Origin of the sequence: uncultured Formosa sp. (assembly GCF_947500765.1) — a bacterium.
Classification (GTDB): Bacteria; Bacteroidota; Bacteroidia; order Flavobacteriales; family Flavobacteriaceae; genus Formosa.
The window spans coordinates 230,687-692,059 of the sequence record NZ_CANMTH010000001.1; the positions used below are offsets into that span (position 1 = coordinate 230,687).

Annotated in this window: 389 protein-coding genes, 7 tRNA genes, 1 pseudogene and 2 riboswitches (2 of these 399 only partly in view); of the genes and pseudogenes, 229 read left to right on the forward strand and 168 right to left on the reverse strand. The window is 32.8% G+C overall.

Annotation, left to right across the window (positions count from 1 at the left end):
• The 6 genes in view from Q1B05_RS01005 to hemB are tightly spaced (at most 33 nt apart) and all read right to left on the reverse strand, a layout consistent with a single transcriptional unit that may run on beyond the window.
• Positions 1-1,419 carry the 5' portion of an ABC transporter ATP-binding protein gene (locus Q1B05_RS01005; protein WP_299776624.1) on the reverse strand. It extends 258 nt beyond the left edge of the window, so the window shows 1,419 of its 1,677 coding nt (coding positions 1-1,419); the start codon lies at positions 1,417-1,419; its stop codon lies beyond the left edge, outside the window.
• On the reverse strand, positions 1,420-2,130 hold the full coding sequence (locus Q1B05_RS01010; protein ID WP_299776625.1) for a 3'-5' exonuclease: 711 nt from the start codon (positions 2,128-2,130) through the stop codon (positions 1,420-1,422).
• On the reverse strand, positions 2,127-3,278 hold the full coding sequence (locus Q1B05_RS01015) for a serine hydrolase (protein WP_299776626.1): 1,152 nt from the start codon (positions 3,276-3,278) through the stop codon (positions 2,127-2,129). The genes Q1B05_RS01010 and Q1B05_RS01015 overlap by 4 nt, the downstream gene beginning before the upstream one ends.
• A gap of 33 nt (positions 3,279-3,311) precedes the next feature.
• Entirely contained in the window at positions 3,312-3,785 is a 474-nt protein-coding gene (locus tag Q1B05_RS01020; RefSeq protein ID WP_299776627.1) for a methylated-DNA--[protein]-cysteine S-methyltransferase, read from the reverse strand.
• On the reverse strand, positions 3,785-4,870 hold the full coding sequence (locus Q1B05_RS01025) for a CNNM domain-containing protein (RefSeq protein WP_299776628.1): 1,086 nt from the start codon (positions 4,868-4,870) through the stop codon (positions 3,785-3,787). Before Q1B05_RS01025 ends, Q1B05_RS01020 begins: the two co-directional genes overlap by 1 nt.
• A gap of 26 nt (positions 4,871-4,896) precedes the next feature.
• Positions 4,897-5,886: a porphobilinogen synthase gene (gene hemB / locus Q1B05_RS01030; RefSeq protein WP_299776630.1), complete on the reverse strand. Its 990-nt coding sequence runs from the start codon at positions 5,884-5,886 to the stop codon at positions 4,897-4,899.
• A gap of 39 nt (positions 5,887-5,925) precedes the next feature.
• Between hemB and Q1B05_RS01035 the strand changes: the two genes are divergently transcribed.
• Positions 5,926-8,601, forward strand: coding sequence for a DEAD/DEAH box helicase family protein (locus Q1B05_RS01035; protein WP_299776633.1), 2,676 nt, complete (start codon positions 5,926-5,928; stop codon positions 8,599-8,601).
• A gap of 56 nt (positions 8,602-8,657) precedes the next feature.
• Here the strand turns inward: Q1B05_RS01035 and hemF are convergent, their stop codons facing one another.
• The 8 genes from hemF to hemA are packed head-to-tail and all read right to left on the reverse strand — an operon-like array spanning position 8,658 to position 16,385.
• Complete coding sequence (gene hemF / locus Q1B05_RS01040) at positions 8,658-9,560, reverse strand: oxygen-dependent coproporphyrinogen oxidase (RefSeq protein WP_299777457.1); 903 nt, start codon at positions 9,558-9,560, stop codon at positions 8,658-8,660.
• Positions 9,550-10,083 (reverse strand): GNAT family N-acetyltransferase, encoded by a 534-nt coding sequence (locus Q1B05_RS01045; protein ID WP_299776635.1) that lies wholly within the window; start codon positions 10,081-10,083, stop codon positions 9,550-9,552. The genes hemF and Q1B05_RS01045 overlap by 11 nt, the downstream gene beginning before the upstream one ends.
• Positions 10,083-11,105, reverse strand: a complete 1,023-nt coding sequence (hemE, locus tag Q1B05_RS01050) for a uroporphyrinogen decarboxylase (protein WP_299776638.1) — start codon at positions 11,103-11,105, stop codon at positions 10,083-10,085. Before hemE ends, Q1B05_RS01045 begins: the two co-directional genes overlap by 1 nt.
• Positions 11,105-11,776 (reverse strand): uroporphyrinogen-III synthase, encoded by a 672-nt coding sequence (locus Q1B05_RS01055; RefSeq protein WP_299776640.1) that lies wholly within the window; start codon positions 11,774-11,776, stop codon positions 11,105-11,107. The genes hemE and Q1B05_RS01055 overlap by 1 nt, the downstream gene beginning before the upstream one ends.
• Positions 11,761-12,447: a TrkA family potassium uptake protein gene (locus tag Q1B05_RS01060; RefSeq protein ID WP_299776642.1), complete on the reverse strand. Its 687-nt coding sequence runs from the start codon at positions 12,445-12,447 to the stop codon at positions 11,761-11,763. Before Q1B05_RS01060 ends, Q1B05_RS01055 begins: the two co-directional genes overlap by 16 nt.
• Positions 12,448-12,458: 11 nt before the next feature.
• Positions 12,459-14,201, reverse strand: coding sequence for a potassium transporter TrkG (locus Q1B05_RS01065; protein ID WP_299776644.1), 1,743 nt, complete (start codon positions 14,199-14,201; stop codon positions 12,459-12,461).
• A gap of 17 nt (positions 14,202-14,218) precedes the next feature.
• On the reverse strand, positions 14,219-15,133 hold the full coding sequence (gene hemC, locus Q1B05_RS01070) for a hydroxymethylbilane synthase (protein ID WP_299776646.1): 915 nt from the start codon (positions 15,131-15,133) through the stop codon (positions 14,219-14,221).
• Positions 15,126-16,385 carry a glutamyl-tRNA reductase gene (hemA, locus tag Q1B05_RS01075; protein ID WP_299776648.1) on the reverse strand — a complete coding sequence of 420 codons (1,260 nt, stop codon included), beginning with the start codon at positions 16,383-16,385 and terminating at the stop codon, positions 15,126-15,128. The genes hemC and hemA overlap by 8 nt, the downstream gene beginning before the upstream one ends.
• A gap of 208 nt (positions 16,386-16,593) precedes the next feature.
• On the opposite strand from hemA, the gene Q1B05_RS01080 reads away from it, so the two are divergent.
• From Q1B05_RS01080 to Q1B05_RS01115, 8 genes are all read left to right on the forward strand, one after another.
• Positions 16,594-17,478: an AraC family transcriptional regulator gene (locus tag Q1B05_RS01080; protein WP_299776650.1), complete on the forward strand. Its 885-nt coding sequence runs from the start codon at positions 16,594-16,596 to the stop codon at positions 17,476-17,478.
• A gap of 6 nt (positions 17,479-17,484) precedes the next feature.
• On the forward strand, positions 17,485-18,189 hold the full coding sequence (locus Q1B05_RS01085) for a ThuA domain-containing protein (protein WP_299776652.1): 705 nt from the start codon (positions 17,485-17,487) through the stop codon (positions 18,187-18,189).
• A gap of 10 nt (positions 18,190-18,199) precedes the next feature.
• Positions 18,200-18,361 (forward strand): hypothetical protein, encoded by a 162-nt coding sequence (locus tag Q1B05_RS01090; RefSeq protein WP_299776654.1) that lies wholly within the window; start codon positions 18,200-18,202, stop codon positions 18,359-18,361.
• Positions 18,362-18,470: 109 nt separating this feature from the next.
• Positions 18,471-19,502: a ferrochelatase gene (hemH, locus tag Q1B05_RS01095; protein WP_299776656.1), complete on the forward strand. Its 1,032-nt coding sequence runs from the start codon at positions 18,471-18,473 to the stop codon at positions 19,500-19,502.
• 2 nt (positions 19,503-19,504) lie between these two features.
• Entirely contained in the window at positions 19,505-20,869 is a 1,365-nt protein-coding gene (locus Q1B05_RS01100) for an MATE family efflux transporter (RefSeq protein ID WP_299776658.1), read from the forward strand.
• Between the two features lie 10 nt (positions 20,870-20,879).
• Entirely contained in the window at positions 20,880-21,428 is a 549-nt protein-coding gene (locus Q1B05_RS01105) for a CopD family protein (RefSeq protein WP_299776660.1), read from the forward strand.
• 44 nt (positions 21,429-21,472) lie between these two features.
• A complete protein-coding gene (locus Q1B05_RS01110) occupies positions 21,473-22,924 on the forward strand; it encodes an ATP-binding protein (protein ID WP_299776662.1) in 1,452 nt (483 codons plus the stop codon).
• Complete coding sequence (locus tag Q1B05_RS01115) at positions 22,925-23,707, forward strand: enoyl-CoA hydratase-related protein (protein WP_299777459.1); 783 nt, start codon at positions 22,925-22,927, stop codon at positions 23,705-23,707. It abuts the gene before it with no gap.
• Positions 23,708-23,768: 61 nt separating this feature from the next.
• Here Q1B05_RS01115 and Q1B05_RS01120 read toward each other — a convergent pair whose 3' ends face one another.
• From Q1B05_RS01120 to Q1B05_RS01160, 9 genes are all read right to left on the reverse strand, one after another.
• Positions 23,769-24,377, reverse strand: a complete 609-nt coding sequence (locus Q1B05_RS01120; protein WP_299776664.1) for a hypothetical protein — start codon at positions 24,375-24,377, stop codon at positions 23,769-23,771.
• A 488-nt stretch (positions 24,378-24,865) separates the two neighbouring features.
• Positions 24,866-25,462 (reverse strand): hypothetical protein, encoded by a 597-nt coding sequence (locus Q1B05_RS01125; protein WP_299776667.1) that lies wholly within the window; start codon positions 25,460-25,462, stop codon positions 24,866-24,868.
• Positions 25,463-25,973: 511 nt separating this feature from the next.
• Entirely contained in the window at positions 25,974-26,570 is a 597-nt protein-coding gene (locus Q1B05_RS01130; RefSeq protein WP_299776669.1) for a hypothetical protein, read from the reverse strand.
• A 518-nt stretch (positions 26,571-27,088) separates the two neighbouring features.
• Entirely contained in the window at positions 27,089-27,685 is a 597-nt protein-coding gene (locus Q1B05_RS01135; protein WP_299776671.1) for a hypothetical protein, read from the reverse strand.
• A gap of 289 nt (positions 27,686-27,974) precedes the next feature.
• Positions 27,975-29,267 (reverse strand): amidohydrolase family protein, encoded by a 1,293-nt coding sequence (locus Q1B05_RS01140; RefSeq protein ID WP_299776673.1) that lies wholly within the window; start codon positions 29,265-29,267, stop codon positions 27,975-27,977.
• Positions 29,268-29,281: 14 nt separating this feature from the next.
• Positions 29,282-32,230, reverse strand: coding sequence for an amidohydrolase family protein (locus tag Q1B05_RS01145; protein WP_299776675.1), 2,949 nt, complete (start codon positions 32,228-32,230; stop codon positions 29,282-29,284).
• A gap of 618 nt (positions 32,231-32,848) precedes the next feature.
• Positions 32,849-33,454 carry a hypothetical protein gene (locus Q1B05_RS01150; RefSeq protein WP_299776677.1) on the reverse strand — a complete coding sequence of 202 codons (606 nt, stop codon included), beginning with the start codon at positions 33,452-33,454 and terminating at the stop codon, positions 32,849-32,851.
• Between the two features lie 608 nt (positions 33,455-34,062).
• A complete protein-coding gene (locus tag Q1B05_RS01155) occupies positions 34,063-35,958 on the reverse strand; it encodes an amidophosphoribosyltransferase (RefSeq protein WP_299776679.1) in 1,896 nt (631 codons plus the stop codon).
• A 54-nt stretch (positions 35,959-36,012) separates the two neighbouring features.
• On the reverse strand, positions 36,013-36,939 hold the full coding sequence (locus tag Q1B05_RS01160) for a PfkB family carbohydrate kinase (protein ID WP_299776681.1): 927 nt from the start codon (positions 36,937-36,939) through the stop codon (positions 36,013-36,015).
• Positions 36,940-37,199: 260 nt separating this feature from the next.
• Between Q1B05_RS01160 and Q1B05_RS01165 the strand changes: the two genes are divergently transcribed.
• Positions 37,200-39,158 carry a M1 family metallopeptidase gene (locus Q1B05_RS01165; protein WP_299776683.1) on the forward strand — a complete coding sequence of 653 codons (1,959 nt, stop codon included), beginning with the start codon at positions 37,200-37,202 and terminating at the stop codon, positions 39,156-39,158.
• Between the two features lie 17 nt (positions 39,159-39,175).
• Here the strand turns inward: Q1B05_RS01165 and Q1B05_RS01170 are convergent, their stop codons facing one another.
• Positions 39,176-39,811: a ribonuclease H family protein gene (locus Q1B05_RS01170; RefSeq protein WP_299776685.1), complete on the reverse strand. Its 636-nt coding sequence runs from the start codon at positions 39,809-39,811 to the stop codon at positions 39,176-39,178.
• Between the two features lie 7 nt (positions 39,812-39,818).
• The gene (gene purN / locus Q1B05_RS01175; protein WP_299776688.1) at positions 39,819-40,394 is read right to left on the reverse strand and encodes a phosphoribosylglycinamide formyltransferase; all 576 of its coding nucleotides are present in this window, start codon (positions 40,392-40,394) and stop codon (positions 39,819-39,821) included.
• 235 nt (positions 40,395-40,629) lie between these two features.
• Here purN and Q1B05_RS01180 point away from each other — a divergent pair, with 235 nt between their 5' ends.
• The 5 genes from Q1B05_RS01180 to pyk all read left to right on the forward strand — a co-directional run bounded on the left by Q1B05_RS01180 (position 40,630) and on the right by pyk (position 44,942).
• Positions 40,630-40,863, forward strand: coding sequence for an acyl carrier protein (locus Q1B05_RS01180; protein ID WP_007647141.1), 234 nt, complete (start codon positions 40,630-40,632; stop codon positions 40,861-40,863).
• 13 nt (positions 40,864-40,876) lie between these two features.
• Positions 40,877-42,130 carry a beta-ketoacyl-ACP synthase II gene (fabF, locus tag Q1B05_RS01185; RefSeq protein WP_299776691.1) on the forward strand — a complete coding sequence of 418 codons (1,254 nt, stop codon included), beginning with the start codon at positions 40,877-40,879 and terminating at the stop codon, positions 42,128-42,130.
• Positions 42,131-42,136: 6 nt separating this feature from the next.
• On the forward strand, positions 42,137-42,877 hold the full coding sequence (rnc, locus tag Q1B05_RS01190) for a ribonuclease III (RefSeq protein WP_299776693.1): 741 nt from the start codon (positions 42,137-42,139) through the stop codon (positions 42,875-42,877).
• A 137-nt stretch (positions 42,878-43,014) separates the two neighbouring features.
• Positions 43,015-43,500 (forward strand): IPExxxVDY family protein, encoded by a 486-nt coding sequence (locus tag Q1B05_RS01195; protein ID WP_299776696.1) that lies wholly within the window; start codon positions 43,015-43,017, stop codon positions 43,498-43,500.
• Positions 43,500-44,942, forward strand: coding sequence for a pyruvate kinase (gene pyk, locus Q1B05_RS01200; RefSeq protein ID WP_299776698.1), 1,443 nt, complete (start codon positions 43,500-43,502; stop codon positions 44,940-44,942). Before Q1B05_RS01195 ends, pyk begins: the two co-directional genes overlap by 1 nt.
• 103 nt (positions 44,943-45,045) lie before the next feature.
• On the opposite strand, the gene Q1B05_RS01205 is transcribed toward pyk, so the two are convergent.
• From Q1B05_RS01205 to dinB, 3 genes are all read right to left on the reverse strand, one after another.
• The gene (locus tag Q1B05_RS01205; protein WP_299776700.1) at positions 45,046-46,389 is read right to left on the reverse strand and encodes a hypothetical protein; all 1,344 of its coding nucleotides are present in this window, start codon (positions 46,387-46,389) and stop codon (positions 45,046-45,048) included.
• Between the two features lie 23 nt (positions 46,390-46,412).
• A complete protein-coding gene (locus tag Q1B05_RS01210; RefSeq protein WP_299776702.1) occupies positions 46,413-48,839 on the reverse strand; it encodes a TonB-dependent receptor in 2,427 nt (808 codons plus the stop codon).
• A gap of 228 nt (positions 48,840-49,067) precedes the next feature.
• Positions 49,068-50,168 carry a DNA polymerase IV gene (gene dinB, locus Q1B05_RS01215; RefSeq protein ID WP_299776704.1) on the reverse strand — a complete coding sequence of 367 codons (1,101 nt, stop codon included), beginning with the start codon at positions 50,166-50,168 and terminating at the stop codon, positions 49,068-49,070.
• Positions 50,169-50,260: 92 nt separating this feature from the next.
• Here dinB and Q1B05_RS01220 point away from each other — a divergent pair, with 92 nt between their 5' ends.
• Genes Q1B05_RS01220 through Q1B05_RS01230 form a run of 3 tightly spaced genes read left to right on the forward strand, consistent with a single transcriptional unit; the run spans position 50,261 to position 51,934 of the window.
• Positions 50,261-50,938, forward strand: a complete 678-nt coding sequence (locus tag Q1B05_RS01220) for an NAD(P)H-binding protein (protein WP_299776706.1) — start codon at positions 50,261-50,263, stop codon at positions 50,936-50,938.
• On the forward strand, positions 50,919-51,392 hold the full coding sequence (locus tag Q1B05_RS01225; protein WP_299776709.1) for a CYTH domain-containing protein: 474 nt from the start codon (positions 50,919-50,921) through the stop codon (positions 51,390-51,392). Before Q1B05_RS01220 ends, Q1B05_RS01225 begins: the two co-directional genes overlap by 20 nt.
• Positions 51,389-51,934 carry a YciI family protein gene (locus Q1B05_RS01230; protein WP_299776711.1) on the forward strand — a complete coding sequence of 182 codons (546 nt, stop codon included), beginning with the start codon at positions 51,389-51,391 and terminating at the stop codon, positions 51,932-51,934. The genes Q1B05_RS01225 and Q1B05_RS01230 overlap by 4 nt, the downstream gene beginning before the upstream one ends.
• 203 nt (positions 51,935-52,137) lie before the next feature.
• Here Q1B05_RS01230 and Q1B05_RS01235 read toward each other — a convergent pair whose 3' ends face one another.
• Together Q1B05_RS01235 and Q1B05_RS01240 are read right to left on the reverse strand one after the other, a co-directional pair.
• Positions 52,138-53,271, reverse strand: coding sequence for an ATP-binding protein (locus Q1B05_RS01235; RefSeq protein WP_299776713.1), 1,134 nt, complete (start codon positions 53,269-53,271; stop codon positions 52,138-52,140).
• 1 nt (position 53,272) lies between these two features.
• Entirely contained in the window at positions 53,273-54,025 is a 753-nt protein-coding gene (locus tag Q1B05_RS01240; RefSeq protein WP_299776715.1) for an SDR family NAD(P)-dependent oxidoreductase, read from the reverse strand.
• Between the two features lie 251 nt (positions 54,026-54,276).
• Here Q1B05_RS01240 and Q1B05_RS01245 point away from each other — a divergent pair, with 251 nt between their 5' ends.
• The 14 genes from Q1B05_RS01245 to Q1B05_RS01310 all read left to right on the forward strand — a co-directional run bounded on the left by Q1B05_RS01245 (position 54,277) and on the right by Q1B05_RS01310 (position 70,137).
• A complete protein-coding gene (locus Q1B05_RS01245) occupies positions 54,277-55,278 on the forward strand; it encodes a MoxR family ATPase (protein ID WP_299776717.1) in 1,002 nt (333 codons plus the stop codon).
• 78 nt (positions 55,279-55,356) lie between these two features.
• Positions 55,357-56,220, forward strand: a complete 864-nt coding sequence (locus Q1B05_RS01250) for a DUF58 domain-containing protein (RefSeq protein ID WP_299776720.1) — start codon at positions 55,357-55,359, stop codon at positions 56,218-56,220.
• Positions 56,221-56,236: 16 nt separating this feature from the next.
• The gene (locus Q1B05_RS01255; RefSeq protein WP_299776722.1) at positions 56,237-57,925 is read left to right on the forward strand and encodes a hypothetical protein; all 1,689 of its coding nucleotides are present in this window, start codon (positions 56,237-56,239) and stop codon (positions 57,923-57,925) included.
• A complete protein-coding gene (locus tag Q1B05_RS01260; protein ID WP_299776724.1) occupies positions 57,925-58,929 on the forward strand; it encodes a VWA domain-containing protein in 1,005 nt (334 codons plus the stop codon). The genes Q1B05_RS01255 and Q1B05_RS01260 overlap by 1 nt, the downstream gene beginning before the upstream one ends.
• 3 nt (positions 58,930-58,932) lie before the next feature.
• The gene (locus Q1B05_RS01265) at positions 58,933-59,970 is read left to right on the forward strand and encodes a VWA domain-containing protein (RefSeq protein ID WP_299776726.1); all 1,038 of its coding nucleotides are present in this window, start codon (positions 58,933-58,935) and stop codon (positions 59,968-59,970) included.
• On the forward strand, positions 59,967-60,893 hold the full coding sequence (locus tag Q1B05_RS01270; RefSeq protein ID WP_299776728.1) for a tetratricopeptide repeat protein: 927 nt from the start codon (positions 59,967-59,969) through the stop codon (positions 60,891-60,893). The genes Q1B05_RS01265 and Q1B05_RS01270 overlap by 4 nt, the downstream gene beginning before the upstream one ends.
• Positions 60,894-60,918: 25 nt before the next feature.
• Complete coding sequence (locus Q1B05_RS01275) at positions 60,919-62,691, forward strand: BatD family protein (RefSeq protein ID WP_299776730.1); 1,773 nt, start codon at positions 60,919-60,921, stop codon at positions 62,689-62,691.
• 1 nt (position 62,692) lies between these two features.
• The gene (locus Q1B05_RS01280) at positions 62,693-63,445 is read left to right on the forward strand and encodes a tetratricopeptide repeat protein (protein ID WP_299776732.1); all 753 of its coding nucleotides are present in this window, start codon (positions 62,693-62,695) and stop codon (positions 63,443-63,445) included.
• A gap of 28 nt (positions 63,446-63,473) precedes the next feature.
• On the forward strand, positions 63,474-63,770 hold the full coding sequence (locus Q1B05_RS01285; protein ID WP_299776734.1) for a hypothetical protein: 297 nt from the start codon (positions 63,474-63,476) through the stop codon (positions 63,768-63,770).
• 312 nt (positions 63,771-64,082) lie between these two features.
• Positions 64,083-64,709, forward strand: a complete 627-nt coding sequence (locus tag Q1B05_RS01290) for a carbonic anhydrase (RefSeq protein ID WP_299776735.1) — start codon at positions 64,083-64,085, stop codon at positions 64,707-64,709.
• 292 nt (positions 64,710-65,001) lie between these two features.
• Entirely contained in the window at positions 65,002-65,910 is a 909-nt protein-coding gene (locus tag Q1B05_RS01295) for a DUF6607 family protein (protein ID WP_299776737.1), read from the forward strand.
• 6 nt (positions 65,911-65,916) lie between these two features.
• Complete coding sequence (locus tag Q1B05_RS01300) at positions 65,917-67,419, forward strand: ankyrin repeat domain-containing protein (RefSeq protein ID WP_299776739.1); 1,503 nt, start codon at positions 65,917-65,919, stop codon at positions 67,417-67,419.
• A 6-nt stretch (positions 67,420-67,425) separates the two neighbouring features.
• Positions 67,426-67,920, forward strand: coding sequence for a DUF2271 domain-containing protein (locus tag Q1B05_RS01305; RefSeq protein WP_299776742.1), 495 nt, complete (start codon positions 67,426-67,428; stop codon positions 67,918-67,920).
• 12 nt (positions 67,921-67,932) lie between these two features.
• On the forward strand, positions 67,933-70,137 hold the full coding sequence (locus Q1B05_RS01310) for a PepSY domain-containing protein (protein ID WP_299776743.1): 2,205 nt from the start codon (positions 67,933-67,935) through the stop codon (positions 70,135-70,137).
• Here Q1B05_RS01310 and Q1B05_RS01315 read toward each other — a convergent pair.
• Positions 70,134-70,664: a CvpA family protein gene (locus Q1B05_RS01315; protein WP_299776744.1), complete on the reverse strand. Its 531-nt coding sequence runs from the start codon at positions 70,662-70,664 to the stop codon at positions 70,134-70,136. The genes Q1B05_RS01310 and Q1B05_RS01315 overlap by 4 nt on opposite strands.
• Positions 70,665-70,791: 127 nt before the next feature.
• On the opposite strand from Q1B05_RS01315, the gene Q1B05_RS01320 reads away from it, so the two are divergent.
• From Q1B05_RS01320 to Q1B05_RS01330, 3 genes are read left to right on the forward strand one after another with little or no spacing between them, the layout of a single operon-like run.
• Positions 70,792-71,148, forward strand: a complete 357-nt coding sequence (locus Q1B05_RS01320) for a hypothetical protein (RefSeq protein ID WP_299776745.1) — start codon at positions 70,792-70,794, stop codon at positions 71,146-71,148.
• A gap of 37 nt (positions 71,149-71,185) precedes the next feature.
• Complete coding sequence (gene pheS / locus Q1B05_RS01325; RefSeq protein ID WP_299776746.1) at positions 71,186-72,205, forward strand: phenylalanine--tRNA ligase subunit alpha; 1,020 nt, start codon at positions 71,186-71,188, stop codon at positions 72,203-72,205.
• 4 nt (positions 72,206-72,209) lie between these two features.
• Positions 72,210-72,605 (forward strand): hypothetical protein, encoded by a 396-nt coding sequence (locus tag Q1B05_RS01330; RefSeq protein ID WP_299776747.1) that lies wholly within the window; start codon positions 72,210-72,212, stop codon positions 72,603-72,605.
• Between the two features lie 12 nt (positions 72,606-72,617).
• On the opposite strand, the gene Q1B05_RS01335 is transcribed toward Q1B05_RS01330, so the two are convergent.
• The 4 genes from Q1B05_RS01335 to Q1B05_RS01350 all read right to left on the reverse strand — a co-directional run bounded on the left by Q1B05_RS01335 (position 72,618) and on the right by Q1B05_RS01350 (position 76,910).
• Positions 72,618-73,619 (reverse strand): NAD(P)H-dependent glycerol-3-phosphate dehydrogenase, encoded by a 1,002-nt coding sequence (locus tag Q1B05_RS01335; RefSeq protein WP_299776749.1) that lies wholly within the window; start codon positions 73,617-73,619, stop codon positions 72,618-72,620.
• Between the two features lie 104 nt (positions 73,620-73,723).
• Complete coding sequence (locus tag Q1B05_RS01340) at positions 73,724-74,068, reverse strand: DUF190 domain-containing protein (RefSeq protein ID WP_299776751.1); 345 nt, start codon at positions 74,066-74,068, stop codon at positions 73,724-73,726.
• Positions 74,065-75,369, reverse strand: a complete 1,305-nt coding sequence (locus Q1B05_RS01345; RefSeq protein WP_299776753.1) for a voltage-gated chloride channel family protein — start codon at positions 75,367-75,369, stop codon at positions 74,065-74,067. Before Q1B05_RS01345 ends, Q1B05_RS01340 begins: the two co-directional genes overlap by 4 nt.
• 389 nt (positions 75,370-75,758) lie before the next feature.
• Positions 75,759-76,910 carry an adenylyltransferase/cytidyltransferase family protein gene (locus Q1B05_RS01350; RefSeq protein ID WP_299776755.1) on the reverse strand — a complete coding sequence of 384 codons (1,152 nt, stop codon included), beginning with the start codon at positions 76,908-76,910 and terminating at the stop codon, positions 75,759-75,761.
• 403 nt (positions 76,911-77,313) lie between these two features.
• On the opposite strand from Q1B05_RS01350, the gene Q1B05_RS01355 reads away from it, so the two are divergent.
• From Q1B05_RS01355 to Q1B05_RS01365, 3 genes are all read left to right on the forward strand, one after another.
• Positions 77,314-77,901 carry a HupE/UreJ family protein gene (locus tag Q1B05_RS01355; RefSeq protein WP_299776757.1) on the forward strand — a complete coding sequence of 196 codons (588 nt, stop codon included), beginning with the start codon at positions 77,314-77,316 and terminating at the stop codon, positions 77,899-77,901.
• A 202-nt stretch (positions 77,902-78,103) separates the two neighbouring features.
• The gene (locus tag Q1B05_RS01360) at positions 78,104-78,535 is read left to right on the forward strand and encodes a dCMP deaminase family protein (protein WP_299776759.1); all 432 of its coding nucleotides are present in this window, start codon (positions 78,104-78,106) and stop codon (positions 78,533-78,535) included.
• Entirely contained in the window at positions 78,535-80,133 is a 1,599-nt protein-coding gene (locus tag Q1B05_RS01365) for a S41 family peptidase (protein WP_299776761.1), read from the forward strand. Before Q1B05_RS01360 ends, Q1B05_RS01365 begins: the two co-directional genes overlap by 1 nt.
• Positions 80,134-80,158: 25 nt before the next feature.
• On the opposite strand, the gene Q1B05_RS01370 is transcribed toward Q1B05_RS01365, so the two are convergent.
• Together Q1B05_RS01370 and Q1B05_RS01375 are read right to left on the reverse strand one after the other, a co-directional pair.
• Positions 80,159-80,365 (reverse strand): hypothetical protein, encoded by a 207-nt coding sequence (locus Q1B05_RS01370; RefSeq protein ID WP_299776763.1) that lies wholly within the window; start codon positions 80,363-80,365, stop codon positions 80,159-80,161.
• Between the two features lies 1 nt (position 80,366).
• Entirely contained in the window at positions 80,367-80,948 is a 582-nt protein-coding gene (locus Q1B05_RS01375; protein WP_299776765.1) for a MarC family protein, read from the reverse strand.
• A 91-nt stretch (positions 80,949-81,039) separates the two neighbouring features.
• On the opposite strand from Q1B05_RS01375, the gene Q1B05_RS01380 reads away from it, so the two are divergent.
• The gene (locus Q1B05_RS01380; RefSeq protein ID WP_299776767.1) at positions 81,040-81,606 is read left to right on the forward strand and encodes a DUF3109 family protein; all 567 of its coding nucleotides are present in this window, start codon (positions 81,040-81,042) and stop codon (positions 81,604-81,606) included.
• 1 nt (position 81,607) lies between these two features.
• Here the strand turns inward: Q1B05_RS01380 and Q1B05_RS01385 are convergent, their stop codons facing one another.
• Both Q1B05_RS01385 and Q1B05_RS01390 read right to left on the reverse strand, forming a co-directional pair.
• Entirely contained in the window at positions 81,608-83,599 is a 1,992-nt protein-coding gene (locus Q1B05_RS01385; protein WP_299776770.1) for a tetratricopeptide repeat protein, read from the reverse strand.
• A gap of 1 nt (position 83,600) precedes the next feature.
• Positions 83,601-84,332 carry a LytTR family DNA-binding domain-containing protein gene (locus tag Q1B05_RS01390; protein WP_299776772.1) on the reverse strand — a complete coding sequence of 244 codons (732 nt, stop codon included), beginning with the start codon at positions 84,330-84,332 and terminating at the stop codon, positions 83,601-83,603.
• 569 nt (positions 84,333-84,901) lie between these two features.
• Between Q1B05_RS01390 and Q1B05_RS01395 the strand changes: the two genes are divergently transcribed.
• Together Q1B05_RS01395 and Q1B05_RS01400 are read left to right on the forward strand one after the other, a co-directional pair.
• Positions 84,902-85,882, forward strand: coding sequence for a ribonucleotide-diphosphate reductase subunit beta (locus tag Q1B05_RS01395; protein ID WP_299776774.1), 981 nt, complete (start codon positions 84,902-84,904; stop codon positions 85,880-85,882).
• Positions 85,883-85,971: 89 nt separating this feature from the next.
• Positions 85,972-88,467 carry a ribonucleoside-diphosphate reductase subunit alpha gene (locus tag Q1B05_RS01400; protein WP_299776776.1) on the forward strand — a complete coding sequence of 832 codons (2,496 nt, stop codon included), beginning with the start codon at positions 85,972-85,974 and terminating at the stop codon, positions 88,465-88,467.
• A gap of 146 nt (positions 88,468-88,613) precedes the next feature.
• Here Q1B05_RS01400 and Q1B05_RS01405 read toward each other — a convergent pair whose 3' ends face one another.
• On the reverse strand, positions 88,614-90,926 hold the full coding sequence (locus tag Q1B05_RS01405) for an inorganic phosphate transporter (protein WP_299776778.1): 2,313 nt from the start codon (positions 90,924-90,926) through the stop codon (positions 88,614-88,616).
• A gap of 789 nt (positions 90,927-91,715) precedes the next feature.
• Here Q1B05_RS01405 and Q1B05_RS01410 point away from each other — a divergent pair.
• On the forward strand, positions 91,716-92,072 hold the full coding sequence (locus Q1B05_RS01410) for a nicotinic acid mononucleotide adenyltransferase (RefSeq protein ID WP_299776780.1): 357 nt from the start codon (positions 91,716-91,718) through the stop codon (positions 92,070-92,072).
• A 72-nt stretch (positions 92,073-92,144) separates the two neighbouring features.
• Here Q1B05_RS01410 and Q1B05_RS01415 read toward each other — a convergent pair whose 3' ends face one another.
• Both Q1B05_RS01415 and Q1B05_RS01420 read right to left on the reverse strand, forming a co-directional pair.
• Positions 92,145-94,151 (reverse strand): hypothetical protein, encoded by a 2,007-nt coding sequence (locus Q1B05_RS01415; RefSeq protein ID WP_299776782.1) that lies wholly within the window; start codon positions 94,149-94,151, stop codon positions 92,145-92,147.
• A gap of 133 nt (positions 94,152-94,284) precedes the next feature.
• Complete coding sequence (locus Q1B05_RS01420) at positions 94,285-97,029, reverse strand: TonB-dependent receptor (protein ID WP_299776784.1); 2,745 nt, start codon at positions 97,027-97,029, stop codon at positions 94,285-94,287.
• A 229-nt stretch (positions 97,030-97,258) separates the two neighbouring features.
• Here Q1B05_RS01420 and dgt point away from each other — a divergent pair, with 229 nt between their 5' ends.
• Together dgt and Q1B05_RS01430 are read left to right on the forward strand one after the other, a co-directional pair.
• The gene (gene dgt / locus Q1B05_RS01425) at positions 97,259-98,602 is read left to right on the forward strand and encodes a dGTP triphosphohydrolase (RefSeq protein WP_299776786.1); all 1,344 of its coding nucleotides are present in this window, start codon (positions 97,259-97,261) and stop codon (positions 98,600-98,602) included.
• A 65-nt stretch (positions 98,603-98,667) separates the two neighbouring features.
• Positions 98,668-101,886 (forward strand): PA domain-containing protein, encoded by a 3,219-nt coding sequence (locus tag Q1B05_RS01430; RefSeq protein ID WP_299776788.1) that lies wholly within the window; start codon positions 98,668-98,670, stop codon positions 101,884-101,886.
• Between the two features lie 86 nt (positions 101,887-101,972).
• Here the strand turns inward: Q1B05_RS01430 and dxs are convergent, their stop codons facing one another.
• Positions 101,973-103,745, reverse strand: a complete 1,773-nt coding sequence (gene dxs, locus Q1B05_RS01435; protein WP_299776790.1) for a 1-deoxy-D-xylulose-5-phosphate synthase — start codon at positions 103,743-103,745, stop codon at positions 101,973-101,975.
• Between the two features lie 40 nt (positions 103,746-103,785).
• Between dxs and Q1B05_RS01440 the strand changes: the two genes are divergently transcribed.
• On the forward strand, positions 103,786-104,235 hold the full coding sequence (locus Q1B05_RS01440) for a nucleoside deaminase (RefSeq protein ID WP_299776792.1): 450 nt from the start codon (positions 103,786-103,788) through the stop codon (positions 104,233-104,235).
• Here the strand turns inward: Q1B05_RS01440 and Q1B05_RS01445 are convergent.
• The 7 genes from Q1B05_RS01445 to Q1B05_RS01475 all read right to left on the reverse strand — a co-directional run bounded on the left by Q1B05_RS01445 (position 104,232) and on the right by Q1B05_RS01475 (position 115,161).
• On the reverse strand, positions 104,232-104,471 hold the full coding sequence (locus Q1B05_RS01445; protein ID WP_299776794.1) for a hypothetical protein: 240 nt from the start codon (positions 104,469-104,471) through the stop codon (positions 104,232-104,234). The genes Q1B05_RS01440 and Q1B05_RS01445 overlap by 4 nt on opposite strands.
• A 1-nt stretch (position 104,472) precedes the next feature.
• On the reverse strand, positions 104,473-106,266 hold the full coding sequence (locus tag Q1B05_RS01450; protein WP_299776796.1) for a chloride channel protein: 1,794 nt from the start codon (positions 106,264-106,266) through the stop codon (positions 104,473-104,475).
• Between the two features lie 46 nt (positions 106,267-106,312).
• A complete protein-coding gene (gene aspS / locus Q1B05_RS01455; protein WP_299776798.1) occupies positions 106,313-108,067 on the reverse strand; it encodes an aspartate--tRNA ligase in 1,755 nt (584 codons plus the stop codon).
• Between the two features lie 476 nt (positions 108,068-108,543).
• The gene (locus tag Q1B05_RS01460) at positions 108,544-112,023 is read right to left on the reverse strand and encodes an efflux RND transporter permease subunit (RefSeq protein WP_299776801.1); all 3,480 of its coding nucleotides are present in this window, start codon (positions 112,021-112,023) and stop codon (positions 108,544-108,546) included.
• A gap of 9 nt (positions 112,024-112,032) precedes the next feature.
• On the reverse strand, positions 112,033-113,199 hold the full coding sequence (locus Q1B05_RS01465) for an efflux RND transporter periplasmic adaptor subunit (protein WP_299776802.1): 1,167 nt from the start codon (positions 113,197-113,199) through the stop codon (positions 112,033-112,035).
• 10 nt (positions 113,200-113,209) lie between these two features.
• Positions 113,210-114,508, reverse strand: a complete 1,299-nt coding sequence (locus tag Q1B05_RS01470; protein WP_299776803.1) for a TolC family protein — start codon at positions 114,506-114,508, stop codon at positions 113,210-113,212.
• A 44-nt stretch (positions 114,509-114,552) separates the two neighbouring features.
• On the reverse strand, positions 114,553-115,161 hold the full coding sequence (locus Q1B05_RS01475; RefSeq protein WP_299776806.1) for a TetR/AcrR family transcriptional regulator: 609 nt from the start codon (positions 115,159-115,161) through the stop codon (positions 114,553-114,555).
• A 129-nt stretch (positions 115,162-115,290) separates the two neighbouring features.
• On the opposite strand from Q1B05_RS01475, the gene Q1B05_RS01480 reads away from it, so the two are divergent.
• Both Q1B05_RS01480 and Q1B05_RS01485 read left to right on the forward strand, forming a co-directional pair.
• A complete protein-coding gene (locus Q1B05_RS01480) occupies positions 115,291-116,265 on the forward strand; it encodes a polyprenyl synthetase family protein (protein ID WP_299776808.1) in 975 nt (324 codons plus the stop codon).
• Between the two features lie 15 nt (positions 116,266-116,280).
• Positions 116,281-116,628, forward strand: a complete 348-nt coding sequence (locus Q1B05_RS01485; protein ID WP_299777461.1) for a hypothetical protein — start codon at positions 116,281-116,283, stop codon at positions 116,626-116,628.
• A gap of 24 nt (positions 116,629-116,652) precedes the next feature.
• On the opposite strand, the gene Q1B05_RS01490 is transcribed toward Q1B05_RS01485, so the two are convergent.
• Both Q1B05_RS01490 and Q1B05_RS01495 read right to left on the reverse strand, forming a co-directional pair.
• Complete coding sequence (locus tag Q1B05_RS01490) at positions 116,653-116,790, reverse strand: hypothetical protein (RefSeq protein WP_299776810.1); 138 nt, start codon at positions 116,788-116,790, stop codon at positions 116,653-116,655.
• A 53-nt stretch (positions 116,791-116,843) separates the two neighbouring features.
• Positions 116,844-117,371: an alpha-ketoglutarate decarboxylase gene (locus tag Q1B05_RS01495; protein ID WP_299776812.1), complete on the reverse strand. Its 528-nt coding sequence runs from the start codon at positions 117,369-117,371 to the stop codon at positions 116,844-116,846.
• A 118-nt stretch (positions 117,372-117,489) separates the two neighbouring features.
• Here Q1B05_RS01495 and Q1B05_RS01500 point away from each other — a divergent pair, with 118 nt between their 5' ends.
• A complete protein-coding gene (locus Q1B05_RS01500) occupies positions 117,490-120,249 on the forward strand; it encodes a 2-oxoglutarate dehydrogenase E1 component (protein ID WP_299776814.1) in 2,760 nt (919 codons plus the stop codon).
• A 33-nt stretch (positions 120,250-120,282) separates the two neighbouring features.
• Positions 120,283-121,500, forward strand: a complete 1,218-nt coding sequence (odhB, locus tag Q1B05_RS01505) for a 2-oxoglutarate dehydrogenase complex dihydrolipoyllysine-residue succinyltransferase (protein ID WP_299776816.1) — start codon at positions 120,283-120,285, stop codon at positions 121,498-121,500.
• Positions 121,501-121,894: 394 nt separating this feature from the next.
• Here the strand turns inward: odhB and Q1B05_RS01510 are convergent, their stop codons facing one another.
• Both Q1B05_RS01510 and Q1B05_RS01515 read right to left on the reverse strand, forming a co-directional pair.
• Positions 121,895-122,527 (reverse strand): response regulator transcription factor, encoded by a 633-nt coding sequence (locus Q1B05_RS01510; protein ID WP_299776818.1) that lies wholly within the window; start codon positions 122,525-122,527, stop codon positions 121,895-121,897.
• 33 nt (positions 122,528-122,560) lie between these two features.
• The gene (locus Q1B05_RS01515) at positions 122,561-123,019 is read right to left on the reverse strand and encodes a TIGR02281 family clan AA aspartic protease (RefSeq protein WP_299776820.1); all 459 of its coding nucleotides are present in this window, start codon (positions 123,017-123,019) and stop codon (positions 122,561-122,563) included.
• Between the two features lie 55 nt (positions 123,020-123,074).
• Here Q1B05_RS01515 and Q1B05_RS01520 point away from each other — a divergent pair, with 55 nt between their 5' ends.
• From Q1B05_RS01520 to Q1B05_RS01555, 8 genes are all read left to right on the forward strand, one after another.
• Positions 123,075-123,842, forward strand: coding sequence for a TatD family hydrolase (locus Q1B05_RS01520; protein ID WP_299776822.1), 768 nt, complete (start codon positions 123,075-123,077; stop codon positions 123,840-123,842).
• A 2-nt stretch (positions 123,843-123,844) separates the two neighbouring features.
• Positions 123,845-124,876: an asparaginase gene (locus Q1B05_RS01525; RefSeq protein WP_299776824.1), complete on the forward strand. Its 1,032-nt coding sequence runs from the start codon at positions 123,845-123,847 to the stop codon at positions 124,874-124,876.
• A 72-nt stretch (positions 124,877-124,948) separates the two neighbouring features.
• Positions 124,949-125,036: transfer RNA gene (locus tag Q1B05_RS01530), tRNA-Ser, on the forward strand.
• Positions 125,037-125,124: 88 nt separating this feature from the next.
• On the forward strand, positions 125,125-125,898 hold the full coding sequence (locus Q1B05_RS01535; RefSeq protein ID WP_299776826.1) for a MotA/TolQ/ExbB proton channel family protein: 774 nt from the start codon (positions 125,125-125,127) through the stop codon (positions 125,896-125,898).
• Between the two features lie 22 nt (positions 125,899-125,920).
• The gene (locus Q1B05_RS01540) at positions 125,921-126,337 is read left to right on the forward strand and encodes a hypothetical protein (protein WP_299776828.1); all 417 of its coding nucleotides are present in this window, start codon (positions 125,921-125,923) and stop codon (positions 126,335-126,337) included.
• 6 nt (positions 126,338-126,343) lie between these two features.
• Positions 126,344-126,982 (forward strand): biopolymer transporter ExbD, encoded by a 639-nt coding sequence (locus tag Q1B05_RS01545; RefSeq protein ID WP_299776829.1) that lies wholly within the window; start codon positions 126,344-126,346, stop codon positions 126,980-126,982.
• Between the two features lie 16 nt (positions 126,983-126,998).
• Entirely contained in the window at positions 126,999-127,484 is a 486-nt protein-coding gene (locus tag Q1B05_RS01550; RefSeq protein ID WP_299776831.1) for a biopolymer transporter ExbD, read from the forward strand.
• Between the two features lie 114 nt (positions 127,485-127,598).
• Positions 127,599-128,318 (forward strand): porin family protein, encoded by a 720-nt coding sequence (locus Q1B05_RS01555; protein ID WP_299776833.1) that lies wholly within the window; start codon positions 127,599-127,601, stop codon positions 128,316-128,318.
• Here the strand turns inward: Q1B05_RS01555 and Q1B05_RS01560 are convergent.
• The 11 genes from Q1B05_RS01560 to rplM form a co-directional block, all read right to left on the reverse strand.
• Positions 128,313-128,930: a hypothetical protein gene (locus tag Q1B05_RS01560; RefSeq protein ID WP_299776835.1), complete on the reverse strand. Its 618-nt coding sequence runs from the start codon at positions 128,928-128,930 to the stop codon at positions 128,313-128,315. The two genes, Q1B05_RS01555 and Q1B05_RS01560, sit on opposite strands and share 6 nt — an antisense overlap.
• Before the next feature lie 69 nt (positions 128,931-128,999).
• Entirely contained in the window at positions 129,000-130,463 is a 1,464-nt protein-coding gene (gene rpoN / locus Q1B05_RS01565; protein WP_299776837.1) for an RNA polymerase factor sigma-54, read from the reverse strand.
• A gap of 87 nt (positions 130,464-130,550) precedes the next feature.
• On the reverse strand, positions 130,551-131,984 hold the full coding sequence (asnS, locus tag Q1B05_RS01570) for an asparagine--tRNA ligase (RefSeq protein WP_299776839.1): 1,434 nt from the start codon (positions 131,982-131,984) through the stop codon (positions 130,551-130,553).
• A 59-nt stretch (positions 131,985-132,043) separates the two neighbouring features.
• Positions 132,044-134,452, reverse strand: coding sequence for an efflux RND transporter permease subunit (locus Q1B05_RS01575; RefSeq protein WP_299776841.1), 2,409 nt, complete (start codon positions 134,450-134,452; stop codon positions 132,044-132,046).
• 59 nt (positions 134,453-134,511) lie between these two features.
• Positions 134,512-135,789: a hypothetical protein gene (locus Q1B05_RS01580; protein WP_299776843.1), complete on the reverse strand. Its 1,278-nt coding sequence runs from the start codon at positions 135,787-135,789 to the stop codon at positions 134,512-134,514.
• Positions 135,790-135,896: 107 nt separating this feature from the next.
• Positions 135,897-136,454, reverse strand: coding sequence for a ribosome recycling factor (frr, locus tag Q1B05_RS01585; RefSeq protein WP_299776844.1), 558 nt, complete (start codon positions 136,452-136,454; stop codon positions 135,897-135,899).
• 40 nt (positions 136,455-136,494) lie between these two features.
• Positions 136,495-137,202: a UMP kinase gene (pyrH, locus tag Q1B05_RS01590; protein ID WP_299776846.1), complete on the reverse strand. Its 708-nt coding sequence runs from the start codon at positions 137,200-137,202 to the stop codon at positions 136,495-136,497.
• 175 nt (positions 137,203-137,377) lie between these two features.
• Positions 137,378-138,343 carry a translation elongation factor Ts gene (tsf, locus tag Q1B05_RS01595; RefSeq protein WP_299776848.1) on the reverse strand — a complete coding sequence of 322 codons (966 nt, stop codon included), beginning with the start codon at positions 138,341-138,343 and terminating at the stop codon, positions 137,378-137,380.
• A 105-nt stretch (positions 138,344-138,448) separates the two neighbouring features.
• Positions 138,449-139,213, reverse strand: a complete 765-nt coding sequence (rpsB, locus tag Q1B05_RS01600; protein ID WP_299776850.1) for a 30S ribosomal protein S2 — start codon at positions 139,211-139,213, stop codon at positions 138,449-138,451.
• Between the two features lie 204 nt (positions 139,214-139,417).
• Positions 139,418-139,804: a 30S ribosomal protein S9 gene (gene rpsI / locus Q1B05_RS01605; RefSeq protein ID WP_038526375.1), complete on the reverse strand. Its 387-nt coding sequence runs from the start codon at positions 139,802-139,804 to the stop codon at positions 139,418-139,420.
• Positions 139,804-140,259 carry a 50S ribosomal protein L13 gene (rplM, locus tag Q1B05_RS01610; RefSeq protein WP_299776857.1) on the reverse strand — a complete coding sequence of 152 codons (456 nt, stop codon included), beginning with the start codon at positions 140,257-140,259 and terminating at the stop codon, positions 139,804-139,806. Before rplM ends, rpsI begins: the two co-directional genes overlap by 1 nt.
• 360 nt (positions 140,260-140,619) lie before the next feature.
• On the opposite strand from rplM, the gene Q1B05_RS01615 reads away from it, so the two are divergent.
• Entirely contained in the window at positions 140,620-140,952 is a 333-nt protein-coding gene (locus Q1B05_RS01615) for a DUF2853 family protein (protein WP_299776859.1), read from the forward strand.
• Between the two features lie 107 nt (positions 140,953-141,059).
• On the opposite strand, the gene Q1B05_RS01620 is transcribed toward Q1B05_RS01615, so the two are convergent.
• Positions 141,060-141,971: an NAD(P)-dependent oxidoreductase gene (locus Q1B05_RS01620; RefSeq protein WP_299776862.1), complete on the reverse strand. Its 912-nt coding sequence runs from the start codon at positions 141,969-141,971 to the stop codon at positions 141,060-141,062.
• Positions 141,972-142,062: 91 nt separating this feature from the next.
• A complete protein-coding gene (locus Q1B05_RS01625; protein WP_299776864.1) occupies positions 142,063-143,313 on the reverse strand; it encodes a hypothetical protein in 1,251 nt (416 codons plus the stop codon).
• A 543-nt stretch (positions 143,314-143,856) separates the two neighbouring features.
• Here Q1B05_RS01625 and Q1B05_RS01630 point away from each other — a divergent pair.
• The 4 genes from Q1B05_RS01630 (at position 143,857) to Q1B05_RS01645 (ending at position 147,717) form a co-directional block, all read left to right on the forward strand.
• On the forward strand, positions 143,857-144,924 hold the full coding sequence (locus Q1B05_RS01630) for a methyltransferase (RefSeq protein ID WP_299776866.1): 1,068 nt from the start codon (positions 143,857-143,859) through the stop codon (positions 144,922-144,924).
• Positions 144,925-145,152: 228 nt separating this feature from the next.
• Complete coding sequence (locus Q1B05_RS01635) at positions 145,153-145,713, forward strand: type 1 glutamine amidotransferase domain-containing protein (protein WP_299776868.1); 561 nt, start codon at positions 145,153-145,155, stop codon at positions 145,711-145,713.
• A 143-nt stretch (positions 145,714-145,856) separates the two neighbouring features.
• Entirely contained in the window at positions 145,857-146,657 is an 801-nt protein-coding gene (locus Q1B05_RS01640; RefSeq protein ID WP_299776870.1) for a tryptophan-rich sensory protein, read from the forward strand.
• A 265-nt stretch (positions 146,658-146,922) separates the two neighbouring features.
• A complete protein-coding gene (locus Q1B05_RS01645; protein WP_299776872.1) occupies positions 146,923-147,717 on the forward strand; it encodes an aspartate dehydrogenase domain-containing protein in 795 nt (264 codons plus the stop codon).
• Between the two features lie 463 nt (positions 147,718-148,180).
• On the opposite strand, the gene Q1B05_RS01650 is transcribed toward Q1B05_RS01645, so the two are convergent.
• On the reverse strand, positions 148,181-148,375 hold the full coding sequence (locus Q1B05_RS01650) for a hypothetical protein (protein ID WP_299776874.1): 195 nt from the start codon (positions 148,373-148,375) through the stop codon (positions 148,181-148,183).
• Positions 148,376-148,460: 85 nt separating this feature from the next.
• On the opposite strand from Q1B05_RS01650, the gene Q1B05_RS01655 reads away from it, so the two are divergent.
• Complete coding sequence (locus tag Q1B05_RS01655) at positions 148,461-148,730, forward strand: helix-turn-helix transcriptional regulator (protein WP_299776876.1); 270 nt, start codon at positions 148,461-148,463, stop codon at positions 148,728-148,730.
• Positions 148,731-150,698, forward strand: coding sequence for a DUF2075 domain-containing protein (locus tag Q1B05_RS01660; RefSeq protein WP_299776878.1), 1,968 nt, complete (start codon positions 148,731-148,733; stop codon positions 150,696-150,698).
• On the opposite strand, the gene Q1B05_RS01665 is transcribed toward Q1B05_RS01660, so the two are convergent.
• A complete protein-coding gene (locus tag Q1B05_RS01665) occupies positions 150,695-151,081 on the reverse strand; it encodes a (deoxy)nucleoside triphosphate pyrophosphohydrolase (RefSeq protein WP_299776880.1) in 387 nt (128 codons plus the stop codon). The genes Q1B05_RS01660 and Q1B05_RS01665 overlap by 4 nt on opposite strands.
• A 3-nt stretch (positions 151,082-151,084) precedes the next feature.
• Complete coding sequence (gene polA, locus Q1B05_RS01670; RefSeq protein WP_299776882.1) at positions 151,085-153,916, reverse strand: DNA polymerase I; 2,832 nt, start codon at positions 153,914-153,916, stop codon at positions 151,085-151,087.
• A gap of 199 nt (positions 153,917-154,115) precedes the next feature.
• Between polA and Q1B05_RS01675 the strand changes: the two genes are divergently transcribed.
• From Q1B05_RS01675 to Q1B05_RS01690, 4 genes are all read left to right on the forward strand, one after another.
• Positions 154,116-154,724 (forward strand): TetR/AcrR family transcriptional regulator, encoded by a 609-nt coding sequence (locus Q1B05_RS01675; protein WP_299776884.1) that lies wholly within the window; start codon positions 154,116-154,118, stop codon positions 154,722-154,724.
• Positions 154,725-154,732: 8 nt separating this feature from the next.
• The gene (locus Q1B05_RS01680; RefSeq protein ID WP_299776886.1) at positions 154,733-156,130 is read left to right on the forward strand and encodes an aldehyde dehydrogenase family protein; all 1,398 of its coding nucleotides are present in this window, start codon (positions 154,733-154,735) and stop codon (positions 156,128-156,130) included.
• Between the two features lie 108 nt (positions 156,131-156,238).
• Positions 156,239-157,474 carry a metallophosphoesterase gene (locus Q1B05_RS01685; protein ID WP_299776888.1) on the forward strand — a complete coding sequence of 412 codons (1,236 nt, stop codon included), beginning with the start codon at positions 156,239-156,241 and terminating at the stop codon, positions 157,472-157,474.
• 138 nt (positions 157,475-157,612) lie between these two features.
• Entirely contained in the window at positions 157,613-157,909 is a 297-nt protein-coding gene (locus Q1B05_RS01690; RefSeq protein ID WP_299776890.1) for a thioredoxin family protein, read from the forward strand.
• Here the strand turns inward: Q1B05_RS01690 and Q1B05_RS01695 are convergent.
• Together Q1B05_RS01695 and Q1B05_RS01700 are read right to left on the reverse strand one after the other, a co-directional pair.
• A complete protein-coding gene (locus tag Q1B05_RS01695; RefSeq protein ID WP_299776892.1) occupies positions 157,906-158,532 on the reverse strand; it encodes a polysaccharide deacetylase family protein in 627 nt (208 codons plus the stop codon). The two genes, Q1B05_RS01690 and Q1B05_RS01695, sit on opposite strands and share 4 nt — an antisense overlap.
• 13 nt (positions 158,533-158,545) lie before the next feature.
• Positions 158,546-161,863 carry a DUF2723 domain-containing protein gene (locus Q1B05_RS01700; RefSeq protein WP_299776894.1) on the reverse strand — a complete coding sequence of 1,106 codons (3,318 nt, stop codon included), beginning with the start codon at positions 161,861-161,863 and terminating at the stop codon, positions 158,546-158,548.
• 152 nt (positions 161,864-162,015) lie between these two features.
• Here Q1B05_RS01700 and Q1B05_RS01705 point away from each other — a divergent pair.
• Positions 162,016-162,088: transfer RNA gene (locus Q1B05_RS01705), tRNA-Gln, on the forward strand.
• 67 nt (positions 162,089-162,155) lie between these two features.
• On the opposite strand, the gene Q1B05_RS01710 is transcribed toward Q1B05_RS01705, so the two are convergent.
• Positions 162,156-162,602, reverse strand: a complete 447-nt coding sequence (locus Q1B05_RS01710) for a hypothetical protein (protein ID WP_299776896.1) — start codon at positions 162,600-162,602, stop codon at positions 162,156-162,158.
• A 504-nt stretch (positions 162,603-163,106) separates the two neighbouring features.
• A complete protein-coding gene (locus Q1B05_RS01715; RefSeq protein WP_299776898.1) occupies positions 163,107-163,934 on the reverse strand; it encodes a universal stress protein in 828 nt (275 codons plus the stop codon).
• A gap of 155 nt (positions 163,935-164,089) precedes the next feature.
• On the opposite strand from Q1B05_RS01715, the gene rimP reads away from it, so the two are divergent.
• From rimP to infB, 3 genes are read left to right on the forward strand one after another with little or no spacing between them, the layout of a single operon-like run.
• On the forward strand, positions 164,090-164,551 hold the full coding sequence (rimP, locus tag Q1B05_RS01720) for a ribosome assembly cofactor RimP (RefSeq protein ID WP_299776900.1): 462 nt from the start codon (positions 164,090-164,092) through the stop codon (positions 164,549-164,551).
• A gap of 12 nt (positions 164,552-164,563) precedes the next feature.
• The gene (gene nusA, locus Q1B05_RS01725; RefSeq protein ID WP_299776902.1) at positions 164,564-165,796 is read left to right on the forward strand and encodes a transcription termination factor NusA; all 1,233 of its coding nucleotides are present in this window, start codon (positions 164,564-164,566) and stop codon (positions 165,794-165,796) included.
• 30 nt (positions 165,797-165,826) lie between these two features.
• The gene (gene infB, locus Q1B05_RS01730) at positions 165,827-168,742 is read left to right on the forward strand and encodes a translation initiation factor IF-2 (RefSeq protein ID WP_299776904.1); all 2,916 of its coding nucleotides are present in this window, start codon (positions 165,827-165,829) and stop codon (positions 168,740-168,742) included.
• A gap of 63 nt (positions 168,743-168,805) precedes the next feature.
• Here infB and Q1B05_RS01735 read toward each other — a convergent pair whose 3' ends face one another.
• Positions 168,806-169,207: an SPOR domain-containing protein gene (locus tag Q1B05_RS01735; RefSeq protein WP_299776906.1), complete on the reverse strand. Its 402-nt coding sequence runs from the start codon at positions 169,205-169,207 to the stop codon at positions 168,806-168,808.
• Between the two features lie 526 nt (positions 169,208-169,733).
• Between Q1B05_RS01735 and Q1B05_RS01740 the strand changes: the two genes are divergently transcribed.
• The 9 genes and pseudogenes from Q1B05_RS01740 (at position 169,734) to Q1B05_RS01780 (ending at position 182,182) form a co-directional block, all read left to right on the forward strand.
• Positions 169,734-171,023: a c-type cytochrome gene (locus tag Q1B05_RS01740; protein ID WP_299776908.1), complete on the forward strand. Its 1,290-nt coding sequence runs from the start codon at positions 169,734-169,736 to the stop codon at positions 171,021-171,023.
• A 30-nt stretch (positions 171,024-171,053) separates the two neighbouring features.
• Positions 171,054-174,326: a TAT-variant-translocated molybdopterin oxidoreductase gene (locus Q1B05_RS01745; protein WP_299776910.1), complete on the forward strand. Its 3,273-nt coding sequence runs from the start codon at positions 171,054-171,056 to the stop codon at positions 174,324-174,326.
• 31 nt (positions 174,327-174,357) lie between these two features.
• Positions 174,358-175,779, forward strand: a pseudogene (gene nrfD, locus Q1B05_RS01750) (NrfD/PsrC family molybdoenzyme membrane anchor subunit); the annotation flags it as partial.
• A 39-nt stretch (positions 175,780-175,818) separates the two neighbouring features.
• Positions 175,819-176,352, forward strand: coding sequence for a DUF3341 domain-containing protein (locus tag Q1B05_RS01755; protein WP_299776912.1), 534 nt, complete (start codon positions 175,819-175,821; stop codon positions 176,350-176,352).
• A gap of 7 nt (positions 176,353-176,359) precedes the next feature.
• The gene (locus tag Q1B05_RS01760) at positions 176,360-176,917 is read left to right on the forward strand and encodes a cytochrome c (RefSeq protein WP_299776914.1); all 558 of its coding nucleotides are present in this window, start codon (positions 176,360-176,362) and stop codon (positions 176,915-176,917) included.
• A 28-nt stretch (positions 176,918-176,945) separates the two neighbouring features.
• Positions 176,946-178,331, forward strand: a complete 1,386-nt coding sequence (locus tag Q1B05_RS01765) for a quinol:cytochrome C oxidoreductase (RefSeq protein ID WP_299776916.1) — start codon at positions 176,946-176,948, stop codon at positions 178,329-178,331.
• A gap of 45 nt (positions 178,332-178,376) precedes the next feature.
• Complete coding sequence (locus Q1B05_RS01770) at positions 178,377-179,450, forward strand: cytochrome c oxidase subunit II (protein ID WP_299776918.1); 1,074 nt, start codon at positions 178,377-178,379, stop codon at positions 179,448-179,450.
• Positions 179,451-179,488: 38 nt separating this feature from the next.
• Positions 179,489-181,282 (forward strand): cbb3-type cytochrome c oxidase subunit I, encoded by a 1,794-nt coding sequence (locus Q1B05_RS01775; RefSeq protein WP_299776920.1) that lies wholly within the window; start codon positions 179,489-179,491, stop codon positions 181,280-181,282.
• A gap of 84 nt (positions 181,283-181,366) precedes the next feature.
• Complete coding sequence (locus tag Q1B05_RS01780) at positions 181,367-182,182, forward strand: DNA/RNA non-specific endonuclease (protein WP_299776922.1); 816 nt, start codon at positions 181,367-181,369, stop codon at positions 182,180-182,182.
• A gap of 107 nt (positions 182,183-182,289) precedes the next feature.
• Here the strand turns inward: Q1B05_RS01780 and Q1B05_RS01785 are convergent, their stop codons facing one another.
• Entirely contained in the window at positions 182,290-184,941 is a 2,652-nt protein-coding gene (locus Q1B05_RS01785; protein WP_299776924.1) for a TonB-dependent receptor, read from the reverse strand.
• Between the two features lie 296 nt (positions 184,942-185,237).
• Here Q1B05_RS01785 and ruvB point away from each other — a divergent pair, with 296 nt between their 5' ends.
• The 4 genes from ruvB (at position 185,238) to Q1B05_RS01805 (ending at position 188,966) form a co-directional block, all read left to right on the forward strand.
• Entirely contained in the window at positions 185,238-186,260 is a 1,023-nt protein-coding gene (gene ruvB / locus Q1B05_RS01790) for a Holliday junction branch migration DNA helicase RuvB (RefSeq protein ID WP_299776926.1), read from the forward strand.
• A 31-nt stretch (positions 186,261-186,291) separates the two neighbouring features.
• A complete protein-coding gene (locus Q1B05_RS01795; RefSeq protein ID WP_299776928.1) occupies positions 186,292-187,029 on the forward strand; it encodes a methyltransferase domain-containing protein in 738 nt (245 codons plus the stop codon).
• A gap of 21 nt (positions 187,030-187,050) precedes the next feature.
• Positions 187,051-187,971 (forward strand): tRNA epoxyqueuosine(34) reductase QueG, encoded by a 921-nt coding sequence (queG, locus tag Q1B05_RS01800; RefSeq protein WP_299776930.1) that lies wholly within the window; start codon positions 187,051-187,053, stop codon positions 187,969-187,971.
• Positions 187,972-188,057: 86 nt separating this feature from the next.
• Complete coding sequence (locus Q1B05_RS01805; RefSeq protein ID WP_299776932.1) at positions 188,058-188,966, forward strand: hypothetical protein; 909 nt, start codon at positions 188,058-188,060, stop codon at positions 188,964-188,966.
• A gap of 105 nt (positions 188,967-189,071) precedes the next feature.
• Here the strand turns inward: Q1B05_RS01805 and Q1B05_RS01810 are convergent, their stop codons facing one another.
• Entirely contained in the window at positions 189,072-190,943 is a 1,872-nt protein-coding gene (locus Q1B05_RS01810) for a hypothetical protein (RefSeq protein ID WP_299776934.1), read from the reverse strand.
• Between the two features lie 381 nt (positions 190,944-191,324).
• Here Q1B05_RS01810 and Q1B05_RS01815 point away from each other — a divergent pair, with 381 nt between their 5' ends.
• The 22 genes from Q1B05_RS01815 to tsaB all read left to right on the forward strand — a co-directional run bounded on the left by Q1B05_RS01815 (position 191,325) and on the right by tsaB (position 218,500).
• Positions 191,325-193,598 carry an NADP-dependent malic enzyme gene (locus tag Q1B05_RS01815; RefSeq protein WP_299776936.1) on the forward strand — a complete coding sequence of 758 codons (2,274 nt, stop codon included), beginning with the start codon at positions 191,325-191,327 and terminating at the stop codon, positions 193,596-193,598.
• Between the two features lie 75 nt (positions 193,599-193,673).
• Positions 193,674-194,255, forward strand: coding sequence for a Holliday junction branch migration protein RuvA (ruvA, locus tag Q1B05_RS01820; RefSeq protein ID WP_299776938.1), 582 nt, complete (start codon positions 193,674-193,676; stop codon positions 194,253-194,255).
• 6 nt (positions 194,256-194,261) lie between these two features.
• A complete protein-coding gene (gene sprA, locus Q1B05_RS01825; RefSeq protein WP_299776940.1) occupies positions 194,262-201,473 on the forward strand; it encodes a cell surface protein SprA in 7,212 nt (2,403 codons plus the stop codon).
• Positions 201,474-201,538: 65 nt separating this feature from the next.
• Complete coding sequence (gene gcvH / locus Q1B05_RS01830; RefSeq protein ID WP_299776942.1) at positions 201,539-201,919, forward strand: glycine cleavage system protein GcvH; 381 nt, start codon at positions 201,539-201,541, stop codon at positions 201,917-201,919.
• Complete coding sequence (locus Q1B05_RS01835) at positions 201,912-202,286, forward strand: VanZ family protein (RefSeq protein ID WP_299777463.1); 375 nt, start codon at positions 201,912-201,914, stop codon at positions 202,284-202,286. The genes gcvH and Q1B05_RS01835 overlap by 8 nt, the downstream gene beginning before the upstream one ends.
• A gap of 63 nt (positions 202,287-202,349) precedes the next feature.
• Complete coding sequence (locus Q1B05_RS01840; RefSeq protein WP_299776944.1) at positions 202,350-203,069, forward strand: energy transducer TonB; 720 nt, start codon at positions 202,350-202,352, stop codon at positions 203,067-203,069.
• Positions 203,070-203,210: 141 nt separating this feature from the next.
• Positions 203,211-205,322: a gliding motility protein RemB gene (locus Q1B05_RS01845; RefSeq protein ID WP_299776946.1), complete on the forward strand. Its 2,112-nt coding sequence runs from the start codon at positions 203,211-203,213 to the stop codon at positions 205,320-205,322.
• Between the two features lie 63 nt (positions 205,323-205,385).
• Positions 205,386-206,279: a heme o synthase gene (cyoE, locus tag Q1B05_RS01850; RefSeq protein WP_299776947.1), complete on the forward strand. Its 894-nt coding sequence runs from the start codon at positions 205,386-205,388 to the stop codon at positions 206,277-206,279.
• Position 206,280: 1 nt separating this feature from the next.
• The gene (locus Q1B05_RS01855; protein ID WP_299776948.1) at positions 206,281-206,862 is read left to right on the forward strand and encodes a cytochrome c oxidase subunit 3; all 582 of its coding nucleotides are present in this window, start codon (positions 206,281-206,283) and stop codon (positions 206,860-206,862) included.
• A 44-nt stretch (positions 206,863-206,906) separates the two neighbouring features.
• The gene (locus tag Q1B05_RS01860) at positions 206,907-207,887 is read left to right on the forward strand and encodes a cytochrome c oxidase subunit 3 (RefSeq protein WP_299776950.1); all 981 of its coding nucleotides are present in this window, start codon (positions 206,907-206,909) and stop codon (positions 207,885-207,887) included.
• A gap of 24 nt (positions 207,888-207,911) precedes the next feature.
• The gene (locus tag Q1B05_RS01865; protein ID WP_299776952.1) at positions 207,912-208,292 is read left to right on the forward strand and encodes a cytochrome C oxidase subunit IV family protein; all 381 of its coding nucleotides are present in this window, start codon (positions 207,912-207,914) and stop codon (positions 208,290-208,292) included.
• A 109-nt stretch (positions 208,293-208,401) separates the two neighbouring features.
• A complete protein-coding gene (locus Q1B05_RS01870; RefSeq protein WP_299776954.1) occupies positions 208,402-209,118 on the forward strand; it encodes a hypothetical protein in 717 nt (238 codons plus the stop codon).
• Positions 209,111-209,857, forward strand: coding sequence for an SCO family protein (locus Q1B05_RS01875; protein ID WP_299776956.1), 747 nt, complete (start codon positions 209,111-209,113; stop codon positions 209,855-209,857). The genes Q1B05_RS01870 and Q1B05_RS01875 overlap by 8 nt, the downstream gene beginning before the upstream one ends.
• On the forward strand, positions 209,850-210,398 hold the full coding sequence (locus tag Q1B05_RS01880; RefSeq protein ID WP_299776958.1) for a DUF420 domain-containing protein: 549 nt from the start codon (positions 209,850-209,852) through the stop codon (positions 210,396-210,398). The genes Q1B05_RS01875 and Q1B05_RS01880 overlap by 8 nt, the downstream gene beginning before the upstream one ends.
• Positions 210,398-210,619 carry a hypothetical protein gene (locus Q1B05_RS01885; RefSeq protein WP_299776960.1) on the forward strand — a complete coding sequence of 74 codons (222 nt, stop codon included), beginning with the start codon at positions 210,398-210,400 and terminating at the stop codon, positions 210,617-210,619. The genes Q1B05_RS01880 and Q1B05_RS01885 overlap by 1 nt, the downstream gene beginning before the upstream one ends.
• 126 nt (positions 210,620-210,745) lie before the next feature.
• Entirely contained in the window at positions 210,746-211,447 is a 702-nt protein-coding gene (locus Q1B05_RS01890; RefSeq protein ID WP_299776962.1) for an ABC transporter ATP-binding protein, read from the forward strand.
• The gene (locus Q1B05_RS01895) at positions 211,440-212,684 is read left to right on the forward strand and encodes an ABC transporter permease (RefSeq protein WP_299776964.1); all 1,245 of its coding nucleotides are present in this window, start codon (positions 211,440-211,442) and stop codon (positions 212,682-212,684) included. The genes Q1B05_RS01890 and Q1B05_RS01895 overlap by 8 nt, the downstream gene beginning before the upstream one ends.
• Before the next feature lies 1 nt (position 212,685).
• Positions 212,686-213,942, forward strand: a complete 1,257-nt coding sequence (locus tag Q1B05_RS01900) for an ABC transporter permease (RefSeq protein ID WP_299776966.1) — start codon at positions 212,686-212,688, stop codon at positions 213,940-213,942.
• 20 nt (positions 213,943-213,962) lie between these two features.
• Positions 213,963-215,120: an efflux RND transporter periplasmic adaptor subunit gene (locus Q1B05_RS01905; protein WP_299776968.1), complete on the forward strand. Its 1,158-nt coding sequence runs from the start codon at positions 213,963-213,965 to the stop codon at positions 215,118-215,120.
• 52 nt (positions 215,121-215,172) lie between these two features.
• Positions 215,173-216,525: a TolC family protein gene (locus Q1B05_RS01910; protein WP_299776970.1), complete on the forward strand. Its 1,353-nt coding sequence runs from the start codon at positions 215,173-215,175 to the stop codon at positions 216,523-216,525.
• A gap of 3 nt (positions 216,526-216,528) precedes the next feature.
• Entirely contained in the window at positions 216,529-217,806 is a 1,278-nt protein-coding gene (locus Q1B05_RS01915) for an efflux RND transporter periplasmic adaptor subunit (RefSeq protein WP_299776972.1), read from the forward strand.
• A gap of 19 nt (positions 217,807-217,825) precedes the next feature.
• Entirely contained in the window at positions 217,826-218,500 is a 675-nt protein-coding gene (tsaB, locus tag Q1B05_RS01920) for a tRNA (adenosine(37)-N6)-threonylcarbamoyltransferase complex dimerization subunit type 1 TsaB (protein ID WP_299776974.1), read from the forward strand.
• On the opposite strand, the gene Q1B05_RS01925 is transcribed toward tsaB, so the two are convergent.
• Both Q1B05_RS01925 and Q1B05_RS01930 read right to left on the reverse strand, forming a co-directional pair.
• Positions 218,501-219,316: a mechanosensitive ion channel domain-containing protein gene (locus Q1B05_RS01925; RefSeq protein WP_299776976.1), complete on the reverse strand. Its 816-nt coding sequence runs from the start codon at positions 219,314-219,316 to the stop codon at positions 218,501-218,503.
• A 164-nt stretch (positions 219,317-219,480) separates the two neighbouring features.
• Positions 219,481-220,383 carry a NifU family protein gene (locus Q1B05_RS01930; protein ID WP_299776978.1) on the reverse strand — a complete coding sequence of 301 codons (903 nt, stop codon included), beginning with the start codon at positions 220,381-220,383 and terminating at the stop codon, positions 219,481-219,483.
• Positions 220,384-220,657: 274 nt separating this feature from the next.
• Here Q1B05_RS01930 and Q1B05_RS01935 point away from each other — a divergent pair, with 274 nt between their 5' ends.
• On the forward strand, positions 220,658-221,665 hold the full coding sequence (locus tag Q1B05_RS01935) for a type IX secretion system membrane protein PorP/SprF (RefSeq protein WP_299776980.1): 1,008 nt from the start codon (positions 220,658-220,660) through the stop codon (positions 221,663-221,665).
• A gap of 17 nt (positions 221,666-221,682) precedes the next feature.
• On the forward strand, positions 221,683-222,198 hold the full coding sequence (locus Q1B05_RS01940; RefSeq protein WP_299777466.1) for a gamma carbonic anhydrase family protein: 516 nt from the start codon (positions 221,683-221,685) through the stop codon (positions 222,196-222,198).
• A 5-nt stretch (positions 222,199-222,203) separates the two neighbouring features.
• Here the strand turns inward: Q1B05_RS01940 and murI are convergent, their stop codons facing one another.
• The 8 genes from murI to Q1B05_RS01980 all read right to left on the reverse strand — a co-directional run bounded on the left by murI (position 222,204) and on the right by Q1B05_RS01980 (position 230,503).
• Complete coding sequence (murI, locus tag Q1B05_RS01945; protein ID WP_299776982.1) at positions 222,204-222,983, reverse strand: glutamate racemase; 780 nt, start codon at positions 222,981-222,983, stop codon at positions 222,204-222,206.
• Between the two features lie 66 nt (positions 222,984-223,049).
• The gene (locus Q1B05_RS01950; RefSeq protein ID WP_299776984.1) at positions 223,050-223,559 is read right to left on the reverse strand and encodes an OmpH family outer membrane protein; all 510 of its coding nucleotides are present in this window, start codon (positions 223,557-223,559) and stop codon (positions 223,050-223,052) included.
• Between the two features lie 33 nt (positions 223,560-223,592).
• The gene (locus tag Q1B05_RS01955) at positions 223,593-224,738 is read right to left on the reverse strand and encodes an OmpH family outer membrane protein (RefSeq protein ID WP_299776986.1); all 1,146 of its coding nucleotides are present in this window, start codon (positions 224,736-224,738) and stop codon (positions 223,593-223,595) included.
• Between the two features lie 171 nt (positions 224,739-224,909).
• A complete protein-coding gene (bamA, locus tag Q1B05_RS01960) occupies positions 224,910-227,579 on the reverse strand; it encodes an outer membrane protein assembly factor BamA (RefSeq protein ID WP_299776988.1) in 2,670 nt (889 codons plus the stop codon).
• Positions 227,512-228,195, reverse strand: coding sequence for an isoprenyl transferase (locus Q1B05_RS01965; protein ID WP_299777468.1), 684 nt, complete (start codon positions 228,193-228,195; stop codon positions 227,512-227,514). Before Q1B05_RS01965 ends, bamA begins: the two co-directional genes overlap by 68 nt.
• 59 nt (positions 228,196-228,254) lie before the next feature.
• Positions 228,255-228,857: a DUF6089 family protein gene (locus Q1B05_RS01970; protein WP_299776990.1), complete on the reverse strand. Its 603-nt coding sequence runs from the start codon at positions 228,855-228,857 to the stop codon at positions 228,255-228,257.
• A gap of 99 nt (positions 228,858-228,956) precedes the next feature.
• On the reverse strand, positions 228,957-229,841 hold the full coding sequence (locus Q1B05_RS01975; RefSeq protein ID WP_299776992.1) for an NAD kinase: 885 nt from the start codon (positions 229,839-229,841) through the stop codon (positions 228,957-228,959).
• A 2-nt stretch (positions 229,842-229,843) separates the two neighbouring features.
• On the reverse strand, positions 229,844-230,503 hold the full coding sequence (locus Q1B05_RS01980; protein ID WP_299776994.1) for a CBS domain-containing protein: 660 nt from the start codon (positions 230,501-230,503) through the stop codon (positions 229,844-229,846).
• Positions 230,504-230,594: 91 nt separating this feature from the next.
• Here Q1B05_RS01980 and Q1B05_RS01985 point away from each other — a divergent pair, with 91 nt between their 5' ends.
• From Q1B05_RS01985 to clpX, 6 genes are all read left to right on the forward strand, one after another.
• On the forward strand, positions 230,595-231,308 hold the full coding sequence (locus Q1B05_RS01985; protein WP_299776996.1) for a pyridoxine 5'-phosphate synthase: 714 nt from the start codon (positions 230,595-230,597) through the stop codon (positions 231,306-231,308).
• Positions 231,309-231,329: 21 nt separating this feature from the next.
• On the forward strand, positions 231,330-232,094 hold the full coding sequence (locus Q1B05_RS01990; RefSeq protein WP_299776998.1) for an alpha/beta fold hydrolase: 765 nt from the start codon (positions 231,330-231,332) through the stop codon (positions 232,092-232,094).
• Between the two features lie 31 nt (positions 232,095-232,125).
• Positions 232,126-232,473, forward strand: coding sequence for a phage holin family protein (locus tag Q1B05_RS01995; RefSeq protein WP_299777000.1), 348 nt, complete (start codon positions 232,126-232,128; stop codon positions 232,471-232,473).
• 161 nt (positions 232,474-232,634) lie between these two features.
• A complete protein-coding gene (gene tig / locus Q1B05_RS02000; protein ID WP_299777002.1) occupies positions 232,635-233,963 on the forward strand; it encodes a trigger factor in 1,329 nt (442 codons plus the stop codon).
• Between the two features lie 93 nt (positions 233,964-234,056).
• Entirely contained in the window at positions 234,057-234,731 is a 675-nt protein-coding gene (gene clpP, locus Q1B05_RS02005; RefSeq protein ID WP_299777004.1) for an ATP-dependent Clp endopeptidase proteolytic subunit ClpP, read from the forward strand.
• Between the two features lie 61 nt (positions 234,732-234,792).
• Positions 234,793-236,025: an ATP-dependent Clp protease ATP-binding subunit ClpX gene (gene clpX / locus Q1B05_RS02010; protein ID WP_299777006.1), complete on the forward strand. Its 1,233-nt coding sequence runs from the start codon at positions 234,793-234,795 to the stop codon at positions 236,023-236,025.
• Between the two features lie 231 nt (positions 236,026-236,256).
• On the opposite strand, the gene Q1B05_RS02015 is transcribed toward clpX, so the two are convergent.
• Positions 236,257-237,774, reverse strand: coding sequence for a GH3 auxin-responsive promoter family protein (locus Q1B05_RS02015; protein WP_299777008.1), 1,518 nt, complete (start codon positions 237,772-237,774; stop codon positions 236,257-236,259).
• A 40-nt stretch (positions 237,775-237,814) separates the two neighbouring features.
• Between Q1B05_RS02015 and Q1B05_RS02020 the strand changes: the two genes are divergently transcribed.
• Positions 237,815-238,609: a DUF2797 domain-containing protein gene (locus Q1B05_RS02020; protein ID WP_299777010.1), complete on the forward strand. Its 795-nt coding sequence runs from the start codon at positions 237,815-237,817 to the stop codon at positions 238,607-238,609.
• Between the two features lie 64 nt (positions 238,610-238,673).
• Here Q1B05_RS02020 and rpsU read toward each other — a convergent pair whose 3' ends face one another.
• The 3 genes from rpsU to Q1B05_RS02035 form a co-directional block, all read right to left on the reverse strand.
• Positions 238,674-238,868: a 30S ribosomal protein S21 gene (gene rpsU / locus Q1B05_RS02025; RefSeq protein WP_159021845.1), complete on the reverse strand. Its 195-nt coding sequence runs from the start codon at positions 238,866-238,868 to the stop codon at positions 238,674-238,676.
• Positions 238,869-238,910: 42 nt separating this feature from the next.
• The gene (locus tag Q1B05_RS02030; RefSeq protein WP_057777960.1) at positions 238,911-239,774 is read right to left on the reverse strand and encodes an RNA polymerase sigma factor RpoD/SigA; all 864 of its coding nucleotides are present in this window, start codon (positions 239,772-239,774) and stop codon (positions 238,911-238,913) included.
• A 140-nt stretch (positions 239,775-239,914) separates the two neighbouring features.
• Positions 239,915-240,619, reverse strand: a complete 705-nt coding sequence (locus Q1B05_RS02035; RefSeq protein ID WP_299777020.1) for a queuosine precursor transporter — start codon at positions 240,617-240,619, stop codon at positions 239,915-239,917.
• A gap of 158 nt (positions 240,620-240,777) precedes the next feature.
• Here Q1B05_RS02035 and folK point away from each other — a divergent pair, with 158 nt between their 5' ends.
• The gene (gene folK / locus Q1B05_RS02040; RefSeq protein WP_299777022.1) at positions 240,778-241,899 is read left to right on the forward strand and encodes a 2-amino-4-hydroxy-6-hydroxymethyldihydropteridine diphosphokinase; all 1,122 of its coding nucleotides are present in this window, start codon (positions 240,778-240,780) and stop codon (positions 241,897-241,899) included.
• On the opposite strand, the gene Q1B05_RS02045 is transcribed toward folK, so the two are convergent.
• Positions 241,896-242,432, reverse strand: coding sequence for an RNA methyltransferase (locus Q1B05_RS02045; protein WP_299777024.1), 537 nt, complete (start codon positions 242,430-242,432; stop codon positions 241,896-241,898). The two genes, folK and Q1B05_RS02045, sit on opposite strands and share 4 nt — an antisense overlap.
• Before the next feature lie 134 nt (positions 242,433-242,566).
• On the opposite strand from Q1B05_RS02045, the gene mutS reads away from it, so the two are divergent.
• From mutS to Q1B05_RS02070, 5 genes are all read left to right on the forward strand, one after another.
• Positions 242,567-245,188 (forward strand): DNA mismatch repair protein MutS, encoded by a 2,622-nt coding sequence (mutS, locus tag Q1B05_RS02050; protein ID WP_299777026.1) that lies wholly within the window; start codon positions 242,567-242,569, stop codon positions 245,186-245,188.
• Between the two features lie 131 nt (positions 245,189-245,319).
• Positions 245,320-245,391, forward strand: a tRNA-Gly gene (locus Q1B05_RS02055).
• A 37-nt stretch (positions 245,392-245,428) separates the two neighbouring features.
• Positions 245,429-245,514, forward strand: a tRNA-Leu gene (locus Q1B05_RS02060).
• Positions 245,515-245,603: 89 nt separating this feature from the next.
• Positions 245,604-245,689, forward strand: a tRNA-Leu gene (locus Q1B05_RS02065).
• A 322-nt stretch (positions 245,690-246,011) separates the two neighbouring features.
• A complete protein-coding gene (locus tag Q1B05_RS02070) occupies positions 246,012-248,414 on the forward strand; it encodes a hypothetical protein (RefSeq protein ID WP_299777028.1) in 2,403 nt (800 codons plus the stop codon).
• 35 nt (positions 248,415-248,449) lie between these two features.
• Here the strand turns inward: Q1B05_RS02070 and Q1B05_RS02075 are convergent, their stop codons facing one another.
• Positions 248,450-250,771 carry a patatin-like phospholipase family protein gene (locus tag Q1B05_RS02075; protein WP_299777031.1) on the reverse strand — a complete coding sequence of 774 codons (2,322 nt, stop codon included), beginning with the start codon at positions 250,769-250,771 and terminating at the stop codon, positions 248,450-248,452.
• Positions 250,772-251,097: 326 nt separating this feature from the next.
• On the opposite strand from Q1B05_RS02075, the gene Q1B05_RS02080 reads away from it, so the two are divergent.
• The gene (locus tag Q1B05_RS02080; RefSeq protein WP_299777033.1) at positions 251,098-253,347 is read left to right on the forward strand and encodes a transglycosylase domain-containing protein; all 2,250 of its coding nucleotides are present in this window, start codon (positions 251,098-251,100) and stop codon (positions 253,345-253,347) included.
• A gap of 87 nt (positions 253,348-253,434) precedes the next feature.
• Positions 253,435-254,421 carry an L-glyceraldehyde 3-phosphate reductase gene (gene mgrA / locus Q1B05_RS02085; RefSeq protein ID WP_299777035.1) on the forward strand — a complete coding sequence of 329 codons (987 nt, stop codon included), beginning with the start codon at positions 253,435-253,437 and terminating at the stop codon, positions 254,419-254,421.
• 101 nt (positions 254,422-254,522) lie between these two features.
• Here the strand turns inward: mgrA and Q1B05_RS02090 are convergent, their stop codons facing one another.
• Positions 254,523-254,948: a hypothetical protein gene (locus Q1B05_RS02090; protein WP_299777037.1), complete on the reverse strand. Its 426-nt coding sequence runs from the start codon at positions 254,946-254,948 to the stop codon at positions 254,523-254,525.
• Between the two features lie 115 nt (positions 254,949-255,063).
• The gene (locus tag Q1B05_RS02095) at positions 255,064-256,305 is read right to left on the reverse strand and encodes a glycosyltransferase N-terminal domain-containing protein (RefSeq protein ID WP_299777039.1); all 1,242 of its coding nucleotides are present in this window, start codon (positions 256,303-256,305) and stop codon (positions 255,064-255,066) included.
• 156 nt (positions 256,306-256,461) lie between these two features.
• Here Q1B05_RS02095 and Q1B05_RS02100 point away from each other — a divergent pair, with 156 nt between their 5' ends.
• From Q1B05_RS02100 to Q1B05_RS02110, 3 genes are all read left to right on the forward strand, one after another.
• Positions 256,462-257,595, forward strand: coding sequence for a DegT/DnrJ/EryC1/StrS aminotransferase family protein (locus Q1B05_RS02100; protein WP_299777041.1), 1,134 nt, complete (start codon positions 256,462-256,464; stop codon positions 257,593-257,595).
• Positions 257,588-258,610 carry a UDP-glucose 4-epimerase GalE gene (galE, locus tag Q1B05_RS02105; protein WP_299777043.1) on the forward strand — a complete coding sequence of 341 codons (1,023 nt, stop codon included), beginning with the start codon at positions 257,588-257,590 and terminating at the stop codon, positions 258,608-258,610. Before Q1B05_RS02100 ends, galE begins: the two co-directional genes overlap by 8 nt.
• Positions 258,611-258,849: 239 nt before the next feature.
• Complete coding sequence (locus tag Q1B05_RS02110; protein WP_299777045.1) at positions 258,850-259,041, forward strand: hypothetical protein; 192 nt, start codon at positions 258,850-258,852, stop codon at positions 259,039-259,041.
• Between the two features lie 40 nt (positions 259,042-259,081).
• On the opposite strand, the gene lspA is transcribed toward Q1B05_RS02110, so the two are convergent.
• From lspA to Q1B05_RS02130, 4 genes are all read right to left on the reverse strand, one after another.
• Positions 259,082-259,582: a signal peptidase II gene (gene lspA, locus Q1B05_RS02115; RefSeq protein ID WP_299777047.1), complete on the reverse strand. Its 501-nt coding sequence runs from the start codon at positions 259,580-259,582 to the stop codon at positions 259,082-259,084.
• Entirely contained in the window at positions 259,582-260,478 is an 897-nt protein-coding gene (gene fabD / locus Q1B05_RS02120) for an ACP S-malonyltransferase (protein WP_299777049.1), read from the reverse strand. Before fabD ends, lspA begins: the two co-directional genes overlap by 1 nt.
• A 221-nt stretch (positions 260,479-260,699) precedes the next feature.
• Complete coding sequence (locus Q1B05_RS02125; protein ID WP_299777051.1) at positions 260,700-262,259, reverse strand: NAD(P)/FAD-dependent oxidoreductase; 1,560 nt, start codon at positions 262,257-262,259, stop codon at positions 260,700-260,702.
• Positions 262,260-262,347: 88 nt separating this feature from the next.
• Complete coding sequence (locus tag Q1B05_RS02130; RefSeq protein ID WP_299777053.1) at positions 262,348-263,250, reverse strand: dihydrofolate reductase; 903 nt, start codon at positions 263,248-263,250, stop codon at positions 262,348-262,350.
• Between the two features lie 247 nt (positions 263,251-263,497).
• Between Q1B05_RS02130 and Q1B05_RS02135 the strand changes: the two genes are divergently transcribed.
• A complete protein-coding gene (locus Q1B05_RS02135) occupies positions 263,498-263,794 on the forward strand; it encodes an isoamylase early set domain-containing protein (protein WP_299777055.1) in 297 nt (98 codons plus the stop codon).
• Positions 263,795-263,833: 39 nt separating this feature from the next.
• Here the strand turns inward: Q1B05_RS02135 and Q1B05_RS02140 are convergent, their stop codons facing one another.
• From Q1B05_RS02140 to Q1B05_RS02185, 10 genes are all read right to left on the reverse strand, one after another.
• A complete protein-coding gene (locus Q1B05_RS02140; RefSeq protein ID WP_299777057.1) occupies positions 263,834-264,658 on the reverse strand; it encodes a thymidylate synthase in 825 nt (274 codons plus the stop codon).
• Between the two features lie 70 nt (positions 264,659-264,728).
• Positions 264,729-266,441 carry a nucleoside transporter C-terminal domain-containing protein gene (locus Q1B05_RS02145; RefSeq protein WP_299777059.1) on the reverse strand — a complete coding sequence of 571 codons (1,713 nt, stop codon included), beginning with the start codon at positions 266,439-266,441 and terminating at the stop codon, positions 264,729-264,731.
• 15 nt (positions 266,442-266,456) lie between these two features.
• Positions 266,457-267,071, reverse strand: coding sequence for a bifunctional nuclease domain-containing protein (locus Q1B05_RS02150; protein WP_299777061.1), 615 nt, complete (start codon positions 267,069-267,071; stop codon positions 266,457-266,459).
• Between the two features lie 168 nt (positions 267,072-267,239).
• Positions 267,240-268,202, reverse strand: a complete 963-nt coding sequence (locus Q1B05_RS02155) for an electron transfer flavoprotein subunit alpha/FixB family protein (RefSeq protein ID WP_299777063.1) — start codon at positions 268,200-268,202, stop codon at positions 267,240-267,242.
• A gap of 55 nt (positions 268,203-268,257) precedes the next feature.
• A complete protein-coding gene (locus tag Q1B05_RS02160; RefSeq protein ID WP_299777065.1) occupies positions 268,258-269,004 on the reverse strand; it encodes an electron transfer flavoprotein subunit beta/FixA family protein in 747 nt (248 codons plus the stop codon).
• A 112-nt stretch (positions 269,005-269,116) separates the two neighbouring features.
• The gene (locus tag Q1B05_RS02165; RefSeq protein ID WP_299777067.1) at positions 269,117-271,783 is read right to left on the reverse strand and encodes a carboxypeptidase-like regulatory domain-containing protein; all 2,667 of its coding nucleotides are present in this window, start codon (positions 271,781-271,783) and stop codon (positions 269,117-269,119) included.
• A gap of 2 nt (positions 271,784-271,785) precedes the next feature.
• Positions 271,786-272,493, reverse strand: coding sequence for a GLPGLI family protein (locus Q1B05_RS02170; RefSeq protein ID WP_299777069.1), 708 nt, complete (start codon positions 272,491-272,493; stop codon positions 271,786-271,788).
• Between the two features lie 55 nt (positions 272,494-272,548).
• A complete protein-coding gene (locus Q1B05_RS02175; protein ID WP_299777071.1) occupies positions 272,549-272,743 on the reverse strand; it encodes a hypothetical protein in 195 nt (64 codons plus the stop codon).
• 173 nt (positions 272,744-272,916) lie between these two features.
• Positions 272,917-273,261 carry a GLPGLI family protein gene (locus tag Q1B05_RS02180; RefSeq protein ID WP_366944332.1) on the reverse strand — a complete coding sequence of 115 codons (345 nt, stop codon included), beginning with the start codon at positions 273,259-273,261 and terminating at the stop codon, positions 272,917-272,919.
• A complete protein-coding gene (locus Q1B05_RS02185) occupies positions 273,262-273,639 on the reverse strand; it encodes a hypothetical protein (RefSeq protein ID WP_299777073.1) in 378 nt (125 codons plus the stop codon).
• A 166-nt stretch (positions 273,640-273,805) separates the two neighbouring features.
• On the opposite strand from Q1B05_RS02185, the gene Q1B05_RS02190 reads away from it, so the two are divergent.
• From Q1B05_RS02190 to Q1B05_RS02210, 5 genes are all read left to right on the forward strand, one after another.
• Positions 273,806-274,783 (forward strand): pyruvate dehydrogenase complex E1 component subunit beta, encoded by a 978-nt coding sequence (locus Q1B05_RS02190; RefSeq protein WP_299777075.1) that lies wholly within the window; start codon positions 273,806-273,808, stop codon positions 274,781-274,783.
• A gap of 67 nt (positions 274,784-274,850) precedes the next feature.
• Positions 274,851-277,343 carry a DUF5686 family protein gene (locus Q1B05_RS02195; RefSeq protein ID WP_299777077.1) on the forward strand — a complete coding sequence of 831 codons (2,493 nt, stop codon included), beginning with the start codon at positions 274,851-274,853 and terminating at the stop codon, positions 277,341-277,343.
• 128 nt (positions 277,344-277,471) lie between these two features.
• Positions 277,472-277,999, forward strand: a complete 528-nt coding sequence (locus Q1B05_RS02200; RefSeq protein ID WP_299777079.1) for an inorganic diphosphatase — start codon at positions 277,472-277,474, stop codon at positions 277,997-277,999.
• Between the two features lie 123 nt (positions 278,000-278,122).
• Positions 278,123-280,456, forward strand: a complete 2,334-nt coding sequence (locus Q1B05_RS02205; RefSeq protein WP_299777081.1) for a sodium-translocating pyrophosphatase — start codon at positions 278,123-278,125, stop codon at positions 280,454-280,456.
• Positions 280,457-280,590: 134 nt separating this feature from the next.
• The gene (locus Q1B05_RS02210) at positions 280,591-281,589 is read left to right on the forward strand and encodes an App1 family protein (protein WP_299777083.1); all 999 of its coding nucleotides are present in this window, start codon (positions 280,591-280,593) and stop codon (positions 281,587-281,589) included.
• Positions 281,590-281,596: 7 nt separating this feature from the next.
• Here the strand turns inward: Q1B05_RS02210 and Q1B05_RS02215 are convergent, their stop codons facing one another.
• Both Q1B05_RS02215 and Q1B05_RS02220 read right to left on the reverse strand, forming a co-directional pair.
• Positions 281,597-282,211, reverse strand: coding sequence for a deoxynucleoside kinase (locus Q1B05_RS02215; RefSeq protein ID WP_299777085.1), 615 nt, complete (start codon positions 282,209-282,211; stop codon positions 281,597-281,599).
• Between the two features lie 3 nt (positions 282,212-282,214).
• Entirely contained in the window at positions 282,215-282,994 is a 780-nt protein-coding gene (locus tag Q1B05_RS02220) for a hypothetical protein (protein WP_299777087.1), read from the reverse strand.
• Positions 282,995-283,153: 159 nt separating this feature from the next.
• Here Q1B05_RS02220 and Q1B05_RS02225 point away from each other — a divergent pair, with 159 nt between their 5' ends.
• From Q1B05_RS02225 to Q1B05_RS02235, 3 genes are all read left to right on the forward strand, one after another.
• The gene (locus Q1B05_RS02225; protein WP_299777088.1) at positions 283,154-284,008 is read left to right on the forward strand and encodes a GLPGLI family protein; all 855 of its coding nucleotides are present in this window, start codon (positions 283,154-283,156) and stop codon (positions 284,006-284,008) included.
• Between the two features lie 38 nt (positions 284,009-284,046).
• Positions 284,047-286,752 carry an outer membrane beta-barrel protein gene (locus Q1B05_RS02230; protein ID WP_299777090.1) on the forward strand — a complete coding sequence of 902 codons (2,706 nt, stop codon included), beginning with the start codon at positions 284,047-284,049 and terminating at the stop codon, positions 286,750-286,752.
• Positions 286,753-286,889: 137 nt separating this feature from the next.
• Positions 286,890-286,971 (forward strand) — tRNA-Tyr (locus tag Q1B05_RS02235).
• Positions 286,972-287,018: 47 nt separating this feature from the next.
• Here Q1B05_RS02235 and Q1B05_RS02240 read toward each other — a convergent pair.
• The 6 genes from Q1B05_RS02240 to Q1B05_RS02265 form a co-directional block, all read right to left on the reverse strand.
• The gene (locus tag Q1B05_RS02240) at positions 287,019-287,471 is read right to left on the reverse strand and encodes a hypothetical protein (RefSeq protein ID WP_299777092.1); all 453 of its coding nucleotides are present in this window, start codon (positions 287,469-287,471) and stop codon (positions 287,019-287,021) included.
• A 110-nt stretch (positions 287,472-287,581) separates the two neighbouring features.
• The gene (gene metK, locus Q1B05_RS02245) at positions 287,582-288,835 is read right to left on the reverse strand and encodes a methionine adenosyltransferase (RefSeq protein ID WP_299777094.1); all 1,254 of its coding nucleotides are present in this window, start codon (positions 288,833-288,835) and stop codon (positions 287,582-287,584) included.
• 243 nt (positions 288,836-289,078) lie between these two features.
• Positions 289,079-290,305 carry an ammonium transporter gene (amt, locus tag Q1B05_RS02250; RefSeq protein ID WP_299777096.1) on the reverse strand — a complete coding sequence of 409 codons (1,227 nt, stop codon included), beginning with the start codon at positions 290,303-290,305 and terminating at the stop codon, positions 289,079-289,081.
• Positions 290,306-290,323: 18 nt separating this feature from the next.
• Positions 290,324-290,662 (reverse strand): P-II family nitrogen regulator, encoded by a 339-nt coding sequence (locus Q1B05_RS02255; RefSeq protein ID WP_299777098.1) that lies wholly within the window; start codon positions 290,660-290,662, stop codon positions 290,324-290,326.
• A 145-nt stretch (positions 290,663-290,807) separates the two neighbouring features.
• Positions 290,808-292,106: an ammonium transporter gene (locus tag Q1B05_RS02260; RefSeq protein ID WP_299777100.1), complete on the reverse strand. Its 1,299-nt coding sequence runs from the start codon at positions 292,104-292,106 to the stop codon at positions 290,808-290,810.
• A 72-nt stretch (positions 292,107-292,178) separates the two neighbouring features.
• Positions 292,179-293,195, reverse strand: a complete 1,017-nt coding sequence (locus tag Q1B05_RS02265; protein ID WP_299777103.1) for an outer membrane beta-barrel protein — start codon at positions 293,193-293,195, stop codon at positions 292,179-292,181.
• 456 nt (positions 293,196-293,651) lie between these two features.
• On the opposite strand from Q1B05_RS02265, the gene gltB reads away from it, so the two are divergent.
• The 17 genes from gltB to argH all read left to right on the forward strand — a co-directional run bounded on the left by gltB (position 293,652) and on the right by argH (position 317,730).
• Positions 293,652-298,157, forward strand: a complete 4,506-nt coding sequence (gene gltB / locus Q1B05_RS02270; protein WP_299777105.1) for a glutamate synthase large subunit — start codon at positions 293,652-293,654, stop codon at positions 298,155-298,157.
• 5 nt (positions 298,158-298,162) lie between these two features.
• Entirely contained in the window at positions 298,163-299,629 is a 1,467-nt protein-coding gene (locus Q1B05_RS02275; protein WP_299777107.1) for a glutamate synthase subunit beta, read from the forward strand.
• 513 nt (positions 299,630-300,142) lie between these two features.
• On the forward strand, positions 300,143-301,828 hold the full coding sequence (gene ilvD, locus Q1B05_RS02280) for a dihydroxy-acid dehydratase (protein ID WP_299777108.1): 1,686 nt from the start codon (positions 300,143-300,145) through the stop codon (positions 301,826-301,828).
• 9 nt (positions 301,829-301,837) lie between these two features.
• Positions 301,838-303,571, forward strand: coding sequence for a biosynthetic-type acetolactate synthase large subunit (gene ilvB, locus Q1B05_RS02285; RefSeq protein WP_299777110.1), 1,734 nt, complete (start codon positions 301,838-301,840; stop codon positions 303,569-303,571).
• Between the two features lie 2 nt (positions 303,572-303,573).
• Entirely contained in the window at positions 303,574-304,101 is a 528-nt protein-coding gene (gene ilvN / locus Q1B05_RS02290) for an acetolactate synthase small subunit (protein ID WP_299777112.1), read from the forward strand.
• A 10-nt stretch (positions 304,102-304,111) separates the two neighbouring features.
• Positions 304,112-305,596, forward strand: coding sequence for a ketol-acid reductoisomerase (gene ilvC, locus Q1B05_RS02295; protein ID WP_299777114.1), 1,485 nt, complete (start codon positions 304,112-304,114; stop codon positions 305,594-305,596).
• Positions 305,597-305,623: 27 nt separating this feature from the next.
• Positions 305,624-306,889 carry a threonine ammonia-lyase IlvA gene (gene ilvA / locus Q1B05_RS02300; protein ID WP_299777116.1) on the forward strand — a complete coding sequence of 422 codons (1,266 nt, stop codon included), beginning with the start codon at positions 305,624-305,626 and terminating at the stop codon, positions 306,887-306,889.
• Between the two features lie 78 nt (positions 306,890-306,967).
• Positions 306,968-308,560, forward strand: a complete 1,593-nt coding sequence (locus Q1B05_RS02305) for an NADP-dependent glyceraldehyde-3-phosphate dehydrogenase (RefSeq protein WP_299777118.1) — start codon at positions 306,968-306,970, stop codon at positions 308,558-308,560.
• Between the two features lie 359 nt (positions 308,561-308,919).
• The gene (locus Q1B05_RS02310) at positions 308,920-309,528 is read left to right on the forward strand and encodes a GNAT family N-acetyltransferase (protein ID WP_299777120.1); all 609 of its coding nucleotides are present in this window, start codon (positions 308,920-308,922) and stop codon (positions 309,526-309,528) included.
• Positions 309,529-309,534: 6 nt separating this feature from the next.
• Entirely contained in the window at positions 309,535-310,716 is a 1,182-nt protein-coding gene (locus Q1B05_RS02315; RefSeq protein WP_299777121.1) for an argininosuccinate synthase domain-containing protein, read from the forward strand.
• Entirely contained in the window at positions 310,713-311,690 is a 978-nt protein-coding gene (gene argC, locus Q1B05_RS02320; protein ID WP_299777123.1) for an N-acetyl-gamma-glutamyl-phosphate reductase, read from the forward strand. Before Q1B05_RS02315 ends, argC begins: the two co-directional genes overlap by 4 nt.
• A gap of 12 nt (positions 311,691-311,702) precedes the next feature.
• Entirely contained in the window at positions 311,703-312,503 is an 801-nt protein-coding gene (gene proC, locus Q1B05_RS02325; RefSeq protein WP_299777125.1) for a pyrroline-5-carboxylate reductase, read from the forward strand.
• Positions 312,500-313,627, forward strand: coding sequence for an aminotransferase class III-fold pyridoxal phosphate-dependent enzyme (locus Q1B05_RS02330; protein ID WP_299777127.1), 1,128 nt, complete (start codon positions 312,500-312,502; stop codon positions 313,625-313,627). The genes proC and Q1B05_RS02330 overlap by 4 nt, the downstream gene beginning before the upstream one ends.
• Before the next feature lies 1 nt (position 313,628).
• Positions 313,629-314,564 (forward strand): acetylornithine carbamoyltransferase, encoded by a 936-nt coding sequence (locus Q1B05_RS02335; protein ID WP_299777129.1) that lies wholly within the window; start codon positions 313,629-313,631, stop codon positions 314,562-314,564.
• Between the two features lies 1 nt (position 314,565).
• Positions 314,566-315,342, forward strand: a complete 777-nt coding sequence (gene argB / locus Q1B05_RS02340) for an acetylglutamate kinase (RefSeq protein ID WP_299777131.1) — start codon at positions 314,566-314,568, stop codon at positions 315,340-315,342.
• Positions 315,342-316,406, forward strand: a complete 1,065-nt coding sequence (locus tag Q1B05_RS02345; protein ID WP_299777133.1) for a M20 family metallo-hydrolase — start codon at positions 315,342-315,344, stop codon at positions 316,404-316,406. Before argB ends, Q1B05_RS02345 begins: the two co-directional genes overlap by 1 nt.
• Before the next feature lie 46 nt (positions 316,407-316,452).
• A complete protein-coding gene (gene argH / locus Q1B05_RS02350; protein ID WP_299777135.1) occupies positions 316,453-317,730 on the forward strand; it encodes an argininosuccinate lyase in 1,278 nt (425 codons plus the stop codon).
• Between the two features lie 77 nt (positions 317,731-317,807).
• Here the strand turns inward: argH and leuB are convergent, their stop codons facing one another.
• The 4 genes from leuB to Q1B05_RS02370 all read right to left on the reverse strand — a co-directional run bounded on the left by leuB (position 317,808) and on the right by Q1B05_RS02370 (position 322,194).
• Positions 317,808-318,926, reverse strand: coding sequence for a 3-isopropylmalate dehydrogenase (gene leuB, locus Q1B05_RS02355; RefSeq protein WP_299777136.1), 1,119 nt, complete (start codon positions 318,924-318,926; stop codon positions 317,808-317,810).
• A 63-nt stretch (positions 318,927-318,989) separates the two neighbouring features.
• Positions 318,990-319,574 (reverse strand): 3-isopropylmalate dehydratase small subunit, encoded by a 585-nt coding sequence (leuD, locus tag Q1B05_RS02360; RefSeq protein WP_299777137.1) that lies wholly within the window; start codon positions 319,572-319,574, stop codon positions 318,990-318,992.
• The gene (gene leuC / locus Q1B05_RS02365) at positions 319,575-320,957 is read right to left on the reverse strand and encodes a 3-isopropylmalate dehydratase large subunit (protein WP_299777138.1); all 1,383 of its coding nucleotides are present in this window, start codon (positions 320,955-320,957) and stop codon (positions 319,575-319,577) included. It abuts the gene before it with no gap.
• Between the two features lie 61 nt (positions 320,958-321,018).
• Entirely contained in the window at positions 321,019-322,194 is a 1,176-nt protein-coding gene (locus tag Q1B05_RS02370; protein WP_299777140.1) for a 2-isopropylmalate synthase, read from the reverse strand.
• A gap of 148 nt (positions 322,195-322,342) precedes the next feature.
• On the opposite strand from Q1B05_RS02370, the gene Q1B05_RS02375 reads away from it, so the two are divergent.
• The 17 genes from Q1B05_RS02375 to Q1B05_RS02455 all read left to right on the forward strand — a co-directional run bounded on the left by Q1B05_RS02375 (position 322,343) and on the right by Q1B05_RS02455 (position 344,085).
• Entirely contained in the window at positions 322,343-323,890 is a 1,548-nt protein-coding gene (locus Q1B05_RS02375; protein ID WP_299777142.1) for a hypothetical protein, read from the forward strand.
• Between the two features lie 93 nt (positions 323,891-323,983).
• Positions 323,984-324,107: riboswitch (SAM riboswitch) on the forward strand.
• Between the two features lie 120 nt (positions 324,108-324,227).
• Entirely contained in the window at positions 324,228-325,511 is a 1,284-nt protein-coding gene (locus Q1B05_RS02380; RefSeq protein WP_299777144.1) for an O-acetylhomoserine aminocarboxypropyltransferase/cysteine synthase family protein, read from the forward strand.
• Between the two features lie 60 nt (positions 325,512-325,571).
• Positions 325,572-328,973 (forward strand): bifunctional aspartate kinase/homoserine dehydrogenase I, encoded by a 3,402-nt coding sequence (gene thrA / locus Q1B05_RS02385; protein WP_299777146.1) that lies wholly within the window; start codon positions 325,572-325,574, stop codon positions 328,971-328,973.
• A gap of 4 nt (positions 328,974-328,977) precedes the next feature.
• A complete protein-coding gene (locus tag Q1B05_RS02390; RefSeq protein WP_299777148.1) occupies positions 328,978-330,144 on the forward strand; it encodes an aminotransferase class I/II-fold pyridoxal phosphate-dependent enzyme in 1,167 nt (388 codons plus the stop codon).
• A gap of 26 nt (positions 330,145-330,170) precedes the next feature.
• Positions 330,171-330,578, forward strand: a complete 408-nt coding sequence (locus Q1B05_RS02395; protein WP_299777151.1) for an Rrf2 family transcriptional regulator — start codon at positions 330,171-330,173, stop codon at positions 330,576-330,578.
• Between the two features lie 108 nt (positions 330,579-330,686).
• A complete protein-coding gene (locus Q1B05_RS02400; RefSeq protein ID WP_299777153.1) occupies positions 330,687-331,313 on the forward strand; it encodes a phosphoadenosine phosphosulfate reductase family protein in 627 nt (208 codons plus the stop codon).
• Between the two features lie 13 nt (positions 331,314-331,326).
• Positions 331,327-333,435 (forward strand): HEPN domain-containing protein, encoded by a 2,109-nt coding sequence (locus Q1B05_RS02405; RefSeq protein WP_299777155.1) that lies wholly within the window; start codon positions 331,327-331,329, stop codon positions 333,433-333,435.
• Positions 333,422-334,201: a uroporphyrinogen-III C-methyltransferase gene (gene cobA / locus Q1B05_RS02410; RefSeq protein WP_299777157.1), complete on the forward strand. Its 780-nt coding sequence runs from the start codon at positions 333,422-333,424 to the stop codon at positions 334,199-334,201. The genes Q1B05_RS02405 and cobA overlap by 14 nt, the downstream gene beginning before the upstream one ends.
• A gap of 37 nt (positions 334,202-334,238) precedes the next feature.
• Positions 334,239-335,291, forward strand: coding sequence for an NAD(P)/FAD-dependent oxidoreductase (locus Q1B05_RS02415; protein WP_299777159.1), 1,053 nt, complete (start codon positions 334,239-334,241; stop codon positions 335,289-335,291).
• A 92-nt stretch (positions 335,292-335,383) separates the two neighbouring features.
• Complete coding sequence (gene epsC, locus Q1B05_RS02420) at positions 335,384-336,151, forward strand: serine O-acetyltransferase EpsC (protein ID WP_299777161.1); 768 nt, start codon at positions 335,384-335,386, stop codon at positions 336,149-336,151.
• Positions 336,147-337,037, forward strand: a complete 891-nt coding sequence (gene cysM / locus Q1B05_RS02425) for a cysteine synthase CysM (RefSeq protein WP_299777473.1) — start codon at positions 336,147-336,149, stop codon at positions 337,035-337,037. The genes epsC and cysM overlap by 5 nt, the downstream gene beginning before the upstream one ends.
• Before the next feature lie 77 nt (positions 337,038-337,114).
• Positions 337,115-337,231, forward strand: a riboswitch (SAM riboswitch).
• Positions 337,232-337,282: 51 nt separating this feature from the next.
• The gene (locus Q1B05_RS02430; RefSeq protein WP_299777163.1) at positions 337,283-338,284 is read left to right on the forward strand and encodes a homocysteine S-methyltransferase family protein; all 1,002 of its coding nucleotides are present in this window, start codon (positions 337,283-337,285) and stop codon (positions 338,282-338,284) included.
• Positions 338,285-338,310: 26 nt separating this feature from the next.
• Complete coding sequence (metH, locus tag Q1B05_RS02435) at positions 338,311-340,992, forward strand: methionine synthase (RefSeq protein ID WP_299777166.1); 2,682 nt, start codon at positions 338,311-338,313, stop codon at positions 340,990-340,992.
• 13 nt (positions 340,993-341,005) lie between these two features.
• Positions 341,006-341,248 carry a hypothetical protein gene (locus Q1B05_RS02440; RefSeq protein ID WP_299777168.1) on the forward strand — a complete coding sequence of 81 codons (243 nt, stop codon included), beginning with the start codon at positions 341,006-341,008 and terminating at the stop codon, positions 341,246-341,248.
• Positions 341,248-342,204, forward strand: coding sequence for a methylenetetrahydrofolate reductase [NAD(P)H] (gene metF / locus Q1B05_RS02445; protein WP_299777170.1), 957 nt, complete (start codon positions 341,248-341,250; stop codon positions 342,202-342,204). The genes Q1B05_RS02440 and metF overlap by 1 nt, the downstream gene beginning before the upstream one ends.
• A 33-nt stretch (positions 342,205-342,237) precedes the next feature.
• The gene (locus Q1B05_RS02450; protein ID WP_299777172.1) at positions 342,238-343,332 is read left to right on the forward strand and encodes an acyloxyacyl hydrolase; all 1,095 of its coding nucleotides are present in this window, start codon (positions 342,238-342,240) and stop codon (positions 343,330-343,332) included.
• Positions 343,333-343,335: 3 nt separating this feature from the next.
• Complete coding sequence (locus Q1B05_RS02455) at positions 343,336-344,085, forward strand: head GIN domain-containing protein (protein WP_299777174.1); 750 nt, start codon at positions 343,336-343,338, stop codon at positions 344,083-344,085.
• On the opposite strand, the gene gldA is transcribed toward Q1B05_RS02455, so the two are convergent.
• Positions 344,086-344,982: a gliding motility-associated ABC transporter ATP-binding subunit GldA gene (gldA, locus tag Q1B05_RS02460; protein ID WP_299777176.1), complete on the reverse strand. Its 897-nt coding sequence runs from the start codon at positions 344,980-344,982 to the stop codon at positions 344,086-344,088.
• Between the two features lie 288 nt (positions 344,983-345,270).
• On the opposite strand from gldA, the gene Q1B05_RS02465 reads away from it, so the two are divergent.
• The 4 genes from Q1B05_RS02465 to Q1B05_RS02480 are packed head-to-tail and all read left to right on the forward strand — an operon-like array spanning position 345,271 to position 349,198.
• Positions 345,271-346,098: a prephenate dehydratase gene (locus Q1B05_RS02465; protein WP_299777178.1), complete on the forward strand. Its 828-nt coding sequence runs from the start codon at positions 345,271-345,273 to the stop codon at positions 346,096-346,098.
• Complete coding sequence (locus Q1B05_RS02470) at positions 346,095-347,243, forward strand: aminotransferase class I/II-fold pyridoxal phosphate-dependent enzyme (RefSeq protein WP_299777180.1); 1,149 nt, start codon at positions 346,095-346,097, stop codon at positions 347,241-347,243. The genes Q1B05_RS02465 and Q1B05_RS02470 overlap by 4 nt, the downstream gene beginning before the upstream one ends.
• 6 nt (positions 347,244-347,249) lie before the next feature.
• Entirely contained in the window at positions 347,250-348,101 is an 852-nt protein-coding gene (locus Q1B05_RS02475; protein ID WP_299777182.1) for a prephenate dehydrogenase, read from the forward strand.
• Positions 348,102-348,115: 14 nt separating this feature from the next.
• The gene (locus tag Q1B05_RS02480) at positions 348,116-349,198 is read left to right on the forward strand and encodes a bifunctional 3-deoxy-7-phosphoheptulonate synthase/chorismate mutase type II (RefSeq protein ID WP_299777184.1); all 1,083 of its coding nucleotides are present in this window, start codon (positions 348,116-348,118) and stop codon (positions 349,196-349,198) included.
• A 48-nt stretch (positions 349,199-349,246) separates the two neighbouring features.
• Here the strand turns inward: Q1B05_RS02480 and Q1B05_RS02485 are convergent, their stop codons facing one another.
• Positions 349,247-349,696, reverse strand: a complete 450-nt coding sequence (locus Q1B05_RS02485) for a hypothetical protein (RefSeq protein ID WP_299777186.1) — start codon at positions 349,694-349,696, stop codon at positions 349,247-349,249.
• Between the two features lie 87 nt (positions 349,697-349,783).
• On the opposite strand from Q1B05_RS02485, the gene rsgA reads away from it, so the two are divergent.
• From rsgA to Q1B05_RS02550, 13 genes are all read left to right on the forward strand, one after another.
• Complete coding sequence (rsgA, locus tag Q1B05_RS02490) at positions 349,784-350,734, forward strand: ribosome small subunit-dependent GTPase A (protein ID WP_299777188.1); 951 nt, start codon at positions 349,784-349,786, stop codon at positions 350,732-350,734.
• A gap of 12 nt (positions 350,735-350,746) precedes the next feature.
• On the forward strand, positions 350,747-351,199 hold the full coding sequence (gene dtd, locus Q1B05_RS02495; protein ID WP_299777190.1) for a D-aminoacyl-tRNA deacylase: 453 nt from the start codon (positions 350,747-350,749) through the stop codon (positions 351,197-351,199).
• Between the two features lie 64 nt (positions 351,200-351,263).
• Positions 351,264-353,174, forward strand: coding sequence for a DUF3857 domain-containing protein (locus Q1B05_RS02500; protein ID WP_299777192.1), 1,911 nt, complete (start codon positions 351,264-351,266; stop codon positions 353,172-353,174).
• A gap of 12 nt (positions 353,175-353,186) precedes the next feature.
• On the forward strand, positions 353,187-355,226 hold the full coding sequence (locus Q1B05_RS02505) for a DUF3857 domain-containing protein (protein ID WP_299777194.1): 2,040 nt from the start codon (positions 353,187-353,189) through the stop codon (positions 355,224-355,226).
• Between the two features lie 129 nt (positions 355,227-355,355).
• Positions 355,356-355,682: a nucleotide pyrophosphohydrolase gene (locus Q1B05_RS02510; RefSeq protein ID WP_299777196.1), complete on the forward strand. Its 327-nt coding sequence runs from the start codon at positions 355,356-355,358 to the stop codon at positions 355,680-355,682.
• A 6-nt stretch (positions 355,683-355,688) separates the two neighbouring features.
• Positions 355,689-356,924, forward strand: a complete 1,236-nt coding sequence (locus tag Q1B05_RS02515) for a 3-phosphoshikimate 1-carboxyvinyltransferase (protein WP_299777198.1) — start codon at positions 355,689-355,691, stop codon at positions 356,922-356,924.
• A 173-nt stretch (positions 356,925-357,097) separates the two neighbouring features.
• Positions 357,098-358,147, forward strand: a complete 1,050-nt coding sequence (gene queA / locus Q1B05_RS02520) for a tRNA preQ1(34) S-adenosylmethionine ribosyltransferase-isomerase QueA (RefSeq protein WP_299777200.1) — start codon at positions 357,098-357,100, stop codon at positions 358,145-358,147.
• Positions 358,148-358,261: 114 nt separating this feature from the next.
• Positions 358,262-359,302 (forward strand): 23S rRNA (adenine(2503)-C(2))-methyltransferase RlmN, encoded by a 1,041-nt coding sequence (gene rlmN / locus Q1B05_RS02525; RefSeq protein WP_299777202.1) that lies wholly within the window; start codon positions 358,262-358,264, stop codon positions 359,300-359,302.
• 61 nt (positions 359,303-359,363) lie between these two features.
• Complete coding sequence (locus Q1B05_RS02530) at positions 359,364-360,302, forward strand: TIGR01212 family radical SAM protein (protein WP_299777204.1); 939 nt, start codon at positions 359,364-359,366, stop codon at positions 360,300-360,302.
• A gap of 104 nt (positions 360,303-360,406) precedes the next feature.
• Positions 360,407-361,384 carry a polyprenyl synthetase family protein gene (locus tag Q1B05_RS02535; RefSeq protein ID WP_299777206.1) on the forward strand — a complete coding sequence of 326 codons (978 nt, stop codon included), beginning with the start codon at positions 360,407-360,409 and terminating at the stop codon, positions 361,382-361,384.
• Positions 361,385-361,438: 54 nt separating this feature from the next.
• Positions 361,439-362,014 (forward strand): RNA polymerase sigma factor, encoded by a 576-nt coding sequence (locus Q1B05_RS02540; RefSeq protein WP_299777209.1) that lies wholly within the window; start codon positions 361,439-361,441, stop codon positions 362,012-362,014.
• Positions 362,001-362,720, forward strand: a complete 720-nt coding sequence (locus Q1B05_RS02545) for a hypothetical protein (protein ID WP_299777211.1) — start codon at positions 362,001-362,003, stop codon at positions 362,718-362,720. The genes Q1B05_RS02540 and Q1B05_RS02545 overlap by 14 nt, the downstream gene beginning before the upstream one ends.
• A 45-nt stretch (positions 362,721-362,765) precedes the next feature.
• Entirely contained in the window at positions 362,766-363,857 is a 1,092-nt protein-coding gene (locus tag Q1B05_RS02550; RefSeq protein WP_299777213.1) for a hypothetical protein, read from the forward strand.
• Between the two features lie 45 nt (positions 363,858-363,902).
• Here Q1B05_RS02550 and Q1B05_RS02555 read toward each other — a convergent pair whose 3' ends face one another.
• Entirely contained in the window at positions 363,903-365,741 is a 1,839-nt protein-coding gene (locus Q1B05_RS02555) for a Xaa-Pro dipeptidyl-peptidase (RefSeq protein ID WP_299777215.1), read from the reverse strand.
• A 183-nt stretch (positions 365,742-365,924) separates the two neighbouring features.
• Between Q1B05_RS02555 and dnaG the strand changes: the two genes are divergently transcribed.
• On the forward strand, positions 365,925-367,907 hold the full coding sequence (dnaG, locus tag Q1B05_RS02560) for a DNA primase (protein WP_299777217.1): 1,983 nt from the start codon (positions 365,925-365,927) through the stop codon (positions 367,905-367,907).
• Here the strand turns inward: dnaG and Q1B05_RS02565 are convergent.
• Positions 367,902-368,528 carry a response regulator transcription factor gene (locus Q1B05_RS02565; protein WP_299777219.1) on the reverse strand — a complete coding sequence of 209 codons (627 nt, stop codon included), beginning with the start codon at positions 368,526-368,528 and terminating at the stop codon, positions 367,902-367,904. The two genes, dnaG and Q1B05_RS02565, sit on opposite strands and share 6 nt — an antisense overlap.
• Positions 368,529-368,652: 124 nt before the next feature.
• Positions 368,653-369,441, reverse strand: coding sequence for an NAD(+) synthase (gene nadE / locus Q1B05_RS02570; protein ID WP_299777221.1), 789 nt, complete (start codon positions 369,439-369,441; stop codon positions 368,653-368,655).
• A 94-nt stretch (positions 369,442-369,535) separates the two neighbouring features.
• Between nadE and gldB the strand changes: the two genes are divergently transcribed.
• Both gldB and gldC read left to right on the forward strand, forming a co-directional pair.
• The gene (gene gldB, locus Q1B05_RS02575) at positions 369,536-370,501 is read left to right on the forward strand and encodes a gliding motility lipoprotein GldB (RefSeq protein WP_299777223.1); all 966 of its coding nucleotides are present in this window, start codon (positions 369,536-369,538) and stop codon (positions 370,499-370,501) included.
• Positions 370,501-370,836 (forward strand): gliding motility protein GldC, encoded by a 336-nt coding sequence (gene gldC, locus Q1B05_RS02580; protein ID WP_299777225.1) that lies wholly within the window; start codon positions 370,501-370,503, stop codon positions 370,834-370,836. The genes gldB and gldC overlap by 1 nt, the downstream gene beginning before the upstream one ends.
• A 193-nt stretch (positions 370,837-371,029) precedes the next feature.
• Here gldC and Q1B05_RS02585 read toward each other — a convergent pair whose 3' ends face one another.
• From Q1B05_RS02585 to Q1B05_RS02595, 3 genes are read right to left on the reverse strand one after another with little or no spacing between them, the layout of a single operon-like run.
• On the reverse strand, positions 371,030-372,058 hold the full coding sequence (locus Q1B05_RS02585) for a DUF6515 family protein (RefSeq protein ID WP_299777227.1): 1,029 nt from the start codon (positions 372,056-372,058) through the stop codon (positions 371,030-371,032).
• A gap of 26 nt (positions 372,059-372,084) precedes the next feature.
• Positions 372,085-372,819 carry a DUF2092 domain-containing protein gene (locus Q1B05_RS02590; protein WP_299777229.1) on the reverse strand — a complete coding sequence of 245 codons (735 nt, stop codon included), beginning with the start codon at positions 372,817-372,819 and terminating at the stop codon, positions 372,085-372,087.
• Positions 372,820-372,856: 37 nt separating this feature from the next.
• Positions 372,857-373,750, reverse strand: coding sequence for a hypothetical protein (locus Q1B05_RS02595; protein ID WP_299777231.1), 894 nt, complete (start codon positions 373,748-373,750; stop codon positions 372,857-372,859).
• A gap of 328 nt (positions 373,751-374,078) precedes the next feature.
• Here Q1B05_RS02595 and Q1B05_RS02600 point away from each other — a divergent pair, with 328 nt between their 5' ends.
• The gene (locus Q1B05_RS02600; RefSeq protein ID WP_299777233.1) at positions 374,079-374,795 is read left to right on the forward strand and encodes a DUF2490 domain-containing protein; all 717 of its coding nucleotides are present in this window, start codon (positions 374,079-374,081) and stop codon (positions 374,793-374,795) included.
• A 20-nt stretch (positions 374,796-374,815) separates the two neighbouring features.
• Here the strand turns inward: Q1B05_RS02600 and Q1B05_RS02605 are convergent, their stop codons facing one another.
• Positions 374,816-375,697 (reverse strand): MerR family transcriptional regulator, encoded by an 882-nt coding sequence (locus tag Q1B05_RS02605; protein WP_299777235.1) that lies wholly within the window; start codon positions 375,695-375,697, stop codon positions 374,816-374,818.
• Positions 375,698-375,846: 149 nt separating this feature from the next.
• On the opposite strand from Q1B05_RS02605, the gene Q1B05_RS02610 reads away from it, so the two are divergent.
• From Q1B05_RS02610 to Q1B05_RS02635, 6 genes are all read left to right on the forward strand, one after another.
• Positions 375,847-376,863 (forward strand): fasciclin domain-containing protein, encoded by a 1,017-nt coding sequence (locus Q1B05_RS02610; protein WP_299777237.1) that lies wholly within the window; start codon positions 375,847-375,849, stop codon positions 376,861-376,863.
• Between the two features lie 123 nt (positions 376,864-376,986).
• Positions 376,987-378,456: an oleate hydratase gene (locus Q1B05_RS02615; RefSeq protein WP_299777239.1), complete on the forward strand. Its 1,470-nt coding sequence runs from the start codon at positions 376,987-376,989 to the stop codon at positions 378,454-378,456.
• Entirely contained in the window at positions 378,453-379,289 is an 837-nt protein-coding gene (locus Q1B05_RS02620; protein ID WP_299777241.1) for a squalene/phytoene synthase family protein, read from the forward strand. Before Q1B05_RS02615 ends, Q1B05_RS02620 begins: the two co-directional genes overlap by 4 nt.
• A gap of 28 nt (positions 379,290-379,317) precedes the next feature.
• Entirely contained in the window at positions 379,318-379,740 is a 423-nt protein-coding gene (locus Q1B05_RS02625) for a hypothetical protein (protein WP_299777243.1), read from the forward strand.
• Between the two features lie 2 nt (positions 379,741-379,742).
• The gene (locus tag Q1B05_RS02630) at positions 379,743-380,201 is read left to right on the forward strand and encodes a sterol desaturase family protein (RefSeq protein ID WP_299777475.1); all 459 of its coding nucleotides are present in this window, start codon (positions 379,743-379,745) and stop codon (positions 380,199-380,201) included.
• Positions 380,201-380,884: a lycopene cyclase domain-containing protein gene (locus Q1B05_RS02635; protein WP_299777245.1), complete on the forward strand. Its 684-nt coding sequence runs from the start codon at positions 380,201-380,203 to the stop codon at positions 380,882-380,884. Before Q1B05_RS02630 ends, Q1B05_RS02635 begins: the two co-directional genes overlap by 1 nt.
• Here the strand turns inward: Q1B05_RS02635 and Q1B05_RS02640 are convergent.
• From Q1B05_RS02640 to purH, 12 genes are all read right to left on the reverse strand, one after another.
• Positions 380,881-382,158, reverse strand: coding sequence for a deoxyribodipyrimidine photo-lyase (locus Q1B05_RS02640; protein WP_299777247.1), 1,278 nt, complete (start codon positions 382,156-382,158; stop codon positions 380,881-380,883). The two genes, Q1B05_RS02635 and Q1B05_RS02640, sit on opposite strands and share 4 nt — an antisense overlap.
• 27 nt (positions 382,159-382,185) lie before the next feature.
• Positions 382,186-383,601 (reverse strand): SDR family oxidoreductase, encoded by a 1,416-nt coding sequence (locus tag Q1B05_RS02645; protein ID WP_299777249.1) that lies wholly within the window; start codon positions 383,599-383,601, stop codon positions 382,186-382,188.
• A 111-nt stretch (positions 383,602-383,712) separates the two neighbouring features.
• On the reverse strand, positions 383,713-384,303 hold the full coding sequence (locus Q1B05_RS02650) for a hypothetical protein (RefSeq protein WP_299777251.1): 591 nt from the start codon (positions 384,301-384,303) through the stop codon (positions 383,713-383,715).
• A 99-nt stretch (positions 384,304-384,402) separates the two neighbouring features.
• A complete protein-coding gene (locus Q1B05_RS02655; RefSeq protein WP_299777253.1) occupies positions 384,403-384,774 on the reverse strand; it encodes a VOC family protein in 372 nt (123 codons plus the stop codon).
• Between the two features lie 89 nt (positions 384,775-384,863).
• A complete protein-coding gene (locus tag Q1B05_RS02660) occupies positions 384,864-385,853 on the reverse strand; it encodes a 2-hydroxyacid dehydrogenase (RefSeq protein ID WP_299777255.1) in 990 nt (329 codons plus the stop codon).
• Positions 385,854-386,018: 165 nt separating this feature from the next.
• Positions 386,019-387,443, reverse strand: coding sequence for a M20/M25/M40 family metallo-hydrolase (locus Q1B05_RS02665; RefSeq protein WP_299777257.1), 1,425 nt, complete (start codon positions 387,441-387,443; stop codon positions 386,019-386,021).
• Positions 387,444-387,595: 152 nt separating this feature from the next.
• On the reverse strand, positions 387,596-388,873 hold the full coding sequence (gene rodA / locus Q1B05_RS02670) for a rod shape-determining protein RodA (RefSeq protein ID WP_299777260.1): 1,278 nt from the start codon (positions 388,871-388,873) through the stop codon (positions 387,596-387,598).
• Positions 388,874-388,875: 2 nt separating this feature from the next.
• Complete coding sequence (mrdA, locus tag Q1B05_RS02675; RefSeq protein WP_299777262.1) at positions 388,876-390,798, reverse strand: penicillin-binding protein 2; 1,923 nt, start codon at positions 390,796-390,798, stop codon at positions 388,876-388,878.
• The gene (gene mreD / locus Q1B05_RS02680; RefSeq protein WP_299777264.1) at positions 390,795-391,301 is read right to left on the reverse strand and encodes a rod shape-determining protein MreD; all 507 of its coding nucleotides are present in this window, start codon (positions 391,299-391,301) and stop codon (positions 390,795-390,797) included. The genes mrdA and mreD overlap by 4 nt, the downstream gene beginning before the upstream one ends.
• The gene (mreC, locus tag Q1B05_RS02685; protein ID WP_299777266.1) at positions 391,291-392,115 is read right to left on the reverse strand and encodes a rod shape-determining protein MreC; all 825 of its coding nucleotides are present in this window, start codon (positions 392,113-392,115) and stop codon (positions 391,291-391,293) included. The genes mreD and mreC overlap by 11 nt, the downstream gene beginning before the upstream one ends.
• 9 nt (positions 392,116-392,124) lie before the next feature.
• The gene (locus Q1B05_RS02690; protein WP_159021710.1) at positions 392,125-393,153 is read right to left on the reverse strand and encodes a rod shape-determining protein; all 1,029 of its coding nucleotides are present in this window, start codon (positions 393,151-393,153) and stop codon (positions 392,125-392,127) included.
• Positions 393,154-393,209: 56 nt separating this feature from the next.
• A complete protein-coding gene (gene purH, locus Q1B05_RS02695) occupies positions 393,210-394,742 on the reverse strand; it encodes a bifunctional phosphoribosylaminoimidazolecarboxamide formyltransferase/IMP cyclohydrolase (RefSeq protein WP_299777270.1) in 1,533 nt (510 codons plus the stop codon).
• Positions 394,743-394,894: 152 nt separating this feature from the next.
• On the opposite strand from purH, the gene Q1B05_RS02700 reads away from it, so the two are divergent.
• Complete coding sequence (locus Q1B05_RS02700) at positions 394,895-396,145, forward strand: ABC transporter permease (protein WP_299777272.1); 1,251 nt, start codon at positions 394,895-394,897, stop codon at positions 396,143-396,145.
• Positions 396,146-396,266: 121 nt separating this feature from the next.
• Here the strand turns inward: Q1B05_RS02700 and Q1B05_RS02705 are convergent, their stop codons facing one another.
• Positions 396,267-396,725, reverse strand: a complete 459-nt coding sequence (locus Q1B05_RS02705; RefSeq protein WP_299777274.1) for a GAF domain-containing protein — start codon at positions 396,723-396,725, stop codon at positions 396,267-396,269.
• An 88-nt stretch (positions 396,726-396,813) separates the two neighbouring features.
• Here Q1B05_RS02705 and xrtF point away from each other — a divergent pair, with 88 nt between their 5' ends.
• On the forward strand, positions 396,814-397,380 hold the full coding sequence (gene xrtF / locus Q1B05_RS02710; protein ID WP_299777276.1) for an exosortase family protein XrtF: 567 nt from the start codon (positions 396,814-396,816) through the stop codon (positions 397,378-397,380).
• Entirely contained in the window at positions 397,358-397,789 is a 432-nt protein-coding gene (locus Q1B05_RS02715; RefSeq protein ID WP_299777278.1) for an exosortase F system-associated protein, read from the forward strand. The genes xrtF and Q1B05_RS02715 overlap by 23 nt, the downstream gene beginning before the upstream one ends.
• Positions 397,790-397,867: 78 nt before the next feature.
• Here Q1B05_RS02715 and groL read toward each other — a convergent pair whose 3' ends face one another.
• From groL to miaB, 7 genes are all read right to left on the reverse strand, one after another.
• Positions 397,868-399,496, reverse strand: coding sequence for a chaperonin GroEL (gene groL, locus Q1B05_RS02720; RefSeq protein ID WP_299777280.1), 1,629 nt, complete (start codon positions 399,494-399,496; stop codon positions 397,868-397,870).
• Between the two features lie 103 nt (positions 399,497-399,599).
• Positions 399,600-399,878, reverse strand: a complete 279-nt coding sequence (locus Q1B05_RS02725) for a co-chaperone GroES (protein ID WP_057781169.1) — start codon at positions 399,876-399,878, stop codon at positions 399,600-399,602.
• 148 nt (positions 399,879-400,026) lie between these two features.
• The gene (secG, locus tag Q1B05_RS02730; protein ID WP_299777285.1) at positions 400,027-400,374 is read right to left on the reverse strand and encodes a preprotein translocase subunit SecG; all 348 of its coding nucleotides are present in this window, start codon (positions 400,372-400,374) and stop codon (positions 400,027-400,029) included.
• On the reverse strand, positions 400,374-401,387 hold the full coding sequence (locus Q1B05_RS02735; RefSeq protein WP_299777287.1) for a hypothetical protein: 1,014 nt from the start codon (positions 401,385-401,387) through the stop codon (positions 400,374-400,376). The genes secG and Q1B05_RS02735 overlap by 1 nt, the downstream gene beginning before the upstream one ends.
• Before the next feature lie 2 nt (positions 401,388-401,389).
• Positions 401,390-401,896 (reverse strand): LptE family protein, encoded by a 507-nt coding sequence (locus Q1B05_RS02740; RefSeq protein ID WP_299777289.1) that lies wholly within the window; start codon positions 401,894-401,896, stop codon positions 401,390-401,392.
• 3 nt (positions 401,897-401,899) lie between these two features.
• Positions 401,900-403,168, reverse strand: coding sequence for a sigma-54 dependent transcriptional regulator (locus Q1B05_RS02745; protein WP_299777291.1), 1,269 nt, complete (start codon positions 403,166-403,168; stop codon positions 401,900-401,902).
• Between the two features lie 54 nt (positions 403,169-403,222).
• A complete protein-coding gene (gene miaB, locus Q1B05_RS02750) occupies positions 403,223-404,665 on the reverse strand; it encodes a tRNA (N6-isopentenyl adenosine(37)-C2)-methylthiotransferase MiaB (protein ID WP_299777293.1) in 1,443 nt (480 codons plus the stop codon).
• A 338-nt stretch (positions 404,666-405,003) separates the two neighbouring features.
• Between miaB and Q1B05_RS02755 the strand changes: the two genes are divergently transcribed.
• The 8 genes from Q1B05_RS02755 (at position 405,004) to Q1B05_RS02790 (ending at position 415,380) form a co-directional block, all read left to right on the forward strand.
• Positions 405,004-405,567 carry a hypothetical protein gene (locus Q1B05_RS02755; protein ID WP_299777295.1) on the forward strand — a complete coding sequence of 188 codons (564 nt, stop codon included), beginning with the start codon at positions 405,004-405,006 and terminating at the stop codon, positions 405,565-405,567.
• Between the two features lie 138 nt (positions 405,568-405,705).
• Positions 405,706-408,246: a type I DNA topoisomerase gene (topA, locus tag Q1B05_RS02760; protein ID WP_299777297.1), complete on the forward strand. Its 2,541-nt coding sequence runs from the start codon at positions 405,706-405,708 to the stop codon at positions 408,244-408,246.
• A 3-nt stretch (positions 408,247-408,249) separates the two neighbouring features.
• Positions 408,250-409,419 carry a formimidoylglutamase gene (locus tag Q1B05_RS02765; protein WP_299777299.1) on the forward strand — a complete coding sequence of 390 codons (1,170 nt, stop codon included), beginning with the start codon at positions 408,250-408,252 and terminating at the stop codon, positions 409,417-409,419.
• A 158-nt stretch (positions 409,420-409,577) separates the two neighbouring features.
• On the forward strand, positions 409,578-410,945 hold the full coding sequence (gldK, locus tag Q1B05_RS02770; RefSeq protein WP_299777301.1) for a gliding motility lipoprotein GldK: 1,368 nt from the start codon (positions 409,578-409,580) through the stop codon (positions 410,943-410,945).
• Positions 410,946-411,028: 83 nt separating this feature from the next.
• Complete coding sequence (gldL, locus tag Q1B05_RS02775) at positions 411,029-411,679, forward strand: gliding motility protein GldL (protein ID WP_299777303.1); 651 nt, start codon at positions 411,029-411,031, stop codon at positions 411,677-411,679.
• 54 nt (positions 411,680-411,733) lie between these two features.
• A complete protein-coding gene (gene gldM, locus Q1B05_RS02780) occupies positions 411,734-413,296 on the forward strand; it encodes a gliding motility protein GldM (protein ID WP_299777305.1) in 1,563 nt (520 codons plus the stop codon).
• A gap of 58 nt (positions 413,297-413,354) precedes the next feature.
• Positions 413,355-414,245 (forward strand): gliding motility protein GldN, encoded by an 891-nt coding sequence (gene gldN, locus Q1B05_RS02785; protein ID WP_299777307.1) that lies wholly within the window; start codon positions 413,355-413,357, stop codon positions 414,243-414,245.
• An 85-nt stretch (positions 414,246-414,330) separates the two neighbouring features.
• The gene (locus Q1B05_RS02790) at positions 414,331-415,380 is read left to right on the forward strand and encodes an FAD-dependent oxidoreductase (protein ID WP_299777310.1); all 1,050 of its coding nucleotides are present in this window, start codon (positions 414,331-414,333) and stop codon (positions 415,378-415,380) included.
• Between the two features lie 4 nt (positions 415,381-415,384).
• Here Q1B05_RS02790 and Q1B05_RS02795 read toward each other — a convergent pair whose 3' ends face one another.
• Positions 415,385-415,768 carry a DUF983 domain-containing protein gene (locus Q1B05_RS02795; RefSeq protein WP_299777312.1) on the reverse strand — a complete coding sequence of 128 codons (384 nt, stop codon included), beginning with the start codon at positions 415,766-415,768 and terminating at the stop codon, positions 415,385-415,387.
• An 86-nt stretch (positions 415,769-415,854) separates the two neighbouring features.
• On the opposite strand from Q1B05_RS02795, the gene Q1B05_RS02800 reads away from it, so the two are divergent.
• The 3 genes from Q1B05_RS02800 (at position 415,855) to Q1B05_RS02810 (ending at position 419,026) form a co-directional block, all read left to right on the forward strand.
• Positions 415,855-417,765, forward strand: a complete 1,911-nt coding sequence (locus tag Q1B05_RS02800) for an ATP-binding cassette domain-containing protein (RefSeq protein ID WP_299777314.1) — start codon at positions 415,855-415,857, stop codon at positions 417,763-417,765.
• An 87-nt stretch (positions 417,766-417,852) separates the two neighbouring features.
• A complete protein-coding gene (locus tag Q1B05_RS02805) occupies positions 417,853-418,662 on the forward strand; it encodes a Two component regulator three Y domain protein (protein ID WP_299777316.1) in 810 nt (269 codons plus the stop codon).
• 291 nt (positions 418,663-418,953) lie between these two features.
• Positions 418,954-419,026 (forward strand) — tRNA-Met (locus tag Q1B05_RS02810).
• A 386-nt stretch (positions 419,027-419,412) separates the two neighbouring features.
• Here the strand turns inward: Q1B05_RS02810 and Q1B05_RS02815 are convergent.
• Positions 419,413-419,874 (reverse strand): Lrp/AsnC family transcriptional regulator, encoded by a 462-nt coding sequence (locus tag Q1B05_RS02815; protein ID WP_299777318.1) that lies wholly within the window; start codon positions 419,872-419,874, stop codon positions 419,413-419,415.
• Positions 419,875-420,049: 175 nt separating this feature from the next.
• On the opposite strand from Q1B05_RS02815, the gene Q1B05_RS02820 reads away from it, so the two are divergent.
• The 4 genes from Q1B05_RS02820 to Q1B05_RS02835 all read left to right on the forward strand — a co-directional run bounded on the left by Q1B05_RS02820 (position 420,050) and on the right by Q1B05_RS02835 (position 426,789).
• The gene (locus Q1B05_RS02820; protein WP_299777320.1) at positions 420,050-421,003 is read left to right on the forward strand and encodes an NAD-dependent epimerase/dehydratase family protein; all 954 of its coding nucleotides are present in this window, start codon (positions 420,050-420,052) and stop codon (positions 421,001-421,003) included.
• A gap of 36 nt (positions 421,004-421,039) precedes the next feature.
• Positions 421,040-422,230 (forward strand): glycine C-acetyltransferase, encoded by a 1,191-nt coding sequence (gene kbl / locus Q1B05_RS02825; RefSeq protein ID WP_299777322.1) that lies wholly within the window; start codon positions 421,040-421,042, stop codon positions 422,228-422,230.
• Positions 422,231-422,720: 490 nt separating this feature from the next.
• A complete protein-coding gene (locus Q1B05_RS02830; RefSeq protein WP_299777324.1) occupies positions 422,721-424,328 on the forward strand; it encodes an MFS transporter in 1,608 nt (535 codons plus the stop codon).
• A 25-nt stretch (positions 424,329-424,353) separates the two neighbouring features.
• Positions 424,354-426,789: a glycosyl transferase gene (locus tag Q1B05_RS02835; protein ID WP_299777326.1), complete on the forward strand. Its 2,436-nt coding sequence runs from the start codon at positions 424,354-424,356 to the stop codon at positions 426,787-426,789.
• A gap of 53 nt (positions 426,790-426,842) precedes the next feature.
• On the opposite strand, the gene Q1B05_RS02840 is transcribed toward Q1B05_RS02835, so the two are convergent.
• Positions 426,843-427,715 carry an AraC family transcriptional regulator gene (locus tag Q1B05_RS02840; RefSeq protein ID WP_299777328.1) on the reverse strand — a complete coding sequence of 291 codons (873 nt, stop codon included), beginning with the start codon at positions 427,713-427,715 and terminating at the stop codon, positions 426,843-426,845.
• Between the two features lie 172 nt (positions 427,716-427,887).
• Here Q1B05_RS02840 and Q1B05_RS02845 point away from each other — a divergent pair, with 172 nt between their 5' ends.
• From Q1B05_RS02845 to Q1B05_RS02855, 3 genes are all read left to right on the forward strand, one after another.
• The gene (locus Q1B05_RS02845) at positions 427,888-430,896 is read left to right on the forward strand and encodes a TonB-dependent receptor (RefSeq protein ID WP_299777331.1); all 3,009 of its coding nucleotides are present in this window, start codon (positions 427,888-427,890) and stop codon (positions 430,894-430,896) included.
• Positions 430,897-430,918: 22 nt separating this feature from the next.
• Entirely contained in the window at positions 430,919-432,439 is a 1,521-nt protein-coding gene (locus Q1B05_RS02850) for a RagB/SusD family nutrient uptake outer membrane protein (RefSeq protein WP_299777333.1), read from the forward strand.
• Between the two features lie 155 nt (positions 432,440-432,594).
• Positions 432,595-434,736 carry a glycoside hydrolase family 3 C-terminal domain-containing protein gene (locus tag Q1B05_RS02855; protein ID WP_299777335.1) on the forward strand — a complete coding sequence of 714 codons (2,142 nt, stop codon included), beginning with the start codon at positions 432,595-432,597 and terminating at the stop codon, positions 434,734-434,736.
• A 152-nt stretch (positions 434,737-434,888) separates the two neighbouring features.
• Here the strand turns inward: Q1B05_RS02855 and Q1B05_RS02860 are convergent, their stop codons facing one another.
• Positions 434,889-435,911: an adenosine deaminase gene (locus Q1B05_RS02860; protein WP_299777337.1), complete on the reverse strand. Its 1,023-nt coding sequence runs from the start codon at positions 435,909-435,911 to the stop codon at positions 434,889-434,891.
• A gap of 191 nt (positions 435,912-436,102) precedes the next feature.
• Here Q1B05_RS02860 and Q1B05_RS02865 point away from each other — a divergent pair, with 191 nt between their 5' ends.
• Together Q1B05_RS02865 and Q1B05_RS02870 are read left to right on the forward strand one after the other, a co-directional pair.
• Entirely contained in the window at positions 436,103-436,942 is an 840-nt protein-coding gene (locus Q1B05_RS02865; protein WP_299777339.1) for an AraC family transcriptional regulator, read from the forward strand.
• A gap of 184 nt (positions 436,943-437,126) precedes the next feature.
• Positions 437,127-439,112, forward strand: coding sequence for a cytochrome c biogenesis protein CcdA (locus Q1B05_RS02870; protein ID WP_299777341.1), 1,986 nt, complete (start codon positions 437,127-437,129; stop codon positions 439,110-439,112).
• A gap of 97 nt (positions 439,113-439,209) precedes the next feature.
• Here Q1B05_RS02870 and Q1B05_RS02875 read toward each other — a convergent pair whose 3' ends face one another.
• The gene (locus Q1B05_RS02875) at positions 439,210-440,202 is read right to left on the reverse strand and encodes a DUF1028 domain-containing protein (protein WP_299777344.1); all 993 of its coding nucleotides are present in this window, start codon (positions 440,200-440,202) and stop codon (positions 439,210-439,212) included.
• Positions 440,203-440,258: 56 nt separating this feature from the next.
• On the reverse strand, positions 440,259-441,020 hold the full coding sequence (locus Q1B05_RS02880) for a dTDP-glucose 4,6-dehydratase (protein ID WP_299777346.1): 762 nt from the start codon (positions 441,018-441,020) through the stop codon (positions 440,259-440,261).
• Positions 441,021-441,236: 216 nt separating this feature from the next.
• Between Q1B05_RS02880 and Q1B05_RS02885 the strand changes: the two genes are divergently transcribed.
• The 3 genes from Q1B05_RS02885 (at position 441,237) to Q1B05_RS02895 (ending at position 443,763) form a co-directional block, all read left to right on the forward strand.
• A complete protein-coding gene (locus Q1B05_RS02885; RefSeq protein ID WP_299777348.1) occupies positions 441,237-441,821 on the forward strand; it encodes an acetate uptake transporter in 585 nt (194 codons plus the stop codon).
• 159 nt (positions 441,822-441,980) lie between these two features.
• A complete protein-coding gene (locus tag Q1B05_RS02890) occupies positions 441,981-442,883 on the forward strand; it encodes a neutral zinc metallopeptidase (protein ID WP_299777350.1) in 903 nt (300 codons plus the stop codon).
• Between the two features lie 46 nt (positions 442,884-442,929).
• The gene (locus tag Q1B05_RS02895) at positions 442,930-443,763 is read left to right on the forward strand and encodes a 2OG-Fe(II) oxygenase (RefSeq protein WP_299777352.1); all 834 of its coding nucleotides are present in this window, start codon (positions 442,930-442,932) and stop codon (positions 443,761-443,763) included.
• A gap of 9 nt (positions 443,764-443,772) precedes the next feature.
• Here Q1B05_RS02895 and Q1B05_RS02900 read toward each other — a convergent pair whose 3' ends face one another.
• The 7 genes from Q1B05_RS02900 to hemN form a co-directional block, all read right to left on the reverse strand.
• A complete protein-coding gene (locus Q1B05_RS02900; RefSeq protein WP_299777355.1) occupies positions 443,773-444,975 on the reverse strand; it encodes an MFS transporter in 1,203 nt (400 codons plus the stop codon).
• Between the two features lie 16 nt (positions 444,976-444,991).
• Positions 444,992-446,242, reverse strand: a complete 1,251-nt coding sequence (locus Q1B05_RS02905) for an ATP-binding cassette domain-containing protein (RefSeq protein ID WP_299777357.1) — start codon at positions 446,240-446,242, stop codon at positions 444,992-444,994.
• 1 nt (position 446,243) lies between these two features.
• Positions 446,244-446,786 (reverse strand): pyridoxamine 5'-phosphate oxidase family protein, encoded by a 543-nt coding sequence (locus Q1B05_RS02910; RefSeq protein ID WP_299777360.1) that lies wholly within the window; start codon positions 446,784-446,786, stop codon positions 446,244-446,246.
• A 105-nt stretch (positions 446,787-446,891) separates the two neighbouring features.
• Positions 446,892-447,581 carry an aquaporin Z gene (gene aqpZ / locus Q1B05_RS02915; RefSeq protein WP_299777362.1) on the reverse strand — a complete coding sequence of 230 codons (690 nt, stop codon included), beginning with the start codon at positions 447,579-447,581 and terminating at the stop codon, positions 446,892-446,894.
• 143 nt (positions 447,582-447,724) lie between these two features.
• Entirely contained in the window at positions 447,725-448,264 is a 540-nt protein-coding gene (locus tag Q1B05_RS02920; protein ID WP_299777364.1) for a lipocalin family protein, read from the reverse strand.
• Positions 448,265-448,525: 261 nt separating this feature from the next.
• Positions 448,526-448,693 carry a hypothetical protein gene (locus tag Q1B05_RS02925; RefSeq protein ID WP_299777366.1) on the reverse strand — a complete coding sequence of 56 codons (168 nt, stop codon included), beginning with the start codon at positions 448,691-448,693 and terminating at the stop codon, positions 448,526-448,528.
• Between the two features lie 77 nt (positions 448,694-448,770).
• Positions 448,771-450,132: an oxygen-independent coproporphyrinogen III oxidase gene (gene hemN, locus Q1B05_RS02930; RefSeq protein WP_299777368.1), complete on the reverse strand. Its 1,362-nt coding sequence runs from the start codon at positions 450,130-450,132 to the stop codon at positions 448,771-448,773.
• 430 nt (positions 450,133-450,562) lie between these two features.
• Here hemN and Q1B05_RS02935 point away from each other — a divergent pair, with 430 nt between their 5' ends.
• The 4 genes from Q1B05_RS02935 (at position 450,563) to era (ending at position 453,568) form a co-directional block, all read left to right on the forward strand.
• Entirely contained in the window at positions 450,563-451,849 is a 1,287-nt protein-coding gene (locus Q1B05_RS02935; protein ID WP_299777370.1) for a DEAD/DEAH box helicase, read from the forward strand.
• Between the two features lie 3 nt (positions 451,850-451,852).
• Entirely contained in the window at positions 451,853-452,077 is a 225-nt protein-coding gene (locus tag Q1B05_RS02940; protein WP_299777372.1) for a VF530 family protein, read from the forward strand.
• Positions 452,078-452,119: 42 nt separating this feature from the next.
• Complete coding sequence (locus tag Q1B05_RS02945) at positions 452,120-452,542, forward strand: hypothetical protein (protein ID WP_299777374.1); 423 nt, start codon at positions 452,120-452,122, stop codon at positions 452,540-452,542.
• Positions 452,543-452,683: 141 nt separating this feature from the next.
• Positions 452,684-453,568, forward strand: a complete 885-nt coding sequence (era, locus tag Q1B05_RS02950) for a GTPase Era (protein WP_299777376.1) — start codon at positions 452,684-452,686, stop codon at positions 453,566-453,568.
• 4 nt (positions 453,569-453,572) lie between these two features.
• Here era and Q1B05_RS02955 read toward each other — a convergent pair whose 3' ends face one another.
• Complete coding sequence (locus Q1B05_RS02955; RefSeq protein WP_299777378.1) at positions 453,573-454,067, reverse strand: GTP-binding protein; 495 nt, start codon at positions 454,065-454,067, stop codon at positions 453,573-453,575.
• An 87-nt stretch (positions 454,068-454,154) separates the two neighbouring features.
• On the opposite strand from Q1B05_RS02955, the gene der reads away from it, so the two are divergent.
• Together der and Q1B05_RS02965 are read left to right on the forward strand one after the other, a co-directional pair.
• The gene (gene der, locus Q1B05_RS02960; protein ID WP_299777380.1) at positions 454,155-455,462 is read left to right on the forward strand and encodes a ribosome biogenesis GTPase Der; all 1,308 of its coding nucleotides are present in this window, start codon (positions 454,155-454,157) and stop codon (positions 455,460-455,462) included.
• Between the two features lie 194 nt (positions 455,463-455,656).
• Entirely contained in the window at positions 455,657-458,362 is a 2,706-nt protein-coding gene (locus Q1B05_RS02965) for an outer membrane beta-barrel protein (RefSeq protein ID WP_299777382.1), read from the forward strand.
• A gap of 2 nt (positions 458,363-458,364) precedes the next feature.
• Here Q1B05_RS02965 and Q1B05_RS02970 read toward each other — a convergent pair whose 3' ends face one another.
• The 4 genes from Q1B05_RS02970 to Q1B05_RS02985 all read right to left on the reverse strand — a co-directional run.
• Positions 458,365-459,300: a mechanosensitive ion channel domain-containing protein gene (locus Q1B05_RS02970; protein WP_299777384.1), complete on the reverse strand. Its 936-nt coding sequence runs from the start codon at positions 459,298-459,300 to the stop codon at positions 458,365-458,367.
• Between the two features lie 221 nt (positions 459,301-459,521).
• A complete protein-coding gene (locus tag Q1B05_RS02975) occupies positions 459,522-460,346 on the reverse strand; it encodes a YgcG family protein (RefSeq protein WP_299777386.1) in 825 nt (274 codons plus the stop codon).
• Between the two features lie 3 nt (positions 460,347-460,349).
• Positions 460,350-460,790: a TPM domain-containing protein gene (locus Q1B05_RS02980; protein WP_299777388.1), complete on the reverse strand. Its 441-nt coding sequence runs from the start codon at positions 460,788-460,790 to the stop codon at positions 460,350-460,352.
• On the reverse strand, positions 460,790-461,373 hold the 3' portion of the coding sequence (locus tag Q1B05_RS02985; protein WP_299777390.1) for a LemA family protein. Its footprint extends 22 nt past the window's final position; 584 of the gene's 606 nt are visible here — the last part of the coding sequence; its start codon lies beyond the right edge, outside the window; its stop codon occupies positions 460,790-460,792. Before Q1B05_RS02985 ends, Q1B05_RS02980 begins: the two co-directional genes overlap by 1 nt.

A 461,373-nucleotide genomic window follows, 5' to 3' on the forward strand; every position in this document is an offset into this window, starting at 1 on the left:
CACAATTAATTTAGGTTGTAAAGCAATGGTTCTAGCAATTCCGATACGCTGGCGTTGTCCTCCAGAAAATTCATGCGGATACCGATTAAAATAATCTTTAGACAATCCGACACGATCTAAAATTTCTAAAACTTTAGTTTTACGCTCGGCTTTGTTTTTATAGAGTTTATGAACCGTCATAGGTTCCATAATGGCCTGTCCAACCGTTAATCTAGGATTTAAAGAAGCATAAGGGTCTTGAAAGATGATTTGAATATCTTTTCTAAGCACTCGCATCGCTTTTGTAGATAGGTTTGTAATATCTACTCCTTTATATAAAATAGTTCCAGCAGTGGCTTTGTCTAGTTGAAGAATAGCATTTCCTAAAGTCGATTTTCCACAACCAGATTCGCCAACCAAACCTAAAGTTTCGCCTTCGTAAATTTTAAAAGTAACGTTATTCACCGCTTTAAATGTGTGCGGTTTACCAAACCAACCCGAATTAGAAATATACTCTTTTTCAAGGTTTATAACTTCCAGTAATGGGGATTGATCATATAGGGCCTTGTGTCGTTTTTTACGGTCTTCACTCGTTACAATCGTTTCTGTAAACGTATGGTTTAAATAGTCTTGTATTGTTGGAAGTGTTTTTAAGCGAACGTGTAAAGATGGTCTTGAATTTATTAGAGCTTTGGTGTAATTATGTTGTGGCATATTAAAAATACTTTGCGCAGTACCTTGCTCTACAATATTACCTTTATACATAACAATTACACGCTGAGCAATTTCAGAAATCAAAGCCAAATCGTGAGTAATAAAAATAATACTCATTTGCGTTTTGTTTTGAAGCTCTTTAAGTAATAGAATAATTTCTTTCTGAACTGTAACATCTAAAGCTGTTGTGGGCTCATCTGCAATTAAAATATCTGGTTCGCAGCCAATAGCCATGGCAATCATGACCCGTTGTTTTTGTCCGCCAGAAATCTCATGCGGATACGATTTGTATACACGCTCTGGTTCGGGTAATTTTACCTGTTTAAAGAGTTCTAAAACACGTTGTTTTACTTCAATAGGAGATAAATTTGTGTGTTGAATTAATATTTCTTCTACCTGTCTGCCACAACGCATAGAGGGGTTTAAAGAACTCATGGGTTCTTGAAAAATCATTGCAATTTTATTACCTCGAATGTTTTGAAAATCGGAGGGATTGATTTGAGTTAAATCTTTGTTTTCAAAATAAATGGCACCTGTTGTTTTTGAAATATTTTTAGGTAATAATCCTAAAATAGCTAGAGAAGATACCGATTTTCCAGAGCCAGATTCTCCAACAATGCCTAATATTTCATCTTTATTTAAATGATAAGAAATGGTGTGAATCACTTCATTTCTGTTGAAGGAAATAGCAAGGTTTTCAATTTGTAGTAAAGGTGCTTCTGTCATTTAAATATGAATAATTTCGTCGTTAGTTAAAATATCATCTCCACGTAAGCGTAAGAAAATTTGTGCCACAGCAATTGTGTCTTTTTCGCAGTATACAATAATGCGGTCTACTTCGTTTTCTTCATAATATACCCGATAGACTTCACTGCCATCAATATCGTCTTTTGGAGACGGAATGCCTAAAACATTAGTAAGCAATTTAAGTGAGGTATAATTCTTGTAATCACCAAATTTCCATAATTCTAAAGTGTCTAAATGCGGTACTTCCCATGGTTTTTTACCAAATAAATTGAGTTTAGATGGTAAAGAGATGTTATGAATAATCATGCGGCGAGCAATGTACGGAAAGTCGAATTCCTTACCATTATGTGCACATAATAATTGTTTAGAATGGTTGTAATGTGTTTCTAAAAGTGTTTTAAAGTCTTTTAAAATAGTAACTTCATCACCATAAAATGAAGTGGTTCTAAACTGACGATTTTCACCAGTTAATTTAAAATAGCCAACCGAGATGCAGACAATTTTACCAAATTCTGCCCAAATACCGGCACGATCGTAAAACTCTTCTGCAGAGAGTTCGTTTCTTTGGTATTTAGATTTTAAACTCCAAAGTTCTTTTTTGGTGTCTGTTAATTCCGAAAAATGCTGAGTTTCTGGAACCGTTTCAATGTCCAGAAACAAAATGTCTTCAAGATTGAGTTTGCTTATCATTCATTTAACATATTATATCCTTCTTCAATATACGTAAAAATGTCTTTCGAAAAAGTCCCGCCATCTCCTTTAGGTCCTTTTGTGTGACCTAAACGGACTATAATAACATTATCTTCTGGTTCTACAATAACGTATTGACCTAAATGTCCGCGCATCATAAAAAAATGTTTATCACCTATAGTTTTTAACCACCAACCGTAACCATACTGTGGACTGTCTTTAAATCTGGGTGTAATGGATTTTGCAATAAAGGCAGAATCTAAAAGTTGTTCGCCATTCCATTTTCCATGGTCTTTATATAGTCTTCCAAAGCGTGCAAAATCACGTGCGTTACTGGCTATACAACAATATGCTTTTTCTAAACCGTGTTGTTCGCTATCTAGTTGCCAAAGTGCATCGCTTTCAAACCCCATAGGTTTCCAAAACTCTTCGCTAAGATATCCAGACATGGTTTGTCCAGTAGCTCTTTGAATTACCATGCCTAATAATTGGGTATTTCCGCTTAAATATTTATAAGATGTTCCAGGTGTTTCTATGCCTTTCATATCTAGTATCACTGGTGCTATGTTTTCATCGAAATAGGCTCGCGTGGTTACCGAAAATGGAGAGTAATAAGATTCATCCCAATCTAATCCTGAAGCCATAGAAGATAAATCTCCAACAGTTAATGTAGTTGATAAACCATCTTTAAATTGTGGATAAAAATCACTCACTTTCTGGTCTAAACTTCTAATTTTTCCTTCCATAATCGCTTTTCCAAGCATGGCAGAAATTATACTTTTGGACATAGAAAACGAATTGGTTTTAGATGTTTTGTTAAATTTATCATAGTATTTTTCAAACCAAATACTATCATTTTTAATAATCATATACGCAATGGTTCCGTTTGTATTATTGGTGCGCTCTAAACTATCTGTAATTGTCGCTTTATTATAATCTTTGTGAATGTTCCAAGGTTGAGGAGTGCTGCTTTCAATAACGCGATTGTCAAACTTTGTGTAATCTTCTAAAAAGGCTGTTTTATGCCCGGTTCCATATGTAACACGAACTGCTTTTAAGATATAATCGTAATCAAAAATATATAACAAGAGTACAAGTAAACCGCATAGAATAACGATAAACTTTAGGAGTTTAGATAAGAATTTCATGATTAAAATTTAGTTGGACTAAATATACAGCATTTAAAATAAGGTTTGCTGGGTAACAGGGCTTTCGTGGTTTAGTAACCATTGTTTACGGTGTAAACCGCCAGCGTATCCAGTAAGGCTGCCGTCGGTTCCAATTACGCGATGGCAGGGCACAACAATCCAAAGTGGATTTTTCCCATTAGCATTGGCAACTGCTCGAATGGCTTTTACATCGCCTAATTGTTTAGAGAGTTCTAAATAGGACAGCGTTTTTCCGTAAGGAATTTTAGTTAATGCTTGCCATACTTTTTTTTGAAATTTGGTGCCTTTTGGATTGTGTTTAATAGTAAATGATTTTCGTATGCCTTTAAAATAATCTTCCAATTGAATTACACAATTTTGAAGTGATTCCGGAATCTGTTCCGAAGGTATTTCTTCTGAATTTAAAACTTGTATTGATGAAATTCCATCTGCATCACCTTCAATTTGAGTAAAGCCCAAAGGCGATTGTATAATACAAGAATCCATTAGTTTTCTTCAGGAATATCATTAATAAGCCCTAGACGTTTGGCGCGAACTTCCCAGCTTTTTCTGGCTAAGGCTTGTAGGTTTGCAACGTGGTCACTTTCGTCCATGATTTCAAGTCCTAAAAGGGTTTCTATAACATCTTCCATAGTTACAATTCCGCTTACAGAACCATATTCGTCAACCACCAAAGCCATGTGGTTTTTGCTTTCTACAAGTTGTTCAAAAAGCGTAGGAATTGGTATGTTTCTTTCAATAATTATAATATTACGTTTTAAATCTTTTAGCATTTTAGAGCCATTACCAAGTGCCATTTCTTTAAATACTTCGTCTTTTAAAACTAAGCCCGTAATATTATCTTGATCGTTTGTGTATAGCGGAATTCTAGAAAAACGAACATTCGAATTTTCTTTAAAAAAGTCCTGAACTGTAGTGGCTTCATTAGCTGTTTTTATTACGGTTCTAGGTGTCATAATATCTTTAGCAAGAATGTCTTTAAAGATTAGTAAGTTTTTAAGAATTTTACTTTCAGATTCTTGAAATACACCATCTTGGGTTGCCATGTCTGCCATAGCATGAAAATCTTCGCGACTTAATACACTACCATGACCTTTACCTCCAATAAGTTTTGTAGTAAGTTGGAGTAGCCATAAAAGACCTGTCCATTTTAATGGAAATATTAAAACGGTAAGTGCTTTAGATGTAAAATTAGCTAGACCCTGCCAGTATTGAGCACCAATGGTTTTAGGAATAATTTCTGATACCACTAAAATTAAAAGGGTCATGATTGCAGAAACTATTCCTACCGTATTCACACCGAAAATTTCGAATTTATAAGGTAAACTTTCAGCTTGAATACCAACCATCATCGCTCCTAAAGTATGTGCGATGGTGTTTAGTGTTAAGATGGCAATTAAAGGTTTGTCGACATCTTTTTTAAGATTTTCTAGAGTTGTAGCGTACTCTTTGCCTTCATTTTTTTTAACGTTTATAAACGTAGGGGTCACACTCAAAAACACAGCTTCGAGTATTGAACATAAAAATGAAAAAAATATTGAAACTGTTGCCCATAATAAAAGTGCGCCCATATAGATTTATTTGATTTTTAGCTAAGTTACGAAATCAATTTTACAACATCTTTAGCAAAATAACTAGCAATTATGTCTGCACCTGCTCTTTTAATTGCTGTAACTTGTTCCATCATAACCGCATCATGGTCTAACCAACCGCGTTCTGATGCCGCTTTTAGCATAGCATATTCTCCAGAAACTTGGTATACAGCGATAGGCACATCGACTTCATTTTTAAGATCACGTACAATATCTAAATAGCATAAACCTGGTTTAACCATTACAATATCTGCACCTTCTTCAATATCCATTTCGGTTTCGCGAAGGGCTTCAAAACGATTTGCGTAATCCATTTGGTACGTTTTTTTATCTTTTGGTACATCAACCTGATCCACAGGAGCAGAATCTAAAGCATCTCTAAACGGACCGTAAAAAGCAGAAGCATATTTGGCGCTATAAGACATAATACCTGTATTTAAAAAGCCTTCGTCTTCTAGTAATTCACGCATTTCTACAATACGACCATCCATCATGTCACTTGGAGCAACAAAATCGGCTCCTGCTTGTGCATGACTTAATGCCATTTCTGCTAATACTTCAGAAGATTCATCATTTAAAATAATACCATCTTGAACAATACCATCGTGACCATAACATGAAAAGGGGTCTAAAGCGACATCAGTCATAACCAACATCCCTGGACAAGCATCTTTAACCGCTTTTATGGAGCGTTGCATCAATCCATTCGGATTTACAGCTTCGGTACCTTTGTTGTCTTTTAATTTGTCGTCAATCTTAACAAAAAGTAAAACCGATTTTAAACCTAAAGACCAAAGTTCTTTTACTTCTTTTTGAAGCATGTCTAAACTAAATCTATAGTAATTTGGCATAGAAGGAATTTCATCCTTAACGCCTTTCCCTTCAACCACAAAAAGTGGTACTAAAAAATCGTTTGGTGAAATAATAGTTTCACGAACTAAAGATCGAATAACTTCGTTTGTTCTTAAACGTCTGTTTCTTTTTATAGGATACATAATAATGGACTAAAATAAGATTAATATTTATTACTTTTAATGCCTACAAAGTTACTCATTATAACCCGTTTTATATTGCTAGAAAGCCTAAGAGTTTTAGAATTTATTTATCCTTGGAGAAGCTATCAGGCCGAACTTTTAAAGCATTTTAATAGGCATATTGCAGATCGACATTTTCATGTTATTGCACCTCCAGGATCTGGAAAAACTATTGTGGGTTTAGAAATAGTTCGTAAGCTTGGTAAAAAAACATTGGTTCTTGCTCCAACACTTACTATTAGAAATCAATGGGAGAATAGGTTGCAATCTTTTTTTTCTGAAAAGGAAGTGTTTAAAGCCTTTTCATTCGATTTAAAAGCACCTAGTGATCTTACTTTTTCTACCTACCAGTCGCTTCATGCATTTTATAAAACTTTTGAAGATAAAGAGGACTATTATACATTCTTTAAAAAGCATAATATTCAAACTATTGTTTTGGATGAGGCTCATCATTTAAAAAATGCATGGTGGACGTGTTTAATGGATTTGAAAAATAATTCTGAATTTTATATTGTTGCGCTTACAGCAACACCTCCTTATGATAGTAGTAGAACAGAGGTTTCTAAATATTTTACGCTTTGTGGTGAAATTGATGATGAGATTGCCGTACCAGATTTGGTTCGCGAAGGAGATTTAAGTCCGCATCAAGATTTTGTGTATTTATCTAAACCAGAGGATTTAGAGATTAACTTTATTGTTGAGTATCGTAGGGATATTGCCGATTTTAAAGATGAATTATTAAAAGATGAAGCCTTTATCGTGTTTTTAAAAGGTCATCGTTTTTATAAAAATCCGAATTTACATTTGGACGAGCTTTATGCTAATACCGAATATTTTTCGGCTATTCTTATCTTTTTACATGCATGCGGATTTAAAATCGATCGTGAAAAATTACAAGTTTTAGGTTTCGCTAAACAAGATATAATTCAGTTTCCCGATTTAGATTTACATTGGTTGGGTATTTTGTTTCAGCATGTGTTGGTGTCGGATAGAGTACAACTCGTATCACATGAAGATTATCTGCTTAAACTTGAAAAACAATTAAGACGCCTGCATGTTTTTGAACGCAATGTGGTAGATTTTGTAGGGGAGCAATTACTTTATAAATCGTTATCTAACAGTCCGAGTAAACTTAAAAGTATAGTGCATATTGTTTCTGCAGAACGCGAAAGTTTAAATGCAGATTTAAGATGTGTAATTCTTACAGATTACATTCGAAAGGAATTTTTAGATATTACTAATGAAACCATTCAAGATATTAATAAAATTGGTGTTATTCCTGTTTTTCAATATGTTAGATGTTTTTGCGAAAAGCCTGAAGAATTAGCGGTTCTTTCCGGTAGTATTGTTATTATTCATCAATCTATTTTAAATGCATTTGAAACAATTGAATCTCTGGATTGTTTTACGTTTTCTGCATTGCAAATTGATGATTCATTTTTATTAGTTAGTCCCAAAGGAATATCTAATAATTCTATTGTTAATATTATTACACAGCTTTTTGAAACTGGACATATTAAGGTCTTGGTTGGTACGAAATCTTTACTGGGAGAAGGTTGGGATGCGCCTTCTATTAACAGTTTAATTTTAGCTTCTTTTATTGGTTCATTTGTTTCATCTAACCAAATGCGAGGCAGAGCAATTCGTAAAGATGCTAATGCACTTAATAAAATTGGAAACATCTGGCACTTGGCCTGTGTAGATCCAACAGATTTAGATGGAGGAAGAGAAGTAGATACTTTAAAAAGACGATTTGAAGCTTTTGTGGGGGTAACAAGTAGTAGTGATATTCCGTTTATTTCAAATGGTTTTGATCGCTTAAATATTCCTGACGAAATTTCTGTAGAATCTATTGATGCTTTAAATGAAGAAACTTTAAAAGGTGCAAAAAATCGTGTCTTAATTTCCGAAAAATGGAATAAAGCCATCGGTAACGGTACTAAGTTAACTAAAGAAGTAAAAGTATTACATGCAGGGAAGCGCCCTTATAAAAAGCAAAAACAAATTTATTATTTTGATGTTTTGCGCTTTTTTGTAGTGGATTTATTTTTTGCCGTGATGCTTTTTTATGTAGAATTTGTAATAAAAAGTTTAAATCTTATTTTACAACGCGGCTTTACCTTTTTTATTTACACGTTTTTGGTAGCCTTTGTTTTTAGGTTTGCTTATAAGTTTTACAAAGCTTTAAAAGTGTACATACGCTATGGTTATCTTTATAAAAAGATTGGTAAAATGGGATTATCTATTCTAGATACTTTAGATGAGTTAGGTTATGTTACTTCTAATAGAACAGAAATACGTGTGCATTCGTGTTTACAAGATAAAGGTGATGTTGTTTGTTATTTGTTAGGAGCCAATGCACTAGAAAATGCATTGTTTGCTAAGGCGTTAAGTGAGCTTCTAGAACCTATAGAATCTCCAAGGTATCTAATTATAAAAACAAATATATTTAGAAAACGTTTTGATATAGAAAATTTTTATCCTGTACCCGAATTATTTGGAGATAAAAAGAAACATGCCCTTGTGTTTCAAAAACATTGGAGGTCTTCTTTAGGTAAATCAAAATTGATTTTCACAAGAAGTACCAATGGAAGAAAATTACTCTTGAAAGCACGATTATTTCATGTGTACAATGCATTTAAAAAAATGACTAAGGAAGTTATAATCTGGAAATAAAAAGCAAAAATTACGGAACTATTAGTGTGAATAAAAGTTCTTTATTTTGTTGAATTTTAAATCCAATCTATTGGATTTTGTAATACTTTAATAAGCCTGTCTTCTTCGCTACCTTCTTCAGGTGTGTGGTTGTAAACCCATTGTACATGTGGAGGTAAACTCATTAAAATACTTTCTATCCGGCCGTTAGTTTTTAGTCCGAATAAAGTGCCTTTGTCATGAACTAAATTAAATTCAACGTAACGCCCTCGACGAATTTCTTGCCAGTTTTTCTGATCTTCTGTAAAAGTGAGGTCTTTTCGTTTTTCAACAATAGGGACATAACTTTCTAAAAAACTATTACCAACTTCTGTAGTGAAATTGTACCAGTTTTCCATATTCATGTTTTCGATATCTTTACAATAATCGAAAAATAAACCGCCAATACCACGGGCTTCATTTCTGTGTGTATTCCAAAAATACGTGTCACATTTCTTTTTATACGTTTTATAAAATTCAGCATTATGTTTGTCACAAGCTGTTTTACAAGTGTTATGGAAATGTACAGCATCTTCATTAAAAAGATAATAGGGCGTTAAATCTTGTCCGCCACCAAACCATTGGTCAACAATGTTATCTTCTTTATCATACATTTCAAAATAACGCAAATTGGCATGTACTGTTGGTACCATTGGGTTTTTAGGATGTAATACGAGACTTAATCCACAGGCAAAGAAATTAGCATCTTTAACGCCAAAATAGTTTTGCATACTTTCAGGAAGTTTGCCATGAACACCAGAAATATTTACGCCTCCTTTTTCAAAAACGTTTCCATTTTCAATTACACGCGTTCTTCCACCTCCGCCTTCAGGACGTTTCCAAATATCTTCTTGAAATTTAGCTTTACCATCTACTATTTCTAAAGCAGTGGTAATGGTGTCTTGTAGTTCTTGAATATATTTGTAAAATTTATCTTTTATACTGTAGTTCATATAACTCCATATCTATGGTTGATGCATTTGGTGTAGCGTACTCGTCTTTTAAAGTTTTCTTCCAAATAAAACCACAATTTATTGCAACTTTAGTACTGCTAATATTGCTTTTAGGGGTTACAATTTGAAGTCTTTCTAAGTTTAAAGTCGTAAACACATAATGCGAAAATTGTTGAATAGTAGAAGACATTATGCCTTTGTTTTCTTTGTCTCCATCTATACAATATGCAAATTCTCCTATACTATTATTCCAATCTATATCTTTTAAAAGAATGAGGCCAATAATAGTATGTGTTGTATTATCTTTTATTGTAAACGTATATTCAGTCTTATGTTCTCTTTTTTGCTGCTGAGCAATGATATAATCTTTAGAGGTTTCGACTTTCAGATTTTTGGCGAGTGTATACGGTAAATGTTCAATAAATCGTTTTACATTGGCCATCATAAACTCGTGAAGTTGCTTAGCATCTTCTAGCTTTATTGGTGATATGTAAAACGATTTATTAGGCATTATTTATATTCTTTAACAGCATCAATAAAGGCTTTGGCGTTATCTAACGGAATGTTAGGTAAAATACCGTGACCAAGATTTACAATGTATTTGTCTTTACCAAAATCGTTAATCATTTGGTGTACCATTTTTTTGATTTCTGCTGGTGGTGATAATAATCTTGAAGGATCGAAATTTCCTTGAAGGGTAATGTTTCCTCCACTTAGATAACGTGCATTTTGAGCTGAACACGTCCAATCTACTCCTAATGCAGCAGCATTACTTTTTGCCATATCGCCAAGAGCAAACCAGCATCCTTTTCCGAAAACAATTACTGGAGCATCGTCTTTAAGAGCTTCAATAATTTGATTGATATATTGCCAAGAAAACGCTGTGTAATCTGTAGGCGATAACATCCCTCCCCAAGAATCGAAAACTTGAACAGCATCTACGCCAGCTTTTACTTTTGCTTTTAAATAAGCAATAGTAGTATCTGTTATTTTTTGTAGTAATTGATGTGCTGCTATAGGGTTTGTAAAACAAAATTCTTTGGCTTTATCGAAGTTTTTACTTCCTTGTCCTTGTACAACGTAACATAAAATAGTCCATGGAGAACCTGCAAAACCAATTAAAGGAACATCATTGTTAAGTAATTCTTTAGTTGCCTTTATAGCTTGCATTACGTAATCTAGTTCTACATTAACATCAGGAACAATTACGTTGTCTACACCTCTTTGATCGCGCACTGGATTTGGTAAATATGGACCAAAATTAGGTTTCATTTCTACTTCAATATTCATGGCTTGAGGTATAACTAAAATATCGCTAAATAAAATAGCGGCATCCATGCCGAAACGACGGATAGGTTGTACAGTAATTTCACTTGCTAATTCAGGTGTGCGACAACGTGTAAAGAAGTCGTATTTTTCGCGTATAGCAATAAATTCTGGTAAATAACGTCCTGCTTGTCTCATCATCCAAACTGGTGGACGTTCAACAGTTTCTCCTTTTAAAGCTCTTAAGTATAAATCGTTTTTGATCATTATTTTTTTGAGTGTTTAACTACTAAGTGTAGTAGGTTTTCTATAGTAGGACTTGAAGGTATTACTATATTTTTAGTCTGTTCTGGTATTGCTTCTGCCGTTGTTTTTCCTATGCAAAAAAGGGTTTCGTTTGTTATGCTATTTTCTATTAAATAACTTGAAACACCGCTTGGGCTATAAAATAAAATGGCATCAAATTGCCCTTCAATTTTCTGAGGAGCAGGTATTGTGTTGTAAACCGTGATCTCTTTCAATCCGATTTTATTTTCCTTTAAGGTGTCTGGTAAAATATCATGCCTTAAGTTTCCACAGAAAAAAGTGAATGTTTCTTTTTTATGATATTTTACAATATAATGTGCTAAATCTGAAGCGTAAAGTTTCATTTTAGACACGTTTTGACCATATTCTTCTAAAAAGGCCATTGTTTTTTCGCCTACACAAAAACAATTCTTTATTACAACCTTATTGTCTATAATAGCTTTGGCAGCATTCTGACTTGTAATTATGGCGTTTTCAACAATCATTTCAGAATCAAAATCAACGAAATTTATAGCTATAGCATTGTATTCTGTAACTTGAATATTTGCTTTAGATAGTATCGCTTTTTGTTCTTTGTATAGCGTTTTGGTTGAAAGTATAGATTTTATAGGCATTTTTAGTTTTTGTGACAAATTTTAGAAATATCGTCGTTTAAACCGAATACAACTAAAATATCGTTTTTTTGAATAATAGTTTCTGCACTTGGTATTCCTACAACTTCCTTAATAAGTGTTGCATTTCCAATTAAATTTATTTTTTCTTTTTCTCGAAGAATTGTAATAATATTTAATCGTTGTTTCGATCTGAAATCTAAATCGGCAATAGATTTTCCTACAAATTCTGCTGGAGTTTCTATTTCTGAAATGGAATATTTTTCATCAATTTTAAAGCTGTCAATTATATTTTTAAGATTGAGTTTGTTTGTTAACTTAAGCGCTGCTTCTTGTTCTGGATGCACAATAAATGTTATGCCCATAGCTTGTAAAACCGTATCGTGAATAGGGGATAACGAGCGGCTAATAACCTTTGCTGTAGTTAGTTTTTTTAGAATAGCTGTGGTTATAATCGCAGCACCTTCGTTTTCTCCTATGGCCACAACAGCAATGTCGGTTTGTTTTATTGGAAGCGTTTGATAGGCTAATTCGTTGGTCGAATCTAAGCAAATACTGTGCGAGATTTTATCTTTAACAATATTCACTTTTTCCATTTGCTTGTCTATTCCAATAACTTCATTGCCTGTTTCTGTAAGGCTTAAAGCTAAGGACATTCCGAAATTTCCGAGACCAAAAATGATAACTTTCATTTAATTATATCTTAGTTTATTAAAATATTTTCTTGTGGGTATTGATAAAATTTTTGTTCTACTTGCCCTAGCATTCCAAATAGCAAGTTTAACAATCCAATTCGCCCAACAAACATAACGGCAATGATGACGTATTTGCTAGGATCGCTTAAAGTGGGGGTAAGGTTTAAACTTAATCCTACGGTACTATAAGCTGAAAAACATTCGAAAGCGATGGCTAATAAATCTTTTTCTGGTTCAAAAAATAATAGTAATAATATAGCTGTTCCTATGGTTATTAAGGAGATGCATATAATAGAAAATGCACGATTTACCGTGCTACTAGAAATTTCTCTAGTGTTAATCTCTATTCGCTTTTTTCCTCTAGCTGTAGCTAATATATTTAAAGTTGCAATAGCAAAGGTACTGGTTTTTATACCACCTCCTGTAGATCCAGGTGAAGCACCAACCCACATTAGGAAAATTACAAATAATAAGGATGGTGTGGCTACTTGTGTATAGTCTACTGTATTAAATCCAGCGGTTCTTGGCGTTACAGAAGAGAACATGGCTGTTGTTATTTTTCCGAAAACAGAATCGTGACCTAACATACTGTGATTAGCTTCAGAGAAATAGAAGAAAATAAATCCAACAAATAATAAAACACTTGTTGTTACAATCGTGATTTTAGAGTTTAAAGTAAATACTCTAACGGTTGTTGTTACTTTTGTTTTCTTTCTGAAAAGATTTAAAAAACTACGTTTTAAATAAGTAAACGCATTAAATATAAAGCTATAGCCTATTCCTCCAATAATTATAAGTAACATAATAACCCATTGTAACGAATAATCGTAACGTAATGTAGGTGCATAAAAACTAGAAGATGAGGTTGAGAATCCTGCATTACAAAAGGCCGAAACAGAGTGGAATAGAGAAAAGAAAATTTTGTTATCTATAGTGCTAATAGAATCTATAGATGAATAAATTAAAATAGCACCAACTAATTCTAAGCCTAAAGTAAAGCCCACAATTTGTGCTGCAATTTTAAATACGTCTTGTAAATTTTCAGTTGCAGTATAATCTTTCATATACATGCCTTCTTGAAACGAAGAGCTTTCCTTGAAAAAGTAAGCGAAAAAAGATGTAAACGTTAAAATTCCTAAACCTCCAATTTGAATTAAAAAAATGATTACGGTTTGCCCTAATTGGGTAAAATCTTTACCTGTATCTAACACGGCGAGCCCGGTAACGCAAATGGCACTAGTAGATGTAAATAAGGCATCTATAAAGGAAATGCCGTTAACAGTAACGTTAGGCAGCATGAGTAATAGTGCGCCTATAAGGGTTAAAATAAAAAAACTACCAACAAATAATATGGCAGGATTAAAATAGATTCTATAAATGTGTTTTATAAAAAAAGTAAGTCGAATTAAAAGGTAGAAGAATAATCCTAATTCGAATATAACTTTAATTCTTATGGGTTGTTCTATTGGTGGTATATTGCTGTTTAAATAATATACAGTAAAAGCAGCAACAAGTGTGGTCGCTAAAATACCGATATTAAACCGAATTGTTTTTCTAAGTGGCGAATCTTTAGAATATTGAATAAGTTTAATAATATTAAACGTGACTAAAAGTAACGTAATAGAACTGTAAATAAGGATCCTAAAAGGTTTGTAGTCTTCGTTTATTGTAAATCCGAAATCGAATATTAAAAAAAATAAAATGAGAATATCAGTAAAACGATATAGGTTTTGCAACGTTTTAAGCTTCATTATTTTTTGAGGTATTTTTATGAATTCATATCTTTTTTAATTGAATCCATTAGTTCTTTTCCACCTTTTTCAATGATTTCTAAGGCACATTGTTTTCCAAAATCTTTGTAATTTGCAAGAGAATCGGTTTTGTTTATACTTAGTTTTTTACTTCCGTCTAAGGCGAGTAAAACACCTGTAAAAGTAATTGTGTCTCCTGTAATTGTAGCAATACCTCCAATTGGTGCCGTACAACCTGCTTCTAATATACGTAAAAAATCACGTTCTACATGTGTGCAAATATCTGTTGGTACGTCGTTTAATTTTGAAATGGCTTCAGTAACTTCTTTATCCTTTTCTAAAGTTACAACAACCATAGCGCCTTGTGCAGGAGCAGGAATCATCCAATCTAATTCGATAAACTGTTCTGGTAGTATATTTATACGTTCTAATCCCGCTTTAGCAAATACCGCAGCATTCCAGGTGTTATTTTCTAATTTTTCAAGTCGTGTTATTACATTTCCTCTTAAATCTTCAACCTTATGGTTTGGGTATCTGTTTAACCATTGTGCTTTACGTCTTAAACTTCCTGTAGCAATAGTGCCTTCTGTTTCTAAAAAGTCTAAATCTTTATACACTAAAATATCATTTACATTAGCGCGTTCTAAAACGGCTGTTTGTATAATACCTTTAGGGAGCAATGTTGGTACATCTTTCATAGAATGCACGGCAATATCTACCGTGTCATTTAGCATAGCAATATCTAATGTTTTGGTGAAAATACCTGTTATACCTAGTTCGTAAAGAGGTTTGTCTAGTATAAGGTCTCCGGTCGATTTAACAGCAATAATTTCTGTTGAATATCCTAAGTCTTCTAAACGTGTTTGAACAGTTTTTGCCTGCCAAAGAGCTAATTGACTGTCTCTTGTGCCAATGCGAATAGTTTTATGCATTTGTTGATGTTTCTAGCTGAAACACTTTTTTAATAAGTTCTAGACTTTCGTTAGTCGAAAAATCTTCATCTTTTAAGTGATGCGCAAAATGATTTGTTATTTTCTGAATAATATTATTGCTAATTAACTCGGCTTGTGCTTCGTTAAAATCAGATATTTTTTTACGTTGAACATCTAATTCAGCCGATTTAAAATCTAATAATTTATTCTTTAAAGCTTTTATTGTAGGAGCAAATTTTCTAGTTTCTAACCAATCGTTAAATTCTTTTTTAACATCTTCAATAATGGTTTCGGCAACAGGAATGTATGCTTTTCTTTTTTCTAAGGTAGCATCTGTAATTTGCGATAAATAATCTAAATGAATTAATGTAACGCCATCTAATTCAGTTACATTTTCATGTACATTTTTAGGAATAGATAAATCTAAAATTAAAAGCGGTTTCTTAGTTTGTATTAAATGTTTGTCTACCGTTGGGTTTTGGGCTCCGGTAGCAACAACCAATACATCCGAATTATTTATTTCTTCCTGTAAATTTGCATAATCTTTAACAAGTAAGTTGAATTTTCCAGCAATACGTTCTGCTTTGTCTTTCGTTCTGTTTATTAAAGTAATTTGCTCGTTTTTAGTGTGTTTTACTAAATTTTCGCAAGTATTTCTGCCTATTTTTCCAGTGCCAAAAAGTAAAATATTTTTGTTAGAAATGTCTGGAACATTATTTAAAATGTAGTGTACAGAAGCAAAAGAGACAGAAGTTGCACCCGAAGAAATTTCGGTTTCCGTTTTTATACGTTTACTTGCTTGCGTTACCATAGTTGTTAAACGCTCTAAAAAAGTGTCTAGCAAACCTAGTTTTTTAGATAATTTAGCACTTGTTTTTAACTGACTAATAATTTCGAAATCCCCAAGAATCTGACTATCTAAACCTGATCCCACACGAAACATGTGTGCAATAGCTTCTTTGGTTTTATATACATAGGCTACTTTCTGAAACTCGTCTACAGTTCCTTTTGTGTTATCGCATAATAATTTGATAAGTTGAAAAGGGTGTTCTGCAAAACCATAGATTTCTGTTCTATTGCATGTAGAAGTCACTATCAAACTTTCAATACCTGTGGCTTTAGCCTGGTCTAGAAGATTTAACTTTGCCGCGTCATCAAGACTAAAATGTCCTCTAATTTCTGCGTCGGCTTTTTTATAACTTAATCCAATAGCATAAAAATAAGTGCCTCTAGATCCGTGATTTTGATTCATTAAATACGTTGGTTGCAAATTCAAAGCAAATGTATAATGAGTAAATGTAAAAAAGTAACGCTCAAAGAACTTTTAGTATCGTTTGTGGTTTTTTAGTTTAATTTTACAGTCTAAAGTAATAAATATCATACTTTTGTTAGGATAACAACGTTTTCGCTGGACTTAGTTTAGAAAGTGTCTAAATAAAAACGAATTATATTTAAAGGAAATGGAATCTAAAAATATCGCTGTAGGGACGTTTAATGAAACTTTTGTAGATCAAGGTTTTTTAGTGTTAACCTATAAAAATGAGGGGCTTGAAGTCCAGACAGTAGAGAAAGCCATAGATAGTAGTTTTATACAATTTCATTTTTGTTTAAAAGGATCTTCTGCTTTTAAGTTTAATCGGGGGAGTTATACATTAAATATAAATGAAGAAAACTCATTGCTTTTATATAATCCGCAACAGGATTTGCCTATTCATTTAGAGGTTAGCCCTAATTCTTGGTTGGTTACAGTATTAATTTCTATTAAAGAATTTCATGGTCTGTTTTCGCAAGAGGCTGGTTATATTACCTTTTTAAGTCACGATAATAAGGATAAAAAATACTACAAAGACGGAAAAATTTCGCCTTCTATGGCTATTGTGCTTACTCAAATGATACATTATAACTTGAACGAGTCTATTAAAAATTTGTATTTTAAAGGAAAAGCTTACGAATTGTTAAGTTTATATTTCAATAGAAGTGAAGATGCAGACACAGAACAATGTCCGTTTTTAGTAGATGAAACAAATGTGATTAAAATTAGAAAAGCAAAAGATATTATTATTTCTAGAATGGCAGAACCCCCAAGTTTGCAAGAGTTAGCAGACGAGATAGGACTGAGCCTTAAGAAGCTTAAAGAAGGATTTAAACAAATTTATGGCGATTCTGTTTTTAGTTTCCTTTTCGATTATAAAATGGAAGAAGCAAGAAAACTTCTTGAAACTGGAGGTTTAAATGTAAATGAAGTTGGTTTAAAAGTAGGCTATAGTACATCTAGTCATTTTATTTCAGCATTCAAAAAGAAGTATGGTACAACACCAAAAAAATATTTACAATCCACTAATTAAATACATATGAAATTTGTAATTGTTTTAGTTTTGTCTTGGTTAACAAATATTAACCCGCCAGCAGATCAGGTTCTAGTGTTTTCTAAAACTGAAGGATATAGGCATAAGGCTATAGAAATAGGAGTAGAAACTTTAGAAGCATTAGGTCTCGAAAACAATTTTACAGTTACCCATACTGAAGATGCTAAAGTGTTTAATTCTGAAGCTTTAAAAGCTTACAAATTGGTTGTGTTTTTAAATACAACAGGAGACGTTTTAGATGAAAAGCAACAAGAAGCATTTAAAACATTTATAAATGATGGAGGAAGTTTTTTAGGTGTTCATGCAGCATCAGATACAGAATTTAATTGGCCTTGGTATGGGAAATTAGTTGGTGCTTATTTTTTAGATCATCCAAAAATTTGCGAAGCCAATGTTGTTGTAACAGATGCTAATCATAAATCAACAACACATTTTAAGTCCAATTGGAAGCACTCTGACGAGTGGTATAATTTTAAAAATATAAGTCCAGATATTCATCCGCTTTTAATGGTCGATGAAACCTCTTACGAAGGTGGTAAAAATGGAAATTATCATCCTGTATCTTGGTGTCAAGAATTTGATGGCGGGCGTTCTTTTTACACCGCCCTAGGTCATACATTAGAGTCGTATAACGATACCGATTTTAGAGCCCATCTTTTAGGAGGAATTAACTATTGTTTAAACCGATAATTTGTGTGTTATGAAATATTTATCTCCAGAAATTGAAGCTTGGTCAAAAAATGAAAATGCTAAATCTTTAGTAAGGCCAGGCGTGTCTTGTGGCATTTTTCAAGATTGTAATTCTAATGAAGAGGCTTCTGTCTCGCCTTATCTTAAAAAATTGGAAGATAAGTCCAAATAGTTTTTTTTGAATTATAGTATAAATTATAATCAATTTCATTTAATAGTTTATAAGATAATACTATGATTAGAATATAGAATGATCATAATTTCTATTGTACTTTTGTGTTATGAAGAAAGGAATTTTACTAGTTAATTTAGGATCTCCTGAGAGTCCTACACCAAAAGATGTAAAAACATATTTGGGTGAATTTTTAATGGACGAGCGTGTTATCGATCTTCCATATATTGCTAGAGCAGCTCTTGTAAAAGGAATTATTTTAAAAACAAGACCTAAAGCTTCTGCAGCAGCGTATAAAAAAATATGGTGGGAAGAAGGTTCTCCCTTAATTGTGATTTCAGAACGTTTGCAAGCTAAAGTACAAAAGGAAGTAGAATATCCTGTTGCTTTGGCTATGCGTTATGGTTCTATGACTATAAAAAAAGGACTTCAAGAGTTGGTAGATAAAGGTGTAGAAGAGGTGTTTTTAATACCGCTGTATCCTCAGTTTGCAATGGCAACTACAGAAACCATTTTAGTGTTAGCTGAAGAACTTCGTCAAGCCCATTTTCCAAATCTTAAAATAGATCATTTACCAGCATTTTATAATAAACCAGATTATATTGAAGTGTTAAGTAATTCTATAAAACATCATCTTGAAGGAAAAACATACGATCATGTGTTGTTCTCTTATCATGGTGTTCCAGAACGTCATATTAGAAAAAGTGATGTTACAAAATCCCATTGTAAATTAGATGGTTCTTGTTGTAAAACACCATCAAAAGCACATGAATTTTGTTACAAACACCAATGTTTGGAGGTTACTAGGTTAGTGGGTGAGAAGCTTGGTTTTCAAGAAGGAGCATTTTCAACATCGTTCCAATCTAGATTAGGATTTGATCCATGGTTACAACCATATACAGATAGAACTATCGAGAGAATGGGGTTAGAAGGAACTAAGAATATTGCAATAATTACTCCTGCTTTTGTAAGTGATTGTTTAGAAACTTTAGAAGAAATAGCTATGGAAGGTCAAGAGCTTTTTCATGAAGTAGGAGGAAAAGAGTTTACAACTGTTCCTTGTTTAAATGAAGAACCAGAATGGTCTGGATTGTTAGCAAAGTGGATTAACAACTGGGCAAATACACCTGCTATAAAATAAAAATGACAAATAAGGTATCGGTAGATTTAGGTACAGAATCTATAAGTAAACTTATAATTAGGCAATCTGTGCCAGCATCTATAGGTATCTTAGTGATGTCTTTAAATGTTTTAGTAGATACTATTTTTGTAGGAAACTGGATAGGTTCTATAGCCATAGCGGCTATAAATGTAGTACTGCCTGTATCTTTTTTTATAGCGGCTTTAGGAATGTCTATAGGTATTGGTGGTTCTTCAATTATTTCTAGAGCCTTAGGTGCTAAAAATAAAGAAAAAGCCTTAGATACTTTCGGGAACCAGATTACTTTAACGGTGTTGCTTATCGCCATTTTTGTGTGTTTAGGATTGTTTTTTAAACATGAAATTATTTTAGCTTTTGGAGGTAAAGGCGATATTTTCGATCCTGCTAAAATTTACTATACCATTGTATTATATGGTGTCCCTTTTCTTGGGTTATCTATGGTAGGAAATAATGTGATTCGCGCAGAAGGGAATCCTAAATTTGCGATGTACGCCATGATGATTCCTGCTTTTGGGAATCTAATTTTCGATTATATCTTAATTAATCTTCTCGGTCAAGGTATGGCAGGCGCAGCTTGGGCTACAACAGGATCTAATGTGCTAGGATTTCTTTATGTATTTTGGTATTTCTTCTTGAATGATAAAACAGTTTTAAAAATAAATTGGTCGTATTTACGATTAAAATGGCATGTAATTTCTGAAATCGCCACACTTGGCTTTGTAACACTTGCACGTCAGGCTGTGGTTAGTGTTATGTATTTATTTATGAATAATATTTTATTTGATATAGGCGGAGAAGTTTCGGTTACTGCTTATGCTATTGTTGGACGCATGCTTATGTTTGCTTTATTTCCTGTTTTAGGTGTTACTCAAGGGTTTTTACCCATTGCAGGATATAACTATGGTGCAGAACAATACGATCGTGTTCGCTTATCTATAAATATAGCCATTAAATATGCCGCTATTTTAGCTACAATTGTATTTGTGTTACTTATGGCATTTCCAGAAAGTATTACAAGAATGTTTACGCAAGACCCTGAAGTATTAAAAGAGACACCATATGCCATGCGCTGGGTGTTTGCGGCAACACCAATTATAGCTTTGCAATTAATTGGAGCTGCGTATTTTCAGGCTATTGGTAAAGCTAAACCTGCTTTACTTTTAACATTAACACGTCAAGGTTTTTTCTTTATTCCGCTAATTTTAATTTTACCGAATTTTTATGGTGAATTAGGCGTATGGATGTCGTTTCCCATTTCAGATGTATTATCTACCATTGTTACCGGCTATTTTTTAAGAAGAGAAATAAAAACAGATTTAATTACAAAGAGTACAATTACAACTTAAACCATTTGTTATGGAATATTATAATTATATAAAATCGCTTCATCTTATTTTTGTTATCACTTGGTTTGCAGGTCTTTTTTATATTCCTAGATTGTTTGTCTATCAAATAGAATCATTTCACAAGCCCTCTCCTGATAAGGAGATTTTAGGAACACAGTTGAAGTTAATGACTAGGCGATTATGGAACATTATTACTTGGCCATCGGCTATTTTGGCAACAATATTTGCTATTTGGTTACTCATTCTTATGCCTGCTTGGCTGCAACAACCTTGGATGCATGTAAAATTAGGTTTTGTTATATTATTGTTTATTTATCATTTAAAAACACATCAATATTTTAAACAATTACAGCGCGACGATGTGAGAAAAAGTTCTAGTTATATGAGGCTTTGGAATGAAGGTGCGACTTTTATTCTTTTTGCTGTTGTATTTTTGGTAATTTTAAAAAGTACTTTTAATTGGATTTTTGGAGTTGTAGGAATTTTTCTGCTTGGTGTGCTTATTATGCTAGGTTTTAAAGTCTATAAACGTATACGTGCTAAAAATCCGAATGCGTAAACAATGGCTTGATTATTGTTGCCTATAGGACACGGTAAAATCTTATGAAACTTAAAAAAATATCTTTACGACTTCGCATATTTGTGGCTATGCTTTTTGTGGTTGTGTTAGCCTCTGTTTTAATAGTAGGTGTTGCTATTTATCAATATGGAGAAGAGGCGATTGATTACCACCAACAACGATTAGAACGTAAGGAGAAGAATATAAAATCGCATATTAATTATATAATTAAGCAAACCTCTTACGAAGTTAAAACAGAAAAGCTTCCGTATATTTTTAAAGATAAGATTTACGAGATAGCAAGTATTCATAACTTACAAGTTAATATTTACGATTTAGATGGCTCTATATTAACATCTTCTCGAGCTGGTTTTTCTCAAGATTCTATACCTCATTGTGTAAATACCGATATTTTAAATACACTTTCTAATACTGCAAAACATACTTTTGTAGAGAAACGTACTGAGAATAATAAAATATACCAATCGTCTTATTCATATATTACAGATCAGAAATTTAAGCCGCTTGCAATTCTGAATTTACCTTATTTAGAGGACGATGATTTTCTTGCTAAAGAGTTAGACGAATTTTTAGAGCGTATAAGTTATGCATATTTATTTATGTTGGCTTTAGCCACAGCTATTGCGTTTTTCTTGGCTAATTATATTACTAAATCTATTAAAACAATAAGTGATAAAATTAATAGTACCACGTTAGAAAAACGTAATGCACGTATTGATGTTGAAGATGCGAGTGAAGAAATTTCGACATTGGTAGAAGCGTACAATAGTATGATCGATCAGTTGGAAGATAGTGCTAAGCAATTGGCAAAAAGCGAACGGGAACAAGCGTGGCGAGAAATGGCTAAACAAGTTGCACACGAGATTAAAAACCCGTTAACGCCAATGCGATTAAGTGTTCAGAATTTTCAGCGTAAGTTTAGACCAGATGATCCTGATATTCATCATAAAGTAGAAGAATATTCAGAGACTTTAATTCAGCAAATAGATACTATGAGTTCTATTGCATCAGCATTTTCAAACTTTGCTAATATGCCCGCTCAGCAAAATGAAACACTAAATGTTGTAAATACGGTACGTTTATCTTTAGATATCTTTAATAAGGATTACATTGTATTTCTAGCAGAACGTGAAGAAATTATTACAACTTTCGATAAAACACAACTAATTAGAATTGTTACTAATTTGGTTAAAAATGCCATTCAATCCATTCCCGACGATCGTATTCCTAAAATTGTAGTACATGTATCTTTACAGGATAACATTATAAAAATTACGGTCTCAGATAATGGAATTGGAATTGAAGAAGAAAATAAAACGAGCGTTTTCGAACCTAAATTTACAACTAAATCTGGAGGTATGGGACTTGGTTTAGCAATGGTTAAGAATATACTAGAAACCCATAATGGACATATTACTTTTAATACACAACTAACCAAGGGTACGACGTTTGTGGTTACCTTTCCTAAAAAATAAATTATGATTTTTAACATTTTATCAGAATTTCAAGATGGTATTACTACAATAACCATTAACAGACCAACAAAATTAAATGCCTTAAACAAAGCAACAATTAAAGAATTGCACCGTGCTTTTAAAGCTGCAGATGAAGACAATGATACACGAGTTATTATTGTAACCGGAAATGGAGAAAAAGCGTTTGTTGCAGGTGCAGATATTAGTGAATTTGCAGGTTTTGATAAAGAAAAAGGTGCTAAACTTGCTGCAAAAGGACATGAGATGCTATTTGATTTTGTTCAGAATTTATCTACACCCGTTATTGCAGCGGTTAATGGCTTCGCTTTAGGTGGTGGTTTGGAGTTAGCAATGGCTTGTCATTTTAGGGTTGCTAGTGAAAATGCTAAAATGGGATTACCAGAAGTGTCTTTAGGTGTTATTCCTGGTTATGGTGGTACGCAACGTTTACCTCAATTAATTGGTAAAGGACGTGCTATGGAAATGATAATGACGGGCGGTATGATTAATGCAGAACAAGCTTTAAGTTATGGTCTAGTTAATCATGTTGTTGCTCAGGATGAATTATTATCTTTTTGTGAAGACATTGCTCGTAAAATTAAAAATAATTCGCCAAAAGCAATCGGTGAAGCTATTAAAGCGATTAACTCTGGTTTTAAATCGGGAGTTAATGGTTATAAAAAAGAAATTAAAGGTTTTGGTAAATGTTTTGGAACCGAAGATTTTAAGGAAGGTACTACTGCATTTTTAGAAAAACGTAAAGCAGAATTTACAGGAAAATAAACATAAAAAAGAGTGGACTGTTAACAGTCCACTCAAGTTAGTTGGTAAAAGGTTACCAGTTTTAGATGCTGAAGTATTCTACGTAATTTCTGCCGTTAGCGGTAACGACTACTTTGTATTTTCCTTCGTGTATTTTTTTAAAGCTATAGATGCGTTCTATTTTAGTAGAGTCTGTAAATTCTTCATTACATACTAAGTCATATCCAGAACTGTTTCTGTTGCTCTCATAAAAAATGTTTATTTCTACATTTTCTTTTCCTAAATCTAATTTAGAAAAGTATAAATAATTGTCTTTAATTTTTAAAACGGGTTTAAAAATAGTTTTCTCTTTCCCTTTCTCGAATGTTACTTCGTTTAAAGCGACTTTAAAAGGAATAATTTTAATTTGAAAATCCTTTTCGTATTCAAAAAAGTATTTCCCGTTAGGTAATGCTGTTAAGTCAAATTTATTACTAAAAAGACCTTCTTGTTTTATAGTTTTTTTATAAAGTACTAATCCATATATATCTTTAATAGATAATTGTTGTCCTGCTTTTACGTTGTCTAATGTTAACGTGATTTCCATGCTTTCTTTTTCTACTTTTAAAGAAGAAAGGTTGTTGGCGAAACCTGTTGCGATGCTAGTAACCATAACTAACATGCAAATACTGTGTGTGATTACTTTTTTCATAATTAAATATTTATTTTTTTTGATTATTTAACTTGTTCAAATATAGAGGGTTATCGGCTGTTGCAAAACATCAATATTGGCTACTTTATATTCTATTTTAACCGTTAAATTAGCGTTATCTAAATATGAAGTTAATTTAGTATATGTTTTAGGTAATCTTAGATATAACGTGGTTTTACAGCTTATAGGTAGATTTGTAAGCTGTGCTAAATTGTCTTTTAGTTTAACTGAATATTAGATAAATGTTATTCCCAATATTTTCTTACATCTTAATGTAAACTACTCCGACTTAAAACAGCACTTTTTAGATGAAATTCTGGTTGATTTTAGATTAGGTAGAAACTGTTTTAAAGCAGATATCTAATTTGGTTAAAATAATGATAAAAGAAGGAACCCCGTTTTATTCATTAAAACCAAAACCTTTTAAACAAAAAAAGAGTGAACTTTTAAAAGTTCACTCTTTAAGATATTTTGAATCTAATTAAATTTTAGATGCTGAAGTATTCTACGAATTCTCTACCGTTAGTTTTAACGACTACTTTGTAGTTTCCTTTTACTTCTTTAGATAAGCTATATACACGTTGAATATTTGCTGTATCTGTGAATTTCTCAGTATTAATGACTTCGTAATTGTTATTGTTGTCAAATGAAAGTGTAACAGTTACATCTTTTTTATCTAATTCTAATTTAGATAAGTAAACTAAATTGTTTTTAACTTTTACAATTGGTTTAAAGATTACTTTTACGTCTGGAGAAAATGTTACTTCTCCTGTTTTAACATTAAAAGGAATTACTTTAATTTGATTTGATTTTTCGTGTTCGAAAAAATACGTTCCATTAGGTAACGTTGAAAAGTCGAAAGTGTTATTTACACTTCCAGAAGTTTTAAAAGTTTTATTATAAAGAATAAACCCTTTAGTGTCTTTAATATATAATAGTTGACCAGCTTCTACATTGTCTAATGTTAATGTAATCTCCATGTCTCTTCTTCCGTCAAAATCAGATGACAAGTTGCTCGCAAATCCTGATGCAAAGCTGGTAGCGACTACCAACAAGCAAATACTAAGTGTCATTATTTTTTTCATAATTAATTTTTTATCTATTAACATATGTCAAAGATAAATAGATAGCAGGTGTTACAAAACATCAATATTGGCTACTTTATATTCTATTTTAACCAGTGATTTCATGTATGTAGATTGTTGGGTTAATTTAGTATAGGTTGGGGGTAATTCTTTATATAATTTACATTTTTAGCTTGCTAGTGATGTTTTTTGCTATGTAAAATTAACTTCAGATTACAGGCTTGTTCTTTTATATATGATGTGTTGAATATCTAGTGTATTACACTTTTAATTTGATATTGAATTTAGATGCTATTCAAACGGCCTCAACTTAATATGTAGATCTTTTAATTAATACTGCAATTATGTTTTGCTTTTGAATCTGATTAAATATTGATTTAATTAATTCTTGAAGATCATTATTATAGATGAATAGATCTAGTTTAATTTATTAAGTTCAGAACCTTATAAACAAAAAAAAGCGTGAACTTCTATAAGTTCACGCTTTAAATATTTTGAATCTAATTAAATTTTAGATGCTGAAGTATTCTACGAATTCTCTACCGTTAGCTTTAACAACCACTTTGTAGTTTCCTGATTCTTTTTTAGATAAGTTATATGCACGTTGAATATTTGCTGTATCTGTAAATTTTTCTTTATTAATGACTTCGTAATTGTTATTGTTGTCAAATGAAAGAGTAACAGTTACATCTTTTTTATCTAATTCTAATTTAGATAAGTAAACAGTGTTATTTTTTACTTTAACAACTGGTTTGTAAATTACTTTTTCGTTTGGAGAGAATGTTACTTCTCCTGTTTTAACATTAAAAGGAATTACTTTAATTTGATTTGATTTTTCGTGTTCGAAAAAATACGTTCCATTAGGTAGTGATGAAAAGTCGAAAGTGTTATTTACACTTCCAGAAGTTTTAAAAGTTTTATTATAAAGAATAAACCCTTTAGTGTCTTTAATATATAATAGTTGACCAGCTTCTACATTGTCTAATGTTAATGTAATCTCCATGTCTCTTCTTCCATCAAAATCAGATGACAAGTTGCTCGCAAATCCTGATGCAAAGCTGGTAGCGACTACCAACAAGCAAATACTAAGTGTCATTATTTTTTTCATAATTAATTTTTTATTTATTAACATATGTCAAAGATAAATAGATAGCAGGTGTTACAAAACATCAATATCGGCTACTTTATATTCTATTTTAACCAGTTATTTAGTGTGAAGAGATTATTGGGTTAATTTAGTATAGGTTAGGGGTAATTCCTTATATAATTTATATTTTCAGTTTGTTAAAGATATGCTTAGCTATGTAAAATTAACTTCAGATTACAGGCTTGTTCTTTTATATATGATGTGTTGAATATTTCAGGAACTAGTGTATTACATTTTTTGTTTGATATTGAATATAGATGCTATTCAAACGGCCTTAATTTAATATGTAGATCTTTTAATTAATACTGCAATTATGTTTTGCTTTGAATCTGATTAAATATTGATTTAATTAATTCTTGAGATCATTATTATAAATGAATAGATCTAGTTTAATTTATTAAGTTCAGAACCTTATAAACAAAAAAAAAGCGTGAACTTCTATAAGTTCACGCTTTAAATATTTTGAATCTAATTAAATTTTAGATGCTGAAGTATTCTACGAATTCTCTACCGTTAGCTTTAACAACCACTTTGTAGTTTCCAGATTCTTTTTTAGATAAGTTATATGCACGTTGAATATTTGCTGTATCTGTAAATTTTTCTTTATTAATGACATCGTAATGATTGTCTTTTTCAAATAAAAGCGTAACAGTTACATCTTTTTTATCTAATTCTAATTTAGATAAATATACAATGTTGTTTTTAACATTAACAGCTGGTTTGTAAATTACTTTTTCGTTTGGAGAAAATCTTACTTCTCCGTCTTTAACATTAAAAGGAATCACTTTAACTTGATATGCTTTTTCATGTTCGAAAAAATATACTCCATTTGGCAATGTTGAAAAGTCGAAAGTGTTATTTACACTTCCAGAAGTTTTAAAAGTTTTATTGTAAAGAATAAATCCTTTAATGTCTTTAATATATAATTGTTGTCCTTCTTTTACATTGTCTAATGTTAATGTAATCTCCATGTCTCTTCTTCCGTCAAAATCAGATGACAAGTTGCTTGCAAATCCTGATGCAAAGCTGGTAGCGACTACCAACAAGCAAATACTAAGTGTCATTATTTTTTTCATAATTAATTTTTTATCTATTAACATATGTCAAAGATAGATAGATAGCAGGTGTTGCAAAACATCAATATTGGCTACTTTATATTCTATTTTAACCAGTTATTTAGTGTGAAGAGATTATTGGGTTAATTTAGTATAGGTTTGAGTTAATTTATGATATATTATACTATTATGTGTTTTTTATAAGTGTATAATTTTATCTTTTTCATTCTAAGTTTGGGACAAAAAAAGAGTGAGATAAAAACCTCACTCTTTATTATATGTATTAATACACTTTTAACTTATTAGGCGTTTATTCGTTTTCATATTTATTCATATATCGTTTCCATAGTTCAGTTTGGTGTGTTTCTAATGAAATTTCACGACCATCTATAAAAGCATTTATAAGCTGATTAGTTCTCATATCTAAAGCATCACCTTCAGATATAAATAATGTAGCACTTTTACCTACTTCTAGAGTTCCGTACATGTTGTCTATACCTAATATTTTTGCTGTATTTCTTGTAATTAAAGATAGTGCACGCTCTTTATCTAATCCTTGTCCTGCAACTTGGCCAGCATAAAATGGTAGATTTCTTGTTTGGAAGTTCTCACTTTCTGCATTTTGTATTCCTACTAGTAAACCTGCATCTGTTAATAGTTTAGGAAGTTTGTATGGTAAGTCGTAATCCTCATCTTCAAATTTAGGTCTGTTATGTGTAGCTTGTACTAAAACAGGAATGTTGTGTTGTTTTAAAAAATCGGTTATTTTATAAGCTTCATATCCGCCCACTAAAACAATACTTTTTATTCCTTCGTTTTCAGCTAACGTTATAGCATCTATTATCTCTTTTTCTCCATCAGCATATATGTATAGTTTTTGAGAGCCGCTATACAATCCTTGCATGGCTTTAAAAGGGCTGTTTTCTTCTTTAGAGACTGTTTCACCATATGCTTTCGAATCCTGTAAAAAGCTTGTGATTTTTGCTATTGTTTTTTGATATGTATCGTTTGGTTTATAACCTCTATCTTCACCTCTGCGATTAAATTTATAACTACTTGGCCAATGTAAGTGAATACCATCGTCTACTTTCACTGCGGCGTCTTCCCAATTCCAAGCATCTAATTGTACAATAGATGATGTTCCAGAAATATCTCCACCTTGAGGAGTTATCTGAGCTAGCAACACACCATTAGGACGCATGCTTTCTACTACTTTAGATTCGGCATTATAAGCAATTAAACTGCGTACATGAGGAATAAATTCTCCTATTTCATCTTCATCTTTACTTGCTCTAACCGCGTTAATTTCTATTAATCCTAGGGCTTTTGTCGGAGCAATAAAACCTGGGTAAATATGTTTTCCTGTACCGTTAATTTTTTTTCCTTTTCTAGCAATTTTCATTTTTGCATCACCAACGAAGGTTAACGCGCCTTCTTCGAACATGATAAGTGAATTCTCTATGATGGTTCCGTTTCCTAAATGTGCCGTTGCGCCTTCTATAGTTATAGCTTCTTTTTGAACTGATGCTGGAGTTTGTTGTGCCCAAGAAAAGGCTACACTAAACAAAACGACTAGCACTAATATGTTTTTATATGTTTTCATTATAGTTCTTTATTTTATAGTGATTCGCAAGTCATTTCTTCTTTTCTCTTGCCTGTTGGTTTTTGTGTCTTTTTACCCTTAGACTTTTCTTGAAGCATTAAATTAATTAACTTAGAACGTTCTTTTTTTATGCTTTCACGTTGTAATTTGTCTTTTTCGCTATCAAAATACACAACACCTTCAATTAGTGTTTTTTCAGCTTTAGCATAAATAGACATAGGATTGTCGTTCCAAAGTACAAGATCTGCGTCTTTTCCTTTTTTAATACTTCCAACTCTTTCGTCTAGATGTAATAATTTTGCAGGATTTATAGTTACCATTTTCCAAGCTTCTAATTCGGTCATTCCTCCGTATTTTACAGTCTTTCCAGCTTCTTGATTTAATCGTCTAATCATCTCCTGATCATCACTGTTAATTGCTACAGTAATGCCTTGTTGTTGCATTATTGCAGCGTTATATGGTATCGCATCATTTACTTCAAACTTGTATGCCCACCAGTCGCTAAATGTTGCAGCTCCAACACCGTGTTCTGCCATTTTATCGGCTACTTTATAACCTTCTAAAATATGTGTAAAAGTGTTTATTTTAAAGTCGAATTTTTCAGCCACTTTCATTAACATGTTAATCTCACTTTGCACGTAAGAATGACAGCTAATAAAACGTTCTCCGTTAAGGATTTCTAAAAGGGTTTCCATTTCTTCGTCGTAACGATAAGGTGTTCCGCTTTTTTTCTTTTCGCCATATTCTTTGGCGCGTTGGAAATAGTTAATAAATACTTGTTCTACTCCCATTCGTGTTTGAGGAAACCTGTTTGTGCTTCCCCAATTACTTTGCTTTACGTTTTCACCTAAAGCGAATTTTATAAACTTAGGAGAATTGTCGTATATCATATTCTCTGCAGTTTCTCCCCATTTTAATTTTAGTATCGCAGAACGCCCACCAATAGGATTAGCCGAACCGTGTAATAATTGTAACGAGGTAACACCCCCGCCAAGTGCGTAATAAATACTAATATCGTCTGGATCTACAACATCTTCCATGGTTACTTCTGCTGAAGAATTATGACCAGATTCGTTAATAGATAGTGCTGCAATATGACTGTGTTCATCAATGATACCTGCAGTTAAATGTTTTCCGGTAGCATCAATTACTTTTGCTCTTCCAGCAGAAAGGTCTTTGCCAATTTTAGCTATTTTACCATCTTTAACTAAAACGTCTGTATGTGTTAATATCCCTTGGTCTTCACTCGTCCAAACTGTTGCATTTTTAAATAAAATGGTTTCTTGTTTTGGTAGTTCTAAGTTTCCATAACCAATATTTGGATAAGTTACAGGAACTATTTCTGTAGGTTTTTCCGTTTTATCTTTCTGTTCTTTGTTTTCAAACGGCGCTATTTTTTTTGCTTTAAAGCTATCTTCTCCACTTATTGTTACAACTTTTCCTGTAAACACATCTGTATTTGATGTAATTAAAGATGAAAATCTATATGTTTCTGAAGAATGGTCTGAAAAGGACATATTTAGCCAGTTGTTTTCAAATTTAAATTTAGAATCTAAAGTTGTTGAGTCTTGCTTTATGGTTGCTTTTGGGTTGTCTGCAGAGCCTTTAATTGAAAGGTTGAACACTTTCGAATTTGCTGTAATTGTATATTCTCCTCTTATGTCGTTTGTGTTGGCTGTTTTAATAAGATTCTTTTTCCCTTGTACCCAGTTTTCATATAAAATGGTTTCTTTATCAAAGTAGTCTCCGGAGGTAATAATAAAATTAGCTTCCATTCCTTTTTGTAATGCTCCAATTCGGTTAGATTGTCCTAATATTTGAGCAGGAACAGTTGTTAATGCTTCTAAAGCTCTTGTTTTAGAAAGTCCTCGTTCTATTGCTTCTGTAAGTTTTTCTTTAAACTCTTTAGTTTGTTTTAAACTGTTTAAAGTGAATGAAAATATTATACCATTATCTGCCAATATTTTTGGATTAGCAGGAGCTTGATTCCAATGGCGCATATCTGATAGAGATATAAATGTTTCACTAAACGGATCTGATACATCGTAAGCATCAGGGAAATTTAAAGGTAAAATTAATTTAGCATTTGTAGCTTTTATAGCCGAAACCATTTCGTATTCATCTCCACCTCCAAGAATGGTGTATTGAATGCCAAATGCATCACCAATTTTGTCGGCTCTTAATACATTACTTTTAGAGCTTGCATCAAATATTTGAACAAGTGCTTTATTATTATTTAAAGCTTCTAAAGAACGGTCTGTAATATCTATATTACCTTTCGCATACCAGTCTGCATCGTGATAAAACTGTCTTAATAACGCAGTGGTTCCCATTAAAGAAGATGGGTAGGATTGTGTTTTGATAACACTTTTAGTGAACGAAAAATATTGAGCAGAACGATCGTTTAAAATTCGGTCTGCATTAGTTCCGTTTTCGTTTAATGTTACTAGAACACCGGTTCCTCGTGCAATACCATCTTGTAGATGTGTGTTTACAGTACCAAAACCAGCTTCAAGTAATTCTTTTGCTTTTTTACTATCATATTCAAAAACATCTACAGCATCTGTTTCTGGCATAATATGATCGTTCCAATAAAATCCGTCTCTGGTAGCATCATACTGTGCAGATCGGCCTCGACCTCCTGTGCGTTTTGGTGTTGTTACTCCAAAATCGGAGTACACATCTATAAACGAAGGATAAATAGTTTTGTTTTCGGCATTAATAATTACCGTGTTTTTAGGAAGTGTAACTTGAGCCGCAGCAGTAACAACTTTACCGTCTTTAATTAATAACGTACCAGATTCTATAATGGTAGTTGGAGTTATATAAATTTTTGCATTTGTAAAAGCTGTGTAATTATGGTTGTTAGATTTTACACCTTTGCTTTCTGGAAAGTAATCTTGTGCTTTTAAGAGGCTGCTACTAGCCATAAGAAGTATTAAAAATAGTAATCTTTGTTTCATCTAGTACTCTTTTTTTTAGTGTTAATTATTAGGGATTCTTTCTTGATAATTATAGAAAACTATAATGTAAATAAGATTAAATAAAGAATAATGATATTCGCCTTCTAAACTTTTTTTATCGAAAGCTGTTTTATAATTATTTACATTGTTTTCTTGTCTAAATATATAGGTAATCTAAATGAGGTGTATTTCCTAATTACTTTTTTTTTACTGTTTTTAGCTTTATTTCGTTAAAAATATGAGTATTAAATTTTTAATTCGTTATTTAAGTAATTATTTATTCGTTATTTCGAATATTAGGATAATTATAATGTAGTGACATTTTATAATTATTTAAAGATGTTCAATAGGGTGTAGGGCCTGCCTTTTATGTAAGTGAGTGTAGTGACAGTTGCTAATAAAGGTGTGTTTCTGAGTCTGTACAATAAATACGTTTTAGTAAACGTAACTTTTTAGTAGTGGTGTAGAATTTGTAGATTATTGAAACTTTAATTATAAGAATATGGGTTTAGTTTTTTGTTAACTATTAGGCATAAAAAAAGAGTGAGATAACCAGTCCCACTCTTACAAACAAACTAACTAAATTTAATAGTATAATGAAATACTATTTATTTAAAACTATATTTTAAAGTTTTCAATGTAGCTTTTACCGTTACTATTGATTATAACTTTGTATTTTCCTTTGTGTAATTCTGATAAGCGGTATGCACGCTCTATTTTTACTGTGTTTGAAACATTATCAGAGTGTACTAATTTGAATTCATTTTTATTTTTAGCAGCGTAATAAATCTCAATTTTTACATCATTTTTATCTAAATCTAATTTAGATACATATATGTAATCATTTTTAATTTTTACTATAGGCTTGTAAACTGTTTTTTCGTTAGCCTTGTCAAAATTAACTTCACCAAAAGATACAGTAAAAGGAATTAATTTTGTGTATTGATCTTTTTCATGTTCAAAATGGTAATCACCATTAGGTAGTGCTGATAAATCAAATCTATTATTATAAACTCCAGATTTTTGAATTGTTTTATTATAAAGAATAGTTCCGTTTTCGTCTTTAATAGATAATTTCTGTCCTGCCTTTACATCATTTAAAGTTAATGTAATTTCCATTTTCGTTCCATCGTCTTTTTTAGAAAAAGAGATGTTTGCATAAGTTGATGCAATGCTAGAAGTCATTACTAACAAACAAATACTAAATGTGATAAATTTTTTCATAATTGTTTTTCTTAACGATTAACACTGCAAATATATGAGCGTTATTATTGTTAGAAAACATCGATATTGGCAAGATTGTATAGTATTTTAACCGTTAAATTAATGTTACCAATAGCTAGAGTTAATATTGCATATATTTGGGGTAATCTCGTGCAGTTTTACTATGTTTTGGGGATACAGCTATTAATTTTAAGTAGAAACTATGTTATATTGATTTAAGGAAGTGGTAATAATACGTGATCTATTATTTAATTTTATTCTTATATATATGTTGTGTATTAATGAGCTAATAACTAGATTTTAAATTATTAGATAAATGGCAGTGTAAATGTAATTGGAGCGTTTATGGGATAAATTGTAGTATACTAGATTGTTATGTGTGTTTTCTTGTTTTAAAATGAATGGAATTATTTTAAAAATAAAAAAGGTGAACGTTAGTTCACCTTTTTTGCCCCAAATCTACCATGAACTTAACCTACTTATGTTATGGTCATGGCAAATTAGAGTATTTATGTATTATCAGATAATCTTTTAGATTAAGTGCATTATTATTAGGTAAAATGTGCTTTTGTAGTGTTTAAGCTACTTTGAAGTACTGTAAAACCTTATTAGTAAGCACGTTGATTATTGCCTTCATAAAAATTAATATAGGCTCTATTTACAACACGATTTCCACCAGGAGTTGGGTAGTTTCCTGTAAAATACCAGTCACCTAAATTCTTAGGACATGCTTTATTTAAATTTTCAACACTTTGGAAAATGGTATACACTTCAGCATTAATAGTCTCATCAGAAATAAGTTCGGCTATTTTAATAGATAACTCATCATCTGTAAACTGATCGTATAAATCCTTAACAAAGTTCTGAACAAGAGTATCTTTTAAATCTACTTGAGCTATACATTTTTTATAAGTCTCTTCAATTAAATGATATTTATTTTGATCTTTAAGTAAGCTTAACATTGCTCTAAAAGCAACTAAGCTTTCTAGATTAGCCATATCAATACCGTAACAATCTGGATAACGAATTTGTGGTGCAGACGATACAACAACAATACGTTTAGGGTGTAAGCGGTCTAGCATTCTAATAATACTTTTTTTAAGCGTTGTACCACGAACAATACTATCGTCTATAATTACAATGTTGTCGGTGTTTTTAATAACACCGTAAGTTACATCGTAAACGTGTTCTACTAAATCGTCTCGACTACTATCTTCGGTAATAAATGTACGTAGTTTAGCATCTTTAATTGCGATTTTTTCAATTCTAGGGCGTTCCTTTAATATGTCTGTAACTTGTTCTTCAGATAAATTTTTACCCTCAATTATGGCTTTGGTTTTTCTTTTATTCAAGTAATCTTCAACAGATTCTATCATTCCATAAAAAGATGATTCTGCTGTATTTGGTATATAAGAGAAAACCGAATTTTTAGTGTCGTACTTAATGGTTTCAAGAACTTTAGGCATTAATAATTTACCTAAAGTTTTACGTTCTTGATATATTTCAGCATCACTTCCTCTAGAGAAATAAATACGTTCGAAAGAACATGCTTTACGTTCTGTAGGTTCTAAAATCTTTTCAATTTTAACTTTTCCAGATTTTTTTGTGATAATAGCATGACCGGGATCTAGTTCTTTCACCTTGTCAAAATCTACATTAAAAACGGTTTGTATTACAGGGCGTTCTGAAGCGACTACAACTACTTCATCATCTTGGTAATAATATGCTGGTCTAATTCCAGCAGGATCACGTAATACAAAAGAATCTCCATGACCTAGCATTCCAGCCATAGCAAAACCGCCGTCGAAATTTTTCCCTGCTCTTTTTAAAATTTTACCAACATTTAAGCGTTCGGCAATTAAAGGGGAGCATTCTGTTTTAGAATAGCCTTCTGCTTTTAATTGTTTGTATTTTTTAGCAACAGAATCGTCTAAAAAATGACCGATTTTCTCCATTATAGTAATGGTGTCTGCCTTTTCTTTAGGATGTTGACCAATGCGAATTAAATTGTCGAATAATTCATTAACATTAGTCATGTTAAAGTTTCCAGCAAGAATTAAGTTTCTGTGCATCCAGTTGTTTTGTCTTAAAAACGGGTGTACACTTTCTACGCTATTTTTACCAAATGTACCATAACGTACATGACCTAGAAGTACTTCTCCTACATAAGGAATATGTTTTTTTTGTAGCTCTACATCGTCTGCATATTCTGGATGTTCTACTAATTCTTGATTTATTCTTTCGTTAATCTGAGCGAATATATCTTGAATAGGTTGTTGAGCATTAGATCTTACTCTGCTTATGTAGCGTTCGCCTGGCTGAGTGTCTAATTTAATACTTGCAAAACCAGCACCATCTTGACCGCGATTGTGTTGTTTTTCCATCATTAAATACATTTTATTTACACCATAAAATGCAGTACCATATTTTTCTTTATAGTATTCTAATGGTTTTAAAAGTCTTATGAGTGCTATACCGCATTCATGTTTTAAAGCATCGCTCATTGTATATATAATAAAATTAATTAAAAAACGCGCTTTTATATAAGCGCGTGTTTTTTATGATAAATCTATATTGAATGTTGTTAACTCCTTAAATTGTTGCAGTCGAATGTTTAACTCTTCTGTCGTGACCTTTTGTAAACGTTCTGTTCCAAATTCTTCAACACAGAAGGACGCTAAAGCCGAACCATATATAATGGCAGTTTTCATATTTTCGAATGTGTATTCACCTGAATTTGCTAAAAATCCAGCAAATCCACCAGCAAAAGTATCTCCTGCTCCTGTAGGATCGAAAACGCTTTTTAATGGTAATGCAGGTGCAGAGAAAATATTATCTTTATGAAATAATAAAGCGCCATGTTCTCCTTTTTTAATAACCACAAATTGTGGTCCTAATTTAAAGATTTTTTGAGCGGCATTAACTAAAGAATATTCTCCAGTTAATTGTCTTGCTTCTTCATCATTAATTGTAAGTACATCTACTCTAGCAATTACTTTATGTAAATCTTCTAAAGCATTATCCATCCAGAAATTCATAGTATCTAAAATGGCTAATTTTGGTTTAGTCGTCATTTGGTCTAAAACACCAAGCTGTACTAAAGGGTGTAAATTCCCTAACATAACAACTTCTGCATCTTTATATGTTTCTGGAACACAAGGATTGAAATCTGCTAATACATTTAACTCTGTTGCTAAAGTATCTCTAGTATTCATATCGTAATGGTAACGGCCACTCCAAAAGAATGTTTTTCCGTCTTTTACGATCTCTAAACCTGAAATATCAATGTTTTTATTAGATAATAAATCTAGATAGTCCTGTGGAAAGTCGTTTCCTACTACAGAAACTACTGCGCTGTCTACGTTGAATTGAGATGCAGATAATCCTATATAGGTTGCCGCACCACCAAGAATTTTATCGGTTTTCCCGAAAGGTGTTTCAATAGCATCAAATGCTACAGTACCTACAATAACTAATTTACTCATAAAAGAGGGCTAATGTTTTTTTGCAAATATAAGTCTTTTAACGGCTAATGCATAAACAAAGTTTATTTAGAATAGTATTGTGTTTTTAATAGGCCTTATAACCGAGTTTTGTTGCTTATTTTATAATTAATAATGGGTTTTAATTTGAATTATTAAATAATAATTGATGCTTTTAAAGGTTTAGTAAAAATGAACTGTTTGAAATCTTTTTGTATTAAGAATGCTTACCTTAGATAAGCAAAAGCAAACTTTTTAGTATTATGAAATTTCCTAATTCTCTAGCCTTTTTAGTGTTTTTAACATTAAATACGGTAAGTGCACAGTACAACCCTTCACAAATTTTTATCACTGATTTTTATAAAAATAACGGAAATTCTGTTAGAAGTGCTTCTGGGAAACCAAGCTCTGGTTATTGGCAAAACGAAGCAGATTATACTATAAAAGCGTCTTTTGATGTGGGGTCGTATTTGCTTGAAGGAGAGGTTGTAATAGATTATACTAATAATAGTCCAGATCAATTAGAATCTTTGTGGTTACAGTTAGATCAAAATATAGGCAATGCAAGCTCTAAGGCAAGTCAATTAAGTGGATATAGCAAAGCTTTAGCGGAATCTAAAGGTTATATTCTTAAAAGTATTCGTGTTTTAAAAGATAAAACATGGGAGGATGTCCCTTATGTTATCGATGGAACACGTATGCAAATACGATTAGAAGAGGCATTAAATTCTAATGAAGATATTTCGATTTCTATAGCATATTCTTATGTTTTACAAACGAGAAGTAGTGGTGGAAGATCGGGTTATATGAATGCAGATGATGGAGAGATTTTTGAATTTTCTTATTGGTATCCAAGATTATGTGTTTACGATGATTATTACGGATGGAATACGTTGCCCTTTATTGGAAGCGGAGAAATGTACCTAGATTATGGAACAATAGATTATGAAGTAACAGTACCTTCCGATCAGGTTGTTGTTGGGGCAGGTGCATTGATAAATGGAGATGAAATTTTAAGTACTAAAACGCTTAAACGATTAGATGCTGCTAAAAATTCAGATAAAACCGTATTTATAAGAAGTGCTAAAGAATTAAAAACCCCCGTAACAAAACATAAAAACGGAACAACAACATGGCATTTTAAAATGGATAACACACGAGATGTTGCTTGGGCGATGTCTAAAGGATATATTTGGGATGCTGCTAAAATTAATTTGCCTAGTGGTCGTAAAGCTTTAGCGCAATCTGTTTATCCTTTAGCGTCTACAAAAGATAAAAAAGCATGGGCTAGATCTACTGAATTTATGAAATTTTCTGTCGAAGAATTTTCCCAGAAATGGTTCGAATATCCGTATGCTGTAGCTACAAGTGTTGCGGGATCTGTTGGCGGTATGGAATATCCAGGATTAGCTTTTAATAGTTGGAAAGCAGAACCATATAGTATGTTTTTGCTAGCATCTCATGAAATAGGTCACACGTGGTTTCCTATGATAGTTGGTTCCGACGAAAGACGATTTCCTTTTATGGATGAAGGCTTTAATACCTTTATTGATATTTATGCACATGATAATTTTAATAACGGAGAATTTGCGCCTAAAAGAGATGGCGAATATGCTGCGCTAGGTGGTAACCCCGCCGATGAAATAATTAAAGTAATGGAGGATTGTAAAAATGGTCCGACGTTAATGACGCCTGCCGATGATATGGGGCGTGAATTTGTGCATCCTTTAGCCTATTTTAAATCGGCTTTCGGATTGGTGCTTTTAAGAGAAGTTGTTCTTGGTCATGATAAATTTGATTATGCTTTTAAACAATACATTCAAAATTGGGCTTATAAACACCCGAAACCTGAAGATTTTTTTAGAAGTATGGATAATGGTTCTGGCGAAGATTTGTCTTGGTTTTGGTTAGGGTGGTATCATCATAATTGGCAATTAGATCAGGCTATTACGAATGTTGAATATGTTAAAGAAAACGAAGTTAATGGTGTTGCCATTTCTGTCGTTAACAACCAGCAAATGGTTATGCCTATTTTGGTTCATGTCGAGGAGGCAAATGGAAAAATACACGATTTTAAAGTGCCGGTAGAGATTTGGAAGCTTGGTAAAACAGCACAGTTTCATGTCGGTACAACTTCAAAAATCACTCACATAGTTATAGATTCTAAACATCAATTACCAGATACAAATAGAGGTAATAACGAGTGGAATGCTAAAGGTTAAAAGGGTTATGTTTCTCGCTATTTTCTTCCGAAATCTGCAGGAATTTCTCCCCAAGCTTTAGTTTCCCATTTAACTATTGTTGTAATATAATCGTTGTTTTTAAGCCAATTTTCAGCACGATTAATTAAATCGAATACGTCTTTGTTTTTGTCGGTTTTCTCCAGTTTTGTATTACATTTTTTCTTTTTAACCCAGCTTATGGCGGTTCTAGAATCTGTGTAAATTAATAAGTTACTATTGTTTTTTTTTAATAAAGCTAAGCCGTGAACAATAGCTAAAAATTCACCTATATTATTTGTGCCTTGTTTAAAAGGACCTTGTATAAATAGTTGTCTTTTTGTTTTTGTGTCTACACCTCTGTATTCCATTATGCCTGGATTTCCACTGGAAGCAGCATCAACAGAAATAGAATTGTAATTGGGTTGTCCGATTCGTTTTAATTCTTCAGAAGTCAATCCACTTGTAAATTTTTTATTGCCAATAAAATCTTTCGGATTGCTATTTAGAGCATGCTTTGCAGCTTCAAGCGTAGGAAAAGATTTGTAAACGGCACCTTGATAATCTTTGGTTTGTGCTTTACAGGCATTCCAGGTTTCGTAAACACCTACTTTGTGGCCTTTCCAAACGGTATAGTATTTTTTCTTTTTCGACATCTGTTTTTTATGCTTCCTTTTGGTTTAAAACTTTATCAACAATAACAGGGAAGTGTTCCATTTCTAATTCGTGAATTTTAGCAGCAATATCATCAGCTGTGTCGGTGCTTAATACAGGACAAGTGGCTTGAAAAATAATAGCGCCTTCATCATAATTTTCATTTACATAATGAATTGTAATTCCTGTTTCAGATTCTTTATTTGCAACTACTGCCTCATGAACGTGCATGCCATACATCCCTTTTCCTCCAAATTTAGGTAATAAAGCAGGATGTACATTAATAACCATGTTTGGGTATGTATTTAGAATTTGTTCGGGGAATTTCCATAAAAACCCTGCTAAAATTATAAGATCTGGTTTTGCGCTTTTTAATAGGTTTAAAACGTTGTCGGTCTTTGTAAAAGCAACTTTGTTAAAGGATAAAGCGCTAACCTCTAGTTTTTTGCATCTGTCAAGAACTTTAGCTTGTGGGTTATTTGTTAGCACTAGAGTTACTGATGCGTTAGTTTTTGTTTTAAAATATTTTATTAAGTTTTCAGCATTCGATCCAGATCCAGAAGCGAAAATTACAATACGTTTCATGTGTTATGTTTTTATAATATTAATAAGCTTAAAATCGTGATAAACACTGTGAAATAGGGCTTGAAACGACTTATTCCTTTTTTGAAAAAAGGATAAATTTTTAATAATTTTTATGCAAAATTAAATCACTTCAACTTAATTTAATTAAATTACATTCACTATTTTTAAACTAAAAGCGTGTTTTAAAATAAAGTTTTTTATTTTTGCACCTTATTTAAACTTAAAATTAAAGATTATGTCAGACATTGCATCAAGAGTAAAAGCGATTATCGTAGACAAATTAGGTGTTGATGAAAACGAAGTTGTAACTGAAGCTAGCTTCACGAACGACTTAGGAGCAGATTCATTAGATACTGTAGAATTAATTATGGAATTCGAAAAAGAATTCGATATCCAAATTCCAGATGATCAAGCAGAAAACATTGCAACAGTTGGTCAAGCTATATCATACATAGAAGCTGCAAAATAAGGAAAAGATTTTTATGGAACTAAAGCGAGTAGTAGTTACAGGTTTAGGAGCTCTTACACCTATTGGAAATACCAAAGATGAATTTTGGGATGCTCTAATTAGTGGAAAAAGTGGAGCTGCTCCTATAACATATTTTGATACTGAGAAGTTCAAGACTAAATTCGCTTGCGAATTAAAAAACTTTAATCCTACCGATTTTCTTGATAGAAAAGAGGCTCGTAAAATGGATCGATTTACTCAGTATGCTATGGTAGCTTCAGATGAAGCTATCCTAGATGCTAAGTTAGATTTAGATGTCGTTAATAAATTACGAGTGGGTGTAATTTGGGGAGCAGGTATAGGTGGTCTAGAAACATTCCAAAATGAAGTTTTAAACTTTGCCGCAGGCGATGGTTCACCACGATTCAATCCTTTTTTTATTCCTAAAATGATTGCAGATATAGCACCAGGTAACATTTCTATTAAACATGGATTTATGGGGCCTAACTATACTACAGTTTCGGCTTGTGCATCTTCTGCCAATGCTATGATAGACGCACTAAACTATATCCGTTTAGGTCAATGCGATGTTATTGTAACAGGAGGAAGTGAAGCTGCCGTAACAATTGCAGGAATGGGAGGTTTTAATGCTATGCATGCATTATCGACAAGAAATGAAAGTCCAGAAACAGCATCTAGACCTTTTGACGCAACTCGAGATGGGTTTGTGTTAGGAGAGGGCGCTGGGGCAATTGTTCTTGAAGAGTATGAACATGCAAAAGCAAGAGGCGCTAAAATTTATGCAGAAGTTGTGGGTGGAGGAATGTCATCAGATGCATATCATATGACGGCACCACATCCAGACGGTATAGGAGTTATAGCTGTAATGAGAAATTGTCTTGAAAATTCAGGCTTGAAACCAGAAGATGTAGATCATATCAATACACATGGTACGTCTACACCTTTAGGAGATGTTGCAGAATTAAAAGCAATTACCGAAGTTTTTGGTAAACATGCTAAAAACATTAATATCAATTCAACAAAATCTATGACAGGTCACTTGTTGGGTGCTGCAGGTGCTATAGAATCTATTGCTGCTATTTTAGCAATGGAATATGGTATTGTGCCACCTACTATTAACCACGAGGTTGTAGATGAGAGAATTGATTCTGAATTAAACTTAACACTTAACAAACCTCAAAAGAGAGATGTTAAAGTGGCTATGAGTAATACCTTTGGATTTGGCGGTCACAACGCTTGTGTATTATTCAGAAAATTAGAAGATTAAACACGAATGAAAAACATTCGTTACATATTAAATTCCCGTTTTAAAAATAACGGGAATTTTTTTGTTTCTGTGACAAAAATTTTAGGTTTTAAACCTAGAAATGAAAGTTTCTACAAAACAGCTTTCACTCATCGCTCTATGAATATAAGAGACGGTAAAGGGAATGCTATTAATTACGAACGATTAGAGTTTCTTGGAGACGCTATGTTGGGTGCTGTTATCGCTTCTTATTTGTATACAGAAGCTCCTGCAGGAGACGAAGGTTATCTTACAAAAATGCGTTCTAAAATAGTAAGCCGTGAGCATTTAAATGAACTCGGACGAGATTTAAATTTAATAGAATTAATAGATAGTAAAATTCCTAAAGGTCAATTTGGAGACAATATTCATGGGAATTTATTCGAAGCTCTAGTAGGTGCTATTTATTTAGATCGCGGATTTAAATATTGTGAGAAGTTTATTAATTATCGCATTATTTCACCTTTTGTTGATATCGAAAAACTAGAAGGTAAAGTTATTAGTTATAAAAGCTTACTTATAGAATGGTGTCAGAAAGAAAAGAAAACATTCGATTATAATGTGTACGATGACACAGGAAACGACGATGTTAGACATTTTGCGGTTAAGCTAGCAATAGATAAGAAAGTGATTGCAAAAGCAAGAGCAACCTCTAAAAAGAAGGCTGAAGAGAAGGCGTCTAAGCGCGCATTCTTTGTGTTTCAGAAAGAAATTACAAAAAACAATTAGCATAAAGAGTTATTCTTCTGTTTTTCACAAAAATTCTTCAAAACTAAAACGTTTTCGTGAAAATATAACAATAAGATAAGCAAAAAGGTCCTTTTTGAATGCTTATAAATGTTATCTTTACAATTAAAGTAATGATTATGGCTATTCATAAACTTAATCTTGAAGACTTTCTAGAAGACGTCGATTACATTTTAATTGCCATACATAGTCGATTAGAAGATTATAGATTAGCGTATTATTTAAACAAAAATTTAAATTTAAGTTTAACTAGAAGCGCTCAAGATGTAGATTATGAATATTTTTCAGCTGCTTATTCCATTTTTGAGTGGAAGGACGAAATTAATTTAATTACATATAATTTAGTGTCCAATATATGTAAACGCGAAGAAGATAGCTTACAAAGCTCTGGTTCTCTGTTTGCAAATGAAGAAAAAATTATAAAGTCTTATAACTTAATTCCTGAGTTAAAAAATGTAGATTATTTAATGAAGATTACGAAAGAAGACTTACAAATAAGTGAACAATTAATAGTGAACAAGATCCAAGAAATACCTCAAGTTATTACAACTTATACGGTAAATGTGGATCAGATAAAATCTAAAGACAATTTAATTTTTAATTAATGTTGAAAAGAAAGAAGACCAAAATAGTGGCCACGTTAGGGCCAGCGACGAGTACGAAAGAAGTTTTAAAAGGCATGTTAGACGAAGGTGTCGATGTGTTTAGAATTAATTTTTCTCATGCTGATTATACTGATGTAGAAGAGCGTATTAAAATGATTCGTGATTTAAACGAAGAATTCGGTTACAATGCTGCAATACTAGGAGATCTACAAGGTCCAAAACTTCGTGTAGGTGTCATGAAAGAAGAAGTGTTTGTAAGCCCTGGAGATGAAATCATTTTTGCTACTGGCGAAAGATTTGAAGGAACCAAGGAACGTGTTTACATGACTTATAAGCAATTCCCACAAGATGCTAAACCAGGCGAACGTATTCTTCTAGACGATGGTAAATTACTTTTTGAAGTTGTTTCAAGTAACAATGTAGATGAAGTAACTGCAAGGGTTGTACAAGGAGGTCCTTTAAAATCTAAAAAAGGAGTAAACTTACCTAATACAAATATCTCTCAACCAGCACTTACAGAGAAAGATATAGAAGATGCTATTTTTGCTATTAAAATGAAGGTAGACTGGATGGCTTTGTCATTTGTACGTCATGCTGAAGATTTAATGCAATTACAGGAGCTTATTAAAGAACATAGTGATGATAAAATTCCAATTATTGCTAAAATTGAAAAACCAGAAGCGGTAGAAAATATCGATAAAATTGTTGCGTATTGCGATGGTTTAATGGTGGCTCGTGGTGATTTAGGTGTTGAAATTCCTGCAGAAGAAGTACCATTAATTCAAAAGCAATTAGTGTTATGTGCTAAAAAAGCAAGAATTCCAGTAATTATTGCAACGCAAATGATGGAGACTATGATAGATAGTTTAACTCCAACACGTGCTGAGGTTAATGATGTAGCAAACTCTGTAATGGATGGTGCTGATGCTGTTATGCTTTCTGGAGAAACTTCTGTTGGTCAATATCCAATTGAAGTAATCAAGAAAATGTCTAATATTATTAAAAGTGTAGAAGATTCACCACTTATTAAAGTGCCACAATCTCCTCCGCATATTCGTACAAAACGTTACATTACTAAAGCTATTTGTTTTCATGCAGCTAATATGGCTAATGAAATTAATGCTCAAGCTATATCTACATTAACAAATAGTGGTTATACAGCATTCCAAATTTCTGCTTGGAGACCATCTGCTCACATTTTAGTATTTACATCTAACAAACGTATCTTAACGCAATTAAATTTATTGTGGGGTGTTAAGGCACTTTACTATGATAAATTTGTTAGTACAGATGAAACTATTGAAGACGTAAACAAGCTGGCTTGTGCTAAAGGGTATTTAGAAGAAGGAGATATGGTAATTAGTTTAGCTGCCATGCCTATTCATGAAAAAGGAATGGTAAATACATTACGTGTTACAGAAATTACAAAGAGTAAACTATAATATTTACATATAGGTATAATACTATATAAAAGCCTCATTAACATACGTTAATGAGGCTTCTTTTTTGATTAATAAAAAAACAGAAAGTTGTTTTCCGTTTTATTTAGAATACACCAATAAAGTGACTTCCTTCTACGTTTACTAATTCTGCACCTTTAGTAACTTCTCCAGTTTCTGTTTCTACAGCATAAATGTTTCCGTTTTCGCCAACTGGTGCTTGTGTTAGGTATATTTCTGTTCCGTCTACAACAAAACCTTGGTATTGGAATAAGTAAAAATCAGGATCGTAAGGAATTGCATCAATTTTTTGAGCTGTTTTAGCGTTTAAATCTGCAAGAGCAAAGAAGCCTTGAGCTCCTGCTACACCTTCAGCAGATCCGTCATGACGATATGCAATTACAGCTTTACCATTTGCAGCTGGTCTCCATGCTAAAATGTATGCACCTTCTATTCCTAAAGCTTCATCTAAATTGAAGTCGTAAGAATCATCATATTCATTATCAGCATCAATTTTTAAGATATAAGATCCTTCTGGATCACTTTGATTTGCTTGGTATACGCTTCCATTATATTCGAAAGCGTTAATACTACGGTATCCGTTTGTATTACCATGACCTACAGTAGATGTGATTACCGATGGGTTTAATAAAGATGGGTAGTCTAAAATGATTGTTTTAGATCCTAATATTTCATAATCACTTTCACTTTCTGTAGTGGCAGGATCAATTTTACTTAAACGTGCACCAATATATAATTTATCTCCAGCTTCGTTTAATGTAGGCATATCAATTCTAGAAATATAGTATCCAGCAGCTTCTTCTTCTTCACTTAAAGCCACACTATGCTCTTGAAAGTTATTGATTAATGAGTTTTCTAAATCTAAGGTTACAACACCAATTGTAGCATCTGTACGTGTGTAATCTCCATTGTCGTCAAATTCATTTTCGTTAGATACATATACTGCTGCTCCAGTTTGGTCTCCGTCGAATAATTTAATCCATCTTGGAGCTGTTCCTACATAAGGCGCAATACTAATTTCTGAACCTGTTTGTGTGAATGTTTGTCCACCTTCTACAGTATATTTAGTGTAGTTTCCTCCTGTATCTCCAGCGTAACTAATATTAAACATTGTGTTTCCGTCTTCAGAAGATTGTAATCTGGCAGTTCTGTTAGACGGTACTATAAATCCGTTATCAAAAGGCTCTATAGATACAGTTGGGTCTTTAGCATCGTCACTATTAATCGAATAAATTAATGTACCTCCATTACCATCTCCTGGATCGTCTCCCATTCTTGCTGCAGCTACGGTTATCCATCTTGTTCCATCTGTAGGGTCAGGATCTGGGTCTATTGTTTTTTCCGTATCGTCACTACTGCATGAAGTAAAAAGGCCAATGGTTAATGCTATGGCACTAAGTAATTTGTAATTTGAAATATTGTGTTTCATATTATAATTATTTGTTGTAGTTATTAAAATTTATTGATTGTGTAATTTAATTTTAGGTAAAAGGCTCTTCCAGGTTTTTGTACAGATAGGTTATCATATACAGCTTCATCAAATATGTTTTTGATATCAAAACTTACAACTAGGTTGTTGTTTGGAAAAGAATAACTCGCTCCGAAATCTTGAGATAATTGTTGAGGTACTAAAAAGAATTCGTCTCCTACTGTGTTAGATCCTTGAGCAGTTAGGTATGAGAACTCATCAGTAAAGTACATTGTGTAAAACAGGTTGAGTTGTGAGTTTTTTTGAATAAGATCTTTAAATGAATAACGTAAACTTCCATTCATAGTAAAAAATGGTGTGTTCGGAATATCTATTTCTGTGCCAAGAGCGGTTTCTGTAGTTAAATCGAAATGCGAGATATTAAAGTTGAAACCAAAATTATTATTATAGTTATAATTTAATTGAGCATCTATGCCTTTAGATTTTGCATTCCCTTGGTTTACATATACTATTGTTTCGTCGTCTATATTTAAGGAGGTTTCAATAGGCAAACCAATGCGATCAGTTATATCTCTAATAAACAGATTTGTTGAAATTGAAAAGTCATGTTTTTTAATTTTAAACGCTCCAAATCTAAATCCTAAATTGTAATTTTTACTGGTTTCTGGTCTAATACTTGGGTTGGCAACTACATTGTCTCCATCGTTTCCAAATACTTCAGTTTCGTCTGGTAAACGGATAGCCTTTTCAGCAGATGTTAATAAGGATACATTTGATAGAATGTCGTAAGACACAGCAAAGCCATAGCCATTATCTTTATTGTCACTTTTTGTAATTTCATCTACAATTTGATCGTTTCCATTGGTATCTTCTTCTATATCAGGGTCTATGTTTATAGTTTTTTGCTGATAGTGTTTTCTAAACACATTTGCTTTTAATTTGTTATCAAAAGCACTAAACTCGTAGGTTAAAGAATAAATGTTTTTATGTAAATCTCGAGTTCCTATGAAAGTGTTTTCTAATACAGATAATAAGACATCACTATCTTCTCTGTCTATTCCCGTATAGACGTGGTTAAGTAATACTTTATGTTGTTTATTTATTTCATAAGATACTCCTGTTCTTAAAGAAGCTACATGTCTTTTAATTGTTGCCAATGTTGGTCCGCCTTCTTGTTGTGAGCCCCAAGTGTATTGGTATTCGTCTCCTTTATAATCAATAGCTCTATCGCCATTCCAACTATACGCCCAAGCTACAGTATCGTTTACAACACGGTTTCTTGTCCCGTATAAACCATGTACGTTTACATCTAAGCCTTCAGTAAAAAGATCTTTCTTTTGGTATGTTAAGCTTCCTAGTAATGCATCAGATTCTAAAAACCGATCTTTATAAGGTGTGATAGTCATAAAAGCACCATGTTGCACTTCTTTGTAATCATCAGATCCTGTTAATCCAACAAAAAATTGATCGGCCCACTTAACATCAGTATACCCTAATTGTAACATTCCGCCTAAAGATTTATAGGCATCGTTAAATCGTCTTGCTGTAATTGGTGTTTGTACGCCACCTAATCCAGTAACCACTACGCTTCTTCCTGAAACTTTATAATCGTTATCGGAGTAATTATAAAAACCAGAAGCTTTTACTGTAAATCCAGATTCATCAAAACGATATAAACCATTAATACTTGTTTGTAGTGTGTTGAATGAACCGTAAGAAATTGATGCATTTAAATTATTTTTAGCGTCTTGTTTAAGCACAATATTTATAGCTCCACCTAAAGCATCGTCTGCTAAATAACCTGGGACTACTCCTTTATATACTTCAATACGTTCAATCATTGCTGGAGGTATGCTATTTAGACTAAACGAAGAACCATAAATAGAAATCGGGATACCATCAATAAAAATACGCACAGCGCTTCCGGATAATCCATTTAAGCTGTATTGTACATCAGATCCTAAACCTCCATTTTGTCTTATATTTACACCAACACTGGTTTTTAATAATTCATTGGTTTGAATATTTCGTATACCAGCTTCTTTGGTTTCTATAACATTAACCGAGAATCCTTTATCTTCTATTTTTTGCTTAGTGGTCTGCGATTTTACTAATACTTCATCTAAATTTTGGTATTCAGCAAATTTTAATATGGTGTTGTGTGTTTTGTTTTCAGAATTATGAGAAACTTGTATTGTTTTAGAATTTGCATTTAAAGAAATAATTTGAATGTTATACGATCCAAAAGCCACATTCTTAAAACGATAATTACCATTAAAATCTGTAGTTGTTTCTTTAGTAAGATTTTTACCTGTTAATATAATATGAGCTCCTAGTACAGGTTCTGTAGTATCGAAAACGATGTGTCCTTTTAAATCTTCGTTTTGTGCTATAGCAACACCACTAATTAAAAATAGTAAAGCGGTTAATTGTCTTTTTATCAAGAGCATTATTATTTATTTTCGAGCAAAATTAACCTTATTTAGACTAAGTACAAATAAAAATAACAGATTTGAGGATAATTTTACAACTGTAGTAATTTGATAGATTTAATTTAATAAGAATGATTCTAAATTGAGTATTCCGTAAATGAATGTGTTGTTAAGTAAGAATTATTTATTCTATTTAAGTATTTAAATAGTAATTGTAGTATTATGAAGATGAAAGAGACTTGAAAACTAAAACTGAAATTTTAATTGAACGCTAATGCTCTCTTGCTCTGTTTTATTATTTGGTTTTTCTGTATTCAAATTTGAAATAGAGATTCCTAACAACCGTACAGAATTGGTTAATTTTTCTTGAATAAGTAGTGATTTTACAGTATCCATTATTAAAGCGGCATCACTAATAAAATAATGCAATGTTTTGCTTCGGGTTTGCAAAGTAAAATCACTGTATTTAATTTTAAGTGTAATGGTTTTTCCAGCGACTTTGTTTTTTTTTAATCGTTTAGAGACTTCTATTGCAATAAGTTCAAGTTTTTCAAGCATGAAAATTTCACTCGATAAATTTTCACTAAAGGTGCGTTCTGCTGCTAACGATTTTCTAATACGATTTGGTTTGACTTCGCTATTGTGAATGCCGCGAACCACATGGTAATAATATCTTCCAGATTTTCCGAAATGAGAATCTAAATATTCAATAGATTTAGATTTTAAATCTTTACCTGTATATATACCTAATTGATACATTTTTTCTGCAGTCACTTTTCCAACGCCATAAAACTTCCGAACATCTAAATCTTCTAAAAACACTAAAACATCTTCTGGGTTAACTGTTTTTTGTCCGTTAGGTTTGTTGTAATCGCTAGCGACTTTTGCAATAAATTTATTGATAGAAATTCCTGCCGAGGCTGTTAAACCGACTTCTTTAAAAATACGAGATCTAATTTCTTCAGCAATAAGTGATGCGCTAGGGTTTCCTTTTTTATTAATGGTAACATCTAAATAGGCTTCATCTAAAGATAAGGGCTCTACCAAGTCTGTATAATCGAAAAATATTTTTCTAATTTGCTTAGAGATTTCCCGATAACGATCAAAACGCGGTTTAACAAAAATTAATTCTGGACAATTACGTTTTGCCTGAATACCACTCATGGCACTTTTAACTCCAAATTTTCTTGCTTCGTAACTGGCTGCACTAACAACACCTCGTTTTTCACTTCCGCCAACCGCTATGGCTTTACCTTTTAGCTCAGGAACATCCATTTGTTCTACAGATGCGTAAAAGGCATCCATATCAACATGAATAATTTTTCTTAAAGGAAAATCTGACTCCATAAATTAGTGTAGCTATGCTATGGTTTATTGCGCTGTGTTTTGTATACTATTACACAAATTTATAATAACTTTATTAAAGCAAATATAAACTTATGGGTAAAACAGCTATAGTATTAGGAGCGACAGGTTTAACAGGTGAAAATTTACTAGAGAAACTTTTAAATGATAGCGACTATAGTAGAATTGTCTTGTTTAGTAGGTCGGCTTGTGGGATAAAGCATTCTAAAATTACAGAGTATTTAATAGATATGTTTGAATTAGATAATTATAAAACGTTATTTCGGGCAGATGTGGTGTTTTGTTGCATTGGTACTACGCAATCTAAAACACCGGATAAAGCAATATATCATAAAATAGATTATGGTATTCCTGTAGCCGCAGCCAATTTATGTGTAAAAAATAATATAGATCGTTTTATATGTATTTCTGCATTAGGCGCAAATTCAACAAGTAAGGTTTTTTATAACAGAACTAAAGGCGAAATGGAAGCTGTTGTGTTATCTTTAAAGATAAAACATACATATTTGCTTCAGCCATCTTTAATTGTGGGTTCTAGAAAAGAGTTTAGATTTGGTGAAGTTATGGGTAAAATGGTAATGAAAGTTTTGTCGCCATTATTTAGAGGAAGTCTTAAAAAATATAAACCAATAGAATCTAAAACAATAGCATCTGCTATGCTTTGGTTAGCAGAACAAGGCTACGAATTACAATGTATACCTTCAGAAAATATAAAAGAGATCGCAAAAATATATGATAGAAATAGAGCGTAAATTTTTAGTAAAATCTAATGATTTTAAAACAGAAGCTTTTAAACAAACAAAAATAATTCAAGGGTTTTTAAATACGGATAAAGAGCGAACCGTTCGTGTGCGATTAAAAGGAGATGAGGGATTTTTAACTGTAAAAGGTAAATCTACCAAAAATGGTTTAGAACGATTCGAATGGGAAAAACCTATCGATAAAACTGATGCTGAAGCACTTTTAAAATTGTGTGAAGAAGGTGTAATTGATAAAATTCGTTATGAAATTAAAATGAATCAACATACTTTTGAAGTCGATGAGTTTTTTGGAGCTAATGAAGGATTAATAGTTGCAGAAATTGAATTAAGCTACCCTACAGAAGTGATTTCAAAACCACTTTGGTTGGGAGAAGAAGTGACCGGAGAAGTGAAATATTATAATTCGCAACTCAGTAAAAAACCTTTTAAAACTTGGAATACATGAAATATTCAATACTTATAATTGCCATTTTAATACTTGTTAGTTGCAAGAAGAACGATAATTCAACGCCTTTAACTCAATCTGAAACAGATTCTATTGGTCAAGCAGATATGGCTATAGATTCAGTAAAAACAGCAGCGGTTATTAAGGTGCCTAAGAGCTATAACGAGATTAAAGCAGAATTAACGGCACAAGGTTTTGAAACTTACGATTATATAGATGAAGAAACTAAAGATACGCTTTTAATACAGCAGTACTTTATGGCTATTTTAAAAGGTGGAACTGTAAGAACGCAGAACGAAGAGGAAGCAAAGCAATTACAAGACGAACATTTTGCATATTTAAATAAGATGTACGAGTTGGGCTATGCAGACATTTCTGGAGCTTTTGGTGATGAAGGTGATATGAGAGGTATTACTATTTACAATGTACCTACTCAAAAAATGGCAGATAGTTTAGCGAAAGCAGATCCTATGGTAAAGTCTGGGCAATTAGATGTAGATGTTCATCCGTGGTGGTCTGCAAAAGGATATAATTTGCGTTAAAACGACTTGTTGTAAACGTTGTTTTTAATTTAAAATAAAACACCTTATTTCAATGCCAATTAAAACTGGTAGAAATAAAGTGTTTGTATGATAGTTGATTAATAGCTGCACAAATATATTATCTAATTAGCTTGTGTTGCCATAAAATATATGATTGGTATAATAATGTATGTAGTTGGTAGCTATTAGTGTGTGGTTAAATTTTAATTGTATTTTACTTTTCTTAAAATACGTAAAGTTTCTTTGTAAATTAAATAGACTTCTAGTTTGTGAGATTTAAGATAGATTTTTGCTCTGTAAAGTTTATTAAGCGCTTCGGGGAAATTGTTTAAATAACATATTAAATAACTGCCAGGAAGGTTTTTTAAGTCTTCTTCTTCAGTTGGTGTAAGTGTTAATCCTTTTCTTAATTTTTCTATAATTGCATTATTGGAGTTGTAAATATGATGCAAAATTTTTCTATCGTATTGCGGTGGCTCAAATAATAGAGTAGTGTTTATATGGTAGCTTGCATTGTCTTTAAAGCTAATTATAGTTTCTTCTAAAGGATAATAGTTGTAGGAATTTTGAAGGCCTAAGTGTACATATTCAATAATATTGAAAGAGTCTTCTGTTATGGAAATAGAAACTTCATCTAGGGTAGAAAAAAACAAACGCACCTGTTCGTTAATTAATTCAATATCAACCCTAGAGTAATAGATGTTGTTTTTAACTGCTTTTTTTTGTCCAGCCCAACAAACCACAAAATATTCTTTAAAAACAAGATACTTCGGGTTGTAATCTTTTCTGGAGTTTAAGAAATCGAACACGCCGTTTAAAGTGTATTCGATATTGTTTTGTGCATGATTTTCTATAGATTCAACAATCTTAGAATTTACATCTTCAATTTTTATATCAAAGGCCTTGGGCATACTTATACTGCCGTCTCTAAAAAAGACTGCACCACCGTAATATTTCCAAATGTTTTTCCGGAGAGACGTAATTTTATTATTCGCACGTATCGTTACCAATCCAACAACTTTGTGATTAGGTAAATGCGGAAACGGAATGTTTTCGTATTGTACAATTGGTGGATTGGTAAGATAGGCGTTTATTAAATTCTGAATTTTACTATCGTCGAAAAAATCGACTCCAATAATTTCGTTGTCATCATCTTCAACACCAATAACAATAAAGGAGTTGTTTTTTGGATTGCTATTAGAAAGCGCGCAAACATGTTTTAAAAATTTAGCTTTACCTTCTTTTTCGCTAATATTAATTTTACGTTTTTTATCGTAAAAGCTATTCTCGTCATTATGCGCTAATAGATTTTTAATAAGAAGACGCTTATTAATCATATTAATCCTTTTTTAAAATAGTAGAATTAGCCTGAGCGGTTGGAAAAACGAGTAAATCTGCAATATTAACATGATAAGGTCTGCTAATAACAAAGTAAATAATTTCAGCAATATCTTGAGGTTGTAAAGCTTGGTAGCCTTTGTACACTGAATCTGCTTTAGGGTCTCCTTTAAATCTGACTTTAGAAAATTCAGTTTCAACTAAGCCCGGATTAACAGCGCCAACTTTTATACCATAGGGGTTCATATCAATTCGCATGCCTTCAGTTATAGCTAAAACAGCATGCTTACTAGCGCAATATACGTTTCCTTTAGGGTATACTTCTTTTCCTGCAGAAGACCCTATGTTAATAATATGCCCAGATTTACGAGCTATCATTTTGGGTATAATGGCATGGCTAACATACAATACTCCTTTTACATTAATATCCATCATGGCATCCCAATCGTCTGTACTTCCTTCTTGAATAGTATCTAGGCCATGTGCATTTCCAGCGTTATTAATTAAAATATCGATATTAGAAAACTCTTCAGGAAGTGAGTTTATGGCATCTTCGGTAGCTTTCTTATCTCTAACATCAAAATTTAAAGTAAAGACGTCGGTATCTTTTTCTAACGCTTTTTTTATGGTGTCTAAGCGGTCTTGTCTACGTCCGCATAAAACTAACTTAATGTGGTGTTTAGCAAATTCATGAGCGGTAGATCTTCCTATACCGCTTGTGGCACCTGTAATTAATGCTATCTTAGTCTTCATTATGTGATTTGTTTTTTGAATACTTTCGTATAAAAATACTTAATACACATTAAAATTTACTAGTGTGTGCGTTAATTATTGTCTAATTCTTGTGTATTATAATTTGAAAATTCTGTTTTTTGCATAGAATATCTTAATTAATACATAATGTTTAATTTTTAACCAATTATTAACAGCTAAACACGGAAAATTTTAACAATTTGCATGGCATTAAAAATGCTTACTAAATTCGAGTTTTTAAAAAATAGAATATGGAGGATACCAGTACAGTTGATATTAAATCAATCAACGAAAAGATAGAAAGAGAAAGTGCTTTTGTCGATTTACTTACATTAGAAATGAATAAAGTAATCGTTGGACAAAAACATATGGTAGAACGCTTACTTATTGGATTATTAGGTCAAGGACACATACTTTTAGAAGGGGTTCCTGGATTAGCAAAAACATTAGCTATTAATACCCTGTCTAAGGCTATAGATGGTAGTTTTAGCCGTGTGCAATTTACACCAGATTTGTTACCTGCCGATGTGGTAGGGACAATGATTTACAATATAAAAGATAACGATTTCACGATTAAAAAAGGACCGATTTTTGCGAACTTTGTACTTGCAGATGAGATTAACAGAGCACCAGCAAAAGTACAATCTGCGTTATTAGAGGCCATGCAGGAAAAACAAGTTACTATTGGAGATGAAACATTTATCTTAGATAAGCCTTTTTTAGTAATGGCAACACAAAACCCAGTAGAGCAGGAAGGAACATATCCGTTACCAGAAGCTCAAGTCGATCGTTTTATGTTGAAAACCGTTATCGATTATCCTAAATTAGATGAAGAACAACTTATTGTTCGTGCTAATTTAAGAGGAACTTACGAGAAAGTAAATCCAGTAGTTTCAGTAGCTCAAATTTTAAGAGCGCAAGAAGCCGTTCGTGAAGTGTATATGGATGAGAAAATTGAGAAATATATTCTTGATATTATTTTCGCAACTCGTTACCCAGAAAAATATAGATTGTCAGACTTAAAACCTTTAATTTCTTTTGGAGCCTCTCCTCGTGGAAGTATAAACCTTGCAACAGCTGCTAAATGTTATGCGTTTATTAAGCGTCGTGGTTACGTAATTCCAGAAGATGTACGTGCCGTTGTTTACGATGTGTTACGCCACAGAATAGGAATTACTTACGAAGCTGAAGCAGAAAATATTACTTCAGAAGATATTATTAGCAAAATTGTTAATGAAATTGAAGTGCCATAGAATTTTTAATTTAAGAATGAAGAAAGACGGTTTATGTAAACTACTGTAAATCAAAAATTCACTATCGTAAATTGAAGCATGGACACTAAAGAATTACTAAAAAAAGTACGAAAAATTGAGATTAAGACGCGCCGTTTGTCTAATCATATTTTTGGAGGAGAATATCATTCAACCTTCAAAGGTCGTGGTATGACGTTTAGTGAAGTGCGTCAGTATCAATTTGGAGACGATGTTAGAAATATAGATTGGAATGTTACTGCACGTTACAACGAACCTTATATAAAAGTGTTTGAGGAAGAACGTGAGTTAACCATGATGCTTATGGTTGATGTTTCTGGATCTGAAATGTTTGGTACAGAACAGCAGTTTAAAAATGAAGTGGTTACCGAAATAGCTGCAACATTAGCGTTTTCGGCAACACAAAACAATGATAAAATTGGGTTAATTTTATTTTCAGATACAGTAGAGCTTTATATTCCACCTAAAAAAAGTCGTTCTCATGTTTTAAGAATTATTAGAGAACTTATAGAGTTTGAACCTAAAAGTAAAGACACTAATATTGCTGAAGCGTTTAAGTTTCTATCTAGTATTCAAAAGAAACGCGCCATTGTTTTTGTGCTTTCAGATTTTATATCAGAAGATTATAAGCAGACTTTAAAAATCGCAGCTAAACGTCATGATGTTACTGGAATTCGTGTGTATGATAAGCATGAAGAAAGCATCCCTAATTTAGGAATGGTACATATACAAGACGAAGAAACTGGAGAACTTATGTTAGTTAATACATCGTCTAAAGCTGTAAGGGCAAATTACAGTAAATATTATCAAGAAAAAGTAAACTATTATAAAGACAGCTTTGCTAAATCTGGAGCTGGAACTATAGATTGTCGTGTAGACGAAAGTTATGTAAAAAAATTACTTGGCTATTTTAAACGCAGATGATAATCTTAAATAACTTATGAAAATTTTTAAATTCCCAATATTGAATCGTTTTAAGAATAGCTTATGTTTACTAGTTGTATTCAGCTTATTCTCGGGCTATTCTTATGCACAAGATGTAACTTCAGGAATCGATTCTACTTCAGTAAAAGTAGGAGCGCAAATTACATATAAAATTGAAGTTGAGGTAGACTCTACTAAGCTGGTTGTATTTCCAGAAGGACAGACTTTCTCGCCTTTAGAAATGATACATTCATATCCTGTAGATACTACAAAATTAGATGATAAATTCAATTTAATCAAAAAATATGGCCTAACACAGTTCGATTCTGGACATTATACTATTCCTGTTCAAAAAATTGTTATTGGAGATAAAACCTTTCAAACAGATTCTTTAAAAGTAGAGATTAGAGATATTGTTGTAGATTCTACTAAACAAGGACTTTACGATATTAAGCCTTACATACAAGTTGAAAAAATAAATAATAATTGGTGGAAATTACCTCTTTATATCCTTTTAGGGTTACTTATTGTAGGCGGATTATTGTATTGGTTTATCTGGAGAAAAAAACCATTAACAGAAGAAGAAGAAATTGCATTATTACCACCATATGAACGTGCAAAATTAGCGCTACAGAAGTTAGATGAAAGTCAGTTTTTAGTTCAAGAAGAAATCAAAGAATATTATTCAGAGTTAACGCTGGTACTTCGTAAGTATTTAGACGAAAAAGTTTACGACAGAGCTTTAGAAAGTACTACAGACGAATTGATTAGTCGATTAGAATTATTAAGAGAAGGTAATCAAATTGATTTCAGTAAAGCTACAATTAAAAATATTGAAAGTATTTTAAAACGTGCCGATTTAGTAAAATTCGCCAAGTCTGCACCAGATATTGCTTTAGCAGAAATGGATAAGCAAACAATTGCTTCAGAAATAGACCACGTTAAGGAAGTGCTTCCTGAACCAGATGAAGAAGAAAAATTATTAAATCAGCAATATAAAGAGGAGCAAGAGCGTAAAAAGAAACGTAAAAAAATAATTATTTCTGTAGCCGCAGGAATAGGATTACTCGCTTTAATCTTTGCAGGGTTTGCCTTTAAATATGGCTTTAATTATACTAAAGACACACTTTTAGGTCACGATACAAAACAATTGTTAGAAGGGCAATGGGTTACAAGTTCTTACGGCATACCACCTGTTAAAATTACGACACCAGAAGTTTTAATGCGTTTAGAAAGCCCAGTTCCAGACGAACTAAAAGAGAAAATCCAAATTACAAAGTTTGGTTTTGGAACCATGTTAGACGATTTTAGTGTTAATGTTACAACTCAAAAATCTGCTCCTGAACAAAATCAGCAAACGCAACAACAAGGTGGTCAACAACCACAGCAAAATGAGGGTGTCGATTTAAATGAAGCATCAGAACGTGCTATAAAGCAATTCGAACTAAATAAAGTAACAGATATTACTGTAAAACAAGAAGCGTTTACAACTCCAAATGGAGCAAAAGGTTTAAAAACGTTTGGTAACGGACATATTCCAGTAGGCAATTCTGATAATTATGTGTCTGGACATTATATAATGCTCCACTTTACGGGACAAAATGTGTTACAAGAAATTATAATTACATGGAAAAATGATGATGTTTATGCTGAAGAGATGGCAGAACGCATCGTGAATTCCATAGAACTAAATAAAGCAGAATAATGTTTGAGGGTATAGAATTTTTAAACAAAGAAGTATTCTGGTTGCTATTATTGTTACCATTAGCAATTGTATGGTATCTTTTTAAGCAGAACAAGCAAAATGCCGAACTTAAAATGTCTAGCATTAAAGGATTTAAAGTAACTAATTCGTGGTTGCCAAAATTAAAACATCTCCTTTTTGCATTACGTTTATTGGCTTTAGCCTTATTAATAACTGCATTAGCAAGACCAAGAACTGTAGATGTGTCTTCCAGAACCAATACAACTAAGGGTATCGATATTGTTATGGCTATAGATGTTTCGGCAAGTATGTTGGCTAAAGATTTAAAACCAAACCGTTTAGAAGCTTTAAAAGATGTTGCAGCCAAATTTATTAAAGAACGTCCTAACGATAGAATTGGTTTAGTAGAATATGCAGGAGAGAGCTATACTAGAACACCAATTACTAGCGATAAGGGTATTGTTATTCGATCTTTAAACGACATTAAGTATAATAATATTATTGAAGGCGGTACAGCAATTGGAATGGGATTAGCAACTGCCGTAAACAGATTAAAAGATAGTAAAGCCAAGAGTAAAGTTATTATTTTACTTACCGATGGTGTAAATAACTCAGGGTTTATAGATCCTAAAATAGCTAGTGAAATGGCTGTAGAATTTGGTATAAAAACCTACACTATTGGATTAGGTTCTAATGGTATGGCATTATCGCCAATAGGTATTTTACCAAACGGAAGTTTTCAATACGGTCGTGTTCAGGTCGAGATTGATGAAGCTCTTTTAGAAGAAATTGCTAAAGTTACTGGAGGTAAATATTTTAGAGCAACAGATAATAAGAAGTTAGAAGAAATTTACGGAGAAATTAATAAACTGGAAAAAACAGATATAGAAGAATTTAAGTACTATAATTATCAAGAAAAATTCCGTCCATTAGTATTATTGGCAGGTATGTTATTATTACTTGAACTTTTACTTCGATCTACAATATTCAAAAGTTTTATATAATAGATGTTTCAATTAGAAGAAAAAATATGGTTTTGGGCACTCTGTGTCATTCCGGTGATTATCGTCATCTATTCGGTGCTTCAATTATGGAAACACCATACTCAAAAAAAATTCGCAGATAAAGCCCTTTTAAAGCGTTTAAGTCCGAATCGTTCGGTATTTAAATCAGTATTAAAAATAGTGGTTATTTGCTTGGCTTTTGCATCATTAACAATTGCATTGGTTAATCCTAAAGTAGGAACCAAGTTGGAAACCGTTAAGCGAGAAGGTGTAGATATTGTATTTGCTGTCGATGTTTCTAAAAGTATGTTGGCCGAAGATATTGCGCCTAACAGATTAGAAAAAGCAAAACAATTAGTCACGCAAATTATTAATAATTTAGCGAGCGATCGTGTTGGTATTATCGCTTATGCAGGGAAGGCTTTTCCGCAATTGCCAATTACTACAGACTATGCTTCTGCAAAGATGTTCCTTCAGAATATGAATACAGATATGATGTCGTCTCAAGGTACCGCTATAAACGAAGCTATTAATTTGGCTAAAACGTATTATGACGATTCTGAGCAAACCAATCGTGTGCTCATTATTATTTCAGACGGAGAAGACCATAGTGAAGTTGCAGCTAAAGTAGCAGAAGAAGCCTCCGAAGAAGGGATCAGAATTTTTACTATTGGTGTAGGAGATGTAAAAGGTGGTCCAATTCCAGAAAAACGAAATGGCGTTGTTATGAATTATAAAAAAGATAGCAACGGAGAAACTGTTATTACACGTTTAAATGAAGAAACGCTTGAAAATATAGCTAACGAAGCTAATGGTGTGTATATAAACGGAAGACAAACAAGTGAGGTTGTAGATCAGATTCGTGATATTCTTAATGGTATGGATAAAACGGAATTTGAAGCGAAACAATTTGCTGATTTTAAAGATCAATTTCAATGGTTTATAGGTCTTGCAATTTTGTTATTATTTATAGATATTTTCTTACTAGATCGTAAGACAGGATGGTTGAAGAAGTTAAACTTATTTAACGAAAACTTATGATAGAAAGCGCTAAAAAATTAGTAATATTCGGAGACTTTGTAATGTTTGTTATGAAAAGTATAGTATTCATTTTTATCACATTATGCACATTTTCGTCTTTTGCACAGGATGATGATGAGGCTCTTCTTGAATCAAAAAGACAATCGAATAATTTTGTTTTCGAAGGGAATGAGAAAATTCAGGGTGAAGATTATGTTGCTGCCGAGATGGAATATAGAAAAGCCATTTCTGAGCAACAATCTAATGTCTCTGGGATTTATAATTTAGGAACGTCATATTATAAAAAAGGAAATTTCGAAGAGTCTTTATACCGCTTACAAGAAGCTGCTAATAAAGCAACAGACCGCGCAGAGAAGCATAAAGCATTTCATAACATTGGGAATATTTTAATGCAGAATAAAAAATGTAAAGAAGCGGTTGAGGCTTACAAGAACGCATTAAGAAACAATCCTGCCGACGAGGAAACACGTTATAATTTTGGTTTAGCTAAAGAATGTGCTAAAGAGCAAGAAGATCAAAACCAGGATAACAAGGACGATCAAGACCAAAATAAAGATCAGAATCAAGATCAAAACGAAGATCAGAATAAGGACAATAAAGATCAGGATCAGAAAGACCAAGATAAACAAGACGAGGGCGACCAAGATCAGGATAAAAAAGACGAAGGCGATCAAGATAAAGATAAAGGCGATCAGGAAGAAAATGAAGATGGTAAGCCTAAAGATGACAAGCAAGATCAAGGCGAAGGCGATCAAGATAAAAAAGAACAACCACAACAGCCTAAGCCTCAACAAGGGCAAATGTCGCCACAACAAATTAAAAATTTGTTAGAAGCGATGAATAATCAAGAACAGAAAGTTCAAGAAAAGATGAATGCTGAGAAACAAAAAGGTGAACGTATTAAAACCGATAAAGATTGGTAGTTTGTTTTTAGAATGAATTTAAAAAATGAAAAGGATTAAACACATAGTAATAGTTTTAGTTTTGTTAGTTTCAAGCGTAACCTTTGCACAGGTTAAGTTCGAGGCTAAAGTGAGTAAAACTAAGCTGGGTATAAATGAACGATTACGAGTAGATTTTGAGATGAATAAAGATGGCGATAATTTTAATCCGCCAAATTTTTCAAGTTTCACTGTTGTAGGTGGTCCAAATCAATCTGTTAGTAAATCGTGGGTTAACGGTGTCTCTCAATATAAAAAAACGTATTCTTATTTCTTAGCTCCAAAAAGCCAAGGAAGCTTCACGTTAAATCAAGCTACAATAGAAATTGAAGATGAAGTTTATAAAATAACCCCAATAAAAATAACCGTTACCTCTGCGGTGAGTAAACCTAGAGATGGTAATAATGCCGATTTTGTTGCTTCAGAAAACATTCATTTAGTTGCCGAGGTTTCAAAAGCAAATCCATATTTAAACGAGGCAATTACCGTGGTTTACAAGTTGTATGTGTCTACAACTACAGGTGTAAGTCAGTGGCGTGAAATTAACAGTCCGAAGTACAGCGATTTCTGGAGTCAGAATATAGATATTAAAGGGTTAAAAGTTCAGAACGGAACATATGAAGGAGAACCATATCGTTATTTAGTATTACGAAAAACAGTACTGTATCCTCAAAAAACAGGAAAACTTAAAATAGAACCTTTAAGCTTAGATCTTACGGTAGATGTTTTAACGAACAGACGTGATATTTTTGGAGGTCGACTAATGACTCAAGTTCATAAAACGGTTTCTGCCGGAGAGCGTACTATTAATGTAAAACAACTACCAGAAAAAGGGCAGCCAGACGATTTTACAGGAGCTGTAGGTGATTTTGATTTTAAAGTAACTACATCTAAAACAGAATTAGAAGCATCAGAATCTTTAGATTTAAATGTTGAGGTTTCAGGTAATGGAAACTTAAAACTATTCGAATTACCTAAAGTAGTTTTACCAAGTTCTCTTGAGGTGTATGAACCCGAACATAACGAAAATGTAAATACAAATTTAAACGGAATGCAAGGTCGTATATCTGATAGTTATACGGTAGTACCTCAATTTAAAGGTAAATACCCAATACCTAGTATTTCATTTTCTTATTTTGATTTGAAAACAGAATCTTATAAACGTATTTCTTCAGATGAGATTGTTGTAGATGTTACTCAGGGACCAAATAATGTTGCCGTAGGAAGCCAGCCTTCTATTTCAGACCAGAGAAAGCAACCAGTAGTTTTAAACAAAGATCATTTTGCTTTTATTAAAACTAAAGCCAATTTAGAACCTAATTCATCATCTTATTTCTTTAAAACAAAATTGTTTTGGGGCTCTTTATTAATGCCGTTTTTAATGATTCCGTTAGCTATGGTATTCAGAAAACGTAAGGCAGTTAGAGATGCCGATGTTACAGGAAATAAAATACGAAAAGCAGATAAGCTAGCGAAGAAATATTTAAGTGAAGCCAAAAAAGCATTAGGTAAAAAAGAAGCTTTTTATGTAGCCTTAGAAAAAGCATTACACAACTACTTAAAAGCAAAATTAAATATTGAAACTGGTGAGTTAAGTAAAGACAGAATACAAGAATTATTAAAAAATAAACAAGTGGAATCTGGTGTGATTTCAGAATTTGCATCTTTATTAGAAAGTTGTGAATTGGCACGTTATACACCATCAACACAAGTTACTATGCAACAGGATTTTGATAAGGCAGCAAGTACTATTTCGTTAATTGATAAACAAATACGTTAAAATGAAAGCAGTTTTATATATACTAATGGTTTTGTTAAGCAGTTTAACTTTTGCTCAAGATAATAATGCTATTTTCGAGCAAGCGAATACACTTTATAACAACGGTAAATATGCAGAAGCGATAGATAAATATCAAGCTATTTTAGATAATGGTATGCATTCTAGCGAGTTATTTTTTAACTTAGGTAACGCACATTATAAGTTAAACCACGTTGGTCTTAGTGTGTATTATTTTGAAAAAGCATTACAATTAGCACCTAATGATACTGATATAAAAAATAACATAGCTTACGCAAGAAACATGACTATAGATGCTATAGATGTTGTTCCTGAAGTCGGAATTTCTAAACTCTTAAAGAATGTTACTGGCATATTAAGTTTTGATGGTTGGGCTATAATAACAGTGGTGCTATTTATTGTATTTGTTGTTTTGTTTATTAGTTATTATTTTTCAGAATACACTGCAAAAAAAAGATTAGCATTTTCAACAAGTTTAATTGTTTTGTTTACAGGATGTTTGACTCTGTTTTTTGCTTTTCACGATTATAATTTAACTCAAAAAGATAATCCTGCTATAATTTTTGCTCAAGAAAGTCAAGTTAAAAGCGAGCCTAATTTAAGTAGTCAAGAAGCTTTTATTTTACACGAAGGAACCAAAGTACAAGTTTTAGATACCGTAAACAATTGGAAGAAAATAAAATTGTCTGATGGTAAAACTGGTTGGATTTCTAGCTCGGATATTAAAGTTTTATAACTACTTTTACATTATTACTCAATAATTAATGCCTAAAACGATAACATCCTTATTTCTTTCTGTGATTTTTGTGCTGTTTATTTCAGCTCCAACACTTATAACCATGCTTAAAAAAAATGCAGATGTTTCTATGTTTTTTAGTTTAGCAGAGGAAGAAAATAGTAAGGAAAATGTTAAGTTAATAAGTTTTGAACTAAACGCGCATAATGATATAAATTATGTTTTTGGTCTTTTGGAAACCGATAATTCCTTTAATTTTTATTTAAACACTTATTCTCAATTAGACTTAGAGAATGTTTCTCCACCACCCGAATATATTGCCTAACCATTTTAGTTTTGTCTAAAATAATTTATATGTGCTTTAATATTTTAAACTTAAAAGCAGTTACTTTTAATGTATTTTTAAGATATAAAGTCATCTAATGGTTCTACTTTTATAAGAAGAGAATATATACAAGACAATGTGTTAGAATATTCAGAAATCATACTATTAATAAAAGGGATAAATCATCCAAAATAAAAGTGGAACATATTTCATTGTTCCTTATTTATCATCAACTAAACACATGTATAGTAAGCTATAGTTATGTTTAAGTTGGAATAGAAAACAATATAAAAAACAGTTAAAATCTAGATTATGATATTAAAAAACGTTTTTAAGAATAACGAAAAGTGGGTAAAAGATAAATTAGCAACTGATGAAAATTATTTTGAAAATTTACGCGAAGGACAAGCTCCAGAATTTTTATATATAGGCTGTTCAGATAGCCGTGTAGATGCAGAAGGATTAATGGGCTTAGAGTTAGGACAAGCTTTTGTACATAGGAATATTGCTAATATGGTGCCTAATACCGACTTAAATGTGATGTCTGTTGTAGATTATGCAGTAGATCATTTAAAAGTAAGTCATGTGGTGGTTTGTGGACATTACGGATGTGGAGGTGTACATGCTGCAATGCAATCTGCAGATTTAGGTTTGTTAAATCCATGGTTGAGAAATATTAGAGATGTGTACCGTATTCATGCAGATGAGTTGAATGCGATTAAGGATGAAGAAAAGAGATATGACAGATTAATTGAATTAAACGTTCAAGAGCAATGTGTTAACTTAATAAAAACATCTGCAGTTCAAAAAGCTATACGTTCAAGAGGGCTTGTTGTTCATGGATGGATTTTCGATATGCATACAGGTAAATTAATCGATTTAAAAATTGATTTTGAAGCGATATTAGAAAACATCATGCAAATTTATCACTTAGATTAAACATCTACATCATAATAAATAGTACAATGGTCACTTTTAACGAGTGGCCTTTTTTTTAACTTAGAATTTAGTTTTCTTACTTTAATATTTGCTACTATTCATATTATACATTATCCTCAAGTAAGAATTTAAACGACATTAAGAACCTTCTGTTTTTAATAAAAAAAGTAAAATATAATTTTTATTTAGACTCATTCTTTTTTAGATTTGTGACAAATATATAATATTATTTTAATTGAGTCTAAATAAGAACAGTTTTTAAAATCAAAATTTTCAACCTATAAGAAACATTATGAAAAGAGTATTACTATTAATGATGCTTGCATCTGCTTTTACATTTAATTCGGCTTTAGCTCAAAAAAGTAAAGCACAAGACCAAAAAGCGATTAAAAGCATGTGTGGTTGTTACGAAGTGAATTTCAACTTTGCAGAGACTTTTAATTATTCAAAAGATTCTACGTATTTACCTTCAGAAGTCAAGCACGATAAAGGTTTAGAATGGGTAGAATTGGTTCAGGATTCTAAAGATAAGATAGCCTTACAGCACTTGTTAATTGTTGGTAATCCTTCAAGCCAGCATATTGTTAAACACTGGCGACAAGATTGGGAATTCGAGAATACCGATTTGTATTTATATAATGGTGATAATGTTTGGAACTATAAGAGTTTACCAAAAGATGATGTAAAAGGACAATGGTCTCAGAAAGTATTTCAAGTAGATGATAGTCCACGTTACGAAGGATCTTCTTCTTGGGTACATGTAGACGGAAAAAGTTATTGGGAAAACACCACTACAGCACCATTACCTCGAAGAGAATATACAAAACGAAGCGATTACAATATTACCTTAAGAAGAAACCGTCAGGAAATCACTAAAGATGGATGGATTCACGATCAAGACAATGATAAAATATTACGTGAAGCTGGTAAGGAAGATGTTGTTATAGCTCAAGAAAAAGGATATAATACGTATACTAAAGTAGACGATAGTAAATGCGTTGCGGCACAAGATTATTGGAAGAAAACAAGTGCTAAGTGGGCTTTAGTTCGTACAAAATGGGATGAAGTGTTCGCTAGAAATAAAAATTTATCTTTGGAAGAAAAAGTAGATAATAAACAATTATATAAGTACTTGTTTTCTGAGAAAGAATATCAAAAACCATTAGAGATTAGTGAAGTAATAGAATCTTTCGTAAAATAAAATATCATGATAAAATTAGTTATACAAAAAATAGTATTAAGTGTTATGTTTACAGTAGGTTGTTGGGTACAAGCTCAAGAGTCTAATGTATTCTTAGATCGTGGGTTTTGGAAAACAAATCCAACTCCAGAAACTATTGACTTAAAAATTAAAGAAGGAAACGATCCTGCTCAATACAACGGAGGAAGTTTTGATCCTGTTACATTAGCGATTTTAAATGAGGCTTCTAACCCAACTATTTTACAGTTGTTAAAACAAAAAGGGAATGATGTAAATAAGTTAACGCACGATGGACGAACTTATGTGTTCTGGGCTGCGAATAAGGGGAATGTAGAACTTATGGAATACCTTATTAGTAAAGGTGCAAAAACAGATATATTAGACAATCATGGTTATACCGTTTTAAACTTTGCAGCGGCTACTGGACAGAAAAACACAAAGGTTTACGATGTTTGTTTAGCGAATGGTGCTAAATTAACAGATTTAGATCATCATGGTGCTAACGCTTTATTATTAGCTTCGCAACGTGATACAGATTTTACTTTAATCAACTATTTTACTTCTAAAGGATTAGACTTAAACAGTAAGGATGCCGATGGGAATGGTGTTTTTAATTATGTATCTCGTTATGGAAAAACCGAAATGCTTGATGCTCTTATTAAGAAAGGTGTAGATTATAAAACTGTAAATGCCGAAGGAGGAAATGCAATGATTTTTGCTAGTGTAGGCCCAAGAGGAGGTTCTAATAATTTAGAGTTTTTTAAATATTTAGAAAATAAAGGTATTAATCCAAATGTAACGACTACAAAAGGGGTAACGCCTTTACATGCTTTAGCTGGACGTAGTAAAGATGCTCAGGTTATTAATTATTTTATTGAAAAAGGTGTAGATGTAAATCAGGCCGATCAAAACGGGGATACGGCATTTTTAAATGCAGCAAATCGAAACGATTTAGCAATGGTTACCTTGTTAAAAAAGCATGTTAAGGATATAAATGCAACTAATAAAAAAGGAGAAACGGCCTTGGCTCTAGCAGTTCAGAATAACACGTCAGATGTTGTTGCTTATTTAATAGATCAAGGAGCAGATTTACAAACTGTTGATGCTAGCGGAAGTAATTTAACAACCAATTTATTAAAGTCGTATTCACCTAAAACTAAAGCAGATTTTAATTCTAAGTTAGCCTTATTAAAATCTAAAGGATTAGATATTGCAAAACCACAAGCTAACGGAAATACTTTATATCACTTAGCTTTAGACCAAAACAGTATGGAATTGCTTAAATTGGCAACACAACATAAAGCAGATATTAATGCGGTAAATAATGAAGGAATTTCACCTTTGTTAAAATCGGCAATGTCATCTAGCGACGATACCATTTTAAAATATTTATTAGCGAATGGTGCAGATAAGTCTATTACAACAGAATTTGAAGAAAGCGCTTTCGATTTAGCACAAGAGAATGAGCTTTTAAAGGCCAATAAGGTTAATATTAATTTTTTAAAATAAACAGATATGCGTAAATTTTCAGTTATAAAATCGCTTTTCGTTTTAATACTTATGGTGTTTAGTTTGTATTCATTTAAAGCTGTTGTTCCTGCAACAAAATATAAGTGTATGGTGCAAATGACGAATTATACTGGCGAAGGTGCTTATGTTGTGATTTCGTTAATCAATCCACAAGGTGAATACGAAAAAACATTATACGTACAAGGTGACGACGATGAATGGTACAACGATTTAACATCTTGGTTTAAGTTCTACGGAAAAAAACGTAATAATATTGATGCTGTTACTGGAGCTACAGTAGCTGGCGGTCAACGTAGCATAAACGTGATTGAAATTGAAGATTCTAAAATAGATTCAGGGTATAGTATTCGTTTTGAATCGGCTGTAGAAGATCAAGAGTATTACGAGCAAGATGTTCAGTTTAAATTAACTTCAGAAAGTGTAAAAAGTAAAGTTGAAGGTAAAGGATTTATACGTTACATCCGTATGATTCCTAACTAAAAGAAATAATTTATGACGATTTCAATATGGAGATATAGCCACCTTGCGCTGGCTGTATCTTCTTTTGTTTTTATAATATTGGCGGCATTTACCGGCATTATTTTGGCATTCGAGCCCATTTCAAATCAGGTAAAACCATATCGTGTTCATGATTTTAATGAGGTGTCGCTGTCTGAAACTATTACGCATTTAAAAGACAATTATATTGAAATTTTAAACGTCGATGTCGATGTTAACGACTTCGTTTCTGCTTCTGTAATAACAGCAGAAGGAGATGCCGAAACCTTTTATATTAATCCGAGAACAGGAGCTAAAATTGGAGATATTATTGAGAAATCTCCATTGTTTCAATGGACAACAAATTTTCATAGATCGTTATTCTTAAAATCTACAGGACGTATTTTTGTAGGTATTACATCATTCTTACTCTTTTTAATTGCTGTTTCCGGAACTGTACTTATTGTAAAAAGGCAACGTAGTTTTAAGCGTTTTTTTGGTAAAATAGTAAACGAAAATTTTGCTCAGTACTATCATGTGGTCTTAGGTCGCTTGTCTTTAATTCCGATTCTTATTGTTACCCTTACAGGAGTATATTTGTCTCTCTATCGATTTGATTTACTACCAAAAGACACAGTGTCTCAGAATGTTAATTATGATGCAATCTCTGAGACTCCAAAGCTAGACCTTAAAGATCAATCTATTTTTAGAGACACCAAACTCTCTGAAGTTCGAAGTGTAGAATTTCCGTTCTCTGAAGATGTAGAAGATTATTACACCCTTCAATTGCAAGATCGTGAGGTGTTAGTAAATCAGTACACAGGCGAAGTTTTAAGCGAAGCTAAATATCCGTTTATAGCGATTGCCTCCCGATTAAGTATTAACCTCCATACCGGACAAGGCAGTATATTGTGGGCCTTGGTTTTGGCAATTGCTTGTGTAAATATTCTGTTTTTTGTGTATTCTGGTTTCGCAATGACTTTAAAACGTCGCAAAGCTAAACTCAAAAACAAATTTAAAAAGGACGATGCGAAATTTGTCATTTTAATAGGTTCTGAAAATGGGAGTACAGTGCAGTACACAAACATGTTGCATAAACAATTATTAAAGCTAGGTCAGTCTAGTTTTATTGCTGAATTAAATTCATTTTCAACCTATAAACAGTGCGAACATTTAGTTGTTGCTACAGCGACTTATGGTCAGGGAGAAGCGCCCGAAAACGCAAATAAATTCGAAAGTATTTTTAAAGACATACAATCGGATCATGCATATAGTTTTTCAGTAGTTGGTTTTGGTTCGCTAGCGTATAAAGACTTCTGTAAATATGCTTTTGATGTTGATGCATTATTGCAATCAGATCTTAATGCAGTGCAACTTTTAGAGCCGTTTACAATTCATAATAAATCTTTCGAAGCTTATACACAATGGATTAATTTATGGTTTAAAAAAGTTGGGTTACAAATACAATTATCAGGGGAGGATGTTCTGGAGAATAAGAAAAGAAAACGAACGTTTATAGTTGCTAATAAAACACTTTCAAGTCAAAATCCAGATGATACTTTTACCATTGAATTTAAATTAAAACGCGGTATATCTCGATTCAAATCAGGAGACTTACTAGCTGTTCAGCCCGAAGCCAATAGTGCAGAGCGTTTGTATTCTGTTGGTAGAGTTAATCAGTCGGTGTTTTTAAGTGTGAAGCGTCAAGAATTAGGATTATGTTCTAATTTTTTAAATGATTTAAAACCAAACGATGCAATTAAAGCACGATTAATTAAGAATAAAGAATTTCGTTTACCTAAGCGTACAAAAAATGTATTGATGATTGCAAATGGAACAGGAATAGCTCCTTTTCTAGGTATGATTAATAGCAACACTTCTAATAAAAATATGCAATTGTATTGGGGAGGAAGACAAGAGTCGTCTTTCAAAATTTACAAGTCAATTATAGATGAAGGTTTAAAAGCAAATAGACTTCAGAAATTAGAAATAGCCTATTCGCAGCAGGATACTAAGAAAGTCTATGTGCAACATCTTTTAGAACGCGATGCAGAACAAGTTGCTCAAGTTTTAAAACAAAAAGGGGTGATTCTTATTTGCGGTTCGATAGCGATGCAAAAGGATGTCCTTATTGTTTTAGAAGTCATCTGCGAACGTTATTTAGAATATCCGTTAAGTGTATATAAAAACAAAGGACAGCTTAAATTAGACTGTTATTAGTCTTCTTTTTTATCTTTAGTTAAAAGGTCTTTCTTTTTCTCATCAACCTTTTCCTTAATAGCTGGATATAATTTTGTAGATATTGCCATTACGGGTTCATAAAGCATAGATTCATCTATATCTTTTTGGCTCATAAAAGGAATAGTGTCATTTAAATTTCCAAAAATATTTAAAGCAATACTTGCTATTAAACCCAGTTTAAGCATCCCGAAAATACCTCCTAAAAATTTATTTACAATGCCTAGAAAAGCAAAATCTGCAAGCTTAGTAAATGCTTTTCCTGCCAAACCTATAACTAAAACAATAACAATAAATGTTGCTGCAAATGCAACTATTTTTATATAGTTCTCGTCCCAATCTACTTTGTCTTCAAAGAGAGTAGATGTGTAGGCGCTAAAATTAATAGCTCCATATATTCCAACAATTAAAGCAAGAAGAGAGGCTATTTCAACAAAAAGACCATTTATAAACCCCCGAACTAAACCAAAAAGGAGTATTATGGCAAGAATAATGTCTAATAAAGTCATAATGAATTGGTTGTTTTATCAAATATAATATTTAAAATGAATCTGTCATATTTTATGAGATGTTTGGAAGAAATGATGTGCTATTTTTTAACTTTGCAAAACGCAGTTTAAGCGTAATAAAAATTATATGTCAAGAGACGAAGAATTAAAAACGAGGTGGGAAGATGTCGTAACTAAATTGTCGAATCAATTTGCAGATGGCGATACTTTAGATTTAGATGCTATTATATATTTAATTGGTTTACAAGAGTTGGGGCAGTTTGACCGAAACTTTAAGAAAGATCAAAAATTAGATTTAATGCATATTGCAATTTGCAAATTATTAGTGCCTTATGGGTATTATGAATTTGATTTTGTAGACGACGATGGTTGGCCACATTATACCATAAAAGAACAATTGCCAACCTTAAAAGCAGGAGAACAGAGTATTTTAATGAAAGAAGCCATTGTAAACTATTTCATTGAAACCGAATATATAAATTAAGAATTGTTAAATTTGCATTCATTTTTGAAGGAATATCATGATTGATAAAATAAAAGAACTTATTGCTGAAGCAGAAGCGTTTAAAGCCCAGTCTAAAGACGAAGTAGAGGCATTCCGTATTAAATACTTAGGTAAAAAAGGATTGCTGAATGATTATTTTGCTGAATTTAAAAACGTTGCGAAAGACCAGAAGAAAGAATTTGGTCAAGTTATAAATCAGCTTAAAAACACAGCACAAGAACGTGTAGATGTTTTAAAAGCAGAGTTGGAAAGTAAAGATGAAGCAAAAGGAATTTATGGCGATTTATCTAGACCAGGAGAGCCTATTTCTATTGGTGCACGTCACCCTATTTCAATCGTAAAAAATCAAATTATCGATATTTTTTCAACTATAGGCTTTAATGTGAGTGAAGGCCCTGAAATTGAAGACGATTGGCATAACTTTACAGCGTTAAACTTACCAGAATATCACCCAGCAAGAGATATGCAGGATACCTTTTTTGTGCAAACAAATCCAGATGTTTTGCTAAGAACACATACCAGTTCTGTACAAGTGCGTTACATGGAAAATAATGCACCTCCAATTCGTACTATTTCTCCAGGTCGTGTATATAGAAACGAAGCCATTTCGGCACGTTCTCACTGTTTCTTTCATCAAGTAGAAGGATTGTATATAGATAAAGACGTAAGCTTTGCAGATTTAAAACAAACACTTCAATATTTTACAACTGAAATGTTCGGGAAATCGAAAATTCGATTACGTCCATCTTATTTCCCATTTACAGAGCCAAGTGCAGAGATCGATGTGTATTGGGGCTTGGAAACCGAGTCTGATTACAAAATTACCAAAGGTACTGGATGGTTAGAAATTGGTGGTTGTGGTATGGTAGATCCTAATGTTTTAGAAAACTGTAACATAGATTCTAAAGTATATTCTGGATTTGCTTTTGGAGTAGGAATAGATCGTATTGCGATGTTATTACATCAAATAAACGACATCCGTTTGTTAAGTGAAAATGATGTGCGTTTCTTAGAACAATTTAAGTCTACAATTTAATTGTATGAAAAAAGATATTGAAATTCCAAAGGTAGAAGGTGTTTATGTAGCTGCTGTAAAAGTGTTTAATAAAGACTTGAATTCAGATGAATGGAATGCATATATTGTAAATGATAAAGACGTTGATTTAGAGATGGTTTTAATCGTCTCTAAAGGACTGTCTAAAGATAAGAAAACAGCAGTAATGAGACATAAAGTAGAAAAACTTCCTGCTAAAAGTTATGCCAAAATTGAATATCTTCAGGAAGACGTTTTGGCTTTAGTTAATACGTTTGAAGTGTCTTTTTTTGAAGACAATAAAATGTTTGATAAAACATTTGTATTCAAAGCAAATACTATAAACGAAAAGGCTTTTCAGTTAATTCCAACAATGAATGTTCAGGGGGTTTTAGTGAAATAGAAAGTTGTATATTTAATCTAATTTATCTGTAAGTTTTTCAAAGGTCTTTTTAGGATCTTTTCCTTCATATAAAATTTCGTAAACGGCATTAATTATAGGAAGCTTGGTTTTTCGAGCGTTTTTTTCGTTCAATAATTGCGCACTTTTGGTCGCGTAATACCCTTCTGCAACCATGCTCATTTCGATTTGTGCAGACTTTACAGTGTAACCTTTTCCAATCATATTACCGAACATTCTATTTCTTGAAAACACAGAATATCCTGTAACCAATAAATCGCCTAAATATGCCGAGTTATTAATGTTACGTTTCATTTTGTGCATCTTCTTAATAAAACGTTTCATTTCACGAATTGCATTACTCATTAATACACTTTGGAAGTTGTCTCCGTATCCTAAACCATGTGCTATTCCTGCAGCAATGGCGTAGATGTTTTTTAACATAACGGCGTATTCGGTACCGATTACATCGTCGCTAATTTTTGTTTTTATATAATTGCTTGAAAAGTTTTTAGCAATGGCTTTTGCTTTTTTAGAGTCGGCACAAGAAATGGTTAAGTACGATAAACGCTCTAAAGCGACTTCTTCTGCATGACAAGGACCTGCGATAACAGCAATGTTATTAAAAGGGACATTGTACACATCATGAAAATGTTCGCCTACCAATAAGCCAGATTCGGGTATAATACCTTTTACAGCAGAAACAACCGTTTTAGTAGAGATGTCTATGGTTATTTTTTCTAATTCACTTTGCATAAAAGCAGAAGGAATAGCAAAAATTAATATATCGGCATAATTGGCAATTTCGTTAATATCGTTGCTTATAATAAGGTCTTCCGTTTTAAACTCTACCGAACTTAAATAATTGGGGTTATGTTGTTCTTTTAATAAATGTTCTTTAGTGTAAACACTACGCATATACCATCCTACTTCGTCAAGGTTTTCACAAAGCATTTTTACAATGGCGGTGGCCCAACTACCTGCGCCAAATACAGCATATTTTAATTCTTTACTCATAAAAGCATTATAATTATAAGATTCAAAAGTACATAAAAAACTAGTTTTTTATGGTTAATGAAATATTAATAAACCAATTTTAAGTTTTAATAAATTAGAATTGTTTAAGATTTTAAAAGAATTTCGTTTTTAATAATATAAATTGAAGTGTCTTCAAAGAGTTTTTTTTCTAATTCTAAAAAGCGCTCTATATTTTCTTTAGTATCTGTAATTTCAATAATTTGAGGGTGTTTAAAATGTTGAACATCACCAATTCCCCAGTTTATTTTTTTACTATTAAAATAACCTCTTGATACATTAAATTGTAATGCTTGTTTTAAACCTGAAGCTTTTACTTTTTTTAGAATTACAGTAGCAAAATCTGATTCGTGAAGTGTTTTCCAAAAGGGGACATCTTTACGTTTTTTACCGTATTCAAAATAAATTCGTATGGTAGTTTCTGTTTTCATTTGGGATGTCTTTTATCGTCAATTTCAGATAAAGTAAATCCTTTTTCTTTAAAAACACTTTCGTTTTTTGGACTTCCTATAATTTGAGAAGTGTAAACTCCGGTATGTCCAGAAAACAAGTAAGATATACTACAGGCAATTGCTATAAAAACGCCAGCTTCAATTCCGAATAATTCAATACCCATAACGGTACATGCTATAGGGGTGTTTGTTGCTCCTGCAAAAACGGCAACAAATCCCATGCCGGCAAGTAGGCCCATAGGCAGCGGAATAAACCATATTAAAGCGTTTCCTAATGTTGCTCCTATATAGAATAAAGGGGTGACTTCTCCGCCTTTAAAACCAGCACCAAGTGTAAATGATGTAAATAATAGTTTGGCTAAAAAATCGTAAGAATTCATATTAGATGTAAACGATTCAACTATAGTAGGTACACCAAGTCCAATATATTTTGTAGTTCCAATAGAATAAATAATAACAGCTAAAATTACACCTCCAATGGCTGGTCGTAACGGTGGGTATTTTATAAATCTTTTAAATTGGCTAGACCAAAAGTGAGTTGATTTAGAGAATAACATAGCTACTAATCCAAAAATAATTCCGGCTAACATTGCCCAAAGTAAATTTACAAAATTCATATCGGCAACAGTATCAATATGGTAGTGTGTGTGATGGATGCCCCAAATTTCGCAAAAGTAATTTGCTAAAACGGCAGCTAAAAAACTAGGTACAACAGCGTCTAATCGAATCCGACCAAGAATAAGCACTTCTAAAGCGAAAATTCCTCCAGCCAAAGGTGTTCCAAATACAGAAGCAAAACCAGCACTAATACCTGCAATTAAAACAATTTTACGATCTCCATTAGAAAGTTTAAATATTTTAGTGAATTGATCTGCAACCGCTCCTCCAATTTGTACTGCAGTTCCTTCTCGACCAGCAGAACCTCCAAATAGATGAGTTACCACCGTTCCAAATAAGACTAAAGGAGCCATTTTAAAGGGGATTACTTTTTTGGGAGAATGAAATTCTTCTAAAAGTAAGTTGTTTCCTTTAACTACGCTATTTCCAAATAAATGATAGGTAATTCCTATAATAAATCCACCTACAGGTAGGAGAGCGATAATCCATAAATTAGATTCTCTATATGCTGTTGCCCATTCTAGACTTTTTAAGAAAAATGCAGAAATACTTCCCGTAACTAAACCTATAAATGTGCATATAATAAGCCATTTAATAAGGTAATATAAAGAAGGAATTTGCTCGAGTGAGGTTAGTTTTTTTTTTAATTTTTCAAAAGTCATAATTACCTAATATTAATGATTCTACTAGATTTTAAAGTCATCTATTAGTAGAGATCATTAGTGATATAAGAACGGTTTAAGGCAAACCCCATTGCCGAGTACACACAAAATTAGAACAAAAAACATAAAATCAAACAGTTTTACTATTTCTTTGTTTTTGAAATATGTGTTTATACTTTAAATTTTAGTGTAATTATGTTAAAGAAAGTGTTTAATTTTTTTTGACTTTTAGTTATTTAGTAGGAATTAGTGACTGTGGACACAATTCTGTTTAGTTTTTAGCGTTATCAGATTGCTAAGATTTTAATTTTATATCTCTATCAAGTATTGACTATAAGTTTTAGAATGTACCTGATAGAGATACTTAATAATTAAAATACTGAACATTATTAAAGTACTTCTTTCCTTCTAATGTTAATGCGCATAGCGTCTTCAATTGGTTTTTCTGAAACTAAAATTAAATAGCCTCCACCGCCAGCACCAGCCAATTTCCATGCTATGGCTTGATCTTTGTGTTTATCGATTTCTTTGTTAATTCTATCGTTAACCATTGCAGGAAACATTTTTACTTGTGCTTTAAATGAATTTAAAAAGCCTGTAGCAAATGTGTTTAAATCTTTAGCTTTTATAGCTTCCCAAACCATTTCAGATGCTTCAGATAGTTCTTTTACATTGTCTTCATTAATATAAGTTTCCCCTAAAAGGTCTAAGCCAGGTTCTCTAGGCCACAGCATAACCATGTAAATATGTTCTTCTAACCAAGTTAATGTAGACTCGTCTTCAATAGATTCAAACTTTGTTGGCCAATACGCTTTATCGTAAAAGTGTCTTACAAGGCCTGGCATACAAATACCTATAGCGTCTTGTGCTCCAGAAATTAAAGTTGATCCTGGTGTGTTTTCAAATTTAAAAAGTATTTCTGCTAATTTTTCTGGCTTTTCTAAAGGTAAATAATAAGGCCAAATTTGCTTTGCTGCATTTCTTGTAGAAGTAGACATACCGCAACGCTCGTTATATTCTATAATAGGTTCTAAAGATAGAGTAATAGCCCAACCTGGATGAAATTTAGAGACATAAGGTTGGTCAATCCAAGTTCCAGCTAAATCTATGCGATAAGGTAAGGTGCAATTTCCTGCTGATCGTATAGCTGTAGTGGAGCGTTCAGGAAGGCCTTCGTCTGGAATGCGTTTTAGGTTTTTTAGTTCGATATTAAGGGCATTACATAATTCTTCTTTTTTGGGAGAAAAACCGTCTTCATTTACTACAAAAAAATCAGGTCTTAATATTTCTAAATCTTCTTTAAAATCTAAAATTCCAGAACCTGTATTTACAAATGCTTTTTTTACATACCTAATGGCATTTATCATGTAAAGTCTTTCTTGTTCCGAATTAATGGTTTGTCGTCCTTTTAATTCTGCAATAGTTGCGTCAGAACCTATTCCAACATATAAGTCACCATACATAGAGGCTTCTTTAAAAAATGCAATATGGCCACTATGTAACATGTCAAAACATCCAGAAACAAATACTTTTTTATTCATCTTATATTTAATTTATATTCTAAAATTGAATTTAATGTACTTTACTAAACACAATTGTATGCAAGATATTTTATTTGGGTAAATCTAGCAACAACTTTGATGTAAAAGCTTACTTATAATTCTTAGGTTGTAGTCTTTAGTGTAGGTGTAAAAACTATTTTAATTTTATTAAGGAGGAATAATATAAGAATTATAAGCAGGTAAATTAAGAGGAAAGACTAGTGTGTGTAAAATAATAACGTTTCAAATAATTATTGTTGTGCAATTTATTTACAAGTTAAAAGAATAATTTACTAGTCAAATAATAGTATATAGCAGTATTGGGTCATTTCTTTTTCTTAATTTTACCGCTTTATTTTTCTTAATTTAATACTATATTATAACTTCTCAACCCCCTAAAATTATGCTAGATGATTTTCTTTTTTATGTACAATACGGTATTAATCATGTGTTAGATATAAATGGCTACGATCATGTTTTATTTTTATTAGTATTAACGGTTGCTTATATTTTTAAAGATTGGAAGCGTGTCTTAATATTGGTGTCTTTATTTACTTTAGGGCATACTATTTCGTTAATTTTGGCAGCATACGATGTTGTTAAAATTAATGGTGCTTTAGTAGAGTTGTTAATACCTATAACTATTTTTGTAATGGCAGTTTATAATATATTCACTGCAGGAAAAACGATTCAAAAAGGAGTGGGTTTATTGTTTTTTTCTGCATTATTTTTTGGAGTTATTCATGGCTTAGGCTTTGCAAGGGAATTTCATTTGCTAATAGGTGGCTCTAGTGCTAAACTATTACCTTTATTAGAATTTGCTTTAGGTATTGAGGCTGCTCAAATTATAATTGTATTTGTAGTCTTGTTTTTTAGTTACATTATGCAAACTGTTTTTAGGTTTTCTAAACGCGATTGGATTTTAGTAATTTCGTCTGTCGTAATAGGGTTAGTTATTCCAATGATTATGGGAAATGAATTAATCTCTTAATAATCAGAAATTTTCTCAAAATTTTAACGATTAACCATTGTAATTAAAGAGCTAACGGGCTATCTTCGTTAAATAGGTGGTTTATTTACAATGGTTCTGAGTTTAATAGAAAAGCATATATTGATTTAAAAAGAATAAAGGCTTTATCATTTTAGTTTATCTTTTATTCCAAATAAGTTCATAAAAAAAATTAAAAATATTAATGCCTAAAAAAAAGCAACTTAAGTACGATAAAGCTTATTTACGAATAGCCAAAGAGTGGGGTAAATTATCGTTTTGCGAACGCAAACAGGTAGGTGCTGTTATTGTTAAAGACCGGATGATTATTTCAGATGGATTTAATGGAACCCCAACAGGATTCGATAATTTTTGTGAAGACGACGAAGGTTATACTAAGTGGTATGTTTTACATGCCGAAGCTAATGCTATTCTTAAAGTTGCTGCTTCTACACAATCTTGTAAAGGCGCTACCTTATATATAACACTCTCACCTTGTAAAGAATGCAGTAAATTAATTCATCAATCAGGAATTGTAAGAGTTGTGTATTGTCAAAAATATAAGGATGATTCTGGATTAGATTTTTTAGAAAAAGCAGGCATACACGTTGAATATATCGAAGATTTATCCGCATAATGACATTAAAAAAAATATATCTACCTCTAATTGTTGGAGCTGCAGTTGCGGCCGGAATATTTATAGGAGGTAAATTAAATTTTTCTGATTCTTCAGATAGGTTGTTTGCGTCTAATAGCAAAAAAGAGAAATTAAATCGTCTAATAGATTATATAGATTACGAATATGTAGACGATGTAAATACCGACAGTATTGTAGATGTAACTGTAAATGGAATTCTTCAAAATTTAGATCCACATTCGGTATACATACCTAAAGAAGACATGGAGCGTGTTTCTGAAAATATGAAAGGTGATTTCGTGGGTATTGGTATTCATTTTTATACATATAAAGATACGGTTACCGTAATAAGAACTGTAGATGATGGTCCTAGTGATAAAGTGGGAATACAAGGAGGAGATCGTCTTATTTTTGCAGATGGCGATTCTTTATTCGGAAAATATATTGAAAATGTAGATATTATTCATCGTTTAAAAGGGCCTGTCGGTTCTAAACTACATTTAAAAGTATATAGAAAACAAACCCATGAGATGCTAGATTTTGATATCTCTAGAGGTGTTATTCCTATTAAAAGCGTAGATGCAAGTTATATGCTTACTAGTACGTTGGGATATATAAAAGTGAATCGTTTTGCGGAAACGACATATAAGGAATTTAAAAACGCTTTACTCGATTTAAAATCTCAAGGTGCTACAGAAATTACACTTGATTTACGAGATAATCCAGGTGGTTTCTTAGGAGTTGCTGAACAAATTGTTGATGAATTCTTAGAAGATAAGAAACTTATTTTATTTACTAAAAATAAAAGTGGCAATATAGATGAGAGTTTTGCTACTGAAAAAGGTGATTTTGAAACAGGAGAAGTTTATGTTCTTATTAATGAAAACTCTGCATCTGCAAGCGAGATCGTAGCAGGGGCGTTACAAGATAACGATAAGGGAGTTATTATTGGTCGTCGTTCTTACGGAAAAGGTTTGGTGCAGCGCGAAATGGAACTAGGAGATGGTAGTGCTGTGCGCTTAACAGTCTCTAGGTATTATACCCCAACAGGGCGTTCTATACAGCGCTCTTATAGCCATGGAAATAAAGATTATTACGATGATTATTATTCGCGTTTAGAAAGTGGTGAGCTTTTAGATTCTCTTAAAATTGAAGTTTCAGATTCTTTAAAATTTACAACACCTAAAGGGAAAGTTGTATATGGAGGTGGTGGAATTATCCCTGATGTTTTTGTGCCTTTAGATATAAAAACCCAAAATGAAACACTATTGTTTTTAGAGCAACGCGGATTTATAAGCTATTTTATTTTTGAAGAACTAGAGAAAGATAGACATGTTTTTGATGGCTATTCTAGGCGAAATTTTATAGAGACTTTTAAGGTAAGTGACGATCTTGTACTTAAATTTCAAGATTATTTAAATGTGAGAACTGTGGCTAATATTTCTTTTCAGAATTCTAAAGAAGAGGTGAAGCTGTATCTTAAAGCAACAATTGCCGATCAGTTATATGGCAAAGGTGTGTATACAGAAGTTTTTAATAACCAGGATAATATGATTAATGAAGTTATTAAAATAAGTGAGCAGCATCAAAATAATTAATGCAACTCACTTATGGTAAGTTTGTTTATTTTTTCTGATTCTTAAACTTTTCTTCGATACGTTTCGATGTGTTTAATATTAGTAATAATACTATAGCACATAATAAAACGAGAATAGTAATTAATGCTACAATGCTTTCATCTCCAAAAGGAGCATCAAAGTTAATTTGCGTAATGTTAAACGCGATTAATGCAATTGCAATTACCGATAGAATAATAGAGAATATTTTCATTTTAAATAAATAAGGCTTTAATGTTATGTGCAAATAGTTTTACAGCTATGGCAAGTAAGACAACTCCAAAAACTTTACGAATTATATTTATTCCTGTCTGACCTATTAAACGCTCAATTGTGGTTGATGTTTTTAAGACTATATAAATAAGGATAACGTTTAGAATTACAGCTACAATAATGTTTTCTGTTTTAAATTCTGCTCTTAATGATAGCAACGTTGTTAAACTACCTGGTCCTGCTATTAAAGGAAAGGCTAAGGGAAATACGGTTGCTGTTACAGAAGATTGTTCTTCTTGCTTGTACAAGGTGATTCCTAAAATCATTTCTAGAGCAATAAAAAACAATATAAAAGAACCAGCTACGGCAAAAGAGTTTACATCTATACCAATTAAGCTTAAAATACTATTTCCTAAAAATAAGAATACAATTAATATTGCGCCAGCAATAAGGGATGCTTTCTCACTTTGTATGTGTCCCATTTTTTTACGTAAATCTATAACAATGGGAATGTTACCGATAATATCTATCACGGCAAATAGAATCATAAAAGCGGTGAAGATTTCTTTAGTATTGAATTGCATTACTTTAACCTTTAAATTTTTTGGGCAAAAGTAATGGATTAAAATAGACTATCTATAATAAATAAATATAAAGTTTCCCTATTTTTGCGGCATGTTTCAAATAGGAAAAACCATAATTTCAGAGGAAATTATAGAGAAAAATTTTCTCTGTAATTTATCAGCGTGTAAAGGTCAGTGTTGTATAGATGGTGACGCAGGTGCACCGTTAGAAGAAAAAGAAATACAGATACTTGAAGATATATATCCGAAAGTAAAACCCTTTTTACGCCAGAAGGGTATTGATGCTATCGAGGCTCAAGGAACGTACATTACTACTGATTTTGGAGATTATGAAACTCCGCTTATAGATGGTGCAGACTGTGCCTATGTTATTTTCGATAAAAAAGGAACAGCACTTTGTGCTATAGAAGAAGCTTATAACCAAGGTGAAGTTAGTTGGAAAAAGCCAGTATCTTGTCATTTATACCCTATTCGAATTAAAGAGTTTACTGAGTTTTCTGCTGTAAATTATGATCGTTGGGAGATTTGCGACGATGCATGTGCTTTAGGAAAAGAATTGCAAGTCCCAATTTACAAATTTGTAAAAGAAGCTTTAATTAGAAAGTTTGGAGAAGACTGGTATATGGAACTAGAAAAAGTGGCCAAAACGTATAAATAGTTTAGGCCTTTTTGTGTTTAGGGATTGGAATTTGTAAAATTATTTTAGTCCCTTTAGGTCTGTCTTTTTCATTGTATAAATCTTCCACGTTAAATTTATAGTCATTTGAGTATTGTTTAGAGAAATTCGCTAAACGTGCTTTGGTAATCGCTATTCCTACAGATTTGCGTTTTAAAACCTTTAAGCTGTTAATTTTTTCTGCTTCAATTCGTCCAATACCATTATCTACAATGCTAATTGTAATATAGTCGTCTGAATCTTTAGAGACGTACAAATCTATTTTTTTATCATGTTTTTTAGAGGATAGTCCATGCCATAGTGCATTCTCTAAAAATGGTTGCAAAATTAAAGGCGGTACTTTTATGTTAGCTGTACTTATTCCTTCGTTTACATGTATATTAAAATCAATTTCATCTTCAAATCTAATATTCTCAATGTTAATATAGAGTTGCATGGTGTCTAATTCGTCTTCTAAAGTCATTTCCTTTTCGGTAGAAGCGATTAGGATTTTTCGAATGAGTTTAGAAAATTTATTTAAATAATAAACGGCTTTTTCTTTGTCGTTGTTTATTATGTATAGTTTTATAGAATTTAGTGAGTTAAATATGAAATGTGGATTCATTTGACTTCTCAACATATCCTGTTCAAGTGTAATTATTTGTTTCTCCTGTTTTAATTGGCGATGTCTAATAATTATGATTATCATGGTTGTAAACAACGAAATTAAGATTGCAGTATACCAAAATAATTTTTTGTTGCGCTCTAGTTTGTTGCGTACTATTTCGTTCTCGTTTGCTAATTCTTTTATTTGATTGTTTTTAGATTCATGCTCGTACTCAATCATTAAATCATTAACATAATTTAGGTTTCGATTGTTTGTAATACTATTCTCAATTTCTGTGCTTTTTTTGTAAAACAGATGTGCATTTTTGTAATCTTCCGTCTTAAAGTGTAATTCAGATAGAGATAGGAGTGCTTTAGATGTGAATGTTTTTAAATCGTATGCTTTAGAAATTTGAAGTGCTGTTTGTAGGTTGCTTTCAGCGTCTTCATCCATGTTTAATTTTTCTTGTATGCTCCCTAAGTTAATGTATGTTTCTGCTAAATAAAACTGATCGCCTAAATCTATAGCTTCTTTTAAAGTTTTTGTTATTAAGTTTAATGCTTTATCGTATTTTTTTTGTTTGATGTAAATTTGTGTAATCGCATTATTGCAAATTACCCGCCCCATCATTGAGTTTATTAGTTCGTTATATTCAAGCGAAGTTTCGTAATTTGTTAAGGCTTTATCTAGTAGGCCTTTGTTTTCTAAAACAATACCGATATTTTGATAGTTTATGGCTAAACCTAATTTGTTATTGTTGCCTTTTTCTATTAGTAATGCTTTTTCAAACTGTTTTAGTGCTAAATCGTATTGTTTAAGTACTAAATAGATGTTACCCATGCTATTCCTTGAAATAGCCATACAGCGTTCTAGTTCTGGGTCGGGATCGGTTTTAAAGGTTTTAAAAGCTAAATCGTATGCTTTTTTGTGGTAATCTAAAGCCGGTTTAATTAAGTCCATTCTGCGGTAAGCTACTCCTATTAAGTTTAGGGAGATAATTTGTAGCACTTTGTTTTTAGCATCTTTAGCCGCATCTATTGCTTTTTTGTGTTGTATAATCGATGAGTCATATAAAGATCTGTTTCTTTCTATGGTTCCAAGTGCATTCAATGCATAAGATTTGGCATCGTAATATTGATTTATACTTGCTTGGCTTATTAAGTATTTCATTTTTAGACTGTCCTTCTTATCGTTGTAGAAAAAGGTTTCTAAATCATGGAATTCTTTGGGTTTATTTTTAAGAGCAGTTTGTACTCGTTCAATAAAAAGAGAATCTAGTGTGGTGGTTTGTGCAATACTAATTTTAAAACAAAATATTAGGACTATCCATATAAAAATAGTTGGTAGCGAGATGTTGCTTTCTTTTGTATATGAAAATTGTCTTTGCATATTATAGTTTTTCTAAGAAATCGGCTTTTCGTTGTCTGGCTACAGGTATTTTGTGGTTAGATTGCATAACGACATAACCTTCATTCTTAATATACTCTTTTATTTTGTTTAAATTGACAATATATGAATTATGAATTCTAAAAAACACATGTTCTGGTAAAATAGCATTCACTTCTTTTAATTTTTTTGTCAAAACTATTTTCTGATTATCCTTTAAAAAAATAGTGCTATAATTTCCGTCCGATTCTACAAATAAGATATCTGCTATTTCAATAAAAATCAATTTCCCATCTGTGTTTATAGAGATGCGTTGGTTATTAAGTTCGTTAAATCTTAATAATACTTGTTCTATTTGTGCTGAGTTATTCAATTTTGCATTATACTTTTTAATTCTATCTATAGTTTCTTTTAGGTCGTCCGAGTCAATAGGTTTTAAAAGGTAATCAATAGCCCCTTTTTTTAGTGCCTGGATTCCATATTCATTATACGCAGTGGTAATAACAACAGCAAAATCTCTATTTTTTAGTTTGTCTAAAAACTGAAATCCGTCCATTGTAGGCATTTGTATGTCTAGAAATAAGCAATCGGGAGGGGTGTTGTTTAGGTATGTAATAGCTTCTTCTGGTATGGTAAAGGTTTTTATAACTTTTATATATTCTTTAAAGTTGCTTAATTCCCAAGTTAGGCTTTGTGCTGCTTTTGGTTCGTCGTCAACAATAATAGCTTTTATCATGTTTTTAAGTTAAATGTGAATTATTTGTAAATTTAAATAAAAATAATTTCGATTAATTCAATGTAAGTCTCTAAAAAATACTAATTATACATATTTGGTAACCAACTATACATAATCATAATTTTTTTTAAGTTCTTTAAAGATATTTGAGAATGTATTAATAATGTATAATTACGAGAATGTTAAAAACGGTGTAACACGCACGGTATCTTTATCAAAGTAAAACAATATTAGTTAGTTTAGTTAATTATTGGGAGAAAAAGAGGACTTATAGAGTCCTTTTTTTTGTTTTTAATTATTTGTGTAGAGTGTACTGAGGTGCTAAGTGCCGAAATTAAGTGCTATTTATTTGAAATATTTTATGTATAAATAAATTTTATATAATTGGAATTCAGTTGATTAAAATTATTTTTTGTAAACAATATTTATTTTTGTTTTAAAATCTTGTTAAGAACTTGTTAACAACGTTTAGGTGTAGCGCTTCCTTTTTTAAATCTTATTTTGAATATTTGTTATTTATGTAGATAAATAGATATAAACATATAGCATTTTTAACTAAAAAAAATACAATGTCTCAGTATTTAGAACCAATTCTTGAAGAAAACAAAAATAGATTTGTAATTTTTCCTATTCAACACCATGACATTTGGGAGTGGTATAAAAAATCTGAAGCTAGCTTTTGGACGGCAGAAGAGATTGATCTGCATCAAGATATTGTAGATTGGAAAGATAAATTAAACGACGATGAGCGCTATTTTATAAAACATATTTTAGCATTCTTTGCAGCAAGTGATGGTATTGTAAATGAAAATTTAGCAGAAAATTTTGTTAGTGAAGTACAGTATAGCGAAGCTAAGTTTTTCTATGGATTTCAAATTATGATGGAAAATATTCATAGTGAAACCTATTCGCTTCTTATAGATACCTATGTAAAAGATGAAAAGGAGAAGCATCTTCTTTTTAATGCTTTAGAAAATTTTCCTGCCATTAAGAAAAAAGCAGATTGGGCTCTTAAATGGATTGAGTCTCCAAGTTTTGCAGAGCGTTTAATTGCATTTGCGGCTGTAGAAGGTATTTTCTTCTCTGGTGCTTTTTGTTCGTTATTCTGGTTAAAAAAACGTGGATTAATGCCTGGTCTAACATTTTCGAACGAATTAATTTCCCGAGATGAGGGTGTGCATTGCGATTTTGCTGTGCATTTACATAATCATCATCTTATTAATAAAGTGCCGAAAGATAGAATTACAAATATTTTGGTAGATGCTTTAAATATAGAAAGAGAGTTTATTACAGAGTCTTTACCTGCAAGTTTAATAGGTATGAATGCGACTCTAATGACACAATATCTAGAATTTGTAACCGATAGATTACTTAGTGAATTAGATTGCGAGAAGGTATATAATACAACCAATCCATTCGATTTTATGGATATGATTTCACTTCAAGGGAAAACAAATTTCTTCGAAAAACGTGTTTCCGAATATCAAAAAGCAGGGGTCTTAAATAAAGAAGAGGAGGAAGATAAATTTAATTTCGATGCCGATTTTTAATCGCCTTTAATCTCAAAAAATAAATCAATAATAAATAACCTATTTCTAATTTTTGTGTATCGGAAATAAGCTAAAAATGTGTAAAAATTATGTTTGTATTAAAAAGAAACGGAAGGAAAGAGCCTATTATGTTCGATAAAATTACTGCTAGAGTTAGAAAACTTTGTTATGGTTTAAACGAACTTGTAGACCCTGTAAAAGTAGCTATGAGAGTTATAGAGGGTTTGTATGATGGCGTTACAACTAGCGAATTAGATAATTTAGCAGCAGAAATTGCAGCAACTTTAACAACTGCACATCCTGATTATGCGCGTTTAGCAGCACGTATTTCCGTATCTAACTTACATAAAAACACAAAAAAGACCTTTAGCGAGGTCATGCAAGATTTGTATAGCTATGTAAATCCAAGAACAGGAAAACCTGCTTCACTTTTAGCAGATGATGTATATAAAGTAATCATGGATAATAAAGAGCGTTTAGACTCTACTATTATTTATAATCGTGATTTTGGTTATGATTATTTCGGATTTAAAACGCTTGAACGTTCCTATCTTTTAAAATTAAATGGAAAAATTGCCGAACGTCCTCAGCATATGTTAATGCGTGTGTCCATAGGTATTCATTTAAACGATTTAGATTCTGCATTAGAAACCTATGAGTTGATGTCTAAAAAATATTTTACACACGCCACACCAACTTTATTTAATTCGGGTACGCCAAAACCACAAATGTCGTCTTGTTTTCTTTTAACCATAAAAGACGATAGTATAGATGGTATTTACGATACATTGAAACAAACGGCTAAAATTTCACAATCTGCTGGAGGGATCGGGTTGGCTATTCACAATGTGCGTGCTACAGGAAGCTATATTTCAGGAACTAATGGAACGTCTAACGGAATTGTGCCTATGTTACGTGTGTTTAACGATACGGCGCGTTATGTAGATCAAGGTGGTGGGAAACGTAAAGGAAGTTTTGCGATGTATATTGAAACGTGGCATGCAGATATAATGGATTTCTTAGACTTAAAGAAAAATCATGGTAAAGAAGAAATGCGTGCTCGCGATTTGTTTTATGCAATGTGGATTTCAGATTTATTTATGAAACGTGTTCAGGAAGATGGACCGTGGACGTTAATGTGCCCAAACGAGTGCCCTGGCATGGACGAAGTACATAGTGAAGCTTTTGAAACTTTGTACTTAAAGTATGAAGTAGAGAATAAAGGACGTAAAACCATTAAGGCCCGCGAACTTTGGGAGAAAATATTAGAATCTCAAATTGAAACAGGAACACCTTATATGTTGTATAAAGATGCAGCGAATCGTAAATCTAATCAGCAAAATTTAGGAACTATCCGTTCTTCAAATTTATGTACAGAAATTCTAGAATATACATCTCCAGATGAGGTTGCTGTTTGTAATTTAGCATCAATAGCTTTACCAATGTTTGTTAAAAATGGTAAATTTGATCATAAAGAATTATTTGAAATAACAAAACGTGTAACAAAAAATTTAAATCGTGTAATAGACAGAAACTACTATCCTGTAATTGAAGCAGAGAATTCTAATGTACGTCATAGGCCAATAGGTTTAGGTGTGCAGGGTTTGGCCGATACCTTTATAAAATTACGTATGCCGTTTACAAGTGATGAAGCTAAAAAACTAAATCAAGATATTTTTGAAACTTTATATTTTGCTGCTGTCACCTCAAGTATGGAAGAGGCTAGGTTGGATGGGGTATATCAAAGTTATGAAGGCTCTCCAATTAGTAAAGGGGAATTTCAATATAATTTATGGGGATTAACCGAAGCAGATTTAAGTGGGCGTTGGGATTGGGATAGTTTAAGAACTAAAGTGTTGGAGCACGGGGTTCGTAACTCGCTTTTAGTAGCGCCTATGCCAACAGCATCTACATCTCAAATTTTAGGAAATAACGAATGTTTCGAGCCATATACTTCTAATATTTATACACGCCGTGTGTTGTCTGGAGAATTTATTGTTGTCAATAAACATTTGTTAGAAGACTTGGTTGAGTTAGGGCTGTGGAGTGAAGCTTTAAAACAAGATATTATGCGTGCTAATGGATCTGTTCAGAATATAGATTGTATTCCTCAAGATATTAAAGATTTATATAAAACGGTTTGGGAGCTCAGTATGAAAGATATTATCGATATGTCTCGTCAGCGTGGTTATTTTATAGATCAATCACAATCTTTAAATCTATTTATGGAAGGCGCAACCATGTCTAAATTAACTTCTATGCATTTTTATGCTTGGAAGAGTGGTTTAAAAACAGGTATGTATTATTTGCGCACTAAGAGTGCTGTAGATGCGATTAAATTTACTTTAGATAATACTAAAATAGCGCAACCAATAGAAGCGAAAGTAGTAGTGAATGTGGTAGAGGAACCGTCGGGGGGATATAGGAAAGAAAAAGCAGAACAAACAGCGGCTAAATTTATAAAAGAAACCCAGGCCCAAAAGAATGACGTAAATGTAGAGCCAATGACTGCTGAGGAAATGAGGGCTTTAATTGCTCAAGCAAAAGATGTTGAAGGTGATGATTGTTTAATGTGTGGATCGTAACAGGTTTTATATAGTTTAATTTTTAAGTTTAAAAGGGGGCAAGTTTATTCGGCCTCCTTTTTTGTGAGATTATTTATATAAAAAAACCGAGCCGTTTAAAATATTAAACGGCTCGGCTGTATTGTTTTAAAAGTATAAACGGTTTATTATTCGTCTATTTCTTCGTCTTTAATTATTTTATGTATTTGAGTTGTTCCATCATTCGCATGATAAAACTCTTCTAGTAAATTCATTGTAGCGGTAAGAAGATCTTTTGTTTCTAATAGCAAACTAAAGTAAAGTGTAGTGTTTTTAGGGCTAACTTCTTCTGTTCTGGTGCGTTCTACTTGTTTCTGAATTTTATAAGTAATTTCTGTAAATAGATCTTTTTTAGTTTTTAAAATTTCTCCAATATCTTCAAATGAACGGTTTTCAAATGTCTTCTGTGTTTTAGAAAATAAACTTTCTAATAGCGTATCGATTTGTTTTAGTTCTTTAATCTGGTTGAATTTTAATTTCTTGTGGTTATTGTTTACGTGTTTGTAACTTACTTTAGAAATGTATTCTAAAGATTGAGACATGTCTTGTAAGTAGCCTAAGATATTAATATAGAAATTACTCGCTGCAACACTAGATTCATCAAGATTCTTAATGAAGTAAAAGATGTTGTCTCTTAATTCGTCAATCTCATTAGTTAGTTTTTCTACTTGTTTTTTATTTTGTTTTAGAGCAATTAAATCTTGTTTAGATAATCCGTTTATAGCACCTGTATAAATTCTATTAACACGTTTAATCGCATTGGCTATATTGTGAGCGCTTTCGTGTACAACACCTTGAATAGAGCTGCTTTCTGCACGAATGAGTTGACCTTCGGCCTTAAGTTCTTTTTGTTTTTTGCTGTGCATTAAGTAGTTTCTAGATAATAATAGGAATGCTATTAATAATAAAATACCTACCATAGATGGCACATGTAAATTAATTAAGTATGCTATGATTGCTGCAGAAGCAAAAGCAATTAAAGCTGTAAAAAACCAACCACCAATAACATTTAAAACACCAGCAACACGGTATACTGCGCTTTCTGCTCCCCAAGCTTTATCAGCTAAAGAAGTACCCATGGCAACCATAAATGTTACGTATGTGGTAGATAGTGGTAGTTTCATAGATGTTGCAATAGATATTAGTACACTAGCAACCATAAGGTTTACTGCTGCACGTACCATATCGAATGCAGGTAATTCGTAAGTTTTGTTTTTTTCTAGGGCAATTGTAGGTTTTTCAAAACGTCTATCAATTTTTTCTTGGGTAGCGCTTGGAATAATTAGTTTCACAAGGTCTGATAGGCCAACAGCTGTTCTTACAAATCCTCTTGATAAGAAGTTAGGTTGAAAACGTTCTTTAGTTTCATTTTGACTAGAAGATAAATCTATAGATGTTTTAACAACGGCTTTCGCTTTGCTAGAAAACCATAGTGTTGCTACCATAACCATACCTGCTATAAATAGCATAAGAGTTGGTGTTTTAACGGCTTCAGATAAAATACCCATGTTAAATTGGTCTGCAGGTATACCCGATATAGACCATTCTTGGTAAGATTGCCATGCTGCAATTGGAACGCCAATAAAGTTAACCAAGTCGTTTCCTGCAAAGGCTAATGCAAGTGCAAAAGTTCCTATTAAAATGATTAGTTTGTATATGTTGAATTTTAATACCGTTAAATAAATGTAAGATACAATACTCCAAAATATAAAACTTATAAGTAGTATTATAAAGACTTCATTTTCTATAAAGTGTCCGATTGTTAAACCGCCTAAGAACGAATAGCTTTCTTTAGCAAAAGCAGTTCCTCCAATACCTTTAATAAAAATAAAGTATGAAATAGCTGTTATTGCTAAACCTCCGAATAGTGCACCTACCCATTTTGCTTTTTTATCGAAATTAAAGGATAAAAGTAAACGTGTAAACCATTGTACTATAGCACCTACCGAGAAGGCTATTACTACAGAGAGTAGTATCCCAAATATAATTTGAGTGGCTTTAGAGGTGTTAATGTATTTTACTAAATCCGAGATGTTGCCGCCTTCATTTCCAATTTTAATAAGTGCTATGGCTACCGAAGCTCCTAAAAGTTCGAATACAATAGAAACTGTTGTGGATGTTGGCATCCCGATGGTGTTAAAGAAATCTAGTAATAAGATGTCTGTTATCATTACTGCCATGAAAATAATCATGATTTCACTAAACATGAACTCTCCTGGGTTAAAAATACCTTTTCTGGCGACTTCCATCATACCGCTAGAGAAAATTGCTCCTATAGCCACACCAAGGCTGGCTACAACCATAATTGTTTTAAAAGAAACTGCTTTAGAACCTATTGCAGAGTTTAAAAAGTTGACAGCATCATTGCTTACGCCTACAACTAAATCGGCTATAGCAAGAACTGCCAAAGCAACAATCATTAATAAATATATATTCTCCATTTTTTAATCTCAAATTGTTTGCAAATATCTATAGTGTTTCTCACTGATGTGTTACGTAAATGTTATTAATTTTATTAAAAACAGTCGATGTCTAATATGATTTGAATGTATTAATCTTAGAATTTAGATTTATAAATAATCTCTAAAATAATACGATTTTTAATAGTTATTAAGACTTGTGAGGGTTTTTTTTAATGTTGTGAGTGTTTACTTGGTAATTTTAAGATATTCTAAATTTTATATGTTAAAAATTTCAGTTAAAATATAATTTTTTGTTTCAGTTCTTTGAATAAAAAGTAAAAGATACTATTTTAATTTTATTTAACTATGAAATGTTCTTTTAAGATAAATATATCTTCTTTTTTTAATGCATAAGTTCATTTAATGCATATTTATCTTACTTGAAGTATTATATGTTTTTTTATTAGAAGAAGATGCCTTGAAACCCCCTGTTGTTATTGTGTTTACGTGTTTTTGTTTGCGTTTCTAGAGGAGCTTAATATGTAATTTAAAAATAAGAACTGCCCCTAAAGGCAGTTCTTTTGTTCATGATAAATAGTCGACAAAAACTAATAGCTTATATGAATAAATGCAAAGAACGACAATCTATTTTACGTCTGTGTGAAGCATATATTATGTTACTATTAATTGATTTTTAGAGCTATTAACATTGTAAGTGTCATAAAATCAGTAAAATAATCCTCAATGTTAATTTAATGTTACCAAATTATTGTTTAAACGTTAATTATTAGTTATCTTTGAGTTGTAAATCAGTTAAAACACACGAAGATGAAAACGAGAATATTATTTGTATTTGCTTTATTAGTGACTGCTATGTCATTTGCGCAAGATAAGAGAGAATTAAAATTAAATAACGATACACAGTTAATAGATGTTACTTATTATCATGAAAACGGTGAAGTTAGTCAAACAGGAACTTACACTCAAGAAGGTAAGTTACAAGGTGAGTGGAATAGTTATGATGCTAAAGGACAAAGAACCGCATCTGCAAATTATGAGAATGGGAAAAAAGTTGGAAAATGGTTTTTCTGGGGAGATGATTCTTTGAGAGAAGTAGATTATTCTAACAATGCTATTGCTAGTGTAAGTGAATGGAGTAACAAATCTAAACTAGCATCTCATTAAAAAAATGATAGGTATTAAAAAACAAAAAGCACCCATTTGGGTGCTTTTTGTTTTTGTATATAATCTTGTTTGTTATAAACTTGCGTTTATCCAAGACCAAGTTGAAATATCTACTTGGGTTCCGTCGTTATAAGCATCAGTAGTAGTAGCGGCTTCACCGTCTATAATAACGTTAGCTAAAGGACCATCGTCTTTCATGTCGATGTTAACATCGTAACCACTTAAGTAAAGATTAGTGATTGTTCCTCCAGATTGTTTTTTAAACTGTAATGCAGTACCTCCAACAGTAGAGATTGCAGTAATGTTTACAAATTTAGGGTTGTTGTTGTCTTTATCGCCTTCAAATACAGTAGAAAATCCTTCTCTTGTATGAGAGATGTAAGCATTGGTAACAGTACCATTCCATCCTTCAGTCCAGTCAACAGAATCATCATCGTTATTGTCGAAGTATAAGTTTGTTGCAGAAACAGTTCCTCCAAAAAATTCGATACCATCATCAGCTCCGTTAATTACTGCAATGTTTTCTATAACAGTTTCAGATCCTACAGCGTAAAGCGATACACCGTTGTATTGAGACTCTGAGTTAATTTGAGCACCTGTACCTTTAATCACTAAGTTTTTAATAGATCCTGAGTTGTCAGCATCGTTAGTTCCGCCATAAATGAAACCTCCAATTTCTGCAGTAGCATCTTCACCAGCAGTAGTTGAAGCATCTCCACAGATTGTTAATCCGCCCCAGTCTCCTGGTTCAGCGTTTACAGAAGCCATTACCACTGGGTTCTCTTCAGTACCTTGAATGTCTATTTGACCACCTTTTAAAACAGCGATGTAAACACCAGTACCACCATCTCTAGCAGTAATTTTTGTTCCTGCAGGAATAGTTAATTTTCCACCGTCTTGAACGATGTAAGATGAGTTTAATATATAGCTAATAGAAGCATCTAAAGTAATATCTCCAGTTACAGCTCCTTGTAATACATTGCTTTCAAGAGAAACGTCTGTGTCTACCCAAGCAAAGTCATCTACATCTACAGTTGGTACAACTGATGTATTTAAACCGTAGAAATAATCTCCAGATTCAGCCATTGCTTCGTCTGAAGCTAAAGCAACAGGTGAGTATCCGTCTTCAAAAACAACATTAGATGTTGCTCCTCCGTCTTTCATGTCTAAATCTACATCATAACCACTTAAAGATAGGTTCGTGATTGTTCCTCCAGACTCTTTCTTAAATTGTAAAGCTGTACCACCAACAGTAGAAATTGCTGTGATGTTATTAAAAGAAGGGTTTCCGTTATCTTTATCTCCTTCAAAAACTGTAGAGAATCCAGAAATAGTATTAGATATGTAAGCTCTGTCTACAGATCCATTCCATCCTTCTGTCCAGTCGATAGCGTCATCATCAAGATTTTCTAAATATAAGTTAGACACGCTAACTGTACCTCCAAAAAACTCAACACCATCATCAGAACCATTAATTATGGCTACGTTATCTACATAAGTACCAGAACCAACTGCGTAAAAAGATACACCATTGTATTGAGATTCTGAGTTAATTTGTGCTCCTGTACCTGAAATTTGTAAGTATTTAATGATTCCAGAACTATCGCTATCGTTTGATCCACCGTAAGTGAAACCACCTACTTCTGCTGTAGCATCTATACCTGCAGTAGTTGTAGCGTCTCCACAAAGTGTTAATCCACCCCAGTCACCTGGTTGTGCATTTACAGAAGACATAATTACAGGGCTACTTTCTGTACCGTTAATGTTTATTGTTCCTCCTTTTAAAGTAGCGATATAAACATCTGTTCCTCCATTTTCTGCAATGATTTTTGTTCCAGCAGGAATATTTAAAACAGCATTGGCATCAATAATAAATTGTCCAGTTAATTGGTATTGTACTCCAGATTCTAAAGAGTAACTTTCTTGTAGAGTACCATTTAATATACCAGCTTCAAGATTTGTAATTACATCAGCTTGTTCTTGTCCTATAGATTTTGGATCATCTGTACTACAACTTGTAAAAGCTACAGCTGATACTAAACCAGCAACTTTAAAGAAATTTAAGACTAACTTTTTCATATTAATTTTTGTTTGATTTTGTTTATTGTTTAGCTGTTGCAAAGAAACACGCTTAGTGTTTCTGTATATTTAACTCAGTATTAAAGTAAGGTTACGCTTTAGTGGTTGTTTAAGCTTCTGTGTTAATTGAATATTACTTAAAGGTGTATTTTAAACTTAGGCTTAATAAACTGCCTTTTTTATAAGAAAGTACAGTTTCGTTAGTTTGAATTCCTGTATTAATATTTCTTATGTTTTGTGTTTGTTTAATTTCTGGATTTAATAAGTTTCCTCCTGTGAATTTTATTAATAAATTATCTGTTATAAGTTTGCTAACTACCAAGTCTAAGGTTACAAATCCTTTCTCAATAATAGCATCGTTGTATAATACGGCACTATTTGTAAAATCTTCAGGAGAACCTAAAGCATATATTTTGTCTGAAGAATAGTTCCCTGTTAACGTAGCTATAAATTCTTTTTCCTTATGGCTGTTGTAGCTTAAAGATCCGTTTATAATTAAGTCTGAAGCGCCTTGTAAATCTGTTTCTGTAATGTTGTTGTATTGGTAATCTTCAAGTAAATCTTGAGTAAACCACATTTTAGTTACATTGGCATTTAAATTTAATAAAGCATCGTCGTCGTCGTTAGTAATTAAATCTACTCGACCTTCAAATTCTAGTCCTACAACATCTGCTGCATCTCCTGTGTTTGAGTATTCAAATATTCCAGAAGATCCTCTTGTTTGGGCTAAGTTTATAGGGTTTTTAATTTGCTTATAGAATGCTGTTGCAGAAACAAGTTCACTGCTTTTAGGGAAGAATTCCCATTTAAGGTCTAAGTTAAATACATCCGATTTTTCTAAATCTGGATCTCCACGTGTAACACGTCCTGTTGGTGATACGTATTCGAATGGAGCTAATTCTTTAAATTCTGGAAGTGTTTGTGTTAAACTAGATGCTAGACGAAGGAATTGATTTTCGTTTAATTCATACTTTAAGTTCACACTAGGATAAACTTCAGTGTATTCTTTTTTAATAGAACCTAAACGACCTACATAATTGGCAACATCCCAATTTACATTAATTTCGTCTCTCTCTAAACGTACACCTAGGTTACCTGAGAATTTTTTGTTTAAACCAAAATCTAAATTAGCAAATCCAGCAATAATGTTTAAGTCTGCATCGTATAAGTCTGGATCTCTTTCGCGAAGTACTAATCCGTTATTAAAGTTTTCTGTTGTAAATGTTTCAGAAAAATCATCTACTGTTGGTACTTGGAAATCACGAGCTCTAACTCCTATGAAAAGGGAGTTAAAAGAACGGTCTTTCTGACGGTAATCTGCTCCAAAATTTAATTTTAATGGTCTAGTGTTTGCATCTTCATCAAATTTACCTAATTCAATAGCATCTATAATATAAGCGTTATATTCTGTGTCTTCAATTTGTTGACTAGATTTTCTTTGTTGGTAATCGCCAACGTGAGCATATTGTACTGTGTTTTCGTCTAAAATGTTAACCTCATTTCTAATTCTGTTAGGTTCTTGAGCTAATACATAATTAAATCCAGCCGCCCATTTTAAAGTATTACGTTCTGTAATATTATGGTCTCCTTCAATTTGATTAATTAACATGGTAGTTTGCTTAAAGTTTTGGTCTCTTACAAAAGCACCATCTTCTTGAGGGTCTTGGTCAAATACATAACCTTCTCCGTTTCTACCTTGCTCATACACATTGTCGTCACTCTTGTTAACAGATAAGCTGCTAATTCTAATGTTATTATCGCTGTTTAATTTTAAACCTAAATTAATATAACCTGTAGAGTTTATGCTTGTGTTAGAAAGTTCTGTATCTGTAAATTCGTTGTCTAGAATATTAGATCTATAACTTCTAAAAATACCTGTTTGATAATTGTATTTTTTAGAGTGAGAACCTGCTGCAAATAATTTTACTTGTTTACCGAATACTTCAAATTTTGTGCCTCCAGATATTCCGATTCCGTAGTTTCCGTAGTTTTTCTGAATTATTGGGTCCCAACCTTGTCTAGTAATTAAGTCTACTAAGGCATATTCTTTTTTATGAAAACCAAGCGTTACATCTTCAGAGATAATACTCTTTTTGAAATTGTCTACCCCAAAAAGATTGGTGTTGTATCCTGATGATATACCAATAGATAATTCCTTTTTAGAATATCCTTTTGAAGTAATATCTGCATTTCCAGAGCTCTGATCTGCATAAGCAGATGTTGTATACGTTTTACTTATTCCTACATTTTCAATCATGCTTGTTGAAAATAGGTTTAAGTTTATGTTTTTGTTATTAACATCATCAGACGGAATTGGTAAACCGTTCATTGTGGTTGACAGGTATCTATCACCTAGCCCACGAATATAAACCTCGCCAGACCCTTCACTTTTAGCGACTCCAGAAATTTTAGATGTTGCAGCTGCTGCATCTGTAACTCCAATTTCAGACAAGCGTTCTGCTCCAATACTTTCTTTAATAACAACAGCTTGTTTCTGGTCTAGCAATAACGCTGTTTCACTTTCTTTTCTGGTTGTGGTTTGTATAACAACTTCGTCTAATGCAGCTGCACTAGCACTCATAATTATATCTATTTGTGTTGTGTTTCCTGCGGTTACAGTAACGGGAACTTCTTGTGTTAGATATCCTACAAAACTAAAAACTAAGGTGTGTTTGCCAGGAGTAAGGTCTGTCAAAGAGTACATCCCATCCATATCAGATGTTGTTCCGTTTGTTGTTCCTTTTATTAAAATGTTTGCAAAGGCAAGAGGTTCATTATTATATTCTTTATCTGTTAACTTACCTGTAATAGTACCGGCATCTTGAGAATAAGAGAGCGCGGTAGTTAAAAATACTAATGCTATTAATAATTGTTTCATTTTGTCGTTTATTTTCATTCCGCAAATAAACTTCTGTTTTTTCGAATCAACTAGAATCACGGGTTAATGATAGATGATAAAAAGGTTAACTTAAAGTTAGAAGATTTGTTTGTTTTTTAAGTTTTGTAAACATTCTGTTAACATACAGAAATTCAAGAATCGGTTTAATAAGGCTTGAAGTACGATGTATATTAGAAAGTGCTATATTGCGAAGACTTAAAATATAGTTATGAATTGGGAACAATTATTATCTCTTAAACGTTTTGGAGACGTTAATAAACGCTTAAGAAAGAGTCAAGATGAAACACGTTTAGGTTTTGAGGTTGATTATGATCGTGTTATATTCTCTTCAGAATTTAGAAGTTTACAAGATAAAACACAGGTTATACCCATGTCGCAAACAGATTTTGTGCATACGAGACTTACTCATAGTCTCGAGGTTAGTGTTGTAGCGCGGTCTTTAGGACGTAAAATAGGAGAAAAAATACTACTTAAATATCCCGAACTTAAATCAGAGCACGGCTATTTGCCAAACGATTTTGGTGCAATTGTTGCGTCTGCAGCATTGGCTCACGATATAGGGAACCCTCCTTTTGGACATTCAGGCGAGAAAGCCATTGGCGAGTATTTTAAAACAGGATTAGGGATTAAGTATAAAAATGAAATTACACCTAAGCAATATCAAGATTTGTGCGATTTTGAAGGTAATGCTAATGGTTTTAAAATATTAACACAGAGTAGGGAAGGTCGTGTAGGCGGATTGCGTTTGTGTTATGCAACCTTGGGGGCTTTTATAAAATACCCTAAAGAGTCATTGCCTAAAAAACCAACACAACATGTGTCTGATAAAAAGTATGGTTTTTTTCAGAGTGAGAAAGATGCCTTTTTAGATGTTGCTAAAGAATTAGGTTTAATAGCAGCTGGAGCTGAAGGAGATATTAGTTTTAAAAGACATCCGTTAGCATTTTTGGTAGAAGCGGCCGACGATATTTGTTATACCATTATCGACTTTGAAGATGGTATTAATTTAGGTTTAATTGAAGAGGAATTTGCCCTAGAATATTTAATTAAACTGGTTAAAGATGTTATAGATATTAATAAGTATCATCAATTAACCAATACACAAGACCGGATTAGTTATTTAAGAGCTTTGGCTATAAATACACTAATTAATGAAGCGATTTCAATTTTTGAGGCTAATGAAACCGCTATATTAAACGGTACCTTTACGGTGTCTTTATTAGACAAAAGTAAATATGAAGCTCAAATAAATGATATTATAAAAATTAGTGTCGAAAAAATCTATCAATCTCAAGATGTTTTAGATAAAGAAATTTCAGGTTATGCTGTGATTTCTAAATTATTAGATATTTATATAACAGCAGTTAATAATGATTATAATGGAAAAGCTTCTAATTATGATAAACTGATTTTAAAGATTCTTCCAAAAACTATCAATTTCAATGCAGACGATTTGTATTTAAGATTGTTAAATGTGTGTCATCATGTGTCTTTGTTTTCTGATAGTCAAGCTATTCTGACTTACCGAAAATTTTCAGGACGTTTAGTTTAATAATATTGTAAATACTTGTTTGTCGTCTAGAAAAAATTATTTTTGTGTAATACAACCAAATATATATGAAGAATAAATTACAAATCGCTTTAGGACTTGTGGCTATTGTTGCAGTGGTTTTTGCTGTTACTAAGTTTAGTGGCGAAACTCAAGTATCTGAAAAGCAAGGATCTAATCCGTTAACTATTGCAGAGCTAAAGGCCTTGCACAAAAAGAATTTAGAAAATAGCCCGTTTAAAAATACAAAAGGCTTATCTAAAAAAGAACGTGCTCAACAAGGGTTGCCTCCAAAACTGTTTATGGAACGGTTATGGGAACTAACTATGAATCCTGCATTAGGAAGACCTACACCAGAAAATTTAGCTGTAATTCAAAAAGAATTATTACAAGAACGTTCAAATAGTTTAGCAACAGGGCGTGTACCTGGAGACGATTCTAGTAACAATTGGGTAGAGCGTGGTCCAGATGATATTGGTGGTCGTACTAGAGCACTAATTTTCGACCCTAACGATACTTCTAATGAAACTGTTTTTGCAGGAGGAGTAAGTGGTGGGTTATGGAAAAATACTAACATTTCTAGAGCTTCATCAGTGTGGACAAGCGTAGATATTCCAGAAAATTTAAATATTAGCTGTATTACTGTAGATCCTAACGATTCTAAAACTATGTATGTTGGAACAGGAGAATCTTATGTTGCAGGAGATGTAAATGGTAACGGTGTTTGGAAATCTACAGATGGTGGGAACTCTTGGAGCCATATTTTTGGTGGTGCTGAAGGGGAAACCATTTTACAAACAGATTCTGATGTTGTAGTTAATTCACCTAGTGATATTGCAGATTCTTATATCTCATTGAGTGCTAGTTTCGGTCCATCAAATACAGAAGGTGTTACTAATGATGTGGTGTTGGCAGATACAGGAGATGGGGTTTATGAAGCTTGTGATGCATTAACTAATGCTGCAGCTGTTAATGGTAAAATAGCTTTAATATATAGGGGGACTTGTACTTTTGTAGATAAAGTGCTTAATGCACAAGATGCAGGTGCGGTAGCTGTTATTGTAATAAATAATGTATCAGGAAACCCAATTACTATGGGGGGAGATGATTTAACAGGTTCTGTATTGATTCCTTCTGTTATGATCTCTCAAGAGAATGGTGCTAAAATTGTTGCCGAATTAAATGCTGGAGAAACAGTTAACGTCACTATTTCTCCTAATTCTGGAGATTTCTCTGGGCTTTATGTGTTAAAAGGAAATCAGCATGTGAATGATATTATAGTTAGAGATAATAAAGGTGTTTCTGAGGTGTATGTCGCAGCTGGATCTACATTTTATAGCGATGCAAGTCCAACTACTCTTTTCGGACCAAGTGACTACGGATTATATAAATCTTCTAACGCAGGTGAATCATGGAGTTTATTAGGAGTACCTTTAACTGCAAGTGGTAATGTTTATGAGCCTAATGATATTGAATTAGGAGCAGACAATACGGTTTGGATGTCTACAAGACAAAGTTTACTTTATGGTGATGGTGGTGGTGCTATTTTTGCATCTACAGACGGAACTAATTTTGTTAAGAAATATGAGTTTTCAGGAAGTCGTACTCAAATAGCGGCGTCTACTTCAGATGCAGATAAAATATATGTTTTAGCGGAAGGCACAGAAGTTCCTGTTGTTATGTTTAAAACTACAGATGGATTTGAAACAGTGGCAGATTTAACTTTACCGGAAGATGCAGATACAGATATGGATGCAGACGATTTTTGTAGAGGTCAAGCTTTCTACGACTTAGTTATAAAAGTAGATCCTACAAACGATGAAACTATTTTTGTAGGAGGTATTGATACTTTTACAAGTACAGATGGAGGAAGTGTTTGGACTCAATTAACGCATTGGTATGGCGGGTTCGGATATCCGGATATGCATGCAGATCAACATGCTATTGTGTTTGGAACAGACGATACGTCTAAAATGTTATTCGGAAATGATGGTGGTGTGTATTACTCTGCAGCTAGCGGAACAAAACCTACGTCTAGAAATAACGGATATAATGTAACCCAGTTTTATACTGTTGGGGTTGCTCCAACTGCAGCTATATCGGGAGATTATTTTGCAGCAGGTGCTCAAGATAACGGAACACCATATTTTGAGAAAGCAACGTCTGGAATTAATTCTTCATCGTTTGACCTTTATGGAGGTGATGGTGCATATACTACATTCGATCAAGATGGTACAGATACGTATGTTATTTCAAATTATGTGTATAATAATGCCATTATAAAGTACGATTATAAAACAAAAGTATCTACAACTATAAATAGTGAAGAAGATGATATTGGAGAATTTATTAATCCTCAAGTTTTAGATTCAAGATTGAACTATTTATTTTCTAATTATTCATCAGGAACAGATTATGCTGTAAAAACGTATAGAACAGTAAGTGATGCTGGGGTTTATTCTGTTAATACTATAAAAAATGATTTAATGGATGCTCCGGCTTTGGCTTTAGCAGTGTCTCCTTACGATGAAACAAGTACACATAGTATTCTATATATGGGATTAGAAAACGGTAAATTACTAAAAGTAACGAATGCTAGTGCGCCATTATTTCAAACGTGGACAGATATTTCTTCAACTCAATTTTTAGGAAGTATTTCAGATATTGAATTTGGAACTTCTACAGAAGAAATTTTTGTAACCTTCCATAATTATGGTGTAAATAATATTTGGTATACTAATGATGGAGGAACCACTTGGAGTCAGAAAGATGGGGATTTACCAGATATGCCTGTTAAAGCTATCTTACAAAACCCTTTAAAAACAGAAGAAGTTATTGTGGGTACGGAATTAGGTGTTTGGTATACATCAGACTTTTCTAGTGATTCTCCTACTTGGAAATCTGCTTTTAACGGGATGAGTAATGTAAAAGTTATGGATTTAGATCTTAGAGATGATAATACTATTTTTGCAGCAACTTTTGGAAGAGGAATTTTCTCTGGTGAGTTTACAGGAACGGCGTTAAGTGTAGAAGATAATGAGTTAGCTACAGGTATTTCTTTGTATCCAACGGTTTCTACTGGCGAATTTAAAGTTAAATCGAAATCTAATTTAGGTGAAGTTAATCTTCAAATTTTTAATTTAAGCGGACAATCTGTTTATGTTAAGGATATTAATTTAGATGGAAATACAGCAACAGACATTACTATTAATGTGGCTTCTGGAGTGTATTTAGCTAAGTTTACAGAAGGTGCAATAACAACAACTAAAAAGTTTATTATTAAATAAGAATAACTTTTTAATATAATTGAAAAGAGTAACGCCAAGCGTTACTCTTTTTTTTTGGTCCTATTATAATGTAAAAATAAGATTGATTAAATGTTTGTTATAAACAATTTAGCTAAAGATTCTGCATCAAGCCCTAACGATTTTTGAAGTTGTGCTACAGTTCCGTGTTCAATAAATACATCGGGAATACCAAGTATTTCAATAGGTGTATTGTAATTGTGTTTTGCTGCAAAAGTGATAATTGCACTTCCAAAACCACCTAAAATAGTACCGTCTTCAATAGTAAATACTTTAGAATAGGTGCTTAAAATAGTATGTAGCAGAGTCTCGTCTAAAGGTTTTATAAAACGCATATTAAATACAGCGATGTTATTTTGTTGGTCAGGAGTTAATATATTTAATGCGTCTTCAATAGTATAAGCCATCGTACCAATGCTTAAAACGGCAATTTTACGACCTAGTTTAATTGTTTCTCCTTTTCCTATTTCTAATGTTGAAAAAGGCTGTTTCCAATTCAGTTCTCGACCTCGACCACGCGGATAACGAATTGCAATGGGGTGTTTTAATCCTAATTGTGCCGTGTACATGATATTGCGTAATTCAATTTCATTTCTAGGAGCAAAAATAATAAGGTTTGGAATGCACTGTAAATAGGCTAAATCGAATACGCCCTGATGTGTAGCTCCGTCTTCTCCAACCAATCCAGCACGATCTAAACAAAAAATAACTGGTAGATTTTGAAGCGCTACATCATGAATTATCTGATCGTAAGCACGTTGTAAAAACGTAGAATAAATATTACAAAACGGCATAAAACCTTGTGTTGCTAATCCTGCAGATAGTGTAACGGCATGTTGCTCGGCTATACCAACATCAAAAGCACGTTCAGGGAATTCTTCCATCATATGTTTTAGAGAGCTTCCTGTTGGCATTGCAGGTGTAATTCCTATAATTTTTTCATTAGTTTTGGCCAATTCAACAATAGTATGTCCAAATACATCTTGAAATTTTGGAGGTAATATGGTAGTCGACTTTGCGAGTAAATCGCCTGTTTTGGCATTAAATTTACCCGGAGCATGATATTTAACCTGATCTAATTCGGCTTGCTTTAAACCTTTTCCTTTTGTGGTGATAAGGTGAAGAAACTTAGGTCCGGGAACTGTTTTTAAACGTTCTAACTCTGAAATTACTTTTGGTAAATCGTGACCATCTATTGGACCAGAATAATTAAAATTTAAGGCTTCAAAAATATTATCTTGTTTCTGAGTTCCTTTTTTAACGTTGGTTAAATACATTTTTAAAGCACCAACACTTGGATCTATTCCAATAGCATTATCATTCAAAATAACAAGTAAATTGGTATCTGTTACGCCCGCATGATTAAGGCCTTCAAAAGCCATTCCGCTGGCAATAGATGCATCTCCAATTACCGCAATATGTTGTTTGTTAAAATCGCCTTTAAGTTTAGAGGCAATAGCCATACCTAAAGCTGCAGAAATAGATGTAGATGAATGGCCTACTCCAAAAGCATCATATTTACTTTCATCACGTTTAGGGAACCCACTTAAACCTCCTAATTGTCTGTTGGTATCGAATAAGGCTTTTCGCTCGGTTAAAATTTTGTGCACATATGCCTGATGGCCAACATCCCAAATTAAAATATCGTTTGGCGTATTAAATACATAATGCAGAGCAATTGTAAGTTCTACTACGCCTAAGCTTGCTCCTAAATGTCCTTCTTTTGTAGCTACAATCTCAATAATGAAATCGCGTAATTCTTTTGCTAAAAAAGGTAAATGGTCTTTTGCTATTTTGCGAAGATCTTCAGGGGAATCTATTTCTTGTAGTAATTGTCTCATGCGATTACAAATGTACGTTTTGAAATTGTATTTTTACATTATGGAAAATATTTTTGATGATACTTATTTTATGAAGAAGGCTTTACAAGAAGCTGAGGTGGCTTTTGATAAAGGTGAAATTCCCGTAGGAGCCGTAATTGTAATTGATAATAAGATAATTGCTAGAGCGCATAATTTAACCGAAACCTTGACAGATGTAACGGCACATGCTGAAATGCAGGCTATAACTGCAGCAGCAAATTACCTTGGCGGAAAATATCTTAAAAAATGTACGTTATATGTGACTTTAGAGCCTTGCCAAATGTGCGGAGGTGCTTTGTATTGGAGTCAGATTTCTAATATTGTTTATGGTGCTAGAGATGAAAATCGTGGTTGTATTAATTTGAACACAAAATTACATCCTAAAACCATTGTAAGAGGAGGTGTAATGGCTGAAGAAGCATCGGTGTTAATGAAGCGCTTTTTTGTTGAAAAACGAAATCTGAATTAAAGTTTTCTCTTGTCACCTTCCTTATCTCTCATTTTCTCTAGATTTTCTTTGGTTAGCATGTAGTCTCTAACATCTTTATCTTTCCATCTGTAATAAGAAAATAAAGGAAACACAACTAAAAATAGACCAACAACCCCAAATCCAATTAGTTTTTCTGAATATGAGACGTCTATAAAAAAGCCAGAAAGAATGCTTCCGAATGCGAGAACGGCTAAAATAACAATTAGGTTTTTCATGTTAACTCGTAAAATTAATAAGCTGACGACGGTAAGCTGTAAGTAGTTTAGATTTTGAAATGAAACCAATGTATTTTTCATCTCTAACTACTGGAAGGTTCCAAGCGCTTGAGTCTTGAAATTTCTTCATAATATCTTTCATTCTATCTTTGTTAATATCTATAATTTCTGGAGGTGCCTGCATTACATCTCTTGCTACAACTTCATCATATAATGTTTGGTCAAACATAATTGGTCTAATATCATCTAAAAGTATTATTCCTATAATTCTTCCTGATTTTTCACTAATAACAGGAAAAATATTTCGATTAGATTTTACAACGGCTTTGTGTACCAAATCACCTAAAGTCATATTTGGACTAACCTTTACAAATTTTGTTTCGATTAAATTTTCAATATTCATTAAGGTTAAGACGGCCTGATCTTTATCGTGAGTAATTAAATCGCCTTGTCTTGCTAAAGCCATACTATACACAGAATATGGTAAAAAGTATTTAGTTACTGCAAAACAAATCGCAACTGTAATCATTAAAGGAATGAATAGTTTATAACCACCTGTTAATTCTGCAATTAAAAAAATAGCAGTAAGTGGTGCTTGTAATACCCCTCCTAATACTCCTGCCATGCCAACCAGGGTAAAATTACTTTCAGATAAGTGTATTTTAAACACATCTAAAGTATTAACAAATCTAGCAAATCCAAATCCTAATACAGAGCCCATAAATAGGCTAGGAGAGAAAATACCTCCAATACCTCCAGCTCCAAAAGTTAAAGATGTTGCGATAACTTTAAATAAAACTAAGCCAATAAGTAAAGCTATAATAGCCCAATTATTAGTAATATCTATATGCATAAAGTTGTTGGTTACCACTTCTTGAAAATTGCCAGTAACCATATTGTTTATAACCTCGAATCCTTCACCATAAAGCGGAGGAATAAAAAATACAATTATACCTAGACCGGTGCCTCCAATAAGTAAACGTTTTATTGGGGATTTAATGTCGTGAAAAAAATCGTGAAAATAAGCGTATATCTTAGTAAAGTATATAGATGTGAGTGCTGCTAAAACACCAAAGACTATAAAATATGGTACTTGACTAAGTGTGAATTGATCAACTAATTCAAAAGGTAAAATGGTGTCTGTTCCGTAAAATAAATAAGATAATAATACCCCAGAAATAGATGATATAAGTAAAGGTAATAATGAGATTAAAGTTAAGTCTAAACTAAAGACTTCAATAGCAAATACAATAGCGGCAATAGGAGCTTTAAAAATACAAGATATTGCACCAGCTGCAGCGCAACCAATTAATAAGGTACGTGTAGATTGGTTGGTATGAAATAATCTAGAAATATTAGAGCTAATAGCCGCTGCGGTAGATACAGTTGGTCCTTCTAGACCCACCGACCCTCCAAAACCAACTGTTAGTGGCGCTGTAAGTAATGCGGAAAACATTTGAAACTGTTTCATGATTCCTTTTTTCTTCGCAATTGCACGAAGCGTAGCCGGAATACCATGACCAAATTCTTGTCTAATAACATATTTTTTAACTAAATATGTTAGGGTTAAACCTGCAAGAGGGAATAAAAAATAAAATGGGTGATGATAATTACTAACCACTTTAGTCTCCATTAAATGTTGAATAAAGTGGGTAGTGTTTTTAAGAATTACTGCACCTAAACCGGCTATTAAGCCAACCACTATGCTTAAAATATATACGAAATTTCTATGTCCAACATGCTTTGTTTTCCAAAGCAAGAATTTTGTAAGTAAAGATTTTTTTTGTGTTGGCATATTTAGGTGTAAAAATCCCGCAGGAGCGGGATTTTAGATTTTAGTTTTATGATTTAATATTTAATTTTAGGCTTAACTCTTGTAGTTGTAAATCGTCTATTTTCGCAGGTGCATCAATCATGACGTCTCGACCTGAGTTGTTTTTTGGGAATGCGATAAAATCACGAATAGTTTCTTGTCCGCCTAAGATGGCAACTAAACGGTCTAAACCAAAAGCAATACCTCCGTGTGGTGGTGCTCCATATTCAAATGCATCCATTAAGAATCCGAATTGTGCTTTGGCATCTTCTTCAGAGAAACCTAGATGTTTTAACATGATAGCTTGTGTTGCCTTATCGTGAATACGAATAGATCCTCCTCCAATTTCATTACCATTTAAAACTAAATCGTAAGCATTGGCTTTTACTTCTCCTGGATTAGTGTCTAACAATTCTAATTGACCTGGTTTTGGAGATGTGAATGGGTGGTGCATAGCATGGTAACGCTCTGTATCTTCATCCCATTCTAAAAGCGGGAAGTCCATGACCCATAACGGAGCAAATACTTTAGGATCTCTTAATCCTAAACGGTCTGCGATTTCCATACGTAAAGCGCTTAACTGTGCACGTACTTTATTTGTTGGTCCAGAAAGCACACAAATTAAATCGCCTGCTTTAGCGTTTGTTACTTCTGCCCATTTAGCTAAGTCGTCTTGGTTGTAAAATTTATCTACTGAAGATTTAAACGATCCATCGTCGTTACAACGAGAATAAATCATTCCCAAAGCACCAACTTGCGGACGCTTAACCCATTCGATTAATTTATCTATTTCTTTACGAGTATAACTGTTTCCGCCAGGAACAGCAATACCAACAACTAATTCTGCATCATTAAAAACTTTAAAATCTTTATGTTGTGTTACTGCATTTAATTCTCCAAATTCCATTCCGAAACGGATATCTGGTTTATCGTTTCCATATAAACGCATCGCATCGTCGTAAAGCATTCTCGGAAACTTTTTAACCTCTACACCATTTACTTCTTTAAGTAAGTGACGTGTTAAGCCTTCAAATACATCTAAAATATCGTCCTGCTCTACAAAGGCCATTTCACAGTCAATTTGAGTAAACTCTGGCTGTCTGTCGGCACGTAAATCTTCATCTCTGAAACATTTTACAATCTGAAAATATTTATCCATTCCTCCAACCATAAGCAATTGCTTAAAGGTTTGAGGCGATTGTGGTAAAGCATAAAACTGCCCTTGATTCATTCTAGATGGCACAACAAAATCACGAGCGCCTTCTGGAGTAGATTTAATTAAGTATGGTGTTTCTACTTCAATAAAGTCTTGATTAGAAAGGAAATTTCTAACTTCTTGAGCTACTTTATGACGAAAAATTAAATTATTTTTAACTGGATTACGGCGAATATCTAAGTAACGATATTTCATACGTAATTCTTCTCCACCATCCGTTTCGTCTTCAATAGTGAATGGAGGAAGTAGTGCGCTGTTTAAAATGGTTAGTTCAGAAACTAAAATTTCAATATCACCAGTAGCAATATTTGGGTTTTTAGAGGTGCGCTCTATTACCGTACCTTTTACTTGAATAACAAATTCGCGACCTAATTTCTGAGCTTGGCTCATCATGGCTTTTGGAGTGCGTTCTTCATCAAAAATAAGTTGCGTAATACCGTAACGATCACGTAAATCTACCCAAACCATAAATCCTTTATCACGCACTTTTTGTACCCAGCCAGAAAGTGTTACTTCGTTATTTATATGAGACGATCTTAGTTCGCCACAATTATTACTTCTATACATATTCAATTTTTTGATGTGCAAATTTAATGAAGTTAAATGATTAAAAACTAAAAATTACCAAGCTTTATACTCCAGATTTTTTAGTTATATTAACTATAACCTTTTCGTTGGGTTGCCATAGTTGTTATTCGCTTTATTGCCGTCTATTTTTTCTACATTCTTTATAATAGATGTTATATTTTTTGTTTTAAGCAATCTGTAATTGTATTACTTTGTTAAATAATTATGTTTTTGACCGTGTTTTGATATGAAAAATCAATTTTTAAAATTAAATCCCTTGATGTATGTAATGTTGGGTTGAATTATAAATTCTAATAAACTGTATTTAATTTATGGTTTGTAAATACATTAAATAATGTTTTTAGATTGTATTAGTTTGGTTTTGTGTGACTAAATGAATTGTATTGTTAATTATAAACAAAAAAATCCGGAGTATAACGTTCCGGATTTTTAATTTATGTAATGTGTCTTTATTGTTAGTCTGCTACTTTTACAATTCGTTTTTCTGATAACCACATTTTAAATAGTGAGGTTAAGTAGAAAAATACAGGAACAACAATTAAGGTAAGGAATGTTGCTACTAACAACCCGTAGATTACAGTCCAAGCTAAAGGTCCCCAGAATACAACGTTATCTCCTCCTATATATATATTAGGATTAAAATCTTTAACCAAGGTAAAGAAGTTAATGTTTAAACCAATAGCTAACGGTACTAGGCCTAGAATAGTTGTAATTGCTGTTAATAATACAGGACGTAAACGGGCTTTTCCTGCGCGAACAATACATTCATATAAATCTTCTCGACTTAAATATTCATCATCATCTATATCTAGTTCAATTTTCTTCCTGTCTATAAGGAGTTGGGCGTAATCTAAAAGTACTACACCATTATTTACAACAATACCAGCAAGAGAGATAATTCCCATCATAGTCATCATGATTACGAAAGCGTCTCCGGTAACTACAAGTCCACCAAAAACTCCAATAAAACTTAAGAAAATCGCTAACATGATAATTCCTGGTTTTGAAATAGAATTGAATTGGAATATTAAGATGAAAAATATAAGTGCTAATCCAGTAAAGAAGGCTCCTATTAAGAAGGCCATTTGTTTGTTTTGTTCCTCAATCTGACCCGTATAATCTATATTGATGCCTGCAGGTAGATTTTCGAATGTTTTCATTTCATTCTGAATTTGATTAACAATGGCAGCTGCATCTGTAAAACCAGGAGATAAGGCAGAATACACGGTTACTACACGTCTAGTGTCTTTGTGTTTAATGGCGCTATATCCAGAGGTGTTACTTTGTTTTGCTACGGCAGAGACAGGGATTTCTTTAATTTGTCCTGTGTTGTCTCTAAATGTCATTTTCTGATTAAAAATGGCACTAATATTATATCTGTTGTCTTCATTAAAACGTACATAGATATCGTAATCGTCTCCATTTTCTTTATATACACCTGCTTTGCTACCGAAAATAGAATTACGTAATTGCTGCCCAACCTGACTTGCGCTTACGCCTAATTCACCAGATTTTGCTCTGTCTACTTCAACTAACATAGTTGGTTTTCCTTTGTTAACATCAATTTTAAGCTCGTCTATTCCAGGGATGTTTTTCTGGTTAATAAAGTCTCTCATGCTTTGAGCAATTCCAATAAGCTCTGCATAATCATCGCCTTCAATTTCAATATTAATAGGAGATCCTGCAGGTGGTCCGTTTTGATCTTTTTCTACAGAAATTAATATCCCGGGATAAATCCCAACTAATGCTTTTTGTATTTTCTGTCTCAATAATTCACTGTCTTTGCCTCGTCTGTATTTATATTCACGCATAGACGCTGTAATCTTGGCTTTATGAGGCATTTCTGCAGCAGAACCACCATCTGTTTGTGGGTTTCCGGCTCCTTCTCCAACTTGAGATACGGCACTTTCTACTAAAAAGTTGTAGTCGCCATCTTTGTATTCATCATTATCAAGAACATCGTATACCTTTTTCTCTATTTCTTGGGTTATAGCGTTGGTTTTTTCAATATCTGTTCCTTCTGGGTATTCTATGTAAACAATAATTTGATTCGGCTTATTGTCTGGAAAGAATTCAACTTTTGTACGTTGAGATTTTAATGATGCACCAAAGGCAACAAAGGCTAATATTAATAATGTAAATGTTGTTATAGTAATAAAAGCAGGCCATTTTTTACTTAATGCACGTCTTAATTCACGTTCGTAAAAGTTTTCAAAAATAACTAATATTTTTGTTTGGAATGTATTGGCCATTTTTCTTAAAAACAGACGGTAAATCCAAAGCATTCCTGCGGTAAAAATCATTAATCCACCAAGTCCTCTGTAATCTCCTCCGAATATTAAAATAAGCAAACCTATTATAGAAATGATACTTGTAATGGCGATAACATTTTTTAAAGGCATGTCTTTATCTTCAATAGTCATGTATTTAGAAACTAATACCGAGTTAAAAAAGATGGCAACTATTAAAGATGACCCTAAAACGGTTGATAGTGTAATTGGTAAAAGAATCATGAATTTACCCATAACTCCAGGCCAAAGTCCTAGTGGTATAAATGCCGCCACAGTTGTTGCTGTAGAGATAATAATAGGGTAAGCAATTTCGCCAATACCTATTTTTGCAGCTTTTTTCCTGCTCATGCCCTCCTCTTCCATTAAACGATAGACATTTTCTACAACTACAATACCATTATCTACCAGCATTCCTAATCCCATAATTAATCCGAAAAGAATCATGGTGTTTAGGGTATAACCTAAGAAGTTTAATATCATTAAAGACATAAACATAGACATAGGTATAGCGAATCCTACAAAGAGTGCGTTTTTAAATCCTAAGAAAAACATGAGTACAGTAATTACTAGTATAATACCAAAAATAATATTGTTTACTAAGTCGTCTACTTGACCAATGGTAACCGATGATTGATCGTTAGCAATGGTTACTGTTAAATCTTTTGGGAATACATTTTCTTGGGTGTCTTTTACTATTTGCTGGATTTGCTCTGCAGCATCGACCATGTTTTTTCCAGCACGCTTTTTTACATCTAACATCACTACACGATGACCGAATTCGCGAGCATAGGTTGTTCTGTCTTTTTCTTTAAATGAAATTTGAGCAATGTCTTTTAAGTAAATCGGATTATTATTGTCTGATTTAATTACGAAATTATTCAGTTCTGCAGGGGTTTCTACTTCACCTAAAATTCTAATAGTACGACGTTGACCGCTAGAAATTAAATTTCCTGCAGACATGGTTACGTTTCCGCCACGAACGGCATTAATAACATCTGAGAAACTTACTTTTGCAGCCATCATTTTGTAAATGTCTACCGCAATTTCTACTTCTTTATCTTGAGCGCCACGAATGTCTACTTGCTTAATTTCTTGTAAATCTTCAATTTCATCTTGAAGATATTCACCAAAGTCTTTTAATTTATCTACGGGGTAATCTCCAGAGATATTAATGTTAAGAATTGGCATCTCTTCCGATAGGTTTAAATCGAAAGCATTAGGTTCTACTTTTGCATCGTTAAATGTTGGCCAATCTTCACCTGCGGTTTCCGAATCTATTTCGTCTTTAACCTTTTGCTTGGCGGCTTCAACGCTTATGCTCTCATCGAATTCTACAATAATCATAGAATAGTCTTCTTGAGATGTAGATGTTATTTCTACAACATTACTTATAGTTTTAAGTTTGTCTTCTAGAGGATTTGTAATGAGCTTTTCAATATCCTCTGCAGTGTTTCCTGGGTATATAGAACTTACGTAAATTTTAGTTTCTACAACTTCTGGAAAGTTTTCTCTTGGCATTTGGTAATAAGCGGTAATTCCTAAATAGAAAATTACAGCCATTATAACGTAAATCGTGGTTTTGTTATTAATAGCCCACGTCGACATTCCAAATTCTTTGTCTACTTGCTTTTTGTGTTTTGTCATGGTTTAGGCTTAATATTTAATAACTTTAACGGTTTGCCCTTCTCTTACACTACGTGCACCTTCTTTAATAATTTCGGTGCCATCTTCTATACCGCTTAAAACTTCAATTACATCATTTTGCGATTTTCCTGTTTTTATAATGGCGCGATTTACAGTCGCTTCACCTTTATCATTTCTATTAGAAATAACGTAAATGTATTGCTCTCCGTTAGCATTTTCAGAAATGATGCTTAAAGGAATTAATAATGCTTTTTCACTTGTGTAATCGTTAATTTTAAGTTTAGCAGTTAAGTTAGGTTTAATATTTTCTTCTTTATTAGGCACCGCAACTTCTACTTTAAAAGTTCTGTTGGCAGGATTAATAAAATTACTAGCCTGACGAATTTTAGTATTCACGCTAGTTCCTAAAATTGGAAATTCTACTTTTACTTCTTTACCTTCTACAACACTTTTAATATAGTTTTCTGGAACTTCGGTTTCTATATACATGTTTTTTAGGTTTACAATACGCATAAGCTGAGATTGTCCAGGGCTAACAACACTACCTTGTTCTGTAATAATATCGTCTATAACACCAGAGAATGGCGCCGTAATTGCTGCTTTAGCTAATTGTGTTTTTAGCTGATTTACTGCTTGTTCTTGTGCTTCAAAAGAGGATTTTGCTTGAAGAAATTGAATTTCACTTCCTATTTTTTGATCCCAAAGACGTTTTTGACGTTCGAAAGTTGTTTTGGTTAAAGCCAATTGAATTTCGCTTTGAGCCACTTGTTGCTCTAATCCACCGTCGTCAATTCTTGCTAAAAGTTGTCCTTTGTTAACATGTTGTCCTTCTTTTACATAAATGTTTTGAAGAATTCCTGAAGTTTCAGAAAAGATAACAATGTTTTCTTTGGTTTGAACGCTTCCTTGTAACTCTAGAAAGTGTACAAAATTTTCTGATGTTGCTTTAATGGTTGTTACTAATGGCAGTTTTTTAGTATCGTCTAATTCTGCTATTTTTTCATCAATTAATTTTAGTTGTTCACTAATAGCGACCTGTTTTTTCTCTATTTCACTACGTTTAGCGCGTATGGTTTCTAGGTTGCCTTCAGATAAAACTTGTTCTACGGTTTGTTCTTTTCCTCCGCAGGAAATTAATAGAAATGCTAAAGCTGCGATTGTATATATGTGTTTCATAATGGTCTTATTAATTGTTTAATGTGCTTAAGATGGCGTCTAATTCTGCTTTTTTATTTATAATGTCTAGCATAGCTTGTAAATATTCTTGTTGTGCAGAATATAACTGTGTTTGGGCTTGACGTAAATCGAAACTAGAAGAGATGCCTTCAAAAAATTTAACTTCATTTTTACGCTCGATACGCTCTGCTAATTCTAGGTTTAGTTTTTTGTTAGTGTAATCTTCTATTGCAAATTGATAATCACTTTTAGCAGTGTCTATTTGCAGTTTTAGTTGTTGTTCTATTTCGATTAAAGATTCGTTTGCTTTTTCTAAATCTATTCGGGCTTGTTGTGTTGCTGCCGACCGGCCTAACGAGCTAAATATTGGGATGTTTAAACTAACGCCAAGTAAAGACGATGCGTACCATTTCTGATTGTTGTTTGCAAATCCGAAATCTTCTCCATAAGCGTTATATCCACCATTTACATAAGCACTAAGAGTGGGTAAACCTTTACTCATGGCTAATTTTACATACAAATCTTTACTTTCTACATCGTTTTTAGCAATACGGTAATCTATGGTGTTTTCTACGTTTTCATCTGCTGCTAAAGCTTCTAAAGAAGTGTATTGTAAACTTAATGTCTCTAAAGTATCTGTGAGTGTTGTGTCTGTGTTTATGTCTATACCTAAAGTAATATTCAGCATTTGGTATGCTAAAATATTTAGACGTTTTATGTTGTTTAAGTTACTAACTAACCCCGAAAGTGTAATTTTAATTTGTTCAACACTTTCTTCTTCTTCTAATCCGTTTTCAAAGGTTTTCTGAATTTCATATAAATTAGATTCTAAAATCTCTTTGTTACTTTGTAAAATCTTCAGGCTTTCTTCAGATAATAATACGTTTCCGTAGGCATTAATCACTGCTTTTCTTATTTCAAGATCGGTTTTGACTTTAGAGTTTTTAGAAATTTCTAAATACACTTTAGACGCTTGTAAACCTACTAAATACGATCCGTCAAATAATAATTGGCTTAGCGTTGCTGTGGCTCCTATGTTTTGTTTTGTGTTAAATTCTACAGGGATAAATGTGCCTGCATCTCCTCCAAAAATCTCAGCAGGGATTAAAGATACTTGTTGTTTTAACCAGTTTTGGTAATCTATATCTGCATTAATTTGTGGTAAACCCGTTGCTGTTGTTTCCCATTTTTTTTGTTCTGCAATTTCAATATCTTTAATTGCATTTTTTACAGTTCTATTATTTGTTAATGCATAATCTATAGCTTCATTTAGGCTAAAGGAGACTGGCCCTTCTTGCGCAAATGCCATAACGTTTATGCATAAACTGAATAGTATTATTAGTTTGGTTTTCATTATTTATAATTGATTATTGTGTTCTTTTTATTTAATAAATTTAGACCTAAAGGTGTACATATGCCTCTTAAATGATATTCTAAGTAATGATCTAGTAGCTCTTTTAGAGTAAATTGATTAATAGGGAATATTTCGTCGTCTTTAAGGGCTCCCATCGAGCTAAAATATATTCTTGAAATAAATTCTACGTTTAAATTATCTCTATATAGTCCAGCAGAAATTCCTCGGTTTAAATTATCAATAACACAACTTTGCATCACTTCAAATTGTTTCTGTCTTAAAATGGTGTGTATTCGAGGATAGTATTTTTTTAATTGAAATTCTGGCGACTTCTTTTGGTTGCTCATATAGTTTGTAATAAACTCTTTAATTTTAAAAAGTTCTTCTATAGGATTTGCGTCTAAAGTGAAAATGTCATCTATAGATTCAGATATACATTCAAATTTATAAATTGCTGTTGCTTCAATTAATTTTGTTTTTGTTTCAAAATATTGATAAATGGTTTTCTTGGAAATTCCCATTTCGGTAGCAATATCATCCATAGTCACACTTTTAAATCCTAAGTTTAAAAATAGCTCTGCCGATTTTATTATAATCTTCTTTTTCATTCATATTAAATTCGGGGCAAATATAGACAAGGAAACTTAAAAAACAATTAAAGTTTCCAAAGTTTTAATTGTTTGTTAACATTGAAAAACTCTATGTGATAATTACGTTTATTCTGTTATTTTTGTGTCATGCAAAATATATTATACTATCAAGATGCTTTTGTTAGCTACTTGAAAGAATTTAAAACAGACAAAGAGCCTAGGTCTCTATATGAACCAATCGACTATATTTTAAATTTAGGAGGTAAGCGTTTAAGACCCGTTTTAACTTTAATGTCGGCCGAAATTTTTAATGCCGATTATAAAATAGCTTTAAATGCAGCTTTAAGTATTGAGGTGTTTCATAATTTTTCTTTAATTCATGACGATATTATGGACGATGCACCTTTGCGTCGAGGAAACCAAACCGTGCATGAAAAGTGGGATATTAATACAGGTATTTTATCGGGAGATGCTATGCTGATTATGGCATATCAATTATTCGAAAATTACGAACCACAAATTTTTCGCGATTTAGCGAAGTTGTTTAGTAAAACGGCTTTAGAAGTTTGTGAAGGACAACAATACGATGTGGATTTTGAAAATAGAGACGACGTTACTATTCCTGAGTATTTAAAGATGATTGAATATAAAACCGCTGTTTTAGTTGGAGCGGCTATGCAAATGGGAGCAATTGTAGCACAAGCCTCAAAATCGGAACAAGAAGGAATTTATAGTTTTGGAAGAAATTTAGGAATTGCGTTTCAATTACAAGACGATTATCTTGATGCTTTTGGTGACCCTAAAACATTTGGAAAACAAGTAGGAGGAGATATTATAGAAAATAAGAAAACCTTCTTGTATTTAAAAGCTTTAGAGTTTTCTGATAGTGAGCAAGAACGAGAACTTCAGCACTTATTTAGTGTAAGTCCTACAGATAGTAACGATAAAGTACAATCTGTAAAACAATTATTTTTAAGCAGTGGTGCAGCTGATGCCACAACTAAAGCAATTGAAGATTATACCAATAAAGCGTTTTCTGTTTTAAAAACGCTAGATATAAGTGAAGAAAAAAAGAATTTATTAAGACTTTTTGGCGAAAATTTAATGACTCGAAAAGTGTAATTCATATATATTGTGATAGAAATACAAACCATACAAGACCTGTTGAATACATCTTTACAATACGAATTGTATGGTAATTTGGTATTTCAGTTGAATAAAGATTTTAGACTAGCAAATATAGATTTTGATGTAGAAGCATCTATTTTACCTGAAGATTTAAAATTACAATTGCATGAAACGGTGTATAAACTCATACAAAATAAGTTTGCAGAGTATTTGAATTTGCTCTATATTATTGATGTTCCAGAACAACAAATAAAAGCATTAGATGGTAGCGACACTTTAAAGCTGTCTGAGCAAGTTGCATTTTTAATTTTAAAACGCGAATGGCAAAAAGTTTGGTTTAAACATCAATATAAATAGTTATAATGTATAATATGTTTTGTTTTAAAACATATTAAAAACGTGACCAAGCAACCAATAAAGTATTAAGAACACGAAAAACGTGCCAATACAACCACCTTTGCCGCCTCCAATTTTTTTCGCTCCCCAAGCAGCTCCAATAATTCTTAGTAATTTTTCCATTTTATTTTTTTTGAAAAGTATATAGAATTAACATTACAAATTAACGCTATCGATTAAAAATATACCCTTATAAAAGGTGCCCACGGTGAAGCGTAAATACTTTTGTTGTCGTTGTAAAGTACATCGTAACGTACGCCAACTGTAACGTTGTTCGTTTGATAACCTATACCAAGAAGTAAAGCTGGAGACCAATATTTTCTATCTGCATATAAAATTCTATCATTATCATATTTTTTATTCACATATAATTGCTGATATTCTCCTGAAAGCTGAATATTTGGTGTGGGGTTATAAAGTCCAGTTAAAGTACCTCCTATAATGGTAGAAGTATAGAAGTTTTTTTGAGAGTTATATGTAAAATTTAACCCCACTCCTAATGCAAATTGAGAATTAAATTGATAGATGGCAGAAGGTTCTATTGTACCACTAAAAAACTCGTTACCAAAACTAAGACCTAATCCTCCTCCAAATTTAATATTTTCGCTAAAACTTGAGTTTTGTGCATAAATATTCTTAAAACTCAGAGAAAAAAATGAAATTAGGATTATACTTTTAACAAAGTATTTATGGGCTTTATACATGGTCGAGATAAATTTTAGTTAAAATTGCCTTATAAATATAATAAAAAGGTACCTAAGTTTAGTAAAAGTTGTACTTTTGTGTAAAATTTGTCAAAGCGAGAATTTCTCAAATAATATAATGGATAAATATTCCTTTTTAAACGCAGCACCCACAGCATATTTTGCTGAATTATACGATCAATACTTACAAAACCCAGATTCCGTTGAGCCAAGTTGGAGGGCTTTCTTTCAAGGTTATGATTTTGGTAGCGAAAACGATATCGTTGAGTCAGAGTCTATGGAGAATTTCTCTTGTGATCATGTTTCAGAAAACCTAACAAAAGAATTCCAAGTTGTTCAATTGATTGCTGGTTACCGTACCAGAGGGCATTTGTTTACTAAAACAAACCCTGTACGTGATCGTCGAACCTATTCGCCAACATTGGCCTTAGAAAATTTCGGATTATCTAATAGTGACTTAGATACTGTTTTTTCAGCCGGAGAAATCCTAGGTATAGGATCTCAAACTCTGAGAGAGATTGTGAAACATTTAGAGAAAATATACTGCGATTCTATTGGTATAGAATATATGTATGTTAGAAATCCTGAACGTAAGACTTGGATTCAACAAAAATTGAATATCAACGACAATCAGCCTAATTTCGATGTAAAGCATAAGAAGCATATTCTTAAAAAACTAAACGAAGCCGTGTCTTTCGAAAGTTTCCTACATACTAAGTATGTTGGTCAGAAACGATTTTCGTTAGAAGGGGGAGAGTCTTTAATTCCTGCACTAGATGCAGTTATTGAAAAAGCAGCAGATTATGGCGTAAAAGAATTTGTAATGGGAATGGCTCACCGTGGTCGTTTAAGTACGCTTACAAATATTTTCGGAAAATCGGCTAAAGATATCTTCAGTGAATTTGACGGTAAAGACTATGCCGAAGAGATTTTTGATGGCGATGTAAAATATCATTTAGGTTGGACGAGTAATCGTGAAACCGATAACGGAAAAAAAATAAACCTAAACATCGCTCCAAACCCATCGCATTTAGAAACGGTAGGAGCCGTTGTAGAAGGTATTGTTCGTGCTAAACAAGACGATAAATATGCAGAAAATCCATCTCAAGTTCTACCAATTGTAGTTCACGGAGATGCTGCAATTGCTGGTCAAGGTTTAGTTTACGAAATCGTGCAAATGGCACAGCTAGATGGTTATAAAACCAATGGAACGCTTCATATTGTTGTAAATAACCAAATCGGATTTACAACCAATTATTTAGATGCACGTTCTAGTACCTATTGTACAGATGTTGCTAAAGTAACTTTGTCTCCAGTATTACACGTAAACGCAGATGATGTTGAAGCTGTTGTACATGCGATGCTTTTTGCTTTAGATTTCAGAATGCATTTTAAACGCGATGTATTTATTGATTTATTAGGATATAGAAAATATGGGCATAACGAAGGTGATGAACCTCGTTTTACGCAACCTAAATTATATAAAGCTATTGCTAAGCATAAGAATCCTAGAGATATTTATGCTGAAAAATTAATAAGTGAAGGCGTAATCGATAAAGGTTATGTTAAAGAGCTTGAAGCAGCTTATAAAGCGAGTCTAGAAGAAGAGTTAGTTGATTCTCGTAAAGAAGAAAAAACAGTGATCACGCCTTTCATGAAAGATGAATGGAAAGATTTTGTTCGCGTTACCGAACAAGATATGATGAAACCTGTAGATACAACAGTATCAAAAGAAAAATTAGCACAAATCGCAAATGTGATATCTAATTTACCTGAAGATAAAAAGTTTATTCGTAAGATTGAACGTTTAGTACAGTCTAGAAAAACGATGTTCGAAGAAGATAGGTTAGATTGGGCTATGGCAGAACATTTAGCATATGGAACACTTCTAGAAGAAGGTTTCGATGTTAGAATGTCTGGACAAGATGTGGAGCGTGGTACATTTTCGCACCGTCATGCTGTTATTAAGGTAGAAGATAGTGAAGAAGAAGTGGTATTACTTAATAAGTTAAGCGATACTCAAGGAAGATTCTTTATTTATAACTCCTTATTATCTGAGTATGGTGTTGTAGGATTCGATTATGGTTATGCTATGGCTAGTCCTAAAACATTAACCATTTGGGAAGCACAATTTGGAGACTTTGGTAACGGAGCTCAAATTATGTTAGACCAATATATCTCTGCCGCAGAAGATAAATGGAAACTTCAAAACGGATTGGTAATGTTATTACCACACGGTTATGAAGGTCAAGGTGCAGAACACTCATCGGGGCGTATGGAGCGTTATTTACAATTGTGTGCTAAAGACAATATGTTTGTAGCAGACTGTACAACACCTGCAAATATTTATCATTTGTTGCGTAAACAAATGAAATCTAATTTTAGAAAGCCTTTAATTGTTTTTACTCCTAAGAGTTTATTACGTCATCCAAAAGTGGTGTCTACTGTAGATGAGTTTGCAAACGGAAGTTTTCAAATGGTTATAGATGATGAGTCTGTAACGGTTGAAAAAGTTAAATCACTTGTGTTTGTCACTGGTAAATTCTATTACGATTTATTAGAAGAGAAAGAAGAACAAGGAAGAGACGATATTGCATTAGTGAGAGTAGAGCAATTATTCCCATTACCTGCAACTGCAATTAGAGATGCGATTGCTAAATATAATAATGCTGAAGAAGTTGTTTGGGCACAAGAAGAGCCAAGAAACATGGGGGCTTATGCTCATATGTTAATGCATTTAGACGAAGCAAAAACTTTCAGATTTGCAGGTAGACGTCCTTATGGTGCACCAGCAGCGGGTAGTGCTACACGTTCTAAACGCCGTCATAAAGAAGTAATCGACTTTGTTTTCGATAAAACAAAAAACAACCAACGATAATTTAAAAATAAGATTAAACTAAAATATTGAACGATGATTTTAGAAATGAAAGTACCTTCTCCTGGAGAATCTATCACAGAAGTTGAAATAGCAACATGGTTAGTCCAAGATGGTGATTATGTAGAAAAAGATCAAGCAATTGCTGAGGTTGATAGTGATAAAGCAACACTAGAGCTTCCTGCTGAAGAAAGTGGAATCATAACGCTTAAAGCAGAAGAAGGAGATGCTGTTGCTGTTGGTGAGGTTGTATGTTTAATAGATACAAGTGCTGCAAAACCAGAAGGTGATGCGCCCGCTAAAGAAGATAAAAAAGAAGAAGTTACTGCTCAAAAAGCTGAAGCTCCTAAAGCTGCTCCTGTAGCAGAAAAAACATATGCATCTGGTACAGCAAGTCCTGCCGCTAAAAAGATTTTAGCAGAAAAAGGTATGGATGCTGCGAGTATAGTAGGTACGGGTAAAGCAGGTCGTGTAACTAAAGACGATGCTGTTCAGGCAAGACCATCTATGGGAACTCCAACAGGAGGAAGTAGAGGCGAGTCTCGTTCTAAATTATCAATGTTACGTCGTAAAGTTGCAGAACGTTTAGTTGCTGTTAAAAACGAAACGGCAATGCTAACAACTTTTAATGAAGTTGATATGTCTCCAATCTTTTCTTTAAGAAAAGAATACAAAGAAGAATTTAAGGCTAAGCATGGTGTTGGTTTAGGGTTTATGAGTTTCTTTACTTTAGCAGTTGTTAGAGCATTAGAAATGTACCCAGCTGTAAATTCTATGATGGATGGTAAAGAAATGCTTTCTTACGATTTTTGTGATATTAGTATTGCGGTTTCTGGACCTAAAGGATTAATGGTCCCAGTAATTAGAAATGCTGAAAACTTAAGTTTTAGAGGTGTTGAAGCTGAAGTTAAACGTTTAGCACTTCGTGCAAGAGACGGTCAGATTACTGTAGATGAAATGACGGGCGGAACATTTACTATTACTAATGGAGGTGTATTTGGTAGTATGTTGTCTACACCAATTATTAATCCACCTCAAAGTGGTATTCTAGGTATGCATAATATTGTTGAGCGTCCAGTCGCTGTAGATGGTCAAGTTGTTATTAGACCAATTATGTATGTAGCCTTATCTTACGATCATAGAATTATAGATGGTAAAGAAAGTGTAGGATTCTTAGTTGCTGTTAAAGAAGCTTTAGAAAATCCACAAGAATTATTAATGAATAACGATGTTAAGAGAGCTCTAGAATTATAGAGAGAGCTTAGTTATCTATTATAAATAAAAAAAGGACAATCAAATGATTGTCCTTTTTTTTATTTGGTTACGTTAATGTGTGAAAAATACAAAATAGATTTAACGCAATAATCATTAAGGCAGACATTGATACGCCTACAGTAAATAATACTTGTTGAGAATGAGAATGTGTTTGATTTTCCATAATACTTGAATTGGCAGTTTTAGAGGAATTAAAAACAATCTAGTTTGACTTATTAAAGTTAAAATATGTAAAATGAACGTCTCTAAATTAAAAACTCTGCACCATTATAGTGCAGAGTTAAATTAATAATCCTCCCTAAGAACTAATTAATAGCACTGTAAATGTATTGGAAATAAGTGTAGTATGAAATACGTAAGCATACGTATTTTTTTAAAAAATGTCTTTATTGTTTGTAACCCAAATAAATAAGGCATTGGGTTTGCCGTGAAGATTAAGCTTATTTACAATATTGCTTCTATGTTTATCAATAGTTCTGGAAGACACATTTAATTCGTCTGCTATTTCAGGGCTTGTTTTGTTTTGGGCAATCTGTTTAATAATTTTTATTTCGGTTTTGGTAAGTTTATTTAAAACCGTTAACGCTGTGTTGGTTTGTGATTTCTCTAGATTAGGAATAATATCTTGACTAAAATAAGGCTGATTATTTATCACACTTTCAATACAATTTTCAATTTCTTCAACAGCAAATTCTTTTAAAATATATCCGTATATATTTAATTCCTTGGCTTGGTTGTAAACGTCTTCGCGTTTATCAAAAGTGATTAAAATAATTTTTGTAGGTATATCATTCTTTTTGCAATCCTCTGCAATTTCAATTCCTGTTCTGTTGGGCATTCTAATATCTAGAATTGCAATTTCAGGTTTTAATTTTATAATTAGGTTGTATGCAGATTGTCCATCGGTAGCGCTTCCTACAATGTTGTAATTTATAGAAGTAAGATAATTTGTCATGCCCTTAAGCATTAAAGGGTGATCATCTGCTATTACTATCGATGTTTTCATGAGGAGGCTTTGTGTTTACAACCTCTAAATATACTATTTCTTATTTAAAGGTGTTTTTTTAAGGTATAGATATTTCTTATCATAATCTATAATACCTTTTCCTTTTTTAAGAATATCAGCTCCAATAATACCATCTACAGGTGTAGAATTATGATTAATTAAAGCGGTATTAACATGTGTTAAGTCAAACAAAATTAAAGCAAGGTTGTTTTTTTTCCATTTTCCAATTTTTATAGTGTTTTTTTTGGAAAGCTGAGTAACCATATCTGTCGCTCCAGCACCTGCAGCTTTAATTTCTGAATCTTTTACTTTTAATTTAAAACGTTCTATGGCTTCAAATCCAACGCAAGAACTTGAAGCGCCAGTATCTAAAATGAAAAGTCCTCTTTGACCATTTATTGTTGCTGAAATTTCAAAATGATTGGTTTTTGTCAGTTTTAATTTAATTTTAACGTAATCTTTATCTAATAGAAATTCTTGAAGTGATGTCATCTTAAAAAAAATAATTTAAGCAAATATAGTGATGTAAAACCATTAATTTTGTAGAATGATTATTACAGACACACACACACATTTATACAGTGACGCTTTTGATGTAGATAGAGAAGAAATGATTCAACGTGCTATAGACGCTGGTGTTTCAAGATTCTTTATACCTGCAATAGATTCAACTCATACAGGGCATATGCTTGAGTTAAAACGCAATTTTCCTGACCATATGTTTCTAATGTCGGGTTTGCATCCAACAAGTGTAAAAGACAACTATAAAGAGGAGTTGCTTCATGTAGAGCAGCAACTAAGTCAAAATAAATATTATGCTATTGGCGAGATTGGTATTGATTTATATTGGGATCGCTCTACTTTAACAATTCAACAAGATGCTTTTAGGCAGCAAATTAAATGGGCTAAATCTTATAAATTACCCATTGTAATTCATTGTAGAGAAGCGTTCGACGAAGTTTTTGCTATTTTAGAAGAAGAAAAAGGAGATGATTTATTCGGACTTTTTCATTGTTTTACAGGAACTTTAGAACAAGCGCAACAAGCAATATCTTATAATATGAAATTGGGAATAGGAGGAGTTGTGACTTTTAAAAATGGTAAAATAGATAAGTTTTTGAAAGAAATAGACCTAAAACATATTGTTTTAGAGACAGATTCGCCTTATTTAGCGCCAACACCATATCGAGGGAAACGAAATGAAAGTGTCTATATTTTAAAAGTCGTAGAAAAATTATCCGATATTTATCAGGTTTCAGAAGAAGACATTGCAGCTATTACAACTCAAAATTCAAAAGCCATTTTTGGTATATAGTAATGACGAAGTCTAAAACTAATATTTTACTTATTTACACAGGCGGAACCATTGGTATGGTTAAAGATTTTGAAACAGGAGCATTAAAAGCATTCGATTTTAAAAATCTATTAGATAAAATTCCAGAATTAAAGCAATTAGATTGTGGTATAGAAACATTTTCATTTCCAGAACCTATAGATTCTAGTAATATGAATCCAGAATATTGGATCGAAATAGCTAAAATAATAGAATCTAATTATGATGATTTTGATGGATTTGTAGTGCTACATGGAAGTGATACCATGAGTTATACTGCTTCGGCTTTAAGTTTTATGCTTGAACATTTAGCAAAACCAGTCGTTTTTACGGGATCTCAGTTGCCAATAGGTGATTTGCGTACAGATGCTAAAGAAAATCTAATTACGTCCATTCATGTGGCTTCTTTGCAACGTTACAATAAGCCAGTGATAAGGGAGGTGACCTTGTATTTTGAATATAAATTATACAGAGCAAATAGAACAACAAAAATTAATGCAGAACATTTCGAAGCTTTTGCTTCTTTAAATTATCCGGATTTAGTAACATCTGGTGTGCATTTAAAAGTGAATCATGATTATTTGTTTAAGCCAAATCTTAAAAAAAACTTTAAAGTTCATAAAGTTTTAGATGTTAATATTGCCTTAATAAAACTTTTTCCCGGAATTTCTGAAGGTGTTTTGCAAAGCATTTTTAATACTCCAGGATTAAAAGGAGTGGTTTTGGAAACTTATGGCGCAGGAAATTGTACTACCGAATCTTGGTTTTTTAATATTTTAAAAGCTGCAATTTTAAAAGGAATTCACATTGTAAATATTACACAGTGTTCGGGTGGAAGTGTGCTTATGGGACAGTATCAAACTAGTGAACAGTTAAAGAAAATGGGGGTTATTTCTGGAAAAGACATCACTTCAGAGGCTGCAATATGTAAATTGATGTATTTACTTGGTCAGAATGTTTCTGCTAAAGTATTCAAAACCATATATGAAACATCTTTGAGAGGAGAAATGACTTAAAATTAACTGATAAAATTTTCAGGTCTTAAAGATTTTTTGTTATTTGCCGTATGTAATGAAAAAGTAAAAAACAGAGAGGTGGCCGAGTGGTCGAAGGCGCACGCCTGGAAAGTGTGTATACGCCAAAAGCGTATCGAGGGTTCGAATCCCTTCCTCTCTGCAGATAATTCTGATGACGTTTTTTGTTTTTTAATTACAATTTTTTTATATCTTTAACACTTTAACTAATAAAATTAAGATCAAGAACAATGAAAAGATTATTTTCTATCCTAGCCATTACACTTATGGTGGCATTCGGAACTGTTAATGCAACTACAACTAGCGCTGCTGCTGTAGCAACTACCGTAGTTTCTTCAATTCAAGATGATGCAGCCGCAACTGCAACTGAAGATTTAGGTTTTCACCAAGAATTAAAAAAACGTTTCATCGAAGGTGGGGCTGGATTCATGGGAATCGTACTATTATGTTTAATTCTAGGTTTAGCAATCGCTATTGAGAGAATTATCTTTTTAAATTTATCTTCAACAAACACAAAAAAATTAACTCAAAAAGTAGAAGATGCATTACAATCAGGTGGTGTTGAAGCTGCAAAGGAAGTTTGTAGAAATACAAAAGGACCTGTTGCATCTATTTTTTATCAAGGTTTAGATAGAACCGATGAAGGTTTAGAAGCTGCTGAAAAAGCTGTTGTATCTTACGGTGGTGTTCAAATGGGACAACTTGAGAAAAACGTGTCTTGGATATCATTATTTATCGCTTTGGCTCCGATGTTAGGATTCATGGGTACAGTAATTGGTATGATTCAAGCCTTCGATAAAATTGAAGCTGCAGGAGATATGCAACCATCACTTGTTGCAGGGGGTATTAAAGTAGCCTTATTAACAACTGTATTCGGTTTAATCGTTGCAATTATTCTTCAAATCTTTTATAATTACATTATTGCTAAAATTGATAGTATCGTTAACGATATGGAAGATGCTTCAATTACATTAATGGACTTGTTAATTAGATACAAGAAGTAATAATTTTAAAACACATTAAACGATGAGTTTACATAAAATATTAAAAATTATTGTTGGCGTACTATCAGTTATAGGAATCATCTTCGCATTGATGATTATAACTGGAAACGAAAGTATGATCGATAATATGTTATATGTTACTTATTTAGTTCTTGCTATCATTATAGCGCTTGTTATAGTGTTTGTGGTTAAAGGATTATTTGAGGGAGACATTAAAAAGACCTTACTATCAGTAGGAGCATTTGTTGTGATATTATTTATATCTTACGCAATGTCATCTGGTACAGATTTAGATCTAACACCTTTCCTTGATAAAGGAATGGATGTTACAGAATCAACTTCTAAGTATGTTGGAGCTGGACTGTTTGCCTTTTATGGCTTAGCTATTATAGCTATCGGTTCTATGGTATACGCTAACATTAAAAAATTAATAAACTAAGTAATTATGGCAAAAAGATCAGCACCAGAAGTTAATGCAGGCTCTATGGCTGACATCGCTTTCTTACTTTTAATTTTTTTCTTAGTAACAACAACTATTGAAACTGATTCAGGTTTGAGTAGAAAACTTCCACCTTTGGATGATTCTCAACAACAAGATGTAATTATTAAGGAAAAAAATATTTTCCAATTACAAGTTAATAAAAACAACGATTTGTTATTGAAAACTGGAGGAGAAGAGAAAGTGATTGAAATCAAAGACTTGCGTAAAGCTGCAGTTGATTTCTTAGATAATGGTGGTGGAACTGGCGCAGATGCTTGTAAAAACTGTCAAGGTAGAAGAAGTCCAAAATCTTCAGATAACTTTGATAAAGCTATTGTGTCTTTACAAAACGATAGAGGAGCTCAATATGACGTGTATATTGCTATACAAAACGAGATATTAGCTGCTTACAATCAAATTAGAAATAGAGAATTTAGAAAAGCCTATCCTAATTTAGATATGAGTTTTGTAGAAGCTGATAAAAAGTATTCAGACCCTAGAACATCATCTTCTGAGAAAGAGAAATTAAAAGAGAAATTAGAGGCTATTAAAATTTTAGTACCTCAAAAATTCTCTGAAGCAGAGCCTAAAAAGTCTAATTAGATAAACACGAAAATTTATGTCTAAATTTAAAAAGAAAAACGGAGGGGAATTACCTGCAATATCTACCGCATCATTACCGGATATTGTATTTATGTTGTTATTCTTCTTTATGGTGGCTACTGTAATGAGACAAAATACTTTAATGATTGACAACAAATTACCTGCTGCAGATCAAGTTGAAAAACTAGATAAAAAGGATTTGGTAATGTATATCTATGCTGGTAAACCTAGTCAAAGATTTGAAAGTCAATATGGTACAGAGTCTAGAATTCAATTAAATGATAAGTTTGCAGATGTTTCTGAAATTGCAGCATTTATTGCATCAGAAAGAGCCTCTAAACGTGAAGAATTAGTACCATTTTTAACAACAGCTTTAAAAGTTGATAGTAAATCTAATATGGGTTTAGTATCAGATATCAAGCAAGAATTACGTAAAGTAAATGCGTTAAAAATAAATTATACTACTAGAAAGGGTGATGCACTTGCTGGTTTAAAGAAATAAGTTTACTCTTAATTTTATATTAAAAAAGGTGTTTTGATTTTATCAAAGCACCTTTTTTATATTCTATTAATTAAATGTTTTTCCTTTTCATTAAGTTTGTTTAACTAGTTTATTATGAAAAATTATTACATTTTAATTTGTTTTGTCTGCTTTGGGTTCTCTCATACTAGTTATGCTCAAAAAGAAGTCTTAGATTCTTTAACTGTAATTGATTCTTTATATAAAGAAGACCAGTTTTATTTTTCTATAACTTATAATATTTTAAGCCAATTACCTTCGGGAATAGACCAAACTGGTTTTTCTTTAGGTTTACATGCAGGATTTATTAAAGATATGCCTTTAAACAAACAACGTAATATTGCGCTTGGAATAGGCTTAGGTTACTCTTATAGTTCGTATAACCAGAACTTGGGAATTATAAAGGACGATGATAACGTAGCGAACTATTTTGTGTTAGATGATAGTTACGAATTTGACTACAGTAAGAATAATTTCTACTTGCATATGTTGGAATTGCCTATAGAGTTTAGGTGGCGAACATCTACACCTTCAGATTATCGTTTTTGGCGTGTTTATGCGGGTTTTAAAGTGGGTTACGTGTTTTCTCATATTACTAACTTTCAAGGGGAAGTAGGTCATCTAAGATACACCGATATTGAAGGGTTTAATAATTTTCAATATGGTTTAACTTTAAGTGCAGGTTATAATACTTGGAATTTTTATGTGTATTATGCATTGAATCCTATTTTTAACGATGATGTAAAAACAGTGGTTAATCAAGATCCTGTAAAGATGACTGCTATTAAATTGGGTTTAATTTTCTACTTGTTATAACCAGTTTGGTATGAGTATAAGTTGTGGTATAAATCCAGTTGCACAACCTATTATTAACTCGGCATAATTGTGTGCATTTAAGCTTAGTCTGGAAGTTGCTACGGCACCCATAATAAATATAATTAGTGCAATACTTCCTAACATGTTTATACTAAAATGGATACTTAATCCTATAAAAAACATGCATACTCCAGAAATTGCAGCCAAATGAATACTCGCTTTAAAGTTTAGTATATTTAAGATTAAACAACTTAAAGTAGTAGCTAATATGCCGACAAAGAAATAATATAATTCTATTAAATCGTCGTGAGGTGTAATTACTTTTTTAATTACAATTAGTATTATAATACAAAAAACAATTAACGGTGTAATACGCTCTTTTGCTTTTGTGAGCTCTACCGAATTAATTCTACCCATTGTTTTTAGTAAAATAACAACCAATATTGGCAATATTAAGGTTAAAATACTAATAGAAACTAATTTTGTTTGTATTAGTGCCGTTGGTATAAACCTAGGAGATTTGGAAAAGTAAAAAGCGACACCAATTAAAGGCATAAATACCGGATGAAATATATAAGAAATACTCTGTTGTATAAATTTAGTTAAGCTCATTTACTTAGTATATTTTACTCTAATTATAAAAGAGCTGTTTAAGCCATTTATACATATAAATCGTGATTTTTATAATTGTTTTCTCAATCGTGCTACTGGTACATCAAGTTGTTCTCTATATTTAGCTATTGTACGTCTGGCTATAGGATACCCTTTTTCTTTTAAAATAGCAGCTAGATTTTCATCTGTAAGAGGTTTTCTTTTGTCTTCTTCGTCTATAACAGTACCTAAAATCATTTTAATTTCACGAGTAGAAACATCTTCACCTTGATCATTCTTCATAGATTCTGAGAAGAATTCTTTTATTAATTTTGTTCCGTAAGGTGTATCTACATATTTACTGTTTGCAACTCTAGAAATAGTTGATACGTCCATGTGAATCTCATCTGCAATATCTTTTAATATCATGGGTTTTAAATTACGTTCATCACCAGTTAAAAAGTAATCATACTGGTAATTCATAATCGCACTCATGGTTAAAAATAATGTTTGTTGGCGTTGTTTAATGGCCTCTATAAACCATTTAGCAGCATCTAATTTTTGTTTAATAAATGACACGGCATCTTTCTGCGATCTGGACTTTTCTCTAGTATCTTTGTAACCTTTAAGCATGTCGTTATATTCTCTAGAGACATGTAATTCTGGTGCATTTCTTCCATTTAAGGTTAATTCTAGTTCACCATCAGTAATACGTATTGCAAAATCAGGAACTACATGTTCTACAATCCTATTATTTCCAGAGTAAGAACCTCCTGGTTTCGGGTTTAAACGCTCAATTTCTTCAATAGCATCTTTAAGTTGCTCTTCACTAACATCAAATTTTTGCATCAATTTTTTGTAATGTTTTTTAGTGAATTGATCGAAAGCATTATCTATAATTTCGGTCGCTAAAACTATATCTGCAAACTTTTCTTTGCGATGCAATTGAATACTTAAACATTCTTGAAGATCGCGTGCTCCAACTCCAGCAGGATCTAATTGATGTACGGTGTTGAATACTTTATTTATTGTTTCTTCTGAAGTATATACGTTTTGTGTAAATGCTAAATCGTCCATAATATCTGGAGTCGATCTGCGTATATAACCACTTTCGTCTACGCTACCAACTAGAAATTCTGCAATATTACGTTCTTCATCAGTTAAGCGAAAGGTGTTTAATTGTGATATTAAATGTTGTGTAAACGATGTTCCTGCAGCATAAGGCATAGTTTTTTCCTCATCGTCGCTACTATAATTGTTTGCTTGAGTTCTATAATCAGGAATTTCATCGTCACTTAAATATTCATCAACATTAATATCATCTGTAGCAATTGTTTCTGAATCGTCGTTATAGTCATCTTTTGTATTATCAAAATCATCATCAAATTCTGCTATAGATTCTTCTTTTCCAATATCTAAAGCTGGATTTTCTTCAAGTTCTTGCTTTAAGCGCTGTTCAAAAGCTTGCGTAGGCAACTGTATCAATTTCATTAATTGAATTTGTTGCGGAGATAATTTCTGCGATAATTTGAACTGTAAGTTTTGCTTAAGCATAAATTTTGATGCGGTTTAACATAAAAATAAAAAAAACAATCTACATACAAGGTGTATGTAGATTGTTTTTATGAGTATTTTATAAGTTTAAAATTCTGCGTTTTGTGGAGTTCTTGGGAAAGGAATAACATCGCGTATGTTAGACATACCCGTTGCGAACATTACTAAACGTTCGAATCCTAAACCAAATCCAGAGTGTACGGCACTACCATATTTTCTGAGATCTAAGTACCACCAAAGTTCTTCTTCGTCTATACCTAATACGGCCATTTTTTGTTTTAATACATCTAAACGTTCTTCACGTTGTGCACCTCCAACAATTTCTCCAATACCAGGAAATAATATATCCATAGCACGAACTGTTTTACCATCTTCGTTTAAACGCATGTAAAATGCTTTTATATTTGCAGGATAATCGAATAAAATAACTGGACATTTAAAGTGTTTTTCTACAAGAAAGCGTTCGTGTTCACTTTGTAGATCTGCACCCCATTCGTTAATTATATATTTAAATTTCTTTTTCTTATTAGGTTTAGAGTCACGTAAAATATCTATAGCTTCTGTATAACTTACACGCTTAAAGTTATTGTCTGCTACGAAACGTAATTTTTCAATTAAAGACATTTCGCTACGTTCTGCTTGTGGTTTCTTTTTGTCCTCGTCTTGTAAACGTTTATCTAAAAATTCTAAATCTTCAAAATTGTTTTCAAGTACATGCCCAATCACAGATTTCATGAAATCTTCGGCTAAATCCATATTACCAGCAAGATCCATAAATGCCACTTCAGGTTCTATCATCCAGAATTCTGACAAGTGTCTAGAAGTGTTAGAGTTTTCTGCTCTAAATGTAGGTCCAAATGTATATACTTTACCTAAAGACATGGCGTAAGTTTCTGCTTCTAACTGTCCAGATACAGTAAGATTTGTTTCTTTTCCGAAGAAGTCTTCAGTAAAATTAACTTTTCCATCTTCTGTTAAAGGTGGATTTTTTGCATCTAAATTTGTTATACGAAACATTTCACCAGCACCTTCAGCATCACTTCCTGTTATAATTGGTGTGTGAACGTAGAAGAATCCATTGTCGTTAAAATACTTGTGTATCGCAAACGATAATGCAGAACGTAAACGCATTACAGCACTAAAAGTGTTTGTTCTTGTACGTAAGTGTGCATTCTCTCTTAAAAATTCAAAAGAGTGTTTTTTAGGCTGAATAGGGTAGGTTTCAGGATCTGAATCTCCTAAAATTTCAATAGATTTTACTTGTATTTCTACAGATTGACCTTTTCCTTGACTTTCTGCTAATTCTCCTTTTATATGAACGGCTGCACCAGTAGTGATACGCTTTAAAGTGTCCTCGTCTGTATTTTCGAAATCGACAACACATTGTATGTTTTGTAATGAAGAACCATCGTTTAACGCAATAAAACGGTTCGCTCTAAAGGTTCTTACCCAACCTTTAACATCTACTTCTTGTAAAGTAAAGTCTTGTTTTAATAATTCTGAAATTGTACTTGGTTTCATTTTAAATATTTTTAAACATGCAAATATAATTCTTTATACATTGCGTATTTTAATTGTTATTATTGTTTTTCATCTTCTTCTGAGTCATCATTACTATCTTCAGGAATAATGTTAATGGCTGGTTCTTTTAATACTTTTTTATTTGCAATGTTACGTTCTAACGATAAAAGTAATGAAGGTAACAATAGTAAATTAGAAAGCATAGCAAATAAAAGTGTTACAGAAACAAGTCCTCCTAATGCAACTGTACCTCCAAAGCTTGAAATCATAAAGACAGAGAATCCAAAGAATAAAACGGTTGAAGTATAAAACATACTTATACCAGTTTCGCGTAAGGCACCGTAAACCGAACGTTTAATTTTCCAGTCATTTGCTTGTAATTCTTGTCTATATTTTGCCAAAAAGTGAATGGTGTCGTCTACCGAAATACCGAACGCAATACTAAATACTAAGATAGTTGAAGGCTTTATAGGTACACCTAAATAGCCCATTAAACCTGCTGTAATAAGTAAAGGTAATAGATTTGGAATTAACGATATTAATACCATTTTAAACGATCTGAACATATAGGCCATAAATAATGAAATAAGTAATATGGCTAAGGTTAATGAAATCGCTAAATTCTTAACTAAATATGTGGTTCCTTTTTGAAACACTAATGCTTTCCCTGTCATGATTACTTTATAACGATCGTCGGGGAATAATTTATCTATTTTAGTTTGAAGTTTATCTTCAATACTTTGCATTTTATCCGTACCTATATCTTTCATAAAAGTAGTAATACGCGCATATCGTCCTGTACTATCTACAAAGCTTTGAAGTAATTCTGTGTCGTTTGAAGAATTCTTTGCATAAGACAATATAAAACTACTTTCTTGGGATGTAGGTAACTGATAATATTTTGGATTTCCGTTATAATAGGCCTGTTTAGAGTATTTAACTAAGCTTACCACAGATATTGGTCTAGATAATTCAGGGATATCAATAATTGCTTCCTCTAACTCATCCATACGTTTTAGCGTACTTAGTTTCATGACACCTTTTTTACGCTGTGTATCTATCATTAATTCTAAAGGCATGATCCCATCAAATTCTTGTTCAAAAAACTCGATATCTTTAAAAAAAGGTGCTTTTTGAGGCATGTCCTCTAGTAAGCTTCCTGATATTTTAATTTGATAAATACCAATAATACTAACAGCCAATAATACAACTGCAGAAATATAAATTGAAATGCGTCTATGTCTTACCATATGTTCCATCCAACCTACAAATGCACCGATCCAACGTTTGTTTAAATGCTCTAAATGACGCTCTTTTGGATAAGGTAAAAAGGTGTATAGAATTGGAATAATAAGTAAACACAGTATAAAAATGGCTATGATACTTAACGAAGCCACGATACCAAATTCTTTTAATAATGTGCTTTCGGTTAATATAAATGTTCCAAAACCAGAAGCTGTGGTAATATTGGTCATTAACGTTGCGTTACCAACTTTAGTAATAACACGTTGTAATGATTTTACTTTGTTTCCATGTGATTTTACTTCCTGCTGATATTTATTAATCAAGAATATACAGTTTGGTATTCCTATAACAATAATTAATGGCGGAATTAAAGCTGTTAAAACGGTGATTTCGTATTTTAAAAGGCCAAGTATTCCAAGTGTCCACATTACACCAATACAGACTACTATAAGTGAAATAAATGTGGCTCTAAACGATCTAAAAAAGAAGAAGAAAATTAGAGACGTGACCAACAATGCAGCTCCTACAAAAAGACCAATTTCATCTACAATATTCTGAGCATTTAAAGTTCTAACATATGGCATCCCAGAAATATGTACATCTAAACCTGTTTCGTTTTCAAATGTTTCAACCTTAGGTATTAGAACATTTATTACAAAATCTTTTCGTTCAGGTGTATTTACTACATCTTTATTCATGTAGATTGCTGTACGTATGGTTTTTGTTTTTTTATTGAATAAAAAATTATCGTAAAACGGATATTTTTCAAACAATTCATTTTGAAGTGTATCGACTTGATTTTTAGTAATAAGGGAGTCTGTAATGAAAGGCTCAAGAGTGAATTTTTTAAGACTATCATTTTTAATTAATTTCTGTAAATCTTTAATAGAAATTACAGTCTCAACCTCATGTGAAGATTTAAAAGTTTCAGCAAGTTTATTCCAAGCATTAAGTTTTTCAACCGTAAAAAAGGTACTGTCTTTTACACCTAAAACAATTAGATTCCCTTCTTCTCCAAAAATCTTTAAGAACGCGTTATAAGTTTGGTTTACCTCGTGATGATCAGGTAATAAATTGGCTTCCGTATAGGTAAAACGCATGTATTTCCATTGTGTACTTAGAAATATAGTTGCAAGTACAATTATAATTAAAATAGCGATTTTATTTCGCAATATAAGTCTTGCAATACGCTCCCAAAAGCCTGTAGTGAATAGTTTAAGCATAAGTTTATTAAAGAACCGCAAATGTAGAAAAAAGCTACGTATTACTTTAGCCTAAACTATTATAATGTAACGTTAAATGTAAACTTTAAAGCAAAATTATCTTCTATTTCTGGTAAATGATAAGCGCCATAGCGGTAAGTTAAGCTTAGACCGAAACCAAATATTAATTGATTTAGCTCGAAGCCCGATTCTAGGTAGCCTTTATCTAGTGTTTTAAAGTCAAGTCCTTCATGGCGCTCAGGAGTTTTCATATCTCCAATAGCAAAACGAGAAAGTAACACCAATTGTGGTCTTGAAAATGCAGTATTATAAAATGGTTTAAAATAATGTTTAAATTGAAGTACTGAAAACATATCCGAGAAAAACTCGTTAAAATACATGGTTTCAAAACTATTTAAACCTGCAACAGAGAAACGTTGCATAATTGTAGATTTATTTATGTTATTAGGATAAGCGTGATATAAGTGTGTTAGTGGTGCATCTCCAATAGCTATACCTGTAGCTAAATCTATTTCTGTATGCGATTCTTTATTGTAAACAAAATGATAAGAAGCTTTAAAGTCTAATTTTTGAAAACTAAAATCACCATAAGCTGGACCATTAAAACTTTGTGTGTATTGAAAGGTTAACTTAGGAAAACCATTATGTGTTTTTACATTTCCTGACGCTGTTGGCTTGATAATATCAAACGGACTCCAGAGTAAGGCTACTTTAGCCATGGTAAGGTCGTATTTAGAATACGTGCCTTCATCTGTAACAAATTGATAATCGAATTTAGGATCTATTTCACTTACAGAAAACTGAGTTTCCGTATTTAATTTAGGTCCAAAATCATGCTGAATTGATGCTGATTTGGTAATGTGACGATAAAACAAACTTATGTTTAATAAACGTGGCTCAAAGAATTGAAAGATGCGTTTATCAGTTAAAAAGTGTGTGCTCGCTGTTTCTTGCAGATCATCTGTATACGATGCGTTTAGCCAAGTGTTATGCTCTTGGTTTAAACGATATCCAGCACCAATGCTATATTTGTATCGTGCATCTTTAAAACCATACACAGCATATCCATTTATTCTAAATTCTTCAGATAACTTATCACTTGTTGTTCCTCCTAACCCTGTACGAATACCTTCGTATTGATTAAATTTTATAAGGTATCTTAAGTCTAAATTAAAGTATTTTAAAGGAATATATCCGTTACCAATATGCTGCGCTAAATTTGCTTTCTTTACTGCTTTTACACTATCTCTTTTTATATTAATATCCGATGCAATAACTTGTGCTCTACTAGTATAAATAGAGCATAATATTATTAAACTTAGATAGTATTTAATCATGCAAGTAGTGTCGTAAATTAAACGTGCTTAAAATAAAAACAATAATGGTAATAACGTGTAATTGATTTTATGTATAAAAAAAAGCGACTTGTTTGTCGCTTTAGTTTTTATACAGTCATAATTTCTTTTTCCTTGACCGAAAGCAATTCATCAGTTTTTTTGACATAATTATCGGTAAGCTTTTGTATTTCTTGTTCTGTATCTTTCTTTACATCTTCAGAAACATCATCTAGCTTCTTAATATCGTTGTTAGCATCTTTTCTAGCGTTTCTTATCGCTATTTTTCCGTCTTCTGCTTCAGACTTTGCTTGCTTCGCTAAGTCGCGTCTGCGTTCTTCTGTTAAAGGTGGAACGTTTATTATAATTAAGTCGCCATTATTCATAGGATTAAATCCTAAGTTAGCGATCATAATTGCTTTTTCTATTTCGTGAAGCATTTTCTTTTCCCAAGGCTGAACACTAATTGTTCTACCATCAGGTGTATTTACGTTAGCCACTTGACTTAGAGGTGTCTGTGATCCGTAATAATCTACCATTACACTTCCAAGCATTGATGGGCTTGCTTTTCCTGCTCTAATATTTACAAATTGTTTTTCAAGATGTCTAACGGCACCATCCATGGCTTCTTTTGTAGAATCTATAATAAATTGAATATCTTCATTCATGGTTTTAAAACTTTACTGTTATATTACTAAAAAATCTAAATTAAACATTTACTTGTGTACCAATGTTTTCTCCAGAGACTACTTTTAATAAATTTCCTTTTGTGTTCATATCAAAAACAACAATAGGTAATTCGTTTTCTTGACTTAGTGTGAACGCTGTAGTGTCCATTACTTTTAACCCTTTCTTTAATACATCGTCGAAAGATATGTTGTCAAATTTCACAGCATTGCTGTCTTTTTCAGGATCGGCAGTGTAAATACCATCTACACGAGTTCCTTTTAAAATAACATCTGCTTCAATTTCGATTGCTCTTAATACGGCAGCAGAGTCTGTAGTAAAGTATGGATTTCCAGTACCGCCACCAAATATAACAACACGTCCTTTTTCTAGGTGACGCATCGCTTTTCTACGGATAAATGGCTCTGCAACTTCATTAATTTTAATTGCTGTTTGTAAGCGTGTTGGAATTCCTGCATCTTCTAAAGCACTTTGTAATGCTAGGCCGTTTATTACTGTTGCTAACATTCCCATATGGTCGCCTTGTACTCGATCCATACCGTTACTTGCTCCAGAAACACCTCTAAAAATATTTCCTCCTCCAATTACAATAGCGACTTGGACACCAGAATCTGTAATGGTTTTAATGTCTGCAGCGTATTCAGCTAATCTAACAGGGTCTATACCGTATTGACGTTCGCCCATTAATGCTTCGCCTGATAATTTTAAAAGGATGCGTTTAAATTTCATAGTTTGTTTTATAGAAGTTGTGCAAAATTACATAAATTTTTTAAAATGAGTGTGTAAAATTTAGTCTCCAAATGCTAATATTTTCTTTAATTATATTCCATAAAAAAAGGTCATTATCTCTAAATTGAATAATGACCTTTAATATGTTTACTGAAAAATATCAGTATATTTTATGTTATCCTAAAGCAACACGTGTAAATCCTTTTACAGATACACCGCTAAAAGATTCAACGTATTTACCAACTTTAACTTTTTCATCTTTGATAAAGTTTTGATCTAATAAACATTGTTCTTGATCTAAAGTTGTGTTGTCTGAAATGTAACGTTCCATTTTTCCAGGAAGAATTTTATCCCAGATTTTTTCTGGTTTGTTTTCTGCTTTAAGTTCTGCTTTTGCATTTTCTTCAGCTTGAGCTAAAACTTCAGGAGTTAATTGAGACATAGAGATGTATTCAGGAACATTTTTTAATGTTTTTCCTAAACGTTTTAATTCTTCATTATCTTTTTCAATTACAGCAATTCTAGCTTCAGTTTCTGAAGCAACAAAAGCAGGATCGAAATCTTTATAAGATAAAGTAGTGGCACCCATAGATGCAACTTGCATTGCTAAGTCTTTAGCTAAAACATCTCCATTTTCTACTACAGCAGAAAGACCTACTAGAGCAGCAATTTTGTTAATATGTACATAAGAACCTACATAAGGAGCTTCTAATTTAGAGTAATCTTTAATCTCTAGTTTTTCACCAATAACACCAGTTTGTTCAACTAATTTATCAGCTACAGTAAGACCATCTATATCAGCAGCTAAAAGCTCTTCTTTAGTGTTTACAGTTATTGCGATATCAGCAATTTTATTTGCTAAAGCAACGAAGTTTTCGTTTTTACCAACAAAGTCAGTTTCACAACCTAATACGATAGATACACCAACAGTGTTAGTATCGTTTACTTTTGCTACAGCAGCACCTTCACTAGAATCTCTATCTGCTCTATTTGCAGCAACTTTCTGACCTTTTTTACGTAAGACATCGATAGCTTTATCGAAATCTCCTTCAGCTTCAACTAACGCTTTTTTACAGTCCATCATTCCTGCACCAGTAGCTTTTCTTAGTTTGTTTACCTCTGCGGCTGTTACTTTTACCATAATTTCTAAGTAATATAAGTTTTAAAAAAAAAGTCGTTCAATTATTTTTCTGTAAAGAAAAGAACTAAACGACTTATATTATGTTATGTAATGATTATTTGTTGTTTATTCTTCTTCTTCAGTAGCAGTTTCTGCTTTCTTAGAAGGTGCAGGTTTATCTACTTTAGCTGAATCTTTCTCTGCTTTACGCTCTGCTAAACCATCTGCAATAGCACCAGTTACGTGAGTTAAAACTTTATCGATAGATTTAGAAGCATCGTCGTTTGCAGGGATCACGAAATCAACTTGACGTGGGTCAGAGTTAGTATCTACCATTGCAAATATTGGAATGTTTAATTTTTGTGCTTCTTTAATCGCGATATGCTCACGTTTAATGTCTACTACAAATAAAGCTCCTGGTAAACGTGTCATGTCGCTAATAGAACCTAAGTTTTTTTCTAACTTAGCTCTTAAACGATCAACTTGTAAACGTTCTTTTTTAGAAAGAGTCATGAATGTACCGTCTTTCTTCATTCTATCAATAGAAGCCATTTTTTTAACAGCTTTTCTAATAGTAACAAAGTTAGTTAACATTCCACCAGGCCATCTTTCAGTAATGTAAGGCATGTTAATTGCCCCAGCTTTTTCTGATACGATGTCTTTAGCTTGTTTTTTTGTTGCAACGAAAAGGATTTTACGTCCAGAAGCAGCAATTTTGCTTAAAGCTTCACCAGCTTCATCAATTTTAGCTGCAGTTTTATATAAATTGATAATATGGATACCGTTACGTTCCATATATACGTAAGGAGCCATGTTTGGATCCCATTTACGAGTCAAGTGACCGAAGTGTACACCTGCTTCAAGTAAGTCTTTTACTTCTACTTTTGCCATTTTGTAATAGTTTACGTTCTGTTGAATTAGCAATGTTCCATCTCGTTTTAAGTATCATACTTTAAACTTTTTGGCTGCATTTAGATGCTAAACTAAATCCTGTTTTTCAACTAGGACAACAATAACTTGTTTTTAAATTTTAAAAAAATCAACCAGATTGAGAGCGCTATGACGCAATTCTCAATCGAGTTGAGGATGGTAATATTAACGTTTCGAGAATTGGAATTTCTTACGCGCTTTCTTCTGACCGAATTTCTTACGTTCAACCATTCTAGGGTCTCTAGTTAATAAACCTTCTGGCTTAAGAATTAATCTGTTTTCTGCATCGATCTCGCACATAACACGAGAAATAGCTAAACGGATCGCTTCTGCTTGTCCAGTAATACCACCTCCATATACATTTACTGTAATATCAAAGTTGCCATCATTGTTAGTCATGGTTAAAGGTTGGTTTACTTTATACTGCAAAGTTGCAGTAGTAAAATAATCCGCCACGTCTTTTTTGTTCACTGTAATCTTACCCTCACCTGGGGCAACATATACACGAGCAACAGCCGTCTTTCTACGGCCAATTTTGTGAATTACTTCCATTATTTGAATTCGTTTAAGTTGATTGTTTTTGGTTTTTGAGCTTCATGAGCATGAGCTGTACCAGAAACAACAGTTAGATTACGGAATAAAGCGGCACCTAATTTGTTCTTAGGTAACATTCCTTTTACTGATTTTTCTACTAACCTTGCTGGATCTTTTCCAAACAATTCTGTAGCAGTTAAACTTCTTTGACCACCTGGATAACCTGTGTGACGAATGTACGTTTTGTCATTCCACTTGTTTCCTGTTAAGTTGACTTTTTCTGCATTGATAACTATTACGTTATCCCCGCAATCAACGTGTGGTGTGAAATTAGGTTTGTGTTTACCTCTAATAAGTTTTGCAACTTTAGAAGCTAAACGACCTAAACTTTGACCTTCAGCATCAACTAAAACCCACTCTTTATTAACAGTAGCTTTGTTTGCTGAAATCGTTTTGTAGCTTAATGTATCCACACTAATTAATTTTATTTATTAAACATTCCTCTCTTAAAAAGAGTTTGCAAATTTACGATAATCTATTTGATTACCAAATTGTATCACGCTATTTTTTGATTTTTAATAATATAGCTCTGCTTTTTGCCTTAATAAATCAGTTTCAGGAATTTAAAATGATTGCTTTCTCGTTTTGCTTTTTTAAATCTATTTTTAATGTATTGTAATTTATCAAGCAGTTTTTGTCTTTTAAGTATTTAATTTTCTAACTTAAAATGATCTAGGAATAATTATTTATAATAATGACAGAGATTTTAAATAATTATTTTTTAACTTACTAACATCAAAGCGAATTAATTAATAATATTAAAATTTTAAAACATGAGTGATCTAGAGTCAAAATTAGCTCAATTAAAAGCAACTGCTGTAAAACAATTAACCGATTGTGGTGTAAGCAGTATAGATGAAGAAAAATTAGACGGCTATGTAAATAGTTTAAAAACTATGGTAAATAATAAAGATGCGGTTTTAGTCTCTGGAACTGATGCTTCTGAATTAGAAACCGTACGTCGTAATTTTGTAGAAAAAAAATTAGGTGTAAAAGATAAAGACAAAGCTATGGCTGCAATTACAAGTGTAGTAGAAAAAATGTCTGCCATTAAAATGAAAAGTAGACCTGCGTTTTATTATTTAGTATCTGAAGCGTTACGTTAATATAGAAGCATTTTATAGATAATTAAAAAAGAGGTTACCAATTGGGTAGCCTCTTTTTGTGTATTAACTTTATTATGTTCTTAACCTATATTTGAAGATAAGAAGGGTTATGCTTTTTTAAGGAAACTTTCAATATTATGTATCACTTTGTCACTTAAGCGGTCGAAAGCCTGTTTTGTTCTTCCTACAGATATATTGACACAATTTACATGCGGGTGATTCAATAGTGCTTTGTCTCCTAAAGCGCCAAGTGTGTCGCAATACACACGGTTATCTTCTTTTAACCAAGCGTTAAAAGGTTGGTCGTCCCACGCAGGAGATAAGCCTGTGTTAAATAGTATTTTATGATTTCCGAAGGCATTAAATTCTTCATTATGCAAAAGAATGGTGTTTTTATTTAAACAGGTAATAATGACTTCGTTTTCCGAAAGTAATTTCTTTAAAGGTAAATATTGATAGCCTTTAGTTTCTGCTTCAGGTTTTTTAGTTCTAGAATAATAAGAGACTTTAGCTCCAAAAAAGTGGAGAGCATCTGCAATCATGCCTCCGGATTTTCCTAAACCTACAATACCTACTTTTAAGCCTGTAATTTCAGAAGGTAATCCGTTCCAAGGTGTTCTTGGGCTTCCGTCAGGATTTATGCCAAATCCGTGTAAAGCGTTTACTAATTCGCTAATTACATATTCTACAACACCTTCGTCTCCGTAGTCACGAATTCCAGTAACGGTGATGTTTCGTGAGTTGGCATATTCAATATCTACATTGGCACTTTCTGGTGTGTACAGAGAGCAACACATACCTATGTATACAATATTTGGGCATTGTGCTATGGCATCTTTACCTAGCGTGGTTGTATAACTTAAAAGTACAGCATCTGCATCTCCAATACGTTTTACGATCTCGTTTACAGAAGATGGCATATCTTCATATAAGATTACTTCTTCTGCAAGGGATTGTAATTTTTTCTCAGCCATCGGAATCAAACTTACGGGTTCTATGGCTACCAGTTTTTTAAACATATTTATTGATTTTTTACAGTCTTCAAAGTTATTATAAATATCTTAATTGCTTTTAGTATTCTGAATTAAAAGCGGCTGTGTTTTTTTACTATTATATTTTATAACTCAAGAGTACGTATAATCTATTGATTTTAGAATCAAATTGAGAAAAGACTCCTTTAGAAAATTTGTATCTTATATCTAATCCTATGTTTTGGTAGGTTATTCCTGTTCCTAGTGAAAATCCAAATTCAAAAGTACTTGAGTTTGGTGTTGCTTCAGCTTCTGTTATAATTACATTAGAGTAGTTGTGGCGTTCTGCTTTTAAATAGTTTTCATCACTTATTACAAAACCACTAGATATTCCACCGTTAAAAAATATAGATAATTTACCTAACGGTTGCGTGTAACGTAAAAGGTTATTTAATTCTATAAATGTATGTCCAATTTCAGAATTGTATGAGGAATACGTGTCTGTGGTATCGTAATCTATATAGGTGTTTTTCGTGCTGTAAGACGTGTATAATAATTCGTTATGGATAGACCATTTGTTATTGTTTTTAGGAAAGACAATATCTAGAAATAATCCTGCTGCCAAATTGGTAGATGAGTCATAATCTCCATTTAAATAGATACTGTGTTTTTTATTATTAAACTTTAGATTAGTGTTCGTAATTCCTGCAACAATACCAAATTCTAGCGCTGTTTTTTCCTTCGTACTTTTAAAGTTTATTTCTGAACCTATACATTTATAATATTTTTCAAAAACAGAGGTTAAGCTTTCTTGTGTGTAAGTTGCATTATTAATTTGTGATTGGATGTTTTTACAATCATTAAGATAAAAAATTAGTTGCCCTTTGTATTGGTTATTTTCTACAATATTAACAGTTTCCTTTAAGTAGGTTTTATGTGGTAGGAGTATAAAATTATCATTCTCCTTGATATAAAAATTAGTTTTATTGAGCTCATCTTTATAGTAATAAAGGCTCTTGTTCCCGTTTATTAAAACTTTTAGAAACACATCTCTTTTTTCTAATTTTAAATTTGCATCATTTTCTAAATTTTGAATATCTCTAGAGCTTATTTCTATATCTACAATTGCGCTTATATATGCATTGTCTTGCGCGTTAAAATATTTTATAGACGAAGTGTCGTATATAATTGGATTTTGATTTAATTCCTTTTTAAAGGTTATTTCTTTAGGGTTTGTTTTCCAATCTTTAATATCGATATAACCAGAAATCGTGTCTCCTGTAGTTGAAACGACGTAGCCAGATAAGAAATTTTCTTGAGCTGAAGATATATTAAAAAACAGAAAAAAGAACAGGGGTAAAAGGATGAATTTGAATATAGGTGTTTTCATTTTAAATTGGGGTTAGTTTGTCCCTAAAGATAATTATTTACGAGCTCATTATCTATATGAAATTTAGATTTATTTAACATATTATAGACTTACAATATGTTGTTTTTCGCTTCTACATTTAAAGCACTCTATATTGGTCTAGCTTACGGGTGTTTTTTTAATTTGTTAAGCTTATGTGTGTTTGTTTTAAATTCTAGTTTGTAAATTTTACACCTTATTGCTTTCTGAATTTGTCTACATCTATAATTGTTCTAACTTTTTCTATTTATGGATTGATAGATAATAGTTTAGTGTTATTGGTGTTATGGATTTTAATAAAGTATCTTTGTCATCTTATAATTTATCTGTTGATATTAATTGTTTTCTTTCGCACAACTGCAACGAAGTATATTGGCTTTCACTTAAAGTCTCTGTATTGATTAATCTAAACTCTAGCAGCCAATTTAATGCCTGATTGCTAGTAAGTAACTATGTTATAGTCATTTTAATCTTTCGCTTTGCGTTCCTCATTACTCTGCAATCCGTTTTTATTTAAATCAAACCATGAGTGCAGATCTACGTGTAAACAAACCCACGCCTTTCTTTCCGGAACAGCCTTTAATAGCTTTTAGCCGTGCTTCAAATGTAGCGCTTACTATTAAGTCTTTAGAAGCGGATAAGCCCGTGTTAATTACAGCATTTTATAGCGATGGTTTAGATTTGCTTAAAGCGCTGCATCAGCATTTAAAAAAGCGTTTTCCTAATGGGACGTTTATTGAACAGCGTGCGTATCGTTTAGCCTATCAGAAGTTATCTAAGCTGATTTATATAGAAATTGTAAACCATAAATTAATTGTAAAAAAAGCCCCTGCTATTGGTTGGTTGGCTAAACTATATCCCGAAGAGACACGTTTTTTACTGCCATTTACTAAAGTGCAAGGTTTAAATAGCGCTTGGCAATGGTATAAAAACGGAATTGACTTGCCGGTGTTGCGAAGTAAAATTCATCCGTATTATGGGGTGTATTTCCCTACACGATTCGATCATTTAATACTTTTCGATAATTGGTTGAAACGGTATGATGGACCCAAAAAATCGGCTATAGATGTCGGTATAGGAAGTGGTGTTTTAGCTTTGCAATTGGTGAAATTTGGTTTTCAGAAAGTCTATGGAACCGATACCAATCCGAATGCTATTGTAGGACTCACGGAATCTATGGGCGCTACCAAACTCTCTAGAAAAATAGAATTAGATTTTGCACCGCTCTTTGGTAAATGGGAAAAGCAAACCGAACTCATTGTTTTTAATCCGCCTTGGTTGCCTGCAACTCATGATTTGGATACCAATGATGCAGCCATTTCTTATCCAGATACCTTATTTCCTGATTTCTTTGAGGCTGCTAAAAAACGTTTGTTACCCGAAGGAAAGTTAGTTCTTATATTTTCTAATTTAGCACAACTCACTCAGGTTACAGAAGCGCATCCTATAGCAGATGAGTTAGCTGTAGGCGGGCGATTTAAATTAGAGCAATGCCTTAAGCGCACAGTGAAAGCAGCTTCAAACCACACTAAGCGCGATCAGCATTGGCGTGCAACCGAAGACGTTGAACTTTGGGTATTGGTTCATGCGTAAATAATAATAATAGTAGTCATCACATGTTAATATATAGAAAAAGTCATTCCATTGGGAGTGACTTTTTTATTTGCGTTCATTTTTCATGTATTCGTGTCAATAAGAGTGAGAGCTGTTTCTGAACTTTGTAACAGATAAAAACGGAGGAATTATAGGGTCGAGTCATTTGTTAGAACTCCCAACACGTAATTCATCTGTAAAGTATAATTCATATTAAAAATTATTAAAATGAAAGATTTAAAACATAAGACTGTTGCTATTTTAGCAACCAACGGATTTGAAGAAAGTGAATTAAAATCGCCTAAAGACGCTTTGTTAGAAGCAGGAGCAGAGGTGCACATCGTGTCTCTAGAGTCTGGAGAGATTAAAGCTTGGGCCGATGGAGATTGGGGAGATGCTTATAACGTAGATAAAACTTTAGACCAAGTGTCTCAATCAGATTATAACGCGCTGGTACTTCCAGGAGGTGTAATAAACCCGGATTTATTAAGACGAGACACTAAGGCGATAAACTTTGTGAAGTCGTTTTTCGAAAACCATAAACCAGTAGCTGCTATTTGTCATGCACCTTGGTTATTGGCAGAAGCCGATGTGTTACAAGGAAGAAAAGTAACGTCTTTCCATTCTATTAAAACAGATATCATTAACGCTGGTGCAGAATGGGTAGATCAAGAGGTTGTTGTAGACCAAGGTTTAGTAACTAGCCGTTCTCCAGAAGATTTACCAGCATTTAATGCTAAGGTTATAGAAGAAATTAAGGAAGGTAAACACGATATGCAAACCGCATAGGGTTTACGCAAACTCATTTTAAAAAAAAGGGTTAGATGATCTAAAATCTAACCCTTTTTAATACGTTATAATTAAAATATACACACATAAATACGTTATATTACAATAGGTTTTAACACATTTAATTTTACAAAATAAATGTTATGAAAAAGCAACTACAACTAGTAAATGGAATTAGTTTTATAGGTATGGTTATCTTGAACTATGTCTCGAATACCGGCATATTAAACCATACAACTATTGGCGAAGTCTCTAAACAATACCATACTTTATTTACACCTGCGGGCTATGCCTTTTCCATTTGGGGATTAATTTATGTGTTGGTTTTAGGATTTGTAATATACCAAGGACGAAGTCTTTTTGTGAAAGTAAGAGACGACGATTTTGTGTTGAAAACAAGCTGGTGGTTCGTGCTGTCTTGCCTTGCCAATTGCTTATGGATTCTAGCATGGATCTATAACTATACAGCGTTATCGTCTGTGTTTATTTTTCTTTTGCTATTTTCTTTAATTCAGATTGTGCTAAAAAACAGCATGGAATTGTTCGATGCTCCAATTTCTGTTATAGCTTTTCTTTGGTGGCCTTTTGTGTTTTATAGTGGTTGGGTTACCGTGGCTAGTATTGCTAAAGTGTCGGCTGTTTTAGTAAAATATAATTGGGATGGTTTTGGTTTATCTCCAACATTTTGGGCCATTAGTCTCATAGCCATTGCAACGGGTATTAATTTGGTGGTAACGTGGACACGAAACATGAGGGAATTTGCACTCGTTGGTGCTTGGGCTTTAGTGGCTATTTATGTGGCGAATACTGATGTTAATACGGCTGTCGCTTATACCGCAATGGGCGCCGCTATACTTTTAGTGATGAGCAGTCTGTATCATGGGTTTATAAATAGAGCCACAAATCCTGGCGTGAAACTTAAGGCATATTTTAAGGAGAAGTAATTAGTGATTAGATTGAGTTTGAGAAGTAGAACTAACTTCAGGCGTGAGCAGTGCGTGAATCATTAGTATACTGCCGAATACGTTCAGAAATACATAGTGGTTCATAATTAATTATACTATTTTATAAATATTTTCGGCATAAGCTTTTCAATATTCAAGATTAAAAAATGATAGTAAAACTAGAGTGATTTAGGTTTTAATTTCTGATATAAATGATATGTTATAAGCATTGGCTATAATTTTTAAAAGCTATATTTTTGTTAGTATGAGAACACAAACATTAGCTATTGTAGGTTGTGGGAAACTTGCAAATATAGTAGTAGAAGCCCTTGATAAAGGGCTGTTATCCGATTATAAACTTATTGGTACGTATTCAAGAACTTTTGAAAAGGCACAACATATTGCCAATCATATTCAAGACTCAGGAGAGCACTGCACAGCGTGTAGCTCTTTGGAGCAACTGTTAGACTTAAAGCCAGATTACATTGTTGAAACGGCCTCTCCAGCGGCGTTAAAAGCATTGGCCATACCAGCATTAAAAAACGGATCTTCTATTGTAACACTGTCTATAGGCGCACTTGCTGATGCTGCTTTTTATGAATTGGTTAAAAAAACAGCTTCAGAACACGGCACACGAGTTCATATTGCATCTGGCGCTATTGGAGGTTTCGATGTGTTAAGAACCGTATCGTTAATGGAAGAAAGTACCGTAACTTTCGATACTACGAAAGGACCAAGACCTTTGAGAAAGACTCCTGTTTACGACGAAATTATAGAAACTGAAGAACGACAAGTTTTTGAAGGGAATGCTATTGAAGCCATTGCCCTTTTTCCTACACAAGTTAATGTGTCGGTGGCTGCGGCATTAGCATCTACTGGACCAGAACACGTTAAAGTAACCATTACATCTGTTCCCGATTACGTAGGAGACGATCATCGTATTGAAATAAAAAGCAAGCAAATTAACGCCGTTATAGATGTGTATAGCCAGACCGCACAAATAGCAGGTTGGAGTGTTGTGAATACCTTGCGAAATATTACATCGCCTATCGCTTTTTAATAGTTATGACTAAAAGTGTTTACAATTTACTTTTAAGTACACAAAGGCTTGATTTGTTCTAGCATGTATTACTTATAATTTAGGTATGGCATCTTCATACTATAACCACGCTATAACCATAAGGTATCTATGGCTTTGGTATGGCTTTGATATGGCGTATCTATGACGCTGACTCGTGCTAAAATAACTTTACAGGTTATTAAATTAATTCTGATATAATTCTACAACTTTCTTACTTAATCCTAAAAACAACTTTACTATTCGCAGAACTCGGTTTGGAGTATGATAGAAAAATAGCGAAATTTATTAAAATGCTATTCACTACATTTAATTTAGGATAATACGATATTCCTAGAACTGTATATTATGAATGGCATAAATAAAAATTAATTTAAACAATTTTTTTGATTTATATTGTCCCTTGGAGGGTATAATTATGTAGTTAATATTATATCCTTTTTCTTTAAAGATAATGAATGTTTTTAATTGCGATTTTACCGCTATAAACAGATTTAAATTCTAAATCATCTAAAAATTCTTCGAATAATGATGCAATGAGATAATTATTAATTGCGTCATCTAAGTCTTTTCCTTTTTCATTTCCTAAATGTTTACCATTCTTGTAAATAGCAAATAATATCATTTTAGATTTATTCATCTTTAATAATTTCTTGAAATCAAATATAAAAAAATGATACTTATTGTATGTTGATCAATGCATACAATAAGTATAGATTCGGTGAATGGTAAATAAGTTTCTACAAAAGGAGTTTGGTGCTAGAATCCGATATTTGAGAACTCAAGAAAAGTTGAGCCAAGAACAGCTTTCTTTTAAAACAGGATTTCATCGAACTTATATTGGAATGATAGAAAGAGGTGAGAGAAATATATCTCTTACAAATATTGCGGTGTTTTCAAAAGCTTTTAAAATGGACATTTCTGATTTACTAGACTTCAAAAATCAGAATCCAAAACTTAGCTATCAAGATTATAAATTTAAGACAGATAGTTAAATGAAGAGAGCTTACTATAATAACACAATCTTAGGTTTTGTAACAGAAGATTCAAATTCAATATTAGGTCAATTAAGCTTAAATCATGCAAATCGTTCTTTAGATGAATTACAAAGGAATGCTTGGATAAAGCAAATTGAAATTCTTAAGGAACAATTGAAAGGAATCGATGGTTCAATTTATTTTGAATTTCAAATTCCAAGAATGGGAAAGAGAGTAGATAATATTATTATTGTTGAGGATTGTGTTTTTGTAGTCGAATTTAAAATCGGCGATAATACATATGGCAAACATGCAGAATTACAAGTAATAGACTATTGTTTAGATTTAAAAAATTTCCATGAGGGCAGTCATTTTGTGAAATTAATTCCTGTATTAATTGCAACAAATGCTGAATCGTGTTCAACTCATACCGAAAAAGTAATTGAACATTATCAAGTTGCAAAATGTAATAAATCGGGAATAAAAGAAATAATTGAGAAATTTACTCAATCTTCAAAAGATAAAATAAATATTGAAATTTGGGAGAATTCAATATATAAACCAACACCAACAATAGTTGAGGCCGCTCAAGCTCTATACAAAGGACACAAAGTAGAGGAAATATCTCGTCATGATTCAGAAAAAATAAATTTAAATAAAACTTCTAATTATATAAATGAAGTTATAAACAATTCCAAGCTAAATAATAAAAAATCAATTTGTTTTATTACAGGAGTACCAGGAGCAGGAAAAACATTGGCAGGCTTAAGTATTGCTAATGAAAGAATGCTAGTAAATGAAGATGAACATGCTGTTTTTCTTTCAGGGAATGGTCCGTTGGTAGATGTTTTGAGAGAAGCTTTAGCTAGAGACTTTGTTTTGACAGCAGCAGAAAGTGGTCAACGTGTTACAAAAGATGAAGCTAAAAGAAAAACAAATGCTTTTATTCAAAACATTCATCATTTTAGGGATGAATATTTAAAGTATGATGTTAAGCCAACTGAGAGAGTTGTCGTCTTTGATGAAGCTCAAAGAGCATGGACCAATAAGCAGGTTAGTTCATTTATGAAAAGAAAGAAAGGTATTGAAGATTTTGATATGTCTGAACCAGAATTTTTGATTGATGTTATGAATCGACATAAAGATTGGTGCACAATTATATGTTTAATTGGAGGAGGTCAAGAAATAAATACAGGAGAAGCGGGGTTAGAGGAATGGGTTAATGCTTTCCAAAAGAATTATAAAGACTGGGAAATTCATTTTTCAAATTCTATTATAAATAGCCCAAATTATATAAAATCTGAAACACAGAGAAAGTGGTTATATCAAAACGGAACCCGTGAAACAGACTTACATTTATCCGTTTCAGTACGTTCTTTTAGGTCTGAGCAAGTATCTGAATTTGTTCATGAATTATTAGAGTTGAATTTAGAAAAAGCTAAAAATTTGTTTTCCAATTGTAAAAAGTCTTTTCCTGTATTTTTAACAAGAGATATGGAAACAGCTAAAAAGTGGTTGCGAAAAGAGAGTAAAGGAACAGAAAGAATAGGTTTAATAGCTTCCTCTGGAGCTAGAAGATTAAAAGCTTTAGGCTATGATGTAAAGAATGAAATTTCTGCTCCAAACTGGTTTCTTAACGATAGTGATGATATACGGTCTTCCTATTTTCTAGAAGATATTGCAACAGAGTTTGATATCCAAGGATTAGAAATTGATCGAACATGTTTAATTTGGGGAGCAAATTTTCATCTAAGTAATGATGAATGGCAATATCAAAATTTTAAAGGAAGCAAATGGCAAAATATAAAGCAAGAAGTAAGTAAAGTGTATCTGAAAAACACATACCGCGTTTTGTTAACTAGAGCAAGACAGGGAATGGTTATTTATATTCCTGATGGCTCAGAAATAGATCACACAAGACCACGAAATTTTTACGATGGAACTTATAATTATTTAAAAGAAATAGGAATTGAAGAATTATTTTAAGCTTTTAAATATTCTTTTAGAATAGGCAAATCAGCTTCAGCCCAATCTAAATTAAGCAATTCCTCTTCATTAGCAAGCAAGAAGTCACAATGTTCTCTTAATTTTAATTCACCCGAAAGGTATTCCGAAACAAAAGGAATTAATTTAATTTTAAAATCTGAATATTGATGAGTAACAGGAGTCAGCCTTGCTTTGATATCAATTTGAATATTTAATTCTTCAAAAATTTCTCTTTTAATACAATCGACTTCAGATTCTCCTGCTTCAATTTTTCCTCCTGCAAATTCCCACTTTAAAGGAAGCTTCATAGTTTCGCTTCTTTGAACAGCTAGAATTTTAGTGTCAAATTTTATGATAGCACAAGTTACAAGAATGGTTTTCATTCCTTAATGCGCCTCCAACCAATTATCACCAGTATCAATTTCTACATCTAATGGCACATCCATAACAAAGGCGTTTTCCATTTCAGTTTTTACTAAGGTTTTAATGGTTTCTAGTTCTGGTTTATACACATCGAACACCAATTCATCATGTACTTGTAGTAGCATTTTTGTTTTAAAATCGCCAGCCACTAGTTTCTCATGTATATTAATCATGGCCAGTTTTATAATATCGGCCGCACTTCCTTGTATAGGCGCGTTTACGGCATTTCGTTCGGCCGCACCACGAACCACAGCATTTCTTGAGTTGATGTCTTTTAAATAACGACGACGCCCTAAAACGGTTTGTACATAACCATTATCGCGAGCAAAATCTATTAACTCGCTCATGTAATTTCTCAATTTCGGATAGGTTTTGTAATACGTATCGATAAGCTCTTTAGATTCGTTTCTAGATAAATCGGTTTGGTTGCTTAATCCGAAAGCCGACACCCCATATATAATTCCGAAGTTCACGGTTTTCGCATTGCTACGTTGTTCTCTGGTCACCTCTTCTAAAGGTACATTAAACACTTTGGCAGCGGTAGAGGCATGAATATCTTCACCGTTTTTAAAGGCTTCAATCATGGTTTCTTCCTGACTTAAGGCTGCAATAATACGAAGTTCAATCTGCGAATAATCGGCAGCGAGTAAAGTGTACTCTTCGTTTCTTGGCACAAAGGCTTTTCTAACTTGGCGACCACGTTCGGTACGGATAGGAATGTTTTGTAAATTCGGGTTATTACTACTTAAACGCCCCGTTGCAGCAACGGTTTGCATGTAATCTGTATGCACACGTCCTGTTGTTGGCTCTACTTGTAGTGGTAAGGCATCTACATAGGTGCTTTTTAGTTTTGCGAGTCCGCGATAGTCTAAAATATGCTGAATAATCTCGTGGTCTTTCGCTAAGTACGATAAGATGTCTTCTGAGGTTGCAAACTGCCCAGACTTGGTTTTTTTAGGTTTATCGACTAACTTGAGTTTATTGAATAAAATTTCACCCAATTGTTTAGGCGATGCAATATTGAATTCTTCGCCAGCTTCGGTAAATATTTTGTCTTGAAGTGAAGCGATATCGTCGTTTAAAGCAATGGCTAAATCGTTTAAAAACGGAATATCTAAGTTAATTCCTTCCAATTCCATATCGGCAAGTACGCGTAGTAACGGTACTTCGATATCGTCGAATAATTTTTGGGTATTGGCTTCTCCTAATTCGTTTTCAAAATGTTCTTTAAGTTGCAGTGTAATATCGGCATCTTCAACTGCATATTCGGTTTGTTTATCAATAGCAACTTGTCGCATTGATAACTGATTTTTTCCTTTCTTACCAATTAGATCTACAATAGGAATTGGCGTATAATTTAAATAGGTTTCGGCTAAGACTTCCATATTGTGACGCATATCGGGATTAATAAGATAATGCGCTAACATGGTGTCGAATAATTTACCTTTTACGGTGATGTTATATTTACGAAGGACTTTAATATCGTATTTTAAATTCTGACCAATTTTTTGAATGTCTTCCGACTCAAAAAACGGACGTAATTGTTCGATAAGTTCTTGAGCTTCGGTTTTGTCTTCTGGAAAAGGCAAATAAAAACCTTTACCGGTTTCCCAAGAGAATGCAATACCAACTAACTCTGCGGTCAGCGGATCTAAGCCTGTGGTTTCCGTATCGAAACATACGCTGGTTTGCTTCATTAGATTTTTAAGGAACAACTTGGTGGCCATCCCTGAGGCTACACTTTGATAGAAATGCGAGGTATTTTCTGCTGTTTTTCTTTGGTTAGGATCTTCTGCTACTGTTTCTGAGGTTGGTGTGACATCGCCGCCAAATAATGAAAACTGTCCGGCACCAGCAGCCGATGCTGTTGGAGCTGCTTTTGTTGTGGTTTGTTCGGTAGCCGTTTCAGGTTGTACCGTAAATATCTTTTCAAAACTATCTACAAGTCGTCTAAACTCTAAATCCTGAAAAATGCCTTTTACAGCATCGATATCGGGATGCGACATTTCAAAATCTTCAGCATCAAAATCTACAGGCACATCCAGCATAATGGTTGCTAATTTTTTAGATAACAATCCAAGGTCTTTTGCGGCTTCAACTTTCTCTTTCATTTTTCCTTTAAGCTCGTGTGTATTTGCTAAAAGGTTTTCCATGCTGCCGTATTGTGCTAAGAATTTCTTTGCAGTTTTCTCTCCAACGCCTGGTAGTCCAGGGATATTATCGGCAGAATCGCCCATCATACCTAGAAAATCAATCACTTGTTCTGGGCGTTCTATTTCAAACTTTTTCAAGACTTCAGGAATACCCCAGGTTTCGTAACCACCACCAAACACTGGGCGGTACATAAAAATATTTTCGGACACCAATTGTGCAAAATCCTTATCTGGCGTTACCATAAAGGTTTTGTAACCTTCCAGTTCTGCTTTTTTAGCTAGGGTTCCAATAACATCGTCTGCTTCAAAACCTTCCTTCACCATAATGGGAATATGCATGGCTTTTAAAATCTCGTAAATGTATGGAACGGCTATTTTTATAGCCTCTGGAGTGGCATCGCGATTGGCTTTATAGGCCTCGAACATTTCTACACGATCGGCACTTCCGCCTTTGTCAAAACACACTGCTAAATGGTCTGGACGCTCGCGTTTAATAACGTCTAAAAGGGAATTTGTGAACCCTAAAATAGCTGAGGTATCCAAGCCTTTAGAATTGATTCTTGGGTTTTTTATAAAAGCATAATATCCGCGAAAAATAAGGGCGTAGGCATCAACTAGAAAAAGACGTTTTTGATCTGACATATGTTTTGTTTTGAAAGAATGTCAAAACTACAAAAAAAGGCTTGTTATTCAGAATTAAAATCAAGAACGACCACATTTGAAATTAGGATTTCAAAGAAGTCTTAAAAAAAGATATAAAGGGTTAAAGTTTTAAGAATGTAGGAGGCTTTAGTCTTTAATTATGTATTTTTATTTTCTCACAAAAATTAGAGATTGCAATATGCAGACCAGTAGACGAGAAATGAATAAAATAGAGAAGCGAGAACGTATTATAAAAGCGTCGCTTATGCTGTTTTCTGAGAAGGGGTTAGAAAACACGTCTATAAGTGATATTGTGGAGAAGAGTAATATTGGTCGCGGCACATTTTATAATTATTTTAATACCCCTAAAGATGTGTTTTGTGAAATTCTGGACGATTTAAATTGTAAAATTAATTTTGAAGTAAAGCAAGCACAAGTTGGTTTAACAACGGCTTACGAATTTTTATATGCGTCTTTTAAAGCCTATTTAGATTTGGTAAGTACCGAAGATATGATGTTGTTTCATAAAAATAATCAAAACCAAATTCGGAGTATTTCTTATGGAAGTGAAAGTATTTTAAGCCTTGTATTGAATATGCAAGAAGATTTAAAGCGATTTCCAGAAGTGACTTTTGTAGATCATAAATACTATAAAATGTTTAGTTTGGTAGCGATATCTTCTGCATCGGAATTATTTGTGTGTTTACATCACCATTATTTTGAATCCTCTAAAAACGAAATGGCTCATTTTCTAGCAAACTTATTTGTTAGCGGTTTGAAAAATTACGGCAGTTCTGAATCCAAATAATTTACTAGATGAATAATTATCAAGATATATTCGACGCTCAAAAAGCAAATCAGTTTGCTGTTGGAAATACAACCTATAAAGAACGAATTGCAAAATTAAAAGCCTTAAAACAAGCTATTGAAGTTGATTTTAAAGATCAAATTCGAGAGGCTTTGTATTCAGATTTTAAGAAGCCTTTTTTAGAAACCGATCTCACCGAAATATATCCTATTCTTAGTGAAATTAAACATGTGACATCCGAATTAAAAGGTTGGATGAAGCGTCAGAAAGTAACCACTCCTATGGCATTATTAGGAGCGTCGTCTTGGTATCTTTACGAACCTAAGGGAGTGTGTTTAATTATTTCGCCATGGAATTTTCCGCTAAATCTTACCTTCGGGCCATTGGTTTCGGCAATTGCAGCAGGGAATACGGTTATTATTAAGCCTTCGGAATTAACCCCTCATACCAGTCAGGTAATGCATGCTATTATTTCGAAATTATTTCCTGAACATGAAATTGCTTTGGTTCAGGGTGAAGTCGAGGTATCGACAGCATTATTAGAATTGCCTTTTCATCATATCTTTTTTACCGGATCTCCTCAAGTTGGAAAAGTGGTAATGAAAGCCGCTTCTGCACATTTAACTTCGGTAACTTTAGAGTTGGGGGGGAAGTCGCCTACTATTATAGATACATCTGCCAATTTAAAAGCAGCGGCAACCCGAATCGCTTGGGGTAAGTTTGTAAATAACGGCCAAACGTGTATTGCGCCAGATTACGTCTTAATACATGAAGATGTAAAAGATGAATTTATTCAGGTGTTTAAAACGGTAATTGCATCGTATTTTGGGCGCGATGCTGCAACATCTAATGCTTATGCTAGAATTGTAAACGATAGGCATTTTGAACGCCTTCAGAATCATATTGAAAACGCAAAACAGCTTGGTGCAAAAATAGAACTAGGTGGACACGTTCAGGAGGCAGATAATTTTATAGCACCTACTATTATTTCTAATGTGCCAGAGGAAGCGTCTGTATTGCAAGAAGAAATCTTCGGCCCAATTTTACCTATAAAAACATACACTGCTATAACCGAAGCTATAGATTACATCAATTCCAAAGAGAAACCTTTAGCTTTATATATGTATAGTAAAAATAAAAAACAAACTCAGCTTGTTATTAATAATACACGAGCAGGAAGTACGTGTATTAATACAAATGTGTTACAATACAGTAATCATTATTTGCCTTTTGGAGGGAGTAATAATAGCGGTATTGGAAAGGCTCATGGTATTTTTGGCTTTCAAGAATTCTCTAATATGCGTTCGGTTTTAAAACAACATACCAAAGGGAGTATCGAGTTTTTATTTCCGCCGTATACCAACTTAAAACAGCAATTAGTAGATTTTACGCTGAGGTGGTTTTAGGTTCTCTTTCTGTCAGCTTCATCTATTATTCCTAGACAATACAGCTTTAACATTTTACTAGGAACGATTAACATCTTAATTTTTAATTTTGCCTGTTAAATCACTCTTATGTTGCGTTGGATTCTATTTTTTGCATTCTATATATTTTTAGATTGGTACGCGTTTCAAGCTTTTAAAGCGATAACAAAACAACGTTTTATTTATTTTGTGTATTGGATTTTGAGTGCTTTGGTTTTAGGAAATTTTATTTACCAAATGCTTCTCAATCCGAGTCATTTAAAAGTGCTTACACATGCTAAAAGTTATGCCTTTGGTTTTTTACTGGTGGTATTGGCACCTAAATTAATTTTGTTAATTGTTTTAGGATTCGAAGATTTGGCACGTTTTCCTAAAGGGATGTCTCGCTATTTTAAAAAGGAAAAACAGGAGTTTGGCTATTTTCCAGAACGTCGTGCGTTTATAAGTAAATTGGCCATTGGTTTAGCTGCTATTCCGTTTGCCAGTTTGTTATACGGTATGTTTAAAGGGAAATACGATTTTCGAGTTTTACAATACACGTTGTACTTTGAAGATTTACCAGCTGCTTTTGATGGGTACCGTATTACTCAGATTAGTGATATACACAGCGGAAGTTTCGATAATAGAGAGAAGATAGAATATGCTGTAGATTTGATAAATGAACAGCAATCTGATACCATTTTGTTTACTGGAGATATGGTAAATAATCTAGCTTCTGAAATGATACCTTGGAAAGATACTTTTAGCCGATTGAAAGCTAAAGATGGAATATTCTCTATTCTTGGTAATCATGATTATGGTGATTATGTGTCTTGGGATTCTGAAGCAGATAAGGCACAAAACTTAGAAGATTTAAAGGGTATACAAAAAGAAATGGGTTTCGACCTTATTTTAAATGATAGCCGATTTCTTGAAAAAGATGGCGAACGTATTGCTTTAATTGGTGTAGAAAATTGGGGAAGAGGACACTTTAAAAAAGCAGGAGATTTAAAACAAGCCGTTTCTAAAATTGATGCCAACGATTTTAAGATATTAATGAGTCACGATCCGTCGCATTGGGAAGATAAAGTTCTAGATGATGCGTACCATTATCACTTAACATTAAGCGGGCATACACATGGTATGCAGTTTGGAATAGAAATTCCGGGTTGGGTAAAATGGAGTCCTATAAAATGGCGTTACAAATATTGGGCGGGTATTTATAAAGTAAAGGGACAATTTATTAATGTAAATCGTGGTTTTGGCTTCTTAGGTTTTCCTGGACGTGTTGGTATTTGGCCAGAAATTACAGTTATAGAACTTAAAAAAGGCCCTGAAACTGCATAATTTAACATAAATGTGATTATTAATTTAGAAATGCTTATTTTTATGTTACAAAACATGAGCAAAAGCCTTATTTTATTACCCTTTTGGGAGATAAATAAGATATTTAACGTAATAAAAAATGCTCTTAAACATTAAAATATGTCAAAATTCGGGGATTTAATAGATGTTAATATTCCAGTATTATTAAGCTTTTTTACCGAGTGGAATGAGCAATCTGTAGCCATGCATCCTGTTTTGCGAGATGTTGCCGCTGCTGTTGGTGATAAAGCTAGGGTGATTAAGATTGATGTTGAAAAAAACAAAGAATTAGCCGAAGCGCTTCGCGTAAAGGGGTTGCCTACATTAATTGTTTATAAGCAAGGTGAAATGAAATGGAGACACAGTGGCGAACAAGATGCAAATACACTTATTGGTGTGGTTAAGCAGTTTCTTTAACATGAAAGTGATTTAAAATCATACCCCTTCTTACTATAATATTCTAAAACTTTTGGTAATGCATATTGCATGTTTTTTGATGCTTTTAAGCTATCATGAAACACAATTATATGTCCGTCTTTGGCGTGTTTAATAACATGTTCTAGGCAATCTTCTGCCTTTAGATTTTTATCCCAGTCAAAAGAAATAATACTCCACATAATAATGCGATACCCTTGTTGCATTAATAGTTTTGCTTGCTTATTTTTAATTTTTCCGTAAGGCGGTCTAAGTAGTTTTGAAGATATTAATTGGGCCGCTTTTTCTACATTCTCGACATACTCTTCTGTATTTGTTTTCCATCCTTTTAAATGATTAAAGGTGTGGTTTCCTATGGCATGTCCGGCTGCTTTGGTATCTTTAAAAACGTCTGGATATTTTCTAACATTATCACCAATACAAAAAAAAGTAGCTTTTGCATTGTATGCTTTTAACGTGTTTAAAACCCAAGGGGTAATTTCTGGGTGTGGACCATCGTCGAATGTGATATAGATGGTTTTTTTACGTAATAAAGGCATATCCCAAACGTAGTTTGGAAATATGCCTTTTATAAATTTTGGTGTTTTAACAGGAATTAATCCCATGGTTATTTTATAATTATTCTACTGGTACCACTGTACTATCAGGATTAGGCAATATGTCTAATTCGTTTAGTTTAGGTGTTTCCGTTTGTTGCTGTTGTTGACTTCCACCATAAAAGTGTTCAAATAACTTTAAATGGTTGTTAAACGTTTGCATTTCTGTTTTAGCAAATTCATCGTCTTTTTGTAATACCACATCAACTAACGATTTGTAACGTTCAATATTGGTTACAATTTCTTCAGCGATATCGTATTGTTTTTCGATTTTTAAAGTGCTATAATAGTTCAAGTTTTCTTGATATTTAGCAGCCACTTCTGTAAATAAATGTCTAGCCTTTTCTTTAGCTCCCACTTCGTAATAACCAGCGATATATGGTTCTAGAAGGGTGTAATAGCCAAAGTAGTCTACAGGCATGTTTTTCATGGCAATATCGGCTACATCTTCTGCTTTGTCTAATTTCTTTTCGTTTATTAATTGTTCCATTAATCGGGCAATGTTTCCTCGGTAAGAAATAGAATTTTTGCGTGTCTCAGGATCGTGATAAATATCTGCGCTACCGCTGTTACCCCAATCCCATCCTTTAACTTTCTTGTACATTAAATCGGCATCTACACGACCCATGTCAAACGGATTATTTCTGTTTATAGGTGTTTTAATAGGGACTAATTTATAGCACATACCGTCTAGTTGCAGGTAATTCTTCATCCATAAATAATCGTCGTCTCCAAAGCTACCTCCAGTAAAGTAAATAGGGCGTTTCCAATCGTTGTTAGCAACAATATCTAACATTAATAATCTGTTCTTGTAAAGTGCGCTACTACTAATATTTAGATTGATTTTATCTACAATTTTATCGGCATCTTTTGCGGCTACAATTCCATTATTTAATACTGTTTGCTTATCTACATTTATAGTTAAGTTCTCTACAGGGAAATAATTAGAGTTTTGTAATTGTGTAGGATAATAGCTTGGATCTTCACCTTGCATTTCTAAGATGTATTTAAATTTAGTCTTAGGATTATCGCTACCTACAAAATTGATAAAATCTTTAATATTCATGGTGTCTTTAGAGACGATGCGTTTCATAATATAATCACGCGTACCATAACGATATTGCTCATGAGTAAGTTGCGACGGAATCGGGTCGCTCTCGTAAGCTTTACGTTTCATTTGGTCTATATACCAATCTGTTTGGAATAAACTGGTGTTTACTATACGCACATCTGTACGGTAACCTTCAATTTCTTGGGCATACCATAGGGCGAATGTATCGTTATCTCCAATAGTAAATAGTATGGCATTTTCTGCACAAGAGTCTAAATACATTTTAGCCATAGAGCGCGCCGTGTATTTATCTGATCTATCATGATCGTCCCAGTTATTTGCAGCCATAATTGCCGGCACAAGAATTAGGCACGCTAAAGTAACAGCAGGAGCTAGTACAGGTGATTTAATGTGTTTTTTAAGTGCTTCGAAAATGGCATAGACTCCAAAACCAATCCAAAGGGCAAACACATAGAAAGATCCTACAACAGAGTAGTCCCGTTCTCTAGGTTCAAACGGTCTTACATTGGTATATACTTGTATGGCAACTCCTGTAAAGAGGAAGAACACCAAGAGTACCCAAAACATTTTTTTGTCTTTATTGAATAAAAAGAATAATCCGATTAGTCCTAAAAGTAGAGGTAAGAAATAATAAGTATTTCGTCCTTTATTATTTTTAACGTCGCTTGGTAAATTAGTTTGTGGCATATCTAAGTGCCATTCGTCTATAAAATTTATACCGCTTAACCAATTTCCATGATCGTCGTAACGGCCTTGAATGTCGTCTTGTTTTCCAACGTAATTCCACATAAAATAACGCCAATACATATAGCCAAGTTGATATTGAAACATGTAAATAATATTACTAGCTAAAGACGGTTTTTCAATATCTAAATACTGACCAAATTGTGTTAAGAAGCTACTATAGTCTTCGAAGTCTACATTACCTTGAGCCACATCGTTCTTAAAATTAGTAACAGAGGTGCGCAATTGGTTTTCCATTTGGTATTCAGGTTTCAATTTAAAATCTAAATAACCGGTAAACATCATGTAATTTTTTGCATGTTCAGAACTCCACATTCTAGGTAATATAGAAGCGTGTTCAGAATTGTAATTTTGTTTAGCACGTTTATAATCGTTTACAATAACGTATTTTCCTTGTGCTTCATCCTTTTCGTAATTAGGTTTATCATCTACATACGGATTGTTTTCATCTAAACCAGCATATTGTTCTGTGAATTGTGGTCCGTAAAATAAATGTGTTTCCGGATATTGTTCCAGGTTATAATACGCTAGTAATTCACGCGCATCAGACGGGTTATTTTCGTTCACCACTACATTTGCATTGGCACGAATAGGCAGCATGATCCAAGAAGAGAATCCTATAAAAATAAATAACAAACACAATGTTAAGGTGTTTAAGTGTACATATCCTTTTTGTCGTGTGTATTTTAAAGCAAAATAAAATGCAGCTATAAGTACAATTGCAGCTATAATAGTTCCCGAATTAAAAGGAAGTCCGATAGAATTGATAAAAAATATTTCTGAAGTACTAAAGAATTTTAGTGCATTAGGAAGTAATAATTTAAAGATGAATAGTAAAATAGCTACAGCAACTACATTTGCAATAATGAAGTTTTTAACGGTAATGGTTTTATAGTTTTTAAAGTAATATACAAGTGCAATACCAGGAATGGTTAATAATCCCATAAAGTGTACCCCAAACGATAATCCAATAACAAAGGCTATTAGAACAAGCCAACGGTTTCCGCGTGGCGTATCCATGTCTTGTTCCCAACGTAAACCTAGCCAGAACATGACGGCCATCATTAAGGTTGCCATGGCATAAACTTCAGTTTCTACAGCGTTAAACCAAAACGAATCTGTGTATGTAAACGCTAAACTTCCAACTAAACCACTACCTAAAATAGCCATAGCTTTAGATTTTGAAAGCGGATCGTGTTTAGAAATAATATTTTTTAATAATAAAGTAATGGTCCAAAACATGAATAAAATAGTGAATGCGCTAGCTACGGCACTCATTAAGTTTATCATGATACCAATTTGTGCAGGCTCTAACGCAAACATGGAGAAAAAGGCTCCAAACATTTGAAATAAAGGAGCTCCTGGAGGGTGTCCTACTTGAAGTTTAGCAGATGTTAGAATGTATTCTCCAGCATCCCAATAGCTTACGGTAGGTTCTACTGTTAGTCCGTAGGTTACTAAAGCGATAGCAAAAGCAACCCAGCCTAAGATGGTATTCCACTTTTTAAAGTTGAATTGTGTCATGAAATTCGGTGTTTATTCGGTAGGGCGAATTTAATAATAAATATGTAACAGTGAAGCCTTTTATAATAACCTTAGCAAATAGATTAAAATTTTTTTAAAAAAAGTTTGCGTGTATTGTGAAATGTTCTATATTTGCACTCTCAAATTAATGATGGCCCATGGTGTAACTGGCAACACGTTGGTTTTTGGTACCAAAGAGTCTAGGTTCGAGCCCTAGTGGGCCAACAACAAACCCCAATCTTGTAAAAGGTTGGGGTTTTGTTATTTTTATAGGTTTCTTAAATTAGCATTATTATAATTGCTTAAAAAACTTTAGGACGTAGTCTATGGATAGTATTTGAATGATGAATATGGCTAATGCAATTAATCCGAGTTGCCAATTAATTTTTCTCTTAATCTTTTCTAAGGTGCAATTGGTGCTTTTTTCTTTGGGTTGATTGAGTTCTTGTAGGTAGTATCCTCCGTTTTTTTGAAATTCCAGACCAGTGTGGGTTATGGACAAATTCCCATTCTTATCCTCTGTAATATAATTCTCTGTAATAAGTTTTTGTTTAATAGCTTCTTTTGTTTGGCTTTCCCATTTATTTTTTTGTAATGCTTTCGCGATATAGTCCATGTCAATCTTAACAGGATTTGTTTTTTTAAAAATGTCCTTAAATTCAGGATCCTCAAAAGAAGAAAGAAGCCCTAGGATGTTGTCTAGAATTTCATTCCTAATAGTTGGTGGATATTGTGTCATAAGTAGGGTAGGTGTTTTTGGGATTTTGTTTAAGTCTTTATTTCTTAGTGTTTTAGTTTTTTATTATTTAAGTAGGTTGTTTTCAAATATATATAAATAAGTTTTATTTTTCATCTTCAAATTAATGAATATCGATAAACGGTTTTTTGTGTTTTTATAATAAAGGAGGTTTTAATTATAATTTTCTAGATGTGATTGTTAGGGCTGGTGTTTGTGCAGGGGGGGAATTCTTTAGGAGGAACTAAGTGTGAAAATTTTAAAAACACTGTTATGTATAAGACAGGAGCGTTTTTGGTGTTAAGGTGGTTTTAAGTATTTGTGTGGTCTGAATGTTGTGTTTGAAAAAGTGTTATTAAGATGTTGTAAAATGTGTTTGCTTTAATTATAAAAGAGGTGTCTTATTTGTGCAATGTCTTATTCGGGTAGTTTTTTTAGGTGTGTTAATAAAAAAAAGCTTCTAAATACACTGTATTTAGAAGCTTTAAAATTGTAAGTCTTAATTTGTTAGATTTTGAATGTAATTACAGGTCTTACTGCATGGTTTACAATGTCTTCACTAATACTTCCGTTAAAGAAATGCGCTATACCTTGTCTACCATGTGTACTTATTCCAATAATGTCGGCGTTAATTTGTTGAGCAAAGTTTAGAATACCTTTTTCAACAGTATCGTCGTTATGTATATTAATGGTAAAGTTAGTGTAGTCTGAATTTTCTATAAAGCTCTCAATTCTCTCTTTAGATTCTTTTGTTGTAGAGAAATTATTAGGTGTATTAACTAATAACAAGTGAATTGTAGAATTAAATTTCTTAGCAAATTTAACAGCTTGGGTGTAAGTGTGTTTGTTGTCTAAGTTAAAGTCTGAAGCAAATATCATGTTATCTGCTTTAAATTCATTTTCAGTACTTTTTATTACTAAAACAGGAATGTGAGATGTGCGTACCACTTTTTCTGTGTTCGAACCAATAAAGATTTCTTTAAATCCAGTCGCACCATGAGAGCCCATGATAATTAAATCGATGTCTAATGCTTTTGCGTTTTCATTAATTCCTTGAAACGTTGAGTTTGTTTTAATAGAGTGGTGTACCGTAACGTCTTTTAAGAAATCTTTTTCTAAAAGCTCGTTAAAGTTTTTAGCAGCAAGTTTCATAAAAAATAGAGCTTCTGGTATTTCACTATAAGTAGGTGTCATTTTATCTAACTCTCCTACAGGAAGGTCGATCATGTGTAGTAAATAAATTTCACAATCAAATTTTTTTGCAAATTTAGCGGCAACTCTAGTAGCGTATTCAGCTTCGTCCGAAAAATCTGTTGGGACCATTATTCTTTTCATAAGTATTTTTGTTTTTGTTAAACGGCTATATAAAATTACGCATAAAAATTGATATTTGAAAGCTTGTATTAATCAATAAAAAAAATGTATATTTGCACCGTTGTAAGAAAAAAGAATATGCGAGGGGACAGAGTCCCCTCTTTTTATACTAAAAAATGTTTAGAACAACTGTTGAAGATTTATTAGAAAGCGCCTTACAAGAACGAAATGATTTGTTCTTGATAAGTTTAACTATTTCCGGAGAGAATGCTATTAAAGTTATTCTCGATGGAGACGAAGGTGTGAGTGTTGAGGATTGTATGTTTATAAGTAGGGCTATAGAGTCTGAATTAGACAGGGAAGAAGAAGATTTTTCTTTAGAAGTTATGTCTGCAGGAGCAACGTCTCCTTTATTATTAAGCAGGCAGTATACTAAGAATATAGGAAGAACACTAGAAGTTAAGACAAAAACAGACACAATAGAAGCTGTTTTGGTTGATGCTAATGATGATGAAATAGTTTTAGAATGGAAAGCTAGAGAGCCAAAACCTGTAGGTAAAGGTAAAGTTACTGTTCAAAAAGAAGCAAATATTTCTTATAACGATATTGTAGAAGCTAAAGTGATGATTAAATTTTAATTCAAAAGAGTTATGGAAAATCTTGCGTTAATTGATTCTTTTTCAGAATTTAAAGACGATAAATTAATAGATCGTGTAACGTTAATGGCGATTTTAGAAGATGTTTTTAGAAACGCATTAAAGAAAAAATTTGGAGATGATGATAATTTTGATATTATTATTAACCCAGATAAAGGCGATTTAGAAATATGGAGAAATCGTATTGTAGTTGCAGATGGAGAAGTTGAAGAACCAAATCAAGAAATTTCATTAACAGCAGCTCGTAAAATTGAGCCTGATTTTGAAGTAGGAGAAGATGTGTCTGAAGAAGTTAAGTTAATAGATTTAGGACGTCGTGCTATTTTAGCATTACGTCAGAATTTAATTTCTAAAATTCATGAACACGATAATACAAATATTTACAAGCAATTTAAAGATTTAATTGGAGATATTTATACAGCAGAAGTGCATCATATTCGTCACAGAGCTGTAATTTTGTTAGATGATGAAGGAAACGAAATCATTTTACCAAAAGAAAAACAAATTCCTTCAGATTTCTTCCGTAAAGGAGATAATGTAAGAGGGGTGATCGAAAATGTAGAATTAAAAGGAAGTAAACCGGCAATTATTATGTCGCGTACATCTCCTTTATTCTTAGAAAAATTATTCGAACAAGAAATACCAGAAGTTTTTGACGGATTAATCACTGTTAAGAATGTAGTAAGAATTCCTGGTGAAAAAGCTAAAGTGGCTGTAGATTCTTACGATGACAGAATAGATCCTGTAGGTGCCTGTGTAGGTATGAAAGGGTCTAGAATTCATGGCATAGTTCGTGAATTAGGTAACGAAAATATAGACGTTATCAATTATACAAGTAACCTTCAATTGTACATCACTAGAGCATTAAGTCCGGCGAAAGTGACATCAATTAAAATTGATGAAGAAAATAAACGTGCAGAGGTTATTTTAAAGCCTGAAGAAGTAAGTAAAGCCATTGGACGTGGTGGTCACAACATTAGATTAGCTGGTCAATTAACTGGTTATGAGATTGATGTGTTTAGAGAAGGTGCAGAAGAAGATGTTGAGTTAACAGAGTTTTCTGATGAAATTGATAGATGGATTATTGATGAGTTAAGCAAAGCTGGGCTTGATACAGCAAAAAGTGTTCTTGAGCAAGATGTAATAGACTTGGTGAAAAGAACCGATTTAGAAGAAGAAACAATTAACGAAGTTATTAGAATTCTTAGAGAAGAGTTTGAAGAATAACTTATATTTGGGGTATATTAAAGGCAATTTATGGCTGAAACAATAAGATTAAATAAAGTTTTACGTGAGTTAAACATCTCTATCGACCGTGCAGTAGATTTTTTAGAATCTAAAGGCGTGGAAATCGATAAGCGTCCAACAACGAAAATTTCTCAAGAAGTATATAATGTGCTTTCTGGCGAATTTCAAACAGACGCAAGTAAGAAGGTGGCTTCTCAAGAGGTAAGTGAAGCGAAGCTGAAAGAAAAAGAAGCCTTACGTGAGCAACGTGAGCGTGAACTTGAAGCAAAACAAAAAGAAGAAGCTAAGAAGGAGCAAATAGTAAAAGCCAAATCTCATCTCTCTGGCCCGAAACAAGTAGGTAAGATCGATTTAGATCCTAAACCGAAACAAGTTGCTAAGCCTGTAGAGAAAAAGGTAGAACCTGTTCAGCCCAAAGCAGAAGAGGTAAAACCTAAAGACGTTGTTCCAGAAATAGAACAGGTTAAAGCAGAAGTTAAACAGGAAGAAAAACCTGTTATAAAAGAAGAGCCTAAAGTAGAGAAAAAGGCAGATGAACCAGTTAAAAAGGTAGCGCCTAAAGTTCAAACTGCTCCAAAAGTAGAACATAAGCCAAAGCCTGTATCTCGCCCTTCAACACCTCCTGTAAAACCATCTCCGTCTAAACCTATTCAAGAGGTTAAGAAACCCGAACTTCCAAAAAAAGTAGAACCAGTTAAAAAATCAGAGCCCAAAGCAGAAGAGGACAAACCGGTACAGGAAGAACACTTAAAGACGAAATATCAGAAACTTTCAGGTCCAAAAATTGCTGGTGAAAAGATAGATTTATCACAGTTTAATAAACCAAAGAAGAAACCCGTTGCTAAAGCTGGGGCAGATGCTACTAATAAAAGAAAGCGTCGTCGTATTAGTAAACCTGGAGATAATAATAATACAAATAAACCAGGCGGACCAGGAAGAACAGCTAAACCAAGTACTTATAAAGGTAAAAGAACTGGCGGTCCAGGACAAGTAAGACGTCCAATCGTTAAGGAAGAACCTAGTGAAGCTGAAGTACAAAAACAAGTTCGTGAGACTTTAGAAAAACTTCAAGGAAAATCTAGTAAAGGAAAAGGAGCTAAGCACCGTAGAGATAAAAGAGATCACCATAGAGAGCAAAGTCAGAAAGACCTTGATCAACAAGAAGTAGAAAGCAAAATCTTAAAAGTAACAGAATTTGTTACCGCTAGTGAAGTTGCAACTATGATGGATGTTTCTGTAACACAAATTATCTCGGCTTGTATGTCGTTAGGTATGATGGTTACCATGAACCAACGTCTAGATGCTGAAACACTTTCTATTGTTGCAGACGAATTTGGTTACCAAGTAGAGTTTGTAACTTCTGATCTTGAAGATAATATAGAAGTTGTTGAAGATAAACCGGAAGATTTAATAGAGCGTGCACCAATTATTACGGTAATGGGACACGTAGATCACGGTAAAACATCTTTATTAGATTATATCCGTAAGGAAAATGTAATAGCAGGAGAATCTGGAGGAATTACCCAGCACATTGGTGCCTATGGTGTTACTTTAGATAGTGGTCAGAAAATGGCATTCTTGGATACACCGGGTCACGAAGCTTTTACAGCGATGCGTGCACGTGGAGCTCAAGTTACAGATATAGCTGTTATTGTAGTTGCTGCCGATGATGATATTATGCCACAAACAAAAGAGGCTATTGCCCATGCGCAAGCAGCGGGAGTACCAATTGTTTTTGCCATAAACAAAATAGATAGACCAGCTGCAAATCCTGAAAAGATTAAAGATGGTTTAGCACAAATGAACTTATTAGTAGAAGATTGGGGAGGTAAAATTCAATCTCATGATATATCTGCTAAACAAGGTACAGGTGTAAAAGAATTATTAGAAAAAATATTACTTGAAGCTGAATTATTAGAGCTTAAAGCAAATCCAAATAAACTAGCATCCGGAACTGTTGTTGAAGCATTCTTAGATAAAGGTCGTGGATATGTCTCTACTATTTTAGTACAAGCAGGAACATTAAAAATTGGTGATTACGTCTTAGCTGGTAAAAACAGTGGTAAGGTAAAAGCTATGCAAGATGAACGTGGTAATGAAGTTAAAGTAGCAGGACCAAGTACACCGGTTTCTATTTTAGGTTTAGATGGCGCACCACAAGCAGGTGATAAATTTAATGTTTTTGAAGACGAGCGTGAAGCAAAACAAATTGCTACAAAACGTACACAATTACAAAGAGAACAATCTGTACGTACACAACGACATATTACTCTAGATGAAATTGGACGTCGTATTGCATTAGGTGATTTCCAAGAATTAAACATTATCCTTAAAGGAGATGTGGATGGTTCTGTTGAAGCATTAACAGACTCGTTCCAGAAATTATCTACTGAAGAAATTCAAGTCAATATTATTCATAAAGGTGTTGGAGCCATTACAGAAAGTGATGTATTATTAGCTTCTGCATCAGATGCGATTATTGTTGGATTTAATGTTCGTCCAATGGGTAATGCCAGAACAATTGCAGATAAGGAAGAAATAGATATCCGTACATATTCAATTATATACGATGCGATTAACGACCTTAAAGATGCAATGGAAGGTATGTTATCTCCAGAACTTAAAGAAGAGATTACTGGTACAGCTGAAATTAGAGAAATATTCAAAGTTTCTAAAATCGGTAGTATTGCTGGTTGTATGGTTACAAATGGTAAAATTATCAGAACTTCAGGCGTACGTTTAATTAGAGATGGTGTAGTTGTTTACACTGGAGAATTAGCTTCTCTTAAACGATTTAAAGATGATGTTAAAGAAGTGTCTAAAGGTTATGATTGTGGTATGCAAATTAAAAACTACAATGATATTAAAGAAGGCGATGTTCTTGAATCATTCCATGAAGTAGAAGTGAAAAAGAAACTTAAATAAGAAGTATATATTAAGTCATAAAAAAGGCGACCATCTGGTCGCCTTTTTTTATGCTTTTTTATTTTAGTTTTTAATTTTTGGCTTTAAAATAAATGCATTCGGATACTTTTCTTTTATCTCTACAAGCGCTCTGTCTGCTTCAAGTTGTGTACGGAAGCTTCCTACCCAAATTTTGTAATTAGGAGTCTCATATAATAAAGTAGATTCCCATTGTTTAAACTCTGCATTATAATTGCTTAATGCTTTATTTGCAGCACTACGATCTGTAGTCACAGAAAAAATTTGGATTCTAAAACGATCTGAAGCATTTTCATCCTTATTCATTTCCTTTTTTATCTCAAGAAGTTTATTAATCTTGGCATCTTGATTAAGTTCTACATGGCCTTGTTGCGCAATAGCTTTTGTTGAAAGCGTAAAGGCACAAAAACTAGTTAAAGCAATAAGTTTTATTTTTAATATTTTCATCTTTTATTTATTTGATGCTTTTTTTACAAATGTAAAGTAATTCAGATAAAGATTTAAACACTGTTTGTACATTATTATTAATTAGAAAAGAAGATTATTATTTAATTGGTAAATTGTAAATTGTTTAAGGTTTAAAAATTTAATAAGTGGCTAGTAATGTTAATTTACCTGATTAAATGCAGTATCTATATCATTTAAAATGAAATTTAATAACCATCATATTGTTTGCTTAAAATTATTTAAATATTGAATTCATTTCGGACAAATTACTCTTAAAACCGTTTAGAATATAGGGAATTAGAGTAATCTCTAGAGAGGCATTAATAGCCCTTTTCGTGTAGTTAAGTAGGTGTAATGGGGGTAATACGTTTTTATTTAGACTACTTCTAAATTATGATTAACCATACTATAACGTTTTCTCAATCCACTTTAAATGTTATTTTTGTTCCATATTTTATGACTGATTTTTTATCCGTTAGAGATAAGAAAGTTTTACCAAAGTTAAGAAGTTAATTCAACCAATAATATGAAACAGGTGATTCACCGTAAATTCAGCAAAAACATCTTTCGTTTAGCTATAGTTATTTTACTTGCGTTTACAACCTCTATTTCCGCTCAGGGAGACCCAGCAAAGGGAAAAGCATTGTTTAATTCTAATTGTGCAGCATGTCACCAATTAGATAAAAAAATGACTGGCCCAGCGTTACGTGATATTGAATCGCGATTAAGCGAAGAAGGTCTTGATAAAGAATGGATTCATTCATGGGTTCGTAATAGTTCCGGATTAATTAAATCTGGAGATGATTATGCAAACAAAATTTTTAACGAATATAACAATGTTCCTATGACAGCGTTTCCTCAGCTGTCTGATGAAGATTTAGATAATATTTTAGCATATACAGCAGAGAAGAAAGCAGAGCCAGCTCCAGAAGCAGCTGCTGCTGCCGGTGCAGCAAAAGCAAGTGGAGAAGGCGATGGGATTTCTAATAAGATTATATTAGGAGCTCTAGTTGTTTTATTTGGATTATTGGCTATGGCTTTAATTTTAGTAAGACAAACATTAAATCGTTTTGCTGAGGCTAAAGGGGTAGATGTAAAAGAGTCTTCTGGTTTGCCATTGTGGAAAGCTTTTGTTCAAAACCAATTCTTAGTTTTAGTCACTGTTGTGTTTTTCTTATTAGTAGGAGCCTATTATGCTTATGGGTTTATGATGCAGGTTGGTGTAGATCAGGGGTATCAACCCGTACAACCAATTCATTACTCACACAAGATTCATGCTGGAGATAATGGTATTGATTGTAAATACTGTCACTCTTCTGCAAGAGTTAGTAAAACATCAGGTATACCTTCTTTAAATGTTTGTATGAACTGTCATAAATCTATTTATGAAGTTGCAGAAAGTACAGCGACTCCAGAACATAGTAAAGAGTTTTACGATGGTGAAATCCAAAAGCTATATAAAGCTGTTGGTTGGGATGATACAGAGCAAAAATATACAGGAGAGAGTCAGCCCGTTAAATGGGTAAGAATTCACAATCTTCCAGACTTCGTTTACTTTAACCACTCACAACACGTTACTGTTGCAGGTGTTGAATGTCAGACCTGTCATGGTCCTGTAGAAGAAATGGAAGTTATGTACCAACATGCACCATTAACAATGGGGTGGTGTATTAACTGTCACAGAGAAACAAATGTAAAAGTTAAAGACAACGATTACTATACAAAAATCCACGAAGAATTATCTAAAAAGTACGGTGTTGAGGAGCTTACAGCTGCGCAGATGGGTGCTTTAGAATGTGGTAAGTGTCATTATTAATTTATTTAAGAAGTAATTCAATTATACAATATGTCATCAAACAAGAAATACTGGAAAAGTGTTGAAGAGCTAAACGAAAATAGTTCTATTGTTGAGGCGCTAAAACAAAACGAATTTGTTGAAGAAATTCCTACAGACGAGTTTTTAGGTGATAAAGCAACGCTTGAATCATCTTCTACAACTCGAAGAGATTTCTTAAAATATGTTGGTTTTAGTACAGCAGCCGCATCGCTTGCAGCTTGTGAAGGACCAGTTATTAAATCGATTCCTTATGTAGTTCAGCCAGAACAAATTATTCCTGGTGTTGCAAATTATTATGCAACAACTATTGCAGACGGTTTTGATTTTGCTAGTGTTTTAGTTAAAACACGCGAAGGTCGTCCTATTAAAATTGAGAACAATTCCTTAGCTAAATCTAACGGAAACGCAAATGCAAGAGTGAATGCTTCTGTATTAGGTTTGTATGATAGCTTAAGGGTTCAAGGTCCATTAAAAGGTGGTAACCCTGTATCGTGGAATGATTTTAATACTGAAATAGCTTCTAAATTATCAAGTTTAAGTTCTGCAGGAAAAGAAATCGTTTTGTTAACTCAAACTTTTGCTAGTCCTTCTACAGAACGCTTAATAAATACATTCAAAGAAAAATACGGTAAGGTTCGTCATGTTGTTTATGATGCAATATCAGAATCAGCAGCTTTAGATGCTTACCAAGCAAAATACGGTAGTCGTGCTTTAGCCAATTATGATTTTGCTCATGCAGAAACTATTGTTTCTTTTGGTGCAGATTTTATTGGAGATTGGCAAGGTGGAGGTTACGATGCTGGTTATTCTGCTGGACGTATACCTAAAGATGGTAAAATGTCTCGTCATTATCAGTTTGAAGCAAATATGTCTTTAGCTGGTGCAAATGCAGATAAACGCGTGCCTTCTACGCCTAGTCAACAAAAAGTAGCTTTAGCTAAATTATACGGTTATGTTGTTGGTAGTTCTGTTTCAGGAACATTGCCAGAACATATTGATGCTGCAGTTAAAAAAGCGGCTAACGATCTTAAAAAATCTGGAAAAGGTGGTGTCGTAATCACTGGTCTTCAAGATGTCAATGCGCAAGCTTTAGTGTTAGAAATTAACGCCGCTTTACGTAGTAGAGCATTTATGCCAAACGTTCCTGTTTTAATACGACAAGGTAACGATAAGGACGTAATGCAATTAGTAGCAGATATGAAAGCTGGTCGTATTGGAGGAATTATAATGAGTGGAGTTAATCCATTATATAGTTTGCCAAACGCAGCCGATTTTGCTGAAGGATTAAAGAAAACAGAATTAGCTGTAACATTCTCGATGAAATCAGATGAGACAGCTTCTCAAACAGAATATTTAGCTGCGGCTCCTCATTATTTAGAGTCTTGGGGTGATGTAGAATTAAAACGCGGACACTTTGCGTTAACACAACCAACTATTCGTCCGTTATTTGATACAAAACAATTTCAAGACGCTTTATTAGCATGGACAGGAAACACAATTTCTTATCATGATTATATCAAAGAAACTTGGAATACTAGTATTTTAGGTGGGGCTTCATTTAACCAAGCCATTCATGATGGTTCATTTGTTGCAGGTTCATTAGGAACTTTAGCTCATGGTGTTTCTCAAGAAACTATTGATGAAACTAAAACTACACTAGAAGAAAAGAAAGATAGAACTTGGGTTGGTGGTGTTATTCATGACGCAGCAGTTGGTGTTGGAATTAAAGACGAAGACAAAGAGGGCTATGTAACGACGACCACTTCAAAAACGGTTTCTAACGGAAACGTGTCGGGCGGTGCAAGTTTTGTTGTTAATGATATCTCAGGCGCAACAGTAGCTTCAGCATTAGTCGCTTCTGCCAAATCTGAAGGTTTGGAATTAGTATTATATACTAAAGTAGGTATGGGAGATGGTCAACAAGCCAATAACCCATGGTTACAAGAATTCCCAGATCCAATTACAAGAACATCTTGGGATAACTATTTAACCGTTTCTAAGGCAGATGCCGCCGCATTAAATTTAATAAACAAAAATGTAGCTAACGGAGGATTAAATGGTAGCTATGCTAGTGTAACCGTAAATGGAGTAACTCTAGAGCGTGTACCAGTTATTATCCAACCAGGTCAAGCTAAAGGTTCTGTAGGTTTATCTTTTGGTTATGGTAGATTTGCAGGATTAAAAGATGAAATGAAAACTGGTGTTAATGCTTTTGGATTATACCAAAACTTTAATACTGTTCAAAATGTATCTGTAAGTGCTGTAGATGGAGAACATGAGTTTGCATGTGTACAATTACACAATACATTAATGGGCCGTGGAGATATTATTAAGGAAACAACTTTAGAAATCTTTAATACTAAAGATAAGAAAGAGTGGAATCCAATAGCAATGGTATCTTTAAACCATGTTGAAACTCCTGTAACTTCTCCAAAAGTTGATTTATGGGATGAGTTTGATCGTTCTATTGGGCATCATTTTAACTTATCTATCGACTTAAACGCTTGTACAGGATGTGGAGCATGTGTTATTGCATGTCATGCAGAAAACAATGTACCAGTTGTAGGTAAAAGTGAAATTCGTCGTAGCCGTGATATGCACTGGTTACGTATTGATAGATATTATTCATCTGAAGAATCTTTTGAAGGTGATAATGAGAAAAAAGAAAATATTTCAGGATTAAGCAGTGCGTTAAGCGAATTTGGAGAAATGGAGCATCCTTCAGAAAATCCACAAGTTGCTTTTCAACCCGTAATGTGTCAACATTGTAATCACGCACCATGTGAAACTGTTTGTCCAGTAGCGGCAACATCACACGGTCGTCAAGGACAAAACCACATGGCTTATAACCGTTGTGTAGGTACACGTTACTGTGCTAACAACTGTCCTTATAAAGTACGTCGTTTTAACTGGTTCTTATATAATGGTAATGATGAATTTGATTACCATATGAATGATGACTTAGGGCGTATGGTATTAAATCCAGATGTAGTAGTACGTTCTCGTGGTGTTATGGAAAAATGTTCAATGTGTATTCAAATGACACAGAAAACAATTCTTGACGCTAAACGTGACGGACGTGTTATTAAAGATGGCGAATTCCAAACCGCATGTTCTGCCGCTTGTAGTAGTGGTGCAATGGTGTTTGGAGATGTCAATGACAAAGAAAGTAAGGTAGCACACCTTAAAGAAGATAATCGTATGTATCACTTGTTAGAACATATTGGAACAAAACCTAATGTGATTTATCAAACAAAAGTGAGAAATACAACAGAAGCATAATTAACGAATTAAGAAATAATTAGATAAGGATATGGCGTCTCATTACGAAGCACCTATAAGAAGACCCTTAGTTACAGGAGAAAAGTCTTACCACGATGTAACCGTCGATGTAGCAAGACCTGTAGAAGGAAAAGCAAATAAATTATGGTGGATAGTTTTTTCTATTTCATTAGTTGCTTTCCTTTGGGGAATAGGATGTATATTATACACAGTATCAACTGGTATTGGAACTTGGGGTTTAAATAAAACCGTAGGTTGGGCCTGGGATATTACCAACTTTGTTTGGTGGGTAGGTATTGGTCACGCAGGAACATTAATTTCTGCAGTACTTTTATTATTCCGTCAAAAATGGAGAATGGCAATTAACCGTTCTGCAGAAGCCATGACCATTTTCGCGGTTTTTCAAGCAGGTTTATTCCCAATTATTCACATGGGTCGTCCTTGGTTAGGATACTGGGTATTACCAATTCCAAACCAATTTGGTTCGTTGTGGGTAAACTTTAACTCTCCTTTACTTTGGGATGTATTTGCAATTTCAACGTATTTATCTGTATCATTAGTATTCTGGTGGACAGGTTTATTACCAGATTTTGCGATGTTAAGAGATCGTGCTGTTAAACCTTTTCAAAAGAAAATCTATTCTTTATTAAGTTTTGGATGGTCTGGTAGAGCTAAAGATTGGCAACGTTTTGAAGAAGTATCTTTGGTACTTGCAGGTTTAGCAACACCACTTGTACTTTCTGTACACACGATTGTATCTTTTGACTTTGCAACTTCTGTTATTCCTGGATGGCATACTACCATTTTCCCTCCTTACTTTGTTGCAGGAGCCGTATTTTCTGGATTTGCAATGGTAAACACACTTCTTATTATTATGAGAAAAGTGTGTAATTTAGAAGACTATATTACAGTACAACATATTGAATTGATGAACATTGTAATTATGATTACAGGTTCTATAGTAGGTGTGGCTTATATTACAGAGTTGTTTATTGCTTGGTATTCTGGTGTAGAGTATGAACAATATGCATTCTTAAACAGAGCAACCGGTCCTTATTGGTGGGCATATTTAATGATGATGTCTTGTAATGTATTCTCTCCACAATTTATGTGGTTTAAGAAATTAAGAACAAGTATTATGTTCTCATTCTTTATTTCTATTGTAGTAAACGTAGGGATGTGGTTCGAACGTTTTGTAATTATTGTAACATCATTACATAGAGATTACTTACCATCGTCTTGGACAATGTTCTCACCTACATTTGTAGATATCGGAATATTTATTGGAACTATAGGTTTCTTCTTTGTATTGTTCTTATTATATTCTAGAACATTCCCTGTAATTGCTCAGGCGGAAGTGAAGACCATTTTAAAATCTTCAGGAGAATATTATAAAAATATTAGAGAAAGAGGAGATAGTTTAGTAGGTACAGGTGCGGATTCTAGAACATCAGGAACCTCAGTTAATAATTCAAAAAACTAAAAGTAGCATATGGAATCTTCAAAAGTTATTCACGCTATTTATACAGACGACGATGTTTTAATGGCTGCCGTTAAAGATGTCCGAGTAGCAAAATATCATATAGACGAGGTATATACACCTTTTCCGGTTCACGGACTAGATAAAGCAATGGGATTAGCGCCAACCCGCTTGGCCATAACAGCTTTTATTTATGGATGTATTGGTTTAATTGTAGCAGCAGCTATGATGAATTTTATCATGATTGAAGACTGGCCTCAAGATATTGGAGGAAAGCCAAGTTTTAGTTACTTAGAAAACTTGCCAGCCTTTGTCCCAATTATGTTTGAACTCACTGTGTTTTTTGCAGCTCACTTAATGGTTATTACATTTTACTTAAGAAGTAGAATCTATCCTTTTAAAGATGCTGAAAATCCAGATCCAAGAACTACCGACGATCACTTTTTAATGGAGATCTCTGTAGCCAATCATAATGAAGAAGAAATCACCGAGTTTTTAAAAACTACAGGTGCAGTAGAAATTAACTTAGTAGATAAAGCCCATTAATAGAATTATGAAAAGCTTAATAAAAATATTTGCAATAGCCGTAGTTTTAATATCTGCAGTGTCTTGTCAGGAAAATGGCCGACCAAACTATCAGTTCATGCCTAATATGTATGAATCTGTAGGATACGAAACTTATAGTGAAACAGCAGCATTTAGAAATGGTGTTGAAGCTCAGTTACCAGCAGATGGTGCTATAGCAAGAGGACATATGCCTTTCACGATCCCGAATACATTAGAAGGATACGATGAAGCAAAACAGAACTTAATGAATCCTTTAGACTCTACTTTAATCGATTTCAACAAAGGAAAAGAGTTATTCGATATCTATTGTGGTATTTGCCATGGTACTAAAGGTGACGGACAAGGAACTTTAGTTAAAAGAGAGAAAATTTTAGGAGTTCCTAAATACGATGATGCAGGACGTAATATTACAGTTGGTAGCGTATATCATACTATTTATTACGGAAAGAATGCAATGGGGTCTTACAAGAATCAATTGTTAGACGAAGAACGTTGGCAAGTTTCTGCTTATGTTATGAAACTTAAAGCAGATTTAGAAAAGTAAGTCGATTAGATAAAGATTATATATAGATATGTACACACTTTCAAATAAATTAAGAACATTTTCTTTCGCTCTAATAATCTTAGGATTTATAGGGGTAGTTTATGGTTTTATGTCTTCTCATAAATCTTTAGATGAAGTAAAAACTATGCTAGCTGAAGATGCTGCACATCATGGAGTAAAACAAGATGATTCGCAAGCCATTCATATAACAGAAGCACATGAAACACATGCTGAAGCTGCCGCACATGGTGAAGAATCTCAAGCCGAAACTGCACATGCAGAAGGTGCAGATGCTCATCATGGCGATGCACATGCAGAACATGTTCAACATCAAATTGCAAATAGACCTTGGTCTGCATTATATGTTGCGGCTTTCTTTTTTATGATGATTGCTTTAGGAGCTTTAGCTTTTTATGCCATTCAAATAGCTGCACAAGCAGGTTGGTCTCCATTACTTTTTAGAGTTATGGAAGGTATAACAGCATATTTATTACCAGGAGCTATCATTGTTTTATTAATTGCAGTAGCATCTGGAACTATTGGGCATTACAATATTTTTATATGGATGGATCCTGAAGTTGTAGCCGATGATAAATTAATTCAAGGTAAATCTTCATGGTTAAATATTGGATGGTTTGCTGTGAGAGGATTAATTTACATAGCAGGATGGTGTACATACAGACACTTTTCTCGTAAATTTAGTTTAGCACAAGATTTAGCCGACGATAACTCTAATTTCAAGAAAAACTTCCGTATATCTGCAGCATTTTTAGTATTCTTTATTTATTCAGAATCTATTATGTCTTGGGATTGGATTATGAGTGTAGATCCACACTGGTTCTCTACGCTTTTTGGATGGTATGTTTTTGCAAGTATGTTTGTAAGTGGTATTACAGTAATTACATTAATTACAATCTACTTAAAATCTAAAGGAATGTTGCCATCTGTAAACGATAGTCATATTCATGATTTAGCTAAATTCATGTTTGGTCTTAGTGTATTCTGGACTTACTTATGGTTCTCTCAATTTATGTTACTTTGGTATTCTAACATTCCAGAAGAGGTTACTTACTTTATAACACGTATAGAAGATTATAACTTACCATTCTTTGGTATGGTTGCCTTAAACTTCTTATTCCCATTATTAATATTAATGAATAGTGATTACAAACGTATTCCTTGGTTTGTTGTCATGGCAGGCGTTGTTATTTTATTCGGACATTATATAGATATTTTCAATATGATTATGCCTGCAACAGTAGGAGATCAATGGTTTATTGGAATACCTGAAATAAGTTCCGTATTATTATTCGCAGGATTGTTTATATTTGTGGTGTTCACAGCAATATCAAAAGCACCATTAGTTCCTAAACGTCATCCATTAATTGAAGAAAGTGAACATTTTCATTATTAATTTACTTTTATTACTAGTAACATATAAAGACCAATAACAAACAGTATGACTGCTTTATTTATAATTTTAGTTTTAGTATTTATATCAATAGCCATTTGGCAAATGGTTAAGATCTTCGACTTGGCTCAAGCGGGCCTACCAGAAGACGACCAAGTTGCTACAGAAAAAGATAATACCATGAATGCCTATCTTATGATGGGGTTTTTGGCCTTTATTTATATCATTACCATTGTGTGTATTGTTAAATGGGGAGATTTACCTTTATTATCTAATTCTGCTTCTGCTCACGGACCAGATATTGATAATTTAATGATTATCTCTTTGGTGTTAATTTTTGTTGTACAAACTATAACACAGTTTCTACTTCATTTTTTCGCATTTAAATATAAAGGACAAAAAGGTCGTAAAGCATTGTTCTTTGCCGATAATAATACCTTAGAAGCTATTTGGACTATTATTCCTGTAATTACTTTAGCAGGATTAATTATATATGGTTTATTTACTTGGACTAGTATTATGAATGTTAGTGAAGATGATGATCCAATTGTAGTAGAACTTTATGCTCAACAATTTAACTGGAAAGCCAGATATAGTGGAGCCGATAATACTTTAGGTAAAGCTAATGTAAGATTAATTGATATTGATCGTGCTAACATTTTGGGTTTAGATGAATCTGACCCTAATGCTCAAGACGATATTATAACTTCAGAATTACATTTACCTGTAGGAAAACCAGTATTATTTAAAATGCGTTCTCAGGACGTATTACACTCTGCTTACATGCCTCATTTTAGAGCACAAATGAACTGTGTTCCTGGTATGGTTACTCAATTTGGATTTACACCAACCGTTACTACAGCGGAAATGCGTCAGAATCCTGATATTGTTGATAAGGTTAAGAACATTAATTCAATTAGAGTAGAGAATAGTAAAGAATTAGTTGCTAAAGGTGAAGAGGCTTTAGACCCATATGAGTTTGATTATTTATTATTGTGTAATAAAATTTGTGGAAAATCACATTACAATATGCAAATGAAAATTATCGTAGAAACTCAAGAAGAATACGATGCTTGGATTAAAGAGCAAAAGTTGTTTAAAAATTCCCTAGTAGAAAACTAATTCAATCAAAAAAGACTTAAAAAACCGAAAATAAGATTATGTCAGAACACGCAGATACTCACGCTCACGACGACGACCACGGACATCATCATAAATCAACTTTCATTACCAAATATGTGTTCAGTACAGATCATAAAATGATCTCTAAACAGTATTTGATAACTGGAATATTTATGGGGATTATTGGAATCCTTATGTCTATTATGTTCCGTATGCAAATTGCATGGCCGGAACAACCTAATGTTTTATTTGAAGCTTTATTAGGAAAATGGGCTCCAGATGGTGTTATGGATGCAGATATTTATTTAGCATTAGTAACTATACATGGAACTATAATGGTATTCTTTGTATTAACAGCTGGATTAAGTGGTACGTTTAGTAACTTATTAATTCCATTGCAAATTGGTGCTAGAGATATGGCCTCTGGATTCCTTAACATGGTATCGTATTGGTTATTCTTTGTATCATGTATTGTTATGTTAGGCTCATTATTTGTTGAAGCCGGACCAGCAGCAGCGGGTTGGACTATTTATCCACCGTTATCTGCTTTACCTATGGCATCTAGTGGTTCTGGTATGGGAATGACACTTTGGTTAGTTTCAATGGCTATCTTTATTGCTTCTCAATTAATAGGATCTTTAAACTATATAGTTAGTGTACTTAACCTGCGTACAAAAGGGATGTCTATGACTAGATTACCTCTTACTATTTGGGCGTTTTTTGTAACAGCTATTATTGGTTTAGTATCTTTCCCAGTATTATTATCTGCGGCTTTATTATTAATCATGGATAGAAGTTTTGGAACATCATTCTTCTTATCAGATATCTTTATTCAAGGTGAAGTTTTACATTACCAAGGTGGTTCTCCTGTATTATTCGAACACTTATTCTGGTTTTTAGGTCACCCTGAAGTATACATTGTAATTTTACCTGCAATGGGATTAGTTTCAGAAATTATGGCAGCCAATTCACGTAAACCTATTTTTGGTTACCGTGCCATGATTGCTTCAATTTTAGCTATCGCATTTTTATCTACAATTGTATGGGGACACCATATGTTTGTATCAGGAATGAATCCTTTCTTAGGTTCTGTATTTACATTTACAACGTTATTAATTGCTATTCCTTCTGCTGTAAAAGCCTTCAACTGGATTACAACCATTTGGAAAGGTAATATTCAGATGAATACTTCTATGTTATTTTCTATAGGTTTTGTTTCTACTTTTATTACAGGTGGTTTAACAGGTATAATTTTAGGAGATAGTGCTTTAGATATTAATGTTCACGATACTTATTTTGTAATTGCTCACTTCCACTTAGTAATGGGTATATCTGCACTTTATGGTATGTTTGCTGGTATTTACCACTGGTATCCTAAAATGTTTGGACGTATGATGAATAAAAACTTAGGTTATATTCATTTCTGGGTCACTGCAGTATGTGCTTACGGTGTATTCTTTCCAATGCATTTTATAGGTATGGCAGGTTTACCAAGACGTTACTATACAAACTCTAATTTTCCATTATTCGATGATTTAGCCGATGTGAATAAAGTGATTACCATATTTGCTATTATTGGTGGTATTTTCCAAATTGTATTCTTATATAATTTCTTTATAAGTATATTCTACGGTAAGAAAGCCCCTTTAAACCCTTGGAGATCGACTACTTTGGAGTGGACAACTCCTGTAGAACATATTCATGGTAACTGGCCAGGAGAGCTTCCTGTAGTTTACCGTTGGGCATACGATTATAGTAAACCTGGACATGATGTAGATTTTGTACCTCAAAATATCCCTTTAAAAGAAGGAGAAGAAGAGTTGCAACACTAAAAATGTAACTCCTTAATATATTAAAAGCCTTTTCAATTTGTTTGAAAAGGCTTTTTCTTTGTACTTTACTCACCTCTATATATTATGAAGAAATTTTTATCTATTGTTGGCGTTATCCTTATCATATTTGTATATGTCTATGAACAATATTTAAAGACTGCTGATTCCTCTTCTGAAGAAGTGTATACGGATGACACAGACCTTACTGATAAAAAAGAAAATGCTTATTATTTGCCAACATCTACAACCGGACAAATAATTTACCATAATAACTATACTTTGTCTTATAATGAAAGCCATGAACAGGCGGAATGGGTGGCATACGAATTAAAAAAATCTGATATTGTATATGTCGATAGAAAACGGCCTTATTTCTATGAAGATAAAGCAGTAAAAACGAAATCTGCAGATTGGAGAAATTATAAAAAATCGGGTTATGATAAAGGGCATTTATGTCCTGCAGCTGATAGACGTAAATCTATTGCATCTTATAATGAAACCTTTTTAACTAGTAATATCTCACCCCAAAATCACGATTTTAATGCAGGTATTTGGAATGCATTAGAACAAACTGTACGTACATGGGCAAAATCTTATAACGATGTATATGTAGTGACAGGAGGTGTCTTAACTCCGAACTTGAAAACCATAGGAGATGAGCACGTTTCAGTTCCAAATTATTTTTATAAAATTATCTTTAAAGATGATGGAGCTAATTCTAAAATGATTGCTTTTTTAATGCCTAATAAACCCAACGAAAACAAATCTATTAAAAGTTATATTGTTTCTGTAGATCAAATTGAAGCAGAAACGGGTATAGATTTTTTTCCTAATATAGATGACACTCTAGAAGCAAATCTAGAACGCAGTACAAATGCCGTTGGATGGCGTTTTAGATAACTTATTTAATAACTTTAATAGTATTGAATTAAAAAGTCTCAGAATTATATTTATTCTGAGACTTTTTAAGTTATAAACGCATTATATACATATTGCTAATTCATTTTTTACAATCTGTATCTCACACTAAGTTGAAAATTTCTTGTCTCCCCAGGTAATGCTCCTGCATACATTGCTTTTACATAATATCTGCTGTCAAAAATATTATCAATGTTTAATCTTACATTCCATTTTTTTCCAATTTCATAAGCCAATGCACCATCAAAAATCACATAGCTATCTACGTGAGCATCTACTAAACTATAACCGTTAATAGATCTTTCACTTTCATAACTTACTCCAAAATTAAAACTTAATGGGTTTTCTGCTTTACCTATTAAATATTTGTACTGACTCCAAAAACGAGCATATGTTTTAGGTACACCTTTGGTCTGTTCTTCCGTGACATTTTCTCCTTCTAAAGTTTTAGGATCTTGAAATGTTGCATTTGCATTTAGAGATAAGAAATTAGTTACTACATAATTTATATCTAATTCAATACCTTCTGTTCTGTTTTCTTGATCATAAAAATATCGATCTACACTTACATTGTAGTTATTAGAATTCGGATCGTCTTCATATTCATCATTAGCGTATTGTAGATTAGTTCTTGCAGTTTGAAAAAATACAAGTGAAGCCAATAAGTTGTTGTCTTTTGTTTTAAAACGCAATCCTAAATCTATAGACTTCGATTCAGAATCTGGACGATCATCTCCATCTAACGACTCCGTAACACTATAAACTGTTCTTCCAATAGAGTAATTACCATATATAGATAATTGATCCATTGCTCTGTAATTTAATCCTAGATTATAAGCAAAACCAGAATCATTAAAATCTACCAGTTGTCCATCATTATATAAGTCTTTATAATCTTGTTTAGTGCCTAAATATGCTCCTCCTACACGAGCAGTAAATTTATTATAATAAAGTACTTCTTGAAATCCAACGCCATAACCTTGCACTGTTTTTTCGTATTCAGATCTCAAAATAGGATCGTAATCCCAAATACTACCAGAACCCCAATTAGGATTTCTAATATCTAAGATGTAAGGAACAGGTGTTGTTGCTCTACTATCATCTGCATCCCAAGTAGAATATTGGCTGTAATCAATATGTCTTTTTTCATAATTTATACTTAATAAATGTTCTCCATGAAAAGCATTATTTGCACCCCAAGTTTTTTGAAAATCTCCAAAGTATTGAAACATTTTTTCTTGAGCTTTTACAATTCTGTATTCTTGGCGTCTTGCTGCATACGGGTAAATAACATCATCTATTATTAAAGGAGAACGCACTCCATCATGGATAATACCACTATTCTGATAATAAGAATAGTTTAAAGCTCCTGTTTGACGTACATAATCTGAATTATAGTTTCTATATAATACTTGGTTTGTTGCTGTAAATGTTTCTACAGGTCTCCATTCATGACGTAATTTTACTCTAAATTCTTTTCCTTCATTAGGAGTTGCCAATGGAGATACTAAAGTTGCATCACCAATATCAAAAGGTTCATACCCATCTGTGGTTTCTAATGAATTTGCTAAACCTTTTCTCTGATCCTCTGTTAATTGTACTCCATAATAATTACCGTCTTCATCTACAGCGGTATCATTAACTAAATTTTCCCAATCATAACCACCGTTTTTAGGATCGCCTAATAAACTTGTCGTTATCAATCTTACAGGATTACCTGTAGGATCTATTTGAATGGCGTCTTCTATGTAAGCACTAGATAGTATTAATTCATGTTTATTTGTCTTAAACTTTAAAGCTCCATAATTTTCAAATCTTTCAGAAGATACATTTCTATAACCATCTTCACTTTCGCTAGCACTTACCAAACGGTAACTTAATTTATCGGTTAATGGAGCTGTCAAATCTACCATAGCTTTATAATGTCCCCATTGGCCAAAACGAGTTTCAATGATGTATTGCTCATGGTCTAAAGGTTTCTTCTCAATTAAATTAATAATTCCTCCAGCTGCTCCCATTCCGTAAAGCCCAGTAGATGGTCCTTTTAAGACTTCAATTTTTTCAATATTAGTTTGAGAACGCACAGGATTAAAAGTGTTTCCTAAACTCCCACCACCATACATACCGTCGTAAGAATAACTAGATTCTAATCCTCTAATAAGTAAATTATCTCCAATATTGTAATTATTACCCGCTTGCGTAACACCACTTATGTTTCTAATACTTTCTTGTATAGTACTATTTGCTTGCTGGTCTAATAAATAGCTAGCAACTACAACAACAGGAGCAGGCGTATTCATAAGTGTTATAGCAGATTTTGTTGCAGATCGTGATACTGTTGGAATTTTTTCTTTATCAAAATGTGCTTCAATTAACACTTCATCTAAATTTTCTGATTCCTTCTTTAGTTTAAAATCGACATGATAGATGTCACTCGCATTAATAGTTACCGTTTTTTTAATCGTTTTATACCCAATATACGATGCAGATATGGTTACCTCTCCAAGAGGTGCATTAAGGTTAAATATCCCGTTATCGTTAGACGAAGTTCCTAAATTAGTCCCTAGTATTTGTAGAGATACATTTGATAGGGCAGAACCGTCTTGGTCTATGGTTGTTCCTGAAATCTTCCCTTTAGTATTTTGTGCACTTATATATTGAAAATTTAATGCAATGAGTAGTATGTAGCATACTGTTTTCTTGAAGTTTATTAAACCGCTTTCAATTTTTATATTATTCATTATATTTGGAAATAGTGTTTTTTTAATCAGATTAAATTGGCATTATTCCAGTATGATGTTTGGCGACGGCATACTGGTTTTTTTATGTTTATTTTTTACATTTAGAAGTGTCTTTAATTGTTCTTTAAAAAAATTAGCCGCAAATGTAATTCATTATTTTTATTTAATCTTAATAAGAGTAATAATAAATGTATATTTTACGTTTTATAGTATAAGCTACTGTTATAATAATTTCAGTTGCCATTTTTACTATATTTGTTGAAAGCAGAATTTGCTTTAGTTTAGAATAATTTTTTATGAATGAAAACTTGAATCCAGATAATGAACACTTCACTCCAGAAGAGGTAGATGTTGAAAAAGCGTTAAGACCCTTATCGTTTGATGATTTTGCGGGTCAAGATCAAGTTTTAGAGAATCTTAGCATTTTTGTAGAAGCGGCGAATCGTCGTGGAGATGCTTTAGATCACACCTTATTTCATGGTCCTCCAGGACTTGGAAAAACAACTTTGGCTCACATTTTAGCTAATGAATTGGGTGTTGGTATAAAAGTGACTTCTGGTCCTGTTTTAGATAAACCTGGAGATTTAGCAGGTTTACTTACAAACCTTGAAGAACGCGATGTGTTATTTATTGACGAAATTCATCGTTTAAGTCCGATTGTAGAAGAGTATTTGTATTCTGCAATGGAAGATTACAAAATTGATATTATGATTGAATCTGGACCAAACGCAAGAACGGTTCAAATTCATTTAAATCCATTTACACTTATTGGAGCAACAACACGTTCAGGATTATTAACAGCTCCTATGCGTGCTCGTTTTGGAATTAGTAGCCGTTTACAGTATTATTCTACAGAATTACTATCGACTATTGTGCAGCGAAGTTCAGAAATATTAGAAGTCCCTATGGATATGGATGCTGCGATAGAAATTGCAGGTCGAAGTCGTGGTACACCGCGTATAGCCAATGCATTATTGAGACGTATTCGTGATTTTGCTGAAATTAAAGGGAATGGATCTATAGATTTAGCGATTGCGCAATTCGGACTTAAAGCATTAAATGTAGATGCTCATGGTTTGGATGAAATGGACAATAAAATATTAACGACTATTATTGATAAATTTAAAGGAGGTCCCGTTGGTATTACAACTTTAGCAACAGCTGTGAGTGAAAGTGCAGAAACCATTGAAGAAGTGTATGAGCCGTTTTTAATCCAGCAAGGATTTATTATGCGTACACCGCGTGGTCGTGAAGTTACAGAAGCAGCGTATTTGCATTTAGGAAGAACAAAAGGCGCTGTTCAGGGCGGACTATTTTAAGCTATTATTTACTTATTATTATTATTTGGTAATGTATAATCAACTCAAAAGAGTCGCAAAATCAATAATTCCAAAGGAGTGGTTACGAAAACATGAAGATACAGTACGTGCCATGGTTTCTGTATTTTATAAAGGAAACAATTTCCAATGTCCTATTTGTCAATTTAAAATGTCCCATTTCGTTAGATTAAAGAATGGTAATACATTATGTCCACATTGTGGAAGTTTATCAAGAACACGACGGTTATGGACCATGTTAGAAGATTATGTCGATGGCAAATCAGTTTTACATTTCTCTCCATCTAAAAGTATAAGTTATAAGTTTTCGGAGTTAAAGACTGTGATTTATGAAACTTCAGATTTTATGGGAGAGTTTCAGGCACAGAAACGGTATAATATTGAAGCAATAAATGTACCCAATGATACTTATGATGTTGTAATTTGCTATCATATTTTAGAGCATATTAATAAAGACGCTCAAGCCATGGCAGAATTGTATCGTATTTTAAGACCCAATGGCATCTGTTATATACAAACGCCTTTTAAGTCTGGAGATATTTATGAAGATGATTCAATTACTACTTCTGAAGAACGCTTAAAACATTTTGGACAAGAAGACCATGTAAGAATTTATTCTGTTCAAGGACTAATGGGGCGATTAGTTAAATCAGGGTTCAAGGTTAAGGCTAAAACCTTTTCAGAAGATGAAAATAATTTTCACGGATTTAGTACGTCAGAAACTGTAATTATAGCAGAAAAAGGTTTATAAACGTAACCGTTTTTAAAATAAATGACTTCAAAATTTAAATACACCAGCCTTATTAAAACCGAAGCCAAACGCCTCGGTTTTTTATCTTGTGGCATTAGCAAAGCCGAGTTTTTAGAAGCAGAAGCACCTCGGTTGGAACGGTATTTAGAGCAAGATTTTCATGGCCAAATGCAATACATGGAAAATCATTTTGATAAGCGATTAGATCCAACAAAATTAGTTGAAGGTTCTAAATCTGTTGTGTCATTGTTACTGAATTATTATCCGCAAGACTTTCAGAAGGAAGATACATTTAAACTTTCTAAATACGCTTACGGAGTAGATTATCATTTTGTAATAAAAGAGAAATTAAAAGAATTTCTTCACACTATTCAAACAGAAATAGGAGAAGTTCATGGTCGTGCTTTTGTAGATTCAGCACCAGTATTAGATAAAGCTTGGGCTGCAAAATCAGGTCTAGGTTGGATTGGTAAGCATAGTAATTTATTATCGCAGCAAGTGGGATCGTTCTATTTTATTGCTGAACTTATTATTGATTTAGAATTAGATTACGACGGCATAACTACCGACCACTGTGGTACATGTACAAAATGTATTGATGCTTGCCCTACACAAGCCATTACAGAACCTTATGTTGTTAATGGCAGTAAATGTATTTCGTATTTCACCATAGAATTAAAAGATCAACTTCCGGAATCTGAAAAAGGCAAATTTGAAGATTGGATGTTTGGCTGCGATATCTGCCAAGATGTGTGTCCCTGGAATCGGTTTTCAAAACCACATAACGAGCCACTTTTTAATCCGCATCCCGATTTATTAACCATGACTAAACACGATTGGGAAGATATATCTGCAGATGTTTTTCAGGATTTATTTAGAAAATCGGCAGTAAAACGGACTAAGTTTACGGGCTTAAAACGAAACATTGATTTTTTAAAATAGACTTAGTCTAAAGATTCTGATATAAGATTATTTTTTTTGAAAGTTTAGAACTATAACTCGACTAAACTTTATTAAACAACAATATCATGAAGACATCATACTACATTTTAGGTTTATGCCTAGCGCTAAGTTTTGTGGCTTGTAAAGAGACTCCTAAAAAAGAATCAACACTTACGGAAGAAACTCAAACAGTTCAATCAGACTATAATATTCCAGATTCATGGATACAAAAAAGAGTAGAATCTGCAAATAAAAGATTAAATTCTACAGAAGCGGGGCAGGTATTATGGCGTGCTATGGAAGCACACGGTGGATTAGAAAAGTGGTATGCTAACGGATATTTTTCTATGCATTTTGATTACCAACCCTTAAACGGAAAAGGGATTAGAGATTCGTATCAGACTATAGATACGTGGAGTAATAAGGCGAGACATCATAGTATTACAGATACAACAAATGTTTATGGCTGGGATGGAAAAGATGCTTGGGTTGTTGCAAAAGATAGTACATCTTTTACTTACGATACTCAGTTTTGGGCTTTAACTCCACTATATTTCTCAGGACAACCCTTTGTGTTTGATGGAGAAGGGGTAAACTTAGAGTTGTTACCAGAACAAGACTTTAAAGGTGCATTACAAAAGGTTGTTAAAGTAACCTATGAAGCAGGTGTAGGATCTGCTCCAGATGATTATTATATTATGTATATTAATGCAAAAACAAATTTGGTAGATGCTTTTAAATATATTGTTTCTTATCCAGAGTATTTTCCGAATGGTGGTCATGCTCCAGAAAAAATAACAGTAACAGAAGGACGAACAACTGTAGAAGGTATTGTTTTAGCTACTGGTTTTAAAACGTATTGGTCGTCTCCTGAAGCAAAAGATGGACTAGGAGAATATATTACTAAAATTAATGTGAGCGATATTAGTTTTGCTCCAACAGTAGAAGACAACTTCTTTTCTGCACCTGAAGGCGCAGAAGTGTTAAACAACTAGTTTTAGATAAACAAAGAGTGAAAAAAGCCTGAGCATTTACATTGTAAATGCTCAGGCTTTTTAGTATGTTCTAATAGTTACTATTTTTATAGGATTAAAAAAAGGTTATGGATATAATAATGTGCTAGGTTTTCCAATATTAATAGATTGAAAACCAAAATCATCCGTTTCAAAAGAATTGGTTTTAAAAATATTTTTTCCTTGCCCGGGAATTTCGGGATAAAAAGAAAGGGATAATTGAAAAGAACTAAATACCAAATAATCGTTTCTTATTATAAAACCTACACCAAAAGAAGAATAAATTTTACTCTTTGTAAGCGAAGTATAACTATCTCCAATTGTACCTGCCGTAAAATTTACATAAGGATTTAGTCTAAAACCTAATAGATTCCAAGGGGAGTAAAATTGCGTTTGCGTGGCTACAAGTAATTTTTTGGTACCGTAAATATCTGCTTCAAAACCGGGAATACTAGCATTGTAATTATTCCGTAAATAATAATTCCTGTCGTATCCTAGAGGTTCAGATTTTTCATTTAGAGATACCCGATCTGCAATTGTATTTAATCTATCAATTCCTAAATTAATTTGCGGTTTTATAAACTGTCTCATTTTCCATTTAGAGCCAAGAGAAATTAAATGGGTAAAGTATGAGGCTCCAATATTAATAGTTGATTGTTCTGATTTAGAGTGATTAAAAAATGTTTCAGAGCCTATATAGCCACTTAAGTAACCCCATTTAAAATATTCTGCAACAGTAATATTAGAGCCTATATAATAACGGTTTTCTTTGTTTTTTCTTTGATATCCGGTTGTTAGTGATGCAACTAAACCAATAGGTATATCTTCAATAATTCCATCTCTAAAAATATAATTATCTTTAATAAACTGTCTGGATGCTATCGCTAAACTTCCTAAGTAAAAATTTTCATTCGAAAAAAAGTTGATAGAATCATATTCTACGGTTGGAGATTCTTTGTAGTCAACATTAATATATCGTAAAGATGTTATCAGGTTTGTTGTTCGTTCTTCTACCGTTTTACCTTTAAAAATCCTGAAGGCATGTCCTGCCCAAAAATCATTGGTTCTGTATTTAAAATTTTCATAACTAAAATTGTTTTGAGCATTTGGTAGTGAATCTTTACTAAATTGTTCGTCTAAATATAGTCCGCCTGCCCATTTGGTTAATGGAGAGTAAAATGTTCTTTCAATATTTATATCTTTTTCATAAAAGCCTTCAAAATCTATGTTATAATTGATGTCTGTTTTAATATAGGTGTTTTTTATATTAGGTATAATGTAGTTAAATTGATAACCTGTATTCTTGTCGTCGTACCTTTTTTTTACAGAGTTGTTAAATTCATGTCCAAATCCTAAAAAGTTACGTTCTTGAAGAGTAATATCTGTTTTAGATGTAGATATTGAACCTTTAACAATTAAGCTCCAAGAATCTAATACTCTAATTTTAACATCAACAGAGTCTGAGGTTTGGTTCGCTTTTTCTACATCAATCTTTACGCTTCTAATAAAGCTCTGAGCACGTATAAGTCTTTCAGATTCATTCAGTAGCAAGGTGTCTAAGGGTGTATGTTCTTTAAAAAGCAATAAATTTTTAATTGCAAAATTCTTAGATTTAATATGAATCTTATTTCCAAATTTATCTATCCATTTTTCTGGTTGTTCTGTAGTGTCTTTTACAGAATAACCAAAAGGATCTAACGTTTCAATAGAGATGCTTCTTATGGGGTTTCCTTGTTGTATTTGATGACTTCTTTTCGATTTCACATCAGTTTTTTTAGACTTCTTTTTATTTGTAGATCTAAAAATAAGCTTGTGTATGGTTTTAGTGAATTTAGAACCTTTAGAATAGGTTTGAATTTTCTTATAAATTTGAGTGCTATCATTTTTAATACCCTGTGCTTGAGCTGAAAAACTCAACATAGACACAGTCGCTATTAAATATAAATATTTGAAACTCATTGATTATAAGAGGTTTTAATACTGAAGGCTTTTAAGATCGTAGTTAACTTAAATATGTGGTAAATTTAGTTGATTTTTCGAGTTCTATTAACCTAAATACGATTGGTTTTTAACTCATTAAAATTACTGTTAGATGTATTGTTTAAATACAAAAATATCTTTTATAGGTTTTAGTGAGTACGCATTTAAAAGACATCTTAATTTTTAAAGTGCGCCTAGCAATATTTAGGTATTTTACATTTTTTGTTAAATAAAAAGGACTATTCTTAAACATTGTCTTACTTATTATTAATTTAATAAAACATTATCATTTTCGTGTGAAATAGATTAGAGTATCACGTTCAGGATTGTTACATTTGTAAGTCTATAACACTAGTAACTATGAGTAAACAAAGCAAGAGAAGAGAAGCACTAATTTACCATGCAAAACCAACGCCTGGTAAAATAAAAGTAGTTCCGACTAAAAAATATGCTACACAAAGAGACTTAGCATTGGCCTATTCGCCAGGAGTTGCAGAGCCTTGCTTAGAAATAGCAAAAGACAAAGATAATGTATACAAATACACCACAAAAGGTAATTTAGTAGCGGTAATATCTAATGGAACAGCTGTTTTAGGACTTGGTAATATTGGTCCAGAAGCCTCTAAACCAGTTATGGAAGGTAAAGGATTATTATTTAAAATCTTTGCAGATATAGATGTATTCGATATTGAGGTTGGTACCGAAAATGTTGAGGAATTTATTCAAACCGTAAAAATGATTGCTCCAACTTTTGGAGGAATTAATTTAGAAGATATAAAAGCACCAGAAGCTTTTGAAATTGAACGTCGATTAAAAGCAGAATTAGATATTCCTGTCATGCACGACGATCAGCATGGGACAGCAATAATTTCTGCAGCTGCTTTAATTAATGCATTAGAAATTACAAAGAAGAAAATAGAAGATGCTAAGATTGTAATTAGCGGTGCAGGAGCAGCAGCTATTTCTTGTACACGTTTATACCAAGCCTTTGGAGCACGTCGTGAAAATATAGTTATGTGCGATAGTAAAGGTGTAATTCGTCAAGATCGTGATAATTTAACATCTGAAAAAGCAGAATTTGCAACAGATCGTGATATTGAAACTTTAACAGATGCTCTTAAGGATGCAGATGTTCTTATTGGTTTATCTAAAGCAGATGTGGTTACTCCAGCAATGTTGTTGGTTATGGCTCCTAATCCTATTGTGTTCGCTATGGCAAATCCAGATCCAGAGATAGAATACCAATTGGCAATAGATACTCGAGACGATATTATAATGGCAACAGGACGTAGCGACCATCCTAACCAAGTTAATAATGTGCTTGGTTTTCCTTTTATTTTTAGAGGTGCTTTAGATGTACGTGCAACTAAAATTAATGAAGAAATGAAAATGGCGGCCGTAGTTGCTATAGCTGAATTAGCTAAAGAACCGGTGCCAGAACAAGTCAATATAGCTTATGGCGAAACACGTTTAACTTTCGGAAAAGAATATATAATTCCTAAACCATTCGATCCAAGGTTAATTGTGAAAATTCCACCAGCAGTCGCAAAAGCAGCTATGGAAAGTGGGGTAGCAAAAGAACCTATTTTAAACTGGGATCATTATCAAACAGAATTAGAAGGCCGTTTAGGAACAGATAATAAATTAATTAAATTATTATTCAATCGTGCCAAAATGCATCCGAAACGTGTTGTTTTTGCTGAAGCAGATAAGATTGAAGTTTTAAAAGCAGCTCAAATTGTATTAGAAGAAGGCATTGCAACACCTATTTTACTAGGACGTCGTGATACGATTATAGCGTTAATGCAAGAGATTGAATTTGATGCCGATCTTGAAATTATCGATCCAAAATCTGATGAAGAGCATGATCGTAAATCTCGTTATGCAAAAGTATATTGGGAACAACGTAAACGTCGTGGTGTAACGTATTATTCTGCAGAAAGCTTAATGCGTGAACGTAATTATTTTGCTGCCATGATGGTTAGTGAAGGCGATGCCGATGCGTTAATTTCTGGATTTTCTAGAGCATATCCAAGAGTATTGAAACCTATGTTAGAAGTTATTGGTATGGCTAAAGGCGCAACACGTGTTGCAACAACCAATTTAATGATGACACAACGTGGTCCGATGTTTTTAAGTGATACGGCAATAAATGTAGATCCATCTGCAAAAGACTTAGCTACAATTACAACAATGACCGCTCAAGCTGTAAAAATGTTTGGATTAGATCCTGTAATTGCCATGACATCGTATTCAAACTTTGGGTCATCTAATAATCCAGGGGCTTCAAAAATACGAGAAGCAGTTTCGTTTTTACATAAACAATATCCAAACTTAATTGTAGACGGAGAAGTACAAACAGATTTTGCTTTAAATAATGAATTGCTTCAAGAAAAATTTCCGTTTTCTAAATTAGCAGGGAAAAAGGTAAATACCTTAATTTTTCCAAATTTAGATGCAGCAAACATTACTTATAAATTATTGAAGACTCTAAATAACGCAGAGTCTATTGGGCCAATCATGTTGGGTATGCGCAAGCCAGTCCATATTTTACAATTAGGATCTAGTGTAGATGAAATTGTAAATATGACAGCAATTGCTGTTGTAGACGCACAACAAAAGCGAAAACGATAAGCTATAATGATTGTCACACAGTGATTTAATATGTGAAAAAAAATGTTACATTTGAAGTTATAAGAAAACTAACAAATGATTTCACATATTCATGGGAAATTGGTAGAAAAAAATCCAACCGATGTCGTTATAGACTGTCATGGTGTTGGGTATTTTTTAAACATTTCTCTACATACATATTCTCAAATTCCTGATCAGGAAAACATAAAATTATATACACAACTTTTAGTAAAAGAAGATTCCCATACCTTGTATGGGTTTTCTTCTATTGCAGAACGCGATATGTTTAAGTTACTAATTTCTGTAAGCGGAATTGGTGCAGGAACGGCACGTACCATGTTGTCGTCTTTAACACCTAAGCAGGTACGTGAAGGTATAGCAAAAGAAGATGTTGCTTTAATTCAATCTATTAAAGGGATTGGTATTAAAACTGCCCAACGTGTTATAATAGATTTAAAAGATAAAGTTTTAAAGATTTACGATATTGACGAAGTTTCTTTATCTACAAACAATACCAACAAAGATGAAGCGTTATCTGCTTTAGAAGTTCTTGGTTTTGTTAAGAAACAAGCCGAACGTGCTGTCGATAAAATTTTAAAGGCAGAACCAGATGCTTCAGTCGAAACCATCATAAAACAAGCTTTAAAAAATTTATAATAGATTTTGAATACAACTCACTTTAACGCTATTAATTTCACAATAAAAACATGTCTAGTTTGTTTTGTTCTGCTTTTAATAAGTACCAGTACTATTGCTCAAGTTGCACCAACAACAGAACAAGATAGTGTTAAGACTGGTCATGCTTTAGGTCGTATAAAAATAGCAAATCCTGCAAGTATAGTTTCTAAATATACTTATGATGCGTTTACGGATCGTTATATTTATACCGAATCTGTTGGCGAGTTTAATATAAATTATCCTATTATTTTAACACCACGGGAGTATCAAGAATTGGTGCAAGCCGCAAATTTAAAATCGTATTATAAGCAGAAAATAGATGCTTTTGATGGAAAAAAAGAAGGTACAGAGGATGCTAAGAAAAATTTACTTCCAGAATTTTATGTGAATTCAAGTTTTTTCGAATCTATTTTTGGAGGAAGCACAATTGAGGTAATCCCTCAAGGTTCGGTAGAAATGGATTTAGGAGTCTTGTTTTCTAAACAAGATAATCCATCATTCTCCCCTCAAAATCGGAGTAATTTTAGTTTCGATTTCGACCAACGTATTAGTTTAAGTTTACTTGGTAAAGTAGGTACGCGCTTACAAGTTACTGCAAATTACGATACAGAATCTACATTCGATTTTCAAAATTTAATAAAATTAGAATACACCCCTACCGAAGATGATATTATTCAAAAGATAGAAGTTGGTAATATTAGTATGCCTTTAAACAGTTCGTTAATTACAGGAGCACAAAGTTTATTTGGGGTAAAAACACAATTAAAATTTGGTAAGACAACAGTCACTGGTGTCTTTTCTCAACAGAAATCGGAAACCAATACGGTAGTTTCTCAGGGAGGTGGAACATCGGAGGAGTTCGAGCTGTATGCCAGAGATTACGACGAAAACCGTCACTTTTTTTTAGCACAATATTTTAGAGAAAAATACGATGCTGCTTTATCTAACTATCCTTTTATTAATTCTAATATTCAAATTACTAATATTGAAGTTTGGAAAACAAACCGAAGTAATGAGACAGATAATGTTAGAAATATAGTAGCGTTTCAAGATTTAGGAGAATCTAACCCAGAATTTATAAATTCTGCAGTTAATGTTTATAAGAGTTCTGGAGCGTATCCAGATAACGAAAACAACGGATTTGACCCTACAGCTATTGGCGGTGCTAATTCTCAATTAACGTCATTAGTAAGAGATGTTTCAACCGTGCAATCTGGTATATTGGTTTCCGGAACGAGTGAAGGTTACGATTATTCTAAACTTGAAAATGCCGATAAATTAGTTAAAAACACAGATTATACAGTCAACACTCAGTTGGGGTATATTTCATTAAGTCAGAGTTTAAGTAGTGACGATATCTTGGCCGTTGCTTTTCAATTTACTGTAGGAGGAAAAGTATATCAAGTTGGAGAATTTGCTAGCGATGGTGTTGATGCAACAGGAATAGACGATAGTGGAGACCAAACTGTAGTTACAAATAATAGTTTAGTTGTAAAATTACTTAAGAGTTCTACAACAAGTGTAACTCAGCCCGTTTGGAAACTGATGATGAAAAACATTTATGATACTGGTGGTTATCAAATAAGTGAAGACGATTTTAAATTAAATATATATTATAAAGATGCTTCGGCACTAAACTTTATAACTCCAGTAAATGATGATTTTGGTACGACTTTTAATGGAGAATCTATTGAGGAAGTGGCTTTATTACGATTGTTTAATTTTGATAAATTAGATTCTAACGGCGATTCACAATCTAGAGGAGATGGTTTTTTTGATTTTGAGGAGGGCATTACTGTAATGTCTTCTGAAGGAAAAATTATATTTACTAAAGTCGAGCCTTTTGGAGAATATTTATTCGATGTGTTAGATGTGTCTGCAGGTTCTGAAGATTATGATACGCCAAGTACATATAACGAGAATCAGAAAAAATATGTATATAATGAGTTGTACTCTGTAACCAAAACAAATGCTTTAGATTATTCCGAAAAGAATAAGTTTCAGTTAGTAGGCTCTTACAGCTCTTCAGGAAGCGATGGTATTTCATTAGGGGCTTATAATGTTGCTAGAGGTTCGGTGACGGTAACAGCAGGAGGGCGTCAATTAATAGAAGGTATAGATTATACCGTCGATTATCAAATGGGAACGGTTGAGATTCTGGATGAAGCCTTAAAAGCATCAGATACTCCAATACAAGTGTCTACAGAAAGTAATTCGGTGTATGGTCAGCAAACCAAAACGTTTATGGGTGTAAACGTTCAGCATCAATTCAATGATAAATTTGTTTTAGGTGCAACAATCTTAAATTTAAATGAACAACCTATTACTCAAAAAGCAAATTACAGTTCAGAATCTATAAATAACACCATTTTTGGTATTAATGGAAATTACTCAACAGAATTACCGTTTTTAACACGTTTGGTTAATAAATTACCAAATATAGATACAGATGTGCCATCTAATTTATCTGTACAAGGAGAATTCGCTTATTTAATACCGGGGACTTCATCAGGTACAGACTTTGACGGAGAAGAAACCATTTATGTAGATGATTTTGAGGGCTCGGAAAGTAATATTTCGTTATTATCACAAGACTCATGGTCTTTATCTAGTAGACCTTTAAATTTAGAGGTGCCAGGTAACTCAAATGAGGATTCAAATGGTATTCAAAATGGTTATCAACGTGCCATGTTAAACTGGTATACAATCGATGCTCTTTTTTATACTAGTGAGCGTCCTTCAGACATGACAGATGATGATATGTCTAGCTTATACACTAGCCGTGTTTATATTGATGAGTTATTTCCAGAACAAGATTTAGCATCGGGTCAGTCTACAGTCATAAATACATTAGATTTAGCCTATTATCCAGATGAACGTGGTCCTTATAATTTTGATCCTAATGCAAAAGGGGGTACAATTTCAAACCCTCAATATAGTTGGGCAGGGATTACAAGAGCTTTAACTACAACAGATTTTGAGCAATCTAATGTAGAATATATAGAGTTCTGGTTACAAGATCCTTTTCAAGAAAACGAATCTAACCCAGGAGGTAAATTAGTTTTTAACTTAGGAAATATTTCTGAAGATGTTTTAAAAGATGGTAAAAAACAATATGAAAACGGATTACCAGATGATGGAGATATATCTGTTTTACCAACCACAGCATGGGGAACTGTTGTGCCACAAAATCAATCGTTAATTTATGCGTTCGATACAGAGGGCACTGAGCGTACAAATCAAGATGTGGGTTACGATGGATATAATGATGCTGAAGAAGGTGTTGTTTTCGGAATTGATTTTGGAGAAGATCCAGCTAAAGATAATTACGTATATTATTTAAATACTACTGGAAATATTTTTGACCGTTATAAATATTATAATGGATTAGATGGAAACTCGCCAGATGTGTTTACCGATACCAATAGAGGGTCTACAACATTACCAGATGTAGAAGATATTAATCGTGATAATACTATGAATACCATAGATAGTTATTACGAGTATGAATTAGATTTATCCCCGCAAAATTTACCAGACAATAGTAGTGATGTTGGAAATATTCCAGATACCAATCCATTAAGTGATTACATTAAAGATATTAAAGTAGAATCTAGGTCGTTGCCAAACGGACAAAGTGAAAGTGTAAGATGGTATCAATTTAGAATTCCTGTAGAAAGTTCAGAAGCAACAGCAGTAGGTGGAATTTCAGATTTAAGATCTGTACGATTTGCACGTATATATCTTAAAGATTTTACAGAAGCTACTGTCTTTCGTTTTGGATCTTTAGATTTAGTAAGAAGCGATTGGATTCGTTATTCTTTAGCTTTAGATGAAAATGATGTTACGCCAGAAGATTCAGATACAGAGTTTACCGTAGGCGTTATTAGTACATTAGAAAACGATGGTATTTATGAGTCTCCTCCAGGTGTAGAATCTGAAGAATTATATAGTAACAATACGGTGATTGAACAAGACGAACAATCTTTAGTATTAGACGTATGTGGTTTAGAAACCGAAGATTCTAGAGGTGTATATAAAAGCATCACTTTAGATATGCGCCAATACAATAACATACAAATGTTTGTACATGCAGAAGATGCCGGTACTTACGGTTTAAGCGATTATCCAGTCGCATTTATTAGAATGGGTAGCGATTTAACAGAGAATTATTACCAGATAGAGATTCCTTTAGAAGTAAGTGAAGGGATAACTAGTGAAGATCTTTGGCCAGAAAATAATGAAATAAACATAGCGTTAGATTTGCTTCAGGAAGCAAAATCACTAGGTCTTGCAAATGGTACACTTTCAAGCGTAGATCCTACATTTTACGATGTTATTGACGGCGAGTTAAGTTTGGTAGACGATCAGTATTCTGGTTACGTACTAGGGCAGCACCGTATAGGTATAAAAGGGAATCCAAGTTCTGGAGATGTTAGAACTTTAATGTTAGGTATAAAAAATGGATCAACAAACAAACAATGTGGTACGTTTTGGTTTAATGAATTGCGCTTATCAGACCTAGATAGCGAAGGTGGTTGGGCTGCAGTTGCCACTATAGATGCTAACATTGCAGATTTTGCAAGTGTAAGTGCCACTGGTAGTCAAAGTACATCTGGTTTTGGTACCATAGAGCAAAGTTCTAGTGAACGTAGTATAGAAGATGTTGTGCAGTACGATTTAGTAACAAATGTAAACATTGGGCAATTATTACCTAAAAAGTGGGGAGTGCAAATTCCATTTACCTATGGCGTTAGCGAAGAAACATCTACACCAAAATACGATGAGTATTATCAAGATATAGAATTAGATGATATTTTGGCAACTACTACTAATAAAGATTCTGTTTTAAATGTAAATCAAGATTATACTAAACGAAAGAGCATCAATTTTATAGGTGTCCGAAAAATTAGAACAACAGAAGCCAAACCACGTTTTTATGATGTAGAAAATTTTACTTTAAATTATTCATATAATAAAGTCGATCATCATGATTTCGATATCGAGAGTTCTGTTGAAGAAACAATTAATTTAGGGGCTAATTATGCATATAATTTCACCCCAAAAACAATTGAACCTTTCAAGAATAACGACTCCATTTTTACAGGGAAATATTGGAAAATATTAAAAGATTTTAACTTTAATTATTTGCCAACAACCTTTACCGTTAGTTCCAATTTTTTAAGAGACTATAACAAACAATCGTATCGGGAAATAGAACTTGTAGAAGGTAATATTGGAGTAGAAGATTTGTACAGACGTAATTATACTTACGATTTTCAATATGCTTTTAGTTTTAATCTTACCCGAGCTTTACAGCTTAATTACACCACATCTAGAAGTAATATTGTAAAAAATTACTATACAGATGATACTGAAGAACTTCAAGACGCAAGTTTAGATGTCTGGGATGGTTTGTTTGATATGGGAGAGCCAAACACGCTCTATCAACAACTTGGTATTAATTACGAATTGCCACTGTATAAACTTCCGTTTTTAAGTTTTTTACAAGCCAGTTATTCTTATACAGGAGATTTTCAGTGGGAAAAAGGATCAGATTTATATGGTGATTTAGAAATAGATGGAGAAACTTACGATTTAGGAAACACCATACAAAATGCGAATGTTCATAATTTAAATACATCTATGGACATGACTAAGCTTTATAAGTTTGCAGGATTAGTTAAAAAACCAACAGCACGAGTTACTTCTGCACGACCAAGTCCTAGACGTATGCCACAAGACAATACATCATCAAAAATAGATACTAAAACACCTTCAAGTAAAGAGAAAAGTGTGGCATTATTAAATGCAGGTATTGACTTGGTGACTATGGTAAAACGTGTTCAGTTAAATTATCAAGAAAATAATGGTACATATATTCCAGGATATTTAGAAACCCCAGGTTTTTTCGGAACCGTACAACCTACTTTTGGCTATACTATAGGTAGTCAAAGTGATGTTAGACAATTAGCTGCTAGTAATGGTTGGTTAACACTATATGACGAATATAACGAGCAATATCTAGAAACCCATAACAGACAATTAGATGTGTCTGCTAATTTAGAGCCTATAAAAGATTTAAAAATTGATTTATCGTTTAATCGTCTGTATTCCGAAAGTTTAACCGAAAACTACATTATTAATCAAGAAGATAATAATTATCAATATCAATCATTAACACCGTATACATATGGTAATTTTAATGTTTCGACTATTATGATTAAGAGTTTCGGAAAAAGTGATGAAAATGGATCTAAAGCTTTCGATGATTTTAAGGCTAACAGATTAACAATATCTAGACGATTAGCACAACGTGCAGGTGTAGATATGACTAATCCAGATAATTTTGAAGATGGAGATGTAGATGGATACGCTTTAGGTTTTGGAAAAACGAGCCAGGCGGTACTATTACCATCATTTTTATCAGCATACATGGGCGAGGATGCCGGAGGTGTTAGTTTAAATGCTTTTAGGAGTATGCCTTTACCAAACTGGGATATAAAATATACAGGATTCATGAAAATGAATTGGTTTAAAAAGAATTTTAAAAGATTTTCTATGAGCCACGGTTATCGTGCAACCTATACCATCAATCAATTTACATCTAATTTAGATTATAACACTGTGGATTATTCGGTAGATTATTTAGAACAAGATGACGATGTGTTTAATGAGTCTGGAGACTACAAAACAGAAAACCTATACAGTAACATCAATCTAACAGAAATGTTTAGTCCGTTAATCCGTATCGATTTCGAAATGAATAATTCAATAAAAGTATTGGCCGAAATTCAAAAAGACAGGTTAATGTCGTTAAGTTTCGATAATAATTTAATGACAGAGATCGTTGGTAACGAATATGTTTTAGGTTTAGGGTACAGAATTAAAGATGTCCGTATGAAATCGAAGCTAGCAGGTCCAAATCAAACCATAGTTAGTGATGTTAACATGAAGGCAGATGTTTCTTTCAGGGAAAACAAAACCATTATAAGATATTTAGACCTAGATAATACCCAAGTTACCTCAGGACAAACCATTTGGGCATTAAAGTATACCGCAGATTATACTTTTAGTAAAAACTTGTCTGCTATATTCTATTTTGATTATAGCTTCTCAGAATATGCAATATCCACATCGTATCCGCAAACCACATTAAGTTCTGGTTTAACGCTGCGTTATAATTTTGGGAATTAAGACATTTAAATTTGATATTAAAACTTGAATAAATACATTTGTTAAATCTAATTAAAAATTTAAATATGAATATTCCATCAGAATTAAAGTACACTAAAGACCACGAGTGGGTTAAAATAGAAGGTGATGTAGCTACAGTTGGTATTACTGATTTTGCACAAAGCGAATTGGGAGATATCGTTTATGTAGAAGTTGAAACTGTAGATGAAACTTTGAATATTGAAGAGGTTTTTGGAACCGTAGAAGCTGTAAAAACAGTTTCAGACTTGTTTTTACCTTTATCTGGTGAAATAATTGAATTTAACGAGCGTTTAGAAGACGAGCCAGAATTAGTAAATTCTGATCCGTATAGAGACGGTTGGATGATTAAATTAAAGTTTAGTAATCCTGAAGAAGTAGATACATTATTGTCTGACGAAGATTATAAAGCCTTAATTGGTGCTTAAAAAACGTATCCTAATTCCAGCGGCTTTTCTTTATACTTTTGCTTTAGCAATAGTAAGTTTAGTTAATTTAAATAATATAACAGAAGGAAGTCCTGAAAATAGTGATAAGGTATTTCATTTTTTGGCATACTCTTTGCTTGCACTAATATGGTATATCGTATTTAATTACGGTTATAAGTGGTCACAAACAAAAGCACTTTTTAGTTCTGGTTTATTATCAATAAGTTTTGGTGTTTTAATAGAATACTTGCAAGGGAATTTTACAGAAACAAGACAATTTGATGTTTTAGACATCTTAGCGAACAGTGCTGGTGTAGTTGTAATGCTCTTAATCGTAGTGATTAAGAATAAATTTGAACATAAATAAATATAAACGTTTGCTTTTTTGCCAAATAAATGGTTATTTTAGCAATCCTGAAAACAATATATTATGGAACCTAAGAAAAACCCTAAAGCGAATGTTGCCCGTAACAGTGCTTTATACTTTGCTATTGGTTTAGCAATAATGTTAGCCTTAACCAATTTTGCTATCAATTACAAAACTTACGATAAAGAAGCTATCGATATCGGTATGATTAATATGGATGAAGAATTGGAAGAAGAAATCCCAATTACAGAACAATTAAACACACCACCACCACCACCACCACCACCTGCTGCACCAGAAGTTATTGAAGTTGTAGAAGATGAGGTAGAGGTAGAGGAAACTGTAATCGAGTCTACAGAAACGAGTCAGGAAGAAGAAATTGCTGAAGTTGAAGATATCGAAATTGAAGAGGTTGAAGAAGATGTTGAGGTTCCGTTCTCAATTATTGAAAATGTACCAGTTTTTCCTGGTTGTGAAAAAGGAAACAACGCCGCTAAGAAAAAATGTATGTCAGAAAAAATATCAAAATTTGTTGGTAAGAATTTCGACACAGATTTAGCTGGGGAATTAGGTTTAACGGGAAGACAACGTATTAACGTAATTTTCAAAATTGGTAAAGATGGAAACATCACAGGTGTACGTGCTAGAGCACCACACCCTAAATTAGAACAAGAGGCTGCACGTGTAATTAATAAATTACCAAAAATGAAGCCAGGTATGCAACGTGGTAAAGCCGTAATTGTGCCTTACTCACTTCCAATTGTATTCCAAGTACAGGATTAAAGTAAATATTGTTATTATATAAAAATCCCGATACATTTTGTGTCGGGATTTTTTTTGTTCTTTTTTAACATGAATTTTTAATTTTAGAGTACTTAAAAAAATACTACCTTTCGCCCTTTAATTATCAGCTGTTATTATTATATGAAATCATTAATTGTATTGCTACTGCTTGTATTCCCTATGTTGCAGTATGCACAAACTTCACAATTAGAGCAAACTTTTAACGAGAAGCCGCCCGTTTTTAAAACGTGTAATGCGTCTGCTTTCAAAGATCTTCAATCTTGTTTTGATGAAACCGTTTATAAATTTGTTTATAGTACGTTTAGGATGCCTGAAGATGTTCTTAAAGATAATTATAAAGGAGATCTAGTTGTGCTTTTTGAAGTAGATAAAGCAGGTGTTTTTAAAGTTTTGTATACAGATGCTGTTTATCAATCGCTTCAAACAGAAGCCAGACGCGTGTTTAATTTATTACCTCAAGTTCAAGCTGCATTATATAATGGTAATCCTGTTTTTAAACAATATTCAGTAACATTATCAATTCCGTTAACGCCTTATCAGGACCAATTAGAATCAACTATAGCTGTTTCATCAATTAATCCTATCGAAAATCGTGTTAAGAATGAATTAGATAGTATTAGTAAATCGGTTAAGTTTAACACTAAAAAACAATTCAAAAGCACCTTAAATATTCCATTTAGTCATAGTTATTATGGCAAGTTTGATCGTAGTATGAATCAAGTTGGAGCAAATAGTCATACAGGTTCTAAGCCTTTACTGTATGCAGATGTTGAGCATTATTATGATTTTGAAGCAGAAGAAAAGAATAATAATAAAGACGTTTCAACGTGGTTAGGACGAAAAGTGTGGAATGAGCATTTGGTAGAAGTTGAAGGTGAAAATTATTGGTTTATTGCAGATCCGATTTTCGATATGCAAGTAGGAAAAGATTCTGAAGCCGATTTTAATTATACTTATAATAATACTAGAGGCGTTTCTTTTCAGGGAGGCTTAGGGAAACACTTTAGTTTTTCTACATCATTTTACGAAAGTCAAGGTCGTTTTGCACAATATTATAATACGTATGCAGAAAGCTTACAGGCCTGGGGACCTGATCCAGCAATAATACCAGGACGAGGTATAGCGAAAGCATATAAAGAAGATGCTTACGATTATCCTGTTGCAGAAGCGTATATGTCTTATTCGCCAACAAAATTTTTAAATGTTCAGTTTGGACATGGTAAAAATTTTATTGGCGATGGTTACCGTTCATTATTACTTAGCGACGTGGCTACTCCATCTCCTTTTTTAAAATTAAACGTTTCATTTTGGAAGTTAAAATATACCAGTACCTGGTTATGGTTAAAAGATGTTAGATCTGATGTTGTTGAGGATAAAACCTATTTAACTAAATATATGTCTAATCATTATTTAAGTTTAAATGTAACTAAACGTTTAAATATTGGGTTGTTTGAATCTGTGGTTTGGAGAAATACAAACGATAGAGGATTTGATGTAAATTATTTAAATCCGATAATATTTTTAAGAGCTGTAGAGTTTGAAACAGGTCAGGGCGCTGGAAATGCACTTTTAGGATTGACTTCAAAATATAAATTGAGCGATGATATGAATCTATACGGTCAGTTTATTTTAGATGAATTTTCTTTAGATGATGTAACCGGTGGAGATAAAAGTTGGAAAAATAAATATGGTTTTCAGTTGGGGTACAAGTATTATAATGCTTTTAATGTTGATAATTTGTTGTTACAAGCCGAATATAATCAAGTACGTCCTTATACGTATTCACATAATACCATCACCTTAAACTACGGGAATTACAATCAATCTATGGCACATTTATGGGGTGCTAATTTTAAAGAATTAATTTTAATAGGACGTTATAATTATAAACGTTGGTCTGCAGATGCAAAATTAATACTAGGAATTCGAGGTTTGGATTATGATACTGAAGCCGATAGTTATAGTTATGGAGGAGATATTTATAAAGATTATAACGATAGACCATTTGATGCTAATGTTAAAATTGGTCAGGGTATAAAAACAAAATCTGTAAACGCTAACCTACAAGTTGGTTATTTAATTAACCCATCTACGAATTTAAAATTATTCACTAATATTAATTATCGTAATTTTAGCCCAGAGATAGAAACAACTTCTGTAACTAAAAGTAATACAGTTTGGTTTAATGTAGGTTTACGTAGTGATCTATTTAATTGGTATTTTGATTTGTAGAATTAACTTTTCAAAGTATATTTGCGCACTTTAAATTAATTAAAGCGATAAGTAATCGACACCTTGAGTAGTACACAAACGTCTGTAAAGACCCATTCCTTAATTTCAGATTTTAAAGAAATCACAAAAATGCGCTTGTCAATAAGTGTAGTGTTTTCTTCATTAACTGGGTATTTGCTTGGGATTGATACTGTAGATTTTAAAACCTTGGTTTTACTTGCCGTTGGTGGTTATCTTATGGTTGGGGCCTCGAATTCATTTAATCAAATTATCGAGAAGGATTTAGATGCTTTAATGGATCGTACAAAAGATAGGCCTGTTCCTGCTGGTAGAATGTCTGTAAATACAGCGTTTATAATCGCTTCTATATTTACTTTACTTGGAATTATTGTATTATACACAATAAACCCTAAGACAGCAATGTTTGGAGCCGTTTCAATATTTATTTACGCTTGTGTCTATACGCCGTTAAAAACAAAGACACCTTTGTCCGTTTTTGTTGGAGCCATTCCTGGAGCCATTCCTTTTATGTTAGGTTGGGTTGCTGCAACAAATAGCTTTGGGATAGAGCCAGGTGTACTCTTTATGTGGCAGTTTTTTTGGCAATTCCCTCATTTTTGGGCGATAGGTTGGTTTTTATTCGATGATTATAAAAAAGGAGGTTTTTTTATGTTGCCTACAGGAAAACAAGATAAAGGAACAGCTGTGCAAATTATAATGTATACAGTATGGACTATTCTTGTTTCTATTATACCAGCATTTGGAGTTACTGGTAAATTATTTTTAACACCATTAGCGGCTGTATTAGTATTCCTTTTTGGATTAGTAATGTTATATTACGCTATTCTTTTATTTAAGAAGATGACAGCCTTAGCAGCAAAACAATTAATGTTAGCCAGTGTATCTTACATTACGCTAATTCAAATTATATATGTACTAGATAAATTTTTAAGATAATATGGATTTAACGCAAGGTACTTTAGAAGAAAAAATATACAGAGCAAAAAAGTTAATGCTTTGGTTTGGAATTATTTCCTTAATCATGACTTTTGCAGGATGGACTAGTGCATTTATTGTAAGTAGTAATAGGCCAGATTGGTTAACCGATTTTCAGCTCCCTAATGCGTTTTTAGTAAGTACTATTTTAATATTAATAAGTAGTGCGACCTTCTATTTTGCAAAACAAGCATTACAAAAAGGAAACAGACAAGCCACAACCATACTTTTATTAGTAACTTTAGGTTTGGGAATTGCATTTATTTTTAATCAATTTTCAGGCTTTAAATCGATTATAGACTCAGGGTATTATTTTACTGGTCCCAGTAGTAATATTACTATGTCTTACGTGTATGTTATTGCTATAATGCATATTTTACACGTAATCGTTGGGTTAATTTGCTTAATCGTTGTAATTTATAATCATTTTAAACAAAAGTACAGTCCAGCGAAAATGCTTGGTTTTGAACTTGCCGAGACATTCTGGCATTTCATAGATTTTCTATGGCTTTACCTCTTTTTGTTTTTATATTTCTTTAAATAAATAATTTGTATATTTTTGACTAATCATAAAACTGAACAATTAATATGAATACTACAGTTGTAAATACTGGAACCGAAGGAAAAACTTGGGGTGGTGGTAAAGATCCACTTCACGCAAGCTACGGTAAAATGATGATGTGGTTTTTCATCGTATCCGATGCCTTAACTTTCTCGGCTTTTTTAGTAGCCTACGGATTTTCAAGATTTAAATTTATCGATTCATGGCCTATAGCAGATGAAGTGTTTACACACGTTCCATTTATGCATGGTCAGGATTTACCAATGATCTATGTTGCTATCATGACATTTATTTTAATTATGTCATCTGTTACCATGGTACTTGCCGTAGATGCAGGTCATCATTTAAACAAGCAAAAAGTAACTATTTACATGTTTTTAACCATTATTGGTGGGATGATCTTTGTCGGATCTCAAGCCTGGGAATGGAAAACATTTATTACTGGAGAATATGGAGCGGTGCAAACACGCTCAGGAAATTTACTTCAATTTGTAGATGCAGAAGGACATCGTGTTGCTATTAGTGATTTCGCTATTGCAGATCATACAGATCGTGCTCAACATGAGAGAAAAAATGGACTTTGGTTTACAAGTGAAGGTTCTCTTCCTCCTTTTTCTGTTAATGAGGTTGTAAAAGGTTTTGAAGCTAATGAAAACATATTAATAAGAACAGAGGTATTGAATGAAAAAGGACAAAAAACTCTTTTGTCTAGAGCAGAATCTATCAAGCAATTAAAATCTAACGGTCAATTAGTTGTTCAAGGAGCTAATCTTGAAGTCAACGAATACGGTAAACCTATATTTGCAGATTTCTTTTTCTTTATTACAGGATTCCACGGTTTTCACGTATTATCTGGTATAATTTTAAATATTATTATTTTCTTTAATGTTATTGTAGGTACTTACGAAAGAAGAAAAAGTTATGAAATGGTCGAAAAAGTAGGACTATATTGGCACTTTGTAGATTTAGTTTGGGTATTTGTATTTACATTCTTCTACCTTGTTTAATTTTAAGATATAATTTTTAGAAAAATGGCACACGCACAAAAATTAGAGATATTTAGAGGAGCACTTAAATTTAAGTCTAACACAGACAAAATTTGGGGCGTATTAATATTGTTATCCGTTATTACTGCTATTGAAGTTGTATTAGGGATTTACAAACCAAGTATTTTAATGGGCCACATCGCTGGAATGAAAGTTTTAAACTGGATTTTCATTATTTTAACTATAGTTAAGGCGTATTATATTACATGGGACTTTATGCACATGAGAGATGAAAAAGCAGGATTAAGAAATGCTGTTGTATGGACAGCCGTGTTCTTAATTAGTTATTTAGCTTTTATATTATTAACAGAAGGAGGTTACATAGAAAGTGTATACTCATCTGGTTACATAACACACGATTTTTAATGCACTATAAGTGTTAAATCAAAGTATTAAGGCGGTTTATTAAACCGTCTTTTTTATTTTTGCACCATATTTAAAATTTGATTTCAAGTTTTGCTTAAAAGCCTCATTTATGAATGCTAAATTAATAAAAAGATACGCCGTTTTAGTTATCTTATTTTTTCTTCCCGTTACCTTTTTATTGTTTTTATATCCGGCAAAACATAATTATAATACATTAGATGTTTTAAGTTCTAGGGTTACAGATATTGATGGTTTTACATCAGATACTGATGATGCTATTCTTCTAAACAACCATCTTACCGTTGTTAGTTTTTTTGGAACCAATCCATTAGAAAAATTAACAGCAGCTTCAAACTTAAAAGAATTAATCTACGATAAATTTAAAGGTTTTAAAACATTTCAAATTGTTATTCTTCTCCCGACAGGGACTCAAGCCGATGCAAAACAGCTAAAAGAAGAATTAATGAAATATGATGAACTTAAATACTGGCATTTTGTTTTCGGACCTCCAAATGCTATTAAAGCTATTCATAATAGTTTAAATGTTCCAGATAGTTTAGATGCAACTTTGGCTACAGACAATGTTTACATTGTAGATAAAGAATTAAATGTTAGAGGGCGATTAGACGATCGGTCAGATAATGAATTGGCTAAGAAAGCTGCAGTACATTCTAAATGGTCTTATGATGCGATTAAGGTAGCCGATTTAAAAAATAAAATGAGTGAAGATGTTAGAATCTTATTTACCGAATACCGCCAGAAGCGTAAAGGGAATTTTGATTCAACATCTAGAAGAGCTAACGATTTAAAAGGAAAAGATGAGTAGTAAAACCAATTATTCGTACATAGGTATTGCCTTTATTATTTTAGTATTCGGAATTTTATTTATTCCTAAAATTGTAGATCGTATTAAAAACGATGATGTGTCACGTAGTGATAGAATAAGCAATATCCCTGATAATAATTTTTCTAATAAAGAAAAATTAATGTTTCTAGAAATTGATGGGGAAGCTAAAAAGGTACCAGAATTTAGTTTTACAAATCAAAACGGAAAGATTATTACTAATACAGATTATTTAGGTAAAGTTTATATTGTAGAATTTTTCTTTACCACTTGTCCAACTATTTGCCCAATTATGAGCAGAAACTTGGTTCAAATTCAAGAACGTTTTAAATCTATAGACGGATTAGGTGTGGCTTCATTTACAATAAACCCAAGTCACGATACTCCAGAGGTTTTAAAAGCGTATGCTGAAAAATACGGTATAACTAATCCGAATTGGAATTTAATGACAGGAGATAGGGAGGCTATTTACCAATTAGCAAATTTAGGCTTCAATTTATATGCAGCTGAAAACGGAGATGTAGCCGGAGGTTTCGAACATTCTGGAAATTTTGCCTTAATTGATAAAAACGGTTTTATTAGATCGCGTGCAGATCAATATGGAAATCCTAAAATTTATTATAAAGGGACTATTACTGAAGAAGAAAAGTACGACGACGACGGAGAAGAAGAAGAAATAAGTATGCTTAAAGAAGATATTAAAAAGCTTTTAAATGAATAATTCAGAATACGTAGTAAATACAGAAAAAGCAGTTAAATACAATAAATGGATTGTTGCTTTATCAATTATAATACCTATTGCAGTAGCTATATTATTTGGTGTTAGAATTCCAAATGTAGAATCATTATGGTTTTTGCCTCCAATTTATGCTGCTACAAATGCAATAACAGCAGTGATTTTAATTTTAGCGTTCTTAGCGATTAAAAAGAAAAACGTGAAGCGACATGAGTTATTAATAAAAATAGCCATGATACTTTCTGTCTTATTTTTGGTTTTGTATGTAGCCTATCATATGACAAGCGACTCTACAAAATTTGGAGGAGAAGGTGCTATAAAATATATTTATTATTTTATATTATTCACTCATATTGTGTTGTCAATTATCGTTATCCCTTTTGTTTTAGTAACTTATGTACGTGGAATAACTAACGATATTGTTCGTCATAGAAAAATTGCTAAAATTACATTTCCATTATGGTTATATGTAGCAGTAACAGGTGTTGTGGTATATTTATTAATCTCTCCATATTATAATTTCTAATGAAAAAATCACACCTTTTATTAGTTATATTATTACTTGCTATTAGCTTTTCTTCAGAAGCACAATGTGCTATGTGTCGTGCTGTTTTAGAAACAGAAGATGGTCAAGGTGCGGCAAAAGGTATTAATGATGGTATTGTGTATTTAATGGCCATTCCGTACATTTTAATTGCAGGCATTGCATATGCGATGTATTTGAAATTCTTCAGAGAAAAAAAATAATCTTATTTTAGTGTAACAATTTGTTTATTAAGTAGTCTTAATATTAGTGATTATGCAAAAGACTTAACAGTTCTGTTGTATAATGACTAATATTTTTATAACATTACAATTATTAAGCTACCTAATATGATTGAAATTAATGATTTACATAAATCTTACCACATGGGGGCAAATTCGCTTCATGTGTTAAAAGGTATTAATTTTAATGTAAAAGAAGGCGAGCTTGTTTCAATAATGGGGTCTTCTGGTTCTGGGAAATCTACATTACTGAATATTTTAGGGATGTTAGACGAAGCCGATTCGGGGAGTTATACCTTAGATGGGTTTCCAATAAAAAATTTAAACGAGAAGATTGCAGCCAACTACCGCAATAAATTTTTAGGATTCATCTTTCAATCCTTCAACTTAATCAATTATAAATCGGCTTTAGATAATGTTGCTATGCCATTATATTATCAAGGCATGAAGCGCAAAGAGCGTATAGAAAAAGCCGCTCATTATCTAGAAAAAGTAGGATTAGCAGATTGGTCTCATCATTTACCTAGCGAAATGTCTGGAGGTCAAAAACAACGTGTTGCTATTGCAAGAGCTTTAGCAAGCGACCCTAAAGTATTATTAGCCGATGAGCCTACAGGAGCATTAGATACTAAAACATCTTACGAAGTTATGGACCTTATTCAGGGTATTAATGAAGAAGGGAAAACAATTTTAATCGTAACTCACGAGCCAGATATTGCACAAATGACTAAACGTATTGTGAATTTAAAGGATGGCTTAATTATAAATGATACCAAAGTTGAACAAGTTAGAGCTATAACAAATGTTTGATATAGAACGCTGGCAAGAAATTTTTGAGACCCTCAGGAAAAACAGACTAAGAACATTTCTTACTGGACTTTCTGTGGCTTCTGGTATCTTTATTCTAGTTATTTTATTAGGTTTTAGTAGAGGGATTCAAAATGGCGTAACGTCTCAATTTGAACGCGATGCCTCTAACCTAATTAGCATTTGGCCAGGAACGACAACTAAAGGCTACAAAGGCTTAAATCCTGGGCGCGATATTCAGTTTAAAAATAAAGATTTCAATATGCTTTCTAATAAGTATGACAGTTATATTGAACATAAATCATCTTTTTATACCATTTGGGGCGGATTAGTAAATTATAAAAATGAATCTGGAAGTTATCGTATTCAAGGTATTCTGCCAGGAAATCAGTACATAGAAAACGCAGATATTGGTCAGGGAAGATTTATTAACTATTCAGACGTCGAGGGAGCCAAGAAAGTTGCTGTTATAGGAAATCGTGTAAAAAAGGATTTATTTAAAGATGAAGATCCTATTAATAAAGAAATTACTGTTTATGGAATTAGTTACAAAGTTGTAGGCGTGTTTTTTGATCCAGGAGGAGAGCGCGACGAGAGTAAAGTGTTTTTACCTTTATCTTCTGCTCAACGTTCGTTTAATGGTGCAGATACAATCAGAAATATGATGTTTACCATAAAGATGTCAGACGATTATAATAAGGCCGCTTTGGAATCTGCAGCACTTGCCGAAGATATTTTAACCAATTTAAGAGAACAGCACATTGTCTCTCCAGACGATACAAGTGCCATTAGGGTATATAATACCATGGAAGAGGCTAAAAAAATCTATTCATTAATAGCTACTATTTCGGCCGTATTTTGGTTTGTAGGTATAGGTACCATCATTGCAGGTGTTGTTGGTGTTGGAAATATTATGCTAATTATTGTAAAAGAACGTACTAAAGAAATAGGGATTAGAAAAGCATTAGGAGCACAACCCATGTCTATTGTAGGTATGATACTTCAGGAATCTGTTTTTGTAACTATGTTTTCTGGATTATTTGGTTTAATACTCGGTCTAGGTTTACTAGAAATAGTTGGACCTTTAATAGAAAGTGATTTTATAAAATATCCTCAAGTTGATTTTAACACCGCTATAACCACAGTTTTTATTTTGGTATTTGCCGGTGCTTTAGCAGGATTTTTTCCAGCATATCGTGCTGCACAGATAAAACCAATAATCGCTTTAAGAGACGAATAATATGTTTAGTAAAGATAGATGGGACGAAATATTAGAAGCTTTAAGTGCTAACAAGTTTAGAACCTTGTTAACAGCCTTTGGTGTCTTTTGGGGAATTACAATATTGGTATTGTTATTAGCCTTAACAAATGGATTAAAAAACGGTGTGACTGCAGATTTTGGAAACTTTGCTACAAACTCCATGTTTATGTGGACACAACAGACCTCAATTTCTTATAAAGGATTACCAAAGGGTAGATTTTTTAATTATAAATTAGGAGATGTAGAGGCTTTAAAACAAATACCAGAACTTAAGTATGTCTCACCAAGATTGCAGTTGGGTGGTTATAATGGAGAAAATAACGTTACTCGCGGTATGAAAACGGGTGCTTATCAGGTAAATGGAGATTACCCTGAATTTATAAAACAACAACCCATGGATATTATTAGTGGACGTTTTATAAGTTATTCAGATATAAATGTTAATCGAAAATCTTGTGTTATTGGAGTCGATGTAGTTAAAGGATTATATGACAAAAATGAAGATCCTTTAGGAACTTATATCAAGATTAGTGGAGTAAACTTTATGGTAGTCGGGACATTTAAAGCGAGTAATTCTCAAGGCGATCAAGAAGAAGATGCAAATACTATTTTTGTACCATTTACATCATTTGGTCAAGCGTTTAATAGAGGAGATAATGTAGGGTGGATGGCTATTACTGGTCAAGACAATATAAGTATTACAGATATAAAACCTAAGATTTTCGAGCTTATAAAAGCCCGACATAAAATTCATCCAGATGATGATAGAGCCATAGGTAATTTTGATTTATCTGAAGCTTTTGGAAGGGTAAATGGATTGTTTTCTATTTTAGGCTTTGTAGGTTATTTTGTAGGTGCTTTAGTTTTAATGTCTGGTATTATTGGTATTAGTAACATCATGTTAATCGTCGTTAAAGAGCGTACCAAAGAAATTGGTGTACGTCGTGCGTTAGGAGCAACCCCTTGGATGATTAAATCACAAATATTACAAGAGAGTTTAATTTTAACTATTGCTTCTGGCATGGTAGGTATATCGTTTGCCGCAGGAGTTATTTGGGTAATGAATTATATATTAGATAATAGCGGACCTGTAGATAATTTTGCTAATCCAAGTGTAGGCATGTCTGTTGTATTTACAGCCTTATTTATATTAGTAGTTTCAGGATTATTAGCAGGTTTAATTCCTGCAAATAGTGCTACAAAAATGAAACCCGTAGACGCATTAAGAATTGATTAAAAAGTAAAGAATTAATATACATGAAAAGATCATCAACCGTAATCGTATTAATCCTAATTGTCATAATTTTTGGGGTATCTCTATTTTATTTATGGAATAAAAATCAAGAAGATCCTATTACTTATACTACAGATGTACCGGTAGAACAAACTATTGTTGTTAAAACTGTAGCAACAGGTAATATTGTGCCAAAGGAAGAAGTGCTTATTAAACCAAACATTTCAGGAGTTATTGAAGACATTTATATTGAAGCTGGCGAATATGTTAAAACAGGCGATTTAATTGCTAAAATTCGTGTCATTCCAAATGTATCTTCTTTAACAAGCGCTAAAAATAGTATAGCAACTAATCAAACGGCTTTACAAACAGCTAAAATAAATTTAGAAACGCAAGAAGCTAATTACAATCGCCAAAAAGCCTTGTTTGAGAAAGGAGTCATTTCAGAAAATGATTTCGATGGTATTAAAAACACATATTTACAGACTAAACAAGCTGTTGCACAAGCCGAAATTAATGTAACATCGGCCAAGCAAAATTTTGATATTATAAAAACAGGAACTACTTCTGGATTAGGGAATATAGCACAGACTTTGATTAGATCGACCGTGTCTGGGATGGTTTTAGACGTACCTGTTAAAGCAGGAAACCAAGTTATTGAGGCCAATAACTTTAATGAAGGAACATCTATAGCCACTTTAGCCGACGTAAATAAAATGATTTTTGAAGGCAAAGTAGATGAAAGTGAAGTAGGAAAAATAAAAGAAGATTTACCTTTAGAAATAACAGTTGGAGCTATTGAAAATAAAACGTTCGATGCGATTCTAGATTATATAGCCCCACAAGGCGTTGAAGAAAATGGAGCCATTCAATTTGAAATTAAAGGGACTTTAAATAAAGTAGACGATGTATTTATACGTGCAGGCTTAAGTGCCAATGCTTCTATTATTTTAGATAAAGCAGAAAATGTTTTAGCTATTAAAGAAGCTTTAGTACAATACGATGAAAAAACACAATTACCATTTGTAGAAATTGAAGAAGGCGATCAAGAGTTTGTAAGAAAAGATGTGGAGTTAGGCATCAGCGATGGTATTTTTGTGCAAGTAAAAAGCGGAATTTCGAAAGACGATAAAATTAAAGTTTGGAATCAAATACAAGGAACTCCAAAATATGCGCAATAAATTAACGCCTGCGTGTAACACTTTTAACTATTTTTAGACTGATAATGTAATTATGAAAAAAATAACACTTTTAGGACTTTTCCTTTTTAGCGGAATAACTATTTACGCACAAGATAACAAACAATGGACTCTAGAGGCCTGTGTAGATTATGCTCTTGAGAATAATATTTCTATTAAACAATCTGAATTAGATTCAAAATTGACGGATATTGATAAATCTCAGGCAATGATGAACTTCTTGCCTACATTAAGTGCCAACACATCGTTTAGTATTAATACCGGAGCCAATGTAAATCCATCGACTAATCAGTTCGAAAATCAAACATTTAGATCGGCTAGTGGAGGTATAAACTCTGGAGTTAACTTGTTTTCTGGATTAGAAAATTGGAAAACACTTCAGCGTTCAAAAATTAATATTATTGCGTCTCAATATCAATTAGATAAAATGAGAGACGATATTTCAATATATGTCGCGAATGCTTTTGTTGAAATTTTATATAATAAAGAACAAATAAAAGTTCTAGAATCACAAAATAAAATTACCAAAGAAAATTTAGATCGTACTAAAGAATTAGTTGATGCAGGTGTGTTACCACAAGGCGATTTATTAGAAATAAAAGCGACAGATGCCACGCAAATTCAACAAATTATAGCTGCCGAAAATGATTTGTTTATTACAAAAATAGGCTTAGCTCAATTGTTACAAATAGCAGATTATCAAAATTTCGATATTGCTGAAGAAGATTATGGTTTGTTTCCAGACTCTATTTTAGAAGAAGATGCATCAACAATAATTAAGAAAGCTAAAGAAGAAGTTTACGATGTAAAGATTGCTGAAGCTAATTTAGAATTGGCAGAAAAAGATTTAGAATTAACAAAAACATCATATTACCCTACTTTATCAGCATATATGGGGTATAGTACACGTTGGTCTAGTACAAATTTAGATTTTATTACAGGCGAGCAAATGGGCTTTTTTGATCAATTATCAACCTTTGATGGGACTTCTTTTGGTGTTCAACTTAGTGTGCCTATCTTTAATGGTTTAACAACAAGAAACAACGTAAAACGTAGTCAAGTAAATGTAGAACGTTCTAAATATTTATTAGAACAAGCTAATTTAGACTTAGAATCTAAAGTGTATCAAGCGTATAACGATGCTAAAAATGCAAAAAAATCTTACGAAGCTGCAATGCAAACTGCAGAAGCTAGAAAATTAGCTTTCGAATATGCACAGGAGCGCTATAGTGTAGGATTATCTAATGCCTTCGATTTTAACCAGTCTGCTATTACCTTTGAAAACGCACAATCGGAAGTGGTTAGAACAAAGTATCAATACATTTTTAAAGTAAAAGTTTTAGAATTCTATTTTGGAATTCCTATCGACCAAATAAATTATAACTAAACCATGAAGAAGAAAAAGTTAATTCTTATTATTTCCATAATTGTAGCACTTCTGGCATTGCTTGTCATTGGAAAAAAAGCAGGTTGGTTTGGTAAGCAAACTAATTTTAAGGAAGTTGAAACTCAAGAAATTTCAACAATAGATATTATTGAAACCGTATCTGCAACAGGAAAAATTCAGCCAGAAATTGAAGTTAAATTATCTAGTGAGGTATCTGGAGAAATTATAGCTTTACCAGTACGCGAAGGTCAAGAGATTCAAAAAGGAGATTTGTTGGTAAAGATAAATCCAGATATTTATCAGTCTAGTTTAAACCGTTCTCAAGCTACACTTCAGAATGCTAAATCAGGTTTAGATCAGGCAGAAGCTTCTTTAAAAGAAGCTAAAGCAAGTTACGAACGTAATAAAACGTTATTCGAAAAAGGCATTATCGCAAAAGCAGATTGGGACAAAGCAATTTCTGCTTACGAAGTTGCCGAAGCTTCTAAATCTTCTGCATATTATAATATGCAAAGTGCAGGAGCAACCGTAAATGAAGCTAACGATAATTTAAATAGAACCACTATTTTTGCACCCATGAGTGGAACTATTTCTAAATTAGATGCAGAATTAGGAGAACGTGTAGTAGGAACACAGCAAATGGCTGGTACAGAGATTATGCGTGTAGCTAATTTAAATAACATGGAAGTTGAAGTTGATGTTAATGAAAATGATATTGTTAAAGTAAATATTGGAGACTCTACAATTGTAGAGGTCGATGCATATTTAAAGAAAGAATTTAAAGGCATTGTAACAGAAATTGCAAATTCTGCAGATGAAGCTTTAACTTCAGATCAAGTGACAAACTTTAAAGTCAAAGTTAGAATTTTAGAAGAATCGTATAAGGATTTAATTGTAGGTAAACCAAAATCATACTCTCCTTTCCGTCCAGGAATGACGGCTACTGTAGATATTATTACAAAACAACGTAAAGGTGTTCTTGGAGTGCCTATTAGTGCTATTGTAATTAAAAATGATACTACAACTTCTAAAACAGTTACTCCAAAAGAAACAACATCAACAGAAAAATTTGAATGTGTTTTTGTGAAAAATGGAGAATTGGCTAAACTTCGTGTTGTTAAGACGGGAATTCAAGACAATTCAAATATCGAAATTCTTTCAGGATTAAAAGAAGGAGATCAAGTTATTACTGGACCTTACAATTTGGTAACTAAAACGCTTAAGAGTGGAGACAAAGTTGGTTCGAAATCTGAAGACGAAGAAGAAAAAACAGAAGAATAATTAAACGTATACATATACCGTGGCATTACTATTAAACATAGAAACAGCGACAACAAACTGTTCGGTCTCACTATCTAAAGATGGTGAGACTTTTGCTTTAAAAGAAGATAACGATAAAGGCTATTCGCATGCAGAAAGACTTCACGTTTATATTAAAGCATTATTAGAAGAAAATAATATTGAAGCCTCTCAATTAGATGCCATAGCCGTTAGTAAAGGGCCAGGGTCTTATACAGGATTAAGAATTGGTGTCTCTGCTGTTAAAGGGCTTTGTTATGCTTTAGATAAACCCTTAATTTCTGTGTCTACTCTAGAAGCTTTAGCACATCAAGTAAACACTACAGATGGGGTTATTGTATCGATGTTAGATGCGAGAAGAATGGAAGTATATTCGGCTATTTATGATGCCCATTATAACGAAGTTCGAGAGATACAAGCAGAGATTTTAGATGCTCAATCTTTTGCATCTTATCTAGAACAAGGCAAAGTGTATTTTGTAGGTAATGGTGTTGAAAAGACAAAGACCATCATCACACATCCTAATGCTGTATTTGTAGACGATAAATTACCATCGGCTAGAGAAATGGGTTTTTTGGCAGATTTAAAGCACAAAAAAAGCGACACCGAAGATGTCGCTTATTTTGAACCTTATTATTTAAAAGATTTTGTGGCTTTAAAGCCTAAAGCTAAATAATTAAGCTTGTTTATGAATTTCAACTTGATGTGGGTAAGGAATTTCGATTCCAGCTGCATCAAGTGCTAATTTTGTGTTTTCTGTAACATCAAAGAATACAGTCCAGTAATCTTCAACTTTACACCAAGGTCTTACCGCAAAGTTCACAGAACTATCTGCTAATTCCTTAACATTTACAGTGGGTGCTGGCGTGTCTATAACTAATGGGTGAGAGGTTAATACATTCATTAAAACGTCTTTTGTTTTCTTAATGTCAGCATCATAGCTTACTCCAAACACTAAATCTACTCTACGTGTACCTTCAGTACTATAGTTTACAATGTTTCCGTTAGATAATGCACCGTTAGGAATAATTATTTCTTTATTAGATAAACCTGTTAATTTAGTAGTGAAAATTTCGATTTGTTTTACAACTCCTATTTCTCCTTGCGCTTCAATTAAATCTCCCATTTTAAATGGTTTGAAGATCATGATTAATACTCCACCAGCAAAGTTCCCTAGAGATCCTTGTAAAGCTAAACCAATAGCTAAACCAGCAGCAGCAATAATTGCAGCAAACGATGTTGTAGGTACACCTAACGTTCCTAAAAGTGTAATGATTAATAGTATTTTTAGCACCCAACTAATAAGGTTGCTTAAGAAACTTTGTAAACTTTTGTCATATCCAGCTTTAGTCATTAATTTTGCTGAAGTCGTAATTAATTTCTTAATAATCCAAGAACCAATAATCCAAATTAAAATTGCTCCAATAATTTTTACTCCGTACTCTAATCCTAAATCAAGCCACTTTTCTGTGTTAACGTTTTCTAAATCCATATTTTATGATAATTAATTTTTATAATGCAAATCTAAAAAAACTGTGTAAAGTTTAAGTTTTTTATTCAATAAAGAATTTTTAATATAAAAAAAAACGCTCAATATTAACTAATTCTGTGCGTTTGTACTTACTTAAATTAATATATAAGTCTTTGTAAATGAATTTATCCGTTTATAGCTTCTACAATTTCTACTTTATCTTTTAACATTTCTTTAAGCATGTTTTCAATACCATTTTTTAATGTAAATGTAGAAGACGGACATCCGCTACAAGCTCCTTGAAGAATAACTTTTACCGTTTTTGTATCTGCATCATACGACTGAAATTGAATATTTCCTCCGTCGCTTGCTACTGCAGGTTTTATGTATTCTTCTAAAATATTTATTATTTCTTTTGAAACATCGTCCAAAGCTTCAAAATTTTCATCAATTTGTGGTGTTGTTTTTCCCATAGCTTCTGGAGCTTCAGGAAGTACAACATCTTTACCTTGTTCTATAAATTCACGAATAAACTCACGTAGTTCTAAAGTTATATCTTGCCATTCTGCAATGTCGTATTTTGTAATAGACACATAGTTCTCGTCTATAAACACACTTTTTACAAAAGGAAAATGAAATAGTTCTGAAGCTAAAGGTGATAGTTTTGCTTGGTCTATAGAGGTGAATTCAAATAATGCAGCAACTAGTTTTTTATTCGCTACAAATTTTTGTACAGCAGGATTAGGAGTGCTTTCTGCATATACTGTAACTGCAGTTTTCTTTGGCGCACTATCATCTAAGACAACTACGCCATCGTTATTTAAATAGTCTTCTATTTGTTTTGCAACTTCGTTTTGTACATCTTTCCATTCTACGATATTAAAGCGTTCTACTGCTATAAAATTAGCAGATATATAGACTTTTTTTACAAATGGTAAATAGAATAATTGTTGTGCTAAAGGTGAGTTTTTAGCGTCATCTATATTGTTGAATTCAAAACTTTGATATTTGGTTATGAATTGATTTAATTCAAATTTTATAATTGCTGTATTGGTAGTTTCTTGTACAGAAACACTAAATGTTTTCATTTAAAAATAATTTTGACAAAAATAATAAAACTTAATTTTAGAAATCTGTTAATGAGTCTTAAATTATTCTAAGGATAATTTGAAAGGTTTTTCTGATTTTTAACGTTGTTTTACCTAAATCATCTATGAAGTGTTATAAAAATCAGTTGAATTTCCTGTTTTTCATATAACTTTAGACTGTAATGACCGTTAAATTTATATATTTGACAGAACAATATTTTAACTTCCCCTCTTTAGAATATTGTAACTCTATTAATAGCAAATGCATTTATACATGAATTTTAGGATTTATAGTTTAGTTTTCCTTTTTGTATTGATAACTTCACTTGGTAACGCTCAAGAAGGCCTGCCAATTTATACAGATTATTTAACCGATAATAATTATTTGATACACCCTTCTATGGCTGGTGTATCTACTATTTCTTCAAAAATACGATTAACAGCAAGGCAACAATGGTTGGGGCAAGATGATGCTCCTAGTTTAATGACAGCAAGTATTAATGGTAGAGTAAATGAGTATTCCCCATCTGCTATTGGAGGAATTTTATATTCCGATAAAAATGGTTATCATTCACAGAAAGGAGCTTATGTAACTTATGCGCATCACTTAATGTTTTCTAGGAACCCAATTGATTTAAATATGTTATCCTTTGGGTTAAGTGCTGGATTTATTCAATATAGTTTAGATGAGTCTGAGTTTTTAAGTGCTGGTTTTGATCCTATTATATCTGGTATCGAGCAAAGTTCTACTAATTTTAATATGGATTTAGGTGTATCTTATCAGTTTATTACTACTTATATACATGCCACGATAAAAAATATATTGAAAAATGATGGTATTAATAACGATATCGAAGTTACAAATAATTTAAGACGTTATTTATTTTCTGTAGGTAGTGTATTCCATACAAAACGTATAGATACAGATATTGAGCCTTCGGTAATGATTCAATATAAAGAAGGAACTAAAGAAACTGTTTTAGATTTTAATTTTAAAATGTATAAAGATTTTGAAAAATCTAAAATGTATTTCGGTTTATCTTATAGAATTAATATTGATGGTACACAGTATTTAGATGGTTCAGGAGAGAGTGAACAAAAATTACAATATATAACACCTGTTTTTGGATTGTCTATTCATCAATTTGTGTTTTCTTATGCTTATAATTATCAGGCCAACTCTGTTGTGTTTAATAATGGTGGGTTTCATCAGTTTTCTTTAGGTTATAATTTTAATATTAGAAGACCTAAATATGATGGTAGATTGCCTGCCAATAATTAACTTTGTATAAAACATATATTATGATTATAAAAGCGGTTAATGGACATGCTCCACAGATCCCAGAAGATTGTTTTGTTGCAGAAAATGCTACGATTGTTGGACAAGTAAGTATGGGTAAAAATTGTAGCATTTGGTATAATGCTGTACTTCGTGGTGATGTGCATTTTATTAAAATGGGAGATAAGGTAAACGTTCAAGACGGTGCTGTAATTCATGCTACCTATCAAAAATCACCAACTACTATTGGTAATAATGTTTCTATAGGGCATAATGCATTGGTTCATGGCTGTACAATTCACGACAATGTCTTAATTGGTATGGGAAGTATTGTTATGGATGATTGTGTGATTGAAAGTAATTCTATTATAGCAGCAGGTGCTGTTGTAACTAAAAACACGATTGTGAAATCTGGAAGTATATACGCCGGTGTTCCTGCTAAAAAAGTCAAGGATATTAGTCAAGAATTAATTTCTGGCGAAATAAATAGGATAGCAGATAACTATGTTAAATATTCTAGCTGGGTTAAGGAATAATACAATTAAAATTTTAAGAAGTTTACTGAATATGGTTGTTTTAAAAGCGCTTGCATAACTTTTGGATCTCCATTAGAATAAAATAGATGTTTTGCCGAAATTGTTTCTGTGTTCAGTAAATTTTGTTTTTTTAATATAGATTTAGTTTGTCTTGCAACAGCTTCTCCAGAGTCTATAATTTTTACTTGTTTAGGTAATAATTGTATAAGAAGAGGTAGTAGGAAAGGATAATGTGTACACCCTAAAACTAAGTAGTCTATGTTGGCATCTATCATGGGTTTTAGATAGGCTTTAAGTAATATTCTCATCTCTTCACTTAACGTTTTTCCTGATTCAATTAAAGGTACAATACCTTCTCCAACTTGTTCTATTACTTGCACATCGTTTCGGTATAAATTTGTGGTATCGTGAAATAGTTTACTCGCTAGAGTTCCTTTTGTTGCTAAAATTCCAATAGCTTTAGTCTTACTGTTTAAAGACGCTGGTTTTATAGCTGGTTCTATACCTATAAAAGGGACGTTATACGTCTCTCTTAGTGTTTTTATGGCATTAGTTGTTGCTGTATTGCATGCCACTACAATAAGCTTGCAATTGTAACTTAAAAGTAGCTCTGTATTTTTTATACTTAATTGCAGTATCTCTTCTGCTGTTTTATTTCCATAAGGCGCATTAGCACTGTCTGCTAAATATATTGTGTTTTCATGAGGTAGTAATGCATCAATTTCTTTATAAATTGATGTTCCTCCAACACCTGAATCGAATATGCCAATTGGTTGTGTACTCATAATATCAAAAATAAAAAAAGCTGCTTTAAAAAAAGCAGCTTTTTGAATATCGTTAACGTAATTAAATTAGAACCCTAATTCTTTTTTTACGTCTGTTAATAAGTTTTTACCATCTGCCATGATAACTCCTCCACCTTGAGAAGCATCTAATACATAATCAAAACCTTGAGCTCTTGCTACTTTTAATATTGCAGCTTTTGCTTTTTCAGTAATAGGTTTTAATAAATCTACTTCTTTTTGTTGCATGTCTTTTTGAGCTTGTTGTTGGTACTGACGAATGTTTTGTTCCATTGTTTGTACTTCTTGAACACGTTTAGCATTTTCTTCTTGAGTTTTTGTAGCAGACTCAGCATCGTATTGCTTTACTTTAGTATCAAGTTCTGTAGCCATATTTTTAATATCAGTCTCGTACGTTTTTCCTAATTTCTCCATTTGCGCTTGAGCAGATTTCATTTCTGGCATAGAAGAAACCAATTCTTGAGTATTAATATGAGCAACTTTACTTTGTGCTTGTACAAAAGATGATGCGCCAATAAATAAAGCTGTTGCTATTAAAAGTGTTTTAAATTGTTTCATTTTTAAAGTATTAATTTGTGTTATAAATTTTTGTTAATTACTCTCTTCGTTATTATTTTCAATATTTTCTTGAGCTTCTCGTTCTAATTTTGCTTTTTCACGTTCTTCAAGAATACGTTGTTTTCGTGCTTCTAATTCTAAAGCTCTTGCTTCGCGATCTTTAATTTTTTGTTGTTTACGCGCTTCAAGAATTTCTTCTTTAGTTTTTGGTTCTGATTTCGCTTCCGTTTCTGTTTCAGATTCTGTCTCTGTTTCAGATATTGTTTCTAAATCATATTCAGTAGGTGCTGATGCATTACTGTCTTCCGAAGTTTTTGATTCACTAGCAGTTATTTCTTCGCTTGTTTCTTCAGAGGTCGCTAATGTATCATTATTTTCTGAATTTTCAGAAACTTTATTTCGTGCAGCTAATTTTTCTTGTCTAGCTATTTCACGATCTTCAAGAAGTTTCTTTCTACGATCTATAGCTTCTTGTTTGCTTACGGCTCTTGCTTCTAGAATTTCTTGTCGGCGTTGTTCTTCTGCTTTTGCGCGTTCTTCTAATTTATCTGCTTGTGCTTTTTCTCTAGCTTCTAGTTCTGGATTATAATCTGGAACTATATCTTCATCTGCAGCAGCTTTACGTTGTGCTTTAGTTTGTGCTTGTTGTCGTTTAGATGTTCTGTTTATACTTCTTAAAACAAGTTCGCTTATATCGTATCGTTCGGCAGAATATAACATGACCAAATCTGCAGATTTATCGAATATAAAATCATATTGTTTTGATGCTGCTATATCTTGTACTGCTGAAAAAATTTGATCTTGTATAGGTTGAATTAATTGCGTTTTCTGAACCATTAAATCTCCATTAGGACCAAATCGTTTTTGTTGTTGATCTAGAATTTCTTTTTCTTCAAAATCGATATCTTCTTTGCGTTCTTCGTAAAGCTCGGTAGTTAAAAGTGCTTTTTCATTGCTTAAGTCTTTTCGTTTTTGAGCGATATCGTTTAATTTTAAATCGATATCTGCTTTCCAACGCAGTACTTTATCGTTTAATTGAGAAGAGGCATCTTGATATTCAGGAATATGTTCTAAGATATATTCTGTATCAATATACCCAATTCTTACACCTCGCTGTCCATGTGCTGTAAGACTTTGTAAACTAACTACAGTCATTAAAAAAAGAACGTATATTTTCATCTGTTTCATATTAATAAATATTATTAACTGCTAAACTTTATAAACGACAGATGAATTAAATTATTCTGTCACTTCCTGATTTAAAGTTTCCAAAATTAACAAATTTTAATTTTATAACTTTTAAAACAAGAAGTAAATCACTGAAGTATCTATAGAAAATATCATGCCAAATTAAAATTGTTGTCCAATGATAAAGTGTGTTTCCCATCCGTTTGGAGAAGTTTCTCCTGGAAGTGGATCAAATCCGTATCCAAAGTCAATACCTAATAAACCAAATGCAGGCATAAATACACGTAAACCAACACCAGCAGATCTTTTTAATTGGAATGGATTATAATCTCTAAAAGCGTTAAATGCTGCACCACCTTCTATAAATGAAAGGGCATATATTTTTGCAGATGCTTTTAATGTAATTGGGTAACGTAATTCTAACGAGAATTTATTATAAATGGATGCTCCATCTTCTGTTGTATTACCATTACTATCTAAAGGCTGTATAGATTGATTAGCGTATCCACGTAATGCAACAGCTTCTCTACCATCTAAACTATAACTTCCTAAACCATCTCCTCCTAAATAGAAACGTTCGAAAGGGATTACACCTCTATCTTGGTTGTAGGCTCCTAAATATCCAAACTCTACAGTTGGTTTTAATACCAGCTTTCCGATAATGTTTGTATACCATTCTCCTTTAAATTTAATTTTGTAAAATTCTAACCAATTAAAACGTTCTTGGTCAATTTCTCCCATTAAGTCGTATGCGTCACTTCTAGCAACAGTTGATTGGTCTGAATCATTATAAATATCTTCTGCGTCTTGACGTTCTTCTGCTAATTCATTATAATCTACACCGTTAATTAAAGAATATGGTAAAGATAGTTTGGCACTAACACTAAAATTAGAACCTCCTAAAGGGAATACAGGATCGTTCCAGGTGTTGTTTCTTGTTAAGCCTATAGTGTAAGCTAAACTGTTTGAATACCCGTCTGAGAACGTAAATAATCCAGTGCTATAATTTTTAAGGTTGTAGTGTTGTAAACTAACAGATTGTGATAGTGTAAAAAAGTCGTCTGGTATAGATAAACGTTTTGCTAAACCAACAGTAACTCCAATAATATCAAATCGTCTGTCTTTATCTGCTTCACCAGTACTAGAATCGTATAAGAATTGATTAGAGTAAGAGATTGAAGTAGAAAACTGAACTGGTTTTACACCTCCCATCCATGGTTCTGAGAAAGAGAAACTATATGTTCTATAAAACTGACTCGCTTGTAAACGTAAAGACAATTGTTGTCCGTCTCCCATTGGTAATGGCTTATAAGCTTCTTTATTAAAAATGTTTTTTAAAGAGAAGTTGTTAAACGAAAGTCCTAAAGTACCAATGAAACCACCTCCACCGTAACCACCTTGAAGCTCGATCTGGCTAGATCCTGTTTCAACGAGTTCGTATTCCATATCAATCGTTCCTTCATTAGGATTAGGATTGTTGAAGTTAGGTGTAATTTGTTCTGCATCGAAAAAGCCTAACTGACTTAATTCACGTACGGTTCTTACTACATTTTCTTTACTATATAATTCTCCTGGTCTAGTACGTATTTCACGATAAATAACGTGGTCATTAGTTTTTTCGTTTCCAACTACAGTTACTTCATTAAAGTGAACAGGTTTTCCTTCAGAAATTCTAATTTCCATGTCTATTACATTTCCATCTGCATTTGTTTCTACAGCATTAATAGTAGAGAATAAATATCCATTATTTTGGTATAAGTTGGTAATGTCGTTACCGTCTGGTCTACTTTCGTCTGCTATTCCTTTTTCTAATAAAACGCCATTGTATGTATTCCCTTTGCGAACTCTTAAAATAGCATTTAAATATTCGTCTGTATATACCGTGTTTCCAATAAAATTAATTTCTCCAAAGGTGTATTTAGATCCTTCTTCTAAATCTATATTTATAGAAATTGTCTTGTCGTCGTTTACATAAACACTATCAGAAATTACACGTGCATCTCTATACCCGTTTTCTTTATATGTATCTATTATGCTAACTAAATCTGTTTTATAATCTTCTTCAATGAATTTTGAACGTTTCCAAGCACGTAGAATCATTTTTTTCTTAGTATTTTTCATACTTGCTAGAAGTTTCTTATCTGCTAAAACAGTATTGCCTTCAAAATTAATGTCTTTAATTTTTACTTTCTCACCTTTATCAATAGAAACAAGCATATTTACACGTGGTTTCGCTATTGAATCGTCTACAGGAAAGACTCTAATATTTACTTTAGAGTTATAAAAACCATCTTTTTTATATTTAGACTCTAAATAGTTTTTGGTCGTTGTAATTAGGTTTTCGGTTACTTTTACACCTTCATTAAGGTTGTTATCTTCAATAATATCATCGAATTTACCTTTCTTAACTCCGTCTATTCTTAAATTCTTTAATTCTGGTAAATCGAATAAGTGTATTTCTAGACTAGCTACATCGTCATGTACATCTTTAATGTAAATTTCGATATCGCTAAATAAACCAGATTTCCATAGTTTTTTAATAGACTCACTAATTTCTTCTCCTGGAATTAAAATCTGAGAACCTTTTCTAAGTCCAGAATACGTTACAATAGTTTGTTCACTAAAACTAGAATTACCAGTTACAGTAATTTCTGAAATGGTATATTTTTGTCCGCTGTCAGTAGCCTGTGCATTAACAGATGATGTGGTTAATGCAAATAATAAAATAAAAATGAATGGTAAATATGTTTTCAATGATAATGAATTAGCTAAGTTGTTCACTTGTTTTTCCAAAACGGCGTTCTCTTTTTTGATAATCAGTAATAGCATCATACAAATGTTGCTTTGTAAAGTCTGGCCAAAGTACATCTGTGAAATATAATTCGGCGTAGGCTATTTGCCAAAGTAAAAAATTGCTTATGCGTTGCTCTCCACTAGTACGTATAAGTAAATCTACGTCTGGTAAATTTTGCGTGTAAAGATGCTTATTTATAACTGATTCATCAATATTTTCTAAAGAAATTATATTATTTTTAACTTTATTACTTATTTCTTTTACCACAGATATTAATTCTTCTCTTGATCCATAACTTAAAGCTAATGTTAGAGTCATCCTTGTGTTATCCTGGGTTTTAGTAATAACTTCGTGTAGTTCTTTAAATACTTTTTTAGGTAAAGAATTTAAGTTTCCTATGGCATTTAACTTAATATTATTGTTTTGAAGTGTTTTAATTTCTTTTTTTAAAGAACTGACTAGTAGCTTCATAAGAGTGTCTACTTCTAATTTAGGGCGATTCCAGTTTTCTGTAGAGAAGGCGTATAAGGTTAGATTTTCTATACCTAATTCTGCACAAGTTTCTACAGTTTCTCTAACAGACTTCGTTCCGTTTTCGTGGCCAATGGCACGAATAAATCCTTTTTGTTTAGCCCAACGCCCGTTACCATCCATAATAATGGCGATGTGTTTGGGTAATCTATCTGTATTAATGTTTTCTTTCAAAATTTATTTTAATTAGTGCAATAACAAGGATTTCTACCAAAAGTGTAAGTTAGTGTTAATCCTGTAAACACGTACCAATCGTTATTATTTAAATTCCCTAACTCATCACTACCATCTAAATCGTCTGAAAATGAAAATCGGGCTCCAACTTCTGCTCCAATATTAAAAGATCTGTTAAGTCTAAATTTATAACCTAGAATCATAGGTAATGCTAATGCCCATTTCTTTTTTAATTCTTCGTTCGTATGGTTTAAAACACTTAAACCGGTGTATATATAAGGTGTGCTTTGTGCTCCAGAATGATGCAAATCAAATTCGAAAAAGTTGAATTCTAATCCGGCTGATAATTCACCAACGGTTTTAGTTTTTGTTGGTTCATCTTCACTTATTTGAAGTTCTGTCATTATTCCAGAAACTCTCCAAGAGTGTCTAGAGCTTTTATTCCATTTATAGATCCCTCCAATAGCAAATTGATTTGGATTTATAAAACTAGGTTCTCCAACATCTCCTATTAAATTACTTCCACCTAAAAACACCCCAAATTCATGTATTTGGGAATAACTAGATTGTAGACAAAAAAGACTTATAATAAGTACAAGTATATACTTCATGCGGTTTTAAAGTTTGCAAATATAACAAATAAGATTAGCTCATAACAAATTGAATTAATTTGTCTTAAAGTAAAAACTGAAATCTGATTAAAATATTGTCTAATTTCGTTTGTCTTCTCCCCATAATAATTTTTTTCTGAGAGTATTTAAAAAGCTTTCGTTTAATAATTCTATCATTTTAACTTTAAAATCGGCTTTTTTTATGGTTAAAATTGTTTCGTTATTTATGGTTGCAATTCTAGAGTCTAAAGATACTAAATAGGTGTTTTCTCGTCCACTTACTTTTAGTTTTATTTCGGTAGAATCTGTTATAACTAAGGGTCTTGCGTTTAAATTGTGTGGCGCAATAGGTGTTAATGCTAAACTATTTGTGTCTGGTGTTATTACTGGTCCGCCACAGCTTAATGAGTATCCCGTAGACCCTGTTGGAGTAGAGATTATTAATCCGTCGCTCCAGTACGATGTTAGGTATTCATCATTTAAATAGGTTTCAACAGTAATCATAGATGTGGTATCTTTTCTACTAACGGCAATTTCGTTTAAAGCGAAATTCATGTTCGAAATGTCTTTGTTTTCTGTTGATGTTGTTATAGCTAGTAAACTTCGTTCGGAAATTTTATAGTTTCCATTTAAAATATCGTCTATAGCTTTTTCTATATATTCTTTAGGAATAGTTGCTAGAAAACCCAATCTCCCAGCATTTATACCAACAATTGGGATGCCTAAATCTTTTATATAAGTGACGGCTCTTAATATGGTACCATCTCCGCCAATACTTATTAATAGGTCGTAAGTATTGTCCAGAGTATCGAAGGTGTTAAAAACATTATATTTCTCATCATCCTTTATTTCATTATGAATTAAATCGAAAAAGTGCCTTTCAATAAAAATTTCAGCATTCTTTTTTAAAAGATGTCCAAGGAGTGTTTCTACAGGAATATCAGAGTTTTTATGATAAAATTGTCCAAAAATGGCGATTTTCATAATTACATGTTTAGGTATTTGTTTAAATAATCAGATCGTTCTTTTAGGCTTTCAATATAACTATCGTCTTCATGTCCCGATATAATACTGTAATCGTAACGTCTAAAGGTTTGTATAATATCGTTTAAACTAGAGTTTCCTATTTTTAACGTTAATTGCGCTAGCTCGTTTTCCATTTTTGAAATAAATGCACCTAATAGTTTTCCGTTATTAGATTCTACGATCTGAGATATTTCGCTAAACGAAAAATCGTCTATTCCTTTTTCTACCACTAAAGTACCTCCGTCTTCTGCAAAAAAAGGTGTTTGGTGAAATAAAGTAATAATATCATTTAATTCATAATACCCTAAATACCTGTTGTTAGCGTCTAGTACAGGCATAATATTCGTTGAGTTTTGGGCAAATTTTTCTAAAACATCCAGCCAGTTTTCGTCGTCACGAACAAAAAAACCTTCGGCGGCATAAGTATAATCGCTTATAAATTTTTCGCGTTCAAAGCAATATACGTCGGTTTCAGAAAGACAACCTATGTAAATATTCTCTGTGTTTATAACAGGTATGTGTGTATAGGTAAGCTGATTAAAAAGCAATTGCATGTCACTAATTTTGTCGCTTATGCTTAAAGGCTTAATATCGTTTATAATATATTGGGAAATATTCATTTTATCCTCGTTTACTAAAGCGCAAATTAATTAAAAAATAGTACAATAAGCCTGTTCTACTTTGTATTTTTGTGATATCAAAAAAGGATTTATGACAAAGTTAAGTGTAAATATTAATAAAATAGCAACGTTAAGAAATTCTCGCGGAGGCGATTTTCCAAATGTTGTACAATTTGCTAAAGATGTTCAGCGTTTTGGTGCCGAAGGTGTAACCATACATCCTAGACCAGACGAGAGACATATACGTTACCAAGATGCGTTCGATTTAAAGTCTGAAGTTTATACAGAATACAATATAGAGGGAAATCCTATTAAGAAATTTATGGATATGGTTTTAGAAATAAAACCAACGCAAGTTACACTAGTTCCGGATGGCGACGATGCGATAACGTCTAACGCAGGTTGGGATACAATAAAACATAAAGATTTTTTAGTTGATATTGTTAAAGAGTGTAAACGTAACAATATACGTACATCTATTTTTGTAGACCCAGAATTAAAACAAATTGAAGGTGCTAAAGTTATCGGGACAGATCGTATTGAATTGTATACCGAAGCATTTGCGCATCAATTTGGTTTAGGTAATTTAGAATGTATTGTGCCTTATACAGATTGTGCCGTGTTGGCTAATAGTTTGGGGCTAGGGATAAATGCTGGGCACGATTTGTCTTTAGATAATATTAAATTTTTTAAAGATCATATTCCAGGTTTGATGGAAGTTTCAATCGGTCATGCTTTAATTTCAGAAAGCTTGTATTTGGGGATTGAGAACGTTATAAATATGTATTTGAATAAACTGAAGTAAGATTTTTAAAACAAAAAAGTAATGCAATTACATGCTAACGTATTAGGCGAAGGTACGCCGTTTATTATTCTTCATGGCTTTTTAGGCATGAGCGATAATTGGAAAACTCTTGGTGTTCGTTTTAGTGAACATCATTATCAAGTGCATCTAGTAGATCAGCGCAACCACGGTAGAAGTTTTCATAGCGACGATTTTAGTTACGAACTTTTAGTCGAAGATTTAAAAGACTATTGTGATACCAATAATTTAAAGCATATTGTGCTTTTGGGGCATTCAATGGGAGGAAAAACAGCCATGTTGTTTGCAACCAAATATCCAGAATATGTATCTAAATTAATTGTTGCCGATATTTCTCCAAGATTCTATCCAGTGCATCACGATGCCATTTTAAATGGATTAGGAACTTTAGATTTTTCTGAAATAAAAACAAGAGGAGCAGCAGATAAAGCATTGGCTCAATACGTGTCAGATTTAGGAACACGTCAGTTTTTATTAAAGAATTTATACTGGGTAGAAAAAGGACAGTTAGGTTTGCGTATAAATTTAAAATCGTTAACAGAAAATGTAGCCGAAGTAGGAGAGGCGTTGCCAGTGCATGCAGAATTTGATGGCGACACATTATTTCTTCGTGGCGATAAATCAGAATATATAGCACTACAAGACGAGGGTATTATAAAAACACACTTTCCAACGGCTAAAATTATAACTATAAAAAATGCAGGACACTGGTTGCATGCAGAAAACCCAGAAGATTTTTACAATGAGGTTATGCGTTTTATTTCGTGATTTATCTGTAAATTAGATAAAAATTAGCCTTATGAAACAAATTATTAAATTTCTTTTAACAGCTCTAATTGTAGTATTGTTATCTAGATTCTTATCTGGAGTTCATGTAGACTCTTATATTACGGCTATTATTGTGGCTTTAGTATTAGCTGTTTTAAATGTTCTGGTAAAACCTATTTTGCAAATACTAACTTTTCCAATAACCATTATAACCTTTGGATTATTCTTGTTTGTGGTTAATGGTTTGATTATCTTATTGGTAAGTAAATTGGTTGGAGGTTTTAGTGTAGATTCTATATGGTCGGGGATATTGTTTAGTATTTTGTTAACGCTATTACAATCTATAATATACAGTATAGTAGGAGACGATAAAAAATAGTCTGAAATACAAGACGTTAAAAACTTTGTAGGGTTGTAAAAATGTTTTATTTTTGCAGCCCGTTTTTAATTAGAAAAATCAAGGAGAATCTGTACTTTTACATTCAAAATTAGAACAGAAACTTATGTTAAATGCCCAAGCTGGGTTTTATATCATTTAAAATGAATATTACAAGAGAGAACATCGATGCATTAAATGCTGTAGTAAAAGTTGATATCGCTAAAGAAGATTATAGTGATAAAGTAGAGAAAATCTTAACAGATTACCGAAAAACAGCAAACATTCCTGGATTTAGAAAAGGACATGTACCAATGGGAATGGTAAAAAAACAGTACGGTAAAGCTGTTTTGGTTGACGAAGTAAATAAATTATTACAAGACGCTTTAAATAAATATTTAACTGAAGAAAAATTAGATGTTTTAGGTCAACCACTTCCTAAAGCTCAAGAAGGAATCGATTGGGATGCTGAAGCATTTTCTTTTGAATTCGAATTAGGTTTAACTCCTGAGTTCGATGTAGAGTTAAAAGGTAAAGACGCTATTACTCAATATAACATTGTTGCAGACGATAAAATGATCGACGAACAAATTGAGAATATTCAAAAACAATACGGGAAATTAATTCCTCAAGACGTTATAGAAGAAGACAGTGAAATTACTGGAACTTTTAAAAACGAAGACAAAGAAATAGAAAACACTCTTACTTTAACTTTAGATAAACTTAAAGGAAAAGCAAATGCAAAGAAATTTGTTGGTGCTAAAGTAGGTGATGTTATTACACTTAAAACTAAAGGACTTTATAGCGACGATCACGATTTAATGCATGCATTAAAAGTGTCTCATGATGACGTTCATGGTTTAGATATTGAAATAACATTTACTATTTCAGAAGTAAATAAACGTGAAGCCGCAGATTTAGATCAAGAATTATTTGATAAATTATTCGGAGAAGGTACAGTGAAATCTGTAACAGAATTAAAAGAAAAGATTAAAGAAGATGCTGAAAAGCAATTCGTACAACAAGCTGATCAAAAACTTTTAAACGATGTTACTGAATATTTAGTAGACAATACTAAATTTGATTTACCTTCAGAATTCTTACAAAAATGGATTCAAGCAGCAGGAGAAACACCTCTTGACGATGCAGCTGCTAAAGAAGAGTTTGAAAAGTCTGAAAAAAGTATGCGTTACCAATTAATTGAAGGGAAATTAATTACAGCGAATAACATCCAAATTACTATGGATGATATTAAAGATCATGCAAAAACCATGATTAAAGCTCAAATGGCTCAATTTGGTCAGTTAAATCCTTCAGATGAAGAATTAGAAGGTATTGCTGCACGTGTTCTTGGAAATCAAGATGAAGCACGTCGTATTTCAGAACAAATCGTTAGCCAAAAGCTTTTAGCTGTTTATAAAGAAAAAGCAAATTTAGAAGTAAAAGAAGTGACTTACGAAAACTTTGTTAAAGAAGTTTACGGAGACAAATAAGTCAACTGTTTTAAAGAATAATCATTATATTTAGGCGTTGAATATGTTTTATTCAACGCCTATTTTATTCATTATTTAATCAAAAATAACATTATGAATTACGGAAAAGAATTCGAAAAATTCGCTATAAAAGATCAAGGGATAAGCAGTACATATTATAACCAAATAATAGGTAGTATGTACCCTACAAATTTAACACCAAACATTATTGAAGAACGCCAGATGAATGCTGTGGCAATGGATGTGTTTTCGCGTTTAATGATGGATCGTATTATCTTTATGGGCACAGGAATTAATGATCAAGTGGCTAACATTATTCAGGCACAGTTATTGTTTTTAGAAAGTACAGATGCTAATAAAGATATTCAAATTTACATTAACTCTCCAGGAGGAAGTGTATACGCAGGTTTAGGTATTTACGATACGATGCAATTTATTAAACCAGACGTTGCAACTATTTGTACTGGAATGGCTGCATCTATGGGAGCAGTATTATTATGTGCAGGTGCTAAAGGAAAACGTAGTGGTTTAACACACTCTCGTGTTATGATTCACCAACCTTTAGGAGGAGCTCAAGGACAAGCGAGTGATATTGAAATTACGGCACGCGAAATTTTAATATTAAAAGAAGAATTATATAAGATTATTAGTAAGCATTCAGGTCAGGATTACGACAAAGTGTATGCAGATAGTGATCGTGATTACTGGATGAAAGCTGATAAAGCTAAAGATTACGGTATGATTGATGAAATATTAGTGAGAAGCTAATACAGATCAAAAAAAACAGTAGCAATTTGCTACCGTTAAAAAGTGAAATTTAAAAAGATTTATGGCAAAGGAAGAATTAGAATGTTCGTTTTGTGGAAGAAAGAAACCTGAGACTAGTTTATTAATAGCAGGTTTAGATGCGCATATTTGCGATCGTTGTATCGAACAAGCACACGGTATTGTTTTAGAAGAATCTAAGCAATCAGATAATAGTGAATTATCTGCCGAATTAATGTTGCGTAAACCACTTCAAATTAAAGAGTTTTTAGACGAGTACATTATTGGTCAAGATATGACTAAAAAGGTAATGTCTGTTGCTGTCTATAATCATTATAAGCGTTTGTTACAATCGCCATCTAAAGATGATATTGAGATCCAGAAAAGTAATATTATTATGGTTGGGCAAACTGGTACAGGAAAAACATTAATGGCTAAAACCATTGCGAAAATGTTAAATGTACCTTTAGCTATTGTTGATGCTACGGTATTAACTGAAGCTGGTTATGTTGGTGAAGATGTAGAAAGTATCTTAACACGTTTATTACAAGCAGCAGATTACAGTCTTGAAAAAGCTGAAAAAGGAATTGTTTTTATAGATGAGATTGATAAAATTGCACGTAAAAGCGATAACCCTTCAATTACAAGAGATGTCTCTGGTGAAGGTGTACAACAAGCGTTGTTAAAACTTTTAGAGGGCACAACTGTAAACGTCCCGCCTAAAGGAGGTCGTAAGCATCCGGATCAAAAATTTATTGAAGTAAATACTGAAAACATCCTGTTTATAGCAGGTGGTGCTTTTGATGGTATTGAACGTAATATTTCTAAACGTTTAAATATGCAAGCTGTTGGGTATAGTGCTTCTAAATCTGATGATGTAATAGATCGTAATCATTTATTACAATATATTATTCCAAAGGATTTAAAAGACTTCGGGTTAATTCCTGAAATTATTGGGCGTTTACCTGTATTAACTTACATGGACCCGTTAGATGCTAAAACTTTAAGAGCTATTCTTACAGAACCTAAAAATGCAATTATTAAGCAGTATGAGAAATTGTTCGAAATGGACGATATTAAATTTCATATTACAGATGGTGCTTTAGACTTTATAGTTGAAAAAGCTATAGAATATAAATTAGGTGCGCGTGGGTTACGTTCGTTATGTGAAGAGGTGTTAACAGATGCTATGTTTGAGCTTCCTGGTACAGACGAAAAAGAATTAAAGGTTACAAAAGTATATGCCGAGAATAAATTAAATAAAACAACTATTAAAAAGTTGAAGGCAGTATCTTAAATATTTAAGAACTTATTATAAATAAAAAAACCACTCTAAGGAGTGGTTTTTTTATTTTGGTTGCTGTAACAATAACTTGCAACATACTGTAAATAAACAGATTTTGACTAATAGCTTGGCAAATGTATACTGATTATGAGTATTAAAAAAAGATATGCCTAGATTTTAGATATATGAACGTTATTTGACGATGAAGTGATTATTTATCTGTTTTTCATCATCTTGAAATCATTATTTTGAATTTAAAACCAGTAATTCATCTATATATTCTCTTGAGTTTGATAATCTTGGAATTTTGTGTTGTCCTCCTAATTTGTTGTGTAGTTTTAACCAATCATAAAATAAATTTTGTTGTCCTATATGTATGGTTGGTCTGTTTAATGTAATATTATTATAACGTTTGGCTTCGTAATCTGAATTTAAAGCCTTTAAGGCATTATCAAATAATTCGATAAAGTAATCCATATCAACTGGGGCTTTTTTAAATTCTATAATCCATTCATGTGCTCCTTTTTCCTTGTCTTTCATAAAAATAGGTGCACCAGTATAATCTACAATTTCAGACTTGGTCCGTTTACATACCTTTTTTAAAGCATCTTCAACATTTTCAATTATCAATTCTTCTCCAAATACATTTATATGGTGTTTTGTGCGGCCAGACACTTTTATTCTGTAAGGTGAAACAGATGTAAATCTAACAGTATCTCCAATTTTGTAACGCCAAAGTCCGGCATTAGTAGTAATAACTATAGCATAGTTTTTATTCAGTTCAACTTCACTTAATGGAATTATTTTTTCTTGAGGCGTATTGTATGTATCCATAGGAATAAACTCATAAAAAATACCATAATCTAACATAAGTAAGAGTTCTTTAGTATCGTTGTGGTCTTGTATTGCAAAGAATCCTTCAGAAGCATTATAGGTTTCGTAATATTTAAAGTTGTTGTTCGGAAGTATTTTCTTGTATTGATCTGCATATGGCGTAAAACTTACTCCTCCATGAAAGTATACTTCTAAATTAGGCCAGACATCATATAAATTACCTTTTCCTGTTGTTTCTAGTACATTGTTTAATAGAACTAACATCCAAGACGGCACTCCAGCAAGACTCGTTACGTTTTCCATTATAGTTTCGTCAACAATTGCTTGCATCTTGATTTCCCAATCGCTCATTAACGAAATTTTATTACTTGGTGTACTGCTAAATTCTGCCCAAAATGGCATATTCTCAATTAAAATAGCAGATAAGTCACCATATACAGTACCATTCTCTTTGTATAATTCCTTGCTTCCTCCTAAGCGCAGTCCTTTTCCTGTAAAGAGCTGAGAGTTTTCGTTATTATTTAAGTACATGCAAAGCATATCTTTTCCTGCTGCATAATGGCAATCTTCTAGAGATTCTGAGCTCACAGGAATAAATTTACTTTTAGCATTTGTCGTTCCGCTAGATTTTGCAAACCATTTTATATGTGATGGCCAAAAGATATTATCTTCTCCGGCTCGAGAACGCTGAATTAAATCCTGGTAATCTTCGTAAGTCGAAATAGGAACACGTTCTGCAAATGTTCGATAGTTTTTTATCGAGCTAAATTCATGTTGTCTACCAATTTTAGTGTCTTTAGCGGTTTGAATTAAATTTAAAAGTAACTCGTGTTGTACTTCATTTGGATATTTTAGAAATAAATCGATTTGATGAAACCGTTTTTTCAGGAACCAAGAGGCTATTGAGTTTACTATAGTAATTGGCATATTTACATTATCTTTAAGAATTAAAAATAATACTTTTTTTATGACTTACGAGGGTGTTCTAACAAAAATGGAAACCGAATATGCAAAACCTATTCAATATTATCTAGTTTTTGATTCTGACTTTTTAAATATGAATCAATTATTAAATAAAACTTTAAATATTAATTTCATAAAATACCAATGCTTAAACTGTGGATTAGATAAAAAAATATACAGACAAGGTTATTGTAAAAGTTGCTTTTTCGAAATTCCACAAGCAGCAGACTGGATTATGAAACCTGAATTGAGTAAGGCACATTTAGATATTGAGGACCGTGATTTAGTGTTCGAAAAAAAAGTACAATTACAACCACATATAGTGTATTTAGCAAATTCTGGTAGTGTAAAAGTTGGGGTTACAAGAAAAGGACAAGTGCCCACACGATGGATTGATCAAGGTGCTCATGAAGCTATAGAAATTGTTGAGGTGCCTAATAGATATTTGGCAGGAATTACAGAAGTTGCTTTAAAAGAGTTTGTGTCAGATAAAACCAATTGGCGTACGATGCTTAAAAATGAAATTGCAGATGAAAACTTAGAGGAGTGGAGAGATAAGTTAAAAGCCTACATTCCTGAAGACGCAAAACCTTATTTTATAGAGAATAATAAGGAAACAGAAATAGAATTTCCTGTACTTCAATATCCTGTTAAGCCAAAATCTTTAAACATTGAAAAAATGCAACATTATTCTGGTGTGTTAAAAGGGATAAAAGGGCAGTATTTAATATTTGAAGATGATACCGTTTTTAATATACGTAGTAATGAAGGGATGTATGTCTCCGTGACAATAGACTAAAACAAAAAACACGCTTTAGAAATGAATCTAGAGCGTGTTTTTTTATTGTATATAAAAGTCAACATTAAATATCTTCTTGATCTCTCAAGTTTTGGATATAAGCTGCTTTTTGGTTTTCTCTTCTTCTTTTTACTGAAGGCTTAGTGAAAAATTGATTCTCTCTTAAAGTTTGCATAACTTTTACGTTTCTGTGTTTTCTTTTGTAACGTTTAAGAGCGCGATCGATTTGCTCGCCTTCTTTTACTATAATTTTAAGCATCTAAATTCTGGTTTTAGTAATTAATTATTCTGAGTTTTAGGATTATCCTAAATAAGTTTTTAAGATTTTGTTTTTAGAGCTATGACGTAAACGTCTAATCCCTTTTTCTTTTATTTGTCTAACACGTTCGCGAGTTAAATCGAAAGTTTCTCCAATTTCATCTAAACTCATTGGTGCTTCGTTGCTTAATCCAAAAAACAAACGCAATACATCACTTTCTCTAGGAGATAATGTGTCTAGTGCTCTGTTAATTTCAAGATTTAACGACTCGTACATTAAATTGTTATCAGGGTTTGGCGATTCTCCAGATTTAACAACATCGTATAAGCTAGACGTTTCTCCTTCTTTTAATGGCGCATCCATTGAAAGATGACGGCCAGAATTTTTTAAAGACTGTTTTACTTCGCTTACAGTCATATCCAATTCATTTGCAATCTCGTCTGCACTTGGCGGACGTTCATGAGATTGTTCTAGAAAAGAATACGCTTTGTTAATTTTGTTAATCGAACCAATCTTGTTTAATGGTAATCTTACAATTCTAGATTGTTCTGCTAAAGCTTGTAAAATAGCTTGACGAATCCACCATACGGCATAAGAAATAAACTTAAATCCTCGAGTTTCATCAAAACGTTTTGCAGCCTTTACTAAACCAGCATTACCTTCATTAATTAAATCAGGTAAAGTTAAACCTTGGTTTTGATATTGTTTAGCAACTGAAACTACAAATCGTAAATTAGAGGTTGTTAACTTATCTAAAGCCACTTGGTCTCCTTCTCGTATGCGTTGCGCTAATTCAACTTCTTCTTCAGCTGTAATTAGTGGCATCTTACTAATATCTTGTAAGTACTTGTCTAACGATTTAGATTCCCTGTTCGTTACTTGTTTTGTAATTTTTAATTGCCTCATTTATCTGTTTTTGTTTTGTGCGTATCTATCAATATAAACTAATTTTTAATAAATCCTAATTTTATGTCACTTAATTCATTAAAAATGAATAATTAAGCTAGATTCATTTAAATACAAGTTATAAGTAGGTCTGTTTAGTACTAAATAAGCTGTATTTCTTCATTTACTTTTAGATTGAAACGCCTTCTAAATAGATAAACGCCTAAATATAAAAACGGAGTATCAAATAAAGCCATTAAGACTTTAAATAAAAATCCGCTGATTAATAACCCTGCAAATTTAGTCCATTCTATTTTACCAAAAAAACAAAGTAGCAATAAAACAGTCAATGTGTCGATAAATTGTGATAAAAAAGTGGAAAAATTGTTGCGTAACCACAAATGTTTCCCTTTAGTGACCGTTTTCCAGTAGTGATAAATCTGAATATCTATAAATTGAGCAAATAGATAAGCCATCATACTTGCTAAAACTGCAATTGCTGTGCTTCCAAAAACGCTAGTAAACTTAATATCGTTTACCGGAGACCAAGATGTTGCAGGAACAGCATTTGCTGTATAAATAATAGCCATTGAAAAGAGTGAAGCAAAAATTCCAGTAACCACTACTTGGTTAGCTGCTTTTTTACCGTAAATCTCACTTATTAAATCTGTAATTAAAAATGTAATGGGATATGGAAGTATTCCAACCGATACTTCAAATAAATTCGCTCCAAAAATAGTAATGTTAAAGGGGTACCAATAAAAGAATTTTTGAAAAATAAGATTCGATACCACTAAAGACGTCATGAATAAAGCACCTAGTAATAGGTAGATACGGTGTGCTAAAAAGTGATTCTTTTGGTTCATAGTTTTAAAATTCAAAAACAAACCTACATATTTAATTTCGAAAACACATTTTAACATTTAAAAGTCTTGGTTTTTGAAGTTGAAATTTTATCGGTGTTTAATGCCTAAATACAAGTTTAAGTAAATTACTTTTCTTTAATTTGCCCATATTTTAGTTCATGGCAAAATACGTTTACATATCAATAGGAAGCAATAAAGGCGACAGGTTTCAGAATTTACAATTAGCTGTTAATCGTATGTTTGATCTTGTGGGGTCTATCGAAAATATTTCAAAAGTGTATACTTCTCCTGCTTTTGGTTTTGAAAGTGAAGAGTTTTTAAATGCGTGTTTAATTATTAAGACAGAGCTTCTACCTGATAAGGTTATGCAGTATTTGCTTGATATTGAAACGGAATTAGGTCGTACACGAACTGAAGGTGTTGGTTACGAAGCGCGTGTAATAGATCTAGATATCATTTTTTTTGAAGATGAAATTATTAATACGCAATTATTACAAGTGCCACATCCAGAAATGCAAAAACGTAGATTTGTAATATTACCTTTAAACGATATTGCATCAGGTATTGTACATCCTGTTTTAAAACATACAGTTCGTGCTTTATTAAATAATTGTGATGATACAAGTGAATTAGTGGCTATTGATAAACATTTAGAAAACCCGATTAAAACGTTTAATTTTTCTCATAGAAATTTTATTGCTATTGAAGGGAATATTGGTGCAGGAAAAACAAGTTTAGCAACTAAAATGTCTGAAGATTTTAATGCCAAATTAGTTTTAGAACGCTTTGCTGATAATCCGTTTTTACCGAAATTCTACGATGATGCTATGCGATATGCATTTCCTTTAGAAATGTCTTTTCTGGCCGACCGTTATCAACAAATTTCAGACGATTTATCGCAACTCGATTTGTTTAAAGATTTTATTGTAAGTGATTACGATGTGTTTAAATCGTTAATTTTTTCTAGAATTACGTTACAAGAAGACGAGTTTAAACTCTATAGAAAGTTGTTCTATATTATGTATAAAGAAATCGCTAAACCCGATTTGTACATCTATTTGTATCAAAATACAGAGCGCCTTCAGCAAAATATTAAAAAACGTGGTCGTGATTACGAACAACAAATAGAGGACGATTATCTCAATAAAATCAATTTAGGTTATTTAGAATTCTTAAAAAATCAGACAGAATTAAAAGTCAAAATTATTGATATTTCCGATATGGATTTTGTAGCCAATCGCGCCGATTATTTAAATATTTTAAAATTAATTTGTTCTTAAATTAAAGCTTTCATTTTACTAAACACATCCCAAATAACCACACCTGCACTTACTGAAATGTTTAGAGAGTGTTTGGTCCCAAATTGAGGGATTTCAATCACCATGTCGCTTTTAGAAACAACATCTTGAGCCACGCCTTTTACTTCATTTCCAAACACTAAAGCGTAGGTCGTGTCTGTTTCAGGAGTAAATTCGTCAAGCATGGTTGCATGTTCAGCTTGTTCAATACTTAATACTTTTACATTTTCAGCTTGTAGTTTTTCAACAACATCTAACGTGTGTTCTGCATGTTCCCAAGCCACAGTTTCTGTACTTCCTAAGGCTGTTTTGTGTATGTCTTTATGTGGCGGCGTTGCAGTAATGCCGCAGAGGTAAATTTTTTCAATCAAAAACGCATCACTCGTTCTAAATACCGAACCAATATTGTTTAAACTTCTAATGTTGTCCAATACTATAATAAGTCGTGTTTTTTTAGTGTCTTTAAAATCTTCAACACTTAATCGGTCTAACTCGCTATTTTTTAATTTACGCATACTATTTAATTTCTGTATTCTTTAATTCTATTGATTTTCTGAATAGGGGCGAACATATTTTCAAAAAAATCAAATTATGGTTACATTGCAACGGTATTTAAAATGCAAAAATAACACTAAAAAACGTCTTACCCTTGGCAAAAAAAACGAAAAAAGAAACGCCGTTAATGAAACAGTATAATGCGATTAAAGCAAAGTATCCAGATGCTTTGTTGCTATTTCGTGTAGGCGATTTTTATGAAACCTTTGGTTCAGACGCGATTAAGACTGCAGGAATTTTGGATATTACGCTAACAAAACGTGGTGCAGGAAGCGAAAGTGAGATAGAATTAGCCGGATTTCCGCATCATTCTATAAACACCTATTTACCAAAATTGGTAAAAGCTGGCGAACGTGTTGCGATTTGCGACCAGTTAGAAGACCCAAAGCAAACCAAAACGATTGTAAAACGTGGCGTTACAGAATTAATTACGCCAGGTGTATCGCTTAACGATGAGGTGTTAAAATCGAAATCGAATAACTTTTTGTGTGCGGTGCATTTTGGGAAAATTAATATCGGAATTTCATTTTTAGATATTTCTACGGGGGAGTTTTTAACCTCGCAAGGAAACGAAGAATACATCGATAAGTTACTTCAGAATTTTAATCCGAGTGAAATATTAGTGTCGAAGCAAAAACGTAATCTGTTTAAAAGTGCTTTTGGAGACGATTATCATGTGTTTCATTTAGAAGATTGGGTATATCAAACTGATTATACCAATGAAACCTTATTGAAACATTTCAACACAAAAACATTAAAGGGTTTTGGTGTTGAAAATTTAGAAGAAGGGATTATTGCTTCGGGTTCTGTGTTGCATTATTTAGGCGAAACACAGCACAATAAATTAGAACATATTACCTCTATTTCGCGTATAGCAGAAGATGATTATGTGTGGATGGACCGATTTACTATGCGGAATTTAGAGTTGTATAATTCTACTAATAATAATGCCGTTACGTTATTACATATTATAGATAAAACCATTTCGCCAATGGGCGGACGTTTATTAAAGCGTTGGTTGGCATTGCCATTAAAAGATGCTAAAAAAATAAAACAACGTCATGAGGTAGTCGATTTCTTAACCAAAGAAAAGGAGATACATCAAAAAACGAGACAACATATAAAACATATAGGCGATTTAGAACGCTTAATCTCTAAAGTAGCCACCGGGAAGGTGAGTCCGCGTGAGGTCATTCAGCTTAAAAACTCATTAGAGGCGATTGTACCTATAAAAGCATTAGCGTCTCAATCTCCTAACGATGCTTTAAAAATTATAGGTGATAAATTACAAAGTTGCGATGTGTTGCGAGAGAAAATTAAGCAAACGTTAAACGAAGAAGCACCGGTAAATGTTTTAAAAGGACACACGATTGCTGAAGGATTTTCGTCCGAGTTAGACGAGCTTCGTGGCTTATCAACGTCAGGGAAGAATTATTTAGACGCCATGTTGGAGCGCGAATGCGAGCGTACCGGAATAACGTCTTTAAAAATTGCGTCTAACAACGTCTTTGGTTATTATATAGAAGTTAGAAACACGCATAAAGACAAAGTTCCTGAAGAGTGGATTAGAAAACAAACCTTGGTTAGTGCCGAGCGTTACATTACTGAAGAATTAAAAGAATACGAGGCTAAAATTCTTGGTGCAGAAGAACGTATTTTAACTATAGAACAAAAGCTGTTTTCCGATTTAGTGTCGTGGATGAGTCAGTATATTAAACCTGTTCAGCAAAATGCATTTTTAATTGGGCAATTAGATTGTTTATGCGGATTTGCACAATTGGCAAACGATAATAATTATGTGTATCCTGTTTTAGATGATACATTCGATTTAGAAATTGTTGAAGGGCGTCACCCGGTAATTGAGAAGCAATTACCAATAGGCGAAGTTTATATTGCCAACGATGTGTTTTTAGACCGTTCGACTCAGCAAATTATCATGATTACTGGGCCAAATATGTCGGGTAAATCGGCTATTTTACGTCAGACGGCACTTATTGTATTACTAGCTCAAATCGGGAGTTTTGTGCCTGCTAAATCGGCTAGAATAGGTGTAGTCGATAAAATATTTACTAGAGTAGGAGCAAGCGATAATATTTCGATGGGTGAATCGACATTTATGGTCGAGATGAACGAAACGGCATCTATTCTAAATAATATGTCGGAGCGTAGTTTAGTGTTATTAGATGAGATAGGTCGAGGAACCAGTACTTACGATGGGATTTCTATTGCTTGGGCCATTAGTGAATATTTACATGAACACCCTGCAAAAGCTAAAACCTTATTTGCTACGCATTATCATGAATTAAATGAAATGTCTGAAACCTTCCCTAGAATTAAGAATTTTAATGTCTCTGTAAAAGAGTTAAAGGACAACGTACTGTTTTTAAGAAAATTGATTGAAGGAGGTAGTGAACATAGTTTTGGTATACATGTAGCGAAAATGGCGGGAATGCCACAGCAAGTGTTACATAGAGCTAATGCTATATTAAAGAAATTAGAAAAATCGCATTCTAGCGATGAGCTTACAGATAAAGTGAAAACACTATCAGACGATTTACAGTTAAGTTTCTTTAATTTAGACGACCCTCTTTTAGAAAATATTAAAGAAGAAATTATCAATACGGATATTGATACATTAACTCCTGTTGAAGCACTTATGAAACTTAACGAAATTAAAAGAATGCTTACAAAGCCAAGTAAGGCCGCGAAAAGTTGATTTTTTTGATATTGATTTTCAGTAATTTAAAAAATAATTTAATTTTTTTTAAAAAAAAGCTTTGAGATACCAAGAAAAGTCCTAAATTTGCACCCGCAATAGTAATGTTGCTACGTTCATTAAAACACTACGCGAAAGTAGCTCAGGGGTAGAGCATCACCTTGCCAAGGTGGGGGTCGCGGGTTCAAATCCCGTCTTTCGCTCTATACTGTTTTATTTTTTTTGAAAATATACCAAAATGCTGAAGTGGTGGAATTGGTAGACACGTTGGACTTAAAATCCAATGGGTAGTAATGCCCGTGCGGGTTCAAGTCCCGCCTTCAGTACTAAAGCCTTTATCGTAAGATAGAGGCTTTTTTATTATTATTTTCAATCTCTGTATTTATAGAGATTGTTTTAATAAATTATATACCATGCAGAAATGGTGGAATTGGTAGACACGTTGGACTTAAAATCCAATGGGTAGTAATGCCCGTGCGGGTTCAAGTCCCGCTTTCTGTACTAAAGCCTTTATCTTAATAGATAGAGGCTTTTTTGTTTTATAGCATGTCATACTTTAAATGCTTTTACTTTTCTTTTATATCTTATTCTTTGTGCTTCGAATGGCTATGAAAGGATCAGTTTGTCTTTTTTATTCAGGTCTTTTTTGTTAAAATAACAAGTCATATTGTTGTAGTGTGTTGTTTTTTAGGTGATTTTTGTTTTTTAATTGTTAAATTGGTATAGTCTTTGAGAGTTGTTAAAAATGAATCAAAATTGAGAATTATGAATTTGTAATCTTCTTTTGCTTCTAACAACCATTGTATAACCAAACACTACTTTCATGAAAAATTTTATTACAGTATTCCTATTGCTAATTTCAAGTACAATGTTTTCGCAAGAAGCGCGTAATGTTATTGATTCGACACTTATAAATTCAGATTATTTTCACGACTATCCGCAAGAGAAAATATTTGTACACACCAATAAGACCTTGTATTTCTCTGGAGAAAAAATTTGGTGGAAAGCTTATGTCGTTAGTGATAGCGACGATACACCCTTGGTTACAACTACAAATTTGTATGTAAATCTCTACGATTCGCAAAAGAAGCTAATCTCTAGTCAGTTATTCGATTGTGTAGAAGGGAAGTCTTTTGGAGAAATAGAATTATCTAAGGATCTTAAAACGGGGACATATTACATTCAGTTAGATACACAATGGAATAGGAATTTTAATAATAGATATGTTTCAAAAATTAATGTTGTAAATACTTTTGATACTAGTGGGGAAGTCGCACTGGCAGATTCAGAGCCAAATACTGAAGATATTAATATTAATGCCGAGACACCTTTACAAGCGGTAGATGTTAATTTTTACCCAGAAAGCGGAACCTTGCTAAATAATGCTGCAAATGTAATTTACTTTACTGTAACTAGTGACGATTTATATGTTGCAAATCAGGATGTGGAAATACAAGATAAAGCTTCAGGAAAAACAATTGCAAGTGTAAAAACCAATGCTTTTGGAGTAGGAGCGTTTAATGTGTTTAGTTTGCCTGATCACGATTATGTTTTAAAGCTTAAGCGTGATAAGGATTATACATTTCAACTCGATAAAGCTGTGGATTCGGGTATTGTTATAAGTAAAGAGACAAGTGAACTGGATTCAGATAAAGCACAATTTAAAATTACATTAAGTACAGATTTATCTAAAAAGTATAATGAGCAAAATCTTTTTGCAACGGTACATCGTAACCAAAAATTACTTTATATTTTACCTATAAAGATTGATAAAAAACATATTAAATATAGTATTCCAATTGCTAAAGCGCATCTTTTTAATGGTGTAAATACAATTACTTTATTTAATGCGAATAACAAACCTGTAGCAGAACGTCATTTTTATGTAGAAACTAAAAATGAAATTAAAATTGATGTAAAACAGAATGAGGTTGTAGGAGATTCTCTAGGGTTAGATTTTAATATTAAAGGTAATGCTATAGTTTCAAATTTAAGTGTTTCGGTATTGCCACAAGACACAAAATTAAACGCTGATGCATCAAATATAGTACATGGCTTTTTGTTAGAGCCTTATGTAAATACGAGTGTGCCTTCTGGTTTAAGTCTATCTAAAACAGATTTAGATTTATTTCTGCAATTTAATACAGGTGCTACAACAACTTATCAATTAAATAACGATAAACCTGTTTTTAGTGTAGAAAAAGGATTGGATGTAAGAGGAGTTGTAAATGCTAAGGTTAAGGAAGGTTATAAAGTGATGCTTTCTTCTACAGTGAATGGTATTTTGGAGGTAACGACTATAAACCCTGACAAGTCCTTTGAGTTTAAAAACCTGGTTTTAAAAGACAGCTCTAATTACAAACTGTCTTTAATTAATAAAAAAGGAGGGTTGTTAGATGCTACTTTTTATGTGTATGATTCTAAAAGTAATTACAAACCAGATAATTTTCTAACGTATTCTAAAACAGATTTAAAAACAACTTTAAAACAAGCAGAGCCTGAGGATAATAATTACAGTCTAACATATAGAGGCTCGGAGGTTTTAGAAACTGTTAATTTAGAGGGTACTAATGTCGATAAAAATAAGAAAAAGCCAAGGGTTTGGTCAAACACGGGATCTGTAAACATATTAGAAATTACAGAGTCACAAGAGAAATTTTTAAGTGTTTGGCAGTTTTTAAGAATTCAGCCTCAGCTTCAGGCTTTTGATTTAAAAACGACACCTGAATACAAAATTTATTTTAAAAGACCTAGAGGACTCAATCCAGCATCTGCATTAATTGTTATTGATGGGGCTATGTCCTATGCAGGGCTTCTAGAAAATATTCAATTAAGTGATGTGGCTTCAATTCGGCTCGATGTAAATGGTTACAAGTTTGGAAATAATGGTGGTGGCGGTGCTATATATGTGGATTTAAAAGAAAGTTACGAATATGATTACGATAAAATAGGTCATAATTACTTTGAGAGTGAAGTCTCATTTGGTTTTACAGAACCTACGTTAACTTTTGAAAGACCATTGTTTACATTTAATACTAAAGAATCAAAACAGTTTTACAACACTTTAGATTGGATTCCGAATTTTACTGTTTTACCAAAAACACAGAACACATTAAGAATATATAAAGGCGATTACGATAAAATTAAACTCTTTATTAATGGTATGAATGCAAATGGTGAGGTATTTTCTGATGTTGTAGAAGTGTCTTTGGAGTCTGAATTGTAGTTTAGTATTCTAGAGTATAAAAGATGAAAATTTGTTTATCGCCCTAAAGGAATACCTATTCCAAAAAATAATCGGAATTTATCGGTGCTGTTTATCCATGATAAGTCTAAACTTACTGGGCCAATAATCGTATTGCAATCAAGTTTTGTTCCAATAGACACAAGTTTACTTGTGTCTAAATTATCTTTCCACTCCCCTTTTGGATTTAAGGCATTTTCAGAGTAGTCTGTAAAATTTCCAAACCCAACAGTAGCCATATTGAGATGGGGTGTAATGTATAATTTTTTTATAAACTGATATTGTAGAGCAATGTTAACTCCCATAAATTGACTCACTGGTAATTCGTCTTCTAAAAGGCCATAAAACATATAGTTGTCTTTTCGTACTCGTCTTAAATTTCCGCCTAAGAAATAGTTTGCGCCATAGCCTAATTCTTGAAACGAAGCATCTCCATATTCTTCATTATCTATAAATGTAAATCCAGCATTTGCACCTAAAATTAAGCTAAGTTTACTGTTAAATGCTTTTGCGCTTTTAAAGTTTAATCTAAATTTTGTGAATCCGCTAAAGTGCCCCGATTGGTTACTAGATAAGGTTTTGTCGTAATAGCTAGCTTCAACTTTATTGGTAAGTGCTCTTCCTAATCGGGCTTCGATATTCAAACCTTTTGTGGGTAAAAAAACTTCGTTTAAAGTGTTGTAAACATATTGCCCGTAAACCTCGGTAGTTCTAAATTTGTAACTTACTAAATTTAATATATTGTTTATTACGTCCGGATCTGCATCTGGTTTTACAACAGTGCTTTGGTAATTTATTCCTACACCAGCGTAACTATTAAGCGTATGTATGTTACGGTTAATTTCATTGTCAAATTGTAAAAATTTGTAATTCATTTCGTCTGCCGATTCTCCACTTATAATGACATCTTGATCGAGTTTTTCTCCAAAGACCTCAGATCTAAACCACCAGTTTTTATTTTCTCCAAATATTTTTTGGTATTGTACTTTAAATTTTGGTTGTTCGGCAATGTCTAATGTTACAAGAAAGCGAGAAGATGCTCCTATAATGTTTCTACCTGTATAGTTAACTAATAGCCCTACGCCTCTATAATCGTCAAAATGAACAGCTAATTTAACCTGATTATGTGCCTTTTCTTTAGCTATAATTTCAATACCGGTATTTTTGTTGTTTAGTATTGGGTTGGTGTATATAGAGCTAAATAAGTTGGTTCCTAGAATTCTGTTAATATGTGTTCTTGCTTCTTCAACAGTGTATTCTTCTTTTTCTTTTAATCCGGATCTAGATGTTACTAATCTTAAGTTATTTTTACTAATGCCTTTGTAAACTATAGTGTCTAATATAACGTGATCACTTACATCTGGTTTTTTATGTGCTTTTTGCTTGTAAGGTTTTAGCATTTCTGCAAGTGCAAGAAATTTGTCTTCGTTATCTAGCACAGCTTTTTTCCCTTCTTCATAAATAATCTCGTTTTTATCGAAATCACCTGGAGTGTAACTTAGATTGGGTACGTTATCAATTAAAATATCGCAATCATTTTTGTTTTTTGCTGTCTCGAGATTACTAGATAGCATACCTGTTTGGAAGAGTAAATTTTCCAAACTACTTAATTCTTCTTTTGTTTGTAAACCACCACTAACTTCGCTTCCTATAATAAAGTCTGCACCTAATTCTTTTGCAACATCAACAGCAAAATTATTTAAAACGCCACCGTCTACAAGTAAAGTGTTTTCGTATTCTACGGGCTTAAAAACACCTGGAATAGACATGCTTGCTCGCATAGCGGTTGTTAAAGAACCACTAGATAGAACCACTTGTTTTCCGTTTACAATGTCTGTAGCCATGGCTCTAAAAGGAATCGGAAACTTGTCGAAATCTGTTATATTATAGACAGGATACGTGAGTACACTAAAGAATTCTCTTAAATTTTGGTCATTTAAAATGGCAAGGACAGGTTTTGGTTTTTTGTCAATAACCTCAAATCCTACTGAATAACGACCAAATTCACTTTTTTCCTCATTACTCACACTGTTAATAGATACTTTTCCTCTAAATAGGTTATCCCAATCTGTTGTTTTAGAAAGTTCAGCAATCTCATCTCCGGTGTAACCTATAGAGTATAATGCCCCCACAATACTTCCCATACTGGTTCCAACAATTAAATCCGGAACAATACCTAGAGAGTCTAATTTTTGTAGTGTAGGAATATGTGCAATTCCTAAAGCACCGCCTCCACTTAATACGAGTGCTACTTTTGGTTTCTCCTTATCTTGAGCATGAGATAAAATAGGTAATAAAATACAGCTTAAAAGAATGAAAAGTTTGTTGAAATTATTCATTTTTAGGAAGGAAATAGTCGGTTAATTAAAGGAAGAATGTGCCTTCTGTACAAATGTAGGGTAAATTACGTTAGACTTTAAATATTCTAAAATAGAAACGTCAATTAATTGTGTTAAAAAATGTCTTGTAATAGATAGATGTTGAATCAATTTATGAAAAATAAAGAAAAAATCCCTGTTTTAGAATATATTAGCTAAGTCAACGTTTTATTGTTAACTAAATTTTGTTTGAGAATTTCATTGTTCTTATATAATTTTACAGCACGTAAAAACAGATTTCGAATTAGGTAAAGTAATTTGTTTAATAACCTTTTTAAAACTTAAGATTGAAAAATAATACACAAAATAAAAAGAGGAATTGGTTTCGCGTTATTGTAAAACTATTTCTATTGGGGGTGTTTTTAATATTGCTTTTTATTGGAAGTATTTATGTGGGGTTATGGGGGCGTATTCCTTCGAAAACAGATTTATCCGATTTAAAGCAAGCAGAGGCAAGTCTTGTACTCGATCATAATAATAAATTACTGGGTAAGTATTTCGTATTCGATAGAAGTATCATCCGTTTTAACGATATTCCAGACTATCTTGTAAATGGTTTAATTGCAACTGAAGATGCTCGTTTTTATGAGCATAATGGTATTGATTATCCAAGCTTTTTCAGAGTGTTTTTTAAAAGTTTATTACTTCAAGATAATTCAGCAGGAGGCGGAAGTACCATTACGCAGCAGTTAGCTAAAAATTTATACGGCAGAGAGAATCATGGTTTATTATCTATGCCTGTTAATAAAATTACAGAGATGATTATTGCATCTCGAATTGAAGCTATCTATGGTAAAAATGATATTATAGCATTGTATCTGAATACCGTGCCTTTTAGTGAGAACACCTTTGGAATTGAAAGTGCAGCACAACGATTTTTTAATACAACAGCAAGTGATCTCACGCTGTCGGAGGCTGCAACTTTAGTGGGATCACTTAAAGCAAACCATAGCTATAACCCAAGGTTGTTTCCAGAGCGCAGTCAATTTCGACGTGATGTGGTTTTGCAGCAAATGAAGAAATATGGATATATAAATGAAGCTACACGATTAAAAGAAAGTAATATTCCTATCGAAATCGATTATCATAAATTCACTTATAATGAAGGTTTAGCTCCTTATTTTCGAGAAAAAGTTCGTAAACAAGTCTCTCGTGTTTTAGATAGTATTAATAAAACAGATGGTAGTACTTATGATTTATATAAAGACGGTTTAAAAATAACAACCACATTAGATAATACCATGCAAGAGTATGCCGAAAAAGGCATGAATAAGCATATGGAACGTTTACAGCGTCAGTTTGAAAAAGCTTATGGTGCCAATGCACCTTGGGTGAAAAATGAAACATTAATTAAAGAAACAATTCAGAAATTACCTGAGTATAAACGCTTGCAAAAAAAGAACTTGTCTGAGGCTCAAATTATGGATTCTCTAAGAAAAAAAACAAAGAAACCATTATTTACTTATGAAGGAGATACCATTGTTTCTATGTCGACTATAGATAGTTTAAAGCACTATTTAAAATTTTTAAATGCTGGATTTGTAGCTTTAGAGCCAAATTCTGGTGCAGTGAGAGCTTATGTTGGAGGCATAAATTTCGAGCATTTTAAATACGATCATGTGTCTATGGGGAAACGCCAAGTAGGATCAACATTTAAACCTATAGTATATACTGCAGCATTAGAATCTGGGATGGAGCCTTGTACTTATTTTTCGGTAAAAGAAGTAACCTATACAGATAAAGACGGTTGGACACCATCAAACGCGTCGAATGATGAAGACGATCCGTATATGAATTATTCATTAGAAAAAGCATTGAGTAGGTCTATAAATACCATTGCTGTAAAAGTTTTGGAAGAAGTTGGCATAGCTCCCGTAATTGCTCAAGCACGTAAAATGGGAATTGTTTCAGACTTACCAGAAGTACCATCTTTGGCTTTGGGAACTGCAGAATTATCGCTTATGGAATTAACATCTGCGTACACAAGTTATGTTAATGAAAGTGTGCCTTCAAAACCTTATGTTATTGAAAAGATTGAAGATAAAGATGGTAAGGTTTTGTACGAGTATACACCGTCTAGACCTCTTGAAGCTGCGTTTTCTGAAACAACTAGAGAAATTATGATAGCGTTTATGAAAGCAACTATAGACGAGGGGACGGCAAAGCGTATGCGTTCTACATATGGTTTAACTAACGATATGGCAGGAAAAACAGGAACCACACAAGATAATCGAGATGGTTGGTTTATGAGTATTACACCTAATCTGGTAATGGGGTCATGGGTAGGTAACGACGATCAGCGTATTGGTTTTAGTAATACAAGAATTGGTCAAGGAGCTAATTCAGCATTGCCTATTGTTGCTAATTTTGTGTCTCGATTAAATGAAAATAGTGATTTTAATAATATTACGAAAGCGAAGTTTAAAACGCCATCAGAAGAGGTTTTACAAGCCTTAGATTGTGATCCTGATAAACGTGATGGGTTTTTTAAGCGTCTTTTCGGTAAAAAGAATAAGGAGAAAGCATTTGGAGAATAGATACTTCTGTTTATTCTTTTTAAGATATTAAATTGTGGTCTAATTATTTCATATTTTTGAAGGTATAGTTGAATTAATTACAAGATCATGTATCAAGCAAACGATAATAGATATAATACCATGTCTTACAGAAGATGTGGAAAAAGCGGATTGGTATTGCCTCCTATTTCATTGGGTTTATGGCATAATTTTGGAGATGTAGATGCGCTAGATAATGGAAAACAAATGCTACATACAGCTTTCGATAATGGTATTACGCATTTCGATTTAGCTAATAATTATGGTCCACCTCCAGGAAGTGCGGAATCTAATTTTGGAAAAATTTTAAAAGATAGTTTCTTACCGTATCGCGATGAGCTTATCATTTCTACAAAAGCTGGATATGGTATGTGGCCAGGTCCTTATGGCGATTGGGGATCTAAGAAGTATTTGGTTTCTAGTTTAGATCAAAGTTTAAAGCGTATGGATTTAAATTATGTCGATGTTTTTTACCATCACAGACCAGATCCTAGTACACCCTTAGAAGAAACTATGGCAGCCTTAGATTTAATTGTAAAACAAGGGAAAGCCTTGTATGTAGGATTATCTAATTATAATGCTGAAGATACTTTAAAAGCATCTAAAATTTTAAAAACATTAGGTACACCTTGTTTAATTCATCAGCCAAGATATAGTATGTTCGACCGCTGGGTTGAAGATGGTTTGTTAGATGTTTTAGGAACCGAAGGTATTGGTGGTATCGCTTTTTCTCCTTTAGCTCAAGGGCTTTTAACTAATAAATATATTAAAGGCATACCCGAAAATTCTAGAGCGGCAAAGGAAACTGGATTTCTTCAAAAGGAGACCGTTACTCAGGCAATTATTGAAAAAGTAATTAAGTTAAATGCTGTTGCAGAAAATCGTAATCAAAGTTTAGCACAAATGGCTATAGCTTGGTTGTTAAAAGATGATAGAATTACATCTGTATTGGTAGGCGTTAGTAGTGAAAAACAATTGTTAGATAATATAGGAGCTTTAAACTGTTTAACTTTTGATGCTTCAGAGTTAGAGGTTATAGAATCAATTTTAAAGTAAAAACAAAATCGATAAACGAATATGCGTTTACTGTTTTAAGCAATAAAATCCCTTGTATAGTTTATACAAGGGATTTTATTTATTATACTAATGTGTACTAATTATTTAGTTTTCATAGCGTCATTTGCTGCTTTAGTAGCAGCATCTTTAGTATCGTTTACAGCACCTTCAACAGCATCAGAAGCACTATCTACAGCTTCACCTGCAGCATTTTTAGCGTCAGTCGCAGCACCTTCAACAGCATCTTTAGCATTACTCATGGCTCCTTCAGTAGCTTCAGTAGCACCGTCTACAGCTTCTCCAGTAGCGTCTACAGCATTGTTTACAGCGTCTTTAGTTGTGTCTGCTGCATCATTTACAGCATCTTTTGTTGCATCGGCAGCATTTTCTATTGCATCTCCAGTTGCATCAGCAGCGTTTTCAATAGAATCTCCAGCACTATCAGCTTTTTCTTTTACGTCTCTACAAGATGTGAATGTTGTACCTAAAGCAAAAACAAGAGCTGCACTTAAAATAATTTTTTTCATAATTTTGATTGTTATAGTTATTGTTAATTTTGAAGCAACGAAGTTAATAACTTATCAGAAATCAACATGTTAAAAATGTTAATTTTTTATAAATTTTAGTTAAAAATACGAATTTTTAATCTTTTTTGCTTAAATAGCTTTTAATTATATTTACAGCACCAGTATTTTTAATAATATATGAAGTATTTTTCGATCCTGTTGTTATTCTGTGATTTGTATCATTAATTAATGTGTTAACAGTTTGATTTAATTGTGTTTGATTGCTAATAGAAAACATGCCTTGGTTATTTATCATCGCTTTTGCTTCTAAAAATTTTTCATAATGCTTTCCAATTATAATAGGAACTCCAAACACTGCCGGTTCAAGTGTGTTGTGTAATCCCGTAGTTCCAACAGCTCCGCCTACATATGCAATATCTGCATAGTTGTATATTTTGGTTAAAATACCAATGGTATCAATTATAAATATTTTTGCTTTAGATATGTCTTTGGTGCTTTTTTCTGAAAACAGCACTGTTTCTGCTTTTATATTATTTTTAAGTTGCTGAATTTGATTGGGTTTAATATTGTGTGGTGCAATAATAAATTTTACATCTTTAGGTGCTTCAGTATTAATATATTCTACTAATAATTTTTCATCTTCAGGCCAAGTGCTTCCTGCGACAAAACATAACTTGTTTTGTTTAAAATCAGCAATAAAATCTAAAGTATTATCTATTTTTAATTGATTTGAAACACGGTCGAAACGGGTATCTCCAGAAACACTTACATTTTTATAATTTACAGATTCTAGTAACGCTTTTGAAGTCTTGTTTTGGGTGAAAATATGTTCAAACGCAAACAAAGCATTTGTCATAAAAGTACCATAACTTTTAAAATACACTTGATCTTCTCTAAATAAAGCTGAAATTAAAATGGCTCTTCCTTTTCTGCGTTTTAGTTCATTTAAAATGTTAGGCCAAATGTCATACTTTACAAAAACAGTGAGCTCTGGGTGTACTAAATCGAGAAAGATAGAGGCGTTTTTTTTAGAATCTAAGGGGAGATACACAACACAATCTGCAATCGGTGAATTTTTTCTAATCTCATATCCAGAGGGAGAGAAAAAAGAAAGAACAATTTTATGGTTTGGATGCTGTTTTTTTATTTCAGAAAACACAGGAAGTCCTTGTTCATACTCGCCTAAAGAGGAGCAGTGAAACCAAAGTATGTGATCTGTAGGCGTAATATGTTCTTTTAATTTGCGAAAGGTTTCTCGCCTACCATTTACTCCAGATTTTATCTTTAAATTGAACAAACCAATAGCTTGAAGTAAATAATTCGTTAGGAATATGCCGATATTGTATATAATTCTCAAATTAAAATGCTTTGATGCAAAAATAGGATTTCTTTGGCATAATTTGATTGGTAAACACCCTTGATTTTTGTAATTTCGTTACCTTAATGTCCCAAACGGATTTATTAATTATCATGGTTTATTTACTTTGATGTAAAGAGCCTTAATTTCTTTTTTATGAGAAAAATTCAAATGGTTGACTTAAAGAGTCAATATGCTAGAATAAAGGATGTTGTAGACGAATCTATTCAAGAGGTTTTAGAGACTACAGCATTTGTAAATGGACCAAAGGTTCACGAATTTCAGAAAAATTTAGAACAATATTTAAATGTAAAACATGTAATTCCTTGTGCAAACGGTACAGATGCATTACAGATTGCTATGATGGGTCTAGGTTTAAAACCAGGAGACGAGGTTATTACTACCGATTTTACTTTTGCTGCAACGGTTGAGGTTATTGCATTATTGCAATTAACACCAGTTTTAGTAGATGTAGAGCCAGATACTTTTAATATAGATATTGAAGCTATTAAAAAGGCAATTACTCCAAAAACAAAAGCAATTGTTCCTGTACATTTATTTGGACAATGTGCAAATATGGAAGCAATAATGGAAATTGCAAAAGAGAACAACTTATTCGTAATAGAAGATAGTGCACAAGCTATAGGTGCTAATTACACATATAGTGACGGTACTAAAGTAAAAGCAGGAACTATTGGAGACGTAGCTGCAACATCATTCTTTCCTTCAAAAAATTTAGGTTGTTATGGTGATGGTGGGGCTATTTTTACAAATAACGATGAGTTAGCACATGCCATTCGTGGTATTGTAAATCATGGTATGTACGAACGTTACCACCATGATGTTGTTGGTGTGAATTCGCGTTTAGATGCCATTCAAGCAGCTGTTTTAGGCGCTAAATTACCAAATTTAGATGCTTATAATAAGGCTAGAATTGAAGCTGCAAATAAATATGATGTTGCTTTTAAGGATGAAAAACATATTGTTATACCATTTAGAAGCGGAGCACAAGATAATCATGTATTTCACCAATATACTTTAAGAGTGACCGGAGTAGATCGTGATGCATTAGCTAAATATTTAAACGAAAATGATATTCCTTGTGGTGTATATTACCCAATTCCATTACACAACCAAAAGGCTTATTTAGATGAGCGTTATAATGAAGCTGATTTTAAAGTTACAAATCAGTTGGTAAAAGAAGTTATTTCATTACCTATGCATACCGAATTAGACGACGATCAGATTGAATACATAACAACCAAAGTAAAAGCATTTATCAATGAGTAAAATATTAGTTACTGGAGGACTTGGATTTATAGGGTCTCATACTGTTGTAGAACTTCAAAATGAAGGCTACGACGTGGTAATTATCGATAATCTTTCAAATTCATCTCGCGATGTGTTACAAGGTATTATTGGAATTACAGGAAAAGAACCTGTTTTTGAAGAACTTGATTTAAGAGACAAACAAGGCGTTCAGAACTTTTTTAAAACTCATAGTGATATTAATGGTGTTATTCATTTTGCAGCAAGTAAAGCTGTTGGAGAAAGTGTTGGAAATCCACTTTTATATTATGAAAATAACATTAATACTTTAATTTATGTTCTGCAGGAACTCGATAAATTAAAAGATGCTAATTTTATTTTTAGTTCATCTTGTACTGTTTATGGTCAAGCAGACGAATTACCAATTACCGAGAATGCACCAGTAAAACCAGCAGAGTCTCCTTATGGAAATACAAAGCAAATTGGTGAAGAAATTATAAAAGATAGCTGTAAAGTAATCCCTAATTTAAATGCTATTGCTTTGCGTTATTTCAATCCAATTGGAGCGCATGAGTCTGCACTTATTGGCGAATTACCTATTGGAGTTCCTTTAAACTTAGTGCCATTTATTACACAAACTGCTGCAGGTTTACGCGAACAGTTATCTGTTTTTGGAGACGATTATCCAACTTCAGATGGTACTTGCGTTCGAGATTATATACATGTAGTAGATTTAGCAAAAGCACATGTTATTGCTTTAAAGCGATTATTAGAGGCTAAAAATAAATCTAATTTTGAAGTTTTTAATTTAGGAACAGGAACAGGGAGTTCTGTTTTAGAGGCTATTAAGTCTTTTGAATATGTTTCGGGTGAAAAATTAAATTATAAAATTGCTCCACGTCGAGAAGGCGATGTTGTAGCTGCTTATGCAGATACAGAAAAAGCAAATCAAGAGTTAGGGTGGACATCTGAATTAACTTTAGATGATGCAATGAGATCGGCTTGGAAATGGGAACAAAAAATTAGAAATAAGTAAATTAATTAGTGTTAATTTAACAAGAGCCTTCTTTACAACAATTTGTAAAGAAGGCTTTTTATTCTAATAAGTAAGGTTTTTCTTATGTTTTAGTTCTGTTTTTAATGAGATATATTTAAGTAAAATAGAATAGTGTTGATAAAAATATAATTCTATAGTTAAATGATAGGGTAATCGCTCGTGATTTAGGAATTTAATCTGTGTTACAGTACCTTGCGTTCAGAATGAAATATGATATTATGAAATTGATTACAGTGAAACGGGAAACCAAGAGTGAAGAACGCTTTACCCCTAAGATGGGGGTGTTGCAAACAAAAGTGACATATATTAAAATGCTTTTTTTAAATATGCCTTTTAAAACACTACACAAATACAGAGAAACGTATTACGGAGAAATTAAAGATTGTGAAGATTGTCTCCTAAAAGCCTGATAAAATAAAAAAGCCTCAAGATATATTCTTGAGGCTTTTTTTATGTGTTTTGTTTTGCTTTTTTAGTTGTAATAAAATTGGAATAGAGTAGAAGTCCCATACCTAACATCACCGACATATCTGCGAGATTAAATACTCCAGTTTTAAACACACCTCCTAAATCAATGTGAAAAAAATCTGTTACAGAACCGTACATAATACGATCGTAAACATTGGCAATTCCACCACCTATAATACATGAAAAACCAAAAATTGAATATTTGTCTAATGTTTTATGTGTTAAGATATAGTATGTAACATATCCTAAAACAGCTATAGGTATAATAAGTAAAAATATACTCTTTAATGTTGGGTTTAAATCGCTACCTAAGCTTAAAAAAGCTCCAGAATTTTCTACATTGGTTAAGATAAATTTATCACCAATTAATTCTGTAGTTTCATAAGGGGTTACATAAGCTCTAACCAAAAATTTCGAAATTTGATCGAATGCAATGTTTATGGCTATTAATCCTAAAATGAATTGAGTTCTAGAAAGCTTCATTAATTTACTGAAGTTTCAAAGGTTGCAGATGCAGTTTCAGCAGTTTTGTCAATTTTCTTAACCAATCCTTGTAATACTTTTCCGGGTCCAACTTCTGTAAAATGGTTCGCACCATCAGCAATCATTTGTTGTACAGATTGAGTCCAACGAACAGGAGCTGTTAATTGAGAAATTAAATTTGCTTTTATTTCATTTTCATCTGTTACAGCAGTAGCCGTTACGTTTTGATAAATAGGGCAGTTAGGTTTACTAAATGTTGTGTTTTCTATTGCAGCTGCTAATTCTTCACGTGCAGGTTCCATCATAGGTGAGTGAAAGGCACCTCCAACAGGTAGTATTAATGCACGTCTTGCTCCGGCTTCTTTTAAGGCTTCACAAGCTTTTTCAACAGCAATAGTTTCTCCAGAAATAACTAATTGTCCTGGGCAGTTGTAATTTGCTGCTACAACAACCCCATCTATAGAAGCACATATGTCTTCAACAATTTTGTCTTCTAAACCTAAAACGGCAGCCATAGTACTTGGTGCTAATTCACATGCTTTTTGCATGGCCTGTGCACGTTGAGATACTAATTTTAATCCGTCTTTAAAGGTTAAAGCACCAGCTGCAACTAATGCAGAAAATTCACCTAAAGAATGCCCTGCGACTACATCTGGTTTAAAGCTGTCGCCTAAAACTTTTGCTAGAATTACAGAGTGTAAAAATATAGCTGGTTGTGTGACTTTTGTTTGTTTAAGGTCTTCTGCTGTACCTTCAAACATTACATCTGTGATGTGAAAACCTAAAATAGAATTCGCTTTTTCGAATAATTCTTGGGCTTCTTTAGAGTTTTCGTAAAGGTCAAGTCCCATTCCTGAAAATTGGGCACCTTGACCAGGAAATATATATGCGTTCATAATTTTATTTTTTAAAATGTAAAAATAAGAATAATATTTAGATTTATACTTTCTGTTAACTTCGCTATTATCAATCGTTTTTAATGATTTTAGGGTATTCGATTAATACTTTCATTGTGTATCTTAATGTAACTGTTTTATCTAATCTAGAGATTGAGTAGTGATATCAATATTTAGAATTTATAAATAGATTTTTAGTTGTTCTAATATTCAATACATAATTATAACCCAATAATTGCAGCTTCTGCACAGCGTTCTCCGTCCATAGCTGCAGAAACAATGCCTCCAGCATAACCGCCACCTTCACCACAAGGGAATAAGCCTTCAATTTGTGGATGCTCTAATTTTTCGTTCCTAGGAATACTTACAGGCGATGAGGTTCTGGATTCTACACCAATAATATTAGCTTCAGAAGTATAGTATCCTTTCATTTTTTGTCCGAAAGATTCAAAACCTTTTCGTAAACTTTTTCCTATTAATTTAGGTAATAATGAATGTAAAGGGACACTTTTTATACCTGGTTGATAAGAGGTTGGATTTAAATCTGGAGATAATCTACCTTCAACAAAATCGGTTAAACGTTGTGCGGGTGCTACCTGACTTCGTCCGCCAGATGTAAAAGCTAGTTTTTCTAAGTCTTTTTGATATTCTAAAGCTTTAAGTGCTCCAAATTGTTCGTATTTATATAAATCTGTGTCAGCATTAATTTCAACAACAATACCTGAATTAGCAAATTCATTATTTCGTTTTGAAGGCGACATGCCGTTAACCACAACTTCTCCGTTTGCGGTTGCAGCTGGCACTATAAATCCGCCAGGACACATACAGAAAGAGTATACGCCACGACCATTTACTTGTTGCACCAAACTATAGGCTGCCGCAGGTAATAATTCGCTGCGTTCTCCGTTACAATGGTATTGTATCGAATCGATAATGTGTTGTGGATGCTCTACTCGAACACCCATAGCAAAAGATTTCGCTTCTATTGCGACTTTCTTTTTATTTAATAAATAGAAAATATCTCGAGCAGAATGTCCTGTAGCAAGAATAACACGATTTGCAGTTAATTCTTCACCGTTTAATAGTTGGATGGCTTGAATTTTATTATTTGTAATCGTAAAATCGGTAACACGTGTTTCAAAATGGACTTCACCACCATACTTTAAAATGGTTTCACGAATATTTGTAACCACTTTAGGAAGTTTATTTGTTCCAATATGTGGATGAGCATCGACTAAAATCTGATCGGTAGCACCATGATATACTAGATTTTCGAATATACGACGAACATCTCCACGTTTTAAGCTTCGGGTATATAGTTTTCCATCGGAATAGGTTCCGGCTCCACCTTCTCCAAAACAGTAATTAGAATCTTCATTTACAAAGTGATCTTGATTAATTGCTCGTAAATCTCGTCGTCTATCTTGAACGTTTTTACCGCGTTCTAAAACAATAGGTTTAAATCCTAACTCTATACAGCGTAAAGCCGCATACATTCCTGCTGGTCCAAATCCAATAATGTGTACGGGTTTTGCTTTAGATACGTCTTTATAATCGAATGTATATGATGAGGTTTCAGGAAGAGGCTCGTTAATATAAACGGCCACTTTATAATTGAAAATTATAGCAGGTTTTCTAGCATCTATAGATTTTCTAAGCACTTTAATTCCTGTTATCTTTTCCTTTGGAATATCTAACGTTTTAGCAGATTTCCACAAGAGAGCATCTTGAAATTTAGATTCCTCTATAAGGGAAACGCGAAGCTGGATTTCTTTTATCATGCTGCAAATTTACAGAATTTTGTAAATAACCAGCTTGTAAAGCTTAAATATGATTTTTTTGGATGTGAATCTTATAAATTTCAGATTATTATATGCGTTCGTAGGTTAAAAATGAAAAAGCATGATCGTTTTCTTCATCTTTTGGATGATATATATTCTGAGTTTCTCTCCACTCGCTCAGATCTAATTCTGGGAAATGCGTATCGGCAACAAAAGAATTGTGTACACGTGTTAATTCAATCTTGTCTGCAAATGGAAGCGCTTGCTTGTAAATTTCTCCACCACCAATTACATACGGGTGTTTGTCGTTTAAAGCAGCATCTAAAGCATCTTCTATATTATGTACCACAATAACGCCATGAGGGGCTTTATATTTTTGCTGAGTTGTAATTACAATATGCGTACGATTAGGCAAGGGTTTAGGAAAACTTTCAAATGTTTTACGTCCCATAATAATACAATGTCCAGATGTTAACGTCTTAAAACGTTGCAAATCGTCGCGTAAATGCCAAATTAATTTATTGTCTTTACCAATAGCATTATTTTCTGAAGCCGCAACAATAAGGGTTAGATTTTGTTTTTTACTCAGTTTTTTTTTTTCGAGTACAGGGATTGCTTTCGTTTCTTCTTGCGGTAATTTTGTTTTTAGTTTTTCGATACCCTCTTTCTGTTTTGCTACTAATTTATCCAGCTGATTTTGTTTCCAAGAAGGTCCCATAAATCGATTAATAACAAAGACATTGAAAGCGTGATAGGTTAAAATTAAGAACCAAAAGCCTATAATAAATATAAACCAATCTTTGCCTAAGATTTTATATGATTCACCTATATGGAGTCCTAGATTTGCAACAATTAGTGCTACAGATCCAATTAAAAATAATATGAAGTGTGTATATAAGCTTTTCTTTTGCTTAATACGTTTTTGAGCATTTTTAATAAGCTCTAATTGTTCTTTATCTATTTGAGGTATCTTTTTTTTGTTACCAAACATGAGTTAAAAGTATTTAGTGAAGTAAAAGTAGTATTTCTACTCCGATTTTTGAAACTTTTGTAAAAATGATATTAAAATAGGGTAAAAAGATTAATAATAATTTGATAAACTAACAATATAATTTAGAACATTATGTTTAATTTAATTCTTTTTTAAGAAAAACATAATTCTTTGTTAGCTAGAGTATTATTCGTTTGATAGTGGTTAATAGTTTCTTACTTTTATATTAATTAAAAAAACAAAATTTATGGCAATTTCAAAACAATATTTAAAAAGTAAGCCTGTTTGTAAAGTGACTTTTACAGTACCTGCTGAGGACGCAGAGAAAGTATCGGTGGTTGGATGTTTTAATGATTGGGATGTTAAGGCTGCACCTTTGAAAAAGTTAAAAAACGGAACGTTTAAAGGTGTTGTTAGTCTGGATGTCGATGCGTCTTATGAGTTTAGATACTTAGTTGATGGCGTGTTTCAAAATGAAGCAGAGGCAGACGATCAAGTTTGGAATGAATTTGCAGATGCAGAAAATAGTGTGCTAAAATTATAATATAAAAAAGGCATTTCTGAATTTTGAAATGCCTTTAATTTATATTGCTACAGCTCCTTTTATATGTGGATGCGGTTCGTAATCGACTAAACTAAAATCTTCGAATTTAAAATCGAAGATACTTTTCACTTCAGGATTAATAATCATTTTTGGTAGTGGTTTTGGGTCTCTACTTAATTGTAATTGGACTTGCTCAAAATGGTTACTATAAATGTGAGCGTCTCCAAATGTGTGGATAAATTCGCCTGCTTCGTAACCACAAACTTGAGCCATCATCATGGTAAATAATGCATAAGATGCGATATTGAAAGGAACTCCTAAAAAGATATCTGCACTTCTTTGATATAACTGACAAGATAATTTTCCGTTAGATACATAAAATTGAAAAAAGGCATGGCATGGCGGAAGTGCCGCTTTTCCATCAGCTACATTCTCACTAAACGATTTAGAATTATCAGGTAAAACGGAAGGGTTCCAGGCAGAAACAAGCATGCGTCTGCTATTGGGGTTTGTCTTTAAAGTTTCAACAATTTCTTTAATTTGGTCAATTTCATCACCATTCCAATTACGCCATTGGTGCCCGTATACAGGACCTAAATCGCCATTTTCATCAGCCCATTCGTTCCAAATCTTTACACCGTTTTCTGTTAGGTATTTAATATTTGTATCTCCATTTAAGAACCATAACAATTCGTAAATAATAGATTTTAAATGCAATTTTTTAGTGGTAACCATTGGGAATCCTTCACTTAAGTCGAAACGCATTTGATAACCAAATACACTTGTGGTTCCCGTTCCTGTACGATCACCTTTTTCGTTTCCCGTTTCTAAAACGTGTTTAACGAGGTCTAAATATTGTTTCATAATCTAATCTAGTAAGTTGCAAAAGTATAAAATACAAGCTATAAAAGGGTAAGTATTGTATGTGTAAATATTATCCAATAATCATTCCTGCAATTGTAGCCGATAAAAGAGATGCTATAGTACCACCTATAAGTGCTCGAATACCAAATTCTGAAAGTGTTTTTCTTTTTCCAGGAGCTAAAGAACCTATACCTCCAATTTGTATTCCAATAGATGCGAAGTTCGCGAAACCACACAACATGTAAGTCGCCATGATTATAGATTTTTCAAATTGAAAATGGATAGGATTCGCTACGTTTTTAAGTTCGGCTAATTGCATGTAGCCTATAAATTCACTTGCGGCTAATTTAATTCCTAGTAATTGCCCCATAAGTGCCATATCTTCTTTAGCAACTCCGATTACCCACATTAGAGGTGAAAATAAATATCCTAGAATAAATTCTAAAGAGAACATTTTATAAGGAGTGTTTGCTGCAATCCAAGAATTAAAATCACCAATCATTCCTATTTTACCAAAACCATAATTAATCATCGCTATAAAAGCGACGAATACCAATAGCATGGCTCCAACATTTGCTGCTAATTTTAATCCTTCAGTCGTTCCGTTAGCAATAGCATCCAGTATGTTAGATCCGATGTTTTCTTGTGAAACCTTTAATTCTGAATTAATTTTTTCTTGCTGAGGATATAACATTTTAGAAATAACAATTGCTCCAGGAGCGGCCATTACAGAAGCCGTTAATAAATGTTTAGCGTAAAATATTTTCAACTCTTGGTCTTCACCTCCTAAAAACCCGATGTAAGCAGCAAGGACACCACCTGCTACAGTAGCCATTCCTCCAACCATGACCAGTAGAATTTCAGATCTTGTCATGCGTTCTAAATATGCTTTAATCATTAAAGGAGCTTCTGTTTGTCCCAAGAAAATATTCCCTGCAACACTTAAGCTTTCTGCACCGGAAATGCCAAGTAATTTTGTTAATACCCAAGCCATTCCTTTTACTATGACTTGAATAACACCTAAGTAAAATAACACAGATGTTAATGCAGAAAAGAATATAATTGTTGGCAGAATTTGGAATATAAAAATAAAACCAAAGCTACTCACATCCATCATACTTCCTAATAGGAACTGGCTACCTGCTTGAGTAAATTCTAATGTTTTTACAAATATTTTACCAACAAATTCAAATGCGTATTGCACAAATTCAATCTTTATAACACCAATAGCTAGTATGGCTTGTGCACTTAACCCAGCCCCAATAGTTTTCCAGTTAATAGCTTTTCTGTTGCTACTTAGTAAATAACAAATAAGTAATAAAATAAACATTCCTAGTAGTCCACGAAGTAAACTATTAGTTGTAAATCCTTGACTTGGAATTATAGTATCTTGTTTTGCGATAGCAATAGCGCTAGTTGAAACAGCAGACGATTTAAATTTATAAATGTTCTGTTTTTCCGAAAACACTAGAGTTGTATCTGTTAATTCTGAAATTTTATAGTGTTGAATATCATCTGTTGGTGTGTCATAATAAAAGACCAATAGATTATTTTGGAGCATATAATCCCCAGAGGAATCTAGTGCATTTTCACCTTTAGAAGTGATTTTGAATTCTCCTTTTTCGAATTTAAGTGTTTCAAAAGTCGTCTTTGCTGTTTCGGTGGAGTCTTCAGTTTTGGGCTGAAGTTTTTCTAACTGCCATAGTTTTTCTATGCTTTGTGCGTGTGCGCTGTTAAAAAATCCGAAAGAAATAAGAGCAAGGGCGAATAAAAGGTGTTTCATACTTTTAATAGGGCTTTATCGTTTCGAGATTTCATCTCGAATTTTGGCAGCTTTTTCGTAGTCTTCGTTCATTACTGCATCAGCTAGTAATTGATTTAATTCGTCTAGAGTTTTACCTTTATAACCTTCCTCTTTAGCGGGGGTTTCAAGATCTTCTGAAACTAAATCGTCTGTAAGAAAGTCAGATTGAGAGCCATCATTTTCTTTGTCAGGATTTATTTTTAAATAAATACCTGCTTTGTCTAATATGTTTTTATAAGTAAAAATAGGAGCCTGAAAGCGTAACGCTAAAGCAATAGCATCGCTTGTTCTTGCATCTATAATCTCTTCAATTTTATCGCGCTCGCAAATTAAGCTAGAATAAAACACGCCATCTACCAATTTATGAATAATGACTTGCTTAACTGTGATGTCAAATCTATCAGAAAAATTCTTAAATAAGTCGTGAGTTAATGGGCGTGGAGGCCTAATCTCTTTTTCAAGAGCTATGGCAATAGATTGTGCCTCGAATGCACCAATAACGATAGGTAATTTACGATCACCATCTACCTCATTGAGTATTAAAGCGTAAGCGCCATTTTGCGTTTGGCTGTAGGAAATTCCCTTTATATTAAGTCTAACTAAACTCATAATTTAAAAACACAAAAGACTGTTTAAATTAGGACTTTACCAAACCTATTCTACATTTTTTGTGTAAAACAATATGTGGAAATGGGCGAACTCCTTTAAATTTTAATAAAAATTTGAAGGGTAGGAGTCTTTTAAACAGTCTTTTTATTGATATAATTTTAAAAAAAATTAAGCATTTTGAGCTTTAAAAGCTTTTAATTTTTCGATTAGTGCAGGGACAACTTCAAAAGCATCTCCTATTACGCCATAATCTGCAGCTTTAAAGAATGGTGCCTCTGGATCTGTATTGATTACTAATTTAACTTTAGAAGCATTAATACCTGCTAAATGTTGAATTGCTCCTGAAATACCTATTGCAATATATAAGTTTGCGGCTACAGGTTTTCCTGTTTGTCCTACGTGTTCTCCGTGTGGTCTCCAACCTAAGTCTGAAACAGGTTTAGAACATGCTGTTGCTGCACCTAAAACATCTGCTAATTCTTCAATCATTCCCCAGTTTTCAGGTCCTTTTAAACCACGACCACCAGAGACTACAATGTCTGCATCTGCTATAGTTACTTTGTCTGTAACTTTATCTACAGATTCGACATGCACGCCGTTATCTGGTATTGATGGTGAATAATGAGTTACTTCAGCTTCTGTGATATGTTCTTTTATTCCGAAAGAATTATTAGATAATCCAACTAATTTAGTTGACGTACTTATACTTGTTTCGTTGAAAGCTTTGTTTGTAAACGCTGTACGTTTTACAGTAAAAGGCGATAAATTTGTTGGAAGCGCAACAACATTAGATGCGTAACCTGCTTTTAATTCGATAGCTAATAATGGTGCTAAATATTTACTATCTGCGCTAGAACTAACCACGACGACTTTAGAGCCTTCTTCTGCTGCTGCCTGATTTATAACATGAGCATAAGATTTTGCATTAAACGTATCTAGTTTGGAGTCTTTAATGTTTAAAACTTTAGTAACGCCGTAGGTTCCCAATAAAGAAGGATCTTCTGCATTAATTGAAACAGCTGTAACAGATGTTCCTAATTGATCGGCTATAGCTCTGGCGTAAGACGCTACTTCGAAAGCTACTTTTTTAAATTTTCCTTGTTCTGATTCTGTATATACTAAAACTGACATAGTGTTTTTAAGTTTTTAATTTCAATACAAACTAATTCTTGATATTGAAATGTGATTAAATGACTTTAGCTTCTGTATGAAGTAAATTAACTAACTCGTCTAAATTGTCTGGAGATACAAGTGTTACAGCTCCTTTAGGCGTTGGTTTTTCAAATTTTACAGAAACGGTTTCTGTAGAAGCTTCAATGGGCTCTACTATAGTTAATGGTTTTTTACGAGCCATCATAATACCTCGCATATTTGGAATACGTAAATCGCTTTCTTCAACTAAGCCTTTTTGTGCGCCTATAACTAAAGGTAAAGTTGTATTAACGGTTTCTTTTCCGCCGTCAATTTCACGAACAGCTTTTACATTTGTGCCATCAATATCTAAGCTAATACATGTATTTATAAAGTTTGCATTGGTTAATCCTGCAAGCATGCCTGGTACCATACCGCCGTTATAATCTATAGATTCACGACCAGCAATTACTAAATCGTAAGCGCCGTCTTTTACTACTTTAGCTAATTGTTCTGCCACAGCAAAACCGTCTAAAGCAGGGGTATTAACACGTATAGCGCCATCTGCACCAAGTGCAAGCGCTTTACGTAATGTTGGTTCGGTTTCAGGGCCACCAACATTTACAACATCTACTGTAGCACCTTGTTTTTCCTTAAACCACATGGCACGTGTTAAGCCATATTCGTCGTTAGGGTTTATTATAAATTGCACACCATTGGTGTCAAATTTGGTATCGCCTTCTGAAAAATTTATTTTTGAAGTCGTATCTGGAACGTGACTAATACACACTAAAATTTTCATAATATTTGTTTGTTATAATAAGTATAGTTTTATCTGGATACGAAGTTATTGAATTTTATTTAAATTTTACTATGCGTGCATAGTAAATAATCAAAAAAAGAGTTAAAAATTGCTAAATCCTGAATTTACTTCCAACAAGTATGTAACCGGAAAGGATTGAACTTGTGCGTTCTTCGTAATAACTAGGCGAACTATTATTCTCTAAAATAGTGTTGTTGTCTAGGTTAAGAATATTATTCCCCGTTATATAAAACTCCCACTTAGATTCCGCTTTTTTATATCTTAATCTTGGACTTAAATTATAAATATTCCGTTTTAAGTCGTTATTATTATAAGAGGTAATGTTAGACTCTAAATACCAAAACAAATGTGCCGAAATTTTTCCGTTAAGATTTATTGAAGGTTGTGAAATTTGAAGCGAACTCGTATTGTCTTGGTCGTTATACGTGGTTTTTGAAAATTTATAGCCCAGATCGAAATTAATTAAGGCATTTTTAAAATTACTTTTTAATTTAACAATGCTGGAGATGTTCTCGTTTTTATATTGGAAAGATGTACTCTCTTGGAAGTAATCTGTGTTCGTATTACTGTAAGACAAACTGCCAGAAAACGCAAGAGGCAACGTGTTTAAAGATTTTTCTAAAAACACAAATGTGCTAAACATATTATCTTTGTTAATAATCTTGTTTTTAGATACAGAGACGTTTTCTGTATTTATTATATTATTCCCGATAGACTTGTTTTTTATAGTGTAAGACGCATTAAAAATATAAGAGAGCTTAGCTTTTGGTTTAAATATAAAATGGCTTGCACTTATTTGATGAAAAGGAAGTAACGCGTTTGGTAAAACATCTTCGTTTATTATTAAAGTTCTATAATCTTTAATAATAAATGCATCGTTTAAAAAATGTATAGTTGGTGTTTTATTAGAATATGTATACGTTAAATCTGCAATATTGTTAGCGCTAAATTGAGCTTTTATAGCGGAATTTAAACCTAGAAAATTTTCGTGACTAACATTTGAATTATACGTATTCGCTAAATAATTATAATTAATTCCTATGGTGTATTTTAATGTTTTTGAAATTTTAAAATCAAAATCGATACCATTTTTTGTTGCGAGTTGGTTTAATGATAACTTGTTGTAAAAAGCATCAAGGTTGTTTGTGTTAGAGTATAATTTACTGTTTGTAAGTGTCGATTGGTTATATAATTCTATTGAAGCTTTTGCGTAGTTTAAAGTGTAGCTCAGGTTAAAATTTGTTTCGTTTAACGAGGTATTTAATTTTTGTTTCGCGGTGTAAAAATCAGTATCAAAATTAAGATCAAGAAATGTATCTGTAGCATTTATATCTTTTTTTGAATTGGTCTCTAAATATTTAAAAGATAAACCTGTGCTAAAAAGATTGGAGCTTATTGTTTTATTGAAACTAAGATTAGATTGAAAACTTGTTTTTTTAGGTTTTGTAAATTCGTTAACGTTATTGAGTTCTGAATTTGTGGTGTTCTCTATGCGTTTTTCTTGGTCTGTATTATCTATGTTTAATGCGTTTAAAAAGGTGAATACACTTGTTGTAGAAGGTTTGTAAATAGATTTAAGTTGTAACGTACCAAAAAAGTTCTTCTCAAGAATGTTGTAGTTTTCTAATATGTCTTGTTCTATTTGTGTGTCGTTAAACACTAATTTTCTATTGTATGTTTCTTCTTGTTTTACATGATTTATAATACCGTAAACATCTATTTTGGTTTTTTCTGAAGGATTTATAATGCTGCTTAATGCAATAAAATTATTTGTTTTAGAAGCGACGTTGGTACTAGAATTTAGAAACCGTGGCAAATCTTCTAATTTAGAAAAGACTACTTTGCTATTTCCTTTAGAGTTACTTATTGCATCTGTGTCTGTAAGCGTGTAATAATCTTGAATTGTCATTGTGGTTTCTCCTAAATTATTGGAGTTAGGCAGTAATGAGAATTTTACCTTTTTGCCAAAGTTAAAAAGAGCGCCTTTAATTTTATATTTATCTTCAATACCAACATGTGTTTCTACATGTCCTGTAAATTTGTTTTTAAACTCATCTTTTATATTAATATTTAACGCTGTTAATCCTGTTTTACTATTGGGAGTAATCGATTCAAAATCTTTGTAATTTCTAATTAATTCGGCATTCTTAACCATCTCAGAACTTATGTTTTCTGTGGCTAATTGATGCTGACTTTTGTATAGGTTTTCACCATCTATTAACAATCTGTCAATTTCTTTACCATTGGCTGTAATTTTACCGCTTTCGTTAATGCCAAGTCCTGGTAATTTTGTTATAATATCTTTTAAGCTTTCTTCTGTGCCGTTTAAAAACTTATCAATTTTATATTGGGTAACATCTCCTTTTTGTACAATACCATTGTTTTCGGCTTTCAGAATAATTTCTTCTAATTCGGTATTATTTTCAGCTAAAACAATGGTGTCTAGTTGTAAATTAGAGGTTGTAATACTTATATTTTGGTTAATTGTTTTGTAACCCAAATAACTTATTTTTAAAATATAAGAACCAGGCTTAGATAAAAGTTCGAACTCTCCAGTAATATTAGATGTTGTATACGTAGAAATAAGACCAGTTTCTGCTTTTTTTAAAATAATATTTGCACCAGAAATAACGTCCTGCTTACTGTCTTTAATAAGACCAATAATTTTAGTTTGACAAAAGATAAAGTTTGGCAGAAATAAAAAAAAACAGAACAACTGCTTTTTTAATACGGTATTATGTAATATTTTTTTTAGCATTACTATTTATTCATCATTTGTAATTGAAAACCATTAATGCTTATTAATTCACTTTCGTTTTTAGGTGCTTCAATTTCTGTGTTTGTATCTTTAAAGAATTTCAGTTTTTCAAATTTAATTAATGTGTTTTTATTATCGACTTGTAAAATTAAACCAGGAAGTCCATTATAAATTTTTGGACCATCGCTAATAGGGATTTCCTCTGTGTACCAGGCTGTAATATATTGTTTTCTTCCAAAGCTAATTTTTTCAGCTGTAGCTTTTTTACACGTATATCCAATAATGGTTTGGGTCTCGTTTTGTAACGTCCAATTATAAGTTGGAATATTGTCTTTTATACTTGTGTTTTCTGTAATTAATTGTCTGTTTTTCTTTTCGCCTTCTAAGCGAAAAACATCATTAATGTAATCCTTATAAATAATTAATTTATTTGATCTTATTATTGCTTTAGTAGTCTTCATTGTTAAGCCTTCTACATCTGGGTGTTCTACAATAATAGTGTCTACAGAAGTGCTTTCGTTAGAGATTAATTCTTGTATAGATTTATTGTTTGAAAATGTATAACTAGTATAAATTGGTTTTTTTTCTTTTTCAGACAGCTCTGTTTCGTCTCCAATACCTATCAATGGATTTATAGTTATAATACCTTTTAGGGTTTGGGCATAATTTAATGAGGTTGTAAGTAATATAATTAGGGACAGTTTTTTCATTGATTATTTTTTATAACTCAGGGAAGAATTTGTTCCACCCCTGAGTTGTATTGTTTTAAAGTTCAACTTTAGTACATATGTAAGTTGTTGTAAATGTAACACTTCCGTCCAAATCGTTCGTCTCTTCACTTTCAGAGAATTTCACACACCAGTACCAATCTTCTTCGAGCTTGTTGTCTTCAATCGTCTTAACAGATTCAACTTTTAAATTTAAAGATTCGTTGATTTCATTTGTATTGGCGTTACTCATAAAAGAAAAGAAACAATAGCAATAACATTTAAAATAATTTTTTTCATAACATATAGGTTTTTATGTTAATACTAACTAAGGAATAAAAAAAACGATATGTGAAATATTTTGAATGTTTAAGTTTTAATTTGATTTCATTTTTGTTAAAATGCTATAAATTAGGTGTTTTTTTGTTATTTATTCATCATTTGTAATTGATATCCCTTAATGCTTATTAATTCACTTTCGTTTTTAGGGGCTTCAATTTCTGTGTTTGTATCTTTAGAGTATTTTAATTTTTCAAATTTAATTAATACGTTATTGTTTGTATTAACCTGTAAAATTAAACCAGGAAGACCATTAAAATCTTTTGGGCCATCATTAATCGGGATATCTTCTGTGTACCATGCTGTAATGTGCTGTTTTCTAACTCCCATAATTCTTTCAGCTGTGGCTTTTTTACACGTATACCCAAGGATAGTTTGTGTTTCGTTTTGCAAAATCCAATTAAAACTAGGAATGTGGTCTTTAATACTTATCTATTCGGTAACTAAATTACGATTTTTCTGAGAGGCTTCTAGTCGAAACACATCATTGATAAAGTCTTTGTAAATAATTAATTTATTTGCATTTATGTTTATTTCTGTGGTTTCCATTGTTAGGCCATCTACGTTAGGGTGTTCTACAATAACGGTATCTATAGTAGTGCCTTCTGTAGAAATTAATTTTTGAATAGATTTGTTATTGGAAAAGGTGTAACTGTGGTATTTTGGTATTTTGTTTTTTTTAGATAATACAGTGTTGTCTCCAATCCCTCGCAATGGGTTTATAGTTATAATACCTTTTAGGGTTTGGGTGTGACTAAAAGAAGATATTAATAAGGCTATAATAAGACAGTTTTTAAGTTTTAGAGGCATAGATTATATTTTGGTGGTTTAGTTTAGTAAACATAATTTAATTTTAACCTTTTTAAGCTCGTTACTAGTGCTTTCAAAGTTATTTTTCAATTTAATGAATTAATAATAATTCTTTTATTGAAAGTTTTCTATTTATTGTTATTTTTGTGTTCTTAAAATATGATACATGAGAACAATTCAATTCAGAGAAGCGATTTGTGAAGCCATGAGTGAGGAAATGCGCAGAGATGAGAGCATTTACTTAATGGGTGAAGAAGTTGCTGAATACAACGGTGCATACAAAGCATCAAAAGGAATGTTAGACGAGTTTGGTGCAAAACGTGTTATCGATACTCCAATTGCAGAATTAGGTTTTGCAGGTATAGCTGTAGGTTCAACAATGACTGGTAACAGGCCAATTGTAGAGTATATGACCTTCAACTTTTCGCTAGTAGGAATTGATCAAATTATAAATAACGCTGCAAAAATCAGACAAATGTCTGGTGGGCAGTTCAAATGTCCAATCGTATTTAGAGGGCCTACAGGTTCTGCTGGACAATTAGGTGCTACACACTCTCAAGCTTTCGAAAGCTGGTTTGCAAACACACCTGGTTTAAAAGTAATTGTGCCTTCTAATGTGTATGATGCTAAAGGTCTTTTAAAAGCTGCTATTCGCGACGACGATCCAGTAATTTTTATGGAAAGTGAGCAAATGTACGGAGATAAAGGTGAAGTGCCAGATGGAGAATATGTTCTACCAATTGGTGTTGCCGATATTAAACGTGAAGGTACAGATGTAACAATCGTTTCTTTTGGTAAAATTATTAAAGAAGCTTATAAAGCTGCAGATGAAGTTGCTAAAGAAGGTATCTCTTGTGAGATTATCGACTTACGTACCGTTCGTCCGTTAGATATAAATACCGTTTTAGATTCGGTTAAGAAAACAAATAGATTGGTTATTTTAGAAGAAGCATGGCCATTTGGAAACGTATCTACAGAGATTACGTACCAAGTACAAGCTCAGGCTTTTGATTATTTAGACGCTCCAATTGTAAAAATTAACACAGCAGATACTCCAGCACCATATTCTCCAGAATTATTGGCAGAGTGGTTACCTAATAGCAACGATGTTGTTAAAGCTATTAAAAAGGTAATGTACAAGTAAACTGCATTTATCACATATTTAAAACTTCATCAACATGATTTATTGCTGATGAAGTTTTTTTTTAATTATGAATTTAAGACTTAGCCTCGCATTATTTTTCTTCGGATTTCTATCCGTAATAGCTCAAACAAAAGTTAGTGGTTATGTCTACGATGAAAACAACGAATCTATAGCCTATGCTAACGTTGTTTTTAAAGGATCTTCTCAAGGAACCATTACGAATGAAGAGGGTAAATTCTACATGGAATCAGATTCCAATTGGGATGCAATTATCATTTCATTTATGGGGTATCATACTCAAGATATACCTTTAGCAAAAAACATTAATTACAACATAAAAGTTGTTTTAGAGGAAGAAGCTGCACAATTAGACCAAGTGGTTATTGTAGCAGGTAAACAGCCTAAAAAGAATAATCCCGCGATCGATATTTTAAGAAAAATATGGGAACATAAACGAAGAAATGGACTTCGGAAATTTGATCAATATGAATACGATAAATATGAAAAAGTAGAATTCGATTTAAATACAATAGACAGTGCCTTAGTTGAAAGCAGAATTTTTAAAGGGATGGAATTTATCTTTGAATCTGTAGATACATCTAACGTTACAGGTAAAACATATCTCCCCATTTTTGTAAACGAATCTGCAAGTAAAGTTTACGGTAATAATGTTTCAAATACAGAGCGAGAGGTTTTAAAAGGAAATAAAATGTCTGGATTTAGTAATAATCAATTCATTTTAGATTTTATAAAAGACCTATATTCTCAGTACGATGTATACGATAATTACCTTAAGTTTTTCGATAAAAGTTTTGTAAGCCCGTTATCCAAAACAGGAATTAATACCTATAATTATGTGCTGGCAGACAGTTCTTTTATAGATAATAAATGGTGCTATAATATTATTTATTATCCGCGTCGTAAAAATGAGCTTACATTTAAAGGCGATTTTTGGGTGAATGATTCTACGTTTGCGATCAAGAAAATTAACATGCAAGCTTCTAAAAGTGCCAATATAAATTGGGTGAAAGAAATTTATATAGAACAGGAGTTTGATGTATTAAACGATTCTATTTTTCTTATAAATCGCGACTATTTTATGTCGGATTTTGCATTCAATAAAAAAGAGAAAGCTAGAGGCGTTTATGGAAAACGAACTACACTTTACGATAATTACCTTTTCGATAAGCCTAAAGCCGATGACTTTTATAAAGAACAAGTTTTTGAATACAACGAAGACACCTATAATCGTGATGATGAATTCTGGGATGCAAACAGGTTAGAAACATTAAGTAAAGACGAAAAAGGAGTTTACAAAATGCTAGACACCCTGCAAACAGTTAAGAAATTTAAACGTTTATATAGTGCAGGAACTATTTTGGCTTCAGGATATGTCGAGTTGGATGAATTAAATATGGATTATGGACCCATATTTTCTAGTTTTGGCTATAATGAGGTTGAAGGATTGCGTATTCGTGGCGGAGGAAGAACTTATTTTGGAGCAAACGACCCCTGGAGAATAGAAGGATTTGGTGCTTACGGATTTAGAGATAAAAAAATAAAATATGGTATTTCAGGAAAATGGTTAATCGATAAAGAAAATCGTTTTATTATTTCTGGAGGACACCGAAAAGATATAGAGCAAATAGGAGCAAGTTTAACCACATCTACAGATGTCTTGGGGCGTAGTTTGGCATCATCTTCATTATTTGCAAAAGGTACAAACGATAAGTTAACAAACATACAGCTTACAAGTTTGGCTTTTGAAATGGAGCCTATAAAGAATGTGGTATTTAGATTAGGTGCAGATTTTAGAACTTTAGGTTCGGCTTCAGAGGCCTTTAATTTAGACTATTATATAGACGATACATACACCGAAATTGCATCCGAATTAAAACAGTTTGAAACAGCTCTTTCTGTAACGTATTATCCTAATAGACGTATGACAGGTTATGGTGTAGAGCGATCTCGAGCTAACGATAATTTTGCAACCTTGTTTGCACAACTTAGTCATGGAGAAAAGAATGTGTTTAAAAGTGATTTTGATTATACCAAAGTTCAATTTTCATATACACAACCTTGGCAATTAGGTGGTTTTGGTAGACTGCTTACAACCGTAGAAGCAGGTAAAACATTTGGCGAAGTGCCATTAGGCTTATTAAGTGTTGTGCCAGGTAATCAAGCATATTTTTCAATATATAATACATTCTCACAATTAGACTATTACGAGTTTATTACAGATACGTATGTGTCTGCGCATTTAGAACATAATTTTAACGGACGTTTATTTTCACGAATTCCATTCTTACGTAAATTAAACTTGAGAGAGATTATTGGTGTAAGAGGTGTCTGGGGAGAAATTTCAGACGACAATATAGCCTTAAATGCTTCAAACGTAACCTATAATGCACCCGACGATAAGCTGTACTACGAATATAGTTTTGGTATTGGAAATATTTTTAAAGTATTTAGAATTGATTTTAATTTTAGAGGAAATTATCTAGAACACCCTAATGCTCGTAAATTTGGTATAACGGGTAGTTTTGGCTTTTATTTCTAATTTTTTAGCCATATATTTAATAATTATCAATTTACAACGATATAATTTTTGTTATAAGAAATCAATTCGTTTTTAGGTTGCCTATAATTATAGGGTTCAGTACATTTACCATTATAAACACAGTAAATATGAGTCAAGTAAAACAAGAAACTTTTGATGTTTTAATAGAAATTCCAAAAGGGAGTAGAAATAAATACGAATATGATTTTAAATTACATAAAATTAGATTCGATAGAATGTTATTTTCTTCAATGATGTATCCTGGAGATTATGGTTTTATTCCTGAAACTTTAGCATTAGACAAGGATCCTTTAGATGTTCTTGTGTTAGGACATCAACCAACATATCCTATGACAGTTATGGAGGTTAGACCAATTGGTGTCTTTCATATGACAGATGAAAAAGGTCCTGATGAAAAAATTATTTGTGTACCAGTTTCAGATCCAATTTGGAATAATAAAGCTGATATAGCTGATTTAAATCCACACCGTTTAAAAGAAATTGAGCACTTTTTCCAAGTTTATAAAGATTTAGAGAAAAAGAAAGTTGATACAGGTGGATGGAGTGATGCTAAAACAGCAGTAAAAGTTTATCATGAATGTGTCGATAGATACAACAAAAGTGAGCATAAGGAAAGAGGAGATTTTAAAATCTAATTTATCCCGAATAAAAATAAAAAAACCACATTTAAATATGACAAATGTGGTTTTTTTGTATTTTATATTGTGGTAATTTTATGGCTATGTAAATTAATAACTTTTATAAATTATAGTTGTAATATGGAATATTTAATAAAATTTTTGCCTCTTTTTGGTATTCTCGCATTAGTCTTCGTCTTTCTCAAGAGTGGATGGGTGTCTAAACAAGACGTTGGAGACGAAAAAATGTCACGTATCGCTAAAAATATTGCTACTGGCGCAATGGCTTTTTTAAAAGCAGAATACAAGGTGTTAGCAATTTTTGTGGCTGCTGTAGCTACTTTATTATATTTTAAAGGTGTTTCAGAAGTAGGATCTAGCGGAATGGTAGCTATTTCTTTTATTGTTGGTGCTATTTGTTCTGCTTTAGCAGGATTTATTGGTATGAAAGTCGCAACAAAAGCAAATGTTAGAACTACTCAGGCAGCAAGAACATCTTTAGGAAAAGCACTAGAAGTTGCTTTCGCAGGTGGAGCCGTAATGGGCTTAGGAGTTGTAGGTCTAGGTATTTTAGGGTTAAGTGGTTTGTTTATGATTTACCAAAACATATGGCCTGGTGCAGAAAACTTAGCGATGGTATTAAACGTACTTTCAGGTTTCTCTTTAGGAGCATCATCCATTGCCTTATTTGCGCGTGTTGGTGGAGGTATTTATACTAAAGCAGCAGATGTAGGTGCCGATTTAGTTGGTAAAGTTGAAGCAGGTATTCCAGAAGATCACCCTTTAAACCCTGCGACTATTGCAGATAATGTTGGAGACAATGTTGGAGATGTCGCTGGTATGGGAGCAGATTTATTCGAATCGTATGTCGGTTCTATAATTGGTACTATGGTACTAGGGGCTTTTATTCTTACACCCGAATTTGATGGTTTAGGAGCTGTTTATTTACCTTTAGTACTAGGAGCTGTTGGAATTGTAATGTCTATATTAGGAACATTCTTTGTTAAAGTTAAAGATGGAGGAAACCCTCAGACAGCATTAAATATCGGAGAATTTGGTTCTGCTGGATTAATGGTTGTCGCTTCTTATTTTATAATTAAAATATTAATTCCTGAAACTGTAGCAGGTTTACCTTTCGGTTCATGGGGTGTTTTTATGGCAACAGTTGCTGGTTTAATCGCTGGTTTAGGTGTTGGTAAAATTACAGAATATTATACGGCTACAGGTAAAAAACCTGTAATGTCTATTGTAAAACAATCTGATACTGGTGCCGCTACAAATATTATTGCTGGATTAGGTGTTGGTATGATGTCTACAATGATTCCTATTTTATTAATTGCCGCAGCAATTATGATTTCTCATTATTACGCAGGATTATATGGTATTGCAATTGCAGCTGTTGGGATGTTAGCAAATACAGGAATTCAGTTGGCAGTTGATGCTTATGGGCCAATTTGTGATAATGCAGGTGGTATTGCTGAAATGGCAGAATTACCTAGTGAAGTACGTGATCGTACAGATAAATTAGATGCTGTTGGTAATACAACTGCAGCAGTTGGAAAAGGATTTGCAATTGCTTCTGCAGCTTTAACTGCTTTGGCACTTTTCGCAGCCTTTATGAAAACGGCTAATGTAACTGCTATAGACGTGTCTCGACCAGATATTATGGCTGGACTTTTAGTTGGAGGTATGTTACCATTTGTATTCTCTGCGTTATCTATGAATGCTGTTGGTCGTGCTGCTATGGCAATGATTGAAGAGGTTCGTCGTCAATTTAGAGATATTCCAGAATTAAAAGCTGCATTAGTTGTAATGCGTAAATATGATTCTGATATGAGTAAAGCATCAGTAGAAGATCGCGCAATTTTTGATGAAGCTGATGGTGTTGCAGATTACGGAAAATGTATTGATATTTCTACTAAAGCATCTATTAAAGAAATGGTTTTACCTGGGTTATTAGCTATCGCTGTGCCTGTTGCTGTTGGTTTTATTGGTGGTGCAGAAATGCTTGGAGGGCTTCTTGCAGGAGTTACTACTTGTGGTGTTTTAATGGCTATTTTCCAATCTAACGCAGGTGGTGCTTGGGATAATGCTAAGAAAACTATAGAGGAACAAGGTAAAAAAGGTACCGATGCACATAAAGCCGCTGTTGTAGGTGATACTGTTGGAGATCCGTTTAAAGATACTTCAGGTCCTTCTTTAAATATATTATTAAAATTAATGTCGGTAGTCGCTTTAGTAATTGCACCAAGTATTGCTTTAAGTGTAGATAGTCTTACAAGTTATAACGAAGCTGCATTACACAACAATCAAACAGAATTGGTTCAGGAAGTTCAAGAAGAGGTTGAAATCAGTACTAATGAAGCTGGCGATAAAATAGCAGAAGTTACTACTGTAAAAATTGTTGATGGTAAAAAAGTGGTTCAAACCATAACTTATGAAGGAACAGATGTAAATCAGTTTATTCACAAATAGATAATTTAGCTTTTTAGCTCAGTATATATAAAAAACCGTCTAAAATTTTATTTTTAGACGGTTTTTTAGTGGCTTAAAGACTATATTTTTGGTAATAATCAGGTATTTTTACATTATGTTTTTTCAAATTTAATATGCTAAAAAAAGATCCTTTACAAATTATTGCATTTCAGAGTTATGGTACGAATTCACGTTTTTATTTACGTGGTCGTGCTTTGGAGGATGAAACCATCGATTTGGAACAAAAAGGATTATTCAAACTTTTAATAAATACGTATAAACGTTTTGAAAGTGATGAAGTAAAAAATGTAGAATTAGATTTACGTTTACCAGATAATACTGTTGTAAAAGTAAAAACAGATGCGCATGGGTATTTTAAATCTGAAGAAGTTTTAGATAATTTAGATAAACTTACCAATAAGGAAGGTTGGTTACAAGTTGTTGCTTCTTATAGCGATGTAAATATTAAGCGTAAAATAACCAATTCAAACAGATTTCCTGCTCAAGTTTTAATTCCATCAAAAACAGCTTCTTTTGGGGTGATTAGCGATATAGACGATACCATAATGCTTACAGGTGTTGCTTCTATTTTAAAATGGCGCGTATTAGTTAATACTTTCTTTAAAGGAGCCTTTAAAAGAATACCTCTAGAAGGTGCAGCAGAATTTTATAATATGCTACATCGCGGTGTTACAGGAGAAGAAGCTAATCCTATTTTTTATGTAAGCCATAGTCCTTGGAATTTATACCGTTATCTAAAGTTTTTTCTGAAAACTAATAATTTTCCTAAAGGTCCTATTCTATTGCGAAGTATGAATACAATTTTCAAGAAAAAGAAAGGGAATGAAAAGCCGCAGAAGCAGATGGAAATTATTAATATTTTAAATATGTATCCTAAATTATCTTTTATACTTATAGGCGATAGTGGGGAACATGATGCGGATATCTATATTGAAATTGCCGAGCTATTCCCCAATCGTATTTTAGCTATCTATTTAAGATGTGTAGGGCATAAACAAAAAATGATACGTGTAAAAGGGCTTTTCGATACGTATAAAACAACTCCTGCATTATTAGTTAAATCTAGTAAAGAAGCTATAAACCATGCGCGATTAAGCGGCTTTATAAAATAAAAGGATATTAGAATAAACCATTTATTTCGGCATCAATTCTATTAATAATGTATCCTAAATCTTCTGGATTATCTACAAAATCTAAATTGTCTACATCAATAATTAAAAGTTTTCCTTTATTATATCCGTGTATCCACGCTTCGTAACGTTCATTTAATCTGCTTAAATAATCAATACTAATTGAATTTTCGTAATCGCGACCGCGTTTCTGGATTTGTCCTACTAAATTAGGAATAGAACTTCTTAAATAAATTAATAAGTCTGGTCCTTGGACTACAGATTCCATTAAATCAAAAAGAGAACGGTAATTCTCAAAATCACGATTCGTCATTAAGCCCATTGCGTGTAAGTTCGGGGCAAAAATGTGAGCATCTTCATAAATAGTACGGTCTTGAACAATATCTTTTCCGCTTTCTCTAATTTGAAGTACTTGTCTAAAACGACTGTTTAAAAAATAAACCTGTAAGTTAAAACTCCATCGTTCCATTTGGTTATAGAAATCGTCTAAATAAGGGTTATCTACAACGTCTTCTAATTGGGCTTCCCATTTAAAATGTTTAGCAAGTAATTTGGTTAGCGTGGTTTTTCCAGCGCCAATATTTCCGGCAATTGCAACATGCATAGCTTAAGGTGTTATTAAATGGAATTGATTCAGATTTTTCAAGTCGTAAATATACAAGGTTTGATTCGTAAGCAAAAACTGTTTTATCAATAAATCGGGTAAGTTTAGTTTAACAAAGCTTGTAGTGCCCTTTTTTAAATAGAATAATTCATTTTCTTTTTGAAGTACTAGATTTTCGCCACTTTCATCAAGTTTTGTAAATCCTTCATTTTTAATTTTTTTAACTAAAGATCCTACATAGTTAAATTGATAAATAAAATCTTTGGTAAGTAACCAACACCAATTATAATTGCTAACAATATCAAGAACTTCAGAATTAATAGGTGTTGAGGCAGCTCTTAATCCATTCGTTTTATAATCGAAAAGTTCTAATTGTAAGGTGTTGTCGTTAAAAATCCAAATTGTCGAATCGTAACCTGTCGATATTTGCGAGACACTTCTATAAGGCGTAATGGTATTAAAATCTAATTTATAAATTTCAGATAAACGGTTGTCTAAAATCATTACAGTATTAAAATTTTTGTAAAAAAGATTTAATCGTAATGGATTAAAAGTGTTTGCGCTACTAATGGTTCCTAACTGTAGGTTGGAGTAGTGTAGTGTTTGTGTCGCTGTTTGTTTAGAGAACTCGTTATGGTTTATATAATAATTTGTTTCAAAGGCATCTGTATCAATAAAAGAAGAAACAAGAAGTGGTGAGGTTTGTTTTATAGATACTTGAATGGTGTTTTGACCATGTGTAAATAACGTCGAAAACAAGAGGATATAACATATGAATTTCATAGTCGAAAAGTACAAAAATCGACCGATTATTTTAATGAATACTTTAAAATCTGCAAGTTAATATACATTTCTTAATAAAAAGTTTTGGTTATCATTAAACGAATTCTAAAAAGAAGAGTCTTATAAAAACAGATTAACCCTGATTAATTAATTATACATATGAAATCACAACTATTTAAAATATTTTTGGTGTGTTTATTCACCGCATTTTCATGCTCTACTTTTGCACAGGCAGATTTTCAAGGAAAAGCATATTACGAATCTAAAACTACAGCAGAGATGCCAGATTTTGGAGGAAGGCAAATGAGTGATGAGCAGAAAAAACGAATTGAAGAGCGTATGAAGTCTCTGTTTGAGAAAACATATATTTTATCGTTTAACCGTTCTGAATCTATTTATAAAGAAGAAGAAAAATTAGCAGCTCCTTCGTCTTCTGGAGGTAGAGGGTTTAGAGGTCCCGGAGATCTTTCTGCTGGACCTAAGTATAAAAACATTAAAACAAATCAGGTTATTGTAGATCAAGAGTTTTTTGGAAAACAATTTCTTATTAAAGACAGTCTTCCAAAATTAGTTTGGAAAATGCAGAACGAATCTAAACAAATTGGTCAATATACTTGCTTTAAAGCTACAGCTGTAAAATTAGTTAGCGGAACGGATATTACTAGTTTTAGAGGTCCAAAAAGAGGTGAAGAAGAAGATAAATCTAAAGAAGAGGAAAATGTAGCACCTAGAGAAGTTACGGTAACAGCTTGGTATACGCCTCAAATTCCAGTGAATCAAGGACCTGATGATTATTGGGGATTACCAGGTTTAATTTTGGAAGTAAGCACAGATAAAACAACTATACTATGTTCTAAAATTGTATTGAATGCAAAAGACGATACAGAAATTAAAATACCTACCAAAGGTAAAGTCGTAACACAAGAAGAGTATACCGAAATTGCGACTAAGAAAATGGCAGAATTACGTGAATCGTTTAGTGGACGTGGCCCAGGTGGTGGAGGTAGAAGATAATTATAGGTGTTGTTTTACATAAAATTCAATTATAAAAAATGAAAAAAGGATTAATTATTCTTTTGCTTTTAGCTTTTAATATAAGTTTTGGGCAATTAAAGTTAGAAGGAGTTGTAAAGGATAGTGTGGGTAGCCCATTAGAGCTAGCCAATGTTATTGCAATTAACACAGAAAGCCAAGCGTTAGAATCTTACGGGATTACAGACCAAGACGGTAAATATAAATTAGCTGTTTCTAAAAACTCTAAATATAATGTTCAGGTGAGTTATATTGGGATGAAAACAGAACAAATTGCGATAGAAACTACAGATAAAAATGTCTATAAAACATTTACTCTAAGTAGCGATAATATGTTAGATGAAGTTGAATTGATTTATGAAATGCCTGTTACAATAAAGGGAGATACCATTGTATATAATGCAGATTCTTTTAAAAATGGAACAGAACGGAAACTAGAAGATGTGCTTAAAAAATTACCAGGTGTAGAAATTAATGATGATGGTGAGATAGAGGTTGAAGGTAATGTAGTGAGTAAGGTAATGGTGGATGGAAAAGATTTCTTTGATGGCGATTCTAAATTGGCAACAGAAAACATCCCTTCTAGTGCTATTGATAAGATTGAGGTGTTAAAGAATTTTGCCGAAATAGGACAATTAAGAACGGTAACAAATAATCAGGATAATGTAGCCATAAACATTAAATTAAAAGAAGGTAAAAAGAATTTCTGGTTTGGAGATATTACCGGTGGTGGTGGAATTGCAGACGACGATAATTTGTATTTACTTCAGCCAAAATTATTTTATTACAGTCCTAAATATAGTATAAACTTAATTGGAGATTTAAATAATATAGGAGAGATTGCTTTTTCAAGACGAGATTATTTCAATTTTACAGGAGGTTTTAAGGCCCCAAGTAGAAGTAGTGGAACCAATATCGATTTAGGGACAAATAGTCTGGGGTTTGCATCACTTCAAAATAACAGAGCTCAAGATATAAATACCAAATTTGGTGCGGCAAACTTTAGTTATTCGCCAAAAGAGACTTTGACTTTTAGTGGTTTCGGAATTTTTGCAAGTAACAGAATTGGAATGCAAGAAAACAATAGTATTGTATATACTAACACAGATCTAGGTGTGCCAGACGAAATTACTCAAAGTAAAACCAAGCAAAGTAGTGATTTAGGAATGTTGAAACTTAGTGTTGGATATCAGCCAAATGTTAACAATCAATTAGATTACGATGTTATTGGTCGAATTTCTAAAGAAAATCAAGATCAGATAGAGGTGTCTTCTGTAATAGGTAATACAGTTCAAAATGAATCGTCTAGCCCGTTTAGTATTAATCAAAATTTAAATTACTATTACACGTTAAGCGATAAACATATTTTTGCTTTCGAAGCTCAGCATTTATGGCAAGACGAAGATCCGTTTTACAATGCCATAATTGAAGAGAAAAGTGAATACGAAGATGCAGCTGCTGGATTAGGATTAGATAACCTCCAAATTGATTATAACGTGAATCAAGATAAACGTGTAAAATCTAATCAGGTAGATGCTAAGGTAGATTACTACAATGTGTTAAATGCTAAGAGTAATTTAAATTTTACTTTAGGAACCATTTATAGTAAACAAACTTTTAATTCAAATATTTTTCAAGTATTAGATGATGGATCAGCCTTTAATCCAACGCCAACAATTAATGATGGTTTAGGTGTGAATAATATAGATTATACGTTTTCAGATGTTTATGTGGGTATGCATTATACGTTAAAAACTGGGATCTTTACAGTTACTCCTGGAGCTACAATACATAGTTATGCTAGTGATAATGTTCAATTCAATGAGAAATATAAAGACAATTTCTTTAAAATACTTCCAGATTTAGATGTGCGTCTTCAACTTAAAAAGAGTGAGCAATTATCGTTAAGTTATGGTATGGAAACTCAATTTACAGATGTTACCCAATTGGCAAAAGGTTTGGTTATGAATGATTATAACTCGTTCTTTTATGGGAATGAAGGTTTAGATAATGCCATTTCTCATGCCGTACGTTTAAGATATTCTAGTTTCAATTTATTTAATTATACTAATGTGTTTGCTAATGTTAATTATAATAAAAGTATAGATAACATTAGAAATATAACAAATTTTGAAAGTGTAATACGTACTAATTCACCATTCAATTCTGCTTATGCAGACGAAACGGTATCGGCTAGCGGACGTTTTCAAAAGCAAGTGGGCAAGTTTAAAGCTTCTGCAAGTGGATCGTTTAACTATTCAAAATTTAATCAATTTATTCAGAGTGTAAGATCTGTTAACGAAAATTACACTCAAAATTATGGGGTAGAGTTAAGTTCTAATTTTAGAGATGCTCCAAATTTCGAGATCGGATACAATTACAGTATTCAGGATAACGATCAGGGAGATACAAGAACTAAGTATTATACCTCTTCTCCTAATGTAGAATTTAATGTGTTAATCTGGAAAGTGTTAACCTTTAAAACAGATTATAACTACAATAATTTTAGTGATGAAGATGGAAGTATTAATAGCTATGAATTCTGGAATGCATCTTTAGCATATAGAAAAGATGCAGATAGTAAGTGGGAATTTGAATTGAAAGCAACCAACTTATTAGATACAGAATCTCAAAGCCAAAGTAGTACAAGTGATATTTCTGTAAGCGCTACAGACTACTTTATTCAACCAAGATATGTAACATTAAGAGCTGTATATTCCCTATAATAGTGATTGGATTGGGGTAAGTATATTTTTTTTAGAGGCTTAATTGCTCATTTACAGTGTGTAAAAATTGTAGAGATAAAAAAATATAATTTTTTGTTTGAAACTTTAAAAAAAGTGATATATTTGCCACCGGTTTTGGGGAGATACTCAAGCGGCCAACGAGGGCAGACTGTAAATCTGCTGACTACGTCTTCGTAGGTTCGAATCCTACTCTCCCCACAAAAAAGCAAGCTATAAAGCTTGCTTTTTTTATGTCTATACTTTCTTTAGGGAATAAGAATTGTATAAAAGTCAAATTTATTGTCTAAAGTGTATTCTGTATCTTGTATTTCAATCTCATTATAAGTTGTGAAACTGCAATGGTTTTCAGACTTACGTTCGGCATCTACATAAAGATTGAAAATGATTTCGTCTTCAATTTTTAATTCAAAATTTACAATTTCAGTTTTCCAACCAATGGAGTTAATTTCAATAATGTTATAGTTGTCTTCGTCTATAAAGGTAAATTCAGCGTTAGAATTCTTATCTAAGGTGTTTGTTAAGGATATGTCATTAGCGTTATATGTTCCATTTGTAAATAGGTTTTCACCTGTTGTTTTGTCAACTAATTCGAATGTAAATGAAGTGGGGGGAGTGAAGCAATCTATAATATCGTCGTCGTTGTTACAGCTGTAAAATGTAAGAGCAATGCAGGTTAGGATAAAAAATATTTTTTTCATAATTGAATAGGTTTAAAGAAATTTATGGAGTTCTTAATACCTTGATTAAAAATAATAAAAAAAGCCACCCTCAATGAAGAAGATGGCTTTATATAATGATTAAATCTTTATTACAAGTTAAAAGCAGCTTTAACAAGATCTACGTAATCTAATTTTTCCCAAGTAAATAATTCTACATCTAGGGTTGTAGCTTCTCCATTTGGTTGTGTAAATGTTTTGGTAACAGTTTCAGGTTGTCTTCCCATGTGCCCGTAAGCAGCAGTTTCGCTATACATAGGTTGACGTAGTTTTAAACGATCTTCTATTTCTGAAGGACTCATCTTGAAAATGTTTGATACTTTCTTAGCGATTTCTCCATCAGTCATGTTAAAAGGACATGTTCCGTATGTATTAATATAAATACCCATAGGTTCTACAACACCAATAGCGTATGAAACTTGTACTAAAACTTCCTCGCAAACACCAGCTGCAACTAAGTTTTTAGCGATGTGTCTTGTTGCATAAGCTGCGCTACGGTCTACTTTACTAGGGTCTTTTCCAGAGAACGCTCCTCCACCATGAGCACCTTTACCTCCGTATGTGTCAACAATAATTTTTCGCCCTGTTAAACCTGTATCTCCATGAGGTCCTCCGATAACGAACTTCCCTGTTGGGTTTATATGATATTTAATATCGTCGCTAAATAAATTTTGAATATGCTCAGGTAATTTTGCAATTACACGTGGTATTAAGATTTTAATAATATCCTCACGAATTTTAGCGAGCATTACTTCGTCTGTTCCAAAATCATCGTGTTGTGTAGAAATTACTATAGCATCAATACGTTGAGGTACATTGTCGTCGCTATATTCTATAGTTACTTGACTTTTGGAATCTGGACGTAAATACGTGATGTCTTTGTTTTCGCGTCTTAACTCTGCTAGTTCTTTTAAAAGGGTATGAGATAAATCTAAAGCCAAAGGCATGTAGTTTTCGGTTTCGCTTGTTGCGTAACCAAACATCATTCCTTGGTCTCCTGCGCCTTGCTGTTCTCTTGTTTCTTTGTCTACACCTCTGCTAATGTCGTCTGACTGCTCGTGGATTGCAGAAAACACGCCACAAGAATTTCCGTCGAACATGTATTCGCTTTTGGTGTAACCAATTTTATTAATAGTGTCTCTTGCAATTTTTTGAACATCTAAATAGGTTTTAGACTTTACTTCTCCGGCTAAAACAACCTGCCCGGTGGTAACTAAAGTTTCGCAAGCAACTTTAGAATTAGGGTCGAAGGCCAAGAAATTGTCTACTAATGCGTCGCTAATTTGGTCAGCAACTTTGTCTGGGTGTCCTTCGGATACACTCTCCGAGGTAAATAAATATGCCATAATCTAATTTATAATTATTAAATATGGAGGGGATTTGACGAAAACGTCTCAGGAAGTATGCACTGTCCTTTAGCATTTTTTAGTGAGGTTGCAATCAGTCAAATCTTTCCTCGTTATTATGTGGCAAAAGTACGTATATTATTAAGAAATCAAAAAAACGGGCTGTTAATTAAGTCTAAAAATTAAAAAGCCTTTAGAGATATATTCTAAAGGCTTTAATTTATGTGTTAAAACGTAAGTATTTTAATGTTCATTTAATCTAAAATCAGGATATGCATCCATACCATGTTCATGTGCATCAAGACCCTCTAATTCTTCTCTTTCAGAAACACGAATACCCATTGTCTTTTTCAGTGCAAAAATAATGATGAATGATGTTATAATACAAAAAGCAGCATAACAAGCTACACCTGTTAATTGACTTACAAATTGATCTACACCTGCTAAATTACCAAATATACCTACAGCTAAAGTCCCCCAAATTCCACAAATTAAGTGAACAGCAATTGCTCCAACAGGGTCGTCTAATTTTACTTTATCAATAAAACTTACGGCAAACACGATTAATGCTCCTGCTATAGATCCAATAAGGATGGCATCTGTAGGGCTCATTTGGTCTGCTCCAGCAGTAATACCAACTAATCCGCCTAGTATACCATTTAAAAACATGGTTAAATCTAAGTTTTTGTACATGGCGGTAGATACTAACATACAAACAACGCCTCCAGCTGCAGCGGCTAAACATGTTGTAACTAGTGTTAATGACGTTAATTCTGGGTCTGCAGATAATACAGAACCTCCATTAAATCCGAACCATCCTAACCATAGAATTAATACACCTGCAGTTGCTAAAGGGATATTGTGTCCTGGGATAGCTTGTGGTTTTCCGTCTTTAAATTTCCCAATACGTGGGCCTAATAGGCAAACAGCAACAACAGCAGCCCAGCCTCCAACAGAGTGTACTAAGGTAGAACCTGCAAAGTCGTAGAATCCTAATTGATCTAAGAATCCACCACCCCATTTCCAAGAACCGGCTATAGGGTAAATAATTCCGACATATATAATAGCGAAGATCATGAACGGTACAATTTTCATACGTTCAGCAACAGCTCCAGATACAATTGTTGCTGCAGTTGCAGCGAACATACCTTGGAATAAGAAATCTGTCCAATAGGTGTACCCTTCATTATATGCTAAGTCTAATGCGCCATCTGCGGTTAGTGGTGAGTCTAGTCCGAATCCTGCGAATCCGAAAAACCCATTAAATTCTCCAGGATACATTAAGTTGAATCCTACTAAGCAGTAGAGTAAAAGTCCTATTGTAACAATGAAGATGTTTTTAAAAAGTATGTTTAATGTATTTTTTTGTCTAGTTAAACCTATTTCTAAAAATGCAAAGCCAAGGTGCATGAAGAAAACAAGTGCTGTACAGATCATCATCCATACATTGTTGATTGTTAATAATTCCATATTTAAATTTTTTAGTGTTTATTTTAGTGTTTCTCCTCCTTTTTCGCCAGTTCTGATTCTATAGCATTCTTTAACGTCTGATACGAATATTTTTCCGTCCCCAACATCTCCGGTTCTTGCTGCTGCTATAAGTGTTTTGATGGTGATTTCTTCAAAATCATCATTTACGACTATGGAAAGATATCTGCGTTGAATATCGCTAGTGCTATAACTAACACCGCGATATACGTGTCCGGTTTTTTCATTTCCAAGTCCTGTTACGTCCCAGTAAGAGAAAAAATTAACACCAATTGCATGAAGTGATGTTTTTACTTCAGAAAATTTAGATTTTCTAATAATTGCTTCTATTTTCTTCATAATTATTTGTGGTTTATCATTTTAGTTAATTTCAATTTATAATAATTTATTTGATTTATACAGAATATTTATTACGTTAAAAAGATGCCATGTTGGTACATGGCATCTTTTGTCTAGATTTATAACTTATAAAGATTAGTTCATTTTATTCAAATTCTCTAACTCTTTTTCCGTGGTAAGCGATAGAACCGTGTTCAGAAATATCAAGACCTGCGATTTCTTCTTCTTCGGTAACTCTTAAACCTCCACATGATTTTTTAATAATGGTAAGGAATAAATAAGATAATACAATAGCCCAGAAAGCATATGCAATTACACCTATTGCTTGAGCTGCTAATTGAGCAAATCCGCCACCATTGAATAATCCAATACCAGTATCTCCGTCTACTCCCCATAGTCCAATAACTAAGGTTCCCCATACACCTGCAACACCGTGAACCGATATGGCTCCTACAACATCATCGATTTTTAATTTCTTTTCAACAAAGCCTATAGATAATACGACAAGGATACCTCCTATTAAACCCGTTAATACGGATCCGCCTTCGGTAATGTTACCACAACCAGCAGTTATACTAACAAGACCAGCAAGTGCTCCGTTTAATGTCATCGCTAAATTTGGTTTTCCGTCTTTAAACCAAGTAAATAATAAAGCACTGCAAGCACCAGCAGCAGCAGCTAAATTGGTTACTAGAATAACTTGAGATGCAGCAACAGAATCGTCACCTCCCCAAGCTAATTGAGATCCACCGTTAAAACCAAACCATCCTAACCATAGAATGAATACTCCTAAGGTTGCGTACATTTGGTTGTGACCGTGAATTTCAACCGGTTTTCCATTAATATATTTTCCTATTCTAGGACCTACCATCCAAGCGGCAACTAAAGCAGCCCATCCACCAACAGAGTGAACAATAGAAGAACCTGCAAAGTCAATAAATTCTGCTGGCATCCATTCTGCATTTAACCATCCACCATTCCATTCCCATCCACCAGCAATAGGGTAGATAAAAGCGGTTAGTACGATACTAAAAATAGCATATGTAGTGTATTTTGTACGTCCAGCTATTGCTCCAGAGACTATAGTTGCAGCTGTTGCGGCAAATACTGTTTGAAAAAATAAGTCGGCTGGACCTTGAGAGAATATAAGTCCTCCCCAGTGAAAAAATCCTCCACCAGAAATATCTGCGCCGTACATTAAAGAATATCCTATAAACCAAAAGGCTAAAGTACCTACAGCAATGTCCAAGAAGTTTTTCATGGCAATGTTTACTGCGTTTTTTGAATCTGTCATTCCAGATTCAACAAGAAAAAATCCTGCTTGCATAAAGAACACTAGAATACCCGAGATAAGCATCCATAGCATTCCCATGTCGTCTTTAACAGCAGCGGCAACATCAGCTGCTTCTTGTACTGCAGGGAGTGTGTTTAAAAATAGCATCATAAATATAATTATTAGGGTTAGTTGAGTTAGTGAAAATTAAGACGTGGTCAATTCGTCCTTTTATATTTTTACTTAGAATACGTAAATAGCAGCTATTGTAAAGGCTGCTAAATTATCTGTACCCATACCATCGTTGTCTAGGTATTTTTCTTCAGACCAAGAGTCTATTCTAAATTCTGGCTTAATAATTAAGCTTTCAACAGTATAGCTTCCTGTAAGCGTAAAGGCTAATACATCTTCATCATCTATGTCATTTCCGTCATAATATTTTCCGTAATATTCACCTCTTAGACCTAGGCTAAAAGAATCGGTAGCTGCATATTGAGGATAAAATGCTGCGCCATAAAATCCAGATCCATCGTTGTCGTTATAAGCAGCATTGATTCCTAAGTAAAAAGAATCTGTTAAATCGAAACCTCCGGTATAGTCTATTTCAAAACCTAAACCATCATTGTTTCCGCTGTCGTAGTATAAGTTAAGGTATTGTCCTTTATAGCCTAATTGAGCTCCAAAAGCGTATTCTCCGCTTAAAGAAGTGTCATTTGTATCCCAAGGGTTTGTTACTGCTAACATTAAGCTAAAATCATCTGTTAAAGCAAAGTCTGCTTTCAGTCCCATGTGTGAAAATGGTCCGCTTGAAAACAAGTAAGATGTACTGTAGTTAAAGTTTGCAGCCGGTGCAATAACTTCGTAACCTAAAAAGGTATTCCATCTACCAAAAGTTAATGTTGTTTTGTCAGAGACATTCCAGTAAACGTATGCCTGATTAACTATACCGTTTACGATGTCGCTATTAAAAGTTGCTTCTTCTCCTCTTGGTCCAACTACTAGATCAAGTACAGCTCCTGTTTTTGCGCCTTCATAAGAAACAATAAGGTTTCCCATTCCTAAAGCAAATCCAGATTTTTTGGCAAAAGCTGTTCCGAAATATTGACCTTCATCGTCAGGTGCTGTGAAATAAGTTTGATAATATGCATCAACGCTACCGCTGATGGTGAATTTAGGTGTGCTTTCTTCTGTAACGATTGTGTCCTGAGCATAAATGCTAATTGTTGCAAATAATAGTGCAAGGGTAAAAATTTTTTTCATGTTTTGATGTGGTTTGTTTTGTTAATAACAAATCAAATCTATGTAAAAAGTTTTTTAAACCTACTAAAAAATAGGGGGGTAAGGTGTATTTTTATCATTTAATCAGTTTTACCCCTTAAAAAATGAGGGTATTTTAAATAAATATTCAAAAATGAGTATTTTTTCGAATGGTCTTTTTGGGGAAATTTGAAATAATTGTTAAATTTTATGAATTAAATGCACTCAAATCACCTTAGTGTTAAGAAGACTTTTGTTTATTATTAAATTTGTTGCATTTTATTGTTTTGAAAATGGTAGTGAATTCGTAAATTACAACCCTAAATAATTGTAATAAGAAAATGAATATTAAAGTATACCTATAATGTCATAAAAATTTAATTACAATTATTACAGTAAAAAGTATACTGTTATATTAGTACTTGCTAGTAGCAAAAAATAACTAAACAATTAATGATTATGTTGAAGAAACAAGGGCTGTATTTGCCAGAATTTGAACACGACAATTGTGGGGCTGGATTTATTTGTAGTTTAACAGGAAGTAGGTCTAATGATATTATCCATAAAGCACTAGAAATACTAGTGAAATTGGAGCATAGAGGTGCTGTGAGTTCAGATGGTAAAACAGGGGATGGAGCTGGGATTTTAATAGATATTCCCCATGATTTTTTTGTAAAATATTGTGATTTTGATTTGCCTGCTCGAGGGGAGTATGCCGTGAGTAATATGTTCTTGCCTAAAAGGCAAAATCAACGCGAATTTTGTGTAAATACGTTCGAAAAATGTATTGCTGAACAAGGGCTTAAATTAATAGGTTGGCGTACTGCTCCAGTTAATAATAACGTAATAGGTAAAATAGCAGCAGCTAGTGAGCCTTTTATTCAACAAGTTTTTATTGGAAAAAATAATCCTGAGCAAACAGATTTTGAGTTTAATTTAAAATTATTCTCAGCACGAAAGATTGCTGAACACGCAGTATATAATTCAAAATTATCTGAATCTTCATTCTTTTATTTCCCTAGTTTATCAACTAAAACTATAATATATAAAGGGTTGTTAATGCCTGAAGATATTAAAGAGTATTATTTAGATTTATTAAATCCTTTATTGGATGCAAAGCTAGCACTAGTGCATCAACGTTTTTCAACCAACACGTTTCCAACATGGGATTTAGCTCAGCCATTTCGTTACATGTGTCACAATGGTGAAATTAATACATTAAGAGGAAATGTATCTCGAATGTTTTCTCGTGAAGAAATCATGGAGAGTGATTGGTTTGGAGATGATATTAAACGTATTATTCCTACTATACTAAAAGGTAAGTCAGATTCAGCTTCTATGGACATGGTTGTTGAGTTGTTATTAATGACAGGGCGTTCTTTGCCAGAAGTAATGATGATGTTAGTTCCTGAAGCATGGGAGAAAAATGTAAATATGTCTGATGCTAAAAAAGCATTTTACGAATTTAATTCATGTTTAATGGAGCCTTGGGATGGGCCTGCATCTATTCCGTTTACAGATGGAAGTTATATTGGAGCCGTGTTAGATAGAAATGGTTTACGTCCGTCTAGATATACAGTTACAAAAGATGATTTTGTAATCATGTCTTCAGAAACAGGAGTTGTAGAGATTGAGCCAGAGAATATTAAATTCCACGGTCGATTAGAGCCAGGGAAAATGTTTTTAGTTAATATGGACGAAGGTCGTATTATTAACGATGAAGAAATTAAAGAAGCGATTGCGAATAAGCATCCATATAGAAAGTGGTTAGATAAAAACCTAATTCACTTAAAAGATATTCCTTATAGTACAGATCCTGTTGTTTTTGAAGAAGAAGATTTAGGTATAAGACAAAGTGTTTTTGGATATACCCAAGAAGATTTAAATACCATTATTAAACCGATGGCTCAAGCAGGAAAAGAACCAATTGGTTCTATGGGTAGCGATACTCCAATTGCTGTATTGTCTGAGCGTCCTCAATTAATATACAATTATTTTAAGCAGTTATTTGCACAAGTAACGAATCCGCCGTTAGATGGTATTCGTGAAGAATTAATTACAGACATTAGTTTAACTTTAGGAAGTGATACTAATATTTTTGAAATTAATGAATATCACTGTCGTAAGTTGAAAATTCAGAATCCTGTAATTTCTAAGCAAGATTTAGATAAAATTAAGCATCATGATAAAAGTCCAGATTACCAAGTAACATCAATTTCAATTTTATACGATGTCTCTAAAGGGGTTAATGGTCTTGAAGATCGTTTAGAGGAGATTGTTAATACAGCTGAAAAAGCGATAGATTCTGGAACTAATATTATTATCCTTTCAGATAGAAATGTAAATAAAGTTAAGGCGCCAATTCCGGCATTATTAGCATGTTCCTATGTTAATCATGCATTATATAAAAGAGGAAAACGTTCTCAAATTAGTTTAATTATAGAGTCTGCAGAACCTCGTGAAGTTCATCATTTTGCATTATTATTTGGTTATGGAGCAAGTGCAATTAACCCTTATATGGTTAATGAGATTGTTGAAAAACAATTAAAAGATCAAGATCTTACTAGTTTAGATTTTGAAGAAGCAATTGCAAATTATAATATAGCTGTAGGAAAAGGGATTTTAAAGGTCATGAATAAGATTGGAATTTCTACTTTAAATTCTTATCGTGGGTCTCAACTTTTCGAATGTATTGGTATTAATACCAAAGTTGTAGAAAAGTATTTCCCAACAACGGCAACACGTATTCAGGGTATTGGTTTAAATGAAATAGAAAAAGAAATTTCTCTTCGTCATCAATGCGCCTATAAAGTCAGAGAAATCAATGCTAATTTAGATTTAGAAATTGGTGGACAATATAGGTGGAGACGTAGCGGAGAAAAGCATTTATTTAATCCGTTAACCATTGCAAAATTACAAGAATCTGTTCGTACTAATAAAAAGTCTACTTATAAAGAGTATTCAGAACTTGTAAATAATCAATCGAAAGATCTAATGACAATTCGTGGATTGTTTGAATTTACAAACTACGATCCCATTTCAATAGAAGAGGTAGAGCCTTGGACCGAAATCGTAAAACGTTTTAAAACGGGAGCGATGTCTTACGGATCTATTAGTAAAGAAGCACACGAGAATTTAGCCATTGCAATGAACCGTATTGGTGGAAAAAGTAATTCAGGTGAAGGTGGGGAAGATCAAGAACGTTTTTATAAGGATCCTGATGGAGACTGGAAAAACAGTGCTATTAAGCAAGTGGCTTCCGGGCGTTTTGGAGTAACTTCTAATTACTTAACAAGTGCAAAAGAGATTCAGATTAAAATGGCGCAAGGTGCGAAACCTGGAGAAGGTGGACAGTTGCCTGGGCCAAAAGTGAATCCTTCAATTGCAAAAACACGTAACTCTACACCTTATGTGGGATTAATTTCACCACCACCACATCACGATATTTATTCAATTGAAGATTTATCTCAATTAATTTACGATTTAAAATCGGCTAACAGAGAAGCGCGTATTAACGTAAAATTAGTATCAGAAGTTGGAGTAGGAACAGTAGCAGCTGGTGTTGCAAAAGCAAAAGCAGATGTTATCTTAGTTTCAGGATTTGATGGAGGTACAGGAGCTTCTCCTTTAACATCTTTAAAACATTGTGGATTACCTTGGGAGTTAGGAATTGCTGAAGCGCAACAAACTTTAGTAATGAATGATTTAAGAAATCGTATTGTTTTAGAATGTGACGGACAATTAAAAACGGGTAGAGATGTTGCTATCGCTTGTTTGTTAGGGGCTGAAGAATTTGGTTTCGCAACGGCACCATTAGTAGCTTCTGGTTGTATCATGATGCGTGTATGTCATTTAAATACATGTCCAGTGGGTATTGCAACTCAAAATCCGGAATTACGTAAAAAATTCAAAGGGAAACCTGAGCATGTTGTTAACTACATGTATTTTGTTGCTCAAGAATTACGTGAAATTATGGCACAATTAGGATTTAGAACTATTAACGAAATGGTTGGACAATCTCAAAAATTAGATCGTAATCAGGCTATTGAACATTATAAAGCTTCAGGTATCGATTTAACTCCAATTTTACATAGAGTAAAAACAGAGCCTTATGTAAAATTATATAATACAGAAAAACAAGAACATCATTTAGAAAGTCATTTAGACTTCGAGATTATTAATAAAGCCCATCCAGCATTATTCCGTAAGGAAAAAACATATTTAGATTTTCAAATTACAAACGTCGATCGTGCCGTTGGTGCAGTAGTTAGTAACGAAATATCTAAAATTTATGGGGCGCAAGGCTTACCAGAAAATACGCTTAACTTGAATTTTACAGGATCTGCGGGACAAAGTTTTGGAGCTTTTGCAACTAAAGGCTTAACAATGATTGTTAACGGAAATACAAACGATTATTTAGGTAAAGGGTTATCAGGAGCTAAGGTAATTATTAAAGTTCCTGAAAAAGCAACTATTGTTCCTGAAGAGAATGTAATTACAGGAAACGTAACTCTGTATGGTGCAACTTCTGGAGAAGTTTATATTAATGGTAAAGCAGGAGAACGCTTTTGTGTAAGAAATTCAGGAGCTCAAGCTGTTGTAGAAGGTATTGGAGATCATGGTTGTGAGTATATGACAGGTGGTGTTGCTGTAGTGCTTGGCCAGGTTGGGAGAAACTTTGGAGCAGGTATGAGTGGTGGTATCGCTTTTGTTTTAGATGAAAAAAACACATTTAAAGGACATTGTAATTCCGAAGCACTGAACTTAGATCCAGTGGTTTTAGAGGAAGATATACTAACGTTAAAAACATTGATTGAAAATCATTATAATGCAACTTTAAGTCCGTTGGCACAACGTATTTTAGAAGAATGGGAAACATACTTGCCTAAGTTTGTTAAGGTGTTACCAGAAGAATATAAGCAAGCTTTAATAAAATTAGAACAAGAAAACCTTGTAACGCAATAGATATTATGGGAAAAATAACAGGATTTTTAGAATATAAACGCGAAATTGAAGGTTACGAACCTGTAGAAGAGCGTATAAAAGACTACAAAGAATTTACAATTCCATTATCTGAATCGCATATAAAAAATCAAGGTGCGCGTTGTATGGATTGTGGAATTCCATTTTGTCACAGTGGTTGTCCGCTTGGTAATTTAATTCCAGATTTTAACGATAAAGTATATAAAGGAAAGTGGAAAGAAGCAGCAGCTATTTTACATTCTACAAATAATTTTCCAGAGTTTACAGGAAGACTTTGTCCAGCACCTTGCGAAGAAGCATGTGTGTTAGGGATTAACGAAGATCCTGTAACAATTGAGAATATTGAAAAAAACATAGTAGAAACAGCCTTTAAAGAAGGTTGGATTGTGGCTAATCCGCCAAAACAACGTACTGGTAAAACGGTAGCGGTTATTGGTGGTGGTCCTTCAGGTCTGGCTGCTGCACAGCAATTAAATCGTGCGGGACATTTAGTGACACTTTTTGAAAGAGACGATAAAGTTGGTGGTTTAATGCGCTACGGTATTCCAGATTTTAAATTGGAAAAACAAATTATAGATCGTCGTGTAGCTGTTCTAGAAGAAGAAGGGATTATCTTTAAAACTAATGCACATGTTGGGGTAAATGTAGATGCAGATAAGCTTAAAGCAGATTTTGATGCAGTGGTGTTATGTGGGGGTGCAACCGTAAGACGTGGTATGCCAATTCCAGGAGCAGAATTAAATGGGGTTGTTCAGGCTATGGATTTTCTAAAGCAGAATAACAAGCGTGTAAGCGGAACTAAAGAATTTGAAAAAGAGATTTTAGCTACAGATAAACATGTTATTGTTATTGGAGGTGGAGATACAGGATCTGATTGTATTGGGACCTCTAATCGTCATGGAGCAAAATCGGTTACTAATTTTGAAATTTTAGATAAACCATCAGTAGGAAGACCAGCAAATCAGCCTTGGCCGTATTGGCCTATGAAACTGCGAACAAGTTCTTCTCATAAAGAAGGAGTAGAGCGTTTTTTTAGTATTTCAACCAAAGAATTTTTAGGTGATGAAAACGGAAATTTAAAAGGATTAGTAACAACCGAGGTGGAGTGGGTTTTTAAAGAAGGAGAACGTCCGCAATTAAAAGAGCTTCCGGGTACTGAAAAAACTTGGGATTGCGATTTAGCTTTATTGGCTTTAGGTTTTACAGGATCTGAAAAGACACTTCCAGAGCAGTTAGGTTTAGAAATGGATTTTAGAACTAATATTAAGGCAGATACTAAGGATTATATGTCTAATGTGCCAGGAGTTTTTGTTGCGGGAGATATGCGTCGTGGACAATCTTTAATTGTATGGGCAATTTCAGAAGGTAGACAAGCAGCTTATCATGTAGATACGTATTTAATGGGAGAATCTAATTTACCTCTTAAAACAGGAATTGATTTACCTCGTGTTTAAATTATAATTTAAAGTAAATATTTAGAATTTTCATAGGTTCTTAATTTAAGAATTAAGATATTTGAAAGACATATGAAAAACATTATAGTAAATATCATTTCTATTAGTGTCGTTGTGATTCGTTCACGGGGATAAAAAGGGAGTGTGTTTATTCTAAAATAAAATTAAAGCCTTCCTTTTTATGGAAGGCTTTTTTGTTTTAATATAGTGTCGAGAACACTGTTGTTTTATAAAATTAATTAAAGCTGTAAACGTAAAATAACGATGGCTTTTTGGTTCCGATTTTATAATAAAACCTTAATTCTGAAAAAAGTCATTTTTTTTATAATAAAAAGAAGAAATTGAACGTCATATATAGGTGGATTTAAGTTGTTTTAAATCAGTGTTTTAGGTGTGTATTATTAATGGTGGATTTAGTCGATATGTGTTGGGGTAAATTCGTTAAAAAATGACAAAAAATTAATTTAGTACTCTCAAAGGAATTAGAATGAGAGCAAAAGCTTTTAAAAACATATGAAAAACTTAAAAAAGTATAGTTACGCGGTCACTCAAGATGCTTCTTTACCTGCAGCTCAGGCAATGTTGCATGCTATTGGGTTAACAGATGAAGATTTAGAAAAACCATTTATTGGTATTGCTAGTACAGGTTACGAAGGAAATCCTTGTAATATGCATCTTAACGACTTAGCGACTCATGTTAAAAAAGGAACGCAAAATGCCGACATGGTTGGGTTAATTTTTAATACCATTGGTATTAGTGATGGTATATCTAATGGTACGCCAGGTATGCGTTATTCGTTAGTCTCTAGAGATATTATTGCAGATTCTGTAGAAACTGTTGTTGAAGGAATGAGTTATGATGGTGTAATTACCGTTGTAGGTTGTGATAAAAACATGCCAGGTGCCTTAATGGGTATGTTGCGATTAAATAGGCCGTCAATTCTGGTTTATGGAGGTACAATTGCTTCTGGTTGTCATAAGGGTGAAAAACTTGATATTATTTCTGCTTTTGAAGCTTACGGAAAAAAAGTTGCTGGAACTATTGGAGATTCAGAATTTAAAGAAGTGGTGCATAAAGCCTGTCCAGGTGCTGGAGCTTGTGGAGGTATGTACACCGCAAACACTATGGCGTCTGCTATAGAAGCTTTAGGGATGTCGTTACCGTTTAACTCTTCTACTCCTGCTGTTGGAGACGATAAATTAAAAGAAAAAGAATGTGTTAAAGCAGGAGAAGCTTTACGCTATTTATTAGAAAATGATATAAAACCTTCAGACATTGTAACTAAAGAATCATTAGAAAATGCATTTAGATTAGTTACTGTTTTAGGAGGGTCTACAAATGCAGTACTTCACTTTTTGGCAATTGCTAAAGCTGCAAAAATAGATTTTACATTACAAGATTTTAAAAGAATTAGCGATACAACTCCATTATTGGCAGACTTAAAGCCTAGTGGTAAATACTCTATGGAAGATTTGCATGGTATTGGAGGTATTCCAGGTGTTTTAAAATACATGTTAGAGAACGATATGCTTCATGGCGATTGTTTAACAGTTACAGGGAAAACTATTGCAGAAAACTTAAAAGATGTTCCTAATTTAACTGAAGGACAACAAATTATAAAACCACTTGAAACACCTATTAAGGAAACAGGTCATATTAGAATATTATTCGGAAACTTGGCCACAGAAGGAGCTGTAGCAAAAATTACAGGTAAAGAAGGCTTGTCTTTTAAAGGTGTAGCTAATGTTTTTAATAGTGAAGCTGAGGTTAATGAAGGTATCGCTCACGGAAAAGTAAAAAAAGGAGACGTGATTATTATTCGTTACGAAGGTCCTAAAGGAGCACCAGGTATGCCAGAAATGTTAAAACCAACATCATCTATTATGGGAGCTGGTTTAGGGAAAGATGTTGCAATGATTACCGACGGGCGTTTCTCAGGAGGGTCTCATGGTTTTGTTGTTGGGCACGTTGCGCCAGAAGCACAAGAAGGAGGTAATATAGCTTTAGTAGAAAACGGCGATGTTATTTTTATTGATGCTGAAAACAATACGATTGATATTGAAATCTCTGAAGAGTTATTGGCAAAAAGAAGAGCGAATTGGGTAGCTCCAAAATTGAAAGCAGAACGAGGAGTATTATATAAATATGCGAAAACAGTATCGTCGGCATCGAAAGGGTGTGTGACTGATGAATTCTAATTTTTTACTATGAACACAGAAACAGTAAAAACAATAAAGACCGCTACAGAAAAAACCGTGCGTATTTCGGGGAGCGAGGCTATCATTAAATGTTTGTTAGCTGAAGGTGTTGAAATTCTTTATGGATATCCAGGAGGAGCTATAATGCCTGTTTACGATGAACTTTATAAATATAAAGACAAAATTCATCATGTTTTAACACGTCATGAACAAGGTGCTGCACACGCAGCTCAAGGTTATGCTCGTATTTCAGGAAAGGTAGGGGTCGCCGTGGCAACTTCAGGTCCGGGGGCAACAAATCTAATAACAGGTATCGCAGATGCTCAAATAGATTCTACACCTTTAGTTTGTATTACTGGTCAAGTATCATCCCATTTATTGGGAAGTGATGCGTTTCAAGAAACAGACATTGTAGGTATTTCTACTCCTGTTACTAAATGGAATGTTCAAATTACTAAAGCCTCAGAAATTCCTGAAGTTATAGCGAAAGCATTTTATATTGCTAAAAGCGGACGTCCAGGACCTGTGTTGGTAGATATTACAAAAGATGCTCAGTTTGAAGAGTTTGATTTTAAATACGAAAAATGTACTTCGGTACGTAGTTATAAAGCAGCTTGCAAAATAGATAGTAAGGCTGTCCAAAAAGCGGCAGACTTAATTAATAGTGCTAAAAAACCTATGATTGTTTGGGGTCAGGGTATTATTTTAGGAAAAGCAGAGCAAGAGCTAAAAACTGTAATTGAAAAAGCAGGAATACCTTCAGCTTGGACCATTTTAGGAGCTTCAGCCGTACCAACAGATCATCCTTTAAATATAGGAATGGTTGGTATGCACGGTAATTATGCGCCAAATATGTTAACAAACGAGTGTGATGTATTAATTGCAATCGGTATGCGTTTCGACGATCGTGTAACGGGCAGTTTGTCTACATATGCAAAGCAAGCTAAGGTTATTCATTTTGAAATAGATCCAGCTGAAATTGATAAGAACGTAAAAACAGATGTTGCTGTTCTTGGAGATTCTAAGTTGAGTTTAGCAGAATTGATTCCGCTTTTAAACGAAAATTCACATCCAGAATGGCATCAAAAATTTAAAGATTTATATGCTATCGAGTTTGAAAAAGTGATTAAAGACGATTTACATCCAACCAAGGAAGGTTTAACTATGGGTGAGGTGTTAAATCAGATAAATATACAGTCTAAAGGAGATGCTGCGATCGTGTCGGATGTTGGTCAGCATCAAATGATTGCGTGTCGTTATGCAAAATTCAACAAAACTAAAAGTAATATCACTTCAGGAGGTTTAGGAACTATGGGCTTTGCGTTGCCAGCTGCTATTGGAGCAAAAATGGCTGCTCCAGACCGTGATGTTGTTGCTATTATTGGTGATGGTGGTTTTCAAATGAATATTCAAGAATTAGGAACCATTTTTCAACAAAAAGTACCTGTTAAAATTGTAGTTTTAAATAATGAATTTTTAGGAATGGTTCGCCAATGGCAACAATTGTTTTTCGATAAGCGTTACGCATCTACCGAAATGACAAATCCTGATTTTGTAGCAATTGCAAAAGGATATTATTTAGATGCTAAAAAAATAACAAAGCGTGAAGAATTGGCTGATGCTGTAGCCGAAATGATGGCTTGCGAAGGCGCATATTTATTAGAGGTTTGCGTCGAGAAGGAAGACAATGTTTTTCCAATGATACCAACAGGAGCTTCAGTTTCAGAAATTAGATTAAGTTAATTATGGAAGATACTATAAACACATATACCATCTCAATTTATACTGAGAATAATATTGGTCTTTTAAATAGAATTTCAGCGATTTTTCAACGCAGACATATTAATGTTGAAAGTATAAATACGTCTATTTCTGAAATAGAAGGCGTGTCTAGATTTACTATTGTGGTGAATCTTAGGGAAGAACGTATGAAAAAAATAATCGGTCAGATAGAAAAGCAAGTTGAAGTGATTAAAGCTTACTACCATACCGATGAAGAAACGATTTATCAAGAATCTTGTATGTTTAAATTAAAATCTGATTTATTATTTGAAGAACGCGAAATTCAAAATATAATAAGAGATAGTAATGCAAGAATTATACACGTTAATAAAGAATTTTTTGTACTTGAAAAATCAGGTAAAAGAAATGAAATAGAACAACTATATCGCGATTTTAGTGTCTATGGCATCATGCAATTTGTACGTTCTGGACGTATTGCAGTAACCAAACAAGAAATGAAAATATCACAAATGCTAGTAGCATTTAATTAATTAAAACAAAATGGCAAATTATTTTAACACCTTATCATTAAGAAAACAATTAGAACAATTATCAAAATGTCGTTTCATGGCATCTTCAGAATTTGAAGATGGTGTAAATGCATTAAAAGGTAAAAAAATCGTCATTGTAGGATGTGGCGCACAAGGATTGAACCAAGGATTAAATATGAGAGATTCTGGGTTAGATATTTCTTATACATTACGTGCGGCAGCTATTAAAGAAAAACGCGCATCTTATGTTAATGCTACTGAAAATAACTTTACAGTTGGAACTTACGAAGAATTAATTCCAACGGCAGATTTAGTATTAAATTTAACGCCAGACAAGCAACATACAAATGTTGTTAAAACGATTATGCCTTTAATGAAAAAAGGATCAACATTATCGTATTCTCACGGGTTTAATATTGTAGAAGAAGGTACTCAAGTTCGTGAAGATATAACCGTAATTATGGTTGCACCTAAATGTCCAGGAACAGAAGTTCGTGAAGAATATAAACGTGGTTTTGGTGTGCCAACATTAATTGCTGTACACCCAGAAAACGATCCAGAAGGAAAAGGTCTAGCGCAAGCTAAAGCTTATGCAGTAGCAACAGGAGGAGATAAAGCGGGAGTTTTAGAATCGTCTTTCGTTGCAGAGGTTAAGAGTGATTTAATGGGAGAACAAACTATTTTATGTGGTGCATTACAAACAGGATCTATTTTATGTTTCGATAAAATGATTGAAGAAGGTATAGAACCAGGTTATGCTGCTAAATTAATTCAATATGGTTGGGAAACTGTAACAGAAGCATTAAAGCATGGTGGTATTACAACTATGATGGATCGTTTATCTAATCCAGCTAAAATTAAAGCTTATAAATTATCTGAGGAATTAAAAGATATTTTACGTCCGTTATTTGAAAAACATATGGATGATATTATCTCTGGGCATTTCTCTAAAACAATGATGGAAGACTGGGCAAACGACGATGTTAATCTTTTAACATGGAGAGAAGCTACAGGAGAAACAGCATTCGAAAAAACAGAATTAACTTCAGAAAAGATCTCAGAACAAGAGTATTTTGATAATGGAGTATTAATGGTTGCAATAGTAAAATCTGGAGTTGAATTAGCATTCGAAACTATGGTAAGTTCAGGGATTATTCAAGAATCTGCTTACTACGAATCACTTCACGAATTACCATTAATTGCAAATACAATTGCAAGAAAGAAACTTTACGAAATGAACCGTGTAATTTCTGATACAGCAGAATACGGATGTTATTTATTCGATCATGCAGCTAAGCCTTTATTAGTAGACTTTATGAAAGGTATTAAAACAGATGTGATTGGAAAGCCATATGCAGTAACATCTAACGAGGTTGATAATATTGAATTAATTGCGGTAAACGATGCGATTAGAAATCACCCTATTGAAACAATAGGAAAATCGTTAAGAACAGCTATGACTGCAATGAAAACAATAAAAACTGATGTCGAATAAGACACCTCAGTATTAGCCTAATAAAACATGCAAACTGAAAATAAAATATATTTTCCAAGTCTAAAAGCAGTAAAAGCAGCAGCCGAACGTTTAAAATCGGTTGCTGTTTTAACGCCTTTAACCCAAAACTTACACTACTCTAAGCAATTCGATGCTAATATATTGTTTAAACGAGAAGATTTACAATTAGTAAGGTCTTACAAAATAAGAGGAGCATATAACCGAATTTCGTCTTTAACAAAAGAACAAATGGAAAAAGGTATTGTATGTGCAAGTGCCGGAAACCATGCTCAGGGTGTTGCTTTATCTTGTAAATTATTAAAAATAAAGGGAACCATCTTTATGCCTTCACCAACACCTAATCAAAAAATTGAGCAGGTAAAAATGTTTGGAGAAGAATACACAGAAATTGTTTTGGTTGGTGATACTTTCGATGATGCTTATCATGCGTCAATGTTAGAATGTGAACGTTTACATAAAACTTTTATTCACCCGTTTAACGATAAGGAAGTTATTGAAGGGCAAGCAACAATTGGTCTTGAAATATTAAGCCAGACAGAAGTTCCTATAGATTATGTGTTTATACCAGTAGGAGGAGGAGGATTAGCCTCTGGTTTGTCTACTGTTTTTAAACTATTATCTCCGAACACTAAAGTTATTGGTGTAGAGCCAGAAGGTGCGCCTTCTATGAAAACATCCATTAAAAACGGTCATAATACAGAATTAAAAAACATCGAGAACTTTGTCGATGGCGCTGCTGTTAAGAAAGTAGGAGACCGCACATTTGCTATTTGCCAGCAAAATTTAAATAATATGATTACAGTTCCAGAAGGCAAAGTCTGCGAAACTATATTAGAATTGTATAATAAAGATGCAATTGTTGTAGAGCCGGCAGGAGCTTTAAGTATTTCTGCTCTCGATTTTTATGCTGAAGAAATTAAAGGTAAAAATGTAGTTTGCGTAATTAGCGGAAGCAATAATGATATTACCAGAACGGCCGAGATTAAAGAACGTGCTTTATTATACACCAATTTAAAACATTATTTTATAGTAAAATTTCCACAGCGAGCAGGTGCTCTAAAAGAATTTGTTGCTGAAATTTTAGGCCCGAACGATGATATTACGTATTTCCAATATGCTAAAAAAACGAATCGAGAAAACGGTTCGGCTGTTGTTGGTATAGAATTAAAGTCGTCTAAAGATTTAGCACCATTAATGGAGAAAATGAAAACAAAAAATTTCTACGGAGATTACTTAAACGATAATCCAGACCTGTTTCAGTTTTTAGTATAAGCTTAACTTTTATGTAAACTACTAAATGCGATTAAAAGGTTATATTTAATACACGAACTGTTAATTTAAAAATATATTATGAATACATCTTTTTTGGATATTCCGGATCAATATAAAATTACAACTGAAATTAATCAAAACACATATTTAGTAGGAGGTGAATTAAAAAAATGGACAGGAGATACAGCCAATGTATATTCGTCAATTTCATCAACTCCAGAATATAAACCAACATTGCTTGGTAAAATTCCTCAATTAGGAAAAAAAGAAGCCTTGGAAGCTTTAGATTCTGCTTGCGATGCTTACGGTAAAGGGCAAGGAGAATGGCCTACCATGAAAGTTATAGATCGTGTGGCCTGTATGGAAAAGTTTGTAAAACAAATGAAAACCAAGCGCGACGAAATTGTAAAATTACTAATGTGGGAGATTGGTAAAAGTTTGCCAGATTCTGAAAAGGAATTCGATAGAACTGTAGATTATGTTTACGATACTATTGAAGAATATAAACAATTAGATCGTGATAGTGCAAAATTTGAAAAGCACGATGGTGTAAATGCGCATATTAGAAGAGGTTCTTTAGGTGTCGTATTGTGTTTAGGCCCTTATAATTATCCTTTAAATGAAACTTTTGCACTGTTAATTCCTGCCATTATTATGGGGAATACAGTTATTTTTAAACCAGCAAAACATGGAGTATTATTAATAACACCGTTGTTAGAAGCTTTTCAAACTAGTTTTCCTACAGGTGTAGTAAACATTATTTACGGTCGAGGCCGTGTGGTTGCAACTCCGATTATGGAAAATGGCCGTGTAGATGTGCTTGCCTTAATAGGAAATAGTACTTCTGCGAATGCTTTACAAGAGAGTCATCCAAGACAAAATAGATTGCGATTGGTTTTAGGATTAGAAGCTAAAAATCCAGCAATTGTTTTACCAGATGCAGATTTAGATTTAACAATAGACGAATGTATTGCAGGAACACTGTCTTTTAATGGGCAACGTTGTACCGCATTAAAAGTATTATATGTTCACGAAAATATTATTGAAGAGTTTAATAAGCGTTTTTCTGCACGAGTAGATGCATTACCATTCGGAAATCCATGGGATCAAGGAGCAAAATTAACACCGCTTCCAGAACCAGGGAAACCAGCTTATATTCAAGAACTAATAGATGATGCTTCAGAAAAAGGAGCTACTATTTTAAATAAAAAAGGAGGAGAAACTACTGAAAATTATATTTTTCCAGCAGTATTATATCCTGTAAATAAAGACATGCGTGTTTTTAAAGAGGAACAATTCGGACCAGTAATTCCTGTTTTACCATTTACAGATATTCAAGAGCCACTTCACGATATGGCCGAATCTAATTATGGGCAACAAGTAAGTGTATTTGGTCAGAATGTAAAAACATTAGCACCTTTAATAGATACTTTGGTAAATTTAGTATGTCGTGTTAATTTAAACAGTTCTTGTCAAAGAGGACCAGATGTATATCCATTTACAGGACGAAAAGATTCTGCCGTAGGAACATTAAGTGTGCATGATGCATTACGATCTTTTTCTATAAGAACTTTTGTAGCCTCAAAAGACAATGACTATAATAATGCGATATTAAATGAATTGCTTGACACTAAGGCATCTAATTTTATAAGCACCGATTATATTTTATAAAAAATAGTTAAAAAGTTAATTGATATATTGAATTAATTTGTACATTTGATTTATGATTATAATTAAAAATAATATACGTCCATCTAGTCCCGCAATTGCATTGCGCCGACGCCGCAGTGCACACTAATCTTCTAGAGTTGTTCACCTAATTTTACGTATTTATTTTTTTATTTTGACTACATCACTTTATACATTTTATACACAACCTATAGTTACTTTAAACAGTAGCCGTATTACATCACGCCCTATTTTATTTCGCCGCCCAGTAGGGTGCTTTATATCTTAGGAACTTTAGGTGTGTCCAGTTCTTCTTTCTAGAAATCAATACTTTTTTAACTTTTAATTTTAAAATCAAAACAATGGAAATTGTTATTGCTGACAAGTCGCATACAGTTTATGCAGAAATTATTTGTGATACTATAGCAGACTCTGCTAGAGTAAGAGGTACCGGGATCGCTAAAAGAACTCCTGAGTATGTTATTGCAAGAATGATAAATGGAAATGCAGTTATTGCTTTAGAAGACGGTAAATTTGCTGGCTTCTGTTATATTGAAGCTTGGGAACATGGAAAATTTGTTGCCAACTCAGGTTTAATTGTACATCCGGATTTTAGAAATAGAGGGTTAGCAAAAGAGATTAAACATAAAATTTTCAATCATTCCATAACAAAGTATCCTAAGGCCAAAGTATTTAGTATAACGACAGGATTGCCGGTAATGAAAATGAATTCAGATTTAGGATATAAACCTGTTACATTTTCCGAACTGACAGACGATCAAACTTTTTGGAAAGGTTGCCAAACCTGCAAAAATTATGATGTTTTACAACGTACAGAACAAAAGATGTGTTTATGCACAGGTATGCTATACGATCCGGATAAACAACCTCCAAAAGATCAGAAGCCTGTAAAACCAAGCGTATTTAATAGATTAAAAAGCATTAAGGAGCATTTGTTTCTAAAAAAATAATATAAAATGAAAAAATTAGTAATAGCATACAGTGGAGGTTTAGATACATCATACTGTGCAGTAAGTTTATCAAAAGAGTACGATGTACACGCCATAAGTGTTAACACCGGAGGTTTTACTAAAGAAGAAATTAGCCATATAGAAAGTAACGCTTATAAAATGGGCGTTTCTACTTATAAAAATATTGATGCCGTAGCTACATTTTACCAAAAAGTAGTGAAGTATTTAATTTTTGGAAATGTATTGAAAAACAATACATATCCGTTATCAGTAAGTGCAGAGCGTATTATTCAAGCCATTGAAATTGTAGAATATGCAAAAAGCATTGACGCAAAATATATCGCTCACGGTAGTACAGGAGCAGGAAACGACCAAGTACGTTTCGATATGATTTTTCAAATTCTAGCACCAGGAATTGAAATTATTACGCCTATTAGAGATCAGAAATTAGCAAGACAGACAGAAATCGATTATTTGGTTGCAAATGGTATCGATATGAATTGGGCAAAAGCTAAATATTCTGTTAACAAAGGTCTTTGGGGAACTAGTGTTGGTGGTGAAGAAACATTAACTTCAGAAAAACCTTTACCTGGTGAAGCATATCCATCTCAATTAGAAAAAACAGACGAGCAAAAAGTAACCTTAACGTTTAATAAAGGTGAATTTGTTGCTCTTAATGGAGCAAAAGCGGCACCAGAAAAAAATATTGAAGCATTAAATGAAATAGCTTCAAAATATGCCATAGGAAGAGATATTCATGTTGGAGATACTATTGTTGGAATTAAAGGGCGTGTTGGTTTTGAAGCTGCCGCAGCTTTAATTACAGTAAAAGCACACCACTTATTAGAAAAACACACGCTTACTAAATGGCAAATGCAACATAAAGATTACTTATCTAGTTTCTATGGTATGCATTTACACGAAGGTCAGTTTTTAGATCCTGTAATGCGAGATATGGAAGCATTCTTGTCAAGTAGTCAGGAAAATGTAACAGGAGATGTTGTTGTTACTCTTAAGCCATACCATTTTTCTTTAGATGGAATTTCTTCTAAACACGATTTAATGAATTCTACATTTGCAAGTTATGGTGAAGAAAATAAAGGGTGGACAGCAGATGATGCTAAAGGATTTATAAAAATTCTTGGAAATCAGAATAAGATATACCAACTCGTAAATAACAAATCATGATACAAGCCGGAATTGTAGGAGGAGCAGGGTATACTGCAGGAGAACTGATTAGGATATTAATGTATCACTCACAGGTAAATATCGATTTTATCTACAGTACGTCTAATGCCGGAAATCTGGTAAGTAAAGTGCATCAAGATTTAATTGGATCTACAGATTTACAATTTACAGATACCATTAATGCCAATGTAGATGTGTTATTCTTGTGTTTAGGACATGGGAATTCTACAGCGTTTTTAGAAAAAAACAGTTTTTCTGAATCCACTAAAATTATCGATTTAAGTAACGATTTTAGATTAGAAGCAGATGCTAATTTTAACGATATGGAATTCGTTTACGGACTTCCAGAACTAAATAAAGAAGCTATTATTACTGCGAAGTATTTAGCAAATCCAGGATGTTTTGCAACTGCTATTCAGTTGGCTTTGTTGCCATTAGCGTCGGATGGGAAGTTTAAAGACGATGTTCATATTAATGCTGTAACAGGAGCAACAGGAGCAGGAACGTCATTGTCTACAACCACACATTTTACATGGAGAGATAATAACTTTTCTTATTACAAGCCTTTTACACATCAGCATTTAGGAGAAATTAATCAGTCGGTGAAGCAATTACAAAGTGGTTTTAATTCTGAAATCATTTTTATGCCAAATCGTGGTGATTTTTCACGCGGAATTTTTGCTACGGCTTACACGAAGTATGATGGTACTTTAGAAGATGCTAAAGCATTGTATAAATCATTTTACAAGGATGCTAAATTTACAGTGGTTTCAGATGAAGATATTCATTTAAAACAAGTGGTAAATACCAATAAATGTATTCTTCATATACATAAACATAATGATAAATTATTGGTAACTAGCATTATCGATAATTTATTAAAAGGCGCTTCAGGGCAAGCTGTTCAAAACATGAATTTAATGTTTGGATTTGAAGAAACTGAAGGTGTACAACTAAAAGCTACTTATTTTTAAATCATTCGACTTATGAAAATTGCTATAATTGGAACTGGAAATTTAGGGCATTCTATCGCAAAAGGTTTAATTATCGATAATGCGTTCACAACTCTATATTTAACCAAAAGAAATTTAGAATCATTAAATGAGTTTGATGGCTATAAAAATGTAAGTATTACGAGCGATAATATTGAGGCTGTTCAAAAATCTGATATTTTAATTTTTGCAGTACAACCTGCACATTTTGAAAACGTATTACAAGAAATTGTACCGCATTTAACAGAAAAACATGTACTTATTTCTACAGTAACAGGATTTTTAATTCCTAGAATGGAAAGTCTTGTTGGAGATAATCAATTTGTTATTCGTGCTATGCCTAATACGGCAATCGCTGTAGGTAAATCTATGACATGTATTTGTAGTAATACACAAGGCGCTAAACGTGTGAAAATAGCAGAAGCCATATTTAATCGTTTAGGACATACTTTAATTATTCCAGAAAGTCAGATGCAGGCAGCAACAGTAGTTTGTGCAAGTGGAGTTGCTTTTTGGATGCGTTTAATTCGTGCCACGACACAAGCAGCAATTCAATTAGGTTTTGATGCCCAAGAAGCACAAGAGTTATCTATGCATACTTGCGAAGGCGCTGCAAGTTTGCTTATCCAAACAGGGAATCATCCAGAAGAAGAAATAGATAAAGTAACTACGCCAAAAGGATGTACTATTGAAGGGTTAAACGAAATGGAACATAAAGGTTTAAGTTCGTCTCTAATTCAAGGTATGGTAGCTTCTTACAATAAAATTAGCAACATTAAAAAAGAGCAAATATGAGTTTGTTTCCAGTATATCCGCTTTACGATATTACCCCAGTAAAAGCGAAAGACGTTTTTGTTTACGATAACAAAGATGTAAAGTATTTAGATCTTTATGGTGGCCATGCTGTGATTTCAATCGGGCATGCGCATCCTACTTATGTAGATCGTATTACAAATCAATTACATCATATTGCTTTTTATAGTAATGCGGTTCAAAATCCGTTACAGGAACAATTAGCAACAGATTTAGCCGAGTTTTCAGGTTGTAAAGATTACCAATTATTTTTATGCAATTCGGGAGCAGAAGCTAATGAAAATGCATTGAAATTGGCATCTTTCCACAATGGAAAATCTAAAATTATAGCCTTTAAAAATAGTTTCCATGGCCGTACATCTGCAGCTGTAGCAGCTACAGATAATCCTAAAATTGTAGCGCCTTTAAATGCACAGCAAGAGGTCGAATTTTTTGAACTTGGAGATTTAGAAGGTGTAGAAAATGCTTTAAAAAACAATGATGTTTGTGCTGTAATTATAGAATTTATTCAAGGTGTTGGAGGTTTAGATGAAAGTACAACCGAATTTTATCAAGGTCTTGAACAATTATGTAAAGCAAATAATACATGTTTTATTGCAGACGAAGTACAATCAGGTTTTGGAAGAACGGGAGATTTCTTTGCGTTTCAGAAACACAATATCACACCAGATATTATTTCACTGGCAAAAGGTATGGGTAATGGCTTTCCTATTGGTGGGATTTTAATTCATCCAGATATTAAAGGATCGTTTGGATTGTTGGGTACCACTTTTGGAGGAAATCACTTGGCTTGTGCAGCATCATTAGCGGTTTTAGATGTGCTTAAAACAGAAAATTTATTAGCTCACACAAAAGAAATTTCAGCTTATTTTATTGAAAAAGCAGAACAATTACCACAAATAAAAACAATTAAAGGTCGTGGTTTAATGTTAGGTTTAGAATTCGATTTTCCGATTTCCGATCTTAGAAAGAAACTTATTTTCGACCATCACATATTTACTGGAAGTGCCAAAAATCCAAATTTATTAAGAATACTTCCACCATTAACGATTCAAAAAGAACATTTAGATATCTTTTTTGAAGCCTTAAAATCAGAATTAACATAGCATGAAAAAATACACACAAATTTCAGATATTTCAAACCTTTCAGAAACTATTAAAGAGGCGATTCTTTTAAAAATGAATCCTTTCGGACATAAACATTTAGGTTTAAATAAAACCTTAGTGATGTTGTTCTTTAATTCGAGTTTACGGACTCGATTAAGTACAGAAAAGGCTGCGAAAAATTTAGGAATGAATGTGATGAGTCTAAATGTTAATGATGCATGGAATTTAGAGTTTGAAGACGGCACAGTTATGAATGCGAGTACTTCAGAGCATGTAAAGGAAGCTGCTAAGGTAATTTCTCAGTACGCCGATATTATTGCAGTACGTGCGTTCCCGAGTTTACAAGACAAAGAGAAAGATGGCTCTGAAATGGTTATTAAAAGTTTCGAAAAGTATGCGACTGTTCCCATTGTAAATATGGAAAGTGCTACAGCGCATCCGTTACAAGCTTTGGCAGATGCCATTACAATTTCAGAACTATCGGAGAAAGCAAGACCAAAAGTTGTGATGTCGTGGGCACCACATCCTAGAGCTTTGCCTCAAGCTGTACCAAATTCTTTTGTAGAAATGATGCGAAAAATGGAGGTGGATTTAGTGATTACACATCCAGAGGGTTACGAGTTAAATCCTGAAATTACAAAAGATACACCAATTAATCATAATCAAGAAGAGGCCTTAAAGGATGCCGATTTTGTCTATGCTAAAAACTGGAGTAGTTATACAGATTATGGTAAAATTTTAAATACAGATCCTAATTGGATGATTACTAAAGATAAATTAGGGCATGCTAAATTTATGCACTGTTTACCAGTGAGACGAAATGTAATTGTAGAAGATGCTGTACTTGATAGTGATCAATCTATCGTGATGGAAGAAGCGAATAACCGAACGTATGCTGCACAAATAGTCCTGAAAGAAATACTTGAAAATCTGTAATATGGAAACATTAAAGGTTATAAAAATTGGTGGAAATATTATTGATGATGATAGTGCTTTATCCCATTTTCTAGAACAATTCGCAACTATTCAAGGTCCTAAATTATTAGTGCACGGTGGAGGGAAATTAGCTACTAAAATGGCTAAATCTATGAACATTGAAGTGCAAATGGTAGATGGAAGACGCATTACAGACGCAGATACTCTAGATATTATCACCATGGTTTACGGCGGAAAAATTAATAAAAATATTATTGCGCAATTACAAGCCAATAATTGTAATAGTGTTGGGTTTACAGGAGCAGACGGCAATGTAATAGTTTCAGAAAAGCGTCCAGTTACAACTATAGACTATGGGTTTGTAGGCGATGTAAAACGTGTGAATACAAAAGTGCCAAAAGTGCTTTTAGAAAACGGTATTACACCTGTGTTTTGTGCTATTACGCATAACGAAAACGGGCAGTTGTTAAATACAAATGCAGACACTGTAACTTCTGAATTAGCTATTGGCTTTGCAGATATATATAAAGTAGAGCTGTATTATTGTTTCGAGAAAGATGGTGTGTTATTAGATGTCGACGACCCGAATTCGGTGATTGAAGACATTAATACCAAAAATTATGAAACGTTAAAAACAGAGGGTGTTATTACAGATGGTATGCTTCCAAAACTAGATAATTGTTTTCATGCCATATCTAATCACGTTTATAAAGTGTGCTTAGGAAAACCAGACATGTTATTTAATCAGAATACAAAACATACAACCATTCAAGCCTAATGATGACGCAACAATTAACAGAAGAAGCCATATTATTGCTTAAAAATCTGATAGAAACACAATCGTTTTCTTCAGAAGAAGATAAAACAGCGCAGCTTATAGAAGCTTGGTTTAAACAAAAAAATATTCCGTATACACGAACAAAAAATAATGTTTGGGCTACTAATGCAGATTTTACAGAAGGCAAGCCAACACTACTTTTAAACTCGCACCATGATACTGTTAAACCTAATAGCGCCTATACCAAAGATCCACTTAAAGCGATTGTTGAAGATGGTAAATTATATGGTTTAGGGAGTAATGATGCTGGCGGGTGTTTAGTATCATTAATTGCAACATTCACTTATTTTTATAATAAACCAAACCTAAAATATAATTTAGTTATAGTTGCTTCTGCTGAAGAAGAAAGCAGTGGGCCAAATGGTTTAAATAGTATGTTATCAATAATTCCAAAAATTGATGTCGCTATTGTAGGCGAACCCACATTAATGAATTTGGCAATTGCAGAAAAAGGATTGGTTGTGTTTGATGCTAAAGTAAAAGGAACGCCAAGTCACGCAGCACATCCAAATAACGATAATGCTATTTACAATACCATTGAAGTTTTGAATTGGTTTAAAGATTATAAGTTTGATAGATCATCAGAATCTTTAGGTGACGTTAAAATGACGGTATCTCAGATCTCTGCAGGCAAACAGCATAATGCCATTCCTGCTGAAGTTGAATTGGTCATAGATGTACGTGTTAATGATAAATATACCAATGCAGAGATTAACGACATTTTAGTAAAAGAAGCGCCTTGTACAGAAATTAAAGCAAGAAGTTTACGATTAAACTCATCGTCTATTCCTAAAGATCACGAATTGGTAAAAGCAGGTCTTGAAATAGGAAGAACCACTTACGGGTCTCCAACATTATCAGATCAATCTGTTTTAAGCTGCTCGTCTTTAAAATTAGGACCTGGAGATAGCACAAGATCTCATTCTGCAGACGAATTTATTTATTTAAACGAAATTGAAGAAGGTATAGCGATTTACATTCAATTATTAGAAAAAATACTTTAATTATTTAGGCTGTTATCTTTCAGCTTAAACTATAAAAATCTTACTTATGAAACTTTGGGACAAAGGGCTTTCAATCGATAAAAAAATAGAACAATTCACTGTTGGAAACGACAGAGAAATTGATATTCATATTGCAAAATATGACGTTATAGCTTCTAAAGCACATGCAAAGATGCTTGAAAGTATTGGTATAATAACAGCAGAAGAATTAGAACAATTATTAGGAGGACTAGATATATTAGAAACTCAGATTGAAGATGGCACATTTGTAATTGAAGAAGATTTTGAAGATGTGCATTCTAAAATAGAATTCGAATTAACAAAAACGTTAGGCGATGTGGGTAAAAAAATCCATACGGCACGTTCTAGAAACGATCAAGTTTTAGTCGCACTTCAATTGTATTTCAAAGAAGAATTAAAAACTATTCAAGATAAAACTAAAACATTTTTTGATACGCTTATTGGGTTAGCCGAAACTCATAAAGGTTCACTATTACCTGGTTATACACATTTACAAGTCGCCATGCCATCGTCTTTTGGGGTTTGGTTTTCTGCTTATGCAGAGTTGTTGATTGATGATGTTTATATGTTACAAGCTGCTCAAAAAGTAGCCGATCAGAATCCGTTAGGTTCAGCGGCAGGTTATGGTAGCTCTTTTCCAATAGATCGTGAGTTAACAACTAAAGAAATGGGTTTTTCAACCTTAAAATATAATGTGGTTGCAGCGCAAATGAGTCGTGGTAAAAGTGAACGTACCATTGCAGCTGCATTAGGAAGTTTAGCGAATACATTGTCGCGTTTTGCTATGGATATTTGCTTATATAATAGTCAGAATTTTGGTTTTATAGCCTTCCCAGACGAGTTAACAACCGGAAGTAGTATTATGCCACACAAGAAGAATCCTGATGTGTTTGAATTGATTCGTGGAAAATGTAACAAGATTCAAGCGCTACAAACAGAGATGGTATTAATTACGAATAATTTACCTAGTGGGTATCATCGTGACTATCAGTTATTAAAAGAGAACATGATTCAGGCACTAGAAGATATTAAAGATATTTTAGACATCTTTAATTTTTCAATAGCACAGGTTAAAGTGAAAAATATTGATTTACATGACGAGAAATATAAATTTTTATTCACTGTAGATAATATCAATACTTTGGTAGTTGAAGGGATGTCGTTTAGAGATGCTTACAAAAAGATTGGTGGCGAAGTAGAAGCGGGAACTTATGTGCCAGACGATTCAAAAAAACACACGCATTTAGGAAGTATTCATAATCTAGGATTAGATAAAATAAGTGAAAAATTTCCTAAACTATAAAGTCATATATTTATCATAAAAAAAGCGCCTTAGTAATTAAACTCAGGCGCTTTTTTTATTTTATAATAAATCGAAATTTAGATAATAGTAGATTGACCTAAGTGAATGTTCGAAAAGTTATGATTTGAATCTTTAGGATTACTAATAAAATCAGCAATAAAATCTCCAACTTTAGTTGTTGTAATATTATCGTATTTCGTATTTAAATCGGGTGTAGTAATATGAAGTGCTAAAGACTTATCTACAGCAGTTCTAATTAAATCAGCTTCGTCGTTTAAATCAAAATGATCTAATAACATTGCTGCTGATAATATTGAAGCAATAGGATTTGCAATACCTTTGTTTGTTGCTTGCGGGTAAGACCCGTGAATAGGCTCGAACATCGCATATTTATCTCCTACAGAAGCCGAAGCTAATAAACCTATAGATCCTCCAATAACACTAGCCTCGTCGCTAATAATGTCTCCAAACATGTTTTCAGTTAAAATAACATCAAACTGTTTTGGATTTAATATCATTTGCATTGCAGCATTATCTATAAATAAGAAATCTAATTCTATATCCTTATAACTTTTAGCAACTTCTGTAACGACTTTACGCCATAAACGAGATGTTTCTAAAACATTTGCTTTGTCTATTAAAGTCAGTTTTTTTCTTCTAGATTGTGCTGCTTTAAATGCTAAATGTGCTACGCGTTCGATTTCTTCTCGAGAATATTCACATAAATCTGAAGCTGAATTTCCGTCTTCACTTGTTTCTTTTTTTCCGAAGTAAATACCACCAGTAAGTTCGCGATAAATGCTAATATCTGTACCTTTAATAATATCTTTCTTTAAAGGCGATTTACTTAAAAGTGTATCGTATGCTTTAACAGGTCTTATATTGGCATATAAACCTAAAGACTTTCTAAGTGCTAGTAAGCCTTGTTCTGGACGTACTTTTGCAGATGGATCATTATCATATTTAGGATCTCCAATAGCTCCAAATAATAAAGCATCACTTATTTTACAAAGATCAAGAGTTGCCTCTGGTAATGGATTACCCGTTTCATCTATAGCTATTGCACCAACAGGTGCGTATTTAAAATTGAATGTATGATTAAATTCTAAAGCAATGGCTTTAAGAACTTTTATTGATTGAGCAGTGACTTCTGGTCCTATCCCATCTCCTGCTAATACTGCTATGTTTAGTTTCATAAGAATTGTTTTTTAGAGGCTGAAAACAGTATAACGCCTTATATGTTTTTTAAGACTGTGTTTTCAGGATTTAGCTTCAAAAGCTAATATAGCATCTTTTTTGCTTAATAAATAATCGATGTCGTCATAACCATTTATAAGACATGTTTTTTTGTATGGGTCGATATCAAATTTCTCTGATAAATCGGTGTCTTTAATAGAAATAGTTTGATCCTCTAAATTTACACTAATTATTGTTTCAGGGTCTGTTGTAATGTGTTTAAATAATTCTTTTAAATATGCTGGAGTAACTTGAATTGGTAAAATTCCGTTATTCAGTGCATTTCCTTTAAAAATATCAGCAAAAAAACTAGAGACTACAACTTTTAATCCATAATCTGCTATTGCCCATGCCGCATGCTCGCGACTGGAACCACAACCAAAATTATCTCCGGCTACTAGGATGCTTCCCATATAAGTGGTGTCATTTAAAGGGAATTCTTCGTTTAGGTCTCCGTTTTTATTAAATCTCCAATCTCTAAATACATTATCCCCAAAACCTTCTCTATCTGTTGCTTTTAAGAAACGTGCAGGAATAATTTGATCTGTATCTATGTTTTCTATATCTAATGGAATGGCTCTAGAATGTAATGTTGTAAACTTTTCCATTTAGTTTAAGTGTTTTGTAATGTCTATAATCTTTCCTTCTACCGCTGTTGCTGCTGCAACTAACGGACTTGCTAAAATGGTTCTAGCACCCTGACCTTGTCGTCCTTCAAAATTTCTATTTGAAGTAGATACACAATATTCATCTTGCGGAATTTTATCATCATTCATCGCTAAACATGCCGAACATCCTGGTTGACGGAGTTCGAAACCAGCATCTGTAAAAATGTCTTTAAGACCTTCTTCAATGATTTGTGTTTCAACCAACTTACTACCTGGAACTAACCAAGCAGTAACGTTAGGTGCTTTTTGTTTGCCTTTGATGTATTGAGCAGCTACTCTAAAATCTTCGATTCTAGAGTTGGTACAGCTACCAATAAAGACAAAATTAATTGGTTTGTTTATAAGAGATTCGCCTTTTTTGAAGTTCATGTATTTTAATGATTTTTCAAAAGAAGCATCGTTAAGTGTAGGGATGTTTTCTGTTACTTTTATCCCCATACCAGGGTTAGTTCCGTAGGTAACCATAGGTTCTATGTCTTCAGCATCGAAGATGTATTCTTTATCGAATACAGCATCATCATCTGTAGGTAGTGTTTTCCAATAAGCTACTTTCTTTTCAAATTCTTCACCTTTAGGTGCAAATTCGCGACCTTCTACATAGTCGAATGTTGTTTGATCTGGTGCAATCATACCTCCACGAGCACCCATTTCAATACTCATATTACAAACCGTCATACGGCCTTCCATACTCATGTTTTGAAATACGTCTCCAGCATATTCACAGAAATATCCTGTACCTGCGTTGGTTCCTAATTTTGCAATGATATATAAAATAACATCTTTAGGAAGTACACCATTTTTTAATTTACCATTTACAGAAACACGTAAGCTTTTAGGTTTAGTTAAAAGTAAACATTGACTAGCAAAAACTTGAGCAACCTGACTTGTACCGATTCCAAAAGCAATAGTTCCAAATGCACCATGTGTAGAGGTATGACTATCTCCACATACGATTGTCATTCCAGGTTGTGTGATACCTAATTCGGGTGACATAACGTGCACTATTCCATTGTATTTGTGACCTAATTCAAAAAGTGTGATTCCGTTGTCGGTACAGTTTTTTGATAGTTGCTCAAGCTGATGTCTAGATAACGTATCTTGTATTGGTAAATGTTGATTTGTTGTTGGTGTATTATGATCTGCTGTTGCCACAATTTGGTTGGGTCTAAACACAGGAATGTCTCTGTCTTTTAACTCGTTAAAAGCTTGTGGGCTTGTTACTTCATGTATTAAATGTTTATCAATGTACAATACTTGTGGACCATTTTCTATGGCGTCAACTACATGTGCATCCCAAACTTTATCAAATAATGTTTTTTTCATTTCATGTTGTTTTTGCTATTTCATTTCAAATTTAATTTATGAAACAGACTTTTAGCTTATTTTATGCCGAAATAATTTGATTGTAAACGCTACTAGTTTCAATAATTTGATGAATATCTGAATCGTTTATTTCTTTTTTAACATCTGCAAAATTCAAGAAATTAGCATAGACTACGTCTAATTGTAATTTTGTTAATTCATAACCTACATTTTTAGCTCTATAAGCTAAAGCGGCTCTACCACTTCTTGCTGTTAAAACAATTGCAGATTCTGTTACACCAACATCTTTAGGGTCTATGATTTCGTAAGTTTCACGATTTTTAATCACACCATCTTGATGAATTCCAGAACTGTGTGCAAAAGCATTTGCACCAACAATGGCCTTATTAGGTTGTGTGTAAATTCCCATATGCTCAGATACTAATTGGCTTGTGCTATATAACAAAGAGGTATTAATGTTAGTATCTAAATTTAAAGTTGGGTGTTGTTTTAAAATCATAACAACTTCTTCTAAAGCGGTGTTTCCTGCACGCTCTCCAATACCATTAATTGTACATTCTATTTGTCTTGCACCATTAATAACACCTTCAATAGAATTTGCTGTAGCTAATCCTAAATCGTTGTGGCAATGGCAAGATAAAATAGCCTTGTCAATACCTTTAACATTCTCTTTTAAATATTTTATTTTTGCTCCATATTCGTTAGGTAAGCAATACCCTGTTGTGTCTGGAATATTTAAAACCGTTGCACCTGCTGCAATTACAGCTTCGCAAACTCTTGCTAAATAATCGTTGTCTGTACGTCCTGCATCTTCTGCATAAAACTCTACATCTTCAACAAAAGTTTTAGCATAACGAACCGCTCTTACGGCGCGTTCAATAATGGCATCACGATTAGATGCAAATTTAAATTTTATATGAGAATCGGAGGTTCCGATTCCAGTATGAATTCTTGGTTTTTTTGCATAACGTAGCGCTTCACTTGCTACTTTTATATCATTTTCAACAGATCTTGTAAGTCCACAAACTGTTGCATTCTTTACGATTTTTGAAATGGCTTCAACCGAAGTAAAATCTCCAGGACTTGACACCGGAAAACCTGCTTCAATAACGTCAACTCCCAGGGCATCAAGTCTTTCAGCAATTATAAGTTTTTGCTCTTTGTTTAACTTGCAACCAGGGACTTGTTCGCCATCGCGTAACGTTGTGTCAAATATTTGAATGTTAGAATGTGACATTTATATGAATTTATTTTCTTATTGTTCTACGAATTTATATTTTGCTTTTGTGAAAGCAATACCTCATTATTGTACTTTTACGATGTTTAAAAGTATTTAAATATACTTAAATAATTGTTAATCAGTACATTGTAACACTTTTTATTTGATGATAAAAGACCAAAAAGATAATTTGTTTTTGTTAGTGAAATCGTTAACGAAGTCTGAAAAGCGTCAGTTTAAGCTGTATGTGGGAAGATTAGGGGTTAATAACGATTCTAAGTTTTTGAACTTATTTAATATTTTAGACAAGCTATCAATTTACGACGAAGAGTTTATTTTAAAAAATGGTGATGTTAAAAAACAACAGTTAGCCAACGTTAAAGCCCATTTGTACAAACAAATTTTAATTAGTTTAAAATTAAACCCTTCGCATCAAAATATAAGGTCGCAAATACGAGAACAATTAGATTTTGCATCTATTTTATACCATAAAGGCTTGTATAAACAAAGTTTAAAGATTTTAGATAAATCTAAAGAATTGGCGATACATAATGAAGAAAAGAATTTAGCTTTTGAAATTGTGGAATTCGAAAAGTTAATAGAATCTCAATACATTACACGTAGTATTAGTGGCCGTGCAGACGAGCTAACAATTCAGGCAAAAGATTTAAGTGCGTTAAATGTTATAGCAAGTAAGCTTTCAAATTTATCGCTTCAGTTGTACGGGATTTTTTTAAAAACGGGTTATGTTAAAAATGAAGAAGAAGGCATTCAGGTTGCTGAATATTTCCATAATAGACTTCCAAAATATAACATAAAAAAATTAGGGTTTAGAGAGAAATTATGGCTTTACAATGCGTATTTGTGGTATAGTTTTTTAACTCAAGATTTTAAAAACTGCTATAGATATGCTTCAAAATGGGTGGATTTGTTTTATGAAAACCCAGATATGATTAATTTAAATCCTGTATTTTTTTTAAAAGGAAAAAATTATTTGTTGGAAGCCTTATTCTTTGTTCGAAGCAAAAATAAGTTTGAAGATGCTTTATTGAGATTAGAAAAAATTGTGAATGATAAGAAGTTTTTAAGAGATGAAAATGTAGAGTCTTTGGCATTTTTATATTTTAATTTAAATAAAGTTAATTTACATTTTATAGATGGTTCGTTTGAGGAAGGCTTAAATTTAATTCCTAAAATTGAAACAGATTTAAAACGATTTTCGAATAGAATAGACGAGCACCATGCTATGATTTTTTATTATAAATTCGCTAGTATGTATTTTGGAGCTGGAGATAATAAAAAATGTATCTTTTATTTAGATAAAATTATTTCGAATAAAAGTTTATCTATGCGAGAAGATTTATTGTGTTTTTCTAGAGTTTTAAATCTAGTCGCTCATTACGAAGCTGGATTAGATTATCATATCGATACATTGTTACGAAGCACTTATAAATTTTTAATTAAAATGAACGATTTACACGAGGTTCAGAAAGAGATGATAAAATTTATAAAAGGCTTGCAGGATGTCTATCCACATGATATTAAGCACGCATTTATGGCATTGAGAGATACTTTAAAAACATACGAAAATCATCCGTACGAGAAGCGTGCATTTTTATATTTAGATATTATTTCATGGCTAGAAAGTAAGATTGAAAATAAGCCTGTTGGACAAATTATTAAGGATAAATATTTGGCAGAAAACAATAGGTAAAAAATGTTTTTTTATAAAAATGTCTTAAATAATTTGGAAAATCAACTTTTCTAACTGAATATTTGTGCTCACAAAGTTCAATAATGTATTGAAATGTTATCAAGAAAGGTGGAGGGATTAGACCCGCTGAAGCCTTAGCAACCCTTTAACTTATAAAGAAGGTGCTAAATTCTACTTAAAAACCGATTCATTTATCGGCGATTTAGATAGATAACTAAACGCAATTGCTCTCAGAGTAATTTGTATTATTTTCTTTTTAACATTTTTCTATTAGGTACACCTTAAAAAGGTGCATTTGACTTTTAGTTTTAATTTATTAACTCAAAAAGAAAGAAAAATGAGTACACAAAAATTCGCAACTCAAGCGTTGCACGCAGGACACGATGTTACCAAAAATGGAGGTACACGAGCTGTGCCAATTTATCAAACATCGTCGTATGTTTTTAACGATTCAGATCACGCAGCAAGTCTCTTTGCATTAGCCGAACCAGGTTACATTTACACAAGATTAAATAACCCTACAAACGATGTCTTAGAACAACGTTTAGCTGCTATTGAAGGTGGTATAGGTGCGGTAGTAACCGCGTCAGGAACTGCCGCGATTTCTACAACATTACTTACACTTTTAAGAGCTGGAGACCACATTGTAGCATCTAGCAGTTTATATGGTGGAACGTATAATTTATTGGCTGTAACTTTGCCAAGACATGGTATTACAACCACATTTGTAGATCCTTCTGATGCTGAAAATTTTCAAGCTGCAGTTCAAGATAATACAAGAGCTGTTTTTATAGAATCTTTAGGAAATCCGAAATTAGATGTGTTAGATATTGAAGCCATTGCTAAGGTATCTAAAGCAAACAATATTCCTTTAATTGTAGATAATACAGTGGCTTCACCTGCACTTTTAAATCCAATTCAATACGGAGCAAATCTTGTCATTCATTCGCTAACAAAATATATTAACGGAAACGGAACAAGTCTAGGAGGTGCTATTATTGATGCAGGAACATTTAATTGGGCGAACGGAAAATTCCCTGAATTTACTGAGCCTTCTGCAGGATATCATGGTTTGGTATATAGCGAAGCTTTAAAAGAAGCGGCATTTATTGCTAAAGTTAGAGTTGAAGGCTTACGTGATTATGGTAGTGCACTAAGTCCGTTTAATGCATTTCAAATTATTCAAGGTTTAGAGACTTTAGAATTACGAATCAAAAAACATAGTGAAAATGCATTAGCATTAGCTCAATGGTTGGAAACGCAAGACGAAATTGCTTGGGTAAATTATCCAGGATTAGAAAGTAGTGCTTACAAAGCTTTAGCCGATAAATACCTTTCGAAAGGACAAAGTGGAATGGTTACTTTCGGACATAAAGCGGGTTTCGATGCGGCTAAAATTATTGCAGATAAAACAGAAATTTTCTCATTGTTAGCAAACATAGGAGATACTAAATCTTTAATTATTCATCCTGCAAGTACAACGCATCAACAGTTAGACGAAGCCGCTCAAGCCGCTTCAGGAGTTACTAAAGATTTAGTGCGTTTATCTGTTGGTATCGAGGATTTAGAAGATTTAAAATCAGATTTAAAACAAGCATTTGAGGCTGTTAAGAATGCTTAATAGCATATTAGTTTATTTTAAATTAAGCCCTTTTAATTCGTAGCTTTTATATATTGCAACATGAAAAATTTACAATTAATTCCTTTAGATTCTTACAAAACCATTAGTGGTGTAGAATTGCCTATTACATTGTCTTACGAGGTCTTTGGGCAACCGTTGCACGAAGCGCCAATTGTTTTGGTTAATCATGCCTTAACAGGTAACAGTAATGTTGCCGGAGAAGGTGGTTGGTGGAGTGATCTTATTGGTGATAATAAAATTATAGATACTAAGAAATTTACGGTAATATCTTTTAATATTCCTGGCAATGGATACGACGGATTTATAATCGAAAATTATAAAGATTTTGTTGCTCGCGATATCGCAAACCTTTTTTTAAAAGGGCTTAAAATATTAAAAATAGATTCTGTTTTCGCTATGATTGGTGGCTCTCTAGGAGGAGGAATAGCATGGGAAATGGCAGTGATGCATCCAGCTTTAGCCGAGAACTTAATTGTAGTTGCTACAGATTGGAAGTCTACAGATTGGCTTATTGCTAATTGTCAAATTCAAGAACAATTTTTAACCAATTCTAATAATCCGGTACATGATGCACGTATGCATGCAATGTTGTGTTACAGAACTCCAAAATCGTTTAAAGAGCGTTTTCATAGAAGTAAAAATGAAGATTTAGAGATCTTTAATGTCGAGAGTTGGTTGTTGCATCATGGAAACAAGTTACAAGAACGTTTTCAGCTTTCAGCATATCGCTTAATGAATCAATTATTACGAACTATTGATGTGACTAAAGGACGACCAGAAGATGTAAATATATTGGATGTTATTAAGTCTAATATCGCGATAGTTGGCGTAGATTCTGATTTGTTTTTTACGGCTGAAGAAAATCGTGAAACCCAAAAGAAATTAGCACTTACGCATCCAAATGTGACGTATAACGAAATTCATTCCGATCATGGTCATGATGCGTTTTTAATTGAATTTGAACAATTAGAAACTATTGTTGAAGGCATCTTTAAACCGGAGTTAAAAAATAAACGTTTAAAAGTCTTGAAGTTTGGAGGGAGATCTCTCGCTAATGGAGAAGGTCTAGAAACGGTACTTAATATTATAGAGAATAAAGTTAAGAATGACGAAAAGATAGCTGTTGTGCTTTCGGCTAGAGGTTCTTCAACAGACCAGTTAGAAATCATTTTAGACAAAGCGAAAAACGACGAATCTTACAAAAAAGATTTAGAAGCGTTTAAAGCATATCAAATAGAACCTTATCCGGGAATTGATTTTTCAGAAGAATTTTCAGTGCTAGACAAAGTCTTCGGAGGTGTAAAACTCTTAGGAGATTATAGTAAGAAAATTAAAGATGAAGTGTTAGCACAAGGCGAATTATTGTCGGTTAAATTGGTAGCCGAATTACTTAAGGCTCGTGGTGTAAAAGCACATGCAACAGATTCAAGGTTACTTATAAAAACTGATGATACTTATGGTAATGCACAACCAAATACTAAGGTGTCTAAAGAAAATGTATTAAAACATTTCAAAAAATATAATGGAGATACGGTAAATATAGTTACTGGTTTTATCGCTTCTAATCAAGATAATAAAACGACGACTTTAGGTCGAAACGGGAGTAATTATTCAGCAGCACTTTTAGCGAATTTCTTAGATGCTGAGGAATTGCAAAATTACACCCACGTAAACGGCATTTATACAGCGAATCCGGATTTAGTGCCAGATGCTAAAAAGATTGAAGAATTATCGTTCGCAGAAGCTAACGAATTAGCCAATTTTGGAGCCACAGTGTTACATGCCAAAACGATTATTCCGTTATTAGAAAAGAACATTTCACTTCGTATTCTAAATACATTTAATAGTGGTGATCAAGGAACATTAATTACAGCAAAAACAGCTTCTAAGGGGATTCGTTCATTATCTGTTTTAGATAATGTGGCATTAATTAATTTAGAAGGTCGCGGATTGTTAGGGAAAGTTGGAGTAGATGCGCGTGTATTTAAAACCTTAAGTGCAAACGATATTAGTGTGAGTATCATCTCGCAAGGATCTTCTGAACGTGGTTTAGGATTGGTTGTCGATGCTAATAAAGCGTCGCAAGCGGTGATTGCTTTAGAACGTGAATTCGAAACCGATTTCTATATGCAAGATGTAAATAGAATTGGAATTATAGACGATGTTGCTGTAATTTCAATTGTAGGTCAGGATTTAAGCACATTCCATAAACCGTTTAACGCATTAATAAAAAATCAGATTGTTCCGTTACTTTTCAATAATACAATAACAGGTGAAAATGTAAGTTTGGTGGTTAGAAAAACTCAACTTCATAAAGCCTTAAATGTCATTCATGGAGAGATTTTCGGAATTTCTAAAAAAATAAACTTGGCCATTTTTGGTCATGGATTAGTTGGCGGAACTTTAATTGATCAGATTATTGCTTCAGCTAGCGATATTGAAAAACGTAAAGGCATTAAGTTGAATATTTTTGCAATTGCGAATTCAAGACAAGCACTGTTCAACAAAAAAGGAATCGATTCTAATTGGAGAGATACACTTCAAGAAAAAGGAAAGGATTATACGTTCGAGAGTTTAGTAGAGTATACTAAAAAACATCATTTAGAAAATTTAATTGCTATAGATAACACGGCAAGTGCAGCGTTTGTCTCAAATTATATTCCGTTGGTAGAACAGGGGTTTGACCTTGTTTCATCCAACAAAATAGCGAATACCATAGATTTTAAATTCTACAGTGAATTACGTCAAGTACTTGCTAAGAATCAGAAAAACTATCTTTACGAAACGAATGTTGGTGCAGGTTTACCGTTGATTGATACGATTAAACTCTTGCATTTATCTGGAGAAAACATCACTAAAATTAGAGGTGTGTTTTCAGGCTCGTTAAGTTATTTGTTCAATAATTATTCACTTAAAAACGAACCGTTTTCTAAAGTGTTACAAGAGGCGGTAGATAAAGGATTTACAGAGCCTGATCCAAGAGAAGACCTATGTGGGAACGATGTTGCTAGAAAATTATTAATTTTGGCAAGAGAGCTCGATTTACATAATGAAATTTCGGATGTAGATATTCAGAATTTAATTCCTGAAGATTTAAGAGCTGTAGATGCAGCAACATTTTTAAAGTCGTTTACAGAAATGGACGATTTATATCAAAGCATGAAAGATGAACAAAAACCTGGTCATGTTTTACGATATATAGGTGATTTACATGGTGATTTAGCCGATGAAAAAGGCGCTAAGTTAGAAGTGAAATTAGTATCGGTACCAGAAAGTTCACCTTTAGGATCTTTAAAAGGATCTGATTCAATTTTCGAAATTTACACAGAATCTTACGGCGATCAGCCAGTAGTGATTCAAGGGGCTGGAGCTGGAGCAGCAGTTACCGCTCGTGGTGTATTTGGAGACATTTTAAGATTAACAGAAAAAAACACGTATTAGTATTATGAAAGATAATCATTTCGAAACAGAAGCTATTAGAACACAAACAGAACGTTCTCAGTTTTTAGAACATTCAACACCTTTATATTTAAGTTCAAGTTTTGTTTTTGAAGATGCCGAAGATATGCGTGCATCGTTTACAGAAGAAAAAGAACGTAATATTTACAGTCGTTTTACAAATCCGAATACATCCGAATTTATTGATAAAGTATGTAAAATGGAAGGTGCCGAAAGCGGTTATGCTTTTGCAACAGGTATGTCTGCTGTGTTTTCAACGTTTGCAGGGCTTTTAAGTAGTGGCGATCATATCGTGTCTGCAAGTTCTGTTTTTGGCTCAACACATGCGTTGTTTACTAAATTTCTTCCGAAGTGGAATATTGAAACATCTTACTTTAATATTAATGATGTTGATGCTATTGAAAGCTTAATTCAGCCAAACACAAAAATTTTATATGCAGAGAGTCCAACGAATCCTGCTGTAGATATTATAGATTTAGAAATATTAGGAAAGATTGCTAAAAAGCATAACATCTTATTAGTAATTGATAATTGTTTTGCTACACCATATTTACAAAACCCAATTAAATTTGGAGCAGATATTGTAATTCATTCAGCAACAAAATTAATGGATGGTCAAGGTCGTGTTCTTGGAGGCGTTGCAGTTGGTCGTGCCGATTTAATTCGAGAAATTTATTTGTTCTCTAGAAATACAGGTCCGGCATTATCGCCATTTAATGCCTGGGTATTATCCAAAAGTTTAGAAACTCTTGCTGTTCGTGTAGATAAACATTGTGAAAATGCGCTAAAAGTAGCAGCGTTTTTAGAAGGTCATGAAAATGTCTCTTTAGTAAAATACCCGTTTTTAAAATCGCATCCACAATATGAGATTGCTAAAAAGCAGATGAAACTTGGAGGAAATATTATTGCGTTCGAAGTTAAAGGCGGTGTTGAAGGCGGTCGTGCGTTCTTAAATAAAATAAAATTATTATCGTTATCTGCAAACCTTGGGGATACACGTACTATTGTAACGCATCCAGCGTCTACAACACATAGTAAATTGAGTAAAGAAGATAGAATGGAAACAGGAATAACAGACGGATTGGTGCGTATTTCTGTAGGTTTGGAGCATACAGACGATATTATTAGCGATTTGAATCAGGCTTTAAATTAAATTCTAAAAAGCAGTATATTTGCGTTATGCTTTCAAAGAAAACCAAATACGGCTTAAAAGCGCTATTGTTCTTAGCGCGACAAGAAAATAACAATCCTGTACAGATTAGTGTTATATCTAAGAGTGAAAATATATCCCAAAAATTTTTAGAAAGTATATTACTAACACTCCGTAAAATAGGAGTGTTAGGTTCTAAAAAAGGTAAAAATGGTGGATATTATTTATTAAAAGATCCTCAAGATATTAAAATGTCTTTAGTTATGAGGACACTAGAAGGACCAATAGCTATGGTACCTTGCGTTAGTTTAAATTTTTACGAAAAATGCGACGATTGTCCAGACGAATCGCTTTGCGGTGTACATACGTTAATGGCCGAAGTTCGCGATAAAACACTTGATATCTTCAATCACAAGTCGTTAGCAGATTTAGTTTAACTATATTTTTTGATTTAAAGTTTGCATATATTAATTACATCATATACATTTGCTTAATAATCTACTATTCCGATAGGAGAATGGTGGTGAATAGAAAAAGAAGAGATTATGTTGGATAGTACGATAGATATTTCATATTGGAATAAACAATTAAGAGATAAAACGCCACAAGAAATTATTACTTGGGCTTTGGCTTTAACAGATAAAAGAATAGTTACAACAAGTTTTGGGGTGTATTCTGCAGTGCTTTTAAGTACTATTTCTGATCAAGATAATGATATTAAAGTGATATGGTGCGATACCTTATTTAATACACCAGAAACTTATGATCACGCTAATAATTTAATAAATAGGTTCAGCTTAAATGTTGAAAAATATAAGCCTTTGTTGAGTAAATCGGTAATAGACGCAACAATAGGTATCCCGGAAGTAACCAGTCCAAAACATGCCGAATTCACAGAAGTTGTAAAGCTAGAGCCTTTTAGAAGAGCTCTAGCTGAGCAATCTCCAGAACTTTGGTTTACTAACATTCGTGTTAGACAAACAGAATACAGAAAATCTAAAGATATTTTAAGTTGGAGCAAGGATGATGTCTTAAAAGTTAGTCCTTTTTACTATTGGTCAGATGAAGATTTAGATGCGTATATCGCGGAAGAAAATCTTCCAAAAAACAAATTCTATTTTGACCCGACCAAAGCCTTACAAAATCGAGAGTGTGGAATACACTTTCAATAAATGAAACAAAATCATGCAAAGTTTTAGATCAGAAATAGAAAACCCTATAGTAGAAAAGGATATCATCGAATTAGAAAAGAAAATTCGATTATTCAAAGAAGGTCACCTCGCAGACGAAAGTTTTAGAAGCTTACGTTTAGCACGTGGTATTTACGGTCAGCGTCAAGAAGGCGTACAAATGATTCGTATAAAACTGCCTTACGGAAAAGTAACATCAAATCAATTATTAAGAATTTCTGATGTTTCCGATCGTTTTTCTACAGGACGATTACATATTACAACACGTCAGGATGTTCAAATTCACTACGTAAGTATTGATGATACGCCAGAATTATGGTCGCAATTAGAGCAAGACGATATTACGTTACGTGAAGCTTGTGGTAATACAGTAAGAAATGTAACAGCTAGTGAAACTGCGGGGATCGATGTTAATGAACCTTTTGATGTAACCCCTTATGCACATGCTGTGTTTCAATTTTGTTTACGTAATCCAATTTGTCAAGAAATGGGACGTAAATTTAAAATGTCTTTTTCTTCTTCTGATGCTGATACGGCGTTAAGTTACATTCACGATTTAGGATTTATTCCAAAGATTAAAGATGGTGAACGTGGATTTAAAGTTATGCTAGGAGGAGGTTTAGGATCTCAGCCAAGAAGTGCAGATTTAATTTACGAATTCTTACCGACATACAAAGTCATTCCTTTAATAGAAAGTGTATTGCGTATTTTCGATCGTCATGGTGAACGTGCTAGGCGTATGAAAGCACGTATGAAATTCTTAATAAAAGAATACGGGGTAGAAAAATTCATAGAATTAGTTGAAGCTGAACAAAAAGCGTTATCTAATCAAGAAGTGCATATTGAAGCTAATAATGAGACTATAAACATTGCAGATGTTGCTGTGCCGCAAGTGCAGATTGAAGATGAAAACGCATACAATAGCTGGAGAGCCTTAAATGTGATTTCTCAGAAACAAGACGGATTATATGCGATTGGAATAAAGATTAAGTTAGGCGATTTTTATACAGATAAAGCTAGAAAATTAGCTGCTTTAATAAAAGATTATGCAGCCGATGAATTACGTTTTTCTTTAAGACAAAATATTTTAATTCGTCATGTAAAAGAGGAATTGTTGCCATTTTTCTATCAAGAATTAAAAGCTCTAGATTTTGTTGAAACGGGTTACAATGCCACAACAGATATTACGGCTTGTCCAGGAACAGATACTTGTAACTTAGGTATTGCAAGTAGTACAGGAATGGCAGATGAGTTAGAGAAAGTACTATATTCAGAATATCCGCAATATATTAACAACCAAGATATCGCTATTAAAATTAGTGGATGTATGAATGCTTGTGGGCAACACAACATGGCACACATTGGTTTTCAGGGGATGTCTATTCGTACCAAAGAAAAATTAGTTGCTCCTGCAGTACAAGTTTTATTAGGTGGAGGTGTTTTAGGTAATGGGGAAGGACGCTTCTCAGATAAAGTAATCAAATTACCATCTAAAAGAGGACCGCAAGCTTTACGTTTAATTTTAGACGATTTTGAAGCTCATGGAAATCCGGGAGAAACATTTTTAGAGTACTACGATCGTCGTGACGGACAAAAATATTTCTACAATTTCTTGGTAACCTTATCGGATACTGAAAATTTAGTGCCAAGCGATTTTATAGACTGGGGAACAAGTGAAGAATATAAGCAAGAAGTTGGTGTTGGGGAATGTGCTGGAGTTGTTATCGATTTAGTGGCAACTTTATTATTTGAAGCTAAAGAAAAATTAGATAGAGCAGAAGACATTTTCGAAACGACAGATAAATGGGCAGATGCTATTTACTTGGCATATACAGCAAATGTAAATGCCGCTAAAGCATTATTATTGTCTGAAGATGTAAAAACTAATTCTCAGGCAAACATTATTAATTTGTTTGACCAAACATTTATCGAGACTAATAAAATTACATTAGAAACTAATACTAGTTTTTCAGATTTCGTTTATCAGATTAATAAAAACGAACCTACAAAAGCATTTGCAACCACATATGTTAACCAAACCAAAGCTTTCTTTAACACCATAGACGTTTTTAGATCACGCGAATTAGTCAATGCAAAAAACTAACAACATACCAAAATTAACGGTAGTAGGTGCGGGGCCTGGAGATCCAGATTTAATATCTCTTAAAGCAATTAAAGCGATAGAATCTGCACAGGTTATCTTGTATGATGCACTTATAAATGTAGACTTACTTAAATATGCTTCGTCTACTACAGAAGTTGTTTTTGTTGGGAAACGAAAAGGATGTTATGCATATCAACAAGAACAAATTAATGAGCTTATTGTGCAACGTGCAAAAAGCTTTGGTCATGTGGTTCGTCTTAAAGGTGGAGACCCTTTTGTTTTTGGTAGAGGAGCAGAAGAAATTGATTATGCAAAATCAAAAAACCTTAAAGTAGATGTAATTCCTGGTATGTCATCTGCTTTAGCAGTACCAACAAGTCAAGGTATTCCGTTAACCAAACGGGGGGTGTCCGAGAGTTTTTGGGTAATTACAGGAACAACCAAAAATCATGAAATCTCTAGCGATATTGCTTTAGCTGCGAAATCGTCTGCAACTATTGTAATCTTAATGGGGATGAGTAAATTATCGGAAATCGTTCAATTGTTTTCAAACGAAAATAAGCAAGATCTTCCAATAGCAATTATACAAAACGGAACTTATGCCAACGAGAAAATAGGGATAGGAACTATACGTTCTATTCAAAATGTTGTTTTAGAACACAGATTGAGTTCGCCTGCAATTATTGTTATAGGTGAAGTGGTAAGAGAACATACCAAATTAGACAGAATTAAAATAGAATTAAACGAGTTAAAATCGGCGTTTTAGAAAAATAATAAATCGCATTTCAGTAAAATTATTTAGAATGATACAAACAGATATACTAATAATAGGAGCAGGACCAACAGGATTATTCACTGTATTTGAAGCAGGATTATTAAAATTAAAATGTCATTTAATTGATGCTTTACCACAAGCTGGTGGGCAATGTTCAGAACTTTATCCTAAAAAACCGATATACGATATTCCTGGATTTCCTGAAGTTTTAGCTGGAGATTTAACGAAAAACTTATTAGAGCAAGGACGACAGTTTGAACCTGGATTTACTTTGGGTGAACGTGCTGAAACAATAGAAAAGCAAGAAGACGGATCGTTTATTGTTACCACTAATAAGGGAACAAAACACCAAGCACCGGTAGTTGCTATTGCTGGAGGTTTAGGGTCTTTTGAGCCTAGAAAACCATTGATTGAAAATATTACTAAATACGAAGATCACGGTGTAGATTATTTTATTAAAGATCCAGAAAAATATAGAAATAAACGTGTTGTGATTTCAGGAGGAGGAGACTCTGCTCTAGATTGGAGTATCTTTTTGGCAGAAGTCGCTTCAGAAGTCACACTTATTCATAGACGTAACGAATTCCGTGGGGCTTTAGATTCTGTAGAGAAAGTTCAAGAATTAAAACTTTTAGGAAAAATCAATTTAGTAACACCTTCAGAAGTTGTAGGCGTTTCTGGAGAAAATCATATTGAAGGTGTAACGGTTAAAAAAGGAGAAGAAGAGTTTCAAATAGATACAGATTTCTTTATTCCATTATTTGGTTTATCTCCAAAATTAGGACCAATCGGAAATTGGGGATTAGAAATCGAAAAGAATGCTATTAAAGTAGATAATGCATTAGATTATCAAACAAACATTCCTGGAATTTATGCTATTGGAGATGTGAATACATATCCAGGGAAATTAAAGTTAATTCTTTGTGGTTTTCACGAAGCAACTTTAATGTGTCAGTCTGCTTATAAAATTATTAATCCGGGTAAAAAATATGTGTTAAAATACACAACCGTAAGTGGTATTGATGGTTTTGACGGTACACGTAAAGAAGCACCAAAAGCTGTTGTGAAAGCCATTGTATAAATATCTTATTTTTTAATTAGTCGTTTTGTGAAATAGACTGTAAATTAGTTGAAATTTTCCCGACTATTATTAAAAATAATAAGACGTTTCTTATGATTGAAGATACAAAATTACAAGATAAACTAGTTTCAAAAACATATAATGTCAGACTAAAAGAATCGATTGCAACATTTACTAAAAATTTATTTTATGTAATGTTTGACGATGAGCCTGCTTCAGAATTACAAGAATTAGAAAATCTGTTCATGTACATGAGTGGAAAATTAAAGATAGAAGATGCTTTTAAAATTTGGGAAACGTTTAAGTTTAATTTGCCAAGCATTAGACGTCGTATAGATTTGGATGCTATAGCGATAGAGCAACACGATCCTGCTGCTAAAAGTTTAGAAGAAGTGTATTTAGCTTATCCGGGTTTTTATGCGATTGCTATTTATCGTTTAAGTCATGAATTAAATATTCTAAATGTACCTATCATTCCAAGAATGATGAGTGAATATGCACATGGTATTACCGGTACAGATATTCATCCAGGAGCACATATTGGCGATTCTTTTTTTATAGATCACGCCACAGGAATTGTAATTGGAGAAACATCAATAATTAAAAATAACGTAAAAATCTATCAAGGGGTAACCTTGGGAGGTGTTCAGGTTAAAAAAAGTTTGTCGGCTACAAAACGTCATCCAACCATTGAAGACAATGTTATTATCTATGCTAATGCAACTATTTTAGGAGGCGATGTCGTAATAGGTGCAGATAGTATTATTGGTGCCAATGTTTGTGTAACGGTATCAGTGCCGCAAGGATCTATTTTAACATATCAAAAAGAGTTTAATATTAGACCTCGAAAAAATGATTAAAACTGAAAGTATTTTAGACCAAATAGGTAATACTCCTTTAGTTGAGGTTACGCATTTACACAAAAACCCTAAAGTTAAACTGTTAGTTAAGCTAGAAGGAAATAACCCTGGCGGAAGTGTGAAAGATAGAGCTGCTTTTAATATGATAAGTGAGGCGCTAAAACGTGGAGATATTAAAAAAGGAGATACTTTAGTTGAAGCAACAAGTGGTAATACAGGAATTGCTTTAGCTTTTATAGCCCCTTTATTGGGGGTAAATATGGTGCTTGTAATGCCGGAAAATTCAACAGAAGAACGTATTAAAACCATGCGTGCTTATGGTGCAGAATTAATTTTAACTTCGAAAGAAGTTGGTATTGAAGGTGCTCGTGATTATGCTATAAAATTACGCGATGAGAAGGGATACTTTATGTTAAATCAATTTTCGAACCCAGATAATTGGAAAGCACATTATAAAACCACAGGTCCAGAAATTTGGGAGGCTACAGAAGGTGAAATAACACATTTTGTATCTGCTATGGGAACAACAGGAACCATAATGGGCGTGTCTACTTTTCTTAAAGAAAAAAATAAAAATATTACAATTGTCGGTGCTCAACCTGCCGATAATGCAAAAATACCAGGTATTCGTAAATGGCCAGAAGCATATCTTCCAGCAATTTTCGATAAAACCAAAGTTGATCAAGTGGTTGAAGTTACAGAGCAAGAAGCTAAAACAATAACACAACGCTTGGCTAAAGAAGAAGGTGTCTTTGCAGGAATGAGTAGTGGAGGTTCAGTAGCAAGTGCCTTAAAAATTATAGAAAATTTAGATTCGGGTATTGTCGTGGCTATAATTTGCGATCGCGGAGATCGTTATTTATCCTCCCCATTATTCGAGAATTAGCATAATAATTGCTACATATATGCGGTAAATAAAAATTTATTACTTTACTTTGTAGCTTAGTTCATAATCATATTGATTTGTTATCACGAAAGGCAGAGGGAATAGACCCGGTGAAGCCTTAGCAACCCTTTACCACACTTAAAGAAGGTGCTACATTCTACTCGATGAACCATTTTCAAAGGGGCAGATAACCCAAGAAAAATCTCTTTCTTTCCTGATGACATATTGATATAAAAAGATCAAACATGTCAAATATTTATCAAGCCATACAACAACGTATTTTAGTCCTAGACGGCGCTATGGGTACCATGTTGCAACGTTATAATTTTTCTGAAGAAGATTTTAGAGGCGAACGCTTTAAAGATTATCCGTCTCCTTTAAAAGGGAATAACGACTTGTTGTCGTTAACCCAACCACAAGCTATTGCAGATGTTCATCGTAAATATTTTGAAGCTGGAGCAGATATAGTTGAAACCAACACGTTTTCTGGAACAACAATCGCTATGGCCGATTACGACATGGAAGACTTAGTGTACGAACTTAATTTCGAATCGGCTAGAATTGCAAAACAAGTGGCTGAGGAAATGACTAAAGAAAATCCTGATAAACCAAGATTCGTTGCAGGTAGTATAGGTCCAACAAACCGTACGGCGAGCTTGTCTCCAGATGTTAATCGTCCGGAATATCGCGCAGTTACTTTTGAAGAGTTAAGACAAGCATATAAACAACAAACAGAAGCTTTGCTTGATGGAGGTGTAGACATGCTCTTAGTTGAAACAATTTTCGACACACTTAATGCAAAAGCGGCTTTATTCGCAATCGATCAAGTTCAGGAAGAACGTGGTATTAAGATTCCTATTATGGTTTCTGGAACCATTACAGATGCATCGGGACGAACATTATCAGGTCAAACAGTCGAAGCCTTTTTATTGTCAATCTCTCATATTCCTTTATTAAGTGTCGGATTTAATTGTGCTTTAGGTGCAGATCAATTACAACCTTACTTAAGCCGTTTATCTAACGAAACAGAGTTTTTTACATCGGCACACCCTAATGCAGGATTACCAAATGCTTTTGGAGAATATGACCAAACTGCAGAACAAATGCAAGAGTTAATAGAAGGGTATTTAAAAGCAAATATTATCAATATTATTGGTGGTTGTTGTGGTACAACGCCAGAACATATAAAATTAATTGCAGAGGTTGCTGCAAAGTATAAACCAAGACAAGTAGTTGTTAGGGCTTAGTTGGAAATTGAAAAGAAAGAAACAGCATGTCAAAAAATAACAAACCTAAGTATTTAAGTTTATCAGGGTTAGAACCGTTAATTGTAACTCCAGAAAGTAATTTTATAAATGTAGGGGAACGAACCAATGTTACAGGTTCTAGAAAATTCTTACGGTTAATAAAAGAAGAAAAATTCGATGAAGCGTTAGATGTTGCCAGAGATCAAGTCGAAGGTGGCGCGCAAATTATCGATGTGAATATGGATGAAGGCATGCTAGATGGTGCAGAAGCCATGGTAAAATTCCTAAATCTAATTGCCTCAGAACCGGATATTGCCCGAGTGCCAATCATGATAGATAGCTCTAAATGGGATATTATAGAAGCTGGTCTTCAGGTGGTTCAAGGTAAATCAGTAGTAAATTCTATCAGTTTAAAAGAAGGAGAAGAAGCTTTTATACACCATGCTAAATTAGTAAAACGTTATGGTGCAGCTATGGTTGTTATGGCGTTCGATGAAGATGGTCAGGCCGATACGTATCAGCGTAGAATAGATATTTGTAAGCGCTCTTACGATATTTTGGTCGATAAAGTAGGTTTCCCTCCTCAAGATATTATTTTCGATCCTAATATTTTTCCTGTTGCAACAGGGATGGAAGAACACCGTTTAAATGCATTAGATTTCTTTAATGCCACAAAATGGATTCGAGAAAATTTACCTTATGTCAATGTTTCTGGAGGTGTTAGTAATGTGTCGTTTTCTTTTCGAGGAAATAATGTTGTCCGTGAAGCTATAAATTCAGCATTTTTATATCATGCTATTAAACATGGTTTGAATATTGGTATTGTAAATCCAACCATGTTGGAGGTTTATGACGAGATTCCGAAAGATCTTTTAGAACATGTAGAAGACGTGTTGTTTAATCGTAAAGAGGATGCAACAGAACGTTTATTAGATTTTGCAGAAACCGTAAAAGGAGATAAGAAAGTTGATGAAGCGAAGGTCTTAGAATGGCGTAGTTATGAACTTCAGGAGAGAATTACTCATGCTTTGGTTAAAGGTGTAGATGCTTTTATTATTGAAGATGTTGAGCAGGCGCGACAAGAATCTAAACGACCAATAGAAGTTATTGAAGGGCATTTAATGATTGGAATGAATGTGGTCGGAGATTTATTTGGAAGCGGAAAAATGTTCTTACCTCAGGTCGTAAAATCGGCACGTGTCATGAAAAAAGCCGTAGCCTATCTTCAACCATTCATTGAAGCAGAGAAAGACGGAAAACAAGAGTTTGCAGGTAAAATTTTAATGGCAACAGTAAAAGGAGATGTACACGATATTGGTAAAAATATTGTGAGCGTGGTACTTGGATGTAACAATTACGAGATTGTTGATTTAGGTGTAATGGTACCGCCAGAAAAAATTATAGAAAGAGCAAAAGCTGAAAATGTAGATGTTATTGGTTTAAGTGGATTAATCACGCCGTCTTTAGATGAAATGGTATACTTGTCTAAAGAAATGGAACGACAAAAGTTTACGATTCCGTTACTAATTGGAGGAGCAACAACATCTAGAGCACACTCTGCAGTGAAAATTGCACCAAATTACACACATGCTGTTGTACATGTAAATGATGCTTCAAGAGCTGTTACCGTAGTAGGTAATTTATTAAATGCCGATAATAAAGTATATAAAGAACAGATTCGTGAGGAATACGAAAAATTCCGGGAGCAATTCTTAAAGCGTGGTAAAAAGAAAAACTTCGTCACGATTGAAGATGCTAGAAAGCGTAAATTTAAAATCGATTGGAATACGTCTGAAATTGTAAAACCAAATCAATTAGGGGTTCAAGTGATTCAAGATTTTGACCTTAAAAAGTTAGAGAAATTTATAGACTGGAGTCCGTTTTTTAGAAGTTGGGATTTACATGGAAAATATCCAGATATTTTAACCGATGAGGTTGTAGGCGAACAAGCGAAAGAATTATTCGCCGATGCAAAAGAATTATTAAAACGTGTTTTTGATGAGAAATTATTGGGAGCAAAAGCTATTTTTGGATTATTTCCTGCAAACACTGTGAATGATGATGATATTGAAATTTATGATGAGAACGGGAAAACTAAAGTTACGTTTTTAACACTACGTCAGCAATTAGATAAGCGAGAAGGTGTTCCTAATTTTGCCTTAGCAGATTTTATTGCTCCAAAAGATACAGGAATAGAGGATTATATGGGGTGTTTCTGTGTAAGCACAGGTTTTGGTACAGCTGAATTAGCAAAACAATTTGAAGCCGATCATGACGATTATAATTCTATTATGATTAAAGCACTTGCCGATCGTTTAGCAGAAGCTTTTGCAGAATATCTTCATAAAGAAATAAGAATTAATCATTGGGGGTATGATTCTAATGAAACTCTTTCAAATGAAGATTTAATTAAAGAAACGTATAAAGGGGTTCGTCCAGCTCCAGGATATCCAGCTTGTCCAGATCATTTAGAAAAGAAAACCATTTGGAAACTTTTAAATGTGAAAGAAGAAATTGGTGTAGAGATTACAGACAGTTTAGCCATGTGGCCAGCTGCGAGTGTCAGTGGGTATTATTTTGCAAACAAAGAAGCTAAATATTTTGGTTTAGGAAAAATTACACAAGACCAATTGGTAGACTATGCGAAGCGTCGTGGAGTTAGTAACGAAGTAGCCGAAAAATGGTTAAGTCCGACATTGGCCGATTAAATTTATAATAGTTATGAGTAAGAAATTTATTGAATTACATTTGGGTAGCCATGTTATTATTCATGGTTTCGATGCTCAAAACAAAGAAATAAGCGAGCGTGTAGAGGCTAGCGAGTTTACAAAGAAATTAGTAGCCGTTTCACGAATAAAATCAGTTAGTGAAACATTTATTTTAACAGATTACTCCAATGGAAGACTTGTATATTGGGAATATCAAGACGACTATAAAACGATTAAAAAGGTATTGACTAAATAATGAAAGTTACAGATCATATAAAACAGGCCAACGGAAAAACATTATTTTCATTTGAAGTTATTCCGCCTCAAAAAGGTAAAAATATTCAAGATTTATATAATAATATAGATCCATTAATGGAGTTTAAGCCGCCATTTATAGATGTAACAACCTCTAGAGAAGAGTATGTTTACGTAGATAAAGGTAACGGACTTCTAGATAAACGCATTACCCGTATGCGTCCAGGTACTGTTGGTATTTGTGCTTCAATTATGCATAAATATAAGGTAGATGCTATTCCGCATTTACTTTGTGGTGGTTTTACAAAAGAAGAAACCGAGTATGTTTTAGTCGATTGTCACTATTTAGGTATCGAGAATGTTGTGGCGTTACGTGGAGATGCCCGTAAGGACGAATCGTATTTTAAAGCCACAGAAGGTGGAAATCATTTTGCTAGCGAATTGGTCGGACAAATTTCAAACTTAAATAAAGGTAAATATCTTCACGACGATATTCAAGTAGAGCATAATTACGATTTCTGTGTTGGTGTTGCAGGTTATCCAGAAAAACATATGGAAGCCCCTTCTCTAAATACAGACTTAAAACGTTTAAAGGCAAAGGTTGATGCTGGTGCAGATTATGTGGTGACACAAATGTTTTTCGATAATCAGAAATATTTCGATTTTGTAAAAAAAGCACGTGCAATAGGTATTACTGTACCTATTATTCCAGGTATTAAACCCTTGGCAGTAAAACGTCATTTACAAATTTTACCTCAGGTTTTTAAAATAGATTTACCCGAAGATTTAATTGATGCTGTTGAGGCTTGTAAGGATAATAAAGCGGTTAGAGAAGTCGGAATAGAGTTCGCTATTCAGCAGTCTAAAGAATTAAAAGCAGCTGGTGTCCCTTTTTTACACTATTATTCAATGGGGAAAAGTGATAATATAAAGGCTATTGCTTCAGCTATATTTTAAGAATTCTGTTACTTTTGCGGCTTATTTAAATTTATGAAGCAACTATTTCTTTTTCTATGTCTTGTGGTGTCATCTATAGTGTTTTCACAAGAAACATTACATTCATCATCATATATAGATGTAAATTATTTTCGAGGTAATATTGCGCTCCATAATAATTATATTTTACATCTAATAAAAGGGCATCCCGAAGGCACAATTATAAGCTGGAATAAGAAAACGTTTGGCGATCAAGAATGGCAAGAAGACTTTAATTATCCAGATTATGGTGTGTCTTTTTCGTATCAGAATTTAAAAAATGAAACTCTAGGAAATAACTATGCGCTATACGCACATTATAATTTTTATTTCTTAAAACGTAATTTAATGTTGCGTATTGGTCAAGGTTTGGCTTATAACACGAATCCATACGATAAATACGATAATTATAAAAATACGGCTTTTGGATCTACTATTTTAAGTAGTACGTATATCATGTTAAATTATAAACGCGAACGTATTTTTGACCGTTTTGGACTTCAAGCAGGATTATCGCTTATTCACTATTCTAACGCCAATGTAGTAGCGCCAAACGCAAGTATAAATACCGTTGCTTTTAATGTTGGTGTAACTTATAATTTAGATAAAGAAGATCCTGAATTTATACATTTAGGAGTTAGAGAAAAATTCACAGAACCTATAAAATACAATATTGTATTTCGTGGCGGTTTTAATGAAAGCGATATAATTGGCATGGGGCAATCTGCTTTTTATGTCCTTTCTGCCTATGCAGATAAACGTTTGTCTAGGAAAAGTGCCGTGCAGTTTGGTACAGATTTTTTCTTTTCAAAATTCTTAGATGATTTAATCGCGTACAATGCAGTTGCTTTTCCTGAAGAAAATATAGATCCAGATACAGATTACAAACGTGTTGGTTTATTTGCAGGACATGAGTTATTTATAAATAAACTGTCTGTAGAAACACAAGTGGGATATTATGTGTATTATCCTTACGATTTTGAAGGGAGAATGTATTTAAGAATAGGTTTAAAACGCTATTTTGGAGAAAAATGGTTTGGTGCAATTACTCTAAAATCGCACGGAGCAAAAGCAGAATGTGTTGAATTTGGAGTAGGAATACGATTGTAAAAGATGAAAAAAATAATAACCTTACTAGTAGTACTTGTTCTATGGGCATGCGATAGCGAAAGTGCTAACGATTGCTTTCAAACTTCAGGGAAAACCATTTCAAGAACGATAGCTATTGATGCTTTTAGTGGTGTTTTGGTAAATAGAAATATAGAATTAACCATAATACAGGGAGATGATTTAAAAGCGTATATTGAGACAGGTGAAAACTTAATGAACGATATTGTGGTTGAAGTTGTCGATGGGGAATTGCAGCTAACAGATAATAATACGTGTAATATAGTTAGAGATTACGATCCTACAAAAATTACAATTACAACACCAAACCTTGAACAAATTAGAAGTTCTACTCAGTTTGAAGTAAATTCTGAGGGGGTACTAACTTTTGATAAATTAGAACTGCTATCTGAAGATTTTAATGATTCTGAAAGTTTTAATGTTGGTGATTTTAGGTTAGAATTAGATGTTGAAGAGTTGAAAGTAGTTTCTAATAATATTTCTGTATTTTATATTTCTGGAGAAGCTAACGATTTAAGTGTTGGTTTTTATGCCGGATCAGGTCGTTTTGAAGGAGCAGATTTAATCGCAAATACAGTATATGTTTACCATAGAGGTAGTAACGATATTATTGTAAATCCACTAGAATCCTTAACCGGAGAACTTGTAAGTACTGGAGATTTAATAGCTAAGAATAGACCAGAAATTGTAGATGTTGATGTGTTATATAAAGGCGAATTACTATTTGAAGATTAATTAATCTTGTGTTAAGTCTCTAAATAACTCTTCTAAGCTTTCATTTTTCTTATTTAATTGGAGAATTTTCAATTCATTATCATGTGCGAAATCAAAGACTTTCGGGCGCATATCTTCAGTAGTAGAGAAGGTAATTTCATAAACAAAATCGTAAACATTTTTTACAGCTGTTACATGTGCTAGGCGAAGTAAAAAAGCATCTTCTACACGAAAATCAAATTCTACTACAATAACTTGAGCATTTCCTGTATGTAAATCTTTTAAGGTTTTATCTGCAACAATCTGCCCTTTGTTAATAATAATCACACGATCGCACATCGCTTCAACTTCTTGCATAATATGTGTAGAAAGAAATACGGTTTTTGTTTTTCCTATGCTCTTTATTAATTCACGAATAGATACTAATTGGTTTGGATCGAGACCTGTAGTAGGTTCGTCTAAAATTAAAACTTCAGGATCGTGTAGTAAAGCATTGGCTAAACCAACACGTTGGCGATATCCTTTAGATAATTGACCAATTTTTTTGTGTACTTCTGGAGTTAATCCGGTAAGTTCTATTACTTCAGCAATACGTTGTTTTGAAACTTTATAAATGTCTGCATTAAAAGTTAAATACTCTTTTACATACATATCTAAATATAACGGATTATGTTCTGGAAGATATCCTACACTTTGTTGTACTTGATTAGATTGTCTGCGAATATTAAACCCATTTACCTCAGCGTCACCAGATGAAGCATCTATATAAGTGGTTAAAATTTTCATCATTGTAGATTTTCCTGCTCCGTTAGGACCTAGAAAACCAACTATTTCGGGTTTTCCTACAGAAAAAGTTATATTATCTAAAGCTTTTTGTGTGCCATACACTTTAGTTAGCTGTTCTACCTTTATTGACATTTTGTAATAGTTTGTTCAAAAGTAAACATTATATAATTTATTTTAAGAATTACCTTGAAATCTTTAAAACTTTAAAGAGAATTTAAAATAAATAAATGAAACGTTTTGTAATGTAAAATTATTAATTACTTTAGTGCCAACGAAAAGCAATACATGCAAAATACAAGTTTCACATATTTTAATTTTTTCTATTTCTTTTTTAGCAGAAGGAACGAGGCATTGTATGTGTAATTTATAAATATAAATTTTAATATAAAGTCTCGATGAAAATCGAGACTTTTTTTATATATGGTAAAAACAGTTTCAATTCAAGGTATAAAGGGGTCATTCCATCATATTGTTGCAAAAACATATTTTGATAGCGATGTGGAAATCGATGAATGTATGTCTTTCGATACGGTAGTCGATAACCTTATTAATAAAAAAAGTGATGTAGCGGTAATGGCATTAGAGAATTCTATAGCGGGTTCAATTTTACCTAATTATGCATTGATTGATAAGTATAACCTTCATGTTATTGGGGAGTATTATTTAGATATTCAGCACAATTTAATGGCTTTTCCTGGTCAGACCATAGAAGGCATTAAAGAAGTACATTCTCACCCAATGGCTTTATTACAGTGTAAGGAATTTTTTAAAGATTATCCGCATATTAAACTTATTGAAGATAAGGATACTGCCGAAACTGCAGACCGTATCAATTCAAAAAAGTTACAAGGTGTTGCTGCTGTGGCTAGTAAAATTGCTGCCGAAATTTTTAATTTAGAAATTTTAGCAAAAAGTATACAAACCATAAAGGAAAATGAAACACGTTTTGTGATAGTAAAAACACAGAATTCTGTTATTGATGAATGTGATATTAATAAAGCGTCTTTACGATTTGAGTTAGAACACAAACGCGGAAGTTTAGCAAGTGTATTAAATGTATTAAGTGATTGTAGAATGAGTTTAACAAAAATTCAATCACTACCAAAAATAGAAACGCCTTGGAAATATGCCTTTTTTGTAGATGTAACTTTTGTGAAATATAAAAATTTCGAAAAAGCAAAAGCCATTTTAAACATCATGGCAAAAGAATTTAAAGTACTTGGCGAATATAAAAATGCAAAATTATGATTACTGTAGCAAACAGGTTACAAACGGTAGAAGAATATTACTTTTCTAAAAAATTAAGAGAAGTAAATGCTTTAAAAGCGAGTGGGAAACCGATTATAAATCTAGGAATAGGAAGTCCAGATTTAATGCCACCACAACGTGTAGTAGAAGCTATCACGGAAAGTTTTAAACAACCAAATGTACACCAATATCAAAGTTATCAGGGCTTGCCAGAATTACGTGAAGCAATGTGTGGTTTTTATAAATCACAATTTCATGTCGATGTAAATCCTGCGTCAGAAATTTTGCCTTTAATGGGAAGTAAAGAAGGTATTCTTCATATTTCTATGGCATTTTTAAATCCAGGCGATGAGGTTTTAATTCCTAATCCAGGATACCCAACCTATGCGTCGGTTACAAAATTAGTTGAAGCTTATGCTGTAACTTACGATTTAGATGAAACTAATGGTTGGTTACCCAATTTAGCAGCTTTAGAACAAAGAGACTTAAGTAAAGTGAAATTGATGTGGATTAACTATCCGCATATGCCAACAGGAGCAAATGCTACAGAAGAATTATATGAAGATTTGGTAGCTTTTGCAAAACGTAATCATATTTTAATTGTAAATGATAATCCGTATAGTTTTGTTTTAAACAACAACCCTAAAAGTATTTTAAGCGTTCCTGGAGCAAAAGACGTATGTGTAGAATTAAATTCGTTAAGTAAAACCTTTAATATGGCCGGTTGGCGTGTAGGTATGGTTTTAGGGAGTGCGGAACATATTAGTGCTATTCTAAAAGTGAAAAGTAATATGGATTCCGGAATGTTTTACGGTATTCAGAAAGGTGCTATTGAAGCTTTAAAAAGTACAGGCGAATGGTTTGAAAATTTGAATATAGCTTATCAAAAACGACGTGAATTGGTCTGGCAACTTGCAGATTTATTGGGGTGTACCTACGATAAAACAACATCGGGATTGTTTGTGTGGTCTAAATTACCAGTAGGTGTAGATGCAGAAGCATTTATTGATAAAATACTATATGATAAATCTATATTTATCACACCAGGAATCATTTTTGGAACTCAAGGGAAAGGATATATTCGCTTTTCATTATGCGCTTCAGAAGAAGATTTACAAGAGTCTATTAATCGTATTAAAAACTAAATATTTATGAACAACATTGTAGTAATAGGTATTGGTTTAATAGGAGGAAGTATTGTTAAGGACCTTAAAAAGGTTCATCCAGACACAAAAATAATAGGTGTAGATAAAAATGAAGATCATATTAATCAAGCTTTAGTTACTGGACTCATTGATGAGAAAGGAGACATAAATGCTGTTAAGAATGCAGATCTTGTAATCTTATCAATCCCTGTAGATGTATCTGTAAATTTACTTCCAGAGATTTTAGATTTAGTTTCAGACGATACTTTAGTGATAGATGTGGGGTCAACAAAATTAGATATTTGTACTAAAGTTGAACACCACATTAACAGAAGAAATTATTTAGCATGTCACCCTATTGCAGGAACAGAGTTTTCTGGACCTGAAGCAGCGATTAACGATTTGTTTAAAAATAAAACAAACATTATTTGCGAAGTAGAGCAAACAGCATTTAAGCTTCAAGAACGTGCTTTAACGGTGTTTTCAGATTTAGGAATGCGTATTCGTTATATGAATCCAGAATCTCATGATAAACATATTGCTTATGTATCTCATTTGTCGCATATTAGCTCCTTTATGTTAGGAAAAACAGTTATAGATAAAGAACGTAATGAACGCGATATATTTGATATGGCAGGAAGTGGATTTGCTTCTACGGTGCGTTTGGCTAAGAGTTCACCAAATATGTGGACAGCCATTTTTAAACAAAACAAAACAAACGTAATAGAGACGTTAGACGAGTATATAAATAACCTTAATCAATTTAAAATTTTATTAGAACAGGATGACTTTGAGGCTATTTTTGATGAGATGAAAAATACAAATCGAATTAAAGATATTTTAAAAGGAATTGCTTAAACAGTAGTAACATTATGGAAAACAAGAAAGAATTAAGAACCTGGTTAGACGATTTACAATTAGATCACCCTTTAGTAATTGCAGGTCCTTGTAGTGCAGAAACAGAAGAACAAGTATTAAAAATTGCACACGAGTTAAAAGATACCGATGTAAGTTATTTTAGAGCGGGAATTTGGAAACCAAGAACTAGACCAGGAATGTTTGAAGGTGTTGGTGCTTTAGGCTTAAAATGGTTACAACGTGTTAAGGCTGAAACCGGAATGAAAACAGCTACAGAAGTTGCAAATGCTGCACACGTAAAGTTAGCTTTAGAACATGATGTAGATTTATTATGGATTGGAGCACGTTCTACGGTTAGTCCGTTTATTGTACAAGAAATTGCAGATGCTTTAGAAGGTACAGATAAAATTGTATTGATAAAAAATCCAGTAAACCCAGATTTAGCATTGTGGCTTGGGGCAGTAGAGCGTTTGGCAACTGCAAATATCAAGAAATTAGGAGTTATTCATAGAGGGTTTTCAACTTACGAGAAAACAAAATATAGAAATAATCCAGAATGGCAATTAGCTATTGAATTACAATCTAAATTTCCTGATTTACCAATAATTAACGATCCTTCTCATATTACAGGGAAACGTGATATGATTTTTGATGTATCTCAAAAAGCTTTAGATTTAAACTTTGATGGATTAATGATTGAAACACATTTCGATCCTGAAAATGCTTGGAGTGATGCTGCTCAGCAAGTTACACCTTCTGTTTTAGTTCAGATTATGAAAGATCTTAAAATTAGAAAAGAGACAGATCAAGAAGCAGAATATAATAATGCATTAAATAATTTAAGAGCAAATATAGATGTAATTGATCATCAAATCATTGAGCTTTTAGGAAAACGTATGAATGTTGTAGATGGTATTGGGACTTTAAAACGTCAGAAAAACGTATCTATTTTACAAAGTAAACGTTGGAACGAGATTTTAGGAGCTATGGTTTTAGAAGGTCAAGATCATGGTTTAAGTGAAGAATTTATCTTAAAGATGTTTAAAGCGATTCACCAAGAATCTATCAATCATCAAGAAAAAATCATCAAGAAATAAATTTTATAATAAAACAAAAGGCTCATATTTATGAGCCTTTTGTTTTATTTATTTTGTTCGTTTAAAGATATATCGGGTTATAAATATACCTTGGCCATCATTTGTTCCAGAATCACTTTCTACAGCACTTGTAACAAAAGCTAATTCCCAGCCAGCTGCTGTCATAGTGTTTATTTTAGAACTCACTAAAACATCGTTTGATGCAATATTTTGAAAACGAATACCTCCAATATTATAAAAATTTAGAAGTTTAGTTTCTTCATAATTTTTAACGCGTAAGTCACTTCTTTTAGATTTATTTCTGTTATTATCTTCTTCTGTTTGTTTTGTTGTATAATTTTCAAAGTCTCTTTCTTCTTCAGATGAAATTAGTCTTGATCTCCCTAGTCCATTAGGTACAATAGATTCTATAGAGGTAATTATTTTGTATTCTACTTGAGCATTAATTTCATTCAAGCCAATGAAAAACAGTGTGATAAAAAGTAGCTTTTTAATCATCTTAATGGGTTTTTAAATTAAAAAAGCTAATATAAATATTCTGGTTAGACCTAAATTTATTTTTTTACTTTACTTTTGACGATAATTATGACAGGAACAGTATATAAATCAACAGGAAGCTGGTACACCGTAAAATCACATACAGGTGATATTTACGACTGCCGAATAAAAGGTAAATTCAGACTTAAAGGTATTAAAAGTACCAACCCAATTGCTGTTGGAGACATAGTCGATTTTGAAGTAGAAACTCTTGATAATGTCACTACGGGAGTTATACACCATATTCACGATAGAAAGAATTATATTGTTCGTAAATCTGTAAATTTATCTAAGCAAACGCACATTATTGCAGCTAATATAGATCAGGTTTTTTTGTTAATTACCATTAATAATCCACCAACACTTACCAGTTTTATAGATCGTTTTTTGGTTACTGCCGAAGCATATTCTATTAAAACAGTTTTACTTTTTAATAAGATTGATGTGTATGATGCGGATACGATTCTAGAAGTACGTTATTTAGCTTCAATTTACAGAGCAATAGGTTACGAATGTATCGGTATTTCTGCCGAAACTGGTAAAAATATTGATAAAGTAAAAAATTTAATGCTAGGAAAAGTGAGCATGTTTGCTGGACATTCTGGGGTAGGAAAATCGACGTTAGTAAACGCCTTAGAGCCTACTTTAGATTTAAAGACAAAAGCCATTTCTAGTCAGCATATGCAAGGGCAACATACAACAACTTTTGCCGAAATGTTCGACCTAAGTTTCGATGCCAGAATTATAGACACTCCAGGTATTAAAGGCTTTGGAGTTGTAGATATGGAAAAAGAAGAAATAGGAGATTATTTTCCTGAATTTTTCGCCTTAAAACAAGATTGTAAGTTTAATAATTGTCTCCATATTGAAGAGCCTAAATGTGCTGTAAAAGCGGCTTTAGATCGTGATGAAATTGCTTTTTCACGTTACAGAAGTTACGTACAAATTATAGAAGGCGAAGACGAACATTATCGTACAGATATTTGGGATAAAGACTAAGACCTTTTTTTTATGAAAGTAGTCATTCAACGCGTATCAAAAGCAAGTGTAACTATTGAAGGAGAGTGTGTTGCTAAAATACAACAGGGGCTTTTAATTCTTTTAGGTATTGTAAACAATGATACTCAAGAAGACATTTTATGGTTGTCTAAAAAAATAGCAAATCTCCGTATTTTTGAAGATGAAAATGGTGTTATGAATACGTCTATTCTTGATGCAAAAGGAGAAGCTATAGTCGTTAGCCAGTTTACACTTCACGCAGCTACAAAAAAAGGAAATAGACCAAGTTATATTAAAGCCGCAAAACCGGATGTTTCTATCCCTTTATATAATGCATTTGTAACTCAATTAGAGAAAGATTTAGACAATAAGGTTCAAACAGGAAGGTTTGGTGCGGATATGAAAGTTGAGCTCTTAAACGATGGCCCTGTAACTTTAATTATAGATACCAAGAATAAAGAGTAATTGTTGAGTTTTTAATTTTGTTTAACATAAATTTATGTTAAATTTAGTGAGCCAACTTAACCTAATGATGTATTTAAAATCCTATTTGGGTATATTTATTTTATGCCTAACAACGAACGTATTTGCCCAAACAAATTTTAGTTCTAATATTCTCGAAAAAGCAACTATTGGAAAGAATGCGAATGCATTAGTGAAAACTAATGAAGTAGAAATTCACATTCAAGCTTACAATAAAATGCTTGTAAAATCTCATCGTACAGTAACTATTTATAACGAAACAGGCGACTCTAAAGGTCAGGCCTACGAGTATTATGATGAGACAACTAAAATAAAAACATTAGAAGCTACAGTTTACAATGCCAAAGGCGAAAAGATTAAACGTTATAAAGAAAAAGATTTTCTGGATGTTGCTGCTGTAGATGGTATTTCTATCTATAATGATAATAGAGTAAAGTATTTAAAATATGCAGCTATAGATTACCCGTATACTATTGATTATATCTCTGAGGTAGAACATAAAATGACCGCATTTATTCCTAGTTGGTCTCCCTTAGAAGGGCATTATACAGGCGTAAAAAAATCCTCTTATCAAATTTTTAACGAAACAGATATTCCTTTAGCAGTTAAGGAAGAACATTTGGAAGATTATAATATCAAGAAAGTAGGAGATTACCATTATGTAGCAGAAGATTTATTAGCAATAAAACCCGAAGCTTTAAGTCCAGAATTTCATGCCTATGCACCACGTGTAAAAGTAGCAATGCAAACTTTCGATATGAAAGGAATACAAGGTGTAAACACCAGTTGGAATGATTTTGGAAAATGGATGTATAATAATTTATTAGTAGATACAAGAACACTTCCGGAATCTGTGAAAACTGAAATAAAGGCACTTACCAAAGATGCATCTTCAGATATCGAGAAAGCTAAAATTGTGTACGAATATCTTCAAGTAAAAACGCGATATATAAGTGTTCAAGTGGGTATTGGCGGATGGAAACCTATGTTAGCAGAAGATGTGGATCGTTTAAGTTACGGCGATTGTAAAGGGCTTTCCAATTACACAAAAGCATTGTTAGATGTGGTTGGTGTGCCATCGTATTATGCCGTGATTTATGGCGGAAAAAATATTAGAAATTTTGATCGTGAATTTTCAGCAACCGAAGGAAATCATGCTGTGTTAACCATTCCTAATGGAGACAATTACATTTGGCTAGAGTGTACAAGCCAAAAAACACCATTTGGTTACGTTGCTAACTTTACAGACGATAGAGATGCCTTAGTTATTACACCAGAAGGCGGTAAAATTATACACACTACAGTTTACGAAACCTCAGAGAATGTATTAGCAACATCTGCAGAAATCAATTTAAATTTAAAAGGAGGTTTTTCCAGTCAGGTAGAAATGAAATCTTATGGTTCACAATACCGAGGTAGTGATGGTTTAGAAGAAGACCCTGAAAAAGACCAAAAACTAAGGTTTAAAAACATGTGGGATAATGTAAATGATTTGGTTGTAGAGTCATTTCAATTTACAAATGATAAAAACGAAGTCGTTTTTACAGAAAACGTAAAAGTATCGGCTAAATTGTATGCGTCAAAAACAGGAAATAGATTGCTTCTAGTACCCAATATTTTTAATAAACTATCACATATTCCACCACGTTATTCTAAACGAACTATGTCTGTAGAAATAGATAGAGGTTTTTTAGATCAAGATGAGTATGTGTTTCATTTAGAAAAAGGGTTGCAAGTAGAAGCGTTACAACCTCCAATTTCAATTGAAACTAAATTTGGCTCTTATGCCATATCGATAGAAGATTTAGGAGATGGAAAATTACGTTATAAACGAAAATTGAAACTTGAAAAAGGAACCTATCCTAAAGAAGATTATAAAGCCTATAGAGACTTCTGGGTTTCTATTTCAAAGTACGATAATTCTAAAGTTGTACTACAAACTAAAACGACTAACTAAATACTCAAATTAATGAAAAAAGTATTCAGCCTACTATGTTTACTAATAGTCTCTTATACCTATGCACAAGACTATAAATTCGGTAAAATTTCAAAAAAAGAACTTTTAGAAACATCAAACCCTAAAGATTCAGAAGCACATGCCACTATTTTGTTTGTAAAAGAAGAAGTCCATTTTCAATATACAGATAACGAAGGTTTCATAGTGGTTAAAGAGGTTCATAAACGAATAAAAATTTATGATAAAGAAGGTGTAGATTGGGCAACAGAAATTGTTCCTTTTTACGATAATGGTACTTCTAATGTAGAAGATTTGTCAGAGTTAAAAGGATATACTTATTATCTTAAGGATGGTAAAATTGAAAAAGATAAACTAGATAAAGACAATGTTTTTAAAGAAGAAACAAATCAATATTGGGGGCAACTTAAATTCACCATGCCAAACATTACAGATGGTTGCATTGTGGAATTTAAATACAGAAAAGAATCTCCTTTCATCGCTGTAGACGATATAGATTTGCAGTACGATATACCTGTTAAAAAATTAGAGTTTAATGCCCGTATTCCTGAATATTTTTACTTTAATAAATATTTAAATCCTAAAGCAAAATATGCTGTAAGAATTACCGAAAGCGAAAGAAATAGAGTAGAAAACCTTACTTCTAGTCAACGTTCTGGAGGCGGAGGTTTCTCGAATACGAAAACAAGTTTTGAGAATTCTAAATGGGAATTTAAAGAAACTGAATATAAAGTAGATTTAGAAGATGTTCCTGCATTGAAAGAAGAACCATATGTAGATAATATGGATGTATATCGTGCAACTATTAAATGGGAATATGCCATGTACAATGGTCCAGATCGATCTGTTAAAAAATATTCTACAGACTGGGAAAGTGTGATTAAAACAATTTACGATAATAGTAGTTTTGGGGGTCAATTATCTAAAACAGGTTATTTTGAAAAAGATATTGATGCACTTCTTGTAAATGTTAGCGATAATACAGAACGTATTTCTTTAATCTACAATTTTGTAAAATCGAAAGTCGCTTGGAATGAGTTTTTAGGCCATTATGCAGAGAATGGTGTTAAAAAAGCATATAACGAAGGTTCAGGGAACGTAGGAGACATTAATTTAATGTTAACAGCCATGTTGCGTTATGCGGGTTTGAATGCAAATCCAGTACTTATTAGTACAAAAAGTAATGGTATCCCTTTATATCCAACACGAAACGGATTTAATTATGTTATTTCGGCAGTTGAAATAACAAACGGTATTATCCTTTTAGATGCTTCAGATCGTTATTCTATGCCAAATGTACTGCCTTCTCGAGCTATCAATTGGCAAGGACGTATTGTACGCGAACATGGAAGTTCTGCATGGATAGATTTAATGAATCCAGTGTCTGGTGAAGAGAATTACACGCTTCAATATAAAATAAATCCAGATTTTAGTATTGACGGTCGTGTGTTTGTTCAACTAAAAAATTCAGAAGCCATGTCTTTTCGAGCCAAGTATAGTAATATGGGAGACGATGAACGTTTACGAGGTTTAGAAAAAGACAAAGGAGAAATAGAGATTTCTGATTATGTTGTAAAAAATGAAGACGATTTAGGCAATCCAAGTATTCAATATTCATATACTTATGCATTAGAAAATGCAGTGGAATCCATTGGAAATCAGTTTTACATTTCTCCAATGTTATTTTATGCAACTACAGAAAATAGTTTTAAACAAGAAACACGAGATTATCCGTTAGATTTTACGTATCCAAATACTTATAATTATAATGTTTCTATCATGTTACCTGATGGTTATGAGGTAGAAACTTTGCCTAAAAGTACTAAAGTAAGATTTAATGGTGAAGAAGGAGAGTTTAGTTATCTATCCTCCGTATCTGCTAATATGGTTGTATTAAAAGTGAGTTTTAAACTTAATCGTTCTTTTGTAATTGCTAGTGATTACGACCAGTTTAAACAGTTTTATGGTATGATGGTACAAAAGGAAACAGAAAAAATGGTATTGGTTAAAAGTAGCCCAAAAGGAACAGAATAAGTTTTTTGTTTTTTTAAGTTTAAAAAAAATAAAATAGTAATTTTACATTATAAAGTAAACAAGTCGTCAAGTCTTTATGCTTTTTTATAAAGCTTAAGTACTTGACGATTTTATATAAAATAGTTACAAATGAATATTGAAGATGCACAATTAGCCGTAGATTCTTGGATTAAAGAGCATGGTGTTCGCTATTTTAACGAACTTACTAATATGGCACAACTTACAGAAGAAGTAGGAGAAGTGGCTAGAATTATAGCAAGACGTTATGGAGAGCAAAGTGAAAAAGAAAGTGATAAAAATAAAGATTTAGGCGAAGAATTAGCTGATGTTGTTTTTGTTGTTTTATGTTTGGCAAACCAAACCGGAATTAATTTACAGGAGGCGTTCGATAAGAAAATGGATGTAAAAACGAAACGCGATCACGATAGGCATCACAATAATAAAAAATTAAAATAGTACACCATGAATATCACTTTAGAACAGTCTGAAATCATACAAAAGCCATTAAACGTAACCATTACAGGGTCTAAAAGTGAGTCTAATCGCTTATTGGTTTTACAAGCTTTATTTCCGAATATTTCTTTAGAAAATGTGTCGAACTCTGATGATTCAGATGTCATGCAAATGGCTTTAAAATCAGAAGAAGATATTGTAGATATTCATCATGCAGGAACAACCATGCGTTTTCTTACCGCTTATTTTTCAAGTTGCGAAGGCAAATCTGTAACATTAACAGGGTCTAAACGTATGAAAGAGCGACCTATTAAAATTCTAGTCGATGCACTACGCGATTTAGGAGCAGATATTTCTTATGTAGAAAACGATGGGTATCCACCAATAAAAATTTTAGGTAAAAAAATTACTCAAAACGAAGTTACACTTAAGGCTAATGTTAGTAGTCAGTATATTTCAGCATTACTTTTAATTGGATCGTCTTTAGAAAATGGTTTAAAACTGACTCTAGACGGAGAAATAACTTCGGTGCCTTATATTAAAATGACATTGAATTTGTTACATCAATTAGGTATTGATGCAGAATTTATAGGTCAAACCATTACTGTGCAACCAAAAACAGAAGCAGTTGCAAAACAAACATTAACTGTAGAGAGCGATTGGTCTTCGGCATCATATTTCTTTAGTATAGTTGCTTTAAGTCCTGTTGGGACTACAATTACATTGTCTGCATATAAAGAAACATCACTGCAAGGCGATTCCGTTTTAGCTAATATATACAAGCAGTTTGGTGTAGAAACAATATTTAATAACAATACTATTACCCTTAAAAAGGTTAAAGAGGTTTCCAAAGATACCGTTATAACACTCGATTTAGTAAATGCTCCAGATATTGCACAAACTATTGTTGTAACTTGTTTTTGTTTAGGTATGTCTTGTACATTGTCGGGTTTACATACTTTAAAAATTAAAGAAACAGACAGGTTAGAAGCCTTAAAAACTGAAATTGGTAAGTTAGGAGGTCAGGTTCATGTTACCGATAAAACACTTGTTTTAGAATCTTCAGACCATATAAATCAAGATATCGCGATCGATACGTATAACGATCATAGAATGGCAATGGCATTTGCGCCATTAGCTTTATGTGCTAAAATGCGTGTAAATAATGCCGAAGTTGTGTCAAAATCATACCCAGAATTCTGGTCCGATTTGAAAAAAATAGGTTTTAAGGTCAAAGAAAACTAAAATTTACAGTAAATAAAGCCGATTCTCACTAGGATTTGTTAATTAAATCAATAATAAATAGCGATTTACTTGACAAGGCCTATGCTCAGATTGTATATTTGCGTTTCCTTTTAACAATATTGTGTAATTATAACATTCTAATTCCGCAGTATTTAAAACAAAAATATCAGAACATGAAATTATCACATTTTAATTTTAACCTGCCAGATGAATTATTAGCGGAAGACCCATCAGAGAATAGAGATGAGTCGCGTTTAATGGTTTTGGATAGAAAAAATCAAACTATTGAACACAAAAAGTTTAAAGACATCATTGATTATTTTGATGAGGATGATGTGATGATTCTTAATGATACTAAAGTCTTTCCTGCACGTTTATTCGGAAACAAAGAAAAAACAGGTGCGCGTATCGAAGTGTTTTTACTTAGAGAATTAAACGAAGAACAACGCCTTTGGGATGTTTTAGTAGATCCTGCTCGTAAAATTAGAATTGGTAATAAATTATACTTTGGTGATGACGATACGTTAGTTGCAGAAGTTATTGATAACACAACATCTAGAGGGCGTACATTACGTTTTTTATATGATGGTTCTTATACAGAATTTAGAAACAAACTAAAAATATTAGGCGAAACTCCACTTCCAAAATATATTAAACGAGAAGTAAAGCCAGAAGATGAAGAGCGTTACCAAACTATTTATGCTAAAAATGAAGGTGCAGTTGCAGCTCCTACAGCTGGATTACACTTCTCTAAACACTTGCTTAAGCGTTTAGAAATTAAAGGTGTGAAATTTGCAGATGTTACTTTGCATGTTGGATTAGGAACTTTTAATCCTGTAGAAGTAGAAGATTTATCTAAGCATAAAATGGATAGCGAAGAAGCTATTATCGAAGAAAAAGCAGTAAACATAATCAATACAGGAATTAAAGAAAAGAGACGTGTTTGTGCTGTAGGAACAACATCTATGCGTGCTATTGAAAGTTCTGTATCTTCTCATGGTACGTTAAACGAATTTAACGGTTGGACAAATAAATTTATTTTTCCTCCTTACGATTTTAGTATTGCGAATTGTATGATTACAAATTTCCATACACCAAAATCTACACTTTTAATGATGGTTTCAGCTTTTGCTGGTCACGATTTTATTAAACGTGCTTATGAAGAGGCTGTAAAAGAAGGTTATAAGTTTTATAGCTATGGAGATGCCATGTTAATTATATAAGCTTAACAACTTACAAAATACATTAAAGCCTTGTTTATCAAGGCTTTTTTTATAGCTTTAAAAAGCTGAGATAGCAGAATATGCTAATTACATTTTAATTATTTTTGCAGTATTATGGCAAACAAAAAAAAGGACGTTAGGGCGTTAACAAAGGAACAACTTCGAGATTTTTTTGAATCCCAAGGCGATAAAGCTTTTCGAGGAAATCAGGTTTACGAATGGTTATGGAGTAAAGGCGCTCATCATTTCGACGATATGACAAATATCTCGAAAGAGACACGACAAATGTTAGAAGAGCACTTTGTAATTAATCATATAAAAGTAGATACCATGCAACGTAGTAGTGATGGTACTGTTAAAAATGCTGTACAATTACATGATGGTTTGGTTGTCGAGTCTGTTTTAATTCCAACAAAAACAAGAACTACAGCTTGTGTATCTAGTCAAGTAGGCTGTAGTTTAGATTGTCGTTTTTGTGCTACTTCCCGTTTAAAACGTATGCGTAATTTAAATCCTGACGAAATTTACGATCAAGTTGTTGCTATAGACAATCAAAGTCGTTTGTATCAAGACAGGCCGCTAAGCAATATTGTGTTTATGGGTATGGGCGAACCGCTTATGAACTATAATAACGTTGTTAAGGCTATCGATAAGATTACAGATGTAGAAGGTTTAGCGATGTCGCCAAGACGTATTACAGTGTCTACTTCTGGCGTGCCAAAAATGATACGAAAAATGGCAGACGATGCCGTGAAATTTAAATTAGCCGTGTCTTTGCATTCTGCAATAGATGAGGTTAGAACATCAATTATGCCATTTAATGAAACCTTCCCTTTAGCCGATTTAAGAAGTGCTTTAGAGTATTGGTTTAGTAAAACTAAAAGTAGAATTACTTACGAATATGTAGTTTGGAAAGGTATTAATGATAAGCGAAAAGATGTTGAAGCTTTGGTGCAATTTTGCAAGTTTGCACCAAGTAAAGTGAATTTAATTGAATATAACCCTATTGATGATGGGGAGTTTCAACAAGCTCAAGACGAGGCTATAAATATGTATGTAAAAATCCTTGAAGCCAACAATATTACCGTAACTATTAGACGTTCTAGAGGTAAAGATATAGATGCTGCTTGTGGGCAACTTGCTAATAAAAGTTAGTATTAAAATTGTGTTTCAAAATTAAAAATAATAAAATTAAAGCTTTTAAAATTAAATAATCATGACATATGCTTGGGGACATGAGAAACGGTATAATGATTACAGTTCCTATATAAAAACAAAATTTAAAGAACGTGTCCAAAAAGTCTCTGTAGATGCTGGGTTTTCTTGTCCAAATCGAGATGGAAGTAAAGGTTATGGTGGCTGTACATTTTGCAATAATTCCACGTTTAATCCTGCATATTGTAGTGAAGATCATTCTATAACAAGTCAGATAAATACTGGAATTGGTTTTTTTGCTAAGAAATATAAAACACAAAAATACTTAGCTTATTTTCAAGCATACAGTAATACGTACGAAAGTTTAGATGTACTTAAAAAACGGTACGAAGAAGCGCTGTTACACCCCAAAATAATTGGTTTGGTTATTGGTACACGTCCAGATTGTATAAGTGATGAGCTTTTAGAGTATTTAGCCAATTTAAGCCAGCAATTTTATGTTACTATAGAATATGGTATCGAGTCTACAAACAATGCAACACTTCAATATATTAATCGAGGGCATGATTATCAAACAAGTGTAGTCGCTATAAAAAAAACGCATGAAGCTGGTATTAATGTGGGAGCCCATTTAATCTTAGGGCTTCCAGGAGAAACGAAAGCCGATATTTTAGAGCATGCTAAAGAAATGTCTAAATTACCTTTAAATTTCTTAAAGCTTCATCAATTACAATTGGTTAAGGGATCTATTATGGGCGAACGCTATTTAAAAGGATTAGATGAAATTAATTTGTACACTGCAGAAGCATATATAGATTTAACCATAGATTTTATTGAAGTACTTAATCCTAATATCGTTTTAGAGCGATTTGTGAGTCAATCTCCAAAAGAATTTTTAATCGCACCCAAATGGAATTTAAAGAATTTTGAATTTGTAGATAAAGTAAACAAACAATTACAAGAACGAAATACGTGGCAAGGCAAATTGTATAACATCTAAGAAGAGTAGCTATTCACAGTTTTTTATTTCAGACCGCTTTAAAAATAGTTTATAACGCACTTTTTTATTAGGTTTGTACAGCTAATAATCCCTAATAATTCTAGTTGAAAATAGTAGAGCAAATAAAGCAACCTATTGCTTACGAAATGGAACTTTTTGAACAGAAGTTCTTACTTTCCATGTCTTCTAAAGTCGCTTTACTTAATAGAATAACCCACTATATTGTAAATAGAAAAGGAAAACAAATGCGACCTATGTTTGTGTTTTTGGTTTCTAAAATGGTGTCTAATGGCGAGGTTAGCGAGCGTACATATAGAGGTGCTTCTGTTATAGAATTAATTCATACGGCCACTTTAGTGCACGACGATGTGGTTGATGACAGTAATAGACGTCGTGGTTTTTTTTCTATAAATGCCCTTTGGAAAAATAAAATCGCTGTACTTGTTGGCGATTATTTGCTGTCTAAAGGTTTATTGTTATCTATTGATAATAATGATTTCGATTTACTTAAAATTATTTCAATCGCTGTTCGTGAGATGAGTGAAGGTGAGTTGCTTCAAATCGAAAAAGCACGTCAGTTAGATATTACCGAAGCGGTGTACTATGAAATTATTCGTCAGAAAACAGCAACTTTAATTGCTGCATGTTGTAGTTTGGGTGCAGCATCTGTAAAACCAGAATCTACACATGTAGAAACCATGCGTAAATTTGGTGAGCTTATAGGTATGGCATTTCAAATTAAAGATGATTTATTCGATTACGGCCAAGAAAAAATTGGTAAACCTACCGGAATAGATATTAAAGAACAAAAAATGACACTTCCTCTTATTCATGTTCTTAATACAGTATCTAAAAAAGATAATAAGTGGTTAATTAATTCTATTAAAAACCACAACAAAGATGCCAAGCGCGTTAAAGAGGTTATTGCTTTTGTAAAAGATCATGGCGGTTTAGATTATGCCGTTACAAAAATGAAAGCATTTCAAGAAGAAGCTTTAAAAATGTTGGAACCTTACCCCGAATCTGCATACAAATCATCGTTAATTTTAATGGTGAATTATGTTATCGATAGAAAAAAATAAAATCTTCAGGCAACCTTTCATATCGTTTTTGCGTCTTTATAAATAGAAGACCAAATGAAACCGTTTTTGAAAGTTATACAATTACATAAAAACCAAGATCTGCTTATAAAAAAAGCGTGTCAAAACAATCGCGAAGCACAGCAAGTCTTGTTCGATACGCATGCACCCAAAATGCTAAGCGTTTGCAGATACTATATTAAAGACATGCAGCATGCAGAAGAAGCGATGCTAAATGGTTTTTTAAAAGTATTTACACAATTAAAAACTTTCGAAAACAAAGGCTCTTTTGAAGGCTGGATTCGTAGAATCATGGTCCGCGAGTCTATTTCATTTTTAAGACAGAAAAAGCAAATTATTTTTGTTGAAGTTGAAGACGATACAACAGAAGCTTCTCCACTTTGTAGTGAAGGACATTTAGCTGTAGACGACATTCAAAATCTAATAGATAATTTACCCGAAGGTTACAGAATGGTATTTGTAATGTATGCTGTTGAAGGCTACAAGCATCATGAAATAGCCACCTTACTTAAAATTTCTGAAGGAACTTCTAAATCGCAATTGTATAAAGCAAGACAGTTGCTTCAACAGCAGTTAAATGCACTTAATTCTAATAGTTATGGCATCAAATAATATCGAAACCAATATAAAGAATAGTCTGGAGAAACGTCGATTACAGCCGTCTGCTCAAGCTTGGAATCAATTGCAATCACAATTAGATGCTCAGGAAAGTACGCATTCATTTAAACCCTATTGGTTTATGGCAATTGCAGCTAGCTTTATAGGTGTTTTATTACTTAGTACTTGGATGTTTAAGTCGAATACTAACACAGATCTACAAGTTGTAGATGTAGAAATTCCTGTAGAAAAAACAGAAGTTGTGATAGATTCTTCTACTTCAAGTTTAGAAGAGGTTATCGTGTCGCTCCCAAAAGATGAGGTTGTAAAAACTTCAAAAGAAAATGGTACTCTTAAAGCCGTTTCTTTAAATAAAAACAGAAAAAAAACTCATACTATAGTTGAGACTTTAAATCCAAAGGAGGAGACTAAAGCATTAGGAAAATTAAATTCTACACTAGAAGATACGTTGTCTAATTCTGCTTTAGCACAGCAAGAACAAGCTGTCAGTAACGATTATATCGAAGACTTATTACAACAAGCAGAGCAGCAAATTAGTTCTGAAAAAGCATTAAAAGTAAGTCAGCAAACAGTAGATTCGAAAGCGCTTTTAGAAAGTGTAGAAAACGATATCGAGCATAGTTTTAGGGATAAAGTTTTCGAAGCTGTAAAATCAGGCTTTGTAAAGGTTAAAACTGCTGTTGTAGAACGTAACGATTAACACATTTCATCAAAATCAATCATTATTAATCAAAAAACGAACATTATGAACATCATTACCAAATTAACAATTACACTCACCTTAATTTTAGCATCACAAGTAAGTGTTGCTCAAGAAATAGAGGTGAAAGATTCTCTAAACCCAGAACGTATTCAGGTTTTAAAAACGCAAAAGGAAACTATTAGAAATGAAGAAAAAGAGTTGTTAAGACAGGACGTTGAAGCTATTAACGATAAAGTTGATGCGGATTATATTACTGTTGAAGAGGGGGAAATCTTGAAACAAGAAATTGCTAAAAAACGTGCTTTAAACATTGAAAACCGTATAGCTATAATCGATAATAAAATCGATTTACAGGAACGCAATACAGAGTCTTATAGTTTTGGGGACGACGGACAAATTGTAATCCGAATAGGGAAGGATTCCGATAGTGATAGGTCTAGCGAACAAACGTCTATTTATATAGGGTCTAAAACAAAAGCTGTTCCAGTATACGATAAACGCACCACTAGCGATTTAGTTTTTGCTATTGGGTTTAATAATGCACTAATTGAAGGAGAAAGTTTAAACGATTCGCCTTATAAGCTTGGTGGTTCTGGATTTGTAGAATTAGGTTGGGCTTGGAAAACACGGGTTTTTGAAAATTCTAATGCATTGCGATTAAAATATGGATTCTCTTTTCAGTGGAATAAATTAGATATAAAAGATAATATGTATTTTAGGGAAGAAGGTAACCAAGTGGTTTTTGAAGAATACCCTTATAACGTGAGAAAATCAAAATTTAGAACAACTAATTTAGTATTTCCTGTACATTTTGAATTTGGACCATCTAAGAAAATTGAAAAAGAAGATTATTTTAGATATTCTACACACAAAAAATTTAAATTCGGAATAGGAGGTTATGGTGGAATTAATATTTCATCACTTCAAAAAGTGAAATATAAAGAAGATGGAAGTAATCAGAAAAAGAAATATAAAGATTACGATGCTGTAAATAGTTTTGTGTACGGTGTTAGTAGTTATGTGTCTTTGGGTAGTGTTGGGTTGTATGTTAAATACGATTTGTCTCCTATATTTAAACACCAAGAATTCGACCAAAATAATATATCTGTAGGCTTACGTTTCGATATGGATTAAATAAACTAAAAAAGGCTTCAAAATTAATTGAAGCCTTTTTTTGTATTAATGTATTGCTTTTTTAAAAAGGTCTTCTCCGCCAACCACGGGTAATTCTAAAGTTGTTTCGTTTAAGTCTATTGTTAATTCTGTTCCTGCTTTTGGTAGAATTGTATATTGATTATCACTAGAAAAAATCAAAAGACCAATTTGTTGTCCTTTTTTAATGATTTGATCATCAGGTTGTAAATCGAAAGACAGATCATAAAATTGTCCAGGCACTAAGGGTTCGCTAGTTCTAATAGATTTAGAATTTTGTGGATCTGCCCAGCCACGAGTAATAATATTATTTGTAATAGGCGAATTTATATTAGAGTTCCAAGGTAAAGAAACTAGCCAAATTGATAAGTTTGCAGCAGGTTTATTACTTGCAAGTTTAATGTGTATTTTAGCCAATCCAGATAAGTGTACGTCTTTTGTTAAAGTAGGCGTAACATATAATAAACGATGTTTAGATTCTGCTAAATTAGCTAAAGAGTCACCCGAAAAAGATGCATCATCTACAAGCACTTCTTGCATAGTTGCGGTCTGTTTAGACAGGGTTAAACCTCCTGTTTTTTGTCCGCCCGCGTTTATATGTAAGCGAACTAGTTTGGCTTCAGGATTCGGATAGTCAGCATAAGATGTAGGTTCGTTTGGACTATCATTTTCTCTAACTATCCATGCTTTTTTATCTTTTTCTACATCATTTTCTACACCGTGTAAAAAATGTGTAAACCAACGATTCATTAAAACCATAGGAGGAGGTCCTCCATGTCCGTCTTGGTGATAGTAAATTTGAACAGGTAATCCTTTTTCTTTAGCAGCTTTGTAAATGCGGTAACTGTGTTCAGGCATGACATTCCAATCGTTAAAACCGTGCGACATTAATAAAGCAGCTTTCATCGGTTTCATATCGTTTAGATAATCCCGACTTGCCCAGAAATCATTATAATCACCAGTAATTCTATCCATACCATTTTTCATTTCGGTATCGCGAATGGTTTTATTGCTATAAGCTCGTTTAGATTCATCTCCGCTATGAATAAAATCATATAGCACATCAATATCTTCTCCTAAATAACCGCTAGGAGAACGTACCAAGCCGTTAGATCTGTAATAGTGATAATAAGATGTATTTGGTGCTACAGGAATGATCGCTTCTAATCCATCTACCCCTGTTGTTGCGGCTGCTAAAGGGATAGTTCCGTTATAAGAAGTTCCTGTCATGCCTACTTTTCCGGTAGACCAATATGCACTTACAATTTCTGTACCGTAAGGTGTTGTGTACCCTTTAGCTCGTCCGTTTAACCAATCGATTACGGCTTTTGGAGCTAAAGATTCATTATCGCCACCAACAGTAGGAGAACCTTGAGATAATCCAGTTCCTGGTGATGAAGAATGCACGACGATATAGCCACGAGGTACCCACTTTTTTATTTGAGAATTAGAAATTATTGGACGTTCGCCTACACGAATCACTTCTGGATGTACTCGTTCTTGAGCTTCTGCTCCAAGTTCATGATTTACATCCCAAAATAATCCAGGAACATCACTAGCTACACCAGCATAATAAGGGCTAGACTCGTAAATAATGGGTAATTTCAAACCTTCTGTTTCTGTTTCTGTTTGATTTGGTCTGGTAACATCTACATGCATGCGGTCTAATTTTCCATCACCATCGGTGTCAAATTCAGTTTCTACCCATAAATCGTGACGAATCCAGTTTTCAGGATTACTAAATGCTTTAACAATTTGTGCTTCACCATCCTTAAAAACCGGAGTTGCTTTTGTTTGTGCCGAAACGACGTTTGCCATTGAACAAATTAATAAGATGATGAGGAAAGGTATTGTGTTGTTTTTCATTCTTGACGTTTAAATAAAAAATTTGAAAAGTAGCTAAGTTAAGCATTTGGTACATACTATGATGAGAAAATATTAGCTGCACATAATATATTATATGTAAAAATGGCACTGTTTTAGACCAATTGGAGAGAATCTTTAAAGTATATTTGTATACTATTTTACATCATTTAAAACCATACATCATTGATTTCAAAATCTTCCATAGACACTGTTTTTGAAGCTTCACGATTAGAAGAAGTTATTGGCGATTTTGTTCAGCTTAAAAAAGCAGGGAGCAATTATAAGGGGCTTAGTCCCTTTAGTGACGAGCGTTCACCAAGTTTTGTAGTCTCTCCAGTAAAGCAAATCTGGAAAGATTTTTCAAGTGGAAAAGGAGGAAATGTTGTTGCTTTTTTAATGGAGCATGAGCATTTTACATATCCTGAGGCTATAAAATATTTAGCTAAAAAATATAATATTGAAATTGAAGAAACTGAACAGACAGACGAAGAAAAGGAAAAGCAAGATGCTCGAGAAAGTTTGTATTTGGTAAGTGAATTTGCAAGTACTTATTTTCAGAATATAATGCATAAAACCGATGCTGGTAAATCTATTGGTTTAAGTTATTTTAAAGAACGTGGTTTTACGCCAGAGACGATTAAGTCGTTTGGTTTGGGGTATGCTTTAGATGAGTGGCAAGCATTTTCTGATGCTGCTTTAAAAAAGGGATATAAGTTAGAATTTCTTGAAAAAACGGGACTTACTATTGTAAAAGGAGAAAAGTATTTCGATCGTTTTAAAGGCCGTGTTTTATTTCCTATTCAGAGTATGAGCGGGCGTGTATTAGGATTTGGTGGTCGTATTTTAACGAACGATAAAAAGGCTGCTAAGTATATGAATTCTCCAGAAAGTGAGATTTATTATAAAAGTAAAGTATTATACGGAATCTATCATGCCAAGCAAAGCATAGCAAAAGAAGATAATTGTTTTTTAGTAGAAGGTTATACCGATGTCATTCAGTTTCATCAAACTGGAATCACAAATGTGGTTTCCTCTTCAGGAACGGCGTTAACTTCAGAGCAAATTCGTTTAATAAACAGACTTACCAAAAACATTACAGTATTGTTTGATGGAGATGCAGCAGGAATGCGTGCCTCTATTCGTGGGATAGATTTAATTCTAGAACAGGGTATGAATGTGCGTGTATGTACATTTCCGCAAGGCGAAGATCCTGACAGTTTTGCAAAACAAAATACAGAGGAAGAATTACGTGCTTATTTAGAATCTAATTCTAAAGATTTTATTCAGTTTAAAGCAGGGTTATTGGTTCAAGAAGCTAAAAATGATCCAATAAAAAAAGCAGAAACTATACGAGATATTATTCAAAGTATATCTAAAATTCCTGATCGAATTAAGCAAGAAGTGTATTTACAAGAATGCGCAAGAATTATGGATATTAGTGAATCGGTATTGTTTAGTTCGTTAGCCCAAATAGCGAATAAAAGCAGTAAAACCACTAATAGCAGTAGCAGTAGTTATGGCAGTAGTCAAGAGCCGCCTCCTGATTTTTTTGAAGTTATAAGAAATGACGAACAACCTAATAAAAAGGTAGATGTTCAATATATTTTAGAACGAAAAATTATAGAGATTTTATTGCTTTATGGAAATAAAGTTGAAGACTTTGAAGATTTAATTTTAAAGGAAAACGAGAAAGGGGACTTAGTTTTAGAACCTGTTGTACAACAAGCAAAAGTATTTGAAAAAATATTTTTAGATTTACAAGAGGATGAAATGCAATTTGGTAATGAGACATTTAAAACCTTGTATTATACCATTATAGATAAGTTAAACCAAAACCCTGACTTTGTTTTAGAGCAGTTTGTAAATACGGTAGATATAAAGTTGTCTCAAGAAATAACAAGTATCTTAATGGATGACGAACGCCATACGTTACACGATTGGGAACGAAATAATATTTTCCCAAAGTCTAAAACAGAAGGTGTTGCGCAATTAGTTAGCGAAACTATTTTAAGTTTACGCTGTTTTCTAATCGATCAAAAAGTGCTAGAATTTCAACAAACAACTTTAGAACATAGAAACGAAACTAATAGAAGTATTCTTGAAGAAGTTAAAGATTACTATGGTCTAAAGATGTTATTGTCTAGAAAATTAACTCGTGTGTTATGATTCTAATAATTTAGCTTGATTTAGTAATTCTACTAAATTTGAAGCTTGTAATTTTTTCATTAAACGCGCTTTGTAAGTACTTACGGTTTTTTCATTAATATCTAATTCTTTAGCGATTTCCTTATTTTTCTTTCCAATAGAAAGTAGTTTAAGAACCTCAACTTCACGAGTAGATAGTTTTTTATAGAACGAGCCTGTTCTATGAACACGTTCGCCAAAAGCTAAGCGGTGAGTTAAATCATTACTTAAGTAAATGCCTCCTTGGTCTATTTTTAGAATGGCTTCTCTTAAGGTTAAAATGTTTGCTGTTTTAGAAATATATCCAGATGCTCCTGCTTTAATGGAACTCATAGCATACACCTCTTCTGGGTGAGTGCTAAACATTAATACTTTAATGTGTGGATATTCTTTCTTTAAACGTCTTAATGCCGTTATACCGTTTAGTTTAGGTAAATCAATTTCAGAAATTAATATATCTACGGTGTTAGATTTTAAAAAATCGAATATAGATTCTCCATCATCTACGCCGCCTTCGACTTTTATAACTGGCGACGTTAAGAACAGTAATTCAAGTCCTTTCCGAATAATAGGGTGGTGATCCGCTACCAACAGTTTTATCATAATTTATATAGTTAGGTTTGTTTGATTGTCAAAAAAAAAAAAAACGACTGTTAGGGGCGTAGATTCTATAAAGAAACCAGTCTATGTAAATATAGAAAAAAAGTATTTATTTATAAGCTAGTTTTTACATTAAATTGTCAGGAATAATGCACACAGGAATTGGATCCATTTTGTGTTTATTCGAGGTGTTGTAACGGTTAAATATATTAAAAACTTCTTTTTCTCTACCAGAAAAATTTTCAACTGTTTTGCCTTGATCTTTCATTGTCATAGCCCATTCTAACTCTGGGTAAGAGGCTCCAATTTGGTCTTCATCGCTTCTTGCATCTCCAAATAAACCATCGCTTGGGGTTGCTTCAATAATAGAAGTTGGTACATTTAAAACCTTAGCTAAAGCATAAACTTCAGATTTCATTAAGTCGGCAATCGGACTTAAATCTACACCGCCATCGCCATATTTAGTGTAAAAACCAACACCAAAGTCTTCAACTTTATTCCCTGTTCCTGCCACTAAAAGACCTTGTAGTCCTGCGTAGTAATATAAGGTAGACATACGTAGTCGTGCTCTGGTATTTGCTAAAGCCATGGCTACTGTGGCGTCTTGCCCATCTAAAGAGATTTCGGTCTTAAATTCTTCAAAAACAGGTGTTAAGTCTACGCGAGTGTCTCTTACATTAGAAAATCTTTGGCTAAGTTGATTAATATGTTCTACTGCTCTAGAGACATGGCTTGGTGCTTGATGTATAGGCATTTCTACACATAATACATCTAAACCTGTAAGTGCACATAATGTAGAGGTTACGGCAGAATCAATTCCGCCAGAAATTCCTATAACAAAACCATTTACTTTAGCATTTGTCGCATAATTTTTTAACCAATTTACAATGTGATCTACAATTTTTTCTGTTTGCATTTTTATGAAGGATTTAAAACAAAGAATCTTACCTTTGCCGAACAAAAATAAACGAATCGTTTAAGTAATAAAAATTAACGGCATTTAGTTTTCTATGAAATATTTAAGTTTTTTTCTATTCATAATAGTCACAGTAGTGTCTTGTAAAAATGAGACTAAAGTCTCTGATGAGATTTCAAAAATTGATATGCCTGTACATATTGAACGTTTCGATAAGGAATTTGCAGCAGCAACTCCTGAAGATTTAGTAGGATTAAAAGCAAATTATCCGTTTATGTTTTCAAAATCGTATCCAGATGCCTTTTGGATGGATAAAATTCAGGATACAATACAACAAGACTTGTCTGCAGCAGTTTTAAAAACTTTTCCTAAAACAACTGATATTGAAAAAGATATAACATCTTTATTTCAGCATTTAAAGTTTTATTATCCAGAATTTAAGATGCCTCGTGTTATTGGTACCACATCTTATGTAGATTATCGTAATAAAGTTATTGTAACAGATTCTATAGATATTATTGCTTTAGACACCTATTTAGGACCGGATCATGAATTTTATTTGGGCGTTCAAGAGTATATAAGAGCAGGGTTTACTAAAAATCAAATTGTTGTGGATTTAGCAGATGCTTATGCGAACAGTTATATTTTTCCTACTAAAAATAAGACGCTTTTAGATGAAATGATTTCAGCAGGAAAACGTCTATATTTTAAAGATCTTATGATTCCGTTTAAAACAGATGCAGAAAAAATACAATATTCTAATGCGCAATTACAATGGGCAGAGACTAATGAAACTTATATCTGGCAATACTTTGTAGAACGTGAACTCTTATTTAGTACGGATTCTAAATTACCATCCCGTTTTATTAATCCAGCACCATTTTCTAAATTTTATTTAGCAGAAATAGATAATGAATCTCCAGGAAGAATAGGAGAATACATAGGCTGGCAAATAGTAAGAGCATATATGGAAAATAATAAAAAAATATCTTTTAAAGACATGTTTAATATGAGTGCTGAAGATATTTTTAATCAATCAAAATTTAAACCTAAGAAATAATGGCAAACCTTAAATCAACGATACAATTAACCGTAGAATTAGACGAAAACCGTGTTCCTGAGAATTTACATTGGACAGCTGAAGATGGTGGTATACAAAATGAAGAAGCTAAAGCAATGATGCTTTCTGTATGGGATAGTAAAGCGCAAGAATCTCTTAGAATAGATTTATGGACAAAAGATATGCCTGTAGATGAAATGAAGGTATTTTTTCATCAAACTTTAGTGGCAATGAGTGATACGTTTAATCGCGCCACTCAGGATGAAAAAATGACAGCAACGATGAAGGATTTTTGCGAGTATTTTGCTGAGAAATTAGAAATAAATAAGAAGTAATAAAATTTAGAAATTATATAACCGCCATTCATATTGAAGTTAAGTCTCAATATTAATGGCGGTTTTTTTGTCTCAGTATTTCTAGATTATATTTAGATTCTTATTTATTTTATAAATAGCCCAATAAAAGTCAGGTATAAAAAAGGCTTAAATTTAAAACTTAAGCCTTTTTTATAAGAGTAATTAAATGAATTTATTCTTCATCTTTTACCTCAACAATCTCATACATGTCCTTGCCGTCTACTTGAACAGGTTGGTAGTATGTGTCTCCAAATTGAACATAAGTCTGATCTCCAATTTTTGTTTCTTCACCACCTTCGGGTAAGCTAGGAACAATAGTACCTGCGGTTGCAGGAACTACAGTATATCCGTTAGCATCTTTTTCGTAGTATGCACCACCATAATAGTAATTATTAGTAGTTTCGGTAACTTGTACAGTTTCTGCTTCTTTAGGTAATGTTTGTACTGTTGCCCCAACAGGTGCTTGTACAACGGTGTATCCATTGTTTTCTGCAACATAGTAAACGCCATTATCGTAATGGTATTTTTGGTTCTCTATACTAACAATAATAGCTGTTGTTGCCAATGTGGTGATAAAGAATCCCCATGGGTGCCAAGCTGGTCCCCAATAAAATGGACGATAAGGGTGATAGTAATATGGTCTATGGCAGTAGTAGCCACGACCACCATATCTGTATGGCGGACGGTTATAATGTCTTGGACTATGGTTTACTCTAGTGTTTCTAGAGTTGTTTTGATGAAAGTTTTTAGAATTGTTAACGTTAATATTAACGTTCTTTTTACTGTTGTCTATATTGATCTTGTTTCCTGATTTGTTTTTAATATTAGACGTTTTCTTATTACCTAAATTGGTTGTTTTCTTATTGCCTAGGTTAGTAGATTTATTTTTTATACCAGAGTTATTTGTTTTAGAAGGAAGTCTAGACGTAGAACCTGTTGTTTTTTTAGGCAAATTTCTTGATGTCGACTTATTAAAACCTCCATTAATACTAGATTTTTGTCTAGTTGCTGTTGTGGTCTTAGGTCTAGACATGTTGCTAGATCTTGAAGGTGTAGAACGATGAGTTGAGGCTCCACCTCGTGATGCATTACCTCCACCACGGCTAAAGCGTTGTGCTTGTAAATCTATAGGGTTTAAAAATGCTAATAATAGCACAACTAAACCTATTTTAATATGAGTATGTATATTTTGAATTTTCATGAGATTAGTTTTATTATTAGTTAGTTTTAAGATTTAGCCATTAAAACGCTAATTAGTCTAGCACTAGCTGGAGGCGTAAAATCAAAAACATTATCATTTATTTCAGGATTAAGTTGCCAGTCACTAAATGTTGCTTTGTATTTTAAGTTGTCTTTCTTTTTGTAAGTGATTTCAAATTGTTTAGGAAGTGTGTGTGCTTCATCCGAAATCCAAATTTTCACAATCACATTTTCGTTTTCAATTTGTGCAATATTACATTCTTCACCTCCTAAAAGATCTAATCCAATGTAACTGATATTGTTAAAGTTTTCAATAATATCATCTGTAAAAGTAGGGTAGAAGAAATCTGCTGCAGGGAAATCCATTGAAAAATTATCGTGCATAAAATCAATCATGTCAATAATGTTATCAGGCGCATCTACTGTAATGTAGTTATTTTCATTAAAAGAATAATAAGTAATAATTTTTCCGTTGTAATAGTATGCGCTGTGTTTATCTTTACTGTGTTGTTTTACAGATAATTTATCTGGCCCAACCATTTTAACATCGCACTCGTTATATTTGTTTTCTATTTTTTTATCACCGTCTAATACTTCTGTAATTGTACTTAGGTGAAAAGATACGGCGCTTAATTCTCCAATGGCTTCTCCCATTTGATCAAAAAGCATTACTGCATCAATATCAATTTTTTTATCCTCATTTTGCGCAAACGTAGCGTAGGGCAAAATACTCAGAACAAATAATGTAATGTATTTTTTCATTGTTTTCATTTTATTTTGAATTGGTTAGTTATAAAGTTTATCGTCTAAATCCTCCGAATCCACCAGACCGTCTAGTCATGCCAGATCTATTAAAGGATGATTCTGTTCTGGATGGGGAACTAAAAGGTCTACTAGTTGTAGATGTTCTGTTTAAGTTTTTAGAATTTGTACGGTTAAGTCTTGTGTTATTATTTAAATTAATATCACGTTTATTGGTTAGGCCTATATTTCTGTTTTTAAAAGACTTTTCAGGAAATTTTTTCTGAAGATCTCTATGACTAACAGATTTTTGTAACCGCTTTGCTTGATGATTGCGTCTTACGTGGTCGTGATTATATCTGTTGTGCGTATTAATGTGTACATGTACATTATTATGATAAATGTGAGGAGGGAAAGGTCTCCATGGTCTAAAATATGGCGGATAAAATCCCCAATACCAAGGAGACATCCAAGGGTTGTACATTGGTCCCCAAAACCAACCAAATATGGGTGGTGCTATGCCAAAATAAGGTGTAATAAAATAATTGGGACCATATATATATGTATCTCCTGTAATAATTACTTGTGTGTCTTCTCCAGATTTTTCAACATCAATAGTGGCTATATCTTGAAATTGATTTTCTGCTAGAACGGCTTGAAGTGTTACAACGTGGGTGTTGTTTTCTGAAATTTCAACAACTCTTAAATAGTCTACATTTCCATCTTCATTTAAGTCTAAATTAGAAATTTTAGCTTCCGGATCGTTTAACCGTTCTTCGAAATCTTCCAGATTTTTAGACTCTCCAAAAACTGAAGCAACAGCTTCTAGGTCTAAATTAAAACTTATATCTGTACTTGTAGCAGATACAGTTGTTGTAGTTGTTTCTTGGGCTGTTGTTGTGGTTAGAAATAGTAAACAACAAATACCAAATATTGTCCTTCTAAAATTCATAAATTGTCTGGTTAAAACTTTCTAAAAATAATATTTTGGGTAAATATAAATTAAAAATTTAGTTTACCTATATAATGTTAATATTTTGAAACACTGCACTTAAAGTTAACTAGATTTTTTTAAAACGTAGATTTTTTAAAAAATTATTAAATTATAAGTAATTTAATTTACGTTTTTATATTTTTAAACCTGCATAAAATTTCCATGTATTTAATCTCATTACGCCATACTAGTTTTCTTCATGTTATATCGTTTTAAAAATTGTAGTTTTTTTTGTTTTACTCTAGTAAAAAGAGCTTCAATAGTTATATTATACGTGGTGTTTTTTTTGTTTTATAATATAACACATGCTCAAGTTTATAAAGAAGGCGAGATAAGTGATAATGATTTTACAGAACAATTATGGTTTGATTTTAATCCGAGTTGGAATGTAGGATCAGGACAAAAAATAAATGGAGAATTTGGGTATCGAACCATTTGGCCTAAAAGTTGGCACCGTTATATAGTAAGAGCTTCTTACCAATCTGTCCTAGAGAATCAACTTTTTTTAAAAAGCGTGAAGCATTCGGAAACGGTTGTTTTTGGTAATGGACTTTTTTTATTAACAAGTAAAAAAAACGATGGTTCTTTTGAAGTTAGGCCCTTTCAAGGCTATAAATTTTCCTTTAATATTAGTCCGCGTTTTGTGTTGCAACAATATTTAAGGACAGAACAACGCTTTGTGTTTTCTGGGGTAGAAGATAATCAGATTTTTGGATTGCGTATGCGATACCAAGTTAAAGGAATTATTAATTTAGAAGGTGTATTTTTTGAAGAAGGTGTGGGGTTTTATTTACCTATATCTGTTGAAGGCTTTTTTAACCTAGTACAGGCGTCTCAATTTAACGATGTTATTCGTGTTACTCCTGGTTTAGGGTATCAGTTTAATTCAGATTTTAAATTAGAAGGTAGTTTGGCTTATCATTATACTAGACAAGATTCAGATAAATTAGTGCGAACTAATGATTTAGTCTTCAGATTTAGAGTTATTAAAACGTTTAATTAATATAAATTATAACTCTAGTTTTAAAGTGTTTTAATTGCATTTAATAAAGGAATAAACTCTTTTGGGTGACTCAGGTAATGGATGTGTTTAGAAATTGTCTTTAATATTTCAGGGTTTTCAACATATCCAGAAACAATTATTGGTAAGTTTAATTCGCTACTAAGACTTTTAAGTCTAGTCTCAATAGTTTTTGTGGTTTGTACAATGAACATCGTAACCAATACATCTGGATTAGTAATATCAGTCACCATTTTAATATTTTCGTTCGGTACATTTTGTCCAAGATAATACACGCGCCAGCCAATTTTTTGGGCAATAAAAGAAGCTAATAAGAGTCCTATTTCATGATTTTCATTTTCTGGTAAAAACAAAACAGCTCTTGGTGCATCAGGTAAGGGCTTTGGTAAGAGTTCTATGGCTGTGAATATTTTTTGTCTAATTAAATTAGATATAAAGTGTTCTTGAGCAGGCATTACTTTGTTTACACCCCAAAGTACTCCAACTTGTGCTAAGAATGGATAAATAAGACCTGTAATGGTAGAAATTATACCCGTTTTAAGTATTTCAGCATTTACAGTTTTGTCAAACTCATCTTCATTTAAAGTCATAATACTTAAAATTAAAGCGGTAATTTCATCTTCTGCAGATCCTTCTAGTAAAATATGAGATACCTGATCATGTATCTCTGTATCAGTCATGCCATCAATCTTCGAAATTCTAAATCCATTACGTGTTAATATCCCGATGTTTAGCAATTTTTTTAATTGCTCATCGGTGTAATATCTAATATTAGTATCCGTACGTAAAGGTTCTAGAAAGTTGTAACGGCTTTCCCATTTTCTTAACGTATGTGATTTTATGCCCGTTAAAGACACGATCTGCGTCATCGTATATTTGCTCATGTCTAAGTATTTATTGGACAAAGTTAAACAAAAAAAAGACTTTTTAAAGTTTTAGCGAAAATACATTTGTCAAACTTTATTTTAAATAAGTTGGACAAATGAAAATATTATTATAGTTTTGTCGAACAATAACAATAAAAAACATAGACATGAATTCAAATGTAAAATACCTAGTAGCTTTATTTAGCTTATTTTTAGTGGTTACGTCATGTGATAGTGATGACGATGGAGGGAGTATGAATACAGACAAGAATATTGTTGAAGTGGCTCAAGACACTCCGGAATTGAGCAACTTAGTTTCTGCTTTAGTTTTAGCAGATACGGATACAGATAGTAATTTAATTGGAACTTTAAGTGGTAATGGACCGTTTACTGTCTTTGCACCAACAAATCAAGCTTTTGTAGACTTGTTAAATCAGTTAGACGGATTTAATAGTTTATCAGATTTCGATACAGAAGCAGGTAAAGCCATGTTAACAACCATATTGCAATATCATGTTGTAGCTGGTGCTGCAGTAAACTCTACTGCGCTTTCAGACAATCAAGAAATTACAACAGTACAAGGAGAAACTCTAACTGTAGATTTAACAGACGGAGTATATATTGAAGATGCTACAGAAATTGCTGCAATGGTTACTACTGCAGATGTAGATGCAAGTAATGGGGTAATCCATATTATTGATAAAATCTTACTTCCTCAAGAAATTATAGATATGCTTAATGCACAAACACTAGTAGAAATAGTATCAGAAACAGATGATTTATCTATTTTAAAAGATGCAGTAATTAAAACAGATTTGGTAGATACTTTAAATAGTGAAGGTCCTTTTACAGTATTTGCACCTACAAATACTGCTTTTGTTGCTTTGTTAGATGCTCTTGGAGATGATTATAATAGTTTAGATGATTTTGATACTGAAGAAGAGATTACGTTACTTAAAAACATTTTATTATACCATGTAATTCCAGCTGAAGTTTATGCGGCAGATTTATCAGAATCTACTGTAGCAACAGCTTATGAAGGAAATAATATCAGTATTGTAAGTTCGGGAGATTCATTTGTAATTCAGGATGCGATTGGAGAAAATGCCAATATACTATCTGCAGATGTTATGGGGTCTAATGGCGTTGCACATGTTATAGATCGTGTGCTTTTACCAAATTAATATTTAAATAGTATAAAATATATTAGTATATTAAACTGATAAACAATTAATTAGTTGATTAAAGGTGAGTATTCCTGCAACTCATTTTAGTAGTTGCAGGATTATTTAAAGATTTAAAAGCGTATGCAAAGTAAAAAAGTTGTTATTATTGGTTCTGGTTTTTCATCGTTGGCGGCGAGTTGTTACTTGGCACAAGCAGGATTTGATGTAACCATTCTTGAAAAAAATAATACCATTGGTGGTCGTGCAAGACAGTTTAAAAAAGATGGTTTTGTATTTGATATTGGTCCGACCTTTTACTGGATGCCAGATGTTTTTGAATCTTTTTTTAACGATTTTAAATCGTCTACAACAGATTATTATAAATTGAAAAAATTAAATCCGGCTTATAAAATATATTTCGGGACTAATGAATCGATAGCTATTGAAGATGAATTTGAAAAAATCAAATCAACATTTGAAGCTGTCGAACCTAATAGTGGACAAGCATTGCAGAAATTTATAAATAAATCTGAGGATAATTATAATATCGCAATAAAGGACCTAGTCTATAAACCCGGAGAAAGTGTATTCGAAATAGTAAATTGGGATACCGTTACAAAGTCAGGCGCTTTTTTAACAACTATAAAAAAACAAGTTTCTAGTTATGTTAAAAACGAATCGCTTCAAAAAATATTAGAATTTCCAGTCTTGTTTTTGGGGGCTAAACCAAGTACAACACCTTCGTTTTATAATTTCATGAATTATGCCGATTTTAAATTAGGGACTTGGCACCCTATGGGAGGTATGTACGAAGTTGTAAAAGGTATTGAAAAATTGGCTCTGAGTTTAGGAGTAAAATTTGAAACAAATAGTGCTGTTACCTCTATTAATTTAGAAGGCAAACAGGTAAAAAGTGTCTCTACCACCAAACAAGATTATGTTTGCGATGTCTTGTTAAGTGGTGCAGATTATCATCATACAGAAACCTTATTGCCACAATCGTTTAGGCAGTACACAGAGGGCTATTGGGATAAGAAAACATTTGCGCCTTCTGCATTATTGTTCTTTGTCGGATTCGATAAGCCTATTGAGAATGTAACACATCATACGTTGTTTTTTGATACCGATTTTGAAACTCATGCCGAAACTATTTACGATACTAAAACATGGCCTGAAAAGCCTTTGTTTTATGCTAGTTTTCCAAGTAAAACAGATAGCGTAGCAGCACCGGAGGGTAAAGAAGCTGGTATTTTTTTAATGCCAATAGCACCAGATTTAAAAGATACTCCAGAAATTAGAGCACAGTATTTTGATACGTTAATTTCTAGATTAGAAAAAACTGCAGGTTGCGAAGTAAGGTCGCATATCTTATTTAAAGAATCCTATTGTGTGAATGATTTTAAAGACGATTATAATTCATACAAAGGCAACGCTTATGGGTTAGCAAATACATTAATGCAAACTCATGTGTTACGTCCTAAATTAAAAAGTAAAAAAGTAGATAATTTATATTTCTGCGGACAGTTAACTGTGCCTGGTCCAGGAGTGCCTCCTTCTCTTATTTCAGGTAAAATTGTAAGCGAATTAATCTTAAAATATTGCAAATCATGAAGGCACTTTTTGACACATCCAGTTTAAAATGTAGTAAAATTATTACTAAAGAATACAGTACTTCATTTTCTTGGGGTATTCAATTATTCGCACCATCTATTCGTCCACACATTTATGCCATTTATGGCTTTGTACGTTATGCAGATGAAATTGTAGATTCTTTTGAAGGGTATAATCAAGAAGAATTGTTTTATGAATTTGTAGCCGATTACCACAAAGCTTTAGAACGAAAAATAAGTTTAAATCCTATTATAAATGCATTTCAAGAAGTGGTTAGAAACTATAACTTAGAAACCTATGTAGCAGATTTTCTTAAGCGTATGGAATGCGATTTAAAAGTTACAGAATACGATACAGACGAGGCTTATAAAAATTATATATATGGTTCTGCAGATGTTGTTGGCTTAATGTGTTTACGAGTTTTTGTAAATAACAACGAAGCTCAATTTAATGCCTTAAAAGATTCAGCTAAATATTTAGGTTCTGCGTTTCAAAAGGTGAATTTTTTAAGAGATATAAAAGATGATACCGAAGTTTTAGGGCGTTCGTATTTTCCTAATGTAAATAAAAATGGATTAACCAATTTAGCGAAAGAAGATATTATTAAAGATATCGAATCAGATTTTGATGAAGCCTATAAAGGGATACTACAGTTACCCATGGAAAGTCGTTTAGGAGTCTACTTGGCCTATAAGTATTATTTAAAATTATTACATAAATTAAAAAGATTAGATTCAAAACGCTTATTATATGAACGAATTCGTATCTCAAATCCGTTAAAATTGGTTATTTTAACCAAGGCATATATAAGGTATAAACTCAATGTTATTTAAATCGATACTCATATTACTCTTTTTTACAATGAATTCAGGAACAGACTGCAATAAAATGCCTAAGGTAAGGTCCGATTTCCATGCCATAATCACTGAAGACGAACTTGTAGTGTTTTTAGAAGATGTAGAAAAGGTAGATTGCGATTTAAAAATACCCTATATGGCTTCAGCTATTATGAGACAAGCAGAATTTACAAATTGGCCCTTTAGAAAACTGAATTATTTTAAAGAAGGTAAACAGGTCTTAGAAGATTATATAGCAGAAAACCCAAATGATATAGAAGCGCGTTATGTGCGTTTATTATGTCAGCTTAACGCTCCTAGTTTTTTGCATTACGATGATAAAGATAAGGATAGAGCTTTTATAAACTCAAATTTAAAACGCTCAAATTTACCCGAACATTTTAAGAAAATCATGTTATTTAATATAGAAAAACATACAAACAAATAATGATGCAAATTGTATTATACATAGTGGTTACTCTTGCTACATTTTTAATAATGGAAGGGATTACATGGTTAACACATAAGTTTGTAATGCATGGGTTTTTGTGGTATTTACACGCAGATCATCATCAGCCAAAATATCCGCATGTGTTTGAAAAGAACGATATATTCTTTGTTATTTTTGCTATTCCAAGTATTGCATTAATGTATTTCGGAATTAATCCTGAATTGAATGTGTTATTTTTTATAGGTTTAGGAATTATGTTCTATGGCATGGCTTATTTTTTAGTCCACGATGTACTCATTCATCAGCGTTTTAAATGGTTCAGTAAGACTAAAAATAAATATTTAATAGGCTTAAGGAAAGCACATAAAGTGCATCATAAACATTTAGGAAAAGAAGAAGGCGAGTGTTTCGGGATGCTGAATGTGCCTAAAAAATATCATGAGCAATATAAGAAATAATGAAGCCATATACCTACCTTATAATCGATTTGGCATGTGTATGTGTTCCGTTTATAGCGAGTTTTTATCCTAAACATGCATTCTACAAACATTGGTTGTCTTTTTTTAAAGCTAATGTTATCATTACTCTACTCTTTTTAATTTGGGATTATGCCTTTACAGCTATGGGCGTTTGGGGGTTTAATCCAGAGTATTTAACAGGACTATTTATTGGTAATTTACCATTAGAAGAAGTGTTGTTTTTTATCTGTATCCCGTTTTGTTGTGTGTTCTCTTATTTTGCTTTCACGTATTTAGTAAAAACGAATCCGTTTAATAAAATTCAAAGTTATATCAGCTCCGTAGTAATTATTGTTACTGCAATGTTGGCGATTTTTTATTTTAATTATTGGTATACAGTTACAGCCTGTGGATTTACAGCACTGTATATGCTTTATTTAAAAAGGAAAAACATAAATTTAGAATATCACTATCTCACATTCTTATTTATACTTCCGTTCTTTTTTGCAAGTAACGGATTGTTAACCGGATCTTTTTTAGAGGCTCCTATTGTTTGGTATAATGATGCTGAAAATATGGGCATTCGTATCTTTACAATACCTGTTGAAGACAGTATTTATGGTTTACTTCTTATCTTTTTAAATATTGAAGGTTTTCGTTATTTTGAGTCTCAAAAATATTAATTTTTAATACCAGCTTTGTAAACCTCTAAAGCACGTAAACGTGCATCTTTATGGACTACCATTGGTTCTGGATAATCATTCGTTTCAAATTCAGGAATCCATGTTTTTACATACTCTAAATTTTTATCAAATTTTTCTAATTGTGTAATTGGATTAAAAATCCTAAAGTAAGGTGCCGCATCACAGCCAGTTCCTGCAGACCATTGCCAATTACCGTTGTTAGAAGCTAATTCGTAATCTAATAAATGCTTTGCAAAATAAGCTTCTCCCCAACTCCAATGAATTAGTAAATGTTTGCATAGAAATGCAGCAGTAACCATACGCACGCGATTATGCATATATCCCGTTTTGTTTAGTTGTCTCATACCAGCATCAACCATTGGGTAACCTGTTTTACCTTCGCACCATAATTTAAACTCTGCTTCGTTATTTCGCCAAGCAATATCATCGTATTTACTTCTAAAGTTATTTTGTACCACATGTGGAAAGTGAAATAAGATTTGCATAAAGAATTCACGCCAAATTAATTCACTTAAAAAGGTATTGTCTTCTGGTTTTAATTCTGAAATAATTTCACGAATACTCACTGTTCCAAATCTTAAATGAGGACCTAAATAACTCCCAATATCTTTATTCGGAAAATCGCGAAACTTAGCATAGTCACTTACCTGTTCTAGTTGAAATGGTTTTACCTTCTTTGTAGACGACTTAAATCCGATAGATGCTAGACTCGGAAAATCAAAATCATCTTGATGAAAACTCTCAAATTGAAGTGCTGTATTTAGCGTAACTCCTTTAAAATGTTCTAACCATTTGTTTTTAAAAGGTGTGTACACGGTATAAGGAGTACCGTCTTGTTTTAAAATTTCGTGAGGTTCAAAAATAACTTGATCTTTATATGTGAGAAATGAAATCTTGTTATCGGTTAAAAGAGATTCAACTTCTGTATCACGTTGATTTGAGTAGGGCTCGTAATCTGTATTGGTGTATACAGCTTGTATGGTGTAATCTTTTATGAGCTGCTTCCAAACATCTAAAGGTTTTCCTTTTAAACATAATACAGAAGACTTATGTTTTTTTAATTCGGTGTTTATAACTTCAAGTCTTTTATGAATAAATTGTACACGTGCATCATCAGGTTCTAATTCATCTAATATATGTTCATCAAAAATAAAAACAGGAAGTACATTTGTGTTACTTTTTAAAGCTTGAAAAAGGCCTATGTTGTCTGATAATCTTAAATCGCGTCTAAACCAGAATATGGTATGTGTCATAAAAAATAAATTATAATAATTGTGTTTCTAAGCCGTGAGATGTTTTAGCATATTTTTAAAAATAAAGCCATGAAAAGGTAATACACTATACCAGTATAAACGGCCAGATAACCCAACAGGTCTAAAAGTAGCAGTTTGTACTAAGGTGTTATTTTTAATTTTAAATTCTAACCATGCATCTCCTGGCAATTTCATTTCGGCAAACAAAAGTAATCGTCCTTCTTCTTTATTTGCATATAAAACACGCCAAAAATCTAAAGCATCTCCAGGGTGTAGTTCATCTATGTTTGTGCGCCCACGGCGTAAGCCTACACCTCCGTATAGTTTATCTACAAAACCTCTTAATTTCCATAAACCATTTCCATAATACCAACCTGTTTCTCCTCCTATACGCCAAATTCGGTCTATACATTCTGCTTTATTAGAAAATGCTTGTTCACGTTTATCTATAAAACAACCATGTGTTGGCACTTGTATAAATTCAGACATAGTTATATTCATTTTTCCACTGCTTAAAGCATCTTTCCAACTTGATACAATTTCGTTAGTCTCTACTTTTTTAAAGGCTTTGCTAAGGGCTTCTTTGTACGAAATGGGGGTGATGTTTAAAATATTATTAATCTGATTGTCTCTACAAATCACTTCAACTTTCATACTGTTTACAAGTGCTATAGCAAGTTTATAAGAGGTTGATGTTACAAAATATAACCAATAAGAAGACAATCGAGGTGTCATGACTGGCACGATAAATATATGTCTTTTTAGTCCGCGAGCTTCTGCAAATTGTAAAAGCATGTCCTTGTAAGACAGTACATCTGGACCACCAATATCGAAGTTTTTATTGAAGGTTTCTTCTTTGTTTAAAGTTTTACTTAAAAATGAAATGACATCTGTAATGCCAATAGGCTGGCATTTGGTGTCTAGCCATTTAGGCGTAACCATTACAGGTAGTTTTTCGACTAAATCTCTAATGATTTCAAATGAAGCACTTCCCGAACCAATAATTATTCCAGCCCTTAGGGTTGTTAAACTATAAGTTCCTTTGTCTAATTCTTTTTCTACAGTTTGACGTGAATTTAGATGTTCAGATAATTTATCATCATTTACAATACCACTTAAATAAATAACCTGCTTGGCTTGTGTTTTATTAATCGCATCTCGGAATAGTATAGCCGATTGTTTTTCTAAGTCTTGATAACGACTAGATGTAGACATAGAATGCACTAAATAATAAGCAGCGTCTATGTCTTTAGGTATGTTTTTTAAACTGTCTTCATCTAAAAGATCTATAGTAATAACACTAATTTTAGGTGTAATAGATTCTGGAGGATTAAAACGTTTAGGGTCTCTTACACCACACACAATGTGGTGACCTTGCGAGACCAAAACAGGTAGTAAACGTTTTCCAATATATCCAGTAGCACCTGTTAAAAGTATTTTCATAAAAAGGTATAAAAAATGAGATTGACTCTTTTATAGAGTTTTATAAAGATAAGAGAAAAGGAGCTATGTTTTTAACGATATAACTTAAAAAACAAGCTTAATTAATGTGTTTTAGAAGCTTTTACTAAGTTTTGAAAATACTTGTGTTTGCATGGATTGCTCTCCAATATTAGGATTTGTCATGGTTTTTACTCCCGTTTCTAAAAGATAGTTTTTCATTTTAGTTTTCACTCCTGTTCCAAATTCTGATTGTATAAAAAACGGATTCAGACGTAAATTATCTGGGTTCTCTCCAAGTGGTTTACTTAAATGTTGGTTGTAAATATAAGGTTGTAGATAATCGTTTAGTGCATACGATAATTCAGCGCGATAATAGAGGTGTACGTTTGGTGGTAACGGACTAAAAAAAGACTGTTGTAGCACTGTGCCTCCTTCTACACTTATTTTTAGATCTGTTAAAGGTTCTAATGTAAATGCATTACTATAAACGGAATACTGACCTAAAGCATAATGTTTTTGAGTGTTAGTTTGCTGTTTATAGCTTAGATAATTTAAAGGATTATAAATTGTAGCTCCTTCAGAAATATTTTCAGATTCTGTGTTTTGTGCAAATAAACTAGTAGAAATACATAAGCAAAATAGATATAAAGAAACGATGCTTCGTTGTTTAACTAAATCTTTAGAAATATAGTTTTGTCTCATATATACTAACGTATTTAATGGTTTTATAGGTCTTTACAAGGTAGTGAGTATATGTTTTTAATGGATTGATTTGTTGGTTTTTAACATTTTATTAATTGTCTAAATGTGTTGATCTATTAAAATGGGATTGCCATCTGGATCCATGATAATAATATTTCCGGGACCTTTAGAAGTTTCATTAACTTCTGATGATAAAGTAATGCCTTTTGCTTTAAGTTCTTTTTGAATATCTCTAACATCAATAAACGTATCTAATGTTTTTGCATCTTGATCCCAACCAGGATTAAATGTTAAAATATTTTTATCAAACATATCTTGAAACAATCCAATTAGTGTTTGATCGTTCTTCATAATGAGGTAATTTTTTTCGATATCACCACCAAAAACTGTAAATCCTAAAGTTTCATAGAATAGTTTTGATACATTAATATCTTTTACGTTTAAACTGATAGAAAAGGCTCCTAGAGACATAATTGTAATTTTAAATTGTATTGTAAAAATATAATAAAAAAACCCTGAATATTTCAGGGTTTTTATAAGCTTTTTATAAAGGTGAGAAGTTAGATTTTAACTTCGTTTTCTAGTACATCTTTGTTTTCAAAGGCGGTGAGATTACTAAAGGTTACTTCAGCAATTTTATCTAAAGCTTCTCGTGTTAAAAACCCTTGGTGAGATGTAATTAAAACATTAGGGAACGAAATTAAACGTGAAATCACATCGTCCATAATAATGTTTTCAGATAAATCGCGGAAGAATAATTTTTCTTCTTGCTCGTACACATCTATTCCTAAGTATTCTAGGGTTTTATCTTTTAAAGCTTCAACAGCATCAATGGTATTAATTAATGCACCTCTACTTGTATTAATTAACATGGCTCCTTTTTTCATTTTAGAAAACGCTTTTTTGTTTATTAAATGGTGAGTGTCTTCTGTTAAAGGGCAATGTAGTGAAATAATGTCTGAAGCTTTTAGTAATTCATCTACAGTAACATAGGTAACGCCCAGAGCTTTTAAATCTGCATTTGGATATAAATCGTAAGCAATAACTTTACAGCCAAAACCCATCATGATTTTACTAAAATACTGACCAATTTTACCTGTACCTATTACTCCTACTGTTTTGCCATACATGTCGAAACCTGTTAAACGTTCTAGAGAGAAATTCCCATCACGTACACGGTTATATGCTTTATGCGTTTTTCTGTTTAGGGTTAAAATTAAAGCAGTAGCATGTTCAGCCACAGCCATAGGTGAGTAGGCCGGCACGCGAACAACTTTAATATTTGCTGCCTCAGCTGCTTTTAAGTCTACGTTATTAAACCCCGCGCAACGCATGGCAATAAGTTTAACACCATATTCACTAAGTAGCTTAATCGTTCGCTCATGTAAATGATCGTTTACAAAGGCACAGACGGCATCACAGCCTTGAGTTAATTTTGCAGTTTTTGTATTTAAAGTACTTTCGTAAAAGATAATTTCATGTGTCCCATTATTATGTTTCTCAAAGGAAGCAATGTCATAGGATTTTGTGCTGAAAAAGGCTACTTTCATAGTGTATGAATTTTTAAACTTTGAAGTGATAAAGATAGTTTAAAAACACCACTTTTAAACCAGATTTAAGGCTAACTTAACTATTGCGATTTAGCTATATTACTAATGTTTCTAAGGGGTTTAGAACATTTTTTTAATTAAAAATGAGAATACTAAAAGATATGTTTATTGAATAAGGCAACTCTCTATAAAATCGACAAAAGTTTGCTTCCCAATAGTTAAAACACCACGAGGAATACGTTCGTTAATATTATGAATATGCTCTAAATAACTACGGTCAAATTGTATTGGTGTAAAACAATAAGAGTTTATCCCTTTTTCTCTAAAAAGGCTTGCATCGTTATAGTTTGGTACAGATACACTTAAGGTGTAAGCATTAGGATAGTTCTTCTTTATGGCGTTTTTTATATTTATAAAAAACATAGATTTATCATCGGAAGGCGGCACGATAGGCGATTCCTTGATTACTTTAATTTTAATGCGTTTGTTTTTTAATTGCTTTTTAACAGTCGTGACAAATTCTTCATTAGTTTGGTGCGGTAATAATCTGCAATCTAATAATGCTGTAACTTCATCAGGAATCACATTAATCACATTATTGTGGCTGTCTACACTAGTTAATGTTATAGAGTTTGAGAATAATGAGAATAATTCCGGTTTATGTCTAAGAATAGGTGTAAGTATGACTTTAAATAATCTTGGATGTTTTAGCACTAAGGATTTTACTCCGTTTTCTAATTCTCCTAATTGTTTTAATATATTCAGGTTTGTTTCGTTATAAACTGCCTTTTGTTTTATTTCTATAAGATTATCCAATGCTTTTATCATGCCTTTGTTGGCATAGTTAATAGGTGTTATAGAACCATGTGCAGATGTTTTTACTTTAAGAGATAATTCTAACCACAAAGGTCTTTTGTTAGTTACAGAAATGCCAAATAAATTCTGATCAGGGTTGGATTTTAAAATTCCGTTAAAACCAGGGGGGCCTTCTCCTAATACAACAGCAGGGTTTAACTCTTTTAAATAATTTTCTATTACAAATTCGGCTCCACCATTCTCACACTGTTTTTCTTCACACGATACAGCAAGTAAAGTAACATTGTATGGCATTTGCTTTTCGCCATATTTCTTTAAAATTTCTATAATACTAAAGAGATGCATGATACCATTGCCTTTATTGTCGAAAGCACCTCTTCCCCAAATTTCGGCATCTGTAATGTCTCCAGAAAAAGGAGCATGTTTCCATTTTGTGATGTCTCCAGCAGGGACAACATCAATATGATTTAGTAAAATAATATTAGGAAGCTTGCTGCTTAAAGGATAAATAGATGCTGTAAAATTGTAATTACCATTAGCATCTCCCATTTGCGAGACATACAATCCGTTTTGTTCACATAGTGATTTTAGCCATGTACCGGCTTCTTTTTCGTTTCCACTAACCGATTCGAATTGAATGTATTTACTAAGGGCTTGTTCTATGTTTAACCTTTCAGATTGAGATTTTATAGTAATCTCTGAAGATTGATTTTGGCTTTGAATCTGGAAAGAAATACATAAAAAGAAGAAAAAATACCTAAGCTTTCTGCTCATAATAGTGCTTTTATAAAACAATAATCCTGTTTCTAGGATGTCTTAAAATTAAGACATTGCTATTAACTTACAATTAAAAATTATTGTTTTTTTTAGCTGATTAATTTGTATTATCTAAAATAAGTGTTAAAACTTTAGAAATTAATAAACTACTACCATTCGTTAATTCTATTGGAATCTAATTTTATAAAAATGAAAAGTAGAATAGTAAAGCCCCAAAGACCAGAACCTCCATAGCTAAAGAATGGAAGTGGAATACCAATAGTAGGTATAAGCCCCATTACCATTCCTATATTAATCATAAAGTGGAAAAACATTATAGATGCTACAGCATAACCATAAATCCTACTGAATTGTGATTTTTGTAGTTCTGCAAGATGGAGCACACGTAGCATAAGTAACACAAATAAAATGATTACTAAAGAGCTGCCAATAAATCCCCATTCTTCTCCAACTGTGCTAAAAATATAATCTGTGTGCTGTTCAGGTACAAATTTTCCAGTTGTTCTTGTTCCTTCCATAAATCCTCTTCCTTTAAACCCTCCTGAGCTAATTGCTTTCTCAGATTCGTAAAGGTTGTATAAGATATCCCGACGCATTTCAGCAATTTTTGTAGGATCTTTTTCTAATCTCAACCATAAACTTATTCTATCCTTTTGATGGGCTTGAAGGATATTGTCATAGAAAAAATGAACACTAGCAGACATTGCAATTGCTATGATTGTAATGATTATTGGTTGAAAAATAATAGGTTTTTTCTTGCTTAAAAAATATCGGGTAAATATGATTAATGTAGCGATTATGGATGTAATTGTCGGCCCGAATTTTAAGGACAGTATAGATATAGATACCACACTTAACACTAACGTTAAATATATTTGTGGAAGTCCTTCTCTATACAATACAAAGAAAAATGCACCATACACAATAGTACTCCCAGCATCGTTTTGTAATAAGATTAAAAATGCTGGAACTAAGATAATTATGAACGTTTTAATCTGATCTGGAAATCGACGAATATCTGTTTGTAAATCACTTACATATTTAGCTATGGCCAAGGCTGTTGCTGCCTTTGCAAATTCGCTAGGTTGAAATGTCATACCTCCAATTCCGTACCAAGAGGTTGCTCCATTTACATTCTTTCCAAATATAAAAAGCCCCACTAGAGAGAGCATAGATATAATGTAAATTACACTAGAAAAGCGTTCGTAAAACTTGGCTTCAATAGATAAAATAATAATAATTAATCCAATTGTTAATCCAATAAATATAAGCTGTTTTCCGTAAGGTTGAGAAAAATCAAAGTAGTCTAATGTTTCTCCAACATGAGAAGACGATACGATGTTAAGCCAACCAAAACCTACCAGCAACATAAATATGATGATGGTTATCCAATCGAAAGAAAAATGTCTGTTAGTTACTCTAATCATACTTAGGGTTTAGCAGGAAGTAAATGGTCGTGATTAATTATTGTTGGTTCTACGACTTCTAAAGTAGATCCTCTGTTAATTGAGAATGGCTCTCCTGAATAAGGTTTTTCATATTCATGCTCTAAGCTATGACTTAATATCCATTTCTCTAAATCGGTTCTTGTAATTGTACCGCTTAAATATTTCTCAATCATTAAAGTTGCAATTCTACCGGCAAATCTACTTCCCCAATATCCGTTTTCTACAAATACAGCAATCGCTATCTTAGGATTGTCTTTAGGGGCAAAGGCGACAAAAATAGAGTGGTCTGTAAGTTGTGTTTTTACGCCATTAATTTTTGTAAAGTTTTCTGCGGTTCCTGTTTTTCCGCAAATTTCTATGCCTTTTACTTGTAAGGCAGCAGCTGTTCCTTTGTTATACACATCGAACATACCTTGAACTACAGGTTCAAAATTTTCTTTATCTATAGTGGTGTGTTTTGGTGTGGTAAAATTGGCATCTATTTCTTGGCCTTCAATAGATTTTATAATATGGGGCGTATAAAAATAACCGCGGTTTGCAATGGCAGCGACCATATTTGCTAATTGTATAGGTGTGGCTTCAATTTCACCTTGTCCAATTGCGTTAGACAATGTAAATGTAGTTCTCCATCTGTTTTTCCCGTACCATTTGTCGTAAAAATCGCCACTAGGAATTCGTCCAGGACTACCAATTTTAAGATCGTAACCCAAATAATTTCCCAATCCAAAACTAGTTACATGTTTATTCCAAACATTCATACCTTCGTAAGGTGTATCGTATTTTTCAATAATACGTCTGTAAACATTTGCAAAATAAGAGTTGCAAGATTCGTAAATCCCCATGTTCATTGCTAACGGACTTGGATGCCCGTGACATCCCATTTTTCTATTTCCGTAACTATATCCATGATTACAGGTAAATTTGTCTTCGGTAGTAACAACACCTTCTTGTAAGCCAATAAGCGCATTTAATACTTTAAAGGGTGAACCTGGAGGATATTGTGCAAGTAAACTTCTGTCGTATGTTGGTTTAGCTATAGAATCGTTGTATAATTTTGTAAAATTTTGAGAACGTTTTCTTCCAACTAATGAATTTGGATCGTAAGTTGGAGCAGAAATCATGGTTAAAATTTCTCCTGTGCTTGGTTCTATAGCAATAATTCCACCGTGTTTATGCTTCATTAGCTGTTCGCCATAAGCTTGAAGTGTAGCATCAATCGAAATTTTTATATCTTTTCCTGGTTCTGGTAAAGTATCAAATTTACCATCCTTATAGGGACCAATATTTTTATTGAATCTGTTTTTTTGAATAAACTTGATTCCTTTTTTTCCTCTTAGAACATCTTCATAAGATAATTCAATACCTTGCTTACCAATTAAATCTCCCATTTTGTAATAGGGATCCTTTTTTATAATAGCATTATTTACTTCACCAATATCTCCTAACACATTTGCTCCAATTGAAGCCTCGTAATGACGAAGTGAACGTTTTTGAATATAAAAACCTTCATACTTTCTCATTTTTTCTTGAAGTACGGCATAGTCCTCTTTAGATAAGTGAGATACAAATACATAGGGTAGTCTGGGTGAATAATGGTATGCCTTTTTATACGTTTTTATGAATTTCTCTTTATCGATTTTTAATAAATTACAGAATTCAATTGTATCTAAGGCTTTTACTTCACGCGGAATAACCATAACATCGTAAGACGATTGGTTAGATACTAAAAGGGTGCCGTTTCTATCGTAAACAAATCCACGTTTAGGGTAATCATATACTTTACGGATGGCATTATCATCGTATAAATTATTTGCTGGCGAACTATAAACTTGAAGATAAAAAAGCCGAGAAATAAATACAAGCCCAACTGTAATAATGGTAAAAAATAATAAAAATTGTCTCATTTAGAACGTTTGCTGAAAATAATAGTAACTATAACACATTGGAGAATGGTAAAGATACTAGAAAATAACGTTTTTTGGAGTGTTAAAAGTGTTTCAGAAAAGTTAAATACTTCTAAAAGGAATAATACCAAATGATGAACTCCTGTTAGAATGCTTATATACATGAGTTTGGCGCCAAAATCTACATTGTTAAACTTTATCGTTTGGTGTTCGTAAACTGTTCCAAAAGACCATTTTAAAGCTAAAGGTCTCATGTATGCTATTGTGACGCAGGCAGCAGCGTGAATACCTCCAGAATCTGAAAAGACATCGATAATAATACCTAGCAAAAAACTTAAAAGAAGAAGTACTAAACGGTTATTTTTTATAGGATAAAGTATAATGAATATAATATATAAGTACGGATTGATATAACCTAAAAAATTAATGTGATTTAGGATCAGAACTTGTACTAATACGAGTGCAATAAATTTGAGTATTTGAGATATAACGTTACTGTTCATTAGATAGGTTTAGTAAGTTATTAATCTCAGGTGCATCTAAATGTTCTATAATATAAGCGTGTTCAATATTTGTCATATCATTAAACAGCTTCACATTTATTTCAAAATTATTTTCAGCATCATCTAATTTATAGCTTTCAATAGTACCTATTTGGATGCCTTTAGGGAAAATTACAGATCGGCCAGAGGTTATGATAGTATCTCCAATTTTTATAGGTGCAATTTTAGGAATATCGACTAATTGTACTGATTTTGGTGATTTTCCATCCCAAGTTAGAGTCCCGAAATGATTCGTCTTTTTTAATTGTGCACTAATTTTACTTTTTGTATTTAATATTGAAATAACTGTAGCATAATTATTACTTGTATGATCTACGATTCCAAGAATACCTTTAGATGTTATTAACCCGAAATCTTCTTGAATACTGTCGTTGCGACCTTTGTTTATTGTTAAGATATTTGTAGAAGCAGAATAACTATTTTTAATTACACGAACAGGTCTAAATAAGTATGAACCCTTAAAACTTGTGGTGTCTATATAATTTTCTTTTACAGAAAGCTGATAATTCTGAAGGAGATTACGAAGTCTAGAGTTTTCTTCAGATAGATTGTCATTTTGTGTTTTTAAATCTAAATATTGATCAACATTATTTAGATGTGTATAAATACTACCGCTTAAAAAATTAGCAGAATTTATAAATTTACTTTTATGATAAGAATGTGTTTGTGCAGTAAAAAACATAGCTAAAGCCATGAGCAGCAAATACAACAAAAAATTTTTGTTGCGAATAATAAAATTTAAAATTTGCTGCATGCTTTAAGGCTATTTTATCAAGACACTTTTAAACTTAGGTAAGTTTTTAAGTGTAATTCCTGTTCCGCGAACTACGGCACGTAATGGGTCTTCTGCAATGTATACAGGTAAATCTGTTTTCTGAGACAGACGCTTGTCTAAACCACGTAGCATAGAGCCACCTCCTGCTAAATAGATACCTGTATTATAAATATCGGCAGCTAATTCTGGCGGGGTTTGCGATAAGGTTTCCATTACAGCATCTTCAATTCTAAGAATAGATTTGTCTAATGCTTTGGCAATTTCGCGAAAAGATATTTGTACTTGTTTTGGTTTACCGGTAAGTAAATCACGTCCTTGAACACTCATGTCGTCTGGCGGAAGTTCTAAATCTTCGGTAGCAGCACCAATCTGTATTTTAATTTTTTCAGCAGTACGTTCTCCTACATACAAGTTGTGTTGCGTACGCATGTAATATATAATATCGTTTGTAAAAACATCTCCTGCAATTTTTACAGATTTGTCGCAAACAATACCTCCTAAAGCAATTACTGCAATTTCGGTAGTACCACCACCTATATCTACAATCATGTTTCCTTTAGGTTGCATAATATCTACACCAATACCTATGGCCGCAGCCATAGGTTCGTGTATTAAATAGACTTCTTTTCCGTTTACACGCTCGCAAGATTCTTTAACCGCTCGCATTTCAACTTCTGTAATACCAGAAGGAATACAAACAACCATACGAAGAGCAGGTGTAAACATTTTTTTCTTTAAAGCGGGGATGTTTTTAATAAACAAACTAATCATTTGTTCAGACGCATCAAAATCTGCAATTACACCATCTTTAAGCGGGCGAATTGTTTTAATGTTTTCGTGCGTTTTTCCTTGCATCATGCTTGCTTCTTTTCCAACGGCAATAATTTTACCGCTAACGCGATCGCGAGCAACTATTGAAGGGCTATCCACAACAACTTTATCATTGTGTATAATAAGTGTATTGGCTGTTCCTAAGTCAATAGCTATTTCTTCTGTAAGGAAGTCAAAAAATCCCATGCGTTATATGTCTTTTTTTGCTTTAATTAAAAATAAGTGTTGTAAAAGTAGTGAAATTAATGCTTGAAATGACGTGTACCTGTAAATACCATTGCCACATCATTATCATTACAATAATCGATGCTTAATTGATCTTTAATAGAACCTCCTGGCTGAATAACAGCTGTAATTCCTGCTTTTTTAGCAATTTCTACACAATCAGGAAAAGGAAAAAACGCATCACTCGCCATAACAGCTCCTTTTAAATCGAAATTAAAAGATTGTGCTTTATGTATGGCTTGGTTAAGTGCATCTACACGACTTGTTTGCCCTGTACCACTTGCACATAATTGATTGTTTTTTGCTAATACAATAGTGTTAGATTTTGTGTGTTTACAAATTTTTGAAGCAAATATTAAATCATTTAACTCGCTATCTGTTGGATTATTGTGTGTCTTGTTTATTAAATCTTCTAAACGATCTGTAATATTGTTTCTGTCTTGAACTAAAACACCGTTAAGACAAGATCTTACATTGGTTTTAGGTAATTCGATATCGTGAAGTATTAAAAGAATTCTGTTTTTCTTTCCTTTTAATAGGTCTAAAGCTTCGGTACTAAATGAAGGGGCAATAACGACTTCGCAAAATAATGAGTGAATTTCTTGAGCAGTAGCTAAATCTATTTCAGTATTACTAATTAAAACACCACCAAAAGCAGAGACAGGATCTCCCGCAAGTGCATCTGTGTAGGCTTGTTTTAAAGTATCGCGTTGTGCAACACCACATGCATTATTGTGTTTTAAGATAGCAAACGTAGGTTTGTCGCCTTTAAATTCGTTTATTAAATTTACAGCAGCATCTACATCTAGAAGGTTGTTATAGCTTAATTCTTTACCGTGAAGTTTTGTGAAAATATCTTCAAATTTTCCAAAAAAGAATCCTTTTTGGTGAGGATTTTCTCCATAACGTAACACTTTTCCGTTCTGTTCGCTAATTTTTAAAACTGTTTCTTCATTGTTTTTGTTGAAGTAATTAAAAATTGCAGCATCGTAATGAGACGATACGTTGAAAGATTTTCTTGCGAAATCTTTTCTTTGCTCTAAAGAAAGTGTTCCGTTTTGTTCAGAAATAAGTTCTAAAAACGAAGCATACTCTGTTACAGAAGACACACAAACGACATCTGCATAATTTTTTGCAGCTGCACGAATTAACGAAATTCCACCTATGTCTATTTTTTCAATTATATCTTGTTCGCTAGCTCCAGAAGCTACCGTTTTTTCAAAAGGATATAAATCAACAATAACTAAATCTATTTGAGGAATATCAAATTCTGCTAATTCAGCGCGATCTTGTTCATTATCTTGACGGTTTAAAATTCCTCCAAAAACCTTTGGATGTAATGTTTTTACACGTCCGCCTAAAATTGAAGGGTAAGAAGTTACGTCTTCTACAGGGACAACATCTATTCCTAAATTGTTTATAAATGCCTGTGTACCACCAGTAGAATACATGGTTACACCTAATTCATTTAACTTTTTAATAATAGGTTCTAAACCATCCTTGCTAAATACAGAGATTAATGCAGATTTGATTGTTTTTTCGTTACTCATTAGTGTTGTGTTATATTAATGCGCAAAAGTAAGGATTTAGAATAAAATTTTTATAGTTTGTTTCGTGTTTTGTTTTTATTTTTTTTGTAACAAAAGTATAATTAAAACGTCCTATCTTTAAATTATCAATTTTTTAATAAAAGCACTTCTAAATGATCTTGTATTTAAGACTTTTTAAAGAAAGTTTTGCGTTTGCTATAAATGCACTACGAAATAATAAATTAAGAACATTTTTGTCCTTATTAGGAGTGACTATTGGTATTTTTTCCATTATAGCTGTTTTGGCAGCTGTAGATTCTTTAGATCAAAGTATTAAGAGCCAGTTGTCTGGTTTAGATAAAAATACAATTTACTTAACCAAATATTCTTTTGGACCAACGGAAGTCCCGAGATGGCAACGTGACAATTATCCGCAAACGGAAAATGATGATTACGAATTTGTAAACAGAAACATCCCAAATATAAAATCGAGTGCTTATGTAATTTTTGGAAATTCTGAAACTATAAAATACCAAGACAATGCCATTAGTAATGTAGATGTGTCTCCGGCTTCTTATGGTATTTACGAAATAGAAGATTTAAAAATAGGAGAGGGACGGTTTTACACAGAATCAGAATCGTCTACAGGGGCATCGGTTGTTGTTATTGGTGCAGGGTTAGCAGAAAATCTTTTTGAAAGTGAACAACCTTTAGGTAAGCAAGTACGAATGTTTGGTAGAAAAGTAACCGTTATTGGAGTTCTTAAAAAAGTAGGATCTTCACTTTTTGATTCTCCGGATGAGAAAGCCTTTGTTCCTTCAAATTTTGTTAGACAATTTACAAATGGAGGTTCAGACGGTATTCCTGGTGCTATTGTAATTAAGCCAGAAGCAGGAGTAGATATTGCTGCTTTTGAACAAGTTTTAAGACAAAAATTTAGAATACATAGAGGTTTGAAAGCCGATGAGCCTGACAACTTTTTTGTAAATAAATTGTCGGGAATGACAGATGCTATAGATAATATAATAGGCGTAATGAATCTTGTTGGTTGGATTATTAGTGGATTTTCTCTTTTAGTTGGTGGTTTTGGTATTGCAAATATTATGTTTGTAAGTGTAAAAGAACGTACCAATTTAATTGGAATTCAGAAATCTTTAGGTGCTAAAAACAGATTTATATTGTTTCAGTTTTTATTCGAAGCTATTATTTTAGCCGTTATAGGTGGGGTAATCGGTCTCGCTTTCGTGTGGATTATTTCCTTAATCGCTTCTCAGTTTGTAGATGATTTTGAATTTGTATTATCATTTTGGAACATGTTAATAGGATTCTCTCTATCTACATTAATTGGGTTAATATCTGGTGTGTTACCAGCGCTTTCTGCATCTAAATTAGATCCTGTTGAAGCTATTCGTACAGGAATGTAACATTTAATTTTATATTTGAAACCTGTTCCGATTTCATTTAAGAGTACAGTTTATAATAAAAAAGTTTCGACTTGAATCATAATAGATACAAGTCGAAACTTTTTTTGGATTATGTTTTAATTTATGCGATTTGTTTAGCGACTTGTTCGCAAACAAACTCTAAGAAACGTTCGTCTTCTGCCGTAAACGGGTCTGGTGTGTTTGAGTCGATATCTATCTGGCCAACATTTTCGCCATTTACAAAAATAGGAATAACAATTTCTGCTTTTACTGTTATGCTACATGCAATATAATTGTCTTGCGCTGCTACATCTGGAACTACAAAATTTTCATTACTTACAGCAACTTGTCCGCAAATACCTTTTCCAAACGGAATAATAGTATGGTCTGTAGGTGCACCTACATAAGGCCCTAACTTAAGTTCGTCCTTATCTCCGTTTTTAAAATAAAACCCAACCCAATTATAATAGGTTACATGTTGTTCTAAAAGTTGGCAAACCGACAATAGACGTTCGTCTAATGTTAGGTCGGAATTAGAAAGTATAGTTTCTACTTGAGGTTTTAAAGACGTTAAAGGCATATTTTTATTTTTTTGGTAAAAGTATTTAAAAAGCAACGATAATGGAACTTCATTTTTATAAATTTATCAACTTAAACATTTACTACTATTGGCAACATTATATCAAACATATAAACATGTAATTCGATTTATCGTTACGTTTCTGGCAGTATACTTTATAATGTCTTTAAGTTATAAATGGTATTTAGATTTTTCTAAAACGTCTACGTCTCAACCAGATTACATTACGTACCAAGTAGCAAAACAGTCGCAAGACCTTTTAAATGTATTTGGATATGAGTCTCGGATTGCATTGTCTGAAGGAGAACAGTGGGTGCGTTTATATTTAAACGAGACCTATATTATTCGGGTTATTGAAGGCTGTAATGCTGTAAGTGTTATTATTCTTTTTATGGCTTTTATAGTTGCTTTTGCTTCAACATTTAAGAAAACGGTATTATATCTATTGGCAGGAGGAATTTTAATATACTTGGTTAATGTATTGCGTATTGCTTTTATATCTGTAGCATTGTATTATTATCCCGAATCAGAACATCTAATACATGGCGTTGTATTTCCGTTAATTATTTACGGAATGGTATTTTTGTTATGGGTAATTTGGGTGAATTATTTTGTAAAATTGAAAAAGAAGGATGCAGAAAATTCAACGTTATAGTCTTATTGTTTTATTTGTTTTTGGTTTGATTTTAATCCGTGCTTATGAAGCAAATCTGTTTTACGATCCGTTTTTAGATTTTTTTAAAAATGATTATTTGTTTCTTGATGCACCTGTTTTCGATACTTTTAAATTGATTGGGTTTACAACGTTACGCTACGTTTTAAATACGTTATTATCTCTAGGAGTTATTTATTTTGTATTTACAGATAGGCAGGCATTAAAATTTTCGGTTATATTTTATGGTATTGCCTATTTTGTTTTAATACTCGTGTTTTTGTATTTAATATTACATGCGAAACAAGATGATTATTTTATTCTTTTTAATATTCGTCGTTTTTTAATTCAGCCCATATTATTATTACTGCTTTTACCTGCTTTTTATTATCAGAAGCAAATTAAAAAATAAGTTTAATTGATACTTTAATACATAAAAAAGCCGAAGTCTTATGACTTCGGCTTTTAATTTTATTAGATGTTTTAAAGATTACATCATACCTGGCATACCACCACCCATTGGAGGCATAGCAGGAGAGTCTTCTTTAATGTCTATTAATGCACATTCTGTAGTAAGAATCATTCCAGCAACCGAAGCCGCATTTTCTAGTGCAATACGAGTTACTTTTTTAGGATCGATAATACCAGAAACAAGCATGTCTACATATTGTTCTGTTTTAGCATCGTAACCAAAGTTTTCTTTACCTTCTAAAACTTTAGATACAACAACACTACCTTCTCCACCAGCATTTTCAACAATAGTTCTTAAAGGTGCTTCAATAGCACGAGCTACAATTTGTACCCCTGTACTTTCGTCAGGATTATCTGTAGCTAAGTTCTCTAGGATTGCTTTTGCTCTAACTAAGGCAACACCTCCACCAGCAACGATACCTTCTTCTACAGCAGCTCTTGTTGCGTGTAAAGCATCATCTACGCGGTCTTTTTTCTCTTTCATTTCAACTTCACTTGCAGCACCAACATAAAGTACAGCAACACCTCCTGCTAATTTAGCAAGACGCTCTTGAAGTTTTTCTTTATCATAATCACTTGTAGTAGATTCGATTTGAGATTTAATTTGGTTCACACGGTTTTTAATCATGTCTTTATCTCCAGCTCCATTAACAACTGTTGTGTTGTCTTTATCTATTGTTACACGTTCTGCAGTACCTAACATGTCGATTGTAGTGTTTTCTAAAGTAAATCCTCTTTCTTCAGAAATTACTGTACCGCCTGTTAAGATTGCGATATCTTCTAACATGGCTTTACGTCTGTCTCCAAAACCTGGTGCTTTAACAGCAGCAATTTTAAGAGATCCACGTAATTTGTTTACTACTAAAGTAGCAAGCGCTTCTCCGTCTACATCTTCAGCAATAATTAATAAAGGTTTACCTGACTGAGCAACTGGCTCAAGCACTGGTAATAAATCCTTCATTGTAGATACTTTTTTATCGTACAATAAAATATAAGGATTATCTAAATCTGTGATCATTTTTTCGCTATCTGTAACGAAATAAGGCGATAAGTATCCTCTGTCAAATTGCATACCTTCAACAACATCTACATATGTATCTGTTCCTTTAGCTTCTTCTACAGTGATAACACCTTCTTTACCAACTTTTCCAAAAGCTAATGCAATTAAATCTCCAATAACATCGTCGTTATTAGCTGAAATAGCAGCAACTTGTTTAATTTTTTCTGAAGAATCTCCAACTTGTTGTGTTTGTTTAGCAAGGTCTGCAACGATAGCTTCAACAGCTTTATCGATACCACGTTTTAAATCCATTGGGTTTGCTCCTGCAGCAACATTTTTAAGTCCTTCTTTAACGATAGCTTGAGCTAAAACAGTAGCAGTAGTTGTACCATCTCCTGCAAGATCGTTAGTCTTAGAAGCTACTTCTTTAACCATTTGTGCCCCCATGTTTTCTAAAGGGTCTTCTAATTCGATTTCTTTAGCTACAGAAACACCATCTTTTGTTACAATAGGTGCTCCGAAAGAACGTCCAATAATTACATTACGACCTTTTGGTCCTAAAGTTACTTTTACTGCATTTGCTAGAGCGTCTACACCACGTTTTAAACCGTCGCGTGCTTCAATATCAAATTTTATATCTTTTGCCATTTTTATTGATTTTTATAATAAGTTTTAAGCGGTTTGTTTTAAACTTATTCTTTTGTTTTTTTATGCGTTTTGTTTTAAAAACTTAGTTAGTATAATCTGAAATTTAGATTATAGCCATGATGTCGTCTTCACGCATCATTAAGAAATCTGTACCTTCTAATTTTAATTCTGAACCAGAGTACTTTCCGTAAAGAACTTTGTCTCCAATTTTTACAGTAAGTGGTTCATCTTTTTTACCTGTACCAACAGCAACAACAATACCTTTGTGTTGTTTTTCTTGAGCCGAATCCGGGATAAATAATCCTGATGCTGTTTGAGTTTCTGCAGGAAGTGGTTCAACCAGAACGCGGTCTGCAAGTGGTGTGATGTTTACTTTACTCATGTTATTATATGTTTTAAATAGTTTATGATTTACGATATGTTCTATTTCTAAAATTGTGCCACGTCTATCAAACTGACAAACTTTCAGCAACAAAAAATGCCAACTGTATAAGTTGGCATTTTAATATGGTATGTATGAGTTGTTGTGTTTACTCAGCAGCTTCTTCTGTTGGTGTAACAGGTGTAGTAACTGGAGCTGGAGTGCTTAATGGTTGAGCTGTAGTTTCAGAATCTAAAGCTTTAGATTCTAAAGTTTCAGAACCTCTGTTTATAGCTACATTAGATAATAGAATTAAAACTAACATTAACCCTGCTAATGTCCATGTACTTTTATCTAAAAAGTCAGTGGTCTTTTTTACACCACCAATTTGTTGAGAACCGCCGCCACCAAAAGATGAAGATAATCCTCCTCCTTTAGGGTTTTGCACCATAATTACTACGATTAATAAAAATGCTACTACAACGATTAGGAATAAAAATATTGTAAACGTACTCATTAGTTTTTCTTATTTTGTTCTTGTATTTGCTTTACCGCTTTAATTCGGTCTGCAAAGAAACCACTTTTTTCTGGATATTTCAAACTTAATATGTTATAAGATTGAATTGCCTTCTTGTAGTTTTTTTGTTCAACATAAATCCTAGCTAATGTTTCAGTCATTAGCGATTCTGGTTGTAGCATGTGGGATTCTGCTAAATTCTGAGATACGCCAGAAGATCTTTTAGGATCAATTTTAGGGTTAGATGAAATAAATTTATCTATTAGAGCAAACTTTTTAGCTTGTTCTGGAGATGGTGTCGCTACTGTTTTTTCTTCAGGTTTAGGTCCAATATTCTCAGATTCTGACTTCAATTCTTCTTTAGGAGCCGAGATAGATCTATCTATTTGGTCGAAAGATGTTAGTTTTAACCACTCGTTAAAGGAATGAGTTTCTGTAGCATTAAAGTCTAAGGGTTTTCCTATTTCTAATATCGTCTCAGGAGCCATATCTGTATGGCTAGTCTTTTTAGTTCCGATTCCTTTTTTATTTATATTGTCCTCTTCTGGAGTGTTTTTTAGTGCTTCTGAAGGGTCTTCTGTAAAATGAAAAAGTTTTGCGGGTGTTATTTTTGGTTGAATGAATTCTGTATTGATTTCATCTTCCGTTACATTAGTATTCTTGTTAAATAAATTATCTGGTGTTTTCGAGGTAACAGATATATCGTCTACATCAACATTAATATGTTTTAAATGTGTTGAATTTTGTTTTATAAATTGAGAAATTTCATTTTGAACAAATGCTTCAGAGGTTATAAAATCGAATAAAATACTACGATCTGTGGTATAGGCTGCAGTTGTTTTTAATTCCTGATTATATTTAAAACTTTGGTTTGTTTTTAGAGTTTTTAAATATAACGCACGTGCGGGCTGAAAGTATGGAAATTCTTCTATAATACTTTTTAAATCCCTAGCTTGTTCAGAGACTAAAGCTTCTGGGTATTGTAATATATGTGTAAAATCTGTGCGTGTCATTATTACCATTGCGCTAAAGACGCATTAAAAATATCTTGAGTTATTTGATCGAATATTTCTTCTATTGCTGTTGTTTTTAACGAACCAATAAGTTGAGATGTTCCGTCGTAATCATAAAAGAACGAAAAACGTTTTTCAAATTCAGACTCTTCATCTTGTTTATTGTAAAAACGAACATTTACCGAAATGGTTAAACGGTTTTGCGCAGCAGTATCGTCTGCTGTGGCTGTAGTTGGAGAAATTCTATATTCTACAATTTCGCCTTCGTAAACCAAATCTCCATTAGATTTTACATTATCTAAATTAGTCTGATTTATTAGTAAATCTGTTAATGCATTAGTGAAATCTAAATCTAATCCAGGTTCTATTAAAGCTGAATTATTTTGAAAATAATTAACCTGAAATGTTTTTGTGTTTGGATTAACTTTTGCTCCTGTAAATGAATACGAACCACACGCTGTTAAGCTAACTGAAGTTACTAAAAGTATGAGAAAGTGTTTTAAAGTCATGATTTATAAGTCGTACTGTTTAATTTTTCTGTATAATGTGCGTTCGCTAATTCCTAATTCTGCGGCTGCCAATTTACGTTTTCCTTGGTGGCGTTCCAACGATTTTTTTATTAACTCTAATTCTTTGTCTTGTAAAGATAATGTTTCTTCTTCCTGAATTTCTTCTGCAAAATGATATTTGTCTAAAGGATTTACTGAAGGATCTACCAAAGATGTAGAGCTTCGTTCTGCAATAGGAAGTATTTCTAAGTCGTCTTCAGTGTCGTCGTATTCGGCATCAGATTCGTCACCGTAGATTTTCTGAATTAGACTTTCGTTGTTTTTCTGAACGTCTTTATCGGTGCCGTTTTTCATTAATTCAGCAGTCAATTTTTTAAGATCATTTAAATCTGCTTTCATGTCGAATAATACTTTATAGAGTATTTCACGTTCACTACTAAAGTCAGATTCAGATTTTGTATTCGATATTATTGCAGGTAAATTAGTCGCCGTATTTGGTAAATAGCCACGAATAGTTTGCCCATTTATAGTTCTGTTTTCTTCTAAAACCGAAATTTGTTCGGCAATATTTCTTAATTGACGAATATTTCCGCTCCATCTAAACTTTAATAGTTCACGTGTTGCATCATCGGTTAACTTTATAGTTGGCATTTTATATTTTAAAGCAAAATCGCTAGCAAATTTTCTGAATAACAAATGAATGTCTTCTTGACGATCGCGTAAGGGTGGAAGGTGTATTTCAACAGTGCTTAGGCGATAGTATAAATCTTCTCTAAATTTTCCTTTTTTAATGGCTTCAAACATATTAACGTTTGTAGCAGCCACAATACGTACATTTGTTTTTAGAACTTGACTAGAACCTACTTTTAAAAATTCTCCGTTTTCTAAAACACGAAGTAAACGGACTTGAGTAGTTAAGGGTAATTCTCCAACTTCGTCTAAAAAAATAGTTCCACCATCCGAAACTTCAAAATAACCCGAACGGGTTTGAGTAGCTCCTGTAAAAGCTCCTTTTTCGTGACCAAAAAGTTCACTATCTATGGTGCCTTCAGGAATAGCTCCGCAGTTTACTGCAATATATTTACCGTGTTTTCTATGAGAAAGCTGATGAATAATTTTAGGGATACTTTCTTTCCCAACACCACTTTCTCCGGTAACTAAAACCGAAATATCTGTAGGCGAAACTTGTATTGCTTTTTCAATAGCACGATTAAGTTTTTGGTTATTACCAATAATTCCGAAACGTTGTTTTATGGCTTGAACTGATTCCATATAATATTGTTTTTAGCTTTTAATTGCTGGTCTAAATTCTGTATGCTTATCTCTTTAAATGTTTGAAAGCGCAAGGGCTTCTCCAATAAGAGTTGCACTTGTACACTCGTTTATTTTTACTGTTACAAAATCTCCTACTTTATAATTTTCTTTTGGAAATACTGCTACAATGTTTTGTGATGTTCTTCCTGACCAATGTTGATCAGATTTTTTTGATTCTCTTTCTATTAAGACTTCAACGACTGTGTTTAGATATGCTTTGGTTCTAAATTCACTGTGTTTACGTTGTAATTGAACGACATCGTCTAGACGTTTTTTCTTTACTTCTAACGGAATATCGTCTTCCATTTTACGTTCTGCTAATGTGCCTGGGCGTTCAGAATAATAGAACATATAGCCAAAGTTATACTTCACGTGTTCCATTAAACTAAGTGTGTCTTGATGATCTTGTTCTGTTTCTGTAGGGAAACCAGTAATCATGTCTTGACTTATAGAGCAATCTGGAAGTATCCGACGAATATTATCTATTAATTCAAAATACTCTTCACGCGTATGTAAACGATTCATGGCTTTAAGTATGCGATTACTTCCACTTTGTACGGGTAAATGAATGTGGTTACAAATGTTTTTGTACTTGGCCATAGTTTCAATAACATCTAAAGTTAAATCCTGTGGATTTGATGTCGAGAAACGAATGCGTATTTTTGGATATGCTTTTGCGCATAATTCTAAAAGTTTAGCAAAATTAACAGCCGTTGCAACTTGCATGTCTGTAGCCTTATCGAAATCTTTTTTAAGTCCGCCGCCATACCATAAATAGCTATCTACATTCTGGCCAAGAAGTGTAATTTCTTTAAAACCACGGGTCCATAAATCGTTAATTTCCTCTAAAATACTTTGAGGTTCACGGCTGCGTTCACGGCCACGTGTAAATGGTACTACGCAAAAAGTACACATATTATCACATCCTCTTGTAATAGACACAAAAGCACTTACACCATTACTATTTAGACGTACAGGTGAAATATCTCCATAAGTTTCTTCTTTAGAAAGTATTACATTTATTGCATCTCGACCATCTTCTACTTCTGCCAAAAGATTAGGTAAATCCTTATAAGCATCGGGTCCTACAACAAGGTCTACAATCTTTTCTTCTTCTAAAAATTTGCTTTTAAGACGTTCGGCCATACAACCTAAAACACCAACTTTCATTCCTGGGTTTATACGTTTTACGGCATTGTATTTTTCAAGACGTTTTCGAATAGTTTGCTCGGCCTTATCTCTAATAGAACAGGTGTTTACTAACACTAAATCTGCGTCTTCTAGGTTCTGGGTGGTGTTATACCCCTGTTTATGTAATATTGATGCGACTATTTCACTATCACTAAAATTCATAGAACAGCCATAGCTCTCTATAAAAAGTTTGCGTGAATTTTCTTTTTTTCCTTCTAATACAAGGCTTTCTCCTTGTTTACTTTCGTCAATTGTCTTCTCCATAGTGTTGCTGAAAATAATTATCAGTCAATAAGTTTGCAAAGATACAATTAAATTTATGTTTCTGACAAAGTGTCAGTTTAATTTTTCTTGTAATTTTGTTAAAAAATACGTCCTTTAACCATTACTAAACCAACTCCAACATGTTTATATCAGAATTTGAAAAAAAAGTAAATCACGCCAAGGCGTTAGATTTCGGTCTTATTTTTAGTCAATCTCTAGCGCTTTTTTAAAAAGTATGGCTACAAGGGCTAATAACACTACTTCTAACTACAATTGTAATTGTACCCTTCTACTTTATTATATATATACCTCTGTTAGCATTGGGGGTAAATCCTGATATGATTAATCAAAACGAACAAGTGAACATTTTATTTATACTAGGAATGGTATTGTTTCTTATTTGTTTTGGTATTGTAGCATCTGTTGTAAGCCTAGGTATGAAATCTGCATTTTATAGAATTTGTAAACAAAAGGATTTTGAAGACAGCACTAGAGATGATTATTTCTACTATTTTAAAAAACAATATTTAGGGAAATTAATTCTCTTATCTGTAATTGTAATGGGGATCTCTATTGTTGCAACATTGGTGTTTGTACTACCTTTAATTTACGTCATGATTCCGCTATCGTTTGTTAATGTTGTTTTTGCTTTTAATCCCGAGCGTAGCGTTTCTGATATACTTAAAGCTAGTTTTAAAATAGGACATAAAAAGTGGTTGTTATCTTTTGCGTTACTAATTGTATGTGGCTTTTTAGCCGAAATAGTAGGGTTTGTAATGTGCTGTGTGGGTTTATTAGTAACGGTATCATTTACATACATACCTTTATATATAATTTATAAGGAAATAATTGGGTTCGAAAATTCAGAAGACGAAACTGTTTCTGTAGAAACCTTGATGTAATTCTTAAAAAATTAATAATTAAGTTGAATATTTTTAGGTTAAAAATCGACGATTTTAACCTTTCATCGTACTGAATGCTGATAAAATTAGGATGATGTTGCTTTTTTGATATACATTTGCAGCACCAAAAAAATAAAAATGGCGAAGAATTTAGTAATAGTGGAGTCACCTGCAAAGGCGAAAACGATCGAAAAATTTTTAGGTAAAGATTATAAAGTAGAGTCTAGTTTTGGTCATATAGCCGATCTCCCTTCCAAAGAATTGGGGGTAGATGTTGAAGGTGATTTCAGTCCAAAATATGAAGTCTCCTCCGATAAAAAAGCAGTTGTAAAAAAGCTTAGAGATCTATCTAAGAAAGCCGAAATGGTTTGGCTAGCAAGTGATGAGGATCGCGAGGGTGAAGCTATTGCTTGGCATTTAGCCGAAACTTTAAAATTAGACAAAAGCAAAACTAAACGTATTGTTTTTCATGAAATTACTAAAACAGCAATTCTAAAAGCGATAGATAATCCGCGTGGAATAGATTACAATTTAGTAGATGCGCAACAAGCACGTCGTGTGCTGGATCGAATTGTTGGTTACGAATTATCGCCAGTATTGTGGCGTAAAGTTAAAGGTGGTTTATCTGCCGGACGTGTACAATCTGTTTCTGTTAGATTAATTGTTGAACGCGAACGCGAAATACAAGAATTTACAGCAGAAGCTTCATATCGAATTGATGCTGAATTTTCTAACGAGGCAGGACAATCTTTTAAAGCGAAGTTACCAAAAACGTTTGCTTCAAAAGAAGCGGCTTTTAAATTTTTAGAAAGTAATGCTTCAGCCGATTTTAAAGTAGCCGATTTAGAGAAAAAACCAGCTAAAAAATCTCCAGCAGCACCATTTACAACGTCAACTCTTCAACAAGAAGCCGCACGTAAATTATATTTTTCAGTAAGTAAAACCATGACTATGGCGCAACGTTTGTACGAAGCCGGTTTAATTACTTACATGAGAACAGATAGTGTAAATTTATCCGACCAAGCAAGAAAAGGAGCTAAAGCAGAAATTGAGAATGCTTACGGAAAAAAATATGCTAAAGAACGAAATTATAAAGGGAAGACTAAAGGTGCACAAGAAGCTCACGAGGCCATACGTCCAACAGATTTTGCATTACATTCTGTCGATATTGATCGTGACCAAGCCCGTTTATACGAACTGATTTGGAAACGTGCTATTGCATCTCAAATGAGTGAAGCAGAATTAGAACGTACAAGCGTTAAAATTTCAGCCTCAACACATAAAGAATTATTCTCTGCAAACGGAGAAGTTATTACGTTCGAAGGGTTTTTAAAAGTGTACTTAGAAGGGACAGATGATGAAGATTCTGAACAAGAAGGTATGTTGCCAGCAATGAAGGTAAAAGAAACACTTCTTAACGAATATATTACAGCAACACAACGTTATACAAGACCTCCTTACAGATATACAGAAGCTTCTTTGGTTAAGAAATTAGAAGAGTTGGGTATTGGTCGTCCGTCTACTTATGCGCCAACCATTTCTACAATTCAGAATAGAAATTATGTAGAAAAAGGTACAATAGAAGGTGTAGAGCGTGAGTATACGCAAATCACTTTAACAGCAGGTGAAGTAAAAGATAAATTACTTACAGAAAAAGTAGGTTCAGATAAAGGGAAGTTAGTTCCGACAGATATCGGAATAATTGTAACAGACTTTTTAGTGAACCACTTTGAAAGTATTTTAGATTATAATTTTACAGCAAAAGTTGAAGAAGACTTTGATGATATTGCTGAAGGGAAAGAGAATTGGACTAAAATGATGAAGGATTTTTATGAGAAATTCCATCCTCATGTTAAAGATGTTCAAGAAAATGCCGAACGTGAATCTGGTGAACGTATATTAGGGACAGATCCTAAAACAGGACGCCAAGTTAGTGTGCGATTAGGTAAATTCGGACCGATGGCTCAAATAGGAGCAGCCGAAGAAGAAGATAAAATATTTGCTAGTTTATCTCCAGAGCAACAATTAAACACTATTTCTTTTGAAGAAGCATTAGATTTATTTAAACTGCCAAAAGATTTAGGAACTTATGAAGATTTACCTGTTGTAGTAAATAATGGACGTTTCGGACCTTATGTTAAATTTGGTGAAGCTTATGTGTCTTTACCAAAAGGTGTAGATGCCTTAAATGTAGAATTAGATGATGCTATTGTTTTAATTAAAGAGAAACAAAAAGCAGATGCTCCTATATATATATATAAAGATTTACCTGTACAAAAAGGGAAAGGACGTTTTGGACCATTTATTAAATGGAATAATATGTTTATTAACGTGAACAAAAAATATGATTGGGATAATTTGTCTGATGATGATATTGTGACGTTAATAGAAGAGAAAATCCAAAAAGAGATAGATAAAGTCATTCACAACTGGGAAGAAGAAGGTATTCGTGTAGAAAAAGCACGTTGGGGAAGGCATAATGTAATCAAAGGAAAAATAAAGGTTGAATTAGATAAAACAGTCGATGCAACGAAGATTACTTTAGATAAAGCAAAAGCTTTAATTGAAGCTAAAACTCCAAAGCGAAAAACTGCGGCTAAAAAGAAAGCGCCAGCTAAGAAAAAGGCTCCTGCTAAAAAAGCTACAGTAAAAAAGACAACCACAGCAAAAAAGAAATAATTCATGGCCGACCTTAATTTTTTGGCTCCAGTACCCGATGTTGTTTTAGCGTATAACGAGTTATTGTCGCAACAAGCCATCGGAAAAAAAATAAAAATACATTCTAAACAAGATGGTATTCCAGACCTAGAAGGTGTAGATGTAGCCATAATTGGTGTATTAGAAAACCGAAATGATATTAATTATATAGGTGAAGATTTTAATTTAAACGAAATCCGTAATGCTTTTTATAAATTATATCCAGGAAATTGGTGCACTTCAATGGCCGATTTAGGAGATATATATAAAGGAGAAACGGTAGAAGACACTTATTATGCTTTAAAAGAAACGGTTTCAGAATTAGTGAAATTAAATATTATTCCTATTGTACTTGGCGGAAGTCAAGATCTTACCTATCCAATGTATCGTGCATTCGATTCGCTAATTCCAATGGTTAACATTGTGAATGTAGATAGTAATTTCGATTTAGGCGATTTAACACAGCCTATAAAAAATGATAGTTTTGTAGGAAAAATTATTTTAGAAGAACCTTATAATCTATTTAATTACGCAACAATAGGCTATCAAACCTATTTTAATTCGCAAGAACAGATAGATTTGATGGAAACATTATACTTTGAGGCCTATCGTTTAGGACAAGTTTCTAGCGATATTACTTTGGTAGAACCTGTTATGCGCGATGCCAATATAGTAACTATAGATCTAGGATCTGTCAAAGCTTCAGAAGTTAGTTTAAACCAGAAAGTCTCCCCAAATGGTTTAGATGGTAAAGAAATATGTGCAATCACAAGGTACGCTGGTATAAGTAATAAAGTAAATGCTTTAGGTGTTTTTGAATACAAACCATCTCAAGACGATGAAATTACATGCGTATTAATAGCTCAAATGATTTGGTACTTTATTGAAGGACTGAATTGTAGAGTAGAAGATACAGATTTTAAAGATGAGCATGTTTACCAAAAATTCATTACCTTGGTCGACTCCCAAGAACTCAATTTTTACAAAAGCATCAAAACTGGACGCTGGTGGATTGAGATCCCTTTTTTAAATGAAATCAATAATAAATTAAAAAGACACACGTTATTACCATGTATGCATCAAGATTATTTAGATGCATGTAATAATCAAATTCCCCAACGTTGGTACAAAGCATATCAAAAAAACTGCGTTTAAATGCTAAAAAAATTGGATGAAACGTAGTGCTCATCGATTAAATGCGTTTTTTTACGACGAAATGATGAATTTTTCTTCAAAAAAATTGTTTTTTAGAAAATATATAAATATGTTTACACTCTTAAAATTTAGGTACCAATTATAACCTCAAGTTTTCTATGGATATGAAAAAATTATTTTTATTAACAGTTGTTTTAACAGTAGTAATGAGTTGTGGCTCTGGAGACAGAGGCGAACTTGTTGGAGTTCAGGGTAAAAGATGGCACCCAGAAAAGCCTTATGGAATGGCATTAGTTCCAGGAGGATCTTTTATTATGGGTAAAGCTGATGATGATTTAGCAGGCATTCAAGATGCGCCTTCTAAAACAGTAACAGTCCGTGCTTTCTACATGGACGAGACAGAAATCACAAATGGTGAATACAGACAGTTTGTGAATTGGGTACGTGATTCTATAGTAAGAACTCGTTTAGCCATTTTAGCAGACGAAGTTGGAAAAACTCCAGAAGATGGAGGTGTTGGTGAATTTGCATTCACTGATGCAGATACAGCTAGTATGACAGTGTACGAAAAGTATATGTTAGACAATTATAGCGGATTAGGACCAACAGGAAATGAAGGAAGAAAATTAAATAAGCGTGTAGACCTTATTTATGATGAAGCCGATTATCCAGATGAGTATTATGCTGAGGTAATGGATTCTATGCATATTCCTTTGGAAGAATCTTACAATGGACAACGTACTTGGGATGTGAATAAATTCAAGTTTCAATACACGTATTTAGATATACAAAAAGCAGCTAAGGATAAAAACCTTAAACGTAGCGACGTTATTATGCAAGAAGAAGTTCAAGTATATCCAGACACTACAGCTTGGATTAGAGATTTTGCATACTCTTATAACGAACCAATGCATAACGATTATTTCTGGCATGATGCTTATGGAGAATATCCTGTAGTAGGCGTGAGCTGGAAACAAGCAAATGCATTTTGTCAATGGAGAACATTATACAAAAATTCTTATCAAAAAGATAAAAGAAGACAATATGTAAACTCTTTCAGATTACCATCTGAAGCAGAGTGGGAGTATGCTGCTCGTGGAGGTCTTCAAGCAGCGACATTTCCTTGGGGAGGTCCTTACGCAAAAGACGACAGAGGTTGTTTCTTAGCCAACTTTAAGCCTTTAAGAGGTGATTATGCAGCAGATCAGGCATTATATACTGTAGAAGCAAAATCTTACGAGCCTAACGATTTTAACTTATATAATATGGCAGGAAACGTATCAGAATGGGTTTACTCATCTTACGATCCTTCATCTTACGAATATTCTTCTTCTATTAACCCAATTGTTAACGACAATACTAACCAACGTAAAGTGGTAAGAGGTGGTTCTTGGAAAGATGTTGCTTACTTCTTACAAGTAAGTTCAAGAGATTACGAATACGCTGATTCAGCAAGAAGTTACATTGGATTTAGAACTGTTCAAGATTATATGGGAACAGATATTACAAGTAACTCAGGAATTTAATTATTTTTAACTTAACCTAAATAAATCATTATTAATCAACCTTTTAAGGGTCGAACCCTTAAGTAAAATAAAAATTAGAAATTATGGCACAATCAAAAGCAGGAAAAAGATTTATAAACATGGCTTATGGTCTTGGAGCATCAGTAGTAATTATTGGAGCACTTTTTAAGATTACTCATATTGAATTTGGACCAATTACAGGTAACCTGATGTTAACAATCGGTCTTGTTGCAGAAGCAATTATTTTCGCAATCTCTGCATTCGAACCAGTAGATGATGAATTAGACTGGTCTAAAGTTTATCCAGAATTAGCAGGAGGAGCTCCTAGTGCAACTAAAGGTAAAAAAGAAGAGCCTAAAGATGCAGAAGGTTTATTATCTAAAAAATTAGATAACTTATTAAAAGATGCTAAAATCGATGCTAATTTAATGGCTAGCTTAGGAACTAGTATTAAAAACTTCGAAGGTGCTGCTAAGGGAATTAACCCAACTATAGACTCTATCGCTTCAACTAAAAAATATGGTGAAGAAATGTCTATCGCTGCATCTCAAATGGAGTCTTTAAATAGCCTTTACAAAGTACAATTAGAAAGCGCTAGTCGTCAAACTTCAATCAATAAAGAGTCTGTAGAAAACGCTCAAAAATTAAAAGATCAAATGCAATCATTAGCGTCTAACTTATCATCTTTAAACGGTGTATACGGTGGAATGCTTTCTGCAATGGTAAAAAAATAATTACTAATTAGAATATAAAGTTCTATACATTATTAACTTAAAAACTAATTAGAAATGGCAGGAGGAAATTTATCCGCAAGGCAAAAAATGATTAACTTGATGTATTTAATCTTCATCGCGATGTTAGCGTTGAATATGTCAAAAGAAGTGCTTTCAGCATTTGGATTAATGAACGAAAAATTGGTAGAATCAAACCAATTAGCAACGTCACGTAATCAAGCTTTATTATCAAATCTAGCTGTAAAAGCAGACGAGAACCCAGAAAAGTTTAAGCCACTTAAACAAAAAGCAGATCAAATTGGATCGTTAGGGAATGATTTTAATTCATATCTTGATGATTTAAAATCACAAATGACTGCTAAATTAGAAGATGATACAGACTATGAAACCATGGATAAAGGTGATTTCTTAGACAATCATTTCTTTCTAGGAGATACTCATAAAGCAGAAGGGAAAAAATTCTTAAGTGAAATTGCTAAATTTAGAGATGAAACTGTTGCAATTCTAGAATCAGACCCAAAATTAGCACCAATGGCTGCTGATGTTAAAAAGAAATTTAGTACAGATAAAGTAGAAAACAGAGATGGTATTAAAGTAGATTGGTTAGAATACAACTATAAAGGTTATCCTTTAGTTGCTTCTTTAACAAAAATTACTCAATTACAATCTGATGTTAAAACAACAGCTTCAGAAGTATTAAATAATATGTTAGCAGGGTCTTTAGCAGCAGAAGCTTCTATGACTAACTACACTACTTTATTAGAAACATCAAAATCGGCTTATTTTAACGGTGAAACTTTTGATGGTAACATTGTGTTAGGTCGTAAAGATGGATCTACTAAACCAAATAAAGTTGAATTAACTTTAGACGGAAGACCATTAACAACAGAACAATATACTGTTGAAGACGGTAAAGTAAAATTAAACTTTGGTACAGGAAGTGCTGGTGAACACGTTATTGAAGGGAAATTAACATTCTTACAAGATGGTGAGTCTGTAGAAGTTCCTGTAAAATCAACTTTCGCTACTATTTCTAAACCAAATGCAGCAACTATTTCTGCAGACAAAATGAATGTAGTATACCGTGGTGTTGCTAACCCAATGACTATTACTTTTGCAGGTATTGCAGATAGTAAAGTTAACGCTACTGCATCTGGTTTAAGAAAAGGTACTGGAAGTGGTAAATATATTATGAATCCGGGCTCAGGAAGAGAAGTTACTATTAATGTAAGTGGAACTTTGCCTGATGGAAATAAAGTATCTGATAAAGCTACGTTTAGAATTAAAGATATTCCAAGTCCAACGGGAACAATACGTGGAGAGTCTGGAAGTGTTTCTATGCAACGTAACAGTTTATCATCTGCGACTATTGGAGCTAAATTAGATGATTTTGATTTCGACTTACCTTTAAAAGTAACGTCTTTTAAAATTAAAATTCCTGGACAACCTACTATTACTGTGGGAGGAACTAAACTTAATAGTAGAGCAGCAGCAGCCTTACGTAAAGCAAAAAGAGGAGAAGATGTTACTATTTTCGATATTTCGGCTCAGATTAATGGAAATTCATCTTATAAATTGAAAAAAGTATCTCCAATTATTATAGAGCTTTCTAACTAATTAAAAAATTAGTCATCTTAAAAATAGATTAGCACAACATTTTAAAATTTTTTAAACAATGAATTATAAAAGTTTTTTATTAACCCTATGTAGCATTTTTGTAGCAACTGCATCTTTTGCACAAGCGAACATTTTAAATGCGAAAAGTCCAGACGAAATCGGTTTAAGAACTGATGCTCAAAAAGCATTAGACAATGACAAACCTTTAGAGTATGGTTATGTAGACGATCGTGACCTCTTGTTTTCTAAAATGGTTTGGGAAAAAGTTGTGTTAGACGAACGTGTAAACTTTCCTTTATATTATCCTGTTGATACAAATAATATTGGAAGTAATAGACGTTCTCTTTACGATGTTCTTTTAAAAGCTATTAAGCAAGGTAAAATTGAAAATATTTATGACGATTCTTACTTTACAACAAAAAGAACATTAGGAGATATACAAGATGCCTTAGTTTTAGTTGATACTACTGATATGGGGTATGAGCAATATAATGCTGAAGGTGTTGTAGATCAGCAGTATATTAATAAACAAGAGATTTCTGCATACAATATTTCAGAATATTGGATTAAAGGTTTATGGTATTTCGATAAGCGCCAATCTGAGTTAAAATACCGTTTATTAGGTATTGCACCTGTTGCACCAGATGTTAACTTTCTTAATGCAGAAACTAAAGAATTAATCCCTTTATTTTGGATTTTCTATCCAGATGCTCGACAAGTATTGCATGAAGCTAAAGCGTTTAACGACGATAATAGTGCAGTTCCTTTTTCTTTCGATCATATTCTTAACTCGAGACGTTTTAATGGATATATCTTTAAAGAGGAAAATGTTTTCGGAGACAGAGAAGTTGAAGAATACATTGCCGATAACGCTTTAATGCAGTTGTTAGAATCTGATAGAATTAAAGAAAACATCAGAAATTTTGAATTAGATATGTGGTCTTACTAGTATCCACTATATAATATTATAAAAAAGGCTCGCAATTTGCGAGCCTTTTTTGTTTGCTCAGATTTTAACATCGTATCTTTGAGGCATGAAAGAAGTAGATTATTTAATTGTTGGTTGCGGATTAGCAGGTATAGCTTTTACAGAAGAGATAAAGACGAATAACGGATCTGTTATGGTTTTCGATAATAAATCTCAGAAATCTTCTACAGTAGCAGGAGGTGTCTATAATCCTGTAGTTTTAAATCGATTTACAGCAGTTTGGAGAGTTAAAGAACAGTTAGAAATTGCATTGCCTTTATACAGTCAGTTAGAAGAAAAATTAGGTGTTAAGTTAGATTATAAAACACCTGTTTATAGACGTTTTTTATCGTCAGAAGAGCAAAACGATTGGTTTACTGCTTCCGATAAACCAAATTTAGGCGAGTTTATTTCAACTCAATTAATTAAAAATGTAAATACAGGTATCGATGCTGATTTTGGATATGGTGAAGTCCTTAATTCTGGCCGAATAGATACAGCGCAATTAATTTCAGCCTATAAAAAAGATTTAAAATCGCATGATGAGTTGGACGAAAGTGATTTTCAATACAATGATTTAGAAGTCGTAGCATCTGGTTTCTTATATCAAAATATAAAAGCAAAACACATCATCTTTGCAGAAGGCTTTGGGTTAATACATAACCCATATTTTAATTACTTACCTATGGTAGGAGCTAAAGGGGAATTATTAGTTATTCATGCACCCGATTTAAAGATGAAATTTCTTTTAAAAGCAAGTTTGTTTTTAATTCCGTTAGGAAGCGATTTATATAAAGTTGGAGCCACTTACCAATGGACAGACAAAACAAATACACTTACTGAAGAAGGAAAAACAGAGCTGTTAACAAAGTTACATGCCTTTTTAAAGTGCGATTTCACAGTTGTAGAACATCTTGCAGGTATTAGGCCAACTATTAAAGACAGACGTCCATTAGTAGGTCAACATCCCGAATATAAAAATATGTATGTTCTAAATGGTTTAGGAACGCGAGGTGTTTTAATAGGACCTTACGTATCTAAACAACTATTTAATACTATTGAAAAGGGGGCAGAATTAAATCCAGAAATTAACATCACTCGATTTCTAAAAAGATAAAAATCTATTTTTTAACTAAGTTCTTGTCGTAACTCATAAACATATTGATCCAAATATTACGAGCTAATCGCATTATAATGGGCGTAAATGCTATTAAAGTACAAACAATAGCTATAAAAGCAGTGACTAATCCAGTTCCTAAAAATAAATAACTAATAACAAAAGCAGCTACAGCAAAGGCAATACCTACAGCGTAGCTAACATACATTGCACCATAAAAGAAAGATGGTTCAATTTTGTATTTGGTATGACAATGCGAACAATGTTCGTGCATTTTTAATGTGTCGCTTAGAATATACGGATTTTTTGTAACGTACATAGATTCTTGGTGACATTTAGGGCAAACACCCGTTAACATACTATATACTTTCGATCCTTTTGTAAACATTTTATTTAATGTATTTTTACAACCTAATTTAAATTACAAACTTAAGATTTAATCATCTAATGTTTGGTAACATTTGTAACAATTCTATGCTTAATATACATAACTTATCTATTTCATTTCAGGGTGAATATTTATTTGAAGAAATAACCTTTAAATTAAGTCAAGGCGATCGCGTTGGTTTAATTGGTAAAAACGGTGCCGGAAAATCTACCATGCTGAAAATCATTTCAAAAGATTTAGAACCAGATTCTGGACAAATATCTGCTGATAAAGATTTAAAAATAGGGTTTTTAAGACAAGACATAGATTTTGTTTTAGGACGAACCGTTTTAGATGAAGCTTATCAAGCTTTTACAGAGATTAAAGATCTGGAAGCTAAAATGGAATACATAAACGAACAGTTTGTAACACGTACAGATTATGAAAGTGAATCGTATCATCAATTAATGATTGATTTAAACGATTTACAACATCAATACGAAATAGTTGGTGGGTATAACTATCAAGGAAACACTGAACGTATTTTACAAGGTTTAGGATTTCAGCGTGAAGATTTTGAAAAACTAACAGACACATTTTCTGGAGGTTGGCGTATGCGTATAGAATTAGCTAAATTATTATTACAAAACAATGATATTTTATTACTCGATGAGCCAACAAACCACTTAGATATAGAATCTATAATTTGGTTAGAAGGATTTCTAAAAAACTATCCAGGAGCAGTTGCAATTGTATCTCACGATAAAATGTTTTTAGATAATGTAACAAACCGAACTATAGAAATATCATTAGGAAGAATTTATGATTACCCTAAAGCCTATTCTCAGTTCTTAGTATTACGCCAAGAGATTAGAGACCAACAAATGGCTTCTCAAAAGAATCAACAAAAGCAAATTGAACAAACTGAAAAACTAATTGAAAAATTCCGTGCCAAAGCATCTAAAGCAACTATGGCACAATCGCTAATTAAAAAGTTAGATAGACTAGATCGTATTGAGGTTGATGAAGACGATAATAGTGTAATGACTTTAAATTTCCCTGTATCTGTCACGCCAGGAAAAGTGGTTGTAGAAGCCAATAGTATTGTTAAAGAATATGGTGATAAGCAAGTACTTCAAGGAGTAAGTTTACATATAGAACGTAACAGTAAAACGGCATTTGTTGGGCAAAACGGACAAGGAAAATCTACCTTAGCAAAAATTATTGTTGGAGAATTAGAATACGAAGGCGATTTAAAATTAGGGCATAATGTACAGATAGGATATTTTGCACAGAATCAAGCAGAGTATTTAGATGGAAATAAAACTGTTCTAGATACCATGATTGATGCCGCAAATGAAAAAAATAGAAGTAAAGTAAGAGATATTTTAGGATCGTTTTTATTTCGAGGAGAAGAGGCCGAAAAGTATGTGCGTGTATTATCTGGAGGGGAAAGAAACCGTTTGGCATTGGCAAAATTAATGTTACAACCATTTAATGTGTTAGTAATGGATGAGCCTACAAATCACTTAGATATAAAATCTAAAAACGTATTAAAAGCAGCTTTAAAACGTTTTGAAGGGACTTTATTATTAGTTTCTCATGATCGTGATTTTCTTCAAAATTTAACAGATAAAGTGGTTGAATTTAAAGATCATAAAATAAAAGAATATTTAGGAGATATAGATTTTTACTTAGAAGAACGTAATGTTGAAAACCTAAGGGAAGTCGAAAAAAGGAATGTGGTTAAAGAACAACCTAAAGAGAAAAAAACAGCATCTTATGAAGATCAGAAAAAATTAAAATCATTAAATAATAGATTAAGTAAAATAGAATCCCAGATAAACGAGTTGGAGAAAGATATTAAAAAATTAGATTCTGATTTGGCTTTAAATTATGATGAACTGGCTGCTAAACCAGATTTTTTCGAATCTTATAATAATAAGAAAAAGAAGCTTAGTAAATTAATGTCAGATTGGGAAGATGTACAGATGGAATTAGATACTTTAGAACGTTAACAAAAGATGTAGTTGGTCGAAAATATTTGTCTTTAATCAGTGGTTTTGTTAACATTGTTGTCTAATAGACCCCCAAATATTATCTACATGAGAACAATCCTACTCCCATTAATTTGTTTATTTTCATCCCTACTTACTTATGCAGAAATTCCATTTAGCGAGAAAAAAGCGCTTGTAAATATATACTATGCAACCGCTGGTGAAAATTGGAATATTCCTTGGAATTTAGATGCACCCGTAGAAACGTGGTACGGTGTGACTATTAGTGATGATCATGTGGTTTCTCTTAACTTACATAATAATAATTTAATAGGAGAACTACCAGCTAGTATTAGTGATTTAGCATACTTAAAGACACTAAATTTGGCAGCAAATAAATTAGGAGGACCATTACCTAGATCAATTGGTGAATTAAGAGATCTTACTAGTTTAGAATTGTTTTTAAATGAATTTGTTGGTTTTCTACCTGTTGAAATCGGAAATCTAGAACAGTTAGAATTCTTAAGTTTATATTACAATAAATTTAGAGGACCAATTCCTTCAACCTTTAAGAAGTTAGAAAAACTTGAAATTTTGCAATTGGGAAGAAATCATTTTTCAGGTTTTTTTCCTGTTCAATTATGTGAATTAAAAAACTTAGAGCATTTAAGTTTACATGATAATTTATTTGAAGGAGAATTACCTACCGAAATAGGTAACTTAACTAGTTTAGAAGAGTTAATTATTACCAATAATAAATTTACAGGGTATTTACCATTATCTTTAAGCAAGCTAAAAAATCTTACAACATTAATGTTGAGTAAAAACAATTTTAATAAAGAATATGACAGCTTTACAGACCATATGCCAAAAGACTATTTGGCTATAGAATCTGGGACTGTGGTAACAGATTATTAATTTAATAGATTCAATATTATATCATTCATTTAAACCAAAAGCTTAGAATAAACATTGTTCTAAGCTTTTGTTATGTATAAATTGGTTGCTTTAACTGTTTTAAAGATAAAAGATAAAATTTATTTATCGATATAAATGAATGATAGTCAAGTGTTTGAAAAATAATTTAAATTTTTATTTCAAAAATACTTGTTATATCGAAAAAGGGTCGTATATTTGCAGTCCGAAACAACAAGGTCGGTAGTTATGAACTGAGAGTTAAAAGCTAAGTTTTTTGTTTTGAAATTATATCGCGGGATAGAGCAGTAGGTAGCTCGTCGGGCTCATAACCCGAAGGTCACTGGTTCGAGTCCAGTTCCCGCTACTAGAGTTAAAAGGCTTCACAAAAATGTGAAGCCTTTTTAATTTTATATAATCACCATAAGTGACGCAAATGTTTTATCCGTCTTCTTATTTGTTTTAATGTTATTTAAAGCTAAAACTTATGGTATTTAGGTTTTACTTTATAGATGGTAGAATAACTGTTCTAATCGGTCCTTTTCTTATTTATAACAAAAGGATTATAGACAATCTCAAGGCTTCAATTTTTATTTTACGTGTCTGTGTATTCTCGAGTTAAAAGGAAAGTGATCAAATTTGATTTCAATGACAGATTAGAGGTTAAGTTTGCTCTATATTCAATTTCAATAAGAAGTTTGGTTTTATTAAAAATATTAACAAATTGAATTTTTCCCTAAAAAGGCAGTCTAACTATATGCTAAATTCAGAAGTTTGTTTAATATCTTTTAGAACAAATGTACTGTTTAAGACACCTATGTTTTCAATCTTAGATAGTTTGTATTTTACAAAATTATGATAATCTTCTAAGCTTATTGTGTTTATTTTTAAGATGAAATCCACTTGGCCCGCCATATGATAACATTCCTGAACTTCATCAAGATCTTGAATTTGTTCTTCGAATTTCTCTATAAAGGCTTCGTTATGATAGCGCATAGATACTTGGCAAATGGTTGTTACAGATCTATTAATTAGTTTTTTGTCTAAAATGGCAACATATTTTTTTATAATGCCCTGCTTTTCTAATCTTCGAATACGCTCGTACACAGGAGAAGCTGTAAGGTTTAACCTTATGGCTATTTCTTTTGCTGTTTTTTTTGAATCTTTTTGTAAAATTTTTAAAATCGTTTTATCAATATTGTCTAACTGCATCATAAATTAAAATAATAATTACTCTATAAGTTAACTATTGTATATAGTTATAAGTAAAAATAACTTTAAAAATGTAAAACACAGTAAATATTACTTAATTATTGTGTTTATTTCTATTTAAAAATCATAAAACATAGTTTTGTAAGTGTATTGTGCTAAAACTTATAAAAACATTAATATGGATACAGTTATTTTAGTTATCGGAGCAAATGGTCAATTAGGTTCTGTTTTAGTGAAGAGTCTGCAAGATAAATTTGGAATTAATAATGTTATTGCCTCAGATTTAAGAACTAAAGAAGGATTTAATGGTTTGTTCGAAATTATAGATGCAACCCAGTTTGATCGTATTCAGGAAATTGTAAAGACATATAAAATTACTCAAATTTATCACCTAGCGGCAATATTGTCTGCAAAAGGAGAAGAAAATCCATTACAAACTTGGGATATTAATATGAAAACGATGTTTAATGTTTTTGAAGTATCAAGACTTAATAATATTGAAAAAGTTTTTTATCCGAGTTCTATAGCTGTTTTTGGAGATGGAGCAGATAAAGATTTAACTCCGAACGATGCGTATTTAGATCCTGCAACGGTGTATGGTATAAGTAAGGCGTCTGGAGAAAATTGGTCACAATATTATTTTTTAAGATATGGATTAGATATACGTTCTATTCGTTATCCTGGTGTTATAGGATACCAATCCTTACCCGGCGGAGGAACTACAGATTACGCTGTTGATATTTACCATAAAGCCGTTTTAGGAGAATCTTTCAATTGCTTTTTAAGCGAAGATACAACATTGCCTATGATTTATATGGACGATGTTATTCGAGCAACTTTAGAGCTAATGGATGCTCCAAAAGAAAGCATAAAAACGCGTACATCTTATAACCTAACAGGCGTAAGTTTTTCTCCAGCAGAAATTACTTCCGAAATACAAAATATTTACCCAGATTTTAAGGTGAGCTATAAGCCCGATTTTAGACAAAAAATTGCAAATAAATGGCCGAAATCTATAGACGATTCTGCTGCTAGAGAAGAATGGGGGTGGCAACCTAAATTTAATTTAAAAGCGATGACGGAAACCATGATTAAGGAATTGAAAGCTTATTATATAACCGATTTGGTATAGAGATTAAAAAAGATTTAAATTTAAAAAAATAAGAATATGTATTCTAATATAAAAGTTGATTTAGAAAACGAATTACGCGAAATTAAGGCCGCTGGTTTATATAAAACAGAACGTGTTATTACAACGCCACAAAGTGCAGAAATTTCTACAACACAAGCCTCAGAAGTTTTAAATTTTTGTGCAAATAATTATTTAGGATTGTCTGCACATCCAGATGTTATAAAAGCTGGAAAAGATGCTATAGATTCACATGGCTATGGTTTATCGTCTGTGCGTTTTATTTGCGGGACTCAAGATATTCATAAGACATTAGAACATAAAACAGCTTCCTTTTTGGGTATGGAAGATTGTATTTTGTACGCTGCAGCTTTCGATGCTAATGGCGGTATTTTTGAACCTTTACTAACAGCAGAAGATGCCATTATTTCTGATGCATTAAATCATGCTTCTATTATTGATGGTATTCGTTTATGTAAAGCTAAACGTTTTAGATATAATCATAATGATATGGCCGATTTGGAGGTGCAACTGCAAGAGGCCGAAGGATCAAGACGAAAGTTAATTGTAACCGATGGTTCGTTTTCTATGGATGGAACCATTGCTCAATTAGATAAAATTTGTGATTTAGCCGATAAATATGATGCTTTAGTAATGATTGATGAATGTCATTCTACTGGTTTTATAGGAAAAACAGGACGAGGTACACACGAACATCATAACGTAATGGATCGAGTAGATATTATTACAGGGACTTATGGAAAAGCTTTGGGTGGTGCTTCAGGAGGATTTACGGCTGCAAGAAAGGAAATTGTAGATATTTTACGTCAAAAATCAAGACCATATTTGTTTTCAAATACTGTAGCTCCATCTATTGTAGGAGCTTCAATTAAAGTTTTAGATATTTTAAATTCTTCTACACATTTACGTGATAAATTAGAAGAGAATACAATTTATTTTAGAAAAAAAATGACAGATGCAGGGTTCGATATCATACCAGGAGACCATCCTATTGTACCTGTTATGTTGGGAGAGGCGCCCTTAGCTCAAGATTTTGCAGCTAAGCTTTTAGATGAAGGTATCTATGTTATTGGTTTCTTTTATCCTGTAGTTCCTAAAGGAAAGGCGCGAATTCGTGTACAATTATCTGCTGGTCATAATCGTCATCATTTAGATAAAGCTATTAATGCATTTATTAAAGTAGGTAAAGTTTTAAATGTAATTTCTTAATTTTAAAGCATAGTTTTTTTTACTTAAAATTTAGAAAGGTTCACTGAATCTTAATAAAAAAGGGAGTTGAGTATACATCATGGTTAATGATTGTTACTTAGCTCCCTTTTTTTAGATATTACTTTTTTAAATAATTAAGAATTTCCAAAAGCATACTAAGAGATATTTTTTTCAGGTATAAGTTTCTAATTTTTTAAATCCATTTGGCAAAAAATTTAAAAATAATAACTTGGGTTAATCCTCAATTTCAGGAATGTCTAATTCTCTATGATTAATCTAATGATTTAAAGCCTCATTTTCGCTTGAGTACTATAAATAAGACATGATAAGTTTGCGAAGTATGTTTAATTCATCCTTACCTTTTTGTTTTTATAAAAACGAAGAATATGTTGTTATAAAATGTATTGTTGAAATAATTGAATGTATAAATGACAATAAAAGTTCAATTAATTCTTAAAGGACTTTCTAATTTTGAAAAAACAAAAATCACATGTTGTTGAAAAATACCAAAATATCAATTTCAGAGAAAATAGGTTATGCCTTAGGTGATGGAGCCGCAAATATTGCATGGAGAGGTGTTGCTACTTTTTTATTCATATTTTATACAGATGTATTTGGCTTGAGTCCTGTAACAGTAGGTGTACTATTTTTGGTGGCACGTTTTAGTGATGGAATTAGCGATGTTTTAATGGGGATTATTGGAGATAGAACCAAATCAAAACATGGTAAATTTCGTTCATGGATTTTATGGACAGCCATTCCGCTTGGCGTTATTTTGTCGTTATTATTTACAACTCCCGATTTAAGCGATTCAGGAAAAATAGTATATGCATACACTACCTATATACTTTTTACATTAATATATACCGCCAATAATATTCCTTACGGTGCTCTTATGGCTGTTATGACAGGCGATGATAAAGAGCGAACCTCTTTAGGATCTTATAGAATGGTTGGTGCCTTTGGCGGCGGTATGTTTGTACAGGGCGCGTTATTGTTTTTAGTTATTTATTTTGGAAATGTAAATCCGAATATTACACTCGAAAAATTAGAAGATAAGGCCTACCATGTTTCTGTTTCTGTTCCTCGTAGTGTAGAAAACGTAAATATTAAAACTGAACATGGTATTGCGATGTTCTCTTGGGCAGATGGCCCTCAAAAAAAGCAAGACTCTATAGCATCTATTAAAAAAAGTTTTTCAGTCGAAGCTAATAAAAATTACGAATTTATTGTAACGGGAGAAAACGATTTAACAGCAGAATCTTTTTCAATTATAGATCAAAAACGAGGGTATAGTAATTCTATATACTTCATGTCTGTATTCCTAACCTTGTTTATGTTTATCACCTTCTACACAACTAAAGAAAGAGTGCACCCTCCCAAGGCACAAGAAAATAATTTAAAACAAGATTTTAAAAATTTACTTAAAAATAAGCCATGGTTAATTTTATTAGGAGTTGGACTTCTATTTAATATTTATAATTCCATAAAACAAGGTATCGTCATTATCTATTTTTCACATTATTTAAATAATCAAATACTTGCGGCTTCATTTTTAATCGGACTCATGTTTGCATCTATTGCAGGAGCCATGATTACAGCGCCTTTGGGAAAACGATTCGGAAAAAAGAGTGTGTTTATAACGGCCTTACTGTTCTCGGGTGGCGTTAACGCTTTGCTGTTTTTTTGTGGACCAGGAGATATAGAAATTATTTTCTTTTTAGGAATGCTTTCCGAATTAGCTTCGGCCATTTTTGCAACACTATTTTTTGTTATGCTGGCAGATGTTGCAGATTATTCTGAGTTTAAAAACACGAGACGCGCTACGGGACTTATATATTCGGCAGGATCATTTGCAACCAAATTTGGAGGCGGTATTGCTGGAGCTATTATTGGTTTTGTTCTAGGTGCTTTTAATTACAATGGGCAAGATGCTGTGTCTATTCAAGGCGCAATACCAGGTATTATTATGTTAATGAGTTGGATTCCATTAGTCATCGCTTTAATCGCTGCTGGCCTAATGTTATTATATCCATTAACACAAGCTAAAATTAATGAGATCACTCTAGAATTACAGTCCAGAAGACTGAAGGAGTAAACTATTAAAATTAAATTTTCACTATATGAAATACGGACATTTTGATGATGAAAACAGAGAATATGTAATTACAAATCCAAAAACACCTTACCCGTGGATTAATTACCTTGGAAATGAAGATTTCTTCTCTTTAACATCAAACACTGCTGGTGGCTATACTTTTTATAAGGATGCCAAATTTAGAAGATTAACACGTTATAGATATAATAATGTACCTATTGATGATGGTGGTAAATATTTTTATATTAAAGACGAAGATACAACCTGGTGCCCCGGGTGGAAACCCGTAAAAACCGAGTTAGATAGTTACGAATGCCGCCACGGTATGAGTTATACTAAATTTAAAAGTTCTAAGAATGGTGTTCAAGCAGAAGTGCTTCAATTTATACCGCTTGGTTTTTGGGGAGAAATTCAAAAAGTAAGTATCAAAAACACGTCTTCTAAAGTAAAAAAGCTAAAATTATTCTCTTTCATAGAATGGTGCTTATGGAATGCAGAAGATGATATGACGAACTTTCAACGTAATTTTAATACAGGTGAAGTAGAAATTGAAGATGCTGTAATTTACCATAAAACAGAGTTTAAAGAACGACGAAACCATTATGCATTTTATTCGGTTAATTCCCAAATTAATGGTTTTGATACCGATAGGGAATCGTTTCTAGGATTATACAATGGTTTTGATGCTCCTGATGTGGTTGCAGAAGGACAATCGAAAAATACTGAAGCGCACGGTTGGTCTCCAGTAGCCTCGCATTATATAGAAGTAGAACTTCAACCAGGAGAAGAGAAAGACTATATTTTCATGCTAGGTTATGTAGAGGTTGAAGACGATAACAAGTGGGAAAGCAAATCTGTAATCAATAAAAAGCCTGCAAAGGATATGATTGCAAAATTTGATACGGTTGATAAAGTCACTACTGCCTTTAATGAATTAAGTGCGTATTGGGATAATTTATTAGGGAAAATTAATATTCAATCTGGAGAAGAAAAACTAGATAGAATGGTAAATATCTGGAACCAATACCAATGTATGGTAACCTTTAATATGTCGCGTTCGGCTTCATTCTTTGAATCTGGAATTGGTCGAGGTATGGGCTTTAGAGATTCCAATCAAGATTTAATTGGTTTTGTACATCAAATTCCTGAACGAGCCCGTGAACGCATAGTTGATATTGCTTCGACACAATTTGAAGATGGTTCTTGTTATCATCAATATCAGCCTCTAACAAAAAAAGGAAATGCTATTTTAGGAGGAAATTTTAATGACGATCCGCTATGGCTAATCCTTTCAACTACAGAGTATATTAAAGAAACAGGCGATTTTTCTTTGTTAGATGCCCTTGTGCCTTTTGATAATGATACTACAAGAGCAAAACCACATTTCGATCATTTAAAAGCCTCTTTTTATCATGTTGTTAATAATTTAGGACCACATAACTTACCGTTAATAGGACGAGCCGATTGGAATGATTGTTTGAATTTAAACTGTTTTTCTAAAGATCCTAATGAATCTTTTCAAACCACAGGAAACAAAAAAGATGGAAAAGCAGAAAGTTTAATGATAGCAGGCCTTTTTGTAGTCTATGGAAAAGAATATGTAAAATTATGTCATCAAATAGGTAAAACTACAGAAGCTACTGAGGCACAAATTCATATAGACAATATGATTGAAGCTGTAAAAAAAGACGGCTGGGATGGCGATTGGTATTTACGTGCTTATGATTACTATGGAAATAAAGTAGGTACACATGAGAGTGAAGAAGGTAAAATTTTTATAGAATCTCAGGGTTGGTGTACCATGGCCGAAATTGGTAAGGAAGATGGCATGGTTGAAAAATCTTTAAATGCTGTAAAAAAACATTTAGATTCAGATTATGGAATTGTTTTAAACAGTCCTGCATTTTCAAAATATTATATTGAATATGGTGAAATATCGACTTACCCTAAAGGATATAAAGAAAACGGAGGGGTGTTTTGCCACAATAACCCGTGGATTATGATTGGTGAAACCATGATTGGTCGTGGTGACGAAGCGTATGATTATTACTCTAAAATTGCGCCTAGTTTTTTAGAAGATATTTCTGAGTTACATAAAGTAGAACCTTATGTGTATTGCCAAATGATTGCTGGTAAGGAAGCTTTTAAACCAGGTGAAGCTAAAAACTCGTGGTTGTCTGGTACAGCATCATGGAATTTTTATGCCATTACGCAATATATCTTGGGGGTAAAACCAGATTATAATGGCCTTTCAATAAATCCATGTATTCCAAAAAAATGGAATGGTTTTAAAATGGAAAGAGCATTTAGAGGCGCTACTTATAATATTGAAGTAAAAAATCCAAATCATGTAAGTAAAGGCATCAAACAAATTTTAGTAAATGGTAATGTTATAAATACACCTATTGTCCCAATTCTAGAAGAAGGTAAAACCCATTTTGTAACAGTAGTTATGGGCTAAAATTATTTGTTTATGTTATTTAAAAGCTTCAATACCATGTATTGAAGCTTTTTTTATAGAAGTCTTTTTGTTCCTATAAATTCATTTCTAAACTCTTTAGGTGTACATTTTTTTGCTTTTTTAAACTGTCTATTAAAATTAGCAATATTATTAAATCCGCATTTAAAGCTAATTTCTCCAATACTTTGGTCTGTTTCTAAAAGCCATCTACTTGCAAAACTAATTCGAGTGTCATTTATATAAGAAATAAACGTTTTTCCAGTTCTCTTTTTTATAAATCTATTGAATGAAACTGGGCTCATATTTACCAATTCAGAGATTTCTGCTAACGTAATGGTTCTGCTAAAATTGTGTTGAATGTATTCGTAAACCTTTTTTATTTTATCGCTATTATGAAAATCAATATGTTCTGTACAAGAATTAGAAAGCAATCTTTGTCCTTCAGATTTAGCCAATTCATCTAGTATAGAAATAAACTCTAAGTAATATCTAATACCAATAATCTTTGGAAGTGTCATTAACCTTGGCATAATGTTCACTGTAGTTTCTCTTGAAAATAAGATACCATGTTTAGATCTATTAAACATGTCTTTTATGGGCTTAAAAATTTTACGAGATAATGTTTTTTCATTTAATAAATCATCATGAATGTGCATTGTGATTTCGTAAATTTCTTTGCATTTACATTCATGCAGCTCCCAACCGTGTACAATATTAGGGCCTACGAGTACTAATTCTAAATCGTCAATGTTTTCTACACTATCTCCAATAATTCTTCTAACGCCCTTTCCTCTATAAATAAAATTTAGTTCGTATTCTGGATGAAAATGTATAGGGAAATCAAAATCGTCTTTTATTCTTTCTTCTACCAAAAAACTATCCTCAGGTATTAATCTTGTAATTTCTCTGTGCGCATTTTTAACCATGTTGATTTATTTTTATTTTATGCGTAATAAATATATTAATAGATGTAATAAATATACTAATAAATGATAATTTAATATTAACAACTATTTAACAAGTGATGTAGCTTTGTGAAGGGTCATACCTATTTTAAATATACAAACATATTATTAACACTAACTAAACTAAATATTTATGAAAATTCTAATTTTAAGAAATATTTTTTTTCTTTTCTTTTTTTCTTTCTGCACCTATGTGCAAGCGCAAAAAATTTCAGGAACAGTATCTGATGTAAATGGGCCATTGCCTGGTGCATCAATTCTTGTAATAGGAACAAACAATGGTACAACTACCGATTTTGATGGTAAATTTACCTTAGAGGGATTAGCTACTGACGCTATACTTAAAGTCAGTTATGTTGGTTACACAGCAAAAGAAGTGATGGTAAATAACCAGACCACCATTAATATTGTTTTAGCCGAAGATACTAGTTTATTAGATGAGGTTGTTGTTGTTGGATATGGAACTCAAAAGAAAAGCTTGGTAACTGGGGCTATTTCTAGTATAAAATCAGATGATATTCAAAACAACGGATCCACACGAGTAGAACAAGCTATGCAAGGAAAAGTATCTGGTATCTCTGTTTTAAGTAATTCGGGGTCTCCAGGATCTGCGTCAAAAATAAGAATTAGAGGTACAGGTTCGAACGGAAACTCAGATCCTATTTATATTGTTGATGGTATGAAAACAAGTAGTATCGATAATATTGATAGTGGAGATGTTCAATCTATAGAAATTTTAAAAGACGCAGCATCATCAGCAATTTATGGTACAGAAGGGGCTAACGGAGTTGTTCTGATAACCACAAAATCTGGTAACAATTACGATAAACCAGTATTATCATACAATTCGCAATTTGGTTTTCAGTCAGAGCGTACACAAATAAAATTAATGGATGAATCGCAATACAGAACGTATTTAAATGAAGCAGGTGTTCAAAACATTCCATCAAATGGTGTTAATACAAATTGGTTAGATGAGGTGTTTGAAACGGCTTGGCTAGAAAAGCATCACTTAAGTTTTGCAGGAGGAACAGAAAAATCTAGTTATTTGCTTTCTGGTTCTTATACCAATCAAGACGGTATTGTAGGAGGTGATCGCGCAAATTTCAAACGTTATACTGCCAGATTAAACTCTAAACATAAAATTAACGACTGGTTAGAAGTTGGTAATAATCTTTCATATTCTAATAGCAGTAGAGATGTGATTAGCGAAGATGATGAATACAGAAGTATTTTAAACAATGCGTTATTAATGGATCCATTAACACCTGTAACTTATACAGATGGTGTGCCAACTAAAGTAACCAACTTGGTAGATAGTGGTTTAACTGTTCTGTCAGATAAAAATGGAAACTATTATGGTTTGCCTGAATATGTTACGGGAGAAATTGCAAATCCTGTAGCTATGCTAACCATTCAAAACAGAAATATTAAAACGGATAAAATATTAGGTACATTTTTTGCCAATGTAACGCCTTTTGAAGGTTTGGTATTAACATCAAGATTAGGGATAGACGTAAGCTACTCTATACAACATAACTGGGATCCTGTTTATTACGTTTCTGCAGAAAGACAAAATTCTTTAGCAACTATAGATGATAACATTGTAAAAACAAGTTCTTGGCTATGGGAGAATTTTGCAACATATACTAATAATTATAAAAAACACAACTACACGGTTCTATTAGGTACAACAGCAGAGAAATATCAATCTCCTAATTTTTATCTGTTCTCAGGGCCTATGCCTAAAGAAGGTGATAATTATGCATATCACGATTATTCTCAAGATGATGATCTTGATAAAACAGGAGGGAGTTATGTGGAAAGAAAGAAAAGATCTGTATTTGGACGATTCTCTTACTCATACGATGATAGATATCTTTTAGAAGGGACTTTGCGTTACGATGAGTCAAGTGCGTTTTCAGATGCAAACAAAGGGGCTTATTTTCCTTCAATATCTGCAGGTTGGGTTATGTCTAATGAAAATTTCTGGGGAGAAGATTCTAAAGTAAACTATTTTAAATTTCGTGCAAGTTGGGGTCAAGTAGGTAGCGATCAAAATTTATATGGAAATGAAGATTTACAGTTCTACACCAGTGAAGGTATTAAAATTCCAGATGGTAACGGAGGGTTCTTGTCTGGTTACGAGGCCGATGATCTTCCAAATCCAGACTTAACTTGGGAAACATCTGAGCAATTAGACTTAGGTATTGATTTAAGAGCGTTTGATGGAAAGCTTACGTTTACAACAGATTACTACGATAAAAAAACAAAAGACTTAATTGTAAGTGGGAATGGTTTAATACCGTTGTCTGTAGGTCGTAATTTTGGTAGCTTTAATGGTGGTACCGTTTCTAACAAAGGTTTGGAATTTGAATTAGGTTACAATAATCAAGTAGGCGATTTTTCATATGGTATAAACCTAAACTTATCGACACTTAAAAACGAAGTTACAGAATTAGCTGTAGATTCTCCAATAGACGGTGTAAATGTTAGAGGTTTTGATACAACACGTTTTGAAGAAGGTGAACCAATTTGGTACTACAGAGGTTATAAAACCAATGGTATAGATGATGCTACTGGAGAAGTTATAATTGTAGATGTAGATGGTAGTGGAGATATTACTGCTAATGATATTACAAATATAGGTGATCCGCATCCAGACCTTTTATACGGTGGGCAAATAAACTTAGGGTATAAAAATTGGGATTTTAATCTTAATTTCCAAGGTGTTCATGGTAATGAAATATATATGTTATGGAATAGAACAGATAGACCATACTCTAATAAACCTGCATTTTTATATGATGATAGATGGACAGGTTCTGGAAGTAATGCTTCATACCCAAAAGCAGATGTTAGCAGTGATTACTTATACAGAAGTGATTTAATGGTTGGAGATGGATCTTACATGAGAATTAAACAAATTCAATTAGGCTATTCTCTTCCGCCAGTAATATTAGAAAAATTGAGATTAGATCGCTTACGCCTTTCTTTATCAATTGAAGACTATTTCACGATCACTAACTACGAAGGCTTAGATCCTGAAGCTGGAAGTACGAATAATTCAGGTCAAGGTATAGATCGAGGTGTATACCCAATACCAGGGAAAATAATTTTCGGTTTATCTGTAAACCTATAATCTTAATTTAAATCATTAAAAAATGAAAAAGTATATAAAAATTATAACACTAGGTATTCTAATACTTTTTAATTATACCTCTTGTAGCAGTGATTTTACTGAAGTAGAACCTATAGGAAAGGTTAATGAAGTCGATTTTCTATCTACAGATGCAGAAGCAGAATCTGTAATATATGGTATTTACGACCTCATGGCATGGAATTATAACCGAGACTGGAATAGTGCCTTTTTTATAAAAGTTCTACCCGGAGATATTGCAAATGCAGGAAGTACTATAGGCGATCAACCCGCATTACAACAACTAGACGATTTTGAATATGTTGCCGATAATCCAGTAATTACAGGGGTTTGGGAAGGATATTATAAAACCATAGGTTTAGCAAATGTTTTAATTGAAAAATTAGAAATTTCTGAACTAAGTACAAAAGATAAATTTATTGCTGAAGCTAAATTTTTACGAGCGTATAGTTATTTAGAATTAGTCACTCTATATGGTGGTGTGCCTTTAAGAATTTCAACACCAACATCTATTGACGAATTTGCATTAGCAAGATCTACTAAAAGTGAAGTCTATGCACAAATTGAAAACGATTTAGCAGATGCAATTAACGGCTTACCTGTTAAATCGGCAATAGCACAACCTTTTAGAATTTCAAAAGAAGCTGCCGAAGCAGTATTAGGAAAAGTCTATTTGTTTCAAGAAAAATATGATTTAGCAGCCGTTGAATTTGAAAACGTGATTTCATCTCAAGTTTTTGATTTAGAACCAGATTTTGCAGATGTTTGGAGTTCTAGTTCAGAAAACGGAATAGAATCTTTAATAGAGTTAACTTATGTAAGTACAGAAGCTTATAGTTGGGGTAATTTCCCTTGGGGTGGACGACCAGAAAGTAATATTCATGCCCAATTAATGGGACCTAGAGGAGATGTTTTTGATGTTGCTGCTATTGGAGTTGCTAACGGATGGGGATTCAATCTACCTACATCTAAAATAGGTACTGCATTTGATGCTGCAGGCGATGTAACTCGTAAAAATGCTACATTAATTTCAGAAGCCGATTTAGTAGCGGCAGGGGGTAATGTTTATCCTCCAGATACAGGAATTCATGATTATGAAGGTTACGTGAGATTAAAATACACAACAAGACCTGAAGATACTGCTGGCCCAACTACTGAGTTAAATTACGGTATTAACTGGAGACTTTTAAGATATGCAGATGTGTTATTAATGGCTGCTGAAGCCTACAATAAAAATAATGAAGACTCTAAAGCTTTAATAGAATTAAATAAAGTAAGAAACAGAGCCAATCTTCCCGATGTTACTGCAACAGGAACAGCGCTTTTTGATGCCATTGTTAAGGAAAGAGAATTAGAATTAGCTTTTGAAGGTCAACGTTTTTGGGATTTAATACGTTGGGGATTAGCGGATACTGAACTTTCAAGCTTAGGTTATACATCTAAAAATGAAGTTTTTCCAATACCAGCCAATGAAATAAGTAGAAATACGTTAATTAACCAGGAAGATCAAAATCCTGGATATTAATTAAAAATTAGTAATTAGTTTTGTTTAGAGAAGGGGCAGTGGTTTAATTTAAACGCTGCCTTTTGTTTTCTTTTAAGAATTAAATTATAGATCATATGTGTAGTAATAAAAAGAACACTTTTTTAAGTATCGTTATAATCTTCTGCAGTATAACGATGATAAATGCTCAGAAAGCAAGTGATGAAAATGAAAAAATAGAAATAAAAATTGATAGTATTATAGCGTTATTAACAACAGAAGAAAAAGTGGCCATGTGCCATGCGCAATCCAAATTTAGTACTCCAGGTGTAGAACGCATAGGAATTCCTGAATTATGGATGTCCGATGGTCCACACGGTGTAAGAAGTGAACTTAATTGGGATAATTGGGAGTATGCAAATTGGACTAATGATTCCATTACAGCCTTTCCTGCATTAACATGTTTAGCAGCCACATTTAACCCAGAATTATCTAAAGATTATGGAGTAAATGTTGGTGAAGAAGCGCGTTATCGTAAAAAAGATGTGTTATTGGGGCCTGGAGTAAATATGTATCGTACACCCTTAAACGGTAGAAATTTTGAATACATGGGAGAAGACCCCTACTTAGCCTCAATAATGGTAGTGCCATATATTCAGGGCGTACAACAAAATGGGGTCGCTGCGTGTGTAAAACATTATGCTTTAAATAATCAAGAGTTATGGAGAGATCATATAAATGTTGAAGTGAGTGATCGCGCGTTGCATGAAATTTATTTACCCGCTTTTAAAGCGGCTGTTCAAAAAGGAAACGTATGGTCTATTATGGGAGCATACAATCAATTTAGAGGACAGTATTGTTGCCATAACCAATTACTTCTTAATAAAATTTTGAAAGACGATTGGCAATTTGATGGAGTTGTAATTACAGATTGGGGTGGTGCTCACGATACTAAAGAAGCCATTTTTAATGGTTTAGATATAGAAATGGGTACTGGAACCGATGGTTTAACGACAAGTACCAAAAATGCTTACGATAGTTATTATTTAGCCAACCCGTTTTTAAAACTTTTAAAAAATAAGGAAGTTAGTGAAGACTATTTAAACGATAAAGTTAAACGAATTTTACGTTTAATGCTCAGAACAAATATGAACCCTAATAAACCCTACGGACGCATAAATAACATAGAACATTTAACTGTAGCAAGAGAAGTCGCTACAGAAGGTATTGTATTATTAAAAAATGAAAATAATTTTTTCCCGATTAATCCAACTAAAAAATTAACAATAGCTGTAATAGGTGAAAATGCAACAAAAAGCATGACACTTGGTGGAGGCTCTTCAGAATTGAAAGCAAAATCTGAAATAAGTCCGCTTCAAGGCATTAAAGCACGTTTTAAAAATGCGACTATAATTCATGCGTTAGGTTACGCATCAGGTCCTTCTGCATACGGACGTGTAATTCCTTCAGATTTAGATGCTAAAAAACTTCAACAAGAAGCTGTTGATGCTGCTTCAAAAGCAGATGTTGTTTTGTTTGTTGGCGGTTTAAATAAAAATCATTTTCAAGATTGTGAAGGTGCAGATAGACAAAGTTATGAATTGCCTTTTAATCAAAATGAGCTATTAAATAACATTCTAAAAGTAAACAATAACCTTGGTGTTATTTTAATTAGTGGTAATGCTGTAGAAATGCCGTGGTTACCAAAAGTAAAAGGGCTTATGCAGGCTTGGTATTTGGGTAGTGAAGCTGGACATGCTATTGCAAATGTGGTTAGTGGCGATGTAAATCCGTCGGGTAAATTACCGTTTTCGTTTCCTAAAAAGTTAGAAGATAATGCAGCTCATACTTTTGGAGAACTATCTTATCCGGGCGATAGCATAAACCAATACTATAAAGAAGACATATTAGTTGGTTACCGCTGGCACGACACTAAAAAAATTGAACCTCAATTTGCCTTTGGAGAAGGACTGTCTTATACTTCGTTTAAAATCAGTAATGTAAAAACGAATAAAAAAACGTATTCTAAAACTGATGAGATCATAGTGTCAGGTAACGTTTCTAATATTGGAAATATAGATGGTAAAGAAGTTGTGCAGGTTTATGTAGGTAAACCAAAATCTAAAGTCAAAAGAGCTTTAAAAGAGTTGAAAGGATTTCAGAAAATTAATGTTGAAAAAGGAGCAAATAAAGATTTTACTATTACAATACATCCAAACGATTTAGCTTTTTACGATGAAACGATTTCTGATTGGAGTTTAGAAAAAGGAGATTATATAATTTATGTTGGAAATGGATCAAATAGTATGTCTGCAACTATTAAAATACGTATTAACTAATGCAGTGTGCTTTATTAGTTAAAAGAAAAAGTTACCCCAAATGGAGTGACTTGAAATAGATTTGTTTGTTAATAGCCGAATTGCGGGGAGTTGGATATATCATGTGCAATGATTTTAAACAACTCCCTAAAATTCAAATTTTATTTCATTAATTAGTTTAAAGAGCTGAAATAATTCTTTACGTTTAAAATATGTTTTTCCTTTTCTTCAGGGCTTAACCAGCTGGCTTCAAAACCATTTATTGCCAATTGTAATAATTGATCTGTACTTAAATTAAAAACCTTTGCTATTTCGTAATAATTCTCATTCATATAACCTCCAAAATAGGCAGGATCGTCGGAGTTAATTGTAGCTAGAATGCCTCTGTCAAGTATTTCAACAATGTTATGATCTTCCATTTTTTGAATCACTTTAAGTTCAAGGTTACTTAAAGGGCATAAGGTTAAAGCTATTTTATCTTTAATTAGTTTTTGTACCAAGACTTCATCATCTAAACAACGGTTTCCATGGTCTATTCTATCAATTTTTAAATGGTCTAGGGCTTCCCATATATATTCTACAGGACCTTCTTCTCCAGCATGAGCTACTAATTTAAAACCGTGTTTTGCAGAGGCTTCAAAAACATTAATAAATTTACTTGGCGGATTACCAACCTCAGAAGAATCTAATCCAACACCATCAATCCAATGTTTAAAAGGAATAGCTTCCTCTAATGTTTTAAAAGCGTCTTCTTCGCTTAAATGACGTAAATAAGACATGATAAGCTTGTACGATATGTTTAATTCATCTTTACCTTTTTCAAGCGCTTTTTTAATTCCATTAATAACAACATTAAAAGGAACACCCCGTTCTGTGTGGGTTTGCGGATCGAAAAATACTTCTACATGTACTACATTCTGGCTGTGTACTTTTGTTAGATACGCCCAAGTTAAATCGAAAAAATCTTGTTCGTAAAGAAGCACTTTAGCGCCTAGGTAATAAATGTCTAAAAATTCTTGAAGGTTATTAAATTTATAAGCTTTCTTTAGTGATTCAACAGTATCATAATCTAAAGAGATATTGTTTCTTTTGGCTATTTCGAACATCAGTTCAGGTTCAAAGCTACCTTCAATGTGCAAGTGTAGCTCTGTTTTAGGAATGCCTTGTATGATGCTTTTTAATTCTGATGATTTCATATGATGTATTATTTCGAAGTTTAATATACGATTTGTACTTATTATCTGGCTAAATGTAATGCTGTTTTAGTCGGTTGTTTCCCCCAAACTATCAACTTACCTTAACTTGTGTCTTGATTTATGTGCAAATTTATAGACAAAATAGAGCGCTAAATAGGTATATTTCTTTTATAAAACTGTATTTTTAAAGCATGATTAAAGATCAGAAATATGAAGCCGTAGAAGCCTATTATCTTAAAACAAAGACATGGGAAGTGAAAAAATATTTAAGCTTTTTTCAATTCGTGTATGTTATTTCTGGAAATGGAATCCATAATTACAGTGGTAATTCTATTCCTTTTAAAGCCGATTATTTGGTGCTTTTAACTCCCGATAAAGACAATTATTTTGAACTACACGGAGAAACAGAATTTTTAATCATGAAAGTCCATGTGTCTTATGTTAGAGATTATAGATGGAAAACTATTGATTATCTTGAAGAGTTACTGTATTCTTCTAGTCAGATTTCAGGAACTATAATTACCAATAGTTCAGACAAAATACTAATAAAGCATATTGCAAATTCTTTAATGTTAAGTTTAAAAGAAAAAAAACTGTACCATCAAGATTTAAATCTACATTACATTAATGCTTTAACGGTTATTGCTGCGCGAAATATTTCGGAGAAGAAACCACATGGATTTACGGAGAAAGTAGATAATAAATTTGAAAGTATTCTGACTTATGTAGAACACAACATATATAATCCTTCACAATTAAGAACGCAAGTAGTTAGTGAAGCCTTTGGTATTTCTCCAAATTATTTTAGTACCTATTTTAAGCATCAATCAGGAGAGAATTATAAAAATTATTTAGCTAATTATAAAATTAAACTAATAGAACATCGATTAAAATATAGTGATAAACGCATTGCCGAATTGGTAGATGAATTTGGTTTTATAGATGAAAGTCATATCAATAAATTTTATAAAAAACATAAAGGAATAACGATTAAGGCGTTTCGGAACACACACACAAGGTTTAATAACTAATTAGATTTAATGCTAAAAGTTATCTTTTACAAATTATCTATTGAATGTTTTTATAGATTTACGTTAATAGTTCTATAAGAATGGAATGATTTTTTAACAGGCAACGTATATTTGCTGGATATTGAAAAAATTAAAAATAATTATTTAAGAATAATACATCAACCCCTTATAATTTTCATTTGCTATGAAGCATATTCTTTTTGCCCTATTATTAACAATTAGTCTATCTGCTTTTTCTCAAATTTTAGATCCTGTAAAATGGTCTACAGCTGTAGAAAAAGTTTCAGACACAGAATATAAATTAATTTCGACTGCAAACATAGATACAAGTTGGCATTTATACTCGCAATTTGTACCAGAAAATGGTCCTATTCCAACAACCTTTATTTATGATAATTCTGAAGAGACATTTACTTTAGAAGGCAATACATTAGAAGGAAAAGGGCATACCATATTCGACCCAGTGTTTGAAATGGAGATTAAGTTTTTTGAAGGTCAAGCACAGTTTGTGCAACATATAAAAATATCTTCTGCCATTCAAAAAATTGAAGGATTTGTAGAATATATGGTTTGTGATGATGCTCAATGTATGCCTCCAACAGAAGTTGAATTAGAATTTATTTTAGACGGAAATACAAAGGGAGCTGCTACAATTACAGAAAAAGCAAAAGAAACTCCTGTAAAAGTTTCAGAAAAACATATTGAAAAAGAAGAAAAAACAGCGACCAATAAAGGGCTTTGGTCTATCTTTTTTATCGCATTCTTATCTGGTTTTGCAGCGCTATTAACACCATGCGTATTTCCTATGATTCCTATGACGGTGAGCTTCTTTACTAAGCAAAGTAAAAACAAAGCTTCTGGAATTAAAAATGCGATTATTTACGGTGTTAGTATTATTGTTATTTATGTATTGTTAGGAACTGCTGTAACAGGAATTTTTGGTGCAAGTGCTTTAAATGCATTATCTACAAATGTGTGGTTTAACGTTATTTTCTTTGTGTTATTAGTCGTTTTTGCAGTTTCATTTTTAGGGGCTTTCGAAATAGTTTTACCAAATTCATGGGCAAACAAAGTCGATTCTCAAGCCGATCGTGGTGGTTTAGTCGGGATTTTCTTTATGGCTTTAGCGTTAGCAATAGTCTCTTTTTCTTGTACGGGACCTATTGTAGGCACACTTTTAGTAGAATCGGCTTCTAAAGGAGGAGTAGCTCCAATTATTGGAATGTTCGGATTTTCTTTAGCTATTGCTTTGCCATTTGCTTTATTTGCAGCATTCCCAGGCTGGTTAAATTCTTTACCAAAATCGGGAGGTTGGTTAAATACAGTGAAAGTGGTTTTAGGATTTTTAGAACTGGCTTTAGCTTTTAAATTTTTATCGAACGCCGATTTAGTATTACAACTTCATGTCTTAGAACGTGAAGTGTTTATCGCTATTTGGATCGCCATTTTTGGAACCCTCGCGTTTTATTTATTCGGAAAAATACAATTACCACACGATTCTCCGTTGCCTCATATTTCTGTTGGTCGATTAAGTTTAGGTCTTATCGTGTTAACATTTACTATTTATATGATTCCAGGGCTTTGGGGGGCGCCTTTAAATATTATTAGTGCATTCCCGCCACCACAAGAATATAGCGAATCGCCTTATGGTGTTGGGTTTTCTAAAATTGGTGGAGGTGCAGCAAGGGCCGAAGCTCATGGCGAATTGCCTGATGGCGCACATTTATTAGCTCCTCACGATATTATGGCGTTTAACGATTATGATAAAGGTGTTGCTTATGCTAAAAAAGTAGGAAAACCAATCATGCTAGATTTTACGGGTTGGGCATGTGTAAATTGTAGAAAGATGGAACAAAAGGTTTGGCCAGAACCAGGTGTTTTAAGTATTTTGAAAAACGATGTGGTTTTAATTTCGTTATATGTAGATGATAAACGTCCGTTAGCAGAAGGCGATGTAGTAGAATCTCAATTAAAACCAGGTAAGACATTAAAATATATTGGACAAAAATGGAGTGAGATGCAAACCATTAAATACAAGTCTAATTCGCAACCTTTTTATGTGATTATAGATCATGCCGAAGACAAATTAGTAGAACCTGTGGCTTATCTTCCTGATGCAGAATTGTATCAAAATTGGTTAGAAGAAGGCCTTCGTAAGTTTAAAAAATAGAAACCTGTTTGATTTAAGTTTCGTTTAAAAAATTAAAAGCCTCCATTATTATATTTAATAATGGAGGCTTTTTTATGAAGTAAATACGAGTATGATTTTAGAGTTTTATAATACGATTTAAATCGGCTTCAGAAACTGTTAAAAGACCTGGTTTAGTTAAACGTTTAGTCATTTCTCTCCAGTTATTATCTTTCTCAAAAATAGATTTAAAAAGCGGTAATGCTTCATCTAATTGTCCGGAATTTGCCATGGCAATTGCCGTCCAATATTTCATTTCTAAATTTTCAGGAAACATGTTTTGTGCAGTTCCGTAGGCAGTCATTGCTTTTTTCATGTCTCCATGCTCGACAGCCAAATCGCCTTCATTCATAAAATTATAGGCATTATGTACTTTTAGTAAGCGGTCTAATTCTTTTATAGGATTATCGCTATCTTCAACATTTAAGTCTACTAATTTGTCTTGCCAAGTATTTTCTGTCAATTTAGGACCTACAACAATAAGTGCGGCCGATTGTCTGCCTCGAATATCTCCGCCTGCAGCCTGAGCCGCTTGTAAAACTTTAATTACACGTTCTGCTAAAGGTAAATTACTGTATGTTTTAAAAGCGCCTTCCATGGCAGGCACAACATTGTCGTTTAACATCATATTTGCTTGAACAGAAAAATTGTCGCCTACAATTTGATGGGCAGATTCTACACAATTTGCTCCCGTAAATGCATTTACAGCTCCATTAACATCTAACATAGCCACTTGCCGAAAATCTCGACCTTCATCTTTTTTAACCAAAATTTGTAATGCGTCTTTAGCAGATGTTCCGTTTTGCATTAATTCTAATCCGTTCGGACCATATGCAGGATTAACAAAAGATTGTGTGGCAACAACGCCAACTCCAGATTTTCCCCAAGCCACAATACTTCCTACATTAAACCAATGGCTTTGCACGCCAACGGCCATTTCACCTGTTTTTACATCTCTAGCTACAATAGAGAATGTGTGTGCGAATTGATCTTTATAAACTTGAGAGTAAGAAAGCTGTGATACTAATAATAGAACCATTATTAGTGCTAATTTTGGTGTGAGTGTTTTCATTTTATAATAATAAGTTAACTTTTTTAAATGATAGGATTAGTGTTTTTATTACTGAATTAATAATCCATTAAATCAGGATATTTGAATGTGAAATTTAATGTTGATATTAATTTCTTCGGACTTATAATTTTATAATCATTAGAAGCTTTTAAATCTAATATGGGATGTAGTCTACCAACTTTAGCCATTTCTTTTATATAAAAGTCTGAGCGTTTAGGATGAGAGTGTGCACAGGCATTAAAGGTCTCGTTCCAAATATTTTGTTTAATTATAGATGTTAAAATACGAATACAATCATCTTGATGAATAAGGTTTACAAAACCTTCAGGATTAGGAATCGTATTATGCGATCTAATAAAATTTCCAGGTTTTCTAGTGTATCCAAACAACCCTCCAAACCGTACTATAGTCGTTTCAAAGTTTGTATTCTTACTAAACAGAGTTTCAATTTGAGCTAGCGGATTATTGTTTGTTTCATTTTCTTCTGTAACTACAGTATTTGTACTAGGATAAACCGAAGTTGAGCTAATAAAAATAACTTTTTTAATACTAGAAGCTTCAATGTGATTTATAAGCTTTTTAAAAGCTTCTATGTCTTTAGAGGTAATTAAGATGATTAAAATATCTGAATCGAGAAATTCAATATTTAATGATTCCGCATTTATATTGATTAGATATGGCCTTATACCAACCAATTTAAGTTTGGGCAATTTATCTGTTTGTGTTGTAGATCCTTTTACGTTATAGCTTTCTTTTATCAACCTTTCAGCAAGAGGGAAACCGAGCCATCCGCAGCCTAAAATACTTATGTTTTGCATTTTGATTATAAGTTTTTTATAAGATATATTTTTTCAATTAGAAAAAAACTATAATTCATAACAATGTGTGTGAAAATTTCGTAATTTTTAGCCTTATTTTTTATGATTATCTTTTAAATATATAATTTTTATCAACGTATTTGTAGAATATGATGCTTTTTTAATGTGAATTGTTAAATATTGAATAAAGAAATACTATTAAAACAAAACAAATTTATGGAACAAACTACAGTAACAATTAAAGACAATTCAGCAAATCCAGGCCCTTTAGGGCTTTTAGCTTTTGGAATGACAACCGTATTATTAAACCTACATAATGCAGGGCTATATGACATGAATTCTATGATTTTAGCAATGGGAATTTTTTATGGAGGTATGGCGCAAATTGTAGCAGGTATTTTAGAATCTAAAAAGAATAATAGCTTTGGGATGACTGCATTTATTTCTTACGGATTTTTCTGGCTCACTCTTGTGGGGTTAATTTTAATGCCAAAGATGGGGGTGTTCGAAGGACCCTCTGTTGGAGGGATGGTCGCATATTTAATTATGTGGGGCATTTTTACGGGACTTCTTTTTATTGGTACATTAAAAATAAATAAAGCCTTACAGTTTGTTTTTGCGAGTTTAGCCGTGTTATTTTTCTTATTAGCTTTAGGAGATTATACAGGAAATGAGACCATTAAAACCATTACAGGAATAGAAGGCATTATTTGTGGGGCTTCGGCAATTTATGCGGGTGTTGGTACTTTGCTAAACGAAGTTTATGGCAGAACACTTATGCCTTTAGGTACTGTTAAATAGCTAAAATAGTCGGATTTATAAGTAAATAGAAACGTTCGTGAAAACACTAAGATTTAGTGTTCCGAATTTTAAGGAAAACCAACACTAAATTTATATTGTACATTTAAATAGAGTAGGTTACATTTGATTGATTTTTTAAACTAAATAATACGTACAATTATGAAATGGCAAGGCAGAAGGCAAAGTTCTAATGTGGAGGATAGAAGAGGTCAAGGTAGATCAGGATCAGGAAGTGGGTTTGGAGGTATAAGCCCAATGTTATTGATACCGTTAGTAAAAATGCTATTCTCTAAAAAAGGATTAATAGTTGTTGCAATTGTAGCTGTATTTTCTTTTGTTACGGGATATAATCCTTTAAATTTAGTGAGTGGTTTTCTTGGGGGCGGACTAATTCAAACAGAATCATCAACATATCAACCCACAGCTAAAGATGAAGAACTTGCCGAATTTAGTAAGACAATTCTTGCTAGTACTGAAGATGTTTGGAATCAATTATTAACAAATTATCGCGAACCTACTCTAGTGTTGTTTACAGGATCTGTAACTTCTGCTTGTGGTACTGCATCTAGTGCAACAGGACCTTTTTATTGTCCTGGAGATGAAAAATTATATTTAGATCTTAGCTTTTTTGATGATATGGAACGCCAGATGAATGCTCCAGGAGATTTTGCTCAAGCTTATGTAATTGCTCATGAAGTTGGTCATCATATTCAGAAAATTATGGGTATTTCAGATAAAATGCAACAATTAAGAGGTCAGTTAAGTGAAACCGAGTATAATAAATATTCTGTACGCGTAGAACTTCAAGCCGATTTTTTTGCAGGTGTTTGGGCATACCATTCTCAAGCCATGACACAAATGATGGAAAGCGGAGATTTAGAAGAAGCCTTAAATGCCGCAAATGCAATTGGGGACGATCGTTTACAAAAACAAGCTACTGGGCGTGTCGTGCCAGATTCGTTTACACATGGTACGTCTGCACAACGTATGCGTTGGTTTAAAAAAGGATTCGAATCTGGAGATGTGTCTCAAGGCGATACATTTAATGCTAATCCGCTTTAAGAATAAGTATTTTGAAACTTTTTTAGACAGCTTAAATTGAATTAAAATGAGTGAATATGCTATGGATAGAAACAGTTTGTCTAAACTAATTCTAGAAAGATTAACTGGCGAGAAAGACGCTTTAAAACATCAATATGAAGTGTCAAAACATAAAATCGGATATTTTTATTTAGACGATATTTTACCCAAGGAACTTGTCGAACAGATTCACAATCAATTTCCTTTAGCAGAAGAGATGGTGCTAAAAAAAAGCTTACGTGAATACAAACATGTAGCTGCACAAATGGATAAATATAATCCGATCTTGGAAGAAGCTATTTATGCTTTTCAGGATAAGGCTATAGTGAAACTGATAAGCGAAATTTGTGGTATTGATGATTTATATCCTGATGAAAATTTATATGCAGGAGGACTTTCAGCTATGCAAAACGGACAGTTTTTAAATCCGCATTTAGATAATTCTCATGATAAAGATAGAAATCGTTGGCGTGTTTTAAATTTATTGTATTACGTGTCTCCTGATTGGAATGATAACAATGGCGGGCACCTAGAACTTTGGCCAAACGGACTAGAATCGCCTCAAACTATAGTGCATTCTAAATGTAACAGATTGGTTGTTATGGCTACTCATAAAAAATCATGGCATTCTGTAAGCCCCGTTACTGCAAATGCATCAAGACAATGTGTGTCTAATTATTACTTTTCAAATAGTCCGTTACAAACTACAGATACATTTCATGTAACCACATTTAGAGGGAGACCAGAACAAAAAATAACCAATCAGATTCTTAAGCTAGATTCATTTTTACGTATGAGTCTTAGAAAAATATTTAAAAAGGGAATTGTTGAAAATCCACACGTTTACAAAAAGGATGAATAACAATTGGTACTAAACTGTCGTACGTTCATTTTTTAAAGCAATTAATCCTAAAATAGGACCTACAGCTAATGCGATATATACGTATGTAGGCGTTATTATAGACTGTAAGAATCCTAAAGTTTGTATACTTACTATGGTAATGGCATATCCAATACAATTTACAATAGTTAGAGCGCTACCTTTGGCATGAGATGCTGTGTTATGAGCCACTAATGTGGAAAATAAAGGAGAATCTGCAACAACAAACATACCCCAAATTATCATGAAAATAATAAAAAATTGACTAGAGTTTAGGTGAAAACTTAATGGTGAAATTAAACAACATATAGCAGAAACTAATAGTATAAAAAACGCTGATAGTTTTAAGCCTTTAATAGAAGATAACCAACCGCTAATAATACAGCCTAAGCTTCCTATTCCTATAATTAAAAAAGAATATAATGCAATATCTAAATGGGCATCAGGATGTAGACTGTTATATGTTTTTATCATAATTGGTGTAAAAGCCCAAAAGGCATACAATTCCCACATGTGCCCAAAATAACCGTAAGCAGCAGCTTTAAAAGCTCGGTTTTGAAAAAGCTTAGTGAGTGCTAAAAGATCTATTTTGGTACTGTGTTTTCTAAACGGACCATTTGGTACAAAGGTTAAAATAATAAGTCCTCCAAATAGAGAAAGAAAAGAGGTGGTGTAAATAACAATTTCCCAAGGTAGATGTTGGGTAATATTGCTTAAAAGATGAGGGAATGCAGTACCTAAAACCAATGCGCCTACTAAAAGACCAAGTGCTTTACCTAAGCCTGTGTTGTAATAATCTGCGGCAATTTTCATGCCTACAGGATAAATTCCGGCAAGGAAAAAACCAGTTATAAATCGTAACAATAATAACACGGTTAGAGATTGCCCTTTTAAGACTATTCCAAGATTAAAAACAGCCGCTAAGACTGCACTTATCATAAAAACTTTAGAAGGGGAATACCGATCTGCAATTGTAAATAAAGCAAATACAAATGTTCCTATAATAAATCCAAATTGCACAGAAGATGTTAAGAAACTCAATACAGACGGATCTAGTTGATAGACAAGAATAAGCTCATCCATAACGCCATTTCCAGCAAACCAAAGCGACGTACAACAAAATTGAGAGATAATAATTAACGGTAAAATTTTTTTCGGTATCTGTTCTGTTTGGTTTTGTTTTGAGTTTGTCATTTACATGTTTTGCTAACTACTTAGGTATTATTATGTTTCCTATAGAACCTTTTTCAGTGCGCTCTAATTGGAAAATAAATGATGGTTTTAGCTCAGGTTCTGTTTTATGCGATACATATAAAATAGCCGTGTTACTTTCTTTAGAAATTTTTTGAACTAAATTGATAAACATGCTTGCTCCTTGATCATCTAAACCAACTGTAGGTTCATCAAGAATTAGTAAAAGCGGGTGCTTAATCATGGCTCTGCAAATTAAAATTAATCGCTTGTTGGTTTCAGATAGATAATAGTAATTAGTGTTTTTAATAGTGTCTAATCCTATTAGTTGTAACCATTGCTTTGCTAAATTAACCTCTAAATCTGTTGGTTTTGTATACAAGCCAATGCTATCTTTTAATCCTGAAATTACCATGTTTAAGGCTGAGTGTTGACCTTTAAATAAATGCATCATACTTGGTGTAAAATACCCAATGTTTTGCTTTATATCCCAGACCGTTTCTCCAGAACCTCTCTTTTTTCCAAATAAAAATACATTCTGTCCATAAGCTTTCGGATTGTCTCCAATTATCATAGTAACAAGCGTAGATTTACCAGTACCATTCTCGCCTTTTAATTCCCAAAATTCACCTTGTTTAATACACCAAGTAATGTTATTTAAAATGGATTTGTCGTTATAAGATACATTAACTTTCTTAAGATCTATTAATTCTATAGGTAGCGTGTTTTTAGATTCTGAAATAGGTTTTGGTAACGGATTATTAAAGTTTAATGTTGGTTTGTTTTGTACTTCAAGTAAAAATTCTGAAATGGGTTGTATTACACATGTATTATCTTCAAGTTTTAAAAGATATTGTGCATAAGGCATGATCTCATCTGTTCGACTAAAAAACTGAATAATAGGAATATCTTTAGATAGAGTTGTTAAACGCGCTTTTAATTCAGCTACATTTTTTACATCTAAGGAGTCAAATGGGTTTACAATGACTAAAAATTGAGGATTTCCTTTTAATAAATGATCGAATAATAACTTTCTGCGCTCACCACTAGAAAGCGTTAATAATTGTCTTTTAGAGTCTTGAGTTAAGGTGAAGTCGTCGTGTAATAATTCAGCCTTCACATATTCATCTAAAGTGGTATTCGATAAAAAAGTGCCTTGCTTGCCTTTTAAATTAGTTAATAGAGGATGCTCTGAGGTTGTTATAATTTGTAAGTGTTCCTCTGGTGTTGGCGTTCTGGTATAACGTATAGCAATATGTGTATGTGTCATTTTACTTACTAATTTGTGTTTCGAAACCGTCTATACTTTTAGTGTTTTTATCTATCCAATATTGTTCAATACCATCTTGTCCTTTTTGATTGGCCCAATCGTCTAACGTAGTGCGTTCCGAACTGTAATCCATAAACGGAACTCCAAATCCACAAGATGTTTGTACTAAATCTATGTTCATTTCAATAATTTGTCTAGATCCAACTGCATCAGGAAAAAGCGCACTATGCTTTTGGAAAGCTTCATCTCTAGGGTGAAAAATAGTTGCATTGCCGTAAAGTCTTAAAATAAGCGGTTTGCCTTCAAACGCACAGAACATAATGGTCATGCGGTTGTTTTGTAAAAGATGAGCCGCAGTTTCGTTACCGCTTCCAGTTAAATTTAACCACACAATTTTATTTTTATTAATGACTCTAAAACTATCGGTTCCTTTAGGAGAGATATTAACACGACCTTCTGTTGCAGCTGTACCAACAAAAAAGATATGCTGATTTTTAATAAACGTTGCTATATGTGGTGCAATATGATCTGTTTTTTTACCCATGTTTATTCTATTTTAATGATGGAAAGGTGTAAAAATAAAACATCTACTTTCTAACTTACGCTTTGTGAGTTAAAAAGTAGATGTTTTTATTAAAGAGTTTGAGATTTAGTCTTCTTTTTCTGGTGAAATAAATTTATAAACTAAACCAGCAATTATAGCACCAACAATAGGTGCAACCCAAAACAACCATAATTGACCTAAGGCCCAGTCGCCAACAAATAGGGCTTGACTAGTACTTCTTGCAGGGTTAACAGAAGTGTTTGTTACAGGAATACTAATTAAGTGAATAAGTGTTAAACCTAAACCAATTGCTAGTCCAGCAAAACCTTTTGGTGCTTTAGAGTGTGTTGCTCCTAGAATAATCATTAAAAACATAAACGTCATAACGATTTCTGAAGTTAATGCCGATATGATATTAAAACCGCCAGGAGAATGTTCTCCATAACCATTGGCCGCAAACCCTCCTAATTCGAAACCTGGTTTCCCTGAAGCGATTAAATATAAAATTCCTGCTCCTAAAATACCACCAAGTACTTGCGCAATAATGTAAGGAACAACGTCTTTTTTATCGAAACGTCCTCCAACAGTAAGTCCAATTGTTACCGCTGGATTTAAATGGCAACCTGAAATATGCCCAATAGCATAAGCCATTGTTAAAACGGTTAGACCAAAAGCCATTGCGACTCCTACAAATCCAATTCCTAATTCTGGATATCCAGCTGCTAATACAGCGCTACCACATCCTCCTAATACAAGCCACATTGTGCCTATAAATTCTGCTACTAATTTTTTCATAAAGTTGGTTTTTATTGATTAGTTGTGAAGCTGATTTTATTTGTAAAATGATTAATAAAAATATAAATCAGCTTTCATTCAATAAATATGCAAAAACTTTAGTAGTTATTTAATAAAAATTTAAGATTTAGTCGTTTTAACCTTTAAGGCTTAGTATGTTCTACCCAAATTAGGTCTTGAGTTTTGTAACCTATTGCCTTGGCTTGATTTATAAAATCTTGTTTTATGTGTTCAGGAATTGTTGTTTCACGAGATAAAATCCATAAATAATCTAAGTTTTTACCAGCAACCAAAGCATATTTATAATTATCTGTTAATGCGATTACATTATAACCAGAATAAAAAGGGCCGAAAAAGGATACTTTTAATTTTGCAATAGTATCACTATCTATAAATTTTGCTTTTCCGTTAGCTTCAGTCCATTCCTTTTTTACATAATTATAACCTTTATTCACAACTTTAATTGTTCCATCTGGATTTATGGAATAATTGGCTGTAGTGTTATTTAAATCTTTTTCATATTTAAAATCTAAACGGGCAATTTCGTACCATTTCCCTAAGTATTCTTCTTTATTAAACGGACTTACAGCTTCTGCTTTTTCTGGGATTGTAGCACAAGAAGTGAATACAAGAGCCATAATTATTAGAAGTGTAGTATGTGTTATGTGTTTTGAATATTTCATTTTTAATAGTTTTAATATTGAACATAAAGTTAGGAGTTCCGTTTTAAATGCAAGCAGTAATTTTATTGAATATTGTGTAGTTTATGTATTTGTATCACAACTTTTTTTAACCTGAAAGCATATGCCTATTATATCGTTTTAATAAGTATACCTATTTAATGTTCGTGTTTTATTATTTTGAATTGAAATGAACCATTGTTATATAGAAAAAGGGAAGCTTTTTGCTTCCCTTTTTTGTGAGTTATATAAATATATGGTTATTTATGCTTGTTTTCTTTTAAGTATAAGACTCGTTAATAATAAACAAATTCCGCTACCAAATGTAAGCCCCTTAAAAAAGTCGAAAATATCATTTTGAAGGTAATAAACTAAAAATATTCCAGTGCTAATAAGTAATATTCCTAAAATAAAAGTAGTTTTTGTTTTCATGATACATTATTTAAAAACAAGTTAATAAAATATATGCTGATATCAAAATTTTTGAATGTGGTTAAAACAAAAGTCTATTAAATAGTCATTGAGAATAGTTTAGTTCCTGGTTTACTTTCATGCAATTTTAGATCGAATGCCATACAAATGTTTCTAATAAACATACGGCCTTCTTCTTTTACAACTAAGTGATCATCATAAATACTTAGAATACCATCGGCTTCCATTTCTTTTAAATGCGATAAAATTTCAGGAAGTGTTTTTAGTTGCATATCAGAATTTTTCCAAGAGGTTTCTAGATTACACATAATGTTTAAAATGTGTTGTCTAACCACTAAGTCTTCTTTAGAGAGTAGGTGCCCTTTAAAAATGGGTAATTCGCCAGCGTTTAAACGTGCATAATAATCGTCTATGTTTTTTTCATTCTGCGCAAAACTATACCAAGAATCACTAATAGACGATACACCTAAACCAATCATGAGTTTTGTTTTTCCAGACGTATATCCCATAAAATTACGGTGCAACGTTTTGTTTTTCATGGCTACATACATACTATCTGTTGGTAAAGCAAAATGATCCATGCCTATTTCTACATAACCAGCATCAAAGAATAATTGCTTTCCTAGTTCGTATAAGTTACGTTTTTCGTTATCCTTAGGTAAATCGGTGTCTTTAAATCCGCGTTGTCCATTACCTTTAATCCATGGCACATGTGCATAACTGTAATACGCAATACGATCGGGTTTTAATTCAACTGTTTTTTTTATGGTTTCACGAATACCTTTTTCGTTTTGAAAAGGTAGTCCAAAAATCAAATCGTGACTTACCGAGTTGTATCCTATAGCACGAGAATCTTCAGTAACACGTTTTACGGTCTCGAAAGATTGTATGCGGTGAATTGCTTTTTGCACTTTAGGATCGTAATCTTGTATACCAAAACTATTACGTTTAAATCCTAAATTGAATAAGGTTTGTAATTGTTCTTTTGTGGTGAAATTAGGGTGACCTTCAAAGCTAAATTCAAAACCTTCAGCTTTAGTTGCTGTATTAAATATGCCTTGTATCAGCTTTGATAAATTTTCTGAAGAAAAGAATGTAGGTGTGCCGCCTCCTAAATGTATTTCTTTAATATTAGGTTTGTCTTTTAAGATATCGCAATACATTTTCCATTCTTTTAAAACCATATCTATATAAGGTACTTCTACACCATGTTGTTTGGTAATACGTTTGTTACATGCGCAAAATGTGCATAAACTTTCGCAAAACGGTAAGTGAATGTATAGGCTAATTCCTTCTGATATATTTGATTCTTTAAAAGATTTTTTAAGAGTATCTATCCAATTTTCTTTAGAAATCCCAGTTTCATCCCAATACGGAACGGTTGGGTAGCTTGTATAACGAGGTCCTGGAATATTATATTTTTGAATTAAATTATGCATTGTATTATAAATTTTAATTTCAGAAAGCGGTGTTTCTTAAAACTGATAAATGGAGCGTAAAAATACGATTTATTTAGGTGTTGTTTTATTCTTTTGTAATTATTGTAAAGCATCACTTATAAATAGATTATTCTCATGTTTATAAGGGATTTTAACTATATATTGTTTGTAAATATTTCAAAATCAATATAAACATGTTCGTATACGAGATGTATTAATTGTTAAATAGAAACAAGTGTAAAGTAATGTTTAAAATAACGAAATGACTAAAAATAAGAAGGTTATGGTTTTGTTTTAAATGTGTTTTTTAACTCTAATTTTAGTAACTCTTCTTAAAATGATGTTTTTCATGAAAAATTAAGCGTACTTTTGCAACTTCATAAAGAATGGCATTAACAATATAGAATGTCATTTTCTACAATAATAATGTATGTCATTTAATTCACTAGGCCTTTCTGATGCCTTATTGAAAGCAATCAATAAAAAAGGATACGACAAGCCATCTCCAATACAAGAAAAAGCAATTCCACCCATTTTAGAAGGGAAGGATGTATTGGCATCGGCACAAACAGGTACAGGTAAAACAGCAGGTTTTACATTGCCATTACTTCAAATTTTAAGTGAAGGAACCACTAAAAGAAATCGTCCAGTACGAGCTTTAATACTTACTCCTACACGAGAATTAGCAGCACAGATTTTTGAAAATGTTAAAGAATATAGCGAATTTTTAGATATAAGATCTGCTGTAATTTTCGGAGGTGTTAATCAACGCCCGCAAGCAGCACAGATTAAACGAGGAGTAGACGTTTTAGTAGCAACTCCAGGTAGATTGTTAGATTTATGCAATCAAAACATATTATCCTTAGCGAGTGTAGAAATATTTGTTTTAGACGAAGCAGACCGTATGTTAGACATGGGATTTGTAAGAGATATAGAACGTATAATTAAATTAATTCCTAAAAAGCGTCAGAACTTAATGTTTTCAGCAACGTTTTCTAAGGACATTAAAAAATTAGCCACTGGTATATTAACACATCCCGTTTATGTTGAAGCCACTCCAGAGAATACAACTGTTGAAGTTATTCATCAAAAAGTATTTCGTGTAGCAAAAGCGAAAAAAACAGGATTGATTATTAAATTAATTTCTGATGGAAATTGGCAACAAGTTTTAGTGTTTACTAGAACAAAACATGGCGCTAATAACCTGACTAAAAAAATGATTTCTTCAGGTATCACAGCAGCAGCTATTCATGGAAATAAAAGTCAAGGAGCAAGAACAAAAGCGTTAGAAGGTTTTAAAAATGGAAGTATTCGTGTAATGGTGGCAACAGATATTGCAGCCAGAGGGTTGGATATTCCATTATTACCACACGTTATAAATTTTGAAATCCCTAATATTTCTGAAGATTACGTTCACCGTATTGGTAGAACAGGTAGAGCAGGAGCAAGCGGAGAAGCTATTTCTCTAGTTAGTGCAGATGAAACATCGTTTTTAAACGATATTCAAAAGTTAATAGGGATGAAAATTCCTATTGAAGTTATTGAAGGTTTCGAACCAGATCCTAACGCATCTACAGAGCCTGTTAAGCAAAATCAAGGGCGTTCTAGAAGTAGAAGTCCTAAAGCGAATGCAGGTGGAAATAAAAGCGGTAATAAAAATTCAAGTAAAGGAGGTACGGCAAATTCTGGTCGCAGATCACGAGATAGAAGAAATTAAGATATGAGTAGTCAACCCAATAATCCATTACATGGTGTAAAATTAGAACAGATTTTAGTCGATCTGGAAGCGCATTACGGTTGGGAATACATGGGCTTTAATATTAATATTCGCTGCTTTACACAAGATCCATCTATTAAATCGAGTTTGAAGTTTTTACGCCGTACACCGTGGGCAAGAACAAAAGTAGAACAGATGTATTTAAAGATGATCTCTAAAAAAGATTAGCCTATAGTATTAAACTTATAAAAATTAATTTAAATAAATATTATGAAAAAATCAGTAATAGTATTGGCATTAGCCTTAAGCTTTACAGCGTTTTATAGCTGTGATTCAACAAAATCAACAACAAGTAGTACTGAAAGTTCAAGTTCTTCAACGAGTTCATTAATTTCAGGTATGGCAACAGATCAAATGCAGTCTTACTTTTTAAATAGCTCTGAAACACAAACTAAAGTAAAAGATGCTATAGTTTCAAATCCTAGTTCTTCATTAAGTACACAAGTTACAGATTATTTAACAACAAGTTCTGATACTAAAACTCAGGTTGCAAATTATTTATCAGGTTCTGGTACCAAAGCTAAATTATTACAGTACGCTATGAGTAACCCTGAATTAACAACTAAAGTAATGAGTTGGATTTCTGGTAATTCAGACGTTTTAAAACAAGCATTGAGTTTAGTAGGAATGTAATCTTATTAAAAATTCAGATATTAAAAGCGATTAAGTTCTTCTTAATCGCTTTTTTTTCGTTTAAAATGAAGTATTATGTTTGTAAAAGCGAATTTAATAAACCAAGGTTGTAACTTTGCAACTACTAAAATGCAGTAAAAGATGAATCATAAGGCAGGTTTTGTAAATATTATTGGAAATCCAAACGTTGGGAAATCAACATTAATGAATGCGTTTGTGGGTGAGAAATTATCCATAATTACGTCTAAAGCACAAACCACACGTCATCGTATTTTAGGTATCGTAAACGGAGACGATTTTCAAGTCATCTTATCAGATACGCCGGGAATTATTAAACCAGCTTACGAATTACAGTCATCTATGATGGATTTTGTAAAATCGGCTTTTGAAGATGCAGACGTTTTAGTGTATATGGTTGAAATTGGTGAGACAGAGTTGAAAGATGAATCCTTTTTTAATAAAATTACAAGTGCTAAAATTCCAGTTTTACTATTATTAAATAAAATTGATAAATCCGATCAGAACCAACTTGAAGCACAAGTTGGTTTGTGGAGTAGTAAAGTGCCTAATGCCGAGATATTCCCAATTTCTGCTTTAGAAGGTTTTAATGTGTCTGAAGTATTTAACCGTATTATTGAGTTACTTCCAGATTCACCACCATTTTACCCAAAAGATCAGTTAACAGATAAGCCAGAACGTTTTTTTATTAACGAAACTATTCGTGAAAAGATTTTATTACACTACAAAAAGGAAATTCCTTATGCTGTAGAAGTAGATACGGAAGAGTTTTTTGAAGAAGAACAAATTATACGTGTACGTTCTGTAATTATGGTTGAACGCGAAACACAAAAAGGTATTATTATCGGTCATAAAGGATCTGCACTAAAACGTGTAGGAGTTGAAGCTAGAAAAGATTTAGAAAAATTCTTTGGTAAGCAAATTCATCTAGAATTATACGTAAAAGTGAATAAGAATTGGCGTTCAAACTCGAATCAGTTACGTCGTTTTGGGTATAATCAGAAGTAAAATCTTATAAATTTAGGTTTTGTGTCATAAAACGATGTAATAAAATCATGTCGTTTTTACCCTTTGCACGGCCAGCACGTCCAATAAAATAGAGTACAAACCAGAGCATGAACATGGCAATGCAAACCCCCAATTGCATACCGTAAGTTAGGTCTAGTGCCCAATTAGAATACCCCCAAATACCAAAACCAATAAAAAGCATAACAACAACAAAGTGTAGAAACATAAAAAGCGTCCAGACTGTAGGGTTTGGTCCGAAAAGCCCGTGAATACTACAGTTTTTGTCTTCAAGTTTATTAATTTCAAGGTGAAGTTGAGGTGACCAAAAGTGCTGTTTATGTTTCGGAATTCGAATAAAAACATGGTCGTCTACTCGAGATACAACAAATTCAGTTTGAGTATTTTTTAAATTTTCAAAAACAGACAAAACAGCTTCATTGTGTTCAGGTAAGTTCAAATTAAATCTTGGCCGAAGCACAATGTCGTTATCTAATATCATGTTTTTTATGATGTTTAAAAAGAATGGGTTAAAATACAGTTTTTTCTTAAATATCTAAACACTACCTTTGCAGACAATTAAAAGTGTATGAGTAATATAGTAGCCATAGTAGGAAGACCAAATGTTGGAAAATCAACATTTTTTAATCGTTTAATACAACGACGTGAAGCCATAGTAGATGCCGTTAGTGGAGTAACTCGTGATAGACATTATGGAAAGAGCGATTGGAACGGGAAAGAGTTTTCTTTAATCGATACAGGTGGATATGTAAAAGGGAGCGATGATGTGTTCGAGGCAGAGATTGATAAACAAGTGGTTTTAGCCATCGAAGAAGCAGATGCCATTATTTTTATGGTTGATGTCGAGACTGGAGTAACAGGAATGGATGAAGATGTCGCGAAGTTGTTGCGTAAAGTTTCTAAACCTGTGTTTTTAGTTGTTAATAAAGTAGATAACGGAAAACGTGCCGAAGATGCTGTAGAATTTTATTCTTTAGGTTTAGGTGAATATTTTACCATAGCCAGTATAAACGGAAGTGGAACAGGAGATTTATTAGATGCACTTGTTAAAGCATTACCAGAGCAAGTAGAAGAAGAGGAAGAAGATGCATTACCTCGTTTTGCTGTAGTTGGTCGTCCTAATGCAGGGAAATCATCTTTTATAAATGCATTAATAGGTAAAGAACGTTACATTGTTACAGATATTGCGGGAACAACTCGTGATTCTATTGATACCAAATATAACCGTTTCGGATTTGAATTTAATTTAGTCGATACGGCTGGAATTCGTCGTAAGTCTAAAGTAAAAGAAGATTTAGAATTTTATTCAGTAATGCGTAGTGTACGTGCCATAGAGCATAGTGATGTTTGTATCATTGTGTTAGATGCCACTAGAGGTTTTGACGGACAAGTTCAGAATATCTTTTGGCTAGCAGAACGTAACAGAAAAGGGATTGTTATTCTTGTAAATAAGTGGGATTTAGTTGAAAAGGAAACCAATTCTGCTAAAGAATTTGAAAGACAAATTCGTCGCGAGATGGAACCTTTTACAGATGTGCCAATTGTATTTATTTCGGTTTTAAACAAACAACGTATTTTTAAAGCGATAGAAACAGCTGTCGAGGTTTATAAAAACAGATCTAAGAAAATTAAAACAAGTGTTTTAAACGAGGTAATGTTGCCAATTATTGAAAGCTATCCACCACCAGCTTATAAAGCAAAATTTGTAAAAATTAAGTTTATTACGCAGTTGCCAACACCACAACCACAATTTGCGTTTTTCTGTAATTTACCACAATATGTGAAAGATCCGTATAAACGATTTTTAGAAAATAAATTACGAGAGCGTTTCGATTTTAATGGAGTACCTGTAAGTGTATATATGCGTAAAAAATAATTAAAAATTTCCTTAATTGGAATAGCCCGTTCTTTATTAGAGCGGGCTTTGTTTTTTTTATAAAAGGAATAATATTAGTTTAATCTTTTAAAGATTAAACCTTTTGCATTTAGTAAAGTCTAATTAATTAAGGGAACGCATGTTCTGTTGTTCTTTTAGAAAAACAAGCATTCTTTATTCTGAAACCAATTGTTATGAAATATATTTTTATTTTATTTTTCTTTCTAATAACAACTTTTTCTTATACTCAATCTAAAAAATTCGAAATATCTGGAACGTTAATCGCTGGAGATATTAATGAGCCTTTAGAAGCAGCCACAGTATATTTACAACGTATTCAGGATAGCTCTTTGGTGGCTTATGGTATTACCAATCAGAAAGGAGAATTTAATATTGAGGGTAAAACACCAGATGAGCAGTTAAATATTTTTATGTCGTATTTAGGGTATAAAACATATGCTAAGGTGATAGATATGACATCAGATGAAATTCAGCTTCCAGCACTTTTACTTGAAATAGAAGATAATACGTTAGATGAGGTTTTAATAAAATCTACAGCACCAGTAACTTTTAAAACAGACACTTTAGAATATAATGTAAAGTCTTTTAAAACAAAACAAGATGCAAATGTAGAAGATGTTTTAAAAATATTACCTGGTGTTGAAATTGATGAAGATGGTGTGATTACTGTAAACGGAGTTACAGTTGATAATATTTTGGTTAATGGAAATTCTTTTTTTGGAGACGATCCGACTATAGCAACTCGCAACCTGACAAAGGATATTATTAAAAAAATTCAAATTGTAGATACAAAAACAAAAGATCAAGCATTTGCAGGTGAAGCTGGAGATCAGGAAAATAAAACCATTAATCTAACTATAGAGGAAGATAAGAATAGAGGCCAATTTGGACGTGTTTCTGCAGCAGGAGGTACAGACGATCGTTACGAAATGTCTGGTATTTATAATCGGTTTAACGATACACGTCGTATAAGCATACTAGCAGGAGGAAATAATATAAACGCACCGGGTTTTAGCAATTCTGAACTTAACGACACTTTTGGTCGTGGTGGAAGTCGGGAGTATAGCGGTAATGGCGATGGGATTATAACATCTAAAAATGTCGGTGCTAATTATACAGATGCACCTTCAAGAGCAAAAGAGTTTAGTACAGATTATTTTTATGCCCGAAGTGATTCTGATCAGAACCAGAAAACTAATAAAGAAATATTTTTACCAGATTCTAAGTATTACACCGCAGAAGAGTCTAGCGATTTTAAAACAAATCAAAGTCATAAAGCCAATTTATCATTCGAAACTCAATTAGATTCTACTTTCATGATTTCTTTCAGACCAAAATTTGAGGCTAATAAAAACGATAGTAAGTGGTTTAATGAAGCACAGTCTTTCGACGCCGACAGAAGTTTAACTAATCAATCTGTTAGTCAGATTAGCAGTACGAGTGTATCTCAAGAATTTTCTGCAAATGTAAGAGCGACAAAACGTATTGGTACAAAAGGAAGTTTTTTGCGTTTATCCATGGGGGGTGAAATGAATCATAACGACTCTGATAAATACGCAATGTCAGAAACTAATTATTATGGAGATAATCCTAGTGAAGAGATTAGAAATCAATATGAAAATGGAGCGCAGAATGAAACACAAATTAATTCTTCCTTACGGTTTCGTTTGCCTTTAATAGAAAAAAAATTAATGTTCGATGTTAATTACGATTATAGAAGCGTGCTCTCAAAAAGTAAATTATCTACATTCGATTATAATGAAGGAGATAGTGCGTATTCCAATTTTAATTTAGATCAGAGTACCGATTTTGATAACGATAATGTTATCTCTTCACCCGAATTAGGTTTTAGATACAACGGGAATAAGTGGTATTTTAATACAGAAGCTGGTTACGATATTATTGAATTGTCTTCTAAAGATGCCTTACGTCCAGAACTCAATTTTAATCAGGATTTTACAAAATTAAAAATGAGTACCACATTTGGTTACCGTATAAAATCTAAGTTATCTGCCCGCTTTCAATACCGTTTAAGAAACGAAGCTCCAAGTATTTCTCAATTACAACCTTATACAGATATTAGTAATCCACTACATATTGTAAAAGGTAATCCAGCCTTAGAGATGACTCAAAACCATAGAATGCAAGTTCGTTTTAATACAAATAATTATAATAAGCAATTTGGTTTCTTTGGGTATGCAAATTTAAGTATTCTTGATAATGATGTGGTAAGTCAGTCTGTTATAGACGAGAATTTAGTTAAAACAACAACCTATATAAATGTAGATGGAAGTTATAGTTTAAATGTGCGCTTAAATGTGTCTAAAAAATTAAAATTAGATTCAATATCTACCTTAAAGTTTGTAGCTGGTTTAGGACCTAATTTACAACGTAAAGTAAATTTTAATAACGCTTTACAGTATACCAGTACAGTTCAAGCCATGTCTCCTTCTTTAGGTGTTGTTTACGAAATTCCAGATTTTATAGAAGTAGAAACGCGTTACTCTGCTCAGTTTTCAAAAGGGACATATAGCATCGAGTCGTTTGATGATACAGAATATACAACCCATAATTTAAGATTGAATACGGCAACGTATTTTCTAAAAGGATTTGAATGGCGTAATAATTTAAATTTCAACTATAATTCGAATATTTCTGACGATTTTCAGAAAAGTTCATGGTTCTTAAATAGTACAATATCTTACTCTGTTTTAAACAAAAATGGTTACATTACACTTAAAGCATACGATATTTTAAACCAAAATACCAATGCAAGGCGTGTTGTAAATCAGGATTATATAGAAGATAGTTCTAGTAATGTATTACAACAATATTTTATGTTAGGTTTCAGTTGGAAATTTAATAGCCTAGGATCCTAATATTAGATTTTGGTTTGCTGATCTAAATTATTATTTTCCATCACAATTCGTGTTCTAGGTAGACTTTCAGGATAATTTTTCTGAATATATTCAATCATCTTTTCTCGAATATGTACACGTAAATCCCAAGCGATTGGAGAATTCTTTGCGCTAACAAGTATTCTAGATTCTACGGTGGTTTCTTTAGAGTCTGTTACTTGAAGTACGTTTACCTTTTTATCCCACAAATCGGTAGCGTTTAATAAACGTGTTAATTCTGTTCTTAAATCATCAAAAGGAATATTGTAATCTGTATATAAAAATATGGTTCCTATAATGTCTGCATTATTTCTGGTCCAATTCTGAAATGGTTTTTCAAGAAAATAGGAAGAGGGGAGTACCAATCTTCTTTTATCCCAAAGTCTAACCACAACATACGTTAAGTTGATTTCTTCAATCCAACCCCATTCACCTTCAACTACAACAGCATCATCAATTCTGAAAGGTTGAGTAATCGCAATTTGTATTCCTGCTAGCAAAGCACCTACCACTTTTTGTGCAGACAAACCTAATATAATTCCAGCTACTCCGGCTGAAGCAAATAACCCAACACCAAATTTCCTGATGCTATCAAAAGACAATAAAATTAATCCTACAGCTCCAATAATAATGATAAAAATAATTACTTTTTCAAGAATGTTAACCTGAGTATATATTTTTCTGGAATGCAGATTATCTTCTTTAGAGATATCGTAACGTTTTAAAAATCTAATTTTCAGTTTACGCAATACTTCAATACTTACCCAAGCAGCAGCAGCAATTAAGAAGTTTTGTCTTTGTGTCGCTAAAAAAGAAAAATCTAAACGTGTTATACGCGTTAATAATTGAGATATAGGTTGTAAAAGAGATACTAGAATTAATGTAATAATACTTATTATAAGTTTTGAATGTGTTTTCATAGGGCTTATATTTTCTGAAAATAAAAACATGTCTCGTTAGATATAGCTATGGAAAACAAAGTTGCACACTGAAGAAAATATCTGTGTAGAAGAATAACATAGCTTTTGTTTTCAAGTTAGTTAAAAAAAGAGAAAATAAAAAAGTATGTAGTATGGATCTAATAAGAAATTAGATTAATAAAAAATAAGAGAAATAAATTGAATATCTGATAATGGTAAGTTTACCAGCTTCCGCCAGCACCACCTCCGCTAAAGCCACCACCGCCGAAGCCGCCGCCAAAACCGCCGCCACCTCCAAAGCTTCCGCCTCCAGAAGATGAACCAAAGCCTCCACCGTAACTTCCACGTCCCATATTGCTTAGAATAATAGCATCTAAAATACTTGTTGGTCTGCGGTTGTTTCCGTTTCCACCACCACCGCCACCGCGATTGTTTTTAGATATAGCTATCACGAAAATAATAAATATAAAGATCATGAAAATGATTTTCTCAGCAGGAAAGTCATTCGTTTTATTAGCTTGTCTTGTTCCTTGGTATTCTCCCATAAGGAGCTGAAAAATAGCGTCAGACCCTTTGTCTAAACCACTATAAAAACTACCTGTCTTAAACTCTGGAATAATAACATTTCTTGTGATTTCTCCTACAACTCCTGCAGTGAGTTGGCTTTCTACACCGTAACCTGGAGAGATCCAAATTTTGCGATCGTCTTTAGCTAATAATATAAATACACCATTATCTTCTTTAGCTTGTCCGACACCCCATTTTTGAGCCCATTTAGGAGCTAATAAACCAATATTTTCTCCTTTAGTTGTAGCAATAATAGCGACAACTATTTGCGTAGAGGTTGTATCTGAATATTTAATGAGTTTGGTTTCGAGTGCACTTTTCTCTGTAGGGGATAATAAGTTGATATAATCGTAAACACTGGTTTGAGATTCTTTAGACTCGGGTTTTGCTGGAATATCAAATTGTGCTGTAGCAAATTGTGAGAAACAAAAAATAATACAGTAACATAAAAATAACCAAGTGTTTTTTAATTTTTGCACGATCTATCCGTTTGAAATTTCGTTAGGTAATTCATTTATATCTGAAGCGTCCCAAGGGAAATTAGCCTGAAGCTCTTTTCCTGCTCTTAAAACACCTTCAACAAGACCTTCTTTAAATTTACCTTGTTTAAAGTAGGATTGAATAACATCTTTAGTAGTATCCCAGAATGTATCGTCAACCACATCATTTATGCCTTTGTCTCCATAGATTACAAAAGTTTTGTCTTCTACCGCAACATAAATAAGCACTCCGTTTTGAAGTTTGGTGGTGTTCATCTTAAGCATGTGAAAAACTTCCATAGCGCGTTCGTAAACGTCAATGGAAGTTGTTTTTTCTATATGAATACGGATTTCACCTGAAGTTTGATTTTCTGCCTGTCGAATGGCTTCAACAATCTCACTTTCTTCTTTCTGGGTAAGAAATTTTTCTACTTTAGAATCCATTATTTTTTATTAAAATCGAATTCAACATCTACCGGTTTTTCAGCTCCAGCTTCAGCATCGAAATATGGTTTTGCATCAAAGTTAAACAGTCCCGCTAATATTGAATTAGGAAATGTTTTTACATGATTATTATAAGGCTTTATGGTTTCGTTATAACGAACACGAGCCGTTTGTATTGTGTTTTCTGTACTTGTTAATTCGTCCTGAAGTTTTAAGAAATTCTGATTTGCTTTTAAATCAGGATAACGTTCTACAGAAACTAATAATCTAGATAAAGCACTACTTAAACCACCTTGCGCTTCATTAAATTGTTTTAATTGTTCTGGTGTAATATTCTCTGGATTTATTGTTGTAGATGTTGCCTTAGCACGTGCTTCTATAACATCTGTTAAAGTAGATCTTTCAAAATCTGCAGCACCTTGAACGGTTTTTACCAGGTTACCAATAAGGTCGTTTCTACGCTGATAAGATGTTTGTACATTACCCCAAGCTTCTCCTACGTTTTCGTTTAGTCTTACCGCAGAATTATTGAAGCCTACGCCCCATTTGTAAAAGCCCATTACTATAACGGCAATAATAATAA

What these genes read in the sequence shown, in the direction of transcription:
- Q1B05_RS01010 (WP_299776625.1), bottom strand. Translation starts at nt 2,130, where the DNA reads ATGATAAGCAAACTCAATCTTGAAGACATTTTGTTTCTGGACATTGAA.
- Q1B05_RS01015 (WP_299776626.1), bottom strand. Translation starts at nt 3,278, where the DNA reads ATGAAATTCTTATCTAAACTCCTAAAGTTTATCGTTATTCTATGCGGT.
- Q1B05_RS01020 (WP_299776627.1), bottom strand. Translation starts at nt 3,785, where the DNA reads ATGGATTCTTGTATTATACAATCGCCTTTGGGCTTTACTCAAATTGAA.
- Q1B05_RS01025 (WP_299776628.1), bottom strand. Translation starts at nt 4,870, where the DNA reads ATGGGCGCACTTTTATTATGGGCAACAGTTTCAATATTTTTTTCATTT.
- hemB (WP_299776630.1), bottom strand. Translation starts at nt 5,886, where the DNA reads ATGTATCCTATAAAAAGAAACAGACGTTTAAGAACAAACGAAGTTATT.
- Q1B05_RS01035 (WP_299776633.1), top strand. Translation starts at nt 5,926, where the DNA reads ATGCCTACAAAGTTACTCATTATAACCCGTTTTATATTGCTAGAAAGC.
- Q1B05_RS01045 (WP_299776635.1), bottom strand. Translation starts at nt 10,083, where the DNA reads ATGCCTAATAAATCGTTTTACATATCACCAATAAAGCTAGAAGATGCT.
- hemE (WP_299776638.1), bottom strand. Translation starts at nt 11,105, where the DNA reads ATGATCAAAAACGATTTATACTTAAGAGCTTTAAAAGGAGAAACTGTT.
- Q1B05_RS01060 (WP_299776642.1), bottom strand. Translation starts at nt 12,447, where the DNA reads ATGAAAGTTATCATTTTTGGTCTCGGAAATTTCGGAATGTCCTTAGCT.
- Q1B05_RS01065 (WP_299776644.1), bottom strand. Translation starts at nt 14,201, where the DNA reads ATGAAGCTTAAAACGTTGCAAAACCTATATCGTTTTACTGATATTCTC.
- hemC (WP_299776646.1), bottom strand. Translation starts at nt 15,133, where the DNA reads ATGCATAAAACTATTCGCATTGGCACAAGAGACAGTCAATTAGCTCTT.
- hemA (WP_299776648.1), bottom strand. Translation starts at nt 16,385, where the DNA reads ATGAATCAAAATCACGGATCTAGAGGCACTTATTTTTATGCTATTGGA.
- Q1B05_RS01080 (WP_299776650.1), top strand. Translation starts at nt 16,594, where the DNA reads ATGGAATCTAAAAATATCGCTGTAGGGACGTTTAATGAAACTTTTGTA.
- Q1B05_RS01085 (WP_299776652.1), top strand. Translation starts at nt 17,485, where the DNA reads ATGAAATTTGTAATTGTTTTAGTTTTGTCTTGGTTAACAAATATTAAC.
- Q1B05_RS01090 (WP_299776654.1), top strand. Translation starts at nt 18,200, where the DNA reads ATGAAATATTTATCTCCAGAAATTGAAGCTTGGTCAAAAAATGAAAAT.
- hemH (WP_299776656.1), top strand. Translation starts at nt 18,471, where the DNA reads ATGAAGAAAGGAATTTTACTAGTTAATTTAGGATCTCCTGAGAGTCCT.
- Q1B05_RS01100 (WP_299776658.1), top strand. Translation starts at nt 19,505, where the DNA reads ATGACAAATAAGGTATCGGTAGATTTAGGTACAGAATCTATAAGTAAA.
- Q1B05_RS01105 (WP_299776660.1), top strand. Translation starts at nt 20,880, where the DNA reads ATGGAATATTATAATTATATAAAATCGCTTCATCTTATTTTTGTTATC.
- Q1B05_RS01110 (WP_299776662.1), top strand. Translation starts at nt 21,473, where the DNA reads ATGAAACTTAAAAAAATATCTTTACGACTTCGCATATTTGTGGCTATG.
- Q1B05_RS01120 (WP_299776664.1), bottom strand. Translation starts at nt 24,377, where the DNA reads ATGAAAAAAGTAATCACACACAGTATTTGCATGTTAGTTATGGTTACT.
- Q1B05_RS01125 (WP_299776667.1), bottom strand. Translation starts at nt 25,462, where the DNA reads ATGAAAAAAATAATGACACTTAGTATTTGCTTGTTGGTAGTCGCTACC.
- Q1B05_RS01130 (WP_299776669.1), bottom strand. Translation starts at nt 26,570, where the DNA reads ATGAAAAAAATAATGACACTTAGTATTTGCTTGTTGGTAGTCGCTACC.
- Q1B05_RS01135 (WP_299776671.1), bottom strand. Translation starts at nt 27,685, where the DNA reads ATGAAAAAAATAATGACACTTAGTATTTGCTTGTTGGTAGTCGCTACC.
- Q1B05_RS01140 (WP_299776673.1), bottom strand. Translation starts at nt 29,267, where the DNA reads ATGAAAACATATAAAAACATATTAGTGCTAGTCGTTTTGTTTAGTGTA.
- Q1B05_RS01145 (WP_299776675.1), bottom strand. Translation starts at nt 32,230, where the DNA reads ATGAAACAAAGATTACTATTTTTAATACTTCTTATGGCTAGTAGCAGC.
- Q1B05_RS01150 (WP_299776677.1), bottom strand. Translation starts at nt 33,454, where the DNA reads ATGAAAAAATTTATCACATTTAGTATTTGTTTGTTAGTAATGACTTCT.
- Q1B05_RS01155 (WP_299776679.1), bottom strand. Translation starts at nt 35,958, where the DNA reads ATGAGCGATGCTTTAAAACATGAATGCGGTATAGCACTCATAAGACTT.
- Q1B05_RS01160 (WP_299776681.1), bottom strand. Translation starts at nt 36,939, where the DNA reads ATGAGTAAATTAGTTATTGTAGGTACTGTAGCATTTGATGCTATTGAA.
- Q1B05_RS01165 (WP_299776683.1), top strand. Translation starts at nt 37,200, where the DNA reads ATGAAATTTCCTAATTCTCTAGCCTTTTTAGTGTTTTTAACATTAAAT.
- Q1B05_RS01170 (WP_299776685.1), bottom strand. Translation starts at nt 39,811, where the DNA reads ATGTCGAAAAAGAAAAAATACTATACCGTTTGGAAAGGCCACAAAGTA.
- purN (WP_299776688.1), bottom strand. Translation starts at nt 40,394, where the DNA reads ATGAAACGTATTGTAATTTTCGCTTCTGGATCTGGATCGAATGCTGAA.
- Q1B05_RS01180 (WP_007647141.1), top strand. Translation starts at nt 40,630, where the DNA reads ATGTCAGACATTGCATCAAGAGTAAAAGCGATTATCGTAGACAAATTA.
- fabF (WP_299776691.1), top strand. Translation starts at nt 40,877, where the DNA reads ATGGAACTAAAGCGAGTAGTAGTTACAGGTTTAGGAGCTCTTACACCT.
- rnc (WP_299776693.1), top strand. Translation starts at nt 42,137, where the DNA reads ATGAAAAACATTCGTTACATATTAAATTCCCGTTTTAAAAATAACGGG.
- Q1B05_RS01195 (WP_299776696.1), top strand. Translation starts at nt 43,015, where the DNA reads ATGGCTATTCATAAACTTAATCTTGAAGACTTTCTAGAAGACGTCGAT.
- pyk (WP_299776698.1), top strand. Translation starts at nt 43,500, where the DNA reads ATGTTGAAAAGAAAGAAGACCAAAATAGTGGCCACGTTAGGGCCAGCG.
- Q1B05_RS01205 (WP_299776700.1), bottom strand. Translation starts at nt 46,389, where the DNA reads ATGAAACACAATATTTCAAATTACAAATTACTTAGTGCCATAGCATTA.
- Q1B05_RS01210 (WP_299776702.1), bottom strand. Translation starts at nt 48,839, where the DNA reads ATGCTCTTGATAAAAAGACAATTAACCGCTTTACTATTTTTAATTAGT.
- dinB (WP_299776704.1), bottom strand. Translation starts at nt 50,168, where the DNA reads ATGGAGTCAGATTTTCCTTTAAGAAAAATTATTCATGTTGATATGGAT.
- Q1B05_RS01220 (WP_299776706.1), top strand. Translation starts at nt 50,261, where the DNA reads ATGGGTAAAACAGCTATAGTATTAGGAGCGACAGGTTTAACAGGTGAA.
- Q1B05_RS01225 (WP_299776709.1), top strand. Translation starts at nt 50,919, where the DNA reads ATGATAGAAATAGAGCGTAAATTTTTAGTAAAATCTAATGATTTTAAA.
- Q1B05_RS01230 (WP_299776711.1), top strand. Translation starts at nt 51,389, where the DNA reads ATGAAATATTCAATACTTATAATTGCCATTTTAATACTTGTTAGTTGC.
- Q1B05_RS01235 (WP_299776713.1), bottom strand. Translation starts at nt 53,271, where the DNA reads ATGATTAATAAGCGTCTTCTTATTAAAAATCTATTAGCGCATAATGAC.
- Q1B05_RS01240 (WP_299776715.1), bottom strand. Translation starts at nt 54,025, where the DNA reads ATGAAGACTAAGATAGCATTAATTACAGGTGCCACAAGCGGTATAGGA.
- Q1B05_RS01245 (WP_299776717.1), top strand. Translation starts at nt 54,277, where the DNA reads ATGGAGGATACCAGTACAGTTGATATTAAATCAATCAACGAAAAGATA.
- Q1B05_RS01250 (WP_299776720.1), top strand. Translation starts at nt 55,357, where the DNA reads ATGGACACTAAAGAATTACTAAAAAAAGTACGAAAAATTGAGATTAAG.
- Q1B05_RS01255 (WP_299776722.1), top strand. Translation starts at nt 56,237, where the DNA reads ATGAAAATTTTTAAATTCCCAATATTGAATCGTTTTAAGAATAGCTTA.
- Q1B05_RS01260 (WP_299776724.1), top strand. Translation starts at nt 57,925, where the DNA reads ATGTTTGAGGGTATAGAATTTTTAAACAAAGAAGTATTCTGGTTGCTA.
- Q1B05_RS01265 (WP_299776726.1), top strand. Translation starts at nt 58,933, where the DNA reads ATGTTTCAATTAGAAGAAAAAATATGGTTTTGGGCACTCTGTGTCATT.
- Q1B05_RS01270 (WP_299776728.1), top strand. Translation starts at nt 59,967, where the DNA reads ATGATAGAAAGCGCTAAAAAATTAGTAATATTCGGAGACTTTGTAATG.
- Q1B05_RS01275 (WP_299776730.1), top strand. Translation starts at nt 60,919, where the DNA reads ATGAAAAGGATTAAACACATAGTAATAGTTTTAGTTTTGTTAGTTTCA.
- Q1B05_RS01280 (WP_299776732.1), top strand. Translation starts at nt 62,693, where the DNA reads ATGAAAGCAGTTTTATATATACTAATGGTTTTGTTAAGCAGTTTAACT.
- Q1B05_RS01285 (WP_299776734.1), top strand. Translation starts at nt 63,474, where the DNA reads ATGCCTAAAACGATAACATCCTTATTTCTTTCTGTGATTTTTGTGCTG.
- Q1B05_RS01290 (WP_299776735.1), top strand. Translation starts at nt 64,083, where the DNA reads ATGATATTAAAAAACGTTTTTAAGAATAACGAAAAGTGGGTAAAAGAT.
- Q1B05_RS01295 (WP_299776737.1), top strand. Translation starts at nt 65,002, where the DNA reads ATGAAAAGAGTATTACTATTAATGATGCTTGCATCTGCTTTTACATTT.
- Q1B05_RS01300 (WP_299776739.1), top strand. Translation starts at nt 65,917, where the DNA reads ATGATAAAATTAGTTATACAAAAAATAGTATTAAGTGTTATGTTTACA.
- Q1B05_RS01305 (WP_299776742.1), top strand. Translation starts at nt 67,426, where the DNA reads ATGCGTAAATTTTCAGTTATAAAATCGCTTTTCGTTTTAATACTTATG.
- Q1B05_RS01310 (WP_299776743.1), top strand. Translation starts at nt 67,933, where the DNA reads ATGACGATTTCAATATGGAGATATAGCCACCTTGCGCTGGCTGTATCT.
- Q1B05_RS01315 (WP_299776744.1), bottom strand. Translation starts at nt 70,664, where the DNA reads ATGACTTTATTAGACATTATTCTTGCCATAATACTCCTTTTTGGTTTA.
- Q1B05_RS01320 (WP_299776745.1), top strand. Translation starts at nt 70,792, where the DNA reads ATGTCAAGAGACGAAGAATTAAAAACGAGGTGGGAAGATGTCGTAACT.
- pheS (WP_299776746.1), top strand. Translation starts at nt 71,186, where the DNA reads ATGATTGATAAAATAAAAGAACTTATTGCTGAAGCAGAAGCGTTTAAA.
- Q1B05_RS01330 (WP_299776747.1), top strand. Translation starts at nt 72,210, where the DNA reads ATGAAAAAAGATATTGAAATTCCAAAGGTAGAAGGTGTTTATGTAGCT.
- Q1B05_RS01335 (WP_299776749.1), bottom strand. Translation starts at nt 73,619, where the DNA reads ATGAGTAAAGAATTAAAATATGCTGTATTTGGCGCAGGTAGTTGGGCC.
- Q1B05_RS01340 (WP_299776751.1), bottom strand. Translation starts at nt 74,068, where the DNA reads ATGAAAACAGAAACTACCATACGAATTTATTTTGAATACGGTAAAAAA.
- Q1B05_RS01345 (WP_299776753.1), bottom strand. Translation starts at nt 75,369, where the DNA reads ATGACTTTTGAAAAATTAAAAAAAAAACTAACCTCACTCGAGCAAATT.
- Q1B05_RS01350 (WP_299776755.1), bottom strand. Translation starts at nt 76,910, where the DNA reads ATGAATAAAAAAGTATTTGTTTCTGGATGTTTTGACATGTTACATAGT.
- Q1B05_RS01355 (WP_299776757.1), top strand. Translation starts at nt 77,314, where the DNA reads ATGCTAGATGATTTTCTTTTTTATGTACAATACGGTATTAATCATGTG.
- Q1B05_RS01360 (WP_299776759.1), top strand. Translation starts at nt 78,104, where the DNA reads ATGCCTAAAAAAAAGCAACTTAAGTACGATAAAGCTTATTTACGAATA.
- Q1B05_RS01365 (WP_299776761.1), top strand. Translation starts at nt 78,535, where the DNA reads ATGACATTAAAAAAAATATATCTACCTCTAATTGTTGGAGCTGCAGTT.
- Q1B05_RS01370 (WP_299776763.1), bottom strand. Translation starts at nt 80,365, where the DNA reads ATGAAAATATTCTCTATTATTCTATCGGTAATTGCAATTGCATTAATC.
- Q1B05_RS01375 (WP_299776765.1), bottom strand. Translation starts at nt 80,948, where the DNA reads ATGCAATTCAATACTAAAGAAATCTTCACCGCTTTTATGATTCTATTT.
- Q1B05_RS01380 (WP_299776767.1), top strand. Translation starts at nt 81,040, where the DNA reads ATGTTTCAAATAGGAAAAACCATAATTTCAGAGGAAATTATAGAGAAA.
- Q1B05_RS01385 (WP_299776770.1), bottom strand. Translation starts at nt 83,599, where the DNA reads ATGCAAAGACAATTTTCATATACAAAAGAAAGCAACATCTCGCTACCA.
- Q1B05_RS01390 (WP_299776772.1), bottom strand. Translation starts at nt 84,332, where the DNA reads ATGATAAAAGCTATTATTGTTGACGACGAACCAAAAGCAGCACAAAGC.
- Q1B05_RS01395 (WP_299776774.1), top strand. Translation starts at nt 84,902, where the DNA reads ATGTCTCAGTATTTAGAACCAATTCTTGAAGAAAACAAAAATAGATTT.
- Q1B05_RS01400 (WP_299776776.1), top strand. Translation starts at nt 85,972, where the DNA reads ATGTTTGTATTAAAAAGAAACGGAAGGAAAGAGCCTATTATGTTCGAT.
- Q1B05_RS01405 (WP_299776778.1), bottom strand. Translation starts at nt 90,926, where the DNA reads ATGGAGAATATATATTTATTAATGATTGTTGCTTTGGCAGTTCTTGCT.
- Q1B05_RS01410 (WP_299776780.1), top strand. Translation starts at nt 91,716, where the DNA reads ATGAAAACGAGAATATTATTTGTATTTGCTTTATTAGTGACTGCTATG.
- Q1B05_RS01415 (WP_299776782.1), bottom strand. Translation starts at nt 94,151, where the DNA reads ATGAAAAAGTTAGTCTTAAATTTCTTTAAAGTTGCTGGTTTAGTATCA.
- Q1B05_RS01420 (WP_299776784.1), bottom strand. Translation starts at nt 97,029, where the DNA reads ATGAAACAATTATTAATAGCATTAGTATTTTTAACTACCGCGCTCTCT.
- dgt (WP_299776786.1), top strand. Translation starts at nt 97,259, where the DNA reads ATGAATTGGGAACAATTATTATCTCTTAAACGTTTTGGAGACGTTAAT.
- Q1B05_RS01430 (WP_299776788.1), top strand. Translation starts at nt 98,668, where the DNA reads ATGAAGAATAAATTACAAATCGCTTTAGGACTTGTGGCTATTGTTGCA.
- dxs (WP_299776790.1), bottom strand. Translation starts at nt 103,745, where the DNA reads ATGAGACAATTACTACAAGAAATAGATTCCCCTGAAGATCTTCGCAAA.
- Q1B05_RS01440 (WP_299776792.1), top strand. Translation starts at nt 103,786, where the DNA reads ATGGAAAATATTTTTGATGATACTTATTTTATGAAGAAGGCTTTACAA.
- Q1B05_RS01445 (WP_299776794.1), bottom strand. Translation starts at nt 104,471, where the DNA reads ATGAAAAACCTAATTGTTATTTTAGCCGTTCTCGCATTCGGAAGCATT.
- Q1B05_RS01450 (WP_299776796.1), bottom strand. Translation starts at nt 106,266, where the DNA reads ATGCCAACACAAAAAAAATCTTTACTTACAAAATTCTTGCTTTGGAAA.
- aspS (WP_299776798.1), bottom strand. Translation starts at nt 108,067, where the DNA reads ATGTATAGAAGTAATAATTGTGGCGAACTAAGATCGTCTCATATAAAT.
- Q1B05_RS01460 (WP_299776801.1), bottom strand. Translation starts at nt 112,023, where the DNA reads ATGACAAAACACAAAAAGCAAGTAGACAAAGAATTTGGAATGTCGACG.
- Q1B05_RS01465 (WP_299776802.1), bottom strand. Translation starts at nt 113,199, where the DNA reads ATGAAACACATATATACAATCGCAGCTTTAGCATTTCTATTAATTTCC.
- Q1B05_RS01470 (WP_299776803.1), bottom strand. Translation starts at nt 114,508, where the DNA reads ATGGCATTTGCGCAAGAAGGGCCAGTCTCCTTTAGCCTAAATGAAGCT.
- Q1B05_RS01475 (WP_299776806.1), bottom strand. Translation starts at nt 115,161, where the DNA reads ATGAAAAAGAAGATTATAATAAAATCGGCAGAGCTATTTTTAAACTTA.
- Q1B05_RS01480 (WP_299776808.1), top strand. Translation starts at nt 115,291, where the DNA reads ATGCAAAATATATTATACTATCAAGATGCTTTTGTTAGCTACTTGAAA.
- Q1B05_RS01490 (WP_299776810.1), bottom strand. Translation starts at nt 116,790, where the DNA reads ATGGAAAAATTACTAAGAATTATTGGAGCTGCTTGGGGAGCGAAAAAA.
- Q1B05_RS01495 (WP_299776812.1), bottom strand. Translation starts at nt 117,371, where the DNA reads ATGTATAAAGCCCATAAATACTTTGTTAAAAGTATAATCCTAATTTCA.
- Q1B05_RS01500 (WP_299776814.1), top strand. Translation starts at nt 117,490, where the DNA reads ATGGATAAATATTCCTTTTTAAACGCAGCACCCACAGCATATTTTGCT.
- odhB (WP_299776816.1), top strand. Translation starts at nt 120,283, where the DNA reads ATGATTTTAGAAATGAAAGTACCTTCTCCTGGAGAATCTATCACAGAA.
- Q1B05_RS01510 (WP_299776818.1), bottom strand. Translation starts at nt 122,527, where the DNA reads ATGAAAACATCGATAGTAATAGCAGATGATCACCCTTTAATGCTTAAG.
- Q1B05_RS01515 (WP_299776820.1), bottom strand. Translation starts at nt 123,019, where the DNA reads ATGACATCACTTCAAGAATTTCTATTAGATAAAGATTACGTTAAAATT.
- Q1B05_RS01520 (WP_299776822.1), top strand. Translation starts at nt 123,075, where the DNA reads ATGATTATTACAGACACACACACACATTTATACAGTGACGCTTTTGAT.
- Q1B05_RS01525 (WP_299776824.1), top strand. Translation starts at nt 123,845, where the DNA reads ATGACGAAGTCTAAAACTAATATTTTACTTATTTACACAGGCGGAACC.
- Q1B05_RS01535 (WP_299776826.1), top strand. Translation starts at nt 125,125, where the DNA reads ATGAAAAGATTATTTTCTATCCTAGCCATTACACTTATGGTGGCATTC.
- Q1B05_RS01540 (WP_299776828.1), top strand. Translation starts at nt 125,921, where the DNA reads ATGAGTTTACATAAAATATTAAAAATTATTGTTGGCGTACTATCAGTT.
- Q1B05_RS01545 (WP_299776829.1), top strand. Translation starts at nt 126,344, where the DNA reads ATGGCAAAAAGATCAGCACCAGAAGTTAATGCAGGCTCTATGGCTGAC.
- Q1B05_RS01550 (WP_299776831.1), top strand. Translation starts at nt 126,999, where the DNA reads ATGTCTAAATTTAAAAAGAAAAACGGAGGGGAATTACCTGCAATATCT.
- Q1B05_RS01555 (WP_299776833.1), top strand. Translation starts at nt 127,599, where the DNA reads ATGAAAAATTATTACATTTTAATTTGTTTTGTCTGCTTTGGGTTCTCT.
- Q1B05_RS01560 (WP_299776835.1), bottom strand. Translation starts at nt 128,930, where the DNA reads ATGAGCTTAACTAAATTTATACAACAGAGTATTTCTTATATATTTCAT.
- rpoN (WP_299776837.1), bottom strand. Translation starts at nt 130,463, where the DNA reads ATGCTTAAGCAAAACTTACAGTTCAAATTATCGCAGAAATTATCTCCG.
- asnS (WP_299776839.1), bottom strand. Translation starts at nt 131,984, where the DNA reads ATGAAACCAAGTACAATTTCAGAATTATTAAAACAAGACTTTACTTTA.
- Q1B05_RS01575 (WP_299776841.1), bottom strand. Translation starts at nt 134,452, where the DNA reads ATGCTTAAACTATTCACTACAGGCTTTTGGGAGCGTATTGCAAGACTT.
- Q1B05_RS01580 (WP_299776843.1), bottom strand. Translation starts at nt 135,789, where the DNA reads ATGATTAAATACTATCTAAGTTTAATAATATTATGCTCTATTTATACT.
- frr (WP_299776844.1), bottom strand. Translation starts at nt 136,454, where the DNA reads ATGAATGAAGATATTCAATTTATTATAGATTCTACAAAAGAAGCCATG.
- pyrH (WP_299776846.1), bottom strand. Translation starts at nt 137,202, where the DNA reads ATGAAATTTAAACGCATCCTTTTAAAATTATCAGGCGAAGCATTAATG.
- tsf (WP_299776848.1), bottom strand. Translation starts at nt 138,343, where the DNA reads ATGGTAAAAGTAACAGCCGCAGAGGTAAACAAACTAAGAAAAGCTACT.
- rpsB (WP_299776850.1), bottom strand. Translation starts at nt 139,213, where the DNA reads ATGGCAAAAGTAGAAGTAAAAGACTTACTTGAAGCAGGTGTACACTTC.
- rpsI (WP_038526375.1), bottom strand. Translation starts at nt 139,804, where the DNA reads ATGGAAGTAATTCACAAAATTGGCCGTAGAAAGACGGCTGTTGCTCGT.
- Q1B05_RS01615 (WP_299776859.1), top strand. Translation starts at nt 140,620, where the DNA reads ATGAGTGATCTAGAGTCAAAATTAGCTCAATTAAAAGCAACTGCTGTA.
- Q1B05_RS01620 (WP_299776862.1), bottom strand. Translation starts at nt 141,971, where the DNA reads ATGTTTAAAAAACTGGTAGCCATAGAACCCGTAAGTTTGATTCCGATG.
- Q1B05_RS01625 (WP_299776864.1), bottom strand. Translation starts at nt 143,313, where the DNA reads ATGAAAACACCTATATTCAAATTCATCCTTTTACCCCTGTTCTTTTTT.
- Q1B05_RS01630 (WP_299776866.1), top strand. Translation starts at nt 143,857, where the DNA reads ATGAGTGCAGATCTACGTGTAAACAAACCCACGCCTTTCTTTCCGGAA.
- Q1B05_RS01635 (WP_299776868.1), top strand. Translation starts at nt 145,153, where the DNA reads ATGAAAGATTTAAAACATAAGACTGTTGCTATTTTAGCAACCAACGGA.
- Q1B05_RS01640 (WP_299776870.1), top strand. Translation starts at nt 145,857, where the DNA reads ATGAAAAAGCAACTACAACTAGTAAATGGAATTAGTTTTATAGGTATG.
- Q1B05_RS01645 (WP_299776872.1), top strand. Translation starts at nt 146,923, where the DNA reads ATGAGAACACAAACATTAGCTATTGTAGGTTGTGGGAAACTTGCAAAT.
- Q1B05_RS01650 (WP_299776874.1), bottom strand. Translation starts at nt 148,375, where the DNA reads ATGAATAAATCTAAAATGATATTATTTGCTATTTACAAGAATGGTAAA.
- Q1B05_RS01655 (WP_299776876.1), top strand. Translation starts at nt 148,461, where the DNA reads ATGGTAAATAAGTTTCTACAAAAGGAGTTTGGTGCTAGAATCCGATAT.
- Q1B05_RS01660 (WP_299776878.1), top strand. Translation starts at nt 148,731, where the DNA reads ATGAAGAGAGCTTACTATAATAACACAATCTTAGGTTTTGTAACAGAA.
- Q1B05_RS01665 (WP_299776880.1), bottom strand. Translation starts at nt 151,081, where the DNA reads ATGAAAACCATTCTTGTAACTTGTGCTATCATAAAATTTGACACTAAA.
- polA (WP_299776882.1), bottom strand. Translation starts at nt 153,916, where the DNA reads ATGTCAGATCAAAAACGTCTTTTTCTAGTTGATGCCTACGCCCTTATT.
- Q1B05_RS01675 (WP_299776884.1), top strand. Translation starts at nt 154,116, where the DNA reads ATGCAGACCAGTAGACGAGAAATGAATAAAATAGAGAAGCGAGAACGT.
- Q1B05_RS01680 (WP_299776886.1), top strand. Translation starts at nt 154,733, where the DNA reads ATGAATAATTATCAAGATATATTCGACGCTCAAAAAGCAAATCAGTTT.
- Q1B05_RS01685 (WP_299776888.1), top strand. Translation starts at nt 156,239, where the DNA reads ATGTTGCGTTGGATTCTATTTTTTGCATTCTATATATTTTTAGATTGG.
- Q1B05_RS01690 (WP_299776890.1), top strand. Translation starts at nt 157,613, where the DNA reads ATGTCAAAATTCGGGGATTTAATAGATGTTAATATTCCAGTATTATTA.
- Q1B05_RS01695 (WP_299776892.1), bottom strand. Translation starts at nt 158,532, where the DNA reads ATGGGATTAATTCCTGTTAAAACACCAAAATTTATAAAAGGCATATTT.
- Q1B05_RS01700 (WP_299776894.1), bottom strand. Translation starts at nt 161,863, where the DNA reads ATGACACAATTCAACTTTAAAAAGTGGAATACCATCTTAGGCTGGGTT.
- Q1B05_RS01710 (WP_299776896.1), bottom strand. Translation starts at nt 162,602, where the DNA reads ATGACACAATATCCACCAACTATTAGGAATGAAATTCTAGACAACATC.
- Q1B05_RS01715 (WP_299776898.1), bottom strand. Translation starts at nt 163,934, where the DNA reads ATGAAAAGAATAATGGTCCCAACAGATTTTTCGGACGAAGCTGAATAC.
- rimP (WP_299776900.1), top strand. Translation starts at nt 164,090, where the DNA reads ATGTTTAGAACAACTGTTGAAGATTTATTAGAAAGCGCCTTACAAGAA.
- nusA (WP_299776902.1), top strand. Translation starts at nt 164,564, where the DNA reads ATGGAAAATCTTGCGTTAATTGATTCTTTTTCAGAATTTAAAGACGAT.
- infB (WP_299776904.1), top strand. Translation starts at nt 165,827, where the DNA reads ATGGCTGAAACAATAAGATTAAATAAAGTTTTACGTGAGTTAAACATC.
- Q1B05_RS01735 (WP_299776906.1), bottom strand. Translation starts at nt 169,207, where the DNA reads ATGAAAATATTAAAAATAAAACTTATTGCTTTAACTAGTTTTTGTGCC.
- Q1B05_RS01740 (WP_299776908.1), top strand. Translation starts at nt 169,734, where the DNA reads ATGAAACAGGTGATTCACCGTAAATTCAGCAAAAACATCTTTCGTTTA.
- Q1B05_RS01745 (WP_299776910.1), top strand. Translation starts at nt 171,054, where the DNA reads ATGTCATCAAACAAGAAATACTGGAAAAGTGTTGAAGAGCTAAACGAA.
- Q1B05_RS01755 (WP_299776912.1), top strand. Translation starts at nt 175,819, where the DNA reads ATGGAATCTTCAAAAGTTATTCACGCTATTTATACAGACGACGATGTT.
- Q1B05_RS01760 (WP_299776914.1), top strand. Translation starts at nt 176,360, where the DNA reads ATGAAAAGCTTAATAAAAATATTTGCAATAGCCGTAGTTTTAATATCT.
- Q1B05_RS01765 (WP_299776916.1), top strand. Translation starts at nt 176,946, where the DNA reads ATGTACACACTTTCAAATAAATTAAGAACATTTTCTTTCGCTCTAATA.
- Q1B05_RS01770 (WP_299776918.1), top strand. Translation starts at nt 178,377, where the DNA reads ATGACTGCTTTATTTATAATTTTAGTTTTAGTATTTATATCAATAGCC.
- Q1B05_RS01775 (WP_299776920.1), top strand. Translation starts at nt 179,489, where the DNA reads ATGTCAGAACACGCAGATACTCACGCTCACGACGACGACCACGGACAT.
- Q1B05_RS01780 (WP_299776922.1), top strand. Translation starts at nt 181,367, where the DNA reads ATGAAGAAATTTTTATCTATTGTTGGCGTTATCCTTATCATATTTGTA.
- Q1B05_RS01785 (WP_299776924.1), bottom strand. Translation starts at nt 184,941, where the DNA reads ATGAATAATATAAAAATTGAAAGCGGTTTAATAAACTTCAAGAAAACA.
- ruvB (WP_299776926.1), top strand. Translation starts at nt 185,238, where the DNA reads ATGAATGAAAACTTGAATCCAGATAATGAACACTTCACTCCAGAAGAG.
- Q1B05_RS01795 (WP_299776928.1), top strand. Translation starts at nt 186,292, where the DNA reads ATGTATAATCAACTCAAAAGAGTCGCAAAATCAATAATTCCAAAGGAG.
- queG (WP_299776930.1), top strand. Translation starts at nt 187,051, where the DNA reads ATGACTTCAAAATTTAAATACACCAGCCTTATTAAAACCGAAGCCAAA.
- Q1B05_RS01805 (WP_299776932.1), top strand. Translation starts at nt 188,058, where the DNA reads ATGAAGACATCATACTACATTTTAGGTTTATGCCTAGCGCTAAGTTTT.
- Q1B05_RS01810 (WP_299776934.1), bottom strand. Translation starts at nt 190,943, where the DNA reads ATGAGTTTCAAATATTTATATTTAATAGCGACTGTGTCTATGTTGAGT.
- Q1B05_RS01815 (WP_299776936.1), top strand. Translation starts at nt 191,325, where the DNA reads ATGAGTAAACAAAGCAAGAGAAGAGAAGCACTAATTTACCATGCAAAA.
- ruvA (WP_299776938.1), top strand. Translation starts at nt 193,674, where the DNA reads ATGATTTCACATATTCATGGGAAATTGGTAGAAAAAAATCCAACCGAT.
- gcvH (WP_299776942.1), top strand. Translation starts at nt 201,539, where the DNA reads ATGAATATTCCATCAGAATTAAAGTACACTAAAGACCACGAGTGGGTT.
- Q1B05_RS01840 (WP_299776944.1), top strand. Translation starts at nt 202,350, where the DNA reads ATGGAACCTAAGAAAAACCCTAAAGCGAATGTTGCCCGTAACAGTGCT.
- Q1B05_RS01845 (WP_299776946.1), top strand. Translation starts at nt 203,211, where the DNA reads ATGAAATCATTAATTGTATTGCTACTGCTTGTATTCCCTATGTTGCAG.
- Q1B05_RS01855 (WP_299776948.1), top strand. Translation starts at nt 206,281, where the DNA reads ATGGATTTAACGCAAGGTACTTTAGAAGAAAAAATATACAGAGCAAAA.
- Q1B05_RS01860 (WP_299776950.1), top strand. Translation starts at nt 206,907, where the DNA reads ATGAATACTACAGTTGTAAATACTGGAACCGAAGGAAAAACTTGGGGT.
- Q1B05_RS01865 (WP_299776952.1), top strand. Translation starts at nt 207,912, where the DNA reads ATGGCACACGCACAAAAATTAGAGATATTTAGAGGAGCACTTAAATTT.
- Q1B05_RS01870 (WP_299776954.1), top strand. Translation starts at nt 208,402, where the DNA reads ATGAATGCTAAATTAATAAAAAGATACGCCGTTTTAGTTATCTTATTT.
- Q1B05_RS01875 (WP_299776956.1), top strand. Translation starts at nt 209,111, where the DNA reads ATGAGTAGTAAAACCAATTATTCGTACATAGGTATTGCCTTTATTATT.
- Q1B05_RS01880 (WP_299776958.1), top strand. Translation starts at nt 209,850, where the DNA reads ATGAATAATTCAGAATACGTAGTAAATACAGAAAAAGCAGTTAAATAC.
- Q1B05_RS01885 (WP_299776960.1), top strand. Translation starts at nt 210,398, where the DNA reads ATGAAAAAATCACACCTTTTATTAGTTATATTATTACTTGCTATTAGC.
- Q1B05_RS01890 (WP_299776962.1), top strand. Translation starts at nt 210,746, where the DNA reads ATGATTGAAATTAATGATTTACATAAATCTTACCACATGGGGGCAAAT.
- Q1B05_RS01895 (WP_299776964.1), top strand. Translation starts at nt 211,440, where the DNA reads ATGTTTGATATAGAACGCTGGCAAGAAATTTTTGAGACCCTCAGGAAA.
- Q1B05_RS01900 (WP_299776966.1), top strand. Translation starts at nt 212,686, where the DNA reads ATGTTTAGTAAAGATAGATGGGACGAAATATTAGAAGCTTTAAGTGCT.
- Q1B05_RS01905 (WP_299776968.1), top strand. Translation starts at nt 213,963, where the DNA reads ATGAAAAGATCATCAACCGTAATCGTATTAATCCTAATTGTCATAATT.
- Q1B05_RS01910 (WP_299776970.1), top strand. Translation starts at nt 215,173, where the DNA reads ATGAAAAAAATAACACTTTTAGGACTTTTCCTTTTTAGCGGAATAACT.
- Q1B05_RS01915 (WP_299776972.1), top strand. Translation starts at nt 216,529, where the DNA reads ATGAAGAAGAAAAAGTTAATTCTTATTATTTCCATAATTGTAGCACTT.
- Q1B05_RS01925 (WP_299776976.1), bottom strand. Translation starts at nt 219,316, where the DNA reads ATGGATTTAGAAAACGTTAACACAGAAAAGTGGCTTGATTTAGGATTA.
- Q1B05_RS01930 (WP_299776978.1), bottom strand. Translation starts at nt 220,383, where the DNA reads ATGAAAACATTTAGTGTTTCTGTACAAGAAACTACCAATACAGCAATT.
- Q1B05_RS01935 (WP_299776980.1), top strand. Translation starts at nt 220,658, where the DNA reads ATGAATTTTAGGATTTATAGTTTAGTTTTCCTTTTTGTATTGATAACT.
- murI (WP_299776982.1), bottom strand. Translation starts at nt 222,983, where the DNA reads ATGAGTACACAACCAATTGGCATATTCGATTCAGGTGTTGGAGGAACA.
- Q1B05_RS01950 (WP_299776984.1), bottom strand. Translation starts at nt 223,559, where the DNA reads ATGAAACAATTTAAAACACTTTTAATAGCAACAGCTTTATTTATTGGC.
- Q1B05_RS01955 (WP_299776986.1), bottom strand. Translation starts at nt 224,738, where the DNA reads ATGAAAATATACGTTCTTTTTTTAATGACTGTAGTTAGTTTACAAAGT.
- bamA (WP_299776988.1), bottom strand. Translation starts at nt 227,579, where the DNA reads ATGATGCTATTACTGATTATCAAAAAAGAGAACGCCGTTTTGGAAAAA.
- Q1B05_RS01965 (WP_299777468.1), bottom strand. Translation starts at nt 228,195, where the DNA reads ATGGATGGTAACGGGCGTTGGGCTAAACAAAAAGGATTTATTCGTGCC.
- Q1B05_RS01970 (WP_299776990.1), bottom strand. Translation starts at nt 228,857, where the DNA reads ATGAAGTATATACTTGTACTTATTATAAGTCTTTTTTGTCTACAATCT.
- Q1B05_RS01975 (WP_299776992.1), bottom strand. Translation starts at nt 229,841, where the DNA reads ATGAAAATCGCCATTTTTGGACAATTTTATCATAAAAACTCTGATATT.
- Q1B05_RS01980 (WP_299776994.1), bottom strand. Translation starts at nt 230,503, where the DNA reads ATGAATATTTCCCAATATATTATAAACGATATTAAGCCTTTAAGCATA.
- Q1B05_RS01985 (WP_299776996.1), top strand. Translation starts at nt 230,595, where the DNA reads ATGACAAAGTTAAGTGTAAATATTAATAAAATAGCAACGTTAAGAAAT.
- Q1B05_RS01990 (WP_299776998.1), top strand. Translation starts at nt 231,330, where the DNA reads ATGCAATTACATGCTAACGTATTAGGCGAAGGTACGCCGTTTATTATT.
- Q1B05_RS01995 (WP_299777000.1), top strand. Translation starts at nt 232,126, where the DNA reads ATGAAACAAATTATTAAATTTCTTTTAACAGCTCTAATTGTAGTATTG.
- tig (WP_299777002.1), top strand. Translation starts at nt 232,635, where the DNA reads ATGAATATTACAAGAGAGAACATCGATGCATTAAATGCTGTAGTAAAA.
- clpP (WP_299777004.1), top strand. Translation starts at nt 234,057, where the DNA reads ATGAATTACGGAAAAGAATTCGAAAAATTCGCTATAAAAGATCAAGGG.
- clpX (WP_299777006.1), top strand. Translation starts at nt 234,793, where the DNA reads ATGGCAAAGGAAGAATTAGAATGTTCGTTTTGTGGAAGAAAGAAACCT.
- Q1B05_RS02015 (WP_299777008.1), bottom strand. Translation starts at nt 237,774, where the DNA reads ATGCCAATTACTATAGTAAACTCAATAGCCTCTTGGTTCCTGAAAAAA.
- Q1B05_RS02020 (WP_299777010.1), top strand. Translation starts at nt 237,815, where the DNA reads ATGACTTACGAGGGTGTTCTAACAAAAATGGAAACCGAATATGCAAAA.
- rpsU (WP_159021845.1), bottom strand. Translation starts at nt 238,868, where the DNA reads ATGCTTAAAATTATAGTAAAAGAAGGCGAGCAAATCGATCGCGCTCTT.
- Q1B05_RS02030 (WP_057777960.1), bottom strand. Translation starts at nt 239,774, where the DNA reads ATGAGGCAATTAAAAATTACAAAACAAGTAACGAACAGGGAATCTAAA.
- Q1B05_RS02035 (WP_299777020.1), bottom strand. Translation starts at nt 240,619, where the DNA reads ATGAACCAAAAGAATCACTTTTTAGCACACCGTATCTACCTATTACTA.
- folK (WP_299777022.1), top strand. Translation starts at nt 240,778, where the DNA reads ATGGCAAAATACGTTTACATATCAATAGGAAGCAATAAAGGCGACAGG.
- Q1B05_RS02045 (WP_299777024.1), bottom strand. Translation starts at nt 242,432, where the DNA reads ATGCGTAAATTAAAAAATAGCGAGTTAGACCGATTAAGTGTTGAAGAT.
- Q1B05_RS02070 (WP_299777028.1), top strand. Translation starts at nt 246,012, where the DNA reads ATGAAAAATTTTATTACAGTATTCCTATTGCTAATTTCAAGTACAATG.
- Q1B05_RS02075 (WP_299777031.1), bottom strand. Translation starts at nt 250,771, where the DNA reads ATGAATAATTTCAACAAACTTTTCATTCTTTTAAGCTGTATTTTATTA.
- mgrA (WP_299777035.1), top strand. Translation starts at nt 253,435, where the DNA reads ATGTATCAAGCAAACGATAATAGATATAATACCATGTCTTACAGAAGA.
- Q1B05_RS02090 (WP_299777037.1), bottom strand. Translation starts at nt 254,948, where the DNA reads ATGAAAAAAATTATTTTAAGTGCAGCTCTTGTTTTTGCTTTAGGTACA.
- Q1B05_RS02100 (WP_299777041.1), top strand. Translation starts at nt 256,462, where the DNA reads ATGAGAAAAATTCAAATGGTTGACTTAAAGAGTCAATATGCTAGAATA.
- galE (WP_299777043.1), top strand. Translation starts at nt 257,588, where the DNA reads ATGAGTAAAATATTAGTTACTGGAGGACTTGGATTTATAGGGTCTCAT.
- Q1B05_RS02110 (WP_299777045.1), top strand. Translation starts at nt 258,850, where the DNA reads ATGAAATTGATTACAGTGAAACGGGAAACCAAGAGTGAAGAACGCTTT.
- lspA (WP_299777047.1), bottom strand. Translation starts at nt 259,582, where the DNA reads ATGAAGCTTTCTAGAACTCAATTCATTTTAGGATTAATAGCCATAAAC.
- fabD (WP_299777049.1), bottom strand. Translation starts at nt 260,478, where the DNA reads ATGAACGCATATATATTTCCTGGTCAAGGTGCCCAATTTTCAGGAATG.
- Q1B05_RS02125 (WP_299777051.1), bottom strand. Translation starts at nt 262,259, where the DNA reads ATGATAAAAGAAATCCAGCTTCGCGTTTCCCTTATAGAGGAATCTAAA.
- Q1B05_RS02130 (WP_299777053.1), bottom strand. Translation starts at nt 263,250, where the DNA reads ATGTTTGGTAACAAAAAAAAGATACCTCAAATAGATAAAGAACAATTA.
- Q1B05_RS02135 (WP_299777055.1), top strand. Translation starts at nt 263,498, where the DNA reads ATGGCAATTTCAAAACAATATTTAAAAAGTAAGCCTGTTTGTAAAGTG.
- Q1B05_RS02140 (WP_299777057.1), bottom strand. Translation starts at nt 264,658, where the DNA reads ATGAAACAATATTTAGACCTCGTTAAACACGTTTTAGAAACGGGAAAC.
- Q1B05_RS02145 (WP_299777059.1), bottom strand. Translation starts at nt 266,441, where the DNA reads ATGAAACACCTTTTATTCGCCCTTGCTCTTATTTCTTTCGGATTTTTT.
- Q1B05_RS02150 (WP_299777061.1), bottom strand. Translation starts at nt 267,071, where the DNA reads ATGAGTTTAGTTAGACTTAATATAAAGGGAATTTCCTACAGCCAAACG.
- Q1B05_RS02155 (WP_299777063.1), bottom strand. Translation starts at nt 268,202, where the DNA reads ATGTCAGTTTTAGTATATACAGAATCAGAACAAGGAAAATTTAAAAAA.
- Q1B05_RS02160 (WP_299777065.1), bottom strand. Translation starts at nt 269,004, where the DNA reads ATGAAAATTTTAGTGTGTATTAGTCACGTTCCAGATACGACTTCAAAA.
- Q1B05_RS02165 (WP_299777067.1), bottom strand. Translation starts at nt 271,783, where the DNA reads ATGCTAAAAAAAATATTACATAATACCGTATTAAAAAAGCAGTTGTTC.
- Q1B05_RS02170 (WP_299777069.1), bottom strand. Translation starts at nt 272,493, where the DNA reads ATGAAAAAACTGTCCCTAATTATATTACTTACAACCTCATTAAATTAT.
- Q1B05_RS02175 (WP_299777071.1), bottom strand. Translation starts at nt 272,743, where the DNA reads ATGAGTAACGCCAATACAAATGAAATCAACGAATCTTTAAATTTAAAA.
- Q1B05_RS02185 (WP_299777073.1), bottom strand. Translation starts at nt 273,639, where the DNA reads ATGCCTCTAAAACTTAAAAACTGTCTTATTATAGCCTTATTAATATCT.
- Q1B05_RS02190 (WP_299777075.1), top strand. Translation starts at nt 273,806, where the DNA reads ATGAGAACAATTCAATTCAGAGAAGCGATTTGTGAAGCCATGAGTGAG.
- Q1B05_RS02195 (WP_299777077.1), top strand. Translation starts at nt 274,851, where the DNA reads ATGAATTTAAGACTTAGCCTCGCATTATTTTTCTTCGGATTTCTATCC.
- Q1B05_RS02200 (WP_299777079.1), top strand. Translation starts at nt 277,472, where the DNA reads ATGAGTCAAGTAAAACAAGAAACTTTTGATGTTTTAATAGAAATTCCA.
- Q1B05_RS02205 (WP_299777081.1), top strand. Translation starts at nt 278,123, where the DNA reads ATGGAATATTTAATAAAATTTTTGCCTCTTTTTGGTATTCTCGCATTA.
- Q1B05_RS02210 (WP_299777083.1), top strand. Translation starts at nt 280,591, where the DNA reads ATGCTAAAAAAAGATCCTTTACAAATTATTGCATTTCAGAGTTATGGT.
- Q1B05_RS02215 (WP_299777085.1), bottom strand. Translation starts at nt 282,211, where the DNA reads ATGCATGTTGCAATTGCCGGAAATATTGGCGCTGGAAAAACCACGCTA.
- Q1B05_RS02220 (WP_299777087.1), bottom strand. Translation starts at nt 282,994, where the DNA reads ATGAAATTCATATGTTATATCCTCTTGTTTTCGACGTTATTTACACAT.
- Q1B05_RS02225 (WP_299777088.1), top strand. Translation starts at nt 283,154, where the DNA reads ATGAAATCACAACTATTTAAAATATTTTTGGTGTGTTTATTCACCGCA.
- Q1B05_RS02230 (WP_299777090.1), top strand. Translation starts at nt 284,047, where the DNA reads ATGAAAAAAGGATTAATTATTCTTTTGCTTTTAGCTTTTAATATAAGT.
- Q1B05_RS02240 (WP_299777092.1), bottom strand. Translation starts at nt 287,471, where the DNA reads ATGAAAAAAATATTTTTTATCCTAACCTGCATTGCTCTTACATTTTAC.
- metK (WP_299777094.1), bottom strand. Translation starts at nt 288,835, where the DNA reads ATGGCATATTTATTTACCTCGGAGAGTGTATCCGAAGGACACCCAGAC.
- amt (WP_299777096.1), bottom strand. Translation starts at nt 290,305, where the DNA reads ATGGAATTATTAACAATCAACAATGTATGGATGATGATCTGTACAGCA.
- Q1B05_RS02255 (WP_299777098.1), bottom strand. Translation starts at nt 290,662, where the DNA reads ATGAAGAAAATAGAAGCAATTATTAGAAAATCTAAATTTTCTGAAGTA.
- Q1B05_RS02260 (WP_299777100.1), bottom strand. Translation starts at nt 292,106, where the DNA reads ATGATGCTATTTTTAAACACACTCCCTGCAGTACAAGAAGCAGCTGAT.
- Q1B05_RS02265 (WP_299777103.1), bottom strand. Translation starts at nt 293,195, where the DNA reads ATGAAAAAAATTTTTACCCTTGCACTATTATTTGCAACAATTAGCATT.
- gltB (WP_299777105.1), top strand. Translation starts at nt 293,652, where the DNA reads ATGTTGAAGAAACAAGGGCTGTATTTGCCAGAATTTGAACACGACAAT.
- Q1B05_RS02275 (WP_299777107.1), top strand. Translation starts at nt 298,163, where the DNA reads ATGGGAAAAATAACAGGATTTTTAGAATATAAACGCGAAATTGAAGGT.
- ilvD (WP_299777108.1), top strand. Translation starts at nt 300,143, where the DNA reads ATGAAAAACTTAAAAAAGTATAGTTACGCGGTCACTCAAGATGCTTCT.
- ilvB (WP_299777110.1), top strand. Translation starts at nt 301,838, where the DNA reads ATGAACACAGAAACAGTAAAAACAATAAAGACCGCTACAGAAAAAACC.
- ilvN (WP_299777112.1), top strand. Translation starts at nt 303,574, where the DNA reads ATGGAAGATACTATAAACACATATACCATCTCAATTTATACTGAGAAT.
- ilvC (WP_299777114.1), top strand. Translation starts at nt 304,112, where the DNA reads ATGGCAAATTATTTTAACACCTTATCATTAAGAAAACAATTAGAACAA.
- ilvA (WP_299777116.1), top strand. Translation starts at nt 305,624, where the DNA reads ATGCAAACTGAAAATAAAATATATTTTCCAAGTCTAAAAGCAGTAAAA.
- Q1B05_RS02305 (WP_299777118.1), top strand. Translation starts at nt 306,968, where the DNA reads ATGAATACATCTTTTTTGGATATTCCGGATCAATATAAAATTACAACT.
- Q1B05_RS02310 (WP_299777120.1), top strand. Translation starts at nt 308,920, where the DNA reads ATGGAAATTGTTATTGCTGACAAGTCGCATACAGTTTATGCAGAAATT.
- Q1B05_RS02315 (WP_299777121.1), top strand. Translation starts at nt 309,535, where the DNA reads ATGAAAAAATTAGTAATAGCATACAGTGGAGGTTTAGATACATCATAC.
- argC (WP_299777123.1), top strand. Translation starts at nt 310,713, where the DNA reads ATGATACAAGCCGGAATTGTAGGAGGAGCAGGGTATACTGCAGGAGAA.
- proC (WP_299777125.1), top strand. Translation starts at nt 311,703, where the DNA reads ATGAAAATTGCTATAATTGGAACTGGAAATTTAGGGCATTCTATCGCA.
- Q1B05_RS02330 (WP_299777127.1), top strand. Translation starts at nt 312,500, where the DNA reads ATGAGTTTGTTTCCAGTATATCCGCTTTACGATATTACCCCAGTAAAA.
- Q1B05_RS02335 (WP_299777129.1), top strand. Translation starts at nt 313,629, where the DNA reads ATGAAAAAATACACACAAATTTCAGATATTTCAAACCTTTCAGAAACT.
- argB (WP_299777131.1), top strand. Translation starts at nt 314,566, where the DNA reads ATGGAAACATTAAAGGTTATAAAAATTGGTGGAAATATTATTGATGAT.
- Q1B05_RS02345 (WP_299777133.1), top strand. Translation starts at nt 315,342, where the DNA reads ATGATGACGCAACAATTAACAGAAGAAGCCATATTATTGCTTAAAAAT.
- argH (WP_299777135.1), top strand. Translation starts at nt 316,453, where the DNA reads ATGAAACTTTGGGACAAAGGGCTTTCAATCGATAAAAAAATAGAACAA.
- leuB (WP_299777136.1), bottom strand. Translation starts at nt 318,926, where the DNA reads ATGAAACTAAACATAGCAGTATTAGCAGGAGATGGGATAGGACCAGAA.
- leuD (WP_299777137.1), bottom strand. Translation starts at nt 319,574, where the DNA reads ATGGAAAAGTTTACAACATTACATTCTAGAGCCATTCCATTAGATATA.
- leuC (WP_299777138.1), bottom strand. Translation starts at nt 320,957, where the DNA reads ATGAAAAAAACATTATTTGATAAAGTTTGGGATGCACATGTAGTTGAC.
- Q1B05_RS02370 (WP_299777140.1), bottom strand. Translation starts at nt 322,194, where the DNA reads ATGTCACATTCTAACATTCAAATATTTGACACAACGTTACGCGATGGC.
- Q1B05_RS02375 (WP_299777142.1), top strand. Translation starts at nt 322,343, where the DNA reads ATGATAAAAGACCAAAAAGATAATTTGTTTTTGTTAGTGAAATCGTTA.
- Q1B05_RS02380 (WP_299777144.1), top strand. Translation starts at nt 324,228, where the DNA reads ATGAGTACACAAAAATTCGCAACTCAAGCGTTGCACGCAGGACACGAT.
- thrA (WP_299777146.1), top strand. Translation starts at nt 325,572, where the DNA reads ATGAAAAATTTACAATTAATTCCTTTAGATTCTTACAAAACCATTAGT.
- Q1B05_RS02390 (WP_299777148.1), top strand. Translation starts at nt 328,978, where the DNA reads ATGAAAGATAATCATTTCGAAACAGAAGCTATTAGAACACAAACAGAA.
- Q1B05_RS02395 (WP_299777151.1), top strand. Translation starts at nt 330,171, where the DNA reads ATGCTTTCAAAGAAAACCAAATACGGCTTAAAAGCGCTATTGTTCTTA.
- Q1B05_RS02400 (WP_299777153.1), top strand. Translation starts at nt 330,687, where the DNA reads ATGTTGGATAGTACGATAGATATTTCATATTGGAATAAACAATTAAGA.
- Q1B05_RS02405 (WP_299777155.1), top strand. Translation starts at nt 331,327, where the DNA reads ATGCAAAGTTTTAGATCAGAAATAGAAAACCCTATAGTAGAAAAGGAT.
- cobA (WP_299777157.1), top strand. Translation starts at nt 333,422, where the DNA reads ATGCAAAAAACTAACAACATACCAAAATTAACGGTAGTAGGTGCGGGG.
- Q1B05_RS02415 (WP_299777159.1), top strand. Translation starts at nt 334,239, where the DNA reads ATGATACAAACAGATATACTAATAATAGGAGCAGGACCAACAGGATTA.
- epsC (WP_299777161.1), top strand. Translation starts at nt 335,384, where the DNA reads ATGATTGAAGATACAAAATTACAAGATAAACTAGTTTCAAAAACATAT.
- Q1B05_RS02430 (WP_299777163.1), top strand. Translation starts at nt 337,283, where the DNA reads ATGTCAAATATTTATCAAGCCATACAACAACGTATTTTAGTCCTAGAC.
- metH (WP_299777166.1), top strand. Translation starts at nt 338,311, where the DNA reads ATGTCAAAAAATAACAAACCTAAGTATTTAAGTTTATCAGGGTTAGAA.
- Q1B05_RS02440 (WP_299777168.1), top strand. Translation starts at nt 341,006, where the DNA reads ATGAGTAAGAAATTTATTGAATTACATTTGGGTAGCCATGTTATTATT.
- metF (WP_299777170.1), top strand. Translation starts at nt 341,248, where the DNA reads ATGAAAGTTACAGATCATATAAAACAGGCCAACGGAAAAACATTATTT.
- Q1B05_RS02450 (WP_299777172.1), top strand. Translation starts at nt 342,238, where the DNA reads ATGAAGCAACTATTTCTTTTTCTATGTCTTGTGGTGTCATCTATAGTG.
- Q1B05_RS02455 (WP_299777174.1), top strand. Translation starts at nt 343,336, where the DNA reads ATGAAAAAAATAATAACCTTACTAGTAGTACTTGTTCTATGGGCATGC.
- gldA (WP_299777176.1), bottom strand. Translation starts at nt 344,982, where the DNA reads ATGTCAATAAAGGTAGAACAGCTAACTAAAGTGTATGGCACACAAAAA.
- Q1B05_RS02465 (WP_299777178.1), top strand. Translation starts at nt 345,271, where the DNA reads ATGGTAAAAACAGTTTCAATTCAAGGTATAAAGGGGTCATTCCATCAT.
- Q1B05_RS02470 (WP_299777180.1), top strand. Translation starts at nt 346,095, where the DNA reads ATGATTACTGTAGCAAACAGGTTACAAACGGTAGAAGAATATTACTTT.
- Q1B05_RS02475 (WP_299777182.1), top strand. Translation starts at nt 347,250, where the DNA reads ATGAACAACATTGTAGTAATAGGTATTGGTTTAATAGGAGGAAGTATT.
- Q1B05_RS02480 (WP_299777184.1), top strand. Translation starts at nt 348,116, where the DNA reads ATGGAAAACAAGAAAGAATTAAGAACCTGGTTAGACGATTTACAATTA.
- Q1B05_RS02485 (WP_299777186.1), bottom strand. Translation starts at nt 349,696, where the DNA reads ATGATTAAAAAGCTACTTTTTATCACACTGTTTTTCATTGGCTTGAAT.
- rsgA (WP_299777188.1), top strand. Translation starts at nt 349,784, where the DNA reads ATGACAGGAACAGTATATAAATCAACAGGAAGCTGGTACACCGTAAAA.
- dtd (WP_299777190.1), top strand. Translation starts at nt 350,747, where the DNA reads ATGAAAGTAGTCATTCAACGCGTATCAAAAGCAAGTGTAACTATTGAA.
- Q1B05_RS02500 (WP_299777192.1), top strand. Translation starts at nt 351,264, where the DNA reads ATGATGTATTTAAAATCCTATTTGGGTATATTTATTTTATGCCTAACA.
- Q1B05_RS02505 (WP_299777194.1), top strand. Translation starts at nt 353,187, where the DNA reads ATGAAAAAAGTATTCAGCCTACTATGTTTACTAATAGTCTCTTATACC.
- Q1B05_RS02510 (WP_299777196.1), top strand. Translation starts at nt 355,356, where the DNA reads ATGAATATTGAAGATGCACAATTAGCCGTAGATTCTTGGATTAAAGAG.
- Q1B05_RS02515 (WP_299777198.1), top strand. Translation starts at nt 355,689, where the DNA reads ATGAATATCACTTTAGAACAGTCTGAAATCATACAAAAGCCATTAAAC.
- queA (WP_299777200.1), top strand. Translation starts at nt 357,098, where the DNA reads ATGAAATTATCACATTTTAATTTTAACCTGCCAGATGAATTATTAGCG.
- rlmN (WP_299777202.1), top strand. Translation starts at nt 358,262, where the DNA reads ATGGCAAACAAAAAAAAGGACGTTAGGGCGTTAACAAAGGAACAACTT.
- Q1B05_RS02530 (WP_299777204.1), top strand. Translation starts at nt 359,364, where the DNA reads ATGACATATGCTTGGGGACATGAGAAACGGTATAATGATTACAGTTCC.
- Q1B05_RS02540 (WP_299777209.1), top strand. Translation starts at nt 361,439, where the DNA reads ATGAAACCGTTTTTGAAAGTTATACAATTACATAAAAACCAAGATCTG.
- Q1B05_RS02545 (WP_299777211.1), top strand. Translation starts at nt 362,001, where the DNA reads ATGGCATCAAATAATATCGAAACCAATATAAAGAATAGTCTGGAGAAA.
- Q1B05_RS02550 (WP_299777213.1), top strand. Translation starts at nt 362,766, where the DNA reads ATGAACATCATTACCAAATTAACAATTACACTCACCTTAATTTTAGCA.
- Q1B05_RS02555 (WP_299777215.1), bottom strand. Translation starts at nt 365,741, where the DNA reads ATGAAAAACAACACAATACCTTTCCTCATCATCTTATTAATTTGTTCA.
- Q1B05_RS02565 (WP_299777219.1), bottom strand. Translation starts at nt 368,528, where the DNA reads ATGATAAAACTGTTGGTAGCGGATCACCACCCTATTATTCGGAAAGGA.
- nadE (WP_299777221.1), bottom strand. Translation starts at nt 369,441, where the DNA reads ATGCAAACAGAAAAAATTGTAGATCACATTGTAAATTGGTTAAAAAAT.
- gldB (WP_299777223.1), top strand. Translation starts at nt 369,536, where the DNA reads ATGAAATATTTAAGTTTTTTTCTATTCATAATAGTCACAGTAGTGTCT.
- gldC (WP_299777225.1), top strand. Translation starts at nt 370,501, where the DNA reads ATGGCAAACCTTAAATCAACGATACAATTAACCGTAGAATTAGACGAA.
- Q1B05_RS02585 (WP_299777227.1), bottom strand. Translation starts at nt 372,058, where the DNA reads ATGAAAATTCAAAATATACATACTCATATTAAAATAGGTTTAGTTGTG.
- Q1B05_RS02590 (WP_299777229.1), bottom strand. Translation starts at nt 372,819, where the DNA reads ATGAAAAAATACATTACATTATTTGTTCTGAGTATTTTGCCCTACGCT.
- Q1B05_RS02595 (WP_299777231.1), bottom strand. Translation starts at nt 373,750, where the DNA reads ATGAATTTTAGAAGGACAATATTTGGTATTTGTTGTTTACTATTTCTA.
- Q1B05_RS02605 (WP_299777235.1), bottom strand. Translation starts at nt 375,697, where the DNA reads ATGAGCAAATATACGATGACGCAGATCGTGTCTTTAACGGGCATAAAA.
- Q1B05_RS02610 (WP_299777237.1), top strand. Translation starts at nt 375,847, where the DNA reads ATGAATTCAAATGTAAAATACCTAGTAGCTTTATTTAGCTTATTTTTA.
- Q1B05_RS02615 (WP_299777239.1), top strand. Translation starts at nt 376,987, where the DNA reads ATGCAAAGTAAAAAAGTTGTTATTATTGGTTCTGGTTTTTCATCGTTG.
- Q1B05_RS02620 (WP_299777241.1), top strand. Translation starts at nt 378,453, where the DNA reads ATGAAGGCACTTTTTGACACATCCAGTTTAAAATGTAGTAAAATTATT.
- Q1B05_RS02625 (WP_299777243.1), top strand. Translation starts at nt 379,318, where the DNA reads ATGAATTCAGGAACAGACTGCAATAAAATGCCTAAGGTAAGGTCCGAT.
- Q1B05_RS02630 (WP_299777475.1), top strand. Translation starts at nt 379,743, where the DNA reads ATGCAAATTGTATTATACATAGTGGTTACTCTTGCTACATTTTTAATA.
- Q1B05_RS02635 (WP_299777245.1), top strand. Translation starts at nt 380,201, where the DNA reads ATGAAGCCATATACCTACCTTATAATCGATTTGGCATGTGTATGTGTT.
- Q1B05_RS02640 (WP_299777247.1), bottom strand. Translation starts at nt 382,158, where the DNA reads ATGACACATACCATATTCTGGTTTAGACGCGATTTAAGATTATCAGAC.
- Q1B05_RS02645 (WP_299777249.1), bottom strand. Translation starts at nt 383,601, where the DNA reads ATGAAAATACTTTTAACAGGTGCTACTGGATATATTGGAAAACGTTTA.
- Q1B05_RS02650 (WP_299777251.1), bottom strand. Translation starts at nt 384,303, where the DNA reads ATGAGACAAAACTATATTTCTAAAGATTTAGTTAAACAACGAAGCATC.
- Q1B05_RS02655 (WP_299777253.1), bottom strand. Translation starts at nt 384,774, where the DNA reads ATGTCTCTAGGAGCCTTTTCTATCAGTTTAAACGTAAAAGATATTAAT.
- Q1B05_RS02660 (WP_299777255.1), bottom strand. Translation starts at nt 385,853, where the DNA reads ATGAAAGTAGCCTTTTTCAGCACAAAATCCTATGACATTGCTTCCTTT.
- Q1B05_RS02665 (WP_299777257.1), bottom strand. Translation starts at nt 387,443, where the DNA reads ATGAGCAGAAAGCTTAGGTATTTTTTCTTCTTTTTATGTATTTCTTTC.
- rodA (WP_299777260.1), bottom strand. Translation starts at nt 388,873, where the DNA reads ATGATTAGAGTAACTAACAGACATTTTTCTTTCGATTGGATAACCATC.
- mrdA (WP_299777262.1), bottom strand. Translation starts at nt 390,798, where the DNA reads ATGAGACAATTTTTATTATTTTTTACCATTATTACAGTTGGGCTTGTA.
- mreD (WP_299777264.1), bottom strand. Translation starts at nt 391,301, where the DNA reads ATGAACAGTAACGTTATATCTCAAATACTCAAATTTATTGCACTCGTA.
- mreC (WP_299777266.1), bottom strand. Translation starts at nt 392,115, where the DNA reads ATGCAGCAAATTTTAAATTTTATTATTCGCAACAAAAATTTTTTGTTG.
- Q1B05_RS02690 (WP_159021710.1), bottom strand. Translation starts at nt 393,153, where the DNA reads ATGGGATTTTTTGACTTCCTTACAGAAGAAATAGCTATTGACTTAGGA.
- purH (WP_299777270.1), bottom strand. Translation starts at nt 394,742, where the DNA reads ATGAGTAACGAAAAAACAATCAAATCTGCATTAATCTCTGTATTTAGC.
- Q1B05_RS02700 (WP_299777272.1), top strand. Translation starts at nt 394,895, where the DNA reads ATGATCTTGTATTTAAGACTTTTTAAAGAAAGTTTTGCGTTTGCTATA.
- Q1B05_RS02705 (WP_299777274.1), bottom strand. Translation starts at nt 396,725, where the DNA reads ATGCCTTTAACGTCTTTAAAACCTCAAGTAGAAACTATACTTTCTAAT.
- Q1B05_RS02715 (WP_299777278.1), top strand. Translation starts at nt 397,358, where the DNA reads ATGCAGAAAATTCAACGTTATAGTCTTATTGTTTTATTTGTTTTTGGT.
- groL (WP_299777280.1), bottom strand. Translation starts at nt 399,496, where the DNA reads ATGGCAAAAGATATAAAATTTGATATTGAAGCACGCGACGGTTTAAAA.
- Q1B05_RS02725 (WP_057781169.1), bottom strand. Translation starts at nt 399,878, where the DNA reads ATGAGTAAAGTAAACATCACACCACTTGCAGACCGCGTTCTGGTTGAA.
- secG (WP_299777285.1), bottom strand. Translation starts at nt 400,374, where the DNA reads ATGAGTACGTTTACAATATTTTTATTCCTAATCGTTGTAGTAGCATTT.
- Q1B05_RS02735 (WP_299777287.1), bottom strand. Translation starts at nt 401,387, where the DNA reads ATGACACGCACAGATTTTACACATATATTACAATACCCAGAAGCTTTA.
- Q1B05_RS02740 (WP_299777289.1), bottom strand. Translation starts at nt 401,896, where the DNA reads ATGACTTTAAAACACTTTCTCATACTTTTAGTAACTTCAGTTAGCTTA.
- Q1B05_RS02745 (WP_299777291.1), bottom strand. Translation starts at nt 403,168, where the DNA reads ATGGAATCAGTTCAAGCCATAAAACAACGTTTCGGAATTATTGGTAAT.
- miaB (WP_299777293.1), bottom strand. Translation starts at nt 404,665, where the DNA reads ATGGAGAAGACAATTGACGAAAGTAAACAAGGAGAAAGCCTTGTATTA.
- Q1B05_RS02755 (WP_299777295.1), top strand. Translation starts at nt 405,004, where the DNA reads ATGATTAATCAAAACGAACAAGTGAACATTTTATTTATACTAGGAATG.
- topA (WP_299777297.1), top strand. Translation starts at nt 405,706, where the DNA reads ATGGCGAAGAATTTAGTAATAGTGGAGTCACCTGCAAAGGCGAAAACG.
- Q1B05_RS02765 (WP_299777299.1), top strand. Translation starts at nt 408,250, where the DNA reads ATGGCCGACCTTAATTTTTTGGCTCCAGTACCCGATGTTGTTTTAGCG.
- gldK (WP_299777301.1), top strand. Translation starts at nt 409,578, where the DNA reads ATGGATATGAAAAAATTATTTTTATTAACAGTTGTTTTAACAGTAGTA.
- gldL (WP_299777303.1), top strand. Translation starts at nt 411,029, where the DNA reads ATGGCACAATCAAAAGCAGGAAAAAGATTTATAAACATGGCTTATGGT.
- gldM (WP_299777305.1), top strand. Translation starts at nt 411,734, where the DNA reads ATGGCAGGAGGAAATTTATCCGCAAGGCAAAAAATGATTAACTTGATG.
- gldN (WP_299777307.1), top strand. Translation starts at nt 413,355, where the DNA reads ATGAATTATAAAAGTTTTTTATTAACCCTATGTAGCATTTTTGTAGCA.
- Q1B05_RS02790 (WP_299777310.1), top strand. Translation starts at nt 414,331, where the DNA reads ATGAAAGAAGTAGATTATTTAATTGTTGGTTGCGGATTAGCAGGTATA.
- Q1B05_RS02795 (WP_299777312.1), bottom strand. Translation starts at nt 415,768, where the DNA reads ATGTTTACAAAAGGATCGAAAGTATATAGTATGTTAACGGGTGTTTGC.
- Q1B05_RS02800 (WP_299777314.1), top strand. Translation starts at nt 415,855, where the DNA reads ATGCTTAATATACATAACTTATCTATTTCATTTCAGGGTGAATATTTA.
- Q1B05_RS02805 (WP_299777316.1), top strand. Translation starts at nt 417,853, where the DNA reads ATGAGAACAATCCTACTCCCATTAATTTGTTTATTTTCATCCCTACTT.
- Q1B05_RS02815 (WP_299777318.1), bottom strand. Translation starts at nt 419,874, where the DNA reads ATGATGCAGTTAGACAATATTGATAAAACGATTTTAAAAATTTTACAA.
- Q1B05_RS02820 (WP_299777320.1), top strand. Translation starts at nt 420,050, where the DNA reads ATGGATACAGTTATTTTAGTTATCGGAGCAAATGGTCAATTAGGTTCT.
- kbl (WP_299777322.1), top strand. Translation starts at nt 421,040, where the DNA reads ATGTATTCTAATATAAAAGTTGATTTAGAAAACGAATTACGCGAAATT.
- Q1B05_RS02830 (WP_299777324.1), top strand. Translation starts at nt 422,721, where the DNA reads ATGTTGTTGAAAAATACCAAAATATCAATTTCAGAGAAAATAGGTTAT.
- Q1B05_RS02835 (WP_299777326.1), top strand. Translation starts at nt 424,354, where the DNA reads ATGAAATACGGACATTTTGATGATGAAAACAGAGAATATGTAATTACA.
- Q1B05_RS02840 (WP_299777328.1), bottom strand. Translation starts at nt 427,715, where the DNA reads ATGGTTAAAAATGCGCACAGAGAAATTACAAGATTAATACCTGAGGAT.
- Q1B05_RS02845 (WP_299777331.1), top strand. Translation starts at nt 427,888, where the DNA reads ATGAAAATTCTAATTTTAAGAAATATTTTTTTTCTTTTCTTTTTTTCT.
- Q1B05_RS02850 (WP_299777333.1), top strand. Translation starts at nt 430,919, where the DNA reads ATGAAAAAGTATATAAAAATTATAACACTAGGTATTCTAATACTTTTT.
- Q1B05_RS02855 (WP_299777335.1), top strand. Translation starts at nt 432,595, where the DNA reads ATGATAAATGCTCAGAAAGCAAGTGATGAAAATGAAAAAATAGAAATA.
- Q1B05_RS02860 (WP_299777337.1), bottom strand. Translation starts at nt 435,911, where the DNA reads ATGAAATCATCAGAATTAAAAAGCATCATACAAGGCATTCCTAAAACA.
- Q1B05_RS02865 (WP_299777339.1), top strand. Translation starts at nt 436,103, where the DNA reads ATGATTAAAGATCAGAAATATGAAGCCGTAGAAGCCTATTATCTTAAA.
- Q1B05_RS02870 (WP_299777341.1), top strand. Translation starts at nt 437,127, where the DNA reads ATGAAGCATATTCTTTTTGCCCTATTATTAACAATTAGTCTATCTGCT.
- Q1B05_RS02875 (WP_299777344.1), bottom strand. Translation starts at nt 440,202, where the DNA reads ATGAAAACACTCACACCAAAATTAGCACTAATAATGGTTCTATTATTA.
- Q1B05_RS02880 (WP_299777346.1), bottom strand. Translation starts at nt 441,020, where the DNA reads ATGCAAAACATAAGTATTTTAGGCTGCGGATGGCTCGGTTTCCCTCTT.
- Q1B05_RS02885 (WP_299777348.1), top strand. Translation starts at nt 441,237, where the DNA reads ATGGAACAAACTACAGTAACAATTAAAGACAATTCAGCAAATCCAGGC.
- Q1B05_RS02890 (WP_299777350.1), top strand. Translation starts at nt 441,981, where the DNA reads ATGAAATGGCAAGGCAGAAGGCAAAGTTCTAATGTGGAGGATAGAAGA.
- Q1B05_RS02895 (WP_299777352.1), top strand. Translation starts at nt 442,930, where the DNA reads ATGAGTGAATATGCTATGGATAGAAACAGTTTGTCTAAACTAATTCTA.
- Q1B05_RS02900 (WP_299777355.1), bottom strand. Translation starts at nt 444,975, where the DNA reads ATGACAAACTCAAAACAAAACCAAACAGAACAGATACCGAAAAAAATT.
- Q1B05_RS02905 (WP_299777357.1), bottom strand. Translation starts at nt 446,242, where the DNA reads ATGACACATACACATATTGCTATACGTTATACCAGAACGCCAACACCA.
- Q1B05_RS02910 (WP_299777360.1), bottom strand. Translation starts at nt 446,786, where the DNA reads ATGGGTAAAAAAACAGATCATATTGCACCACATATAGCAACGTTTATT.
- aqpZ (WP_299777362.1), bottom strand. Translation starts at nt 447,581, where the DNA reads ATGAAAAAATTAGTAGCAGAATTTATAGGCACAATGTGGCTTGTATTA.
- Q1B05_RS02920 (WP_299777364.1), bottom strand. Translation starts at nt 448,264, where the DNA reads ATGAAATATTCAAAACACATAACACATACTACACTTCTAATAATTATG.
- Q1B05_RS02925 (WP_299777366.1), bottom strand. Translation starts at nt 448,693, where the DNA reads ATGAAAACAAAAACTACTTTTATTTTAGGAATATTACTTATTAGCACT.
- hemN (WP_299777368.1), bottom strand. Translation starts at nt 450,132, where the DNA reads ATGCATAATTTAATTCAAAAATATAATATTCCAGGACCTCGTTATACA.
- Q1B05_RS02935 (WP_299777370.1), top strand. Translation starts at nt 450,563, where the DNA reads ATGTCATTTAATTCACTAGGCCTTTCTGATGCCTTATTGAAAGCAATC.
- Q1B05_RS02940 (WP_299777372.1), top strand. Translation starts at nt 451,853, where the DNA reads ATGAGTAGTCAACCCAATAATCCATTACATGGTGTAAAATTAGAACAG.
- Q1B05_RS02945 (WP_299777374.1), top strand. Translation starts at nt 452,120, where the DNA reads ATGAAAAAATCAGTAATAGTATTGGCATTAGCCTTAAGCTTTACAGCG.
- era (WP_299777376.1), top strand. Translation starts at nt 452,684, where the DNA reads ATGAATCATAAGGCAGGTTTTGTAAATATTATTGGAAATCCAAACGTT.
- Q1B05_RS02955 (WP_299777378.1), bottom strand. Translation starts at nt 454,067, where the DNA reads ATGATATTAGATAACGACATTGTGCTTCGGCCAAGATTTAATTTGAAC.
- der (WP_299777380.1), top strand. Translation starts at nt 454,155, where the DNA reads ATGAGTAATATAGTAGCCATAGTAGGAAGACCAAATGTTGGAAAATCA.
- Q1B05_RS02965 (WP_299777382.1), top strand. Translation starts at nt 455,657, where the DNA reads ATGAAATATATTTTTATTTTATTTTTCTTTCTAATAACAACTTTTTCT.
- Q1B05_RS02970 (WP_299777384.1), bottom strand. Translation starts at nt 459,300, where the DNA reads ATGAAAACACATTCAAAACTTATAATAAGTATTATTACATTAATTCTA.
- Q1B05_RS02980 (WP_299777388.1), bottom strand. Translation starts at nt 460,790, where the DNA reads ATGGATTCTAAAGTAGAAAAATTTCTTACCCAGAAAGAAGAAAGTGAG.